General features: G+C 69.9%; 344 protein-coding genes and 3 pseudogenes (1 of these 347 only partly in view). 148 read left to right on the top strand and 199 right to left on the bottom strand.

From position 1 onward, the window contains the following. The 3 genes from G6O69_RS36775 to G6O69_RS36765 form a co-directional block, all read right to left on the bottom strand. On the bottom strand, nt 1-319 hold a 319-nt coding region (locus G6O69_RS36775), incomplete at its 3' end, for a hypothetical protein (protein WP_172308097.1). 128 nt (nt 320-447) lie between these two features. Next, the gene (locus tag G6O69_RS36770; RefSeq protein ID WP_172308096.1) at nt 448-1,104 is read right to left on the bottom strand and encodes a hypothetical protein; all 657 of its coding nucleotides are present in this window, start codon (nt 1,102-1,104) and stop codon (nt 448-450) included. A 241-nt stretch (nt 1,105-1,345) separates the two neighbouring features. Next, nucleotides 1,346-1,570 (bottom strand): hypothetical protein, encoded by a 225-nt coding sequence (locus tag G6O69_RS36765; RefSeq protein ID WP_172308095.1) that lies wholly within the window; start codon nt 1,568-1,570, stop codon nt 1,346-1,348. A 180-nt stretch (nt 1,571-1,750) separates the two neighbouring features. Between G6O69_RS36765 and G6O69_RS40995 the strand changes: the two are divergent. The 6 genes and pseudogenes from G6O69_RS40995 to G6O69_RS36745 all read left to right on the top strand — a co-directional run. Further along, nucleotides 1,751-2,029: pseudogene (locus G6O69_RS40995) on the top strand (glycosyltransferase); the annotation flags it as partial. A 29-nt stretch (nt 2,030-2,058) separates the two neighbouring features. Continuing rightward, nucleotides 2,059-2,502 carry a galactosyltransferase-related protein gene (locus tag G6O69_RS40990; protein WP_346017134.1) on the top strand — a complete coding sequence of 148 codons (444 nt, stop codon included), beginning with the start codon at nt 2,059-2,061 and terminating at the stop codon, nt 2,500-2,502. A gap of 215 nt (nt 2,503-2,717) precedes the next feature. Continuing rightward, a pseudogene (locus G6O69_RS41740) lies at nt 2,718-2,915 on the top strand (ECF-type sigma factor); the annotation flags it as partial. 106 nt (nt 2,916-3,021) lie between these two features. Then, nucleotides 3,022-3,363 carry a sigma-70 family RNA polymerase sigma factor gene (locus G6O69_RS41735; protein WP_275943097.1) on the top strand — a complete coding sequence of 114 codons (342 nt, stop codon included), beginning with the start codon at nt 3,022-3,024 and terminating at the stop codon, nt 3,361-3,363. 71 nt (nt 3,364-3,434) lie between these two features. Next, entirely contained in the window at nt 3,435-4,184 is a 750-nt protein-coding gene (locus G6O69_RS36750; protein WP_172301396.1) for a crotonase/enoyl-CoA hydratase family protein, read from the top strand. A gap of 57 nt (nt 4,185-4,241) precedes the next feature. Then, a complete protein-coding gene (locus tag G6O69_RS36745) occupies nt 4,242-4,595 on the top strand; it encodes a hypothetical protein (protein ID WP_172301394.1) in 354 nt (117 codons plus the stop codon). 229 nt (nt 4,596-4,824) lie between these two features. Here the strand turns inward: G6O69_RS36745 and raiA are convergent, their stop codons facing one another. From raiA to G6O69_RS36685, 10 genes and pseudogenes are all read right to left on the bottom strand, one after another. Further along, nucleotides 4,825-5,433, bottom strand: coding sequence for a ribosome-associated translation inhibitor RaiA (gene raiA / locus G6O69_RS36740; RefSeq protein WP_172301392.1), 609 nt, complete (start codon nt 5,431-5,433; stop codon nt 4,825-4,827). Between the two features lie 183 nt (nt 5,434-5,616). Beyond that, nucleotides 5,617-7,149 (bottom strand): annotated as a pseudogene (gene rpoN, locus G6O69_RS42570) (RNA polymerase factor sigma-54). A 229-nt stretch (nt 7,150-7,378) separates the two neighbouring features. After that, nucleotides 7,379-9,046 (bottom strand): CTP synthase, encoded by a 1,668-nt coding sequence (locus G6O69_RS36720; protein WP_172301388.1) that lies wholly within the window; start codon nt 9,044-9,046, stop codon nt 7,379-7,381. Between the two features lie 333 nt (nt 9,047-9,379). Beyond that, entirely contained in the window at nt 9,380-10,444 is a 1,065-nt protein-coding gene (locus G6O69_RS36715; RefSeq protein WP_172301386.1) for an SDR family NAD(P)-dependent oxidoreductase, read from the bottom strand. Between the two features lie 49 nt (nt 10,445-10,493). Continuing rightward, complete coding sequence (locus G6O69_RS36710) at nt 10,494-12,023, bottom strand: acetyl-CoA carboxylase biotin carboxylase subunit (protein WP_172301384.1); 1,530 nt, start codon at nt 12,021-12,023, stop codon at nt 10,494-10,496. Between the two features lie 126 nt (nt 12,024-12,149). Next, nucleotides 12,150-12,950: a hypothetical protein gene (locus tag G6O69_RS36705; protein WP_172301382.1), complete on the bottom strand. Its 801-nt coding sequence runs from the start codon at nt 12,948-12,950 to the stop codon at nt 12,150-12,152. A 523-nt stretch (nt 12,951-13,473) separates the two neighbouring features. Continuing rightward, nucleotides 13,474-13,911, bottom strand: a complete 438-nt coding sequence (locus G6O69_RS36700) for a hypothetical protein (protein WP_172301380.1) — start codon at nt 13,909-13,911, stop codon at nt 13,474-13,476. Nucleotides 13,912-14,047: 136 nt separating this feature from the next. Beyond that, nucleotides 14,048-14,995, bottom strand: coding sequence for a hypothetical protein (locus G6O69_RS36695; protein WP_172301378.1), 948 nt, complete (start codon nt 14,993-14,995; stop codon nt 14,048-14,050). Nucleotides 14,996-15,086: 91 nt separating this feature from the next. Further along, nucleotides 15,087-18,923, bottom strand: a complete 3,837-nt coding sequence (locus G6O69_RS36690; RefSeq protein WP_172308092.1) for a protein kinase — start codon at nt 18,921-18,923, stop codon at nt 15,087-15,089. Between the two features lie 71 nt (nt 18,924-18,994). Beyond that, nucleotides 18,995-20,770: a peptidylprolyl isomerase gene (locus G6O69_RS36685; RefSeq protein ID WP_172301352.1), complete on the bottom strand. Its 1,776-nt coding sequence runs from the start codon at nt 20,768-20,770 to the stop codon at nt 18,995-18,997. Nucleotides 20,771-21,025: 255 nt separating this feature from the next. Here G6O69_RS36685 and G6O69_RS36680 point away from each other — a divergent pair, with 255 nt between their 5' ends. The 3 genes from G6O69_RS36680 to G6O69_RS36670 all read left to right on the top strand — a co-directional run bounded on the left by G6O69_RS36680 (nt 21,026) and on the right by G6O69_RS36670 (nt 24,267). Then, the gene (locus G6O69_RS36680) at nt 21,026-22,060 is read left to right on the top strand and encodes a rod shape-determining protein (protein WP_172301350.1); all 1,035 of its coding nucleotides are present in this window, start codon (nt 21,026-21,028) and stop codon (nt 22,058-22,060) included. Between the two features lie 40 nt (nt 22,061-22,100). Further along, complete coding sequence (gene mreC, locus G6O69_RS36675) at nt 22,101-22,985, top strand: rod shape-determining protein MreC (protein ID WP_172301348.1); 885 nt, start codon at nt 22,101-22,103, stop codon at nt 22,983-22,985. Between the two features lie 670 nt (nt 22,986-23,655). Further along, nucleotides 23,656-24,267, top strand: coding sequence for a hypothetical protein (locus G6O69_RS36670; RefSeq protein WP_176396529.1), 612 nt, complete (start codon nt 23,656-23,658; stop codon nt 24,265-24,267). Between the two features lie 88 nt (nt 24,268-24,355). Here G6O69_RS36670 and G6O69_RS36665 read toward each other — a convergent pair whose 3' ends face one another. Further along, nucleotides 24,356-25,000, bottom strand: coding sequence for a YqaA family protein (locus G6O69_RS36665; RefSeq protein ID WP_346016983.1), 645 nt, complete (start codon nt 24,998-25,000; stop codon nt 24,356-24,358). A 191-nt stretch (nt 25,001-25,191) separates the two neighbouring features. Between G6O69_RS36665 and G6O69_RS36660 the strand changes: the two genes are divergently transcribed. Then, nucleotides 25,192-26,358: a putative metal-binding motif-containing protein gene (locus G6O69_RS36660; RefSeq protein WP_172301344.1), complete on the top strand. Its 1,167-nt coding sequence runs from the start codon at nt 25,192-25,194 to the stop codon at nt 26,356-26,358. A gap of 56 nt (nt 26,359-26,414) precedes the next feature. On the opposite strand, the gene G6O69_RS36655 is transcribed toward G6O69_RS36660, so the two are convergent. The 3 genes from G6O69_RS36655 to G6O69_RS36645 all read right to left on the bottom strand — a co-directional run bounded on the left by G6O69_RS36655 (nt 26,415) and on the right by G6O69_RS36645 (nt 30,008). Next, on the bottom strand, nt 26,415-26,990 hold the full coding sequence (locus G6O69_RS36655; RefSeq protein ID WP_172301342.1) for a hypothetical protein: 576 nt from the start codon (nt 26,988-26,990) through the stop codon (nt 26,415-26,417). Nucleotides 26,991-27,069: 79 nt separating this feature from the next. Beyond that, nucleotides 27,070-28,743, bottom strand: a complete 1,674-nt coding sequence (locus G6O69_RS36650) for an ATP-binding protein (RefSeq protein WP_172301340.1) — start codon at nt 28,741-28,743, stop codon at nt 27,070-27,072. 116 nt (nt 28,744-28,859) lie between these two features. Next, nucleotides 28,860-30,008, bottom strand: coding sequence for an FIST C-terminal domain-containing protein (locus G6O69_RS36645; RefSeq protein WP_172301338.1), 1,149 nt, complete (start codon nt 30,006-30,008; stop codon nt 28,860-28,862). Nucleotides 30,009-30,078: 70 nt separating this feature from the next. On the opposite strand from G6O69_RS36645, the gene G6O69_RS36640 reads away from it, so the two are divergent. The 8 genes from G6O69_RS36640 (at nt 30,079) to G6O69_RS36605 (ending at nt 39,926) form a co-directional block, all read left to right on the top strand. Continuing rightward, nucleotides 30,079-30,954, top strand: a complete 876-nt coding sequence (locus G6O69_RS36640; RefSeq protein WP_172301337.1) for a hypothetical protein — start codon at nt 30,079-30,081, stop codon at nt 30,952-30,954. Nucleotides 30,955-30,978: 24 nt separating this feature from the next. Further along, nucleotides 30,979-31,377 carry a TraR/DksA family transcriptional regulator gene (locus G6O69_RS36635; RefSeq protein WP_172301335.1) on the top strand — a complete coding sequence of 133 codons (399 nt, stop codon included), beginning with the start codon at nt 30,979-30,981 and terminating at the stop codon, nt 31,375-31,377. 11 nt (nt 31,378-31,388) lie between these two features. After that, nucleotides 31,389-32,528: a metallophosphoesterase gene (locus G6O69_RS36630; RefSeq protein WP_172301333.1), complete on the top strand. Its 1,140-nt coding sequence runs from the start codon at nt 31,389-31,391 to the stop codon at nt 32,526-32,528. 194 nt (nt 32,529-32,722) lie between these two features. After that, the gene (locus G6O69_RS36625) at nt 32,723-35,218 is read left to right on the top strand and encodes a DNA topoisomerase IV subunit A (protein WP_172301331.1); all 2,496 of its coding nucleotides are present in this window, start codon (nt 32,723-32,725) and stop codon (nt 35,216-35,218) included. Next, a complete protein-coding gene (locus G6O69_RS36620; protein WP_172301329.1) occupies nt 35,218-37,170 on the top strand; it encodes a DNA topoisomerase IV subunit B in 1,953 nt (650 codons plus the stop codon). The genes G6O69_RS36625 and G6O69_RS36620 overlap by 1 nt, the downstream gene beginning before the upstream one ends. Before the next feature lie 198 nt (nt 37,171-37,368). Continuing rightward, nucleotides 37,369-38,070 (top strand): hypothetical protein, encoded by a 702-nt coding sequence (locus G6O69_RS36615; RefSeq protein ID WP_172301327.1) that lies wholly within the window; start codon nt 37,369-37,371, stop codon nt 38,068-38,070. Between the two features lie 99 nt (nt 38,071-38,169). Further along, nucleotides 38,170-39,102 carry a DUF692 family multinuclear iron-containing protein gene (locus tag G6O69_RS36610; RefSeq protein ID WP_172301325.1) on the top strand — a complete coding sequence of 311 codons (933 nt, stop codon included), beginning with the start codon at nt 38,170-38,172 and terminating at the stop codon, nt 39,100-39,102. Beyond that, complete coding sequence (locus tag G6O69_RS36605; RefSeq protein ID WP_172301323.1) at nt 39,099-39,926, top strand: hypothetical protein; 828 nt, start codon at nt 39,099-39,101, stop codon at nt 39,924-39,926. Before G6O69_RS36610 ends, G6O69_RS36605 begins: the two co-directional genes overlap by 4 nt. A 25-nt stretch (nt 39,927-39,951) precedes the next feature. Here the strand turns inward: G6O69_RS36605 and G6O69_RS36600 are convergent, their stop codons facing one another. Then, entirely contained in the window at nt 39,952-40,506 is a 555-nt protein-coding gene (locus G6O69_RS36600) for a heme NO-binding domain-containing protein (RefSeq protein ID WP_172301321.1), read from the bottom strand. 526 nt (nt 40,507-41,032) lie between these two features. Here G6O69_RS36600 and G6O69_RS36595 point away from each other — a divergent pair. From G6O69_RS36595 to G6O69_RS36575, 5 genes are read left to right on the top strand one after another with little or no spacing between them, the layout of a single operon-like run. After that, nucleotides 41,033-41,728 carry a lamin tail domain-containing protein gene (locus G6O69_RS36595; protein ID WP_172301319.1) on the top strand — a complete coding sequence of 232 codons (696 nt, stop codon included), beginning with the start codon at nt 41,033-41,035 and terminating at the stop codon, nt 41,726-41,728. 5 nt (nt 41,729-41,733) lie between these two features. Next, entirely contained in the window at nt 41,734-43,122 is a 1,389-nt protein-coding gene (locus tag G6O69_RS36590) for a thermonuclease family protein (protein ID WP_172301317.1), read from the top strand. Nucleotides 43,123-43,148: 26 nt separating this feature from the next. Next, nucleotides 43,149-46,022, top strand: coding sequence for a lamin tail domain-containing protein (locus tag G6O69_RS36585; protein ID WP_172301315.1), 2,874 nt, complete (start codon nt 43,149-43,151; stop codon nt 46,020-46,022). After that, on the top strand, nt 46,022-46,591 hold the full coding sequence (locus G6O69_RS36580; RefSeq protein ID WP_172301313.1) for a thermonuclease family protein: 570 nt from the start codon (nt 46,022-46,024) through the stop codon (nt 46,589-46,591). Before G6O69_RS36585 ends, G6O69_RS36580 begins: the two co-directional genes overlap by 1 nt. Nucleotides 46,592-46,622: 31 nt before the next feature. Continuing rightward, entirely contained in the window at nt 46,623-48,917 is a 2,295-nt protein-coding gene (locus G6O69_RS36575; RefSeq protein WP_172301311.1) for a hypothetical protein, read from the top strand. A gap of 344 nt (nt 48,918-49,261) precedes the next feature. On the opposite strand, the gene G6O69_RS36570 is transcribed toward G6O69_RS36575, so the two are convergent. Further along, on the bottom strand, nt 49,262-49,762 hold the full coding sequence (locus G6O69_RS36570; RefSeq protein WP_172301309.1) for an SRPBCC domain-containing protein: 501 nt from the start codon (nt 49,760-49,762) through the stop codon (nt 49,262-49,264). A gap of 191 nt (nt 49,763-49,953) precedes the next feature. On the opposite strand from G6O69_RS36570, the gene G6O69_RS36565 reads away from it, so the two are divergent. Continuing rightward, nucleotides 49,954-51,084, top strand: coding sequence for an NAD(P)/FAD-dependent oxidoreductase (locus G6O69_RS36565; RefSeq protein WP_172308091.1), 1,131 nt, complete (start codon nt 49,954-49,956; stop codon nt 51,082-51,084). Nucleotides 51,085-51,151: 67 nt separating this feature from the next. Next, on the top strand, nt 51,152-52,414 hold the full coding sequence (locus tag G6O69_RS36560; protein ID WP_172301303.1) for an FKBP-type peptidyl-prolyl cis-trans isomerase: 1,263 nt from the start codon (nt 51,152-51,154) through the stop codon (nt 52,412-52,414). A gap of 72 nt (nt 52,415-52,486) precedes the next feature. On the opposite strand, the gene G6O69_RS36555 is transcribed toward G6O69_RS36560, so the two are convergent. After that, nucleotides 52,487-53,575 carry a hypothetical protein gene (locus G6O69_RS36555; RefSeq protein WP_172301301.1) on the bottom strand — a complete coding sequence of 363 codons (1,089 nt, stop codon included), beginning with the start codon at nt 53,573-53,575 and terminating at the stop codon, nt 52,487-52,489. Nucleotides 53,576-53,601: 26 nt separating this feature from the next. Between G6O69_RS36555 and G6O69_RS36550 the strand changes: the two genes are divergently transcribed. The 4 genes from G6O69_RS36550 to G6O69_RS36535 all read left to right on the top strand — a co-directional run bounded on the left by G6O69_RS36550 (nt 53,602) and on the right by G6O69_RS36535 (nt 59,972). Then, nucleotides 53,602-54,717 carry an HD domain-containing protein gene (locus tag G6O69_RS36550; protein WP_172301299.1) on the top strand — a complete coding sequence of 372 codons (1,116 nt, stop codon included), beginning with the start codon at nt 53,602-53,604 and terminating at the stop codon, nt 54,715-54,717. Then, on the top strand, nt 54,624-55,781 hold the full coding sequence (locus G6O69_RS36545; RefSeq protein WP_176396528.1) for a DUF294 nucleotidyltransferase-like domain-containing protein: 1,158 nt from the start codon (nt 54,624-54,626) through the stop codon (nt 55,779-55,781). Before G6O69_RS36550 ends, G6O69_RS36545 begins: the two co-directional genes overlap by 94 nt. Then, a complete protein-coding gene (locus G6O69_RS36540; RefSeq protein ID WP_172308090.1) occupies nt 55,781-58,705 on the top strand; it encodes a carboxypeptidase regulatory-like domain-containing protein in 2,925 nt (974 codons plus the stop codon). Before G6O69_RS36545 ends, G6O69_RS36540 begins: the two co-directional genes overlap by 1 nt. 64 nt (nt 58,706-58,769) lie before the next feature. Then, nucleotides 58,770-59,972 carry an MBL fold metallo-hydrolase gene (locus tag G6O69_RS36535; protein WP_346017133.1) on the top strand — a complete coding sequence of 401 codons (1,203 nt, stop codon included), beginning with the start codon at nt 58,770-58,772 and terminating at the stop codon, nt 59,970-59,972. Between the two features lie 174 nt (nt 59,973-60,146). On the opposite strand, the gene G6O69_RS36530 is transcribed toward G6O69_RS36535, so the two are convergent. Further along, nucleotides 60,147-61,052 (bottom strand): alpha/beta hydrolase, encoded by a 906-nt coding sequence (locus tag G6O69_RS36530; RefSeq protein WP_172308089.1) that lies wholly within the window; start codon nt 61,050-61,052, stop codon nt 60,147-60,149. Nucleotides 61,053-61,057: 5 nt separating this feature from the next. Further along, entirely contained in the window at nt 61,058-61,861 is an 804-nt protein-coding gene (locus G6O69_RS36525; protein WP_172308088.1) for an SDR family oxidoreductase, read from the bottom strand. A 50-nt stretch (nt 61,862-61,911) separates the two neighbouring features. On the opposite strand from G6O69_RS36525, the gene G6O69_RS36520 reads away from it, so the two are divergent. From G6O69_RS36520 to G6O69_RS36510, 3 genes are read left to right on the top strand one after another with little or no spacing between them, the layout of a single operon-like run. After that, a complete protein-coding gene (locus G6O69_RS36520; protein ID WP_172308087.1) occupies nt 61,912-62,655 on the top strand; it encodes a histidine phosphatase family protein in 744 nt (247 codons plus the stop codon). Nucleotides 62,656-62,675: 20 nt separating this feature from the next. Next, nucleotides 62,676-64,046 carry a metallophosphoesterase family protein gene (locus G6O69_RS36515; protein WP_172308086.1) on the top strand — a complete coding sequence of 457 codons (1,371 nt, stop codon included), beginning with the start codon at nt 62,676-62,678 and terminating at the stop codon, nt 64,044-64,046. Nucleotides 64,047-64,087: 41 nt separating this feature from the next. Then, nucleotides 64,088-64,501 carry an amphi-Trp domain-containing protein gene (locus G6O69_RS36510; RefSeq protein ID WP_172308085.1) on the top strand — a complete coding sequence of 138 codons (414 nt, stop codon included), beginning with the start codon at nt 64,088-64,090 and terminating at the stop codon, nt 64,499-64,501. Between the two features lie 63 nt (nt 64,502-64,564). On the opposite strand, the gene G6O69_RS36505 is transcribed toward G6O69_RS36510, so the two are convergent. The 5 genes from G6O69_RS36505 to G6O69_RS36485 all read right to left on the bottom strand — a co-directional run bounded on the left by G6O69_RS36505 (nt 64,565) and on the right by G6O69_RS36485 (nt 71,652). Further along, nucleotides 64,565-66,352 (bottom strand): RCC1 domain-containing protein, encoded by a 1,788-nt coding sequence (locus G6O69_RS36505; protein ID WP_217909988.1) that lies wholly within the window; start codon nt 66,350-66,352, stop codon nt 64,565-64,567. Between the two features lie 17 nt (nt 66,353-66,369). Then, nucleotides 66,370-68,175: a hypothetical protein gene (locus tag G6O69_RS36500; protein ID WP_172308083.1), complete on the bottom strand. Its 1,806-nt coding sequence runs from the start codon at nt 68,173-68,175 to the stop codon at nt 66,370-66,372. A gap of 136 nt (nt 68,176-68,311) precedes the next feature. Next, on the bottom strand, nt 68,312-69,295 hold the full coding sequence (locus tag G6O69_RS36495; protein ID WP_172308082.1) for a D-glycerate dehydrogenase: 984 nt from the start codon (nt 69,293-69,295) through the stop codon (nt 68,312-68,314). Next, entirely contained in the window at nt 69,296-69,904 is a 609-nt protein-coding gene (locus tag G6O69_RS36490) for an isochorismatase family cysteine hydrolase (RefSeq protein WP_172308081.1), read from the bottom strand. A 161-nt stretch (nt 69,905-70,065) separates the two neighbouring features. Then, entirely contained in the window at nt 70,066-71,652 is a 1,587-nt protein-coding gene (locus G6O69_RS36485; RefSeq protein ID WP_172308080.1) for an AMP-binding protein, read from the bottom strand. A gap of 219 nt (nt 71,653-71,871) precedes the next feature. Between G6O69_RS36485 and G6O69_RS39505 the strand changes: the two genes are divergently transcribed. From G6O69_RS39505 to G6O69_RS36465, 3 genes are all read left to right on the top strand, one after another. Continuing rightward, nucleotides 71,872-73,584, top strand: a complete 1,713-nt coding sequence (locus tag G6O69_RS39505; protein WP_217909987.1) for a PhzF family phenazine biosynthesis isomerase — start codon at nt 71,872-71,874, stop codon at nt 73,582-73,584. A gap of 140 nt (nt 73,585-73,724) precedes the next feature. After that, nucleotides 73,725-74,768 (top strand): GON domain-containing protein, encoded by a 1,044-nt coding sequence (locus G6O69_RS36470; RefSeq protein ID WP_172308079.1) that lies wholly within the window; start codon nt 73,725-73,727, stop codon nt 74,766-74,768. Between the two features lie 123 nt (nt 74,769-74,891). Then, nucleotides 74,892-76,052, top strand: a complete 1,161-nt coding sequence (locus tag G6O69_RS36465; RefSeq protein WP_172308078.1) for an alpha/beta hydrolase — start codon at nt 74,892-74,894, stop codon at nt 76,050-76,052. A 31-nt stretch (nt 76,053-76,083) separates the two neighbouring features. Here the strand turns inward: G6O69_RS36465 and G6O69_RS36460 are convergent, their stop codons facing one another. The 3 genes from G6O69_RS36460 to G6O69_RS36450 form a co-directional block, all read right to left on the bottom strand. After that, nucleotides 76,084-77,526: an FG-GAP-like repeat-containing protein gene (locus tag G6O69_RS36460; protein ID WP_172308077.1), complete on the bottom strand. Its 1,443-nt coding sequence runs from the start codon at nt 77,524-77,526 to the stop codon at nt 76,084-76,086. 130 nt (nt 77,527-77,656) lie between these two features. After that, nucleotides 77,657-78,391: a hypothetical protein gene (locus G6O69_RS36455; RefSeq protein ID WP_176397291.1), complete on the bottom strand. Its 735-nt coding sequence runs from the start codon at nt 78,389-78,391 to the stop codon at nt 77,657-77,659. Nucleotides 78,392-78,698: 307 nt separating this feature from the next. Continuing rightward, nucleotides 78,699-79,040: a DUF971 domain-containing protein gene (locus G6O69_RS36450; RefSeq protein ID WP_172308075.1), complete on the bottom strand. Its 342-nt coding sequence runs from the start codon at nt 79,038-79,040 to the stop codon at nt 78,699-78,701. 92 nt (nt 79,041-79,132) lie between these two features. Here G6O69_RS36450 and G6O69_RS36445 point away from each other — a divergent pair, with 92 nt between their 5' ends. Then, on the top strand, nt 79,133-80,083 hold the full coding sequence (locus tag G6O69_RS36445; RefSeq protein ID WP_172308074.1) for an ABC transporter ATP-binding protein: 951 nt from the start codon (nt 79,133-79,135) through the stop codon (nt 80,081-80,083). Further along, nucleotides 80,083-81,069: an ABC transporter permease gene (locus tag G6O69_RS36440; protein ID WP_172308073.1), complete on the top strand. Its 987-nt coding sequence runs from the start codon at nt 80,083-80,085 to the stop codon at nt 81,067-81,069. Before G6O69_RS36445 ends, G6O69_RS36440 begins: the two co-directional genes overlap by 1 nt. Before the next feature lie 168 nt (nt 81,070-81,237). Here G6O69_RS36440 and G6O69_RS36435 read toward each other — a convergent pair whose 3' ends face one another. Then, on the bottom strand, nt 81,238-81,897 hold the full coding sequence (locus tag G6O69_RS36435) for a DUF3152 domain-containing protein (RefSeq protein ID WP_172308072.1): 660 nt from the start codon (nt 81,895-81,897) through the stop codon (nt 81,238-81,240). Between the two features lie 131 nt (nt 81,898-82,028). Here G6O69_RS36435 and G6O69_RS36430 point away from each other — a divergent pair, with 131 nt between their 5' ends. After that, entirely contained in the window at nt 82,029-82,829 is an 801-nt protein-coding gene (locus G6O69_RS36430) for a hypothetical protein (protein WP_172308071.1), read from the top strand. Between the two features lie 54 nt (nt 82,830-82,883). Here G6O69_RS36430 and G6O69_RS36425 read toward each other — a convergent pair whose 3' ends face one another. The 9 genes from G6O69_RS36425 to G6O69_RS36385 all read right to left on the bottom strand — a co-directional run bounded on the left by G6O69_RS36425 (nt 82,884) and on the right by G6O69_RS36385 (nt 91,428). Next, the gene (locus G6O69_RS36425) at nt 82,884-83,474 is read right to left on the bottom strand and encodes a hypothetical protein (protein WP_172308070.1); all 591 of its coding nucleotides are present in this window, start codon (nt 83,472-83,474) and stop codon (nt 82,884-82,886) included. Nucleotides 83,475-83,504: 30 nt separating this feature from the next. Next, nucleotides 83,505-85,241 (bottom strand): NAD(P)/FAD-dependent oxidoreductase, encoded by a 1,737-nt coding sequence (locus G6O69_RS36420; RefSeq protein ID WP_172308069.1) that lies wholly within the window; start codon nt 85,239-85,241, stop codon nt 83,505-83,507. A gap of 248 nt (nt 85,242-85,489) precedes the next feature. Beyond that, the gene (locus tag G6O69_RS36415) at nt 85,490-87,217 is read right to left on the bottom strand and encodes a polyamine aminopropyltransferase (RefSeq protein ID WP_346017132.1); all 1,728 of its coding nucleotides are present in this window, start codon (nt 87,215-87,217) and stop codon (nt 85,490-85,492) included. Nucleotides 87,218-87,223: 6 nt separating this feature from the next. Continuing rightward, a complete protein-coding gene (locus tag G6O69_RS36410; protein ID WP_172308068.1) occupies nt 87,224-87,454 on the bottom strand; it encodes a DUF350 domain-containing protein in 231 nt (76 codons plus the stop codon). Beyond that, complete coding sequence (locus tag G6O69_RS36405; protein ID WP_172308067.1) at nt 87,454-87,648, bottom strand: hypothetical protein; 195 nt, start codon at nt 87,646-87,648, stop codon at nt 87,454-87,456. The genes G6O69_RS36410 and G6O69_RS36405 overlap by 1 nt, the downstream gene beginning before the upstream one ends. Nucleotides 87,649-87,659: 11 nt before the next feature. After that, nucleotides 87,660-88,973 (bottom strand): DUF4178 domain-containing protein, encoded by a 1,314-nt coding sequence (locus G6O69_RS36400; protein WP_172308066.1) that lies wholly within the window; start codon nt 88,971-88,973, stop codon nt 87,660-87,662. Between the two features lie 9 nt (nt 88,974-88,982). Continuing rightward, entirely contained in the window at nt 88,983-89,666 is a 684-nt protein-coding gene (locus tag G6O69_RS36395) for a DUF4178 domain-containing protein (RefSeq protein ID WP_172308065.1), read from the bottom strand. A gap of 76 nt (nt 89,667-89,742) precedes the next feature. Further along, nucleotides 89,743-90,546: an inositol monophosphatase family protein gene (locus tag G6O69_RS36390; RefSeq protein ID WP_172308064.1), complete on the bottom strand. Its 804-nt coding sequence runs from the start codon at nt 90,544-90,546 to the stop codon at nt 89,743-89,745. Between the two features lie 15 nt (nt 90,547-90,561). After that, entirely contained in the window at nt 90,562-91,428 is an 867-nt protein-coding gene (locus G6O69_RS36385; RefSeq protein ID WP_172308063.1) for an endo alpha-1,4 polygalactosaminidase, read from the bottom strand. A gap of 501 nt (nt 91,429-91,929) precedes the next feature. On the opposite strand from G6O69_RS36385, the gene G6O69_RS36380 reads away from it, so the two are divergent. Then, a complete protein-coding gene (locus tag G6O69_RS36380; protein ID WP_172308062.1) occupies nt 91,930-93,153 on the top strand; it encodes a YihY/virulence factor BrkB family protein in 1,224 nt (407 codons plus the stop codon). 49 nt (nt 93,154-93,202) lie between these two features. Here the strand turns inward: G6O69_RS36380 and G6O69_RS36375 are convergent, their stop codons facing one another. The 5 genes from G6O69_RS36375 to G6O69_RS36355 form a co-directional block, all read right to left on the bottom strand. Continuing rightward, nucleotides 93,203-94,186 carry a hypothetical protein gene (locus G6O69_RS36375; protein WP_172308061.1) on the bottom strand — a complete coding sequence of 328 codons (984 nt, stop codon included), beginning with the start codon at nt 94,184-94,186 and terminating at the stop codon, nt 93,203-93,205. Nucleotides 94,187-94,341: 155 nt separating this feature from the next. Further along, entirely contained in the window at nt 94,342-94,773 is a 432-nt protein-coding gene (locus tag G6O69_RS36370; protein ID WP_172308060.1) for a hypothetical protein, read from the bottom strand. A 126-nt stretch (nt 94,774-94,899) separates the two neighbouring features. After that, the gene (locus G6O69_RS36365) at nt 94,900-95,787 is read right to left on the bottom strand and encodes a hypothetical protein (RefSeq protein WP_172308059.1); all 888 of its coding nucleotides are present in this window, start codon (nt 95,785-95,787) and stop codon (nt 94,900-94,902) included. Beyond that, a complete protein-coding gene (locus tag G6O69_RS36360) occupies nt 95,784-96,383 on the bottom strand; it encodes a hypothetical protein (RefSeq protein ID WP_172308058.1) in 600 nt (199 codons plus the stop codon). The genes G6O69_RS36365 and G6O69_RS36360 overlap by 4 nt, the downstream gene beginning before the upstream one ends. 110 nt (nt 96,384-96,493) lie before the next feature. Further along, the gene (locus tag G6O69_RS36355; RefSeq protein WP_172308057.1) at nt 96,494-96,736 is read right to left on the bottom strand and encodes a hypothetical protein; all 243 of its coding nucleotides are present in this window, start codon (nt 96,734-96,736) and stop codon (nt 96,494-96,496) included. A 248-nt stretch (nt 96,737-96,984) separates the two neighbouring features. Between G6O69_RS36355 and G6O69_RS36350 the strand changes: the two genes are divergently transcribed. Both G6O69_RS36350 and G6O69_RS36345 read left to right on the top strand, forming a co-directional pair. After that, entirely contained in the window at nt 96,985-98,988 is a 2,004-nt protein-coding gene (locus G6O69_RS36350; protein WP_172308056.1) for a S8 family serine peptidase, read from the top strand. 141 nt (nt 98,989-99,129) lie between these two features. Further along, nucleotides 99,130-100,578 (top strand): hypothetical protein, encoded by a 1,449-nt coding sequence (locus G6O69_RS36345; RefSeq protein ID WP_172308055.1) that lies wholly within the window; start codon nt 99,130-99,132, stop codon nt 100,576-100,578. 5 nt (nt 100,579-100,583) lie between these two features. On the opposite strand, the gene G6O69_RS36340 is transcribed toward G6O69_RS36345, so the two are convergent. After that, nucleotides 100,584-102,254, bottom strand: a complete 1,671-nt coding sequence (locus G6O69_RS36340) for a radical SAM protein (protein WP_172308054.1) — start codon at nt 102,252-102,254, stop codon at nt 100,584-100,586. A 65-nt stretch (nt 102,255-102,319) separates the two neighbouring features. Here G6O69_RS36340 and G6O69_RS36335 point away from each other — a divergent pair, with 65 nt between their 5' ends. Beyond that, nucleotides 102,320-103,213, top strand: a complete 894-nt coding sequence (locus G6O69_RS36335; protein ID WP_172308053.1) for a DNA-3-methyladenine glycosylase 2 family protein — start codon at nt 102,320-102,322, stop codon at nt 103,211-103,213. 70 nt (nt 103,214-103,283) lie between these two features. Here the strand turns inward: G6O69_RS36335 and ansA are convergent, their stop codons facing one another. After that, complete coding sequence (gene ansA / locus G6O69_RS36330) at nt 103,284-104,402, bottom strand: asparaginase (RefSeq protein WP_346017131.1); 1,119 nt, start codon at nt 104,400-104,402, stop codon at nt 103,284-103,286. Beyond that, nucleotides 104,399-105,691, bottom strand: coding sequence for a sterol desaturase family protein (locus G6O69_RS36325; protein ID WP_172308052.1), 1,293 nt, complete (start codon nt 105,689-105,691; stop codon nt 104,399-104,401). Before G6O69_RS36325 ends, ansA begins: the two co-directional genes overlap by 4 nt. Before the next feature lie 143 nt (nt 105,692-105,834). On the opposite strand from G6O69_RS36325, the gene G6O69_RS36320 reads away from it, so the two are divergent. Beyond that, on the top strand, nt 105,835-106,746 hold the full coding sequence (locus G6O69_RS36320) for a VTC domain-containing protein (RefSeq protein WP_176397289.1): 912 nt from the start codon (nt 105,835-105,837) through the stop codon (nt 106,744-106,746). Between the two features lie 3 nt (nt 106,747-106,749). On the opposite strand, the gene G6O69_RS36315 is transcribed toward G6O69_RS36320, so the two are convergent. The 3 genes from G6O69_RS36315 to G6O69_RS36305 form a co-directional block, all read right to left on the bottom strand. Next, nucleotides 106,750-108,390: a hypothetical protein gene (locus G6O69_RS36315; RefSeq protein WP_172308050.1), complete on the bottom strand. Its 1,641-nt coding sequence runs from the start codon at nt 108,388-108,390 to the stop codon at nt 106,750-106,752. 729 nt (nt 108,391-109,119) lie between these two features. After that, nucleotides 109,120-110,331 carry a nucleotidyltransferase domain-containing protein gene (locus tag G6O69_RS36310; RefSeq protein ID WP_172308049.1) on the bottom strand — a complete coding sequence of 404 codons (1,212 nt, stop codon included), beginning with the start codon at nt 110,329-110,331 and terminating at the stop codon, nt 109,120-109,122. A gap of 144 nt (nt 110,332-110,475) precedes the next feature. Next, the gene (locus G6O69_RS36305) at nt 110,476-112,569 is read right to left on the bottom strand and encodes a serine protein kinase (RefSeq protein WP_172308048.1); all 2,094 of its coding nucleotides are present in this window, start codon (nt 112,567-112,569) and stop codon (nt 110,476-110,478) included. A gap of 226 nt (nt 112,570-112,795) precedes the next feature. Here G6O69_RS36305 and G6O69_RS36300 point away from each other — a divergent pair, with 226 nt between their 5' ends. Next, on the top strand, nt 112,796-113,902 hold the full coding sequence (locus tag G6O69_RS36300) for a DUF444 family protein (RefSeq protein WP_172308047.1): 1,107 nt from the start codon (nt 112,796-112,798) through the stop codon (nt 113,900-113,902). After that, the gene (locus G6O69_RS36295; protein WP_172308046.1) at nt 113,902-115,407 is read left to right on the top strand and encodes a SpoVR family protein; all 1,506 of its coding nucleotides are present in this window, start codon (nt 113,902-113,904) and stop codon (nt 115,405-115,407) included. The genes G6O69_RS36300 and G6O69_RS36295 overlap by 1 nt, the downstream gene beginning before the upstream one ends. Before the next feature lie 4 nt (nt 115,408-115,411). On the opposite strand, the gene G6O69_RS36290 is transcribed toward G6O69_RS36295, so the two are convergent. Together G6O69_RS36290 and G6O69_RS36285 are read right to left on the bottom strand one after the other, a co-directional pair. Beyond that, entirely contained in the window at nt 115,412-116,827 is a 1,416-nt protein-coding gene (locus G6O69_RS36290; protein ID WP_172308045.1) for a hypothetical protein, read from the bottom strand. A gap of 112 nt (nt 116,828-116,939) precedes the next feature. Further along, a complete protein-coding gene (locus G6O69_RS36285) occupies nt 116,940-117,254 on the bottom strand; it encodes a hypothetical protein (protein ID WP_176397288.1) in 315 nt (104 codons plus the stop codon). A 224-nt stretch (nt 117,255-117,478) separates the two neighbouring features. Between G6O69_RS36285 and G6O69_RS36280 the strand changes: the two genes are divergently transcribed. Together G6O69_RS36280 and G6O69_RS36275 are read left to right on the top strand one after the other, a co-directional pair. Further along, nucleotides 117,479-119,146 carry a methyltransferase gene (locus G6O69_RS36280; protein WP_172308044.1) on the top strand — a complete coding sequence of 556 codons (1,668 nt, stop codon included), beginning with the start codon at nt 117,479-117,481 and terminating at the stop codon, nt 119,144-119,146. Between the two features lie 79 nt (nt 119,147-119,225). Beyond that, nucleotides 119,226-120,008 (top strand): SDR family NAD(P)-dependent oxidoreductase, encoded by a 783-nt coding sequence (locus G6O69_RS36275; protein ID WP_172308043.1) that lies wholly within the window; start codon nt 119,226-119,228, stop codon nt 120,006-120,008. A 52-nt stretch (nt 120,009-120,060) separates the two neighbouring features. Here G6O69_RS36275 and G6O69_RS36270 read toward each other — a convergent pair whose 3' ends face one another. From G6O69_RS36270 to G6O69_RS36255, 4 genes are all read right to left on the bottom strand, one after another. Then, nucleotides 120,061-120,555 (bottom strand): hypothetical protein, encoded by a 495-nt coding sequence (locus G6O69_RS36270; RefSeq protein ID WP_172308042.1) that lies wholly within the window; start codon nt 120,553-120,555, stop codon nt 120,061-120,063. Between the two features lie 37 nt (nt 120,556-120,592). Next, a complete protein-coding gene (locus tag G6O69_RS36265) occupies nt 120,593-122,974 on the bottom strand; it encodes a TonB-dependent receptor (RefSeq protein WP_172308041.1) in 2,382 nt (793 codons plus the stop codon). 6 nt (nt 122,975-122,980) lie between these two features. Next, complete coding sequence (locus tag G6O69_RS36260; RefSeq protein ID WP_172308040.1) at nt 122,981-124,111, bottom strand: hypothetical protein; 1,131 nt, start codon at nt 124,109-124,111, stop codon at nt 122,981-122,983. A 246-nt stretch (nt 124,112-124,357) separates the two neighbouring features. After that, nucleotides 124,358-127,336 carry a beta-propeller domain-containing protein gene (locus G6O69_RS36255; RefSeq protein ID WP_217909986.1) on the bottom strand — a complete coding sequence of 993 codons (2,979 nt, stop codon included), beginning with the start codon at nt 127,334-127,336 and terminating at the stop codon, nt 124,358-124,360. 310 nt (nt 127,337-127,646) lie between these two features. Between G6O69_RS36255 and G6O69_RS36250 the strand changes: the two genes are divergently transcribed. Both G6O69_RS36250 and G6O69_RS36245 read left to right on the top strand, forming a co-directional pair. Next, complete coding sequence (locus G6O69_RS36250; RefSeq protein ID WP_172308038.1) at nt 127,647-127,970, top strand: hypothetical protein; 324 nt, start codon at nt 127,647-127,649, stop codon at nt 127,968-127,970. Nucleotides 127,971-128,080: 110 nt separating this feature from the next. Beyond that, nucleotides 128,081-129,070, top strand: coding sequence for a tRNA-dihydrouridine synthase family protein (locus tag G6O69_RS36245; protein WP_176397287.1), 990 nt, complete (start codon nt 128,081-128,083; stop codon nt 129,068-129,070). Nucleotides 129,071-129,079: 9 nt separating this feature from the next. Here the strand turns inward: G6O69_RS36245 and G6O69_RS36240 are convergent, their stop codons facing one another. Beyond that, nucleotides 129,080-129,502 (bottom strand): VOC family protein, encoded by a 423-nt coding sequence (locus G6O69_RS36240; RefSeq protein WP_172308036.1) that lies wholly within the window; start codon nt 129,500-129,502, stop codon nt 129,080-129,082. A gap of 13 nt (nt 129,503-129,515) precedes the next feature. After that, nucleotides 129,516-131,120 (bottom strand): CapA family protein, encoded by a 1,605-nt coding sequence (locus G6O69_RS36235; protein WP_172308035.1) that lies wholly within the window; start codon nt 131,118-131,120, stop codon nt 129,516-129,518. Nucleotides 131,121-131,212: 92 nt separating this feature from the next. Between G6O69_RS36235 and G6O69_RS36230 the strand changes: the two genes are divergently transcribed. The 5 genes from G6O69_RS36230 to G6O69_RS36210 all read left to right on the top strand — a co-directional run bounded on the left by G6O69_RS36230 (nt 131,213) and on the right by G6O69_RS36210 (nt 137,894). Further along, nucleotides 131,213-131,857 (top strand): AAA family ATPase, encoded by a 645-nt coding sequence (locus G6O69_RS36230; RefSeq protein ID WP_217909985.1) that lies wholly within the window; start codon nt 131,213-131,215, stop codon nt 131,855-131,857. A 2-nt stretch (nt 131,858-131,859) separates the two neighbouring features. Further along, nucleotides 131,860-133,215, top strand: a complete 1,356-nt coding sequence (locus G6O69_RS36225; RefSeq protein ID WP_172308425.1) for an MBL fold metallo-hydrolase — start codon at nt 131,860-131,862, stop codon at nt 133,213-133,215. Between the two features lie 71 nt (nt 133,216-133,286). Continuing rightward, a complete protein-coding gene (locus tag G6O69_RS36220; protein WP_346017130.1) occupies nt 133,287-133,913 on the top strand; it encodes an RNA polymerase sigma factor in 627 nt (208 codons plus the stop codon). Nucleotides 133,914-133,972: 59 nt separating this feature from the next. Further along, complete coding sequence (locus G6O69_RS36215) at nt 133,973-136,879, top strand: serine/threonine-protein kinase (RefSeq protein WP_172308033.1); 2,907 nt, start codon at nt 133,973-133,975, stop codon at nt 136,877-136,879. Between the two features lie 505 nt (nt 136,880-137,384). Further along, the gene (locus tag G6O69_RS36210; protein WP_176397286.1) at nt 137,385-137,894 is read left to right on the top strand and encodes a hypothetical protein; all 510 of its coding nucleotides are present in this window, start codon (nt 137,385-137,387) and stop codon (nt 137,892-137,894) included. Nucleotides 137,895-138,009: 115 nt separating this feature from the next. Here the strand turns inward: G6O69_RS36210 and G6O69_RS36205 are convergent, their stop codons facing one another. The 13 genes from G6O69_RS36205 to G6O69_RS36145 all read right to left on the bottom strand — a co-directional run bounded on the left by G6O69_RS36205 (nt 138,010) and on the right by G6O69_RS36145 (nt 166,658). Then, nucleotides 138,010-138,867, bottom strand: a complete 858-nt coding sequence (locus G6O69_RS36205; RefSeq protein WP_172308031.1) for a hypothetical protein — start codon at nt 138,865-138,867, stop codon at nt 138,010-138,012. Then, on the bottom strand, nt 138,837-139,151 hold the full coding sequence (locus G6O69_RS36200) for a hypothetical protein (protein ID WP_176397285.1): 315 nt from the start codon (nt 139,149-139,151) through the stop codon (nt 138,837-138,839). The genes G6O69_RS36205 and G6O69_RS36200 overlap by 31 nt, the downstream gene beginning before the upstream one ends. Before the next feature lie 50 nt (nt 139,152-139,201). Further along, nucleotides 139,202-141,871, bottom strand: a complete 2,670-nt coding sequence (locus tag G6O69_RS36195; protein ID WP_172308030.1) for a hypothetical protein — start codon at nt 141,869-141,871, stop codon at nt 139,202-139,204. A 23-nt stretch (nt 141,872-141,894) separates the two neighbouring features. Next, the gene (locus G6O69_RS36190) at nt 141,895-156,858 is read right to left on the bottom strand and encodes a hemopexin repeat-containing protein (RefSeq protein ID WP_172308029.1); all 14,964 of its coding nucleotides are present in this window, start codon (nt 156,856-156,858) and stop codon (nt 141,895-141,897) included. Between the two features lie 408 nt (nt 156,859-157,266). Further along, nucleotides 157,267-158,448, bottom strand: a complete 1,182-nt coding sequence (locus G6O69_RS36185) for a fibrinogen-like YCDxxxxGGGW domain-containing protein (protein ID WP_172308028.1) — start codon at nt 158,446-158,448, stop codon at nt 157,267-157,269. A 32-nt stretch (nt 158,449-158,480) separates the two neighbouring features. Continuing rightward, entirely contained in the window at nt 158,481-159,302 is an 822-nt protein-coding gene (locus G6O69_RS36180) for an alpha/beta hydrolase (protein WP_172308027.1), read from the bottom strand. Next, nucleotides 159,302-160,822 carry a long-chain fatty acid--CoA ligase gene (locus tag G6O69_RS36175; RefSeq protein WP_172308026.1) on the bottom strand — a complete coding sequence of 507 codons (1,521 nt, stop codon included), beginning with the start codon at nt 160,820-160,822 and terminating at the stop codon, nt 159,302-159,304. Before G6O69_RS36175 ends, G6O69_RS36180 begins: the two co-directional genes overlap by 1 nt. Before the next feature lie 13 nt (nt 160,823-160,835). Next, entirely contained in the window at nt 160,836-161,651 is an 816-nt protein-coding gene (locus tag G6O69_RS36170; RefSeq protein WP_172308025.1) for a PH domain-containing protein, read from the bottom strand. Then, the gene (locus tag G6O69_RS36165; RefSeq protein WP_346017129.1) at nt 161,644-162,228 is read right to left on the bottom strand and encodes a PH domain-containing protein; all 585 of its coding nucleotides are present in this window, start codon (nt 162,226-162,228) and stop codon (nt 161,644-161,646) included. The genes G6O69_RS36170 and G6O69_RS36165 overlap by 8 nt, the downstream gene beginning before the upstream one ends. 30 nt (nt 162,229-162,258) lie before the next feature. Then, nucleotides 162,259-163,035 (bottom strand): beta-ketoacyl-ACP reductase, encoded by a 777-nt coding sequence (locus G6O69_RS36160; RefSeq protein ID WP_172308024.1) that lies wholly within the window; start codon nt 163,033-163,035, stop codon nt 162,259-162,261. Nucleotides 163,036-163,075: 40 nt separating this feature from the next. Then, nucleotides 163,076-164,125: a 3-oxoacyl-ACP synthase gene (locus tag G6O69_RS36155; protein WP_172308023.1), complete on the bottom strand. Its 1,050-nt coding sequence runs from the start codon at nt 164,123-164,125 to the stop codon at nt 163,076-163,078. Beyond that, a complete protein-coding gene (locus tag G6O69_RS36150; RefSeq protein ID WP_172308022.1) occupies nt 164,122-165,594 on the bottom strand; it encodes an alpha/beta hydrolase in 1,473 nt (490 codons plus the stop codon). The genes G6O69_RS36155 and G6O69_RS36150 overlap by 4 nt, the downstream gene beginning before the upstream one ends. Further along, the gene (locus G6O69_RS36145; RefSeq protein ID WP_172308021.1) at nt 165,591-166,658 is read right to left on the bottom strand and encodes an alpha/beta hydrolase; all 1,068 of its coding nucleotides are present in this window, start codon (nt 166,656-166,658) and stop codon (nt 165,591-165,593) included. The genes G6O69_RS36150 and G6O69_RS36145 overlap by 4 nt, the downstream gene beginning before the upstream one ends. Nucleotides 166,659-166,815: 157 nt before the next feature. On the opposite strand from G6O69_RS36145, the gene G6O69_RS36140 reads away from it, so the two are divergent. Continuing rightward, nucleotides 166,816-168,783, top strand: a complete 1,968-nt coding sequence (locus G6O69_RS36140; RefSeq protein ID WP_172308020.1) for a methyl-accepting chemotaxis protein — start codon at nt 166,816-166,818, stop codon at nt 168,781-168,783. 82 nt (nt 168,784-168,865) lie between these two features. Further along, entirely contained in the window at nt 168,866-170,314 is a 1,449-nt protein-coding gene (locus tag G6O69_RS36135) for a TolC family protein (RefSeq protein WP_172308019.1), read from the top strand. 192 nt (nt 170,315-170,506) lie between these two features. Here G6O69_RS36135 and G6O69_RS36130 read toward each other — a convergent pair whose 3' ends face one another. Beyond that, a complete protein-coding gene (locus tag G6O69_RS36130; protein ID WP_172308018.1) occupies nt 170,507-171,796 on the bottom strand; it encodes a hypothetical protein in 1,290 nt (429 codons plus the stop codon). A gap of 348 nt (nt 171,797-172,144) precedes the next feature. Between G6O69_RS36130 and G6O69_RS36125 the strand changes: the two genes are divergently transcribed. Next, complete coding sequence (locus tag G6O69_RS36125; protein WP_172308017.1) at nt 172,145-172,414, top strand: hypothetical protein; 270 nt, start codon at nt 172,145-172,147, stop codon at nt 172,412-172,414. Between the two features lie 20 nt (nt 172,415-172,434). Here the strand turns inward: G6O69_RS36125 and G6O69_RS36120 are convergent, their stop codons facing one another. From G6O69_RS36120 to G6O69_RS36100, 5 genes are all read right to left on the bottom strand, one after another. Further along, nucleotides 172,435-173,223 (bottom strand): hypothetical protein, encoded by a 789-nt coding sequence (locus G6O69_RS36120; RefSeq protein ID WP_172308016.1) that lies wholly within the window; start codon nt 173,221-173,223, stop codon nt 172,435-172,437. 18 nt (nt 173,224-173,241) lie between these two features. Continuing rightward, the gene (locus G6O69_RS36115) at nt 173,242-173,577 is read right to left on the bottom strand and encodes a hypothetical protein (RefSeq protein WP_172308015.1); all 336 of its coding nucleotides are present in this window, start codon (nt 173,575-173,577) and stop codon (nt 173,242-173,244) included. Between the two features lie 176 nt (nt 173,578-173,753). Beyond that, nucleotides 173,754-174,968, bottom strand: coding sequence for an ABC transporter permease (locus tag G6O69_RS36110; protein WP_255215969.1), 1,215 nt, complete (start codon nt 174,966-174,968; stop codon nt 173,754-173,756). Then, nucleotides 174,968-175,663, bottom strand: a complete 696-nt coding sequence (locus G6O69_RS36105) for an ABC transporter ATP-binding protein (protein ID WP_172308421.1) — start codon at nt 175,661-175,663, stop codon at nt 174,968-174,970. The genes G6O69_RS36110 and G6O69_RS36105 overlap by 1 nt, the downstream gene beginning before the upstream one ends. Before the next feature lie 71 nt (nt 175,664-175,734). Continuing rightward, nucleotides 175,735-177,021 (bottom strand): efflux RND transporter periplasmic adaptor subunit, encoded by a 1,287-nt coding sequence (locus tag G6O69_RS36100; protein ID WP_172308014.1) that lies wholly within the window; start codon nt 177,019-177,021, stop codon nt 175,735-175,737. A gap of 386 nt (nt 177,022-177,407) precedes the next feature. Between G6O69_RS36100 and G6O69_RS36095 the strand changes: the two genes are divergently transcribed. From G6O69_RS36095 to G6O69_RS36065, 6 genes are all read left to right on the top strand, one after another. Continuing rightward, complete coding sequence (locus G6O69_RS36095) at nt 177,408-178,379, top strand: FHA domain-containing protein (RefSeq protein ID WP_172308013.1); 972 nt, start codon at nt 177,408-177,410, stop codon at nt 178,377-178,379. Nucleotides 178,380-178,457: 78 nt separating this feature from the next. Next, a complete protein-coding gene (locus tag G6O69_RS36090) occupies nt 178,458-180,317 on the top strand; it encodes an efflux RND transporter periplasmic adaptor subunit (RefSeq protein ID WP_172308012.1) in 1,860 nt (619 codons plus the stop codon). Between the two features lie 143 nt (nt 180,318-180,460). Continuing rightward, nucleotides 180,461-184,246 (top strand): efflux RND transporter permease subunit, encoded by a 3,786-nt coding sequence (locus tag G6O69_RS36085; protein ID WP_172308420.1) that lies wholly within the window; start codon nt 180,461-180,463, stop codon nt 184,244-184,246. Continuing rightward, complete coding sequence (locus tag G6O69_RS36080) at nt 184,243-184,740, top strand: cupredoxin domain-containing protein (protein ID WP_172308011.1); 498 nt, start codon at nt 184,243-184,245, stop codon at nt 184,738-184,740. Before G6O69_RS36085 ends, G6O69_RS36080 begins: the two co-directional genes overlap by 4 nt. 1,301 nt (nt 184,741-186,041) lie before the next feature. Beyond that, a complete protein-coding gene (locus G6O69_RS36070) occupies nt 186,042-186,185 on the top strand; it encodes a cupredoxin domain-containing protein (RefSeq protein ID WP_176397284.1) in 144 nt (47 codons plus the stop codon). A gap of 95 nt (nt 186,186-186,280) precedes the next feature. After that, nucleotides 186,281-186,721 carry a hypothetical protein gene (locus G6O69_RS36065; protein WP_172308008.1) on the top strand — a complete coding sequence of 147 codons (441 nt, stop codon included), beginning with the start codon at nt 186,281-186,283 and terminating at the stop codon, nt 186,719-186,721. Between the two features lie 110 nt (nt 186,722-186,831). On the opposite strand, the gene G6O69_RS36060 is transcribed toward G6O69_RS36065, so the two are convergent. The 19 genes from G6O69_RS36060 to G6O69_RS35970 form a co-directional block, all read right to left on the bottom strand. Next, entirely contained in the window at nt 186,832-187,617 is a 786-nt protein-coding gene (locus G6O69_RS36060) for an alpha/beta hydrolase (protein WP_172308007.1), read from the bottom strand. Between the two features lie 29 nt (nt 187,618-187,646). Beyond that, on the bottom strand, nt 187,647-189,332 hold the full coding sequence (locus G6O69_RS36055; RefSeq protein ID WP_176397282.1) for a tetratricopeptide repeat protein: 1,686 nt from the start codon (nt 189,330-189,332) through the stop codon (nt 187,647-187,649). A 162-nt stretch (nt 189,333-189,494) separates the two neighbouring features. Further along, entirely contained in the window at nt 189,495-190,838 is a 1,344-nt protein-coding gene (locus G6O69_RS36050) for an ATP-binding protein (RefSeq protein ID WP_172308005.1), read from the bottom strand. A gap of 17 nt (nt 190,839-190,855) precedes the next feature. Next, nucleotides 190,856-192,634, bottom strand: a complete 1,779-nt coding sequence (locus G6O69_RS36045) for a contractile injection system tape measure protein (RefSeq protein WP_172308004.1) — start codon at nt 192,632-192,634, stop codon at nt 190,856-190,858. A 4-nt stretch (nt 192,635-192,638) separates the two neighbouring features. After that, complete coding sequence (locus G6O69_RS36040; protein WP_176397281.1) at nt 192,639-196,751, bottom strand: hypothetical protein; 4,113 nt, start codon at nt 196,749-196,751, stop codon at nt 192,639-192,641. Between the two features lie 30 nt (nt 196,752-196,781). Then, entirely contained in the window at nt 196,782-198,179 is a 1,398-nt protein-coding gene (locus G6O69_RS36035) for a hypothetical protein (protein WP_172308003.1), read from the bottom strand. A 19-nt stretch (nt 198,180-198,198) separates the two neighbouring features. Then, the gene (locus tag G6O69_RS36030; protein WP_172308002.1) at nt 198,199-202,560 is read right to left on the bottom strand and encodes a baseplate J/gp47 family protein; all 4,362 of its coding nucleotides are present in this window, start codon (nt 202,558-202,560) and stop codon (nt 198,199-198,201) included. A gap of 7 nt (nt 202,561-202,567) precedes the next feature. After that, the gene (locus G6O69_RS36025; RefSeq protein ID WP_172308000.1) at nt 202,568-202,996 is read right to left on the bottom strand and encodes a hypothetical protein; all 429 of its coding nucleotides are present in this window, start codon (nt 202,994-202,996) and stop codon (nt 202,568-202,570) included. A 14-nt stretch (nt 202,997-203,010) separates the two neighbouring features. Further along, nucleotides 203,011-203,448, bottom strand: a complete 438-nt coding sequence (locus G6O69_RS36020) for a GPW/gp25 family protein (RefSeq protein ID WP_346017128.1) — start codon at nt 203,446-203,448, stop codon at nt 203,011-203,013. Between the two features lie 2 nt (nt 203,449-203,450). Then, on the bottom strand, nt 203,451-203,660 hold the full coding sequence (locus G6O69_RS36015) for a hypothetical protein (RefSeq protein WP_172307999.1): 210 nt from the start codon (nt 203,658-203,660) through the stop codon (nt 203,451-203,453). Nucleotides 203,661-203,724: 64 nt separating this feature from the next. Then, entirely contained in the window at nt 203,725-205,386 is a 1,662-nt protein-coding gene (gene vgrG / locus G6O69_RS36010) for a type VI secretion system tip protein VgrG (RefSeq protein WP_172307997.1), read from the bottom strand. A 4-nt stretch (nt 205,387-205,390) separates the two neighbouring features. Continuing rightward, on the bottom strand, nt 205,391-206,146 hold the full coding sequence (locus tag G6O69_RS36005; RefSeq protein WP_172307996.1) for a hypothetical protein: 756 nt from the start codon (nt 206,144-206,146) through the stop codon (nt 205,391-205,393). Nucleotide 206,147: 1 nt separating this feature from the next. After that, nucleotides 206,148-206,330, bottom strand: coding sequence for a DUF5908 family protein (locus tag G6O69_RS36000; protein ID WP_172307994.1), 183 nt, complete (start codon nt 206,328-206,330; stop codon nt 206,148-206,150). 6 nt (nt 206,331-206,336) lie between these two features. Further along, on the bottom strand, nt 206,337-206,795 hold the full coding sequence (locus tag G6O69_RS35995; RefSeq protein WP_172307993.1) for a phage tail protein: 459 nt from the start codon (nt 206,793-206,795) through the stop codon (nt 206,337-206,339). 3 nt (nt 206,796-206,798) lie between these two features. Next, on the bottom strand, nt 206,799-207,248 hold the full coding sequence (locus tag G6O69_RS35990) for a phage tail protein (protein WP_172307991.1): 450 nt from the start codon (nt 207,246-207,248) through the stop codon (nt 206,799-206,801). A 16-nt stretch (nt 207,249-207,264) separates the two neighbouring features. Continuing rightward, entirely contained in the window at nt 207,265-207,738 is a 474-nt protein-coding gene (locus tag G6O69_RS35985) for a phage tail protein (protein ID WP_172307989.1), read from the bottom strand. Between the two features lie 53 nt (nt 207,739-207,791). Then, nucleotides 207,792-209,420, bottom strand: a complete 1,629-nt coding sequence (locus G6O69_RS35980; protein WP_172307988.1) for a phage tail sheath C-terminal domain-containing protein — start codon at nt 209,418-209,420, stop codon at nt 207,792-207,794. Nucleotides 209,421-209,478: 58 nt separating this feature from the next. Next, a complete protein-coding gene (locus G6O69_RS35975) occupies nt 209,479-210,291 on the bottom strand; it encodes a hypothetical protein (RefSeq protein ID WP_172307987.1) in 813 nt (270 codons plus the stop codon). 164 nt (nt 210,292-210,455) lie between these two features. Next, nucleotides 210,456-211,049, bottom strand: a complete 594-nt coding sequence (locus G6O69_RS35970) for a DUF4255 domain-containing protein (RefSeq protein WP_172307986.1) — start codon at nt 211,047-211,049, stop codon at nt 210,456-210,458. Nucleotides 211,050-211,599: 550 nt separating this feature from the next. Here G6O69_RS35970 and G6O69_RS40970 point away from each other — a divergent pair. From G6O69_RS40970 to G6O69_RS35935, 8 genes are all read left to right on the top strand, one after another. Beyond that, nucleotides 211,600-211,725, top strand: coding sequence for a hypothetical protein (locus G6O69_RS40970; protein WP_255215968.1), 126 nt, complete (start codon nt 211,600-211,602; stop codon nt 211,723-211,725). Between the two features lie 229 nt (nt 211,726-211,954). Continuing rightward, nucleotides 211,955-212,770, top strand: a complete 816-nt coding sequence (locus G6O69_RS35965; protein WP_172307985.1) for a protein phosphatase 2C domain-containing protein — start codon at nt 211,955-211,957, stop codon at nt 212,768-212,770. A gap of 63 nt (nt 212,771-212,833) precedes the next feature. Next, on the top strand, nt 212,834-214,276 hold the full coding sequence (locus G6O69_RS35960) for a ferritin-like domain-containing protein (protein WP_172307984.1): 1,443 nt from the start codon (nt 212,834-212,836) through the stop codon (nt 214,274-214,276). Further along, nucleotides 214,273-215,883, top strand: coding sequence for a phospholipid carrier-dependent glycosyltransferase (locus G6O69_RS35955; RefSeq protein ID WP_172307983.1), 1,611 nt, complete (start codon nt 214,273-214,275; stop codon nt 215,881-215,883). The genes G6O69_RS35960 and G6O69_RS35955 overlap by 4 nt, the downstream gene beginning before the upstream one ends. Next, nucleotides 215,880-216,578, top strand: a complete 699-nt coding sequence (locus G6O69_RS35950) for a hypothetical protein (RefSeq protein WP_172307982.1) — start codon at nt 215,880-215,882, stop codon at nt 216,576-216,578. The genes G6O69_RS35955 and G6O69_RS35950 overlap by 4 nt, the downstream gene beginning before the upstream one ends. A 260-nt stretch (nt 216,579-216,838) precedes the next feature. Continuing rightward, nucleotides 216,839-217,156, top strand: a complete 318-nt coding sequence (locus G6O69_RS35945) for a DUF2849 domain-containing protein (protein WP_176397279.1) — start codon at nt 216,839-216,841, stop codon at nt 217,154-217,156. An 8-nt stretch (nt 217,157-217,164) separates the two neighbouring features. Further along, nucleotides 217,165-218,829: a nitrite/sulfite reductase gene (locus G6O69_RS35940; RefSeq protein WP_172307980.1), complete on the top strand. Its 1,665-nt coding sequence runs from the start codon at nt 217,165-217,167 to the stop codon at nt 218,827-218,829. Beyond that, complete coding sequence (locus G6O69_RS35935; protein ID WP_172307979.1) at nt 218,822-219,454, top strand: DUF934 domain-containing protein; 633 nt, start codon at nt 218,822-218,824, stop codon at nt 219,452-219,454. Before G6O69_RS35940 ends, G6O69_RS35935 begins: the two co-directional genes overlap by 8 nt. Before the next feature lie 72 nt (nt 219,455-219,526). On the opposite strand, the gene G6O69_RS35930 is transcribed toward G6O69_RS35935, so the two are convergent. Beyond that, nucleotides 219,527-220,831 (bottom strand): hypothetical protein, encoded by a 1,305-nt coding sequence (locus G6O69_RS35930; protein ID WP_172307978.1) that lies wholly within the window; start codon nt 220,829-220,831, stop codon nt 219,527-219,529. Between the two features lie 413 nt (nt 220,832-221,244). On the opposite strand from G6O69_RS35930, the gene G6O69_RS35925 reads away from it, so the two are divergent. Both G6O69_RS35925 and G6O69_RS35920 read left to right on the top strand, forming a co-directional pair. Next, complete coding sequence (locus tag G6O69_RS35925; protein WP_172307977.1) at nt 221,245-221,943, top strand: hypothetical protein; 699 nt, start codon at nt 221,245-221,247, stop codon at nt 221,941-221,943. A gap of 77 nt (nt 221,944-222,020) precedes the next feature. Further along, the gene (locus G6O69_RS35920) at nt 222,021-222,971 is read left to right on the top strand and encodes a trypsin-like peptidase domain-containing protein (RefSeq protein WP_217909982.1); all 951 of its coding nucleotides are present in this window, start codon (nt 222,021-222,023) and stop codon (nt 222,969-222,971) included. Between the two features lie 30 nt (nt 222,972-223,001). Here the strand turns inward: G6O69_RS35920 and G6O69_RS35915 are convergent, their stop codons facing one another. The 8 genes from G6O69_RS35915 to G6O69_RS35880 form a co-directional block, all read right to left on the bottom strand. After that, complete coding sequence (locus G6O69_RS35915; RefSeq protein WP_172307975.1) at nt 223,002-223,814, bottom strand: SDR family oxidoreductase; 813 nt, start codon at nt 223,812-223,814, stop codon at nt 223,002-223,004. Then, the gene (locus G6O69_RS35910; RefSeq protein ID WP_172307974.1) at nt 223,811-224,266 is read right to left on the bottom strand and encodes a histidine phosphatase family protein; all 456 of its coding nucleotides are present in this window, start codon (nt 224,264-224,266) and stop codon (nt 223,811-223,813) included. The genes G6O69_RS35915 and G6O69_RS35910 overlap by 4 nt, the downstream gene beginning before the upstream one ends. A 47-nt stretch (nt 224,267-224,313) precedes the next feature. Then, a complete protein-coding gene (locus tag G6O69_RS35905) occupies nt 224,314-225,303 on the bottom strand; it encodes a glycerophosphodiester phosphodiesterase (protein WP_172307973.1) in 990 nt (329 codons plus the stop codon). A 99-nt stretch (nt 225,304-225,402) separates the two neighbouring features. Then, a complete protein-coding gene (locus G6O69_RS35900) occupies nt 225,403-228,774 on the bottom strand; it encodes a TonB-dependent receptor (RefSeq protein WP_172307972.1) in 3,372 nt (1,123 codons plus the stop codon). Between the two features lie 39 nt (nt 228,775-228,813). After that, nucleotides 228,814-229,344, bottom strand: coding sequence for a biopolymer transporter ExbD (locus tag G6O69_RS35895; RefSeq protein WP_172307971.1), 531 nt, complete (start codon nt 229,342-229,344; stop codon nt 228,814-228,816). A gap of 2 nt (nt 229,345-229,346) precedes the next feature. Then, entirely contained in the window at nt 229,347-229,802 is a 456-nt protein-coding gene (locus tag G6O69_RS35890) for a biopolymer transporter ExbD (protein ID WP_172307970.1), read from the bottom strand. Continuing rightward, nucleotides 229,786-230,421 carry a MotA/TolQ/ExbB proton channel family protein gene (locus G6O69_RS35885; protein ID WP_217909981.1) on the bottom strand — a complete coding sequence of 212 codons (636 nt, stop codon included), beginning with the start codon at nt 230,419-230,421 and terminating at the stop codon, nt 229,786-229,788. The genes G6O69_RS35890 and G6O69_RS35885 overlap by 17 nt, the downstream gene beginning before the upstream one ends. Nucleotides 230,422-230,509: 88 nt before the next feature. Continuing rightward, the gene (locus G6O69_RS35880) at nt 230,510-231,349 is read right to left on the bottom strand and encodes an energy transducer TonB (protein ID WP_172307969.1); all 840 of its coding nucleotides are present in this window, start codon (nt 231,347-231,349) and stop codon (nt 230,510-230,512) included. A 330-nt stretch (nt 231,350-231,679) separates the two neighbouring features. Here G6O69_RS35880 and G6O69_RS35875 point away from each other — a divergent pair, with 330 nt between their 5' ends. From G6O69_RS35875 to G6O69_RS35850, 6 genes are all read left to right on the top strand, one after another. Further along, nucleotides 231,680-234,523: a serine/threonine-protein kinase gene (locus G6O69_RS35875; protein ID WP_172307968.1), complete on the top strand. Its 2,844-nt coding sequence runs from the start codon at nt 231,680-231,682 to the stop codon at nt 234,521-234,523. A 72-nt stretch (nt 234,524-234,595) separates the two neighbouring features. Next, nucleotides 234,596-238,573: a VIT and VWA domain-containing protein gene (locus G6O69_RS35870; RefSeq protein ID WP_172307967.1), complete on the top strand. Its 3,978-nt coding sequence runs from the start codon at nt 234,596-234,598 to the stop codon at nt 238,571-238,573. A 64-nt stretch (nt 238,574-238,637) separates the two neighbouring features. Then, the gene (locus G6O69_RS35865; protein ID WP_172307966.1) at nt 238,638-239,213 is read left to right on the top strand and encodes a hypothetical protein; all 576 of its coding nucleotides are present in this window, start codon (nt 238,638-238,640) and stop codon (nt 239,211-239,213) included. Then, entirely contained in the window at nt 239,213-240,784 is a 1,572-nt protein-coding gene (locus G6O69_RS41730; protein ID WP_172307965.1) for an AgmX/PglI C-terminal domain-containing protein, read from the top strand. The genes G6O69_RS35865 and G6O69_RS41730 overlap by 1 nt, the downstream gene beginning before the upstream one ends. A gap of 299 nt (nt 240,785-241,083) precedes the next feature. After that, entirely contained in the window at nt 241,084-242,991 is a 1,908-nt protein-coding gene (locus G6O69_RS35855) for a MopE-related protein (protein ID WP_172307964.1), read from the top strand. A gap of 38 nt (nt 242,992-243,029) precedes the next feature. After that, complete coding sequence (locus G6O69_RS35850) at nt 243,030-244,652, top strand: OmpA family protein (protein WP_176397278.1); 1,623 nt, start codon at nt 243,030-243,032, stop codon at nt 244,650-244,652. Between the two features lie 197 nt (nt 244,653-244,849). Here G6O69_RS35850 and G6O69_RS35845 read toward each other — a convergent pair whose 3' ends face one another. The 3 genes from G6O69_RS35845 to G6O69_RS35835 form a co-directional block, all read right to left on the bottom strand. Beyond that, entirely contained in the window at nt 244,850-245,266 is a 417-nt protein-coding gene (locus tag G6O69_RS35845; protein WP_172307962.1) for a hypothetical protein, read from the bottom strand. Between the two features lie 96 nt (nt 245,267-245,362). Further along, nucleotides 245,363-248,515 carry a serine/threonine-protein kinase gene (locus tag G6O69_RS35840; protein WP_172307961.1) on the bottom strand — a complete coding sequence of 1,051 codons (3,153 nt, stop codon included), beginning with the start codon at nt 248,513-248,515 and terminating at the stop codon, nt 245,363-245,365. 29 nt (nt 248,516-248,544) lie between these two features. Next, nucleotides 248,545-248,928: a response regulator gene (locus tag G6O69_RS35835; RefSeq protein ID WP_172307960.1), complete on the bottom strand. Its 384-nt coding sequence runs from the start codon at nt 248,926-248,928 to the stop codon at nt 248,545-248,547. Nucleotides 248,929-249,009: 81 nt separating this feature from the next. On the opposite strand from G6O69_RS35835, the gene G6O69_RS35830 reads away from it, so the two are divergent. Then, nucleotides 249,010-249,174, top strand: coding sequence for a hypothetical protein (locus G6O69_RS35830; RefSeq protein WP_176397277.1), 165 nt, complete (start codon nt 249,010-249,012; stop codon nt 249,172-249,174). Between the two features lie 20 nt (nt 249,175-249,194). Here the strand turns inward: G6O69_RS35830 and G6O69_RS35825 are convergent, their stop codons facing one another. Genes G6O69_RS35825 through G6O69_RS35815 form a run of 3 tightly spaced genes read right to left on the bottom strand, consistent with a single transcriptional unit; the run spans nt 249,195 to nt 252,966 of the window. Then, nucleotides 249,195-250,355 carry a hypothetical protein gene (locus tag G6O69_RS35825; RefSeq protein WP_172307959.1) on the bottom strand — a complete coding sequence of 387 codons (1,161 nt, stop codon included), beginning with the start codon at nt 250,353-250,355 and terminating at the stop codon, nt 249,195-249,197. A 12-nt stretch (nt 250,356-250,367) separates the two neighbouring features. Beyond that, nucleotides 250,368-251,606, bottom strand: a complete 1,239-nt coding sequence (locus tag G6O69_RS35820) for an MFS transporter (RefSeq protein ID WP_172307958.1) — start codon at nt 251,604-251,606, stop codon at nt 250,368-250,370. Between the two features lie 7 nt (nt 251,607-251,613). Further along, nucleotides 251,614-252,966 (bottom strand): MFS transporter, encoded by a 1,353-nt coding sequence (locus tag G6O69_RS35815; RefSeq protein WP_176397276.1) that lies wholly within the window; start codon nt 252,964-252,966, stop codon nt 251,614-251,616. Nucleotides 252,967-253,164: 198 nt separating this feature from the next. Between G6O69_RS35815 and G6O69_RS35810 the strand changes: the two genes are divergently transcribed. From G6O69_RS35810 to G6O69_RS35785, 6 genes are all read left to right on the top strand, one after another. Then, nucleotides 253,165-253,830 (top strand): methyltransferase domain-containing protein, encoded by a 666-nt coding sequence (locus G6O69_RS35810; protein WP_172307956.1) that lies wholly within the window; start codon nt 253,165-253,167, stop codon nt 253,828-253,830. A gap of 222 nt (nt 253,831-254,052) precedes the next feature. Continuing rightward, complete coding sequence (locus G6O69_RS35805) at nt 254,053-255,339, top strand: acetyl-CoA hydrolase/transferase family protein (protein ID WP_172307955.1); 1,287 nt, start codon at nt 254,053-254,055, stop codon at nt 255,337-255,339. A 62-nt stretch (nt 255,340-255,401) separates the two neighbouring features. After that, nucleotides 255,402-255,815 carry a RidA family protein gene (locus tag G6O69_RS35800; RefSeq protein WP_172307954.1) on the top strand — a complete coding sequence of 138 codons (414 nt, stop codon included), beginning with the start codon at nt 255,402-255,404 and terminating at the stop codon, nt 255,813-255,815. 88 nt (nt 255,816-255,903) lie between these two features. Further along, nucleotides 255,904-256,749 carry an enoyl-CoA hydratase family protein gene (locus G6O69_RS35795; protein ID WP_172307953.1) on the top strand — a complete coding sequence of 282 codons (846 nt, stop codon included), beginning with the start codon at nt 255,904-255,906 and terminating at the stop codon, nt 256,747-256,749. 15 nt (nt 256,750-256,764) lie between these two features. Further along, nucleotides 256,765-257,964 (top strand): acyl-CoA dehydrogenase family protein, encoded by a 1,200-nt coding sequence (locus G6O69_RS35790; RefSeq protein WP_172307952.1) that lies wholly within the window; start codon nt 256,765-256,767, stop codon nt 257,962-257,964. Nucleotides 257,965-258,118: 154 nt separating this feature from the next. After that, the gene (locus tag G6O69_RS35785; RefSeq protein ID WP_172307951.1) at nt 258,119-258,427 is read left to right on the top strand and encodes a hypothetical protein; all 309 of its coding nucleotides are present in this window, start codon (nt 258,119-258,121) and stop codon (nt 258,425-258,427) included. Nucleotides 258,428-258,436: 9 nt separating this feature from the next. On the opposite strand, the gene G6O69_RS42565 is transcribed toward G6O69_RS35785, so the two are convergent. The 4 genes from G6O69_RS42565 to G6O69_RS35765 form a co-directional block, all read right to left on the bottom strand. After that, nucleotides 258,437-261,346 (bottom strand): ankyrin repeat domain-containing protein, encoded by a 2,910-nt coding sequence (locus tag G6O69_RS42565; protein WP_172307950.1) that lies wholly within the window; start codon nt 261,344-261,346, stop codon nt 258,437-258,439. 67 nt (nt 261,347-261,413) lie between these two features. Then, nucleotides 261,414-263,486, bottom strand: a complete 2,073-nt coding sequence (locus G6O69_RS35775) for an integrin (RefSeq protein WP_172307949.1) — start codon at nt 263,484-263,486, stop codon at nt 261,414-261,416. A 122-nt stretch (nt 263,487-263,608) separates the two neighbouring features. Beyond that, nucleotides 263,609-264,364, bottom strand: a complete 756-nt coding sequence (locus tag G6O69_RS35770; protein ID WP_172307948.1) for a DUF2071 domain-containing protein — start codon at nt 264,362-264,364, stop codon at nt 263,609-263,611. Nucleotides 264,365-264,384: 20 nt separating this feature from the next. Further along, nucleotides 264,385-265,083 (bottom strand): hypothetical protein, encoded by a 699-nt coding sequence (locus G6O69_RS35765; RefSeq protein ID WP_172307947.1) that lies wholly within the window; start codon nt 265,081-265,083, stop codon nt 264,385-264,387. Between the two features lie 87 nt (nt 265,084-265,170). Between G6O69_RS35765 and G6O69_RS35760 the strand changes: the two genes are divergently transcribed. Next, nucleotides 265,171-265,809 carry a phospholipase D family protein gene (locus G6O69_RS35760; RefSeq protein ID WP_255215966.1) on the top strand — a complete coding sequence of 213 codons (639 nt, stop codon included), beginning with the start codon at nt 265,171-265,173 and terminating at the stop codon, nt 265,807-265,809. Nucleotides 265,810-265,855: 46 nt separating this feature from the next. Here G6O69_RS35760 and G6O69_RS35755 read toward each other — a convergent pair whose 3' ends face one another. From G6O69_RS35755 to G6O69_RS35735, 5 genes are all read right to left on the bottom strand, one after another. Further along, complete coding sequence (locus G6O69_RS35755) at nt 265,856-267,028, bottom strand: RtcB family protein (protein WP_172307946.1); 1,173 nt, start codon at nt 267,026-267,028, stop codon at nt 265,856-265,858. Further along, complete coding sequence (locus G6O69_RS35750; protein ID WP_172307945.1) at nt 267,021-267,416, bottom strand: hypothetical protein; 396 nt, start codon at nt 267,414-267,416, stop codon at nt 267,021-267,023. The genes G6O69_RS35755 and G6O69_RS35750 overlap by 8 nt, the downstream gene beginning before the upstream one ends. A 321-nt stretch (nt 267,417-267,737) precedes the next feature. Further along, on the bottom strand, nt 267,738-269,486 hold the full coding sequence (locus tag G6O69_RS35745; RefSeq protein WP_172307944.1) for a hypothetical protein: 1,749 nt from the start codon (nt 269,484-269,486) through the stop codon (nt 267,738-267,740). 162 nt (nt 269,487-269,648) lie between these two features. Next, a complete protein-coding gene (locus tag G6O69_RS35740) occupies nt 269,649-270,854 on the bottom strand; it encodes a sulfotransferase (RefSeq protein WP_172307943.1) in 1,206 nt (401 codons plus the stop codon). A gap of 102 nt (nt 270,855-270,956) precedes the next feature. Continuing rightward, nucleotides 270,957-271,127: a hypothetical protein gene (locus G6O69_RS35735; RefSeq protein ID WP_176397275.1), complete on the bottom strand. Its 171-nt coding sequence runs from the start codon at nt 271,125-271,127 to the stop codon at nt 270,957-270,959. Here G6O69_RS35735 and G6O69_RS35730 point away from each other — a divergent pair. Beyond that, on the top strand, nt 271,113-273,005 hold the full coding sequence (locus tag G6O69_RS35730; RefSeq protein WP_346017127.1) for a DUF4157 domain-containing protein: 1,893 nt from the start codon (nt 271,113-271,115) through the stop codon (nt 273,003-273,005). The two genes, G6O69_RS35735 and G6O69_RS35730, sit on opposite strands and share 15 nt — an antisense overlap. A gap of 35 nt (nt 273,006-273,040) precedes the next feature. Here the strand turns inward: G6O69_RS35730 and G6O69_RS35725 are convergent, their stop codons facing one another. From G6O69_RS35725 to G6O69_RS35695, 7 genes are all read right to left on the bottom strand, one after another. Beyond that, on the bottom strand, nt 273,041-278,422 hold the full coding sequence (locus G6O69_RS35725; protein WP_172307942.1) for a translocation/assembly module TamB: 5,382 nt from the start codon (nt 278,420-278,422) through the stop codon (nt 273,041-273,043). Continuing rightward, nucleotides 278,419-280,635, bottom strand: coding sequence for a BamA/TamA family outer membrane protein (locus tag G6O69_RS35720; RefSeq protein ID WP_172307941.1), 2,217 nt, complete (start codon nt 280,633-280,635; stop codon nt 278,419-278,421). The genes G6O69_RS35725 and G6O69_RS35720 overlap by 4 nt, the downstream gene beginning before the upstream one ends. Before the next feature lie 292 nt (nt 280,636-280,927). Next, the gene (locus G6O69_RS35715) at nt 280,928-281,662 is read right to left on the bottom strand and encodes an STAS domain-containing protein (RefSeq protein WP_172307940.1); all 735 of its coding nucleotides are present in this window, start codon (nt 281,660-281,662) and stop codon (nt 280,928-280,930) included. Then, nucleotides 281,659-282,828: an FIST N-terminal domain-containing protein gene (locus tag G6O69_RS35710; protein ID WP_172307939.1), complete on the bottom strand. Its 1,170-nt coding sequence runs from the start codon at nt 282,826-282,828 to the stop codon at nt 281,659-281,661. The genes G6O69_RS35715 and G6O69_RS35710 overlap by 4 nt, the downstream gene beginning before the upstream one ends. Before the next feature lie 277 nt (nt 282,829-283,105). Beyond that, nucleotides 283,106-285,322 carry a DUF3488 and transglutaminase-like domain-containing protein gene (locus G6O69_RS35705; protein ID WP_172307938.1) on the bottom strand — a complete coding sequence of 739 codons (2,217 nt, stop codon included), beginning with the start codon at nt 285,320-285,322 and terminating at the stop codon, nt 283,106-283,108. Beyond that, nucleotides 285,319-286,362: a DUF58 domain-containing protein gene (locus G6O69_RS35700; protein ID WP_172307937.1), complete on the bottom strand. Its 1,044-nt coding sequence runs from the start codon at nt 286,360-286,362 to the stop codon at nt 285,319-285,321. Before G6O69_RS35700 ends, G6O69_RS35705 begins: the two co-directional genes overlap by 4 nt. A gap of 32 nt (nt 286,363-286,394) precedes the next feature. Next, nucleotides 286,395-287,396 (bottom strand): AAA family ATPase, encoded by a 1,002-nt coding sequence (locus G6O69_RS35695; protein WP_346017126.1) that lies wholly within the window; start codon nt 287,394-287,396, stop codon nt 286,395-286,397. A 190-nt stretch (nt 287,397-287,586) separates the two neighbouring features. On the opposite strand from G6O69_RS35695, the gene G6O69_RS35690 reads away from it, so the two are divergent. The 3 genes from G6O69_RS35690 to G6O69_RS35680 all read left to right on the top strand — a co-directional run bounded on the left by G6O69_RS35690 (nt 287,587) and on the right by G6O69_RS35680 (nt 290,822). Then, nucleotides 287,587-288,249: a hypothetical protein gene (locus G6O69_RS35690; protein WP_172307936.1), complete on the top strand. Its 663-nt coding sequence runs from the start codon at nt 287,587-287,589 to the stop codon at nt 288,247-288,249. A 56-nt stretch (nt 288,250-288,305) separates the two neighbouring features. Further along, nucleotides 288,306-289,649 carry an IS701 family transposase gene (locus G6O69_RS35685; protein WP_172306095.1) on the top strand — a complete coding sequence of 448 codons (1,344 nt, stop codon included), beginning with the start codon at nt 288,306-288,308 and terminating at the stop codon, nt 289,647-289,649. A gap of 318 nt (nt 289,650-289,967) precedes the next feature. Then, complete coding sequence (locus G6O69_RS35680; RefSeq protein ID WP_217909980.1) at nt 289,968-290,822, top strand: peroxiredoxin-like family protein; 855 nt, start codon at nt 289,968-289,970, stop codon at nt 290,820-290,822. A gap of 35 nt (nt 290,823-290,857) precedes the next feature. On the opposite strand, the gene G6O69_RS35675 is transcribed toward G6O69_RS35680, so the two are convergent. Continuing rightward, nucleotides 290,858-291,514: a class I SAM-dependent methyltransferase gene (locus tag G6O69_RS35675; RefSeq protein WP_172307935.1), complete on the bottom strand. Its 657-nt coding sequence runs from the start codon at nt 291,512-291,514 to the stop codon at nt 290,858-290,860. A gap of 358 nt (nt 291,515-291,872) precedes the next feature. Between G6O69_RS35675 and G6O69_RS35670 the strand changes: the two genes are divergently transcribed. Beyond that, a complete protein-coding gene (locus tag G6O69_RS35670; protein WP_172307934.1) occupies nt 291,873-293,711 on the top strand; it encodes a hypothetical protein in 1,839 nt (612 codons plus the stop codon). A 93-nt stretch (nt 293,712-293,804) separates the two neighbouring features. Here G6O69_RS35670 and G6O69_RS35665 read toward each other — a convergent pair whose 3' ends face one another. The 5 genes from G6O69_RS35665 to G6O69_RS35645 all read right to left on the bottom strand — a co-directional run bounded on the left by G6O69_RS35665 (nt 293,805) and on the right by G6O69_RS35645 (nt 301,011). Then, nucleotides 293,805-295,004, bottom strand: a complete 1,200-nt coding sequence (locus G6O69_RS35665) for a pyridoxal phosphate-dependent aminotransferase (RefSeq protein WP_172307933.1) — start codon at nt 295,002-295,004, stop codon at nt 293,805-293,807. 280 nt (nt 295,005-295,284) lie between these two features. Continuing rightward, nucleotides 295,285-297,075, bottom strand: a complete 1,791-nt coding sequence (locus tag G6O69_RS35660; protein WP_172307932.1) for a HAMP domain-containing sensor histidine kinase — start codon at nt 297,073-297,075, stop codon at nt 295,285-295,287. After that, the gene (locus G6O69_RS35655; RefSeq protein WP_172307931.1) at nt 297,072-298,919 is read right to left on the bottom strand and encodes an ATP-binding protein; all 1,848 of its coding nucleotides are present in this window, start codon (nt 298,917-298,919) and stop codon (nt 297,072-297,074) included. Before G6O69_RS35655 ends, G6O69_RS35660 begins: the two co-directional genes overlap by 4 nt. A gap of 305 nt (nt 298,920-299,224) precedes the next feature. Next, a complete protein-coding gene (locus tag G6O69_RS35650; RefSeq protein WP_172307930.1) occupies nt 299,225-300,190 on the bottom strand; it encodes an FAD-binding protein in 966 nt (321 codons plus the stop codon). Then, nucleotides 300,187-301,011, bottom strand: a complete 825-nt coding sequence (locus tag G6O69_RS35645; protein ID WP_172307929.1) for an electron transfer flavoprotein subunit beta/FixA family protein — start codon at nt 301,009-301,011, stop codon at nt 300,187-300,189. Before G6O69_RS35645 ends, G6O69_RS35650 begins: the two co-directional genes overlap by 4 nt. Nucleotides 301,012-301,154: 143 nt before the next feature. On the opposite strand from G6O69_RS35645, the gene G6O69_RS35640 reads away from it, so the two are divergent. Both G6O69_RS35640 and G6O69_RS35635 read left to right on the top strand, forming a co-directional pair. Beyond that, a complete protein-coding gene (locus G6O69_RS35640; RefSeq protein ID WP_172307928.1) occupies nt 301,155-302,135 on the top strand; it encodes a thioredoxin domain-containing protein in 981 nt (326 codons plus the stop codon). Nucleotides 302,136-302,138: 3 nt separating this feature from the next. After that, entirely contained in the window at nt 302,139-303,101 is a 963-nt protein-coding gene (locus tag G6O69_RS35635) for a homoserine kinase (protein WP_172307927.1), read from the top strand. Nucleotides 303,102-303,183: 82 nt separating this feature from the next. Here G6O69_RS35635 and G6O69_RS35630 read toward each other — a convergent pair whose 3' ends face one another. Together G6O69_RS35630 and G6O69_RS35625 are read right to left on the bottom strand one after the other, a co-directional pair. Beyond that, on the bottom strand, nt 303,184-303,858 hold the full coding sequence (locus G6O69_RS35630) for a hypothetical protein (RefSeq protein ID WP_172307926.1): 675 nt from the start codon (nt 303,856-303,858) through the stop codon (nt 303,184-303,186). Between the two features lie 193 nt (nt 303,859-304,051). Beyond that, the gene (locus tag G6O69_RS35625; protein WP_172307925.1) at nt 304,052-305,074 is read right to left on the bottom strand and encodes a class I fructose-bisphosphate aldolase; all 1,023 of its coding nucleotides are present in this window, start codon (nt 305,072-305,074) and stop codon (nt 304,052-304,054) included. Between the two features lie 108 nt (nt 305,075-305,182). On the opposite strand from G6O69_RS35625, the gene G6O69_RS35620 reads away from it, so the two are divergent. From G6O69_RS35620 to G6O69_RS35605, 4 genes are all read left to right on the top strand, one after another. Beyond that, on the top strand, nt 305,183-306,205 hold the full coding sequence (locus G6O69_RS35620) for a PEGA domain-containing protein (RefSeq protein ID WP_172307924.1): 1,023 nt from the start codon (nt 305,183-305,185) through the stop codon (nt 306,203-306,205). Next, nucleotides 306,202-307,656 carry a hypothetical protein gene (locus G6O69_RS35615; protein ID WP_172307923.1) on the top strand — a complete coding sequence of 485 codons (1,455 nt, stop codon included), beginning with the start codon at nt 306,202-306,204 and terminating at the stop codon, nt 307,654-307,656. The genes G6O69_RS35620 and G6O69_RS35615 overlap by 4 nt, the downstream gene beginning before the upstream one ends. Nucleotides 307,657-307,743: 87 nt before the next feature. Next, nucleotides 307,744-308,454, top strand: coding sequence for a molybdopterin-dependent oxidoreductase (locus G6O69_RS35610; protein WP_172307922.1), 711 nt, complete (start codon nt 307,744-307,746; stop codon nt 308,452-308,454). After that, nucleotides 308,451-309,038, top strand: coding sequence for a hypothetical protein (locus G6O69_RS35605; protein ID WP_172307921.1), 588 nt, complete (start codon nt 308,451-308,453; stop codon nt 309,036-309,038). The genes G6O69_RS35610 and G6O69_RS35605 overlap by 4 nt, the downstream gene beginning before the upstream one ends. Nucleotides 309,039-309,077: 39 nt before the next feature. On the opposite strand, the gene G6O69_RS35600 is transcribed toward G6O69_RS35605, so the two are convergent. Beyond that, nucleotides 309,078-309,680: a hypothetical protein gene (locus G6O69_RS35600; RefSeq protein ID WP_172307920.1), complete on the bottom strand. Its 603-nt coding sequence runs from the start codon at nt 309,678-309,680 to the stop codon at nt 309,078-309,080. 149 nt (nt 309,681-309,829) lie between these two features. Next, nucleotides 309,830-310,090 carry a PspC domain-containing protein gene (locus G6O69_RS35595; protein ID WP_172307919.1) on the bottom strand — a complete coding sequence of 87 codons (261 nt, stop codon included), beginning with the start codon at nt 310,088-310,090 and terminating at the stop codon, nt 309,830-309,832. Between the two features lie 142 nt (nt 310,091-310,232). Here G6O69_RS35595 and G6O69_RS35590 point away from each other — a divergent pair, with 142 nt between their 5' ends. Further along, on the top strand, nt 310,233-312,374 hold the full coding sequence (locus G6O69_RS35590) for a hypothetical protein (RefSeq protein WP_172307918.1): 2,142 nt from the start codon (nt 310,233-310,235) through the stop codon (nt 312,372-312,374). Between the two features lie 10 nt (nt 312,375-312,384). Then, a complete protein-coding gene (locus G6O69_RS35585) occupies nt 312,385-312,606 on the top strand; it encodes a hypothetical protein (protein WP_172307917.1) in 222 nt (73 codons plus the stop codon). Here G6O69_RS35585 and thpR read toward each other — a convergent pair. Next, entirely contained in the window at nt 312,603-313,163 is a 561-nt protein-coding gene (gene thpR, locus G6O69_RS35580) for an RNA 2',3'-cyclic phosphodiesterase (protein ID WP_172307916.1), read from the bottom strand. The genes G6O69_RS35585 and thpR overlap by 4 nt on opposite strands. Before the next feature lie 23 nt (nt 313,164-313,186). On the opposite strand from thpR, the gene G6O69_RS35575 reads away from it, so the two are divergent. Both G6O69_RS35575 and G6O69_RS35570 read left to right on the top strand, forming a co-directional pair. Continuing rightward, nucleotides 313,187-313,804 carry a hypothetical protein gene (locus G6O69_RS35575; protein ID WP_172307915.1) on the top strand — a complete coding sequence of 206 codons (618 nt, stop codon included), beginning with the start codon at nt 313,187-313,189 and terminating at the stop codon, nt 313,802-313,804. 5 nt (nt 313,805-313,809) lie between these two features. Next, the gene (locus tag G6O69_RS35570; RefSeq protein ID WP_172307914.1) at nt 313,810-314,310 is read left to right on the top strand and encodes a hypothetical protein; all 501 of its coding nucleotides are present in this window, start codon (nt 313,810-313,812) and stop codon (nt 314,308-314,310) included. Between the two features lie 22 nt (nt 314,311-314,332). On the opposite strand, the gene G6O69_RS35565 is transcribed toward G6O69_RS35570, so the two are convergent. Both G6O69_RS35565 and dusA read right to left on the bottom strand, forming a co-directional pair. Then, entirely contained in the window at nt 314,333-315,448 is a 1,116-nt protein-coding gene (locus G6O69_RS35565; RefSeq protein ID WP_172307913.1) for a DUF4215 domain-containing protein, read from the bottom strand. Nucleotides 315,449-315,764: 316 nt separating this feature from the next. After that, nucleotides 315,765-316,829 (bottom strand): tRNA dihydrouridine(20/20a) synthase DusA, encoded by a 1,065-nt coding sequence (gene dusA, locus G6O69_RS35560; protein ID WP_172307912.1) that lies wholly within the window; start codon nt 316,827-316,829, stop codon nt 315,765-315,767. 186 nt (nt 316,830-317,015) lie between these two features. On the opposite strand from dusA, the gene G6O69_RS35555 reads away from it, so the two are divergent. After that, entirely contained in the window at nt 317,016-317,324 is a 309-nt protein-coding gene (locus G6O69_RS35555; RefSeq protein ID WP_172307911.1) for a hypothetical protein, read from the top strand. A gap of 81 nt (nt 317,325-317,405) precedes the next feature. Here the strand turns inward: G6O69_RS35555 and G6O69_RS35550 are convergent, their stop codons facing one another. The 6 genes from G6O69_RS35550 to G6O69_RS35525 form a co-directional block, all read right to left on the bottom strand. Continuing rightward, nucleotides 317,406-318,470, bottom strand: coding sequence for a choice-of-anchor L domain-containing protein (locus G6O69_RS35550; RefSeq protein WP_172307910.1), 1,065 nt, complete (start codon nt 318,468-318,470; stop codon nt 317,406-317,408). A gap of 13 nt (nt 318,471-318,483) precedes the next feature. Continuing rightward, nucleotides 318,484-319,386 carry a hypothetical protein gene (locus G6O69_RS35545; protein WP_172307909.1) on the bottom strand — a complete coding sequence of 301 codons (903 nt, stop codon included), beginning with the start codon at nt 319,384-319,386 and terminating at the stop codon, nt 318,484-318,486. After that, nucleotides 319,383-319,967 (bottom strand): sigma-70 family RNA polymerase sigma factor, encoded by a 585-nt coding sequence (locus G6O69_RS35540; RefSeq protein ID WP_172307908.1) that lies wholly within the window; start codon nt 319,965-319,967, stop codon nt 319,383-319,385. The genes G6O69_RS35545 and G6O69_RS35540 overlap by 4 nt, the downstream gene beginning before the upstream one ends. Nucleotides 319,968-320,067: 100 nt before the next feature. Further along, nucleotides 320,068-321,228, bottom strand: coding sequence for a hypothetical protein (locus tag G6O69_RS35535; RefSeq protein ID WP_172307907.1), 1,161 nt, complete (start codon nt 321,226-321,228; stop codon nt 320,068-320,070). Continuing rightward, entirely contained in the window at nt 321,225-322,064 is an 840-nt protein-coding gene (gene nth, locus G6O69_RS35530) for an endonuclease III (protein WP_172307906.1), read from the bottom strand. Before nth ends, G6O69_RS35535 begins: the two co-directional genes overlap by 4 nt. Before the next feature lie 51 nt (nt 322,065-322,115). Further along, nucleotides 322,116-323,687, bottom strand: a complete 1,572-nt coding sequence (locus tag G6O69_RS35525) for a 3,4-dehydroadipyl-CoA semialdehyde dehydrogenase (protein WP_172307905.1) — start codon at nt 323,685-323,687, stop codon at nt 322,116-322,118. A gap of 346 nt (nt 323,688-324,033) precedes the next feature. Between G6O69_RS35525 and G6O69_RS35520 the strand changes: the two genes are divergently transcribed. Beyond that, nucleotides 324,034-325,371: a M23 family metallopeptidase gene (locus G6O69_RS35520; protein ID WP_172307904.1), complete on the top strand. Its 1,338-nt coding sequence runs from the start codon at nt 324,034-324,036 to the stop codon at nt 325,369-325,371. 151 nt (nt 325,372-325,522) lie between these two features. Here the strand turns inward: G6O69_RS35520 and G6O69_RS35515 are convergent, their stop codons facing one another. Both G6O69_RS35515 and G6O69_RS35510 read right to left on the bottom strand, forming a co-directional pair. After that, nucleotides 325,523-327,901, bottom strand: a complete 2,379-nt coding sequence (locus G6O69_RS35515) for a CocE/NonD family hydrolase (RefSeq protein ID WP_172307903.1) — start codon at nt 327,899-327,901, stop codon at nt 325,523-325,525. A gap of 96 nt (nt 327,902-327,997) precedes the next feature. Continuing rightward, nucleotides 327,998-328,672 carry a hypothetical protein gene (locus G6O69_RS35510; RefSeq protein WP_172307902.1) on the bottom strand — a complete coding sequence of 225 codons (675 nt, stop codon included), beginning with the start codon at nt 328,670-328,672 and terminating at the stop codon, nt 327,998-328,000. Between the two features lie 155 nt (nt 328,673-328,827). Here G6O69_RS35510 and G6O69_RS35505 point away from each other — a divergent pair, with 155 nt between their 5' ends. Beyond that, on the top strand, nt 328,828-329,913 hold the full coding sequence (locus G6O69_RS35505; RefSeq protein ID WP_176397274.1) for a hypothetical protein: 1,086 nt from the start codon (nt 328,828-328,830) through the stop codon (nt 329,911-329,913). A gap of 79 nt (nt 329,914-329,992) precedes the next feature. On the opposite strand, the gene G6O69_RS35500 is transcribed toward G6O69_RS35505, so the two are convergent. After that, nucleotides 329,993-330,868 (bottom strand): ribulose phosphate epimerase, encoded by an 876-nt coding sequence (locus G6O69_RS35500; RefSeq protein WP_255215965.1) that lies wholly within the window; start codon nt 330,866-330,868, stop codon nt 329,993-329,995. A gap of 72 nt (nt 330,869-330,940) precedes the next feature. Next, nucleotides 330,941-332,635: a hypothetical protein gene (locus G6O69_RS35495; RefSeq protein WP_172307900.1), complete on the bottom strand. Its 1,695-nt coding sequence runs from the start codon at nt 332,633-332,635 to the stop codon at nt 330,941-330,943. A 109-nt stretch (nt 332,636-332,744) separates the two neighbouring features. Here G6O69_RS35495 and G6O69_RS35490 point away from each other — a divergent pair, with 109 nt between their 5' ends. From G6O69_RS35490 to G6O69_RS35475, 4 genes are all read left to right on the top strand, one after another. Next, nucleotides 332,745-334,313, top strand: coding sequence for a L,D-transpeptidase (locus tag G6O69_RS35490; RefSeq protein ID WP_172307899.1), 1,569 nt, complete (start codon nt 332,745-332,747; stop codon nt 334,311-334,313). 17 nt (nt 334,314-334,330) lie between these two features. Then, on the top strand, nt 334,331-334,918 hold the full coding sequence (locus G6O69_RS35485; protein ID WP_172307898.1) for a DUF5329 family protein: 588 nt from the start codon (nt 334,331-334,333) through the stop codon (nt 334,916-334,918). Then, the gene (locus G6O69_RS35480; protein ID WP_217909978.1) at nt 334,915-335,325 is read left to right on the top strand and encodes a DUF423 domain-containing protein; all 411 of its coding nucleotides are present in this window, start codon (nt 334,915-334,917) and stop codon (nt 335,323-335,325) included. Before G6O69_RS35485 ends, G6O69_RS35480 begins: the two co-directional genes overlap by 4 nt. Nucleotides 335,326-335,460: 135 nt before the next feature. Further along, nucleotides 335,461-336,084, top strand: coding sequence for an ABC transporter ATP-binding protein (locus G6O69_RS35475; protein WP_172307897.1), 624 nt, complete (start codon nt 335,461-335,463; stop codon nt 336,082-336,084). A 78-nt stretch (nt 336,085-336,162) separates the two neighbouring features. Here G6O69_RS35475 and G6O69_RS35470 read toward each other — a convergent pair whose 3' ends face one another. From G6O69_RS35470 to G6O69_RS35450, 5 genes are all read right to left on the bottom strand, one after another. After that, a complete protein-coding gene (locus G6O69_RS35470; RefSeq protein WP_172307896.1) occupies nt 336,163-337,434 on the bottom strand; it encodes a flotillin family protein in 1,272 nt (423 codons plus the stop codon). Beyond that, nucleotides 337,434-338,948 carry a flotillin family protein gene (locus G6O69_RS35465; protein WP_172307895.1) on the bottom strand — a complete coding sequence of 505 codons (1,515 nt, stop codon included), beginning with the start codon at nt 338,946-338,948 and terminating at the stop codon, nt 337,434-337,436. The genes G6O69_RS35470 and G6O69_RS35465 overlap by 1 nt, the downstream gene beginning before the upstream one ends. A 99-nt stretch (nt 338,949-339,047) precedes the next feature. Continuing rightward, nucleotides 339,048-339,677 (bottom strand): hypothetical protein, encoded by a 630-nt coding sequence (locus G6O69_RS35460; protein WP_172307894.1) that lies wholly within the window; start codon nt 339,675-339,677, stop codon nt 339,048-339,050. 193 nt (nt 339,678-339,870) lie between these two features. Continuing rightward, a complete protein-coding gene (locus tag G6O69_RS35455; RefSeq protein WP_172307893.1) occupies nt 339,871-341,322 on the bottom strand; it encodes a hypothetical protein in 1,452 nt (483 codons plus the stop codon). Nucleotides 341,323-341,382: 60 nt separating this feature from the next. Further along, entirely contained in the window at nt 341,383-342,753 is a 1,371-nt protein-coding gene (locus G6O69_RS35450) for an aldehyde dehydrogenase family protein (protein ID WP_172307892.1), read from the bottom strand. Between the two features lie 173 nt (nt 342,754-342,926). On the opposite strand from G6O69_RS35450, the gene G6O69_RS35445 reads away from it, so the two are divergent. Together G6O69_RS35445 and G6O69_RS35440 are read left to right on the top strand one after the other, a co-directional pair. Next, on the top strand, nt 342,927-344,366 hold the full coding sequence (locus tag G6O69_RS35445; protein ID WP_172307891.1) for a discoidin domain-containing protein: 1,440 nt from the start codon (nt 342,927-342,929) through the stop codon (nt 344,364-344,366). Between the two features lie 194 nt (nt 344,367-344,560). Next, nucleotides 344,561-346,582 carry a S8/S53 family peptidase gene (locus G6O69_RS35440; protein WP_172307890.1) on the top strand — a complete coding sequence of 674 codons (2,022 nt, stop codon included), beginning with the start codon at nt 344,561-344,563 and terminating at the stop codon, nt 346,580-346,582. A 52-nt stretch (nt 346,583-346,634) separates the two neighbouring features. Here G6O69_RS35440 and G6O69_RS35435 read toward each other — a convergent pair whose 3' ends face one another. The 4 genes from G6O69_RS35435 to G6O69_RS35420 form a co-directional block, all read right to left on the bottom strand. After that, nucleotides 346,635-350,402 carry a protein kinase gene (locus tag G6O69_RS35435; protein ID WP_172307889.1) on the bottom strand — a complete coding sequence of 1,256 codons (3,768 nt, stop codon included), beginning with the start codon at nt 350,400-350,402 and terminating at the stop codon, nt 346,635-346,637. Nucleotides 350,403-350,413: 11 nt separating this feature from the next. Further along, nucleotides 350,414-351,025, bottom strand: coding sequence for a sigma-70 family RNA polymerase sigma factor (locus G6O69_RS35430; protein WP_172307888.1), 612 nt, complete (start codon nt 351,023-351,025; stop codon nt 350,414-350,416). A gap of 37 nt (nt 351,026-351,062) precedes the next feature. Continuing rightward, nucleotides 351,063-351,683 (bottom strand): DapH/DapD/GlmU-related protein, encoded by a 621-nt coding sequence (locus G6O69_RS35425; RefSeq protein ID WP_172307887.1) that lies wholly within the window; start codon nt 351,681-351,683, stop codon nt 351,063-351,065. A 62-nt stretch (nt 351,684-351,745) separates the two neighbouring features. Further along, the gene (locus G6O69_RS35420) at nt 351,746-353,674 is read right to left on the bottom strand and encodes an aconitase family protein (protein WP_172307886.1); all 1,929 of its coding nucleotides are present in this window, start codon (nt 353,672-353,674) and stop codon (nt 351,746-351,748) included. Nucleotides 353,675-353,835: 161 nt separating this feature from the next. Between G6O69_RS35420 and G6O69_RS35415 the strand changes: the two genes are divergently transcribed. Beyond that, the gene (locus G6O69_RS35415) at nt 353,836-354,447 is read left to right on the top strand and encodes a hypothetical protein (protein ID WP_172307885.1); all 612 of its coding nucleotides are present in this window, start codon (nt 353,836-353,838) and stop codon (nt 354,445-354,447) included. A gap of 9 nt (nt 354,448-354,456) precedes the next feature. On the opposite strand, the gene G6O69_RS35410 is transcribed toward G6O69_RS35415, so the two are convergent. The 3 genes from G6O69_RS35410 to G6O69_RS35400 all read right to left on the bottom strand — a co-directional run bounded on the left by G6O69_RS35410 (nt 354,457) and on the right by G6O69_RS35400 (nt 356,693). Beyond that, complete coding sequence (locus G6O69_RS35410) at nt 354,457-354,765, bottom strand: hypothetical protein (protein ID WP_176397272.1); 309 nt, start codon at nt 354,763-354,765, stop codon at nt 354,457-354,459. A gap of 88 nt (nt 354,766-354,853) precedes the next feature. Beyond that, nucleotides 354,854-355,858, bottom strand: a complete 1,005-nt coding sequence (locus G6O69_RS35405; protein WP_172307883.1) for a hypothetical protein — start codon at nt 355,856-355,858, stop codon at nt 354,854-354,856. An 88-nt stretch (nt 355,859-355,946) separates the two neighbouring features. Beyond that, nucleotides 355,947-356,693, bottom strand: a complete 747-nt coding sequence (locus G6O69_RS35400; protein WP_172307882.1) for a hypothetical protein — start codon at nt 356,691-356,693, stop codon at nt 355,947-355,949. A gap of 272 nt (nt 356,694-356,965) precedes the next feature. Here G6O69_RS35400 and G6O69_RS35395 point away from each other — a divergent pair, with 272 nt between their 5' ends. Beyond that, complete coding sequence (locus G6O69_RS35395) at nt 356,966-357,334, top strand: cytochrome c (protein ID WP_176397271.1); 369 nt, start codon at nt 356,966-356,968, stop codon at nt 357,332-357,334. Between the two features lie 203 nt (nt 357,335-357,537). Then, complete coding sequence (locus G6O69_RS35390; RefSeq protein ID WP_255215963.1) at nt 357,538-358,698, top strand: hypothetical protein; 1,161 nt, start codon at nt 357,538-357,540, stop codon at nt 358,696-358,698. A gap of 79 nt (nt 358,699-358,777) precedes the next feature. Here the strand turns inward: G6O69_RS35390 and G6O69_RS35385 are convergent, their stop codons facing one another. Beyond that, nucleotides 358,778-359,557, bottom strand: coding sequence for a Bax inhibitor-1/YccA family protein (locus G6O69_RS35385; protein WP_172307880.1), 780 nt, complete (start codon nt 359,555-359,557; stop codon nt 358,778-358,780). Between the two features lie 153 nt (nt 359,558-359,710). Here G6O69_RS35385 and G6O69_RS35380 point away from each other — a divergent pair, with 153 nt between their 5' ends. Beyond that, a complete protein-coding gene (locus G6O69_RS35380) occupies nt 359,711-360,148 on the top strand; it encodes a TerB family tellurite resistance protein (protein ID WP_172307879.1) in 438 nt (145 codons plus the stop codon). Between the two features lie 90 nt (nt 360,149-360,238). On the opposite strand, the gene G6O69_RS35375 is transcribed toward G6O69_RS35380, so the two are convergent. Then, nucleotides 360,239-361,168, bottom strand: a complete 930-nt coding sequence (locus G6O69_RS35375; RefSeq protein WP_255215962.1) for a methyltransferase — start codon at nt 361,166-361,168, stop codon at nt 360,239-360,241. Between the two features lie 221 nt (nt 361,169-361,389). Between G6O69_RS35375 and G6O69_RS35370 the strand changes: the two genes are divergently transcribed. Continuing rightward, on the top strand, nt 361,390-361,833 hold the full coding sequence (locus G6O69_RS35370; protein WP_172307877.1) for a hypothetical protein: 444 nt from the start codon (nt 361,390-361,392) through the stop codon (nt 361,831-361,833). 11 nt (nt 361,834-361,844) lie between these two features. On the opposite strand, the gene G6O69_RS35365 is transcribed toward G6O69_RS35370, so the two are convergent. Together G6O69_RS35365 and G6O69_RS35360 are read right to left on the bottom strand one after the other, a co-directional pair. Next, the gene (locus G6O69_RS35365) at nt 361,845-363,092 is read right to left on the bottom strand and encodes a saccharopine dehydrogenase NADP-binding domain-containing protein (RefSeq protein ID WP_172307876.1); all 1,248 of its coding nucleotides are present in this window, start codon (nt 363,090-363,092) and stop codon (nt 361,845-361,847) included. A 781-nt stretch (nt 363,093-363,873) separates the two neighbouring features. Next, nucleotides 363,874-364,716 carry a helix-turn-helix domain-containing protein gene (locus G6O69_RS35360; protein ID WP_172307875.1) on the bottom strand — a complete coding sequence of 281 codons (843 nt, stop codon included), beginning with the start codon at nt 364,714-364,716 and terminating at the stop codon, nt 363,874-363,876. Nucleotides 364,717-364,733: 17 nt separating this feature from the next. On the opposite strand from G6O69_RS35360, the gene G6O69_RS35355 reads away from it, so the two are divergent. Further along, the gene (locus G6O69_RS35355) at nt 364,734-365,114 is read left to right on the top strand and encodes a cupin domain-containing protein (RefSeq protein ID WP_172307874.1); all 381 of its coding nucleotides are present in this window, start codon (nt 364,734-364,736) and stop codon (nt 365,112-365,114) included. A gap of 27 nt (nt 365,115-365,141) precedes the next feature. Here G6O69_RS35355 and G6O69_RS35350 read toward each other — a convergent pair whose 3' ends face one another. The 4 genes from G6O69_RS35350 to G6O69_RS42560 all read right to left on the bottom strand — a co-directional run bounded on the left by G6O69_RS35350 (nt 365,142) and on the right by G6O69_RS42560 (nt 370,493). Continuing rightward, nucleotides 365,142-365,741, bottom strand: coding sequence for a hypothetical protein (locus G6O69_RS35350; protein WP_172307873.1), 600 nt, complete (start codon nt 365,739-365,741; stop codon nt 365,142-365,144). A gap of 386 nt (nt 365,742-366,127) precedes the next feature. Next, entirely contained in the window at nt 366,128-368,425 is a 2,298-nt protein-coding gene (locus G6O69_RS35345; protein ID WP_172307872.1) for a membrane dipeptidase, read from the bottom strand. 107 nt (nt 368,426-368,532) lie between these two features. Next, the gene (locus tag G6O69_RS35340) at nt 368,533-369,243 is read right to left on the bottom strand and encodes a TerB family tellurite resistance protein (RefSeq protein ID WP_172307871.1); all 711 of its coding nucleotides are present in this window, start codon (nt 369,241-369,243) and stop codon (nt 368,533-368,535) included. A 56-nt stretch (nt 369,244-369,299) separates the two neighbouring features. Next, nucleotides 369,300-370,493 (bottom strand): ribonuclease D, encoded by a 1,194-nt coding sequence (locus G6O69_RS42560; protein ID WP_172307870.1) that lies wholly within the window; start codon nt 370,491-370,493, stop codon nt 369,300-369,302. A 137-nt stretch (nt 370,494-370,630) separates the two neighbouring features. Here G6O69_RS42560 and G6O69_RS35330 point away from each other — a divergent pair, with 137 nt between their 5' ends. From G6O69_RS35330 to G6O69_RS35320, 3 genes are read left to right on the top strand one after another with little or no spacing between them, the layout of a single operon-like run. Then, nucleotides 370,631-371,149 (top strand): hypothetical protein, encoded by a 519-nt coding sequence (locus G6O69_RS35330; protein ID WP_172307869.1) that lies wholly within the window; start codon nt 370,631-370,633, stop codon nt 371,147-371,149. Then, nucleotides 371,146-372,039, top strand: a complete 894-nt coding sequence (locus tag G6O69_RS35325; RefSeq protein ID WP_172307868.1) for an STAS domain-containing protein — start codon at nt 371,146-371,148, stop codon at nt 372,037-372,039. The genes G6O69_RS35330 and G6O69_RS35325 overlap by 4 nt, the downstream gene beginning before the upstream one ends. 26 nt (nt 372,040-372,065) lie before the next feature. Continuing rightward, nucleotides 372,066-372,641, top strand: a complete 576-nt coding sequence (locus G6O69_RS35320; RefSeq protein WP_172307867.1) for a GNAT family N-acetyltransferase — start codon at nt 372,066-372,068, stop codon at nt 372,639-372,641. 60 nt (nt 372,642-372,701) lie between these two features. On the opposite strand, the gene G6O69_RS35315 is transcribed toward G6O69_RS35320, so the two are convergent. Then, complete coding sequence (locus G6O69_RS35315; protein WP_172307866.1) at nt 372,702-373,376, bottom strand: STAS domain-containing protein; 675 nt, start codon at nt 373,374-373,376, stop codon at nt 372,702-372,704. A gap of 14 nt (nt 373,377-373,390) precedes the next feature. Between G6O69_RS35315 and G6O69_RS39500 the strand changes: the two genes are divergently transcribed. Further along, nucleotides 373,391-373,576 (top strand): hypothetical protein, encoded by a 186-nt coding sequence (locus tag G6O69_RS39500; protein WP_217909977.1) that lies wholly within the window; start codon nt 373,391-373,393, stop codon nt 373,574-373,576. Here the strand turns inward: G6O69_RS39500 and G6O69_RS35310 are convergent. The 10 genes from G6O69_RS35310 to G6O69_RS35265 form a co-directional block, all read right to left on the bottom strand. After that, on the bottom strand, nt 373,563-375,284 hold the full coding sequence (locus G6O69_RS35310) for an IgGFc-binding protein (RefSeq protein ID WP_172307865.1): 1,722 nt from the start codon (nt 375,282-375,284) through the stop codon (nt 373,563-373,565). The genes G6O69_RS39500 and G6O69_RS35310 overlap by 14 nt on opposite strands. Before the next feature lie 512 nt (nt 375,285-375,796). Then, nucleotides 375,797-376,807 (bottom strand): hypothetical protein, encoded by a 1,011-nt coding sequence (locus G6O69_RS35305; RefSeq protein ID WP_172307864.1) that lies wholly within the window; start codon nt 376,805-376,807, stop codon nt 375,797-375,799. 63 nt (nt 376,808-376,870) lie between these two features. Further along, nucleotides 376,871-378,235: a hypothetical protein gene (locus G6O69_RS35300; RefSeq protein ID WP_172307863.1), complete on the bottom strand. Its 1,365-nt coding sequence runs from the start codon at nt 378,233-378,235 to the stop codon at nt 376,871-376,873. Between the two features lie 196 nt (nt 378,236-378,431). Next, nucleotides 378,432-379,685, bottom strand: a complete 1,254-nt coding sequence (locus tag G6O69_RS35295; RefSeq protein ID WP_172307862.1) for a DUF4397 domain-containing protein — start codon at nt 379,683-379,685, stop codon at nt 378,432-378,434. A gap of 36 nt (nt 379,686-379,721) precedes the next feature. Continuing rightward, entirely contained in the window at nt 379,722-380,858 is a 1,137-nt protein-coding gene (locus tag G6O69_RS35290; RefSeq protein ID WP_172307861.1) for a DUF4397 domain-containing protein, read from the bottom strand. Between the two features lie 151 nt (nt 380,859-381,009). After that, entirely contained in the window at nt 381,010-381,600 is a 591-nt protein-coding gene (locus G6O69_RS35285) for an ATP-binding protein (RefSeq protein WP_172307860.1), read from the bottom strand. Continuing rightward, nucleotides 381,597-382,625 (bottom strand): class I SAM-dependent methyltransferase, encoded by a 1,029-nt coding sequence (locus G6O69_RS35280; protein ID WP_172307859.1) that lies wholly within the window; start codon nt 382,623-382,625, stop codon nt 381,597-381,599. Before G6O69_RS35280 ends, G6O69_RS35285 begins: the two co-directional genes overlap by 4 nt. After that, nucleotides 382,622-383,665: a radical SAM protein gene (locus tag G6O69_RS35275; protein WP_255215961.1), complete on the bottom strand. Its 1,044-nt coding sequence runs from the start codon at nt 383,663-383,665 to the stop codon at nt 382,622-382,624. Before G6O69_RS35275 ends, G6O69_RS35280 begins: the two co-directional genes overlap by 4 nt. After that, nucleotides 383,662-384,402, bottom strand: a complete 741-nt coding sequence (locus G6O69_RS35270) for a radical SAM protein (RefSeq protein WP_172307858.1) — start codon at nt 384,400-384,402, stop codon at nt 383,662-383,664. Before G6O69_RS35270 ends, G6O69_RS35275 begins: the two co-directional genes overlap by 4 nt. Before the next feature lie 25 nt (nt 384,403-384,427). Further along, nucleotides 384,428-384,709: a hypothetical protein gene (locus tag G6O69_RS35265; protein WP_176397270.1), complete on the bottom strand. Its 282-nt coding sequence runs from the start codon at nt 384,707-384,709 to the stop codon at nt 384,428-384,430. Here G6O69_RS35265 and G6O69_RS35260 point away from each other — a divergent pair. From G6O69_RS35260 to G6O69_RS35245, 4 genes are all read left to right on the top strand, one after another. Further along, entirely contained in the window at nt 384,693-384,920 is a 228-nt protein-coding gene (locus G6O69_RS35260; protein WP_172307856.1) for a hypothetical protein, read from the top strand. The two genes, G6O69_RS35265 and G6O69_RS35260, sit on opposite strands and share 17 nt — an antisense overlap. Nucleotides 384,921-384,970: 50 nt before the next feature. Then, nucleotides 384,971-385,279: a hypothetical protein gene (locus G6O69_RS35255; protein ID WP_172307855.1), complete on the top strand. Its 309-nt coding sequence runs from the start codon at nt 384,971-384,973 to the stop codon at nt 385,277-385,279. A 116-nt stretch (nt 385,280-385,395) separates the two neighbouring features. Next, a complete protein-coding gene (locus tag G6O69_RS35250; RefSeq protein ID WP_172307854.1) occupies nt 385,396-386,520 on the top strand; it encodes a tetratricopeptide repeat protein in 1,125 nt (374 codons plus the stop codon). Next, entirely contained in the window at nt 386,517-386,999 is a 483-nt protein-coding gene (locus tag G6O69_RS35245) for a hypothetical protein (RefSeq protein ID WP_172307853.1), read from the top strand. Before G6O69_RS35250 ends, G6O69_RS35245 begins: the two co-directional genes overlap by 4 nt. A gap of 115 nt (nt 387,000-387,114) precedes the next feature. On the opposite strand, the gene gor is transcribed toward G6O69_RS35245, so the two are convergent. Next, entirely contained in the window at nt 387,115-388,479 is a 1,365-nt protein-coding gene (gor, locus tag G6O69_RS35240) for a glutathione-disulfide reductase (RefSeq protein WP_172307852.1), read from the bottom strand. 195 nt (nt 388,480-388,674) lie between these two features. Here gor and G6O69_RS35235 point away from each other — a divergent pair, with 195 nt between their 5' ends. From G6O69_RS35235 to G6O69_RS35220, 4 genes are all read left to right on the top strand, one after another. Then, entirely contained in the window at nt 388,675-388,962 is a 288-nt protein-coding gene (locus G6O69_RS35235; protein ID WP_172307851.1) for a hypothetical protein, read from the top strand. Nucleotides 388,963-388,993: 31 nt separating this feature from the next. Beyond that, entirely contained in the window at nt 388,994-389,968 is a 975-nt protein-coding gene (locus tag G6O69_RS35230) for a bestrophin family ion channel (protein WP_172307850.1), read from the top strand. A 221-nt stretch (nt 389,969-390,189) separates the two neighbouring features. Next, on the top strand, nt 390,190-392,616 hold the full coding sequence (locus G6O69_RS35225) for a hypothetical protein (protein ID WP_172307849.1): 2,427 nt from the start codon (nt 390,190-390,192) through the stop codon (nt 392,614-392,616). Nucleotides 392,617-392,681: 65 nt separating this feature from the next. Continuing rightward, nucleotides 392,682-393,650, top strand: a complete 969-nt coding sequence (locus G6O69_RS35220; RefSeq protein WP_176397269.1) for a LysR family transcriptional regulator — start codon at nt 392,682-392,684, stop codon at nt 393,648-393,650. Nucleotides 393,651-393,857: 207 nt separating this feature from the next. Here G6O69_RS35220 and G6O69_RS35215 read toward each other — a convergent pair whose 3' ends face one another. Beyond that, a complete protein-coding gene (locus G6O69_RS35215; protein WP_172307847.1) occupies nt 393,858-394,109 on the bottom strand; it encodes a tyrosine-type recombinase/integrase in 252 nt (83 codons plus the stop codon). A 306-nt stretch (nt 394,110-394,415) separates the two neighbouring features. On the opposite strand from G6O69_RS35215, the gene G6O69_RS35210 reads away from it, so the two are divergent. Together G6O69_RS35210 and G6O69_RS35205 are read left to right on the top strand one after the other, a co-directional pair. Beyond that, nucleotides 394,416-394,580, top strand: a complete 165-nt coding sequence (locus tag G6O69_RS35210; RefSeq protein WP_172307846.1) for a hypothetical protein — start codon at nt 394,416-394,418, stop codon at nt 394,578-394,580. Between the two features lie 18 nt (nt 394,581-394,598). Further along, entirely contained in the window at nt 394,599-395,687 is a 1,089-nt protein-coding gene (locus tag G6O69_RS35205; protein ID WP_176397268.1) for a lanthionine synthetase LanC family protein, read from the top strand. Here G6O69_RS35205 and G6O69_RS35200 read toward each other — a convergent pair. Genes G6O69_RS35200 through G6O69_RS35185 form a run of 4 tightly spaced genes read right to left on the bottom strand, consistent with a single transcriptional unit; the run spans nt 395,681 to nt 400,046 of the window. Next, a complete protein-coding gene (locus G6O69_RS35200) occupies nt 395,681-396,469 on the bottom strand; it encodes a hypothetical protein (RefSeq protein WP_172307844.1) in 789 nt (262 codons plus the stop codon). The two genes, G6O69_RS35205 and G6O69_RS35200, sit on opposite strands and share 7 nt — an antisense overlap. Further along, nucleotides 396,456-397,319, bottom strand: coding sequence for a hypothetical protein (locus G6O69_RS35195; RefSeq protein WP_172307843.1), 864 nt, complete (start codon nt 397,317-397,319; stop codon nt 396,456-396,458). The genes G6O69_RS35200 and G6O69_RS35195 overlap by 14 nt, the downstream gene beginning before the upstream one ends. Continuing rightward, nucleotides 397,316-398,572, bottom strand: a complete 1,257-nt coding sequence (locus tag G6O69_RS35190) for a hypothetical protein (RefSeq protein ID WP_172307842.1) — start codon at nt 398,570-398,572, stop codon at nt 397,316-397,318. Before G6O69_RS35190 ends, G6O69_RS35195 begins: the two co-directional genes overlap by 4 nt. Before the next feature lie 4 nt (nt 398,573-398,576). Beyond that, a complete protein-coding gene (locus tag G6O69_RS35185) occupies nt 398,577-400,046 on the bottom strand; it encodes a hypothetical protein (RefSeq protein ID WP_172307841.1) in 1,470 nt (489 codons plus the stop codon). Between the two features lie 106 nt (nt 400,047-400,152). Here G6O69_RS35185 and G6O69_RS35180 point away from each other — a divergent pair, with 106 nt between their 5' ends. The 4 genes from G6O69_RS35180 to istB all read left to right on the top strand — a co-directional run bounded on the left by G6O69_RS35180 (nt 400,153) and on the right by istB (nt 404,238). After that, nucleotides 400,153-400,311: a hypothetical protein gene (locus tag G6O69_RS35180; RefSeq protein WP_176397267.1), complete on the top strand. Its 159-nt coding sequence runs from the start codon at nt 400,153-400,155 to the stop codon at nt 400,309-400,311. A gap of 583 nt (nt 400,312-400,894) precedes the next feature. Next, on the top strand, nt 400,895-401,902 hold the full coding sequence (locus G6O69_RS35175) for a reverse transcriptase domain-containing protein (RefSeq protein WP_346017125.1): 1,008 nt from the start codon (nt 400,895-400,897) through the stop codon (nt 401,900-401,902). Between the two features lie 135 nt (nt 401,903-402,037). Next, on the top strand, nt 402,038-403,483 hold the full coding sequence (gene istA / locus G6O69_RS35170) for an IS21 family transposase (RefSeq protein ID WP_172301650.1): 1,446 nt from the start codon (nt 402,038-402,040) through the stop codon (nt 403,481-403,483). Next, entirely contained in the window at nt 403,480-404,238 is a 759-nt protein-coding gene (gene istB, locus G6O69_RS35165) for an IS21-like element helper ATPase IstB (protein WP_172301660.1), read from the top strand. Before istA ends, istB begins: the two co-directional genes overlap by 4 nt. A 141-nt stretch (nt 404,239-404,379) precedes the next feature. On the opposite strand, the gene G6O69_RS35160 is transcribed toward istB, so the two are convergent. The 3 genes from G6O69_RS35160 to G6O69_RS35150 form a co-directional block, all read right to left on the bottom strand. Next, nucleotides 404,380-404,568, bottom strand: coding sequence for a hypothetical protein (locus tag G6O69_RS35160; RefSeq protein ID WP_172307840.1), 189 nt, complete (start codon nt 404,566-404,568; stop codon nt 404,380-404,382). Nucleotides 404,569-405,280: 712 nt separating this feature from the next. Next, complete coding sequence (locus G6O69_RS35155; RefSeq protein ID WP_172302544.1) at nt 405,281-406,624, bottom strand: IS701 family transposase; 1,344 nt, start codon at nt 406,622-406,624, stop codon at nt 405,281-405,283. 85 nt (nt 406,625-406,709) lie between these two features. Next, nucleotides 406,710-407,333 (bottom strand): glutathione S-transferase family protein, encoded by a 624-nt coding sequence (locus G6O69_RS35150; RefSeq protein WP_172307839.1) that lies wholly within the window; start codon nt 407,331-407,333, stop codon nt 406,710-406,712. Nucleotides 407,334-407,458: 125 nt separating this feature from the next. Between G6O69_RS35150 and G6O69_RS35145 the strand changes: the two genes are divergently transcribed. Then, nucleotides 407,459-408,427 (top strand): YafY family protein, encoded by a 969-nt coding sequence (locus tag G6O69_RS35145; RefSeq protein WP_172307838.1) that lies wholly within the window; start codon nt 407,459-407,461, stop codon nt 408,425-408,427. 726 nt (nt 408,428-409,153) lie between these two features. Here G6O69_RS35145 and G6O69_RS35140 read toward each other — a convergent pair. Beyond that, nucleotides 409,154-410,221: an alpha/beta hydrolase gene (locus tag G6O69_RS35140; RefSeq protein ID WP_172307837.1), complete on the bottom strand. Its 1,068-nt coding sequence runs from the start codon at nt 410,219-410,221 to the stop codon at nt 409,154-409,156. A gap of 74 nt (nt 410,222-410,295) precedes the next feature. Between G6O69_RS35140 and G6O69_RS35135 the strand changes: the two genes are divergently transcribed. Beyond that, nucleotides 410,296-412,233 carry a serine/threonine-protein kinase gene (locus G6O69_RS35135; protein WP_172307836.1) on the top strand — a complete coding sequence of 646 codons (1,938 nt, stop codon included), beginning with the start codon at nt 410,296-410,298 and terminating at the stop codon, nt 412,231-412,233. Nucleotides 412,234-412,280: 47 nt separating this feature from the next. Here the strand turns inward: G6O69_RS35135 and G6O69_RS35130 are convergent, their stop codons facing one another. Then, nucleotides 412,281-413,663: a PQQ-like beta-propeller repeat protein gene (locus tag G6O69_RS35130; protein ID WP_172307835.1), complete on the bottom strand. Its 1,383-nt coding sequence runs from the start codon at nt 413,661-413,663 to the stop codon at nt 412,281-412,283. Between the two features lie 214 nt (nt 413,664-413,877). Between G6O69_RS35130 and G6O69_RS35125 the strand changes: the two genes are divergently transcribed. From G6O69_RS35125 to G6O69_RS35115, 3 genes are read left to right on the top strand one after another with little or no spacing between them, the layout of a single operon-like run. After that, nucleotides 413,878-414,738: a sterol desaturase family protein gene (locus G6O69_RS35125; RefSeq protein WP_176397266.1), complete on the top strand. Its 861-nt coding sequence runs from the start codon at nt 413,878-413,880 to the stop codon at nt 414,736-414,738. After that, nucleotides 414,735-415,526 carry a Coq4 family protein gene (locus G6O69_RS35120; protein WP_172307833.1) on the top strand — a complete coding sequence of 264 codons (792 nt, stop codon included), beginning with the start codon at nt 414,735-414,737 and terminating at the stop codon, nt 415,524-415,526. Before G6O69_RS35125 ends, G6O69_RS35120 begins: the two co-directional genes overlap by 4 nt. Beyond that, on the top strand, nt 415,523-416,437 hold the full coding sequence (locus tag G6O69_RS35115) for a TylF/MycF/NovP-related O-methyltransferase (RefSeq protein ID WP_172307832.1): 915 nt from the start codon (nt 415,523-415,525) through the stop codon (nt 416,435-416,437). The genes G6O69_RS35120 and G6O69_RS35115 overlap by 4 nt, the downstream gene beginning before the upstream one ends. Here the strand turns inward: G6O69_RS35115 and G6O69_RS35110 are convergent. The 3 genes from G6O69_RS35110 to G6O69_RS35100 are packed head-to-tail and all read right to left on the bottom strand — an operon-like array spanning nt 416,413 to nt 419,271. Further along, nucleotides 416,413-417,819: an SLC13 family permease gene (locus tag G6O69_RS35110; RefSeq protein ID WP_172307831.1), complete on the bottom strand. Its 1,407-nt coding sequence runs from the start codon at nt 417,817-417,819 to the stop codon at nt 416,413-416,415. The genes G6O69_RS35115 and G6O69_RS35110 overlap by 25 nt on opposite strands. Before the next feature lie 22 nt (nt 417,820-417,841). Further along, a complete protein-coding gene (locus G6O69_RS35105; RefSeq protein ID WP_172307830.1) occupies nt 417,842-418,720 on the bottom strand; it encodes a hypothetical protein in 879 nt (292 codons plus the stop codon). A gap of 53 nt (nt 418,721-418,773) precedes the next feature. Then, nucleotides 418,774-419,271 (bottom strand): dihydrofolate reductase, encoded by a 498-nt coding sequence (locus tag G6O69_RS35100; RefSeq protein WP_172307829.1) that lies wholly within the window; start codon nt 419,269-419,271, stop codon nt 418,774-418,776. A gap of 79 nt (nt 419,272-419,350) precedes the next feature. Here G6O69_RS35100 and G6O69_RS35095 point away from each other — a divergent pair, with 79 nt between their 5' ends. Continuing rightward, nucleotides 419,351-420,760, top strand: coding sequence for a trypsin-like serine protease (locus G6O69_RS35095; RefSeq protein WP_172307828.1), 1,410 nt, complete (start codon nt 419,351-419,353; stop codon nt 420,758-420,760). Here G6O69_RS35095 and G6O69_RS35090 read toward each other — a convergent pair. Next, nucleotides 420,736-420,873 (bottom strand): hypothetical protein, encoded by a 138-nt coding sequence (locus G6O69_RS35090; RefSeq protein WP_172307827.1) that lies wholly within the window; start codon nt 420,871-420,873, stop codon nt 420,736-420,738. The two genes, G6O69_RS35095 and G6O69_RS35090, sit on opposite strands and share 25 nt — an antisense overlap. 341 nt (nt 420,874-421,214) lie before the next feature. Between G6O69_RS35090 and G6O69_RS35085 the strand changes: the two genes are divergently transcribed. Then, the gene (locus G6O69_RS35085) at nt 421,215-422,501 is read left to right on the top strand and encodes a trypsin-like serine protease (protein WP_172307826.1); all 1,287 of its coding nucleotides are present in this window, start codon (nt 421,215-421,217) and stop codon (nt 422,499-422,501) included. Between the two features lie 141 nt (nt 422,502-422,642). Then, on the top strand, nt 422,643-423,935 hold the full coding sequence (locus tag G6O69_RS35080; RefSeq protein WP_172307825.1) for a zinc ribbon domain-containing protein: 1,293 nt from the start codon (nt 422,643-422,645) through the stop codon (nt 423,933-423,935). Between the two features lie 56 nt (nt 423,936-423,991). On the opposite strand, the gene G6O69_RS35075 is transcribed toward G6O69_RS35080, so the two are convergent. Further along, on the bottom strand, nt 423,992-424,786 hold the full coding sequence (locus G6O69_RS35075; protein ID WP_172307824.1) for a thymidylate synthase: 795 nt from the start codon (nt 424,784-424,786) through the stop codon (nt 423,992-423,994). A gap of 64 nt (nt 424,787-424,850) precedes the next feature. After that, on the bottom strand, nt 424,851-426,320 hold the full coding sequence (gene hemN, locus G6O69_RS35070) for an oxygen-independent coproporphyrinogen III oxidase (protein WP_172307823.1): 1,470 nt from the start codon (nt 426,318-426,320) through the stop codon (nt 424,851-424,853). Between the two features lie 177 nt (nt 426,321-426,497). Between hemN and boxB the strand changes: the two genes are divergently transcribed. From boxB to G6O69_RS35045, 5 genes are all read left to right on the top strand, one after another. Further along, the gene (boxB, locus tag G6O69_RS35065; RefSeq protein ID WP_172307822.1) at nt 426,498-427,922 is read left to right on the top strand and encodes a benzoyl-CoA 2,3-epoxidase subunit BoxB; all 1,425 of its coding nucleotides are present in this window, start codon (nt 426,498-426,500) and stop codon (nt 427,920-427,922) included. A gap of 21 nt (nt 427,923-427,943) precedes the next feature. Next, complete coding sequence (locus G6O69_RS35060) at nt 427,944-428,102, top strand: hypothetical protein (RefSeq protein ID WP_172307821.1); 159 nt, start codon at nt 427,944-427,946, stop codon at nt 428,100-428,102. Between the two features lie 91 nt (nt 428,103-428,193). Further along, entirely contained in the window at nt 428,194-430,752 is a 2,559-nt protein-coding gene (locus G6O69_RS35055; protein WP_172307820.1) for a hypothetical protein, read from the top strand. A gap of 147 nt (nt 430,753-430,899) precedes the next feature. Beyond that, a complete protein-coding gene (locus G6O69_RS35050; protein WP_172301291.1) occupies nt 430,900-431,388 on the top strand; it encodes a hypothetical protein in 489 nt (162 codons plus the stop codon). A 70-nt stretch (nt 431,389-431,458) separates the two neighbouring features. After that, nucleotides 431,459-432,472: the 5' portion of a DUF1573 domain-containing protein gene (locus G6O69_RS35045; RefSeq protein WP_172307819.1), read on the top strand. Its footprint extends 108 nt past the window's final position; 1,014 of the gene's 1,122 nt are visible here — the first part of the coding sequence; its start codon is at nt 431,459-431,461; the stop codon falls past the right edge of the window.

Genomic DNA, 432,472 nt, shown 5'->3' with positions numbered 1-432,472 from the left:
GCTCGTTGGGCAGCTTGGCGGCGGCCGTGGCGTAGTCGATGGCCGCGAGGTCGGCGGGGCTGAAGAGCTTGCAGGCCTCGGGGCTCATGGCCTGGGCGTTGCGGGCCAGGTTGCCGCCGGAGCCCCGAAAGACCGTGCCCACGCTGGCCGAGTGGCGGCGCAGTAGGAGCACCGTGGCTGCGGCTGGCCACGTAGAGCACCAGCTGCGCAGGGCAGGGGGGATACCCCGGCCCATGTCGCAGCGCGGGATGTCGAGCATGGCCGGGACGAGGACGCTGGTAGGTCGTGAGCGCTGGCGGCCAGATCGCGAAGTACTCATGGCGTGGGGGACCACGCCGAGGATCTGCCACCATCATCATGACGGGTCGGTAGCGCCGATCAGCTCATCGCGGGGGACGGCGTGAGGGCGGAGGGCGTATTCGAGCGTCGGCTTGAGAGCTTGCGCGTTCACCGACTGCCAAAGTAGCACGCGGGGCTCAAAGCGAGATGATCCGCGCGGCGACGGCTCCCCACAGGGCTTCGAAATCCTCGCGGGAGAAGCCCGAGCCCGAGGCGATCCAGTCGAAGTGTGGGGGTTGTGCTCGGGCTCGTGGAGGTGGCCGATGACGTCGAGGTGTCGTCGGCGGTGGCGGCGTGGAGCAGCTCGCCGTGGAGCTGCGAGCGCGTGGGCACCATGCCGTCGGTGTCTTCGGCGCGGGCGACCTCGCCCCAGGTGGCGCGCATGAGCTTGGACTGGGCCTGGTCCGGGGCCGACCGGGCTCTTGGGCATGGGCGCGGAGCGCAGGCGCAGCCAGCGAAGAGCGCGTGGGTCGCCTGGTCGTAGGGGGACAGACCCAGGGCCAGGTGCGAGCGCAGCACCGGGGCGGGGGCCCGGGCGATCACGCAGCCGTAGAAGGTCTCCGGGCGGTCGCTGACCGCGGCGTTGAAGAGGTCGCAGGCCGCGGGCATCAGCTGGGGGATCAGGTGGGCCTCGGTGCGCAGCTCGGACATGAAGTCGGCGACCGAGAGCGCGCCGCCGCCGAGGCGGTCCTCGTTGCGCTGGAGCTCGGCGATGGCCTCTTGCTCGAGGGTCTCGAGGACCACGTGGATCGGCGTCCCGGGCATCAGGCGCTCGCCGACCAGCGCGCGGGCGGAAGCGAAAGGCCAGGCGCGCGGGCAGCCGACCCTGGCGCAGGGCGATGACCGTGAGCAGCGAGAAGGTGCGCAGCAGCGGCTCGCCGATCAGCCCCACGAAGTGATCCGAGAGCGGCGAGCCGCGGTGGGGGTGCAGATCGTGATCACGCTGCGCACGTGCCTGGCGATGGACTCGACGTCGAGGGGGCCGAGGTTGACGCCGGGCTGGTCATCAGGCGCGCGTCGAGGCCACCGGAGCTGTGGCCGATGACGTGCAGCGGCTCACCCGCGGGATCTCGGTGCGGATGACCTCGGCGAGATCGCCGGCGCGCTGGCGCAAGGAGGCGACTGGGCCCGTGCGCACGCGGTGGATCTCCACGTCGAGGCCGCGCGATTCGAAGGCGCGCTGGAGGAGCTCACGGACGTGCGCGAAGTAGACCAGGCGGCCGAAATTCACGAAGCCGAAGAAGCGGGCACGAGCACGACGTGTTGCTTGGACACGCGATCACTCTACCGTCTGTCTGGCGATGGACACCCCTCGCGCGATCGTCGGCCGCGCGCAGGCTGGTCAGTCCACGGGCCGCGGGGCGGGAGCGGGCGGCTTGCGCCGATTTTGGCTTCGCGCTAACTGACCGTCGTGCCGCGGCTCACCGCCATCATTCCGGTCCGCAACCGCTCGGGGACGCGCCTGCGCAACTGTTTGGCTTCGCTGCGCTGGCAGCTGGCCGGGACCGAAAACTCGAGCGAAAACTCGACCGAGGTTCTGGGGGACGAGCTCGAGATCGTGCTCTCGGACTTCGGCAGCGACCCGGAGCACGCGGCCTCGATCGTCGCGCTGGCCGAGCATTTCGACGCCAAGGTCGCGCGCAACGAGGAGTTCGGCGACTGGAACCGCTCTCGCGCCCTCAACCTCGGCATCCAGCACGCCAGCGCGGACTACCTGCTGTGCACCGACGCGACCGACATGATCTTCGCGCCAACTTCGTGTCCTCGATCCTCGAGGTCCACGCGCGGCGACCTCGGCAGGCCCTCGTGGTCTGTGCGTGCTCGGACCTGCCTCAGCGCGTACCGGAGCGAGACTACGCGCTCTCGGACTTCGAGTGGCTGCGCGCCCAGGCGGATCGGCGCAAGAGCATCGGTACTGGGGCCTGCCAGTCGGCCACCCGCGAGTTCTTCTTCCACGCGCGCGGCTACGACGAGGCCTTCGTGCACTGGGGCAGCGAGGATACGGACATGCGCGACCGCGCCCTGGCCTACGGCCTCGAGCTCGAGTGGATCAGCGATCGCACCGAGATGTTTCACCAGTGGCACCCGACCAGCCGCTACTCGCGGCTGATTCAAAACCGCAAGAACGCATCCGTTACTTTTTCACGCGGCACCAGGTGGTGAAGAACCTCGATCGCTGGGGAAACCTGGGCTGAAAGGGACGCCCAGCGGTGAAAGGGGGGCTCACGGATCCACCCCCCCTGGTCTGCGAAGCGAGTGCGCAGGGAGCGTAGACCGGGTGAGACCCCATTCGACGACTGTGGGCGGGCCCTTTCCTCAGGCGGTGACAATGAGCGGGGCGCTCACTACCATTGCGGGGCCGCTGCGCCTCGCTCTCCATGTCCGAGACTCCCCAAGCCTTGCCCGACGACGCTGACCTGCTCGAGGCCTGGCGTGGTGGAGACTCGGCGGCGGGCGAAGCTCTGTTTGCTCGGCACTACGATCAGCTCGAGCGCTTCTTCCTCAACAAGGTCGGGCCCGAGCACGTGGGTGACTTGTTGCAAGACACCTTCACCGCCTGCGTCGAAGCGCGGGATCGGGTCGAGAAGGGCGCACGCTTTCGCAGCTATCTGCTGAGCACGGCCTACAACGTGTTTTTGTGGTCACCTGCGTCGCAAGTATCGGCGCGGGGCCGACCTCGACTTGGATCTCGTCTCGGTCTACGACCTGGATCCCGGGCCGAGCTCGGTGATCGCCGAGCGCCAGGAGCAGCGTCTGCTCCTCGAGGGCCTGCGGGCCATCTCCGTCAATTATCAGGTGGTGCTCGAGCTGCACTACTGGGAGCAGCTGAGCACCAAGGAGATCGCCGCGGTGCTCGGTGTCCCTGCGGGTACGGTGCGCAGTCGGTTGCAGCGGGCCCGCGAGGCGCTCGAGGCGGCCATCGGCGCCCTGTCGCGCTCGCCCGCGATGCTCGAGAGCACCCTGACGCGCCTCGATGACTGGGCACAGCACTGCGCCCACGCCATGGGCGGACGCCGCGGCTGAGTCACAGGCTGCGTTACAGGGGCCGAGTTACAGGGGCCGAGTGAGAAGGGCTCCGGGCTATAGTCGGGCCGATGCGCGTGCGATACGAGTCCGAGGCTCCGCTGGCGATCCTGACCATCGACCGGCCCGAACGTCGCAACGCCGTGGACGTGGCCACGGCCGAAGCCCTGGCCGCCGCGGTGCGCCGCTTCGAGGCCGACGAGTCCGCCGACGTGGCTGTGCTGACCGGGGCTGGCGCTTGCTTTTGTGCGGGCGCGGACCTCCAGGAGATCGCCCAGGGTCGCCTCAACCACACCGCGGCCGAGGGCGACGGGCCCATGGGTCCCACGCGGATGTCGACGCAAAAGCCAGTGATCGCCGCGGTCGAGGGCTTCGCCGTGGCTGGCGGCCTCGAGCTCGCGCTGTGGTGTGATCTTCGGGTCGCTGCCCGCGACGCGGTCTTTGGCGTGTTTTGTCGGCGCTGGGGCGTGCCGCTGATCGACGGCGGCACGGTCCGCCTGCCCCGGCTCATCGGCCACGCCCGCGCTCTGGACATGATCCTCACGGGCCGCGAGGTCGGGGCAGAGGAGGCCCAGCGCATCGGCCTGGCCAACCGCCTGTGCGAGCCTGGGCAGGCGCTCGAGACCGCCAAGGCCCTCGCCAGGGAGATCGCCGCGTTCCCGCAGGCTTGCCTGCGGGCAGATCGTCGGTCGAGCTACATGCAGTGGGGAGATCCCATCGAGGTCGCCATGGCTCGGGAACTCGAGGGCGGGCAAGAAGTGCTCGACGGCCCGACTTTCGCGGCTGGTGTCGAGCGCTTCTTGGCTCGAAAGCGGGGTTGAGCGGGTTTTTTGTGGACTCGGGGTCTGTGCGCTCGATAGGGTGAGCGCCGTATCGCCATGGCAACCAAAGTCGACTCCGCCATCTCGTTGAGCAACGCCCAAGACCTCGTGGGCTACCTCGGCGAACGTCTACCAAACTACGAGATCAGCGCGCGCGGCCCCAAGGTCGTCGTCGTCGGGGAGGGTCTGGCCACGGGCGTCGGCGTGGTGATCCGCAACGCGAACCAGGTGAAGCTCAACTGGCAGTTCCCGAGCATGCTGGTGCAGATCCTGCTCACGCTGTTCATCGTCTTCACCGGGTTGCTGCCGGGCCTGCTCGTGCTCTTGTTCGTGTGGCTCGCCGTGAAGGGGGGCGTGAAGCGGATCGAGGGCGAGGTCATCGCGGCGCTCCAGCAGCCTGCTCCCGTCTGAGCCTGCTCCCGTCTGAGCCAGGGTTCGACCCGAGCGCGGCGCGATCATGCGCAGCGTGCGAGCTGTCGCCCCTGGAGTCGTGCTCACCGAAGTATCGATTCGCGTCGGTCGACGTGCCGACCTCCAGGCGCGAGCGTCGAGATTAAAAGAGAGCGCCCCGCGAAGACGGGGCGCTGTCGTGCGCGGTGGCTTGCACCTGCGCGAGGGCTTGCGCGGCGAGCCGCTGGACTCAGGCGTCCTCGACGTGGCCGCGGGTCTCGATCAACCCATAGCCGCCGTCCTCCATGCGGTAGACGACGTTGATGTCACCGGTGTCCGTGTTGGTGAACACCAAGAACTGCTTGTGCATCAAGTTGAGCTGCATGACGGCGTCCTTGACCGAGAGTCGCTCGGCGCGGAACTCCTTCTCGCGGGCGACGACGGGGGCCTCGGCCTCGGCGGCCTCGGCGGCCCGGCGCTGCTCGGCCTCGACCATGGTCTCGGGCTCCTCGAAGGAGTCGGGGGCGTAGACGGTCTGGCGAACACGCGCGGTCTTGCCCTTGTGGGGCTTGTGGTTGGTGATTCGTGCCTTGTAGCGCCGGACCTGCCGCTCCATCTTGGCGAGCGCCATGTCGATGGAGCTGTACATGTTTTCGGTGGTCTCGGAGGCGTGGAGTTGCAGACCATTGCGCAATGTGACGTCGAATTGCGCGATATGGGTGATTTTCTCGACAGAGAAGGTGCAGTTGACCTTGAGCGGATCCGAGAAGTAGCGCTTGATCTTCGTGAGGCGCTCCTCGGCGTAATTACGCAGGGCGTCGGAAGAGTCCATGTGACGGAACACGAACTGAGTCTGCATGCTTGTGGTTCTCCTTGTGGTCGTGCTGAATCGCCCCGGCAGAGGTCGGGAGCGAAGGGAGTCGTGCCTGAGTCGGGCGCCGGCCCGGCCTCGCCCGGGCGCCACGCAGGGCGTCTTCCGGGGCGGGGTGGGTGATCGGGGCGCGTCAAAGGCGGAGGCAGTGCTTGCTGGTGAAGGCGGTTGCTAGAACAGCTTGCGTCGCTTGGAGCTCGATAACAAGTTGAGCTGCTCGCGATACTTGGCGACGGTGCGCCTGGCAATTTTGATGCCGTCCTCGCGCAGGAGCTCGACGAGCTTCTGATCGCTGTAGGGGCGGCGCGAGTCCTCGGCCTCGATCAGCCGGCGGATCTTCTCTTTGACGGCCTCGGAGGCGAGCTCGCCCCCGCCACGCTGGGAGATGCCGGCGTTGAAGAAGTACTTGAGCTCGTAGATGCCCTGGGGCGTGTGCACGTACTTGTTGGTGGTCACCCGGCTGACCGTGGACTCGTGCATCTCGATGTCCTCGGCGACGTCCTTGAGGATCAGCGGGCGCAAGTACTGCGGACCCTTCTCGAAGAACTCGCGCTGGAATTTGAGGATCGAGCGGGTGACCTTGAGGATCGTGCGCTGGCGCTGCTGGATCGAGCGGATCAGCCACTGGGCCGAGCGCAGGCGCTCGGTGATGTAATCTTTGGCTTGGCCGCCGTCGTCGCGGTGACCCTTGGCCTTGGCGCCCTTGGCCTTGGCGCCCTTGGGTCGCCCTGCATGGCCGCGCGGTAGTAGTTGGAGATCTTGAGCTTGGGCAGGCCGTCGTCGTTGAGGCTGACGATGTACTCGTCGCCGAGCTTGTGCACGTAGACGTCGGGGGTGACGTACTGCGGCGACTCGGACACGAACTGCCGGGCCGGGCGGGGCTCGAGGCCCATGATCACCTTGGTCGCCTCGTAGACCTCCTCGAGGGCCTCGCCGGTGTCGCGGGCGACGGCCTGATAGGCGCGCTTCTCGAGGTTGTGCAGGTGCTTGGCGATGATCGTCAGGACCAGGGGATCGTCGATCGGGTGCTCGGGGTGCCGGGCCTGGATCCACAGGGCCTCGGCGAGGTTGCGCGAGGCGATGGCCAGGGGTCGAGCTGCTGGACGCGGCGCAGGACCTCTTCGACGCGCAGGGTCGAGACCTCGAGTCGACGCGCGATCTGCGGGACGGTGACGCTGCGCAGGTAGCCCGAGGGCGAGAGGCTGCGGACGATGTACTCGGCGACGTCCTCTTCGACCTGGGAGAAATTCGAGAGCCGGACCTGCCACATCAGGTGCTCGACGAGGGTCTCCTCGGCGGCCATGGTCTGCTCGAGGCCGGGAGGTCGTCGTCGGGGCGGACGCCGGTGCCGGGCATGGAGCCCGAGAGCGACTGGTGCTGGAGGTAGGCCTCCCAGTCGAAGTTGTCGTCGTTGGGCGAGTCGGCCTTGACCTCTTGCTGAGGCGTCTCGGGCGAGGGCGCGGGCTCGCCCGACTCGCCCTGAAGCTCGACGCCGTCTTGCATCTCGACGGAGGACACGGGCTCCTCGCTGCCGGTGCCCATCTCCTGGGCCTCTTCGAGCAGCGGGTTTTCGAGCAATTCGCTGCGGACGAGGTCCTGGAGCTCGATACGCGAGAGCTGCAAGAGCTTGATGGCCTGCTGCAGCTGAGGAGTCATCACGAGCTGCTGACTCATTCGCAGCTCTTGGCGCATGTGCAGGACCATAGGGGTGCCTTTTAGATTATCAGATCGCTAAAGGCGGACCCAGGGCAATTCGCGGGCTCTACCCTGCAAAAATGGCCCGAGAAAGGGCTTGCATGCCCCAGAGAAGTTGCTAGCCACCCTCGGCCATGCACAGTCGTGCACGGTCCGAGGGCGAGCTCGGGACGCTGTTGGGGACCGCTCTGTCGCGGGTGCTCGCGCGAGCGTAAAACACGCTCGCGCGAGCCCACGCTCAGGCGGGCGCGTCGCCCTTGCGACCGCGGTGGTCGAGGGCGGCGGCGATGAACGACGTGAACAGCGGGTGTGCCGCCGTCGGTCGGCTCTTGAACTCGGGGTGGAACTGACAGCCGATGAAGTGCGGGTGCACGCGGGCCGGCAGCTCGACCATCTCGACGAGGCCGCCGTCGGGGGAGGTCCCACACAGCACGAGCCCGGCCTCGCGCAGCTGATCGCGGTAGGCGTTGTTGAATTCGAAGCGATGGCGGTGGCGCTCGGAGATCCGCTCGGCGCCGTAGATCCGCCGGGCCAAGGTCCCGCCGGCGAGATCGCAGTCGTAGGCGCCCAGGCGCATGGTCCCGCCCTTGTGGGTCACGTCGGACTGCGAGTCCATCAGCCCGATCACCGGGTCCGCGGCCTGGGGATCGAACTCGGCGCTCTGGGCCCCGGGGAGCCCGGCGACGTGGCGAGCGAACTCGACCACGGCCAGCTGCATGCCCAGGCAGATCCCGAAGAAGGGCACCTTGTGCTCGCGGGCCCAGCGGATCGCCTCGACCTTGCCGGCGCTGCCGCGCTCGCCGAAGCCGCCGGGGACGAGGATCGCGTCGAGGTGCTCGAGCATCGCCGGGCCGCGAGCCGAGATCTGCTCGGCGTCGACGAACTCGATCTCGACGCCGGTGTTGTTGGCCACGCCGCCGTGGGTCAGGGCCTCGGACAGGCTCTTGTAGGACTCGTGGAGGTCGACGTACTTGCCGACCACGCCGATCTTCACGCTGTGCGCCGGGTTCTCGATCACCCCGACGATCCGCCGCCACTCGTCGAGCTGGGGCTCGCGGCTCCAGATGTTGAGCAGCTCGCAGACCACGTCGTCGAGGCGCGACTCGTGGAGCATCAGCGGGACGCGATAGATGGTCGCCGCGTCGGGCAGGGGGATCACGTTGGCCAGGGGCACGTTGGTGAACAGCGCGATCTTCTCGCGGATGTCGGCCTCGATCGGGTGATCGGCCCGGCACACGAGCACGTCGGGCTGGATACCGATCTCGCGCAGCTTCATGACCGAGTGCTGCGTGGGCTTGGTCTTGATCTCGCCGGCCGTGGGCAGGTAGGGCAGCAAGGTCAGGTGGACGAAGATCGCGTTCTCGGCCCCGACCTCGAAGCGGAGCTGACGGATGCCCTCGAGGAAGGGCAGCGACTCGATGTCGCCGACGGTCCCGCCGATCTCGCAGATCAGCAGGTCGACGCCCTCGGCCGCCTCGAGGATGGCCTCTTTGATCTCGTTGGTGACGTGGGGGATGACCTGGACGGTCTGCCCGAGGTAGTCGCCCTTGCGCTCCTTCTCGAGCACAGACTGGTAGATCTGGCCCGAGGTGTAGTTGCTGTGTCGCGACATGCGATGCGACACGAAGCGCTCGTAGTGCCCGAGATCGAGGTCCGTCTCGGCGCCGTCGTCGGTCACGAAGACCTCGCCGTGCTGAGTCGGGCTCATCGTCCCCGGATCTACGTTGAGGTAGGGGTCGAGCTTCTGCATCCCGACGTTGAGCCCGCGGTTCTCGAGCAGCGCGCCCATGGAGGCGGCGCACAGGCCCTTGCCGAGGGACGACACAACGCCGCCGGTCACGAAGATGAATTTGGTCCGCTTGGTGGAACTACGCCGCCGCACGGGCGCTCCTAGTGGCACGTTCATGGCTGCTGGTCAAGGCGCGACGCGCGAGGCGGCTAGGCGGGCGCGTGTCGGCGAGTGGGCACGAGCCGTGCTCGAGCAGGGCGGGGTCGGGGTGTATGCGATGACGATTCGAAGTCGAGGTCGCGGGGATCGGCGACGCGCGGCGAGGTGTTCTCTCACAGCGCAAGAGCGCGATTTGATCGCTCGTATCGGCGCGAGTCGCTGAGGTCCTCGCAGCCGCGAAAATTGCCGCGTTGGCAGACGCGAGAGCGCGGCCAGGCAGGCCCTCGTCTCGCGTTCCGTCGCGGTCCAGAGGCTCGAACGCGCGCAGGTCCGTCCAGCGAACCAGAGAGCTCAGCTCGCGCGGCGCTGGGGCAGCTCCCCGCGCGAGCGCAGGTCCGCGCAGGTCAGCTCGACGCCGCGCTGGATCGAGACCTTGGGCGCGTAGCCGAGCTCGCGCCGGGCCTTGTCGATGCTGAAGTAGTGGTGCGTGCACATGTAGCGGATCGCAAAGCGGGTCAGGCCGTCCTCGGCGGTCAGCTCGCCGCGCAGGGCGTCGACCTGCTCCTTGATCGCCGCGATCGCGTAGACCAGCTTGCCGGGGACCGCGAACAGGATCGGCGGGTAGTCGAGCTCGGCGAGGACCATGCGCACGAGGTCCCAAAAGGGGATCGGCTCGCCGTTGGTGATGAAGTAAGCCTGGCCGGCGGCGACGCTCTCCACGCCTTTGTCGCGCAGGGCGTCGAGGGCGAGGCAGACCCCGTCGACGAGGTTGTCGATATAGGTGTAGTCGGACAGCCAGTTGCCGAGGCCGACGCGGACGCGCAGCCGCCCGGCGTCGGCCTGGGCGAGCAGCGCGGGGAGGAAGCGGGTGTCGCCGGGGCCAAAGACCACGTGCGGACGCAGGGCGCAGGTCGCCTGGCCGTCGACGCCGTTTTGCGCGAGCACGAGCTTCTCGGCGGCGATCTTGCTGTCGGCGTAGGGCGCCTGGGAGCTGCCGGCGTAGGGCAGGCGCTCGTCGCCGCTTTCGATGTTGCGGCCCTCGTAGACCACGCTGCCCGAGGAGATGTAGACGAAGCTGCCGACGCCGCGGCTGCGGGTGGCCTCGAGCATGTGGCGGGTGCCCTCGAGGTTGACCGACCAGACCATCTCGGCGTGGTTTTGCTTGGTGTGGACCAGCGAGGCGTTGTGGATGACGGCGTCGACGCCCCCGGCCTCGGCGAAGGTCGCGTCGGCGGCGGCCTCGACGGTCGCGCGATCGCTGATGTCGACCTCGCGGTAGCGCGCGGCGGCGAGGGTGGGGTCCGTGGGCGCGCGGCCGACGTCCCAGATCGTGACTTTGTCGCCGCGCGCGATCAGGGCGCGGGCGATCGCCGCGCCGATGAAGCCTTTGCCACCGGTGATCAATACGTGAGCCATGGTCGCCCTCGTTCTTCGCTGTGCCTGGTGTCTGTCGCCTACTTCGCGCTCAGCCGCGCCAGCGGACGCTGCGTTGCCAGGCGCTGAAGCCGGCGGGCTCGGCAGTCGCGCCCGCGCTCGTGGACTGGCGCCGAGCGTTCGCGGCAGCGACCGCGGCCGCGGCCGCGACCACCTGCGAGCGGGCCTCGTCGAGCTCGTGGGCCTCGACCAGGGCCTGGTGCTTGTCGATGTAGTGGGTGTCGAAGTGGCCAGCGACGAAGTCGGGCTCGTCGAGCACGCGCAGGTGGAAGGGGATGTTGCAGTCGATGCCGAGGACGACCGTGTCCTGGAGCGCCCGGCGCATGCGCCCGAGGGCGATGGCGCGGGTCGGGCCCCAGGCGATCAGCTTGGCGATCATCGGGTCGTAGTGGCTCGAGACCTCGCTGCCCTCGCGCACGGCGGCGTCGATGCGCAGGCCAGGCCCCTCGGGCCAGCGCAGGCGCAGCAGCGGGCCGGGGCTGGGCAAGAAGCGCAGCGGATCTTCGGCGTAGATCCGGCACTCGATCGCGTGGCCGCGCAGGGGGATGTCGGCCTGGGTGTAGCCGAGCGGCTGACCGGCGGACACGCGGATCATGTCCCAGACGAGGTCGCGGCCCGTGGTCATCTCGGTGACCGGGTGCTCGACCTGCAGGCGGGTGTTCATCTCGAGGAAGTAAAAGCGCGGCTCGCCGTCGGCTTGCTCCTCGAACAGGAACTCGACCGTGGCGGCGCCGACATAGTCGACGGCGTGCGCGACCTTGCAGGCGGCCTCGCCCATGGCCGCGCGGATCTCCGGGGTCATCTGCGGCCCGGGGGAGGGGGCCTCCTCGATCACCTTTTGGTGGCGGCGCTGCACGGAGCAGTCGCGCTCGTTGAGGAAGACCACGTTGCCCTGGCTGTCGGCCATGAGCTGGATCTCGACGTGGCGGGCCTGCATGACCGCGCGCTCGACGAAGATCCGATCGTCGCCGAAGGCCGCCGCGGCCTCGCGCTGGGCGGCCTCGAAGCCGCGGCGCAGCGCTTCGTCGTCGTGGACGATGCGCATGCCCTTGCCGCCGCCGCCAGCCGAGGCCTTGACCATCAGCGGGTAGCCGATCTCCTTGGCCGCGGCGAGGGCGTCATTGACGTCGGCGAGGTCCTCGCGCCCGGGGACCAGGGGGACGCCGGCGGCCTGCATGGCCTTGCGGGCGCGGACCTTGTCGCCCATGACGTTCATGGCCCGGGTGCCGGGGCCGATGAAGGTCAGGCCGGCGGCCTCGCAGGCCTCGACGAAGCTGGCGCGCTCGCTGAGGAAGCCGTAGCCGGGGTGGATGGCCTCGGCCCCGGTCTGCTTGGCGGCCGCGATGATCCGGTCGGCGCGCAGGTAGCTCTGGGCCGAGGGCGTGGGGCCGATGTGCACGGCCTCGTCGGCTCCGGCGACGTGGGGGGAGTTGCGGTCGCCGTCGCTGTAGACGGCGACCGTGGCGATCCCGTGCTCACGGCAGGTTCGGAACACGCGCAGGGCGATCTCACCGCGGTTGGCCACGAGGATCTTGGAGAAGGGCGCTCGAGTCTGGCTCACGGTCCGGGCAGCTTCGCCCGCGCAGCCACGACGCGCAACGCCTCGGGGGGATCGTCCCCGAAGCAGGGAGCAGGGCGCCCACGGGGACGATCATGCGCTCGTGGGGACGGAGCGGATCGAGGAGTTTCAGGCGATCGCCGCGGCGAAGAGCAAGTGCAGGCGACGAAGCTCGCTGTCGAGGTCGCAGGGAAACCACAGCAGCGGGCGGCCGACGAGGGGCACGCGCGCGGGGCCGGGCTCGGCCGGCCAGCCGAATTCGGCCCGGGCGAAGGCGGCGATCACCGGGTCGCTGCCCAGGCTGGGGATCTCCGTGGCGTGGCGCTGGCGCTCCTCGGGGGGCTCGCCCGCGAAGGCGAGCACGGCGAGGCGACCGTCGTCGCCAGGGCTGGTCGAGCGGTGCGGGACCGCGGCGAGCAGCCGCGCCTCGTCCTCGCTCGGCCGAGACATGCGTGCGTAGCCGGAGGTGACCAGGGCCAGGCGGACGAGCTCCGTGGCGCTGCGTCGGGCGAGGAGCTGGGCGCAGCGGAAGAAGAAGCGGTCCGGCGGCTCGCGCCAGGCGATGTACTCGGCCACCAAGGTGGCGACGCAGCGCCGGCCGGTCTCGTCGACGCAGGTGGCGAAGAGCTGGAGGCCGCGATCGATGCCGTCGCGGGCCCACGGCTCGGATACGGCAGGGGCGAGCTCGCTGGCCAGGGCGGCGCCGGCCTCGAGATCGATCTCGGCCCAGGCGCGACCCCAGGTGCGCCGCGGGGCCCGGCGGTCGCGGCCGCGGGCGCGGGCGACCATGGCGAAGAAGCGGCGGGCGTCGAGGCTCTGGGCCTCGCGGCGGGCTGTGCTGGCGACCCGCTCGCAGATCTCCGAGACCTCGAGGGCGCCGGCGTCGGGCTCGGGGCTGGGCTCTGCGCTGGGATCGGGGGCGATCCTCATGCCGGCCTCCCTAGGAGCCCGTGGAGGAACCCAACACGACACCTGGCTTGGTCTTTTCGCCGAGGGCTTTGTCGCCAAAACTTGCAGTACGCCCGGTACAGCGGCGTTTTGGCTTCGCGCCCTCGACGGAAATCCTGGCGCCAGGAGCCGCGCTGGGTTCCTCCATGGGCTCCTAGGCGCCCGTGGAGGAACCCAACACGACACCTGGCTTGGTCTTTTCGCCGAGGGCTTTGTCGCCAAAACTGGCAGTACACCCGGTACAACGGCGTTTTGACTTCGCGCCCTCGACGGAAATCCTGGCGCCAGGAGCCGCGCTGGGTTCCTCCACGGGCACCGAGGTCCCGACGAGCGCCCGGGCCGGACTGCTCGTTGGCGTCGGGCCGAGGGCCGGGCTGGAGTTCGCGCCGGGCCGCGCCTGCTTGGGCCATCGGTCCATGGTTGATTCGAGTCGGGGTGCGAAGAGTGGAGACTGAGGGGCGACCGGGGAAGCGGCGGGTCGGCGGGGATCGGCTCGAGGCGGAGCTCAGGCCGCGTCGCTGTCGGCGACCGCGAGGCTGGTCTGACTCTGAGCCTTGGCGGACCCAGCGTTGGATGCGGCCTTGGCTTTGCGCGGTCGGCCGCGGCGGCGCTTGGGGGCGAGGGCTCGGCCGTCGAATTTGATCTCGGCCAGGGCCGACTGGAGATCGGCGTCGCTCGAGGCGAACACGCTGGCATAGGCGTGCGCTTTTTGGGCCTGCTCGATGAGGCTGGCCTGGCCGGCCTCCAGCGCCTCACGCGCGCGAGCGACGGCCTCGAGGGCCGACTGGAGCACCTCGCGCCGAGACTCGACCTCGGCGGCGGAAGCGGCGAGGCTCTCGCGGTCGACATCGGGGAAGCTGACTTCGGCCAGCGGCCCGCTGAAGAGCTCCAAAACGGCGCGGACGGGCGCGGGGATCGGCGAGGGATCTTGCGTGCTGCTCATACGACTACCTGTCTCTTAGTTCAGTCTTTTGCCAGGCCATAGAGCAGGTGTCAAGCGAGCCCGAAGCGATTTTGGGGCCTGCCCGAGGTGGGTGATCGAATCACCACCCTCACCGAGTTGGCGGCGCGCTCGCGGGTCACTCGAGCCGCGAGCGCAGCAAGTCGTCGACGCTGTCGACCTCGAGCGCCCGGGCTGCGCAGGCCTCGAGTTCGTCGAGCTGGGCCGCCTGAAGCCGAGCCCACTGCGCCGCGTTGGGCACGAGTCCGCGCCGCCCCAGGAGCGCGCCGAGCAGCCGCAGCATGCCCTCTTTTTGGCCTTGGCTGAGGCCCTGGCTCAACCCCTGGCTGAGGCCTTCCTCTCGGCCCTCCCGCCTCCCAGCGAGGAAGGTGCCGCACTTTCGTTCTAGCTGACTGACTTGCATGCGCTCCTCCATGGGCATCTCGCCCAAGATGATTTTTCGGTGCTCGTCGCCGAGCCCCGCCAACACGGTCGCAGTATAGCGTTGTCGCAATTGATTGGGTTGTCGGCGAGCGACCTCGATGGCCGTCCTCGCGGCCGCGAGGTTGCCGTGGTGCCCGTGCACCGTCCCCGACAAGATCGCATCTGTAGGCCTCTCGAGGCCGTCCAGGACGGAATCCACGCGAGGGATGGTGTGGCGATCGAAGAGATAGGGGCGAACCGTGAGGGCTGTCCCAATGCTCCAATTGGCCAGCTTTCGGGACACTCTCTCTTTGAGGCTGACCACGCCCAAGTGCACGGGGAGATCATGTCGATCCACGACCAAGCCCAAATATGACGCGATTCTTCGCTGCTTTTGCGGGTCGTCGTCGAGCTGGACCTCGATGACGATCACCACGCCGCCCTCGTCATGTGCCGGATCTTCATGGACGAGCAGCAGATCCATGCTGCGCGGCAGCATCCGCAAGACCCGCTCCGCGTCCCGGTGAAAGGCGGCGTGCCGATCGACGAGGCAGCCGGGGGCGGTGGTCAGGACGCGACCATCGATACCTCTGGCGAGGCGAACCGCGAGCGCAGGATCCTGGAGAAAGAGCGAGACGAGGCCCTCGTGCAGCGTACTGAGCATTGCGAAGGTGTCTTCGGCCCGCGTCGCCGGGGCGTGCATGGTTTTCTCGAAATTCGTGTTGCCCGAGCCGGGCGCGCGCCTTCACAGACTCTCAGCCCGCGGGCTCGAGCGGGGGAGATTCGACGCCCCGGCGCTGGCAGGCAGCGAACTGCGCCTCGGCCATGTCCTCGCGCTCGCCGACGAGGCGCATGCGCTGATCGACGGGGACGCAGTAGCTGGTCGCGGCGTCGAGGCGCTCGCGCAGCGCGGGCACGTCGAGGTGGGGGTCGAGCTGGTTGAGGCGCAGGAGCGAGTCGCCGCCGCCGGTCACCAAGCTCGCGCCGTCGTGGCCGACGGCGAGGTTGAGGCTGCGCTCGCCGACGGGCAAGACCACGGGATCATCGTGGGCGCCGTCGCGCGGCCACAGGCGTAGGTTCCCGTCGAAGGAGAGCGCGGCGATCACCCGATCTTCGAATACGAACTCGGCCTGGCGGATCTCTCGGAGCGAGCCCGTGAAGGTCGCCGGGACCTCGGGGAGCTCGAGATCCCACAGGTAGACCTTGGTGTCGTTGCAGCTGGCGAGCAAGAATCGACCGCTGCGATCGATGTCGAAGCCGACGACGGAGCCGCCGTGATCCAGCTCGAGGGGATCGGGATCGTGGCGACCGTGGGCGTCGATGGTCCACACGCGCACCACCTGGTCCATGCCGCTCGAGAACAAGCGGTCGCCCGTGGGCGAAGGCATGAGCTTCCAGGCGCGCGAGGCGTGGCCCTGGAAGCTCGTGAGCTCGGCGGGGCGGGCGGGCATCGGCCACAGCTGGATCTTGCCGTTTTGGCCGGCCGACGCGAGCCAGCGGCCCTGGGGATCGAAGGTGACGTCCGTGACTCCGTGGAGCAGCGGCGACTCGTGGAGGTGGTAGCCGAGGATCGTGGGCTCGAGCTCGCCCTTGGCGAGGTCGGCGAAATTCCACAGCATGACCTCGCCGCTGTGGGAGCCCGCCGCCAGCCAGGCGCCGTCGGGGGAGAAGACGAGGGTGCGGGTGAAGGGGGAGGGGACGGGGAGCGAGTAGATGGGCGGGCCGAAGTCGTCGAGGTCCCAGATCTGGACCAGGCGATCGTCACCGCCGCTGGCCAGCATGCCGTCGGGGTGGGTCGCGAGGGCGTAGACCAGCGCCAGGTGGGCGTGCTGGCGCTGGGGCGGGCCCGGGGCTTGGTGCTCGCCGGGCCGCGAGAGGCGACGGACCACGATGTCGCCGTGGCGGTCGCCGGAGATCAACAAGGAGCGCTGGTCTTCGATGTGCAAGACGGTGGAGGGGGCCTCGAGGCCGTGGAGCTCGGACGAGACCTGGCGCCAGCGGGCGTCCCAGATGCGCACGCTGCCGTCGGTGGAGGCGGTGGTCAGCAGTTCGCCGTCGAGGCTGAAGCGCACGCGAAAGACGTCGGCGTCGTGGCCGATGAGGACCTGGGGCTGGCCGCCGTCGACGGGCCACAGCCTGCCGGCGCCGTCGCGGGCGCCCGTGGCCAGCAGGCGGCTGTCGGGGGAGAAGGCGATGGACCATACGTCGCCAATGTGGCCGTCGAAGCGCTGGGGCTCGCCGACGCGGCTGCGGACCTCACCTGGTCCTGCGGCTTCGAAGGGCCACAGCGCGGCCACGTCCGAGCGCGAGCCCGCGGCGAGGTAGCGGCCGTCGGGGGAGAAGCGCACGCGGTGGACCGGGGCGCCGAAGTCCATGAGGTCGCGGCCGCGGTCGTCGTTGGTGTGGAGATCGAACAGGCGCACGTGCCCGTCGACGCTGGCGGTGGCCAAGGTCGCGCCGTCGGGGGAGAGGTCGAGGAACTGGACCGGGCCGCCGTGGCCAGCGAAGACGCGGGTGGCGGCCTCGGGCTCGGCCAGGGACCAGAGCGTGGCGCGGCCGGTGCCGTCGCCGAGGGCGAGGCGCTCTCCCCCGGCGAAGAAGCGGGGGACCCATACGATGCCCTCGCTGGCGAGGATGACCTGCGGGGGCGGAGGCGGGGTGTCGAGGGCGTCCGGGAGCGTCCAGACCCGCGCACGGCGATCGCGTCCCACGGACGCGAGGCGGCGCCCGTCGGCGGAGAAAGCCGCCATCCACGAGGTCCCGTTGTGGCTCCCGATCAGCTGCGCGCTGATCGTGGCGCTGCGATCGAGGGCGTCGGGGTCGGGCACGGGCCACAGGCGGACGGCGCCCGATTGATCCGTGGTCGCGAGGCGGCGTCCGTCGGGGCTGAAGGTCGCGGTCAGGACGCTGTTGGCCTCACCGTCGACCGCGTGGCGCAGCTCGAGGGCCGCGCCGACGTGGCCCTCGGCGTCGAGGGGCCACAGGCGGGCGCTGCCGTCCTCGCCCGCGGTGGCCAGCCAGCGGCGATCGGGGCTGAACTCGGCCCACATCACCCGGCCGCCGTGGGCCTGGAAGGCGCTGACGCTGATCGGCCGCGAGAGCACGTTGACGGCGGCAGAGCGCCAGCCCGGGGCCTCCTCGGGCTGCTCGGCGTCGCGCAGCAGGGCCGCGGCGGCGGTCGGGTCGCGCGACAGGCCCTTGGCCGCGAGCACCCGGGCCGTGTCGCGGGCCCGGGTCGCGCTCGCGCGGGCCTCCTCGAGGGCGCGGTCGCGCTCGGCCTGGGCCGCGAGCTCGCTGCGGAGGGCGCGGGCCTCCTCGACGCGGGCCTCGCGGGCGAGGCGGTCGGCCGCGAGGGCGCTGCGCCGCTGGGCGCTGGCGAACCAGCCGGCGCCCACCAAGGTCGCGAGTACGCCGGCGGCGACCAGGCCGCGGCGCCGTCGCCATCGTCGGCGACGCTCGGGATCGTCGCCGAGCGCGTCCAGCAGGCGCGCCATCGTCGGCCAGCGCCGGCCGGGGTCGCGCTGGAGCGCCCGGACGATGCGCTGGCGCAGCCACGCGGGGATCGGGGCGTCGGCGGGCGGATCCCTGAGCTCGCCCGAGAGCACCGCGAACATCAAGGTGCTCGTGCTCGCCCCGCCAAAGGGGCGCTCGCCGTAGAGCGCCTCGTAGAGCGCGACGGCGAAGCTGAATTGATCGCTGCGCGCGTCGAGGGTGCCGGCCTCGAATTGCTCGGGGGACATGTACGCGGGCGTGCCGACCATGGCCCCCGTCCGGGTCAGGGGCGCCAGCCATGGCGTGCGATCGCGGTCCGCCGTATCGCCGCCCATGCTCGGGCTCGAGGCCTGGGTGTCGTCGAGGGCGATCGAGTCGGCGCTGGCGGGCGAGGGATGGGGCAGGGGAGGGGGATGGGTCGCGGCCTGCTCGGCGGGCAGCCCGGCCTCGCGGGCGATGCCGAAGTCGAGCACCCGCGGCCGGCCGTCGTCGCCGACGATCACGTTGTCGGGTTTGAAGTCTCGGTGGACGATCCCCGCGCCGTGGGCCGCCGCGAGCCCGCGCCCCGCGGCCACGAACATGGCGAGGAGCTGTTGCCAGGGCAGCGGCGCCCCCTCGCGCTCGGCCGCTCGCCGCTGCGCGCCGACCCACTCGCCGAGGGTCGGCCCGGTGACGAATTCCATGGCCACGTAGAGCTGCTCGCCGTAGTCGCCGACTTCGTAGATCTGCACGACGTTGGGGTGGGAGAGCCGCGCCATGGCCTGGGCCTCGCGGCGGACTCGGGCGCGGACGTCGGGGCCGGCCCGCTCGGCGCGGACGAGCTTGATCGCCAGCTTGCGATCGAGCTCGTTGTCGTAGGCGGCATAGACCACGCCCATGCCCCCGGCGCCGAGGCGGCGCAGGACCACGAAGCGCCCGATCTGTGCAGGATCTGGGGCCGGCTCCGGGGCACCCTCGAGCGCGTCGTCTTCGCCCTCGAGGCCAGCTTCGAGGTCGTCGAAGGAGCCGGCGAGGGTCTCGCCCTGGCTCTCGAGGCCGCCCGCGACCGAGCTCCCCGTCGTGCCGTCGTTGATCACAGCCGCGCGAACACCTCGGTCCATCGTGACCGAAGCGCCGCGGAAAACAAAGTCCGGGAGCGTGGGGCGCCGAGAGTTGGCGCGAGCAGCTGGGGCTAGCGACCGACGCCGCGGCTTTGCAGGGCCGCGAGCTGGAGCAGGCCGCCGCGATCGCCGACGCGCGAGCAGACCTTGTAGGGGGGCGTGAGCCTGTTGCCGGCCTCGTCGACGAGCGGGTTGCCGTCGTAGCTCATGATCTTGTCGACGCTCTTCTCGTTGATGCGCAGCTGGGTGCGGGCCTTGCCGAGCAGGCACTGCCGCTTGGTGAAGCCGCTGACGACCCCGTTCGCGCGCAAGCGCGCGGCGTTGTCGTAGAGCTCCTCGCGGGCGGCCGCGAAGCCCTCGCGGTCGGCGGTCTGCTTGTCGACGAGCTCGGCGACGAGGTAGCCACCAGCGACTTCGAAGACCTCGTCGAGCAGGGGCGAGTCGAGGTCGCCGGCCCAGGCCTTGTCGCTCAGCTCCGGGTTGGCCCCGAGGCCGGGGATCGGGCGGCCATGGGTGAACAGCCCCGTCTCCTCGACCTGGTGCTTGGGCCGGCTCGCGGGGCTCTCGCTCACGCCATAGTCCTCGATGGTCTCGTCGCTGGCGTCGAAGAGCTTGGCCATGTCCTTGCCGTTTTTGACGGCGAGCAGGGCCTCCTCGGCGGCCTGGCGAGCGAGCTCGCGGCCACGAGCGGTGCGCACGGCCTCCTCGGCGAGCTCGCGCTTGGCGTCTTCCTCGGGGACGTCGCCCTCGCGGTGGCCGGCGACGGTGACCAGGAAGAAGGACTCCTCGCCCTCGATGATCTCGGACACCTCGTTGTCGGCGAGGCCCTCGGCCGCCTTGTCGACGGCGCGATCGAGGCCGCTGCCGGTGCCCGCGACCTGGGTCCAGCCGTAGCGGCCGCCGGAGCGGGCGGTGTCGGGGTCCTCGGACAGGCGGCGCGCGACGGCGGCGAAGGGCTCACCGGAGTCGACGATCGACGTGCGGGCGCCCTCGATCTTGGCCCTGGCGCGGGCGAGGTTGTCGGCGTGCAGCGCGAGCAGCTCGGCCTCGGCGCCCTCGGGCGGCGCCGTGGGCTTGGCGATCTCGATCAGGCGCAGGTCGACCTCGGCGGGCAGCTTGAGGAAGCGCGCGGCCTCGCGCTCGTAGATCTCGGCGAGCTCGTCACCGTGCTCGGCGATCCAGCCCTCGACCTCGGCGTCGGTGGGATCGACGAGCTCGGCGTAGTCGTTGTAGGGCAGGCGCACGTAGCGGATCGAGAGCTGGTTGTTCTCTTCCTCGTAGCGCTCCCACAGCTCGGCCTCGGGCACGACGGCGGCCGAGGACAGCAGGTCGCGGACCTGGCGGGCGAGCATCTCCTGGCGCTGGGTCTCGAGGTAGCGCTGCTCCGAGACCAGGAAGTAGCCGCTCAAGAACTGATTCTTGAATTGTTTGTAGTCGAACTTGCCGTCGAAGGCCCAGGGGTAGGAGCGCTCGAGGTCGAGGACCATGAAGTAGCCGTCGCGGGTCATCACCTCGGCGTCGTGAGTCTCGACGGTGAGGCCGAGCTCCTCGCCGGTGTGGACGAGGACGAGGCGCTCGATGACGGCCTCGAAGACCTCCTCGCGCACGCCCCATTTTTGGGCCATCTCACCTTCGGGCAGCGTGTTCATCACCGTGGTGAGCGCCCGCTGCTGATAGGCGAAGTCTTCTTTGGTCACGTTGGTGCCGAAGACCCGGGCCAGCCCGGCCTCGCCCAGCGAGAGCTGATCCGAGGGCAGGCCAAAGGTCAGGCCAAAGGCCAGGGCGAGCACGCCCAGGATCAACCAGGTGATCAGGTTGCCGCCTTTTCCGCGTTCGCTGCCGAGCATGGGGCGGGCACCTTACTGCCATCGCGCGGCCTTGCGTAGGGGGCCCCCTCGGGGATCGCGCGAGCTGTGGCGGACCAGAGGCCGCTGTGAGCAAACACCTGCGCAGATACACAGCCACCCACTCTGGCGGGCTGTTCACGCTGCGCTCCGGTGTCTGTGGCGTCCCCGCTGTGGCCACTTGCTCGCGGGGGTCTGCCCGTGTATCCCACAGCGGTTGCGAGCGCGCCCCCGGGCCGACCGCAGCCTGCACGTCGCATGCTCTTCGACTGGGTATACGGCCTCTTCTCCAACGACATGGCCATCGACCTCGGGACGGCCACGACGCTGACCTATGTCAAGGGCAAGGGCATCGTCGCGCACGAGCCCAGCGTGGTCGCGGTTCAAAAGCAGGGCGGCGTCGTCAAGCGCGTGCTCGCGGTCGGTAAGGAGGCCAAGGAGATGCTCGGCCGCACGCCTGGCAACATCGTCGCCATTCGCCCGATGAAAGACGGGGTGATCGCCGACTTCGAGGTCACCGAGGCGATGATGCGGCACTTCATCAACCGCGCGCACAACCGCCAGACCCTGGTCAAGCCGCGGATCATCATCTGCGTGCCCTCGGGGATCACCGAGGTCGAGAAGCGGGCCGTGCGTGACTCGGCCCTGGCCGCTGGCGCGCGCGAGGTGTTCTTGATCGAAGAGCCGATGGCCGCGGCGATCGGCGCGGGCCTGCCGATCACCGAGCCCGGCGGCAACATGGTCGTCGACATCGGCGGTGGCACCGCCGAGGTCGCGGTGATCTCCCTGGCCGGGATCGTCGCCTGCAAGAGCGTGCGCGTCGGCGGCGACAAGATGGACGAGGCGATCGTCCAGCACATCAAGCGCAAGTACAACCTGCTGATCGGCGAGCGCACCGCCGAGAAGGTCAAGATCGAGATCGGCACGGCGGCGCCCACGGACGTGGTCATGACCATGGAGGTCAAGGGGCGAGATCTCGTCGCCGGGATCCCCAAGACCGTGCTGATCGACTCCGACGAGATCCGCGAGGCGCTCTCGGAGCCCGTCTCGGCCATCGTCGACGCCGTGCGCGTGGTCCTCGAGCGCGCGCCTCCGGAGCTGTGCGCCGACATCGTCGACAAGGGCATCGTGCTCACCGGCGGGGCCGCGCAGCTGCGCAACCTCGACGTGCTCCTGTCCGAGGAGACCGGCCTGCCGGTGTTCCTGTGCGACGAGCCCGACTTCGCCGTCGTGCTCGGTTCGGGCGCGGCCCTCGACGAGATCGACATCCTGCGCGAGGTCGCCATTGAGTAGCGGCGAGTGTAGCGGCGGCTAGCCGCGGGAGAGCGGGCGCATGGCAGTCTCTCTTCGCGACGTCCGCAGCGGCGCGATCGTGGTCTTCTTGCTGGCCATCCCGATCCTCCTGCTGCGCAGCACGATCCAGGACCCCCACCGGATGAACGGCTTCGACCGCGCCGTGCACCGCATCGGCGCGCCGCTCGAGGCGGGGGTCACCTACTCGGCGCGCTGGGTCGGGAGTTTCTTCGAGCGCTGGGTCTTTCAGGCGCGGATGCTCGACGAGAAGGAGCGCCTGGAGGAGCAAAACCGCGAGCACAAGCGCCAGCTCGTCGAGCTCGCCCAGCTGCGCGAAGAGAACCGCCAGCTGCGTCGTGCCCTCCAGATGCGTGACCAGGTGCCAGAGGATCTGCTCTCGGCCGCGGTCACCGGCGTGGAGCAGTCGCCCTTCTTCCGCGTGGTCAAGATCTCCGTCGACCGCGGCGACGACTACGTGCGCCCCGGCATGGCCGTGCTCGCCCCCGACGGCGTCGTGGGCCGGATCAACCGGACCCACGCCGAGCACGCCGACGTCATGCTGATCACCGACCCCGAGAGCAAGATCGCCGTCGAGGTCGCCAGGACGCGCTGCCCCGGCATCCTCGAGGGCCTGGGCGAGGATCAGTGTCGGGTTCGAATCATCTCCTGTGACGAGCCGGTGGTCGAGGGTGATGTCATCCAGACCTCGGGTGTCGACGACCTCTTTCCCAAGGGCCACCCCGTGGGTCGGGTGACAGTCGTGGATCGCAAGGTCGACGCGCAGATCGTCGACGTCGTGCCCAGCGTCCGCTTCGATCGCCTCGATATGGTCTGGATCGTCCTCGCCAACGCGCCAGAGGCAGATCCGCAGGCCGGAAAGCCCAGGCCGCGGCTGCCCGGGCGCGGCCTGTCTCCGCTGCACTGAGCGGCTGTGGTTCTGGCTGCGGTGCTGGGGCCTGAGCCCCCTATGGCTGCACTCGGTAGCGGAATATCAGCGTTCAGGCGGCTCCAAAGTGAGTACCTGGGTATCACGTTGAGGACATTGACACATGTCGACGAGGCCGAGTGTAGTTATTTGTAACTGTCCCAATGGGCCATTGAGGTGCGAATTCGGGCCTATTTGAGGCTTTGTAGAGCACGCTTCAGCGCGCTCTTGCGCTGCTCGCGCCAGGCTTGAAAATTCAGCTAGACTGGAAGAGCGTGACATGCGCCTACTTGTGGGTGCTTCACTCAGCCACCAAATCGGTCTAGTTTCTCATTTATAAACACCTCAGAACTTGTACTCTGAATCACGTTTCTGGGCTTCGAAAGCAGATATCGACGTTTTAGTTGGGTGTTGCGCTCTGAGCGCGAACCACATTCGCCCCCCATCGGAGATGGTCCAGGGTGGTACCATGTACCTAAAAGGGACGAATTCAGCTCCACTGGATTTTTTTGATATACATGTTGAAATCCACGCGCCCACGTTGTACACCAGAATTGTCGAACAGATACGGGATCCAAAGTTGAAACCTTCATTCGATTGATTGAATTCAACACCCTTCTGTCGACTGTTTAGATCGAATCATCGATCGAGCTCTCGCCGACGGCCATGGATGCGCCGGCGTAGAGGCTCCGAGGAGAAGCAGGGAATGCGCTACATCAGGATGTACAAGGGCAGCGAGGATGGAGCCCCGGGTGTGACCCTCTACGAGGTCGACCGCGAGGGCTGGGTGCATCGCCAGCTTCAGGTTCACGCCGAGGGCGTGCGCTTCTCTCCCGAGGATATCCTGCTGCGGCGTCCGGTCAGCGTCGGTTACATGGTCAAGCACCCCGACGCCGAAGAGATCAGCGCCGAGGACTTCGAGCTGCACTGGGCGGAGTTCGACCACCGCAGGCGCTTTCGGGAGCGCATCCCCAACCCCTGGCGCGCCTGGTACGGGCAGATGAGCGCCGGTGGTGAGGATCGAGAGCTGCGCTGGGTCCCCTCCGGGGCGCACCCCGGCGAGGGCTGGGCTCGGGTGCCGGGCTTCGTGCGGCTCTACGTCCGCGGGGGCTCCCGCGAGGCCTGGGCGACCCAGCGGGCGCTCTTCCTCGAGGCGGACATCTCCTGGGTCGCCTATCACAGCGACGACGTCGAGCTCCCGACCCGTCAGGTCGTCGAAGGCCCCGGCCTCGCGGCGGCGCTCCACGGGGATCGCTTCATGGCCATGGACATGCTGACCTGAGCTCGCCGGCGCGGGCATGCAAAGAGGGCGGAGCGACCGAGGTCGCTGCCGCCCTTTTTGTTTGCCCGGGGAGTTCAGCGCTCGGGATTCAGAGCACGACCTTGATCAGCAAGAAGGCACCGACCAGCAGGGCCGTGAACGCCAGCGTGACCAGGTTGAAGTAGCGGTCGATGAAGTCGCGGGCGGCGTCGCCGTAGCGGCGGACGACGGCGGCGACCAAAAAGAAGCGGGCGCCCCGGCCGACCACGCTGGTCGCAATGAAGGCCGGGAGGTTGATCTTGGCGACGCCGGCGGCGATCGTGAACACCTTGTAGGGGATCGGCGAGAACCCGGCAGCGAACACGATCGCAACGCCGTATTCGTGATAGTAGTTGGTGGCGTGTTCGAATTTATCCGCGGAGAAGAGCCGCGGGATGATCATCGGCTCCACGCTCGACCAGACCGCGTAGCCGATGTAGTAGCCAATCACGCCGCCGATCACCGAGCCGATCGTGCACCACAGGGCGAAGCGAAACGCCCGGGTGGGGGCCGCGATGCCAAGGGCGATCAGCAGCACGTCCGGCGGGATGGGGAAGAAGCTCGACTCGGCGAGGGCGAGGACGAAGAGGGCCGGGAGCCCGTAGCGGCTGTCCGCCCAGCCCAGCACCCAGTCGTAGAGCCGACGGAGCACGTTGGGCTTGCTGGGCGCCTGCGCGGGCTCGGAGGTGGGCGTCTGGGCGTCTTCGGCGGTCACGGGCCGGGAAGCTAGCAGTCTGGCCGAAGGTCCGCACGAAGCGGCCAAATGCGCCAGGTGCGCTGAGGTGCACCGAGGGAGCGTGGGGGGATGAAGGTGCGCTAATACCGCTTGCACGCGATGCGTGAAGATGGCACAGGAGGAAGATGAAGCGACTTTCTTTGTGTTCTGGGAGCGCTGCGTTGTGTCTCGTGATCGCGTCGAGCCTGGGCTGCGGCGACGACATCGTGGAGGCGAGCGCCGACAGTGACGACGAGATCGGCGACAGCGGGGAGAGCCAGGGGAGCGAGGAGAGCGGGGAGAGCGAGAGCGGGGAAGGCGAGAGCGCCGAGGGCAGCGGGGAGAGCGAGAGCGCCGAGACGGAGACGACGGACGCCAGCGATCCCGACGCGGACATGGACGGCGTGCCGGCGAGCCTCGACTGCGACGACGACGATCCAGAGGTCTATCCAGGCGCGGAGGAGATCTGCGACGAGAAGGACAACGATTGCGACGAGCTCGTGGACAACGACGCCGTCGATGCGCCGCTTTGGTACACCGACGCGGACATGGACGGCTACGGTGACGAGAGCTCGTCGACCGCGTCCTGCCTCCAGCCCCCGGACTCGATCGGTCAGGGCGGGGACTGTAACGACAACGACCCCGAGGCCTACCCCGACGCCAACGACGTCTGCGCCCTGGGCCGGACCTGCAAGGCGATCTACGACTCTGGCGCGGGGATCGAGGACGGGGTCTACCTGATCGATCCCGAGGGCGTCGACGAGGGCGGCGAGCCCGTGGAGGTGTGGTGCGACATGACCGAAGAGGGCATGACCGCCGCGCTGATCATCAACTCGGTCAACGAGGGGTCTGACGTCGGTGACTTTGGCGACGGCTACGTCGAGAACCAGCAGCTCGCGGTCGGTCCGAGCCTGGCCTCGAGCGAGGTCTCGGACGGGGTCCAGGCCTGGCTCGACCTCAACGACTTCGAGTACACGCAGCTGCGCCTGGCGGCCTACGCAGGCGGCGACGAGGGCTATCTCAGCGAGTGGATCTCGCGTGACGACCTGCGCATCGACTTTGGTCAAAACGGATACCTGCTCTACAACGACCCCAACGGCTACTACTGGTGCGGGGGCGCCAAGTCCTACGCCGACGAGGGGGAGGGGCAGGTCAACAAGCCGGCTGGCGCCTACGACGACTGCAAGACCCACAACAACTTGGGCTCGGGCTGGGACTTCTCCGAGTCGACGGAGCGCAACATGGGGATGACCGCCTGCGGGACCGACGGCGCGGGGTGGATGTTTCGCAACTACGAGGACGGGTTCAAGATCAACTACCCCGACGGCGGAGTGGCCTACGTCGTCTGGGTGCGCTGAGCGGCATGCGGCGCGAGCCTGGAGCGCAGCGCTCCAGACTCGCGGCCGCGCCGACCTCACTGCTGGGGGATGTCGACGAAGTCCCCGCCAGAGTCGAAGTCGCACAGGTCTCCGCAACAGATCTCCTTGCCGGTCTGGCTGAGCAGCGGGCTGAGGGCGTTGACGTCCCAGTCGCCGTTGGCGTCGACGTTGATGCCGTGGATGTACAGGCGCACCGGCAGCCCGGTCTTGAGCGAGGCCGGGGTGGGGATCGAGAAGCCGTGGTTTTTGTCGGCGAAGTCGAGGTCGGCGCGGTAGAGGTTGGCCTGGACCACGGCGACCTCCTGGCCGTTGGGCCAGGCGGCGTCGCGGTGGATCGTCACCCAAGTCGGGGCGGTCGTGTCGCCGTCCTTGACCCAGCCGGCGATGGTGTCGCAGTTGGCGACGTCGTGGGTGCCGACGGGGATGTAGTAGTTGGCCGCTCGGAATTCGTCGCCGCCGAACTCGCCGTCCGAGAGCTCGAGCATGTCGGTCGTCTCGATCTCCTCGCTGTCGCAGGCCGCGAGCGGGGCGCAGACGAGGGCGATGAACAAGGCGGTGGTCGAGGGGCGGTGAAGGGGTCGAGTGTTGTCTCGCATCTCACCGGCGGCCATCGCCGGCGGCGGTGCATCCGTCAGTGCTTTTTTGGGGTCGCGGCGCGCTCGGGTTGGGGGCGGGCAGAGCCGCCGAGTGTCACGCGCTGGCGAGCACCCGCGCGAGCGCCCCGCCGAGCTCGTCGAGGGTGTAGGGCTTGCGCAGCACGTCGTGGACGCCGAGGGTGGCGAGCTCGTCGAGGTGCTCGGGGTCGGCGTAGCCCGAGGCCATGACCACGGGCAGCTCGGGGTTGAGCTCGCGCAGGCGCCGGAGGGTCTCGACGCCGTTCATGCCGGGCATGCGCACGTCGAGGACCGCGCCGCGCAGCTCGTCGCTGCGGGCGCGGAGCAGGTCGAGGGCGGTCGGCCCATCGGGGGCGGCCATGACCTCGAAGCCGAGGCGAGAGAGCAGGCGCGAGGCGACCTGGCGCGGGCCCGCGCTGTCGTCCACGAGCAGCACCAGGCCGGGAGCGGCGAAGCGCGGGCCGAGGTTCGCCAGGTCGCGCTCGGGCTTGCAGGGCGCGGCGAGCTCGGGCAGGCGGACCTCGAAGGTGGTGCCGAGCCCCGGGCTGCTGTGCGTGCTGATCTCGCCGCCGTGGCTGCGCACGACGCCATAGGCGGCGGCGAGCCCCAGGCCCGAGCCCTTGCCGAGCTCCTTGGTGGTGAAGAAGGGCTCGAAGGCGCGCTCGGCCACCTCGGGGGTCATGCCCTCGCCGGTGTCGCTGACGCGCAAGACCAGCTGAGGCTCGCCGCTGGCCGGCGCAGCTTCGGCGCGGGTCGAGATCGTCAAGCTGCCGCCCTCGGGCATGGCGTCGCGGGCGTTGAAGGCCAGGTCGAGGACGAGCTCGCGCAGCGAGGCCGGCACGCCGCGGACGCAGCGGGCGTCGAGCTCGAGGTCGAGGACCAGCTCGATCCCCGAGTCGGGCCGGTGGCGGAGCAGCTCGACGGCCTCGCGGACCACGGCGTCGAGCTCGACGGGCTCGGCCCTGGCCTGCTTGGTGCGCGCGAAGGTCAGCAGCTGCTTGGTCAGCGCCGCGGCGCGCTCGCCATCGGTGGTGATCTGATCGAGGTCGGCCTGGAGCGCGGGGTCCTCGGCGTCGAGGCGCATGAGCTCGACGGTGCCGAGGATGCTCATCAGCAGGTTGTTGAAGTCGTGGGCGATGCCGCCGGCGAGGCGGCTGACGGCCTCGAGCTTGCGGGCTTCCTGCAGCCGGGCCTGCATGCGCCGGGCCTCTTGCTCGGCGCGCTCGCGCTCGGCGATCTCGAGCACCAGGTGGCTGTGGGTCAAGCAGCGATCGATGGCCGCGGCGAAGTGGCGGATCACCGTGTCGAGCTGGGCGAGCTCGACGGGGCCGAGGGGGAGGTCGCGGTGGCCGTGGACCTCGAGCATGCCGAGGCCGCAGAGGGGGAAGAAGGCGCGGGTGTTCGTCGGGGCCCTGGGCTCGTGCTCGTGCTCGTGAGAGTCGGGCGCGAGCGAGAACGGCCCGGCGCAGACGCGGCGCCACAGCGGGTCCGCGCCGCTGATGCGCCGCGCGTGGATCTTGGAGCGCGGGGCCGCGTGGAAGAGGGTCAAGGTCTCGGGGACCGCGTCGAGCTCGGTCAGCGTCAGGGCGTCGTCGCGCAGCCACACCGCCACGTAGGAGAAGCCCTTGCGCGCGGCCAGGGTCGAGACGAAGCCGCGGCAGGTCTCGCGCAGATCGAGGGAGCTCCCGCTCGCGAGCGCGAGCTCGTAGAGCACGCAGATGTCCGCGAAGGTCTGGTCTGGGCTGTCCACGGCCTCGAAGCGCTGGCGGGCAGGGGGAAAGGGAGAGGGGGGGAAGGGGGGAAAGGGAGAGACGGGGGAGGGAAAAGGGGGAGACGTCGTGGGAAGGATCAGAGGCGCTCGTGGGCTCAGGGCTGGTGGAGCGTGGCGATGACGCAGGTCTTGTTGAAGAGCTCGATGTAGCCGTCTCCGCGCGACGAGATCTCGCCGAGGGTCGCCACGCCGAGCGGCGGGCAGCGCTGGGCGAGCGGCCCGAGCCCGCGGGTGATCGCCTCGAGCTCGGCCGCGAAGCGCTCGCCGAGGAAGAACACGCGCGAGATGCAGTCGGCGATCAGGCAGTAGCAGGTGTCCGCGCTCGGGTCGGCGCGGGCGGCCTCGCGGGCGGCCTGCTCGGCGGCGGCGATCAGGCTGTCGGGGTCGCCGTGGAGGATCGAGAGCACCGCGTTTTGGGGCACGTCGCCGACGCAGCGCAGCGCGCCGGACTCTCGGGTGGCCACGGGATCGCGGACCACGAATTCCCGACCCTGGCGCTGGAGGCCCAGGGGATAGCTGCGCGTGACCTCGAACACCTCGTCGGGGGTGACGGTGCGCCCGAGGTGCTCACCCACGTGCTCGGCGTAGACCGAAAAGGCCGGGCGCCAGTTGAGCTGGAGGACCTCGTTGCCCTGGGCTCGGGTTGCGACCAATGGGCCGCGGAAGGCGTGCCAGCCGTGGCGGACGCCCAAGCTGGCGTGCAGGCTGCTCATGCACAGCACGGCGCCGCCTTGGAACACGCCCGCGCGCGTGAACAGGCAAGGGCGCGCCGCGAAGTCGCTGGTCCCGGCGCCGCCGCCCCAGTAGCGCACGCGATCGCCGAATTCGTCGTAGGTCGCCTCGAGCAGGCGCGAGAGCCCGGGGGCGAGGCCGTCGACGAGCACGAAGAGCGTGGCCGGAGGCTCGCCGGCGGCGGGCAAGACCGCGGCCAAGCTGGCGAGGGCGGCCTCGGGCGCGTCGAAGTCGGCGACGGCCAGGGGCGCGGCGAGGCTGGGGACGCGCAGGAGCAGCGCGCCCTCGCGGTGCCGGGCGCCGGCGATCAACAGCTCGGGGAAGAGCCCGCCAAAGAAGGGACAGGGCGCCTCGGACAGGGCGGCGACGATGGCCTCGAGATCCGGGTCGCCGCCCTCGGCGACGAGCGCGAGCAGGCAGTCGTCCGCGCGCAGGTCGAGGCGCTGGGCGGCCCTAGCGATGGCCCCCGCGGTGGCCTGGGGGCAGTGGTGCTTCCATGCCGCCGCCGGCATTGTTCGAGCATAGCGCGTTTGCACCGCGGGGGGCCTTGACCCGCGGGCGCGCCCGGACATCAATTGCTCGGTGCGCCGCTCCCTGCTCGCTCTCGCCCCGGTCCTGACTGTGCTCGCCTCGTCGAGCTGCGCAAAAGATGAAGGGGCGGCGTCGGTCGAGCAGGTCGAGCCGCGCGTGGCCGAGGCCGCGCCGAGCCCCACCGCCGAGGCTGGCGAAGGTTCGCCCGCGCTCGAGGAGCTGCCGCCTACGGCCGCTCAGGAGCGCGCGCGCGTGGCCGCGACGATCGAGGGGGAGCAGGCGGTCGAGGGGGCGGCCACGGCTGGGGGTGTAGTCACTGATACGCCCGATACGCCTGATACTTCTGACGCGAGCGAGGCCGAAGAGGGTGACGGATCGGTCGAGGTCGCGGCGGCGGGCGAGGCAGATTCCAGGTCGGATCCGCTGGCACCCGAGCTGCCCTCGGGCCCCGCGCCCGGGACGCCCGAGGCCGACGCCGAATTGCTCGCCCTGCTCGACGAGTCGACCCTCACCCAAGACGAGTTCGACGCCGGGTTCAAGGCCGGCGTGGGGGTCGATGGGGACGCCCTGAGCTTTGGCGCGGGTGATCGCACGCGCAAGCGTCCCAAGGTCAGCGTGGGCACGCCGGAGATCCGCGGCGCCAAGGCGGCGACGGCCGTGGCCCTGCGCGAGCTCGCCGAGGCCGACCTGCGCGGGCTCGAGACCTGCCACGCCATGGCTCTGAGCAAGGACGCCAGCCAGCTCGGGCGCGCGACCTTGGGGTTGCGCTTCGACGCCTCCGGGAAGGTCACCGAGGTCGACGTTGGCGGCGCCGAGGTCCTGGGCGAGGCGCTGCGTGCATGCCTGGCCTCCGTCGCCGAGGGCTGGACGCTGGCGGCGGCCGCCGGCGCGACCGCGCAGCTGCCCTTGAGCCTGTCTGCCCAGTGAGTCACCATCGCGGGTGCGGGATCCATGGAGCACCTGTCCAAAGATCAAGTCGCGCGGCTGCGTGCCGCCCTCGAGGACGAGGCGGAGCAGCTGCGTGGGCGCGTGAGCACGGGCGGCCAGGAGGTCGCCGAGAACACCAACGTCGACCCCGGTGACGTCGAGGATGCCGCCGCCCACGAGGCGGGCCGCTACCGAGCGCGCCAGCTCCTGACCCGCGACCGGGCCCGCCTCACCGAGGTCGAGGCCGCGCTCGCGCGCATGGACGAGGGCAGCTACGGGATCTGCGAGGAGACCGACGAGCCGATCCCCTTCCGCCGCCTCGAGCTGCGCCCGACCACGCGCTACACCGCCGCGGCCCAGGAGGCCCTCGAGGGTGAGGGCGGGGTCGAGGACCCGCACGGCGACGAGCCCATCGCCTACTGAATCGAGTCACCATGCGCGCCCGCCCCCAGGCTCGAGCCCTCTTCCGTGCTTCCTTTGTCGTGCTGAGCGCGGTGTCGAGCTTGGCGCTCGCCTGCACCAAGCCGCCGGCGGCCCACGAGCTCGACGCGCAGCGTGACGCCAGCGCGGTGCGGAAGGTCTCCATCGAGGACGCGCCGGGGCCGTCTTTGGCCGGCAAGGGCGAAGGCGAGGGCGCTGGGGGAGCAGCGGCCGCTGGCGCCGCGGCCGAGGGCGTGGGCAGCCAGGCCGCCGAGATCCTCCCGGGCGAGCTGCCCGCGGCCAAGAGCCGCTACGACGCGCCCGCGCGCCTGGTCGCGATTGGCGACGTCCACGGTGACCTCGAGGCCACGCGTCGGGCCCTTCGCCTGGCCGGAGCCATCGACGGAGAGGACCACTGGATCGGCGGCGAGCTGGTCTTGGTCCAGACCGGCGACCAGCTCGACCGCGGCGACGGTGAGCAGGCCATCCTCGAGCTCCTCGCGCGGCTCCAGCACGAGGCCGAGGCGGCCGGCGGCGCCGTGCACCTGCTCAACGGCAACCACGAGTACATGAACGCCCTCGGGGATCTGCGCTACGTGACCCCCGGCGGCTTCGAGGACTTCGAGGACGCCCCCGGGGTCGACCCCGAGGATCCGCGCCTGGCCGCGGTCATGGCGCGCGTGCCCGAGGAGGCCCGAGCCCGCGTCGCCGCCTTCATGCCGGGCATGCCCTGGGCCCTCGAGCTCGCCAAGCGCAACACGATCTTGGTCGTCGGCGACAGCGCCTTCGTCCACGGCGGGGTGCTGCCCGACTACGCCCGGCGCTTCGAGGCGGTCAACGCCGACGGCCAGGCCTTCTTGCGCGGCGAGCTGCGCGAGCCGCCCAAGGCGATCATCGATCCCGACGGGCCGGTGTGGAGTCGCCACTACTCCGACCAGCCCGACGAGGCAGACTGCGCCCTGCTCGACGAGGCCCTCGACGCGCTCGGCGTCGCGCGGATGATCGTCGGCCACACCGTCCACAAGGAGGGCATCGGCTCGGCCTGCGACGGCAAGGTGTGGATGATCGACGTGGGCATGGCGGCCTACTACGGCGGGCCGCTGCAGGTGCTCGAGCTGCGCGGGGGCGAGCTCGAGGTCCTGCGCGAGGGCTGAGCGGGCCGAGAACGATCGGGCTGACTCGGGTGTCGCCGAGCCGGGCGACCGTGATCCGAGCCAGGTCACGCGCAGCCGGCGCTGGCCGCTTCCCCTGCTGAAAGTTTGACCCGGATCTCCAAACGTGTACCCTCGGCACCAAGTATCCCGAGGGGCGCTCCAAGCCCCCGGAATCAAACCACTTTCCGCGATCGATGCCCCAGCTCGAGCTCATCCCCGTCCCGCCAGATCAGCCCCCGGAAGCCCGCCGAAAGCCCAAGGGTGAGGAGGCGGCCCCTGCCGGACAAGGCTCCGGCGGCAGCGCTGGCGTCGTCGAGGGTGACCTCGCCGAGCACGCCCGCCGCAAGTACCTCAACTACGCGCTGAGCGTGATCACGGCGCGGGCCATCCCCGACGTCCGCGACGGCCTCAAGCCGGTCCAGCGGCGGATCTTGTTCACGATGTTCAACGATCTGCGGCTGACCCACGACGCGCGCCACCGCAAGAGCGCCAAGGTCGTCGGTGACGTGATCGGTAAGTATCACCCGCACGGCGACACGGCGGTCTACGACGCCATGGTGCGCATGGCTCAGGCCTTCAACATGCGCATGCCGCTGGTCGACGGTCAGGGCAACTTCGGCTCGATCGACGGCGACTCGGCGGCCGCCTACCGCTACACCGAGGCCAAGCTGACGGCGCTGTCGAGCGAGCTGCTCGAGGAGCTCAAGCGCGACACCGTCCACTTTCGGCCGACCTTCGACGGCACGGGCAACGAGCCGATCGTGCTCCCGGCCCGCTTCCCCAACATCCTGGTCAACGGGGCCACGGGCATCGCCGTGGGCATGGCGACCGCGATCCCGCCGCACAACCTCGGCGAGGTCGTGCGCGCGAGCTTGATGCTGATCGACGACCCCGAGGCCACGGTCGCCAAGCTGATGGGCAAGCTCAAGGGCCCGGACTTCCCGACCGGCGGCCAGCTGGTCGCCTCGCGCACGGAGCTGCGCCAGGCCTACGAGCAGGGCAAGTCCACCTTCAAGCTGCGCGGGAGCTGGACCTTCGAGGAGGGCAAGCCGGCCGACGGCCGTGGGTCCAAGAAGAAGGCCGGGCGCAACCCGATGATCGTGATCACCGAGGTGCCCTGGGGCGTGGAGAAGAGCGCCCTGGTCGAGGAGATCGGCCAGATCATCCTGGGCAAGAAGCTGCCCATGGTCATCGGGGTCCAGGACCTGAGCACCGAGGACATCCGCGTGGAGATCGAGCTCGACCCCAAGGTCGAGGTCGACCCCGAGCTGGTCATGGCCTACCTGTTCAAGCACACGCGCTTGCAGACCACGGTCAAGCTCGACCTCACGGTGCTCGTGCCCACGGCGAACCCCGAGGTCTCGGCCCCGGCGCGCCTCGACCTCAAGTCGATCCTGCGCGAGTTCCTCGACTTCCGCCTGCTCACGGTCCGCCGGCGCTTCGAGTACGACCTGCGCAAGCTCGAGGAGCGCATCCACATCCTCGAGGGCTTCGAGAAGATCTTCGACGCCCTCGACCGCGCGATCAAGCTGATCCGCGGCAGCGACGGGCGCCAGGACGCGGCCAAGAAGCTGATCAAGGCCTTCGACTTGGACCAGATCCAGGCCGACGCGATCCTCGAGACCCGGCTCTACAAGCTCGCCAAGCTCGAGATCCTCAAGATCCGCGAGGAGCTCGAGGACAAGCGCAAGCAGGCCAAGAAGATCCGCGCGATCCTCAAGAGCGAGGCGAAGCTGTGGAAGGTGGTCAAGGACGAGCTCGAGGCCCTGGTCGCCGAGTTTGGTGACCGCCGGCGCACGCGGATCGACGCCGAGGACCTGACCGAGGAGTTCTCGGCCGAGTCCTTCATCATCGAGGAGGACGCCATGGTCCTCGTGACCCGCGACGGCTGGATCAAGCGCCAGCGCAGCGTGAACCTCGAGAGCACGCGGATGCGCGACGGCGACGCGCCCCTGGCCCTGCTCGGGGGCAGCACCCGCGAGAGCGTGGTGTTGTTCTCCAACCGCGGCTCGGCCTACGTGCTGCGCATCAACGACGTGCCGGCCTCCTCGGGCCACGGCACGCCGATCCAGCAGCTGTTCAAGTTCAAGGACGGCGAGAAGGTGATCGGCGCGGCGACCACGGACTCGCGCTTCATGCCGGAGTTCGCCGCGGCCGAGAAGCCCGACCTGGGCGAGGAGTACGAGGAGCCCTACCCGCACTTCCTGGCCGTGTCCAAGGGCGGCCTGGCCCTGCGCTTCACGCTGTGGCCGCACCGCGAGCCGAGCACCCGCAACGGCCGACTCTTCGGCAAGCTCAAGTCCGGCGACGAGTTCGTCGACGTGTTCCAGGTCTACGCCGAAGACGACGTCTGCGCGCTGAGCCGCAAGGGCAAGCTGCTGTGCTGCAACGTCATGGACATCAACTTGCTGGCCGGCCCCGGGCGCGGGGTCACGATGATCAAGCTCGAGGCCAAGGACGAGGTCCTGGCCTGCTGGAAGGCCAAGACCACCGTCGAGATCCAAAAGTCCTCCGGCGGGACGATCAAGATCAGCGCGGCCAAGGCCACGGTCACCAACCGCGGCGGCAAGGGCCGCCCGATCATGAAGCGCGGCTCGGTCGAGGCCGTGAGCGCGCCTTTGCCCGAGACCCCCGACTTCGAAGCCGGCGCGGCACGCCTCGTCGAGCTCGGCCTCGTGGAGAGTGAATGATGGCCAAGACCAAGACCACCAAGACCAAGACGGGCAAGCGCAAGACCGGTGGCGGGGGCTACGGCGCCGAGTCGATCCAGATCCTCCAGAACATCGACCACGTCCGCGCCCGCCCGGGCATGTACATCGGCGGGGTCAACAAGGACGGCCTGCACCACATCGTGTGGGAGATCCTCGACAACTCGGTGGACGAGGTCATCAACGGCCACGCGAGCAAGATCGAGGTCGTGCTCGAGGCCGACCACCGCGGGATCACGATCATCGACGACGGCCGCGGCATCCCGGTCGACAAGCACCCCGAGCTCAAGATGCCGGCGGTGGTCGCCGTGTTCACCCAGCTGGGCGCCGGCGGGAAGTTCGACGGCGAGAGCTACAAGCACTCCGGCGGTCTGCACGGCGTGGGCGCGGCCGTGGCCAACGCCCTCGCCGAGCGCCTCGAGGTCCGGGTCAAGCGCAGCGGCAAGATCCACGAGGTGGTCTTCGACCGCGGCGTGCTCCAGGGGAAGATGCGCAAGTCGGGCAGCGCGCGCGGGACCGGGACCGAGGTGTTCCTGCGCCCGGACCCCGAGATCTTCGGGGCCAAGGCGACCCTCGACCCCGACGTGCTCCGCCAGCGCATCGAGGCCAAGAGCTACCTGCACAAGGGCCTGAAGATCAGCTTCACGGACCAGGCCACGGGCAAGACCGAGACCTTCCACCACGCCGAGGGCATCGCCGAGTACCTCGACAAGCTCGTCGCCGTGCGCGGCAAGCGAGCCGTGCACAGCGGCCAGTTCTATCTCGAGCGCAACGAGGAGCCGCGCCTCGAGCTCGCCCTGGCGTGGACCGAGGCCACCGACACCACGATCAATTCCTACGTCAACGGCGTGCCCACGCCCGACGGCGGGACGCACGAGAAGGGCCTGCGCAGCGGCCTGGGCAAGGCGATCCGCGCCTACGTGGCCGCGCACAAGCTCGAGCCCAAGGGCGTGAGCATCGGCCTCGAGGACATCCGCGAGGGCCTGCTCGCGCTGATCTCCGTCTACGTGCTCGAGCCGCAGTTCCAGAGCCAGACCAAAAACCGGCTCAACAACCCCGAGGTCGCCAATCAAGTCGAGAGCGCCGTCGCCCCGGCCCTCGAGCAGTGGCTGCACGAGAACCGCAGCGTCGGCGACGCGATCGTCGCGCGGATCATCCTGGCCTCGCGGGCGCGGGCGGCCTCGCGGGCCGCGGTCTCCTCGGTCACGCGCAAGGCCGCCGGCCAGGCGCGGGTCAACCTCCCGGGCAAGCTGGCCGACTGCGCGAGCAGTGACCCGCGCAAGTCCGAGCTGTTCATCGTCGAGGGTGACTCCGCCGGCGGCTCGGCCAAGATGGGCCGCGACCGCAACACCCAGGCGATCTTGCCCCTGCGCGGCAAGGTGCTCAACGCCGCCCAGGCGAGCCTGGCCAAGGTCGCCAAGAACGAGGAGCTCGGCAACATCGTCAAGGCCCTCGGCTGCGGGATCGGCAAGGACTTCGACGTCAGCCGGCTGCGCTACGATCGCGTGATCCTGCTGATGGACGCCGACTCCGACGGCCACCACATCGCGACCTTGCTGCTGACCTTCTTCTACAAGTACATGCCGGAGCTGATCCGCACCGGCCACGTCTACCTGGCCCAGCCGCCGCTGTTTCGCGTGGACGTGGGCAAGGAGACGCACTGGGCGGCCGACGACGCCCACCTCCAGCGCATCCTCGCGGGCATCAAGCGCGGCAAGCCGGAGATCCAGCGCTTCAAGGGTCTTGGCGAGATGATGCCCAAGACCCTGCGCGACACGACCTTGGATCCCAAGAAGCGCCAGCTGATCCGCGTGGGCATCGAGGACGAGCTGGCCACGGATCGCACGATCCACGACCTCATGGGCAAGGACGCGTCGATGCGCTACCAGTTCATCATGGAGCGCGCGTCCGAGGCCGACGAGCTCGACATCTGATCGCCCCGGGCTCGCCCGGTCTCGAACACAGCGTCTGCGGGCGGCCCGATTGGGTCGCCCGCTGTGTTTTGGGTGGGGGGATGAAACTAAAAAGCCAAGGAAGGGTTTTTGTGAATCTCGCTGCGCCGCGATGTTGCCGTGAATACGCAACTGGCAGTGCAATGGGCGTTTCCTGCAATTGAGCTATAGAGGCGAGCCATGTCGATGAATTCGAATATCCAGGGTCTTCGCGGGCGCGCCCGCCTGCTCTTGCCCGTGCTCTGCCTTTGCCTCCCCGTCCTGAGCGGCTGCACGGATGACGGCGGGGATGGGGGCGACGACGGCGAGGAGAGCTCCTCCGAGGAGAGCGCGGGAGACACGACCACGGGCGAGGACTCGGACACGGAGACCGAGACGGACACGACCACGGGCGAGGAGCTGCCCGAGAGCTGCTCGTGCATCATCGACGAGCCCTACACGGACGACAACATGCCCTCGGGCCCCGAGGATCCGAACCTGCCGACCTGCGGGGAGCAGCTGTGCGACACCGTGATCGCCACCCTCGCCGACGACGCGACCTTCACGGTGGAAAATCCGGACGCCCTGACCTGCGCGCTCGAGGCCCTGCGGGATCGGACCCCGGGCTACTTGCACTGGGACTACGACGCCTACTCCGGGATGGAGCGGGTCGAGGGTTACACGCTGATCCTCGACGACGGATCGGCGATCTCCCGGGTCTGGGGAGTCTACGACCTCAGCCAGGACGTCAGCGAGGCGGAGCTCGGCGCGCTCGAGGACGCGACCTACTTCGAAGCCTGCCTGGCGGAGGAGGACGACCAGGCGCGCTTCGACTGCTTGCGCACGCAGCTCGTGAGCGTCGAGGCGTCCTGCGACGAGGGCTGGTGGTGGACCTCGATCTGAGCGAGCAGGTCTGCGTCGCTCGCGGCGTGCGCTGACACGCCCTCCCGCGGGCTCGTCCGCGGCCTTCTGCGCGCTCGGGGGAGGGAGTACCATCCGCGGGTGCTGCCCACCCGACAAGAGCAGGGCTTCCTCGAGCGCGTCTTGGCCCTGCCCAGGCTCGGCCTGGGGGTGAGCACCGAGTACGGGGCCAGCCAGGCCGAGGGCGCCCTGGATCCAGCGCAGCTGCGCCGGGAGCACCCGGCCTTCGCGGGCTTCTTGGAGGTCGGCGTCGAGGTCGTCAAGGGTCTCGACGCCGACGCCCAGGCCTGGGCGTCGCGCGGCTGGCCGACCACCTATCACTTCCTGGACGTCAACCTCGACGAGCCCGAGGACTACGCGGACGGGCCGTGGCTGGCCGCCGTGCGCGACTGCGTCGAGACCCTGCGCCCGGCGTGGATGTGCGGCGACGCGGGGCTGTGGCACTTCGGGGCCCGGGAGCGCGGGCAGATGCTGCTGCTCCCGCCGGTGCTCACGGCCGAGGCCGTCGCGCCCATGGCGGCGGGCATCGTCGCGCTGCGCGAGGCGACCGGCCTGGAGGTCCTGCCCGAGAACCCGCCGGGGGCGATCTTCCTGGGCGAGCTGCACCTGCTCGAGTTCTTCGCCGCGCTGGCCGAGCGCGCCGACACCGGGCTGCTGATCGACTGCGCGCACCTGGCCATGTTTCAGCGCGCGCGCGGCCTCGATCCCCTCGATGGCTTCGACCTGCTGCCCTGGGATCGCGTCGTCGAGCTCCACGTCGCGGGCGGGCGCGAGCGCGAGGTCGAGGGTCTGGCCTGGGTCGACGACGACCACGGGATCGAGGTCCTCGCCGAGACCTGGGCGATCACCGAGGCGGCGCTCGAGCGCGCGAGCAACCTGCGGGCGGTGGTCGTCGAGTGCGAGCGCAACGCGATCGCCGAGGTCGCCCCGCTCTTCACCCAGGTCCGCGAGCGCCTGCCCGCGGCGCTGGCCGAAGTCGCCGCAGTCGCCGGCTGTGGGGAGGTCGGCTCGTGAGCGTGCAGCCGGAGCAGTCACAGGGGTCGGGCGTCGATCCCCGCCGGGTCCAGCAGGGGCTGGTCTGCATGCTCTTCGACCCCAGCTACGCCAAGGCCGTCCGCGCTCGCGGCCCGCTGCCCGAGCTGAGCGAGGGCGAGCGCGCGCTCTTGCGCGAGGTCGATCCCCGCGCCCTGGCCACCGACGCCATGCGCCGGGCTCGGGCCCTCCAGGTGATCCTCGACGAGTACCCGACGAGCGCCGCCGCGCTGGGCGTCGACGCCGTCGATCGCTTCTTCTCCTCGCCGGTGTTCCGCGCCTGCGTCTTCGAGCGCGGCTCGATGGTCGTGGCCTTCGGCGAGTTTCTGGGCAGCCGGGCCAAGGGGGCCGGGGCGATCGAGGCCGCCGTCGCTCGGGCTCGGCGCGCGGCGGCGGACTCGACGGTATCGGTATCGGCGGTCCCCGGGGGCGCGGGAGAGCGCCTGGTCTGCGCCCGGGGCATCGTCGCCCTCGAGGTCCCCGCGGGCAGCCTGGCCTGGATCGAGGGCGTGCGCGCCAAGCTGGGCGACGAGCCGCTGCGCGCCCTGGCGCGGCGGCGAAAGCCCTGGCCCAAGCCGCCGCCGCGGCGCGGGCGAGAGCAGCTGCTCGTCGAGGCCAAGGCCGACGGTAGCGTGGACATCGGCGGGGCCTCGGCGTCCCTGGTCGGCCTGCTGCGCGCCGCCGAGCAGCCCCTGAGCCGAGCCGAGCTGTGCGCCGTCGCGGTCCGCCTCGGCGCGGACGCGAGCGAGGCGGGCGAGCTCCTCGATGATCTATGCGGTGAGGGGCTGCTCGAGCGCAGGACCTGAGCGCGGCCCGGAGCCCGGGGGGAGCTCACTCGGCCGCGGACACGTCGTCGGCGATGCTGACGAAGCCCACGTGCACGGTCTTGTCGTCGATCAGGTCGACGCGCTCGATGTCGTCGTCGAAGTAGCGGCCGAGGGCGCGGACCAGGGCCGTCATCATCAAGATCAGCTCGCGCTCGGAGTTGTAGGTGAGCTCGACGGTGTCCTCGTCGAGCCAGCGCATCTCGATGTTCGGGGGCGTGGCCCCTCGCATGCGGCGTCGCGCTCGCCCGTGGATGTCGTCGAGCATCGTCAGGAACTCGCGGCTGTTGGTCGCCTCGTCGTAGTGGCGCGGGGAGAGCCGGGGGCCGTAGATGCAGATCCAGTAGTCGGCGAAGGCGTCGTAAAACTGGTTTTTGGACATGCGGAGGATCTTGCGAGCCTCCTTCATCACGCCGAAGAGTTGCTCGTCGGGGACGGTGGCCGTCGCCATGATCGGCTTGTTCGAGGGATAGCTCGAAGTCGCGAGGATCTTGGTCCACTGGTCCTCACCGTGTTGGGTGATGACCAGCTCCTTGATGCACTTCAAAAACGCGCCCTTCATGTCGACCCCGAGCCTCTCGCAACCACGGTGAGCGTGCTAGCGAAGACTGTGCTTTGCAAGGTGATACTGGCGTAGCGACGACTCCGGTAGTGGAGGAATCGACATATCGTTCAAATGGGGCAGGGGTCACGCCACAATTGCGTCACGCGTCGGGAGCCAGGCTTGCGACCAGGCCATCGCCCAGGTCAGCGAGCTTGGTTGGTGCGTGCGGAGATCGATCTCGAGTTTGGGGAGGTCGGCGTGCACCTGTGGCGATCGCGCCCTGGCCGCAGCGTTGTTCTCGCGTGGCCCCCCCGCGCGACTTGGTGACGCTCGAGATCCGGCGTCGGCGCGGCGCGGGGGAGGGGAGATCGCCCCGGGCGAAGGCGGGACGTCACCGAGGGTTCACGGACGTGATCGCGCACGCGATGTGCGGACTGTGGGCCTCTCGTCCGCCAAAATGGTCTGGAGGGGCGAAGATGGGCAACGCGGTGAGCCCGCCTGGTGGCTGGCTCGTCGTGTCTTGGAGCCCCTAAAATCGCCGGGCTTGCCGTCTTCGACCCCAGCCCTCGGTCGAGCCTCCCGCGCGCTCGGCCTCGCCGCGCTCTTGCCTCTGGCCTGCGTCCGCGAGCCCCTGCCGGAGATCTGTCCGGTGGTCGAGGAGGGCGACCTGGTCATCTCCGAGCTGCGCGGGGTCTCGGCCAACGCCAGCGACACCTTTGGCCAGTACATCGAGGTCTACAACGCCGGGGATCACAGCGTTGATCTCCAGGGCATGGTCATTCGCCTGCGCAGCAGCGGCGGCGACGAGCTCGAGGTCTTCGTGCGCGAGTCGGTGCCCCTGGCGGCCGGCGGCTACGCGGTGCTCGGCCCCGGTGACCCCGACGACCCGCCGACGTGGATGGACTACGCGCTGGGTTGGGACATCTCCGGCGGGGATCCGGCCCCGGAGGATGGCGGGGATCCGGTCTTCCCCAAGGACCTGCTGCGCTACGACGCGGCCTTCATCGAGCTCGAGGCCTGCGAAGATCTGATCGACTCGGTCTACTACGCCGCCGACGATCTCCCGGCCGACGGGACCTTGGCCTGCGGAAACGCCGAGGCTCCGCCGAGCGCCGCGAGCAACGACGCCGTCGAGGACGGGGCGTGCTGGTGCGTGGACGATCTCGAGGCCGACCCGGACTACCCGCTCTTCGGCCTCGGCCTGCCGGGCACACCTGGGAGGGCGAACCGATGCGAGTGAGCCCGATGCGAGTGAGCCCGAAGCTGGGCCTGCGCGCCTGGCTGCGCGCCGCGGCCCTGAGCTCGGCCTGCGCCGGCGGCCTCGCGCTGACGGCCTGCGCGGCCTCGGACTCGCGCTTCGATCGCAGCGAGCTCGAGCTCTCCGACGCCGGCCTGGTGCTCGGGGAGTTCCCGCTCCAGCCCGGCGCGGTCGTCGACGGCGACACCATCAAGGTCGACGGCCTCGACGCGAGCTTGCGCCTGCTGGCCATCGACACCGAGGAGACCTTCAAGTCCGAGAAGGCCTGGCGCGAGTTCGAGGTCGGCTGGGAGGCCTACCTGGCGGCCAAGCAGGGCGAGACCTCGCGGCCGATCAAGGTGCCCACGCCCCTGGGCATGGACGCCAAGCACTGGGCCGAGGACTTCTTCTCCGGCGTGACCCGGGTCCGGCTCGAGCGCGACGACCCCAAGAAGATCCGCGGCCGCTTCAACCGCTACCTCGCCTACGTGTTCGTCGAGGACGAGGACGGCGAGTGGATCAACTACAACGTCGAGGTCGTGCGCGCGGGCATGAGCCCCTACTTCGCCAAGTACGGGTTCTCGCGCCGCTTCCACGCCGAGTTCGTGGCCGCGCAAGACGAGGCGCGGGCGGCCAAGCGCGGAATCTGGGCCGAGGGCGCCCAGTGCTACACCGACTACGACCTGCGTCTGGCCTGGTGGGACGCGCGCGGGCGCTTCGTGGCCGGCTTCGACGAGCTCGCCGCCGAAGACCCGAGCTACATCGCCCTCGACGACTGGGACGCCAAGCAGCGCCTGGCCGCGGCCCTCGGCGAGGAGGTCGAGGTGCTCGCGACCGTGGGCGACATCCGCCAGGGCGAGCGCGGGCCCAAGCGCGTGCTGCTCAGCCGGCGGATGTTCGACGACTTCCCGCTGATCTTCTGGGACGAGGACGTGTTCGTCGACTCGCAGATCGATCACTACCGCGGGGAGTACGTGCGCGTGCGCGGCGTGGTCACGGCCTACACCGACCGCCGCAGCGGCGAGCGTCAGCTGCAGATCGAGGTCCAGGTGCCCGAGCAGGTGATCTTGCCGGACTACGTGCCCCCGGGGCGGCCCGAGGACACGGACCCCGACATGGTCTACGAGGGCCAGGCCATCGACGCGCAGGCGGTGGAGGAGCCGGCGTCGGCCAAGCCGGCGGCGGGCTCGCCCGATGCTTCCGGTTCGCCCGAGCCATCCGACTCCGCTGAATCCGCGGGCTCACCTGATTCACCTGATTCACATGATTCCCCCGACTCGGGTACCTCGGCCGACGCCGCGGGCGAGGTCGGGAGCGCGGATGCCGATGCCGACGCGGATGCCGATGCCGATGCTCCGGGTGCGCCGGCGGACGAGGGCGAGGGCGCGGCCGACTGAGATTCTTCGAGAGCTTGGACTTGATCATGCGCGACCTACGAAAGACCCCGCTCGGCCTCCGCACTGGCGCCGCCTTTGGGCTGTTTGCCCTCGCGGCCCTCGGCCCCCTCGGCTGCCCCTCCGACGACGGCGAGTCCGCCGACGAGGCGGGCGGCGACTGCTCGCTGCTCGCTGGCGACCTCGTGATCACCGAGGTCATGGCCGACCCCGAGGGCAGCGACGACGGTCAGGAGTGGCTCGAGGTCTACAACGCCAGCGGCGCGGCGATCGAGCTCGAGGGCGTGACCTTGGTCTACGCCAAGGCCGACGGCTCGGGGACCAAGACGCACACGATCGCGCGCAGCATGAGCCTGGGGGCCGGGGAGTACGTGGTCTTCGGCGGGGTGCTCGACGAACTCGCCGGCGGGGAGTCGATCGTCGACTACGGCTACGCCGACGAGCTCGGCGACTTTGGCAACGGCGGCGGCTACCTGGCGGTGCGCTGCGAGGACGGCTCGACCGTCGACGAGATCTATTACGACGAGGCCAGCTCGGGCGCCTCGCGGGCCTTCGACGGCGCGCTGAGCCCCGACGCGGCGGCCAACGACAGCCTGGGCAGCTGGTGCGACTCGACCAGCGAGTTCGACGGGCCCGAGGCCCTGGGCACGCCCGGCGCGGCCAACGACCCCTGCGGGACCTCGGACACCTGCATGCTCGACGGCGAACTCGTGGCCGTGGATCGCCCGGCGCCCGGGGAGCTGGTGATCACCGAGGTCATGGCCAGCCCCAGCGCCGTGTCCGACGACTATGGCGAGTGGTTCGAGTTCTACGCCGACGGCGACTTTCACCTCAACGGCGTGACCATGGGCCGCGACGTCGAGGACCAGGAGGCCGAGGACATCGTCGCGTCCGTGGACTGCATCCCGATCTCCGCGGGCAGCTACAACGTGATCGCCAAGTCGACCCAGAGCGACCCGACGGCCGATGACTACAACGGCGGGCTGCCCGAGGAGGCGATCGTCTGGCAGACCTCGATGGCGCTGACCGGCGACGGCGCGCTGTGGCTGGGCGCTCAGGGCGAGCTCCTCGATCTCTTCGACTGGGAGGGGGCCGGGGACGGCGAGTCTCTCCAGCTCGATCCGGACGCGATCGACACCACGGCCAACGACGACCAGGCCAACTGGTGCGACGCCGCGCTGCCCTACTCGGGCGAAGCGGACGACGAGGGCGACCTCGGCTCACCGGGGGCGGCCAACGCCCAGTGCATGGGCGTCGGCCCCGAGGGCCAGTGCTACGACGGCGAGCTCGGCGAGTGGCGAGACATCGAGCCGCTCGCCGTCGGCGACCTGGTGATCACCGAGCACCTCGCCAACCCGGCGGGCGAGGACGCGACCGGCGAGTGGTTCGAGCTGCTCACCTCGGGCTCCGGCGACCTCAACGGCCTCCAGGTCGGCAAGATCGCCAGCGACACCGCCGACGAGGACGTGGTCGCCGACGACTTCGAGGACGTGATCGTTCAGGGCGACGACTGCGTGCACGTGGGCGCGGGCAGCTACCTGCTGATCGCGCGCAGCGCAGATCCAGAGGTCAACGGCGGGCTGCCCGAGGTCGACTACGAATTCGGCGTGTCGCTCAACAACAGCGGCACGGACCTGCTGATCGGCTACGCCCTCGACGGTCAGGAGGCCGCGATCTGGGACCGCGCGCCGCTCTCACCGGTGGTCGAGGGGGTCAGCGGCAGCCTCGACCCGGCGCTGCTCAACACCGTCGACAACGACGACCCGGACAACTGGTGCGAGGGCGACCCCAGCACCCCGGGCGCGGCCAACAGCGAGTGCGCGGGCTCGAACTCCGGCCAGTGCCTCGACCCCGACACCCAGCTGATGCGCATGCTCGACGTGCCCGAGGCCGGCGAGGTCACGATCACCGAGTACATGGCCAACCCCGACGCGGCCTCCGACACCAACGGCGAGTGGTTCGAGCTCCACGCGAGCGGGAGCTTCGACCTCAACGGGCTGCAGATCGGCAAGGGCGGGGTGTTCTCGACCACGATCACCAGCGAGGACTGCATCGAGATCGCGGCCGACAGCTACGTGGTCATCGCCCGCGAAGAAGTGCTCGAGACCAGCTGCCTCGAGGAGGCGCCGACGGCCGTGGCCAACTTCTCGCTGAGCAACAGCAACTCCAACCTCGAGATCGGCCACGGCGACGTGCTCCTCGACGAGGTCAGCTGGGTCAGCACGGCGACCGGGGCGGCCTCGAGTCAGGACCCCGACACCCTCGAGTGGTGCACGGCCGTCGACCCCTACGGCTGCGGCGACCTCGGGACCCCTGGCTACGTCAACCCCAGCTGCGAGGGCGGCGGGGGCATGGACGGGCAGTGCCTCGACGGCGACGCGTGGCGCGACATCGTGGCGCCGATCGCCGGGGACGTGGTGATCTCCGAGTTCATGGCCAACCCCGCGGCGGTCGGTGACTCCGCTGGCGAGTGGTTCGAGCTGCGCGCCCTGGCCAGCTTCGATCTCAACGGCCTCGAGCTCGGGCGGGTGTTCGCCGACGGCCCGCTGGCCACGGTCGACGTCGCCGACTGCGTCCCGCTCGCCGCCGGCGAGACCGCGCTGCTCGCCCGCGACGACGACGCGGCGACCAACGGCGGCCTCCCGGCCGTCGACGCGACCTTCAGCTTCGGGCTGACCAACAGCAACAGCAGCCTGTTCGTGTCGAGCGAGGGCGTGCTCCTCGACGAGATCGCGTGGACCAGCGTGGGCACGGGCAAGAGCACCAGCTTGGATCCGAGCAGCTACGACCCGGACGTCAACGACACGGCCGACAACGCCGACGCGGCCTGGTGCTACGCGGTCGCCGAGTACGGCGACGGCGACCTCGGCACGCCGGCGGCCGACAACGAGCAGTGCCAGTGATGCGCGCGGTCGGCCAGCAGGTGACGAGCGCTGCGGCGCGGCTGGGGTCTCGGACCTTGGCGAGGGTCGCGTGCGCGGCCGGCCTGATTGGGCTGGCTGGGCTGGCTGGGCTGGGCTGCGCGGCCGAGGAGGGCGACGAAGGGGACGGCGGCTCGAGCTGCGGCCCGAGCGAGGCCGTGGTCGCCCGGGTCATCGACGGCGACACCGTCGAGCTCGAGGGCGGCGAGCGCGTGCGCTACCTGATGATCGACGCCCCCGAGAGCACCGATCCCGCGGCCGTCGAGTGCTGGGGTCCCGAGGCCGCCCAGGCCAACACGGACCTCGTCGAGGGCCAGACCGTGAGCCTGCGCTACGACGTCGAGTGCGAGGACACCTACGGGCGCCTGCTCGCCTACGTCGAGCTCAAGGGCCGGGTGATCAACGAGCTGCTCGTCGAGCGCGGCCACGCCTGCGTGCTGCACATCCCCCCCAACGGCGAGGACGAGCTCGAGCGCTACGAGGACCTCGAGTACGCGGCCGAGCAGCTCGACAAGGGCCTGTGGGCCGTCTGCGAGCCCAGGCCCTGCTAGGGCGCGAGACCACGAGGAAGCGAGCGAGCACGTGCACAGTCGACGACCCAGGATCACGAGGATCACCGTCGCGGGCCTGCTGCTGGCTGCGCTGTGCCTGCTCGCGCCCACGCGGGCCTGGGCCATCGAGTATGAGATCTTCATCGACGTCGATGACGAGGAGCAGCTCTACGAGCTCTACATCAGCGACCAGATCTCCGAGGACACCTTCAACACCCTGGTCGAGCTGCGCCGCCGGGGCGTCGACCTCAACGAGGCGACCCGCGAAGAGCTCTACTCCCTGCCCAACCTGACCTACGACGAGGTCGACGCGATCTTGGCCTACCGCGCCGAGGCCGGGGTCATCCACCGCCCGGCCGACCTCGCCGCCGCCGGGGCGCTGAGCGAGCGCAAGCTCGCGGCGATCTTGACCTTCATCGTGGCCAACGACCCGCGCAGCCGGCTCACGGCCACCCACGGCTGGGTCCGCTATCAGACCGCGTGGACGGCCGGCGACACCAAGGTCCCGCCCATGGCTCTCCAGGCCCGGGTCACGACCTTGCGCCACCTGACCGTGGGCGTGGCCGCGTTCTTGACCCGCCAGCGCCCGGGCAACCCGGTGTGGGATCCGACCCGCGACGCGCTGATGGCCGAGGTCGCGCGCCCGCGGGTCGCCGTGCCCAAGGCCTTCGCCCAGTGGGACACCTCGCGCTGGGGCGTGATCGTCGGCTCCTACCGCGCGGGCTTCGGCCAGCGCCTGGTCTTCGACACCAGCGATCGCTACACGCCCAACGGCTTTTACTTCGACGACGCGGTCTACCGTGACAACGACCTGGGCATCGCCTGCCGCGAGAGCGCCGGCGAGCTCGCGGTCTCGCCCTGCGCCGGGGCGGCGCGCTACAGCTACGAGACCAAGGACTTCAAGTGGCGCGACGGCCAGCGCGGCCTGGCGATCGGGGCCAAGCACCTCGACGTGCCCGTGGGCTGGCTGCAGCTCTACGGCTTCGGCTCGTGGCAGCGCCGGCAGATCTACCAGTACGAGCTCTACGACGCCGACGCCTGCTCGGACCCGCGCTCGAGCGAGGACGCCTGCTCGGCGCCGGCCTTCCTGGTCCTCGACGAGGACCAGGACGCGCTCGCGCCGACCTCGGCGCACAAGAGCCAGACCCTGCCCAACGTCTACGACGAGGTCCTCGGCGGGGCGAACTTCACCTGGTTCTACGACCGCCGCACCCACGTGGGCGTGACCGGCTACGGAGCCTCGGCGCTGTGGAACGTCGAGGGCGCCACGCTCGACTTTCAGGACTGGTCGTCGACGCCCTTCGGCGGGGCCTGGGGGGCCGTCGGCGTCGACATGGCCTGGGGCCGGCGGTGGTCGGACCTCGCCGTCGAGCTCGCGCGCAGCTTCGACTCGATGCAGCGCGTGGTCGGCAGCGACGCGGACTATGGCGGCGGCGGCTTCGCGGGCGTCGCTCGTCACACCAGCACCTTCGGCAAGCACGAGCTCGAGCTCAGCGCGCGCTACTACGACATCGACTACGCCAACCCCTACGCCGGCTCGATCGCCCAGGCCGACGAGTTCAACGGCAACCGCGCCCGCGACGAGGCCGGCGGGCGGGTGCGCTACATCGGGCGGATCGCCGACCGCCTCGACCTGCGCAGCGCCGTCGACTTTTGGGTCACGCCGAGCCGCAAGATCCCCAAGTTCCTCGGCTACGTGCGCAGCGACATCGACGTCAATTCCTGGTTCCGCCCGGGGCTTTGGCTTCAGTACCGCAGCTCGGACCTGCGCCCCGGCAAGACCGAGGGCTGCGCCGCGAGCGGGGGCCTGTTCGTGGTCATCGACGGCGAGGTCGTCTATCGCCCGAGCTTCGACTACGACGACCCCAACTACCGCTCGCGCTGCCTGGCCGAGAGCGGCCAGATCACCGCGCGCCTGGCCTTCAAGCCGATCAAGCGGCTGTCGATCACCGCCCAGTATCAGCACGAGGTCCTCGACGACGTGACCATCGACGGGCGCTCGCGCCAGGACGCGGCCGCCTACCTGATCGTGCGCACCAATCCCTGGCGGAGCCTGCGGATCGTCGGCCGCATGCGCTACCTCCACGAGGACATCAACCGGACCAAGTACTACGACGAGCCCGACTCCGACGACGCGCCGCGCGACGCGGATCGCTACGAGCAGTCGCTGTGGACCTACGTCGATCTGTCCTATGTGTTCAAGAAGGTGTTCCTGGCCCGGCTGCGCTACGACAACGTGCTGTGGCTCGACAACCGCACGAGCACCGAGCTGCGCACGCCCTCGCCGGAGCACCGCCTGCGCCTGGAGCTCGAGGTTCGCTTCTAGAGCGGCGATCAGCTTGAAGGCGCGCCGTCAGGTGCGTCTTGGCGGTTCCGTGGCTAGGAGCGAGGCCGAAGCTGTGGTGGACCCACTGCGAGCGCCGAGCGACAACGACCACGGGTCCGCCCAGATGTGCCTGGCGGTGCGAATTCAAACCGATCGCCGCTCTAGTGTGCGCGGCAGAGGACTTGAAGGGCCCCAGGCTTGGAGCACCGGCCGCTGACTTCGTTGCTCGTCAGTCATTTGTGCCCGACAAACTCCCTCCTCGCGCCTCGTCAGCAACCGGCGATCCGGCGCCTGGGACCCTTCAAGTCCTCTGCCGCGCACACTAGACCGCTTTGGGGTTGGGCTCACGCGCTCGACAGTCCGTCGAGGCCGAGCGCCTCGCCGGTCTCGAGCCAGGTCTTGAGCCCGCACAGCACCATGGGCCAGGCCTCGCGGACTCGGTCCAGCGTGGCCGCGCAGCCCTCGGGCAGCTCGTGCTCGAGGTCCAGGCGGACGACCTTGGTCGCGCCCTCGGGCACGCTCAGGCGCCAGCGCAGCTCGCTGCTCGGCTCGTCGAGGTCACAAAAGGCGAAGCTGTGCGCGAGCGCGGCCTCGGGCTCGCAGGCGCGGATCTCTCCGCGGATCGCCAGCACCCGGGACTCCGGCGAGTCGGGGTCGGGATCGGGGGAGTCGTCGTCTTCGCTGCGCGCGGGGTCGCCGAACATCTGCAGGGGCGCGCCGACCTCGAGTGTCGACTCGGCGCGGGCGCCCATGTAGTAGCGGCGAGTCTGCTCGCCCTCGGTGAGCGCGGCCCACAGCTCTTCGGGGCGGGCGGCGACGTAGAGGGTGTGGCGCAGGCTGATCATCGCGGCGGACTCTAGCAGCCCGTGGTGAAACCCAACACGACCCCCTCGCTTGGTCTTGCAGTACGCCTGGTGCAGCAGCGTTTTGGCTGTGCGCTGAATCCAGGCTCGGGTCATGGTGTGTCAGTGATCCAGGCCATGGGTCGGGCCGCTTCGTCTCGTCAGCGCAAAAAACATCGCTATTTTTTGTTGCGATGCAAGACAACGAGGACGCCCCGGTCACCCATGCCAAGGTCGTCGTCGTCGGTGCGGGCCCGGCGGGCTCGGCCACGGCGCTCCACCTCGCCCAGCTGGGCATCGACGACGTTGTGATCGTCGATTTACACGACTTCCCGCGCGACAAGACCTGCGGGAGCGGGCTCTCGCCCCGGGCGATCACCACGCTCCAGGAGCTGAAGATCTGGGACTCGATCGAGCCACTGACTTACCCGATCACGGATCTGCGCATCGTCACCCGCGACGGCCACGAAGCCCTGGTGTCGGCGGGCGAGAAGGCCGCGGCGGCGATCTGTCTGCGCCGTGATCTGGACTTCGAGATTCACGAGCGCTCGCTCGAGGCGGGCGTGAAATTTTTGCCGGGCTTCGCCGCCAGCGAGCCGATCGTCCGCGGAGATCGCTGGATCGGGATCAAGGCCCGCGATGGCCGCGAGGTTCGGGCCGAGTGGGTGGTGGTCGCCAACGGGGCGCACTCGACCCTGTCGACGGCCACGGGGCCCAAGCGGATGATCCACGCGATCATGGGCTGGTGGGAGGGCGTCGACTACCGCCCGCACACCGTCGAGATGATCTGGGATGACCTGACGCTGCCCTACTACGGCTGGCTCTTCCCCGAGACCGAGACCCGGGTCAACATCGGCATCACCTACCAAGACGATCACAAGCTCAAGAACGCCCGGCGGATCTTTCGCGCCTTCTTGGCCAAGCACTACCGCGACCGCCTCGAGGGCGCGACGCAGCTCGGCAAGTGGAAGGGCCACCCGATCGTCTACTCCTATCGCCTGGGCCACCTGTGGACCCCGGGGCGGGTGGTGGTCGGCGAGGCTGGACGCATGACGCACCCTGCGACGGGGGAGGGCATCTACCAGGGCATGCGCTCCGGCATGTTCGCCGCCGAGGCGATCCACGACGTCTTGGCGGGTCGGGCGCGGGAGCGGGAGGCCCTCGAGCGCTACGCCCGGCGCTGCGCCGCGACCTTCCTGCCCTCGTTTTGGGCGGGCGGTCTGGCCCGGGGCATGCTGCGCACGCCCTTCCTGGACATGATGGTCCAGGCCGGGAGCATGCCGCGGCTGCGCGACGCGACGGCGCGGATGCTCGCGCACCTGTGAGTCTGCGCAAATGTTCCGCTCCGAGCGCTCTACACCGCGGACAAAAAAGTCTATAAGTGCGCCCGCGATGAGGAAGCTCGACATCCGCCTTGTGGCCCTCGCTGGGGCCCTGCTGACCACCGCTTGCTTCACCCCGGCCGAGATCGAGGCTCAGCTCGCCGAGGCCCACGAGGGTGATGCCCACGAGGGCGAGGCCCACGAGGGCGAGGCTCACGAGGGTGAGGCCGAAGCTCCCGTTCCCGAGGGGATCGTGAACGCCCAGGGCAAGCAGCTCGGCGTCGAGGTCCCGGAGATCAAGTTCGAGGCGCCCTTCGACGGCGAGCCGCTGAGCAGCAAGACCGTCGCCGACAAGGTCGTGGTCGAGGAGTACCTCGTTGGTGACGGCGAGGTCGTGGTCGAGGGCAAGCAGGTCGAGTTCAGCTACACTGGCTACAGCACCGCCCACGCCCGCGCGATCATGGGCTCGCAGCTCAAGCCCGCGAAGCTGGTCCTCAACGACGCGGCCCGCGAGCAGAGCCCGATCTCCAAGGCCCTGGCCGACGGCATGTCGGGCATGAAGGTCGGCGGCAAGCGCAAGATCACCATCCCCGCCGCGCTGATCGAGAAGGACGCGCCCCCCAACCGTCCGCCCATGGGCGACATCGTGGTGACGATCGAGGCCATGGGCGTGTCCGAGCCCTTCGTGCCCCAGCCGGCCGCCGCCTACGAGGGCTCGCCGGTCCGCACGCAGAAGCTCGACAACGGCCTGGAGATCTACGACATCGTCGCTGGTGAGGGCCGTGAGGCGGCCGAGGGCGACATGGTCGAGGCCCACTACATCGGCATGCTCAGCGACGGCAAGGAGTTCGACTCGTCGCATGGCCGCGCCGAGGGGATGTCGGCGATGGCCGGCGGCGGCGGCGTGATCGCGGGCTTCTCTCAGGGCCTGGTCGGCGTCCGCGAGGGCATGCTGCGCAAGCTCGTGGTTCCGCCGGAGCTCGGCTACGGCGCGGCCGCCAAGGGCGACCGGATCCCCGCGAACTCCACGCTGGTCTTCCTGCTCGAGATCACCTCGGTGACCGAGGGCAAGCCGCTGCCGCCCGGCATGGGCGCGGGTGGCCCTCCCGGTGCGCGTCCGGGCGGCAGGCCTGGCGCAGGTGGTCCCGGCGCTGGCGCAGGTGGTCCCGGCAAGGGCGCTGGCGCAGGTGGTCCCGGCAAGGGCCCCGGAGCAGGTGGTCCCGGCAAGGGTGGCAAGGGCCCCGGCGCGGGCGGCAAGGGCCCCGGCAAGGGCGGCCCCGAGGGTGGCGAGAGGCCGCCCAAGCCCAAGGCGCCCGAGGGCGACGCCGGCTGAGGCCGGCAGCGTCGCTCGCCATCGAGCCCGCCCCGGCGACGCCGGCGGCGGGCTCTGTCGTTGTCGAGCGGCTCAGCCCAAGCTCGCGTCGAGGATCGCGGCGGTCACCCGGCGCTCGGCCGCGGACGCCAGCGCGGCCGCGCCCATGGCGTGGATCTGACCCATGCTCGGCGAGGCGTTGACCTCGAGGACCACGGCCTCGGCGGGGTCGCCGGCCAGTGGATCGTCGGACAGGGGCACGCGCAGGTCGATGCCGCAGTGGCGCAGGCCGATGAGCGCGGCGATCCGCCGGCACAGCGCGATCCATTTGGCGGGCAGCTCGCCATGGACCTCGGCGGTGCAGCAGCGGTTCAAGTTGAGGATCGTCGCCGGGAAGTCGAGGCGCAGGTCGGCCGCGGGGATCGAGGCGTCGTCGAGGGCGGCCGCGGCCAGGGTCGCGCGCCACAGCGGATCCTTGCGCAGGCGCTCGCAAAACTCCGGGGCGCTGGCGCGGGCGTCGGCGGCGGTGAGCAGCTCGAGGACCGTGGAGCGGCCGTCGCCGACGAGGCGCAGCGGCCGGCGCAGGTAGGCCAAGAGCAGCTCACCGTCGAGCAGGTCGACGCGCAGGTCGAGGCCAGGGAGGGCGCGCTGGACCAGGGCGAGCTCGTCCTGGGCCCAGACCTGCTCGAGGGCCGTCGGCAGCTGCTCGAGGCGCTCGACGAGGATCACGTCGCGGCCACGCGAGCCGCGGTTTGGTTTGACGACCACGGGCAGGCCCTCGCGCTCGGCGAAGGCCAGGCCCGGGGCGAGGCCGCGCTGCGCGGAGAAGCGATCGTGGCCGTCGGGCAGCAGGTGGACGCCGGGGGCGAGGCAGCGGGCGCTGGTCGGGGCCGAAAAGCCGTTGGCGCGCAGGACCGTGGCGGTGAAGAACTTGTCGGAGGCCAGGCGCGCGGCGGCGGCGTCGTTGACCGCGGACACGCCGGCGACCAGCACCCGCGTGCGCCCGCCCTTGCGCAGCTGCCACAGCCAGCGGGTCTCGGGATCGAGGCAGGTCGCCGTCCAGCCGAGCTCCGCGGCCGCGCGCAGGCGCATCTGGAGGATCGACGAGCGCGCGGCGTCGGGGGAGGGGGCGGTGTCGGGGGGCGACGAGGTGTCCACGGCGCGGGAGTCTGCCCGGACCACGCCCCTTCTGCTACCGTCGATCGTCCATGGCCCTCGCCCGCCAGCGCGCCCGCGTCCACGAATTGCTCGGGGCGGACCTGGTCCACAGCCCCTGGCTGCGCCGCCTGGGTCGGATCAGCTTCCTGGGCACCCTCGACGAGCACCCCCGCAGCCGCCGGGCTTCGACGCGCCTCGAGCACTCGCTGGGCGTGGCGGCCCTGGCAGCCGACGCCGCCGAGGCCCTCGCGCTGCCCACGGCCAAGGCGCGGGTGTTCGTCGCCGCCTGCCTGCTCCACGACGTCGGCCACTACCCGCTCTCGCACGCGGCCGAGCCGGCCTTCGCCAAGGTCCTGGGCGCGGGCCACCACGAGGTCGGGCGGTGGATCATCTTGGGCGCCGGCCCGATCCCCCGCGTCCAGTCCCTGGCCCCGCAGCTCGAGCAGCTCGACATCGATCCGGCCGTGGTCTGGGGGATCATCGATCGCAGCCCCGAGCTCCCCGCCGACTTCGCGCCCCTCGCCGAGCTGCTCAAGGCGCCGATCAACCTCGACACCCTCGAGGGCATCCAGCGCGCGGCCCGGGACTTTCGCGTCCGCAGCGTGCGGCTGCCCGAGCGCGTGTTCACCTGGGTCGGCGACGAGCTCGGCATCAGCCGCGCGGCCCTGCCCGCGGTCGATCGCTTCTGGGGCCTCAAGGACCGGGTCTACGATCAGGTGATCAACCTGCCCTCCAACATCCTGGCCGAGGCGCGGCTGTGCGAGCTCGTCGCCCAGGACATCGACGCCACGGTGCTCCACGGCCTCGAGGCCTTCGACGACTCGGCCCTGCGCCGGCGCCTGGGCGCCGAGGGCCTCGAGCGCGCGGCCCTGGTCGATCGTGACGACCGCGACTACGAGCTGTGGGTCCGGGCCGACTACGGCGAGCGCGTGGCCAAGGAGGAGCGCGAGCCGCTGATGGTCCGGGTTCGCAAGCGCTACTACGTCGACCTGGCGATCGAGCCCGAGGCCGGCCAGGAGGGCCTCGGCCTGTCGCGCTGGATCGAGCGCTACCGCCACGAGAAGACCCGCGCGTGGCTGGTCTCGCGCCGCCGGGATCAGCTGCGCCTGCCCTTGCCCTCGGCGGTCTTCGCCGAGCCGCCGGCCTCGGAGGCCCCGGAGATCTGATGGCCGAGGAGAGCTCCGCCGGCGCATCCGCGTCCCCGCCCTCGGCCTTCGCCGAGCTGCTCCCGCGCCTGGGCCTGGGCGTCGACGAGGTCCCGGCGATCCTCGCGGCCGAGCGCTACTCGAGGCTGCGCCAGGACGAGGCCCGCGCGCGCCTGGCCGGGCTGGACCTGCCCGACAGCGACGCTGGCGGGGCGGCGGCGGTCTTCGCCCTCGGCTCGCTCGGGCGCCTCGAGGCCTCGCCGGTCTCCGACCTCGACCTCGCCTTCATCTACGACGGCGATCGCCTCGCCAGCGCGCAGGCCGAGGACCTGCGCGCTCGGGTCATCGCGCGGCTCAGCGGCGCGGACGCTGGCGACTTCGACGTCCCGCAAAAGACCTTCGACCAGGCCGTGAACCTGCGGACCTTGACCCGCAACATCGGCGGCAAGAACGACAGCAACCTCAGCTTGACCTACCGGGCGCTGCTGCTCACCGAGGGCGCGTGGCTGGGCGGGGCCGGGCGAGCCACCAAGCACGCGATCTTTCGCGCTTACGCCGACGCGACGATCTCCCGCGGGCGCTTCTTGACCTCGCTGGGCAACGATCTGCACCGCTACTACCGGACCTTGTGCGTGGACTATCGCCACAAGGTCGAGGAGCTCGACAAGGGCTGGGGGATCCGCGTGCTCAAGCTCCGCCACAGCCGCAAGCTCTGGCACCTCGCCAACCTCGCCTTGCAGTGCTGGGCCTTCGACAGCATCGACGACGACGGCGACCGCGACGTGGCCCTGGGCGCGCACATCGGCTGGCCGTCGCTGCTGCGCCTGGCCGGCGCCCTCGAGCACTTTGGCGCCCCCGAGCTGGCCCGCGAGCCCTTCGCCTGCTTCGATCGCTTCTTGGCCGCGATCGCCCAGCCGCAGGTGCGCGAGGCGCTGGCGGGGCTGCGCTACGAGCAGCGCGAGCGCTCGCCCGTGTGGCGCGAGCTCGACGACAACGCCGACCGCCTCGACGCGGCCACGGCCGACGTGGTCGAGCTGCTCTTGCGCAGGTGTCGGCGCTTCTTCGTGCGTTTTTGCGTGCTGTGATGGAGCAGGGCAGGCGCGGCTCGGGCTGGTTGGTCGTGCTCGCGGCGCTGCTCTTGGTGAGCTCGGCGGGGCTGGGCCTGGGGTGGTGGCGGCTGGGCGCGCGCGAGGACGGCGGCCAGCGGGGAGGCGGCGAGCACAGCCGCGCCGAGCGGGGCCGCGTGCGCTCGGATTGGGGGCGGCGCTTCGGGCCGAGGGGGGCGCGCGCTCGGGTCAGCGGGCGGATCTTGGATCCGCGCGGGCAGGGCCTGGCCTTCGCGGAGGTCTGCGCCTTCGCCGAGACTTACCCGCTGCGCGGCCTCGATGATGGCGCGCCTCGCTGCGTCCGCGCCGACGCCAGCGGCCGCTATCACCTCGAAGACCTGTGGCCGGTGGAGACCCACATCCACGCCAGCGCGCGCGGCTTCATCGCTCAGCGGCGCAGGGATCCCGAGCACCCGCGCGCGCGCATCGGCCTCGACCTCGCCCCGGGCGAGCAGCGCGAGGACGTCGACATCCGCCTTCGTCGCGGCGGAGTTGCGATCCGCGGGCGGGTCCTCGACCTCGCGGGCGCGCCCCTGGCCGACGCCCTGGTCTGGGTCCTGGGCCCCGCCCACAGCACCAGCGCCGGCGTGGCCGTGACCCGCAGCGACGCCCAGGGCGGCTTCGAGCTGTGGGCGGCCCGCGGCCCGCGAACCGTGGTGGCCTGGGCCGGCGGGCAGGTCCACGGGCAGCGCGAGGTGCTCGCCCCCGACGAGGGCGTGGCGCTCGTGCTCGCGCCAGCGTCCGTGCTCGAGGGTCGGGTCGTCGACGCTCGCGACGGCGCCCCGGTGCCCGGCGCTCTGGTCTCGCCGGGCGGACACTTTGGCAGCGGCTACGACGTGCGCAGTGACGCCGAGGGCCGCTTTCGGATCTCCGCGCTCGAGCCCGGCGACTACCGGCCGGCGGCCAAGACCCGGGACCGCCACGGCCACGCCGAGACCCTGGTCGCCCTCGGCCTCGGCGAGCGCGTCACCGAGCTCGAGATCCGCGTGCGCCCAGGGGTCACGGTCCGCGGTCGCGTCGAGCTCGTCGAGAGCGGGCTGCCCTGCACCCACGGGAGCCTGCGCCTGCACAGCCGCGCGCACGGCGAGTACGCCGAGCTCGATCCCCGCGGCCGCGTCGAGCTGATCGGCGTGCCCCCCGGGCGCTACGCCGTGGCGCTCAGCTGCCGCGACGCGATCCCCCGCCCGCGCTACCCCGATCTCCTGGTCCGCGACGACCACGTCGGCGGGCTGCGCTGGGAGGTGATCGAGGGCCTGAAGATCCGCGGGCAGGTGGTCGACGAGCGCGGGCGGGGGATCCCCGGCGTGCCGCTGCGCCTGCGCGCGCGTCTTGGTGGCTCGGTCGCCGAGCTCGCCAGCCGCGAGGACGAGTACAGCGACGAGCGCGGCAACTTCGTGTTCGCCGGCCTCGAGCCGGGGCGCTACGCCATCGCGCTCGGTCCCTCCACCCACCGCCCCGGCCCGGCCGAGCCCGTGGTCGTCGAGCTCGGCGCCCGCGATCTCGACGACCTGCGCGTGGTCCTGCCGGCGGCCGCGAGCTTGCGCGGGCGGACCACGGACGCCGCCGGAGCGGCCTGGCCCGGGGTCGAGGTCGACGTCTGGCTGGTCGGTGACGGCGGCTTCGAGTCGGTGCGCAGCGATCAGAGCGGCCGCTTTCGCGTGGCCGCCCTGCGCCCCGGGCCGCTGCGCCTGAGCGCGGCGGCGCAGCCCGACGAGTGGTCGCCGCGGGTTCCTCTGGCGGTCCTCGGCCCGACCGAGCTCGAGCTGCGCCCGGGCGAGGTCTCGCGGGTGGCGCTGGCCCTCGCGCCGGCGGCCGAAGGGCGCGTCGAGGGCCGGGTCGTCGACGCCGCGGGGCGCGGGATCCCAGGGGCGCTCGTCGACCTCGTCGAGGTCCTCGGCCCCGAGCTCAGCGCGACCTGGCGGCGGGAGCAGTGGAGCTTCCCCGGGCCGCCGACGCGCAGCGACGCCGCGGGCTACTTCGCGTTCACTGGCCTGCGCGAGCTCGACTACATGGTCTTCGTTCACCGCCCGGGCGGCGGTGAGGCCATCGCTCGGCTGGTCTCGCCCGGCGACGAGCTCGAGCTCGTCGTCTTCGCGAGCGCGGCTTGCTCGGGGCGCGTGCGCCTGGCCGATGGCAGCGTCCCGGAGCGCTTCTCCGTGGTCCTCGAGGACGAGGCCGGCGAGGACAGGCTGCAGAGCTTCGACCTCGAGACCGAGGGCGCCTGGGCCCTGCGCGGCGTCCCGCCGGGGGACTATCGCCTGCGGATCTACACCGCGGCCGGCTACGGCGAGCGCTCGCTGAGCCTGCGCGCGGGCGAGTCCGCGTCTGGGCTCGACGTCCTCGTCAGTCCGCGCCCGCGGCTGCGCGGACGCCTGGTCGACCTCGACAGCCGCGCGCCCGTGGCCGATCGCAGGCTGTGGCTGATCAGCCGCAACGACTGGTCCGAGCGAAGCGTGCCCGTGGAGACCGACGCGGACGGCCGCTTCGAGCTCGAGGGCGCGCCCCCTGGCCCGGTGTCCCTGCGCATCGAAGGCGGGCGAGGCTATGGCGCGCAGACCATCCCCATGCGCATCGAGGCGCACCCGCTGGACCAGGCGCTCGGCGAGCTAGCGATCGTCGCCTCGCGCCTGGGCGAAGGACAGCGCCCGGGCGAGCTCGGCTTCGCCCTCGAGCTCGGCGCGCGCTTCGGCGAGCGCCGGCGCTTCGTGGCCATGGTCGACAGCGTGGATCCGGACGGCCCGGCGGCGCGGGCGGGCCTGCGCCCCGGCCAGGTGATCGCCGCGATCGACGGCCACAGCCTCGACAGCGTCGACCGCTACCTTCGGCTGACCGAGGTCCCCGCGGGCGCGAGGCTGGCGCTGCGCTTCGACACGGGCGAGGCGCTCACGCTCGTCGCCGAGTAGCGAGCGTCGCCCCGAGCGGAGCACCTCGCTGGTCAGCCGCGGAGGCATCGGCCATGCTGTGGCCGTGCCCTTGCCCCGCAAGCTGACCAAGTTCGTGAAATTCGCCGGTATGGGCCTGGGCGCGCTCGTGCTCGCGTTTTTGTGCCTGTGGCTGAGCGCCTGGGATGCCTACGGCGCCGCGGCCGAGGGCGAGCGCCTGGAGCGGATGCACAACTCGCCCCAGTGGACCGGCGAGGGCTTTGGCAACCGGCTCCCGCGGGTCGACGGCTCGCCCATGGCGATGCTCCGCAAGTCGCTCTTCGCCGGCTCCTCGGTGGCCAGCCCAGACCAGCCGATCGCCGCCGTGCAGACGCGCCACGGCGAAGAATTCGTCGCGCCCCCGGACTCGGGCCTGCGCGTGACCTGGCTGGGCCACTCCACCTTGTTGGTCGAGATCGACGGCGCCCGCGTGCTCGTGGATCCGGTGTTCGGCCCGCGGGCCTCGCCCTTTTCCTGGCTCGGCCCGGCCCGCTTCTACGCCCCGCCGCTCCCCCTGGACGAGCTCCCGGCCATCGACGCCGTGCTGATCTCCCACGATCACTACGACCACCTCGACTACCCCACGGTGCGGGCGCTGGCTGATCGCGAGATCACCTGGATGGTCCCGCTGGGCATCGGCGCGCACCTCGAGGCCTGGGGCGTCCCGCCTGCGCGAGTCGTCGAGCTCGACTGGTGGGAGGACCACGAGCACGCCGGCCTGCGCTTCACCTGCACCCCCGCGCGACACTTCTCGGGCCGCTCGCTCTTCATGGCCGACCAAGACGCCACGCTGTGGTCCGGCTGGGCCGTGCGCGGCCCCGAGCACGCCGTGTTCTATAGCGGCGACACGGCGCTGCACGACGAGTTCGTGGACATCGGCGCGCGCCTGGGCCCCTTCGACCTCACGATGATCGAGTCCGGGGCCTACGACGGCCTGTGGTCCGACGTGCACCTCGGCCCCGAGCAGGCCGTGATCGCCCACCAGCTCGTCGGCGGCGCGGTCATGCTGCCCGTGCACTGGGGCGCCTTCGACCTCGCGCTGCACGGGTGGACGGAGCCGATCGAGCGGGTGCTGGTCGCCGCCGACGAGGCCGGCGTGCAGGTGGTCTCGCCGGCGCCCGGCGGCTCCGTCGAGCCGTCGACGCCCGGGGAGCTGGTGCGCTGGTGGCCAGCGCTGCCCTGGCAGGGGGTCGAGGAGGCGCCGGCGTGGTCGACCTCGGTCGAGCACCTCCAGGCGGGGATGCGCTAGGAGCCCGTGGTGAAACCCAACACGACACCTCGCTTGGTCTTTTCGCCGAGGGCTTTGTCGCCAAAACTGGCAGTACGCCCGGTACAGCGGCGTTTTGGCTTCGCGCCCTCGGCGAAAATCCCGGCGCGAGGAGCCGCGCTGGGTTCCACCACGGGCTCCTAGCGAGCTTGGCGATCAGCTCGCGCGTCGCGTTGCCAGCCAGTCATCGATCTTCCCCACCGCCCGAGAGGTCGCCGCGAGCAGCGGGTTCGACTGAAACACGTGCGCCTGCTCCTCGAACACCTCGAGGCTGACCTCGACACCCGCCGCCTCGGCTGCGCGGGTGGCCGCGCCCGCCTCGTCGAGGAGCACGTCGTGCCCACCCACCTGGATCAGCGTCGGCGGTAGCCCGGTGAAGTCGCCGAAGAGCGGAGAGACCCGCCATTGCCGGCGGTCGAGCTCGCCGGCGTAGTGGCCGGCGGCGTACTCGAGGCGCGGGCGCTGGAGCATGACCTCGTGCTCGGCCATGCTGTCGATGGACGCGGTGCTCATGCTCAGGTCGACCCAGGGCGAGAGCAGTAACAGGCCGCGGGGCAGCGGCTCGCCGCGCTCGCGCAGCTCCATGGCCAGGGCCAGCGCGAGGCCGCCTCCAGCCGAGTCGCCGCCGACGATGGCGTGGCGCCGCGTGGCCTCGGGCAGGGCCAGCCACGCCGCGCGGGCGTCCTCGAGCGCGGCGGGGCAGGGGTGCTCGGGGGCCAGGCGGTAGTCCGGCAAGATCAGCTCCACGCAGCAGCGGTCGGCGATCCGCGCGGCCAGGCAGCGGTGGGTGGACGGCGCGCCCATGATGTAGCCGCCGCCGTGGAGGTAGAGGATCGTCTGCTCGTGAGGCGTGCGCTCGAAGGGGCGGATGCGCAGCGCCTGGACGCCGCCGAGCTCGAGGGCGTCCTCGCGGTGCTCGGGCATGGCGATCTCGGTCATCGCCATCATCCGGGTGAAGGTCGCGCGCTGCTCGGAGATCGGCTGCGAGATCGAGAGCCCGCCAAAGACCTTGCGGAGCTTCTCGAGTCGCGCGCGTTGGGGCTGGTTGCGGGCGGCGGACATTGGCTTCAGCTTCGCGTCAGCAGACGCATGACCAGGCGCTCGAGGGCCGTGGGTGACAGGCCAGAGGCATGATAAGCCAGCTTGGCCTGCCACCCCACGGGTCGGTGAACCCGCCGCCAGCGGCTGGTCGCGGCGGTGTAGACCGCCGCCGCGACATCGCCTGGCTCGAGGTGAACGCCGAGCCCAGCTTGGGCCCTGGCCATGCGCGTGTTGGTGAGCAGGGCCGTGCGCACGAAGATCGGCATCACGTCGCAGACCCGGATGTCGTGGGCCGCCCACTCGACCTCGAGGGACTCGGTCAGCCCGCGCACCGCGTGCTTGGTCGCGGCGTAGCAGGCCATCTCGGGCACGCCGTAGATCGCCGAGGCCGAGGACATGTTGATCAGCCGGGCGCCCGGGGTGTCGCGCAGGTAGGGGAAGGCCGCGTGGGCGACCTCGATCACCCCCTGGAGGTTCACGGCGATCATCCGTCGCATGTCGACGGGGTCGAGGGCCTCGAAGCGACCCACCGACATGATCCCCGCGTTGTTGACGAGCACGTCGACGCGACCGCCAGCGTGCGCCTCGAAGTGCTCGAGGGCCGCGCGGATCGACGCGGGATCGCAGACGTCGAGGTGGGCGTGACAACTGCTGCCGCCGGCTGCGCGCGCGTTTAGCTCGCGGGCCGTGGACGCGAGGGCGTCGGCGTCGAGATCGTAAGCGCCGACGCGCCAACCCGCGGCGGCGAAGCGCAGCGCGCAGGCGCGCCCGATGCCTCGCGCAGCGCCGGTGATGAAGACGGTCCGCGGAGTCGAGGGCGAGCGGTCCATGGCGGGTCGAGTGTGACATGGGCGCAGGGGCGGGTAGACTCCCGACGAGCATGAGCGCCCCCCGCCGCATCGTCGCCGCCCTCGTCCGCCACGGCGACTATCACCAGCCCGAGGGGGTTCCGAGCGCCATGCTGCCGCATCCGCTGACCGAGCGCGGCCGCGAGCAAGCCTGGGCCCTGGGTGCCGCGCTCCACGGTGAGGCCATCGGCCACGGCCTGCACCTCGACCCGGTGCTCGACGCCTCGGCGCTGCTGCGCGCCACCGAGACCGCCAACTTGGCGGCCCAGACCCTGCGCAGCATGGAGAGCGATCAGGACTTCGAGGTCGAGGAGTTCCTCGATCTCGCGGAGCGCAGCACGGGATCGGCCGCCAACCTCGACGTCGAGGCCATCGCCGCCGCCGTCGACGCCGACCCGCGCCTCGATCCCCTCCCGCCGCGCTGGAAGAGCCACCCGCGCTTTCGCCTGCCCATGCCCGGCGCCGAGTCGATGATGCAGGCGGGCGCCCGGGTCGCCGCGCACATCGAGGCGCGGGCGCACCAGCTGGCCCTGCACGCCACCCGCGACACCCTCAAGGTCTTCGTCAGCCACGGCGGCGCGCTGCGGCACGCGGCCGTGTGCATGGGCGCCCTCGACCTCGACGAGGTCCCCGGCCTGTCCATGCACCACTGCGGCTTCGTGCTGCTCGAGCTCTTCCACAGCTCGCCCGAAGCGCGGGCGGCCGGCGCCCCCGGTCGCTGGCAAAAGATCGGCGGCCAGTGGAAGGTCCGCCCCGCCGCGCAGGCCCGCGACTGAGTCACCCACCCCCCAGCATCATGAGCAACCCCGCCCTCGCCTTCGTCGTGCCCTCCCACCGCCAGCGCAGCGCCTTCGTGCCCAACTACCAGGGCGAAAAATTTTGCGAGATGCCGCTGCCTCAGACCAGCGAGGCGTGGCCCAAGTTCGAGGGCGCGCGCATCCGCAATCTCGCCGGCGACCTCTACGACGCCGACCTCGACCTGCTGCGCGGGCGCATTGGCCACAAGCCCTTCGTGTGGCCCAACCGCACGCTCTACTTCTTCTCCGACGTCCACGCCGACGCCGACGCCTGGCGGCGCTCGCTGATCGCCAGCGGCGGGGTGCGCTGGCTCGGCGAGGCCGACGACGCCTACGAGCTGACCGAGGAGGGCGAGGGGGCGCTCTTCGTGGTCGCCGGGGACTGCTTCGACAAGGGGCCGAGCAACCTGCGGCTGCTGCGGGCGATCAAGATCCTGATCGACAAGGGCGCCGACGTGGAGATCCTCGCCGGCAACCATGACCTGCGCACCCTCGTGGGCCTGGCCTACATGGGTCGCAAGGAGCCGCGCTTCGCCCACCTCTTCGTGCGCATGGGCAAGAAGACCATGACCTTGTTCGAGGAGATCCGCCGCGAGTACATGCGCGAGGGTCAGACCAGCGCGCTGAGCGATTCGCAGCTTCACGACGCGCTCTTCCCCGACGAGGCGTGGTTCGAGTCCTTCCCCGAGCAAGCCCGCGGCCTGGTCCCCGACAAGAAGATCACCAAGGAGCTCGCCCGGATCCGCGAGAAGATGGTCGAGCTCCCGCGCAAGTGCGCCGCCCTGGGCATGACCTTGGGCGACATCCACTACGCCGCGCAGCTGGCCCGCGAGCTGTTCTTGGACCCCGCCGGCGAGTTCCACTGGTTCTTCGAGCGCATGGACGTGGCGCTGCGCTGGGGCTCCTTCTTGATCGCCCACGCCGGGGTCGACGACGTGACCGCCGAGATCGCCGCCAACGAGGGCGTGTTCGGCCTCAACACCTGGTTTCACCGCCTGCTCTCCGACGACCCCTTCGAGCTCTATCACGGCTCCGTCGGCAGCATGTTCCGCACCAAGTACCGCGAGATCGACCACCCCTTTACCCAGGTCGGCGTCGATCACATGTACCAGGCCGGCATCTACGGCATCGTCCACGGCCACCAGAACATCCTCCGCGGCCAGCGGGTGCTGATGCGCGAGGGCCTGCTCAACTTCGAGTGCGACTGCTCCGTGGACATCAACACCCGGCGGATCGAGGGCCTCGCGGGCCCGGGCGGGGCGACGGTGATCTTCCGCCCCGACGGCGTGGCCCTAGCCATCAGCGCAGACTACCCGCACGTCAAGGTCTTCGACGCCGCGCGGGTGTTCCCGATGCTGACGATTGTGTGATCGCCCCGCGTCCGGGGGTACAATCTGCGTGAGGACCAGCCATGAGCAGCGACCAGACGCAGACCGAGAGCCCCGAGACCGAGACCTCCGAGACCCCCGCCGTGTCCGCGGACGCCCTCGACCTGTCCGCAGGCGATGAGGGGGAGGGGGACGAGGCCGGCGACGAGGGCGAGGACAAGAAGTCGAAGAAGGCCAAGAAGGACAAGCCCAAGAAGGTCAAGGTCGACTTCGAGGCGTCGATGCCCCGGGCCGAGGCCGTGTCCTACTTCGAGGCGATCATCGGCGGGCTCAAGTCCGGGCGGCTGGAGTTTCGCCAGGAGGGCGACACCTTGGTGCTGAGCCCGCCGGACCAGCTGGAGATCGAGGTCAAGGCGTCGCGCAAGGGGGACAAGGGCAAGGTGGTGTTCGAGATCGAGTGGAGCGAGTCTGGCGGGGGGCTCGAGATCCTGAATTAGACCCCGCGCGCTGCCGGCCCCGCTACCTCGCCGGGGCCGAGCGCACGCACGCACGAGTCGAGCTCAGGGTCCGAAGCGGTCGCCGCCTCGCGCCAACGCGGCGGTGTCGTACCAGCGGAAGTACTCGTCGATCGCGGCAAAGGAGGGCAGCCCCCCGCTCGAGAAGCCGGCAGGGTAGATGTCGAATTCGGGATCGATGGCGACGACGACGAGCTCGCTGGGGAAGGCCTCGTGCCAGTTGTGGGCGTCCGCGATGGACACGGCGGTGTCGCTCGAGGGGCCGTTGAAGAGCACGGTGACCCAGCTCAGCTCGCCGGCTTCGAGCTGATCGCGGAGCACGGCCCAGGGCGCGAGAGTGTTCCTGCCTTCGTTGGTGGAGATCCACTCGGCGATGCTTTTGCAGGGATCGCACCAGGCCGCGGAGGCGTCGAGGAAGATCGGCTTGTCGCCGCCGAGGGTGCACAGATGGAAGGCCTCGCCGTCCTGGTCCACGCTCACCCAGTGTGGCGCTTGCTCGCCGAGCACGGCCGGGCCGGGAGCGTGGATTGGGAGGTCGTCACAGACGTCGATCCCGGGGCCGGTCACGGTGCCTTCGAGCGCCTCGCCGAGGCCCTCGACCTTGCTGGGGACAGCGCTGCGATCAAAGGGCGGGCCGTCGCCGAGCTGGCCGCGGTGGTCCGCGCCCCAGCACCATAGCTCGCCGCCTTCGATGATCGCACAGGCGTGCCAGCTGCCCACGGCGATGGCCGTGGCGGGGCCGGGCAGACCGACGACCGCGGCCGGCGTGGGCTGATCCCCGCCGAGCTCGCCGCGACCGAGCTGGCCGTCGAGGTTGTAGCCCCAGCAGTCGACCTCGCCGGACTCGAGCAGGGCGCAGCTGAAGTCTGCGCCAGAGGCGACCTGGGTCGCGGTCTCGGGCAGAGCGACGTCGATGGGGACGCCGCTGCCGTCGAAGTTGCTCTGGCCGAGTTGGCCGTGGTCGTTGGTCCCCCAGCACTGCACGCCGCCGGACTCGAGCAGGGCGCAGGCGTGGAAGTCACCCATGGCGATGGCTTTGGCCGGGCCGGAGAGCTGCGCGGGCTCGCCCGGGGTGTAGAGGGTGGAGCAGTCGTCGGACTCGAGCTTTCCGATGCCCAGGGTCCCGAACCAGCACTGGCCCCAGCACTGGACCTCGCCGGACTCGAGCAGGGCACAGCTCGAGCGCTGCTCGGCCTGGACGGCCACGGCCGGGCCCGATTGCCCGGTCAGCGCCACGGGGGTGTCGGGGTTCACGAAGTCCTCACCGTCGCCGACCTGGTCGAACCAGTCGCCGCCCCAGCACCACAGCGAGCCATCTTTGTCGATTGCGCAGGTCGAGGTCGTGCCGGCGTCGATAGCCGCGACGGAGGAGCCGAGCGCGTCGACTTGGATGGGGGCGGCGCGATCGAGGCGGCCGTCGCCGTCGCCGAGCTCACCGAGGATATCGAGGCCCCAGCAGGACATCACGCCCGTCGAAGACAGGGCGCAGCTGTGGCCGCCGCCAGCCGAGATCGCGGTGATTTCACCTTCGAGGCCGACGACGGTGGACGGGTAGGCGCGGTCCTCGAAGGGCTCGCCGTTGCCGAGCGCGCCCGCGCCGTCGGCTCCCCAGCACTGCACGAGACCGGACTCGAGGCGCGCGCAGCTGTGGCGAGAGCCGAGCGCGATCTCGACGACCACGGCCTCGCTGGACTCGCCGGTGTCCGAGCTCGTCTCCGCGTCGCCGATCTCGTCGTCGCCTTCGAGGCCGCCCTCGTCGGAGCAGGCCAGCGCGCAGGTGATGGACAAGGACACGATCACGCGCCCGAATTGGGAATGCCGAATGTCATGCATGTGGAGAATCTCGCAGTTCAGGGTCCAAAGCGGTCGCCGGAGCGCCAGCGGTTGACGAGTTCGTACCAGCGATAGTGTTCGTCGATCATCGCAAAGCTCGGGTAGCCCGAGAGCCCGATGCGGCTGGCGAGCTCGAAGTTGGGATCGATGGCGACGATGACCGCGTCGTTGGGGTAGGTGGCGTGCCAGTTGGTGGCGTCTTCGACGACCACGGGGATCTCGCTGTCGGGTCCCTCGGTCAACACGGTCAGCCAGCCGATCTCCCCCTTCTCGACCTGCTCGCGGACGACCCCCTGGGGTGTCAGCGGGGTGTTGCCGGTGTCGAAGGCCAGCCACTCGGCGACGCTCTGGCAAGGCGGGCACCAGGACGCGGAGATGTCGACGATGATCGGCTCGTTGCCGCCGAGGCTGCACAGATCGAAGGCCTCCCCAAACTGATCGAAGGAGCTCCACTGGGGCACCGTGCCGCCGATGAAGCCCCTGCCCGGCGGCGGCTCGTCCAGGCTGCAAGCGTCGATGCCCGGGCCCTCGACGCCGCCCTCGAGCTCCTCGCCGAGGCCGAGGACCTGGCTGGGGACGCCGCTGCGATCGAAGGGCGGGCCGTCGCCGAGCTGGCCGCGGTGATCGGCGCCCCAGCACCAAAGCTCGCCGCCTTCGATGATCGCGCAGCTGTGCCAGGCTCCGGCCGCGATGGTGGTGACGGGCCCTGGCAGGCCCTGAACGGCGACGGGGGCGTAATTCAGCGGTCCGGTTGGATCTGGATAGCCCTGGCCGAGCTGACCGTCGAGGTTCTTTCCCCAGCAGTAGACCTCGCTGGACTCGAGCAGCGCGCAGGTGAACTCGGCGCCCGCGGCCAGCTGCGTCGCCGGCTCGGGCAGGCCGACGTCGATGGGGACGGCGCTGGCGCTGAGTTGATCGCTGTCGACGCCGAGCTGCATGTCCGTGTTTTGACCCCAGCACTGCACGTCGCCGGTCTCGAGCAGGGCGCAGGCGTGGTAGTCACCGACGGCGATGGCCGTGGCCGGGCCCGAGAGCTGGGCCGGCTCGTCGGGGGCGTAGTAGTAAAAGCAATCGTCGGACTCGATCTGGCCGATCCCGATGGTGCCCGACCAGCAGTAGCCCCAGCACTGGACCTCGCCGGACTCGATCAGCGCGCAGCTGACCCGCTGCTCCGCGTCGACGGCGATGGCGGGCCCCGACTGACCGGTGAGCGCCACGGGAGACCCCGGGTTGATGAACTGCTCGCCGTCGCCGACTTGCTCGAACCAGTCGCCGCCCCAGCACCACAGCGAGCCATCTTTGTCGATCGCGCAGGTCGAGCTCACGCCCGCGGCGATGGCCGCGAAGGTGGAGCCGAGCGCGTCCACGGCGGCCGGCGTGGCGAGATCGAGGCGGCCGTCGCCGTTTCCGAGCTGGCCGAGGATGTCGAGGCCCCAGCACGACATCACGCCGGTCGAGGACAGCGCGCAGCTGTGGCCGCCGCCTGCCGAGAGCGCCACGGTCTCGTTGGACAGGGTGGTGAGGGTGGAGGGGTAGGCGTGATCTTCGAGGGGCTCGCCGTTGCCGAGCTGACCTGCGCCGTCGGCCCCCCAGCACTGCACGAGGCCGGAGTCGAGGCGCGCGCAGCTGTGCCCCGATCCGAGCGCGACCTCCACGACCACGACCGCGTCAGCGGCCTCTTCGGTGTCCCCGGTGGTGTCCGACTCGCCTACTTCATCTGCGTTGCCATCAATGGCGCCATCATCATCGGTGCAAGCCAGTGAGCCGGTGACACACAAGGACACGGCGATGCACCAAGTTTTCGAGTATCGAAGGCTACGCACCTGACAAAGCTAGCAGCTCGAAAATGGGGACTAGATGCCAATTTTCCACTATTTCGCGTCACCCCGTGGCCACCGAGTGTAGTCAATCGGTGCACGGGGTGTACGAATATCGATTATGCGTATTCTACGCGAAGCTTCAGCCCGCGCCGAGATCGATCGCAGCCGGCAGCGCGCGGCCTTCGACGCCAGCGATCAGGTTGGCGCAGGCGAGCTCGGTCATGCGTCGGCGGGTGGTCGCGGTCGCCGAGCCCACGTGGGGGAGGACCAGGCAGCGGGGCGCCGAGAACAGCGGGTGCTCGGGGGGCAGCGGCTCGGGCTCGGTGACGTCGAGGGCCGCGGCGCGCAGGCGGCCGGCGTGCAGCGCCGCGATCAGGGCGTCTTGATCGAGCACCGCGCCGCGGGCCGTGTTGATCAGCGTGGCCGTGGGCTTCATGCGAGCGAGGGCCGCGGCGTCGATCAACCGGTGGGTCTCGGGGCTGAGCGGGACGTGCAGGCTGACGAAGTCACTGGCCGCCAGGAGCTCGTCGAGGGTGCAGCGCCGGGCGCCGAGGCTGCGCTCGGCCTCGGGCTTGGGCGAGCGGCTGTGATAGAGGATGTCCATGCCGAAGGCGCTGGCGCGGCGGGCCACGGCGTAGCCGATCTGCCCGAGGCCGACGACGCCGAGCTTGGCCCCGCGCAGCTCCACCCCCAGCCAGCGATCCGGCTTCCACTTCTGCCAGCGCCCGGCGAGGGCGTCCTCGCGGGCCTCGACCAGGCCGCGGGCGGCGGCGAGCAGCAAGGTCATGGCCAGGTCGGCGGTCGCGTCGGTCAGCACCCCGGGGGTGTTGCCCACGCGCACGCCGTGGCGCAGGCAGGCCGCGGTGTCGACGTTGTCGTAGCCCACGGCCACGTTGGCGACGACGCGCAGGGCCGGGAAGCGCGAGAGCAGGGCTTCATCGATCGGCGTGCTCAGCAGGCACATCAAGCCGACGAGCTCGGGCTGGCGCGCCTCGGGTAGGGCGTCGAGGCCGACGATGACCTCGAGCCCTGGATGGTCGAAGACCGGGTCCAGCCAGTCGCGGGGCAGGTCGGGGGGGACGACGATGAGAGCAGGAGCGGGGGCGGGGGCGGGGGCGGACATTCAGCCCAGCATCCCGAGGAAGTCTCCAGCGGGCATCGGCTTGGAGAACATCGGGAAGTCGTACTCGAGCGCGTTTTTGTGCGCCTCCATGGAGGTCGCCGCCGCGCAGTCGGTCAAGGTGATGACCTCGTAGCCGGCCTCGTAGGCGCTGCGCATGGTCGACTCGACGCAGCAGTTGGTCAAAAATCCGCCCAGGGCCACGGTGCGGATGCCCTTGTTGCGCAAGATGAAGTCGACGTTGGTGCTGGCGAAGGCGTCGAGGCCACGCTTACCTTCGATCAGGATGTCGCCCTCGGCCGGGGTCAGGGCGTCGATGATCTGCGCGCCCCAGGTGCCCTTGACGAAGGCCTTGCCGTCGACGACGCCCGCGAGGATGCCGTAGGGGTGCTTGCCGAGCTCGTTGTAGCCGGGGGCGAAGGTGATCGGCGCGTGCATGATCGTCACGCCCTTGGCCCGGGCCGCCTCGACCACGCGGGCCGTGTTGGCCAACATGTCGGTCTTGGCCATGACGTCGGCGACGGCGTCATGGAGCACGCCGCCTTTGCTGGCGAACTCGTTTTGATACTCGATGAGGACGATGGCGGTCTGGGCAGGATCGATGGTCGACATGGCGACTTCGGCATACACCCGCGCTCGCCGGGGCGTCAAAGCCGGAGTGCGAGCGCGGGCGAGGGCCGCTCGGCGAGGCCGGCGCGGTCCTTCGGTCTGCTCGAGGGGCTCGTGGATCACGGGCGCGCGGGCGTCACCGCGGGCGTCACATGGAGACGCGCCTAGCCGACGCTGACGCCCTGCTCGGCGACGCGCTCGCGCAGCTTGTGCTTTTGCAGCTTGCCCAGGGCGTTGCGCGGGAGCTCGTCGACGATCAGCAGGGCGCGCGGTTTCTTGTAGTCGGCGAGGTGGTCGCGGTGATGGGCGACCAGGGCCTCGAGCAGCGCGGCCGGCTCGAGCTCGGCGGCGGCGCTGGGCTCGGGCACGAGGCAGGCGACGATGCGCTCGCCCCACTTGGGATCCGCCACGCCGATGACCGCGACCTCGCGGACGGTGGGGTGCGTGGCCAGGACCTCTTCGATCTCGCGGGCCGAGATCTTGAAGCCGCCGGACTTGATGATGTCGACGGAGGCGCGGCCGACGATGCGGAACACGCCCTCGTCGTCGACGGTCGCGACGTCGCCGGTCTTGAACCACAGCCGGCCGTCGCGGTCGCGCAAGAACAGCTCGGCGAGCTGCTCTGGGCTGCGGTTCCAGTAGCCCGACATGATCCCGTTGCTGAGCACGATCAGCTCGCCGGGCTCGCCGTGGGGGAGCTCGTCGCCTTGCTCGTCGACCACGGCGGCGTCGCAGCCGGGCACGGGCTGGCCCACGGCCCCGGGGGTGCGCACGCCGACGTAGGGGTTGGACAAGGTGATCAGCGTCTCGCTCATGCCGTAACGCTCGAGGATGCGCCGGTCGGTGAGCGCGACGAACTCTCGCCACAGATCGGCCGAGAGCGCGGCGCTGCCCGAGGTGAACAGGCGCCCGCGGGACAGCTGGGGCGCGGCCTCGGGGGCCTGGTGCATGTGCTCGACCAGGGCCGTGTACATGGTCGGCACGCCCATGAAGATCGTCGCGTTGCCGCGCGGCTGATCCGCGAAGCGCTCGACGATGGCGCCCGCGTCGAAGCGGCGCTCGAGCAGCACGGTCATCGCGTGCAGGGCCGCGCCGTGGACCCCGATGCACAGGCCGTGGACGTGAAAGAGGGGCAGGGCGAGGGCCAGGCGGTCGCGCTTGGACCACGTCCACAGCCCGGTCAGGGCGCGGATGTTGGCGATCACCGCCTGGTGCGTGAGCATCACGCCCTTGCTGGGCCCGGTGGTCCCGGAGGTGTAGATCAGCAGGGCCAGGTCTTCGTCGCGGGGGCGCAGGTACTCGCCCGGCTCGCCCGCGAGCAGCTCGGCGAAGGCGAAGCCCGGGGCGCCCTCGTCGATGGCGACGCGCACGGGGGCGCGCTCGAACTCGGGGCGGGCGAGGGCGCTCTCGAGCACCTCGGCGCCAGCGGCGTCTCCGACCACGGCCGTGGGCAGGCAGTCGGCGAGGATGTGCGAGACCTCGAGCGCCCGGTAGCGGGTGTTGATGGGCACGTGCACGGCCCCGAGGTAGTAGTTGCCGAACAGGCAGACGATCTGCTCGAGGCAGGTGTGGGCGTAGACGGCGACGCGGTCTCCTCGGCTGACGCCGGCGTGGGCCATGGCGTTGGCGTAGCTGCGCGCGCGGGCGTCGAGCTCGGCCCAGGTCAGGGTCTGACCCTCGAAGTCGTAGGCGATCTGTTCGCTGCCCTCTTCGAGGGCCGCGAACAGCTGAGCGGTCAGCTCGCGGCTCATGGCTGCTCCTCGCCTCCCGACTGCGCTGATTGGATGCCCATCGCCGTCGAGGATAGCGGCTCGCTGGCTGGTCACAAACCGCGAAGCTCCCGCGAGCGCGGGGATGCTCGAATTGGCGATACGTCGAGTAACACTCGCTGAACTCGTGTGCGCGTCATCTCGTCGAGATCGGGCGCGAACATGGGCGTCGCGTGGGTCTTGCCCCTACGCTGAGCAGCCATGAGCGAGCGCCGCCGAGATCTCCACGAGGCCAACCGTCAGTCTTGGAACCACGCGACCCGGGCCCACAACGCCCACAAGCGCGATCAAGCCGGCTGGCTGCGCGGCGGGGGTGAGGCGCTCTACGACGAAGACTACGAGCTGCTCGGCGAGCTCGACGGCCGCCGGGTGCTCCATCTCCAGTGCAACAGCGGCCAGGATACGCTGTGCATCGCGCGACGCGGCGCCCAGGTCACCGGCGTCGACATCAGCGACGAGGCGATCGAATTTGCCCGCGCGCTCTCGGCCGAGTCGGGCATCCCCGCGAGCTTCGAGCGCGCCGACATCTACGACTGGATGCCAAGGGCGATCGCCGAAGGTCGGCGCTTCGACTGCGTCTACGCGTCCTATGGCGCGCTGTGCTGGCTGTCCGATCTCGACGCCTGGGCCCGCGGTGTGGCTGCCCTGCTCGAGCCCGGAGGCACGCTTGTCGTGCTCGAATTTCACACGGTGGCGATGTGCTTCGACCTCGATCGCAGCCCCGAGCTCAGCTACTTCGGCGGACGGCGAGGCGGCGCGAAGGAGTGGAAGGAGGGGGTCGGCGACTACGTGGGCGAGGCCGGCGAGGGCCTGGCGCCCATGGGCTTCGAGCCGTCCGCGGCGGGCAGCTACGAAAACCCGCACCCCTGCTACGAATTTTCGTGGACGGTGGCCGACAAGCTCGCGGCCCTGCGCCGCGCGGGCCTCGAGCTCGAGCGCTTCGAAGAGTACCCCCACGCCAATGGTTGCCGGGTCTACGAGGAGCTCGAGCTCGGCAAGGACCGGCGCTGGCGCTTCCCCGCGGGCGCCCCGGACTTCCCGCTGATGCTCGGGCTCGAGGCCCGCAAGCCCGAGGGAGTCCCCATGTTCCAGGTCGACGCCTTTTGCGACGGCGGCCCCTTCACCGGCAACCCGGCGGCGGTCTGCCTGCTCGACACCTGGCCCGAAGATGCGACGCTCCAGGCCGTGGCCGCCGAGAACAACCTCTCGGAGACGGCCTTCCTGCGCTGCCCGGATCCCGTCGAGGCGCCCGCGCGCTGGGAGCTGCGGTGGTTCACGCCCAGCGTCGAGGTCGAGCTGTGTGGCCACGCGACCCTCGCGGCGGGCTGCGTGCTGCTCGAGGAGGTCGCGCGCGAGCTCGACGAGGTCCGGTTCTCGTCGGCCAGCGGCGAGCTTTGTGTTCGAAAGGACAAAGACTCGCACGCGCTGACCGTCGAGCTCCCGCTGGGCACGAGCGCCGAGCAGCCGGCGCCCGCGGGCCTGCTCGCAGCCCTGGGCCTCGCGCCCGAGGCCGTGGTCGAGCAGCGCCGGGCCGCGGCGGGCACCTGGCTGGTGGTCGTCGGCGACGAGGCCGAGGTCCGTGGGCTCGCCCCCGACATGCGCGCGCTGGCGGCCGTCCCCCCGGGTGAGGTCATCGTCAGCGCGCCCGCGGGCCCGGACAGCCCCGGCTGCGACTTCGTCTCGCGCTTCTTTGGCCCGGGCGTGGGCATCGACGAGGATCCCGTGACCGGTTCGGCGCACTGCGTGCTCGCGCCCTATTGGGCCGAGCGTCTGGGCAAGGCCACGCTGCGCGCGCGCCAGCTGTCCACGCGCGGCGGGACCTTGGAGGTCGCCATCGAGGATCGGCGTGTGGCGCTGACGGGGCGCTGCGCGGTGGTCCTGCGCGGAGCCTTGACACGCTGCGGCATGCGCTGAGCGCGGCTTCACTCGAGGGCGAACCCGGGCCGTCCGCCCGCGGTCGCGGATCCATCCTCGACTGGGGTCGGGCTCGAGCTGCTGCACGATTTTTTTGGATCCAGCCTCGGCTTCCCGCAACCACAAGCCGTGGAACCACCATGCGAACCACGAAATCAGCGCTCACAATCCTCACCGTACTTTCGACCTCGGTCGTCTTTGCCTGTGGGTCGTCACCGCCTGAAGCGACAGACGACACGACCGAGACTGAGGGTGACACGACCGACGATGGCGATTCGATCGGCGAAGGAGATTCGAGCGAGTCCGGCGACACGACCAGCGAGAGCGACACGACCGGCGAGAGCGACACGACCGGCGAGGGCGACACGACCGGCGAGCCCGCCGAGAGCTGCGAGGCCGACTCTTGCGACGCAAACGCCACCTGCGACGACGGCTCCGGCATGATCGTCTGCACCTGCAACGACGGCTGGGAGGGCGACGGCCAGATCTGCTCGGACGTCGACGAGTGCACCGACGGCCTCGACGACTGCGAGGGCCTGTGCATCAACGACGAAGGCAGCTTTTCCTGCGCCGTCCCCCAGTCCTGCGCAGACATCATCGCCTTGATGCCGGACGCCGTCGACGGCTACTACATGCTCTACCACATGGCTGATACGACCCGCGCGTGGACGGCCTACTGCCACGACCTCGCCGGGACCCCGATCGACTATCTGCCCCTCGTCGAGGTCGGGCCCGACCAGAACTTCAGCCAGTACACCGCCGGCGGCGCCTCGCCCGGGACCGACGTGCGCACGAACTACGAGCGCGTGCGCATCGACCCGATGACCCTCGAGATCAACATCGACGACACGACCTTCTCGAGCTCGACGGGCTCGCTGACGCACGGGGACGCCGAGATCACGAGCATGCCCTACGCGATCGCCATGGGCTGCACCACCAGCCAGGCCAACGGCCTCGCCAACATCGATCTGCGCGGCACCCCCTTCGCCGTGGCCAGCGAGTTTTGCCAGGCCGGCTACCAGCCGCTCGGCGACGCGGTCCTGAGCGAGGACGATCAGGTCGTCGATCTCACCGGCGGTGGCTACTGCGGCTGGACCGGGCCCGACAACGCCTGCCCCAACAGTCCGCAAAACGGGAGCACCGGTACGCTGCTGAGCCTCGACTTGGTCCAGCTCTCGCCTTAGAGCCGGGACTCGCAGTCGCGACCATCGGCGGCGGACGAAGAGCCGGGCAGCGCTGGCCTCGTCGACATCGCCGCCGATGGCCATGGTGCGTGGCCGCGAGCATATCGTGGGATACTGGCGACCATGAACCATGAGCGGCGGAGCCACGTCGATGATCTGCGCGGTGCCACACGCCTGGCCATCGAGGCCACCCGTGGCGTGACCGATCTGGTCGAGGAGATGCATCGAGGCATCGCCGCAGGGCCGAGGCTGCTGGGTCGGCCCCTCGAGGCGCCGACGCGACTGGTGACGGGGCTGGTCTACGGCGGGATCCGTGGCGTCACCGGTGTGGTGGGCGCGAGCATCGACCTGGCCCTCGCGCAGCTGGCCCGGCTGCTGGGCGAGCTGGGGGAGGGGGCGCCGCGCAGCGAGCTGGAGATCGTGCTCAGCGCCCTCAACGGGGTGCTGGGGGACTACCTGGCCGAGACCCAAAACCCGCTGGCGATCGAGATGAGCCTGCGCGCAGCCGTGCTCGAAGCCAAGGGGCGGATCCTGCTCATGGTGCCTGGCCTGTGCATGAGCGAGTCCCAGTGGCTGCGCAAAGATCACGATCATGGCGAGGCCCTGGCGGAGGTGCTCGACGCCTCCCGGGTCGACCTCCGCTACAACAGCGGCCTGCACGTCTCCAGCAATGGCCGCGAACTCTCCGAGCGGCTCGAGCGCTTGGTCGACGGCTGGCCGGTCCCCGTCGAGGCCATCACGATCGTCGCGCACAGCATGGGCGGGCTGGTCTCGCGCAGCGCTTGCTGGGTCGGCGAGCAGACCGGGGCCCGCTGGCCCGGTCTCCTGGACAAGCTGGTCTTTCTCGGCACGCCGCACCACGGCGCGCCCCTCGAGCGCGCAGGCAACTGGTTCGAGGTCATCGTCGGCGAGCTGCCCTACGCCGCGCCGATGGCTCGGCTCGGGCGCATCCGCAGCGCCGGCGTCACGGATCTGCGCTACGGCAACGTCCTCGACGAGCACTGGCGAGGAGTCGACCGCTTTGCGCGGGGCCCGGACCGACGCGCGCCCCTGCCTTTGCCCGTAGGTCCGAGCTGCTACGCCCTCGCCGGTTCGGGCGTGCTCGGCGAGGGCGACGGCCTGGTCTCGGTCGCCAGCGCCCTCGGCCGCCATGACGAGCCGACGCTGTGCCTCGAATTCGCCGAACAGCACACGGCGACCTTCCCCGGCGTGGGCCACATGGAGCTGCTCGCGGATCCGCGGGTCTATGCGCAGATGGTGAATTGGCTGGACCCCGGTCTGTGAACGCCGGGGCCCAGCTCGACTGTCGGTGCGACTACTGCGAGAGCGCGCCGCCGAAGTGTGCCCCGGCGATGGCGTCCTCGCCGGGGAAGTCCTCGATGCCCAGCTTCTGCACCGCGAGCATGGTCCCGCCCATGTTCTGATAGCTATGGACGGCGCCGCCGCGGATGCCCGACTGGTCCTTGGCCCGCTGGGCGCCGACGACCAGATCGAAGCCGCCGCCGAGGTAGTTGCCCAGGGCCACGGCCGAGCCGAAGCGCTGGCCGCTGGCGGTCGGGGTCTCGTAGTCCATGGGCGAGAGGGTCTGACGCTGGATCAGGCCGTCGTAGAGCACATAGGCGGCGCCGCTGAGGTCTGGTCCGTCGGTGAGCGTCATATAGGGGGCGCCGACGACGAGGTCGTCCTTGCCGTCGTCGTCGACGTCGCCGCTGGCCATCGAGAACCCGAAGCGAGCCGGGCCGGTGCCGCAGCTGACCTGACGGGTGTCGACGACCGTGCCGGTGCCGTCGGTCTCGAAGATCTGCACGCTGCCGGTGTAGTCCTGGGGGTTCTTTCCGGGCCAGCCGACGGCGAGATCGGGGTGGTTGTCGCCATCGAAGTCGCCGGCTGCCAGGGACCAGCCGAACCAGTGCCAGGCGTCGTCGGTGTCGCAGCCGCCCTGATCACAGGGGCTGACCAGGGGAAGGATGGGAGCGAAGCTCTGGCCGTCGAAGCTGCGGACCTGGGCGGCGCCGACGGTGCTGCCGTCGATCGTCCAGGTCGGGGCGCCGATCAGCAGGTCGTCGACCCCGTCCTCGTTCATGTCACCGGTGGCGAGGGAGAAGCCGAAGCGAGCGTCCTCGCCCCCAGCGACGTCAGGTCGCACGTTTTGCCACCAGATGAGGCCGCTGTCGTCGCCGCGGGCGATGTAGACCAGGCCGGTGTTGTCGGTGGTGCCTTGCACCGAGGCTTCTGGGGCGCCGATGGCGAGGTCATCGCAGCCATCGTCGTCGAAGTCGCCGGCGGCCACCGAGCGGCCGAAGTGATCACCTTGCTCCTCGGGGGCGTAGAAGTCCGAGCGGGTCAGCCAGGTCGAGGTGTAGGGCTCGCTCGGGTCGGCCTGCGACATGTAGAGGAAGACCACGCCGGCCTCGTCGTAGACGTAGTGATCGAGGGGCGCCCCCATGGCGATGTCGGGGGTGCCGTCGCAGTTGAAGTCTCCCATGGCCACGGAGAAGCCGGCTCGCTCGCCGCCGTGGACCCGGGGGACGAAGATGGTCTCGGGGTCGAGGCCGGCGGCGGAGCTGAGGTAGAGCGCGGCCGAGCCGGTGTGGGTCGCGTCGCTGTCGTCGCTGCGGGGGATGCCGACCACGATGTCGTCGAGGCCGTTGCCGTCGATGTCCACGTTGGGCGCGGCGTGGGCATGGGCGGGGACGAGCAGCGAGAGCAGGGTGAGGGCGCTGAAGCTGAAGGTGAAGGGAAACTCGTTGCTGAGCATTGTCTCGATCTCCTGGCGCCGCGTGGTTGTTCAGCGGCGACGCAGGAGGGTTGTCAGGGCCAGCGGCAAAGCAATTCGAAAAACCCGAAGAAACTCGAAATTGCCGCGCCAGCGGCCACTTGCTCCGATCTCATAGCGCAGCCATGACGCGCTCGAGGCTGTCGATGCTCGGCCGGATCAGCTCGGGATCGAGCGTGGCGGCATAGCTATCGAGCAGCGCCGCGCCGGCGCGGGCCCAGCCCGGGGCGCGGGTGGGATCTCGAGACAGAAGCTCGGCGAGCTCGTCCCGCTGCTCCTCCGTCCGCTGCTCGGCCTCGAGGCAGCGCGCCGGCAGCCAGCGCAGGCCAAAGCCGCCGCCGGGGAGGCGTTGCTCGCAGCTGTCGAGCAGCGCCCGGATGAGCTGGCGTTCGAACTCGGCGATCTCCAGCTCGACCGCCATCGCCGTCAGCCCGACCCTGCACAGGGCCAGCCGACGCAGCCGGGCGTGCTCGACAGCGCCGACTCGCGGCTCGCAGATCCTCGCGTGCAAGCTGGCGAAGGACATGCCCATGGCCTTGCCGAGGTTCCACAGCTGCGCCAGGTCGTCGATCAACAGTAGGCGGCGTCCGTCCTCGCGGTCGGCGGCGTCGAGCATGAGTCGAGCGACGCCGGGCTCGCCGAGGACCTCGCAGCGCATGCCTCCGGTCCGCAGCCACAGCGGGAGGTCGCGCAGAGGGCCACGGCGCAGCGCGAGGACATCGAGGAGCGTCATCAGCAGCGCCTGGGGAGGACGCTGCATGGAACATAGATGGTTGATGATTCCGGTGGCTCGCTCTCGGGCAGGACCGACCTCATTCAAATAACGCTGCAGTGCGATGTCGTTCATCGTCTACACTCCCTTCAACGTCGGAAATCTTGGTGACCCCCGACGAGTCGAACTTTGCATCCAATGGGGTGTTGCATCTGGACACCCCCCGGGACGGCTCAATGATTTTTAGTATTCCAGAGGGAGTGAAATTTTTCCAGTCGCAAAATTGACCAACGACCCAAAATGTTAGCGTCTGAGTGCCTTAAACGGGACATTGGATGGGTTATCTGATTATGACTGGGCGGTTATCAATGTTTAGTCTGACTGTAATCATGTTCGAGCGATATGGCTCCGATCGCGGTCGCCGAGGGCGCCGGGGGGAGACTCAGGGCGTGTATCGGCCGGCGACGAAGCGCCCGGTCTTGGGACCGAGTGGGGCGCTGTGCTCGCTGATCTTCCACAGCCAGTCCCAGCTGTAGATGCCGTCGTCGTGGCCGTCCTCGAAGCGGACGCCGAGGGCATAGGCCCCGACCTCCCACAGCGCGGCGACGCGGGTGCTCTCGGGGGCTGGATGAAAGCTGACAGTGTTCGAGTGGCCCTGGCAGCTGGCGCATGGGCACCAGCCGCGTAGGTAGGGGACCGGAAGCACACTGGTGACGCCCCCCTCCCAGGTGATCGATAGCGTGTTCTCACGTGAAATGTGGGCAACATCGATGGGGCGGGCCATGGCGCCCGAAGATATCGAATCTCGGGCGCGCGGGCTCCCTTGCCCCGGCGCGGTGGCCGTGCTCTCCTCGCCCGCGGCAAGGAGAGCCACGGGTGTACGTCATCGAGACCAATCAGCTCAGCAAGACCTACAAAGGCGGGGTCCAGGCCCTCAAGGGAGTCAACCTCCAGGTGCCCAAGGGCTGCTGTTTTGGGCTGCTCGGGCCGAACGGCGCGGGCAAGTCGACCCTCGTCAAGGTGCTGCTGGGCATCGTCCGCGCCAGCGGCGGGGCCGCCACCCTCCGCGGCATCGACATTCGTCAGGCCGCGGCGCGCGAGCGGGTGGGCTACCTGCCCGAGGGGCACCGCTTCCCCGACTACCTCACGGCGGAGGGCGTGTGCCGCTACTTTGGGGCCCTCGCGGGGCTCTCGGGGCAGGCGCTCGAGCGCCAGGTCGCCGAGAAGCTCGAGATCGTCGGGCTCAGCGAGTGGCGGGACACCAAGGTCAGCAAATTCTCCAAGGGGATGGCGCAGCGGGTGGGCGTGGCCCAGTCGCTGCTCGGGGATCCCGAGGTCATCTTCCTCGACGAGCCCACCGATGGCGTCGACCCCGTCGCGCGTCAGGGCCTGCGCTTCGTGATCCGCAAGGCCACCGAGGCCGGGGCGACGGTGTTCATCAACTCGCACCTGCTCTCGGAGATCGAGCTGCTCTGCGACCAGGTGGCGATCGTCGACAAGGGCGAGGTCCTGCGCCAGGGCACGGTCTCGGAGCTGACCGCCGGCGTCGCCGGCTCCAAGCTCGTCGTCCGCCTGCGGACCGGTGAGCTGCCCGAGGCGCTGTGGACGAAGTTTTTGGACGGCTACGCGGCCGAGCGCGAGCCCGATAATTGGTTTCGTGTGGGTCTGGAGACCGAAGGGCAGATCTCCGAGCTGATCGACGAGCTGCGCGCCGCCGACGTGCTGATCTTCGCCGTCGAGCCCACGCGCATGAACCTCGAGCAGGCCTTCATCGAGCTCATCGGCGCCGACCGAGGGCTGAAGGTCGACCGAAGGGAGGCCGTGTAATGAGCGCGCTTTGGGCGATTGTGACCGATACCTGGCGGCAGTCTCGCCAGCAGATCGTCTTTTTGATCATGGTGGGGGTGCTCGCCTTGTTGGCGCTCCTTCCGCCGCTGGTCGCCGGGCCGACGACCATCGAGGACGAGCTGACCGGCGAGCAGGTCGAGCACCTGCGCCTATTTGGCAAGGAGGGCACCGAGGATCTGCTCGAGGGAGCCTGGGCGGCGGTCTACGGCCAGAGCGTGATGTTCGCGCGTGGTGACGAGGAGAGCGGGGCCATCGATCCCTTCAGCGAGGAGGGGCAGGCGCTGCAAGAGGAGATGCTCGAGATCGCCGAGCTCGCCGAGAACACCTCGCCGCTGCGTCGCGGGGTGGAGGTGCTCGTGATGTCGGTCAGCAGCTTCGTGTTCTCCGTGAGCATGATGCTGTTCATCGCCGCGGCCTCGGGCTACTTCCCCTCGATGCTCGAGGCGGGGGGCATCGACATCGTCCTCGCCAAGCCGCTCGAGCGCTGGAAGATCTACCTGGGCAAGTACTTTGGTGGTCTGGCGCTGTTCACCGTGGCGATCGTCGGGACCTACCTGCTCTTGTTCGTGGGCATCGGCATCCGCACGGGGATCTGGCACCCCGCGGTGTTCTTGGTGATGCCCCTGCAGATCCTCGCGGCGGCGACCCTCTATGCGCTCATGGCCCTGCTCGGCCTGTACTCGCGCAAGGCCAACCTGAGCATGATCTTGGCCTATGTGTACTACATCGTCGTCGACAGCATCGTCAGCATGCTGATCGCGCTGCCCTTCGACATCGCCTGGCTCGAGAAGGTCAAGAGCGTGCTGCGCTGGACGATGCCCAACTTCGACCGCATCAAGTCGGCGGCCACGCTCTCGGTCATCAACACGCCGGCGATGGACTGGCAGCCGATCCTCATCGCCGCAGCGTGGATCGTCCTGGCCACCGGCCTGGGCCTGTGGCGCTTCCAGCGGACCGACTACTGAGCGCACACTAGTGCGCGCACCAGAGGACTTGAAGGGCCCCAGGCTTGGAGCACCGGCCGCTGACTTCGTTGCTCGTCAGTCATTTGTGCCCGACAAACTCCCTCCTCGCGCCTCGTCAGCAGCCGGCGGTCCGGCGCCTGGGACCCTTCAAGTCCTCTGGCGCGCACACTAGCGAGCCCAGCGCGCGCGCAGGCGCTCGAGCTCCGCGGGCACCGGCCAGCCGTTGGCCGTGCAGCCCTGGAGTCCCTTGGTCTGCTGGAGCATCACCGCGGCCACCTCGCCCTCGGCGTCGCAGCGCTGGTGCGGCATGCCGAGGAGGTGGCCGACCTCGTGGTTGATCATGTAGGTCCGGTAGCCCGCGAGGTCGTCGCCCCACGGACGGGCGCCCTCGAGCCAGCGCATGGAGTTGAGCGCGGCCCGCCCGCTGCGACCGCAGGAGTAGATGCCGCCGGTTCGCAGCGGCCGGCACAGGCGGTCCACGGTCCGTGGCCGGGCGAGGATCACGTCGAAGCGCGCGTGGGTGTCGACCCGGACGAGGTCGCGGCCGGCCGCGCGCCAGCTCCGAGGGTCATCGAGGGTCGCGCCGACCGTCTCGATCCACGCGGGGATCTCATCTTCGAGGCCAACCTCGATCAACAGGCGATAGCCGATGTGACCGGCCTGCTTGGCCTCGCGCCAGGGCAGCGTGGGCCGGGCGGGGTCTCGCAGCACCCAAAAATCTCGGCCCGAGACGCGCTCGCGGGCTTCTTGGAGGGTCTGGCCCTCGTCCACGGCCAGGTAGGTCCTGGCGGCGAGGAGCCATTGCATCAGCCACAGGGCCAAGGTCACGGCTGCGCAGGGTAACACCCGAAGTCCAAAAAATCTGGCAGCCTACGCCATCGACGGTGACACCCCACGAAAACTTTTGGAATGTTCGTTGTGGTCGAGATTTCAGGAGTCGGGCTGGGTACAGTTCGGCCATGCATCTGCGAGCGCTCTCGATCTCCTCCTTCTCTTTGGTTTTGTTTCTCACCGGCTGCCCCAGCGACGACGGCGGGGGAGAGGGCGAGACGCAAGACAGCGTCGACGGCTCCGAGGACGACTCGACGGGGAACACGGACGAGGACGTGGGGGAGACCACGACGGGCGATGAGACGGAGACGGAGACGGAGACGGACGCCGGGGCCGAGACAGAGACCGGCACCGATACCGGGGAGACCGACAGCTCGGACACGACCGACACCGGCGGAGGGGCTGCGTGCGCTGGCCCGGTCGCGCCGGCTGGCGAGATCGCCGTGGGCTCGCAGGTCTCGCACTGGGCCGGCTTCACCGTGGAAGGTGAAGATTGGGACTATTGCGAGCTCGAGGGTACGCCCTTTTTGCTGATCATCAGCGGGGCCTGGTGCGGGCCGTGCAATGATCTCGCCGCGGGCTTCGCGGGTCAGGGAAGCTCCTACGACGCCGAGCTCGCCCCGGTGATCGCGGGCCTCGAGGCGGGGACGCTCTCGGCCGTCGAGGTCTTGCTCGACAACTTCACGGACTATGGCGCGACGAGCCTCGAGGACCTCCAGGCCTGGGAGGGGATGTACCCCAATGAGTATGTGCATCTAATCGGGGATCCGACCGAGGGCCAAGATGGCGGAGAGCCGCTTTGGATCTACCTCGGGCCGGTTCACGAGGGCGCGGTGCCCTCGGGGATCCTCGTCGACGCCGACTTCAACCTCGAGGTCGAGGGCTTGGGGGAGGCGATCAGCGCCGCCGGGACGAACTACGGGGGCTGAGAGCGCGAAGGGGGGGGATAGGCGCAAGGTCGACGTCGGGTGAGCGGCGTCGGCCTACTCCTCCCAGATCTCGCCTGACCAGATGCCGCCGGCGGCCTCGACGGTCTCCTTCCAGGTCGCGCTGTAGTACCACTCGCGCCGGCCGAAGCCGTCGTGCCAGTAGAGGATCTTGATGTCGTTGGCGAGGTCGATCCACTTGGAGGGTAGGCCGCTCCAGTTCCCGTAGCCCTCGGGGGCGGGGAAGACCTCGGGGACGATGTGCTCGCCCCAGTCGACGTGGGCCTGCATGATCGCGTCTGCCGTGAGCGCGACGGACCAGTAGACCTGGCCGTTTTCGTAGCCCGCGGCGATGTCGGTGACGGTGTTCGCCACGCTCAGCTCGCCGACGCAGTCGAGGATCTCGACGCTCTCATCGAGCTCGCAGTCGAGGTCGATCGCGCTGGGGACCGACTGGCCGTTGTCGTGGAAGGTCCCGGCGGCGTGAATCTCGAACAGGAAGCCGGTCGCGGTCGAGGTCTGGCCGGAGAAGAAGCCGTTGGAGATCGAGACGGTCGCGTCGGCTTCGCCCGGGGCGAGGAGCAGGGCCGCGGGCAGGGCGAGGATGGGGAGCAGGCGGGTGAAGGAAGGGGTGTAGCGATGAAGCATGGCGTTTGGCTTTCATGCTTCCATTGGCGTTCACCGAGACCGGGATGACGAGGTTTCGGTCAGGGTTTTCGAGCGCGCCTGGCTATGGCTCCCGCTGCTCCGCTCCGCTCCGCTCAGCCCCGCCACAGCCCAGTCTGCGGCCTCGATCGCCGCATAGAACGCTTCCTCGAAGAGCGGCAACCCGCCCACGTCGGTGCCACAGGCCCGCAGCCTGGCGATCGGCGCCCGCGCTCGCTCGAGCAGCCCGCCAAAGAGCAGCCCAGGCGTCGGTCGGATCATCGCGTGCCCCCAGCGGTGGAGGTGCAGGTGGCGAAGCTCCTCGCGGAGCGCCGGGTGCATGCGGGCCATGGCCGCGAGCACGTGCTCGCCCCAGTCCCGAGCGTCGCCAGCGAGCAGCCGGGCGCGGGCTCGCGCGACGGCCTCGGGCCCGTCCTCTTCGGGGACCAGCGGCTCGTAGTAGGTGATGACCGCCGCGGGGTCGCTGCCGCGGTCGCGCTGCTCGGCGTGGGTCGCGACGACGTAGCCGAGGTTGCGCGCGCGCGGGTCTTCGATGATCGGGACATTGTCCCAGCAAAGCGGCGCCCCGAGGCCGCCAGGGGCGGCGTCGAGCTCGAGGTTGGCGACCAGCCAGGGCGCGTAGCTCATGGCCCCGGCGGCGAGCTCGGTGGCGATCGGGTCGCGGGCGTGGGGGAGCACGTGGGGGAGCAGGTAGCGCGGGGCGGCCCACAAGATCCGCTCGGCCGTGACCAGGGTGCTGCGTCCGGCGACGAGGTCGCGGACCCGCAGCTCGCCGCGCTCGGGGTCGATGGCGTAGACGAGGTGGTCGCGGCGCAGGGAGCCGTCGCCGTCGGCCGCGGTGCCCAGGCGGGCGTGGTCGCGGATCTTGGCGACGAGCTCGCCGTTGCCCCCGGGGAAGGTGAGCAGCTGACCTTCGCGGTTTTGCGCGAGGCCGCGGCCCAGGAAGTGGTGGAGGCCGGCCCAGGCGGAGGTCTGGGCGGCGGCGCAGCCGTAGTCGTCGCGGCAGGCGTAGTCCACGAACCAGCGCAGGCGCCAGCTGTCGAGGCCCTGCTCGTCGAGCCAGGCGGCCATGGACATGCGGTCGAGCTCGGCCAGGGTGGCTGCGCTGCGCCGCTGAGGGAGGCGAAAGAGCAGGCGCCCGGCGCCGTCGCGGCGACCGTCGAGGGCGGCGAGGGTCTCCCAGAAGCGGGCGAGCTGCTCGGCCTCCTCGGGGCGCTGCTCGTGCTCGGGGTAGAGCCCGGGGAACCACTGGTTGGCGTAGTGGTGGCGCTCGAGGGGGGCCGGGCAGATCGCCGTGCTCGCGTACTCGAGGCTGCCGTCGTGGCTGCGGCCGACGACCAGGCCGATGTCCTCGAGCAGCTCGTGGAGCTCCACGCACTCGCGCGGGGGCGTGGGCAGATAGTGGGCGCCCATGGGGTGGGGCGAGCGGGGCAGGGCGCCGCTCGCCGCGGTCCCGCCGATCCACGGCTCGAGCTCGAAGAGGGCGAGGTCGTCGAGCCCAGCCTTGCGCAGGCGCCAGGCCGCGCTCATGCCCGCGACGCCGCCGCCGACGATGGCCACGGCAACGCGCTCGCGGGCGTCGATGGGGCTGTCGAGGAGCTCGGCCGAGCGCAGCAGGTGCCCGCGCTCGGGGCTCTGGCCGATGAAGCGAGGGCTCGGCGCGGCGGCGCGTTGGCCCTCGGCGCTCTCGCGGCAGGCCAGCGCGGGCGCGAGGGCGCTGCCGATCAGCAGGTCTCGGCGGCTGACCATGGGGGTCGCGTGGCCGGCAGGCCGGCGCTCGGTTGGGCTGGGTGCGTCATCGAGGCGCTGTATCCGTCAAGTCCTAGGAGCCCGTGGTGGAACCCAGCGCGGCTCCTCGCGCCGGGATTTTCGCCGAGGGCGCGAAGCCAAAACGCCGCTGTACCGGGCGTACTGCCAGTTTTGGCGACAAAGCCCTCGGCGAAAAGACCAAGCGAGGTGTCGTGTTGGGTTTCACCACGGGCTCCTAGTATGCGAGCTCAGCTGCCGGCCTGGCGCGAGAGCGGGCCGAAGCTGGCGAGGTCCTGGTCGTAGTAGTGGACGAGCATCTGGGTGTCGAGGCGGTTGACCTCGACGTCCATGGGGCGCTGATCCGCCGGGAAGGCGAAGAGCGTGGGCACGAGGTCGTCGACCAAAAAGCGCAGCTTTTCGCGCTGCTCGGCGGGGAGCTCGGTGGGCAGCGCGGCGGGGACCTCGAAGGGCGCGCGCGAGATCAGGGCAAAGCCCCAGTCGCCAAAGCTGGGCACGTGGGCGTGGTAGGGGGCCGGGTGCAGGTCGGCGTCGGCCAAGGTCGAGATCACGCACCAAAAGGCCCGCGGCGACAGGTAGGGCGAGGTCGACTGGACCACGGCGACGCCCTCGGGGGCGAGCACGGCGCGGACGAGGCGGTAAAAGGCCCGGGTGTAGAGCTTGCCCAGCGAGAGGTTGTTGGGGTCGGGGAGGTCGATGACGATGACGTCCCAGGGGCCGAGGCTTGGGCTGGTGTCGGTGCTGGGGCTGTTGGCGCTGGCGAGGGCGCGGCTGCGCTGGTCCTCGAGCCAGCGCATGGCGTCGGCGTTGTGCACGTGGACGCGGGGATCCGCGAGCGAGCCCGCGTTGAGGGCGGCGAGCTCGGGGGTGTCGCGGAACAGCCGAGTCATCTCCGGGTCGAGGTCCACGAGGTCGACGCGCTCGAGCGCCGGGTAGCGCAGCAGCTCGCGCACGGCCAGGCCGTCGCCGCCGCCGAGCACGAGCACGCGGCGAGCGGGGGTGCTGGCCAGCTGCTCGCGGGCGGCGAAGGCCGGGTGGATCAACGCCTCGTGGTAGCGGTGCTCGTCGGCGCTCGAGAACTGGAGGTTGCCGTCGATGTAGAGGCGCAGGTCGTCGCTCCAGCGGGTGATCGTCAGGCGCTGGTAGGGCGTCTTTTGCGAGAAGATCACCGGCGCGTCATAGAGCGCGCGCTCGCCGAAGGTCTCGATCTTCGCGCCAAAGCCGAAGGCCACGGCGGTCAGCGCGGCGATCAGCGCGGCCTGGGCGGCGACCAGGCGCGGGCGGTGCAGCCGGGCCCGGAAGGCGTAGGCCGACCACAGCGCGACCAGGGCGTTGAACAGCCCGAACATCAAGCTCGTGCGGACCAGGCCCAGCCAGGGCAGCAGGACCAGGGGGAAGCAGATGCTGGCCAGCAGCGCGCCGACGTAGTCGAAGGCGAGCACCCGGGCGACGAGGTCCTTGAACACCTGCTTGCCTGGCATCAGGCGCATGAGCAGGGGGATCTCCAGGCCCACGCAGGTGCCGACGAGCACGAGGATCGCAAAGAGCAGCGGGCGGATGCTGTCGAGGACCGCGAAGCCCAAGAACAGGCCCGGGGCCGAGAACCCGCCGACGACGGCGATGATCAGCTGGACGTGGACGAAGCGGTTGGCGAGGCGCTCGACCACGAAGCGGCTGAGCCACGAGCCCAGGCCCATGGCGCTGAGGTAGACGCCGATCACCAGCGAGAACTGGGTGACCGAGTCGCCCAGCAGGTAGCTGGCCATGGTCGCGGTGATCAGCTCGTAGACCAGGCCGCAGGTCGCGACCACGAGCACCGAGGCGAGCAGCAGCGAAGGCCGCGGCCCGGCGGGGGTCGGCGACTCGGGGCTCGCGGGCTCCGAGTGAGCTGGAGCGTCCGAGAGAGCCGGGGGGCGGTCCGGGCCGTCGGTGGTCGGGGCGTCCGCGGTGGGCTCCACAGGCGTCTAGCCGGACACCGCCGCGCTGATGATCAGCGAGATCCCGATGATCACCGCGCCGAGGATGATGCCGAGCGAGGTGTTTTGGTCCTCCTCGATCTCCTTGCGGATCGAGAAGGGCGTCAGCCAGACGATCAGCATCCAAAACAGGCCGAAGATCAGTAGGCCGAGCACCGAGTAGACCGCCGCCGACAGCAAGTTGGCGACGTTGATGATCTCTTGGGCGAGCAGGGGCATCACTTGCCTCCGTGGTAGCCACCGAGGAACACGAACATCGGCGCGCGTACGGTGGTGTGGGTGTTGGGGTTTTGCTGGCGCTCGACCTTGCCGCGTTCGGGCGTGCTGGTGAGCAGCGCGCCGCTGGGGGCTTCGAAGAAGAGCAGGCCGAGGCTAGCGAGGCTGAGCACGATATATGCGGCTTTGGTGAGCATGGGGATCACTCTCAGTCGTCGCCCATGGCGTAGTCGCTGGTCGACATGCGCTGAGCTTCGAAGGCGCCCTTGCGGGCGAGGTTGATCAGCGGAAAGCCGAAGATGAAGAGCAAAGGGAGCAGGATGTAGCGGGTCAGCGGGACGTCCTGGCGGATGCGCAGCTGGAGCTGGTCGGCCTTGTCGCCGGTGGTCGAGGTGTCGAGCTGGGTGCCGACCTGCATGAGGTAGGTGCCCCCGGGCACGCCGCCGATGGTCGCGCGGCGCGGGTTGGTGCCCTCGCTCCACGACTCGCCCTGGTCGACGCCGCTCCACGCGTCGACCTCGAGGGGCACGGCGATGGCCTCCTCGGTGTCGGGGTCGACGAGCAGGACCTCGACGTAGGCCCAGGAGTTGCTCATGCCCTGGGCGCGCAGCTCGAAGGACAAGGTGGTCTCGTGGCCGTCCTCGCCGATCTCGATCTCCTGGGTCAGGGACTCGCCCGGGGTGATCGTCGTGTCGAGCACGGCCTCGTTGGCCCGCCCGCCGCTGTAGACGACGATGGCGGCCGCCCACAGGGCGAAGAGCACGAGCGCGGCGATCCAGTAGAACTTTGTCTTGTAGGGGTTGGTCGCCGCCGGGTGGACGCCGGTGCAAGACGGCGGGCTGCCGGGCATCTGGAAGGCCTGCCAGACCTCCCCGGCGTCGATCGGCCCCATGCAGGTGAAGTTGATGTCGGCGCCCTCGTCTGCGCGCTGGACCTCGATCGAGATCAGCTTGGGCGGGCAGATGTAGTCGTTGGTCTGGGCGACGTCGCCGACGAGCACCTGCCAGGGGAACTCGCCCTCGACGTAGGTGGTGTAGGCGTTGCCCGTGGTGAAGTGGGCGTAGAGCTCGCCGGCGTACTCGACCGCGGGCCGCGAGCTGGGGATGGCCTTGGCCGCGCCGGGCAGCGAGCCGCCGAAGCTCCACTGCCCGTCGGTCATCGCGTAGATCAGCCAGCGGTAGCCCTGGTAGGGGTTGAAGAGCAGAAACTCTTGCCAGGGGTAGGTGCCGCCGTCGCGGACCTCTCGCCAGCACACGCCGATGATCTCCCACTCGACGCCCGCGATGGTGCCGCGGCGGTGCAGGGGGAGCACGGACTCGCGGCGCTGGCGTTGGGCCTTTTGGAGCAGCGCCAGGCTGCCGTCGTCCTCGGGGGTGGCGACGGTGCCACAGTAGGCGCAGGCGACCTGCTCGATGGCCCCGAAGGCGTGCAAAGTGATCGGCGCGCCGCAGCCGGGGCACTCGATGGCGCCGGTCTGGGCCTCTTCGCGGAAGAGCTTGCGGGGTGCGGCCGGTTGGTTCATGCCGGTGGTTCAGGACGCTGCGGGCGGGCGCGCCGGCGCCCAGCCCTGGAAGCGACGCAGGGGGAAGAGCTGGAGCTCGGCGAGGCTGACCGCGCGGCCCATGTAGGGGGTGGGGCTGTCGTGCTTGGGGTCCGTGCCCCAGTCGAGGGTCATGAACTCGCCTTGGTAGCCGCGCAGGTCGACGCCCCAAAATTGCATGCCGGGGGCGGCCTCGAAGGGCAGCTCGCCCTCGGCGCCCTTGTAGGCGGCGCCGCGCTTGTCGATGGCCACGAGCGGGCGCCCGGCGAGGCTGTACTCCTGGCCGAGGATGAATTCCTGGTAGCTGGGCACGCGGCCGGAGACGGCGCTGGGATCCATGGGTCGGAGCACCGCGTACTGGCCCTGGGCGTCGACCAGCCAGCCGATCGTGCCGTCGGCGAAAGCCAGCAGCCACTCGTTCCAGGTCCCGCGCGCGTAGCCGACCTGGAGGCGGCCGTCGACGGTGAAGGGCATGCCGTCGAAGCGGCCCTTGGCGTGGAGGAGGATCGGGCTGCCGTTGTCGATCAGCGCGCTGACCTTGCCGATCAGCTCGACGTCGACGCCGGTGCGGACCACGGTGCTGTCGCAGTACTCGCAGACCGCCGAGACGGTGGTGCCCCGAAACTGGATCGGGGCGCCACACTCGGGGCAGAAGATCTGCTCGGCCTGGTCCATGGACGCCGTGACTATGCCACAGGCACGATCGTGATCCCATGGCCCCGCCTGCAGCGGGTGATCTCGGCGGGTGATCTCAGCTGGCGCTACGCAGCGCCGCGAGCAGCTGCGGTTGCAGCCAGGGCGTGGCCGCGACGAGGCCACGGCCCGTGTCGGGGTCCTGATCGGGGTCGAGGCCCGTGACCACGCCGCCGGCCTCGCGGACGAGCAGGTTGCCCGCGGCCACGTCCCAGGGGTGGATGCCTCGCTCCCAGTAGCCGTCGAAGCGCCCCCAGGCGACCCAGGCGAGGTCGAGGGCGGCGGCCCCGAAGCGCCGGACCCCGCCGACGCGGTCGCGGATCGTCGCGAGCTCGGCGGCGAAGCTTTGGTGGTGGGGGCTGTCGCGGTGGGGCACGCCGGTCGCGAGCACGACCTGATCCCAGCGCGCGCGCGTCGACACGCGCATCGGCTCGCCGTTGCGCTGGGCCCCGTGGCCGCGGGCGGCGGTGAAGCGCTCGCCGGTCAGCGGCTGGAGGATCAGCGCGGCTACGGTCTCGTCGGCCTCGCGCAGGGCGATGGAGACCGCGAAGTGGGGGACGCCGCACAGGAAATTCGTGGTCCCGTCGAGGGGATCGACGACCCACTCGAGGGCCGAGGCGCCCTCGCTGTAGCCGCTCTCCTCGCCGCGGAAGGCGGCCTCGGGGCGGGCGGCCGCGAGCACCTCGCGGATCGCCAGCTCGGACTCGCGGTCGGCCGCGGACACGAAGTTGGCGGGGCTCTTGGACTCGACCGCGAGGCTGTCGAGGTGGGCGAAGGCCTCGACGAGCACGCGCGCGCCGGCGTCGGCGGCCGCCGACATGGCGCGCAGGTCCTCGCTAGGGTCTCGGCTGGGGGAGGTCATCGCCCCGATGGTGCGTCAATCACAGCTGACCCGAAAGCTGTCGTCGAGGTCGAGGGGCAAGATCAGCGTGCGCAGGTCGGCGGCGAGGGCCGCCGGGCAGATGTCCTCGGCGGCGGCCAGGGCAGCCTCCTCGCTGTCTGCGTCGACGTACTCGGCGTTCCAGACCGGCTTTTGCGCGGCGGTGAAGGGCTCGAGGGCCGCGCACTCGTCATACTCGTGGCACTGCTCGTTGACGCTGAAGTCGTAGTAGTCGACGAGCGCGTCGACCTGGGCGAGGTCGTTCTTCAGGCCCACGGCGAGGCCGCGCTCGTGGGCGGCGTTGGCCAGGGTCCGGTTGAAAGCCAGTTGATCGTCCGAGGTGATCTCGAAGCCGGTGTCGTTGTCGTAGCCGTCGACGTTGTCGGGCTCGACGCCGTCGCAGCCCTTGTCGACGGCGAGGTCGAGGCGCGAGCGCATGATCGCCGCGACCACGGGCGAGCGGATGTTGAGCCAGCGCTCCTCGGCCCAGCCCTCGAGCTGATCCCCGATGTCGTCGTAGAGAAAGTCGTCGGCGTCGTCGCGCCAGGGCTCCCAGGAGCCGGCGGAGAAGTAGCAGATCACCGTGTGCCCCTCGGCCTGGAGCGCGGCGATCTGCGCGGCGTCGGTGTCGAAGAGGTCGATGTCGTAGGCCTCGACGGCGTAGCTCGTGTCGATCCCGGCCTCGCCCTCGGGGACGAGCAGCTGCCACTGCCAGGTCGCGTCGACGCCGGGGCGGTACCACTCGCCCTCGGTCACCGGGTCGATGTCGGGATCGAGGGGCGTGTACTGGTTGGTCGGCCCGCAGGCGAGGGGGGCGAGGGCCGCGACCAGGAGGGGCAGCGATGTGGCGAGGCGGCGGCGCATGGGGGGATCTTAGTGTGCGCGCCAGAGGACTTGAAGGGCCCCAGGCTTGGAGCACCGGCCGCTGACTTCGTTGCTCGTCAGTCATTTGTTCCCGACAAACTCCCTCCTCGCGCCTCGTCAGCGACCGGCGGTCCGGCGCCTGAGACCCTTCAAGTCCTCTGGCGCGCACACTAGTGTCGGGAGCGAGTGTGACGAAATGGGGGCCGCCGGGCCCAGTGAGCCGAAATGTCACAGGCTTGCCCAGCGCCGCGGGGCGCTAGGAGCCCGTGGTGGAACCCAGCGCGGCTCCTGGCGCCGGGATTCTCGTCGAGGGCGCGAAGCCAAAACGCTGCTGTACCGGGCGTACTGCAAGTTTTGGCGACAAAGCCCTCGGCGAAAAGACCAAGCCAGGTGTCGTGTTGGGTTTCACCACGGGCTCCTAGAGCGGCAAAGTGGGGGGCGTCCCACGGCATGGAACTTGCTCTTTGTCTCGCGCATGACGAAGGCGATCGAGGTGAGGGCGTGAGCGAGAGCGCGACAGGCAGCGTGACCAACGGTGAGCTGCGGCGCCCGGCTCCAGGTCGCGCCGTCGACGGGGTCGTGCGCAGCGAAGACATGGTCAAGATCGAGCCGATCGCGCCCGACGGACGCACCCGCGGGCGCAACGCGATCTCACCGCTGCAGATCCCCTGGTCGGGCTGGAAGGACATCCTGACCCGCATGGTCGCGGAGATCCGCCAGGACAACCTCGACATGGTCGCGGCGGGGGTCACCTACTACGCGGTCCTGGCCGTGGCCCCGGCGCTGGTCGCCCTGGTCTCGCTCTACGGCCTGTTCGCCGCCCCCGAGGACCTGGCCCTGGTGCTCGAGCCGCTCTTCGAGCTGGTCCCGCCCGGGGCCGGCCGAGACCTGATCGTCGAGCTCCTCGATCGCGCCGTGGAGACGCGGCCGAGCTCGCTGACCTTCAAGGCCGTGATCGCCCTGGCCCTGAGTCTATGGAGCGCCAACCGAGGCACCAAGGCCCTGGTCGCCGCCGTCGGCCTGGCCTACGAGCAGGAGGAGCGCCCGGGCATCTTGCGCGAGAACTTCAAGAGCCTGGTGTTCTTGATCGGGGGGATCGGGGTGCTCGCGGCCAGCGCGTTGACCTTCGTCGAGCTCCCGGAGCAGCTGACCGGCTCGCTGATCGGCAACGGCCTCGCGCGGGCGCTCTACTGGGCGCGCTGGCCCGCGACCTTCCTGGCGATCTTGTTCGGGCTCTCGGCCCTCTACCGCTGGGGCCCCGAGCGTCGGCAGGCGCGCTGGCGCTGGGTCTCGCTCGGCTCGGTGGTCGCCACGCTCTTGTGGCTGGCGGTCGGCTACGCCCTGTCGCTCTATGTCGAGGTGGTCGGTGAGGCGCGCACGGGTCACGAGGCCCTCGACGCCGTGATCGGCCTGCTGCTGTGGTTCTACGCGACCTCGTGGGCGATCCTCCTGGGCGCCGAGCTCAACGCCGAGGTCGAGCACCAGACCATGCGCGACTCGACGATCGGCGTGCCCCGACCCATGGGCAAGCGCGGCGCCTACGTGGCCGATCACCTCGGGCCGACCCGCCGCGAGCACAGGCTCGAGCGCAAGGCGCAGCGCAAGCTCCAGCGCGAGGCTCGCAGCGGCGACGACGACGTGGTCGACGAGGTCGAGGAGGCCGTCGACGCGGCCAGGGTCGAGGCCGCGAGCTCGGGGTCGACCTGCACGGCCCAGGCCGTCTGAGCGCGGGTCGCCGACGCGTCGACGCGCTGTGGGGCGTCAGGCTTGGGCGTCAGCGCCCGCGCCGAGCCTTGCGGGCGGCCTTGCGCTCGGCGAGCTCGGCGTCGCGAGCTTTGCGGTCCCCCGCGACGATCGGGATCGCCAGCTCGAGGCCCAGACTCGCGCCGACCGTATGCAGCCAGTTGCTGGTGTAGCCGTCGCCGCCGACCTTGTCGCTGCTCGTCCCGCGCGCGCCCCCGCCGAGGTAGCGCAGGTTCAAGAAGGGTTTGATGATCCCCGCCACGGTCACGCCGGCGCGCAAGCTCGCGTCGATGATCAGCCCCTCGACCGGATCGTCGCCACCGTTGATATAGGGGATGTTGGCGTAGAAGCCGTCGATCTCGCCGCCGTACCAGAAATTGGCGTGGTCGAGTTCGTGGCGCCCGCGCAGCTTGATCGCCGGGACCGGGCCAAAGTTGGTGTTGGTCACGGCCTGCTCGCCGTCGGTGGACACGTAGGACGAGCGGAAATTGCGAAACTGCAACGAGAAGCCCAAGGCGAGCTCGTCGCCGGGATCCGTGAAGAAGTCGTAGGCGTAGCTCAGCCGGTAGAAGTCGAAGCCATAGAACAGCTCGATGCCCGTGTCCGCCGCGAAGGTGACGTCATCGGCGACGAGCTCGTCTTGGAGCACGGTCTGCGTGCGCAGGCGGATGGGCGCGAACAAGAACACGATCTCGTGGTGATCGTCGATCTCGAGCTCGGCGGAGACGCGCCCGGTCAGGAACATGGTGTCCTGGCGCCCGTCCCGGCGCAGGTCGAAGTTGGTGCCCTGCTTGCTGAACTGGAGCGTGTGGTAGGCGACCCCGAGGGCGCCGAGCTCCGCGAGCAGCTTGGCGCGGACAGCGATGGGAGCGCGCGCGCGAGCCGTGGTCGCGGGCGCCGAGGCAGACGGCTGTGGCGAGGACTCGACTGAGGGCTCGGCCTGGGCGGACGCGGTGGCCGAGGTCGGATCCGGGCTGAGCGCGAGCAGCAGGGCGAGGGCGCAGGAGATCGTCATATGGCGACCGTGGCACCTCTTCGGGGTGTTTCCAGAGTGTGGCCCGAATTGTCGATAATTCAGGTGACTGGGGGACCCGCGCGTGACCGGGAGCCCCCCGTGAATCTCGTGACTCGCGTGACTCCTGTAGTCGCTCGACCGTGGGAGGGGGGCGCTCAGAATCGGACGTGGAGCGTGATCACCAGCCAAAGACGCAGCGCAAATTGTAGATCCGAGCCGAGCGAGCGCCCGCGCTGATCTCGAATCTTGCGCCTGGGGAGGTCCGAGCCCCGGGCTTCGACCTCCACGAGCAGCCAGTCGTCTTTGCGTCGCAGCTCGAAGCTCGCGCAGGGCAGGGCGGTGTTGCGCGGGCGCTCGAGCGGGGGCTCACGAAGTGAAATGCTGATGCCGTGGGCCACGCGACGAGCCTCGAGGATCTCCAGGTGGCGCTCCACACAGGCGCGCATCTCTTCGAGGTCTGCGAGCACCAGCCGGCGCTGCACCGACCAGTTGCGCTGAGCTCGCTGCCAACCTTCGAGCAGCCCGCGATCGCGCTCGTCGATCGCGTTTCTCACCATCGCCGCCCAATTGCGAGGTTGTCGCGCCATGTCAAAAGTCTAGGGGGACTTTTGTCGACTGACCAGGGTACAAAAATCATCGCGAAGAATTGTTCGATTCACGCTCGGGGCGCGGGCGCTGATGTGCCAACTTGGCACTTGGTCGCCTCAGTCGGCTCAGATGGCTAATTTGCGTGCCCAGGGCGCTGGGAGGAAGACCAGGTAGAAACAGCACATTTGCAGGCTGAAGTAGATCAGCTGATCCATGGTCATTGCGATCATCAAATGCATGCCTATCCCGAGGCAAAAAGCCACAGGCAACAGTCGACGAATTCCGAACAGCAAGGGGGCGAGGAGCTCGAACCACAAGGCGAGCGCCTCGAGCACACCCCAGACCCAGTGCGGAAGCACGCGCACCATCCAGGCCGCCGCGTCGGTCATGTAGATGCCCTGGATCTGCATCCACAGCACGTCCTCGCCGGTCCACCAGTCACCGTTGATGGTCTTGCACAGCCCGGACGCGAAGTACTGGGCGATCAGCGTGAGCTGGAGCATGCGCGTGGGCCATGCACGCTGGCGTAGCTGAGGCTCGGTGACCCCGGTCTCGGGTGTGGCTGGTTCGGGTTCGGGTTCGGGTTCTGGTTCGGGGGCGAGCGCGAGGATCGTCAGGCCGATCACGAACAGCCGGTTGATGGTGAAGGCGGAGATTGGATCCGCCATGAGCACGTAGACGGCACCAGCCCACACCGGCCAGATCACCAGCTTGCGCGCGAAGCCAAAGATGTAGGCGAGCAGCGCGGCGAAGAACAGGCCGCCGACCCAGGGCAGCGCGGCCTCGGGCAGCAGCGGGAGCTGCGGCGAGTTGGCCGGATCGAGGGCGGCCGGGGGGTGATAGCCGGCCGCGGTCAGCCACTCGGGCGCATCGACGGCCCAGGCCAAGAAGTAGATCAACATGGTCCAGGCGAAGGCCTGGCGAAAGAGCGCGAGCGGAGCGGGATCGATCGGCGTGTACCAAAAGCGCTGCCAATGACGCAGCAGCGCGGGGGATTGATCGGGCGAGCTCATCGTGCCGCTCCCTCTTCGGCGCGCTGCCACGGGCCGAGCAGCTTGGCGCGGGTGTAGCTGGCGATCACGCGGCGCCGCGCCGGCGGGACCTCGCGGTAGTCGGGGTGCGCCCAGCCCTGCTCGGGGGGCTGATCGCGGCTCGGGATCATCCACGCGCGGGTGAAGCGGATCCCCGCGAGCGCGCCGTTGTCGGGGTGGCGGCGCTCGTGCTCGCGGACGATCCAGCGCGCCATGTCCTCGGTCCGCGGCCCCGGTCGGGCGCCCCAGGCGACCAGGAAGCGGTGCATGCGGGTGCGTCGACCAAAGGGCTCGAGGGGGAAGAGCTCGCGCTGATCGAGGCTGGCCCACCCGGCCTCACCGGGGTAGCGGATCTGGACGTAGTAGCTGCTCCAGCCCTCGGGCTTGTGGGTGAACAGGCAGGCGATGTTGTGGAGCTTGCGCAGCACCAGGGGCGCGGGCACGCCCGCGGGCAAGACCGAGCCGCGCAGCAGCAAGGGGATCAAGAAGAGCAGCAAGAAGGCGGCGACGGCCAGGCGGTCGCGCTTGCGGATCTTCGTCGGCTGCTCGGCGGGGTTGCCAAGGTCGCGGGTGCTCACGGCCGAGGATGGTCCCACGCGGGGACGAGCCTTCAAACCCGGAGGCGGCGACAAAGGCGGGCCGGGAGGACGCAAGCACTGCGCAGCCTCACTCGGGCGCCGTCTTGGGGCTATCGGTAGTCTTCGCAGGCCTCGAGCGGGATCTCGACCTCTTCGCCGCGGATCTTCAAGGTGACCGAGGTGGGCACCTTGGCGGCCATGCCAGGGACGACGGAGACCTTGAGCCGAGGCGCGCCATCGCCATTGCTGGCGCGGGCGAGGCGGATCGGGGCGACGCCGATGGTTCGGCGCAGGCGATCGACTTGCTCGTACATGACGTTGACGACGTCGGCGTTCGTCGCGGAGCGGGCCATGACGACTCCATAGCAGCTTTTGTCGCCGAGTGGCTCGACGCGCGGAGCCGCGCTCGGGCTCCCCTGGCGTCGCGGTCGGGGCGGCGCCGACCTGCGAGTGAGCGCTCGCGCTCGGCGAGCTCAGAGTCTGTGAATCGTCGCGGAAGAGCAGTACCTGAAGAAGGTCCGGCTGCTCGAGGGCCACGATGACGAGGAAAAAAGTCGTCGCAAGGGGATCGGCCGGCTGAAGCCGCCGTCTGTCCGTGCGGATGCGACACATCAACAACTCGGTCCTTCACGCCTGTTCCTCGAAGCTCGGCCGCTCCCTCGGTCTCGCGGGCTCGCTGGCGACCCTCGTCGGTTGTGACCCCGTCGACGAGCGCCCGCTCGATGCGCGCTCGTTCGAGCTCGAGCTCGAATTCTCCGCCGACGCCGACCCGCGAGAGGACGCGGGAGAGCTCGCGCGCGCCGAGGCTCATATCGCGGCCGAGCTCGCCCGGGCGAGTGAGCGAAATTTCGAGCTGAGGATCGACCATCACGATGGCGAGCGCGAGGTCGAGCGCAGGGGCTACGGGCCGCGCGAGCTCGCCGTGGCCGCGGATCCCGAGGAGCTGCGGCCCTTCGTGACCGGCGAGGACCTCGAGCAGCTCGCCGGCGGCCCGCCACAGCCCGCGAGGGTCATCACCGCCGAGGTCGAAGAGCTGCTCGCGCAGGCCGAACCCGACGCGCGCGTCGAGCTGATCTTCAACCTCGAGACCAGGACGCCGATGGCCTATCTGCCGGCGTTGATCCACACCGAGGCGCGGGAGTCTGTCGCCAACCAGCGGATCTTGGCCGCGCGCGCCGAGGGCATCGCCAGGGTCGAGCGGCTGCGGGCGGCCGAGCTCGTCGACACGATCGCCGCGCTCGAGGCCGCCGACGCTCGGGTGCTCGAGCACTTTACCTTTGGCCAGGCGCTGCGCGTCGATGTCCCGGCCGCGCGCGTCGCCGAGCTCGCCCGCCGCGCCGAGGTCCTGCACGTCGAGCCCGTGCAGACCGAGCTGCCCCCGCCCGGATACATCTCCGATGGGCGCGAGCTGATCGCCAGCGATCTCTTCGTCGACGCCGGCTACGACGGCGGCGGGCACTACATCGGTGTGCTCGACACGGGCGTGCGCAGCAGCCACGGGGTGTTCCAGGACCCCGATCGCGTGGCGATCGAGCGGGACTGCGTCAACGGGACCAGCACCTGCGGCGACAAGTACGACGGGACCTGGAACCCCGACGACGACTGCTGGAACCACGGGACGGCCTCGATAGCGATCCTCACCGGGCACAGCCCGCTGACCGACAACTATGTCGGGGTGTCGCGGGCGAAGGTCGACAGCTGGAAGGTCTACACCTGCATGACGCTCGACAGCGCCGCGGTCTTGCGGGGCTTCGAGAGCGCGGTGCTCTTTGGCGACGCGGTCATCCTCGCCGAGATGCAGCCGATCTGGGGGCCGACGAGCTCGATCTCGATGGCGGCCGACGACGCCTTCGACTCGGGGAGCGCGGTGATCGCTACCAACGGAAACGACGGCCCGTCCTACTACACCGTGGCCTCGCCCGCCGACGCGCACAAGGCCCTGGGGATCGGCGCCTACCACATCGACACCCTCGCCCACCTCGTCGAGCAGTCACGCGGCGGCACGGCCGACTATCGCTACAAGCCCGACCTGCGCGCGCCGACGGACAGCGTCTCGGCTTCGACGGCCTGCGACACCTGCGTGGCGAGCTTCACGGGGACGAGCGGCGCCGCTCCCTACGCGGCTGGTGCGGCCATGCTGATCGACGACTACCTGCGCGACGCGGGCGGGAGCCAGCCGGGTCTGGTCTACGCCGCGATGATCAACGCCGGCCACCGCCAGAGCCTGAGCTACACCTACGGCGCCGGGGACCTCGAGCTCGACGATCCCGCGTGTCACCTGCTCGTGCAGGGCTCGCGCAACGTCAGCCAGGGTCAAAAGCACATCATCAATTTCCCCGTGATCCCGGGCGACAGCCAGCTCGAGGTCACGCTGTGGTGGCCCGAGGGATACACCAATCACAACGACATCCGCCTCGAGATCGAGGACTCGAGCGGAGTCACCCGGGGCAGCGCCGAGATCGCGTTCTCGGTCACGCAGAAGGTCCACGTCAGCGGCGCGCTCGCGCCGACCGGGGGCTCGTGGCAAGCGCAGCTCATCGGCGCCTCGGTCTCGGGTACGCAGCAGGTCTTCTATCAGATCAAGCTGGCGCACTCGTCTTGCTGAGCGCCCGAGCTTGGTGGCTAGTTCAAAGACCGGCTGGCGGGCTGACTCCTTCGCGCGCGCGCTGCCGATATCGCAATGACGTGAGCGCGAATACGCGGACTTCCGCTGCCCGCTGCGAACGGCTCGGTGCAAGATGGTGGCATGCGACCACGCAAGAACCAGGCGGCCTCGCTCGGCCTCCCCCTTCTGCTCGCGGCCCTCGGCGCGTCCTCGCTGGCGTGCTCGGGGGTGCCCTTTTGCGAGGCGATGCCCGACCAGTGTGTCGCAGGGGACGAGGCGGAGACGGGGACGGAGACCGAGGGCGGGACCGAGGACACCAGCGAGCCTTCGGTGTGCGGTGATGGTGAGGTCCAGGGCAGCGAGGCGTGCGACGACGGCAACGCCGTCGATGGCGATGGCTGCGACAACGACTGCACCCTCACCGCAGTCGCGGCGCTCAGCCTCGGCGAGCAGCACGTCTGCGCGCTGATCGACGGCGGACGCGTGCGCTGCTGGGGCTGGAACGAGTACGGCCAGCTCGGCTACGGCCACAACTACGACATCGGTGACGACGAGCTCCCCAGCGATGCCGGTGACCTCCTGCTGCCAGACATGGCGACCGCGCTCAGCCTTGGCGGGCATGCGTGCGCCCTGTTCGAGGATGGCGAGGTGCGCTGCTGGGGGATCGGAAGCTCCGGCCAGCTCGGGAACGGCGGCACCGACAACATCGGTGACGACGAGACCCTCGCCGACCTGGGAGGGCTCGGTCTGTCCTCGGTCGTCGAGCTCGGCCTGGGTTCCGCCCACACCTGCGCCTTGTTCGACGGCGGCGCGGTCAGCTGTTGGGGATACAACGAGTCTGGTGAGCTCGGCTACGGCAACATCGCCTCCTCGTACGCCCCCGGCGAGAGCCTCTCTCTGGGCGGGTCGGCGACCAAGCTCGGCCTTGGCGGCCACCACAGCTGCGCCCTGCTCGAGGGTCACGAGCTGCGTTGCTGGGGCAACAACCTCTACGGTCAGCTCGGCCTCGGCCACACCAACGGCGTCGGTGACGACGAGCTCCCCGACAGCGTGGACCTCGTCTCGCTGGGCCTGTCGTCCGACATCGAGGTCGTCGACGTCGAGCTCGGCGCGTTTCATACCTGCGCGCTGCTCAGCGACGGTGGTGTCATGTGCTGGGGGGGCAACGAGTATGGTCAGCTCGGGCTCGGCCACATCAACAACATCGGTGACGACGAGTCCCCCTCCTCCGAGTCCGCGGTGAGCCTGCCTGGGGCCGTCGAGCAGCTCGCGCTGGGCGGCTATCACAGCTGCGCCCTGCTCAGTGGTGGCGAGGTGTCGTGCTGGGGCCAAAATCAATACGGCCAGCTCGGGCTCGGTCACACCCATGACATCGGGGACGACGAGCTCCCCGAAGACGCGGGCCTCGTCGAGCTCGGCGGGAGCGCGCTGGCCATCGCCGCTGGCGGCGCTCACACCTGCGCCCTGCTCGAGAACCACGACGTGCGCTGCTGGGGCTACAACGACTCCGGCCAGCTCGGCCTCGGCCACACGGCCAACGTCGGCGACGACGAGTCGCCTGGGGACGTGGATCCCGTCTCGGTGCTCTGAGGAGCTCAGCGCGCCGCGGCGCGCTTGGGATCCTCGGCGTCGGGTCCAGGTCGGAGCAGGCGGCCGATCGCCATGGCCAGCGCGCGCTTGCTGGCCTCGCCCCCGCGGCCAAAGTCCCAGCGCCCGCGCAGGGCGTTGCCCGAGCCGAGCAGGTGCAGGGTGCTGCGCTCGCCGCCGGGACCCACGAAGTCCACGCTGACGCCGGCCTCGCTCGCGTGGGCGTGGGTCTTTGCCACGCGCCAGGCCGCGGCGATCGGCTGCTGGCTCAGGACGCGGGCGAGGCCAGCGCGCACGGCCGGGCCGAGCTGCGCGGGCTCGGCTCGCCAGCTTCGCCGCGCTCGCAGCCGCGCGCGCGTGGGCGCGACTCGGGTCCGGGCGGGGCGCTCGTCCGAACCCGGGGGCTCGAGGCGGGCGGCCACGCGCTCGAACACGCCTTCGATCAGCGCGACGAGGCGGTCCTCGTCGACGCCCGACCAGGCCTCGAGGCGCAGGCAAAAGTCGCGGTGCTCGGCGTCGCCGCCCTGGCCGTCCTCGGGCTCGGCGGGCACGAAGAGCAGCGTGGCCCGGCCGCCGTCGCGGTGCACCCAGGTCTGTCGGGCCCAGCGGTCGTGCTCGCTGTCGTCGGCCGCGTGCAGGTGCCAGCCGGCGAAGCGCTCGCGGACCATGGCGACCAGGGCGGCGTCGAGCTGATGCACGAAGGTCCGCTGGTCGGGGTCGATGCGGCGCAGCTTCTCGCGCGAGACCGGGAGGAACTGGGCGGTGCCGCGGCGCTGGGCGTAGAGCTCGACGAAGCCGTCGCAGCGACGCTCGAACACGCACGAGTCGCAGGACTCGAGCTTTTGCTTGTCGCTGCGCTTGTCCTCGTACTTGTCCCAGGCGACCACGGACAGCTTGCCGGGGCCGTCGGCCGACACGGTGTAGGTGGTGTTGCCGCCGTGGTGGACGTGCTGGGCCCACTCGGGCAGCTGGCAGTAGGGGAGGTTGCCGACGTCGAGGTCGAAGCCCGGGGCGACGCGCTCGAGCGTCTCGAACATCGCGCGCATGACCTCGGCGAGGGCCGCGTAGTCGGGCAGCATGCCGTCGAGCTCGTCGTCGCTGCGCGTCCCGGCGTCGCGCGGGCGGACCATGTCGAGGTGGACCTGGTCGATGGCGTAGCGGGTCACGAAGGCCGGCAGCTCGGTGAGCGAGCGGTAGTTTTGCTCGACCACACACATGTTGCAGGAGATCGGCTGGCCGAGGGCGGCGAGGCGCTCGAGGCCGGTGACGATCTTGGCGAAGGCGCCGGGCTTCTTGGTGGTCGCGTCGTGGGTGGCCGCGTCCCAGCCCTGGATGCTGATCCGCCAGTGGAATTTGTCGCGCCCCCGGGCCATCACGCGATCGATGAAGTCCTGCTTGTCGAGGCGCGTGCCGTTGGTGAAGATCTCGATGGTCTCGAAGCCGAGCTTCAGGGCGTGGTCGAGGGTCGGGAAAAATGTCGGGTGGATGGTGGGCTCGCCGCCGAGGATCGTGACCTTGGTGATCCCCCGGGCCGCGGCCTCGTCGAAGCGGGCGAGGACCTCCGGCAAGGGCGTGGGCTTGGCCATGCGCAGCTCGGTCATCTGCCCGCTCACACAAAACACGCAGCGGTTGTTGCACACGTGGCTGAGCTGAATCTCGAAGCGCTCTTTGGGTTCCATGGCGGGGGCGCGGCGCGGGGTGGCGGGGGCACGGGGCCGCGAATCACTGTACCATCGCGGGGCGCATGAGCGAGCGACGCCGGGACGTGCTGACTGGGCCCTACGACCTCGGGCGCAGCCTCTTCGTCGCGGATCACGGGAGCCGCAACCCGACGATCCGGCAGATCGGCGCGGGCGAGCTCCACCGGGCGACGCACACCCCCGAGGGACCGGCGGCCTTGCGCGTGCTCGTGGATCCCTCGGCGGGGACCGTGGACAGCGAGACCTGGGGCCCCGGGGCGAGCTGGCTGCTCGCGCGCGTGCCCTCGCTGCTCGGCCTGGACGACCGCCCGCCGCGCCTCGAGGGCCTGCCGGGACGACTCCAGCGCCGCTGTCCCGGGGTGCGCATGGTCCGGGCGCCGAGCGTGTTCGAGCTGCTGGTCGCCTACGTGCTCCGCCAGCGCGTGGCCTGGCGCGACGCCGTGGCGACCCAGTACGAGATCCAGGCCAAGCTCGGCGTGCCTGCGCCGGGGCCCCTCGCGCTCCAGCTCCCGCCCAGCGCGGCCCAGTGGCGCACCCTCGGGGCCACGGATCTCGCGGCCATGGGCATCGAGCGCAAGCGCGCGCGGACGATCCTCGGCCTCGCGGCGCGGGCGGATCGGGTGAGCGAGTGGGCCGCCCTCGCGCCCGAGGCCTTCGCCGCGAAGATCGAGCTGCTCCCGGGCATCGGCCCGTGGACCAGCGGCATGGTCCGCGGCTGGGGCCTTGGGGATCCCGACGTCGTCCCCCTCGGCGACTACGAGCTGCCCTCGATGGTCGCCTGGGGCCTGACCCGGGAGGCGCGGGCCGACGACGCGCGCATGGTCGAGCTGCTCGCGCCCTGGGCTGGGCAGCGCTTTCGGGTGATCCGCCAGCTGTGGGCGGCGGGGATCCGGGCGCCGCGCTTTGGGCCGCGGATCCGCGGGCAACGGCCGCGCTGAGCTCGCTCAGTGCTCGCGCCGAGCTCGCTCAGTGCTCGCGCCGAGCTCGCTCAGTGCTCGCGCCGCTCGCTCAGTGCTCGCGCCGCTCGCTGAGCTCGCGGTCCTCGATGGTCCAGGGCGTGAGCTCGGCGAGCTTGTCGTCGGCGGCCCCGGGCAAGGTCAGCTCGCCGACCAGCGGGCGCTGCATCAGCTCCTTGACCAGCCCCGCGCCGTAGCCCTTCTCGAACAGATAAAAGAGCTTGGCCAGGGCGGCCTCGGTGGTCAGGTCGTAGCCGCTGACGACCCCGGCGTCGAAGAGCGCGCGCCCCGTGGCGTAGAGCTCGAGGTTGGCCGAGCCGCGCAGGGGCTGGGTGACGGCGACGATGACCACGCCGGCCTCGGTGGCCGCCTGGATCACGCGCATGAACTCGGGGTCGGCCGTGGGCGCGTTGCCGGTGCCGTAGCACTCGAGGACCACGCCCTGTACGGGGGGCGCGAGCATGGCCGAGAGCTGGGCGGGCTTGAGCCCGGGGAAGAGCCGGTAGGCGGCGACGGTGGCCCGACCGAGCTCGACCACGGCGATCTCGGCGGGCTCCGGGCGGGCGGCCCGAGGCGGGAGGACGCGCGGCCAGTCGATGCCGATCTCGATGCCCACGCGGCCCAGGGGCGGGTAGTTGGGTGAGGAGAAGGCGTCGAAGCTGCCCACGGAGACCTTGCGCGCCCGGTTGCCGCGCAGCAGCAGCGAGTCGAAGTAGATCATGACCTCGGCCAGGTCCCGGTGGTGGCGGCCGAGGATCATCAGCGCCGTGAGCAGGTTGGCCTGGGCGTCGTTGCGCGTCTCTTCCAGGGGGATCTGCGAGCCGGTCAGGATCACCGGCTTGCCCAGGTCCTCGAGCATGAAGCTCAGCGCCGCGGCCGTGAAGGCCATGGTGTCGGTGCCGTGGATGACCAAAAAGCCGTCGTAGGCGGCGTAGTTTCGGCGGATGCGCTCGGCGATGTCGAGCCAGTGCGCCGGGGTCATGTCGGAGCTGTCGAGCAGGGGATCGAACTCGTCGATCTCGAAGTGCGGGACCTCGGGGTCGGCGAAGCGGGGGACCTGATCGATCAGCTGCTGGAGGTAGCCGGACTCCGGCTGGTAGCCGCGCGAGGTCTTGCGCATGCCGATGGTGCCGCCGGTGTAGACGACGAAGATCTTGGGGCGAGTGCTCACGATGGATCGGGGGCGCGCAGCGTCGTGGAGGGCATGGCCGGCGCGGGGTCGAGGATGGTGCCCCGAGCGCGGCCGCTGAGCCAGGCCCACAGCCCAGACGCGGCCGCGAAGAGCGTGGCCGCGGCGACGATGGCGAAGCTGGTGCTCTGGCTCGCGCTGATCCCGGTCTCCCACAGCAGCCAGGCCACGAGGGGCGGCAGGCCGATCAGCCGCAGACCCTCGAGGACGGCGAAGCTGCGCTTTTGCTCGAAGCCGACGCCGACGGCCACGGAGGTGATCAGGATCCACAGGCTCAGGCCGAGCTTGGCCTGCCAGCCGAGCGCGCCGGTTGCGAAGAGCAGCACGACGGTGGCGATGATCAGCCCGACGAACTGCACGAAGAGGTAGCGCTTGCGCGCCTTGCTGGTGTCGGCGTCGAACACCGGGCGCCCGCGGACCTCGGGGGGCGTGGGCACGGGCTGCTCGGGGCGCCAGCCGGGGCGCTTGAAGAACAGGCGCACGCGGTCGGCGAAGCGATCGAAGGTGCGGGCCTGGGCGACGAGCTGGGCCCAGTAGTCGAAGTTGGCCCACAGCGGGTTCCAGCGCGCGAGCGGCTTGGTGGTGCCGTAGGTGGGCTCCTCTTCCTCGAGCTGGAAGCTGCCGAACATCCGATCCCAGATGATCAGCATGCCGGCGTAGTTTCGGTCGAGGTACTTGGGGTCGGCGCCGTGGTGGACGCGGTGGTGCGAGGGCGTGTTGAGCACCCACTCGAGCGGGCCCATGCGCCCGATCAGCCGGGTGTGGATCCAAAACTGGTAGATCGTGTTGATCTGGACGGCCGCGACGTAGACCAGCGGGTGGACGCCGGCGAGGGCCAGGGGCAGGTAGAATACGAAGCTGAACAGGCCCTGGAAGGCGCTCTGACGCAGGGCGACGGCGAGGTTGTACTCCTCGCTCTGGTGGTGGACGACGTGCGCCGCCCACAGAAAATTGACCTCGTGAGAGAGGCGGTGAAACCAGTAGTAGGCGAGGTCGACGCCGATCAACGCGACGACCCAGGCCACCCAGCTGTTGGCCGTGAGCGCGGGCAGGCCGAGGGTCTCGCGGCCAAAGGCGTAGCACAGCAGGTAGGCGCCAAAGGTCAACACGCCGGTGAACAGCCCGCGCAGGCGGCTGACGATCCCGCAGTTGAGGTCGTCGACGGAGTCGTTGAGCCGGTAGACCCGCCGACCCATGAGTCGGGAGGCGAGCAGCTCGATCCCGATCAGCGCGAAGAAGATCGGGATCGAGTAGGTGATCAAGTTGACCATTGGCGGGCGCCTTTCGTGTTCGAGTCTAATGCATCGGGGCTGGTGCCAGCCGGATGAGCCGGGTGTTCGTTGGTTCGTAGCGAGGTGTTCGGGTTGCGCACCTGGCGCAAATGGCGCTGCCCTCGGCGATGGTCGATACTCGGATGAAGACGGTGAAGGGCGGAGAAGAGCGGACAGCCAGGGGAGCAGCTCGTCGCGCCGACGGGTGGGTCTACATCGAGCGTGTGGAGCGAAAGTTCTTCTTGGCACCCAGTGGAGTCGAGGCCTTCGTCGCGAGGGTGAGCGCGCGCTTGGGGGAAGGCGAGCCGGCGCGCGCTCGCAGCCTGACCACCCTCTATTTCGATACGCCGAGCCGCGATATCGCGCGGCGCTGCGCGAGCGGGGCAGACAACCTCAAGCTGCGAATGCGCAGCTACGACGCCGGGGCGGTCCTGCCCCGGGAGGGCGCGGGCGAGCACGCCGCACGGCCCTACTTCGAGCTCAAGGCGCGGACGGGGCAGCGGACCCGCAAGCTGCGGCTCCACGCGGATCCAGACGCGCTGTCCACCTTGCTGAGCGAGGGAGCGCTCGATGGCCCGAGCCTCTCGGCTCAACGGGGGCGCTGGGGGCCAGGGGGGGAGGCTGTCTACGCCGAGCTGGGCAAGCTCTGCGCTGCGGCGAGCGAGCCGCTGCGCCCCGACTGTGTCGTCTGCTATCGGCGCCGAGCCTGGCAGGACGCCACGGGGGACTTGCGGATCACCTTGGACAGCCAGCTGCGCTTCTACGCGGCGGCGAGGCGCGAGGGCCTCGATCCTGGCGAGGCGCTGAGCGTGTCGGCGGGGCAGCGGCCGGCGGGGGAGCAGGGGGAGTGCCTCGTCGAGCTCAAGCTGTCTCGCGACCAGCCCGAGTGGCTTGCGGTCCTGCAAGCGGTGAGCGGTGGGCTCGGGCTGTGGCCGGCAGAGGAAGGCGGGCGGCGCTTCAGCAAGTTCTTGGCCGCGTCGACGGCCGTCCACGGTCCGCCAGGGGGGCCGCCAGGGGGTCCGCCAGGGGGGCCGCCAGGGCAGCGCGCGGTCTGAGAGTCACGCGCGAGGCGGCTTTGAGACGTCTGCGTGGGTTCGTTGGTGGAGCAGGTGGAGCTGGCGGAGCACGAAGAGGTCTCCTGGCGCACGCTCGCGGCAGCGCGCGGCGAGGCGCTCGACCCCTGAGTCTCCGCGATGCTCGTGGGTGAAGCCCCCGAGGCTGGCGAGTACGGCCCACGGCCAGCGCTCGACGCAGCGCTCGCGCAGGCGCCAGGACGCGGGGTCGTCGAGGCCGACGATGGTATCGAGGACCTCGCTCCCGGTCTCGAGCAGCTCGAGGCGCAGGCCGTGGGCGTGGGCGTCGTCGCGGCCGGCGAGGGCCTGGAGCACGGGCTTGGGCGCTCGCCCGGCGTAGGCGTCGAGGAGGTCGTCGACCCGCGGCCCGTGCAGGCCGAGGAGGCTGGATAGGGCCACGGCTGGATCGCGCTCGAACAGGCGCTCGCGCCGGCGCCAGGACTCGGCGTCGTCGCAGCCGCGCAGGCTCGCGGCGCGCTCGTAGCTGTCGGCGTGGCGCCACAGTCGGGCGCGCAGCTCGTGGGCGAAGGTGTCGCAGCGTCCGCCGAGGCTCTCGACGACCGCTCCGAGGGCGCCGGAGTCATGAGAGTCGGGGGAGTCGAGCTCGGCGAGGCGCAGGCGCAGGGCGTCGGCGTCGCGGCCGGCGAGGCCCCGGAGGCTGCGGGCGACCTCTCGGGGGTGCTCGGCGGCCAGGCGGGCGCGCAGGGGGTCGAGATCCGTCGTGCGCGGGGTCCTGGCGAGGCGCTCGAGGACCAGCTGGGGGGCGGTCGCCAGCGCCCGCTCGAGCAGGGGGTCGTGGGGGTCCGCGGCCCAGATCGCCAGGGTCGGCTCGGCGTCGAAGAGCGCGGCCCGGATCGCCCTGCCCTCGGGGATGTGGCGCGAGAAGTACAGGCGCAGCGGCGGGGGGAGGGTGTCGAGGGCGTCGGCGTAGGGGGTGCCGGGCTCGACCATGAAGTAGGGGATCGCGTCTTCGGGGGCGCTGCGCGGCGTGTCGCCGGCGATCAGCGCGAGCACGCGGGCGGCGAGCTGCGCCGGGGTGGCCCGCTCGGCGTGGAGGACGGGGAGGCCGTCGCGGGCGGCGAGGGCGAGGTAGCCGGCGCGGATCCTGGCCTTGAAGGCGGAGCCGGCGAGGCCCTTGCGGCCGCCGTCGCGCACGGGTCGGCGGCGCAGCTTGTCGAGGCGCTTGCGCAGGCGGCTGGTCCGGGGGTCGACGTCGAAGACGATGGTGAGCTCGGGGACGAGGCCGGCGCTGGCTTGGGCTGTGATGGCCTCGCAGGCGGCGAGGTCGAGGCCGCGGCCGTGGGCGCCGAGGACGAGGGGGGTGAGCATGGAGCGGTCGAGGAGGACCGTGTGGCCGGCGGCGAGGGCGGGGGTGACCGTCTCGCTGAGGATCTGGGCTTCGCGGGCGGCGTAGAGGAGGAGCTCGGCGCGGGGGGTGAGGTCGAGATTTGTGCGGTCGCGGGTGAGCTGGCGGATGGCCTGGGCGGGTTTGGAGGTTGGGTGCTTGGTGGGGCGGGGGAGGGTGAGGGGGGTGCCTTGGGATTTTAGGAGGTGGGCGGTTTGGTGGAGGGTTGTGGTCTTGCCGGCGCCGTCTGGGCCTTCTAGGGCGATTAGGGTTGGGGGCATTGGGTCTTGGTTTTTGGTGGGGTGTTCTTGGTTTTTGGTGGGGGTGTTCTTGGTCTTTTGCGAGGGTGTTCTTGGCTTTTGCGGGGGTGTTTTTGGTCTTTTGCGGGGGTGTTCTTGGCCGGCGGGCACGCGCACGGGCCAGCAGGGGACCCTCTGGGCTCAGACAGGCTTGCTGACTCCGGTGGGTGTCTCGTCGAAGGGATGATGGCCTATTTGGGGGTGATCGCTCCGAAGTTGTGGATCGTACGCAAAACTCGCCCAGAGGGTCCCCTGCTGGCCCTTTTGTGCGCGTCTTCGGCGGGGGAAATCGCCGCCCCGGGCAGTGGAGGGTGGATCTTTGGAGGTAGGTTTGGGGGCTGGAGGTAGGTTGGGACCCAAGGCAGTGGAGGGTGGGTCTTTGGAGGTAGGTTTGGGGGCTGGAGGTAGGTTGGGACCCAAGGCAGTGGAGGGTGGGTCTTTGGAGGTAGGTTTGGGGGCTGGAGGTAGGTTGGGACCCAAGGCAGTGGAGGGTGGGTCTTTGGAGGTAGGTTTGGGGGCTGGAGGTAGGGGGCCCCCGGGCAGTGGAGGGTGGGTCTTTGGAGGTAGGTTTGGGGGCTGGAGATAGGTTGGGACCCAAGGCAGTGGAGGGTGGGTCTTTGGAGGTAGGTTTGGGGGCTGGAGGTAGTGAGCCATCCGGGCTCGGCTGACGAGATCGGGTGTTTCTCCGCGGCTCGTCGGCTGGTCGCGGGCTCAGCCCGCCTCGCGCAGGAGCTCGATGAGTAGCTCGTCGAGGGCGGCTTCGTCGGGGGTCTTGGGTAGAGGGCTCGTGGGCAGGGCCTCGCGCATGGCGAGGTCGAGGCGCTTGGCCTCGGCGAGCAGGTCGTCGTAGGAGAGGGCGCCGGCGCGGATCTCGAGCAGCTCGGAGGCGTCGTCGCGGTGGACCCGGACCTCGCCGTCGCGGAGGATCTCGAGGCCCATGCGCAGCAGGCGGATGAGGTGCATGCCGTGCTTGGTGTCGTAGCCGTGCTGGGCCTCGAGGGCGGCGCGCTTGGGGTTGCGCTCGCGCTGCCAGCGTTGGAACTGGTTCCAGCGCTGGCGGGCGGAGCGGTAGCGTCGCTCCTGGCGGAGGATGGCGAGGAGCTGGCGGCTGAGGCCGAGGGCGGCTCCGGCGACGGCGGCGACCTCTTCGTCGAGGGCGTGCTCGTCTTGGACTTGGGCGCGGTCGAGGCTGGCCTCGCCGGCGCGGGTGGCCGCGATGGTGGCAGACCAAAACTCGCGCAGGCGTTCGCGCAGGACGTCGCGCTCGGCGGAGGGGAGCTCGATGCCCTCGTCCACGCTCCAGCTGCGCACGAGCTTGGCGATGCCCTCCTCGACGCGGTTGCGCTCGTCGGCGGAGAGCACGGACTGCTCGGGGAGGCCAAAGTCGGCGCGGGTCGGGGGGCGCTCGGGGGGATGCAGGAGCCACTCGCGGTGTCGCTCGATGCGCTTGAGCTGGCCGTGGGCGTAGCCGGCGTAGGTGTGGCGGACTTTTTGCGACAAAAAGCGAGCCCGCTCGGCGCGTAGCCGGGACCACAGCGGGGTGCACAGCAAGACCTCGCGCTCGTCGAGGAAGAGCAGCTCGAGCATGTTGGGGTTGTTCTGCGCGCAGAGGTTGACCACCTTGGCGAGGTCGAAGATCACGACGTCGGGCAGGGGGTCGTCGGCGAGGCAGGGGCCGGCGCTGGGGTGCGTGCGGGCGCGGTCGAGGGCGGCGCGGTAGTTGGCGCCCAGGGGCGAGGGCTCGTCGGGGCTGGCCGGCGTCCAGCTGAGCTGCTCGAAGTGCGCGCGAAAGGACAGGCGCGTGGCCAGGGGGGCGACGCAGCAGCCGCGCAGATCCACGTCGGAGCCGCGGCGGGCGGTGCCGTAGGCGTGGGAGCCGGTCAGGCCCAGGAAGTGTGTGTGGGCGTCGACGTCGAAGGACATGGCGGAGGGCTCGGGGGAGAGTTGGGCTCGGGGGAGAGTTGGGGGGAGGGGGAGAGTTGGGGGGAGGGGGAGAAAGACGAACGGCCCGCCGCCTGGTGGCGAACGGGCCGTGCAGCGCAGGTTTGCGCGCGCTCGGGGTCGAGCTCAGTCGCCCTTCATCTCGCCGCGGGCGAAGATGCTGGCGACGTAGGTCAGCACGTCCGTGGCCGAGGCGTCGTCGTAGCCGTAGTCGCGGATCAGCCGCTGCTTGACGACCTCGATCTTCTCCTGGGACTCCTTGTCGACGACGTTGCGGACCAGCGAGGTCAGCTTGATGCTGTCCTTTTGGTCCTCGAAGAGCTTGAGCTCGAGGGCCTTGTAGAGCCGCTCGTTGGTCCGGAAGTCGAACTGCTTGCCCTCGACGGCCAGGGCGCCGATGTAGTGCATGATCTCGCGGCGGAAGTCGTCCTTGCGGCTCTCGGCGATGTCGATCTTGGTCTCGATCGACCGCATCAGCCGCTCGTCGGGCTCTTCGTCCTGGCCGGTGTAGGGGTTCTTGACCTTCTCGCGCTGGGTGTAGGCCTTGACGTTGTCGATGTAGTTGGAGCACAGCCGCGCGATCGCGTCCTCGTCGGCGGAGATCGCCCGCTGGACCTCGTTTTTGACGATGTCCTCGTACTCCTGCTTGACCGTGGCCAGGAGCTCGCGGAAGCGCTTGCGCTGCTCGTCGCTGGTGATCAGCGAGTGGTTGCGCAGCCCCGACTCGAGCTCGTTCATCAGCAAGAAGGGGTTGATGTTGGTCTGCCCGCGGTCGCTGACCAGGCAGTTGGCGATCTTGTCCTGGATGTAGCGCGGCGAGATGCCCTGCATGCCCTCGCGCTTGGCCTCCTTGCGCAGCTCCTTGACCGAGTCCTGGGTGAAGCCAGGCATGGTCTTGCCGTCGTAGAGCTTGAGCTTTTGCAGCACGCTGAGGTTTTGCTTCTTGGGGTCCTCGAGCCGGGTCAGCACGCCCCACATCGCCGCGACCTCGAGGGTGTGCGGGGCGATGAAGCGGCCGCGCACGCGCTCGGGGTTGTAGTCCTTGACGTAGATCTTGATCTCCTCGTTGAGCTTGGTGATGTAGGGGATGTCGATCTTGACGGTGCGGTCGCGCAGCGCCTCCATGAACTTGTTCTCGAGCAGGCGCTCGTACTCGGCCTCGTTGGTGTGGCCGATGATCACCTCGTCGATGTCGGTCTGGGCGAACTTCTTGGGCTTGATCTTGCGCTCCTGCGTGGCCCCGAGCAGGTCGTAGAGGAAGGCCACGTCGAGCTTGAGGATCTCGACGAACTCGATGATCCCGCGGTTGGCGACGTTGAACTCGCCGTCGAAGTTGAACGCGCGCGGGTCGGTGTCGGAGCCGTACTCGGCGATCCGCCGGTAGTTGATGTCGCCGGTCAGCTCGGTCGCGTCCTGGTTCTTCTCGTCCTTGGGCTGGAAGGTGCCGATGCCGACGCGGTCCTCCTCGGAGATCAGCATCCGGCGCACGCGCACGTGCTGGATCACCTGTGACCAGTCGCCGCCGTAGTGCGCCATCAGCTCGCGGAAGATGAAGCGGCAGGCGGGGTTGAGCTGGCCCGGCACGTAGGGGCGGAAGGCCTTGCGGCGCGTGGGGTTGGCGGCCTCGGGGTCACCGGGGTCGACCAGGCCGAGCTCCTCGATGGCCTGCTCGCGCCACTCCGGCGGGATCAGCTTGAGGGGCTCCTCGTTCATCGGCGAGCGGAAGGTCTCCTCGCCGCCGGTCAGGTGGCGCAGGGACTCGGGCAGGGCCCACTCATAGGTGTAGAGCGCGCCCTGGGGGCTGCGGCTGTACTCCTCGAAGCCCTTCTTGAGCAGGCGCGCGATGGTCGACTTGGACGAGCCGACCGGGCCGTGCAGCAAGATGATCCGCTTCTCGGTGCCATAGCGCATGGCCGCGGCCTTGAGCACGTTGACCAGGCGCATCAGGGGGATGTCGAGGCCGTAGATCGCGTCGCGGCCGCCGTGGGCCTCGTCGGAGAAGAACTTGTAGCGAGTGATCTTCTTCTTGTTGTCGACGTAGGTCTCGGTGCCGGCGGCCAGGACCATGTCGTAGACGCGTTCATGGGAGGTCCGGGCGATGCGAGGGTTTTCCCGGACCATGTCGAGGTACTCCTCGAAGCTACCGGTCCAGTGCAGGTCCTCGTAGCGTTGGTAGTCCTGCAGGGCGGCGATCTTGGAGACGAGGCTGGAGGTGCTCATGCGCGTTCTCGAGAGTAGCTGCCCACAGCATACGACCCAAGCCCGGGGAGCGGCCACCTCGAGACGAAGCGAGGACGCAAACTCGCTGTTACCCGACGTAGCGGGCGGTCTCTCGCGTCGGGGGCCGGTGCGTAAGTGTGCGCGGCGCCCCGAGTCCCGCGGTGCTACACTCGGATTCCCATCGACCATGGGGCGCGCCGGTCGGCGCGAGAACCTCCGAGCACGCATGATTCCGCGAATCGAGAAGGATCACCGCCGCTTCCGCGAGATCGTGCGCGGGCGCATCCGCGACAACCTGCGCCGCTACGTCTCCCGGGGTGACATGATCGCCCGCAAGGGCAAGGACACGGTGTCGATCCCGATGCCCCAGATCGACATCCCGCGGTTCATCCACGGGGACAATCAGGGCCAGGGCGTCGGCCAGGGAGAGGGCGACGAGGGCGATCCCGTCGGCGAGGGCGAGGGCGAAGGTGGGGCCGGCAAGGCCGGCGAGGGCGAGGGCGACAAGTCCGTCGAGGTCGAGGTCAGCCTCGACGAGCTCGCGCAGATCCTCGGCGAGGAGCTGAGCCTGCCGCGCATCGAGCCGCGCGGCTCGCAGAACCTCGAGACGGTCAAGGATCGCTACGTCGGCCTGCGCACGACCGGCCCCGAGAGCCTGCGCCACTTCAAGGCCACCTTCAAGCGGGCGCTGCGCCGCCAGATCGCGATGGGCACCTACGACCCCGGGCACCCAATCATCGTGCCCATCCGCGAGGATCGCCGCTACCGCTCGTGGCGCAGCGAACCCAAGCCGCAGAGCAACGCGGTCATCATCTACATGATGGACGTGTCGGGCTCGATGGGGGACGAGCAAAAAGAGATCGTCCGCATCGAGAGCTTCTGGATCGACACCTGGCTGCGCAGCCAATACAAGGGCCTGGAGTCGCGCTACATCATCCACGACGCCACGGCCCGCGAGGTCGAGCGCGAGGTCTTCTTCAGCACCCGCGAGTCCGGCGGCACGATGATCAGCTCGGCCTACCGCATGTGCGCGGACCTGATCGAGCGCGAGTTCGACCCGAGCAACTGGAACATCTACGCCTTCCACTTCAGCGACGGCGACAACTGGTCCGTCGACGACACCGCGACCTGCATCAAGCTGCTGCGCGAGCAGCTGCTCCCGAGCCTCAACCAGTTCGGCTACGGCCAGGTCGAGAGCCCCTACGGCTCGGGCCAGTTCATCAAGGACCTGCGCTCGGCCTTCGCCGAGGAGCAGCTCCTGGTGACCAGCGAGATCAAGACCAAGGACGACATCATGGACTCGATCGGCGAGTTCCTGAAGGGAGGGCGCTGATGGCCCCGATCCCCGCGCAGCTATCGGAGCTCCAGCACGAGATCGAGGGCTACGCCAAGGCCTACGGCCTGGACTGCTTCACCACGATCTACGAGCTCGTCGACTACCGCCAGATGTGCGAGATCGCGGCCTACGAGGGCTTCCCGGTCCGCTACCCGCACTGGCGCTTCGGCATGGAGTACGACCGGATGATGAAGAGCCAGACCTATGGTCTGTCGAAGATCTACGAGCTCGTCATCAACACGGACCCCTGCTACGCCTACCTGCTCGAGGGCAACAGCCTCGTCGACCAGAAGCTGGTCATGTCGCACGTCACCGGGCACTGCGACTTCTTCAAGAACAACCGCTTCTTCGCCCACACCGACCGGCGGATGATCGACGGCATGGCCAACCACGCCAGCCGCGTGCGCCGGCACATGGATCGCCAGGGCGTGGATCCGGTCGAGAGCTTCATCGACGTCTGCAACTCCCTCGACAACCTGATCGACCCCTGGGTGCCCTTCCGCGCGACCACGCCGAGCTCGCCCACGCGCGAGCCCAGCGTCGAGGTCCCGATCAACATCGGCAAGCTGAGCACCGACCGCGCCTACCTCGACCAGTACATCAACCCGCCCGAGTTCATCGAGGAGCAGCGCAAGCGCGCGCTCGAGCAGCGCGAGCAGGCCAAGAAGCTGCCCCCGCGCCCCGAGCGTGACGTGCTCGGCTTCTTGATGATGCACGCGCCGCTCGAGCCGTGGGAGGCCGACGTGCTCGGGATCATCCGCGAGGAGGCCTACTACTTCCTCCCGCAGCGCCAGACCAAGATCATGAACGAGGGCTGGGCCACCTACTGGCACTCCAAGATCATGACCAGCAAGGCGCTGCGCGACGACGAGGTCATCGACTACGCCGAGGCCGCCTCGGGGGTCACGGCCATGGCCCCCAACCAGCTAAACCCCTACAAGATCGGCGTCGAGCTCTATCGCGACATCGAGGAGCGCTGGAACAAGGGCAAGTTCGGCAAGCAGTGGGACGAGTGCGACGACCAAAAGGCCCGGGAGGAGTGGGACATGAAGCTCCAGCTCGGGCAGTCGAAGATCTTCGAGGTCCGCCGGCACTACAACGACGTCACCTTCATCGACGAGTTCTTCACGATGGAGTTCTGCCGCCGCCACCGCTTCTTCACCTTCGCGGAGAACCGGCGCTCGGGCCAGCTCGAGATCGCCTCGCGCGAGTTCAAGAAGATCAAAGATCAGATGCTCCAGCAGCTGACGAACTTTGGTCAGCCCTTCATCTACGTCGTCGACGCCAACTACCTCAACCGCGGCGAGCTGCTCTTGGCGCATCGCCACGAGGGCGTGGACCTGCGCATCGGCTACGCCCGCGAGACGCTCAAGAACCTCGAGCGGATCTGGCGGCGGCCGGTGGCGATCCTGACGGTGATCGAGGACAAGCCCAAGCGGATCCGCTTCGACGGCACGGGGATCGAGATCAGCGAAGAGACGGCGGCCTGGCGCCTGGCCTGAGCCGCTATCCCGGAGAGGGAAGGCAAGCGGCGCCCTCGCAGGCGAGGGCCTCGTCTTGGTTGAAGACCGACAGCCCCTGCGCGCACAGCTGCGCGACGGTGTCGGCGTTGCCGGGGGCGGACAGGGGGTTGCTGGACACGTCCAGCAGGTGGCAGGCCTCGTCTTCGAACACCCAGGGAGCGGCGAGCAGCGGGCTGAGGTCCTCGATCTCGTTGTTGGAAAGGTCCCAGCTGTCTGGGGGCCCCCAGGTCACGAGCGCAGCGATGTCTTCGATGCCGCAGGCGAAGAGGTAGAGCTTGGAGGCGGCGATCCCCTCTGGCAGGGGACCGAGCGGGGTGGACTCGACGCGGAGCTCGTCCAGGGTCGGGACGCTGGACAGGGGAGAGAGGTCGCTGACGAGGGAGTGGGAGAGCACGAGGGAGGTGAGCGCCGGCAGCTCGGCGAGCGGGCCGAGGTCGGTCACGGCGTTGAAGCTCAGCTCGACGTGGGCCAGCGCGGGCATCGTGGCCAGCGCGGAGATGTCCTCGAGCTGCGAGCCCGAGCAGGTCAGGGTGTGCAGGCCCTTGGCCGCGAGCGGGGAGAGATCCACGACCGGGGAGCTGGAGGACTCGAAGCGCTCGAGCGCGTTGGCCTGGGCGAGGGCAGAGATGTCGGCCACCTCGGTGCCGATGAGGGAGATGTCCGCCAGGGCGGGCATGCCTGCGATGAAGTCGAGGTCGTCGAAGCCCAGGCCCTGCAACTTCAGCTCGCTCACCTGGGTGAAGCTCGCGAGCGCCTGGCTGCCGCTGACTTGATCTGCGCTGAGCCTCAGGCGGGTCACCGGCGCGCTCGCCCCTTCGAGCCCACCGAGCGCCAGCCCAGCTTGGCTCTCGATCCACAGGAAGTCGAGGGCGGGGAGGCTCGCGAGCGGCGCGAGCAGGGCGGGGTCGCTGAAGGTCAGGTCGCCCCGGAGCTGGAGGGTCTCGAGCGCGGGTAGGTCCGCGAGCGGCTCGAGGGACTCGGGGAGGAGCGAGAGCGACAGGAAGCTCAGACCTGTCGCGCACTCGAGGCCTGCGATCGACTCGACCCCGCTCTGACTCGGGATCGAGAGCGACTCCAGCTGCGCGAGGGTCTCTGGTCCGAGCGCGGCGTCTGGCCCGAGCGCGAGGGCCTCGCGAACGAGCGCGTCGAGTTGTGGATCCGGGAAGGACGCGGGGCTACAGGTGGCCTGCTCGCCCGTGTCGTCGACGCTCTCGCTGGCGCTGCCTTCGTCGGTGTCGTTCGTGCCGGCGCCGCTCGTGTCGGTGCTGCCGTCGTCGGCGCCGCTCGCCTCGCCTGTGGAGTCGGCGGTCCCCCCAGCTGTCTCATCGGTGCTCGAGGGCGAGCGACAGGCGAAGCCCGCGAGCGTCAGGGCGAGGACGAGGGGGCGGCGGGGCTCCACCCATTCATATCAAGCATGGAGTGTGCGCTCGGGCAATCGCCAAGCGCGTGGACGCGCGATCTCGTGCGGTCTCTCGCCGGGCGCACTCACCTGGATCTCGCTCGACCCGTCCTCAGGCGGCCTCGCGCAGGGCGACGATCAGCTCGTCTTTGGTCATGTCGCCGCGGCCGACGATGTCGCGCTCGGTTGCGAGGTCGTAGAGCTTGGACTTGGTCCACGCCTCGTAGTTGGCGCTCGAGACCGAGCCGCCGTTGCGGCGGACGAGGGCGCGATGGCCGAGCACGCCGACGAGCGCGCCGAGGCCGAGGCCGAGGCCGAACACGCCGACGCCGACGTAGGCGAGGCGTTGGGGGATGACCTCGCGGAGCACCGAGGCGGCCTTGGTGAAGTTGGAGAGGGACTCTTGGGTGTTGTCGATGAGGTCCATGTCCAAAGCGAGGTTGCGAGGACCGTGCCAGCCATGGATTTGCTCGCAGCGGAGACCTGCGGGGCCGCCTGCGCCAGTTCATCGAGGGCGCGCCGGCCAATTTGTCGCCCAGAACGCCGGCCAGATCGCCGCGAATTTGCACACCTTCGCGCGCGACGCGTGTCGATCTGACACGCCGAGAAGAGTTGCTACCATCGCGGGCTGGTCGACGACCGAGCGCTGCCATGACTGCCCCCAACCGCGAAGCTGCGCGCGATCCAGGCGCGAGCGAGGAGCTGCTCGCGCGCTGCAAGGACCACGGCTTCACCCCGGGGGCCCGCGGCGTGGCGGGGCTGCTCGAGCTGTGGCGGGCGCCCGAGCGCAGCACGGCGCAGCGCAAGGCCATCGTCGCGGCGCTGTGCCGGGGCGAGGGGGGCGTGGCCCGAAAGCTCGCGCAGGGCTTCGACCAGGCCGAGGGCGGCGAGCGAGCCATGCGGCTGCGTGTCCTCGCCCGGATCGCGCGGCGGCTCGGCCCCGAGGTCGTCGCGCTCGAGGGCCTGCTCGACGCTGGCCTCAAAGACCCCGAGCCGCGGGTCGTCCGCGAGGCCGCGCGGGCGATCGGCAAGCTCGACGCGAGCGCGGCGGCGGCCTACGAGGGCGCGCTCGTGTCCGTGGCCCGGGGAGCCGCGCTGCCCGAGCGCCGCGCGGCGGTCGAGGCCCTGGGGCTGACCGGCGGCGACCTGGCTGGCGACGCGCTGCGCGAGCTGGCTGGGGAGGGGGGCCTCGACGAGGACCTGGGGCGCCGGCTCGCCCGGGCGCGGACGCTGATCGAGCGCCGGACGGCTCGCGGGGAGGCGCGGCCCTTGCTGCTGGACTCGCCCGTGGCCGCGGCGGTCGAGGTCCGCATGCGCTGCCGGGGCGCCGCCGACATCGTGGCCGACGAGCTGCGAGCGCGGCTGCCCGCGGCCCAGGTCTCGGGGCTGGCGGTCTGCGACTCGCGGACCCTGACGCTGCGCTGGGCGGGCCCCGTGGCGGCCCTGGATCGTCTGCGCACCCCCCTGGACTGGGGCCTGGTGTTCCCTCTGCCGCCGATTTCGGCGAAAGCACCCGCGGAGGAGCTCGCGGCCCGGGTGGTCGCGGGGGTCTGCGCGCCCGCCCTCGCCGAGACCCTGCAGGCGCTCACCGACGGCCCGGTGCGCTTTCGCCTGAGCTTCGCCCAGGGCGGCTCGCGGCGGGCCGTGGTCTGGTCCATCGCCCAGGCCCTCGACGCCCGCCAGGCGGCGCTGCGCAACGACTCGCGCGCGGTCAGCTGGACCATCGAGGTCGACGAGGCGCGCAGCCAGCTGGTCGCGCTCCCGCGTCGGCCCGACCCGCGCTTCGACTATCGCGTCGCCCACCTCCCGGCCTCCTCGCACCCGACCCTCGCGGCGATCATGGCCCGCGTGGCCGCGCCGCAGCCGGGCGAGCGCGTCTGGGACCCCTTTTGCGGCTGCGCGGCCGAGCTGATCGAGTGCAGCCGCCTCGCCGACGCGCTGCGCCTCATCGGCACGGACCGCGACCCCCAGGCGATCGCGGCGGCCCGGGCCAACGTGGAGGCCGCGGGCCTCGACCCCGCGCGCGTGCGCATCGAAGAGGTCGACGTCTACGCCGGCAGCCCGGCCAAGGCGGACGTGATCCTGACCAATCCGCCCATGGGCCGACGCACGGCCCTGGCCGGTGGCCTGCACGCCTCCCTGCGCCGCTTCGTGAGCCACGCGGCGCGGACCTTGAGCCCCGGCGGTCGGCTCGTGTGGGTCACTCCGGCCGCCCAGGTGACGGCCGCGGCCGGGGCGGCGGCCGGGCTGCGCGTGCGAGATCACGGCTCGATCGACATGAGCGGCATGCGGGTGGTCTTGCAGGAGATGCGGCGCTGAGCCCCGGCAGGCGGGCGCAGGCTCGGCGCAGGTCGATCCCTGGGCTCGCCGGGCCGGCATTCGCTATCCTGCGCGACGCATGAAGCTCGATTCGAATATCACTGCAGTCGTCACGGGCGGGGCCTCGGGCCTCGGCGAGGCCACGGCCCGGGCGCTCGCCGCCGAGGGCGTGAAGGTCGGCATCTTCGATCTCAACGAGGCGGCCGGGGAGGCCGTGGCCAAGGACATCGGGGGCGTGTTCGCCAAGGTCGACGTGACCGTCGACGCCCAGGTCGACGCCGGCTTCGCCAAGATCCGCGCGGCCCTCGGCCAGGAGCGGATCCTGGTCAACTGCGCGGGCACGGCCAACGGGATCAAGACGGCCTCGCGCGACAAGGAGACCGGCGAGATCCGCCACTTCCCCGCGGACAAGTTCGAGAAGATCATCCAGATCAACCTGATCGGCAGCTTTCGCTGCATCGCCAAGTCGGCGGCGGGGATGATGAGCCTCGACGCGCTCGCGTGTGGGGAGCGCGGCTCGATCATCAACACGGCCTCGGTCGCGGCCGAGGACGGACAGATCGGCCAGGCCGCCTACTCGGCGTCGAAGGCCGGCGTGGTCGGCATGACCCTGCCGATCGCCCGCGACCTCTCGCGCGAGGCGATCCGCGTGAACACGATCTTGCCGGGCATCTTCGACACGCCGCTGCTCCACGGCCTGCCCGAGAAGATCCGCGACGCGCTCGGGGCCCAGGTGCCCAACCCCTCTCGCCTCGGTCGGCCGGCGGAGTACGCCGCCCTCGCCCTCGAGATCTGCCGCAACGGCTATCTCAACGGCGAGGACATCCGCCTCGACGGGGCGATCCGCATGGCGCCGCGCTAGGAGCCGTGTTGGGTTTCACCACGGGCTCCTAGGCGCTTCGGCGAGGGCGAGCTCACGAATCGACGCCACAGCTGGCGCTACGCGTGAAGCTCCAGGTCATGACCGAAGGCGCCTCGCCCTCGCCGGGGCCGACGATCGCCGCCTCGAGCCGGCCTTCGTCGGCGAACAGCGCGTAGTGAATCTCTTGCGGGAAGTCGTGCTCGTAGTTGGCCCACACCCAGATCGTCGCGCCTCGAGGCGTATCGACCGAGAAGCGGGCCGCGCTCGGATCGATCGGCTCGAACTGCGTCGGGGCGGCTTGGCCGGGCTGGACGATGTAGACGTGTCCCTGGCCCTGTGCGAGGAGCGTGAGCTGCTCGAGCTCCTCGCCGTTGTGAGCCTGACCGACGAGGTTGTCACCGTCGATCTCCCAGCGCTCGTGTGCCCCCGACTCGCTCGTCCACGTCCCGCACAGCATGTCCACGTCGGGACGGACGGACGCCTTCGGGCTCCCGCAGGCGGCGAGGGTCAGCGTGAGCGTGCAGATGAGGCCGCCGCGTCGAAGCATGGCGCCATGGTAGCCGCCGGAGCAGGGGCCGCTCTATCTAAAAACCTGCGTTCCAGGCCATCTCTCGCCTGCGCCTGCGCTTGCGAGGCTCGCGGGCGTTGGTCGGCAAGAAGTCGTGGGCAAAGCCCATGTTGAGATAAAAAGTCCGCGGCCGGCCGACGAGGATGCCGGCGTTGCGGTCGTCGGTCCGCGAGAAGTAGCGGACGTCGGCGATGTTCTTGATCCCCCCGGTGAACTCCAGCCGCCAGCCCCGGGGCAGGGGGGTCTTCATGCGCGTCCACAGGTTGACCAGGGTGTAGGCGGGGATCGGCCCGTAGGCGGCGGTGTCCTGGTCCTCGACCTCGCGGTTCTCGAGGTCGGTGTACTGGCGGCTCTGGTAGCTGACGTCCACGCCCAGCTCCAGGCCAAAGTCGAAGCCCCAGCTGCCCCCGGCCCAGGCCTCGTGCTCGGGGTACCAGGGCATCTTGTTGCCGGTGTAGGTCAGGCCCATGAGGTAGCTGCCGGTCCACGCGTAGCCGGCGTAGACCGTGGGCTCGCCAAAGTCGGCGTCGAAGACCTCGCTGGGGTACCACTCGAGCTCGCTCTCCACGCCCCAGATGTGGATCTTGGGGATGGCGTCGTAGCTCTCCTCGCCGACGTCGATGTAGTTGGTGAATTCCTTGTACCAGCCCGTGACCTCGCCATAGAGGCCGGCGAGCTCGAGCAGCTTGGCGCCGAGCTCGACGCCGTTGGAGGTCTCGGCCTGGAGCTGGAGGTCGTCGGGGGCGACGAGCAGCTGGAGGTACTGGGGCGGGCCAAAGGAGCGGCCATAGGCCAAGAAGAGCGCGAGCTCGTCGATCGGCGCGTACCACAGCGAGGCCGCGGGCAGCGGGGCCCAGTAGGCCGGGGGCGAGAGCAGGAAGCTCTCGAGGTTCGAGCGCCGGACGATCTTGATGAACTCCATGCGCACGCCGAGGTCGAGGCTGAGGTCGCCGTCGAGGAAGACCAGCTTGTCGTTGACGTAGGCCGCGTAGGCGCTGGTCCGCGCGTCGTCGTCGGCGGTCAGCAGGCGCCCGCCGACGTCGGTGGTGTAGGTGTAGAGCTCGGCGATCTCGAAGGCCGCCCGGGCGCCGACGCTGAGCTGCTGAGACAAGCCCGCGTCGGGGTGGTCGAAGCCCATGGACCAGCGCGGCTCGACGCCGGCGACGTCGTAGATCCGCGGGCGCTCGACGAACTGGTCGACGAGCGCGAGCTCGAGGGCCGCGTTCGAGGCGATCGCGCTGCTGCGGTAGCTGTGGTTGTACCAGGCCGAGATCTTGACGTCCTGGCGCTCGCTGGGCTGCCAGCCGAGCTTGAGGGCCGTGCCCGCGCGCCAGCCGGTGAACTCGTCGAAGGGGCGCAGGCTCTGGAAGGGGTCCTCGTCGTAGGCGGCGCGCGAGAGCCCGCCGGGGAGCTCGCTGACCTCGTGGTAGGCGTGGCTGATCGACTCGAGGCGCAGGCGCGGGTTGAACTGCCAGGCGAACTTGGCGAGGCCGCCGTGGACCTGCTTGTCGCTGTGCTCGCGCCAGCTCTGGCCGAGGCGCGGGGCGTACTCGAGGTACATGCCAAAGCGGCCGTGGGTCGCGCCGTAGGCCCCGCCGAGGGAGAAGTCGAGGTTGGAGTCGCCCTGGGCGAAGACCGAGATGCTGGGCTGCGCGGGGATCGGGTGGGAGATCAGGTTGAACACGCCGCCCGCGGTCTGCGGGCCGTAGCGGGCCGTGGCGCCGCCGCGGACCACGTCGATCTTGGCGATCGAGAACAGCGAGAGCGGGAAGAGGCTGAGCTGGGGCTGGCCGTAGGGCGCCGGGGCGATCGGGATCTCGTCGAGGAGCACCGTGGCCCGCGAGCTCAGCCGCGGGCTGACGCCGCGCACGGCGACCTGGAGCTTGGTGTCCTGGGAGCCCAGGCCCGAGTTGCCCTGGGTGGTCCGCACGCCCGGCGTGCGCTCGAGGGCCTCGTTGACGCTGGTCGCCCCGCGCTCGCGGGCCTCGTCCTGGTCGATGACGTCGCGGCCGCCCGCGTGGGTGAACACGTCGAGGGCGCTGGCCTTACCGAGCACGCTGGCGTCGACGAGGATCTCGCGGACCTCGCCCTCGCCCGTGTCCTCCTCGAGGTCCTCGTCGTAGGGGATGTCGTCGTCGTCGAAGTTGGGCGCCGGAGGGTCGGCGGGGGACTCCGTCGGGGGTTGCTCGGTGTCTTGCTCGGGCTCGGGCTCGGGCTGTGCAGGTTGCTCGGGCGAGGCGCTGGGGTCTGCGCCCGAGGGCGGGGCAGTGTCCTTGGGCGCGCCGGGCTTGGGAGCGCCAGGCGCAACGATCTCGACGGGCGCGATGGCGTCGTCGTTGCGCTCGATCTCGCCAGCGGGAGGCGCGGCGAGCCAGCAGGTCGCGAGCAGGGGGAGCATGGGCTCCTAGGGAACGGTGACCGCGGCCGCGCCGCGCAGGCGCAGGCCCTGGTCCGCGAACAGCCCGGACAGGTCGTCGACCTCGTCCACGGTGCGCTCGACCTCGTCGATCAGGTAGACCTTGCCGAGCACGCTGAGCCCGTAGAGCGCGCCGTCGATCCGCGCCATGGCGTCGATCTCGTCGCCGCGCACGACCTCGTCGAGGAAGACGTTGGCGGACGCGGCCTCGCTGACCTCGCCGGCGGCCGGCGGGGCGCAGGTCGAGAGCTCGTTGTGGTCGAGGGCCATGGCGTCCTCGTCCTCGCTGCGCAGCCAGGCCGCCGCGCTCTCGCCGTCGAGGGCCTCGACGACGTCACCGGCGACGCCGATCTTGTTGCCGAAGCTGCACCACTGCTCGCAGACCACGTCGCAGGCGTAGTAGAGCGGGTCTTGGCTGACGTCGCTGTCCTGCACGCAGTGGCCCTGATCGAACACCTCGGTGCGCACGCGCAGCAGCGAGCCCTCGCTGACCAGGCCCTTGCTGCCGGTCCCGCGCACGCCCAAGAGCAGCTCGTCGCCGGCGAAGCCGAGGCCGCTGACGGCCTCGAACCAGTAGCAGGGGTCGGTGCTCGGGCTCTCGGCCGGGCCGGGCGGCACGACCCAGCGCTCGACGCCGATCAGGTTGTCGCGCCGGCTCCAGTCGTCCACCTCCAGGTGGGTGATCGACCACTCGTCGTTGAGGGTGTCGAAGGTCGCGGCCCACAGGCCCTGCTCGGGGTGCCAGGCCAGGTCGCGGACCACGAACTTGCGCAGGCTGCCGTCCTCGACCGAGATGTCGCCGAGGGCGTCGTCGAGGTGGAGGTAGCCGAGGCTGGTCAGCCGGCAGGCGTTGCCTCCGTCCTCGCAGACCTTGGTGGGGTCGTAGAGGAACAGCTCGTTGCCCAAGAAGGTGCCCTCGGTGGCGAGCTCGATGTGGCTCTGGAAGGACGAGCTCTCGTCGGAGAGCCGGGCGTTGACGAAGAGGATCAGCTCACCGGAGAGCTCGTGGGTGCAGTCCTCCTCGCAGAGCACGACGTCGACCCCGTCGCCGCCCTCGTCGTCGCCGGGGAGCTCGAGGTCGAGGCAGCCGAGGGCGGACAGGGCGAGGAGGCCGAGCACGGCCCGCTCTGGCCGAAGAGGCGGGCAAATGAAAGTCGCTTTCATTTGCTCGGATTTTGAGTGGCCTGACAAAGAGCGTCAAGGCGAAAAGATCACGCGCTGTCGGTGAGCCGCGAGCGATGAGCGCCTCGCGGCCAAAGTGGCGCTGGGCGCTCGTGAGCCGAATTCATGGGTCAACCAAAAGCGCCGCGCGCCGAGCCCTGGGGCTCGACGCACGGTGTTTGGTGGCGGCTGGAGCTCAGGCGCCTACCACTCGACGACCTCGAGTCCGCGGCTGCCCATGGGGCAGTAGACCTTGTCGCCTTCGATCACCGGGGAGTAGCAGCCGCCCCAGCCCGGGAGCGCCGAGTGCTGGATCTCGACCTGCTCGACGTCGCTGGCGTCGACGAGGCCGAGGCTCGTGTAGTCCTCGCGGATCACCGCGCGCGGCCCAGACACGGCGTTGACCTGCCACCAGTGCCCGAAGGCCTCGCCGTCGTGCTCGGTGCGCGGGAGGGCCTCGTCGCTGATGTCGAACACGCTGAGCTTGGTGTCGTACTCGTACTCGTAGTCGTACTCGTTCTCGTCGTAGGTCCACGAGGTCCGGTCGAGCTTGGCGAAGATCCGCGTGTCCGTGGCGAAGAGCTGCTCGAGGCCGTAGTCACCCTCGAACTCGACGCTCTCGATCAGGTAGGCGCCCTGACCGTCGACCTCGAGGTGCTCGAGGGTGTGCGAGATCAGCTGGCAGTCGAGGAGCTGGTCCTCGTTCTCCCAGTCGTACTCGTCCCAGTCGATCTGCCAGTACTTGGGATGCGAGAAGCAGTCGTCGGTGGTCGCCTGGATCGTCTCGATCTCGAAGTCCACGGTCACCAGGCGGCCGGCGTCCGCGTCGTAGGCGACGACGATGCCGGGGACGTTGACGGCCGGGGCCCAGGCGGGTTGACCGTCGAGGTCGAGGCGGTCGAAGTAGAAGCGGACCTTGCCGGGCTGACCCTCGACGGGCTCGGTGTGCCAGGACACCACGGTGTCCGAGAGCACCGAGAGCATGCCCTGGGTCTGGCCCTCGGGGCGCTCGAGGGTCGCGCTGATCTCGAGCGCGGCGGGGTTGGAGAGGTCGACGACCTGGACCGGGTTGCTGAGCCCGTCATCGTCTGTGGTCAGCATGACCAGGGACTGGCCCTGGTTGACCATCCACTTCGAGCTGGTCACGACGTTGCCGAGGCTGCTCGGGCCCCAGCTGGGGCTGCCGGGGATGTCGAGCTCGTCGTCGACCATCGGATTGGTCGGGTCGCTGACGTCGACGGACACGAGCCGCGCGTACTGCTTGTAGTCGTAGTTCTCGTAGCCCTCGTCCCAGGACTCGGCGTAGACCGTCTCGACCACGAACACGTGGTCGCCGACGGCGAAGAGGTCTTCGACCCACCGCCAGGAGCAGCCCATGCCCTCGTCCTCGGGCGCCTCGAGGTTGATCACCCCGAGCGGCTCGGACGCGGTCGGATCGTCACCGTCGACGATCTCGAGCACCTGATTGTTGGTCCACCAGTCACGCGAGATGCGGACCCAGACGTCGTCGCTGTGCACGAGGTCGTCGACCTGCACGGCGAGCATCAGGTCGTCGTTGGACACGGGCGCGTCGCGGTCGGAGAAGTCGAAGCTCGCGAGTTGGAGGTCCGAGACGGTGAGCACGCGCTGCTTGTGGAGCAGGGCCCGGCGGGCGCGGCCGCGCGAGGGCGCCACGCCGCGCAGCGTGAGGTCGTCGTCCATCCAGTCGATCAGCTGCACGCCGCTGCGGTAGCTGCCGCTGCACTCGTAGTTGCTGCTCCAGTCCCAGCCGGAGTAGGGCACGAGCAGCAGCTCCTCGTCGTCGAGGATGGTGAAGGCCTTGTGGATGCGGTTTTGGTCCTCGGCGAAGTCTGCCCAGTCGCCGCCAAAGTGCACGCGCTTGCGCAGCGCCGGCGCGTCGAAGTCGCTGACGTCGAACAAGCTGACGTTGATGGCGCCCGCGGCGTTGCTGGGGTCGTAGCCCAGGGCGAGGATGCGATCGTCGCGGGTCTCCATGTGGTAGACCCAGCCGGGGATCTCGAGCTCACCCTTTTGTTGGGGGTTGGCCGGATCGCTGAGGTCGATGGTGAACAGCGGATCGGTCTGCTCGGCCGTGATCGCGTAGGCCCGGTCGCCGTCGAAGCGAGCGCTGCGCAGCGACTCGGGCACGGGGATGTTGATGTCGCCGCTGCCCAGGGGCACGAAGGAGTCGGACGACTCGATCGTCCACGTCTCGATCTTGGGGTCGGTGCTCCAGTCGGACTGGCTGATCACCCGCAGCACGTCGCCGTACTCGTTCATCTGCCAGCGGCTGAAGACGCTGCCGTCGACGGGGACCTGGGCGCCGGCGACCAGGCTGCCGTCGCCGGCGGAGATGTCGACAACGTCGATGATCGAGCCCAGGCCTTGCCAGGCCCAGGTCCGCGAGGCCATGTAGATGCGCTCGCTGGTCGACTCGACGCTGCGCTCCCAGTCCCAGCTGTCGCCGGGGCTGGGCAGCGAGAGCTGCTCGACGACCACGGGGTTGCTCGTGTCGCTGATGTCCAGGGAGGTGACGACGGTCTGCTGGGTGCCGTCGCACTCCCAGCACCAGCCGTCCTCCATGGTCACGAGGTAGAGGATGTCGCCGACGCGGCGCGAATCCTGGATGCGCCCGGGCAAGGTGAACTCACCGCGGACCTGGATGTTGGCGGGGTCGCTGGCGTCGAGGGCGACGAGGCGGCTGCTCGAGTTCTCGCTCCACTCGTCGAACTCCTCGTCCCACGTCCAGAAGTAGTAGTTGTTGAACATCACGAAGGCCTGGTCGCCTTCGACGTACATCTCGAAGGGCTCGGCGTCGGTCTTCCAGGTGCCGAGCGAGCGCATGTCGTCGGGGTTGGTGACGTCGACGACGGTCAGGCCCGAATAGGACGAGAGCGCGTAGAGGGTGTCGCCGACGATCTGGACGATGTCGGCCTCGAGCACCTCGAGGGTGTCGCCGCCGTTGTCGTCTTCACCGGTACCCGCACCTTCTTCTCCGCTGTCGCCGGTCTCCTCGGCGGCGCCGATGTCGTCCTCGCCGTAGTAGTCGTCGCCGCCGCCGGTCGGGTTGTCGGAGATGAAGTCTCCCGGGGTCCGCTCCGCTTCGGCGCCGCCGCAGGCGCTGAGCGCGAGAGCGCTCAAAGCCGCGAGGGTGAAGGTGGAAAATCGTAGGCTCGAAGTCATGTCGGTTCTTGAGTACCCACAGGTCGGTGATTCGATCACGGTCCCTGCGCACTTTGTGTGTGCCGGCTCGCCTCGGAGGGAGCGGGAGCCACCCGAAGTCGTCCGGATTCGAGCCGCTTGGGGGAGGGGTGAACTCGCCTCGTGAGTCCGCTTTCAGGTGCGCGCGCGCGAAGCATTTTCGTGCGCTGCCCGAGGGGGGCGAGGGCCTCGCCGGTCCAAGTGATGGTCTGTTGCCCGCCACTACGGGCTGCCAAGCCTTTTGCGCCGCGACCTTGTCAGCCTCTGCACAGCGATCCATTCTGGCTCGCCCATGCCCGAACAGCTCCAAGAAGCGGTGCTCGCCCTCGTCGAGCAAAGCGGTGCGACCGGCGGCGTGACCATGGGCAAGCTCGTGGATCGCCTGGTCGATGACGGTGCCGATGAGCAGGCCGTCGAGCTGATGGTTTGGGAGCTGATCCGCCGGCGTGAGCTCACGCCCAACGGCTTCGTCTGCCGCAAGGTTCGCAACGCCTCGGGTGAGCAGCGCAGCTATGAGTTCGTGCTGATCCCCTGGTCGCCGGCCCTCGACGCCCAGCTCGAGCTCGACCTCGGCGAGAGCGACGAGCTCCGCGACGCCGGCGGAAATCGGGGCTGAGCCCCCTAAAAAACCCCGTTTAAATGGCGTTCGAGCCAGGAAAAAGGGGTGTTTGTGATCTCGAGGGGCTGAGTCCGGCCGCGGCGGCGGCCTGGGAGAGCGCCGAGCTGGTGGCGAGGCGGCCGGGAGAGCCGGGGCTCTTCTTGGCCCTCGCGCCGATGGACGGCGTAACCGACGCCACGACCCGGGAGCTGCTCACGAGCTGGCCGCTGGCGCCCGGCCGGCCCTCGGGGATCAGCATGTGCGTGTCGGAGTTCGTCCGCGTGACCCGGCAGCCGGTCCAGCCCGTGGTGATGCTGCGCCACTGCCCGGAGCTCGCCCGCGGCGGGCGGACGCGCGCAGGCGTGCCGGTGTTCTTGCAGCTCCTCGGAGGCGACCCCGAGTGGATGGCCAGGGCGGCCACGCTGGCGGCCGAGCTGGGGGCGCCGGGCATCGACCTCAATTTTGGTTGCCCCGCCAAGACCGTGAACCGATCCGACGGCGGGGCGACGCTCCTCAAGCAGCCCTGCCGCGTCGAGGCGGTCACTCGAGCCGTGCGCGAGGCCGTGCCGGCGGCCATACCGGTGAGCGCCAAGATCCGCGTGGGCTGGGAGGACGCCGCGCCCGTCGTGGAGATCGCCAGGGCGGCGGAGCAGGGCGGGGCGAGCTGGCTGACGATCCACGGCCGGACGCGTCGCCAGCTCTACAAGCCGCCGGTGGACTGGGCGGCGATCGGCCGGGCCCGGGAGGCCGTGAGCATGCCGGTGGTCGCCAACGGGGACCTCTTCGATCGCGGCGCGCTGCTGGCCTGCGCCCGGGTCAGCGGCTGCGCCTCCTATATGATCGGTCGCGGGGCGATGGGCCGGCCCGAGCTCTTCGCCCAGGCCCGGGGCTGGCGCGACACGGACCTCGGGGCCGAGGAGCTCGCCGCCCTGCTCATCGCTCACGCCGAGGCCATGGCGGCCGAGGGCGCCGAGCTCCGCGCGACCTTGGGCCGCTTCAAGCAGTGGCTGCGCATGGCCGCCCTGCTGCGCGGGGACGCCGGGGCGTGGTTCGAGGCGCTCAAGCGCACGCAGACCCTGGACGAGGCCCGGGCCGGGCTCGCGCAGCTGACAGGCTAGGAGCCCCGACTACCACTCGCCCTGGCTGGCCATGGACGCCCACGGCTCCTTGGGCGGGAGCGGCTCGCCGCGCTGGAGCAGCTCGACGGAGACCTGATCGGGCGAGCGGATGAAGGCCATGTAGCCGTCGCGGGGCGGGCGGAGGATCGTGACGCCCGCGGCCTGGAGGCGCTCGCAGGTGGCGTAGATGTCGTCGACGGCGTAGGCGACGTGGCCAAAGTTGCGGCCGACGGAGTAGGGCTCGGTCTGATCCCAGTTGTAGGTCAGCTCGAGCTGCGGCGCGCCGGGGCCGGTGGCCAGGAAGACCAGGGTGTAGCGGCCCTTTTCGTGGTCCTGACGGCGCTGCTCTTCGAGGCCGAGGAGCGCGAAGAAGCGCAGCGCCGCGTCGAGGTCGCGCACGCGGATCATGGTGTGGAGAAACTCGAGTGCCATGGTGATGCTCTGTCTACTCGTTGGGCTCGGCCTCGTCTCGCGGGCCGCAGCCGAGGCCGACGAGCTCGAGGTCTTCGCTGTCTTCGATGGCCGCGAAGGTGGTGCCCAGGGCCTTGGCCTGGCCGATCACCCGCTCGCGGACCTTGCGGCCGAGGTAGCCGGTGGCCGGCGTGGGGTGGGGGTAGGGCGTGCGCTTGATGTACGCGCTGTGGAAGGTGACCTGGTCGAGGCAGCCGGCGCCGCGGGCACCCGTCCAGCGCGCGCGCAGGACCCCAGTCAGCCTGGGGATCTCGTTGGTGTTCTCGAACAAGAAGTTGCCCATGGAGTAGGCGATCAGCCCGTCGGCGTGGCGCTCGACTCCCTGGAGCACGTGCGGGTGGTGGCCGATGACCATGTCGACGCCGGCCTCGATCAGCGCCCGCGCGGTCTTTTGCTGATAGACGTTGGGCTGCTCCTCGTACTCGTCGCCCCAGTGCACGGCGATGACGATCAGGTCGTGGTCCTCGCGGGCCGCGGCGAGGATCGGGCCGAGCACGTCGACCATGTCGCGCAGCTCGATGTAGGGCACCTGCGGCGTGTCCTCGCGGACCGGGGCGTTGATGCGGTTGGTGACCGCCAAGAAGCCCACGCGCCAGCCCTGGCGCTCGAGGGTCTCGACCCGGTAGACGGGGGCCTCGGTCTGTGAGGCCCCGATCGCCAAGATGCCCTCTTCGGTGAGGATCTTGGGGCTCTGGAGCTGGCCGTCCTCGCGCAGGTCGAAGTAGTGGTTGTTGGCCAGCGAGAGCACGTCGAAGCCGGCGTCGCGGAGCAGGCGGATCATCTCGCGATCGCTGCCAAAGCGGAACTTGGCGCCGATCGGCGAGCTCGGCGGGAGGTCCTCGATCACCGGGGTCTCGAGGTTGCCGACCAAGATGTCGCTGCGCAGCGCGGCCTCGAGCTCGACGAAGGGCCCGGGCAAGCTCGCGAGCTGCTCCTCGTCGCCCTCGATGATCGGATCGAACTGGTTGTCCTCGCGGTAGCGGCCAAAGATCACGTCGCCGACGAAGGTCAGCTCGAGGGCCTCGGCGCGCGGGGCCTGGGCGGATTTTTTGGCCTCGGCATCGCCCCCGGCCTGGGCGGGGCCGCCCCCGGCCGAGTTGGGGTAGGCGCGGCTGCACTGGTCGAGCAGCCAGGGGAACTCGCTGTCGCGGTCGCCGAGCAGGATCTTCACGCAGACCGCCGCGGCGACGCTGGTCTCGCGCAGGCAGCCGTCGAGGTCGGCGTCGTGGGTGGACTGGAGCTCGGCGAGCCGCTTGCTGCGCTGCTCCGGGTCGGTCTCGACCGCGGTGTAGAAGGCCGCGGCCTCCTCGAGCATGGCCGCACAGGCGGCGCGCTTGTCCGTGGGCAGGGGGCTGGGCATGCGCGGGGAGACGCGCTGCTGGAGTTCGCGGGCCTGGAGCTCCCAGTCGGGCTGATCGTCGACGCCGCGGGGATCGTTGTTGCCCACGTGGCTGGCGGCGCCTCCGGACGAAGGCGGGGCGCCCTTGCTCTTCTCGCGGATGCAGGCGAGGCCGGAGCCGAGGCCCACGGCCATGATCGTGGTCAGCAGCAGCGCTGCGGGGGTGTGGGACCGACCCATCGCCGAGACCATAGCGCATCTGCGCGCGCCGGGGGATCCCGAGCCCCAAGCGGATGTTGCAGGCCTGCGCCCCGATGGTCGACAGTAGGTGGGTGAGCGTCCCAGAGCACCCCACGCGATCGAGCCGCGGCGATCACCTGTGCCGCATCGTGCTGACAGGCGGACCCGGCGGCGGGAAGACCACGGCCGCGGACATGCTCCGCCGCGAGATTGGGGATCGCGTGATCATCGTGCCCGAGTCGGCGACGATGCTCTTCTCCGGCGGCTTCCCGCGCAGCGACGAGCCCGGCGCTCGCCTGGCGGCCCAGCGCGCCATCTACCACGTGCAGCGCAACCTCGAGGACCTGCAGTCGGCGCGCTTCCCCGAGCGCGTGCTGCTCTGCGATCGCGGGACCATCGACGGCGCGGCCTACTGGCCGAGCGACGACCCGCTCGAGTTCTTTACTGCCCTCGAGACCACCCTCGAAGACGAGCTCGCCCGCTACGACGCCGTGCTCTTCTTCGAGACCGCGGCCGTCGGCGACTTCTCGATCGAGACCGGCAACCCCTTTCGAACCGAGACCAACCGCGAGGCCGTGGCCCTCGACACCCGCCTGCGCGAGCTGTGGCAGCGCCACCCCAACTTCGTGCTGATCCACCACAACCACTCGTTCATGGCCAAGCTCTTCGAAGGACTGCACGTGCTCACCGAGCTGATCCACCGCTTCGCCAACGGTCACCGGGGGGTGCAGCCATGAGCGTGGAGCTGGGCTTTTATGGCGCGACGCAGACGGTCACGGGCTCCAAGTTCCTGCTCCGCGCCGGCAAGCGCGAGCTGCTCGTCGACTGCGGGCTGTTTCAGGGCTACAAGCAGCTGCGCCGGCGCAACTGGGCGGCGCTGCCCTTCTCGGCCAAGGCCCTCGACGGCGCGGTCTTGACCCACGCGCACATCGATCACTCCGGCGCGCTGCCCTTGCTGGTCAAGGCCGGCTATCGTGGCGCCGTCGACTGCACGACGGCCACGCGCGCGCTGTGTCGGATCCTGCTCCCGGACAGCGGGCGGATCCACGAGGCCGACGCCGCCTACGCCAACCGCAAGGGCTTCAGCAAGCACCACCCCGCGCTGCCGCTCTACACCGAGGAGGACGCCCAGCGCACGCTTCGACACCTGCGCGTGCGCGAGTTTGGCGAGCGCTTCTCGCCCGCGCACGGCTTCGAGGCCCAGCTGAGCCGGGCCGGGCACATCCTCGGGGCGGCGAGCGTGTGCATCGAGGTCGAGGGCCGGCGGATCCAGTTTTCTGGCGACCTCGGTCGCGACGACGATCCGCTGATCCGCGCCCCGGCCCCCCGCGAGGGCGCCGACTATGTCGTGATCGAGGCGACCTACGGCGACCGCCACCACGGCGAGGAGGACCCGGGCGAGGCCCTGGCCAAGGTCGTCAACGAGGCCGCCGCGCGCGGAGGCACCCTTGTCATCCCGGCCTTCTCCGTGGGCCGGACCCAGACCCTGCTCTTGCTGCTCGAGCGCCTGCGCGCCGCGGGCAGCATCCCGCGCCTGCCGATCTACCTCGACAGCCCCATGGCGATCTCGGCCACGGAGCTCTACCGCGACCACCCCTCGACGCACCGCCTGAGCGCCGCGCAGTGCTCGGCGATGTGCGCCGTGGCCAGCTACGTGCGCGAGGTCGAGGACTCCAAGGCCCTCGACCGCCGCGACGACCCGATCATCTTGATCTCGGCCAGCGGCATGGCGACGGGCGGCCGGGTCGTGCACCACCTGCGCCGCTTTGCGCCCGATCCCAACAACACGATCCTGTTCGCGGGCTACCAGGCCGGGGGCACGCGCGGGGCCAAGCTGCTGGCGGGGGCCGACCGCGTGCGCATCCACGGTGAGTGGGTGCCCGTGCGCGCGCAGATCGAGAGCCTCGACATGCTCTCGGCCCACGCGGACCAAGACGGGCTGATCAAGTGGTTGCGCTCTTGCGAGCGGGCGCCTCGCAAGGTCTTCGTGGTCCACGCGGACGTCGAGGCCGCCGAGCACATGCGGGTGCGGATCGAGGACGAGCTCGGGTGGGGCTGCGAGATCCCGGAGTACCGCGAGCGGGTGGCCCTCTAGACGGGCATGCTCGATGTCGCGCGGCGCGCTTTGAAGGCTTTTGGGGGGTCACCGCGTGCTAGCATCGCACCGTGAGTGATGGCGATGACCGAGAGCTCATGGCGGCGTGGCGAGAGGGGGATCGCCGGGCCGGAAGCCGGCTGATCGATCGTCACTTCAGCGCGCTCTATCGCTTCTTCGCCAACAAGGTCGGCCGCAGCGAGGAGGCCGAGGAGCTGGTCCAGCGCACCTTCATCGGGGCCACGGAGGGCCTGGTCCGCTTCCGCGAGGACGCGAGCGTGCGCACCTGGCTGTTCGCCATCGCCCGCAACGTGCTGCGCCAGTGGATCGACGAGCAGGTCCGTCGGCGCGGGCGCGAGGTCGACCCCGGCTCGCTCTCCTTCGCGGATCTGGGCGCGGGCGCGAGCTCGATCATGGCCAAGCGCCGCGAGCAGCGGCTCTTGCTCGAGGCCCTGCGCCGCCTCCCGATCGAGTCGCAGTTGGTGCTCGAGCTCGCCTACTGGGAGCAGCTCAAGGCCCGGGAGATCGCCGTGGTCATCGACAGCAGCGAGGCCAACACCCGCAACAAGCTGCGCACGGCCAAGCAAGAGCTGCGCGCGAACCTGGACGCGCTCGCGCGCTCGCGCGAGGAGCTCGAGTCGACCCTGTCCGGCCTCGAGGGCTGGGCCCGGGGCCTGCGCGAGGTCTGGGGAAGGTGAGCCGAGAAATTTCCAATTGAAACGCCGCCGGGGGCGACAACCTCGTGGAGTCCAAGGTCATGCATCGAGAGTCCAGCTCCACCCCTCCAGCAGCGCAGTCCGGCACGGCCGAGGGCAGCGCCGCCGAGTGGTCTGGGGTGTCGGTGGATGGCGAGCTCCCCGGCCCCGACTCGCTGGCCGTGGAGGTCGCGCGCGAGCGGGTTCGAGCGCGGCTGCTGGGGGAGGTCGAGCGCCGCAAGCGAGTCGATCGCTTCTCGCTCGAGCGCGAGCTGGGAGCGGGGGGGATGGGCACGGTGTGGAGCGCCTTCGACGAGCGCCTGGATCGCCGCGTGGCTCTCAAATTCATGCGGGCCGAGGGCTCCGGGGCCGAGGACGAGCAGCGCATGGTCGACGAGGCCAAGAGCCTGGCCAAGCTCTCTCACCCCAACGTGATCCCGGTCTACGACGTGGGCCGCAGCGAGGGGCGGGTGTGGATCGCCATGGAGCTCGTGCCCGGGCGGACGCTGCGGCGCTGGGTCGCCGAGGAGCAGCCGCCTCGCCAGGCGATCCTGGCGGCCTGGCTGGACGCGGGTCGCGGGCTCGCGGCGGTCCACGCGGCCGGGCTGATCCACCGCGACATCAAGCCCGACAACGTGATGATCGGCGCGGACGGGCGCGTGCGACTGATCGACTTTGGCCTGGTTCGTCGGGCCGGGTCTCGCGGCGACGAGGCGCTGTCCACCGCCGAGCGGGTCGCCGCGCCCAGGCCGAGCGCGACGATGGCGAAGACCTCGCCCAGCGCGGCCCGTGGCTTCGCTGGGACGCCGGCCTACGCGGCGCCAGAGCAGCTCGCCGGTGAGGCCGTCGATGTCCGGGCCGACCAGTACGCCTACTGCGTGAGCGTCTGGGAGGGGCTGTGTGGCGCCCGGCCGCGCCACAGCAGCGCGGAGCAAGAGCGCGCGCTGGGCCGGCGGATTCGTCGGGTGTTGGCCAAGGGCCTCGCCGCGCGGCCCGACGAGCGCTTCGTCGACATGGACGCGCTGCTCGACGCGCTGGCGCCCCACCGACGGACCTGGGTGCTGTCGTCGGCGCTCGGAGTGGGGCTGATCGGCGCGCTCGCGGCGGGCTTCGCCGGGCTGCTCGGGCCCACGCCGGCTGCGAGCGCGGACCCCTGCGCCGACTCGGGGCGCGCGCTCGCGCGGCTGTGGACCCCGGCGCGCCGCGAGCAGCTGGCGGCGGCGCTCGGGGAGCGCTCGACGGTCGTCGAGACCATCGACGACTGGGGCGCGCGCTGGTCCGAGGTCGCCGCGCAAGCCTGCGCCGAGGTCCACGTCGAGCACGCGCGCTCCGAGGACAGCCTCGATCGCCGCCGCGCCTGCCTCGATGATCGCCTGGGCGAGCTCGAGGCGGTGCTCGGCGTCGCCGAGACCCCGGGGGCGCAGGGCGTCGCGATCACGCGGGCGCTGGCCCTGCTCGACGGCCCGGAGGGCTGCCTGGATCCTTGGGTGTTTCGCAGGCCGGTCATCGATGCGCAGCAGCGCGCGCTCGCGGACAGCCTGCAGGCGCAGCTTGCCGCGGCCTGGGCAGGCCAGGGGCTCGCCGAGGTCGATGCGCGCCGCCGCCAGGTCGCGGACATCGTCGAGGCCGCGCGCGGAGGAGGGCTCGGCGGCCTCGAGGTCCGGGCCGCGCTGGTCGCATGCTGGATGGCCGTGGCCGCGGGCGACTTCGCGGGCGGTCGCCGGTGGATCGGCGAGGCCCTCGATCGCGCCGAGGGCCGCGGGGATCCGGAGCTGCTGGCGCGGAGCTGGAACGCCTTTGGGATCGTCGCGCTCGAGGACGCGATCGATCTCGAGCTCGCCCGCTGGGCGGGGTCGCGCGAGGCCGCCAGCGTCGAGCCGCTCGGCGAAGGGGATCCGCGCCGGGCGGAGGCGGCCCGCCAGCGCGCCCGCGTGCTCGCTGCCGCCGGAGACTTCGACGCCGCCGAGCGCGAGGCCCGGGTCGCCGTCGCCGGCTATCAAAAAGCGGGGCCCGAGTCGGCGTGGTCCCGGGCGGCGGCCCTGCGGACCCTGGCCGAGCTCCAGGGGCGCCGCGGCCACGAGCGGGAGGCCATCGCGCTCCAGGCCGAGGCGAGCGCGCTCGAGCAGGACTGGGTCGGCGCGAACGCAGCGGGCGAAGCCAGGGGAGAGGCGCTGCTCGCTGATGGACTCAACGCCCTCGATGTCGGGGCGCTCGACGAGGCCGAGGACTCGCTCGAGCGCGCGCTCGTGCAGCTCGAGCGCGAGTTTGGTCCGCGCGGCCGCAACGTCGCGATGGCGCATATCGGCCTGGGGACGCTCGCCGACGCGCGCGGCGAGCTCGAGCGCGAGGCCGCCCACTACCGGGAGGCCGACGGGATCCTGCGCCAGCTCTCGGGGCCGCTCGACTTCGATCGCTACTACACGCTGACCGCCCTGGGCACGCTGGACTTTCGCCTCGGCCGCTTCGACGCGGCGGCCGCGAGCTACGAGCGGGCGCTGCGAGTGGCCGAGGCCCACATGCCGGCGGAGGGCGCCGAGCTGGCGACCGCGCGCATGAACCTCGGCGAGGCGCTGCTCGAGCTCGGTGCGCACCGCGAGGCCGAGCGCCTGCTGCTCGCCGCCCTCGATGGGCTGCGCGCGAGCCTCGGTCCGCGCAACGACAGCGTGGCGATCGCCTACAAGGGCCTGGGCGCCGCCCGCCTGGCCGTGGGGGACGCGGAGGCGGCTCGCGGCCTGCTCGAGCGCAGCTTGGACATTCACCTGGAGCTGGGCGTCAACTTGGTCGAGCAGGCCGAGACGCGGCGGCTGCTCGTCGAGAGCCTCGTGGCCGTGGGCGAGGGGCGAGAGGCCGCCGCGCAGGCGCGGGTGGCGATCGCTGAATTCGAAGCCCTCGGGTCCGACTGGGGGCATCGCGTGAAGTTTTTGCGTGAAACACTAGAAACAACAGATAACGACCAAAAGAAGGAGTAAGGTAATGAATTCCCAAAATGTCGAGCCAGCTACGACCATTGCGACCGTCGTGCTCAACAGCAGCGGTGAACTTCTGCCTGTTCCCCGTAATATCGATATCGTGACGGGGCAGGTGATGATTAAAAATGATACAGATATGAATATTTCTGTGAAGGTGGCGTGGGTGTCGGGGACTGATGAATATGAATTGTCTGGTAACGTGAATGCACAGGAACACCTCAGGTTTGGTCTCTTCGACGACGTGATCTGCGTAAGTGTTTGTACCAGCGAGGGGCGGCTCTCGGGTGAAACTGTGTGGTCGGGTCCCACTCATATCGATTCGCTGAATAATGTCTCCAGTACGATTACGATCGATGCAGATGGGAATGTTATCGATCCTTTGGGGGTAGCCGCGGGCTCGCTTTCTGAAAATGTCAGTCCGTCGACGACAGCAAATGTGCTATGCTCCACCGGGGGTGTGCGTGTTGTTAATGATAGCCGTTATGTCGTATGCGTGTACGACTCGATGGATGCGGAGCATCCGCGGGCGACCATCGACGCCGATGCCGCGGAAACCTTCGTGCACCTCTATGGTGAGGACAACTCGGAACCCGATGTCAAGAGCATCTTGTTATTTTCGACATCGACCTCGATGACCTGTGAAGAGGCTCAGGTCAGCCCCATGATCGTCGTTCGCTACGCCACGAAGCCGGTGGTTTGCATCTACTATGATGATATCACCGAAACGCAGGCGGCGTATCCGGAGATCGTTCAGCCAGGTAGTGACAGTATGATCTATCTGATCAACACCTCCGACAAGGTGGCGACCGTCTACCTCAATGGGACCTTGGCGGAAGACCAGCTAGTGGAGAGCCGGGCCTCGAGGCCCGGGGCTCGCCTCGATGTCGCCCCGCAAGGTGGCCTCTACGCTGTCTCGGTGGCGGACCTCGACTTCAGCCGGCCGGTGGTGCTCAAGTGGGACATCGATGGCGACCCCAAGGTCGTGGTCATGCGTCCGCCCACGCCCCCGACCTGAGCGTGCGCTCGAAGAGCAGCGGTCGTCGAGGCCCTTAGCGGCCATGATCTTGGGCGCAGCCTTCTCGAGGCGGGCGACTCGAGTCTTGGACTACTTGCGCCCAGGGGTGAGCGCTTCAGTCTTTCGTCCCCGGCTCGATCACCAGCAGTCCGCGCTCGGCGACGTCGCCCTCGTCGTCGAGCGTGACGCTGACTTGGGCGACGAGCTGGCTGCGGCCTTCGATGCCGACCGCCGCCTGGAGCGCGACGAACTCGAGCGCGAAGCTGCCCTGGCACTGGCGCTCGCCGTCGACGTCGTGGATGGCGTAGCCGTGGGCGCCCGCGCTAGCGAGGATCGTGACCAGCTGCGCGCCCATCCAGCCGCTGACCAGGGAGCGAGGATCCTGGCTAGAGGAGTTCCAGTCGAGCTCGGGCCACGAGAGCTCGCCGAGGCTGATCTGCGCGCCGCTGCTCGGTGCGTGCAGGCTCAGCGAGCTGGTGGTGTCGGCGAGCTCGACCGTGGGCGGACGTACCCAGCCGAGATAGACGTGCGCGTCGCCGACGGTCATGGTCAGCGGATCATGGCCGTCCTCGCCCGACCACTGGACCGCGCCGGTCTCGATGTCCACGCTCAGTGGGTAGCTGGGGCCGTAGTCGGTCAGCGGCGGCGTGGCGACCATCGCCAGGGTCGAGCCGCTCACGCCGATCAGTCGCGCCGAGCGTAGCGCGCTGCTGGTCGCGGGTGGGGCGTAGTCGCTGCGCGTCCAGGTTGTGGCGCCCGAGAGCGCGCGGCGCTCGAGGATCAGCTGGCCCGAATCATCTCGCGTGCGCAGGGCCAGATAGAGCGCGCCCTCGTGGTAGAGCAGCGAGCTGGCGTCGACCGCCTGGCCGCTACTGTCGAGCTCGAGGCGCCACTCGAGCTGGGCCTCGGCGTCGTAGCGCGCGAGCGAGGCGGGCGCGTCGCTCAGCTCGTCGTGACCCTCGAGCAGCCACATGCTGCCGCTGGCTGGATCGTGGGCGAGCCAGGCGGTCTTGAAGAAGGTCGACTCGCTGGGTCGGTGGCGACCGAAGTCAGCTCGCCGTCGGCCTCGAGCTGGCTGACGGACGAGCCGTCCGCGCCGGCAACGAGGACTCTCCCGGTTGGTGTGACCATCTGCGGGGCGATGGCCAAGATGCGCGCCTGGGCGCAGGCTGGTGGGTCCTGGTTGTTGTCTGCGCAGCCAATGATGGCCAGCGAGAGAGCGAGAACCACCGACGATGCGCGCGAGCGGATCTGCATCGAGTGAGCTTATCAGCTCGCGCGGCTTGCCTCGTCCGCGAGCGGAGGGATCAGCGGAAGATCTGGCGGATGGCCCAGACGGCGGCGTCGGCGGGGTTGTCGGTGCCGGCGATCGCCTGCATGTCGGCGGCGCTGAAGCCCTGGTCGAGGTCCCCGGCCTGGAGGTTGCCAAAGACCTGGCGGGCGAGGGCCTCGGCCTCGAGCTTGGGGTTCTTCATGCGGTCGACGAAGCGCTGGCGGACGGGGTTCTCCATGCCACCTTGGGCCTGGGGCCGGGCGTGCTTGACCAGCCACTCGAGCGCGGTCTTGCGGTCGTTTGGGTCGCCTGGGTTGTAGCCCTTGCCGATCATCCGCATCCAGCGAGCGATCATCACCGGCTCGCTCGAGAGCACGTCCTGGGCGGTGCCATAGACGAAGTTCAGGCGGCGGTTGGCGAGGTCGTCGAGGCCCTGGCCGGTGGGGTCGACGACGACCTCGGCGTCGAAGTCGTAGTAGACCGCGTTGATCGTGAAGTCGCGGGCGAGGGCGTCGAGGTCGAGGAGCAGCGAGGAGTCGTGGCCGTCGTGGGTGCTGATGATGTCGAGGCCGGTCTCCACGTCGGCCTCGACCTGGACGGTGCCGAAGGGCACGTTGCGGCGGATCGCCAGATCCTCGGGGTCGTTTTGCCGCGGCTTCTTGCGCGCGAGCCCGGCGTTGACGATCGCGGTGTAGCTGTCGATCGCCGGCATGGTGGTGGCGAAGTCGATGTCCGCGGGGTTGAGGCCCTGGAGGATGTCGCGGGTGGCCCCGCCGACGATCCAGCTGCGGAAGTTCTTGTCGCTGATGGTGTCGGTGAATTGCTCGGCGGTCTTGGTGCTGCCGGCGACCTGGCGCAGCTTGAGGCCGCGGAGGTTGGCGATGTTGTCGTAGATCAGCCGCTCGGGGGTGCCGTCGGCCGGGCGCGGGCCGGCCTCGATGTCCGCGAGCCGGTGCTCCTGCGAGTTCCAGTTGACGGTGATCGAGGTGTCATCCTGGTAGTTGGCCAGGTCGGGGAAGTCCTCGGCAGCCGAGATGGTCTCGTTCTCGGCGACGTTGTAGAGCCGCGTGGGCGGTGCGCCGTCGGGCTCGCGGAGCAGCACCCGGGCCAGGCCGGTGGGGCCGTAGCCGAACAGGTAGGCGTCCTCCAGGGTCCCGTCTGGCTTGGCGATCTTCAGGGCCTGACCAAACTCCAGCGGTCGATTGGTGGTGGCGAGCTCGGCTGCGAGGTCGCCGACCTGCGTGGTGAAGGGATAGTCGCTGGTCGGCGAAGGGATCTCGCGCAGCTCGAGGGGAACGCCGGCGATCTGGATCTGGCGGACCTGGGGATCGGCGGAGTCGGCGATCGGCACGTCACCGGGGTTGAGGCCGCGCAAGGTCCTGAGCACGTGGGAGTCGCTGGTGATCAGCCGGGGCGTCTGGCCGGTGCGTCGCGCCTCGAACAGGATGTCGGCGAGCTCCTCGAGCTCGATGCTCTCGAGCTCGCCGCGGGCGGTGGTGTGGCGCCGATCGAGCTCGGTGAGGATCGCCTGGTACTGCGGGTCGGCGCGGTCGGGCACGCGCAGGCGGCTGTTGACGAGCTCCGGCCCGGACTGGGCCATGGTCTGCACGGCGACGGCCGGGGTCGAGTCGCCGAGCTGCGCGAGCACGTAGATCGCCTGGCGCAAGGTGCTGCCTCCAGGCAGGTGCGCGGTGTCGAGGGGGAGGTTGGCGAACTGCTCGGCGACGGCCTGGGGGTCGCGGTAGTTGTCGTTGAAGCGTCGGAGCAGCGGCTCACGCAGGCCGCGCTCATAGTTGGCGACGTCCTCGATCAGCTGGCGGACGGCCAGCAGGCCGCGCTCGGCGGTCCCGGGTAGCAGGTCGCGGACTCGCGCGCGCAGCCAAGCTGCGTCGCGGCCGGGGAAGCTGGCCTGAGGCGGATCGCGGCTGTCGGGGGCCTCCCCGAGCGGGGGCGTCAGCATCGAGCCCAGGGCGCGATCGATGCGCGACCACACCCGCAGGCTGTCGCCGATCAGCACCGAGTTGTTGTCCGGCAGCGCGCCCATGACCGCCGCGGTCGCGAGGTTCTCGATCATCGCGCCGATCCGCGAGGGGTGTTCGGTGGCGATGGCGTTGGTGATCAGCGCGTCGGCCGAGGCTCGGCCGAGGTCGCGGTCGAGCATGGTGAGGCTGTCGGCGTTGGCCCAGCCGTCGCGCAGCGCCCGGACGTAGCCGGAGTTGGTCTCGAGCTCGATCTTCTGGCCGTCGGGGGCGTTTTGGTTGTGCTCGGCGATGGCCTGGACGACGCGTTGGATCTTGGCTGGCGAGTCGTCCAGGGTCGGCTCGAGGCTCAGGCGCAAGGTGGTCGGCTGCGCGCCGCCGCGGGCGGTGATCAGGTCTTGCAAGCTGGCGTCGATGTCGGCGTCGTTGTCACCGGTCGAGGTCCACAGCGCGCGGCGGAGCGTGGCTGGATCGCTGTCGAGGCGCCAGTGGTAGACCGTGCTGTCGCCGTACTCGACCGAGCGCGGCTCGAGCACCCGGGGACGCGGAGCGTCGCCAGCGAGCCCGTCGAAGCCGCGGCGGATGAAGCGGAACATGTCGTTGGGCAGCTGCCCGGCGCGAAGGTTGGCGGCGCGCCGCGGCGAGGCCACGTCCTGTGCCTGCGCCTGGTTGCGACGGTTTTGCTGGCGCCGACGGTTGCCGAGGGGGTTGTTGTTGGGGGGCATGGCGAAGCTCCGATGGCGAGGGGTCAGCGCACCGCGGCGCGGTAGCTCATCACGAGTACGAGGTTTTCGAGGCGTTGCTTGTCGCCGCGGACCTTGAGAGTCAGCGCGGTCCCGCCGACGCCGACGCGCAGGCCATTGGTCTCGACCAGCCGGCCCTCGGGCAAGGCGACGCTCTCACCGAGCTCGAGGCTCATCGACACGGCGCTGGTGCCCGTGTTGGCGAGCTCGTAGTGGGCGAGCAGCGAGCTGATCCGGCTGCCGCTGATGTTGGGGAAGAGCGCCTGGGTCAGGGGCAGGACCAAGGTGTCGGAGGTCGAGACCAAGAAGCTCTGCCAGCGCTCCGAAAAGCTCGCGCCCACGTCGATGTGGCGCATGGCCTGGTAGGGCTCGAGCTGACCGCGGACGGCGGCCGCGTAGGCGTCGCCGCCCTGGAGCGCGGTGTAGCGCAGATCGATGGTCACGTCGCGCAGCGCGCTGCGCTCGCCGGCGTCGAGCTTGGCCCCGAGCTCGAGGCGCCAGCGCGAGACGGCGCCGGTGCCCTCGAAGGGCAGGTAGCGCTCGCTGTCGTAGCGCAGCTCGAACATGCCGTTGTTCTTGTCGTACTGGTCGCGGTGCGAGAGCACGATCTGCTGCTGGCCCTTCCAGTTGCTGCGCAGGCTGATCGGGGCCTCGCCCTTGCCCGAGAGCAGGAAGCCCACGGCCTTGGGATCGGGCTGGAGCACCGTGCGGTTGCCGAGCTGGGTCAGCGTGGCGTTGATGGCCACGCCCTCGCCGAAGCTCACGGCCAGGGTCTTGATCTGCCGGCGGTAGTGACCGGGGAAGTCGTAGGCGAACAAAGCCTCGCCGAGCTCGAACTCGCAGCTGCCCTTGGCCTGGAGCTGGAGCAGCGCCAGGGGGTCGAGCTCGAGCAGCGAGACCTGCCGGCAGATCTCGAGCCGCCTGGCGTCACCGCGCAGGTAGGCCGCCTCCATGCGGTCGAGCTCTAGGCCGAGGCCCTCGCCGGCGAGCAGGCCCTTGCGCTGGCTGTTCCAGTGCTGGCCGTGGACGAAGTCGACGTCGCGCTCGGGCGCGCCGGTCTCGAACTGGTAGGCCCGCTCGGCCGCGCGCGCGTAGTCGAGGGCGAGCTGATAGGTCTGGTAGTAGAGGGTCGAGAGCCGGTCGACCATCCACTGGTAGAGCTCGCGGTTGCTGAATTTCTCGCGGTAGAAGGCGGCCACGGCCTCGCTGTGCTCGATCTGGCGCTCGACGATGGCGAGCTCCTGGCGGGCGGCGGCGATCTGCGCCTGGGCGCCGACGAGCTGCTCGTCGATCTGCGCGATGTCGTAGGTCGCGAGCGCCTTTTGCAGGCCCCACTCGTCCTTCATGCGCTCGTGCTGGGCGACGATGCCGAGGATCTCGCCGGCGATGCTCAGGCCCTCGGCCACGCCCTGGGAGATCTCGGCGACGCTCGACGCGGTCCGATTGGCCTGGTCGCCGCCACCTTGGACGCCGGTGCTGAAGGGGCCGACGGTGACGTCCGGGACCGCGCCGCCGATGGCGGCGACGATCCGCGCGATGGTCGAGACCACGTGGGCGGCGACCGAGCTCGACATCAAGGTCAGCTGGGCGATCTCGTAGCCGTTGAGGCCCTTGTCGATCCAGCTGGAGTAGGTGCCCTGGCGCTCGACGGCGGCCTTGCGCGACTCCTGCAGCCCGCGCTCGCCGGCGAGGGCCTCGTCGATCTGCGAGCGACGCACGTCCACGGTCAAGCTCAGGATCTCCTGCTCTTGCTTGCTCTGCAGCCGGCTGAGGGTCTCCGAGTCGCGCTTCTCGAGCGCCGCGAGCAGGTCACCGCCGAACTGCTGGAGCTTGCTGGTGAGCTGCTGGGCCTTGGCGATCAAGAAGCTGAAACGGTAGTGGGGGATGTCGACGCCGCGCGCGCCCGCGACGGCCGCGGACAGGCTCGCGCCACCGGCCACGGCGGCGACGATCGCCATCGGATCCAGCGGGGGCTGGAAGAGGGGCAGCGGCTGCTTGACGCCGAGCAGGTTGAGGCCGTGGCGGATCTTGTAGAGCCGGTCCTCGACCCGCGCCCAGTAGCTGACGAGCTCGTCGTTCTCGGGCAGGTAGAAGTAGCTCGCCCAGGTCACGCTCGTGGGCAGCTTGGCGGCGAAGCTCAGCTGGCTGTCGGCGGGGTCAATGCCCGCCTGGGGGAAGAGCAGGAAGTCGTAGGCCACGCTGGCGTCGCGCAGGCCGCCGTAGGAGCTGTCGTCGGCGAGCACGCGCCGGCCCAGGGGGGTCGGCCGCCGGCCGAGCAGGTCCCAGGCGAGCACGTAGAGCATGCGCGCCTCGTTGATGCTCTCGCGGCTGTACTGCGAGAACAGCATGTCCCCCCAGTCGAGCAGGTTGTCGATGTAGCGCATCAGCAGCGCCTTGCGGTAGGCGATGCGCCGCAGGCCGGCGATGGCGTGGGGCTCGAAGGGGTCGTCGAGGAAGACCTGGAGCTGGCTGGCCGAGCTCTGCATCGCGGTCCAGGTCGGGGCCAGGCGCTCGACCAGGCCGGCGAGCTCATCGAGGTCGCGGACCAGCGTGGCCGCCTCCTGGTCGCTGGTGCTCAGCGCGTTGATCCGCGCGCGCAAGCTGGTGAGCTTGGTGTAGCCGCTGAGGGTCTCGTGCTCGGCCGGGCTGAGCGCGCGCTCGCCCTGGAAGGCCGCGTCCATGGCGAGGATCGCCGCCGCGATCGCGCGCAGCTCGGGCTCGACCTGGGAGAGGTCGACGCCGGCCTCGCCCAGCCGGGTCAGGCGATCGCCGATCGCCGTCGCCAGGGCCTCGACGTCGGCGCCGAGGAAAGGCAGGAACTTCCATAGATCCGGCGCCTCGGTCGGATCGAATACGTACTCGTACCAGCGCCGGGCCTCGTCGAAGCGCTGGCTGGTGTTGAGCGAGGACGCGATCAGGAAGGGCGCGTGGAAGAAGACCTCCCAGTAGTAGATGCCGTTGGCGCTGTGGAAGTCGAGGTGCGAGTCGATCGGGTAGAGGCCGACGCGCGTGGGGTTGAAGCGGATCGTGGTCGTCGACGAGTTCGTGGCCGAGAAGCGCGGGAGCTCGTCGACCTCCTGGGTGCGCAGGTCGAGCAGACCCGGGAGCCCGCCGGCGAAGAGCCGCTGGTTGAGGGTCGCCGCGGTCGCGGTGGTCAGGCGGACGATGTCGTACTTGACCCGTGACAGCTCGTAGGGCTCGGGGCCGCCGACGGGGAAGCGCAGGTACTGGTCGCCGCGGAACAAGGTCAGCGCCCCGCCGGCGTAGAGCGCCGCGTCGACGCCCTGGCGCAGGGTCGCCGGGAGGTTGCCCCAGGCGCCGTCGATCGCTCGCGCGAGCGAGAGGTCGCCGAGCTCGCCGGGGCCCGGGGTGCGCACGTAGTGGTCGCCGATGAACAGGTAGACCTGGCCGTCGAGCTGGACCGCCGCGTCGATCGCCGCCGCGCCCCAGATCGAGTCGACGCTGCGCGCGTCGGGGGTCCAGGTGTTGGCGTCGACGGCCTGGCTCGCCGGCGTGCGCATGAACTCGGCGTCGCGGAAGCGGTAGCGCCACGCGCCGACGACGACGTCGACCTCGGTGTTCTCCTCGGTCTGGACCTGGGGCTGGAGGAACTTCCAGCCCGAGCTCCAGCCCCAGATCCGCACCCAGGGCAGGTGGACCCACTCGATGTCGAGGCCGCCCGCGGGCAGGCTCAGGTGGGCGCGCAGCGTGACGCCGTAGAAGTTGTCACCGTCGTCGAGGTCGACGGTCAGGCGTCCGCCGCTCACGCTCGCGGCGCGCACGGCCAGGTGCTCGTAGCCGTAGGCCGGCAGGCTCACGCCGCTGCCGTGGCGCTGGTTGACGTCGTTGAGCAGCGCGCCGACGTAGCCCTTCTTGGGGTAGGCGGGGCGGATGCGCTCGGGGCTCGAGACCGGGCAGCACACGAACACGCCGTCGCCGACCACGTAGAAGTCGTCGCCGACCACGAAGGCCGCGCGCACCCGGCCGAAGCGGGCGAGGGCGAGCGACTTGGGGTAGCCGGCGTCCATGAAGCGGCCGAGCTGGCCGCTGGCGTCGGCGGTGTAGCGGATCAGCTGCTGACCGCAGATCAGCAGGTGCTCCTGGCCCTCGACCCAGGCCGCGTCGACGCCACGCGAGAGCAGCTGGTTGTCGATCAGGCCCCAGCGCAAGGTATTGGCGATCCGCGTGTCCGGGGCGTCCAGGAACGCGTGCTCGGTGCCGGAGAACAGGCAGGTCCGCGGCGCGCCGGCCTCGTCGTCGCTGATCGCCTCGACCGCGGCCGTGAGCGTGGCCCAGCGCGGCAGGCCGTCGTCGTTGTCGGCCAGGCGCTTGGGGTAGCCGGCGTCGCAGACCTCGTAGGCGTCGCCGGTGTAGCGCAGGTACTCCTCGCCCGAGAACAAGAAGGTGTGGTCGCCGAGGCGCAGGGCCGCGTCGACGTGGTTGGTCTCGGTGAGCGCGCTGGTGGTCGTCCCCCAGCGCGTGCTGATCTCGACGCGGTTCGCGTCCCAGGCCTCCACGGCGTCGCGGATCTCGGTCAGCGCGGGCACGCCCTCGAGGGTGATGAAGGCCGAGCCCGAGAAGATGTAGAGCTTGCCGTCGAGGCCGAGCATCGCCGCCGAGGGGGCGAGGGCGAGGGCGGCGACCATGTCGGTCTCGGTCACCGTATCGGCGCCGCCGCGGCCGAAGGCCAGCTCGCGCTCGCCGTCGACGACCCCGGCCTGGGCCTTGCTGAAGGTCTTGCTCGCGGCCCGGGCCCGGCCGACGTTGAGCTGGGTCAGCTTGTCGCCCGAGAGCCCGAAGTCGCGCTCGCCGACCGTCGTGAACACCAGGCGATCGAGCTCCTGGACGACCGCGCTGACGGCCTCGTCGGTCTCGGCGATCCCCGGGTTCTTGCAGCCGAGCTCGTCGAGCAGGGTCATCAGGCTCTGGGCCTTGGGGTAGCCGGCGTCGCAGGCCGCGTAGTCGCTGCCGGTGTAGCGCAGGTACTGGGTGCTGCTCACGACGTAGGTGTGCTCGCCGACTACGAAGGCCGCGATCACGGCGTCCTGGTCCCCCGCGCTGGTCGCGAACTCGCTTTGGGTCTGACCCCAGCGCGTGCGGATCTCGACCGGGGATCCGAGGTTGTCGCTGCGGACGCACTGGCCGTCGCCAAAGAACCACACCCGGCCGGCGGCGTCGGTGAACGCGGCGTCGATGCGCGACCACTGGGGCAGGCCGTCGATGTTCGCGCTGAGCTCGAGCATGCCCTCGGCGTCGGCGAGCAGCGTGTCCTGGGAGTAGCGCAGGTACTGGCCGCCGCGCGACAAGAACAGCTTGCCCTGCATCCACCAGGCCGCGTCGATCTCACCGGTGTTGAGGATCGGGTTGTCGATGTGGCCCCAGCGCAGGCGCAGGGCCTCGACGGTCGTTCCGCCGGTGCTGTCGACCTTGGCGTAGAGGCCGTCGGGGTTGTGGAACAGGTAGGTCGCGCCGTCGCTGGCCGCGAACCCGGCGTCGACGCGGTCCCACTCGGGCAGGCCGTGGGTGTTGCCGGTCAGCGGGCGCAGGGCGACCAGGCTCTGGTCGAGGGAGCCGACCGCCGGCTTGCACAAGAAGCTGCCGCCCTTGAGGTCGAAGCTGTACCAGGGACCCTCGGAGGAGTCGGCGGCGGTGCTCAGGCGGACGATCTGCTGGGGCCGCTCGCTGGCGGCGAACAGGCTGTCGAAGAGCTCGATGCCGGCCAAGTCCGTGGGCGGGCGGGTCGCCGGGTGCGTGACCAGATCGGCGGTCAGCGAGGCGTTCACGCGGCGGACCTGATCGTTCACGCTGTAGCTCAGGCCGACGATGATGTTCTCCTGGTCCTCGGCGCCGAGCTGCCCGGCGCGCTCGACCACGAGCTCCATGCCCTGGATCGCGGCGGTCTCGGTCGCCTGGATGTCCAGGGGCTGCGCCGGGACCCAGCGCAAGTTGAGGTCGTAGTAGGAGAAGTAGACCTGCAGGCGGGTGCGCTGGTTGTTGGTCCCGCTGACCTGCTCGACGCCGTTGACGGTCTGGCGCTGGATCGCGGTGCTGTTGGTGCTCGCGGCCTCGACCTCGAGCTGGACCCAAAACACGAACAGCCGGCCGAAGGCGTCGACGGGGTAGACGCGGTCGGCGTCGATCTCGATGCCCAGCGGCTCCCAGGCCTGCCAGCTCACCGACTGGGTCTGGCCGCCGATGAAGCTGGCGCTGCGGTAGTAGTAGCGCCGCGGCTTGGTCCGCGTGTGGCCGAACAAGAACAGCTGGCGGTCGGCCGAGGCCGCGCTGTCCTCCCGGATGTAGCCGCCGGCGATCGCCAGGCGCGAGACCTCGGTGTACTCGTCGAGGTAGGTCTTGAACACCTTGGTGGCGTTGAGGTCGTTGATCTCGCCTTGCAGCAGGTCGTCTTGCAGGGCCTGGAAGGCCGGGGTCCGATCCTCGCGCAGCTCGGGGCGGATGTAGTTCTCGGGGTGCAGGAAGACCCGGCGGTTGGCCTCCCAGACCCGGTAGTTTTGCATCCACTCCCACTGCTGCTTGACGATCGACTTGGTCGTGCGATCGGCGACGGCCGCGGGCACGGCGGGGTCGGCCACGGGGGTGAGCGACTCGAGGTTGACGAGGTAGCGGTGGATGTAGAGCTGGACCGCCGAGATCGCCTCGACCACGCGCGAGGTGTCGAGCTCGGGCTCGACCTCGACGTCGATCAGCAGCGCCTCGTAGATGTCGCGGGCGTCGGCGAAGCCTGGCTCGTGGGCGATCAGCCAGGCGACGAGGGCGTCCCGGCGCGCGCGGTTGTCAGCGTCGATCAGCTGGCGTTCGATCACTTGCCAGTCGGCGCCGGTGTAGAGCGTGCCGAGCATGCGACGCAGGGCGTCCGCGGCGAGGCTGGGAGCGGGGCTCTGGCCGTGGAGGCGCTGCCAGACCTGCTCGTGGATCTCGCGCGGGCTCGCGCCGAAGCGCGCGCACAGATCCATGACGTCGATCAGCCGCAAGATCAGCTCGAGGTCGTACTCGAGCTCGAGCGAGCGCAGCAGGTCCTCGCCGTGGTCGAAGCGGCGCAGGAAGCCGGCGCGGCGGACCAGCCACTGGAGCGCGTCCACCTCCCAGTCGAAGATCCCCGCGAGCAGGGCGTAGGGCTCGGCGACGTCGTCCTGCGCTTCACACAGCAGATCGAGCAGCGAGCCCTCGAAGCGCCCGAACTGGCCCTCGACCTCGACGACGCCGTGGCGACGATCGAGCTCGACGACGCGCGAGACCAGGTGCAGGTCGCGGATCAGGTAGTCGTTGGCGTGGCGCCAGCGCCTCGCGAAGGGCTGCGGCCCGAGGGCGTCGATGTGCTCGAGGGCGTCGCCGCCGAGCTGGACGTAGCGATCCGCGCAGACGAGGTAGCGGCGGCCGGCGTAGCCAAAGGCGCCCTCGATGCCGGCCTCGAAGTCCGCGGGGAGCTCACCGCAGAGCTGATGGAGCGACTTGGGGTAACCCTCGTCGATCCACCGCGCGCCCGGGTCCGCGTAGCGGATCACCTGGTCGCCCTTGAAGACCAGCAGCTCGCCCGCGGGGCCGAGCAGGGCCGCGTCGACTCGCGGCGCGGGCTCGTCGTCGCTGGTCGCGGCGAAGGGGTTTTGGGACGGCTGCCACAGGCTCGAGATGAGCCCGCGCTGCGTGGGGGCGTCGGGCTGGCCGGGCCACACGCGCATGAACTCGCCCTCGCGCAGCAAGACCAGGGCGCCCTCGCGGTCGACCATGGCCGCGTCGATCTCGGCCTGGAATTGCTCGGGCATGTCGCGGGCCTGGCCGAGGAGCGTGGGCAGCAGCTGCTCGGGGATCGAGATCGGGAAGCCGTCGTCGACGAACTCGGGCTCGCCCTCGCGGGGCGCCTGGTCGGGGCTGTAGCGGTAGGCCTGGTCGCCGCTGATCAGCCACAGCACCTTGCCGAGGGCGAAGCTGGCGTCGACCCTGGCGCGGCGCTGGAGCGCGTTGCGGATCTGTCCAAGCGCGGGCAGCTCGAGCCGCGCGTTTTGGCTGCGCACGCACACGTAGCCGGCGCCGCCGGCGACCAGGTAGATCGAGCGCGCGTTGGCGAAGGCCAGCTCGAGGCCGCGATCGCCGGGCTCGAGGGCCTCGAAGTGGTGCTCGAGGTCCTCCGAGAGGTTGGCGAAGCCCGGCTCGCGGCGCAGGTTGCCGGCCAGCAGCTTGGGGTAGCCGGGGTCGACGTGGTCGTAGCTGCTCCCGGTGTAGCGGACGTACTGCTCCCCCGCGAACAGGTAGGTGTAGTCCTCGACGACCAAGCTGGCGTCGACGCGCTGGTCGAGGCTGACGCGGTTGTCGATCTGCCCCCAGCGCGTCTCGATCTCGACGAGCGCGGCCGGCTCGTCGGCGCGGTAGGGGTAGCAGGCCCCGTCGGAGAACATCCAGGTCGTGCCCTCGCCGTCCTCGAAGGCGGCGCGGATGTCCTCGAAGTCCGGGTGGCGCTCGGGCAGGCCACGCCAGTAGAGCTCGAGCTTGCGCGGGTAGGTCCAGGTCTGGGTCGCGGCCTCGTAGTGGACGAACTCGCGGCCGCGGATCAAGAACAGGTCGCGCTCGTCGACGAGCACGGCGTCGACGCGGTCGAAGCCCTGCTCGACGTAGGCCCCGGGCAGCTGCCAAAACGAGAGATCGCCGCGCTGGGCCTCGTCGTGCATGGGCTCGCGCAGGGCCTCGTCTTCGAAGCACTGGTAGCGGAAGTTGCCGGCGGCGTCGGGGGCCTCGAGCAGCCAGGTCTGCTCGTCGACGGTGTAGGCGACGGCGACGCTGCGCAGGCCGAAGCGCGCGGCGATCGAGCGCGGCGGGCCGTCGGCGACCACGGGCAGGGTCATGGAGCTGCCCTCGTCGTTCAGCGCCGGCGGGGTGAAGGTCAGGTACTCGCCGCCGCGGAACAGCCACAGCCGACCTTCACGGTCGCGCAGCGCCGCGTCGACGCGCTCGTCCTCGGCGATGGCGCAGTCGACCCGCGCCCAGCCCTCGGAGATCGGGTAGCTGCGCTCGAGCGAGCGGTCCCAGCACTGGCCGTTGGCGAACAGGTAGACGTTGGCGTCGCGGCCGAGCAGCGCGGCTTCGGGGCTGCGGAAGGCCTCGGGGGCGCCGCGCATGAAGCCGGGGACCGCCGCGGGGCTGAGCCCGCCGCTGGCCTCGGGCATCTGCAGGTGGATCCAGCCCTCGGCGCCGCGGGCCAGCAGCCGGCCCTCGTCGATCGCGGCGGCGCGCAGGCTGGCGAGCTCGACGCGCTCGCCGAGCTCGTCGAACTCGCGGCTGAGCGCGGTCGCGGCCACGTGGACCTCGTCGCCGATGAACAGGTAGACGCTGTTGCCGTCGGCCCAGACCCCGTCGAGGCCGCCGCGCTCGCGCAGCGCGGCCATGGTTCGGTCGTCGAGCTCGGCGAAGCGCGGCTCCTCGCGCAGGGCCTCGAGCTCGCGCGGGTAGCCCTCGTCGACCCACTGCAAGTCGGCGCTGCTGTAGCGGTAGAACTGGTCGCCGCTGAACAGGTAGACCACCGGGACCAGCGTGGGCTCGAGCGCGGCCTCGAGCAGCTTGCTGTGCTCCTCGTCCTCGTCCTCGTCTTCCTCGAGCTCCGGGCTGATCATTCGCAGGGCGGCGTCGACCAGGCCGGTGTCCTGGATGTTGTTGCGGACCCGGCCCCAGCGGGTGCGCACGCGCTTGGGGAAGCGATCGTCGACGCGGCTGAAGTCGCCGTTGGAGTAGCGGACCATCAGGTAGTCGGCGTCGACCTCGTTGGGGCTGGCGGAGAACAGCCAGGTGTGGCCGTCACCGTCGGTGAACGCGGCGCCGATCTTCGCGAAGGGCAGATCCTCGAAGCGCGCGGAGATCGGCTCGGGCTCGGACCACCAGCGGTGCAGGTGATCGAAGCGGATCAGATCGTCCCCGGAGAACAGCCAGACCTCGCCCTCGCCGTCGCTCATGATCGCGTCGGGCCGACCAAAGCCGGCCTCGACCAGCGAGAAGGGCAGGTTCCACCAGTTGTCGTCGAGCGGGAGCGGGTAGCCCTCGTCGGCGCTCTCGTAGTCGCGGGTGCTGTAGCGCAGGTAGAAGGAGCCGCCCTCGGCCACGGTGCCGAACAGGTAGGTGCGCCCGTCGAGCACGAAGGCCGCGTCGACCTCCGCGATGCCGCCCCAGTCCTCGGCGATGGTCCGCGGGTAGCCCTCGTCGGCGAACTCGGCGCTCGGGTCCGAGTAGCGCAGGTACTGCGTGGCGCAAAACAGGTAGAGCCGGCCGTCGAGGCCGACGAAGGCCGCGTCGACCCGACCTGTGTCCTGGAGGTGGTTGAGGACCTGGCCCCAGCGCTCGCGGGTCGGCTCGGCCTGCCAGCCGCCCTCGCCGCTCGAGCTGAAGCTGCGCTCGTGGAAGAGGTGCACGCGCCCGCTCCAGTCGGTGAACCCGGCGTCGATGCTCTCGGTGAATTCCTGGGGCAGCGCCGGCATCCAGCGCGCGATGGTCTTGGGGTAGCCGTCGAGGGCGCGCGGATTCGGGGTCTCGAGGCTGTCGGCGTGGATCAGGACCTGATCGTCGACGAACAGGCAGCAGCGGCCGTCGAGCTCGGCGACGCCGTCGACCTGGCGCATGTCCGCGAACTCGTTGCGGACCAGGCCCCAGCGCGCGCGCAGGTCGATCGGATCGCTGGTGTGGGGCAGGTCCGAGCGATAGGCTCGATCGTTGGCGAACAGCCAGGTCCGCCGCTCGCGGTCGACGACCACGGCGTCGAGGTGACCCTCGCGCAGGGCCGGGGGCAGGGCGAAGCCGAGCTCGGCGTCGAAGTGCGAGTCGAGGCTGCGCGGGTAGCCGGCGTCGACGTGGACGCCGTCGCTGCTGCGCACGTACTGGTCGTCGACCAGCATGTAGCTGACGCCCTCGTAGTCGGTGAACGCGGCGTCGATGGCCGCGGGCGCGACGAAGCGGCTCTCGACCTCGCCGAGGCGGCGCTCGACCTCGAGCCAGCGGGTGTCGTCGTGCGCGCGCCGCCAGATCTTGCCGGCGGCGTAGAGCCAGTGGTCGCCGGCCGCGTCGGTGTAGGCCGCGTCGACCTCGCTGACGCCGGTGAGCACCGACGAGAGCAAGCTCAGGGGTTGGGCGACGACGAGGGGCTCGAGCGAGTCGACGGCGAAGGTCCACAGCGAGTCGCCGCGGAACAGCACCAGCTCACCGTCGAGGTCGGGCAGGATCGCGTCGACGCCGTCGATGCCCGCGGGCAGCTCGAGCAGCTCGGGGAATTTGTCGACCAGGCCCTGCTCGGCGAAGGCCAGCTCAATCTCGCGGACGCCGAGGTCGAGCTTGCGCGCGTAGGCGGCGAACTGCTTGGCGCGGTCGAGCAGGCGGGCGAGTCGGCGGTGCTCGGGGATCTCGCGCAGGACACCGTCGGCGTCGCGGCTGGCGAGCAGCGGCGCGATCAGGCTCTCGAGCGGCTGCGCGTCGTCGCGCTGGAGGTGCCCGAGCAAGACCGCGGTCTCGGCCGAGCCGAGCTCGATGCCGGCGGCGAGGGCCGAGCTCACGGCCTCGCGCTGGGTCTGGGCGGCCTCGGCCAGGGAGGCGAGCAGGGCCGAGACCCGCGCGTTGGTCCGCAGGGCGATATCGTGGAGCAGGACGAAGACGTCGCGGGCGTAGTCCTCGGAGTCCTCGAGGTCGTAGGCCAGGGCGTTGTCGAGCTCGAGGAAGAAGGGGACGCGCGCGGGGACCAGGCCGCCTTCCTCGCGCAGGTCGCCGTTGTCGATCAGCAGCGTGCGCAGGGCCGCGGCGCCGCTGGGGCCGAGGTCGATGCTCGCCGCGGCCGCGTCGGTGAGCACGAATTGATCGTGGACTTCGACGACGGCGCGCAGGTGGGTCCACAGCTTCACGCGACCGGCCTCGTCGATCTCGGCGAGCTCGTCGAAGACGCCCCCGAAGGCCGGCTCTCGCTGGGCGCGCAGCTGCTCGCGCAGCGCGGCCGAGGGCCGGCCATGCTCGTCCAGGGAGCTCGCTCGGCGCAGCGCATGAAAGGCCCGCTGGGCGCTGATCTGGGCGGCCAGGGGGACGAGCTCATCGGCGCTCAGGCGCAGGTGCTTGGCTCGCGCGGTCTCGACCCGGGCCTGCAAGATCCCCTGCACGGCGCGACGGTGGCGGTGGTAGGGCAGGGCCAGGCGCAGCTCACCCGGGGCGAGGGCCGAGATCGCCTGCTTGTCGATCAGGCGGTGGCGCTCGTCGAGGACGCCGTTGAACACCAAGTTGCGCAGCAGGCCCTCGCGCTCGCTGGTGCTGAGCCCGAGGCTCTCGAAGTCCCCGGCGCCGATGGTCAGCGGGGCGCTCGAGAACGCCTCATAGCGCGCGCGGAAGAACGCGCGGATCGTCGGCGTGGCCCGGCGCAGGCCGAGCTCGAGGGTGAAGGCGCGGCGCTGCTGGGGATCGAGGAAGGTCCCGGCCGCGCTGAGTCGGCCCTGGTCGTCGATGACCCCGGGCAGGCGCAGGTTGGCGAGGATCGCCTCGGCCTCGTCGCGGGGGATGTCGAGGCCGAGGAGGTCGGAGAGGTAGAGGTGGACGTCGGCGTCCTTGATCGTCACGCCCTGAGCCGTGGCCTCGCGGCACAGCACGGTCAGGCGATCGAAGACGGCGCCTGCGTGGCGGTCGAGCGCGGCCTCGACCACGAAGGGGCCCGCGGCTTCGTGCTCGCGCCAGCCCTCGCGCTCGCCGTGACCACGGCCGCCTCGCGGGTAGGCGTGCTTCGAGTCGCCGTACTCGTGCTCGGGATCGGCGTAGGCGTGCTTGGGGTCGGCGTAGGCATGCTTGGGGTCGGCGTACTTGGCCGCGCCGCGCTCGCGTTTGGCGTGGCCACGCTCGCCGCCCCCGTGTTCGCAGTCTGCTCCCCGCGCCTCGCCGAGCTCGGTCGGATCGCGCTCGAGGTCGCGCAGCGCGAGCTCGAGCACCTTGCCCTCGAGGTCCAAGGTCCCGCGGCGGACCAGGGCCTCGTGCAAGATCGGAGCGAGGCTCTCGCCGAGGCCGAGCGCGGCGAGCTCGTCGGGGGTGACCATGTCGAGGGCCGCCGTCGCGTCGAAGGCCCAGCGCCGCGCGGCCTCGGGGGTGGCGCGGATCAGGCCCGGATCCACGGCTGCGACCAAGCCGCGCCGCGGCTGGCGTGCGAGCGACCAGGCCGCGCTCGCGGACCGCTCGTCGACCTGGGCCGAGCGCAGCGACGCGGCGGTGAAGGTCTTGGGCTCGAAGGCCTGGACCAGGCTTTGGCACAGGCTCAGGCGGGCCTGGGTCGCGGCGATGGCCTCCAGGTCCTCCGAGAGGCTGAGTTCCTCGGCGTCGAAGATCACCGGCGCCGGCAGGCAGATCTCGACGAGGTCGGCGACGCTCAGCCCGACGACGCGGGCCCAGGCTTGCACGGCGACCAGGGTGCGGACCATCCACGAGCGCTCGGCGACGCCGCCGTACTCGAGCACCTGGTGGAGGTCCTCGGCGCCGGCCAGGGCCGCGCTGTCGTCCTCCTCGACCACGCCCAGAGCACCGAGGCCGCGCAGGCTCGAGTCGGCCTCGATCACGTCGAGGAGCTGGAGCAGCTCGACGATCGACACGTCGAGGAGCTCGGCCAGGCGCGCCGAGCGATGCAGCAGCGACAGGGTGCTCGGACCAAAGGGCTCGAGCAGGCGCGAGCTCCTCCCGCGGGCGGCGGCGCGCTCGCGCAGGGCCTCGACGAAGCGCTCGAGCTCGAGGCTGGAGACGCCCAGCGCCCGCTGGATCCGCAGGCGCGCGGCCTCGTTTTCGTCGAGCAGCAGGTCGCCGTAGACGACGACCTCGGCGAAGCCCTGGTAGGGCTCGGCCACGTAGGGCTGCCAGCCGGGGAAGTAGGCCTCGGCCAGGCGCGCGGGCTCGGCGTTGAACACCCGATCGAACAAGCTCGTGCCCTGCTCGATCGCCACGCTGGGATCCTGGTTGAACTCGTCGGCGGCGCCCAGCGAGTCGAGCTCGGCGAGCAGCGAGCAGACCTCGTCGATCGCCATGTTTCCGGCGCGGGCGAGCTCGCGGACCACGGCCAGGCGGCGCAGGGCGGCGTCGTCGAGGACGTTGGCGCACAGCGTGCGCAAGACGAGGTCGAGGTCGACGAGCGCGACGCCGGTCCAGCGCGAGAGCCGGAGCAGACGCTGCGCGCGGTCGAGCCAGCTCGCGGGCAGCGGGGCCTCGACCTGGGTCGACCACACCAGCCAGGTCTGGCTGTCGTCGATGTGCACGTAGCCGCCCATGCTGTCGGCGCCGGCGTTGACGAAGAGCATGCTCGCCGCCTCGCGCTCCGAGTGGCCGTGGGCGTCGAGGGCGTGCTGGCTCAGGCGCAGGTAGAGCAGCTCGCGCAGGGTCTTGGCGTCGATCTGCGTGGCCTGCTGAAAAATCTCGAGGTCGGCCAGGGTCGGGAGCGCGTCGATCGAGTCGAGGCCGTAGGCCTGGGCGAGGGCGAGGGGGTCGGCGCTGAGGTCCCGGGTCAGCTGCGCGGCCATGGCCGGCGAGAGCCCGAGCTCGGCGCGGGCGAGCAGGTCGATGTCGGGGGTCGGCGTGAACAGGCGGTGGAGCTCCTGGGGCGAGCTCTGGAGCAGCTTCAGGAGCTCGCCCAGCCGGGCGTGCTGACGCTCGAAGGGCAGCGAGAGCGGGTAGCTGGCGGCGGCCAGCGTGGCCTGTGCGTCGGCCTGGCCGGAGCTCGCCGCGACCTTGGCCGAGAGCACCCCGTTGACGATCTCGAGGTAGGGCAGCAGCACATAGCTGTTCTCGGCGTTGAGCAGCAGCTCGCGGATGTCCCCGCGGCGCGCGAAGAAGTCCGGGGCGACGAAGCGGTCCTCGAGCTGCTGGAGCAGGTCGGCCAGGTAGGCGGCGGGCGAGAGCGCGGACCGGCCGGGCTCGTCCGGCGAGAAGTCGAGGGCACCAAAGAGATCGCGGTAGGTCGGGAGGGCGGGGCGTGTGCTCATGAGACAGCTCGGCGGCGGGCGATGGCGTAGACACGACGAGGCGCCGCCACCCGGAGGTGGAGCGACAGCCTCGAACGCGGAGAAAGTAGCAAGCAGTGATGAACAAAGTGCGTGTTAAAGGCCCCACCTTCGAGCCCCGCCAATATGTGCCCATTCGTGGGTCGGGGAGTGTTCGGTCATCGAATTGACCATTGTTAAATATGTTGCCGCTGCCCGCGCAAATGTCGTTGCCTCAATCTTGTTCTGTTTTGCCACGGTGTTCGATGTGGATGTGTCTGGGTCGTCATGTTGGGTGCCGGGACGCAATTGCGGGCATGAAATCAGGCAATGGGGAGGTCGAGGAGATCTCCCTATCGCCTGAACTGGTGGGTGGTGAAGTCATCCCACCCAGTGAAGTGGCATCGAGGTTCAGCGCATCCAGATGGTGCCAGCGGTCTCGTAGATGTTCACACCTGCCGCAAAGCCGCAGGGGGTGCGCCAGGGGCTGTCGACGCCCTCGTAGTCGCACCCGATGCTGTAGTAAGCCTGGGCGCCAAAGCCCGCGGTGTCGTTTAGGGTATAGATGGTGTCCTCGTTGTTGAGCGCCATGCCAAAGCGGATCTTGGCGTCGAAGCAGGACTGGTCGTCGTCGATGTTGATCCCGACTGCGAGGTAGTTGAGCGTGGTCGAGGACTGGCTCACGGACCAGCCCTGATTGGTCAGCCACTCGAGCATTTCGTCTTCCGCCTCCTCGAAGAACAGCCCCTCACCTTCGATGTCCGAGCCCACGGGGGTCTCGGCGAAGAGGGTCGAGGCCGTGGTCTGCTCGGGCAGCTCGTAGGACTTGCAGGCGTAGGTCTGGTCCTCGGGGTGGCGCATGCACCCGCGGATCTCGGTGCTCGGGAGGTGGTTGAAGGCCGGAAATTTTCCGTCCGAGGGGTCCTCGGGGTCGAGCACGGCCTCGTTGACCAAGCTGGTGTCGGTCCACTCGGGGGCGTAGAAGTCGAACTGGCTGTCGCTCGGGGCGAAGCGCATGACCAGGCCCCAGCCCCCCTGGGCCATGTCGCAGTAGAGCGAGAAGGGCTCGCCCACGTAGCCCTCGGGGGCGATCATGTAGACGCCGTCTTCGAGTTCGGGCTCGTCGTCGAGCAGATCGACGCAGCTCGTGGGGATCGTGCAGTTCGCCAGGCAGCCGTCGCTGGCGTCCGTGTTGGCGTCGTCGCAGTCTTCGCCGACGTCGAGGATGCCGTCTCCGCACAGCGCTCCGCCAGTGTCGGTGTCGGTTTCCGAGCTCGAGTCGGTATCGGAGTCGGTTTCCGCGCTCGAGTCGGTGTCGGAGTCGGTTTCCGCGCTCGAGTCGGTGTTCGAGTCGGAGTCGGTGCCCGAGTCGGAGTCGGTGCCCGAGTCGGAGTCGGTGCTGGAGCTGGTTTCCGAGCCGCTCTCGCCAGATTCGTCTTCGCTGGTACCGACCTCGTCGTCGCCAGTCGCCGAGTCGGAGCTGGAGTCGGAGCTGGTGTCGGTGCTGCCGCCTCCAGCGTCGTCGCCACAGGCGACGCTGAAGGTCAGCGCGGACAAGAACAAGGCAGTCTGTGTGGAGCAGGGTTTGACCATGGCGGGGATCATCGAGAGCGATGATCCCCGGGTCAACGAAGCTCGAGGTGGGAACCCGCCAAGAATGCACGGGCGATTTCGCAAAAGCCTGGGACGTCCTCGAGTGCCGCCGCGTGGCCTAGCCCTGGGTGGCGTTCGAGCTTGGCATTCGGGATGGCCGCGGCCATGGCCCGGGCATCCCAAGGTGGCGTGAGCAGGTCGTGCTCGCCCACGCTGATCAGCGTGCGCGCGCGGATCTTGGCGAGCGCCGCGTCGTCGAGGTCGTGGATCATCGCCCCGGCGATCAGCCGGCGGGCGGCGTCGAGGTCGAGGGCCATGGCCTTGTCGCGGTAGCCGAGCAAGCTCTCCCAGTTGCGGGCGAGGAACTCGGGGCCCCACACCCAGGGCGTGGCGACGTCGAAGCGCAGCGGCCCGCCGCCGGCCGCCATCGCGGCGATCCACGCGCGCAGCTTGACCCGCAAGATGGTGTCGACGCGGGCGTAGGCGCCGCTGACGACCAGGGCGCGCACGCGCTCGGGCTGGGCGGCGGCGAGGTGCAGGGCCGCCGCGCCGCCGTTGCTCAGTCCGATGATCGAGACCTCGTCGAGGCCGAGGGCGTCGAGCAGGGCGCCCAGGTCTCGGCCGTGGTCGGCGACGGCGTAGGCCTCGGCCTCGGGCTTGTCCGAGGCACCCTGGCCGCGGCAGTCGTAGACCAGGCAGCGGTAGTCGCCAAAGTGCTCGAGGTGGGCGGTCCAGCTCGAGAGATCCGTGAGCAGGCCGTTGACGAACACCAAGACCGGGGCGCCGGGATCCTCGGCGCCGGCCCAGCGCAGGTTCAAGCTCAGCTCGCCGATGTCGACGCGGGCGGTGGGCATCAGCGGGCCTCCAGCGCGCGCTTGTCGATCTTCCCGGCGCCGGTGCGCGGCAGGCTGTCGAGGAAGACCACGGACTTGGGCAGCTTGTAGCGGGCCAGGTGCTCGCCCAGGTAGGCGAGCAGGCCCTCGGCGTCGAGCTGGGCCCCCGAGGCGAGCACCACGAAGGCGCGGCCGACCTCGCCCCAGCGCTCGTGGGGCACGCCGATCAGCGCGGCCTCGGCCACGGCGGGGTGGGCCGAGATCGCGCTCTCGATCTCGGCCGGGTAGATGTTCTCGCCGCCCGAGATGATCATGTCCTTGCTGCGTCCGACGATGGTCACGCAGCCCTCGGCGTCGGCCCGGGCGAGGTCGCCGGTATGCAGCCAGCCGTCGATGAAGCTCTCGGCGGTGGCCTCGGGGTTCTTGTCGTAGCCGGGGCAGACGTGGGGGCCGCGGATCCACAGCTCGCCGACCTCCTCGGGGCCACAGACAGCGCCGTGTTGGTCGATGATCCGGACCTCGACGTGCATCAGCGGCCAGCCCACGGCGCCGGGCTTGTCGCGGACGCGCTCGGGGGGCAGCCAGAAGTTGTTGGGTCCGGCCTCGGTCAGGCCGTAGCCGGTCTTGAAGTCGATGCCCCGGGCCCAAAAGCGCTCGAACACCGGCTCGGGGCAGGGCGCACCGCCGGAGATGATCAGGCTCAGGCGCTCGAGCGGGGCGCTGGCCCAGCGCGGGTGGGCCTGCATGGCCTGGAACATCGCGGGCACGCCAAAGAAGCAGGTCACGCCGTGGTCGGTGATCAGGTCGTAGAGCTGATCGAGGTCGAACTCGCGGCAGAGGATCGAGCAGCCGCCTGCGTGGACGAGCGGGGCCGTGAACACGTTGAGGCCGCCGGTGTGGAACATCGGGGCGTTGAGCACGGCGACGTCGGCCTTGCTCAGGCCCCAGCTGGACACGGTGTTGATCGCGTTCCAGGCGATGGTCCCGTGGGTCAGCAGCGCGGCCTTGGGCAGGCCCGTGGTCCCGCCGGTGTAGCAGAGCACCCAGGGCTGGTCGGGGCCGAACTCGGGGCGCGGCGGCGGCGTGCTCGGCTGGTCGCGGAAGCTCGAGAACTCGAGGTCGCCCGCGCGCGGCTCGTCGAGGGCGACGATCTTCGCGTCGCCGAGCTGCGGGCGCAGGCTGTCGATGAGCTCGGCGAACTCGCGGTCCCAGAACATGATCCGCGGGCCGGCCTGGGTGATCAGCGGGCCGAGCTCGCGGGCGGTCAGCCGCCAGTTGAGGGCCTGGAGCGCGGCCCCGAGCTTGGCGCAGGCGAACCACAGCTGGACGTACTCGACGCGGTTCTTGGCGAGCACGGCGACGCGGTCACCGAGGCCGATGCCCTGGGCGGCGAGGGCGTTGGCGACCTGATTGGTCTCGGCGTCGAGGGTGCGATAGTCGATGGTGCGGGCGTCGGCGATGCCGCCGGGGCCGCTGACGTCGATGATCGCCGGGGCCGTGGGCGAGAGCCAGGCGCGGCGTTGGAGCCAGTCGGTGGTCATGAGCTGTGCCGTCCTAGGGCGAGGGGAGGGAAGGGGATGAAGATGTTGCCGCGGCCTGGTGCATCGCGCGAGCCTCGTCGCGGATCAGCGCGAGGACCTCGAGCAGCTCGGCCTGGCTGGGCGCGGGCTCGCTGGTCCCGGGTGCCAGCGCGTCTGGGTGCGCGTCACCGCGTTCATCGTGATCGTCGTGATCATCGTGATCGTCGTGATCACCGAGGCCCGCGTCCCGCAGGCCGCGGAGCCGGGCGAGCATCATGTCGCGGATGCCCTCGGCATCATCGACCCCGCGCAGCAGGCCCATGTGCATGGAGAAGCTGCCGGGGCCCTGCTTTTCCGGGGCCGCGCCGCCGCCTCCAGCGGTCTGAACGCGCAGATCCGCGATGCCCAGGATGCGCTGGATCGGGCCTTGGGTGATCGAGATGTTCTGAATGTTGGCGAAGGTCATGGTCATCTCGCGCACGCGGACGACACCCTCGCGGATCCGCAAGCTGCGGTCCGTGACCTTGTACCAGCGCATCTCGTAGTCGAGGCGGAGGATCAGATAGGAGACGGTGGCCACGCACGCGTAGACCAGCGAGGCGGCGACGCCCAGGCCGATGTAGAGCCCGGTGCCGCCGAGGTTGGCCTCGCGCAGCCCGGCGATCGCGGCCCCGGTCACGATGACGAAGCTCGTGAGCAGCCCGAGCTGGCCGATCCCCCAGGTGATCAGCAGATAGGTGAAGTAGGCCGGCGCCGCGCGGAACACCCGGAGGTCGCGGCCGATCGCGGCTTGCGGCTCCGGGGGGACGGCGAGCAGGGCGATGAGCTTTTGCTTGAGCGCTTCAACCATCGCCGCGGGCCTCCCCCGCGGGGCTCCCAGCGGGCCGCTGAGGGGCCTGGCTCTCGAGTAAGGCACGGGTTGCCTGGAGCTCGCCATGGATCTCGCGCAGCAAGGCCACGGCCTCGCCGGTGGCCAGGCCCGCGCCGGCGCTCGTGGACCCCGAGCCCGCGCCGGAAGCCGCGCCGAGGGCCTTGCCGCCGGCTCGCTGGCCACGCATGCGCGCGTAGAGAAAGTCGCGGACGGCCTCGAACTCGCGCAGGCCCTCGATGGTCATCTCGGCCGAGGCGCTGCCCGAAGCGGTCTGAATCTTGATGTCGGCCAGGCCGAGCCAGCGCTGGAAGACGTTGGACGAGAGGTGGATGTCCTGGATGCGGGCGTAGGTCAGGTTGATCTCGTGGCGAAACAAGATCCCCCAGCGCATGCCCACGCCCTCGTCGTCAAAGCGGTAGCGCAGGGTCTGGTAGCGAAAGAGCAGGAGCGGGAGGGTGACGAAGAAGGCCGGCGCCGTGACCAGGACCCGCAGCATGTAGAGCTTGAGCAGGTTCTGGTGCGGGCGCTCGATCGCGTAGATCTGTTCGCTGTCCACGGTGCCGGCCTCGAGTTTGATCAGGTTCGATCAGGAGCCGACGACCATGCCGCCGTCGACGCTCAGCGTGGTCCCGCTGATGAAGCCCGAGTTCTCGCTGGCCAAGAACACGTAGGCGCGGGCGATGTCCACGGGCTCGCCGATGCGGCCCACGGGGGTGTGCGAGACCATGCCCTGGAGCACGTGGTCGGGCATCTGCTTGACCATGGCGGTGGCGATGAAGCCGGGGGCCACGGCGTTGACGGTGATCCCGTAGCGGCCGAGCTCGCGCGCCCAGACCTTGGTCATGCCGATCACGCCGGACTTGGCGGCCACGTAGTTGGTCTGGCCAAAGTTGCCGTAGAGGCCGACGACCGAGGAGGCGTTGAGGATGCGCCCGTACTTGGCCGCGATCATGTGCGGGGTGACGGCGCGGGTGCAGTTGAACACGCCCTTGAGGTTGACCGAGATGACGGCGTCGAATTGCTCGTCGCTCATGATCTTGACGACCTCGCCGCCCTTGGCCTTGACGAGCTGGCCGTCGCGGAGGATGCCGGCGTTGTTGACCAGCACGTCGACGCGCCCGTGGGCCTCGATGATCTTGGCGACCGCGGCGTCGACGGCCTCGGACTTGCTGACGTCGACGGACTGGAATTCCGCCGTGCCTCCGGCCTCGCTGATCTCGGCGACGAGGGCCTTGCCGGCCTCCTCGGCGAGGTCCCAGGCGACCACGTGGTAGCCGGCGCTGGCGAATTCCTGGGCGGTGGCCAGGCCGATGCCGTTGGCCGCGCCGGTGATGATGGCGACTCGTTTGCTTGCTGCGTTCATAATTCGTCGTGTTTGGGGGTTTAGAGCTCGAGCTCGATGGTCAGGAGACGGGGCCCCAGCGGATCACGGAGGCCGACCAGGCGTAGCCGATGCCGGCGGCGACCATGACCATCAGGTCCCCGTCTTTGAGCAGGCCGCGGCGCTCGGCCTCGACGCAGACCAGGGGCTGGTCTTGCTGGCCGATGTGCCCGTAGTCCTCGAGGTAGAAGGTCTGATCCTCGCGCATGCCGAGCTCGCCGAGGACATAGCGGTGGGCCGAGCGCTTCATGTGCAGGATGTTCAAGAAGTCGATGTCGGCGCGGGTCAGCGCGGCCGAGCCGGGCCCCGCGCTGGGGCTGCGGGCCAGGGCCTGGTCGACCACGGCCAGGAAGTTGGCCATGGACTTCTTGTCGAGGCGGTCCTTCATGCCCTCGGGGTCGGTGACGTCGAGGGCGCGGCCGCCGGTGCCCAGGGGCTCGTCGAAGCGGGGATCGACGGTCCCGCCCTTGGGCACGACCACATCGAGGGAGAAGCTCCCGTCGGTGATCACCGCGCTCCCGAGCACGCGGTTCTTGGCGTGGCCGCGGCGCAGGATCAGCGCCCCGCCGCCGGCGCTGAGGTTGGTCAAGAAGCGCGCCCGCGGGTTGCTGAAGTCGACGTAGTCGCAGTTGCGGTAGCCGCCGGCGATCAGCACGGTCTCGATGCCCGGCGAGGCCAGCATCATCGCCCGCGCCATCTCGATGGCGGCCATGGTCGTGCCGCAGCGCTGCTGGACGTCGATCGCCCACGCCCGATCCGCGCCGAGGTCGTAGGCGAGCTTGATGCCCGCCGTCCACAGCGGGTACTCCTTCCACTCCTCGGTCGTGCACAGCACGAGGTCGATCTCGCTGGCGTCGATGCCCGCGCGCTCGAGGGCGTCGCGGGCCGCGAACAGGCCCATGGCGTTGGTGTGATCGTCGGGCCCGGGCAGGGGCTTTTGGTGGATGCCGAACTTCTCGCGGATCACCGCCTCGGGGATGCCCGTGGCCTCGGCGATGTCGGCCGAGCTCAGCTTGGCCGCGGGCACGTAGGCCCCGGCCGCGACGATACCGACCCAGTCAGCTTCGCTCATTGCTGAAGCCACCCGATCATCGTCTCGAGGGCCGTGGGCTCCCAGCCGAGCTCGAGGTGGTTGACGCCCTCGAGGACCGCGGCCTCGCCGAGCTGGCCGATGCCGTCGGGGGCGGCGCAGGAGTCGACGAAGACCACGCCGTCGCTCGGCCCCGAAATCTCGTTGGGGAAGCCGACCATGTAGTCGAGCGCGCTTTGGACCTCACCGCACAGCAGGTAGGTCTGGATGGTGTCGGGGATGCCCATCTCGACCATCTCCTCGACGACCGAGCCCTGATCGATGGTGAACTCGATACCCTTGCCGACGGCCGTGGTCCCGGCGTAGGCGTCCTCGCCCCAGTAGGTCGAGAGGCTGTCGACGACGGCGTAGGGGCCCAGGCCGCTGTTGGCGAAGAGCGGCAGCGGGTAGTCGTCGACCCACATCGACTGCATCTGCGCCTGGCCGCGGAAGTAGTAGCCGCCGGCGGTCTCGTAGACCGCGTACTCGCTGCGGTCGACGGTCTGGAAGTTGATGATCTGCTCGTGGTGCGGGGTCGGGCCGTGGGCGGTGCCGGGCGGCCACACGCTGAGGTTGTTGCCCGAGCCGTAGCGGAACAGGTAGTCGAAGCCGAGGTTGGGGCCGCCGATCAAGATCAGCTTGCGGACGTCCTCGCCGTGGCCCTCGCCCCAGTCGTCGTGCATGCCGGTCGCGTACATGCGGGCCGCGAACGCGCCCTTGGACCAGCCGATCACGTCGACCTTGTCGGCGCAGGTCTGCTCGCGGATGACCTGGACCGCGGCCTCGATCTGCTCGATCCACATGTAGTTGTCGCCCTGCTTGTTGGGGAACACGAGCGCGGCGACCGGGATGCCGGCGTTGACGAGGGCCTGCATCAGGCCTTCGTCGGGGCAGGTCGCGTCGCCGCAGCCGTAGGCGCCGAGCAGGTTGGGGTTGGCGTAGGCGCGGTCGGGGGGATCGTCGGCGCCGTGGACCAGGAGCACGGGGGTCGCGTCGAGGCTGCCCCAGCCCGGGGCGTACTGGAGCACGATCTCGTCGGGCCCGGGGGTGGGGTCGAGGTCGAAGAACTCGAGCTGCTGGTCGGCCTGCTCGCTGCGCTCGTCGGGGAAGAAGGGGTCCTCGGGGATCTCCGGGCTGTCGATGCGCCAGCGCTCGGCCGAGGCCCAGCCGTTCTCGGCGCTCTCGTAGACCGCCTCTTGGGTCAAGTTGGGGACGACGCCGTTTTGGCAGGCGTCCTCGCTGCCGGTGTCGGTCTCGCTGCCGGCGTCGGTGGTCGCCGTGTCGGTGGACTCGGCGTCGGAGGTCGCGGTTTCGTCGCCCGCGTCGGTCTCCGTCATCGCGCCGCTGGTGCCGATCTCGTCGTCGCCCTCGTCGCCCGAGCCGCCGGCGCAAGCGCTCAGCGCGAGCAAGCTCGCCGTCGCCAGCCCAGTCAGGCCGCTCAGGCCACGCTTGGTCGAGCTGGTGGTGCTCACGAGTTCACCTCTGCCAGGAAGGCCCCGAGCTCGCGGAGGAACTCGTCCTCCTTCTCGATGTGCAGGGCGTGGCCGCAGTCGCTGAAGCAGACCTCGCGGTAGCTGCCGCCGTGGGCCTGGTAGGCGTCGAGCACCGCCCGGGTCTGGGCGATCATGGGCTGGGCCGGGTAGACATCGGCGCCGGGCCAGCCAGGCACCGCGCCGAGCTCACCGAGCACGCCGAAGTCGAACATCGAGCGATCGGAGACGATCTGGTCGCCCTCGCCGCGCATCCACAGCACCGGGGGCTTCTCGGCGATGTCGGCGAAGCCACCTTGGTTCATGTACTTGGGCGACAGGGCGTTGTTCATGCCCTTGCTCCCCGGGGCCACGCCGGGCCAGTTGGACGAGGGGGTCATGTCGCCGGGGTAGTGCTCGGGGCCGACCGTGGTCTCGAGCATGCCGCTGAGGTAGGCCTCCTCGCGCTCGGCCTCGATCTCGAAGCTGGGCAGCCAGTAGAAGTTCTTCATCACGTTGCGCGGCGAGACGGGCTGGTCCGCGCTGCGATCCTTGGCGGCGATCAACTCGCAAAATTGTGGGTTGGCCGTGCCGCCGCCGGAGCCGGCGAAGTCCTCGTAGCAGGGCGTGCCGTCGAGGCCCTTGGTCCCGCCGAAGCCGAAGGGCGAGCCCGGGTTGAGCAAGGTCAGCGAGGCCACGCGCCCGCCGTGATCCATGGCGAGCTGCATGGCCACGTTGGCGCCGGCCGACCAGCCAAGGACGTGGGCCTTGGCGTCGGAACCCAACCCCAGGGCCTCGCTAGCGAGCAGGGCCGCGAGATCGTCGGACATGTCACGCATGCCCCGGGTGGCGTCGATGGCCTTGGCCTGGCTGCGGCCGTAGCCGCGCATGTCGGGGGCGATTACGAAGTAGCGCTCGGCGAGCTTGGCCTGGACGCGATCGAAGAACACCCCGCTCGAGGCGTTGCCGTGAACGAGCAACAGCGGCGGGTTGGCGGGATCGCCAGCGATCCAGGCGTGAACATCTAAACGATCGGTCGACAGGATTCGGGACTCGGGCGCGGTCATGGTCGCGGCGACCCTGGCATGAGCGGGCCCGCTTGTCGCCTGGTCTGACGACCAGCCCTCGGCAGGGCCGCGCTCGATCTTTCACAGGGGCGCGAACGCGAGGCGATCCGTGCGAACATTGGTGCACGCCCATGATGGGCGTCGCGCCTGCGCTCTCATGAACGAGACCCGAGCACGAGTCGACCAGAGCCTCGCCCGCGCGATCCTCCGGTTGGGGATCTTCGATCTCACGGCGATGGCTGCCGCGAGCTTCGAGTGGCTCGGCATGGGTCTCGCCGACGCGGCGCCCTTCTTGGTCGCGAGTTTGTTTCGTGTGCCCGTGTGGACGTTGTTGCTGTGGCGATTGATGGCCCCCGCGCGGGCGTGGCGGGTCAAGGCGCCGGTGCTTCACGCGGACGAGCGGGTGCTGCGCACGGACGCGGACTTTCAACGTCTGCCCGATCGCTTCGCCATGGGCTACGTCTGCACCTGGGTGCTCGCGGAGTGCGGCGTGTTGGCGTGGTGCCTCGTCCTCGCCGGCCGGGGCTCTCCTGGCCTCGCAACCGTGGATCTGCTGGCGGGCCTGTTGCTCATGGGCTCGATCGTCTGGCCGAGCCTGGTCCTGCTTCCGCCGCTGCTCGAGGGGGCGTTGCGCAAAGAGCACATCGAGGTCAGCGCCGAGATCGTCGAGCGCGAGCTCGACTCGGGGCGACGCCCGCGGAGCATCCACGCGAGCATCGCGGTGTTTGGCGCGTCGGTGATGTTGGGGGTGGTGTTCGCGGTCATGGGCGCGGGCTGCCTGTGGCACGCCGAGCGCGTGCGCGAGGCCGCGGTCGCCGAGCAGCTGCGCCGCGCGGAGGTCGGGGCGCTGCGCTTCGCGGCCACGGGCGAGCTGCCCGAGACGCTGCGCCTCGTCGAGCCCGGGCTCGCGCCCAGCGTCGTCCTCGCGGCGCTGGCGGCCCGCGAGGATCCCGAGTCTGGCGTGGGTTTTTATGACGCGCAACGCGATCGAGTCTTTGGCGCCGCGACGCTGCGCGGAGGCGAGATCGTGATCGCCTGGGTCGAGCCCGACTTGGATCTGCTCTCGCTTTTCTCGGGTATGTTGCTGACCTTTGGCTCGATCGGACCAGCGGTGTGGCTGGCCGCGCGCCTGCAAGGTCGGCGGATCTCGGAGCGCCTCGAGACGCTGCGTCGCTCGGCGCAGCGCTTCGTCGAAGAGGGCGAGCTGCGGGCGCTCGAGCGCATCGTGCCGCTGCACGACGACGAGATCGGGCGGCTGGCGCTGCAGTTCAACGGCATGCTCGACATGCTGACCGAGCTCAACTTGGCGGCGGAGACCGTCGCTCAGGGGGATCTTCGCGTCCACCTCGCGCGGCCCGGCGAGCTCCACGAGGCCTTTCGGGGGATGATCGCCCGGCTGGGCGAGGCGGTCTGGGAGCTGCGCGAGACCTCCCTGGAGCTGGGCTCGGCGGCCGTCGAGATCCACGACCTGAGCCGCCGCCACGACGACGCGGCGCGGCACCAGGCGGTCACGGTCCGCCAGATCGAGGACTCCGTGGGATCGCTCGCGGCGTCAGCTTCGCGGATCGCCGAGACCGCCCGCGGAGTGCTGCTCGATGCCGATCGCTCCGTGGTGACCACCGATGAGATGATCGCGCGGATCTCCGCGCTGCGCAGCCAGACCGCGAGCATCGACGAGCTCCTCGAGGTGATCCGCGAGATCGCCGACCGCAGCGATCTGCTCGCGCTCAACGGCTCGCTCGAGGCCGTGCGCGCCGGCGAGGTGGGCCGGGGCTTTGCGATCGTCGCGGCCGAGATGCGCCGCCTCGCCGAGCAGGTCGCCGGCGCCCTCGACGACGTGCGCGGGCGGGTCGCCAACATCGAGGCCGCCGGTGCGGGCACGGTCGCGGCGACCGAGGGCAGCCGCGCCTTGGCCGAGCGCACCGCGAGCGCGGCGCGATCGATCTCCGAGCTCACGCGCGAGCAGAGCGACCAGACCGAGCAGGCCTCCCAGGGGATGCACGAGGTCGCCGAGGCCGTGGCGTCCACGGTGATCTCGACGGCGCAGACCCGCAGCGCGGCGGAGGGCCTGCGCGTCCAGGCCAACAGGCTAGAGGCGCTGCTGGCGAGGTTCGAGATGGACTGAGCGGCTGAACACCTGCGTGGGCGAGGGCGCGGCGCTAAGCTTGGCCGATGCACCCCGGCAGGCCGCAGGGACGAGGTCGAGCGTGAGCGCGGGTCGACGTGTCCTCGTCGCGCTGGGCGTGTTGGCGGCGAGCGGCTGCGCGGCCGCGGGCGAGCGGGCGCTGCGGGCAGACCTCGCCCGGGCGGGGGATACCCTCGCGGACCTCCCTCCGGCAGCGAGCGAGGACACGGGAGAGCGAGCCGAGCCCAGCCAGGACGCGCCCGCGCCGAGCTTCGACGGCACGCCCCAGGGCTACGTCGACTACGCGCTGCTTCACAGTCACGAGCTGCGCGCGGCCTGGGAGCGCTGGCGGGCGGCCACGCACCGCATCGCCCGCGAGCGTCGCCTGCCCATGCCCAAGCTCGAGTACGCGATCTTCGTGTCGCCAGTCGAGACCCGCGTGGGTCCGCAGCGCCACCGCCTCGCGGTCCGCCAGCGCTTCCCCTGGCCGGGCGAGCTCGTGGCCGGCGCGGACGCGGCCGCGGCCACGGCTCGGGCGAGCCAGCGCGAGTTCGAGGCGGCGGCCTTGGAGGTCCGCGCCCGCGTGCTCCGGGCCTACTGGCGGCTGTGGCTGGTCCGCCGCACCCGAGGCGTCGCGCGCGAGCAGCTCGAGCTCTACGCCGGCATGGCCGAGCTCGCCCGCGGGCGCGTGGAGGTGGGCCAGGCCGAGCTCGCCGACGTCCAGCAGATCGATCTCGGCCAGGCCCGGCTCGCGGATCAGGTGATCGGCTTCGACGAGCTCGAGCGCGAGGCCGCGGCCGCGCTGATCGCTGCCCTCGCGGCGCCCCCCGACACGCCCACGCCCACCCTCTCCTCGGCCCCGGCCCTCGAGCTGCCCGAGGCCGAGGAGAGCGAGCTGCGGGCCGCGTTGAACGATCACCCGCGCATCGATCGTTGGCAGGTCCAGGCCGAGGCCGGCGACCTGCGCGTGAAAGAAGCCCGCAACGCCCGTGCGCCCAGCTTTTCCGTGGGCGTCGACTGGATCGAGGTCGGCCCCGCGCGCACCGAGGGCGTGGCCGACTCGGGCAAAGACGCCGTGATGATCGGCGTGGGCCTCGAGCTCCCGCTGTGGCAGCGCAACTACGCCGAGGATCAGCGCGCGGCCGAGGCCGAGGCCGCCGCGGCGCGCTCCGAGTGGGCCTCGGCCCGCGACCGTGCCACCGCAGAGCTGGGCGCGACCTTGGCCCGGCTGCGCGACAGCGCTCGTCGGGCCGCGCTCCACGAGCACACGCTGCTCCCCCAGGCCGAGGGCGCGCTCGAGTCGACAATGGGCAGCTACGCCAGCGGGCAGGGCCAGCTCAGCGCGGTCTTCTTGGCTCAGCGGGCGCTGCTGGAGCTGGAGCTGGAGCTGCTCGAGCTGCATGCGGCCCACGCCGTGGCGTGGGCGGAGCTCGAGCGGGTGGTTGGGCGCGGCGTCGCGGGGGTACCCGCACAGGGCCACGGAGTCGACGCGAATGGGGATGGAGCGGGCGGCGACAAAGCGGGAGAGTAGTGGGGGAACGTGTGGATGGGCGAATGAGCGACACCTCATGAATGACTGTGTCGACCGGCGCCTGCGACGACTATCATGGCGGTATCGTCTGCGATGACAGCTGGTACTCCGACGGCACGTGTGACTGTGAATGTACGAATTGGTTCGATGCGGACTGCCTTTGAGGGGAGATTTGCTTGCTGAGCGAAGGGATCAGTCGGGGACGCGGTGGCCGGCGAAGTAGCGGGTGCCGGGGACGTGCTCGCGGACGATGGGGTTTTCGCGGATGGCTTTGACGAGGGCCTTGCCGCCGGCGCGGTCGACATGATCCGCGTCGACCCACAGGCCCTGGAGGTCGACGCCGGTGTAGGTCTCGAGGGTGTGGCGGAGCTGGTAGACCTGGAAGGGGCGGATCTCGTCGCGGTCGAGCTCGGTGGCGAGGGCGTCGAGGCGCTCGCGGAGATCGAGGGGGCGGCCGTGGAGGAGGGCGATTGTCGGCGGGAAGGGGGCGACGGCTCGTTCGAGGCGTTTGGTGAGGGCGGCGAGGTCGGGCCGGAGGCGCTCGCTGAAGGCGGGGAGCGTCGCCAGGGCAGGTAGCGCGCGCTGGAAGTAGGTCCACGGCCTGTGATAGCGGGGGTCTTCGTCGCTCGGGGTGAAGGCGGCGAAGATCTTCAGGCCTTCGCGCAAGGTCGCAGGGGTGCCGGCGTGGGCGAGGGCGAAGATGATGGTCTCCTGCCAGCGTGGATCAGGATGATCAGGATGATCAGGATGATCAGGGTGATCAGGGTGATCAGGGTGATCAGGGTGATCGCCGGGTTCGATGAGGCGAGGCGCGAGGCGCTGGACCAGGGCGAGGAGCTGAGAGACGGGGGCGGCGTCGGCGAGGATGCGCGCGGCGGCGAGGTCGAAGTGATGGTCGGGCTCGTTGGTGTCGAGGGCGGTGAAGACGGCCTTGCTGAGGCCGTCGAATTCGCCGAGGTAGGCGTCCTGGATGGCGGCGGCCAGGCGATGCCATGGATCGCCGTGGGGATCGGCGGAGCCGTCGAGCCAGGTGGTGTAGTCGTACTCGTCGAAGCCGTGGACGTCGTCGTCGTCATCGTCATCGTCATCGTCGTCGTCGTCGTCGTCGTCATCGTCGAAGGCGCCGGTCGAGCTGGTGCGGCGGGAGATGCCGAGGATGGCGCAGCAGCGGTCGATGACTTCGTCGCAGTAGGCGTCGTCGATGGAGATCAGCAGCTCTGGGGGCAGGGGATCGTCGGTGGGGCGATGGGCCGAATATGGATGGTTGGGAAAGCTGGAGGGGACGGGGTGGCCCAGGAAGTAGCGGCAGCCGGGGAGGTAGCGCTCGAGTTCGTCGGGTGAGTTGAGGAGGCGCTCGGCCTCGGCGGCGGCCTGAAGCGGGAGCGGGAGACCCTTGGGTCCGAACCAGGAGGTGCAGTCGATCCCCGTCGTGGCTTCGTGGAGCCGTCGATGTCGGTGTAAAAATGCTGTGTCTGAATTCATGATCGCTTCTGCGAGGAGGCGGATGGAGAATGGCTCGCCAAATCGTAGGCTTGTCCGGGGTCCGTGAGCCTCGTAGAGATGGCGCCATGTGTTCACGGCCTCCTCGATGACGGGAAAGTCTTCTCCACAGTAAAATCGCTCGGAAATGCTGTTCTTCGCTCCGTGAGGAAGAAGCACTTCGCCGAGCAGAATTGGAATCATGCCGACTTCCTTGCGGGCAGGTGTGCGAGCTACCTGGGAATAGAGCTGGAGGACCAAAGGGATGGTCCAGCTCAGTCCGCTGTTGAGCAAGGCCCAAGCCGCGTACATGGTGGTCCACCAAATCCCGGGAGAAGCCTGTAGGGTCCTGTGAGCGAGCCTGTGGAGACGGAGGTCGTCGTAGGCGAACCCGAGGAGTTCGTACGCCTCGGCGCTGATCCATGCGCTCTCATCGAGGGTGCATCGGGCTTCGACGACGGTGAGCCCCGAGCGGTCACCTCGTCGCAGGCGCTCGATGGCGGCGATGAGGGGAACTGCTGTGTTGTCGTGATTGAAAACTTGGGCGGCGTGAGCGTCGAAGTCCTTGGGGAGGATGTAGTGGTAGCCCAAAGCCCGTGGGTCGAGGGCTCCTGGAAATGACGAGCTGAGGTCTCCCCTCTTCATGTCCCTATCCTCGAGTTCCAGATTGTCGAAACTTTGCTATGTATTTTTGTGAGCTCGTCATCGACTTTCATACACTCGTCAGAGAGCTCCGTGTCATGGATGAGGTTGCCCTCGCTGAATTCGTTTCCTGGGCAGCCTCCGGCAGCCTGGGGGACGCGGTGGTTAGTCTTGGATTCTGGGAGATATCCATATTTAATTTGATAATCTTTGCGGTATTCTCCCCACTCATGTTCGATTTTTTCGGTTGAGCCTGGAGGCGTGACTCGGTAGACATTGCAAGGCGGCTCCGGCAAGCTCTTGCAGCCGAGCTCTCGGGCCCTGGAGACCGCAGCCTTGCGCTGCTCGAGCTTCTCCCAGCGGGCAATCAGCTTGTCTTCTCGGTGCCTCAGTCGCTTGAGCCCTTTCTTGTTGGAGGCGTGGACATCCGGGAGATCGTCGATCGCCTGCTCGATCTCGGGTAGCTCATCCAGGCAGTACCACTCATCCTCGCTCACGACCGGCGCAGGGCTCCTATCCTCGTTCTTCTGCCCCTCATGCAGGGGCTGCCCACAGCACTCGCAGCGCGGCTGATCCTCGTTGCCGCCGCCGGCCCCACTGACGCTCGTGCTGCCCACGGCGGCCATGGGCGGCGTGTTCCCCGGTGAGTCATGGTTGGAGGTGGCGATGTCGAGGTGACGGCAGAGGTTCTTGCCTTTGACGACCAGCACGCACCAGACGTGACCTTCGGGGTCGGTCCAGCTCGTCGGTGTGGCGGCGTGAACGAGGGTGTTTGTCGTGACGTACAAGCTCGCAGTCCGTGGTGCTCAGTTGATCGTCCCGCCGCGGATCCGGTGGCTCCCGGACGCCTTGCTGGAGATCCTCCGGCCCTCGATGGCGACGCGGCCGTCGGCGCCGAGGGTGATGCTGGCCCGGCCGCAGCGCAGGGTGAGCGACTCGCCGGCGGACAAGAGCACGCGGTGTCCGTCGAATTCGAGGCAGCGCGGCGAGTCGGCGTGTTCGGCTTTGGCCACGGGCTCGCGGCGCGTGCGTCCGAGGATCAGCGGGTCGTCGAGCTGGCCGGCGATGAACGACACGATCACCGTCTCCCCCAGGTCGGCCTCGCCGAGCTCGATCGAGGACTCGGCTGGCAGTAGCTGCACGTCGCCAGCGAGGAGCGTCAGCGCGCCGTGCCCTACGAAGCCAAGCACTCTCGTCCCCGCCTGGATCCCGCCTTTCCCCATAGAGCCACACTCATGGCCATCGTCGACGGCACATTTATAGCCGATCTCGTGGCACGCGGGACGTCCTTTTTCCGATGACGAGGGCGCGCCCCCGCTCACTCGTGGCGCAGCGCGTCGATCGGGTTGAGCCGCGCCGCCGTGCGGGCCGGCACGAAACCGAACACCACGCCGATGCTCGCCGCGACCGCGAAGGCCAGGAGCGTGACCTCGGGCGAGAGCACCAGCGGCATGCCGAGCTGGCGGACGGCGATCACCGTGCCGATGATCCCCAAGATCACCCCGAGCAGCCCGCCGAGCAGGGAGAGCACCAGGGCCTCGACGAGGAACTGCAACAGGACCTCGCTGCCGCGGGCGCCGATCGCCAGGCGCACGCCGATCTCCCGGGTCCGCTCGGTGACCGAGACCAGCATGATGTTCATGATCCCGATCCCGCCCACGAGCAGGCTGACGGCGGCGATCGCCCCGAGCAGGGCGGTCAAGGTCGCGGTCGTGCCCGAGAGCGCGTCGGCGAGCTCTTGCATGTCGCGGACGTTGAAGTCGTCTTCTTCGTCGGCGCGCACGGATCGACGCTTGCGCATCAGCGCCTCGATCTCGGCCTTGATCTGGGTGCTGGTCCCGTCCTCGAGCGCGCTCACGTAGATCATCGAGACGTCGTCGTCGCCGATCAGCCGGCGCTGGACGGCGGTCAGCGGCATCAAGACGACGTCGTCTTGGTCCATGCCCAGGGCCTGACCCTTGGACTCGAGCACGCCGATGACCTTGCAGGGGGCCCTGCCCACGCGCAGGGTGCTGCCCAGGGGCTCGTCGCCGCCGTTGACGTCGTAGAGCTCGTCGACGATGGTCTTGCCGAGGATGCAGACCGCGGCGCCGGCCATCTCGCCGTCGTCGAAGCCCCGGCCCTGGGCGATGATCAGGTTGCGGACCTCGAGCAGCTCGTTGCTCCCGCCGGTGATCGTGGTCGAGTAGCTGCCGCTGCCGCGGATGACCGTCTCCGAGGTCGAGGCCGTGGGCGCGACGGTGATCCCGGGGATCTGCGCGCGCATGGCCTTGGCGTCGGCGAGGGTCAGGGCCTCGGCGGCCGAGGGCGTGGCCGACATGCCGCGGCGGTCGACGCCGGGCATGACCATGAGCATGTTGGTGCCCATCTCCGCGATCTCCTGGGTCACGCTCAGGCTCGCGGCCTGGCCAAGCTGGACCATGGCGATCACGCTGGCGACCCCGATCACCACGCCGAGCATGGTCAGCAGCGAGCGGACCTTGTTGCGCCAGATCGCGTCGAGGGCGAGGATCAGCGTGTTCCACAGGATCATCATCCCAGCACCTCCCGAGGCGGGCCGTCGGCGACCACGCGGCCGTCGCGGAACATGATCACGCGGGGGACGACGTCGATGATCAGCTCGGGCTCGTGGGTGATCATCACGATGGTGATCCCGCGCTCGCGGTTGAGCGCCTCGAGCAGGCTCATGATCTCGCCGCTGCGCTTGGAGTCGAGGTTGCCCGTGGGCTCGTCGGCGAGCAGCAAGGAGGGGTCGCTGACCAGCGCGCGGGCGATGGCGACGCGCTGCTGCTGGCCGCCGGACAGCTCGTTGGGCATGTGCCCGGCGCGCTCGGCCAGGCCGACGCGATCGAGGGCCGCGAGCGCGAGCCGGCGCCGCTGGCTGCGGCGGTAGCCGCGGTAGATCAGCGGGAGCTCGACGTTGTCGAGGGCGCTCGTCCGCGCGAGCAGGTTGAAGCTCTGGAACACGAAGCCGATGTAGTTGCGGCGCAGCAGCGCGAGCTGGTCGCGGCTGAGCTCGCCGACGTCGACGCCGCGGAAGGCGTAGCGCCCGGCGGTGGGCGTGTCGAGGCAGCCCAGGATGTTCATGCAGGTCGACTTGCCCGAGCCGCTCGAGCCCATGATCGCCACGAACTCGCCGTCGTGGATGTCGAGGTCGACGCCGTCGAGGGCCCGGACCTCGGCGTCGCCGCGGCCGTAGATCTTGTAGACGCTGCGCAGCTCGATCAGCGTGGGCTGGGGCGCGGCGCCCGGCCCTCGCTGGTCCTCGGCCGGGTCTGCGTCGCTCGGGGCGTCCACGCTCAGTTTGCTCCCTCGCCCTCGCCCTCGCCGATCAAGATCAGCTCGCCTTCGGACAGCTTGTCGTCGTCGACGGCGATCCAGTCGCCGTCGCTGGCCCCGGCGTCGATGGCCACGCGGACCGGCTGGGCGACGCCGAGCTCGTCCTCGCGCAGGACCCAGATCGCCGAGCCCGAGGCGTGCTTCTTCTCCATGGGCGGCGGCCCGAAGCCGAACCCGGCGCGCTCCTCCTCGGGCGGGGAGAAGCGCAGCGCGGCGATCGGCACGCGCAGCACGTCGCGCTCGGTGCCCACGGAGATCGTCGCCGTCGCGGTCATGCCGGGGCGCAGCAGGGCCTCGCTGTTGTCGACCTCGAGCTCGGCGGTGTAGGTCACGACGTTGCCCGAGGTCTCGGGCGCGAGGTGGACCTTGGTGACCTTGGCCGCGAACACGCGCTCGGGCCAGGCGTCGACGTAGAAGGTCGCGTCCTGGCCGACCTGGATGCGCCCGACGTCGGCCTCGTCGATGGGCAGCTCGAGCTTCATCTGCTGGAGGTCGGCGGCGATGGTGAACAGCTCGGGGGTCTGGAAGCTCGCGGCCACGGTCTTGCCCGGCTCGATGTCGCGGGTCAGGACCACGCCGGTGATCGGCGCGTTGATCTCGGCCTTGGAGATCTGGATCTCGATCTGGTCGAGGGCGGCGCGGGCGAGCTGGAGCTGGGCGCGGGCGCGGGCGAGGGAGGCGACGGCGAGTTCGTGGCTGGTCTCGCTCTGCTCGACCTCCTCGCTGGACACGACCCCGGAGGCGTTGAGCCGGCGGGTGCGGGCGAGCTGGAGCTCGGCGTCGCGGAGGCTGGCCTTGGCCGAGGCGAGGTCGGCCCGGGCCGAGGCCTGGGTGGCCTTGGCCTCGCGCTTTTGACTCTCGAGGCTCTCGAGGTCGAAGCGCGCGAGCAGCTGCCCGGCCTCGACGCGATCGTCTTCTTCGACCTCCACGCTGGCGACCAGCCCGGAGATCTCGGCGCCGACGGTGACGCTCTGTTCGGGCTCGAGGGTGCCGGTGGCGTCGATGGTCACGTCGATGTCTCCGCGGCCGAGCTCGACGGTCTGCCAATTGGGCGGAGGGCTGTGGTCCTGGCTCGTCCACAGCACCACGGCGGCGACGAGGGCCGCGATGATCACGAGGGCGATGAACCAGCGCAACAGCCGCTTGCGACGGTGTTGCTTGCCAGCGCCGAGCGTGGCGAGGACCTCGTCGGAGGACGACGCGGTCGAGGGGGCAGACGCGGGTGGGCGTGTCGACGAGTCGAACACGCCAGATATCTACTCCAAAACTCGGGGCTGGGTGCCGGCATAGGCTGCACGAGCGGCGAGCGATACGATTCTTAACATGGAGTGAGGTGTGGCGCCTCGTGCCTTGGCGCTGCACAGAAGCCAAGAACGCGGCGGTAGCGAGACGTGAATATGGAGACACAGGCTCTGGAGCCAGGAGATTGGTCGATTGAGTGTTTGCCCGCGTCGATGTCTCGCCGCGGGCGAGGGGCGCGATACCGAACTTGCGCCATACCAACGGCGGGGTCGTGTGATTGGGGCCGACTCGAGTAAGGCGAATTCGCCCCCAAACTGGGGGTTGGGCCACGAATTACGCCAATTGCGCTGCGTTGACAGCTGGAAGCCACCCTCGATAGCGTCGCGCAACGATGCTGCGTTGGCGACTCGATCTCGAGGCTGGAGGGGGCTATGTGCTCCCCTCCGGCGTGACTGTTGTCGGCCGAAGCAGCGCCCGCGACATCGTCTTCGATGACCCCTCGGTGAGCCGGCGACAGCTCCTGCTGCACACGCGCGCAGACGGCGTGGAGCTGGTCCGGATCGGGCGACGAACAACGAGCTGTAACGGCGTGGCCTTCGAGGGCGAACACCTGGCAAAGGCCGGCGATCGTCTGGCCATCGGCGGGCGCGTGTTCGCCTCGCTGCGGGCGGTCCCTGCCGACGGTCAGGAGGCGTGCTGGTTGCTGCGTCTCGACGGCGGCCCGGCGATCGGGTTGCCGCGGCGGCCGTTCTCGATCGGCGGCGGGGCGGGCGACGACCTGCGCATCGCCGGCTGGCCGGGGGGCGCGCTGCGGCTCTACGACGTGGATCGCGTGGTGCTCATCGAGCTCTCGGCGGCGCAGCTGCTGGCCATGGGCGAGCGGCCGCGCTTCGACGTCGAGGGTCTGGCGCGGCTGATCCCGGATCGGACCGTGAGCATCGGCGGTCACACCCTCGAGATCGTCGCCACGCCGCCGCAGCGCGAGCGCATCGCCAAGCTCGACGAGCAGCCGACGGCGCTGCACCTCGAGCGCTACGAGCGGGGTGGGGCGCTGCACCTCGAGCGTGGTGGCCTGCGCCGCTCCGTCTACCTGACCCCGCGTCGCTTCGCGCTCCTGCGTGCGCTGGTCTCCCCGCCGCCGCCGCTGGCTGCGGGGGAGGGCGTGGAGGTGGAGGCGCTGTGTCGGGCGGTCTGGCCGCGGGACGCGAGCAAGGACGAGACCGACCTCAACGTTTTGGTGTATCGGGTCCGGCGGGCGCTGCTCTTGGCGGGCCTCGACGCCGACGAGTTCGTCCTGCGCGAGCGCGAGCAGAACAAGGTCTGCGCGCCGATCGCCGGGCACGCGCGCGCGATCGTCGATTGAGCCCGCCTCCTAGCTGGGCGACGGCTGAACACCTGCCTGGGCGTGGGCGTTCGCAGACCTGGAGGTTAAACTTGGCGGATGCAGGGCGGCGCATCGTCTTGGCGCGACGCGGCTCCGGCGGCCTGGCTCCCTTGGCTGCTGATCCCGATCATCGCGCTGTTGGCCTTTGCGTTGGGCCGCTGCGCCCCGGAGCCGGTCGTGGACGCCGCGGCGGACCACGACCAGGGCGAGGGGGGTGAAGAAGAAGGGGAGGGCGAGGAGATCTGGACGTGCTCGATGCACCCGCAGATCCGCCAGCCCGAGCCGGGCCAGTGTCCGCTGTGCGGCATGGATCTGATCCCTCTGGGCGATCTCGATGACGCGGGCGGCGGCGCCAGTGATGTGGTCGCGCTCAGCGATCGCGCCCTGGCGCTGGCCCAGGTCGAGACCGTCGAGGTCCGGCGCATGGCCAACCCCGGCGTGGATCTACGCCTGCTCGGCCGCGTGGACGTGGACGAGAGCCGGACGCGCAACGTCAGCGCGTGGATCGGCGGCCGCGTCGACGAGCTGAAGGTCCGCGAGACCGGCTCGGTGGTCCGCCGCGGCCAGGTCATCGCTCGGCTCTACAGCCCCGAGGTCTACGCCGCCCACCAGGATCTGCTCACCGCCTCGCGCCAGGTCACCAAGCTCGCCGGGGCCAGCGAGCTCGCGCGGACCTCGGCCGAGCGCGCGCTCGAGGCCGCTCGCGAGCGCCTGAGCCTGCTCGGCCTGCCCGACGCCGAGATCGACGCCATGGCCAAGGAACAAAAGCCGCGCAAGTCCGTGGCGATCCGTACCGACTACGGCGGCACGGTGATGGAGCGCCAGGTGACCCAGGGCCAGTACGTCGACGCGGGCACGGTGCTCTATCGCGTCGCGGATCTCTCGCGGCTGTGGGTCCAGCTCGACGCCTACGAGGCCGACCTCGCCGCGCTGATGGAGGGTCAGAGCGTGGAGCTCGAGGTCGAGGCCCTGCCCGGGGAGCGCTTCACGGGCGAGGTCGCGTTCATCGATCCCCTGGTCGACCCTCGCCGCCGGGTCGCGCGGGTCCGCGTCGAGGTCGACAACCGCGCGGGCAAGCTGCGCCCCGGGATGTTCGTCGAGGCCGTGGTCCGCGGCGAGCTCGGCGAGGGCGAAGGCGAGGGTGCGCGCCAGCGGCCGCTGATGGTCCCCGCGAGCGCGGCCCTGTTCACGGGCAAGCGCTCCTTGGTCTACGTCGAGCTCGAGCGGGCGCACTACGAGCCGCGGGTTGTCGAGCTCGGCCCGCGCATGGGCGAGTACTACCCGGTGGTCGCGGGCCTGAGCCCCGGCGAGCACGTGGTCGTGCACGGGGCGTTCATGATCGACGCCGACCTGCAGATCCGCGGGGGCGGGAGCATGATGACCCAGGACAACGCGGACCCAGGCGAGGGCGCCGAGCCGGGGGCGCGGGTCGAGCTCGCGGCCGCGGCCGCGGCCGAGCTCGCGGCGGTGGTCGACGGCTACCTGGGCATGCAGGTCAGCCTCGCCGACGACGACTGGACGGCCGCCAAGCAGGCCGCGCAGCGCATGGCCGACGCCGCCGCGGAGCTCGACGCCGAGGCGCTCTCGCCCGAGGCCGCCGCGGCCTGGACCCCGCTGGCCACGGCCATCGAGCGGCGCGCGCGAGAGGCCGCGAGCTCGACCGCCATCGAGGGCGCTCGCGGGGCCTTCCTCGAGCTCAGCGCGCACACCAAGGCGATCCTCCAGATCTTCGGCAACCCCCTCGACCGCCCCCTGCACCTGGCCTACTGCCCCATGGCCAACGCCGACGAGGGCGCCGAGTGGATCCAGGCCGGGGAGGCCGTCGACAACAGCTACTTCGGGGCGAGCATGCTGACCTGCGGCGAGCTGCGGGCCAGCGTCGCCCCTGGCGAGTACCTGCTGCGGGGAGGGCCGTGAGCGCGGGCGAGCGGCCGGACGCCGTATCCGGAGAGCTCGGCGAGATCGGTGAGCGCGGCGAGCTCGGCCCGGCGAGGCCCGAGCGCGCGGGCGAGGACGACGCGGACGCGCCCGAGGCCCTCGTCACCAGCGGCTGGTCGCGGGTGCTGGGATGGTTCGTCGACAACCGCCTGGCGGTGCTCGTGCTCGTCGCGCTGATCGCCCTCGCTGGCGTGTGGGCGGCCCCCTTCGACTGGGACACCGGCCCCCTGCCTCGGGATCCGGTGGCCGTCGACGCGCTCCCCGACCTCGGCGAGAACCAGCAGATCGTGTTCACGCAGTGGCCCGGGCGCTCGCCGCGGGACGTCGAGGATCAGATCACCTACCCGCTGACCACCGCGCTGCTCGGGGTCCCCGGCGTCGAGACGGTGCGCAGCGCCTCGGCCTTTGGCTTCTCGACGATCTACGTGATCTTCGCCGACGACGTCGACTTCTACTGGTCGCGCAGCCGCGTGCTCGAGAAGCTGGCCGCGCTGCCGCCGGGGACCGTCCCCGAGGGCGTCTCGCCCACCTTGGGCCCCGACGCCACGGCCCTCGGCCAGGTGTTTTGGTACACCCTCGAGGGCCACGACCCGAACACGGGCGAGGTCGTGGGCGGCTGGGATCTGCACGAGCTGCGCTCGGTCCAGGACTGGACGATTCGCTACGCGCTCCAGTCCGTCGAGGGCGTGTCCGAGGTCGCCTCGGTCGGCGGCTACGTCCAGGAGTATCAGGTCGACGTCGACCCCGAGGCCCTGCGCGCCCAGGGCGTGACCCTGGATCAGGTCGCCCGGGCCGTGGGCGGCTCCAACCTCGACGTCGGCGCGCGGACCCTGGAGATCAACCGCGTCGAGTACCTGGTCCGCAGCGTCGGCTTCGTCGAGGACATGGCCGACATCGAGGAGGCCGTGGTCGCCAACCGCGAGCACACCCCGATCCGCGTGCGCGACGTGGCCCGGGTCGGCCTCGGCCCGGCCCAGCGCCGCGGGGCCCTGGACGACGCCGGGGCCCAGGTCGTGGGCGGGGTGGTCGTGGCGCGCTTCGGCGCCAACCCGCTGTCGACCATCGCCGCCGTCGAGGCGCGCCTCGCCGAGATTCAGCCCGGGCTCCCGCGCAAGACCCTGGCCGACGGGCGCGAGAGCCAGGTGGTCGTCGTGCCTTTCTACGACCGCACGGTGCTCATCGGCGAGACCCTCGACACGCTGTCCACGGCGCTGTGGCAGGAGATCCTGGTCACGGTGATCGTCGTGCTGATCCTGCTGCGCGGGGTCCGAAGCTCGCTGCTGATCTCGGCCATGGTCCCGCTCGGGGTGCTCGCGACCTTCGTGGTCATGAAGCTCGCCGGGGTCGACGCCAACATCATGGCCCTCGGCGGGATCGCCATCGCGATCGGGACGATGGTCGACATCGCGATCGTGTTCACCGAGAACATCAGCACGCGCCTCGAAGAGGGCGCGAAGGCCAGCGCCCTCCTCGGGGCAGGGCAGGGCGTGCTCGACATCGAGGCGCGCGGCCAGATCACCCGCCGCGCCGCCGGCGAGGTCGCGCCCGCGGTGCTGACCTCGGTGCTGACCACGGTCGTCAGCTTCTTGCCGGTCTTCGCCCTGAGCGCGAGCGAGGCCCGGCTGTTCGTGCCGCTGGCCCTGACCAAGACCTTTGCGATGCTCTGCGCCCTGGTCCTGGCGCTGATCTTGCTGCCCGCCGCAGCGACCTTGGTCCTGCGCCCTCGCCGAGTCCGCGCCGGTGGCCTGGCTGGGCTGCTGCGCTCCGACGCCGCCCGGGAAGACCCGGAGCGCTCGGAGTCCGTGCGTCGGATCGGGCCGTCGGACCTGGTCCGCTTCGCGTTGCTGGCCGCCGTGGGATTGGCCCTGGCCCTGGACTGGATGCCCCTCGGTCCTGGCGCGGGCGCGGTCGCCAACGCGGCCTTCGTGGGCCTGCTGCTGGCCGTGGTCCTGCTCGCCCTGCGCGCCTTCATGTGGCTCTACCCGGCGCTGCTCGAGCTCTTCTTGCGCCACAAGGCCGCCTTCTTGGTCGCCCCGCTGGTGGTCGTGCTCGCCGGGCTCACGGCCTGGCTGGGCTTCGAGCGCGTGTTCTCGTGGGCGATCGCCGACGACGCGGGCGAGCGCGGGCGGGTAGCGCGAAGCTTGGACGCCGCAGCCCCGGGTCTGGGCCGCGAGTACATGCCGGCCTTCGACGAGGGCGCGTTCTTGTACATGCCCACGACCATGCCCCACGCCTCCGTGGGCCAGACCCTCGAGATGCTCCAGCAGATCGACGCGGCGATCGCCGCGATCCCCGAGGTCGATCGCGTGGTCGGCAAGCTCGGGCGGGTCGACAGCGCCCTCGACCCGGCGCCGGTCTCGATGATCGAGACCGTGATCACCTACCTGCCGGAGTACCGCGTCGAGGCCGACGGCAGCCGCGTCCGCCAGTGGCGCGAGCACATCCATGGTCCGCGGGATATCTGGGCCGAGATCGTCGCCGCCGCCGACATGCCCGGGCTGACCTCGGCGCCGGTGCTGATGCCGATCAACGCCCGCGTGGTGATGCTGCAAAGCGGCATGCGTGCGCCCATGGGCGTGAAGATCTCGGGCCCCGATCTCGAGAGCATCGATCGCTTCGGCCGCGACCTCGAGCACGTCCTGCGCGAGGTCGAGGGGATCCGCCCGGAGACCGTCTTTGCCGATCGCGTGGTCGGCAAGCCCTACCTCGAGATCGAGCTCGACCGGCGCGAGATCGCCCACCAGGGCCTGAGCGTGGCCGAGGTCCAGGGTCAGCTCCAGGTCGCCCTCGGCGGGGTCACGCTCACGCGCACCGTGGAGGGCCGCGAGCGCTACGCCGTGCGTGTCCGCTACATGCGAGAGGAGCGTGACTCGCTGCCGGCGATCGAGCGCCTGCCGATCGCCGTGGCCGGCCAGGACCCCGTGCCCCTCGGTCAGCTCGCCGACATTCGCTACGTCCGCGGGCCGCAGATGATCAAGTCCGAGGACACCTTCTTGACCAGCTACGTGCTCTTCGATCGCGTCGCCGAGGTCGCCGAGGTCGAGGCCGTGGAGGCCGCCCGCGCCAAGATCGACGCGGCGATCGCCGCCGGTGAGCTCGAGCTGCCCGCGGGCGTCAGCTTCCGCTTCGCCGGGACCTACGAAAACCAGCTGCGCAGCGAGGCGCGGCTGAAGGTGCTGATCCCCGTGGCCCTGGCCGTGGTCTTCGTGCTGCTCCAGCTGCAGTTTCGCCGCGTGCTGGTCACCTTGATGATCGCCTCGGGGGTCGCCGTGGCCGTCGCGGGGGCCTTCTTGTTGCTGTGGGCCTGGGGCCAGCCGGGCTTCCTGGCCGCGCAGCCCTTTGGCGTCGACCTGCGCGGGCTCTTTGGCGTGGGCACCGTCAACCTCTCGGTCGCCGTGTGGATCGGCGTGATCGCCCTGGTCGGGATCGCCACCGACGACGGCGTCGTCATGGCCACCTACCTGCGCCAGCGCTTCGATCGTCACCGCCCTGCGAGCGTGGCCGAGGTCCGTGCGCACACCCTTGCCGCCGGCGAGCGCCGCGTCCGGCCGTGCCTGATGACCACGGCCACCACCTTGCTCGCGCTGCTCCCAGTGATCGGCGCCCAGGGGCGGGGCAGCGACGTGATGGCGCCCATGGCCCTGCCGATCGTCGGCGGCATGCTCGTCGAGCTGCTGACCTTGTTCGTGGTCCCGGTGCTGTGGTGCGCGGTCGAGGAGCTCAAATTGCGCGTCAGCAAGGCGCCGAGCGTCGTCGAGGCGTCGGCGTCGGCGTCGGCGTCGGGGCCAGCGGCGCGCGAGCCCAGCGGCGCTCGAGACGAAGGTCTGGACAGGGATGACGGCCTGTCCGAGGATGAGACACCGAAGGACACGAGCGCCGACTCGAAGAACCCTGGAGACTCGACATGAACCGCACCATCCATCGCTGCCTCGCCGCCTCGCTCTTCGCCGCCGCGCTCATCGCCGCGCCTGCCTGTGACAAGGGCGGGGATCAAAAGGACGCCAAGGTCGAAGACAAGGCCGAGAAGGCCGAGGCCGCCAAGCCCGAAGCCGCCGAGCCCGAGCCCGAGCCCGAGCCCGCGGGGCACGCTGGCGGCGAGGCCGAGGCGAGCGCCTCCGCCACGGTGGACGCCGGCGCTCGCGTGGACATCGAGGTCGACGCCGGCGGCTATCACCCCGCCGAGATCACGGCGCCCGGAAAGTCCAAGATCACCTTGGCCTTCAAGCGCACCTCCGAGGCCGGCTGCGGCAGCGAGCTGGTGATCGCCGACATGGACGTGAAGAAGGACCTGCCCGTGGGGGAGACCGTGGAGATCGAGGTGGAGGTGCCCGAGAGCGGGGAGCTGGGCTTTGCCTGTGGGATGGACATGTACAAGGGCAAGGTCGTGGCTCGGGAGAGCTGAGCGGCTCGGGTGTCAGCGCGAGGGAGGGGCGGCTTGGGCTGCCCCTCTCTCTTTTGTGGTGTAAGGCGAGGAGTGGCCCGAGGTTGAAAGGAGCTCCGAAAGGCGCATCAGAGCTCACAGACGCTCGACGTGGGGACTCTTTCATTTGATCGTTGGCTTGTTGAAAATGAAGCATGCAAACGATCAAAGAATCGGCAGGGAAATACGGTGTGTTCATCTTTGTTGGACTCTTCATTTTACCCTCGTGGGCCTGTACGATGGTCCAGTTTTGTGACTCGATGCCTGATAAGTGTGTCGCGGAGGGGACGGAGAGTGGGGAGCCTGAGACGAGCGAGGGGGTGGGATCTGGCGAAGACACGGAGTCTGGCGAAGACACGGAGTCTGGCGAAGACACGGAGTCTGGCGAAGACACGGAGTCTGGCGAAGACACGGAGTCTGGCGAAGTCACGGAGTCTGGCGAGGCCACAGATTCGGACGAGGGGTACGAGGAGTCCGAGACAGGTGCGGACCAGTGCGATGGAGTCTGTGGGCTTCCAAATTGTGGTTCTTGTCCGAGTGAGCCAGTCATGGTTGATATCGGGACTGGTTTTATCGATAGTACCGAGGTCAGTAGGGGGCAATATAAAGCTTTTCTCGAGGTTGACTTCAGCGAAGTGGGGATCTCTGAGATTCTTCCCGGTGTTTGTACGTGGAAAAATGATTCTGAAGATTTTGTTCCCGCTTCTTTTGATTTTATGTCAAATTTGGAGTTTCCCGTTGTAAATGTGGATTGGTGTGATGCGCATGCATACTGCGAGTGGGCGGGGCGAAGGCTTTGTGGTAACGTGTATGGTGGGGCTGCTGATTTTGATGGACTTAGTGATCCTGTGAATAGTGAATGGTATAAGTCGTGTTCGAAGAATGGTTCTAAGGCTTACCCCTATGGCGGGACGTATGATGAGGAGGCTTGCAATAGTGACGGGTCTAGCTATATTGGGACGGCCCCTGTCGGATTTTTGGAGACGTGTGAGGGGGGGTATCTTGGGCTCTATGATATGAGCGGTAATGTGCGAGAGTGGACGAATTCGTGTGACGTTGAAATTGATCCGCCAGAGGATACGAAATGCAGGATTCGCGGCGGTAACGACGGTCAGACCGGGTCTGACTTGCGCTGCGACGTAGATTTTTCCTACGCGCGCGGAACTGCCCCTGGAGGGACCGGGTTTCGGTGCTGCAAGGGCTGATGTTCGAGCCGTGTTGGTGAGTCTCCTCTCCGCTCCTCTCCGCTCCTCTCCTGCGAGGCCGGCTGCGGCAACGAGCTGGTGATCGCCGACATGGACGTGAAGAAGGATCTGCGCGTGGGGGAGACCGTGGAGATCGAGGTGGAGGTGCCCGAGAGCGGGGAGCTGGGTTTTGCCTGTGGGATGGACATGTACAAGGGCAAGGTCGTGGCTCGGGAGAGCTGAGCGGCTCGGGTGTCAGCGCGAGGAGGGGCGGCTTGGGCTGCCCCTCTCTCTTTTGTGGTGTAAGACGAGGAGTGCCCCGAGGTTGCAGAGTCGTCATGCGTCGCGCTGCGCTGTGTGCCTTGCTCGGGCTGACGGCCTGTGCGCTCGAAGACGCGGACCTCGAGCAGCGGACGGCCCACCTGAACCTCGGATCCCGCGTCGATGCCCCGCTGTGCCTGGGCACGGTCAGGGCGGCCGAGCTGGAGGCCGAGCGGATCCAGTTGTTGCTCGGGACCACCCCTGGTCCGAGCGATGTCTACCTCGGCATCGACGCGGTGAGGGAGAATTGCATCGAGGGGGCCACTGGCTGTGCGTACTTTGGCGAGGTCGTCTACACGGACTTTCCCTCGCTGTCGCACGAGCTGGTCCACGCCTACGCACAGCCCACGGACCTGCCCTTCTTGGAAGAGGGGCTGGCCGAGGCGCTGAGCGGCGGCGCGTGGAAGACGAGCACGAGCGGCGTCGCGGAGTTCGAGGCTCGCGCGCGAGCAAGGTGATCGCGGGTCAGCTCGACGAGGACCCGCAGCAGGAGCTGCTCGTCATCCCCTCACCCGCGCGAGAGATCTTGCGTGCGGACGTCGAGGGCGGAGAGTTGGTGGTGCGCGCGCTACCGGGAGGGGAGTCGATCGTCGATGTCGCCGCAGGGGACGTCGACGGGGACGGGATCGACGAGGTGCTCGGGCTGGATGTGGCTGGGGAGCGGATCGTCGTGTTGGAGTGAGGCGCGGGCGGGCGCCTCCTTCATCATCACCTCCACGCAAGTTTTGGGGGCCGCTTGTAGCAACAGGTGCGGTCCGGGGATCCGCCGAGCCACGGCCGCGTGCGGCAGCCCGGCGAGCGCCCGCGTTGGCACCAGGCGATCGCGCGTTGCACATAGCGCCAACACGGGGACCTGCGCTTGCGAGAGCTCGCTGCGCACGTCCACCCCCGCGATCGCCTCGAGGCGGGCACGGACCACGGCTGGCGAGAGCGTGGCCATGGCGGCGCGGACACCTTCGGCGAGCTCGGGGTGCCCGCGCCCCGTGAGCAGCATGCGGACGCCGATGGCGGGGGGCACGGTTGGCAGCACGCCCGCCAGACGGGCGGCCAAGCGAGCGAGCAGGCGCGGGACGGGGCAGCGGGAGAAGGTCGCGACCAGGACGAGCGCGCGCAGGCCCGGCGGCGGCGCGGCGGCGAGGCGGATCCCCAGCGGCCCCGAGAAGGACTCGGCGATCACCACGCTGTCCTCACCCCTGAAGCGCTGACGAACCAGGCGCTCGAGGGCGTCGTAGCCGAGGGGGTCGTCGCTCGGATAGGCGACGACCTCGACGTCCCAGGCCCGGGGAAGCGCGGGGAGCAGGGGGGCGAAGAGCTGGCCGGTGCCGTCGAGACCGGGCAACAAGAGCGCGCGCATCGTGGTGGACGAGCCGGCCGCCCCTGGGCTCACAGCTGGATCTGGATGCGGGTGTTCTCCTCGACCACGACCCCGAGCTCCTTGCCCTCATACTCGAGGTAGACCAGTCCAACGTTGGGGACCTGGATCTCGGCGGCGTTGTCGGGGGAGGCGATCGCGGTGCCCTTGAGCCAGCGCGGGCCCTTGAACTCGACCTCCTTGCGCCCACCGGCGGCGACGATCTCGATCACGCCGCCCTTGTCGGCGTACCAGTCGACCTCGTAGGGGTAGAAGGCCAGGGCCTGCTCGAGGTCGGCGGCGCGTTTGTCGAAGCCGGCGCCGCGGAAGGGGAAGAGCACGCCTTGCTTGGCGAGCAGGGCCTTGGCGTGGGCGAGGTGGGCGAGGGCGCTGGGGAACTGATTGACGCGGCCCCTGGGGTAGTCGAAGCCGGCGTTCTTGCGCACGTCTTTGAGCTCGTTCTTGCGCAGGTCTTCGTTGCGCTGCTCGGCGAGGACGTAGGCCCGGGCGAGGTGGACCTCGGGGAGCTTGGGACCGAGGGCCTCGGCCTGCTCGAGGGAGTTGAGGGCCTTGGCGGTGCTCCCCGCGTCGAGGTGCTCGAAGGTCTGGAGGGCGTGGAGGATGGCCTCGACCTTGTCGCGGTCGCCGTTCTTCTTGGCCTCTTCGAGCTTGGTGAAGGCCAGGGGCAGGCGGTTGGCGGCGATGGCCAGGACCTGCTGGAGGCGCAGGCGGCTGTTGTCGTCGTCGATCTTGAGGCCCGCGGCGATGTCCTTGGCCGCGCCGACCTCGTCGCCGGCCTGGAGGTGCTGGGCCGCGCGGGCCGAGAACATGACGACCAGGGCGGCCTCCATGACCTCGCGCTGAGTGGGCTCGAGGTACTGGCCGGACTTCTCGAGCAGCGAGGTGATGCGCGCGATCGCGGGGTCGGAGTCGCCGTTGCGGAATTGCTCTTGCGAGACCTTGAAGCGCAGCTCGAACTCGGGCTCCTCGAGCAGCTCGGCCGAGCGGATGTTGAAGATCTGGTCGATCATCTCGCTTTGGCCGGCGGCGGCGACGGCCATCAGCAAGTTGGCGCGGAGCTCACGAAAGAGGCGCTCGGCCTCGTGCTGACCGCGGGCGACGAGGGGCGCGGCGGTCTCGAGCATGGCCTTGGCCTGGAGCACGTCCGGGGGGTCCGAGGCGAGGTAGGTGGTGGCCAGGCCGAGGGCGTCGAGGGGGTCCTTGCCCTGGTCGAAGGCCTTCTTGAACAGCTGTCGCGCGGTGTCAATGTCGCCGGCCTGGTAGGCGGCGACCGCCGACTCGTGGAGCATCATGGCCTCGAGGCGACCGCAGCCCGTGCAGCCCTCGAAGGCGAGGAGCTCGCGGGCGTCGGCCTCGAAGCCGCGCTTCATCAGCAGGCGGGCGAGGCCGAGGCGGGCCTTTTCGTTGCTCGGGTCGAGGTCGAGGGCCTCGTCGAAGCGCTGCTCGGCCTCGCGGGGATCGGAGCTGGCGAGGGCGTCACCCTGATCCGCGAGCAGGATCGAGAGCATTCGCGCGGCCTCGTCGTGGGTCGAATTCGACTTGAGGGCCTTGCGCAGCTCGACCTCGGCCTTGGCCTCGTCGCCGACGACGAGGGCGTCCTGGGCTCGGCTGAGGCTGCCGCCGCAGGCCGGGGTGGCCGCGCCGAGGATGAGGACCAAGGAAGAAAGGATTAGGCGCTGCGGCTTGCGAATATGCATCTGACCGCAGCGAGGTATAGCCGCCTACGCTTCGGATTCCAAGCGATGGCCCCCGGCGCTGCGACGCGCCTGTGACCATGGGGCCCTCGGTGGCTGCGCTTCGTGAGCTTTGCGCTGGCGAGAGAGGGCGCTGGGAGCGGATTGTCAGCGGATGCGCGCGGGTCACAGGCCGCGGCCTTCTTTGGCGAGCTCGCGGCGAATCGCCCGCTCGAGGCCCTGCGCGTCAATTGGTCGGCCGCCCTCTGCGAGGCTCTCGAGGCACAGGTGGCGGATCACGTTCATGATCGCCCCGCCAGCGAGCTCGTGATCCCGAGCGACGGCCGCGAGGTCGACGTCGGCCCCGAGGGACGCGCGGGCGGGGAAGCCCTGGGTCCACAGGTGTTGGCGCTCGTCGGCGCGGGGCAGGGGGAAGTAGATCACCGACTCGAAGCGCCGGGTGAACGCGTCGTCGAGGTTCTCGCGCAGGTTCGAGGCCAAGATCACCACGCCGTCGAAGCTCTCGATGCGCTGGAGCAGGTAGGCGACCTCCTGGTTGGCGTAGCGATCGTGGGCGTCGCGGGTGTCGCTGCGCTTGCCGAACAGCGCCTCGGCCTCGTCGAAGAAGAGCAGCCAGCCGCGACGCTGGGCGCGGTCGAAGACCTTGGCGAGGTTCTTCTCGGTCTCGCCGATGTACTTGGACACGGTCAGCGAGAGGTCGACGCGGTAGACGTCGCGCCCGGTGCTCTTGCCGAGCAGGCAGGCGGTCATGCTCTTGCCGGTGCCGGGCGGGCCGTAGAAGAGCGCGCGGTGGCCAGGGCGGAGCTTGCCGGCCATGGCCCAGTCGTCGAGCAAGGTCTGGCCGTGCTCGAGCCAGGTCTGGATCTCGCCGACCTGGCGGCGCGTGGCCGGGTGGAGCACGAGGTCGTCCCAGGACAAGCTGGTCTCGATGCGCTGGGCCGGGAAGTCGACGCCGAGGCGCGGCGGGGGCAGGTGGCCGGTGCCGAGCCTGGCCAGGGTGTCGGCGGGCACGCGCAGGGGGAGGTCGAGGATCGGGCGCTTGCCCTCGCCCTCGCTGGCCAGCAGCTCCTCGACGCAAAAGGGGTGGTCGGGGTCGAAGAGTCGGCGGACGAAGAGCCGCGAGAGCGCGCTGCCGCCGTCGAGCACGAAGGCCAAGGTCGCGCCCGTGGGCAAGAAGCCCTCGCCGCCGCTCGTGCTGGTCCCGCCGAATTCGGTGAATCGCCTGCCGGTGGCCGAGTTCTTGATTGCGAATACGTCGAAGAGCTGGGGGCGAAGCTCGGCCGCGAGGGCGAGGGCGAGGGCGACCCGCTCGGGGGCGCCGAAGTCCTGGCGCGCGAGCAGCTCGGCGAAGGCGCTGCCGGCTTCGTGCTCGGGCGGCGGGAGCTCCAGCGGATCCACGGGCGGCTCGAAGGTCTCGAAGATCAGGCGCAGGCGCAGGTCGAGGACGAGCGCGAGCCAGTCGAGCTCGAGCTCGATGGCGGCGGCGTTTTTTTGAGTCTGCGCGTCCATGGGCGTGGCGGTATTTCTTACCACTCGACCTGAAGCGGCGCCGGCATCCACGGCAAGGTCAGCCATGACCAGCTCCACGGGAAGCGGTCGAGGACGAGGTCGTGGGGCTCGGCCTCGACGCGCAGCAGCCAGGTGCCGTCGCGCTCACCGAGCACGCCGTGGCGGCGCAGGAAGCTGGCGCGCAGGCTGTCGACGGGCATCTGACGCAGGATCTCGGCGTGGGCGATCACGGCGGCGAGCATGCGATCGGCCTCGTCGAGCAGGGCAGGATCGAGCTCGGCGGGATCGCTGGGATCGAGGGCGGCGAGGCGGTCGTGGGGGCCGAGGCCAGCCATCAGCTTGGCGAGGGGCAGGGCGTGCTCCGGGGCTCCGAGCTCGGCGCTGGCGCAGTAGTGGAGGAGGTGGACGGCCCGGGTCTGCGCGCGCAGGTCGACGAAGCTGCGCCCGTCGGCGGCGAGCAGGCCGGCGCGCTGCATGAAGCGGTCGAGGAAGGGCCAGAGGATGACGAGGCCGGCGTCCCAGACGGGGAGCTCGGCGAGGGCCTTGGCGACGCGCTCGGGCGGGCGAGGGGGCGGTGCCGGCGGGTTCGAGGCGCGCTCGAGCAGGGTGTTGAGGGCGTCGAGGAGATCGGCGCGCAGGCGCTCGGGGAGGGCCTCGGCGAGGGGGGAGCGCAGCCAGCTCAGGTGTCGGCGCAGGTCGACGACGTCGAGCCGTGGGTTGGCGAGGCTGGCCGCGAGGGCGCGGGCGGCCGCTGCCAGGTTGGGGGGAGGGGTCTGCGATGACGACGGCGCTGGTGAGTCGGAGCCGCCCGCGAGGATCTGCATGGCGCGAGCCTGGAGGGCGCGCAGGCTCGCGGCGGCGAGGTCCTCCTCGTCTCGAGCCGCGCCGCTGTGTTCGAGCAGCGCCTCGCTCAGCGCGCGGGCCCGAGCCCTGGGATCTTCGGCGTCGCTTCGGGGGCTCGCGGGCGACTGCTCGGGGAGCGCCTCGAGCAGGGTCGTGGGTAGCGCGAGGGGGGCCAGGGCGGCGCGCAGGCGGGCGGGCGTCCACCCGGGCTGGGCGGCGGAGACGGCCGAGCTCAGGGCCAGGGCGAGCGCGCCCTCGTCGACCTTCGACGCCGCGCAGGCCGTGAGCGCGCGGGCCCACAGGGCTTCGCGGGTGGCAGCGTCGGCGGCTGACTTCGCGAGCAGCGCGCGGACCATGGCGACGGCGCGCAGGCCCGACCCGTCATTGGCGAGGCGCGCGGCGAGGGCCTCGAGCAGCGCGTCGTCGCTGGCGCGGACGAGGCGCTCGACGCCTCCGGGCACGGCCTCGACGGCCTGGAGGAGCGCGCGCAGCCCCGCGAGCGCGCCGAGGCTCGAGCGCCCCGCGTCGGCGAGCCCGCGCAGCGCCTCGGCGACGAGGTCGGGGCGCGTGCGGTCGGCCCACCAGGGCAAGTTTCCGGTCCACGCGAAGCACTCGAGCAGCTCGAGGGCCGAGCGCGATCCAGCCGCGGGCGCGCTCGCGTCCTCGTCGAGGGATGCGATGGCGTCACGCAGCGCGCGGCGCAGGGCGAGCTCGAGGGCGCGCGGCAGGGCGCTCTCGAGCGCGTCGAGGGGCAGGGTGCCGAGGTCGAGGTCGAGCTGCTCGATCCGGTGGACGCGACCCGAGGGCGAGCACTCGTCGAGCACGCGAGCGATGACCGCCTCGAGGCGGGCGCGCTGGAGCTGACTGAGGCGCTCGATGGACGCGCGGGCCTCGGCCTCCGCGCCGCGGACGGTCAGCTCGAGGACCTGCTCGTGGATCCGGTGCTTGGCCACGCGGCTACTCTTCGGCGTCGGCGGCCGGCTCGGCGTCGGCGGCCGGCTCGGCGTCGGCGGCCGGCTCGGCGTCGGCGGCCGGCTCGGCGTCGGCGGCCGGCTCGGCGTCGGCGGCCGGCTCGGCGTCGGCGGCCGGCTCGGCGTCGGCGGCCGGCTCGGCGTCGGCTTCAGGCTCCTCCGCGGCGGGCAGCTCCACGCGGACGATCACCTCGAGGGCGCGCTCGACGATGATCGGGTCTTCGGCGATGGGCTGGGCGAGCACGGTCAAGCGGCTGGTCTCGGTGAAGACCTCGCTGGCGAGGACGAGGTCTTCGCCGCTGCCTTCGGCCGTCGCCAGGAGCTCGCCGGTGGCGTCGACGAGGGAGTAGCGCATGCTCGGATCGCTGGCGAGGACAGAGAGCTCGGCGACCTCTCCGGGGGCGACGGTCGCCGGTTCGACGCTGATCTGTGGGGCGTTGCCGGTCCGCGCCCGGCCTTCGAGCTCGATCTCGACGCCGGACATGGCCTTGCGCGCGAGCAGCTTCCAGCGCGTGCCGTCGACGTCGCCCTCGAGCATCAGGCGCGGCGCGAGGGGAGGGTGCTTGGCGAGGTTGGTGCCGGCGGCGGGGAACTGATCCCCCTCGCTGCGCGCGATCGCCAGGTCGACGGCGATGCGCAGCTGCCCGACGCCCTTGTTGGTGCTCGGATCGTCGTCGTCGGCCTGGTGGACATAGGCCGGCTGCGCGACCGTGGCCTTGCCCGCGGTCTTGACCAGCGAGTAGTAGACGCCGGGCTGACCGTCGCGCAGCTCGACGAGGGGCTCGTGGTCGGGGCTCTCGATCACGCGCAGGCGCAGGCCTGGGCTGGGGTCGGGCTCGACGAGGATCAGCGCGGCCTGGCGCAGCTCGGCGGCCGACTCGAGCTGGCCGCGGCTGGACTGATCCAGGCGGCCGATCTCGTGGCGCTTGATCGCCTGGATCCGCACGGTCTGGTCGTGCTCGAAGGGGCCCAGGGAGAAGGCCGAGCCGTCGCCGACCGGCTCGTCTCCGGCGGCGACGAAGCGCGGCCGGTTGCGCCACCGCTCCTGGAAGTCGGGGCGGAGCACCAGGACCGTGCGGGTGGACGCGCCATCGGGGAGCTCGACGCCGATGGTCGGGGTCTCGGGCGCCGGCCCAAAGTGGTAGCGCTTGTCGAAGGTGTCGCGGATCCACGCGCGATAGCTCGCGCTGGCCTGGGGCTCGTCGAGGGTGAGCGTGGCCGACTTGCCAAAGGCGATCGTCGCCTTGCTCAGCCGGGGCAGCGGCTCGACGCTGGCGCGCACGCGCAGGGGCAAGAGCGCGTCGAGCAGGGCCTCGCGGATCGCGGCGCCAGCGTCGGCGTCGTCGAGCTGCTTGCTCGCGTGGACGCGCAGGTCGACGTCCTCGCTCATGGCCACGGAGCGCAGGGCGATCGTCTCGCCGGTGCCGATCACCGCCTCGCTGGACAGGGCGCGCTTGGGGTCGGCGTGATCGACCAGCTCATAGCGCACGCCCTCCTGGCTGGCGTCGACGTAGACCGTGACAGCCTCGCCGTGGGCGACGAGCCGGGCGTCGCTGGCCGCGGGGTTGTCGATGCGCTCGTCGAGGACGGGGGCGTCGATGTGTGCGGCGAGGGTCGTGTCGACGCCCTCCTTGAGCGTGGTCTGGCCGTGCAGCCAGGCCGCGCGCGGGCCGAGCTCGGTGAAGCTGCCAGCAGCACGGAGCGCGAGGATCTTGTAGCTGACGTCCTCGAGCACCGCGGGCGTGGGCAGCTCGATCGGGCCGCCGGTGCCCTCGACCACGTAGCGCTGGTCCTCGGCGTCGGGGATCGGGCTGCCGCTGCGCGCGTCGCAGAGCTGATAGCTGACGCCGCGCTGGCTGTAGCCCAGGGGGATCTTGGCCGCGCTGTCGGCGGGCACGATGATCAGCTCGGGCGTGGGGATGTCGCGCAGCGGATAGGTGGCCCCGATCCCGAGCTGCTCGAGCACGCGGTCGCGAGCGTCGCGCAGGCGCAGCTGCGCCTGGCGGAGGACCTCGGGCGAGACCGCGCTGCCGCGCTGCTGCGCCGCTCGGTAGTCGGCCAGGGCGGCGCGCAGCTCGGCGTGATCGCGGACGAAGTCGCTCCAGTCCGAGCCCGCGTCGTCGTCGCGCAGCCAGTGCAAGGTGACCTCGAGGTGAGCCGGGGTGTGCTCGGCGACGAGGCGCTCGACGAGCTGCTCGTGGGTCCTGGCCCAGGCCGAGCCCGGGGCGAAGCCGCCCTCGCGGAAGACCACCGAGAGCTGCATCGAGTAGGGGTCCTCGCGCTCGACCCCGGCGAGCAAGGGCACGGCCTCCTCGCCCTCCTCGCCGCGCTGGTGGCTATCCTCGGCGATCGGGCGCAGCAGCGGGTGCTCGACGATCTCGAAGCCGGGGTCGTCTGCGTCCACGCCGAGCTCGAGGCGCAGGCGCAGAGCCAGGCCGGACTCGGAGCCGGGCGCGGAGGTGTCGTAGCCGGTGCCTCGCCCCGCGCTGAGCTGGGGATAGGCGCGCAGGAAGGCCTGCTTGCGACGCACGTCCGCGCGCAGGCGAGGGAGCGCCAGGGCGTCGCTGCCGACGTCGACTTGATAGAGCTGCTCGCCGTGGCGCGCGAGCAGGTGCGACAAGAAGCGAGCGCGGCGCTCGAGCGAGGACAGCTCGTCGCCGGCGGTCTCGCGCACGGCGTCGTCGAGCCAGCGCGCGTGGTCCTCGGGCTCGCGCATGCGCAGGCTGTCGAGGTCGATGACCTCATCCTCGACGACCTGGCCAAAATAGGTGCTCGAGGTCTCGCCGACGTGGGAGAAGAGCTCGCGGGCGTGGGCGAGCTGGGCGAAGCAGTTGGCCAGGAGCTGATCGAAGATCAGCACGTAGGCGCGCAGCTGCTGGGCCTGGGCGCGGCGCGCCGTGCTGACCGAGGTGGGCAGCCCGAAGGGGCCGACGCCGTAGACCTCGGGGAAGTGGTTGAGCAGCGAGTGGTAGCGGTCGAGCTCGCGGTCGCGGCCGACCTCGCGCGGGACGTCGCGGTCCTCGAGCGCGAGCACGGGGGCGGCCGCGCGGGCGTGCGCGCGGGCCAGGGCGAGGCTGAGCGCGTCGGCGTCGAGGGGCAGGGGCAGGCCGTCGCGGAGCAGCACGATCGTGGAGCTCGCGGCCATGGTCGGCACGCCGTCCTCGGCGATCTCGAGCGCCCAGCGCTCGGGCGTGCCTCCGGCGGAGCGAGCCATGCTCAGCCGACGGATCGCGCGCACCGCTGGCACGTCGCTGATCGCGTGCATCAGGTCCGAGGCGTAGATCGTGCGCCTGCGCTCGCCGGCCTCGAGGTCTCGATCGCAGACGAAGCCGCGCTGGAGCGTGGGCCCGTCGAAGATGTCCTCGTGGCCGGCGCAGCGAGCCCGGGCCGCGTCGAGGTCTTCGAAGTCGACCCGCGGCGCGAGGTAGGCCTCGACGTTGGCGACGAGCGCGTCGAGGATCTGCTCGGGGGTGACGCTGGTCTCGACCTCGATCACGGCGTCGAGCCAGATCTGCTCGCTGCGCAGCGGGACGACCTCGATGTCCTCACACAGCGGTCGCGCGGCCGAGAGCCCCGACGTGGCCAGCTCGCGGCTGGCCACGTCGCTGCCCTCGCCGCTGGGGAGCCACACGCGATGCAGGCCGCGCAGGCGCACGGCCTCGCTCTCGACGGCCGCGGGGTCGGTGTCGAGGTGGAGCTCGCCGCGCTGCTCGTGAAAGAAGAAGGGGCAGGCCGAGGGGGCCGCCTCGAGCCACGCGTTGCCGCCGCCGCAGGCGTCCATGGCCAGCTTGCGCAGGTCGGTGGTCGTCTGCGCTTGGCAGCCGAGGATCGTCGCGGCGCTCGGCAAGCTCGCGTGGGCGTCTTGCTCACCACCGGCGAGCAGATCGGGGAGCGCAAAGTTGATCCGATAGGCGAGATCGGTGATCGCGTAGCAGCACTGCTCGAGGATCGTGATCCCCGGGTCGTGGCTGTTGAAGTCGGTCCATTGCTCCTTGCCGAGGCTGCCGAGCACGCGCAGTCCTTCGCTGCGCAGGGCGGCGTAGTCCATGGCCCGGTGGGGCAGGGGGCCTGTCGGTAGGGTGTCGGCGGGGCTGGTCATGGGCGGTCCTCGTTGGTCGGCGCGGGGAGATCAGGGCCGCTTGCCAGCGCTGTTGTAGTAGAAGTAGGGGCTCTGGCCGTTGAGGTTGCGGTAGACCTGGAAGCGGTCGTGCTGCACGGAGAAGCGCGCGACGATGTTGTTGCCCTTCTTGAAGAACATGTGGTCCCCGTTTGTCTCGATCTTCCAACCCGAGGACATGTTGAGGGTCCCGCCGTTGACCATGATGTCGTTGGCGATGTGCAGGTCGCTGTTGGTGGTGTCGAACCAGAAGCTGCGGGTCATGCCGGTGTGCTTGGTGTCGCGGATATAGAAGTTATCGTCGACGGTAAGCCACACCTGGCCCTCGTAGCGATAGAGGGCGCCGTCGGTGTCGAAGTGGGTCTTGAGGTTACCCGCGCTGACGCTCAGCGCGTGCTTGGTCTGGACCAGGCCATCGGCGCGCAGGGACAGGCCCCATTCATTGCCGTCGTTGGGCTTGCGGAACAAGAGATGGTCGCTGAGGGTCATCCACGCCTTTTCGTCCTTGCGGTAGAGCGAGATGTCGGCGTTGAGGTGGCCGCCGCGATTACCCTGGCCCGCGATCACGCCGCCCTTGGCGCGCACCGAGGCGTCTTGCGCGTTGAGGGCGATCGACCAGTCGGAGTCACCCACGCCACGGACCAGCAGGTTCTTCTCGGCGGTCACCCACACGTGACCGTCCTTCCTGAACAGCGCGCCTGAGGTGTTGATGATCTCGGAGCCGGACGAGAGGACCAGGCCATCTTGGACACGGAGGCGTCCGCGGACCAGAGCCTGGCCGTTGACGTCGAGCATGGCGTCCGGGTTGACGCCCACGCCGAGCTGGGCGCCCATGACGCTCAGCTTGCCGTTCTCGGCCGATACCAGGCGAACCCCGTACTTGTTGGCGTTGCTGAACTGGCCGTGGTTGAGGTCGATGTAGGGGTGACCGTTGCTCTCACCGCTGGACAGGACCAGGCCGCTGGGGCCGTCGGAGCTGACCATCGCGCGGCGCATCGAGCCGCCCTCGACGAGCAGGTCGCCATCGCTGACCGTGAGCTTGGCGCTGGGCGAGGTCGTGCCCACGCCGAGCTTGCCCTCGGGGCTCAAGAACAGCTTGTTGCTGCCGTCGGGGGCGTCGAAGCCCAGGCCCTCGGCAGCGGTCTTGGCGTTGGCGGGGGCGGTGCGTGGCTTGAGGCTCAAGGTCCAGGTCGGGGCCTGGGCGGGGTACTGGGCGTAGAGCCGAAGCACGCGCTTTTGATCGCCGGGGGCCGCGACCACGCTGAGTGGGTCGTCGCCGAGCTTGAACACGCCGTCGTCGGCCTGGTTGAGCTGTCCGTCGATCAGCTCGCCAAAGTTGGCCTCGGTGGGGATCGCGTTTTTGACAAAGAAAGCTTTGAGCTCGCTGCGGTTCTTGGTGGTCATGGCCATTGCAAATCTCCTGGTGTGGTCAGCCCACGATGAAGTCGAGCTCCAGCTTCATGTGCTCGAGGCCGGTGAAGGCCTCCTGCTGGTAGCGCTCGGGGATGATGTCGATCTGGTGGTCACGGGCGGCGACGAGGATCTCGTCGTCGCGTTCGCAACCCACGAAGTAGCCCTCGCCGGAGCCCGACGAGAGATCTGGGACGATGTCGAAGTCCTGCCCGTCGTCGCTGCGAAACAGCTTGAGCTCGGCGACGAAGTCGATGTAGTCGCGGCGGTCGACGAAGTCGATGATGCTGTTGGCGTAGATCCGCGCGCCGATGCTGAGCTCGGCGCCCTCGTCGTAGGCCCATGGCGAGAGGAAGCGGTTGAGGTCGTCGATCAGCTGGCGCGCGGCCCAGCGCTCGTCGACGCCCTCGTCAAAGCGCACGCCGAGGCGGACCATGACCGCGATGTAGCGAGGGTTGCGGACCTCGACGCGGACGTGGTCGGGGGCGCGGCCGCGCAGGTAGTCGCCGATCTCGGCGAGCAGGCTGCTCGGGGCCTTGGGCGAGAAGGGGTCGCGGGGCAGGGACTTGCGGATGTCGGGGACCACGACCACGCGCACGCCCCCCTTGCCGCCGGGCGCGTTCGTGGCCCGCAGGCACTTGGCCTTGAAGATCGCCGGGAAGCGCTCGAGCACGAGGTGCTCGTAGTCCCAGGGCGTCGAGGCGCGCTGCTTGTGGCGCAGGCGCTCGCTGACCCGGGTGTGGAAGTGCTCGGCGCGCTCGGGCGGGCGGCCGGCGTAGGAGGTGTAGGGCTGGGCGAGCGCGGCGATCTCGGCGCGCGGCTGGACCAGGCGGGTGACGCTGTCGACGGGCAGCGGCTCGTCGTAGTGCGAGGGATCGTTTTGGCGATCCTCGAAGCTCAGCTCGAGGGCCTGGGTGTGCAGCGCGAGGGTGTCGCAGGCGGCGTCGGGGTAGCGGTCGATGGCCACGCGCAGCCAGTAGCGGTCGCTGGGCATGCGGGTGCTGGGCGCCACGGCGGGCAGCTCGAGATCGACGATGCCCGCGCCGAGCAGGCCCTGGGTCCCGTCGGAGATCAGGCCCGCGTCGAGCTCGCGCCAGCGGTCGCCGTCGAGCACGCTCCAGCGCGGGCTCGGGGCCGCGCGGTCCGGGTCGGCGCTGCCGTCGGCGAGCTGCATGAGCAGGCTCAGGCGCTGGGGCGCCGAGACGCCCTCGAGGCCGATGTAGAGCTCGCCGGCGTCGGGGTAGTGGGGGAGCAGCCGCGGCCCGCGCGGCCCGATGTTGGTCTCGACGAGCGTCGGCGAGGCGCACACCCCAAAGGGGTGGATGTGGAGCAGGCTGTCCTCGCCGCTGGTCCCGAGCTCCGGGAGGCCGTCGAAGCGCAGCTCGAAGCTCGCGACATAGCCCGCGCGCAGCCGCTTGATCTTGGGGGTGTAGGGCGCGTTGACCTCGTACTCGGCGAGCGCGTCCTCGGCGGGCGGCTCTCCGCGGGCGATCGCGGCGGCCAGGGCCCGGCTCTTGTGGCTGGCGAGCACGGGGTAGCGCCCGTGGCCAAAGTCGCCGGGCCCGAGCTCGAGCACGAAATGGCGCGGCTCATCGCGGATGTCGGCCAGCTCGCCGACGTCGAGGCGCGCCTGGTAGTCGAGGCTGGAGTTGGCCGCGGCCACGCGCTTGGGCAGGTCGTCGATCTCGAGCTTGCGGGTGCCCAGGGCCAGGTCGGGCTGGTCTTGCCCGGCCTCGAAGAGCGCGGCGTCGAGCAGGCCGAGCTCGACGTGCTGGTCGATCATGCTGAGCGTGGCCGAGAAGTCGTCGAGCTCGGTCTGCGGGTAGTTGTGGTAGTGGGCGAGCAGGTCCTCGGGCAGGCCCATCCACTCGATGTCGAGGGTCAGCCGGTCGAGGCGCGGGCGGGCGAGCTCGGGGTGCGAGAGGTACAGGCGCGCGCCCGCGGCCGGGCTGCGGCCAAAGGGCTCGAAGGGCTTGGCGGGGTCGAGCTTGCGCTCGTCGCTGCGCAGGCGCAGCGCCTGGAGCCCGTCGACGCTGACCTTGAGGTGGACCGCGCACAGGTGCAGGCCGGAGAAGGCGTCGGCGTGGCTGCGGTAGCTCGCGCTGGCCTCGTCCCAGTGCTGGCGCAGCATCAGGCGCAGGCTCGGCCAGCGCTCGCCCGAGTCGGCGAGCGGGGCGAAGGCCGCGACGCGCTCGTCTGCGCGCAGCTCCAAGGACAGCGCCGGGCGATCTTCGTCGGGCTGGCGCTTGCCGGCGATCAGCGTCGCGTAGTCCTCTCCGGGGCCGCCGCCGCCGCTTTGGAAGGTCTCGAACTCGAGCTCGACCCAGCCATCGGCGGTGCTGACCTCGACGGCGAGCGCGTCGTTCTCGAGCGCCGCGTCGATCTGCGCGAGGTCGAAGCCCTCGACCTCGAAGCCCATGGTCAGGTCGATGCGGCGCACGCCCGAGCGCAGCTCGAGCAGCGGCGAGCGCAGGGCGGCGCCGATCACCGGGGCGGGCACGCGCTCGACGCTGGCCGCGGGTCGGCGCTGGCCAAAGGTCTTCCAACGCGGCGTGTCCGCGCCGCTGTCGACGGTGAGCGCGGTGACGTCCTCGTGGGCGTAGAGGTTGCGCCAGCTGACGCGCTCGGCCGCGTCGAGCTCGAGGCCCTCGCGGTTGCGCCAGCACAGCTCGAGGATGCGATCGGCGTCGCTCCAGCCGAGCAGCTTGGCCGCGTCGGCGTCGCCGAGCTGGGCGTGGTAGCGGTCGAGGAGCTCGAGCTGGGTGTCCTCGAGGTGCTCGCTCGCCTGGCTGAGCAGCGCGCTCCACTCGGGCTCGGGATCGTCCTCGCCGATGTCGATGTCGAGGGCGAAGCTGGTCGAGCGAGCCAGCGCCCGCTGGCCCGAGAAGCCCGCGCGCTGGCTGGCGATCTCCGCCCGCCGGCTGGCGAGCACGCGCTCGCGCCGAGCCTCGCGCATCAGCTGGGCGAGGCGAGCCCAGTCGGCCTCCGTAGTCGTCTGGAGCTTGGCTCGGTTGGCGATCCTCGCCATCCGCGAGATCCGCTCGGCCCCGGTTGCGAGGTGCGCCTCGAGCTCCTGGACCAGCGCGAAGTACTGGTCGAGGTCGGCGCTCCCGTCGGGCCACTCGGGCTCGCCCAGGGCGGCCGCGAAGTTGGCCGCGAAGTCGGTGGGATCGTAGTCCTCGACCGCGGCCTCGAGGTCGAAGCTCAGCGCGTCGCGCTTGCGCCTGCCGGCGCGCGCGAGCAGCCGCGAGAGCTCGGCCCACTCGCCGTCGATGCGCTGCTTGATGCGCATCAGGGCCTCGAAATTCTCGCGCCCAAAGGGCAGCTGGGCGGCGATGAAGGCCGCGCAGTCCTCACGCTGGCGGCGCTCGTAGAGGTCGTCGATGGACTCGACGAGGGGCAGGCCGGCGTAGTCGAGCTCGCCGGCGACGGCCTCGAGGTTGGCGGTGAAGTCTCGCGGATCTTCGGGGTCCTCGACGCCGAGCAGCGCGTTGATCCGCGCCCACTCCTCGTCGGCCGCGTCGCCCCGGCGCGCGCGCAGGTTCATCAGCGTGCGCAGCTCGTGGTGCTCGAGGTGGAGCTGCTCGGGGGCGAAGTCGACGCGTTGCTGTCGCGCGGCCACATAGTTGACGTTGACCACCCGGTTGCGCAGCTTGGGCACGGGGTCGCCCGGGCGCGGCTGGCCGAGGGCGAGCTCGAGCATCGCGGTGAAGCGCTCGGGCTCGGACAGATCGCGGTCGTTGGCCAGGGCCTCGAGGTCGACGATGTCGTAGTCGACGTAGACGGCGCGCAGATCGGCGACCTGGGCCGCGCTCGCGTAGAAGTCGGCCTGGCTGCGATAGATTCGCGGCTGGCCGCTCGCGTCTTCGCCGGCCGAGAACTCGGTGCCTGCGGGAAGCCTCGCCCGCGACACGCTGGGCGGGAGCTCGACGAGCACGGCCACGCGATCCGGGGATGCCTCGCGCCGGCGCAGGCCGAGGACCTGCTCGTAGTAGTAGTCGAGATGGCGCGCGGTCAGGCCGTTGAGCTGCTCGCGGGCGTGGCCGAGCAGGCGCAGGAAGGTCAAGAACACCGCCAGGTGCGGGCGCGAGAGCCACTGCGCCGCGGCCGGGCTGGCGCTCGTGGGATCGTCGAGGTAGGCGACGATCTGCTCGAGGCTCACGCCCTCGGTCTCGAGCAAGCCGCGCCAGTCCCCGGTCGGGGCGCCGTCGAGGTCATAAAAGCGCAGCTCACGGGCGTGGGCCCGAGCAAAGGTGAGCAGCTCGGCGTCGCCGCGCTCGTCGACGCGGGCGTAGTCGGGGGCGAGCGCGGGCAGCCGTCGTCGGGCCTGGCTCGCGCCGTCGCGCTTGGCTGCGTTCAGTCGTGTAGATCGCCTGGACATGGTCGAGTCACTCGCCGCGGGCGAGGGTGTTTTGGGTCGAGAAGCTGCCCGTGCCCGCGTACTCCGTCTCCGTGTCGGGCTCGGGCGCGGGCGCCTTGGGCTGCATGGCCGGGACGGAGACCGTGAACAGGGCGTTGAATTGCGAGCCGACGAGGATCACCGGCTGACCGCCGCTGGTCGTCTGCGTCGCGAGTTGATCCCCGGCCAGGGAGTCGATGCTCAGCAGGCCCATGCCGGGGATGGTGTGGGTCTTGGTCGTGTAGGGGACCGGCCCGACTGGCGCCATCTTCTGCTCGTCATCTTTGATGCACACCGGGGCGCCGTCGACGGTGCCGTGGCCGGTGCCGACCATGATCCCGTCTTGGACCACGACCGTGGCGTCTCCAAAGGCCGTGTCGAACACGGCCGCGTCCTGGTCGATGACGATGAAATCCATGGCCTTCCTCGCCGCTAGAAGCGGACCTCCGTAGCCTCGTTGAGGTAGAAGGGGTAGACCATGTTGAAGCGCGTGTTGGTCTCGGGCACGCGATAGTCGAGGCGGATCAGCAGCAGCTCGGGCTGGTCGGTGTCGGTGCGGACGTCGAGGCCGAGCAGCTCGATGCGCGGCTCGTGATAGAGGATCGCGTCATTGATCATGGCGCTGACCTTGTTGATCAGACGTTGGTCGGTCTCGGAGAACGCGACATCGTCGAGGTTGCAGCCGTAGTCCTCGTGCATCACTCGCTCGCCGAGGCGGGTCGCGAGCAGGACCTGGAGGCTCTGGTGGATGTCCTCGACACCCGCGACCATCTCGACCTGGGCGCCGCCAGCCGAGAAGCTGGGCGGGAAGGCCCAGCCCCGACCCAAGAAGGCGATCGACTCGCCCTCGCTGCCGCGCTGCCTGGCCACGCTCAGCCCGCTTCCTGCTCTGCCACGACCGTGGGCTGGCTGGGCTGCGCGGAGGCGGATCGCTCGGCGGAGAGCTGGGCCTGGGCCTGGGTCTGGATCGAGTTGATCAGCTGATAGACCTGAGAGAAGGGCTGCTCACCCAGGGTCTGGAGGATGAGGTTGATCTGCTCGAGCTCGAGCTCGAGGGCGATGGTCTGATTGTTCTCGGTCATTGTGCTCAGTTTGGTGTCGAGTGAATGGAGAGAGTGGGAGGGGGAGCGGGGAGTGGAGTGGGACTCAGCTCGGGGCCAGGTCGACGGACGCACCCTTGATGGTCACGTCGCCCGTGGCCGTCAGCGTGAGGTCCTTGGCGCTGGTGATCGTCACGCCGTCCTTGGTCATCGCCACGCTGTTTTTGTGCTTGTCGGTGATCACGATCGCCTCGGCGCCGCTCGAGTCGTCGAGCTCGATCTTGTTGCCGGCCTTGGTCTCGATGGTCAGCGCGGGGCGCTCTTCATCGAACAAGATCGTCAGGCCCTTCGCGGTGGAGATGATCCGCTTGGCCGCGGCCGCGTCCTTGGGCGGCGGGCCGACGCGCGCAGGCGGGGCGTTGACCGAGCTGAAGGTCGAGCCGAGGATCACCGCCTGGCGCGGGTCTTGGTTGAGGAAGGCGACCACGACCTCGTCGCCGAGCTCGGGCCAGGCGAGGAAGCCCCGCCCGGGGCCGGCGTCCGGGGTGGTGAGCCGCGCCCAGATCGCGCCGTACTTCGCGGGCACCATGGGCAGCGCGACCTGGACGCGGTGCTCGCCGCTGGCGTCTTGCTTGTAGCCCTCGACCACGCCGAGCTGGAGGCCGGCGATCGGCGGGAGCAGGCCGGCGGCCGGCGGCTCGACGAGCTCGGGGGTGCGGGCGTACCACTGGGGATCGAGGCCGAGCTCGAGCTCGGTGGTCCACCCGTCGTTGTCGTAGCGCTGGATGATCCCGGTGATCAGCGCGCTGCCGTCGAAGCGCTCGCCGACGCCGGTCAGCGCGAGGCTGTCGAGCAGCTTGATCGGGGCCTTGCCGAGCACGCGCACGCGCCCGCGGATCATCGCCATGCGGCTGCGCGCGAGCCGGGCCTTGGCCCAGGCCGAGAGCTCGTCGGGGTCGAGGGGCAGGCCGGCCTCGAGGGTGTAGGTGCTCAGCCCGAGCGCCTTGCCGATCTCGGCGGGGCTCTGGTCGCCCTGGCTGGGCTTGGCGTCCTTGCCCGCCGGTGTGGGCGCGAGCCGGGCCTTTTGCTTGGCGTTCCAGCCCACCGCCTCGAAGCTCGCGTTTTGGTGGCCGCCGTCGATCTCGAGCTCGAGTTCGAGGATGTCGTTGCTGGGGAACACGTAGCTGTGGGTCTGGGCGCCCTTGGCGGGGGCGCCCATGGGGTGGAGCGAGACGCTGCCGTCTTCGACGGCCACGAGCAGGCCGAGGACGTCGGCGCGGCTGAGGATGAAGTCCCAGTCGCTGCACTGGTATTGCAGCAGCTCCTCGTGCACTGGCTTGGTGCTCGGGACCTGGCCGAGCCCGACCCCGGGGGCGCGGCTGATCAGCGTCGAGATGATCTGCTTGTCGCTCTGCTCGCGGTGGATCTCGCTGTGGCGCTCACCGGTCAGGTCGAAGGCGACGTCCTTGAGCTCGACGCGCAGGCTGCTCTTTTGGCCCTCGGCCTCGACGGCGTGGCGCAGGACCTTGCCGGAGAAGAGCGGCTGCTGGTCCTCCTTGTCGCGCGTGATGCCGAGCTCGATCTCGGCGCCCGGGGCGAAGTCCGCGGCGTTGCTCAGCGCGTAGACCCGCTCGCCGGTCTTCTCGTCGTGGCCGTCGTAGAACACCAGCTTGGCCTCGGGCACGCGGTTGAGCTCGCGGCGGATCTCGAGGCCGGTCAGCGTCTTGCTGGAGACGGCCCCGGCGTTGATGTGGATCGTGATCGCCACCTCGCTAGCCGTTCCCTTCGCTCGATCCGCCCGCGCCCTTGCCCGCTTTGTCGAGCGGCGGGAAGCTCAGCTCGGTCCCGGGCACGAGCACGCGGAAGTCGTCGATGCCGTTGAATTCGGCCACGCGCAGGTAGTAATGGGCGCTTCCGTAGATCATCGCGCACATCTGTGGGAGCGTGTCGCCGGCCCTGACCACGCGGTGGTGGGTGAGGTCGGGGGAGTTCAGCCGGTCCTGGGCGCTGGCCTTGGGCGGGTGGAGATCCTCGACAAAGACGGCGTCGATCTCGGCGCGGCGCGGCGCGCCGCTACGAAAGAAGCTGGTGTAGTTGACCTTGGCGGACTGCAGCCGGCAGTCGAAGCCATTTTGCAGCGGGCCCTCGCCCCACTGTACGCGCAGATAGTTGGGCTCGTGGGTCTCACTTGTGAGATAGAAGCAATTATCGATGAAATCCTTGACGCGCTTGGAGACGGTCTGGACCGAGGTCCACAGCTGCTCGACCGGGAGGATGTTGACGTCGGTGCCGTCGAAGACCAGCTTGAGCGAGAGCGTCTTGGGGTCGCTGCGCACGAAGCGAGCGGGCTTGGTGCTCGCGCCCAGGGCTTCGGCATCTTGAAATTTGCTGGCGTACTCGAGCGAGAAGCTCTCGGGGTTGAACATGACCTCGAAGGTCGAGCGGAGCTCCGAGCCGTAGGCGAGCTTCTTACGCTCGGGGTCGCTGAAGGCGACGATCTCGAGCTTGGCGAGCTTGGAGAAGATCATGTCAACGCTCCCTCCTGCGGGCGAGGGTGCGCAGGACCTTGCGGACACACTCGGTGACGATGGCGTCGCGGTCGACGGCCGCGACCCGAGCTGGGGGCGGGGGCGCGGTGTCCTGGGCTTCGCGCCGCTCGCTCGCAGGCTCGGCGACGGCGCGGATGATGAGCTGCCTGATCTCGACGGTCATGGGGGTTCAGATGCGGAGCACTTGCATGCTCGAGTAAGACAGCTCGATGGTGTCGATGACGACCTCTTCCTGGCTGGCGTCGAGATCACTCGTCTCCCAACGCACGGGGAAGGTCTTGATGAACAGCCAGCCGGCCAGCGGCAGCTTGTTCTCGTTGAGCAGCGTCACGAGCACGTTCGAGGTCGGGAATTCGGCGGTCGAGAGGATGTCGTTGAGCTCGATGTTGAGCAGCGAGCCGACCACGAAGCCGCGCTCGAGGGTCAAGGTCCCGTACTCGACGCGATCGGGGACGCGGTGGCTGTAGAGGTTCTGGCCACCCTCGTTGATCGTGCTCGTGCCGGCCTTGACCGCGAGGCCGGACACCCGCTTGAAGCGCAGGTCGAGCAGGTTGGGCAGGATGCCGCCGATGAAGAAGGTGACCGCGAAGCGAAAGCCCAGCGGGTTCTTGATGATCTCGCGTGACATGCTCTAGGGGGCTTCTTCGATGGTGATGCCCGCGGCCTTGACGGCCAGGCTCTCGATCACGACCTCGCTGCTAGAGGCGTCGAAGGTCGGCGCGGACAGCTTGATCGCTACGGCATCGGCGATCTTCCAGCGGATCACTGGCATGGTGTCGGCGCCGCAGAGATCGATGGTCATCGGGCGTGAGTCGTTGGACTCGAGCCACGCGTAGAGCCAGGCGGCCGAGGCGGGCACGAGCCCGCGCTCGAGGGTCAGGTCGATCCACTTGTTGATGAAGTACTTGAACAGCGTCTCGCCCTCGAAGGCGCTCAGTCCGTGGCGGTAGACTACGGAGTAGTGCTCCCGCTGCAGGCCGGAGACCTTCGCGAAGCTCACCGATTGATCGCCGATGGTCACGCGAAAGTTGTAGGCCGGCAGCGGGTAGCTGGCCTTTTGGTCGTCGACGCTCAGGGCCATTGATCGAAGTCCTGGCTCAGTTCTCGGCGATGGTGACCTTGTCGGCGCGCAGCTCCATGCTCTCGAGCGCCGCGTCGTTGGAGTTGGCGTCGAAGCTCGGCGCGTCGAGCTTGGTGGGGAAGGCGTTGTGGATGGTCCAGCTGACCACCGGATCGCCGTTCTCGTCGCACAGGCGCACGACGATGTCCTTCTTGGCGATCACGTTGGTCGCCGTGGTCTTGATCCAGTCGTAGAGCACCGCGATGCTGGTCTTGCGGACGAGGCCCTTCTTGAGGCTGATCGTCGGCTGCTGGATCTGGCTGGGCATCAGGAGGATCCGCGGGCCAGCAGCGTTGCTGGCCGTGGGGCTCTCCTTGAAGGTCGTCGTCTCGTAGGCGACGCTCAGCCCCGAGATCTCGGAGAAGGCGATGGTCTCGCCGTCGATCTCGACGCGGTAGTTATATACGGGCAGCGGATATTCACTGCGGATGATGTCTTCGCTGACTGCCATGGTGGCCTCGTTTTTGTGCGTGAAGAGGGCTCAGGAGAGGGCCGGTGCCGCGCTCAGGACTCGGCCAGCTTGTGGGAGAAGCGCAGGACGATGAACTCCGCCGGGCGCACGGCGGCGATACCCAGCTCGATGGTCATCCGACCCTCGAGCACGTCCTGAGCGGTCATGGTCTTGCCCAGACCGACGTTGACGAAGTAGGCCTGCTCGGGGTTGCTGCCCTGGAGGGCGCCGCGCTCCCACAGCCCAAACAGGTAGCTCTCGAGCATACCCTTGACCTTGAGCCAGGTCGTCGCGTCGTTGGGCTCGAACACGGCGAAGCCGGTCGCCTTGCGGGCGGCCTCTTCGATCATCACGAACAGCCGGCGCACGGACACGTAGCGCCACTCGTTGTCGTTGCCAGCCAGGGTCCGCGCGCCCCAGATCAGCACGCCCTTGCCGGTGAACGCACGGATCGCGTTGATCGACTTGCCCGAGTTCGGGTCGACGTTGAGGCTCTCTTGCTCCTCGGCGGTGATCTTCGCGGTCGGGGCGATGACCGAGGACAAGCTGACGTTGGCCGGGGCCTTCCACACGCCGCGGTCACGGTCGACGCGGGCGTAGATGCCAGCGATCGCCGCGCTCGGGGGCATGATCATGCGCTCGGCCGCGAGCGCCTTTTTGATCTGGTTGTAGAGCGCGGTGTTGGTCCGGGCCAGAGACTCGAGCGAGGTCACCGAGCTGGCGTCGCGGACCAGCGCCGAGGACCCGGAGATCAGCGGGATCTCGGCGTCGGGGGTGGCGCTCTCGAGCAGCGAGAAGCCAGCCGCGGCGGTGGGGTTCTCGGCCGCCCAGGTGTCCCAGGCCTCGACGATCGCGGCGCTGGTCTTGCCGTCGACGTTCTCGATCTTGAGCAGCCCGGCCTCGACGCTGAACTCGGCGGTCGCGTCGGCGCTGCCCTTGTTGGTGTCGACCTTGGGCTCGCTGTTCTCGCCGACGTACTCGACGCGGATGCCCCCGAGGTCCAGGCCCCAGCCCGGCGCGCTCACGCCGGAGATCTCGACCTGCTTGGGGTCGTAGCTGTAGGTCAGGTTCGTGCTCAGGTAGGGGTGGTAGGCGGCGCCGTAGCTCAGCGCGTTGGTGCCCAGGCCGGTGCGGAAGCTGTCGACGTCGCCGCCGGGGACGTCGAAGATCGCGAAGCGATCCTGGAGCTTGGCGCACTGGGCGAGGATGGCCTGGTAGATGGCGTAGGTGTCGGCGGGCGAGAGCTTGATGGCCTCGGGGGCGAGGATCAGCGTGGGCTCGTCGTGGCGCTCGAGCTCGGCGAGGCCGGACTCGAAGGCCTGCGTGTTGATCTCGTCGCTGTGGTTGCCGATCGAGACCACGTAGCAGCGGCCGCCGCCGTTCTTGAAGTAGAGGTCGAGGGCCTCGTAGAGGAAGTAGTCGGGGGTGAGCTCGGCCTCGCCGCCGCGGGTGAGCCCGGTCAGCGCGCCGCCCTCGGTGCTCGCGGTGAAGCTGGCGGCCTTGGCCGCGCCAAAGCGCCGCTCGTACTCCAGCATGGTCGCGATCTCGGCGACCTCGACGGTGTTCGAGGCGCCGAGCTGCGTGTAGCCGATGAAGGCGGGGATCGCCGTGGCGACCTCAGCGACGGAGGGTGGAAAGGTCGAGATCTCTTCTACGTAAACACCAGGTGTCTTGTACGGCATGACGTCGCTGCCTTCTTCGCGGATTCGTGAAACGCGGACTAATCGATTGGACTTGTTGTCAGAGGACGATGATTTGATAGAGGGTGTCCTGCGCGATGTCGTCGCGGATGACGACGCTGTGGTTGCGCAGGGCTGGGTTGGGAAGCTCGGTGTGCAGCACGCTCTCGCCGACGCTGAGGCTGAGGTGGCGGCGCGGCGCGGCGCGGCAGGGCAGGGCCTCGCTGGAGGTCAGCCGCCAGCGCGGGCGGTCGGGGAACTGGGCGGCCAAGCTGGCCGCGACCCGGTCCTCGCTCGCGGCCTCGGGGGCGGCCTCGGTCTCGAAGATGATCGGCTGCTCGCCGCGCTCGGGGTCCGCGTCGGTGATCGTCGGGGCCGCGCTGGTGCCCACGCAGTAGTAGGTCCAGCGCGGCGTGCTGGCGCTCAGGCGCGCGGACAGGCGCGGGGGGTCGCTGATCCACGCGGGGTCGAGGTCGACGAGCTCGACGCAGGCCAGGGCCTCGCGGGCGCGCGGAGCCTCGGGCTCGTCTTGCTCGAGGCTCAACTCGAGGCTGCCTGCGGCGTTGCGCAGGCGGGGCGTCGCGAGGGCTCGCAGCGCCTGGAGGTCGGTGTAGAGCGGGAGCTCGGGGTCGTCCACGCACAGGTCGAAGCGCAGGTGGAGGTCCTCGCCGAGGCTGATCAGCGGGCGCTCATGGTTGCTCGGGTCGACCTCGACGAGGAGATCGAGGCCGTCGGCGCGGCCGCGGGCGAGCATGCGACGACCGGCGAGCTTGCGGGCGCAGGCCGGCTGCGGGCGCAGGCTCAGCCCGCGGCAGCGACCGTCCGCGAAGTAGTCGTGGACGAGATCGATGGATAGCAGCCTGCGGTGTTTCATGGCGCTAGGATCCCGTGGTGGCGCTCGACGTGGCCGCGAGCGTGTCGCTGGCCGCCGCAGCCGAGCACAGAATGCGCCGCTGTATCGGGCATACTGCGAGTTTTTGGGACACGGGCATCGTCGTGCAGGGTCGTGACGTGTTTCACCACGGGCTCCTCGCGGGCCTAGCCATTGGAGCCAGGATCCATCTCCCCAATGTGGCGATTGGCCTCACCGGCCTCGACGCCTGGGATCGCTGGGCTAGCGTCACGAAGGAGCACCAAGTTGACGCGATAGAGCACCGAGGGGTGATGGCTGATGCGCAGCGCGTTCCAGATCTCGTTTTGCTCGGCGAAGCCAAAGGTGCGCAGTTCGAAGAGCAGGCGTTCGACGCCAGCGGGCAGCGCAGGGGTGTTTTGGCTGGTGTAGGCCGGCTTGCCCTGAAAGTGGGTGAGGACCGCAGAGAGCTGGTCCCAGGCCTCGTCGTAGCGCTTGAAGCGAGCCACGAAGAGCAGCTGGAGGCTCAGGCGAATGTCGGGAAAGACCCGTGTGACCGTGCCGTCTTCCGCGACGCGACGGAAGCGATCGCCGGCTCGCAGCAGCCGCTCCTCCTCGACGTTGACGAGCAACATGGAGACCGCGCCCAGCTTGAACTGGAGTGGGTCCATCTTGTCGCCATCGACGAATGCAACCTTGTCATTGGCTGACTCGTCATCGCCCGTCGTTCGCAGCGCGCGATCGAGGTCAGTGCGCAGAAAATTGAGAACAGAACCGATCATTAGGAAGCGCTAAGGGGAGCTAAGGAGTAAGTCGAACGCCCTTATTTTTGATCTCAAATGCCAACGATGTCCACTCTCAAATCAACTTAAAAACAGAACCCTCGTGAGCGAAGTCTGACCATCTTCGAGGTGTGGCGTGTAGCCTCACTTCGCGGATTTTCGGCATGCGGTGACGTGTTCAGGGTGCTTTTTGAGTAGCTTGGCCCACGAGATATCAATGCATATTCGGTCGTGTCCTCATGTGTATTTCTGCCTCGTTTTCCTGTGCGTTATTGATTTGGTGGGCGAGGGCCCAAAAAGGTGTAGTTGTCGCTAGAGGGGGAGGGGTCGAGTGCCGGCGAGTCGGTGTCACTCACAAGCGCGGCGGGTGGCGGCGAGTGGCTGCGCCTAGGCTGCGCCCGGTCTGGGTGATGGTTTGGGTGATGGGCTTGGTGTGGGACCGAACGCGAGTTGTGACCGGGGGGCCGGGGCGCGAGGCTGGGTTGGCCTCGCGGGCGCGACTGGGCGAGGGGTGAGGCGAGCTCGACATGCCGTGCGCGGGGGTGCTCGCGTGGTGTCGCGTCGTGGCCGAGACGAGCGATGCGGTCGTGAGGGTGACGCGACGGTGACGAGCGACGCGACGGTGACGAGCGACGCGGCCGAGACGAGCGACGCGGCCGAGACGAGTGACGCGTGATTTGGCCGAGACGAGCGACGCGGCCTGGGCGAAGCCGACTCGCCCGGGCGCTGTCCGTCGCCCACGGCGGCTTCGACCCAGGTCGAGGGCGCGCCGAGCCGCCGACCCTGAACGCCTGCGCGGGATCGGCGGAAGGCCCTAGACCCGGCTCCACGCCCCCTTTGCGCGGTTGAGCGGTCTTTTATCCCTAAACGAGCGGCGGCCGAGGACCCATGTTATGGTCCGCGAGATGCGTCTGAGCGCCTGGCCGATCACCGACGTGGGTCGGGTCCGCAGCCACAACGAGGACAGCCACCTCGTCAACGACGAGATTGGCCTCTACCTGGTCGCGGATGGAATGGGGGGCCACGCCGGTGGTGCCCACGCGAGCCGAACCTGTGTAGAGGTGGTTGGCAAGGTCGTCGAGCGCGGGCTCCAGGGTCTCTCGGGTATGCCGCGCGAGATCGCTGCCGCCGCGGTCAACGATCTACTCGGCGCTGCGGCCAGCGAGGCCAGCGCCCGGATCTACGACCAAGCCCAGCGCGAGCCCAGCCTGCACGGGATGGGCACGACCTTGACGGGCATGCTCTTTCACGAGGACCGCGCGCACATCGTGCACATCGGCGACAGCCGCTGTTACATGTTCCGCTCGGGCACGGCGCGGCAGCTGACCAACGACCACTCGTGGCTCAACGAGCAGGTACAGGCCGGGCTGCTGACGGAGGAAGAGGCCGCCGCGAGCGACCTCAAGCACATCATCACCCGCTCGGTCGGCTTCGAGCGCGAGGTCCAGGCGGACCTGCTGACGGTCAACGTCAGCCCCGGCGACGCCTTCTTGCTGTGCTCCGACGGGATGTGCAACTACATCGAGCTCGACGAGCTCGCGCACCTCGCCCGCCAGAATTTTCAGGCCGACCTGCCGCGCGTCTGCACCGAGGTCGCCCTCGAGCGTGGCGGCGAGGACAACATCACCGTCGTGGTCATCGGTGCTTCCAACGGCCCCGACCGGCGTCGAGGTCCCCGGCCGCTGCGCAAGACCATCGCGGACACCTTGCCGCCGCAGTAGGGCGCGGGGCGAGCGCGCCGGCACCCGTGGTCGGGGCCCGGCAAACTCGCTATCGTCCCGGCCATGCGAGACACGGACGTGCTCCGCCGGCGCTTGTCGGCGCAGATCGGCTTGTCGCTCGCGGCGACGGCGATGCTGGGCGCCTGTGATGGCGAACCCGGGGCCGCGCCAGCTGCGAGCGAGGCGCGAGAGAGCGCGCCGAGCGAGGCCACGCCCGCCGCGGCCACCGAGAGCGAGGCGGGCGAGGCGAGCCGGGTGAAGACCGCGGGCCGACGCACGACCACGAGCTCGTCGACGCCGAGCTACGTCCCGCCCAGGCCGGTCCAGGAGATCCCCGAGGGGGAGTTCGACTATTTTGGGCCGGGCCGGGATCCCGTCGCGATCGACCGTGGGGAAGAGGCCTGCCCGAGCGGCCAGTGGTGCGGCGTCGCCGAGGACGCGCGCAAATTCGCCGCCAGCGGGGTTCCCGACCAGCTTGGTTGTCCGTCTCAGATCCTGGCCAAGCCCGCCGTGGCCAACGGCCTCGACCAGGCGGCCGAACGCTGGCAGGGTCTGTCCTTTCACCCAATGATGCGAGGCGGACTGATGACCTCGGAGACCGAGGAGAAGCGCGCCAGCCAGGGCGAGCAGGCGCTTTGTTGCTACCACTGGTTCGAGTACTGCTCGGGCCGGCCGCTGCTCGACGGCGAGGAGGCGGTGCTCGCCGAGCTCCTCCCGGGCTCGAGCTGGTGCTGTGAGGCGATCGAGGTCGCCGCGCCCCTGGACAGGCCCGACGACCTGCTGCCGGACGAGCTGCGCGCGCGCCTCGGTGAGCTGTGGGTCGAGGACGGGCGCATGGAGCACGCGGCGATCGCTGCGTTCATGCGCGCGACCTTGGAGCTCATGGCCATGGCCGCGCCCTCGGAGCTGCTCGCGGAGATCCAGCAAGCGGCGCAGGACGAGGTCGAGCACGCCCAGCGCTGCTTTGGCCTCGCGGCGCGCTTCAGCGGCGAGCCGCGCGAGCCGGGCGCGCTCCCGGCCCTGGAGCCGCGGGTGGGCGCTGCCCCCGAGGGCTCGAGCGCCGACTGGGTCCGCCTGGTCGTCGACACCTTCGTCGAGGGCTGCGTCGGCGAGACCATCGCCGCGCTCGTCGCCCGCCGCGCCATGCGGCACTGTGAGGATCCCGCGACCAGCTACACCCTCGAGCAGGTCGTCGACGACGAGGGCCGCCACGCCGGGCTGGCCTGGCGGACCGTCCGCTGGGCCCTCGAGCACAGCGGCGAGCACCGCGACGACGTGATCGAAGCGCTCGTGGCCCAGGCCCGGGGGATGGTCGAGCTCGCGCGGGCCGCCTGCACCGAGCTCCCCGCCGCCGACCCGCAGGCGGAGCTGCTCGCTCGCTTTGGTCGCCTGGATCGCCGCACCGAGCTGCGAGCGCGCCGCGACGCCTGGGAGGAGCTGATCTTGCCGACCCTCGACGCGCTGCTCACCACCTTGGTCGAGCCGGGATCCGAGGCGTGGGCATGAGCGCGCTCATCGCTTGGCTCGGCGCGGACCGCAAGCGGCGCTGGTGGGTGTTGTGCCTGTTCCTGGCCGCGCTGGTCGTGCGCGTGAACTGGAACCTGCTGGTCCACCCCCTCGACGGCTTCCTCTACTCGGACATGCGCGGCTACGACGGCCGCGCCGACGCCCTGCTCGACCACCCCTTCTCGAGCCGGGAGTACGACGCCTTCTTCCCCTTCGGCACCGCCTGGGTGCTCGCGGCCATCAAGTACGTGTTTGGCCGCGACAACTACGTGGTCATCGGGGTGATCTGGGCGATCTTCGGGGCCTCGATCGTCGCGGCCTGCTACGCGATCGCGGACCGCGTCATGGGCGAGCGCGTGCGCTGGGTGGCCCCGGCCGTGGGCGTGTTTCTGGTCTTCTACTACCCGCTGATCGCCATCGGCGGCTACGTGCTCAGCGAGCTGCCCTTCTCCTTTTGCATGACGATGAGCCTGCTGCTCTTGCTGCGCGTCGTCGACGAGGGCCGCTACCGCGACGCGCTGCTCTTGGGCTTCACCTTGGGCTGCGGCTGCCTGATCCGCTCGCAGCTCACGGCCAGCATCGCGCTGATCGGCGGCTACTGGCTGATCACGCGGCTGCTGCGTCCGCGGCCCTTCGCCAAGCTGACCTGGAAGCACATCGTGTGCGTGGGTATCCCCCTGGCCCTACTCCTGGGCATGTCCGCGGTCCGCTTCCACATCCACACCGGGCGCCGCGGGCTGGTCTCGGAGAACAGCACCATCAACTTGGTGTTCGGCCGCTGCCACAACAAGGGCATCTACTCGCGCCCCGACGGCAAGGGCCACGGCACGGTCCGCTTCGCGCCGCCGCCGCTGATCCAGTTCGAGGCCCACAGCGAGCGGCACCCCGAGTCCTTCTTCCAGATCAAGTCGGTCTGGGCCGACCACCCCGAGCCCTTCCCCGAGGTCGACGGCTTCGCCGTCGATGGCTTCGGCTGCCGCAAGCGCGGCTGCAAGCTGCCGGGCAGCGAGATCGAATACAAGGGCTACATCGGCGACGGCGACATCCAGATGACCATCGTCGAGGAGTGCGTGCGCCGGGCGGGCTTCAAGCGCCAGGCCTACTTCACGCTCTCGCACTGGGCGATGCTGTGGAAGTACAACCGCATGTGGCCGGACGACGCCAACCCCAAGCCGCGGCCCAAGGCCAAGGACGAGGGCTGGAAGGCGCTGCAGCAGCGCTGGGCCAAGATCCACCGCGGGCTGCTGATGATCCCCGCGCTCTTCGGGCTGTTCTTCGCGCTCGCGCCGCGGCGCCGGCCCAAGGAGGCGCTGGTCTCCCTCAACTTGTGGGCGCTGCTGGTGATCGCGGGCATCTGGCTGGGCGGGATCCGCTTCCGCATGCCCTACGACCCGATCATCGTGCTGCTCGCCGGTTTCAGCTACGGCTTTTTGTGGGAGAAGCTGGTGGTCCCGCGGCTGCGTCGCTTCTTCCCCGAGTGGTCTTCACGCTGGCTGCCCGCCCCGGTGGGGGCGCCCGACGCTGACGTGGCCGATGGTCCTGACGCGGTCGAGGTCGAAGAGCCGGGCTCGGAGCCGAGCGAGGATCCCGAGGATCCCGACGCGTGAAGCCGCTGCTCGAGCTGCGCCCCGGCCAGGCCTTCCTGCGCCGCCGGCAGGGCGTCGCGCTGCGCGACCTGCCGGGCTTCGTCCGCGGTCAGCACCGCCTGCCGCGGGGGGCGGGCCGCGCCGCCGAGCAGTTCGTCCACGAGCTGGGTGCGGAGGCCCTCGAGGCCGAGGTCGCCGCGGTCTATGAGGGCGCCAAGCGCCAGCTCGGCCTGCGTCGACGCCAGCTCGCCCGCGCCGTGGCCGAGGGCGGGGGCAACGTCGACGCCCCGCAGTTTCGCTTCGTGATCGAGCTCGAGCTCGATCCCAAGGACCCCAGCCGGGCGCTGTGGCAGCGCCGGGTCGAGCTCCTGGTCCCGCCGGCGCAGCTGCCCGGGGGCTTTGACGCGCTCTTCCCCGTGGGCTGCGACGAGCTGGTGATCCCCCTGGCGAGCTCGGGCGAGGCCGAGGACTTCGACGAGATCGTCGAGCAGCTCGAGGACTTCGCCGAGCGCTGGGGTGGCGTGGTCGAGGAGGACGACAGCCTCGGCCTGGCCGCGCTCTCGACCCGCGACGGCAGCCGCCTCGAGCTCGACCTGCGGGCGAGCGAGCTGAGCCTGCGCATGCTCGGGCAAGAGGGCTGCCGCGAGCTGCTGCTCGAGGCCGAGCGCCGCTTCGCCGAGATCGCGGGGCCCGTGGTCGCGGCCCTCGAGGGCTGAGCCCCGACCCGTGACTGCGCAGGCGGTGTGGCCTGCGCCTGGTCGCGCGCGGGGAGCTGTGCCCCGAGCGTCTCTGGCGCACGTTTCAGACTATGTTTTATGGGTTTGTTACCTGTAAATATGGATGCGCCCAAAATGCTCTAAATTCAGTGATTTATGGGTTTCAGAAGAAAATATTTTTTCCAGTGAATCATGATTGAATAAAAACATCGTGGCCTACCGTATGGACTTCGTGCTTCGCTGCGGCCAACGGAGCCTGCATGAAGTTGTGGATGATCACCGGAAGCTCGACCGACGACGGCGCCCCGATCTACCTGCGCACGGACGGCTCGTGGACGCGCGCCCTGGTCGAGGGCGCGGTCCTCGAGTCCGAGGCGTCGCGCGACGAGGCCCTCGCCGAGGCGCGCCAGCGCGAGCGCGCCGTCTGTGATCCCTACGTGATCGTGGTCAGCCGCGACGCGTCGGGGCAGCCGGGGCCGACGAGCCTGCGCGAGCGCATCCGGGCCGAGGGCCCGACGATCACCTTGCCCTGCGCGGCCAAGCCCGCGCGCGCAGGCGAGCGCCAGGCGAGCGCCTGAGGAGCACCATGTATCGCTACGACGAATACGATCAGACCATCGTCGAGGAGCGCGCGGCGCAGTTTCGCGATCAGGTCGCGCGCCGGCTCAGCGGAGAGCTGAGCGAGGAGGCCTTCAAGCCGCTGCGCCTGCAAAACGGGCTGTACATGCAGCTGCACGCCTACATGCTGCGGGTGGCGATCCCCTACGGGCTGCTGTCCACGGTCCAGCTGCGCAAGCTCGCCGAGATCGCCCGGGTCTACGACCGCGGCTACGGCCACTTCTCGACCCGCCAGAACATCCAATACAACTGGCCGCGGCTCCACGACGTCCCCGACATCCTCGACGAGCTCGCCAGCGTCGAGATGCACGCGATCCAGTCGAGCGGCAACTGCATCCGCAACACGACCTCGGATCACCTGGCGGGGGTCGCCCGCGACGAGCTCGAGGACCCGCGGGTCTACTGCGAGCTGATCCGCCAGTGGTCGACCTTCCACCCCGAGTTCGCGTTCTTGCCCCGCAAGTTCAAGGTCGCGGTGACCGGCGCGCCCACGGCCGACCGCGCCGCGGTCCGGGTCCACGACATCGGCGTGCGCATCGTCGAGGACCCCGAGCGACCCGGGCGGACGGGCTGCCAGATCCTCGTGGGCGGCGGCCTCGGTCGGACCCCGCGGATCGCCGAGCTGTGCCGCGAGTTCGTGGCCCGCGAGGACCTGCTGAGCTACCTCGAGGCGGTCCTGCGCGTCTACAACCGCCACGGCCGCCGCGACAACAAGTACAAGGCGCGGATCAAGATCCTCGTCGGCGCGCTGGGCATCGAGGAATTCCGCCGCCAGGTCGAGGCCGAGTGGGCGCTGATCCGCGACGGGGTCATGAAGCTGACCCAGGCCGAGTACGACCGCGTCGCGGCCTACTTCTCCCCGCCGGCCTACCGCGCGCTCGAGAGCAGCGACGGCTACGTGGCGGGCCTGCGCCTGAGCCCGGACCGCGCGCTCGGGCGCTGGGTGGCCAGCAACGTGCTGCCCCACCGCCAGCGCGGCTACTCGATCGTGATGGTCTCACTCAAGCCGCGCGGGCGCCCGCCGGGGGACGCGACCGCCGAGCAGATGGAGGCGATCGCCGACATCGCCGACGAGTTCGGCTTTGGCCAGGTGGTGGTCAGCCACGACCAGAACCTGGTCCTGCCCGACATCGAGAGCGCGCGCCTGCACGAGGTCCACGCGCGCCTCGCCGCCCTCGAGCTCGCCGAGCCGAACGTCGGCCGGGTCACCGACATCATCGCCTGCCCGGGCCTCGACTACTGCAACCTGGCCAACGCGCGCTCGATCCCCGTGGCCACGCGGATCAGCGAGCACATCGAGGATCTCGACTACCTCCACGACCTCGGCGAGATCAGCCTCAACATCTCGGGCTGCATCAACGCCTGCGGCCACCACCACGTCGGCAACATCGGGATCCTCGGCATCGACAAGCAGGGCGAGGAGTTCTACCAGCTGATGCTCGGCGGGTCCTCGGGCGACGACGCCTCGCTCGGCAAGATCGTCGGCCCAGCCCTCCCCAGCGCGGAGATCGTCACGGCCATCGACACCGTGCTGCGCACCTACCTCGACGGGCGCGAGTCGCCGGAGGAGCGCTTCATCGACTACGTGCGCCGCATCGGCCTCGATCACTTCAAGGAGCGTCTAAATGGCTGAGTCCAGCAACGACAAGCGCCTGCGCCTGTGCGGCGCGGGGGCGTCGGCCGAGGGCGGCGCGAGCATCCTGGCGATCGTCGATGGCGCGCCGGCGATCGTCTGTGACGCGTGGAAGCAGCTGACGCAGGATGAGGCGCAGCCAGCTGCGGGCAAGCTGCCAGCTACGCGCAAATTGCCAGCTGCGCGCAAATTGATTGTCACGCCCGCGCGCTTCGCCGAGCTCGCAGCACAGCGCGAGGCGGCCGGCGCGGCCCTCGAGCTCGGCGTCCGCGTGCCCGGGGAGACCGAGCCCGAGGCGCTGCTCGAGGCCCTGGGCCTGGAGCAGCTCGGCGAGGGCTCGGGGGCGCCGACGCTGATCGCCATCGAGGTGCCCAAGTTCACCGACGGCCGCCACTTCAGCCTCGCCCGGCTGCTGCGCGAGCGTCATGGCTACCGCGGCGAGCTGCGGGTCGTGGGCGACGTGACCCCCGATCAGCTGTTCTACATGCGCCGCTGCGGCTACGACAGCTTCGTCCTGCGCGAGGGAGAGTCGCTGGCCACGGGGCTGCGGACCTTGGCGGCCTTCTCGGTCGCCTATCAGGGCGCGGCCGACGACGCGCGGCCGCTCTATCGACGCCGCGCCTGAGCGCGGACGCGACAAACAAAGACGCGGGCGGAGGCCGAGGCCTCGCCCGCGTCTTTGCGTTGCTCGCTGGGATCAGTCGGCGTAGTTGATCCAGCTGGCCGTGGTCCAGTCGTCGCCGGCCGGGTCGACGGCGCCGATGTAGCTGGTCCCGCCGCAGCCCGAGCCGTTGCCGGCCACGTCGCCGCTGGGCACGATGCTGGCGCCGCCCCAGGCGACGCTGCCCAGGCCGGGGTCGGTGGCCAGGTTGGCGCGGCTCTCGTCCTCGACCCACGCGGTCCAGCCGGCGGCGTCGAGGCTCTCGGCGCCGGAGTTGTGCTCGGGGTCGCCGTAGTTGCCGAAGAAGATGTTGTTCTCGATCGTGATGTTGCCGGCGTCGGCCTCGGTGAAGGTCGCCTCGTCGGCGAGCAGCGTCGCCTCGAGGGCGATGTTGGTGAAGATGTTGGCCTGCCAGGAGCCGTGGGTGCCTTCCTTGATGGTCACACCCTTGCTCTTCTCGGCGCCCTCACCCGCGCCCACGCAGGTCACGTTGCAGATCTCGGGGGCGGTCTTGGGGGTCGCGGAGAAGTCCGTGCCCTGGTTCGAGACCTCGAAGCAGTTGTCGCCGTTGCCCTCTTCTTGCTGGATGAAGACGTGCTGGATGGTGCCGGTGAAGCCCTGGTCGACGTCGATGGAGTCGTCGGCCGCGCCGGTCACCACGATGTGGTCGAGGTCGAAGCCGCCGCCGAAGAACTCGATGCCGTCGTCGGAGCCCTTGTGGACCTGGACGTAGCTGGCCTTGGTCGCGGTGCCGCAGGCGTAGAAGGTGATGCCGTTGAGCTCGCTGCCGTCGGAGAGGGTGAAGCCGGCGTACTCGACGCGGACGTACTCGAGCGAGCCACAGTTGTGGGCGTCGTCGCTGCCGCCGTAGTTGGGGGGCTCGGGGAAGCCCTCGGCGAGGCCGGGGGCGCCGAGGTTGGTGGTCGCGGCGCCAAGCAGGACCACGCCGCCCCAGTCGCCAGCGGCGGGGCTGGAGGAGTTGTTCGAGGTGAAGACGATCGGCGCGTCCGCGGTGCCCTCGGCCATGAGCATGGCGTCCTGGACGATGATCAGCGCGGAGTTGTTGGCGCCCAAGATCGTGGTGCCGGGCTCGATGGTCAGGGTCGCGCCGCTGACGTAGATGTAGTCGGTGAGGACGTAGGTCTTGTCCGCGGTCCAGGTGGTGTCCGCGGTGATGTCCTCACTGACCTCGACGCGATCGGAGCCCTCGGTCTCGCCAGTCTCTTCGCTGGTCTCGCCGCTCTCGTCGTCGTCGCTGGCGCCGTCGTCGGAGCAGCCAACCGTCAAGGAAAGGGAGGTCGCCAGGGCGGCGCAGGACAGGATCGAAGGAAGTCGCTTCATGGGGGATGGTCTCCTGGCCGGCTTCCTAGCCGGGGTTTGTGACGGGCGACGAACTGGATTGCGAAGGCTGTGTGACGTTGATGGATGGAGGTAGTGACTTTGCGACGCGCGCGTGGCGGGAGATCTAAAGCCTGCGTGGGTGCGAGCGCCGCACAGCGACACGCGTGTCGTGACCGGGCACTCGTTACCGGATGAGCGGCCCGAGTGTTTGGTGGCTGGTCTGATGAGCCAATACGAGGCCGAAGTTGGAGGGGGGTATCGGCATGGCGGCGCAGAGGTCGCACCTCGCTGTGGGGCTGAGATGAGCGGATTCCTAGCTCTAGGAATCCCTTGACGCTGCTATTGGAGCCTGATATTGTGACATGATGTACAGAAAACATGCAGGCATGCAGGCATGCAGTGCTACGGTTCGGATGCTCGTGTGCCTCTGTGTGTTCGGGAGTGGTTGCGATGCTGGGACAGATGGCGATACCAGTGATTCAGAGATCGGAGAGGATGGTGGGGATGCCATGATTCAGTGCGAACTCGTCGACACGCTCGCGCTGGTTGATGCGGACGAGGTCGCTCCCAATGGTAAGGCTGGCGCCGAAATTTTGGCTGCGGTTCCCGATTCGTTTCTGACTACGCTCCATTGGGATCTGTCGAACAGTAGAGTCGAGGTTGAGGTCGAGGGGACAGTTGGACAGAGCTCCAGCCTCGAACTCGGGTTCACTCTGGCTGCGGACCCGGTTTTTGTATTTGAGGATTGGGCTGCGATGAATTCGCAGGGGGAAGTGGTGTCTGAAGGTGAGGTTGTCTGTGAGGACTATGTCCGGACATCATTGGACCTCACCGCACATACAATGGACGGTGCGTTGTCGATTGCCTTGCCCAGCGTCGACGTGCGGCTCGGTCCAGACTATCCGGAGTTTGGGATCTTGGCGGAGCCATTCATACTGAAGACTGCCCAGCTCGCCTCTCCGGAGGTTGCGTTCGTCTCTCCTGTTGTCCAGCCGGCAGACAACGATAAGACCGTGGCGCTCATTTTCGAGGGGGAGGGGGTGTCTGGCACGATCACCGCCTACGCCACTGTTGGTGATGATGTGCATCAAATTGTGGTGTCCCGATGGTGATGTCGAATTCTCATCGATTTTTAACTCTTGCTCTCGGGGGTAGTTTTGTCCTCGGATGTTCTATCGATGAGGAAGAATTGTGTGGCGAGCCTCGCGGCGATGACGAAGTGGGTGTCGTAGGGGAGGGAGTGTCACAGGATAGAGATGGACCCGAGCCTATCGAGTTCGTCGAGTATCAGGTCGACGATGTGCTAGCTGTTGAGGTCTTGGCACAAGAACCGAGAAGCTGGGAGAACGAAGATCCTCGTTGGCCGGTGACATCTGAGAGCACATTGCAGGAGTATCCTCTTCGTACTGTTGTGCAGACTCGGCTGGCGTACCCCACTCCTGGTGGTGATCTGTCCATCATTAGAGGTAGTGGATTTCTGGCTGGGCCTAGGCATGTGATAACAAACAGGCATACTGCTGTGGCTCCTGGGGTTAATGTTAATGAGATGATTGAGGATGAGCCTGCGCTTTTTGATTTCAGTGTATTTCCTGGGAGGTCGAACGTCGCAATTCTGAATGGTGGGGATTGGAGGGTTGAGCGAGTGCTCTATAACCCTTACCCGGTGACGGAGTACGATGACTATGCAATTCTCGTGCTCGAAGATGACCCGGAACGATCGGGTCAATATGGTCGGATGGGTGTTTGTGAGTTCTCGAAGGGGACGCTCGACGGTCTTTGGGTCTCTAGTGCGGGGTTCCCGGGGGCTGATCAGGACTGTGAACATACTCCAGATGATCCCATACCAGGAGTGAGTGATTGTCCTTGTGGCGGATGGATGTATCTCCAGTCGTGCTGGGTGGAGGATGTGGATCCACAGGAACTGACTCTCTCTTGTGTGGTTCAGTCTGGACAGTCGGGAAGCCCCGTATGGTTTGACGGATGCGGCTCTGACGAGACTCGGTGTACGGTAGGCATTCTTTACGGCAGTACTGGTCTCAGCACGGGCGCTGTCCGTTGGGAGGACGAGGACGTCGAGTGGCTGAGGTCGAATATCTGCGCATGGCCATCTCAGTACGCCGTGATGCCGTCTTTTTGTTGACTTTGGGAGTAGCGTGAGTCCTGGAAATCGTCAGGGGATCCGGCAGTGGCGGCGCATCACGATCTCGAACAGCCGCGGGCCGATCAGCCGCTCGAGGGTGACCCCCAGCCGTTGTAGCCACGGCCCGACGAGGTAGCGCGGCGCGAGCCGGCGCTTGCCGACAAGGCGCTCGACCATGGCCGCGAATTCCCGAGGATCCCCGCCGACGGCCTCCTCGGCCGCGAAGCCCGTGACCGTCAGGCGCATCTGCGCGCTGTAGGCCGACGACTCGCCGGCGGCGGCGTGGATGCGGTTGGTGGTGATCTCGGTGCGAAAGTCTCCGGGGGCGATGGTGCAGGCCTGGACGCCGAAGGGGCGCAGCTCGAGGCGCAGGGCCCGGGTCAGGCCCTCGACGGCGAACTTGCTGGCGCTGTAGTAGCCCTGAAAGGGCAGGGCGAGCATGCCCGCGAGGGAGCTGACGTTGAGGATCTTGCCGCTGGCCTGGGCGCGCATCGTGGGCAGCACCGCCCGGGTCACGCGGATCAGCCCGAGCAGGTTGGTCTCGAGCTGGCGGCGAAGCTCGGGCATCGAGGTGTCCTCGATCGATCCGACCACGCTGATCCCGGCGTTGTTGATCAGCACGTCGATGCGCCCGGCCTCGGCGAGGACCGTGGCCACGCCGGCGGCGACGCTCTCGTCGTCGTCGATGTCCATGGTCAGCATGTGGACGCCGGCGGGCGGCGAGGCCACGCGCGCGGGCGCCCGCGAGCTGCCGTAGACGCGGTGCCCTGCGGCGGCCAGGCGCGCGGCGGCGGCCCGGCCGAGGCCCGAGGACGCGCCGGTGACGAGGACGACGAGGCTCATGGCCGGCGCCACGCGAGCGTGGCCTGGGCGCCGGCCTGAGCGAGGCGAATGCGATAGGCGCCGGCCGTGGACAAGCCGTCGACGCGCAGGCCGAGCAGCTGCGAGGCGGCCCGGGCCATGTAGGGCATGTGGCCGACGGCGATCACCTCGGCGTCCTCGTCGAGCTTGGCGAGGCTCGAGAGCAGCGCGGCGGGGTCGCTGCCCGGGAACAGGTCGGGGCGGGGGATCACCGCGCTCGCGCAGCGGGTCGCGGCGGCGATGAGCTCGGCGGTCTGGACGGCGCGGACCAGCGGGCTGGTCCAGATCCGCGTCGGCGTGACGCCCAGCGCGGCGAGGGCCTCGCCGGTCGCCTGGACCTGGGCGCGGCCGGCGAGGGTCAGGTGGCGGCCCTCGTCGCCGAGCGCGTGGCTCGGCGCGCTGGCTTCTCCGTGTCGAATGAGCGTCACGAACATGGCGCCCAGTCTACCGCGATTGCAGACGTCGCCAGGGTCGCCCCTGCTCAGCCTTCGAGCACCCCCTCGAGGAGGAGCGGATCGTCGGTCATGATCCCGTCCACGCCCTCGGCGATGAGGGTCTCCATGTTCGCGGCGTCGTTGACCGTCCACGGGTGGACCATGAGATCGTGGGCGTGGGCGAAGTCGATGAGCCCCTTGGTGGTCAGCTCCCAGGGCGACTGCACGAACCCGCAGGGCGGCAGGTAGTCTGGGTCCTGGTCGTTGGCCGCTTGCTGGAAGGTGGCCATTTCAACGAGGGTCATGGCCGTGAAAGTGTCCGGGCTGGCCGCGCGAAACGCCTGAATCGTCGCGTCGTGGAACGAGGCGACCACGATGCGGTCGGCGACGCCATGGTCCTCGAGCAGGGCCGCGAAGGTGGGCACGATGCTCGGCTCCGCCTGCTTGATCTCCATGAGGTAGTAGGCGTCCGGGAAGGTCTCGAAGATCTCCTCGACCCGCGGAATCTGAATGCCCATGCCGCGATAGGGGAAAGTCTCGCCGCCGTCGGTGGTGAAGTCGTAGGCCGCGTCGAGGGCCCGCAGCTCGTCGAAGCTCATGTCCGCGATCGCGCCCGTGCCCTCGGTGGTCCGGTCGACGGTGTCGTCGTGCATGACCACGATCACGCCGTCCGAGCTCATGTGGAGATCCATCTCGATGATCTCCGCGCCCACGGCGAGGGCGTTCTCGAACGCGGGCAGGGTCGCCTCGGGACGCAGGCGCCCGCCGCCGCGGTGGGCGATGTTCAGGACGTGGTCCGAGAGCAGCGGGTTGCCCTCCGTGCCCGTCTCGGTCTCGGTATCGGTCTCGGTATCGGTCTCGGTGTCCGTGCCGGTCTCGATTCCCGTATCGGTCTCGGTGTCCGTGCCGATCTCGGTATCGGTATCGGTCTCGGTATCGCCGACCACGTCGCTGCTCTCCGAGCCCTCGGCGCCCGAGCAGGCGCCGAGGATCCACGCGAGCGATGGGCCAATCAGTGCAGGGGGAAGGCGGCGCATGGCCGCATCATCACCCAGTCGATTGGTGGAGGCCAGCGGGGCCGGCGCTCGGATGTTCTCAGCGAGGCCGCGAATGGATCCCACTCGCGGCCTTCGTGCTCAGTACTTCCAGGTCAGCCCGATCTTGAAGCTGACCCCGTCGCGGGTCTCGTAGGTCACGGGGCCGTCGGGGTCGTAGCCCAAGGTCCGGCGCTCGCGGGTGTTGAGGATGTTCCCGACCTCGAAGTCGAGCATCAGCTGGTTGCGCAGGTCACCCCACTCGTTGCGCTTGTAGGCCAGCAGGCGCTGCGAGGCGGTCAGGTCGAGCTGGTGCATGGGCTGCTGGACCATGTCGGGCAGGCCGAGGCCCTGGACCTGATAGATGTAGGGTCCAAAGGCGTTGTACATGATCCGCGCGCTGGTCCCCGACTCGTCGTTGGCGTAGTCGAGGTAGGCGTTGATGATCCACGGCGACTGGCCCTGGAGCGGGCGCACGCGGCTGGTCGAGACCTGGTAAGCCTCGCGGCAATTCTCGTCGGGCACGGCGCCCTCGAGCTCCGATTCGTTGCCGGGCAGGTAGCAGGGCGCGCCGAGCTGCACCCGCGAGTAGATGTAGGCGAAGTTCGCCCCGATCGAGAGGTCGCGGAGCAGGTCTTTGGCGCGGCCCGCGTCCTCGGGGGCGAGGAAGTCCAGGGCCTTGCGGAACTCGACCTCGAAGCCGCTGTTGATCGCGCCCTCGGCGTTGGCCCACGAGGCGCTGGGGTTGTCGCTGGCCCCGATGACCTCCTCGATCGGGTCCTCGAAGTGCTTGAAGAACGCGCTGACGGCCACGACCTCGTTGGCCCGCGGGAACCACTCGACGCGCAGGTCGGCGTTCCAGATCTTGGTCGAGACCAGGTCCTGGTAGCCCTGCTTGGAGAAGCCGCCGATGTAGTCGCGGAACTGGAAGGGCGCGAGCTCGCGGAACTCGGGGCGGGCCACGGTCCGGCTGCCGCCGAGGCGGATGTTGAGGTCGCCGGCGTCCTCGGGCAGGCCGGGGGAGAACACCAGCGAGGCCGAGGGCAGCCAGTCGAGGTCGACGAGGTGCGCGCCCTCGAGGTCCGAGTCGGTCTCGTCGGGGTTGTAGAGATCGAAGGGCTGGGCGTCGATCACGTTGGACTCGAGGCGCACGCCGCCGTTGATCTTGAACCACCGCACGAAGGGCAGGTCGAGCATCACGTAGCCGGCGATGTTGCGCGACCAGGCCGTGTAGTTGTCCTGCTTGCGCAGGCGGTCGACGAGCACGAAGGGCTGGGTCCCGCCGTTGGCCGCCGACACGCCGCCGCCGATGGTCGAGGCGTTGATCGGGTTGTCCTGGCCGTTGGGCACGGCGTCGAACAGCCCCGTGGCGTAGTTGTAGTCGAAGCGCCGGGCGATGAACTCGCGCTGCTTGGCGTCGATCCACGCCCCGAACTCGAGCTTGCTGTCGAGGCCCTTCCACTGGCGGAAGGGCAAGGTGAAGTTGAGCCCGGCGTTCTCGTTGTTGTCGGTCAGGTCGAGGAAGAGCTGGTTGCCCGTCGGACCGTTCGAGGTGTCGATCTGGTAGTAGTCCTGGTCGCTGTTGTACAGGTAGACCATCTCGCGCATCGACGGGTCGTCGCGGCGAGCCTGGGAGAAGGACCCGAAGTAGTCGATGGTCAGGTCCTTGGCCCGGCGGATGCGGTGCTCGCCACGCAGCTCCGTGAACGCGATCGCGCTCATCTGGTAGCGCTGGCGCGTGTAGTTGATCAGCCCGGCACCCGAGACGCTGCGGACCGTGCCGTACATGTCGCGGGTCTCGTCGTGGGCCTCGCGGGCGTAGAGCCCGGTCAGCGCGAAGCGGTTGTCGCTGTCGACGTCGAGCTGGAGCTTGAGCAGGCCGTTGAAGTTGGTGACGTAGTCGGTCTTGAACGACTCGAGGTCGACCTGCGGGGTCGTCAGCGAGGGCTCGCCTTCTTCGAGGCCGTACTGCTTGATGATCTCGTTGTTGGTCTGGTGCTCGTTCTCGTAGCTGCCCGAGAACAGCAGCCCGAACTTGCCGCCGCGCTCGTTGAGCTTCCAGCTGTTGCCAGCGGTCAGCTTGAGCCCGAAGTTGGCCGGCGCGAGGCCGCCGCGGATGATCTTGGTCCGGGTGTCGAGGGACTCGCCTTGGGCCTCGATCTCCTCGGTCGTCCACTTCTCCTCGAGGTTGTCGTCGAGGGCGCCGCGGCCGACGGCCGAGTTGGCGGGGAAGGAGCCCGGGATCCCGCGCGGGATGTTGCCGAGGGCGAAGAAGTCGTAGCCGCCGTAGCCGGCGTCGGTCGCCATCTCGCGGAAGCTGGTGTTGGTGTTCATCCCCATGCTCACGCCGAGGCTGACCGTGGGCTCGCTGGGCGCGTCGCGGGTCACGAACTGCGTCGAGCCGCCGGCGAAGTCGCCGGGCACGTCGGGGGTGAAGGTCTTTTGGATGTTGATGGCCGAGAGCGCGCCCGAGGGGAACACGTCGAGGGGGACGGTGCGCAGCTCGGGCTCGGGGCTGGGCACGCGCGCGCCGTCGAGCAAGGTGTTGCCGTAGCGGTGCCCGAGGCCGCGGACGAAGAGGTAGCGCCCGTCGACCACGGTCGCGCCGACGATGCGCACGGCCACGCTCGCGACCTTGCCGCCGCCGGCCTTGCTCATCTCGGACGCGTCGATGCCGTCGTTGACCGAGGTCTTCTGCTTGCGGGCCTCCTGGAGCGCGCCCTCGGCCTCGAGGTTGAGGTCGTCGGCGACCTCGAAGGTCTCCATCACGCCGGTCATCGGCACGAGCTCGACGTCCTGGGCCTGGGCGGCGCCCTCGGCCACGCTGAGCTCGGGGATCTCGACGCGCTCGTAGAGGTCGAGCTCGACCTCGAGGGTGTGCACGCCCGGCGGGAGCTTGAGCTCGTAGCTGCCGTCGACGCCGGTGCGCGCGACGTAGTCGGTGCCCTTGGCGCGGACGTAGACGCCGGCGAGCGGCTCGGCCTTGGCGTTGCGGACCACGCCGGTGACCGTGCCCACGGCGCCCTCGGCCTGGACCTCGCCGGACTTGAGCTCGGCGTCGAGGGCCTCCTGGTCCTCGGAGATGTCCTCGAAGAAGAACGCGTCGTCCTCTCCGATCTCGCCCTCGTCGCCCCAGTCGTCGCCCCAGTCGTCGTCGCCGCCGTCTTCTCCGGGGCTCGCGTCGCCCTCACCGCTCTCGGGCGCGATGACGAACTCATCGTCCTCGCCACCTTCAGCGTCGCCACCGCCCTCGCCATCATCGGGGCTGATCACGAACTCGTCGTCGCCGCCCTCGGGCGCGTCCTCGGAGCCGTCGTCGAAGTCGAAGCCGTCGTCGTCCCCGGAGTCTTCGGAGCCGTCGTCGAACTCGAAGTCGTCCTCGGGCGGGGCGGCCAGAGCCTGGGGCGCGGCGCCCAGAACCAAGAATCCGGGCAGGGCAAAGCCCCACCGCTGCAAGTTGCGGTGTCGTTTCATCGTGGTTTCGCCAAGTTGTCGGCGCAGGGCCTGCGCCGGCTACTGAACGGGGATCTCTTTGGTGACCAGCACGGCGGTCACGCGCAGGCGCGGGAGCTCTGCCGCGTCCTTGCCGGCCTTCTCGGCGACCAGGCCATTGACGATGTCCTCGGAGTCCTTGGCGAAGGACATGGCCTGGAGGACGAAGCCGTAGGGGGTCTGCTCGGAGGCGTCGACGTAGATCACCTTGTCGTCGCGTCCGGCGGCCAGGCGACCGAGGCGCTCGGCGGCCTCGTCGGGGCTCAGCTCGATGCTGCCGACCTTGTAGACCGCCTCGCTCGCGTCGCGCTCGGCCTCGACGCGGAGCACGAGCGGCTTGTTGTCGGGGTTGGCCTCGGCGAGGGCCTGGTCCTTGTCGTCGGGCGGCGGGAGCCGGGCCAGGTAGTGCGCGCTGACCACGGGGGCGAGGACCATGAAGATGATCAGCAAGACCAGGACCACGTCGACCAGCGGGGTGACGTTCATGTCCGGGCTGACCGCGTGCTTGGGCTTGCGCTTGAAGCTGCGCGCGCCTTTTTTCTTGCTCGCCATGCTCAGGCCTCTTCTTCCCAGCCGTCTTTTTGAGCGCCGACGGACAGCTGCACGTAGGCGAAGCCGAGGTTTTGGATCTCGTGGAAGACGCTGCGGATCTGCCCGTAGGGGATGCGCGTGTCGCCGCGGAAGAGCAGCACCTGGTTGGGGTCGGCCTCGCGCAGCTTGGCGAGCTCGGCGACCAGGCCGTCGAGGGAGTACTCGACGTCGCCGATGTAGTAGGCCGCGGCCTCGGGGTCGTCTTCGGCGATCGCCACGCTGACGACGATCGGCTCGATGTCCTCCTGGTCCTTGTCGGCGTTTTTAGCCTCGAAGCGCTTGACCGCCACGCCCTCTTGCATGTTGGGGATCACCAACATGAAGATGATCAGCAGGACCAAGACGACGTCGACCAGGGGGGTGACGTTGATGTTGGGCTTGACCTTTTTATCGCCGCCAGTATCAAGCTGAACGCCCATCGTGGGCCTCCAGGTGATCGAGGAGCTCGCCGGCGGCGTGCTGCATCGCCATGTCGAGCTTGTCGAAGCGCGCGGACAGGTAGTTGAAGATCAGCACCGAGACGATGGCCACGACCAGGCCGATGGCGGTGACGATCAGCGCCTCGGCGATACCAGCGGACACGGCCTCGATGCCGCCGCCGCCCGAGGCGGCGATGCCGGTGAACGCGACGATGATGCCGATCACCGTGCCGAACAGCCCGATGAAGGGGGCCGTGGAGCCGACCGAGGCCAAAAAGCCCATGCCCTTGCGAGCCTCGGCGGCGATCTCGTCGAGGCGGCGCTCGAGGTCGCGGCGGGCGAACTCGAGCCGCTCCTCGGCGCCCTCGTGGCGCTGGTAGGCCTGGAGGCCCATGCGGGTCAGCCGGGCGAGGGGGGCCTTGTCGAACTCCGCGCCCTTGGTGAGATCCAAGAGCGTGTCGAGGTCGAGCTCGTCGAGGAGCGGGCGGCTCTTCTTGGCGAAGTTGGCCGAGCTCGAGAAGGCGCGGCCGAGGACCAAGAAGCGCTCGATGGTCACGTAGATGCTGCCGACGCCCATCAAGACCAAGGAGACGGCGACGAGCTTCGAAAGAAAGCTCATCGTGCTCCAGATATGTACGAGATCGAGTTCCATGATGTCTGGCCTTGCGTTGCCGAGTGGGGGAGAGGTGGAGGTGGAGCGGTTGACGCTAGTTGAGGGTGAAGGGGATGGTCACCGTCAGGTAGACGGTGATCGGCTTGCCCTGGTAGGTCGACGGCTTGAATTTCCAGGTCTTGACGGCGTCCGAGACGGCCTTGAGCAGCAGCTTGTTGGCCTTCGCGTAGAGCTCGGGCTCGGCCTTTTCGTCCAGGGAGTTGGACTTGGCGAGGACCTTGGCGCCCTTCACGGAGCCGTCTTTGTAGATCACGAGTCGGACTTTGACCTTGCCGGTGATGTTCCGCTTCTTGAGCGGCGGCGGGTACACGGGCGAGTTGCCGCCGACCTTCTTGGGCACGGTGGCGTCGGCCGGGCGCTCGATCGGCTTGTCCGGGTTGTAGGGGAAGGCGTCCTTCTTCTTGGCCTTCGGCTTCTCGGCGGGCTTCTCTTCGGGCTTTTCCTCGGGGGCTGGCTTGCCCTCGCCCTCGTTGCGCGCGTTGTTGTTGCTGCCGCCGGTCTGGCCGTAGCCCGGGCCGTGATCGTTGATCTCACCCTCTTCGGGGTTCTCGTCGACCGCGTCCGGGTTTTGGATCTCCGGCTGCGGCGAGGGCTTGGGGCTGGGCTTGGAAGGCTTGTCGCTCGGGGGCGGCGGGGCCTCGGGAGGCGGCTCCTCCTCGATCGGCTCCTCCTCCTCGAGCTCCTCTTCCATCTGGAAGTCTTGGATCTCGGCGTCGACGATCTCCTCTTGGATGATCTCTTCGGGCTCGAGGCTCGCTGCATAAAAAGCAGAGCCAAGGCCGCCGCCAGCGAGGAGCAACGCCGCCAGCATGGACTGCCAGCGCTTGCGCTCGAAGAAGCTCTGCTCGCCGCTCGGGTCGAATCCGCCGAACACCGCGGCGGAAGTTAGGGCCGAGTCGTGGCTTATGGGTTTCGAGTATGTTGCGGAGGCGTGACAAGAGCAGGCGCCGGGAAAGTCGCAGTGTTCTTTCTCTCGTATTTCGCCGGGCTCTCTCGACCCTCAGCACCAGTTAGATGGGCGCTGACACCCCAATACAGACATGTAACAGGGGAGACATCCGTGTCACGCGAAGGTGATCTCCTGCGCCTCGATGACGCGTGTCCCAGTTTTCCACGGGTTCGCTCGAGCGCGGGGCATGGCGCCAAAAACAGCCATTTGAGCGCGTTTGGGACCAAACAGGGGCGCGATTGATATCCTCGCCGCGTGCTCGACGACAGCCTGAGCGTCGACCGGCCGGAGCTCGTCAGCCTGCCGGGGGGACAAAGCGAGACGCTGGTCGCGGAGGGCGAGAGCGATGGGGAGGGGGCGCGCCGTCGCGGCCGAGATCTCGAGGTTGGCGAGCGCTTCGCGGGCTTTCAGATCCGCGGCTTGCTGGGGCGTGGGGCCATGGGCGTGGTCTACGACGCCTGGGATCCCACCCTCGAGCGCAGGGTCGCCCTCAAGCTGCTGCGCACGCCGAGCAAGCGCGCGGTCGAGCGGCTGCTCCGCGAAGCTCGCGCGCTCGCGCGCTTCGATCACCCCGGCGTGGTGCGGATCTGGGCGGCGGATGTTCACCGCGGCGCGGTCTACATCGCGATGGAGCTGATCGAGGGCGTCAACCTTCGCCAGTGGCTGGCGCCGCAGCGCGACTGGCGGGAGATCCTGTCGGTGCTCATGGGCGCGGGCCACGGCCTCGCCGCTGCCCACGCGGCCGGCGTGGTCCACCGCGACTTCAAGCCCGAGAACGTGCTCGTGGGCGCGGACGGCCAGGCGCGGGTGCTGGACTTCGGCATCGCGCGGGTCAAAGGCGGGGCGCTCGAGGGCTCCGTGGACTGGACCGTCGATGGCGACGTGGAGCTCGAGGGCGGCTGCGCGAGCTCGGGGCTCAGCGGGAGCTTCGTGGGCGGGGGCGAGCAGGCCGACGCGCAGCCGCTGACCGAGGCCGGGGCTGTGGTCGGCACGCTGCTCTACATGGCGCCGGAGCAGCACGCGTCTCGGCCCATCGACGAGCGGGCGGATCAGTTCGCGTTTTGTGTGACCCTCTTCGAGGCGATCTATGGCGTCCATCCCTTCCCGGCGCGGACTCGCGAGGAGCTGGCGGCCAAGGTCATGGAGGGCGAGCTGGCGATGCCGGCCAACCATCTCGACAAGGCGCCGCGCTGGCTCGAGCGGGTGATCTTGCGCGGGCTCTCGCCGGATCGAGAGGCGCGCTTCGAGAGCATGGACGCGCTGCTCGAGGCGCTGGCCCGCTACCCCGGGCGCCGCCGCCGTCGCCTGCGGTGGCTGGGCGCGGGCGCCCTCGCGGCGGCGGCCCTGACCTTGGGGCTCCTGCTGCCCAGTGGCGACGACGCGCCCGGACCCTGCGTGGACGTGAGCGCCGAGCTCGAGCCCGGGACGATCATCGCCGCCGACACGCGCGAGGCCCTCGTCGCCCGCTTCTCGAGCGTCCCGCGAGCGTGGGCGCCGCTGCTGGGCGCGCGCCTGGGCGAGGCCCTGGACGAGTGGTCGTCGCGCTGGCTCGAGGCGCGCACGCAGGTCTGCGAGCGCCGCCACGCCCACCGCGAGGCGACGGCCCTCGACGCGGCGCGAGCGGCCTGCCTGGACGCGCAGCTCGACGACGTCGATGCCCTGGCCGCGGTGCTGCGCGAGGCCGACACGGGCGCGCTCCAAAACGCCGAGCGGGCGCTGATGATCCTGCCCGACCCTGGGCTGTGCGTCGGCGACAGGCCGATGATCCGCCGGGCCCAGGCGCTGCGCGGCGGCGAGGGTCTGCTCGCCGAGCTCGACGAGCTGCGCTGGCAGGTCACGGTCGCCGAGGATCGAGATCTGGGCGCGCGGGCGGCCGCCCTCGTCGAGGAGGCGCGGGCGCTGGAGCGCAGCCCCGAGGCGGGCGCGCTGCTGGCCGAGGCGCTGCTCGTCGAGGCCGATGTGCTCGCGCTGCATGGGGACAGCGAGCGGGCCGTGGACGTCCTGCGCGAGGCCACCCGGGCCGCCGAGCGGGTGTCCGCCGACAACGTCCGCGCCCGGGCTTTCGTGAGCCTGGGCTTCGCCCTCGCAACTTGCCCGGGCCGCGATGGCGAGGCCCTCGAGGTGCTCGAGTACGCCGAGGCGCTGCTCGAGCGGGTGGGGGCGTCGCGCAGCGAGCAGGTGCGTCTGCGCCGAGGTCTGGCCGAGGCCCTGCTCGCGCGTGGCGAGCTCGCGCGGGCCGTCGCGCTCGCCGACGCGCTGGTCGCCGAGCTCGACAAAGAGGGGGGAGACACCTTCTTGCTCGGCTCGGCGCTGCTGACCCGCAGCCGCATCGCCGAGGCCGAGCGCGACGACGAGGCTGCGCTGGCCTACGCCGCGCGGGTCGTCGAGCTCTACGAGGACGCGCTCGGCCCCGACCACCCCCTGTCCGCCTCGCCGCTGACCAACATGGGCGTGGTCGAGACCCGGCTGGGGCGCCTCGACGACGCCCGCGACTCGCTCTCGCGCAGCCTGGGCCTGCGCCGGGCCCAGCACCGCGACGCGGACAGCCCCGGCACGCGGCGGCGCCTGGCCGAGGTGCTCGTCAACCTCGGCAATCTCGAGAGCACGGCCGGCCGCGAGGCAGAGGCGGCGGACGCCTACCGCGAGGCCCTGACCTTGCTGCCCGTCGACGACGCCCACACCCGGGCGCTGCTGCTCTTCAACCTCGGCGTGTCGCACCAGCTCTCGGGGCGCCACGAGCCGGCGCTGGCCGACTACCGCGAGGCCCTGCGCCTGGGCGAGGGGGTGCTCGCGGCCACCCACCCCCGGGTGGTGGGGGCGCGCCTGGGCGTGGGCAGTATGCTCGTGGCCCTCGGGCGCTTCGACGAGGCCCGCGAGCCGCTCGAGCGGGCGCTGGCGGACTGGCCGGAGGCGCTCCTGGGCGGCCTCGACGAGGCCGAGCTGCGCTTCGCACTGGCGCAGGTGCTGCGGGCGCTCGAGGGCGACGACGAGGGCTCGCTGGCGCAGGCGAAGACCCTGGCCGGAGAGGCGCGGGCGCTGTATGCGGCGTCGGGGGCGCAGGTCGAGCTCGCGGCCGTCGACGCGTGGCTCGGCGAATGACGCCGCGGGGCTGAAAGCCATCGGCGGGCGCGCTCGTTCCCGGGCCCACGCGCCCAGGCCGCGTCTCTCGCCATGTCCGCTGCAACGATCTTCCGCGCCCCCGTCTTGTGTTCGATCGCCTCGCTCTTGTCGCTGCTCACGGCTTGCCAGGCCCCGAGCGAGGGGCAGGGCGCCAGCGCCAGCGCCGAAGCTGGCTCGGCGGAGGCGCCGGCGGAGCTGCCGGTGGTCGCCAAGGTCACCAAGGTCCGAGGCAGCCGCGGCCTGAGCTCGCCGGCCCTGCCCGAGGGCGCGTTCTTGGGGGAGGGGGCGGCCCTGCACGCCGGTCAGGTCATCGAGCTGCCCCGGGGCACGCGGGCGGAGCTCGAGCTCGGCGAGGGGCTGCGCCTGCGCCTCGACGAGGACAGCCGGCTGACCCTGCCCGAGGCCGCGAGCGGCGACAGCCCGCCGAAGCTGACCCTGGAGCGGGGCCGGCTGATCGTGCTGGCGACCGCCGAGGCGCCCGAGGGGCGGGCGGCGTTGATCGTCGCGGCGGCCGATGACGAGCTCCACGTCGAGCGCGGCGAAGTCGAGCTCCACCACGCTGGCGAGACCCGGCACTACGGGGTGGTCCAGGGCCGCTCGCTGCTCCACCACGCCGAGCGCGAGATCCCCCTGGGCCCGGGCGCGAGCATCTCGACGCCGGCGGCGCCCGAGACCCGGCCCGAGACCCCGCCGGATCCGAACATCCTGGCCTTCACGCCCGCGCTGAGCCTGGCGCCGCTGCAGGAGGCGGCGTGGGCCAAGGCCTTCGAGGACAGCCAGGCCCTGGCCGAGAGCCTGCCCGAGGGCGTGGGCAGCCTGGTCGCGCGCCGGGCAGGATCCTCGGTCGAGCGCCAGTCGCTGCGCATCGGCGAGCAAAAGGTCGAGGTCGCGATCTCCGGCCGGATCGCGCGCACGCAGATCGAGCAGAGCTTCGTCAACGACTCGAGCCAGACCCTCGAGGGCATCTATCAATTCCCGCTCCCCGCCGACGCCTCGATCTCGGATCTCCAGCTGCTCGTCGGCGACACCTGGGTGCGCGGCGAGATGCTCGAGAAGACCCGCGCGCGCCAGATCTTCCGCCAGATCGTCGACGCCACCGTGCCCCGGGATCCCGCGCTCTTGCAGTGGGAGAAGGGCGGGATCTTCAAGCTCGACATCTTCCCGATCCCCGGCCACGGCGAGCGGCGGATCAAGATCGCCTACACTCAGGTGCTGCCCGAGGTCGCGGACACGCTGCGCTATCGCTACCCCATGGGGGGCTCCGGGGCCACGGCCACGGAGATCGGCGAGTTCGAGTTCTCCGTGGAGGTCGACGGCCGCGAGCTCGACGAGGACGCGCTCGCCAAGGTCAGCACGCCGATGGCCGAGCTCGCCCGCGAGCGTCGCGGGGCTGGCCTGCGCCTCGACATGCGCGAGCGCGACTATCAGCCCACCCACGAGCTCGGCGTGGACGTGCCGCTGGCCAAGGACGCGCGCAAGGTGATGGCCGCGACCCACCGCGACGCCGACGGCCAGGGCTACTTCATGCTCTCGCTCGAGCCCGAGCTGAAGCTCCAGGCGGATCCGCGCCCGGTCCACTACGCCTTCGTCCTCGATCGCAGCCACGGGACCACGCCGGAGCTGTGGACCGCGGCCGAGGGCCTGAGCCGAGCGATGCTCTCGACCCTCGAGCCCGACGATCGCTTCACGGTCCTCGCCTGCGACGCGGCCTGCGATCGCCTGTCCGGGGGGCTGCGCTCGGCGAGCGAAGGCGCCGGTCAGGCCAGGGAGCTCGAGCGCTTCTTGGACGCGCAGGTGCTCGCCGGGGCCAGCGACATCGGCAACATGCTCGAGCAGGCGGCGGCGGCCCTCGGCGAGCGCCGCGGCGACGAGGGGGGACTCGGGGGCCTCGGGGGAGAGGGCGGCGGCGAGGCGGAGCGGGTGATCGTCTACCTCGGCGACGGCATCCCGACCTCCGGGGCGCTGACCCCCGATGAGCTCGGGGCCCTCGTCGACGGCCCGCTGGCGACCACGCGCGTCCAGGCCGTGGCCATGGGCGCGCGCTCGGACCTGCTGGTCCTCGACAGCCTGGTCCGGCAAAGCGGCGGCGACCTGCTGCGCGCCGACGCCCGCGACGATCTCCACGCCCTCGCGCGAGAGCTGCGGCTGCGCGCCCAGGTCCCCGTGGCCCGGGACCTCGAGCTCGAGCTCCCGCCGGGGCTGAGGGAGGTCTACCCCAAGTCGATCCCGGCGCTGCGCCCCGGGGACACCCTGACCTTGGTCGGCAAGCTCGCCGATGGCGACCCCGCGGCCTTGCGCGGCGACCTGCGCCTGCGCGGCCGCAGCCCCAGCGGGGTGGTGGACGAGCGCTTCGCGGTGATGCTCGACGCCGAGTACTCCGTCGAGGGCGGGGCGTGGGCCGCGGGGGTCCACGCTCACCTGCCGCGGACCTGGGCGCAGGAGGAGATCAGCCACCTCACGCAGACCGAGGGCGCGTCCGCCAAGGATCGGATCGTCGCCCTGTCTCGGGAGTACAACGTGCTCTCGCGGTGGACGGCGCTGCTCGTGCTCGAGAACGACCGCATGTATCGAGAGTTCAACGTCGCCCGCAAGGCCGGGAACAAGCACGGCTGGGACGGCAAGCTGGGCGAGACCGAGGCCGCGAAGACGGCGACGACGAAGGCCAAGGCCGAGGAGAAGGTCGCGGGCGGAGGTTTCGAGGCGGAGCCGAGCGCCGACGCTGCGTCCGCGCCTTCGCCTTCGTCTGTGCCGGTGCCCATGGATGAGCCGACGCTCGACCTGGATCCAGCCTCGCCGATGCGCGAGCGCGGTGAGGCCGAATTCGCGGACGCCAAGGACATGCGCTCCGAAGACTTCGACGACTTCGAGGATATGGTGGCGTTCGACGAGGAGGAGCCCGAGGCGGAGGCGGAGTTCTCTGGTGACTTTGGCGAGGGAGGCGGGAGCAAGAAGGAGGCGGGGAAGGGCCGCGGGGCGCTCGGTCCTGCGCCCGCGGGGAAGCCGGCCAAGGCCAAGTCGAGCTCGACCTCGTCCAAGGGCTGGAGCGGCCAGGGCTGGGGCAGCGGCGGCTGGAGCGGCGACGGTGGCTGGCAAGAGCCGCGCCCGCGCCCGCGCCCGCGTCCGCAGCTTCGCCTGCGCGACGCCAACGGCCCGAGCCCCGACGAGCGCGGGCGGATCGCCACGCTCCAGCGCCAGCGCGACGCGCAGCCGGGCGACCGCAAGATCCACCGCGACCTGGTCCGGGCGGCCGTGCGCGCCGGTGATCCGAGCGCCCTCGCCCACGCGGCGGCCTGGGCCGAGGCCGATCCCGACCACGCGCCAGCGCTGCTCGCCCACGCCGACGCGCTCGCGGCCGCGGGGGATCCCCTGGCGCTGCGCGCCTACGCCAGCGCCGTCGAGGTCGCGCCCTTCTCGGTCAAGCTCCACGAGCGCATGGCCACCGCGCTGGCGCGGGCTGGAGACTTCGAGCGGGCCTGCTCGCACCGGCGCGCGCTGGTCAGCATCGATCCGAGCAGCGGCGAGCGGGCTGCGGCGCTCGTCGAGTGCCTGGCCGAGTCCGGGCGCGTCGACGCGGCCCGGGCAGCCGCGGCGCAGGCCGGCGAGCGGGTGCGATCGGATCAGCAGCGCCTGTCCAAGGCGGCGGCGGCCGTTCAGGGGCGGGCCAAGGCCGTGGCGCCGCGAACGAACACGCAGCGTGTGCACGGCAGCCCGGAGCTGCGCGCCGAGCTGCGCTGGGAGGCCGACGAGAACCTCGACGTCGCCTTCGTCGACAAGCGCGGCCGCCGGCTCTCGGTGCTCCGGCCCCAGGGGGTGCTGATCCGCGAGGCGCGTGAGGGCGGCGAGCGCCTCGAGGTCATGACCATGCGCGAGGTCCGGGGCAGGGTCTTCGTCGAGGTCACCCGACCCGAGACCCGCAGCGAGGAGCCGATCGTCGCTACCTTGGTGGTCAAGACCCCCTCGGGTCGCAAGACCTGGCGGCTGCAGCTCGACCCCGGCACCCGGCGCGTGGCCGCGGCCAAGTGGGATTGAGCGTTGCAAATCACCACGGGGTGGGGCGCTGGCCGCGGCTGGCGCTCCATCTATAATGCCGACCATGACTTCCCCGCGCGACGAGCAGCGCCTCGCCAGCATCCGCGCTGGAGATCGTGCTGCCTTGCATGATCTCGCCGAGCTGATCCGCGAGGTCCTGCGCGAGCTCGACATCCCTGGGGTCTCGGACGCGCGCGGTCGCCTCGACGACATCGTTGGCCCTCTGCGCGCGCGTCTGCTCGCGCGCTTCGCCGCGCCGGGCTTCGAGCTGCGCGGCTCGCTGCGAGCCTACGTGACCAGCTTCGTCGCCCTGCGCCGCGACGAGCTCGAGCCGGGCGCGGCCCCTGCCGGCCTGCGGCGGCTCGAGCGGGCCAACCCGGAGCACCTCGCGGCCGCCGTCGACACGGTGCTGCGCAAGCTGACCCAAAGCCACAGCCCCGACATCCGCGAGCTCGCCCACACCTGGCTGGCCCTCGTCGAGGAGGGCGGCTCGCTCGACGTGAACAGCGGGCGAGAGACCGCGCGCATGCTCAAGACCGCCTCGCCGCTGCTCGCCCGCCGCAGCGAGGGCGAGTTCGCCGGGGCGCTGCGGGCCTTTCGAACCACTTTGGGCTACGAGCTCAGCAAGCTGGGGTACTGATGACGTCGCACGCCAAGGAGATCCTGCTGCTCGCGGCCGAGGACGCGTTCGAGTTCGAGCGCTTCCGCGAGGCTGGCCCGCTGACCGCCGACGTCGATCCCGAGGTCACGATCGCCGAGATCGCCGAGTTCGAGGCTCTGGGCATACCCCTGCCCGGCGAGCTCGAGAGCCTGCGTCGGGAGCTCGAGCACGCGGCCAGGGTCCGCGAGGCGATCCGCGCGGCCGCGGGGGCGCTGCGTCGCAGCGCTCGGGCCGAGGCCGGTGCCCTGGTCGCTCTCGGGCAGCAGCCGCTCGTGGCTCGGCCCAGCGGCTGGGAGGCCGGTGGCGCGGGAGGTCCCGGCGGGGTGGATCCGCGGCTGCTCGCGATGATGGACCCACGCTTCGTCGCGGCGGTGAGCGCCGCCGCCCAGGAGCTGGGCGCGGGGCAGGGGACGCGCGCCCAGCTGGAGGCGGGCCAGGGTCGAGGCGCCGCGGCCGAGCTGGTCGACGCGCGAGGCCCCGTCGGCGCGGTCGATGCCGAGGTCCTCGCCGAGCCCGATGGCGACTGGGAGGGAGCTCGCGGCGGGCGGGCCCACGACGAGCGGGGCCCTGCCCGGCGTCCACGAGCGAACCGACCACGCGCGCGCGAAGACGACTGGGACGAGGACGAGGATGAGGACGAGGACTTCGAGTCGCTGATCGCCGCGCGGCCGTCGAGCTCGCCGGACAAGACCACCTGGATCCTCGGTGGCATCGCGGGCGCGGCCGTGCTCGGGCTCGTGTGGATGCTGGCGACCAACGCCAAGCGCGACGACCAGGAGCAGGCCGCGGCGCAGCAGCAAGCCGTGTCTGCTCAGGCTCAGGTCTCACAGCCGCCCGCGCCCGCGCCCGCACAAGCGCCGCCGCCCACGATCGATCCTGCCCTGGCGCCTCCCCCGGCGCAGGCCATGCCGAGTCAGGCCCCGCCGCCGCAGGCCCCTCGGCCGCGCAGGGGGGGCGGTGGCGGGCGTGCCCCGGGAGCGAGCGCGCCCGCTCCGAGCGGTGGAGGGGCCAACCCCTTCGGCGGGTACACGCCGCCGGGCAAGGACATCGTCGGTGGGCAGACACAGCCGGCGGCTGGGGGGACGCAGCCAGCCGGCGGAGGGACACAGCCGGCGGCTGGAGGATCACAGCCGGCGGCTGGGGGGACACCCGCGGGGACACAGCCCGCGCCAGCGGCCACGCAGCCCACGGAAGCGGCCACGCAGCCCACGGTCGAGGGGAAGGTGCCAAGCGAAGCTCCCAAGGCCGCGGCGCCGGAGATCACCAAGTCCAAGATGACCCCGGCCCAGCGCAGCGCGATTACGAGCAAGGTCGGGGGACTCCAGCAGTGCTATCAAGACGCGCTCGTTGGTAAGCCAGATCTCGCTGGCCGAGTGGTGTTCACGATCTCCTTGGACCAAGACGGCGTGGTCAAGCGAGTCGACGTCACCAAGGACGAGGTCAAATACGGCGTCGCCAAGTGCTCCGCCAAGAAGATCAAGACGTGGATCTTGCCGGGAGGCGGGATCCCGATGGTTTTCGACCTGCCCTTCGACTTCAAGCAGCCCTGAGCCGAGCTGCCCGAGGCGGTCGTCCTCTGTCGGGCCTGTGCTCGCATTGCTTGCTCGGCCCTGCGGACCTGGAGCGAAGTCGATCCCCAAAAACTTGGAGGTGACTCGATGGCATGCGCTGCGTTACGCTGCCGTTGCGTTAAATGCGCAGCAAGTGGTTTCACCCTGGTCCAAAGATCAAGGTGAAATGGCACTGTGAGCGAACATCCGCAGTGCCGCGACGCAAAAAAGTATTTTGGATCCGAAACCACACCTTTGGCACTCATCATCCGCGTGGGCAGTACGCCCGAGGCAAGAACATGAACAAGAGCATTCTTCGACACTTTGGACTGAGCTGTGGCATCTCGCTGGCGGCGATCGGCACGAGCGCCTGTGGCGACCCCTGCCTCGACGACGGACTGGGCAAGGGTGAATGCAACGCTCAGACCGACAGCGGGACGGACGACGATGTCGGTGATGACACCGACACCGACGCCGAGGGCGAGGGCGAGAGCGCCGACTCGAGCACGGGCTCGACGTGGTGCACCGACGCCGACATGGACGGCTTTGGCGACGCCGACGCCTGCGAAGAAGTTCCCGCGGGCGAGGATCCGCCCTCGGGCTCCGTGCCCGAGTCGAACGGCCTCGACTGCGACGACGAGGATCCCAACACCTTCCCCGGCGCGGCAGAGCTCGACGATCCCGACGCCTGCATGACCGACGCGGACGAGGACGGCTACGGCGACGATGAGCCGAGCAGCCCCAACGCGCTGCCGGGCAGCGACTGCGACGACAGCAGCGCGGCCACCTTCCCGGGCGCGGCCGAGAACGACGACCCCGACGCCTGCATGCAGGACGAGGACGACGACGGCTACGGCGAGTCCTCGCCCCTCAACCCCGGCACGACCCCGGGGACCGACTGCCAGGACAACGACCCCGCCGTGTTCAGCTGCGTGCTGTGGTGCGAGGACGCGGACATGGACGGGGCCGGCGGCAGCGACAACTGCATCGTCGGCGAGCCTGGTGAGGAGCCCCCCGAGGGCTTCGCCGAGGGCAGCACCGACTGCCTCGACGACAACCCCGACGTCTACCCCGGCGCCGCCGAGCAAGAGCCCGAGCTGTGCACCGCCGACATCGACGACGACGGCTACGGCGACAGCTCGGCCTCGTCGACCTACCCGGGCGCCGACGACGGGACCGACTGCCTCGACAGCGATCCCAACGCCTTCCCGGGCGCGGCCGAGATCGACGATCCCACGGCCTGCATGCTCGACGCCGACATGGACGGCTGGGGCGACGACGAGCCGCCGGAGGGCGTGGTCGCGGGCCGCGACTGCAACGACGAGGACGGGGCCGCGGTGGTCTGCGCCGACGCGATCCCCGGCTGCGTCGACACCACCTTGGGCGGCAACGCCGAGCTGATGGCCACGGCGATCGGCGGCGACGGCAACTACACCTACTCGTGGGAGCCCGCCGACACCCTCGACGACGCCATGAGCCAGACCCCCGTGGCCATGCCCACGGAGCTGACCACCTACACGGTCACGGCCACCGACGGCCTGGGCAACATGGGCTCCGACGACCTCACGGTCCACATCACCGACAACCCCTGGGTGCTCGGTGGTGACAACGCGGAGTGCGAGGCCGTGGGCTTCCTCGGCGAGCCGGCGGAGCACAGCTTCTCGGCCGACGGGACCCAGACCTGCACCGAGAGCAACTCCGACCCGACCGCCTTCGTCTGCCCGATCGTCCACCAAGAGGTGCGGATCACCGGCAAGATGGTCGTCAACACCACCGACGATGACGACGTCATCGGCTTCGTGTGGGGCTGGCAGAACAGCGACCAGTTCTACCTGCTGAGCTGGAAGCAGACCTACCAGAACTGGTTTGGTTGTGACGGCAACGCCGGCATCACCGTCAAGCTCTTCGATCGTCAGGAAGACTACACCGACGCGGACTTCGGATGCGACACCGACACGGCCAACACGACCGTGCTGATGCAGCCGGCCGAGACGACGACGACGGGCTGGATCGACAACCGCGAGTATGACGTCGAGGTCCTCTACGACCTCGAGCAGACCGAGATCACCATCACGGACACCTCCGACAACAGCGTCGTCGCCAACTTCACGGTCGTCGACGGCACCTACCCCAGCGGGCAATTCGGAACCTACGACTTCTCGCAGATCAGCGCCTGCAACGGGCCCTGGAATTCGAGCTGCCTGTAGGTCAGGCTCTCCCCCCTCCCGCAAGGAACTTTCAAGCCATGAATCTCCGCGCAATCGGATTCGCAATTCTCTCCTCTCTCCCGCTCGTCATGGCCAGCTCGAGCTCCGCGTTCGCGGGGTCCCCTGCCGAGGACGAGGCTGACGGCGAGGCGTCCGCTGAAGGCGGCGCCTCCTTCTCCCTCGGCGGTGACGCCGACGCCGAGGCCGACGCCGACGCTGATGTCGACGCCGACGCCGACGCTGATGTCGACGCCGACGCCGATGTCGAGGCCGACGCCGACGCTGAAGCCGAGACCGACGACAAGCCGCGCAAGGTCAAGGACCGCGGCGACAAGCCGTGGATCAAGCGCTGGGCGCCCGAGCGCAACATGGGCGAGATCGGCATCTACGGCGGCGTGTTCTTCCCGTCGCCGAACCACGAGCTCTTCGAGCCCAGCCTCGATCTCGAGCGCCAGGGCTTCAAGCCCCTGGGCACCGTCTCGCCGGACGTCGGTCTGCGCGCTGGCTACTACCCGCTGCGCTTCTTCGGCGTCGAGGCCGAGGGCGGCGTGATGCCCTCGCGCATCGACGACGGCTCCTCGGCGCTGCTCTACCACGTCCGTGGTCACCTCGTCGCGCAGCTCGGGCTGTGGAGCGTGACCCCCTTCGTGGTCCTCGGTGGCGGCGGCATGGGCGTGTCGAGCCCCCGCGAGGCGCTCGGCAACGACATCGACCCGAGCCTGCACTTCGGCGCTGGTGTGAAGATCTACATCAACCGCTGGGTCATGCTGCGCCTCGACGTCCGCGACAACGTCACCCACAAGGTCGACGTCGACGAGGTCTTCAACTCGCACAACCCCGAGGTCCTGCTCGGGCTGAGCGTGACCTTGGGCCGCAAGAAGGACGAGCTGCCCTCGGATCGTGACAACGACGGCTACGCCGACGCCCGGGACTCCTGCCCCGACGAGGCGGAGACCTTCAACGACTACCTCGACGAGGACGGCTGCCCCGAGTCGGACCGCGACGGCGACGGGTTCTGGGACGACCAGGACACCTGCCCCGACGAGGCCGAGACGGTCAACGACTACCTCGACGAGGACGGCTGCCCCGAGTCGGATCGCGACGGCGACGGGTTCTGGGACGACCAGGACACCTGCCCCGACGAGGCCGAGACGGTCAACGACTACCTCGACGAGGACGGCTGCCCCGAGTCGGACCGCGACGGCGACGGGTTCTGGGACGACCAGGACACCTGCCCCGACGAGCCCGAGACGGACAACGGCTACCAGGACGAGGACGGCTGCCCGGACGAGGTGCCCAAGGAGGTCAAGGCCTTCACCGGTACCATCAAGGGCATCACCTTCGAGAACGACTCGGACGCGATCCGTTCGTCCTCGACCAAGACCCTCGACAAGGCCGTCAAGGTCCTCAAGGACTTCCCGGACGTCCGCCTGCGCATCGTCGGTCACACCGACAGCAAGGGTGCCCGCGACCACAACGTCGACCTGTCCAAGCGCCGGGCCGAGTCGGTCAAGAGCTACCTCGTCGAGCACGGCATCGAGGAGAACCGCCTGCTCACCGAGGGCAAGGGTCCGGACGATCCGGTCGACACCAACGACACCCGCAAGGGCCGCGCGAACAACCGGCGCATCGACTTCCAGCCGATCACGCGCAAGAAGTAGGCTGTGCGGCCCCACGAGGGCTGCTGCACGAGGGGGTGCTCCGCGAGGGGCACCCCTTTTTCGTTTGTCGCGCCCGCGGGCTGTGGCGCGTCTGGGGGGTCTGGAGGCAGGTCGGGGCGCGCACACTAGAGGGCGCTCCCCTGGCCGGAGAGCGCCCTCGCGTGTGTCGTCGGTGCGGCGACCGGCGGAGATGGGGCTCAGCTCGAGCTGCAGTTGCAGCTGCTGCCGCTGGCGTAGCCCGTGGGCCCACCGGTGTTGGGGTCGATGTTCTTGATCTTGATCTTGGGGTCGAACCACGACGGGTTGCAGACCCAGCTGCCGCCCTCTTCGACCAGGTAGTGCACGCAAAAACAGTAGGTCGCGGCGCTGCCCGTGCTCGGCATGGCGTAGTCGCGGTCGCCGGTCCCGGTGGCTCCGGGCCCACACTCGGCCCACTCCGCGGTCACGAATTGGATCTTGACGCCGTCGTAGCTCGTGCTGTTGACCTCTCCGCCGGAGAAGTCCACGGGGCACTCGTCCGAGGTCGAGAGCGTCTCTCCGGTCGGGCTCTTCCAGGTCAGGCTGTCGTCGGATCCGACGACGAGGGTGATGGTGTAGGGGTTGCTCAGGGGCATGTCGTGTCTTTCTTTCGAGTGCGATCGCAGCTGGTGTCCCGAGTTGGGTGTGCCTGGGGGCCTCGGGGATCCAAAAAAGCGGCGCGTGGAGTGGACTCAGCCCTTGGCCTCGAGCCACTCGCGGACCGCAGCTTCGCGATCGTCCATGCCCAAGTCTGCGAACTCTTCTCGCGCGCGTGCAGCGTGTTCACGGGCGATCTGCGGGTGCCCGGGATCTCGGGCGAAGGTGGCCCGCGCGAGGGCAAAGCGTGCATCTGCGAGCTCGATCGGCTCATCGCCGACCTTGGTCAATAGGGCCAAAGCTCGCTCGAGGTCGTGGATCGCGGATTGGGGGTCGCCGGTCGCGAGCGCGGCCATGCCCCGCCCCTTGAGCGGGACCCCGAGGTAGGGGTGGTCCGCGGGCAGGGCGCGCTCGAGGATCTCCAGCGCCCGGTCGAAGGCCGCGATGGCCTCCTGGTTGCGGCCGAGCGCGAGCAGGGACTCGCCGATGTTGCCGTGCATCAGCCCGACCTCGTCGTTGTCGGGGCCCAAGGTGAGCTCGAGGGAGATGAGCGCGCGCTCGTAGGCGTCGATCGAGCCGGCGTAGTCCCCCGTGTAGAAGCGGATCACGCCCAGGGCCGCCTGCGCGCGGGCGGTGGACTCGTGGCGCGGGCCGAGCTTGGTCTCGAACACGGGCAGCAGGGCCTCGAGGCGCTCGCGGGCCTCGTCGAAGTTCGCCGAGCTCATCGCGAGCTTGGCGAGGACGAACTCGGCCTCGGCGGCGTAGGTGGTCCCGGGGCCGAGCTGGGCGTCGTAGGTGTCGCGGGCCCGAGTCAGCCAGCGCGTCGCGCCCTCGAAGTCGCCGCGGTCGAGGGCGAGGACCCCGAGGTTGAACTCGGCGGCGGCGTAGCGCATGGACCGGGGGCCCCAGCGGGCTCGGGCCTGGTCGAGGAGCTCGAGGTAGATGGCCTCGGCCCGGGCGTAGTCGCCGAGCAGGCGCTCGACGGCGGCGATGTTGCTGCGCACGTCGGAGAGCTGGTCGAGCTGGCCGCGGGCGGCGTAGAGCTCGGCCGCGCGCTCGAAGCCCGCGCGGGCCTCGAGGTAGTCGCCGCTCTGGCGCAGGCGCGTGGCCCGGGCGACGAGCAGATCGGTGGCCCGCGGGTCGTCGAGCTGATCGAGGCGGGCGAGGGCGAGCTCGGCGTCCTCGATCAGCCAGTCCTCGAGCTCCGGCTTGGACCAGCGCCCGGCGGCGGCGCTGGCCATGGTCGTGCGCAGGTTGGCCTCGAGCTCGAGCAGGCCCTCGCGCTCGGCCTCGGCCGCGGCCGCGCGGTAGCGCTGGAGGGCGGCGTGGAGATCGCGGGGCTGGATGAGCGCGGCGAGCTGGCCGTGGGCGGCGAGGCGCAGCGGGGTGTAGTCGAGGGCCTCGGCCTCGGCCTCGGCGGACTCGGCCAGCGCGCGGGCCTGCTCGACCTCGCCGATCACGAAGCGCGCCGAGCTGCGACCCAGGGCTTCGTAGGCCCGGAGCACGGCCGCGGCGTCGTCGGGGTCCGCAGGCAGCGGGACTTGGCCGGCGAGGGCCCGGGGGTTGCTGCACTCGCCCAAGGTGGGGAGCTCGGCGAGGAGCTCGTCGGCGTGGGCGACGACCTGGCGATCCGCGGCGGCATAGACGGCGACCAGGGCCTCGAAGCCACGCCGCTTGCGGTCGAGGCAGGCGGTGCGCAGGTCGAGGCGCTCGCTCGACTGCGTGCCCTCGACGCGGGTGGCCTGGCAGGAGGTTCGCCGCACCTCGAGCCAGCCGCGGGTCCACGCGTCGAGGCTGTCGACCACGGTCGCGGCGCTCTCTCCCGCGCCGGTCAGCCCCGTGGCGGCGAAGGCCTCGCGCAGGTGGGCGCGCGCGTCATCGTCCCAGCTGCCGGCGAGCAGGCTCGCGTCGACCTTGCAAGGTGAGTCGCTCTCGTCGCCGAGCAGGGTCGCCGCGAGCAGGCCGAGGAGCAGGGCGAGGAGCAGCGCGAGGGTGATCGCGCGGCCGCGGGTGCTCGGGGGTCGCAGCGGGGCCTCGAGCTGCTCGAGCAGCGCGTCCATGCTCGGCCAGCGCGCGTCGGGGTCGGCCTCGAGCCCGCGGAGCAGGGCCTCGCGGACGCTGCGTGGGAGCTTGGGCTCGCGCGTCGGGGCGGTGATCTTCTGCTCGCGGATCGCCGCGAGCAGGGCGTGGCGCTCGTCGCCCGCGAAGGGGTGCACGCCGTAGAGGGCCGCGTAGGTCGCGACGCAGAAGCTGAACTGATCGCTGCGCGCGTCGCCGCGCTCGCCGAGCCACTGCTCGGGCGCCATGTAGCGCGGGGTGCCCATGATGGTCCCGGGGATCGTGAGCGTCTCGAGGCGGCCGGGGACGATGGCCTCGGTGTGCCAAGACGCGCTCGCGCTGGGCTCGACCACGGGCTCCTGGGAGGGTGAGTCTTCGGGGGCGCTGGGGCGGCCGTCTGCGTCGAGGGACTCGGTCGGGATCGGCTCGATGGTCCGCGTCGATTCGGGATCCGCGAGCTCGGGCTCGGGGGAAGGGGAGGGCGTCGAGGCCGACGCTGGGGTGGGGGTGGGCACAGGTCGCTCGCCCGAGCCGCTCGTCGACGAGGGGTCGAGGGGATCGAGGCGATCGTCGACGCTGCGCGCCAGGCCAAAGTCGACGATGCGGACGCGCTCGTCGTCGCCGACGAGCACGTTGGCGGGCTTGAAGTCGCGGTGAGCCAGGCCCGCCGCGTGGACCGCCGCGAGCCCGCGCCCGGCCTCGACGAAGCGCGCGAGCACCTTGCGATCGTTGTCGAGCTCGGCCTCGCTGGGCTGCTCGGCCAGCCACTCGCTGAGGGTGCGGCCATGGACGAACTCCATCGCAATGAACACCCGACCCTCGACGCTGCCGGCCTCGTAGACTTGGACGACGTTGGGGTGGGAGAGCCGCGCCGCGGTCTGGGCCTCGCGGAGCAGGCGCTGCTCGCCGAGCTCGCCCGCGCGGCTGTCGGGGCGCAGCAGCTTGAGGGCGACCTTGCGATCGAGGTTGGGATCGTAGGCGGCGTAGAGCTCACCCATGCCGCCGCTGCCGACGCTCTCGATCAGGGTGAAGCGACCGACGCGGACGGGCTGGGCGGGCTTGGCGAAGAGCGCCGAGAACACCCGGTTGCGGCGCAGCTCTCCGGCGAGCGCCCCCGCGCGCGGGGCCGACACGGACGCTCGCGGCGAGGGATCGGGCGAAGATGCGCCAGTTTGGGCTGCGTCGCTCATGGCCAGGGGCGAGCGCGTAGCGGCGAGGGCTACGACTCGGGCATGCCTAGCAGCTCGCGCACGCGAGCGGCGAGGGTGGCCACGCGGTAGGGCTTGGCCAGGAAGCCTCGCAGGTTGGGGTAGGCGTCCGCGTCGGCGAGGCCATCTTCGCCAAAGCCGCTGCTGACGACCACCGGGATGCTCAGGCCACGCTCGCGCATGATCTGGAGCACGCGCTCGCCGCTCATGCGCGGCATGCTGGCGTCGAGGACGATCAGGTCGAGGTGGGCCTCCCGATCCATGATCTCGAGGGCTTCGTCGCCGTCGCTGGCGCTCAACGCCTCGATGCCCTCGCGCTCGAGCACGCGCTCGGCGATCCGTCGGACAGAGGGCTCGTCATCCACGACCAGTACACGCAGTTTGGCCTCAGCCACCCTTGGATTTTGGAGCTTGGCGGCCGCATTGTCCAGGAGCGCGCCCCTGACCGCCCTCGAGCGCATCGAAAAGCTCGCACGTTGCCCGATACTGCATGGTTTCGCTCGCTCGCCGTGGTGCTCGACGAGCTGCACTTGGTCGCGCGGGGTCTGACCGCGGACGCCTCGCTGGCCGCTGGCGCGAGTCAGGGCGAGTCGGGGCGAGTCAGGGCGAGTCGGGGCGAGGGCGTGCGCCGATCACGGTGATGCGATTCTCATGGCGCCGATCAGTAGGCTTCGCAGGCACAGCTCATGGCAGGCACAGCCCCCTGGTCGAGGGCCGAGCACGCCGCCCCGAGCAGCTCGACGTGGGCGCTGTCGGACACCGTCCAGCCGTTTGGGTCAGCGAGGACGAGGGGCTGATCGTCGAGGGTGAAGGTGCAAAGCTGCTCGCCGCCGTCCACGAGCGAGTGGCTGAGTTCGAACTCGCAGCTGTGCAGCGAGCCCAGCAGGGCGTCGAGCTCGTCTCGCAGCGCTGCGGTGTCGGCGGGGGCCCACAGCGGGGCGTCGATCGGGCCGTCGGGCTCGAGGCCGAGGCCGGCGTTGGCGAGCGACTGGGCGAAGCCTGCGTCGAGGTCACCGTCGCCGAGGTCGACGACCCGCAGCGCGATGCCCTGGGCAAAGGCCGCCTGGGCCGCGAGCACGGCAGCGTCTGCGCCGCTTTGGGGGTTGGGCGTCGCGCAGGTGTCGGGGTCGCGGGCGCTGAGCAAGACGAGGTGCCGCCGCCCGGAGCCGCCGAGCGCGGCGGCGAGGGCCGCGATCGCGTCGCCGGTGGGGTTCTCGTCCTCCGCGACCTGGGTCAGCCACAGCGCCTCCATGGCGGCGGCGTTGTCGAGGTCGGGGGGCTGCTCGGCGAGCACGGGGCAGGTGCCGCCGTTGTCACCGTTGAAGCTGGTGTAGGTGCTCAGGCCCAGGCGCAGCGCGCTCTCCCAGGTCCAGGCGACGCCCGAGTCGGGCTCGAACACGGCCTCGGTGATCGCCTCCCAGCGGCTGAGGCCGTCGAAGTCCTGGTCCATGTGCGCGCCCTGATCCACGAGCAAGACCACGCTCGCGGGCGTGGGCGCGATGCTGAAGGGCTGGGGATCGAGGCAGCCGCCCGTGTCTGACTCGGACTCGGAGGACTCGGACTCGCTCGACGCGGTGTCGGAGGACGCGGTGTCGGAGGACTCGGACTCGGACTCGGAGGACTCGGACTCGGAGGACTCGGACTCGCTCGACGCGGTGTCGGAGCTCTCGGCGCTGGTCTCGGTCCCGAGGGTCTCGCCCTGCTCGCCGGTGTCGTCCTCGCTCGCGTAGATGTCGGCCCACCACTGGGGATCGGTGCGTCCGCAGCCGCAGGCGAGGGCGGCGAGCAAGCTGAGGTGGCAGGCGCGGCTCGAGGTCGCCATCGTCGCGTCAATTTAGCCGATTTTCGGGGAGCCCGGCGCGGCGGTGATGGCTTCGGCGCGGGATCGGGCGGCCTCCCACAGGCCAAAGATCACCGTGGCCACGAACAACACGACGCCGGCGAGCATGAAGCTCCCGGGGTAGCCGACCATGCGCACGGACAGGCCAAAGAGCGGGCCGCCGATCAACAGGCCGATGTCGAAGAGCGCAGTAAACAGCGATAGCGCGCTGCCACGCTCGTCCGCGCGGGCGCGGGTGACCACGAGCGCCGAGAGGATCGGGAAGGCGTAGCCGTGGCCGATGCCGCACAGCACGCCCGCGGTGATCAGCCCGGGGGGCCCCTCGCTGAGCGCGAGCAGGACCAGCCCGCCGACGGCGAGGACCACCGAGGGGAGCAGCACCCGCATCATGCCCACGCGCTCGGGCAGCCAGCCCAAAGTCAGGCGCAAGACGACGGCCGAGAGGGCGTAGGCCGTGAAGAACATGCCCATGGTCCCGACCTGGGGGGCCACGGCCAGGTAGGTCTTGAGGAACACGAAGTAGGCCGAGAGCCCCACGGCGAAGGCGATGCCCATGAACCACAGCGGGCGCAGCTCGGGGGCGAGGCCCGCGGCCAGGAAGCTGCGCCCGGGGCCGCTGCCGCTGCGTTGGGTCTCGCGCAGCGGCAGCGAGAGCAGCAGCCCGAGGCCGGCGGCGACGGCCGTGGTCGCAAACAGGCCGCGGTAGTCACCGTCGACGATCACCAGGTCGCCGACCAGCCCGCCGACGGCGATGGGGATCATCCCCGAGACGCCAAAGATCGCGATGCCCTCGGCGCGGCGGCGCTCGGGGATCAGGTCGGCGGCGTAGGTGAAGAGCACCGAGAAGAGCGAGGCCTGGGCCAGGCCGTGGACGACCCGGACGCCGGCGATGGCCAGCCAGGGCTGGCCGGGGAGGGCGTCGACGGCCAGGTAGAGCAGGGTCGCGAGCAGGTGGAGCGCGCCGCCCAGGAGGAGCACCGGCTTGCGCCCGCGGGTGTCCATGAGCCGGCCGATGAAGGGGCGGATGAGCACCGCCGACACGGCCATCAGCGAGAAGAGCACGCCGATCAGCACCTCGCCCGCGCCGCGCTCGTCGAGCCAGCCCGCGGCGTGGACGTAGGCGTGCAGCCCCGTCGCGTGCATGAAGTGGCTGACCCAAGCCAGGGCGAAGGGTCCCGTCCACAGTCGATCGGGCTCGCCTCGAGCCCCGGGCCCGGCTTGGGCGGCGTGCATGCGGGCGCTACTGTAGCCCGTCTCGCTTCATCCGCGAGCGCAGCTGCCTGGCGACGCTGATGTTGATCAGCGCGACGATCGCGGCGCCGACCATGGGCGCGCCGGGGCCGACGTGCTGAAAGAGCGGGCCGGCGAGGGCCGGGCCGGTGACCCGCGCGAGCGAGGAGGCCGACTCCTTGAGGCCCATGTTCCAGCCCTGCTCCTGCGGGCTCGACACCCGCGAGACCAGCGCGCTCAGGGTCGCGTTGGACAGGCCGTTGCCGCCGGACATGAGCACGCCGCCGACGGCGAACACGATGAGCGCCGCCATCGAGGCCCCGCCCTCGGCGTCGCGGACCTCGAGGCCCATCCACGGGAGGATGTGCTCGGTGCCGCCGATGGCCGCGAGCCCGAGGCCGAGCAGGAACAGGCCGATCGCCAGGGTCCGCGACTCGCCGAAGCGGTTGACCGCGCGGCCGACGAGCATGCCCTGGAAGACGACCATGTTCACGCCCACGAAGGTCATGAACCAGCCGGTCTCGGTGGCGCCCCAGTCGAACAGGTACTCGTTGAAGAGCGCCATGGTCGACTCCATGCCGGCGAAGGCGATGTAGAAGCAAAACGCGATCGCGATCAGCCAGGCCATGTGCGTGCCGCGGATCGTCCGCATGGCGTTGCGCAGGCCGCCCGCGCGGAACAGGCCGGCGCGGACCTCGTGGGCCTTGGCGTCGGCCTTGGCCGCCGCAGGGTCTGTCTGGGGATCCTCCGCGGGCTCGGCCGCGGGGAAGTGGGTCTCGGGCAGCCACAGCGCCGCCATGCCAAAGTTGATCGCCGAGAGCGCGGCCGAGGCGAAGAAGGGCACCTGCGGCCCCCAGGTCGCCAAGATCCCGCCGATGGCTGGGCCGAACACGAAGCCCATGCCCATGGCCGCGCCCATCAGGCCCATGTACTTGGCGCGCTGATCTTGGGGCATGAGGTCGGCGACGTAGGCGTGCGCCGTGGACACGTTGGCCTTGGACGCGCCGGCCACCAGGCGGGCGAGGAAGACCACCCACAAGGCCGCGGCGAAGCCGAGGATCAGCGCGGCCACGGCGGAGCCGGCGATCGAGACCAGCATCACCGGGCGGCGGCCGTAGCGATCGGAGATCCGCCCGAGCACCGGCGCCATCATGAACTGCGCCGCCGAGAAGGTGGTGGACAGCAGGGCGACCATCGTCGCCGAGGCGTGCATGCTCTCGGCGTAGTAGGGGAGGATCGGCAAGATGATGCCGAAGCCCGCGAGGTCGAGGAAAAGAGTGAAGGCCACCGTCATCAGCGCGCGACGTTTGGCCTTGTCATTCTCGAGGGGGTGATCCTCTGGGAGCGCTTCGGGCGTAGGCACAGGCACAGCCGGGAAAAGGCAGCGAGAGGCGGCAGTGTACGTGCTCGATCCTCTCGGGCCCAGCGCAGCACAAAAGCGCCGCGAAGGGCCGGGAGCGTGGAGTCTTCGTCGCGCCCCCGTGGGTGTTTCGCCCGCCTCGGGGTCTGTGCGCCATGGGCGCTTGATCTCTTGGTCGCGCGGGCGCGCGGTGGCAGGCCCGTGGGCGGTACCATGGGCGCGGAGATCTCCGTGGTCCTGCCTGACTTCGTGCTCGATCAGCTCGCCCGCCCCTCGGGTCCGCTGGCGCCCTTGACCGGCCTGGCCGTCGACGCGCTCTCGGCTGGCAGCATCGCCGCGGGCCTCGGCGCCCTGGCGGCGGCCCCGGGGGAGCGCGTGGTCGTGCTCGGCCTCGGCGGCGGGGCTCTGCTGCCGGCGCTGCTCTCGAGCGTGGGCGGCGGGGGCCAGGTCTTCGCCTTCGATCGCTCACAGGGGATGCTCGCGAGCTTGCGTCGGCGCCACCTCGTCGCGCGCCTCCAGGGCCGGCTGCGCCTCGAGCGAGGCGCGGCGGAGGCGCTGCCGCTGGGCGACGGGGTGTTCGACGCGGCGCTGAGCCTGACGGGCGTGGTGAGCTGGCCCGACCTCGACGCCGCGATGTACGAGCTCGCCCGAGTCCTGCGTGTCGGCGGCCGCGTCGTCCTGGGCGTCCCCGATCCAGATCGCGTGCGCGAGCTCGGGTTCATGGCACGAGGCGCGCGGGTCGTCGACGCCGAGCGCTTCGTCGGCGAATTCGAACGCTGGGGCTTCGCCTCGCGCGGCGTCGAGGCGGCCCGAGGCGGCGGCGCGGTGGTGATCGGCGAGCGCCTCGATGAAGGCCAGGATCTCTAGAGCGGCGATCAGTTTGGAGGCGCGCTCTCAGGTGCGTCTGGGCGGTCTCGTGGCGAGGAGCGAGGCCGAAGCTGTGGTGGACCCACTGCGAGCGCCGAGCGACAAAGACCACGGGGCCGCCCAGATGTGCCTGAGGGGGTGAATCCAAACTGATTGCCGCTCTAGCTGGCTGTGGTCGGGGCTGTGACACGGGTGCCGCGCCGCTGATGTAAGGTGCGCACCATGCCGACCGACAAGCAGCCTCCGCTGCGCAGCGCCGCCGAAGCCGTCGCCAAGATCCGCTCGGGTCAGCGGGTGTTCGTGGGCAGCGGCGCCGCCGAGCCCGAGCGCCTCGTCGAGGCCATGACCGCCCGCCACGCCGAGCTGCGCGGCGTCGAGGTCTACTCGATCCTGACCCTCGGCGGCGCGCCCTACGTGGCCCCGGAGTACGCCGAGAGCTTCCGCCACGTCGCCTTCTTCATCGGCCACAACACCCGCGAGGCCGTGCAGTCCGGGCGCGCCGACTTCATGCCGATCTTCTTGTCGGAGATCCCCGCGCTCTTTCGCGAGCGCGTGCCGATCGATTGGGCGCTGATCCAGGTCAGCCCGCCCGACAAGCACGGCTACTGCACCGTGGGTGTGGCCGCCGACGTCGTGGTCTCGGCGATGCGCAACGCCAGGTACGTGGTCGCCGAGATCAACTCGAACATGCCGCGGACCTGGGGCGACACGCTGATCCACGTGTCCGAGCTCTACGCCGCCGTCGAGGTCGACACGCCGATCCCCGAGCTCGTGTCCGAGGCGATCGACGGCGTCAGCGAGACCATCGGCGCCAACGTGGCCGGCCTCGTCCAGGACGCCGACTGCCTGCAGCTGGGTATCGGGGCCATCCCCAACGCCGTGCTCGCCGGCCTGCGCGGGCACAAGCGCCTGGGCGTGCACACCGAGATGCTCTCCGACGGCATCGTCGAGCTCGTCGAGGCCGGGGTGATCGACTGCTCGGCCAAGAACTACCGCCCGCACAAGGCGATCTGCTCGTTCGTCATGGGCACGCGCCGGCTCTACGACTTCGTCGACGACAACCCCTTCGTCGAGAGCTACGGCAACGACTTCGTCAACGACCCCTTCATCATCGCGCGCAACGACAACATGGTCGCGATCAACTCGGCGATCCAGATCGATCTCAGCGGTCAGGTCTGCGCCGACTCCATGGGCGCGCGGCCCTTCTCGGGCATCGGCGGCCAGGTCGACTTCATCCGCGGGGCCGCGCGCAGCCAGGGTGGGCGGGCGATCATCGCCCTGCCGAGCACCGCCAAGAAGGGGGCGATCAGCCGGATCGTCTCGACCCTCAAGCCCGGGGCCGGCGTGGTCACGAGCCGCGGTGACGTGCGCTTCGTGGTCACCGAGCACGGGGTCGCGGACCTCTATGCCAAGCCGATCTCCGAGCGCGCGCGGGCGTTGATAGGAATCGCGGATCCGCGATTTCGGGACCAGCTCGAGCGCGAGGCTCGCGAGCTGGACTGGCTGTGAGGGCGGCGGGTTTCAGCGCGCAGGGTTCCACCACGGGCTCCTGGCTGCGACAATCCGCGGCGATGTCGACTCGCACCGTGCTCCCCGAGGGTTGGAAGCGCCCGCGCGGCTACGCCAACGGCATGGCCGCGCGCGGCGAGCTGCTGGCGATCGCCGGACAGATCGGCTGGAACGCCGACGAACAATTCGAATCCGACGAATTCGGCGCGCAGTTTCGCCAGGCCCTGGCCAACGTCGTCGCGGTGGTCGAGGCCGCCGGCGGCTCGCCGGCCAACTTGATCAGCCTGACGATCTACGTGACCGACAAGCGCGAGTACCTCGGGCAGATCGACGCCGTCGGTCGGGCCTACCGCGAGCTGATCGGCAAGCACTTCCCGGCCATGGCGCTGGTCGGCGTCAACGAGCTGCTCGAAGACCGCGCCAAGGTCGAGATTCAGGGCCTCGCGGTGCTCCCGAGCGACGCGCCCGAGGCCTGAACCCTCGCAACCAGCCCAGCCCAGCCCAGCCCAGCCCAGCCCAGCCCAGCCCAGCCCAGCCCAGCCCAGCCCAGCCCAGCATCAGACCATGAGCGACGACCCCGACTTTCGCCCCCTGCCCCTGCCCACGCCCGAGAGCTTCGCCTACGAAGAGCGCGAGCGCGTCGGCGTGATCACCTTGAACCGCCCGGAGCGCTTCAACGCGCTGACCTTCCAGGTCTACCGCGAGCTCACCGACCTGTTCACGGTCATCGATCGCCGCAGCCTCGCCCCCGAGGGCGCGCGCGCCCTGGTCCTGCGCGGCGAGGGCAAGGCGTTTTGCTCGGGCGGGGACGTGGAGGACATCATCACGCGGCTGTTCGAGCGCGACGCCGAGGGCCTGCTGCGCTTCACCCGGATGACCGGCGAGCTGATCCACGCGATCCGCCGCTGCAAGCTGCCGGTGGTCTCGTCGATCAAGAAGGTCGCCGCCGGGGCCGGGGCGGTGATGGCCCTGGCCAGCGATCTGCGGGTCATGGGCGAGCGCAGCTTCTTCGCGTTCTTGTTCCCGCAGGTCGGGCTGTCGGGGGCGGACATGGGCGCGAGCTGGCTGCTGCCGCGGGTTGTCGGCCTCGGCCACGCCAGCGAGATCCTGCTGACCGGCGAGCGCGTCTACGCGCCACGCTGCGCCGAGATCGGCCTGGCCAACCGCGTGGTCCCCGACGAGGACCCGGCCAAGGTCGACGAGGCCGCCTTCGAGCTCGCGCGCTCGATCGCCCAAAAGCCGCACTTCGCCACGCGGATGACCAAGACCATGCTTCAGCAGGAGCTCGACATGGGCTTTGGCGACGCGATCGAGGCCGAGGCTCAGGCGCAGGGGATCTGCATGCTGCACCCGGACTTCAAGGAAGCGAACGACGCCTGGCTGGCCAAGCGCGAGCCACGTTGGAAGTGAGCTACCCTCGCGGGGATGTCCGCCTCCGCCGCCTTCGTCCACACCCGCATCCTCGAGCGCGACCTGGCCACGATCCACGGTCTGCCCGAGCTGCGCGAGCAGTGGTGTCGCCTCGAAGACCGCCTCGAGCAATTTTGTAGCGGCCTCGAGACCGCGCCCGTGGACGAGTCCGATGTCCACGCGGCGACCCGCGAGTACGTGGCCCGCCTGGCCGCCGCGGGCTTTTGCGGCCTCGTCGTGCCCGGAGAATTCGGCGGCGCCCACGAGCGGGTCTCGGCCACGGCGATCTGCCTGACCCGCCAGTGGCTCGCGCGGCACAGCGGCGCCCTCGACACGGCCTTCGTCATGCAAGGTCTTGGCTCCTACCCCGTGGCGATCGCGGGGCAGCCGGCGCTCAAGCGGGCGCTGCTCCCGGCGGTCGCCCGTGGCGAGCGGATCTGTGCCTTCGCGCTGACCGAGCCCGAGGCCGGCTCCGACGTCTCGGGCATGCAGACCGTGGCCACGCCCCAGGCCGATGGCGGCGTGTGCCTGCGCGGACACAAGACCTTCATCTCCAACGCCGGGGTCGCCGACAGCTACGTGGTCTTCGCCCGCGAGGCCGAGCCCAACGCCGAGGGCAAGCCGCGCTACGGCGCCTTTTGGCTCCCCGGTGACGCCCCCGGCCTGAGCGTCGAGGCGATCGAGGTCACCGCGCCGCACCCCATCGGCACGGTCCACTTCGTCGACGTGGCGGTGCCGGCCGAGCACCGCCTGGGCGAGCCCGGCGAGGGTCTGCGCATCGCCTTGGGCAACCTCGATCAGTTTCGGGCCACGGTCGGCGCGGCGGCCCTGGGCATCGCGGACCGGGCGATCCACGAGTCGGTCCGGCACCTGCAGACGCGCGTGCAATTCGGGCGCCCGCTGGCCAAGCAGCAGGGGCTGCGCTTCGCCCTGGCCGAGATCGCGGCGGACCACGTCGCGGCTCAGCTCATGGTCTACCGGGCCGCCGCCGCCCGCGACCGCGGCGAGGCGACCCCCGACCAGCCGGCGATGGGAAAATTGTTGGCCACGGAGCACGCCCAGCGGGCGGTGGATCGCTGCGTGCAGAATTTCGGCGGTCGCGGCGTCGTGGTCGGCGAGGTCCCGGAGCGGCTCTACCGAGAGGTCCGGGCGCTGCGCATCTACGAGGGCACCTCGGAGGTCCAGAAGCTGGTCATCGCCAGGGCCATGCTCTGAGCGGGGGAGGCTCGGCGCTCGCTTCACACCCGCTGTAGCCGGGGCTGTGTGGCTCACCGGAGAAGCGCCCATAGACCTCGGGCTCGGCGCGGCCGCTGGGCCAAATTTCACGAAAGTCGTCGGCGCGGGGCGCATGCGACTATCATCGCCAGCGATGGTCTTCGGCGCCGACGACGATGCACCGCTCGCTTCGCTCAACGTCTTGTTGACCAAGCTACGCGAGCTAGCGAAGACCGGAGAGCACATCGAGCTGGTCGCTCGCGCCCTCGACCACGCCGAGTTCCTGCCCCTGCTGATCGCCGACCGCAACGATCGCAGCGCGGACTTTCGTTCGGTGCTGATCGAGCTGGCCGAGAGCCACCCCCTCTTCATGCCGGCGCTCGAGCGCTTCGATAACGCGCTGCCCATGGTCGAGGTGGCTGCGCCCCAGGCCGCGGGCGCCCGGCCGCCTCGGCGCGCCTGAGCTGCGCGCTCAGGGCATCCGCTGAGCCCGGGGGAGCGCGGCCTGGACCTGCTCGAGGAGCAGGCCGCGGGTCCTGATCACCGTGGGCGAGACCGAGATGCGCAGGGTCTCGAGGTGGCCAAACGCGGCCGCTCGATCCGCGAGGAGCTCGAGGGCGCGGCTGCGTAGGCTCGGGAGCTCGAGGGTGCGCAGGCGTGGGAGCAGGGGGCTGTCGATCAGCGCCTGCAGGAAGCGGCGGGGGACGGGGGACAGGCGCAGCGCGCTCAGGCCGGGAGGGAGCCCGGCGAGCAGGGCGGTGAGGCCCTCGACCTCCTCGTCGACGACGCGGCCGAGGCCCGCGCGCGGGCTGATCGGCAGGCCGAGATCGAGGGCGCGCAGATCCGGGAGCTCGAGGGTCAAGGCGACGCCGCCGCGGGTCCACTCGGAGGTGTCGCCGTGGCGCAGGCGCAGGTGGACGAGGCCCGGCCAGCGCAGGTGACCGCCGCGGAGCTTGCCGGCGCCGATCAGCCACAGCGAGCGCAGGCCCGGGAGGCGCTCGGGCAGGCCCGCGAGATCGGGGAGCTCGGCGGGGAGGCGGTGCAGGGCCAGGCGGCGCAGGCCGAGGCTGGGGGGCGCGCCGGCGCTGGGCTGCGAGCGGTAGGGCGCCGGGCTCGAGGGGGGCGCGGCCGTGGGTAGCTCGCCCAGTTGCTCGGCGAGCAGCGACCAGCCCTCGGCCTGCTCGATGGCGACGTGGAGCTCGGCGAGCAGCGGCTCGTGGATCAGCAGCTGGCGCGCGGCCTCGCTGATCACCCCGGGGATCGCCCGGGCGGACACGCCGGCGTGGCGGACCTGCTGCTCGTGGATCCGCGCCATGGTCACGAAGCCGTGGGTGCGCTCGAGCTCGAGGGGCGTGGGCCGGACCAGGGCCAGGGGATCCGCGGCGAAGAGCCCGGCGTCGAGGCGCACCCGCAGGCGCGCGGCGAGCTCGCGGCAGGCGGCCTCGAGGCGCGGGCGGGCGTGGCGTCCGCTCGCCGCGGCGGCGATCGAGGTCGAGACCAGCTCGCCGCGAGGATCGCCCTGGCCGAGCAGCCAGTCGGCCCACACGCTCCACCGCCCGGGGTCGGGGCGCGGGCGGCCGCGTCCGCGAGGCGCGAGGCCGGGCTCGGGCACGCGCTCGCTCAGCAGCGGGAGGACCAGGCCAGCGGGCGCGGCGAGGCTGGGGAGCTCGCGGGCGCGCCCGGGGCCGGCGGCCACCGGCGTGCGCTCGTCGAGGGCGCTGCCGTCACGGTGGGGGACGCCCTGAAGGACGCACAAGGTCGCGGGGGTCCGGCCCACGCGGTCGCGGCTCGCCCGGCCGCCGCGGGCGGTGAGCAGCCTGGCCTTGGCCTTGCGCTGCTGGCTGCGGCCGCCGGCGAAGCTGGCCAGGTAGTGCAGGGCCGTCCAGCCTTGCTCGTCGCGGTGGTCTGGATCCGCGCCGGCGTCGAGCAGGCGCTCGAGCAGCTCGATGGGCGCGCCGCGGGCGACCGCGAGCATCAGCGGCGTGCGCCCGAGGTTGTCGAGGGGGTCGACCTCCACACCCGCGCGCAAGAGCACGTCGGCGCAGCGCGTGCGCAGGCCGATGGCCGCCCAGTGCAGCGCCCGGAGCCCGCGCTGATCTCGTGCCTCGCGGGCGCAGCCGGACGCGAGCAGGTGCTCGCAGGCGGACGCGCCGACGATCTCGCTCAGGGGCACGTCGACCTCGCTAGCCTCGGCCCCGGCCGGCCCCGCCGCGGGCAGACCGGCGGCGAGCATCAGCGGCGTGCGTCCCTCACGATCGCGGGCGTCGAGCTCGAGCAGGTCGTGCTCGGCGAGCAGCTCGAGCATCTCTGGCCCGCCATAGACCGCGAAGTGGACCAGGCGTGGCTCGCCGGGCTCGTCGTCGGCGGCCAGCGCAGGCAGAGCGCTGCGCACGGAGCCGGCGTCTCCGCGCGCGCAAAATTGTCGAAGCACGCTCAGGCGCTGCGACCAGACCGCGCGCGGGACCTCGTCGCGCCTGCGGTCGCGGCGATGCGTGGGGCGTGGCCGCGCGGGCGATAGCTGGCGCTGGTGTCGGCGCTGGCCGAGGCGCGCCGGATCTGGCGGGGGATAGGGCGCGGCCAGCTCGATGCCCGCGGGCCCGATCGCCCACAGCCAGTAGCCGGTCGTGCACAGCTCGATCCATGGTCCCAGGGGATCGGGCAGATCCCCGAGGCGCCTGCCCGCGAGCGCGGGCGGGAGCGCGACGACCTCGCGGGCCAGGCGGACCGTCGCGGGCACGTGGACGTCGCGCAGCTGCTGCCAGTAGCGCTGCCAGGACAGGGCGTCGGCCAAGAACTGCATGCGCGCGTGGGGATGGCGGCGCTCGTAGACGCGCTCGGCCACGCCCACGAGCACCGCCCGCAGACGCTCGACCGCGTGGCGGAGCTCACCCAGGGGCGGACCGCCGGCGCTCCGACGATCGACGGGGTTCCCGGCCAGCTGCCAGCTCAGCGCGCGCGGCTGCGGACAGCCCCAGGGCTCGAAGCGCGCGACCACCAGGCGAGCGAGGCGCTCGGCCTCGAGCATGCCCGCGGGGTCGCTGGCCAGGAGCAGCGCCGCGTAGGCCGTGGGCGGCGCTGGCAGCAGGTAGTCGACCCCGGTCCAGCGTGCGCCGGGGAGCAGCGCGTTTCCGGGCTCGATGTTGGGCTCGGTGCCCGTGTTCGCGGCCGAGAGCAGGGCGCGGTGCTCGGCCTTGCTCGCTCGGAAGCGGCGCTGGGGATCCTCGGCGAAGCTCGAGGGCAGGCGGCCGGCGGCGACGGCCCGGCGCCACAGGGCCTCGCCGGGCTCGCTGCCGCGGTAGCCGAGCTCGGCTGCGAGGGCGTCGAGGTCGGCGCGTTGGGGGCGCAGGAAGGCGCGCTCGCAGGCGGGGAGGTCGGGGGGCACCGGCCGCTAGGGTAGCAGCCGATGCCGGTGAAGTGCTCGTTCGGGCGTCCTTTCCGTCTAGGAGCCCTCAGTAGAGGTAGACTGCGCCAGAGTAAGGTGCTGTGTCGTCTTGGGAGTCTCCGCTGATGCCAACGGCGTTGCTGTCTTCGGCATAGGCTCCAATGGCGAGGGACGTTCCATCTTGGTTTACCGACAAGCTGAAGCCAAAGTAATCTGATGCGCTGGTATTTGGTGCCTTGATATAGGTCCTTTGAGTCCAAGAACCCGCGTCCTTGACGAAGAAGTACGCAGCTCCCGAGCTGGATGCAGAGTTGTCGGACTGCTCTTCGCCGATACCTGAGGTGCCGCTATCTTCGTGTTGGGTCGCTACGACAAGGACCTCGCCATCACCGCTAAGTGCTACGGACTGGCCAAATTTGTCACCGTAGTCGGTGTTGGATGCTTTGACATAGGCGTCTTGAGTCCAGGATGAACCCTGGCGAATGAATACATATACGGCGCCGGATTCGCTCGATGTGTTCGACGACTGAGCGCCATTGACTCCTGTTGTGGCGCTGTCTTCTTCGTAGGCGCCGACGGCCAGGGTGTCTCCGTCGCTGCTAAGAGACAAGCTTTTCCCAAACTGGTCGCCCTGTTCAGCATTCGAGGCCTTGATGTAGGCTTGCTGGGACCAGTTGCTGGCGTTACGATGAAGGACATACACAGCGCCAGCGCTGGCTGCGTCGTTGTTGTCCTCATCACCATTGACGCCGGTTGAGTCGCTGCCCTCTCGGTACGCTCCAATGGCGAGGGTGTCTCCATCCTCGCTCAGGGATAGGCTGGAGCCGAAGTAGTCGTTTGTATCAGTGTTGGATGCCTTGATGTAGGCCTGGGTGACCCATGAGCTGCCCTCCTGTACAAAGATGTATGCCGCGCCTGATGCGAAAGCGTCGTTGTTGGCCGTGGCTCCATCAATGCCCGTTGCGGCGCTGTCTTCACCGATCGCGCCAACGGCGAGGGTGGCTCCGTCTCCACTGAGTGCGATGTTTGTCCCAAATTTGTCGCTCGATTCGGGCGATGCTGGTTTTAGATATGCCCACTCCGCCCAAGATCCCCCTTGGCGCGAGAATATGTAAGCTGCGCCAGAGTCTGGCTCGGAGTTGTTGGTGGGGAAGTTGCTGGAAGAGCTGTCTTCTTCGCTAGCGCCGACGGCGAGAACGCTCCCGTCGTCGCTCAGAGCGACGCTGCTCCCAAAATTGTCGCCTTCTTCAGCATTGGATGCCTTGATGTAGGCTTGCTGAGACCACTCACCGTTGCTTTGTGTGAAAATGTAGACTGCGCCTGAATCAGAGGCGGAGTTATCGAATGAATTCCCTCCAATTCCTGTCGCGCTGCTCGACTCATTTACTGCGCCAATGGCGAGCGTCCCCCCATCCTTGCTTAGCGCGATGCTCCAGCCAAAGAGGTCGCCAGCGTCGGTGTTGGACGCCTTCACGTAGCCGATTGCGTCTTTTAGCGAGCTTCCCACTTGCTCGGGATCGGACCTGGAACAGCCATAGTCATTGCAAGCCTGGATTTTGTAGCTTGCTCCCCAACGAAGGGGAAGAGGGATGTTGCTCAGCGAGCAGGATGTCTCCGTCGTCTCGATGCCCAAGTTGACGTAGCTGCCGTCTGAGACGAGCTTTTCTAGGATCTGGTAAGTCTGCGCGTCGGGAGATGCCGCCCAGGAGAAATCGAATCGTTTCACCTGAGAGGGGGTCAGCGTGAGCGCCTGAGGTGCCTCTGGTGAGAGCTCTTCTTGTGAGCAGGTGCCGTCGATGCACGACAGATCAGCCTCGCATAGGCCGTTCATGTCACATGGGCATGCCAGAGTGCCTTCGGGGCAGGTGGCGCCTGTGTCCTCGTCAGCGCCGTCAGCGCTGTCGTCGCTAGTCGTCGAGTTGGAAGTGCCCGAGTCCGAGCTATCTGCCGATCCTGAGCTGTCTCCCGAGTCTGAGCTTTCCCCCGTTTCGTCGGCCATGCTATCGATGTCGTCACAGTCATAGGCCTCGCAAAATGGGACCGAGCAACCCAGTTGGAGCCCTGCGAATGTTGATGAAATGAGAATCGCCAGCGCGGGGTGAAGGGGCGGTGAGTCGTTGAGAGTGGATGTGTCGCTCATGTTCTTGTTGGCGACTTGGGAGATGCTTCTGGTTTTATAATTGGGTGATGTTTTGTCATTCTTGTCCGTGACGAGTTAATATTCGAGTGATGGGCTGCTTGGGGAAGAGGGGGCGCTGGTATTCACGCGCGCTCGGGCAGCCAGCAAACGACGTCGATATCATGAACATAATGCAGCAATGGCGCCTCGTCGGGCAGCGCCAGCCCCCAGCCATCGCTGACGCTGCAAGCCGAGATCTCAGCCTCCGCGCGCTGAAGCGGCCACTGCATGTGGTGGATCTCCCCGCGCCGAACCTGCCCCTTGCGATCGCTGGCATATAGGCAATAGCGCTCGGTCAACCAGTGCTCGAGGGTCCCGGGGCTGCTGCGGTAGACCTCCCCGACCCCGCGGTAGCGGCCCTCGAAGACCCCGGCCGGCGCGGGCGGGTGGCGTCGCTCGCTGCGGTAGTCGATCCAGCCGTCCTCACGACGCTCGCAGCGCATCTGCGCGCGAAAGTAGGGCAGGAAGAAGCCTGTTCGGGCGCTGTGCACCGCCAGCGCGTTGGCGGCGTCGAGGGAGAAGAACCACACCCCGGGCTTCCCGTCCTTGACCACGTAGGTCCGCACGTTGAGCTCGGGGAAAGCCGAGGCCCCGGGCAGCCAGTTGAGGCCGCGCGGTCCGACGTTGGCCATGCGAAAGGGGACGACGCCGAGCCATGCCTCGCCCTGGTAGGTGTCGAGGCTCAGGCCGGCGGGCAAGCTCGCGGACAGGCGCTCGGGGTCGACGCGCCAGTGGGCGAAGAGCAGCTCTCGCCACGACATGGTCATGATCCAGGGGCGCTCCGGCAGCGGCCAGGGTCGGTGCTCGCGGTGCTCGAGGAGGGCGGACCAGTTGGGCATGTGCCGCAGTGTAGCGTCGTTCAGCGCGGCTCTCGTCGGGCCCGCTCGATGTTCACGGTGATCTGCTCACGGACCCCATCGACGCTGAAGGTGGCGTCGAAGACATAGCGCTCGGCCCGTGGGTCGCCCTGCCAGCTGTCGAGGTAGAGCAGCAGCTCGGCCTCGCGTTGGGGCTCGAGGGTGATCGCCTCGTCAGCGTCGAGCTCGACGGGCTCGTCGGCGTCGCGCGCCCACAGCTGGAGGGCGAGGGGTTCGAGAGGGAGCGGCGCGCCGGCGCTGCGGCGCAGGCTCAGATCTTCGAGGCTCGCGTTCAGGGGGGCCTCGCCGCTGCGCAGGGAGAAGCGGAGGTGCCCGGGGAGCGAGGCGGTCGTGACCGCGCTGTCGATGCCGGCGACGCCGAGGGGGTAGACCGGGCCGCTCGGGATCGGGGCGGGCTGCTCGGCGGGAGCCTCCGCGAGGGCGGTGGGAGCTTCGTCGAGCTCGCTGGGAGCACCTGCTGCCTCGGCGCTGGGCGGCGGGCTGTGTTCGGGGGGCGCAGCGCTCGGTGAGGGAGCTGCTTTGCCCCCACGCTTGGCGCCGGCCTCCGAGGGCTGGGCGTCGCCGGAGGAGCCGCAGGCGGCGACGCCCAGGCAGGCGCTCAGGGCGAGTCCGAGCGCGCCGCGGCGAGGGAGCTCGGCGAGGCGCTGGGGTGCGGGGCGAGAGATCGGGCCGGCGCGCATGACAGGGGCAGAGCATAGGGCGGCGAGCGCCGGGGGCGAAGCGCTGCTTTTTTGCTGGCCCGCGGCCGGCGTGGGACACCTGAACCGATGTCCGAGCTCTCGAAGCTGATGCGCGGGGTCCCCAGCGCGGTGGAGCGCCAGGCCACGGCCACGGACTTCGCCGCCGAGCCGCGCCCCGTGGCGCTCGGGCTGCTCGCCGGCCAGGCGCACTACGAGGTGGTGATCGCCCAGCTCGTGCGCGCGCGCTGCTCGGTGTGGATCGCGACCGCCAACCTCAAGGAGCTGATGGTCGAGGGCCCGCGCCGGAGCGTGCGCAGCTCGAGCCGCTTTCGCTCGGTGCTGTCTTGCCTCGACGAGCTCGCGGTCAAAGGGGTGGAGCTGCGCCTGCTCCACGCGGGCGTGCCCTCGCGGGCGTTTCGCAAGAGCTTCGATCGCTACCCGCGGCTGATCGCCGGCGGCCTCGAGCTGCGCCAGTGCCCGCGGGTTCACCTCAAGACGGTGATCGTCGACGGCGCCTTTTGCTACCTGGGCAGCGCCAACTGGACGGGCGCGGGGCTCGGGGCCAAGGGCAGCGGCCGGCGCAACTTCGAGCTCGGGGTGGCGAGCGAGGACGAGGGGCTGATCGATCAGGTCCAGGAGCTCTATCAGGCGATCTGGAGCGGGTCGCAGTGCGCTGGCTGCAAGCTGCGCGAGGACGCTTGCGAAGCGCCCCTGGACTTGTTTTGAAGTCGGCGGGCAGCGTGGAGCTACCCGCCGACGGTGGAGCGCGGGCTCAGCCGCCCTTGAAGACCAGCAGCGGCTGGAGGCGCTCGAGTATGCGAGTCAGCTCGCGCTGCGCTCGCATGACCGCGCCGATGTCCTTGTAGGCGCCCGGCGCCTCGTCGCGCAGGCGCTCCGCGAGTCGCTCGTCGAAGCACACGCCCCGCAGCTCCCGGCGCAGCTGCTTGGTGGAGATCGAGCGAAAAGCCTCCCCCCGGGCGAGGGCTCGCCCTGCCCCGTGGGAGCTCGAGCACAGCGAGTCGGGCTCGCCCCGGCCCTCGACCAGATAGGAGCAGCTGCCCATGGAGCCGGGGATGATGCCCAGCTCGCCCTCGCCAGCCGAGATGGCGCCCTTGCGGTGAACCCAGAGGCTGCGACCCTCGCCCTCGATGACGTGATGCTCGCGGCGCACGAAGTTGTGCTGGCACGAGACCTTGGTCTGGGGCAGGGGCTGCGCGCCGAGGGTGTCGGCGAGGATGTCCGTGAGCGCCGCCAAGATGCGCTCGCGGTTGTGGTCGGCGTAGGCCAGGGCGAACTCGAGGTCGCTCAGGTAGGCCCTGCCGGCGGGGCTGTCGGCGTCCAGGCTGGGGAGGCCCCCGGCCTGGGCATGGGCCTGCGTATCGGCGTCGGCCGCAGGGTTGGCCCGGGCTTCATGCCACTTGCGGATGCGCTGGCCGAGGCCGCGGGAGCCGGTGTGGACCATCGCCCACAGCTGGCCGTGGTCGTCGCGCTGAAGCTCGACGAAGTGGTTGCCGCGGCCGAGGCTGCCGAGCTGGAGCGCGCCCTCTTCATGCTTGGCGCGCTCGAGGGTCGAGGCGCTGAGCGGGCGCTCGGCGAGGTCCTCGGGCAGCGGCGGGCAGCGGCGGCGAGGGTGACGGATCACCGGGACGGCGCGCCCGAGGGCCGCGAGTAGCTGCGGCCCCCGGGCGAGGGCGGCCGCGGCCTCTTTGTCGAAGGCCAGGGCCGCCATGCCGCAGCCGATGTCGGAGCCGACCGCGGCGGGGTAGAGCCGCGCGTGCGTGGCCACGGCCACGCCAACGCAGACTTCGCTCGCGAGGTGGACGTCCGGCATCACGGCGATCGCCGCGACGTCGGGGGCCTCGCGCAGCCGGGCCAGGGCGGCCTCGACTTCGGGAGCGGGCCGCTCGGCGACCCAGCGATTGAGCGGTGGGAGGCGCTCAGTCATGCCCACCTCCGGTCAGCGCGATGGCCCGCTCGGGGAGCAGGGCGAAGCGCAGGTGAGGTGTTCGCTTGCGGTGAATGGCCGCGGCCACCTCGCTGCGCAAGTGGCCGTGGACGGCGTCGAGGTGCGCTCGGACCTCGGCGATGTCCGCGTCATTGGGGACGATCAGGGTGACCAGGATCGCCGTGCTCCCGGGCTCGGGCTCGACCTCGGCGACCCACAGGCCGTCGAGGATGGGGTCGTCGAGCTCCCCGGCGAGCACGAGGTCGACGCGCTCGTGGACTTGGCGACACAGCTGCCGGATCTTGCGTTCGGTCGCGGCGCTGGAGTTGAAGGTTGAAGAAGAGGATGCGGACGACCGGCGGTCGCCGCGACGATGGTTTCGGCTCATGAAGTTGATCTCGGCTCTCATGCGCGCGCCCGCGGGCACGCAACGACACACCTGATCCCCGTGCAAGACACCACGAGGATCATGAGAGCCTCCCGCCGCGACGCGCGAGCGCCTGCGGAGGAGCCGACTAGCTAGCTGCCAGCGGGATCAGCAGATCAGCAGATCGCGGGCGTAGCGACGAGGAGGCTCAGACTCGGGCGGGTTGTCACAAGGGGTTGCACGGTCATGCCTCCTATCTGGCGCCGCGACAATGCGGGCGCCGGTGCCTCCTACGCTGGACCGAACACTTCGACCGGTCAAGGAAAAAAGTTTCGCGTGGCTTCATTCGCGGGCGCGCAGCTCGTCGATGACTCGGCGCGCCGTGACCCAGGCGGCCTGCATGGCGGCGGAGCTGTTCGTCGCCTCTTTGGTCATCACGGTCTCGAGGGCGTCGGCGCAGGCGGGGCAAGGCTGATCACCAGCGAGGCGGGCGCTCAGCCAGGCCACGCTGATGCGGACCTCCGCGTCGGGGATCGCAAAGCCCTGGGCGAGGGTCGCGGCGGTCTCGAGGTCGCCGGGCTGACTGAGGCGAGCGAGCTGGAAGGCCGCGAGCTCGCGGGCGTGGGCGGGCTGGCTCGCGTCGGCGAGGCGCTCGGCATAGCAGGCGCGCTGGTCCGCGCAGGCCTCGAGCACGGCGATGCCCTGATCGGCCCCATGCTCGCGGACGTGGGCGCGGACCTCTGGTGCCGCCTGCTCGAGGGTGGCTCGCAAGCTCGGCGCCTGATCGGGCTCGGAGGCGAGCACCAGCCAACGCAAGGCCTCGCCGCGAATGTCGAGCTGCGTGCCCGCCGAGACCAGCTCGGGATCGAGGCTGGCCGTGGCGACCATGCGCTCGAGGCAGCCCAGGGCCTCGTCGTCGTTGGGGCCGCTCGCCCAGGCGATCCGCCCGAGGGCCTGGGCGATCTCCGACACCTCGCTGGGCTCGCGGCTGTCGGCGCATGCACAAAGCGGGGCCGCGCCGCGTGGGTCGGCGATCTGGCCGAGGGTGCGGGCCGCGGTGGCGCGCCTGTAGCTCGCCCGGATCTGCGCCGCCGAGTTCTTGCCCTGGCGCTCGCAGCTGCTCGCAGACAAGTGCGCGACCACGGTGGGGACCGCGTCCGCGGAGCCGATCACGCCCATGATCTGCACGGCCGTCATCTGGATCAGCGCCTGCCCGATCCCGTGCTCCTCAGCGACGGCCGCGAGGCGGGGGCTGTGGCCGGCGTAGGCGTCGAGCACGGCGGGCAGGGCCGGCTCGCCGATCGCCCCCAGGGCACGGACCGCGCGCTCGCCGAGCGACTGGATGCCAGGGAAGTCGGGGACGCGAAACATCGCGACCAGCAGCGGCTCGGCGGCCAGGGGATCCCCGAGCTGGCCGAGGGTCGAGACCAGCTCGCGCTGGACCTCGATGGGGAAGTCCCCGCCCGACTCGAGCAGCATGATCAGGCGCTCGGCCTGGTCGCTGGCGTGGAGCTGTCCGAGGGCGTGGATGAGGAGCAGCGCCTTGGCGACGTGGCCCGCGTCGGGCTCGCCCTGCGGCCCCTCGAAGCCCGCGTCCACGCTCGCGCCGAGGTGGGTAGCGATGGCGGCCGAGAGGCTCCTGGCGCGGGCGCGGACGATGCCCGAGAGCGCGGCCGCCAGGCTGTCCTCGGGCAGGGAGAAGTCGGACAGGGCGCGGCGCCACAGCGCCTCGGCCTGCGGCGCCGCGAGGTTGTCGGCGACGCGCAGCATGGTCGCGCGCTCGCTCGCGGCGGCCTCGGGCCAGAGATCGGCCAGGGCGGGGAGCAGGCGCTCGGCGGTCTGCTCGCGCGCCTCGGCGTCGTCGCGGCCGTCGATCTCGAGCGAGAGGCGCTCGAGTTCGACCAGCGCCGACGCTCGGGTCAGGGGATCGTCGAGCGCGAGCAGCAAGGCCGCGAGCTCGCCTTGCTCACCCTGCTCGCTGGCTGCGGCGGGCTCCGGGTTGTCGGTGGCCTCGCTGTCCTCGGGGGCGCTCGGGCGACAGGCGAGCAGGGGGAGGAGCGAGAGCAAGGATGCCGCGCGGCGCCAGTGCATCCCGGGATCATGCCACGGGCTCCTCGTGTGCGCGCCAGAGGACTTGAAGGGCCCCAGGCTTGGAGCACCGGCCGCTGACTTCGTTGCTCGTCAGTCATTTGTGCCCGACAAACTCCCTCCTCGCGCCTCGTCAGCGACCGGCGGTCCGGCGCCTGAGACCCTTCAAGTCCTCTGGCGCGCACACGAGCCGAGGTAGCGCGCGATGTAGGCCGCGAAGCGCTGGTGGACCTCGTCCGTGCTCAGGCCGAAATCCTCGAGGGCGTAGCGATGCTTGGGCCGCCTGCGCTGGCCGCTGGCTTGAAGGTGGGCACGCAGGACCGCCTCGCCGCCTTCGGGCCAGGGGATGTCGCCGTGGGCATAGATCTGGCGGACGGCGGCGATCGGGTCGGCGATGATGGTCTCGTAGCGCAGATCCAGCACGCGATCGTCGAGCCCAGCGTCGCGGGCCGCCCGACAGCGCTGATCGAGGCTGAGGAAGAGCTCGAGGTTCGTCCGGGCCGTGCGCTGCGAGTCGTGGTGCTCGGTGACGAGGCTGAAGAAGCTGTCGAAGAGGCTCGATGCGCTGGCCAGGACGGTGGCGGGGTCGCGGTGGGTCTGGACGAAGACGAGCTCGGGGATCTCGGCGGCGAGCTCGGCGAGGTAGCCGGTGTGCGCCGGGGCCTTGAGCACGAAGCGGCCGCCCTCGGCGTCCTGGAGCGCGCGCAGATAGAGGTGATACTCGGCGTAGGCTGGGGCCAGGTCCTGGTCGAGGAGCCAGTCGAGGTAGCCGTAGGTGGGCGCGAACATCCACCAGGCGATGCTGTGGAAGCTGGGCGCCATCAGCAGTACGCACTCGTCGGGCTCGTCGACGCCGAGGCGGTGCTTGCTGTCGAGCTCGGGGGCGAGGGTGCGGGCGAGCGCGACCTGGCGAGCGGCCTGGGTGCGGCGCTCGTCCGCGGCGCGGCGCGGCGGCAGTGGCTGGATGAGCTCCCAGCTGCGTGCCTTTCGGGCGCCGGGCATGACCGAGAGCAGGCGATGCAAGAAGGTGGTGCCCGTGCGCGGCATGCCGAGGATCATGATCGGCGGAGTCAGGGGGCGGGCGTAGACCGCCGGTCGGCGCTTGCGATCCTCGACGAGGCGCAGGCGGTTGGCGAGGTTGCGGACGAGCATCTGGTGGAGCGCCGCGCGACCCATGGGCGAGAGCGCGGCGTCCTGGGTCAAGGCGCGCAGCAGGCTGTCGAGGCCGACCTCGAAAGGTGGATCGCCGAAGTCCGAGAGGCCCTCTCGCTTGGCGCTGGCATCGAGGAGCGCGCCAGCCTCGAGCGTGGGCCGTGGCATCAGGGCGCTCAGGCGGTTGGCGAGCCACAGGCGGCGGTTCTTCGTTCGCACGCGGGCGAGGTTATCAGGAGCGCTGGTTGGGGGAGGGGCAAACGCGGGGCCGGGGTGTTGGCCCACGCTCGGCGACCGGCCGCCGGGCTCGTCGAGAATGGGTCAGCGGTCTATGCTCGAGCCGTGTTCGATGTCGCTGAGCGCCCGGGTCCCGTGTCCGCCACTCGAAGCGGGGAGGCTCCCGCACGAACAGATGCCGAGGTAGAGAGCGAGGTCGAGGCGGATGGACTCCAGGCCAAGGCGGACGCGAGCGCGTCGGTGCAGCGTCTGCACGCGCTCCAGGCCAAGGCGGACGCGAGCGCGTCGGTGCAGCGTCTGCACGCGCTCCAGCGCATGGCCGATGGCGCGGTGGCCCGAGGCGGGTCGAGGGCGGGCGTGCGGGAGGCGGCGCGCATGGGGGTCTCGGGTCGAGCGCACGCGCTGCCCCACGCAGGGGCGATCCAGCGGGCTTTTGGGCGGCACAGCCTCGACGGGGTCGAGGCCCACACCGACGCCGCGGCCGTCGACGCGAGCCGTTCGCTGCGCGCGGAGGCCTACACGGTCGGGCCAAAGGTCGCGTTTGCGAGCTCGCGGCCGACGTTGCATACGGCGGCCCACGAGGCGGCGCATGTGATCCAGCAGCGGGCGGGGCTGCGCCCGGCTGGCGGGGTGGGGATCGTGGGCGACGCGCTGGAGCGTCACGCGGACGCGGTTGCGGACGCGGTCGTGGGCGGGAGCTCGGCGGAGGGGGTGCTGGATCGTCTGGTTGGTGGCGCTGGTGGGCAAGATGGTGGCGGTGCTCAGAGCGTGCAGCGCAAGGCGGTGATCGGCCCCAACTATGACCCCGCTCAGCGCGGCTCCGACGCCCGCAACGCAGTGATCGATGACGACGTCATGCGGCGCTTCGAGGACGACGACGAGCTCGACAGGTTCGCGCGCGGGGACAAGCTCGAGGTCGCGGGGGAAATGCCAGACAAGACCTGGATCCGCATGGACGAGTTCACGGTGCTCGGCGAGTATCACACCAATCAGCTCGCGCCAGGGATCATCAAAGCTCTGGGCACGGAGGCGTTTCGCTACGAAGGTTTCTCCGAGTACGACGATGGGCTCGTCGCTGGTGATGATGCGCTTCGAGAGTCCTTGGACGAGTCTCGAGAGAAATTCTTCCAAAAGCATGGGATCGATCCCGACGACGGAGATCACTCGGCTGAGCACGTCCTTCCCAAATTCGCGCGCTGTCTGCCCGATGTCGAGTCCATTGCGCTGAAACAAGGGCGTGAGGACGCAGAAAACGCGATCAAGCCAGGCGCGGCGATGGGCGAGGGATACAGCCTCAATAAAGCGCTCATCTCTAGCTTCGTGGGCGTGCTCAAGTACCTTCGTTCCTATGAAAACCTTGGTACCAAGAGCCCGCTCGAGAACACGGCGAACGAGTATCATGAAGATGTCGTGGCTTCGATCGCTGTCTTGGAAGTGGCCGCGGACAACGACGTGGTGCCTGACCTGTCCAAGGTAGGGATGGCGACGGGCGCAGGGATGGCGGCGATGAAGGCTGCGTTCAGGTCAGAGGCGCGGAAGACCGTCGGCTTGGAGTGGATGTTTAGTCGGTATGTCTTCAAGATGGGGCTGAAGATTGGGGGGCTCTCCAACCAGTCGCTGACCAATGAGGCGAATGAGAACGACTATCTTCGGGATAAGTCGATGTTCATGAAGATTTTGTCGGCCAAAAAGATGAATGAGCGACTGTTTGTGATTGGTGACGCTCATCGGAGTAAGCTGAGCTCGAAGCTGCGCTCCAAGGGGATCCGAAGCATGAGGGACAAAGACTACTTGGAGGAGGAGGCGAAGAACAATGAGTTTGTCGACTATGATGCCGCGGGGATATCCAGGGGGGTCTTCAATGTTGTTGATCAACTCGTCGTAGATGGCGGCTTGGGGAGGCTACTGGTGTCCAAAAAGGTTCCTGGGAGCAATTATACGTACAATCAGGCTGCGAGTAATGCGCTCCAGGGGCAGGCGATCACCCTCCCTGCGTTGCCTCAGCACTGTAGCTATGTGGCAAACTCTGGGGGGACCATCAATGGCGTCGTGCTGACTCGGACGACTGGGACGTTGGACGTGAGCGTCGTCTTTCAACATGGCGGGATACGCAAGGAAGGCTGGGTGTTCTGAGGTGCAGCCTGGCGAGGGCCTCGAGCCGCTCGTGCTCACTTGGGCTCGGGTTTCGACTCCCCCTTGCCCTTGTCCCGCATCGGAAAGCTCCGCGTCCAATACACCCCGACCCCGCCCACGGCCGCGTCGCCAAAGAAGCCCTCCAAGAACCACCGCCGGGCAAAGTCGTACTTCACCCGCGCCTCGGCGGTGTTCTCGTCGTCCGGGGCGTTGTGGTGGTAGGTGGTCTCCACGTAGATGTCGCGGGTCAGGCGCTTGCCGACGGTGAAGATCGGCTGGTCGATGTCGTCGCCGAAGCCGATCCGCGCGCGGTCGATGCCCAGGCGCTGGGAGAGCTGGCGCTGAAGCGCGGGGTTGCTGGCGGCGGCGAGCAGCGAGGACACCTGGCTCTCGACGCTGGCGTCGCTGGCGTCGTTGAGGTCGGAGCTGCCGGTCACCAACAAGGTGACGATCTGGTACTCGTCCAGGGGGGGCTCCGAAGAGAAGCGGATGCTGGGCGCGCTGATCCGGCCGTCGACGTTGACGGTGACCGTGGCCTCCGAAGTGTTGGTGGTCGCGCGGAGGTTGACGTAGGGGTCGAGGGTGCCGTCGGCGGGCATGGTCACGGTGCCCTCGACGATCTCGAATTCGCCGCCGAGCAGGTTGAGCCAGCCGCGCTTGGCCTGGAGCTGGCCGTCGACGCTGACCCCGGGGCCGCGGCGGTCGACCTCGACGGCGCCGGTCCAGGTCATGTCGACGGCGGAGCCGGTGATCAGCAGGGGGTCGGCCAGGCGCACGCGGATGTTGAGCTCGGGGCTGGCGTCGGGGTCGATGATCTCGATCTCTTCGCCGGGCTCGAGGGCGGCGATCTCGCTGGCGAATACGACGTCCTCGCTCTGGGGCACGTCGTCGGGGGCGCCGCCGCCGAGGCGGGCGACCTCGATGGTCGGCTCGTCGAGCACGACGTCGACGACGAAGGTCTCGGGGTCGAGGTCGAGGCCGATCTCTGCGCCGAGATCGATGGCCATGGTCGGCAGGCCGGGGCGGATCAGCGGGAAGTCGTCGAGCTGCAAGGAGAGCTGACCTTCGATGCCCTGGCCGCGGCGAACGCTGGCCTCGCCGTGGCCGTCGATGCCGCCGCGCCCGGCCTTGGCGGCGAGCTTGGGCAGGCGAATGTCACCGTCGTCGAAGGCCAGCTCGAAGGCGATGCCCTCGATGCGCTGGCGCAGGTCGAGGACCGTGACCGCGCCTTTGCGCAGCTCGACCTGGCCGTCGAGGTGCGGCTCGGTCAAGGTCCCCTCGCCGGCGACGCTGGCCAGCAAGGTGCCGCGGAGGTCGTGGAGCGAGGCGGGGACGAGGGGCGAGAGGGTGTCGAGCTCGTAGCCCGGGGCTTCGAGGCTGAGCGCGAAGGGGGTCTCGCCGATCTGGAACTCGCCGCGGACGAGGGCGGGGACGGGGAGCTCGAGGGTCAGCTCGCCCTCGAGGTGGTCGCAGCTGTCGGGGCGCAGGGCGATGGCGACGGCCTGGCGGGCCTCGTCGGCGTCGACGCTCGTGTCGAAGTGCAGGCTGTGCTCGCCCTCGCGGTATTCGCCGTGGACGTCGGTGTCGAGGCTGAAGTCGGTGAGCGTGCCGGCGCCGGCGAGCTCGAAGCCGATCTCGAGCTCGGGCTCGACGTCGGGGTCGAGGTAGTTGGTGGTGCTGTCGAGCTGGACGCCGGCGAGGGCGTCGAGGATCTCGAGGTCGAGGCCCCGGCCGGCGCCCTGGAGGGTGTGGTGGCCGTCGTCGAGCCACGCGAGCTCGGGCGCGGCGATGTCCTCGACGCTGACGCGCACGGGCAAGGTGGCGGCGATGGTCGCGAGCTGGGCGCCGCGGCGGCCGAGGTCGGCGCGGACCTGGACGCGCTGGACGTCGTCGCTGTTGGCCGCGAGGGTGGCGACGAGGCCGAGGTCGCCAAAGCTCGCCCGCTCTTCGAGGCTGGCGTCGCGCAAGCTGGCCGCGAGCTCGGCGGTCGGCTCGGCCAGGCTGCCGCCGAGCTCGAGGTCGACGCGCACGCGGCCGTCGACGCCGGTCGCGGTGACCGGGGCGAGGAGCTCGGACAGGGCCTTGGAGACGACGTGGGCTTCGACCGAGAGCGGCGCGTGGGTGTCGACGCGCAGCGGCGAGCTGGCGAGCGGAGCCACGCTCATGGGCAGCAGCGCGCGGGCGTCGAGGCGCTGGGCGAGGGGGCCATCGACGAACACGGTGAGCTCGGTCTGGGCCATGGCCTGATCGACGAGGAGCTCGAGCTCGCCGAGGGCCTGGCCGGCGTGGACGAGCTCGCGCCCGAGCAGCTGCAGGTGTAGCTCGGGGTCGTCGAGGCCGCCCTGGGCGCGCACGGACAGGCCGAGGCCGCCTTGGACGTCGGCCTGCTCGAGGGCCTGGGCGAGGGCGGGCAGGCGCGGGCCAAAGCTGCGCTCGAGGGCCTCGAGGTCGAGGTTGTCGATGTCGAGGGCGAGGCTGTGCGGGGCCTCGGGGGTCCAGCGCGCGCGCTGATGGACGAGGTCGACGAGCAGCGGCGCGCGGGCGTGCACGGTGGTCCGGGTGCGCGTGTCGTCCACAGGGAGGTCGTGGCGAAGCTCGAGCGCTGCGTCCTCGCTGTCGACGTGGACGCCGACGCGCAGCTCGCCGAGCGCGGCCCCGTCGATGGCGAGGGCCTCGGCGAGCAGGTCCACGGTGGCCGAGGGATCGCGCAGGCTGCCGCCGACCTCGAGGTCGATGGCGACGCTGCCGGCGGGCTCGAGCTTGGCGGGGGGCTGCTCGGGGTCGGTTTTGTCTTTGTCTTTGTCTTTGTCTTTGTCCGAGGGCAGCTCGCGCTGCCAGCCCTGGGGCGCCTCGGGCATGTAGGGCGCGAGCTTGGCGAGGTCGAAGTCTTCGACGACGAGGCGGGCGGCGAGCGGGCGCCTCGCGGACAGCCCGGCCTTGGCCCCGAGGTCGAGGGGGAGCTGGGCGCTGAGCTCGGCCCGGGGCAAGGTCGGGCCGGCGACGCGCGTCCACAGGCGCAGGCGAAGGCCGCGGTCTCGCTCGAGGCGCTCGGTCCTCTCGTTGGCCGCGAGGGCCTCGAGCGCGAGGGGGTCCGCGGGGGTCTCGGCGGTCTCGGGGACCTCGATGTCTGCGGGGCTGGGCGGCTGATCTTCGTAGAGGGTGAGGGGATCGAGGACGCGGCGGATGGCGTCGGTCCCGGGGATCGACGCGCCGACGGCCGCGCCGCGCCCGAGGGCGGCCGCGAGCTCGACCTCGCCCAGGTCGAGCTCGGCGAGGCGGAGGGCCTCGGCGTGGAGGCGAAGCTCGCCGCTGGGTTGGGTCACGGAGCCGCGCAGCTGGCCGTCGATGGAGACCTCGCCGGCCATGTCGAGGCCAGGGACCAGGGGGGCGAGGGTGCTCAGGGAAATCTCGTCGACGCGCAGGTCGAGGCGTCCGGGCGGCGCGTCGTCGCTCAGGGCGAGGTCGCCGTCGACGCTCAGCTCGCCCTTGGCCACCCGGACACGCAGGCCATCGACGGCGAGACGATCGCCGCCCACGCGCACGCGGGCGGGGCCGAGGGTCGAGAGCGCGAGCTTGCCCCGGAAGAGCGCCGCGTCGAGCTGGGCGAGGGCGACGCTCAGCGCGTCGTCCTCGCGACGCAGGCGCGCGTCGAGGGCGATGGACTCCTGCGTACCCGCCCCGCGCAGGCGGATCGAGAGGTCACTGGCGTCGCCGGAGAGGTCGAGGTCGAGGCTGCTCAAGGCCAGCTCGCCGCGGCTGAGGCCGCGCGCGGCGAGGCTGCCGTCGACGGTGGGATCGGGGGCCAGCGGGCGCGAGCGCAGCTGGGCGTCGAGGCCACGCAGCCTGGTGCCATAGCCCGCCGCGTCGTCGAAGCGGGTGCTGGCCACGCAGCTCAGCGCGTCGCTAGAGGCGGCGTTGGGCAGGCCGCAGCGCGCCAGGATCTCGCCGCTGCCGCTGAGCCTGGCGAGCTCGGGGATGTCGAGGTAGCGGGCCAGCGGGGCCCCGAGCTCGCCGAGGTCGCGGGCGTCGGCCGAGAGCAGCGCGGCGAGGGAGCCGGCGGGGTCGTGCTCGACCTGGGCCGCGAGCGCGAGGCCGGGCCCGGTGAATTCGAGCCAGGCGTCACCGACGGCGCCGAGCTCGGGCGCGGCGGCGCCGGCGTCGAGGACCAGATGATCGCCCGCGTCGAGATCGCGCAGCTCGAAGGTGAGATCGAGGCTCGCGCCTCCGCTCGCGCTTGCTTCCTCGCTCGCGTCTGCGTCCGTGGTGGCGCCCGCGGTCGCGCGGACCAGCTCGGCGTCGGCGTCCGCGAAGGCATCGTCGACGCTGGGCTGGCGCTCGTCTGCGCCGCCGATGGCCGCGAGCGCGCCGAGCTCGAGGTGCAGGGCGCCCTGCTCGGCGTGGACCAGGCCCGCCGGGATGTCGCCCTCGAGCGCGAGGTCGAGGACGCGCCCGCCGGCGTCGCGCTGGTCGAGGTCGGCGTCGAGGAAGAGGCTCGCTAGCCCCGGGACGCTGGGGTCGTCGGCGTCGAGGTCCACGCCCACGCTCAGGGCCGCGGGGCCGCCGAGGGCGTGGAGCTCGAGGTCGAGGACCTCGAAGCGCTCGAGGGGGGCGATCGCAAACTGCTCGGCGATCACCTGGGGCTCGGTCCGCAAGGAGAGGGCGAGCTCGCCGGTGGCCGCGTCGACGTCGTAGTTCGCGGGGGCGATCAGGGCTGCGCGCGCCAGCGGGCTGACGAGCTCGAGTCGGATCACCTCGGCCATGGGCGCGTCCCAGCGCGCGCCGAGCTCGAGGCTGTCGACGCGCAGGCCCTGGGCGGGCAGCTGCGCGCCCCACAAGCTGAGGCTGGCCTCGGCGCTGCGACCGATGCCCGAGGCGCCGAGGTCGAGGCCGTCGAGGGTGAGCAGGGCCTCGCCGGCCTGGATGATGCTGGCCTCGCGCAGGGCGAGGCTGGCCCGGACCTGGACGGGCAGGTTGGGGCCGTAGCCTTCGGCGGGCGGCTGGGGCTCGGGGCTGGGGCTGGAGAGCGCCGACCAGTCGTGGTCCAGGTGAACTTCGAGGCCGCGCAGCTCGCTGACGTCGAGGCTCAGGGCGCCGCCGACCAGGGCGCCGGTGTCGAGGCGCAGGGCGAGGCGCTGCGCGTGGACCAGGGCTCGCCCCTCGCCGTCGTCGATGGCCAGGGCGTCGACGCTCAGGCCGCTGGCGAGGCTCCCGGACATGCCCGCCCACTCGACCTGGCCGGGGACCGCCGCGTCCCAGCGCTGCATGGCCACGCGCACGGCCAGCTGGGAGGCGGCGGGCAGCCACAGCACGGCCGCGACCAGGGCCACGATCACGGCGATCAGCCCGGCGAAGATCCGCAGCGTCCACCGCGAGATGCGGCGGAGCCTGGATTTGGGCTTGGGCTTGGGCTCACTCAAAAGCTCTCCCCCAGTCCGAAGTGCAGCGACCAGATCGGCTCGCCCTCGCTGAGCGTGGTCTCGTTGAGGCGCACGCCGACGTCGAGGCGCAGCTTGCCGATCGGGCTGTCGTAGCGCAGGCCGCCGCCGGAGGCGTAGTTCCACTCCTGCGGCGAGAAGGTGGAGATGCCGTCCTGGACGTCGCCGCCGTCGAGGAAGGCCGCGACCCACAGCTCCCGCCAGATCCGCACGCGCAGCTCGAGGTTGCCGAGCACCGAGCTGTTGCCGCCCACGGGGATCGAGTCGCAGTCGCCGGCGAGCGGGTCTTCGCCGTCCTCGCAGTCGTCGATGCGCGGCGAGAGCCGGCGCAGGCCCCAGCCGCGCACGGAGTTCGAGCCGCCGAGGTAGCGGCGCATGTCGATGGGCGCCCCGGGCTCGTCGCCGTAGGGAAAGATCATGCCCAGGCGCGCGCGGGCGGCAAGCTGGAGGCGATCGATGGGGCGCCAGTACAGGCGCAAGAACGGCTCGACCTCCTGGTAGTCGTAGTGCCCGCCGAAGGGGCCGCCAGCCACGCGATAGCGGACCCCCAGGATCCCGCCGCTGTTCGGCGAGCTGATCTGGTCGACGGCGTAGATCGTGGCCCCGATGTCGACGTAGCTGAGGATGTAGGGGTCGCGGAAGTCCAGGCCCAAGAAGGTGTCGTCGGCGGCCAAGGTGGGAGAGATCGCAAAGAAGTCGACGTAGCGCAGGGTGTGGCTGAGCTCGAGCTGAAACCAGCGCGTGAAGAAGCGCGACACGCCAAAGCGGTGCTCCGTGGACCACGACTGGTAGCCCTGCTCGATGCCCAGGCGCACGCGCAGGTCGCCGGTCCACACCAGCTGCTTCTCGAGCAGGCCCTTCTTCTCCATGTTGATGCCGAGCTCGGCGATCGGGCCGTGGGTGATCAGGTTGATCGGGTTGGGCAGCTCGGCGTAGCCGGCGTAGCTGCTCAGCGTGAGCTTGTAGAGGTCGCCGAACAAGTTGGCGTGGCTGTAGCGGGCGCTGACGCGCTGGTCCCAGCGGTTGGACTCGAAGCCCAGGCCCAGGCCGACGCGCACGCGCTGGGGGTTGCTCTCGGTCACGCTGAGGGTGACGGGGACCTCGGGCCAGGGGATGTCGCCCTTGCCGACCTCGTCGGTGCTGACGCTGACGACGCCGTCGCCCTCGGGCTCGTCGGTGCCCGGCTCGGCTTGCTTGGCCTCGCCCTCGGCGGCGGTGTCGGCTTTGCCCTCGGGGGCGGCGTCGCTCTCTTCATCAGCTTCGCTGTCGTCGGCGTCGCTCTCTTCATCAGTTTCGCTGTCGTCGGCGTCGCGCTTCTCGTCGGCTTTGCCCTCGGGGGCGGCGTCGCTCTCGGCGAGCTTGGCCGAGACGGCCGAGAACACGCCCATGTCGTAGACGTGGCGCTCGAGGCGGGTGACCCGGCGCGGGGAGTAGGGTTGGCCGACGAGGGTCTCGACCTCGACTTGGACCTCGGGCTCGGGCACGTGCTCGAGCCCGGTGACGGTCACCGGTCCGATGACCATGTAGGGCCCGGGGATCAGCTCGAAGACCACCCGGGCCTGCTTGGCCGCGCGGTCGACCACGGCGCGCTTGCGGACCTCGGCGTAGGGGTGGCCGAGGTCTTTCATGCGCGTGCGCAGGCTCCGGGCGTCGGCCTCGAAGGTCGGGACCTCGAAGGGGTCCCCCTCTTCGAGCTCGACGAGCGCCTCGAATGCCTCGGGGGAGAGGTCCGGGAGGGTGCCGAAGGCCACCCGGCGGGCGCGGGCGTCGGGGCCGGGGAGCGGGCCCTCGGGCCAGGTCAGGGCGACGTCGGTGACCTTGGTGACGGGGCCCTCCTCGACCACGAAGAGGATGTCGACGACGTCCTGTCGGCGCTTGCGCTCGTTGGTCTCCACCTGGACGTCGACGACGGCGGCCTCGTAGTAACCGTAGGCGTGGTAGAGGCCGACGATGTTCTCGACGTCGACGGGGATCAGCCCCTCGTAGTACCAGGAGCGCTCGGGGAGGGGGACCCAGGTGCTCGGGGCGAGCTCGAGGTAGTCGTGGATCTCCCGATCTTTGAAGCGCTCGGTGCCCTCGAAGCGGACCTTGCGGATGGCGTACTGGGCCCCGCGCAGCTCCGAGGCGCTCACGCCCGGCTTGCAAGCGCCGAGCAGCAAGGCGAGGGCGAACAGGGCGAGCAGGCGAGGCCCCACGCTTGGCCGTCGCCGCGCAAAAACCCCCGCGAGCCCCTGGGGCGCGGGCGCGGGTCCGCGGTGGGGCTGGCCACCGCTGGTCGAAGACGCCTCGCCGGCGGGCCGACTCGACGTGTCGAGATGACACGATCGTGCCAACGTGGCTACTTTGTCACGCCCTGCTGCGCCCTGCCGGCTCACTCGGGCGGAACACTCAGCAAAGCCCGTGCCGAGGGCAAGCCCTCCGCCAAAGTTGTCGCGTGCGGAACGCAGGACCGCGCACGATCGAGCGCTTGATGCGGTAAAGCGGCGTTTACCTGGGCGCGCGGAGGCTCGGGCTGGATCGCTTTCGCGCGGCGATCCGCGAGAGGGCCTCCTTCATGTTGCGCACGAGCTCGATGCCCTCGAAGGGGATGTCGCGGGCGACGAGGAGCTGGGCGAGGGCGGGGCTGAAGCCACAGACGAGCACGCGGACGCCGAGCAGGCGCAGAGATCCGAGCATGTGGAGCATGTGCTGGATCGTCTGGGGGTCGACGCCGCCGAGGCCGGTGACGTCGACGATGACCCGGCGGATCTTGTGCTCGTGGACCCGCGCGAGCAGGGCCTGGGTCATGGCCGCCGAGCGCTCGTGGTCGAGGGTGCCGATCACCGGGAGCGCCAGGGCCCCCTCGCCGACCTCGATCAGCGGCGTGGACAGGCGACGGATCTCGTCGCGCTGGTGGCGGACGAGCTCGAGCTGGGTCTCGAGCTCCCGCGAGCTCGCCCGGTGCAGGCGCTCGAGCTCTCTGAGCCGGCGCTCGAAGGCCTCGGCCTCGAGCACGAGCTCGCGGCGCTCGGACTGGACGCGGGCCAGCTCGCCGCAGGCCTGGCTGCGCTCGCGGTCGAGCTCGAGGACGCAGGCGGCCAGGCGCTGCGCCGCGGCCGGTGAGGGCTCGCGCAGGTGCGGGCAGCTGGGGCAGCGACGCAGGGCCGCGACCACGGCCCTGGCCGAGGGCGCCTGGTCGGCCTGGTCCGCGCGCAGTGGACAGTCTTCGCAGCTCGTGCTCATGCGTGGCCTAGCAGCAAGATCGTGAAGGTCTCGTTGTGATACATGGCCTCGCCATGCACGGGCGAGAGCTCGCCGTAGGTATAAAAACCGGCTCTCGCCACGCCCCGAGGCAGGCGGGCGTAGACGGCGTCGATCTCGTCGCGATAGTGGCGCGGGCCAAAGATCATCTTGCGCCCGGCGCAGTTGAAGATCAGCGCGAGCTGGGGATCGGGGAGCTCGGCCAGGGCGCGCTCGCAAGCCTGGGTGGCCCCGGCGACGAGGGCCTCGCGGCTGCCCCGGGTGATCCGAACCTTGGCGCCCTCGCGGATGTCTCCGCCGCACTCGAGGCCGCCGCGATCGTCGAAGCTGCGGACCACGCGGATCACGTGCGGGCGCTCCTCCCAGCGCGCGCCGCCAGGGTCGGCGCTGGTCAGCACCGCCAGCGGATAGGTGACCCCGGCCGAGGGGTTGTCGACGATCTCCTCGCCGAGCAGCTGGCGGTACATCTCGACGGCCGGCTCGCCGTCGATCTCGAGCACGAGCTTGTCGTCCTCGACCCGGGTGCACACGCGCTCGCGGCCGAGGGGCTCGAAGCCCGAGCCGCTCGAGGTCTGGATCGTCAGCGGCCCGCGCAGGCCGATCGCTACCGCGCCCCCGCTCATCGCCCGGTCGTCGATGAACTGCCAGGTCTGGCGCAGCAGGTGGGCGTTCTCGCCGGCGCAGCCGCCGACGATCGGGAAGTCGACGCCGGCGAGCTCCTGGATCCCGCGCACGAGCTTGGGGGGATCGGCGCGCACGCCGTCGGGGAAGAGGAGCAGCAGCTTGGGCTCGAATTGAGCGATCTGCTGGCCGAGCTCGCGGCCAGACTGGAGGTCGTCGCCCGAGAGCTCGGCGAAGAAGAGCTCGGCCTCGACCTCGAATAGGCACATGCCCATGGCGGTGACCGAGTGGGTCTTGGCGCCGTGCTGGTCGATCTCGGCGAAGCTCGTGCAGCCGGCGATGCGGGCGCCGGGGCCCAGGGTCTCGCGCAGGGCGGCGAGCATCGACGCGGGGTCGTAGATCTCGGCCGGGGCGAAGAGCAGCACGAGATCGGGCGCCTGGCCGAGGTTGGCGATCATCTCGTGCCCGAGCTCGTGGCCCGCGGAGATCGGATCACCGTGAATGACAGAGGCCGTGCACGCTTTCATAACTAATCGCATTCAATATATGCGATTGTTGTCTGCCTGGCTATGGCTTTAAAATTGATGAATTCCGAGGGGATTGTATGGTCACGCAATGTCATCCGGTGGGTTGGGTCCGTGAATGGGTAATTGTGCTACGCTGGCTTTGGGTGTCTCTTTGAGCTGCGAATGTGTGATGTAATTCGAGTGCCCATTCATTGGTCATTCGAATATGAAACTGTTTGGCGTCTCGCCACGGGCGGCCGCGGGGCTCGTGCCCCATGGGGCGCGAGGGGCTGGGGGATCAGCGGCGAGCGTCGCGGACACGCGTGGCCAGGTCACCCAGGCGCGCGAGCTCGGCGGACTGGACCGCGCCCGCGCCGAAGCGGGCGCGCTCGTAGGCCTGGGCGAAGGCGGCGAGGGCCTCGGCCTCGGGGGCGCCCTCGCCGGCGAGGCGCCTGGCCCAGGCCGAGGGCGACTCGTGCTCGCGACGCGCTCGACCGCGGCGGGCCATGGTCGCGAGCAGGCGGCGATAGATTCGGATCTCCGCGGCCACGCTGGTCCGGCGGCGGCGCAGCAGCCTGCGGACCCCGAGGCCGGCGACCAGCAGGCCGAGGGCCCCGGCCAGCCAGGGGGCGAACATCCGCCAGTCGACGCGCAGGCTGTAGCCCTGGCGCTCGACCCCGAGGCGCTCGAGGGCCTCGAGCTGGTCGCCGAGGTCGTAGTCGATCACGTACTCGAGGTAGGCGTCGCGCAGGGCGTCGGCGAGCTCGGCGATGCCGGGGAACCACGAGGCGTCGTCGCCGGCGGTCCGCCCCGCGGGCGGGGTGGGGTCGAAGGTCACCCAGCCCAGCGGGCCGAAGTGGACCTCGACCCACGAGTGCGCGTCGGCCTGGCGCACGGCGTAGAATTCTCCGAGCTCGTTGTAGTGCGCGCCGTAAAAGCCGTTGACGTTGCGCGTGGGCACGCCGACCTCGCGCAGGAGCAGGGCCATGGCCGAGGCGAAGTACTCGCAGTGCCCGGCCTTGGTGTCGAACAAGAAGCCCTCGATGGGGTCGATCTCGCCGGCGCTGACGCGATCGGAGCGCGGCTGATCGAGGCTGTAGCTGTAGTTGTCGAGCAGGTAGGCCTCGACGGCCTCGACCTTCTCGACGCGGGTGCGCGCCCCGGCGGTGATCTCCTCGGCGAGGGCGCGCAGCTCGGGGCGCAGGTCTTCGTCGAGCTGGAGGTAGGCGGCGAGGGACTCGGGGACCTCGGGCTCGCCGACGGCGGCGAGCTCTTTGCGGGTCGGCGCCCCGGTCCGGCCCACGGCCTCGTACTGGATCGGCCCCGGCTGGCGATCGAGCACGCGGACCTGGTCGTCGAGGTCGGCGCCCACGCGGTTGCGACGCTCGATCGCGCCGCGCGGGGCCAGCGAGTAGGCCAGGGGCTGACCGGCCGCGAACAGGAGATCCGTGCCGATGTCCTCCATGGTCACGAGCATGCGCGCGGTCTCGGTCGAGGCCGCGAAGCCGGGGACGGGGGTCGGGGTCACGCTCTCGCCGAGGACCCCGGCGAAGCGATAGGGCATGCCCGTGATCTCGGCGCGCAGCGTGCCATCGTCGGCGAGCACGTCGTAGCCGCGGCGCTGGTGGAGCTCGCCCTTGTCGGCCGCGGACGAGCGCCCCCAGCTGCCGTCTTCGTAGTTATCGAAGGCGCTGCCGCGGATATGCCAGGTCGGTCGCGCGCCGTGCTCGCGCTCGTCGAGGGGGACGAGGTGCATGACCACGGTGGCGTCGGTCTTGATCGTCCCGAACCCGCCCAGGCGCACGTTCTCGGAGAAGCCCACGCTCTCGCGGCCGTAGAGGTTGCCGCGCAAGAACACGCCCACGCCGAAGCGCGGGAAGAGCAGGAAGGTCAGGACGCCGGCGAGGGCGGAGATCAGCGCGACCTGGAGGGCGGCCCGCCCGAGGCGCGGGAGCTGGCGCGTGCCGTAGCGGTCGACCTCATAGGAGACGCGCCGGCCGAGGCGCTCGCCCTCGGACACGAGGTGGTTGACGAGCAGGGCGAAGGTCGCCGCCGGCAGGTAGAGGGCGAGCAGGACGGGGTAGTGGAGCTCGGCGTCGATGACCGCGGCGATGACCATGAGCACGGCGCCGAGCATCAGCAGCTGCATGTGCTCGCGGGCGCGCTGGCGGTTGAACAGGCGCTGGACGATCATCAGCAAGAAGAAGTCGACGCCGACGATCAGCAGCTCCGTGCCGAGCAGCGCCGCCCGGACGCCGCTGAGCGCGAGGGCGAAGACGATGCCCAGGGTCCACAGCCGCAGGGCGCGCTTGCTGGCCTGCTCGGGCAGCGGTCGGACCATGGCCCAGGCGCCGAGCAGCACGGTGACGAGCACGGCCCACCAGCTCGCGCTCTGGGCCAGGACCACGGCGGCCACGGCCAAGCTGGCCTGGATCAGGCTCAGCATGTCGCGCAGGTGGACGAGGCCGCGACCGCGGCCACCGAGGCGATCGGCGAGGCGGAGCAGCCAGCTCATGCCGCGCGCTCCTCGGCGCCGGGCTTGGCGTCGTCCGCCGAGTCCGCGTTTGAATTGGGGTCCGGGTCGAGGCCGACGAGGGCGAGGAATTCGAGCACCCGCCGCTCGTGGGCCGGGCCCGTGCCCGGCTCGATCACCAGCTCGTCGCCGTAGCGCAGCCCGGTGGCCACGCGGCCCTCGTCGAGCAGGGCCACGGCCTGGGAGGCGACCTCCTCGACGGCGGCCTCGAAGCTGGGGTCACCGCCGCGGCCAGGGAGGAGGCTGAGCACGAGCTCGCCCTCGCCGCGGGCCTCGAATTCCTGGACCACGGCCTTGCCGAGGCGCGCCGTGGCCGGCCAGTGGATCCGCCGCAGCTCCTGGCCGTCGCGGTACTCGGCCAGGCCAAAGAACTCGCCGGCTCGGGCCCGCGAGCCGAGGGCCTCGCCCTCGCCGCTGTAGGCCTGGCGCAGCTCCTGGACGTCGACGGGGTGGATCCGCGGGTAGACGAGCACGCGCTCGCGGACCTGGAGGTCGAGGCGTTTGACGAACAGGCCAAAGGGGAAGCGGGTCGCGACCACGGCCTTGGGCAGGGGGTGGAGGCCGCGGTGGGTCATGGTCACGCTGGTGTGCAAGGTGGCCGTGGCTCCGCCTCGCACGGCCACGCTGAACACGGGCTCGGTGTGGTCGGGGCTGTCGAAGCGGTCGTCGTCCTCGACGCTGACCGAGATCATGTCGCCGCGGGGGCTGGCGTTGCGCAGCTCGACGATCAGCGCGCCGCGGCCCTCGGCGTGCAGGGGCGAGGCGACCTTGCGGCGGACCTCGGCTCGCCGGACCATGTTCTCCGAGAGCATCCCGCTGGCGATGATCAGCCCGATCTGGCAGCCAAAGAGCACGTGCAGCAAGTTGGCGCCGGAGTTGATCGCGGCGAAGCCCACGGCCAAGGTGAGCAGGATGAACAGCCAGCCGGCCTTGGTGATCTCGAGGCTGCGGCCGTAGGCGCTGAGCATGCGCCGGAGCAGCGGGATCTTTTTTTTCTTGGCCGTGACCTTGGCGTCTTGCATCGAAATCGCCGATTGGAGTGCGCGGGCGTGGTTCAGACCGGGACGGGGACCGCGGCGATCAGCTCGCGGACGAGCTCCTGGGCGAGGGCGACCTGATCCCCGCTGCCGGCCTGGGCCGGGACGACGCGGTGGGCCAGGGCGGGCACGGCGAGCTCTTGCAGGTCGTCGATGAGCACGTTCGAGCGGCCCGCGAGCAGGGCCCTGGCCTTGGCGGCGGCGACCCAGGCCAGGGCGCCGCGGGTGCTCACGCCCAGGCGGATCTCGGCGGCGTCGCGGGTGGCCTGGACCACGCGCTGGGCGTAGTCGGCGAGGTCGGGGTGGAGGTGCACGGCCGCGGCCGCGGCCTGGAGATCGGTCAGCTTGCTGGGCGACTCGAGGGCGCCGTCGAGCTCGCCCGCGTCCTTGCCCTGCGGATCCACCCCGCCGCCCAGGAGCAGCGCGGCCTCGACCTCGGGCGCGGCGTAGCCCATGGACAGGCGCAGCAAGAAGCGGTCGCGCTGGGACTCGGGCAGGGGGTAGGTGCCGTGGTGCTCCTCGGGGTTTTGCGTGGCGATGACCACGAAGGGCCGCGGCAGGGTGTGGCTGACCCCGTCGACGGAGACCTGACCTTCGGCCATGGCCTCGAGCAGCGCGCTCTGGGTGCGCGGCGGGGCGCGGTTGACCTCGTCGGCGAGCACGAGGTTGGCGAACACCGGCCCGCGGCGAAATTCGAAGTGCTCGCGGCTGGCTCGCCACACGTTGACCCCGAGCAGGTCCGCGGGCAGCAGGTCGCTGGTGAACTGGATGCGCGCGAAGTTGCCTCCGATGGCGACGGCCAGCGCCCGCGCCAGGGTGCTCTTGCCGACCCCGGGGATGTCTTCGATCAGCAGGTGGCCCCTGGCGACCAGGCAGATCAGCGCGAGATCGATGATCTCGTCCTTCCCGCGAATCTGCTTGCGCACGACCTCGCGGATGGCTGTGAGCGTCTCGGCTGCGGCCGCCGGAGACAGTGGAGCGGAGGAGTGGGCGGGAGGTGTGCTTGGCGCGGCGTCCACGAGTGGGGGGATTCTAGCAAGCGTTGTGCCGCGAGAAGCAGGCGGCGACTCGATTGTGGTCTCCACTTTCGCTCGTCGAGGTGGCGAGGTTTCGCCCCCGCAGCCCGCGCGTGCGCGCTCCCGCGCTCTGCTGTCTCGCCATCTTGTCTCAGGGTGAAGATCGAGGATGTCGAGGCGTCAGAGCCGGCCGATGACAACCTCGATATTCGCCCTCGCCCTCCTCTCCTCATTGATCGAGCCAGAGCCCGTGGTCGACGACCCGATCGAAGCGGAGGCGCAGGAGGAGGCCGGCGAGGTCGAGGGCGCGGAGGAGGGCGCGAGCGGGGAAGAGCTCGAGCCGATGCCTCCGGCCAAGGTTGGCAAGCGCGAGTGGATGCTCGTGGTCTCGCCGGGCTTCGACTACGTCGTTGGCCCGCAGAAGGCCTACGAGGCCCTGGGCGGCGGCTTTCGCTTGGGGGGCCTGGCGACCAAGTGGGCGGGCGCCAAGGGGCACTTCCTCGTCGGCGGCGGGCCGATGATCCACTACACCTACCTGAAGGATCCAGACTTTCAGGACGTGCTCCACCTCGCGACGGTCAACGGTGACCTCGTGCTCGGCGGGGGCAACCAGCGCTGGGCGCTGTATTGGCACCTGACCCTCGGGTTTGGGGTTCTGTCGGCCAAGGACGCCCAGACCAGCTCCTCGCTCACGACCTTCGGTGCACGGGCGGCCTCGGGGATCGGCGGCTACGGCAAGATCAACGATCGCTTCAGCCTCGGCGCGCTCGTCGACTTTGGCTGGGCCGGCGGGCTGTGGGTCAACACCCTGCTCACCGCCAACATCCACTTCGGGCGCCGCGGGGATCCGCTCTAGGACTACTTGGTCAGATGGGGATCGACAACGATCCCCAGCTGTGATCTGCTGCGGGGGTGACTCCAGAACAAATCTCCCGGGTGGGGGCCGAACTCGAGGAGTTTCTCGGCTACATCACTCATCAGATGGGTCGCAGCGAGCGGCGCGAGGCCCTCGCCAACTACATGCGTGGGCTTCTCCTCGATGGCGAGCGCAAGAGCATGGTGCCCATCGCTAAGCGCCTCGCAGCCGCGCCCGGTGACAGCGAAGCCATCCGCCAGCGACTCCAGCAGGCGATCACGATCGCTAACTGGGACGAGTGGGAGCTGTTTCGCCGACTCGCCCTTCGCGTCGAGGACAAGCTCCCGGGCCTCGACGCCTTCGTCATCGACGACACCGGCTTCCCCAAGAAGGGCAAGCACTCCGTCGGGGTACAGCGTCAGTACTCGGGGACGATGGGCCGCGTCGACAATTGCCAGGTCGCAGCAAGCCTCCACCTCGCCAGCGAGGCGGGCGGCGCTTGCATCGGCATGCGCTTGTTTCTTCCCGAGGTCTGGGCCAACGACCCAAGGCGCCGGACCAAGGCAGGCGTCCCCGAGGAGCTCTCCCATCAAACGAAGCTCGAGCTCGGCCTCGGCATGCTCGACCGCGCCCTCGAGTGGGGGCTCGCGCCTCGACCGGTGCTCGCCGACGCGGCCTACGGCGACTCGACGGAATTCCGCAAGGGACTCGAAGAACGCGGGCTCCACTACGTACTGCGCATCTCCGGCAACGCGGTCGTATGGCCGCCAGGGACGTGCCCGAGCCCTCCTCCGTCCAAAGCTCCCGGCACCAGGGGGCGGCCACGAACAAAGTGGGTCTCCCCCGAAGGAGTCGAGCCCGTCTCGGTCGAAGAGCTGGCGAAGAGCTTGCCTGCTAGGCGCTTCCGTCACGTCGAATGGCGCCACGGGACGCGCGGGCCTCAGCGGCGGCGCTTCGCGGTGCTACGCATCCGAACCGCGCACCGGCATCGGTCAGGGCACCCACCGGGTGAGGTGCAGTGGCTGCTGTGTGAGTGGTCCTACAAGAAGAAGGAGCCAACCGCGTTTTATTTGTCGAACTTGCCCGCGAAGACCACGGTCAAGAGGCTGGTCTACCTGGCCAAGCTTCGCTGGCGGATCGAACGGGACTACCAGGAGATGAAAGGGGAGCTCGGCCTCGACCACTTCGAGGGACGAACATGGCGAGGCTTCCACCACCACGTCGCCCTGGTCGCCGCGGCTCACGCCTTTCTCACGCTCCACCGCGTGATTTTTTCCCCGGAGGACCCGGAGGCGGAAAGCACAGCGAGCCGAGCCGGGGCTGACCATCCAGGCATTCCGAGCGTTGCTACAAGTGGTCCTGCTTCACTTGCTGGGTCACTGTCCCATGTGCGGACGTGACATCGACCCACGGGGGCCACCGATCAGGCCCTCGCGGATGTGATCAAGTCGTACTAGGAGCCCGTGGTGGAACCCAGCGCGGCTCCTGGCGCCGGGTTTTTCGTCGAGGGCGCGAAGCCAAAACGCCGCTGTACCGGGCGTACTGCCAGTTTTGGCGACAAAGCCCTCGGCGAAAAGACCAAGCGAGGTGTCGTGTTGGGTTTCACCACGGGCTCCTAGGCGCGCTCCCGAGGACTCGCTGGCGCTCGCGGGCGTAACCTCGCGCCAGGCTGGGCCGTAGCCCGGCCCAAGATGCCAAGCGCTCGAATTCGTAGGCCTTTGTTCGCTTCTTCGCTCGTCGCCCTCGCCATGCTGGGCCTCGGCTGTGGAGGAGGCGAGACCAAGGAGAACGCCAAGGACGCGACCAACGACCAGGCCAAGCAGGAGGCCAAGAAAGAGGCGGAGGCGCCCGCTCCGGCGCCGACCGGCGATGAAAAAGCGGACGCGGCGGCCCCCGAGGGCGGGGCGCCGCTGGCCGCGGAGCTCGCGGCCAAGGCCGAGGCGTCCGCGAGCAAGCGCCCAGAGGAGGTCTCGAAGGTCATGCAGGCCGCACAAGACGAGCTCGCGGCCTCGGACATCCTCGAGCGCGCCCTCAAGGTCGGCGACGCTGCGCCCGACTTCAGCCTGCCCAACGCCGCCGGCGAGCAGGTCAGCCTGGCCAAGCTGCTCGAGAACGGACCCGTCGCGGTCATGTGGTACCGCGGGAATTGGTGCCCCTACTGCAACATCGCGCTCCAGGGCTACGCCGATGCGGGCAAGCAGATCGCCGCGGCCGGGGGCACCTTGGTGGCGATCAGCCCGGAGCTGCCGGACGCGTCCTTGGACACGCAGCAAAAGCACGAGCTCGAGTATCAGGTGCTCAGCGACGTCGGTAACGCGGTCGCCAAGAAGTACGAGATCGTGTTCGAGCTCCCGCCGGAGCTCGCCGCGCTGTACAACGAGAACTTCGCGCTCAACGAGCACAACGGCGACGACTCGAACACGCTGCCGCTGGCCGCGACCTACGTGATCGGCAAGGACGGGAAGATCGCCTGGGCCTTCCTCGACGTCGACTACAAAAAGCGCGCGGAGCCCAGCGAGGTGGTCGCCGAGATCCGCAAGCTCACGGGGGCGGAGGCCGACGGGGGCGAGTGAGCGCGGCCCACTGGGCGCACGCGCGGCTCGGACTCTCAGTCGCGGAGCTTGCGGGCGAACATGATCCCGTCGCGCACGGAGAGCAGGACCTGCTCGACCCGGGGATCCTCTCGCACCTGCTGGTTGAAGGCGACGATCGCCCGGCAGCTCTCGCCCTCGGGCGCGAGCACCCGCCCGCTCCACAGCGTGTTGTCGGCGAGCACGATCCCGCCCACGGGCAGCATCGGTAAGACCAGGTCCCAGTAGCGCTGGTAGCTGGTCTTGTCGGCGTCGATGAACACCATGTCGAAGCGCTCGCCGGCCTCGGCGAGCGCGGCCACGGTCTGCTTGGCGTCGCCGAGGCGAAGCGTGATCTTGTCGCCCCAGGGGCTGCGGTCCCAGTAGCGCCGGGCCACGGCGGTGGCCTCGGGGTCGACGTCGCAGGTGATCAGCTCGCCGCCCTCGGGCAGGCCCGAGGCCATGGCCATGGCCGAGTAGCCGCTGAAGGTGCCGATCTCGAGCACCCGGCGGGCGCCGCTGACCTGGACCATGAGCTTGAGGAAGGCGCCCTCGACCCGGCCGACCTGCATCTGCGGGGAGCTGAGGTCGGCGTGGGTCTCTTCGCGCAGCTCACCAAAGATCGGCGCCTCGGGGGTTGTGTGGTCGTGGACGTAGGCGGTCAGCGCTTTGGAGAGCAAGGTGATGTCGGCCATCGCGTGCAGCTTACCCCCCACACTCTGGGTCGGTGCGGTCGTGGCCCAAAACGGCGCCCCCTCGCTGTGCAAGCGCGTGCTCGGGGGTGCGAAGCGCTGCGCTCGACGCTGGGAGTCGGTTGGGGGCGGGCCATGGTGGTGGCCGGGGAGCTGCGACCGGGGGTCATGAAAGAAGGGCGTCGATAGGGGCAAAGCGGCATGAAGGTGCACGGCCAATCTTTGTGATGCCATGTAGATCACTCAAATAATCGTTGGTGGGGATCACCGCACCGCGATCGCACCCGACCCGCACCGGGCCGCCAAACTCTACGCATTGATGGGCTTTGGCTCGGACGCGAGAGCGCATAGCCTCGCGGGCATGAGTGTCAACAAGACGATCACTTTCTTGCTGCCCTTGGCCTTGCTGGCGGCGTGCAGCGACGACGGAGCCGGCGACGAGGTCGGCGAGACCGCGGGCACCGAGGAGTCCGGCAGCGAGACCGACACGGACACCGAGACCGAGAGCTCGACCACGACCGAGACCGAGACCGAGACCGACACGGACACCGAGACCGAGAGCTCGACCGAGACCGAGACCGGGACGGACACCGACACGGACACCGAGACCGAGACCGACACGGACACCGACACGACCACGGGGATGCTCGAGCCCGACCTCGACGCGCTCATGGACGGGCTCGAGGACGCGAGCTGCACCGACTACGTGGGCGAGGGCGACGGCGGCATCGCGCACACCACCTACTGGTCGATCGTCGCCGACAGCGAGGAGTTCCTCGCGCTGCCCGAGGCCGAGCAGGCCAAGCTCAGCGCGCTCCAGGCCACGCAGCTGCACAGCCTGATGATGCCGCCGAGCGGCGAGGTCGCGGGCCGCGAGTGCACCGGCGCCCTGGTGGTCGAGGGCGACGACGGCACGCGCCGCCAGGAGCTGGTCATCAAGCTGCCCACGCAGTGGAACGGGCGCCTGGTCGTCGGCGGCTCGCCCGGGACCCGCGACGAGTGGAGCACCGAGGCGATCTTCTCGGCGTGGCTGGTCAACCAGGGCTACGCCTACGTCGTCGGCAACAAGGGCATGACCAACGGGGGCGTGTCGGGCAACGACACCATGCTGTCCGGCGAGCACCCCACGCGCCACTGGGGGATGATGCTCCTCGACCTCGCCGACTGGGCGCGCCCGCGCGTCGAGCTGGCGACCGCCGGCGCGGTCGAGCGGGTCTACACCATCGGCATCTCCAACGGCGGCTACCAGGTCCGCAAGGGCCTCGAGCTCGATCACCTCGCCGTCGAGCAGGGCGCCGAGCGTCGCTTCGACGGCGGCGTGGACTGGGAGGGCGCCTACTGGCCGAGCGAGATCGAGCTCGACGAGAACGAGGATGGCGTGGTCACGCCGGCGGAGCTCGACGGCTATCAGATGTGGTGGCTGACCAGCAACGAGCGCGCGGCGCATATCATGGGCTGGCCCTACGACCCGGACACGCTGACGAACACGGCGAACTTCGAGCTCGATCCCCCCTTCGCCGACGCCCACGAGGCGATGATGGCGATCGGCTTCGACGCCGCCTCCGCGCCGGTCTGGGGCGCCTACAACTCGACCTTCGACTACCTCAAGGACTACGGGCTGACGGCCTACAAGGGCACCGGCTACTACAACGTCACCTCCTACCTGTTCCGCGCCGAGCTCCTCGGGGACGACGCCTTCGTGGCCGCCGAGTACAGCCCCTACTCGGACGGGAGCGACGAGCCGCCGGTCTTCTATCCCTGGCTCGACCTCCAGGTCGACGGCGGCTGGAACGAGGAGGCCGTGCTGGCCGCGCTCGACAACGCCAACAGCGCGCAGTTCTCGGCCCCGCTGATCACCGTGCAGGGCCTGGGTGACGCGCTGCTCGGGGTGCACGGCAACGGCTACGCCTACGCCGACGCCGTGGCCGAGCAGGGCAGCCCCGAGCTCTACCGGCTCTACGTGATCGAGAACGCCGGGCACATCGACCGCCACGCCGACGCGCTGCTCGACTTCGACTTCGACGGGGAGTTTGGCGAGGAGGGCCTGGCCGACTCGCTGACCTACGTCCAGCCCTACGTGGAGAAGAGCTTCGAGCTGCTCATCGACTGGGTCGAGGCCGGACAGGAGCCGCCCGAGAGCCAGTCGGTGCCCACGGATCCCGCGGCCGACATCCTCAGCGCGGCCGAGGTCGAGTTCTGATCGCCTGAGCTTCGCGTACTTCGGGTACACGAAAGAGCCCGCCACCGTGGAGGTGCGCGGGCTCTTTTTTGTCGATGTCGCGGGGCGCGGGGCCTACCAGCGGCCGCCGCCGGCGATGCGCACGACGAGGCCGAGCAGGCGAGCGATGCCCTCGGCGAAGGCCTCGGGCGGGGTCAGCAGCGAGAGCACGAGGTGGCAGCCGGGCATGTCGAAGAGCGAGCCGGGCTGGGCCCAGACGTCGCAGCGCTCGAGCATGCGCAGCACCCAGCCCTCGTCGTCGAGCTCGCCGAGCTGCGGGAGGGTGAGGATCGTCGACCACCCGGCCTCGACCCCGAGGCGCGAGACCGGGCTGTCGGTGATCGCCGCGTCGAGGGTCTGGAGGTTGGCGATCGCCCGGCGACGGATGCGAGCTTGCATGGCCTCGCTGGCCGGGAGGATCTTGGGCAGCGCGAACTGGGCGGGGGTCGAGACGTTGAGGAAGGTGTCGGCGATGACCGAGAGCCGCGCGAGCGCGGGGCGGATGAGCTCGTCGGGGCCGCTGGCGACCGCCCACGACAGCTTGAGCTGGGGCAGGGCGGCGACCTTGGACAGGCCCGAGAGCGAGAAGGTCAGGCACTCGCGCGGGCCGACGGTGCTCGCGACCCGCGAGGGGCCGGGGTGCAGCGGGTAGTCCGAGAACACCTCGTCGACGATCAGCGTGAGGTCATGGGTGGCGCACAGCCCCTCGATGGCCTCGAGCTCCTTGATGGTCAGGAACGAGCCGGTGGGGTTGTTGGGGCTGACGCAGACCAGCGCCTTGACGCGGCCGGCGTGGCGCGCCGCGAGCTCGGCGAGGCGAGCACGGTCGACCCACCAGTGGCCGTCGTAGTGCAGCGGGTAGCGGATCAGCTCGACCCGGGCGATCTCGGCGATGTAGTCGAGCAGCGGGTAGCTGGGGCTCGGGACCAAGATCGCGTCGCCCGGATCGCAGAGCATCGCGAGCAGCTGCGCGTAGGACTCGCTGGTGCTCGCGCTCAGGCAGACCTGATCCGCGTCGACCTCGATGCCGCGGCGGGCGTAGTAGCCCTGCGCGACCGCCTCGCGTGCGCTGAGCATCCCGAAGGGCTCCGGGGCGTAGACCATGGAGCCCGCGGAGAACAGCTCTGCGTAGAGCTCCTCGGGATAGACCAGGCCGAGGGCCGTGGGGTTGGTGCACGCAAGGTCGATGGCCGTGCGTCCACAGGACTGGTGATGCCGACGCGCCTGCGCCAGACGGTTTGGGGAGACGTCCCATGCCGTACGCCGCGAAAACATGACATCACGACTATTGCATGAATTGTCGTCTTTGTCGTATCAATTTCGGCGCTTCGATTGTTGTACCTTTTTGCCCCGGGGGTTGTGGGGTCTGGCGTGAGAACCGCGAAACACCCAAGAAAATGTCGATATTTTGGGGCTGAGGGGCCGCTAGCGGCGCGACGCCTGGTCTAAATGACACGAGGATGTCGACCAAGCGCAACTAGCGAACTGCTGTTATCGTCACAATGGAGCGGTCGTTCCGCTCTCACTGCAAATCATACAATGGTGCGCAGTGCCCTCAGCGAAGGCGAAATCGAGGACTGCGGCGAGCGACCAGCGCGGGGACGCGCAGTTCGAAGCTCAGCGTGTCCTGATCTTTTGGCCGTTCGACTGGCCCTTGGTCGGGGGTGGCGTCCGCCTCGACGCGCAAGGATCCGCCCTGGAGCTCGAAGATGCTGGTCGCGATGGGCAGGCCGAGGCCCAAGCCACTTTGGCCAGGGACGCGCACGAAGCCGCGCTGGGCCTGCTCGAGGGTCTCGCGCGACTCGAGGGTTCGGGGGCTGGTCACGCGGATCAGCAGCTGGGCGCGATCGGGTGCGTTCGCCTCGCGCAAGGCCGTGCAGGTCACGCGAATCTCCTGGCCGACGCCGAGGCCCTCTCCGGCGAAGCGAAGCACGTTTTCGAGGGCCTGGGCGCTGCGGTAGGGGTCGGCGAAGGCTGGGGGCAGGCCGGCGGCGAAGCGGGTGTCGATCTCGACGCGAGGATCCAGATGGGGACGCGCGCGCTCGATGGCCCGCGAGATCAACGTTGCAGGGGGCGTCGGCTCGGGGTGGAGCTCCATGCGTCCAGCCTCGATCTTGGCGGTATCGAGGACGTCGTCGATCTGCTGGAGGAGGCTGCGTCCGGCCGCGTGAATGGCCTGGATCATGGCGTGTTGATCCGGCTCGAGCTCGCCCTCGATACCGGTGGTCAGCAGCTCCGAGAAGCCAATCACCGAATTGAGGGGAGAGCGCAGGTCATGGCTCATATTGGCCAGGAATTGTCCTTTGAGGCGATCGGCCTCCTGGCCCTTCTCGATCAGCACATATTTGGCGACGTTGGCGTCGGTGATCCGGCCTACGAGTCGGTCTACGGCAGCGACGATTTCGCGCAATTCACGGGTTGCGAAGGTCTCGACGGCCATGGGCTCTGGGATCTCTCCGTCGGCGACTGCGCCGACTTGGCGACTCGCGCGCCCGAGGTCGCGCTCGACGTCACGCAGGAGTAGGGCCAGAGAGGTCGCGCCCGACGCCAGGCCAAAGGCGACGAGCAGGAGCAGGAGCAGGGCCGAGGGGCCGGGCTGATCGGGCTCGACGCGGGCGGACCAGGCCAGGCCGGCGAGGGCGGGGGTGAGCACGGCGGCGGCCAGGGCGAGGCCAGCGGGGACGCCCAGGCGCAGGCTCAGGCGGCGAGGTGCGGGCATCGCCGTGGGGTTCGGGCGCGGCGCCGAGAGGTACTCGGGCACGAGCAGCGCGCGCAGCTGGCCGGCCGCGAGGGTAGCGAGGGGCAGCAGGGAGGTCAGCCACAGCCCGAGCAGCGAGGCCGTGGGCAGCGCGGGGAGCTCGAGGGCTTCGCTGAGCACGAACACGTCGACCACGCTGGCGAGGCCGAGCCAGACCAGCAGGCTCTGGGTCGCAATGCGCGGGAGCCGGAGCAGCTCGCGAAAGGCGAGCTCGACCTCCTCGCCGTCGGGGCGGTGGGTCCAGGCCTGGCGATCGCGCAGGATCGAGACGGGCCATAGGAGCAACGATGGCGCGCCTGCGAGGGCCAGTGGCCATGGGCTGGGAGGCGGGCCAGAGCTCGGCTCCGGCGGCCAGCGAGCCTGGGGGAAGCGCGCGCTGACCAGGCTCAGCGCGACGAGGCCGCCGGCGAGGGGCAGGGCGATGAGCATGGGCGCGAGGCGCAGCTCGACCAGCGCGGCGATGGCGGCGTCGTCGAGGGTGAGCGCGGCCCAGGTCAGGCCAAAGAGCAGGTGCAGCAAGCTGAGCGCGGCCAGCAGACCGAGGCTGCGCTGCTCGGTGACCAGGCGGCGGCTGAACGCGCGGCTCATGGCTCGCGCCTCCAGGGCAGGTCGACGCGGTCCGCGGTCATGCTCGACGCGGCCACGGCCGAGAGCACCACGCTAATGCTGGCGCTGGGGCTGGGCCCAAAGGTGGAGCTCTCGAGCGGGAGGATCAGCCGGAAGGTCGAGCCCTCGCCCAGGCGGCTCTCGGCCTCGAGGTTGCCGCCGTGGGCCTCGGCGATGCGCTTGGCGATGGCCAGGCCCAGGCCGGTGCCCCGCAGCTTGCGCTTGCGCGAGCCGGCCTGCTGATACTCGTCGAAGATCGTCTGGAGCTCGTCCTCGTCGATGCCGATGCCGGTGTCGATGACCTCGACGCAGGCCGCGGGCTCGCCGGCCTCGCGCTCGTCCTCGCTGGGGTCGAGGCCGAGGTTGATGGCGCGCACGCGCACGCTGATCCGCCCGGACTCGGTGAACTTGATCGCGTTGCTCAGCAAGTTGGTCAGCACCTGGCTGATGCGCCGGCGATCGCAGGTGACCTCGGGCACGAAGAGCGCGAGCTCGGCGTGGAGCTCGACGCTGTCGCGGCGGATCTGCGCGCGGTGGATGTCGACGAGCTCCTCGACGAGCTCGCACAGGTCGCAGGTCTCGAAGCGCAGGTCGAGCTCGCCGCTCTCGATCATCGACATGTCGAGGATGTCCTCGATGAGCTCGTGGAGCTGGCGCCCGCCGGCGAGGATCAGCCGCATGTCTTCGGCCTGGGCGTCGTTGAGATCGCCCTCGAGCAGGAGCTGGGCGAAGCCCATGATCGAGTTCAGCGGCGTGCGCAGCTCGTGGCTGACCGCGGCCAGGAACTCGCCCTTGGCCGCGTCGGCGGCCCGGGTGCGATCGAGGGCGCGTTGGTAGGTGCCGACGTCGTCGGCGAGCCGGGCGCGGAGCCGCTCGAGGTTGCAAAACAGCTCGCCGACCGCGTCGAAGGAGGTCATGCGCACGGGCACGTCGAGGGCCTTGCTCGCGCGCATGCTGGTGCCCGGGTCGGGCTCCTCGAGCTCCTCCCAGCCGATCGCGTCGAGGCGGGTAGCGAGGGCCTGGACGTCGCGGCCGGGGCTGAGCCCGGCGCTCGCGGCCGCGAGCACGGTCAGCGCGAGGGTCAGGCCGATGCCGAAGATCGCCGCGTAGCTGGCGGGGTGGGTGAACCAGCCCATGGGGTCGCGGCTGTGCAGCAGCGCGTGGGCGAGGATCACCAGGCAGCTGGCGAGGGCGAGGCCGCCAGCTTGGCGGGCGAGCTTGCCCGCGAGGCTCAGCGGCTGGAGGTTGGCGCTGGACGATCCGGATGCGCGCGGGGTCGGGCCGACGCGGGCGGATAGGGTGCTCAGGGCCTGCTCGAGGGCGAGGGCGATGGTCAGGCCGGGCGCGGTGGTGGCCGCGAGCACGGCGACGACCAGGGGCAAGGTGTGCTCGAGGCCCTCGGCGCCGCCGAGCAGGATCTCGAGGCCGTGGCTGGGGCTGCGGGTGTTGGCGAGCAGCACCAGGGGCAGGGCGAGGACGCTGGCGATGGGCGGGAGCAGGCCGAAGACCGCCGGGCCGGCGCGGACGATGCCGTCGAGGCCCCGGCTGCGCGAGCGCATCGCGGTGGCCATGGCGACGAGGCCCGTGATCAGCACGATGGTGACCGTGGCCGGGAGCGCGCCGCCGGCCGAGGTCGGCCTGGCCGCGCCGAGGAGCGCGAGCAGGGCGAGGGCGAGGAGCAGGTGCGCGGCGCCGGCGACCACGACGGAGCGACGCAGGAGCACCGCCGAGGCCGCCGCGCTCCCCAGGCTCACGTGGCTGCCCGTGATCTCGGCCGCTGGCCGCGGCGCCGGGAGGCCCTCGACCCTATGGGTCTCACCCGCCAAGGAGCAAATGGTACCCAATGCCTGGGCAACCAACGCAATAACCCGCCGGTTTGCGGCGGGTCATCAGGCCCGGAGGGGGCCAGAGGGGGCGGGCGAGACCACGCTGCCGGCGCGAACCGGCGCGTGCCTGGGAGCCCGTGGTGAAACCCAACACGACACCTGGCTTGGTCTTTTCGCCGAAGGCTTTGTCGCCAAAACTTGCAGTACGCCCGGTACAGCGGCGTTTTGGCTTCGCACCCTCGACAAAAATCCCGGCGCCAGGGGCCGCGCTGGGTTCCACCACGGGCTCCTGGCCCGCGCGGGGCTCAGCCCTTGCGGGCCTTGACGGCGGCCACGAGCTCGGGGAGGGCCTCCTCCCACTTCGCCACGAGGCCGTAGTCGGCGACCTGGAAGATCGGCGCCTCGGGGTCCTTGTTGATGGCGACGATGGTCTTGCTGCCCTTCATGCCGGCGAGGTGCTGAATCGCGCCCGAGATCGCCACGGCGATGTAGAGGTTGGGCGCGACGATCTTGCCGGTCTGGCCGACCTGGAGGTCCGCCGGGACCATGCCCGCGTCGGTCGCGGCCCGGCTGGCCCCGAGGGCGCCGCCGAGCATGTCGGTGAGCTCTTCGAGGATCTTGAAGTTCTCACCCTCGCGCATGCCGCGGCCACCGGAGACGACCACGTCGGCCTCGGTCAGGGCCGGGCGGGCGCTCTCGGTCTTCTTGATGCCGAGGACCTCGACACCGCGGGTGTCGACGCTGGCGCCATCGATGGCGGCGACCGGAGCGGCCGCGCCGGCGGCCGCCGGCTCGAACTCACTCCCACGCGCGGTGAAGAACACCACGTCGCCGGACAGGGTCTCGTCGAGCAGCGCGCGACCGGCCGAGATCGGCCGGGTGAAGGTGTCGCCGCTCTTGACCGCGACGATCTCGGCGCACAGCGGGGCGTCGAGGATCGCGGCAGCGCGGGGCAGGCAGTCGCGCAGCGCCGAGCTGGCGGTGCCACCGACGACGCTGGCGCCCAGGGTCTTGGCCGCGTGGACGACGGCGTCGCCCCAGGCCTCGGCCGTGAACGGCTCGAGGGCGGCGTCGCTCAGGGTGTGAACCCCGGCCGCGCCGTAGCCAGCCGCGCCGATCCCGGCGGCAGCCGAGGCGTCCGCACCGAGCACGAGCAGGTGCAGCTCGCCACCACGGGCGTCGGCGATCTGCTTGCCCGCGGTGATGCCAGGGAGGGACTGCGAGCGGATCGCTCCGCCAGCGGTCTCGAGGACGACGAGTACCTTGCTCATAGGACCTTGGCCTCCGAGGACAGCTTCTCGACGAGCTCGGCGACCGAGCCGACGATCTGACCCGCCGCGCGCTCCGGCGGCTTGTTGATGGCGGCGGTCTTCTCTCCGCCGGCGCTCTCGACACCGAGATCGCTGGGGCTGACGACCTTGACCTTCTTGCGCTTGGCCATGGTGATGCCACGCAGCGAGGCCAGGCGCGGCCCGTCGGTGAACTTGTGATCGGCCGGGTTGACGCCGTTGCGGACGCTGGTCGGCAGCACGACGCGCAGGTCGACGGTGAGCACGGCGGGGGTCGGGACCTTCTTGGTCTCGACGCCATCGTCGACCTCACGGGCGATGCTGAGCGAGCTCGCGCCCTGATCCCAGTCGACCTCGGCGGCGAAGCAGGCCTGGGGCCAGCCGAGCAGCGCGGCGACGCGCTGGCCAACTTGGTTGCCCTCGTTGTCCTGGGACAGCTTGCCGGTGATCACCATGTCGACGCCCTCGTCCTGGGCGACCTTGGCGATCATCTTGGCGATCGCCGCGGTGTCGAAGTCCGCGTCGTTCGCGTCGACGACCACGCCCCGGTCCGCGCCCATGGCGAGGAACTGGGTGACGTGCTGTCGCTGCTTTTCGGGGCAGATCGAGAGCACGATGATCTCGGCCAGCTTGTTCTTCTTGTTGCCAACATCTTCCGCGAGCCGCAGGGCGGTCTCGACGGCGTATTCGTCGAATGCGTTGGGGACCCACTTCACCGAGGAGAGATCCAGTCCACCGCCGGTGAACTTCAGGCTCTCATCCGGATCCGGGATCCGCTTGACGGTCACGAGAATCTTCGTCAAGGGACTCCTCCTCTTAGAGCGGCTGTATCCCCCGCGCGAGGAGGGGCGTCAAGGCCCCGCGCCCTGCTGGCGCCCTACGCCTTGCAGGCGCCCCTTTGCTGCGATAGCGTGCGCTCGCGTCGATTCCGCAGACGCAGGCCGATATGCGTCCCATCCGCGAATTGCTCGATCGCAGCTCCTTGGCTCTGGCCCTGACCACTTCGGTGGTTCTGGCGACCACCGCCTGCTCCGCCTGCACTCCTCCCGGCCCCGATCAGCCGAACGCCGCGGGCGACCGCGGGCCGCAGACGGCTCAGGGCTCGGAGCCCGCGCGCACTCGCAAGGAGCTCGACACCCCGCCCGAGGCCGAGATGATCCGCGAGGCCAAGGGGGTCGACCTCTCGAAGCTCGACGAGGTCAAGACCAACACCTTCTACACGATGATCAATCGGGAGCTCAGCGCCTGCGACGAGCCGCACTCGCTGGCGACCTCGCTGCGCGACGACGAGCAGTGCCGCAACTCGATGATCGTCGCCCAGTTCATCGCCGACAGCCTGGCCAAGGGCGCAACGCCCAGCGACATCAAGATCGACATCGACGCGGTGGTCGAGGCGCTCACGCCCGCCGAGATCGACAACACCGGGCGCCCGACCTACGGCAACGAGAACGCGCCGGTGACCGTGACCATGTTCGCGGACTTCGAGTGCCCGCACTGCAAGGCCGAGGCGCCGGTGGTGCGCAAGGCCGTGCAGCAGTATCGCGGCAAGGCCAAGCTGGTGTTCCGCAACTTCCCGCTGCGCATGCACGCCCGCGCCGAGTATGCCGCCCGCGCCTGCGAGGCCGCCCATCTCCAGGGCAAGTTCTGGGAGATGCACGACCAGGTCTTCGACCATCAGACGCAGCTGGAGGACGAGGACCTCGAGCGCTACGCCGCGCAGATCCCCGGCCTCGACCTGGCCAAGTGGAAGGCCGACTACGCGTCCGAGGCCGTCGAGCTGGCCGTGGCCAAGGACCGCAAGGTCGGCGAGGCCCTCGACATCCAGGGCACGCCGGCGGTCTACGTCAACGGCCGCCAGCTCTCGCCGCTGCTGTGGAACGGCGAGCTCAGCATGTGGATTGACGACGCCCTGCGTCGCCCCGAGTAGGCCATGAGCTCGCTCGGCGCCCCGCGTCCTTGGGTCGAGGCCTATGCGCCCGCGACGGTCTCCAACCTCGGGCCGGGCTTCGACTGCCTGGGCCTGGCCGTGTCCAGCCCCGGAGACCGCGTCCGGGCGCGGCGCAGCACCTCGCCCGGCGTGCGCCTGCTGAAGATCCGCGGGGACCAGGGCCGCCTGTCCCTCGACCCCGCCGAGAACACCGCCTGCGTGGCCGTGACGACCCTGCTCGAGCGCATCGGCGCGACGCAGCTGGGCGTCGACCTCGAGCTCGTCAAGGGCCTGCCCCTGGGCAGCGGGCTGGGCTCCTCGGGGGCCAGCGCCTGCGCGGCCCTGGTCGCCTCGGTCGCGGCGCTCGGGCTCAGCGTGGGCAACGAGACGATGATCGACGCGGCGCGCGAGGCCGAGCGGGTCGCCTGCGGCACGCCACACCCCGACAACGTCGCGCCGGCGATCCTCGGCGGCATCGTGCTGATCGCCGCCACGGATCCGCTGCGCGTGATCTCGCTGCCCGTGCCCGACTCGCTCTACCTGGCGATCTACACCCCGGGCTGCGAGGTCAAGACGGCCGACGCGCGGGCGGTGCTGCCCAAGCGCGTGGGCCTCGACGCGGTCGTCCGCCAGTCGGCGCGCATGGGGCAGCTGGTCCACGCGCTGCACGTCGGCGACCTCGCGCTGCTCGGTGAGGCGATCGTCGACGACCTCGTCGAGCCGGCCCGCGCCCACCTGATCCCCGGCTTCCTCGACGCCAAGGTCAACGCCCTCGAGGCGGGGGCGCTGGCCTGCACGATCAGCGGGGCGGGGCCGACCGTGTTCGCGCTGAGCGACGACGCGGGGCGGGCCGAGGCGCTCCAGGAGATCCTCGACGAGAGCTTCACCCACGCGGGCGTCCAGGGCACCGGGCGGGTCGAGCAGGTCGGCGCTGGCGCGCGGGTGATCTCGCCGCCGATGCACTGAAGCAGAGGCGGGACCGAGATCGGTCCTGCCTCTGCTTCAGCGCATCGAGCCCCTGCGCGGCTCCTCGCGCGTGCGCGGTGGCCTACTCGCACTCGCCGAGCGGGACGAGGAAGCTGAGCTCACCGCTGAACAGCGGGTGGTCGAGGCCGCTGAGCTCGACGCTGTAAGCGTAGCCCTCGCCCTCGTAGGTCTCGATCGTCACGCTGCCCGAGGTGATGGCATCCCCGGCCGTGAAGCTGTCCACGCAAAAGCAGCCGTCCTGGCTCTGATCGTGGTCCCACTCCCGGGCCATGGTCATGCTGACCACGCCATCGGCGAGCTCGTAGCTGCCAGGCTCGAGGTTGGGGATGACCAGGCGCGCGTCGTAGTCGTCGAAGGTGCAGTCGATGTCGTCGAGGTCGATGTCGACGTCCTCGGTGCAGGCGAAGTCCAGCGAGCTCAGGCGGATGATGTCGGTGTCGATGACCGCCGCGAAGAAGTTCGAGGCGTTGTCGGTGCAGCCTTCGGGCAGGCCGCTCGAGTCGGTCTCGGCGCTCTCCTCGGCTGCGGTGGTGGTGCTGTCTTCTTGCTCGTCGTCTCCGGTGCTGCTGTCGTCCTCGGTGTCACCGGTGCAATTTTCGTCGGTGCCCTCTTCTTCGGTTTCGGTCGACTGATCTTCGTCTCGAGGATCGTCCCCGTCTTCGCAAGCGACGGTCAGACAGGACAGCGCGAGGGCGCAGGTCCAGGGCTTGATCTTCGAGTGAGTTCGAATCGTCATGCTTGGGGTGTTGCTCGACTGAGCGGTTTCGATCACCTCGTTTTGGTCGAATCGATGACTTCAATATGCGCGAAGAACGGGGTTTGAGAGGCACTCGGAGGCAAAGCGGGCTGTCGTCAGCGAGGGACTCGCCGTGCGCCAGTCGCGACGACGCCCGCCAAAGAGGCGGGCGTCGATGGGCTGAAGCGAAGGCTCAGGCGGTCTTCTCGAGGCCCTCGTCCCAGCGCCCGAAGCAGGCGGCCGAGTTGGCCTTGGCGCGGTGGAAGAAGGCCTTCTTGCCGGCGGCGACGTTTTCCGCCTTGCCGCCCCAGGCCTGGAGCGCGGACTGCTGGAGCGCGCGGCCGTAGGAGAAGCTCAGGGCCCAGGGGCCGTGGTCCTCGAGGGCGTTCATCGCGTTGAGGTGAGCCGTGGCGGTGACCTCGTTTTGGCCGCCGGACAGGAACACGATGCCGGGGACGGCCGCGGGGACGTGGCGGCGGAAGCAGTCGACGGTGCGCTGGGCGACCTCGTCGATGCCAGCTTGGGTCGGGCACTCGCTCCCCGAGATGATCATGTTGGGCTTGAGCAGCATGCCCTCGAGGTAGACGCCCTGGGTGCGCAGGGCCGCGAAGACCTCGTCGAGGGTCGCGCTGGTCACCGCCTCGCAGCGGTCGATGGTGTGCGCGCCGTCCATCAGCACCTCGGGCTCGACGATCGGCACGATCTCGGCCTCCTGGCAAAGCGCCGCGTAGCGGGCGAGGGCGTGGGCGTTGACGCTGATGCAGGCGGCGCTGGGGATGCCATCACCGATGGTGATGACCCCGCGCCACTTGGCGAAGCGGGCCCCCTGCGCGCGGAAGCCCTCGAGGCGCTGGCGCAGGCCGTCGAGGCCCTCGGTCACCTTCTCGCCGGGGAAGAGGGCGAGGTCCTTGGCGCCGACGTCGACCTTGATGCCGGGGATGATGCCGCGCTCGGCGAGGAGCTTGGGGAAGGGCTTGCCGTCGGCGGTCGCGTGGCCGAGGGTCTCCTCGAAGGTGATCACGCCCGAGATGAACTCGTTGGCGCCGTCGGTGGTGAAGAGCATCTCGCGGTAGGACCGGCGCAGCTCCTCGTTGCTCTCTTGGCCGATGGAGGCGAAGCGCTTGGCGATGGTGCGGTGGCTCTCGTCGGCGGCCAGGATGCCTTTACCGGGGGCGACGAGGGCAGATGCGGTGCTAGCGAGGGTGTCTCGATTCATGGTCGATCTCGTCCTATTTCGGGCGCGACACTCGCTGTAGGGGGCGGTGAAGTCAAGGGCCCCCTCTCGGGTCGGCACGGTGTCGGCGCAAAGGCGTATAATCCTCGCATGCGGACCTCTGCCAAGGGCGCTGTGCGCCCGCTCGCCTCAGCGGTGGTGGTCGCGGTGCTGGGGCTCACGTCCGCGACGGTGAGTGCTGCGCCGCCGAGCGACACACACAGCGAGGGCGAGCAGGAGGCCCCAGCGGCCGCCCCGGACACGGCCTCAGCGAGCGTGCCCATGGAGACGGCTGCGCCCAGCGAGGCCCACCTGCACGTCGAGAGCACCGCTCGCGGCGCGCGGCTCTTCGCCGAGTTCTTGGGGGAGGGGAAGGGCGAGAGCGAGGCCGAGCCCATCGATCTCGGGCGGCTGCCCGTGGAGGAGGCCGCGCTGGCACCAGGACGCTGGCGCCTGCGTGTCGTGGATCCGGGCTACCAAGAGTGGTCCCAGGAGATCGACCTGCGCGCGGGGGAGCGGCTGGAGCTTGTCGTCGAGCCCGAGCTGATCGAGGGGGCCTACCTCGAGGCGCGGGCCGCCGACGCGGCCAGCGAGGGCGCGCGCCTGCTGCTCGACGGCGAGACGCTGTGCACCTTGCCCTGCCGCGAGCTGATCGCGCCTGGAGACTACCGGGTGGAGATCTCGAAGCGGCGCAAGAAGCCGCTCGAGTTCCCGCTGACGGTGGTCCAGGCCGACGAGGTCGTGCTCGAGGTCAGCCTCGAGCCGGCAACCTCGCGCGCGCCAGCGTTGATCACCGGCTCGGTCGCCCTGACGACCCTGGCCGTGGGCATCGGCTTCACGATCGCGGCCGATCGCCAGCGCCGAGAGCTGGCCACGGAGCTCGCGGATCACGTGCAGTTCGACGGCTCGGATCCCCGCATCGAGCGTGGCCGTCGCAACGCGATCATCGCGGGCGCGCTCTATGGGGTCACGGGGGTGGCCGCGGGGCTGACCTTGTTTTATCTGCTGCGCCAGACCGGGGTGGCCTCGCGGGCGCAAAAGCACCGCCGGAGCCTCGCGGGTCGGCCCAGCTGGATGCTGGCGCCCGCGGTGGGCGAGACACACTTCGGCCTGGCCGGGGAGCTACGATTTTGAAGCAACGCCAAGCGCGAGGACCCGGGCCGCGGCTCGGGCTGGTCCCTGCAACGCCGGCGGTCGGGCCGGCGGTCGGGCCGGCGGTCGGGCCGGCGGTCGGGCTGGCGGTCGGGCTGGCGGGCGCGCTGGCGGTCGGGCTGACCGGCTGCCTGCCCGACGCCTTCGAGGCCCTGGCCGACGCGGCCCTGGTCGACACCTACGGGCTGCGCTTCTCGAGCCAGGCCGAGGCCGAGGTCGCCGAAGCGCTGACGGTGCCCGCCGACGAGGAGGGCCGCGGCCGCGTGCTCTTTGGTGATGGCGCGAGCGCGATCGGGTGGTTTGGTTTCGACGCGGCAGGGGACGCCGAGCGCCGCTACGCGACCTTCGCCGAGCTCGAGGCCCTCGCGGGCGCGCCCTCGCCGACGCTCGGGGCCCTCGCGGTGGTCGAGCGTCCGGCGGCGGTCGAGGGCCTGGTCGGCCTGTCCGCGAGCGCGGAGCTCGGCGCGGTCGATCGCGTGGTCCGCTTCCGCATCGCCGACTTCTCTCGCGTGGGCGAGCTCGCGGACGACATGCAGGTCTACCCCTGGGTCGCAGATCCTGCCCCGGCGCTGAGCGGGCCGCTGGCCGCCGTCGAGCTCGACTTCGCGAGCGCGGTCGCGAGCGCGGACCTCCCCGAGGTGCTCACGATCACCGCGCAAGGCGAGCTGATCATCTGGGACGCGCTGGGCTCCCGGGCGAGCAGCTACGCCGCCGCGCGCGAGGCTGCGCTGGCCGACGACCCCGCGGCCTTCGATGGCGACGCGGCCCCCGAGGGCTACGGGCTCACGCGCTGCCCCGATCTCCCCGCGAAGGCGATCGCCGGCGGGGCGCTGCTCGCAGACCGCCCCGCGGCCGCGCTGCTCCTCGAGCAGAGCGTGGTCTTCGTCGGCGAGGCCGAGGCGCCGGTGGTCGGCCTGGTCGGGGCGCCGATCTACGACTGCGCGCTGGCCAGCACGAGCCTGCCGGGCCCGGCGGAGAGCCTGCTGGTCGCCGACGTCGACGGGGACGGGGGCGAGGATCTCCTGGTCGGCTCGCCGAGCGAGGAGGTCGTGTGGATCTATCTGCACGCGGGCGTCGGGGTCGAGCAGTCCGGCGCGCCGGATCTCGAGCTGCGCCCCGATCCCGCCGAGCAGGGCGGCTTTGGCTCGGCCCTCGCCCTGGTCGAGCTTGGTGGGGACGCGCCCGCGGTGATCGCCGTGTCCGCGCCAAACACCCTGGTCGAGGGCAAGCCAGAGGTCGGGCGGGTGCATATCTTCGACGCGGGCAGCGGCGAGCTGCTGCGGACCATCGAAGATCTGGATCCGCAGGCCGAGAGTCACCACGGCCTCGGCGTGCACGGCGTCGAGCTCGAGGGGCGCGAGGAGCTGATCGTGACCGGCAGCCACGAGCTGCGCGTGCACTGGTCGATCCTCGACGGGGATCCTCGGCCATGATCGAGGCGCCGCCGATGGCGGAGTAACCCCGGGGCTGCCCGCGCCGTAGCCGAGACGGGAGCGCCGCCACACGAGAGAGGAGCCGATTTGCGCGAGACCGCACTCGAATCGCGGCGCCGGGAGGACCGACGCCGCTTCATCCGCCTGGCCGGCGCCGGCACGGTGATCGCCGCCCTCGGGGCCTGGTACGTCATCGCCGACGATGAGAAGAGCGCGGCGGCCAGGGCCGAGCGCCTGCCCGACGGCCGCGCCCGTCTGCCGCCGGGCCAGAAGGTCATCGACTACCTCGAGCCCATGGGCGGCGCCGCGGGGAGCCCGAACAAGTCGGGCTACCGCCTGCGCGTGCACGGTGAGGTCGAGGCGCCCTTCGAGCTCGACTTTGGCGCGCTCCTGGACATGCCCCAGCACAGCCTCGCGCTCGACGTGCACTGTGTCACCGGCTGGTCGCGCCTGGGTGCGCGTTGGACCGGGGTGAGCATCGCCGAGCTCGCGGCCCGAGCGAGGCCGCGGCCCGAGGCGCGCCACGTGATCTTCGAGGCGGCCCACGGCTACACGGCCAACGTCCGCCTCGAGCAGGCCTTGGCCCCCGAGGCCCTCGTCGCGCACCGCTACGAGGACGAGGCGCTGGCCGGGAGGCACGGCGCGCCCGCGCGGGCGCTCGTCCCCGCGCTCTACTTTTGGAAGAGCGCCAAGTGGCTGCGAGGCATCCGCTTCGTGGCGCGAGACGAGCCCGGCTATTGGGAGCGCCGCGGCTACCACAACCACGCCGATCCATGGCGAGAGGAGCGTTACGGGTGAGCGAAGACAGCCAACAAAAAGCGCCGCGCAAGCGCCGGTGGCGGCCCACGCTGCGCGCCCTGCATCGCGACCTCGGCTACCTGGTCGTCGGGCTGACCTTCATCTACGCCCTCTCGGGGCTGGCGGTGAACCACATCGAGGACTGGGATCCCAACTTCGTGTCTTTCGAAGACACGCTCCCCCTCGCCGCGCCGCTGCCGAGCGACGAGGACGCGGCGGCGGCTCAGGTCCTCGCGCAGCTCGGCATCGATGAGGTACCCAGCGACGTCTTTCTCTACGAGCAAGAGCTCGAGATTCAGCTCGAGGACCGCGCGCTCTTCGTCGACGGCGAGGCGATGACGATCCTCGATCGCGGCCAGCGGGCGCGGCCGCTGCTGCGCGCCGCCAACTGGCTGCATCTCAACCGGGGCAAGAAGGCGTGGACGGTGGTCGCCGACGGCTACGCGCTCTTGCTGCTGTTCCTGGCGAGCTCGGGGATGCTGATGCTCCCCGGGAAGAAGGGCCTGCGCGGCCGCGGGTGGATCCTGGTCCTCGCGGGCGCGGCCATCCCCACGCTCTATGTGCTGCTCTCGGGCGGGCCGTGAGCCGGCCCGCCGAGATCGTGACTCAGGGGCTGCTGGGGCTCACTTGCGCTTGTAGGTGAGCTTGTACTCGACGGGCACGGGGAGGTGGCCGGAGAGGATCTCGACCTTCATCGTCAGCCGGCTGCCGTCCTCGCTGAGCTTGAAGGTGTTGCGGCGGTCGCCCTGGCCGCCGTCGATGAACTCGACGATCTTGCCGCCGCGCAGCTTGTAGCTGACCTTGACTTTCTCACCCTCGCGCGAGGTGGTGCGCTTGGGGGTGCCGTCGAGGCTGGCGCGCAGGCTGTCCTGGTCGAAGCTCGCCTCGAGCTCGTCGCCGTGGACGCGGAACTCGAGCTTTTTGGGCACGGTGTTGCTCTCCTCGAGGCGGCTACGGCCGAGCTTGCGCAGCATGGGCGAGACCGCGTCCATGGAGAGGTCGATGGCGGCGTCGATGCCGTCGCGCTCCTTTTGCCCGCCGACGTACTGATACTCGCCGGCGAAGGTGGAGGCGCGCTCGAGGGTGTCGGCGTCGAGTTGGGCGGCGATGGGGAGCTCGGCTTCGTGGAGCTCGCCAGCGCGCACCTCCGACATGACCATGAAGCCGCCGATGATGGCGACGGCCGAACCCAGTGATATGGCACACAGCAGCTTGGGGTAAGTCACGTCCCCACTGTAGCTTGAGTACAACACTCTGCCAAGCGTGGTGTGTAGATCCATGCACGCAAAAAAGCCGTTGGATATCAACGGCTTTTTTGTCGCTAGGGAGCACCTTCGCGCTCATCGTGTATGTGACTGCACAGTGTGTCGCGCGGTCAATCTCGGTCCATGGAGCGGCCGCCGGGGGGCGGGGACTGCTGGATCGCACGCATCGATGGGCCAGCGGTCAGGGCTGGGTTGCGGGGGATCACCAGCGCCATGACCAGATAGGCGAGCAGGGCCGTGCCGCCCATGATGGCGAAGAGGACGAAGGCGAGGCGGACCATGGTGGGGTCGAGATCGAGGCGCTCGGCAATTCCGCCGCAGACACCCAGTAGCATGCGATTTTCATTGGATCGGTACAGTCGTTCGCTCATCTTCGCGGTCCTCCGAGGTCGGCTCGACCATCGGAGGGTGGGTTCATTCCTCGGCTTGTCCAGCCCGGAGGGTCGTGCACCGAGTGCGCTTCCTCCGCTGAGGAGACCTGGCGCTGGAGGCCTCGCCAGTAAACTCGCCTCCATGACGCGACGTCTCCCCTCGTCTGTCGGGCTCCCCATCGCCTTGTGTTGCGGACTCTCGCTCTCGCTGGCCGCGGGCTGCCGAACCCCGAGCAGCAAGATCCCCGTGGACGATCTCGACGGCCAGGAGAGCGAGGCACCCAAGGGCGAGGTCGCCAAGGTCGAGGATCCGCTGCCCGTCGAGCGGCCCGCGGACGTCTTGCCCAAGGAGGTGGCGGCGATGGCCGAGGTCGGTCGGCCGCGGGAGCTCATGCGGCTGATCGCGCCGGTGCTGGCGATGCCCGAGGCCGACGTGTGGCGCGGCGAGCTCGCCAGCGCTCTGGGTGGAGACCTCTTCGACGTCGAGCAGTGGGATCAGCTCGGCCTCGACGTCGATGGTCCGGCCGGGGTGGGCCTGCTCGACATCGAGAGCCAGGCCTTCGTCGCCTATGTCTCGCTGACGGATCGCGGGCGCTTCGAAGAGACCATCAACCGCGTCGCCAGCGGTGGCCAGGGCTCGGGCGGGGTGGCCGCGGCCGACTTTGGCTACGGCCGGATGATCCGCCTCGACGACGAGGCGAGCATCGTGCTGCGTGAGGACGTGGCCATGCTGGTGTTCGTGGATCGGGTCGACGTGGCTCCGCGCGACTACGCGACCACGGTGGCGACCATCGACCCGCGCGACAGCCTGGGCCGGACGGAGCGCTTCTCCTGGGCGCTGGCCAAGCAGCGCGAGTCTGACGACGGGATGATCTACGTCGAGCCCAACACCCTGCTCGAGGCGATCTTTGCGAGCAGCGAGGCCGACTACGACTACGGCGTGCGCAGGTCCCAAGAGGAGCTCGACGCGGCCCGCCTGCGCGGGGCCTCGCGCGACGAGATCCAGGAGCTGGAGCGGATGCTCGACGAGGAGACGCGCTGGGCCGAGGAGCGCCGGCGCTCGGAGCAGGCCGAGCGCGCGGCCGTCGAGGACGTCCTGGGCCGCCTCGACGTGGCGGTGCTCTGCGGCGACATCCTCGACGAGGGCATCGACGCCTACGGGGCGGCGCGGATCCCCGCGCAGTCGCTGCTGCGCGCGCTCTTCGTGCCGACCGAGTACGAGTCGCCGCTGCTGACCGCCCTCGACGAGGAGCCGGTCGCCGCCCTCGACGGCCGCGTCGACCTCGACGCCCTGACCCGGCTGGTGGCGCTCGTGGTCACGCTCGACGGCCTGTCGATCGACGAGCTCTACGCCGAGATCCGCAGCAACACGGGGGTCGACGTCCCCGGTCAGCTGCTGCCCGCGCTGCGCGGCGACGGGGGCGTGGCGGTCACCGTCGGCGACTGGGCCGACGCTCGGGATCTGAGCACGGCCAAGAAGAGCCTCGGCGTGGCGGCGCACCTCGGCCTGCGCAAGCCCGACGAGATGCGGGCGATCCTCGACGCCCTCGCCAAGCGCAAGGACGTGGGCAAGGTGTTGACCCGGGCCAAGCGCGGGGACGGCTGGGTCGTGGACGTGCCCGAGTGGCGCAAGGTCGAGCTGAACATCGTCGGTGAGCGGCTGATCGTCAGCACCGACGCGGGCTTCGCCAAGCGAGTGCGCGACGCCAAGCCGGGCGCCCAGGCGCAGGCCCTCGCGGGCGATCACCCCCTGCGCGGGAGCGTGCCGAACCCGGCCATGCGCATGTACCAGCGCTGGAGCTGGCTGGCGCTCTTCGAGGCCCACGCGCCCTACGAGCAGACCACCGAGGGCTCGCTCTACTTCATGGACGAGCACAGCGATCTCAGCCCCGAGGAGGCGGCTGAGGTCCCGCGTTCGAAGGCGTTCAAGAAGAAGGCCAAGGAGCTCGACAAGGTGTTCGCGAAGCTCAACGCCTTCGAGCGCCGCCGCGCGCAGAAGAACCATGAGCGCTTCCTCGAGCTGACCAGCGAGCTCGGCGACGCCGGGGTCCAGGTCGAGACCCTCAGCGACGGTCTGGCTGCGCACGCGCGCTGGCGCTGGGCGGCCGGGAGCTCGCCGCTGGCGGTGGCCATGGGGGGCTTCATGATGATGACCTCTTCCATGGAGGACATCGACTGGAGCGAGCATCAGCGCCTGAGCGAGGAGAGCTGGCGGCTGCAAGAGGAGCTGCGAGCGATCCGCGTGGCGGACCTCGACAAGGCGGCGGCCAAGCGCAAGCGATAGACTCGCCTCCATGACGCGACGTCTCGCCTCGTCTGTCGGGCTCCCCATCGCCTGTGCTGGGGACGATGGCTGGGGCCGGATGATCCGCCTCGACCGGCAGGCGAGCGTCGTGCTGCGCGAGGACGTGGCCGTGCTGGTGATCGTGGATCGGGTCGACGACCCGCGCGACAGCCTGGGCCGGACGGAGCGCTTCTCCTGGGCGCTGGCCAAGCAGGCGGCGGCCAAGCGCTAAGGGTCGGGCTGGTCGGGCTCGTCGAGCATGAACTCGGCGCTGACCTGATACTTGGCGCCGCGCTGAGACAGCACGCTCGTGTACAGGGTCATGCAGTCGACGCGAAAGGGCGCGCTGGCGTAGAGGGCGTGGCGGGCGATCCACTCGGCGACGGCGCGCGGCGGGCTGCGCTGGAGCCGGGCCACGGTCACGTGCGGGTGGTAGCTCCGGCGCTCGCGCGGGACGCCCTGGGCGTCGAGGATCGCGGCGCTGCGCCGGTGGAGCAAGGTCAGCGCCGGCGAGTCGGCGACGCCCATCCACAGCACCCGCGGGTCGCCGCGAGGGGGGAAGCTGCCGGCGCCGCGCAGCTGGAGTTCGAAGCTCGGGGCGCGCAGGTCGTCGTCGAGGGCGTCGATGAGCCGCCGCGTCGCGCCGCCGTCGAGCTCGCCGATGAAGTGCAAGGTCAGGTGGAGCAGGGGGCCGCGCTGCCAGCGAGCCCCAGGGACGCCGCCGATGAAGCCCTCGAGCTCGCGCTCGAGGGCAGGGGGGAGGGCGAGACCGAGGAAGAGCCTGGGCATGGGCCCATGCTAGGCTCTGCGCGATGCCAAGCGCTCGACGACCTTGGTTGGCCTCGCTCCTCGCCCTGGCCCTCGGCGCGCTCGGCTTTGGCCTGCTCCTCGCGTTCGAGGCCACCGACGACTTCTGCGGCTGGCCGCCGAGCGTCGCCGCGGCGCAGCTGGCCTGGCTGTGGATCGTGGATCTGCGAGATCCTCGGGCCGAGGGTCTGGGCAAGGGCGCCCGCGTGCTCGGGGCGCTGAGCCTGGGCTGCCTCGGCGGGGTGCTGAGCGTCGGGCTGATCTACTCGGCCTTCGACGCGCTCCTGGCCACGAACCCCCAGGCGCCCACGCTGCCCTCTGGCGCCGGCCTGGCCATCTCGCTGGCGCTCTTCCTCGCCTGGGGGGTGGCTGGCTGGAAGCTCAGCGGGCGCCGACCCGCGCGGGCCGCCGCGCTCGCGATGCTCGCGCCCCTGACCATCGTCGGCCTGCTCGCGGCGGGCCTCGGCTACCTGGCCATGAGCGTCGCCGAGACGGGGACGGGCATGTTCGCAGGGCTGCTCTCCGGGCTCTCGCTGCTCGGCGCGCTGATCATCTTGGGGTGGACGACGGTGCCCTGGCTCGAGCTGCGGCTCAGCGGCAGGGATCAGGCGGTGGCCAAGTGAGGGGCGTGGGCCGCCTTCTCGGGGGTGTCGGCCTCGCCTGGGCCGCGTCGGCCTGCGCGGGGGCAGGCAGCGAGGCCCCGCGCCCCGCGGACACGAGCGAGGCGCCCGCGGCCGACGCTCCGGCGGAGGCTGACGAGCAGCCCCAGGTCATCGGTGCGGCCGTCGACGGCCTCCCGACGCCGCTTTGGGGCACGCTTCGCCTGCGCGGCGACGACGACGACGGTCGCCTGCTGACCGTCGCCCAGCACTTCATCGCCACGGCCGCGTGCAGCGACTGCGGGGCCCCGAGCTACCTGCGCTTCTTGGCGGTGCGCTGCACCGACGACACGCACTGCGAGGTGCTGACCGAGACCTGCGAGGGCTCGATCCTGCGGGGCGAAGACCAGGCGGTGGTCGTCGCCATGCAGCCCGTGGACGAGGGGGTCGGCGCCGAGGTCTGCGCGGCCTATTCGGGGACCTTCGACGCCGTGGCCGGGGACGCGGGCGAGGGGGACACGGGCGAGTAGCCCCGCTCAGAGTCTCAGACGCTCAGTCCGCCTGGAAGATCATCCGCGTCCACTCGGTGCTGCTGTTGAGGGTCAGCTGGCTGCCGCAGCGGTAGCCGCCGCTCATGGCCCCGCTGTTGGTGTGCCAGCACAGCCGAAACTGCGGGTTGGTGGACGCGGTGTCGCAGGTGGTGCGCTGGATCGTGTCTCCGTCGAGGGCGAAGCCCCACGAGCGGCTGTCGCTGTAGTACCAGCCCACGCCGTTGTTGTTGTAGGGGATGTTGCTGTCGCCGGTGTCGTAGGTGACGGCCGAGCGCGGGGCCATGGCGAGCAAGGACAGGTTGGTCTCGGCCACTGGGCGGCAGGCGAGCAGCAGGTTGTCCTTGGTGCAGTTGGTCTCGATGATCGTGGTCAGCGGGTCGGACTGCACGCCGTAGAGGCCGCTCCAGCACAGCTCCCAGCCGACCAGGTTGGCCTGGGGGATGTCGAGCTGGGGCCCCTCCGCCCACCACAGCGACTTGCAGTCGGGGGTGCAGTCGTCGTCGGGGTCGAGGTTGCCGTCGTCGCACTCCTCGCCGATGTTGAGGATACCGTCGCCGCAGGCCGCGAGCAGGCACTGATCCGTGCAGCCGTCGGAGGGGTCGAGGTTGCCGTCGTCGCAGGTCTCTCCGGCGAGCTCGTTGATGACCCCGTCTCCGCAGGCCGGCAAGGTGCAGTCTTCATCGCACTCGGCGGACTCGACCCCGCTGTCGCACTCCTCGACCCCGTCGATGACCAAGCCGTCGCCACACACCGCCTCCTGGCAGCTGGCGGTGCACTGCTGATCGTCAGCGTTGGCCTCGCCCTCGTCGCACTCCTCGCCCTCGTCGATGGTCCCGTTGCCGCACAGATCCTCGCCGGTTTCGGTCTCATCGGTCTGGGCGACGCACAGGCCCGAGCCCGAGCAGCTCAGGCCGTCGTCGCAGGTGCCCTCTTCGGTGCAGGCGCAGCCCTCACTGCCTGCGGGGCAGACATCTCCGGTCTCGCTGTCCGTGCCCGTGCCCGTGGTCTCGGCCCCGCTGCTCGAGCTCTCGTCCGCGTCGCTGTTCGATGAGGGGTCGAAACAGCCGGCGAGCAGCGCGGGGGTGAGGAAGACGAGCAGGCGGGAGTAGGAGGCCATGAACCGAGCCTATCCCCCGATTTCATGCGGCGAAAGCCCGACGCAGCACCCCGCCGCAGGCCGGGGGCGCGCGACCCCGGGCTCCTAGGAGCCCGTGGTGGAACCCAGCGCGGCTCCTGGCGCTGGGATTTTCGTCGAGGGCGCGAAACCAAAACGCCGCTGTACCGGGCGTACTGCAAGTTTTGGCGACAAAGCCCTCGGCGAAAAGACCAAGCGAGGTGTCGTGTTGGGTTTCACCACGGGCTCCTAGAGCCCGCGCACTCGCCCTCGCGCATCGACCGCTGAGCGTCTCTTCGAGCGCCGCGCCGGGGCCGAGTCAGGGCGCGGCGGCGCAGTCCGCCGGCGTGCCCATGGGGCGCGCGAGGGCCTCGAGCTCGTCGATCAGCGCGAGCAACTCCTCGAGCTGCGCGGGGGCCTGGCACTTGGTGGATACGGCTCGTTTCCAGCGCTTCGCGCCAGGGCAGCCCGTGAACAGGTTGAGCAGCGGACGTAGGAGGATCGTCGGGCTCGGGCCGCGCGGGCGGGGGTCGTCGAGCTGGGCGAGCACGTGCTCGAGGTAGCGCGAGACCACGGGCCGGCGGGAGCGCCACGCGTGGCCGCCCTCGCGCTCCGGGAAGAAGCGCGCGTCGACGGCCGCGAACAGCCAGGGGTCGCTCCAGGCCGCGCGCCCGATCATCACCGCGTCGACCTGCTCGAGCTGGGCCGCGATCTCGCCGAGCTCTCGGATGCCGCCATTGATCTCGATGTCGAGCTCGGGGTGCTCGGCCTTGAGGCGGTGGACGTCGGCGTAGCGCAGCGGGGGGATGGTCCGGTTTTGCTTGGGCGAGAGCCCGGCGAGCCAGGCCTTGCGGGCGTGGACCGTGAAGCGATCGGCCCCGGCCGCGGCCACGCGCTCGACGAAGCCGAGCATGTCCTCGTAGGCGTCGAGCTCATCGACGCCGATGCGGTGCTTGACGGTGACTGGGAGGTCCACTGCGCGACGCATGGCCGTGACGCAGGCGGCTACGCGGTCGGGATCTCGCATGAGGCAGGCGCCAAAATTTCCATTTTGGACGCGATCCGAAGGACAGCCGACGTTGAGGTTGACCTCGTCGTAGCCGAGCTCGGCGGCGATCTCGGCGCAGCGAGCCAGCTGATCGGGGTCGTCTCCACCGAGCTGGATGGCCAGGGGGTGCTCGAGCGCGTCGTAGCCAAGCACCCGGTCCCGGTCACCGAAGAGGACCGCCGGGCAGGTGACCATTTCGGTGTAGAGCAGCGTATGGCGGGTGATTAGCCGCATCAGCAGGCGAAAGTGGCGATCGCTGCGATCCATCATCGGGGCGATGGACAGAGCTGGTGTCTGACCGCGGTGGGTTACCCCTTTGCTGGTTTGGCCTGTCATCCTGAGTCGGGGAGGGTAGCAGCGATCTTTGGATCGATTTGTCGAGGCCCCCGTGATCGTAATCTGAGATACGGGTGCGGTGCCTATCTGGGGGGGGTGGTGTTTTTGTCCCCCTTGGGGCTTGGATCTCGTTGCTTGCACCTATAGACTCGCGCCGAACCCAACCAAGGACCAAGGTTCTCGATCATGAAGAAGTTCCGTACCCTCCTGGCACTTGCTGCTCTCGCCCCGATGCTCGCCGCCTGCGCTCCCGCGCCGGAGAAAGTCTGCGGGCACGTCATCGAACTCATGAAGAAGGAGTTCGGGGAACAAGCCGGCGAGATCTCCGAAGAAGACACCAAGAAGATGTTGGAGAACTGCGTCAAGGACGCGGAGAAGGAGAAGGAGATGAAGGGCTCCATCGAGTACAACAAGCAGGCCAAGTGCGTGATGGCTGCCGACAGCCTCGAGGCGCTCGGCAAGTGCGAAGAGAAGGAAGGCGATAAGAAGGAGTAGTTCTCCTCTCGCCTGTGTGCAGGAGGGCTCGATCGCGTCGGCGGTCGGGCCCTTCGCTCTTTAATCCAAACGCCGCGCGCGTCAGGGCACGGGCTGGGTCGTCGGGGGCGTCGCGCTGCAGGTCCAGCGCACGTCGTCGAGGAGCACCAGCGAGTCGTAGGACGCGTCCGAGAGGTCGAAGATCGCCAGCACCAAGAGCAGCGGCTCACCGGGCTGGACGCCGACGTCGGTGGTCAGCCAGCGCGTCGCGCCGTGGCCCTCCATGGCGAAGCCAGCGAGGGCGTCGCCCGTGTAGTTGATGAACCCGGCGTTGACGGTGATCGGGCTGCCGAAGGCGTCGAAGGAGATGTTGCCGGTCCACGCCTCGGACTCGAGCCAGGCCACGAACATGTCGTTGAAGGCGCCGCCGGTGAACTGCGGCCACTCGACGGACATGAACGCGAAGTCGAAGGCGAGGCCGTAGCTGTGCTCGGGCACCGTCAGCCCGATCCGCAGCTCGCTATAGTCCCACAGCGCGCAGCCGTCGGGGCAGGCCGACCACTGCTCGTAGAGCGAGTTGGAGCAGTCTCCCGTGCCGATCAGCGCGGAGTTGGTGTTGCAGTTGGTCTCTCCGGACGCGTCGACGGGGGAGACGTCGATGGGCGCGGGCAGCTGCGTGGGCTCGCTGTCGAAGTCGGTGCTCGGGCAGTAGTCGGGGTCGGTGCAGCCGAGCGCCGCGAGCTGGGTCTGGGTCATGGCGAGCTGCTCGGCCATGCCGGTCGACAGGATCAAGAAGCGCTCGCCCTCGCGGGGGGCGTAGGGGCCGATCGTGCCGGCGTGGGTGGCGATGGCCCCGGATGGACCCTCGGCGCCCCCGGAGCTGGGCGTCCCGCCGACGCAGTCGAGGCCGACGGCGTGCAGGGGGTCTTCGCTGTCCTGGTCGCAGCTGACCTTGGCGGGGGGCTCGCAGTATTCGTCGGGGAGATCGAGGTCCGGAGGCTGGGTCTCGGCGCTCTCGTCCGTGTCCTCGTCGAGGTCCACGGGGCCCTCGTCGATCTCGCGGATGCCGATCACGGTGACGTACTCGCAGCCGGTCAACGCGGCCGCCGCGGCCAGCAGGCAGCGCAGGGCTGTCCGCGGGCCGGGCGGTGGCGAGGGGGCGAGCATGTCAGCGACGACTCTACTCGCCTGCTGCCTCACCTGCCTCGCCGACGGCCTCGCGGACGCGGCGAGAGAGGCTGCCCTGCGGCCAGCGGGCGAGGTAGTCGCGGGCGCGGGCGCGGGCCTCCGCGTGGCGATCGAGGGCCGCGAGGGCCAAGATCGCGTAGCCGCGGCGCTCCTGGATCAGCGCGCCTTCGGGGAACGCGAGCTCCGCGGCCTCGGTGATCGCCAGGGCCCGGGCGGGATCCTCGGACAGGGCCCGGCGCGCGGCGTTGATCTGCCGGGCCTCGTCGAGGGCGAGGGGCTCGGGATCCGTGGGGGAGGGCTGGCGTGACTTCGAGCTCGGTCGCGGAGGCGCGGAGGCATTTGGGGCAGGGCTGTTCCCCCCAGCGTCGGCCACGACCATGTCGGGCGTGTCGCCAGCATCCCCAGCCCCGTCGCGCAGCCTCGCCTCCGCGACCGATTCGCCGGCGATCGCTTCGCCTGCGACCGAGGGCGCCGGTACGGCCACCGACGCGCCCTCGTCTCGAATTTTTTGGTCTGGCCCGCGCGTGTCCGCCGGTTCGGCGTGCTCATCGAGCTCGCTCGAGGTCGCCGCGGCCATGGCCGTGCCAGAGTCCGCGCCTGCGTCCGCGCGCATGTGGGCCGGCTCGTCCTTGGTCAGCCACAGCGCCAGGAGCCCGAAGCCGAGCAGCGCGGTCGCGCCGGTGAACCACCCCAGGGCGCGTATGCCCGTGAGCGAGCCGCCCGGTGGGACCGTCGACGCGCCGGCGACGGCCTGCTCGAAGCGCGAGAGGCCGGCGTCCACGGAGTAGCTCAGCGGGGCGTGCTCGCGGGCGTGCTCGAGGTCGCTGCGCAAGCGTCGATCGACCGCGGGGTCGTCGATCAGGCGCGTGGGTTCTTCGAGGCTGAGGTCGTTCATGGCATCACCGTGGCGGGGGGTTCGTGCACGCTCGGTCGCGCGGCTGGCCGCTCGCGTGCCAGGAGGCGAGCGTGGGCTTCTTTGAACTGCTTGCGCGCCTTGTGCAGGCGCGAGTAGACCGTCCCGATCGGGATCTCGAAAGACTCGGCGATCGCCGAGCAGGGCTCCCCCTCGAGCTCGAAGAGGATGAAGATCGCCCGGCGCTCGGGATCGAGGGTGTCGAGGGCGGTCTGGACGCGATCGAGGGCCTCTTCGGTCTCGACCGCCGTCCCCGGGTCGACCGTGTGGCTCCGGGCGTCATTGATCGCCGCGTGATCGGGCTGCTCGCGCGAGCGTCGCTTGCTCCGGCGGCTGACCGAGGCCACGCGGATGGCGATCTCCGCGAGCCAGGTGGTCGGCCGCGCGCGGCCGTCATCGATGAAGCCGCCGCGGCGGTGCGCGACCAAGAAGACCTCCTGGACGAGATCGTCGACCTCGGCAGGGAGGGCGCCCAGGCGGTGAAGGAAGCTGGCGACGAAGCTAGCGTGGGCCCGAAACAGCGAGGCTGCGTCGTGGTGCCTGGGCTGTGGGCGCGCGGACATCCAGTGTGCTCCATGGATCGGTCGCCCCGATCCCTTCACGACTCTATCATCTGCGCGTATCTCGCGCCGTGAGCGAGGGAGGGGGAGGGGGAAAGTGAGCTCAGAATTCGAGCCGCGGCCCCACGGCGACCAGCAGCCCGACCGGGGGAAAGCGCAGGCTGGAGATGGACTGGCCGTACTGATTGGTGACCTCGATGTGGGTCTTCTGGAGGGGGAAGACGCCCTCGACCCGCAGATCGAGGAAGAGCGGGCCCACGAGGTGGGTGACGACGTCGACGCCGGCGAGGGCGGCCAGCCAGGGGATCGTGCGGCGGAAGTTGGTGGTGTTGCCGCTGGAGCTTGCGAGGGTCGCGCCAGCTGCGAAGGCGGCGCAGGCTCGCAGGCGGATGACCATGGGGGCCGTGCCCCAGCACAGGTCGACGCGGCCGGCGGCGACCGTGGTCGCGACCTCGCTCTCGTCGAGGGCGAAGCCGGACTGGTGGGTGACCAGCGCGCCCACGCCGATGTCGAAGTGGTCGCGGGGGCGAAGGTCGAAGGTGAGTTGGCCGCCCGCGCCGAGGCGCGGGCTGAAGCCCGCGAACATGCCCGCGCCCGCGCTGACGCCATAGACCGGCCGTCGCCGCGAGGGCGCGCCCGGCTCGGGGTCCTCGAAGCTGGGCAGGTCGCCCTCTTGGGGTCCGATCTGCACGCTGGGCCCGGGCCGCGCCGGCGGCTGTGGGCTCGGCGTGGCCGCCGTGACGATGCCGAGCTCGCCGGCGAGGGTGTCGTCGAGGGCGATGGCGGCCGCGAGCGCGACCACGGCGTGGAGGTCGGCGCAGTCACGCGGGGCGCGTTCGAAGCGACGCTCGACGGCGAGCTCGCCGAGGACCTCGAGGCGAAAGTCCAGGGCCCGGGGATCTCGGGCGTCGCCGGTCACGACCAGGGTGACGCGGGCGTCGACGTTGGGGTCGTCGCGCCAGCTGAGCAGATCCTCGAGCAGGGCCGCGTGGCTCAGGCAGGTCGCGCCGGGCTCGACCTGGACGGCCTGGCCGAGCTCGACCGTCTCGGGGTCGGGCGCGCTGGGGTTCGAGCCAGGGTCGGGAGAGCGCTCGCCGGGTTCGGGCGGGAGCTCGGGGGGCGCGGCCGTGGCCGTGGCCGTGGTGAGCCAGGCCAGCGCGACGAGGCCAGCGCCGAGCAGCCTCGGCGCGGCCGCGGCGATCCGCGAGCGCCACGGACCCAGACCATGGATCGCCCTCGCGCCCTCGCTGCCCAGGCGCCTCAAAAATCGTCCTCTTCGTCCTCGCTGGTGCCGGGGCTGACGGCCGGTTGCTTGGGCTTGGCGGGCGAGGGCGAGGGCGCGGCGCGGGGCGCCTGCGAGTCCCAGCCTGCCGCGCTTCGATCCCCGCGCACGGCGAAGAGCGCCCCCTCGCGCTGGGCCCGGGTCTCCCAGTCGCCGACGGCGGCGCAGGCCCGCGAGGGGCACAGCTCGTTGATCGCACACGCGCCGCAGTCGGGCTGCTTGGCCGTGCACACGTGGCGGCCGTGGAGGATCAGCTCGTGGCTCGCGCCGATCCACCGCTCGCTGGGCAGCGCGGCGCACAGCAGCTTCTCGATCGCCGGCGGCTTCTTGCCCGAGGGCACCGCGCCGAGGCGCTCGCTGACCCGGGCGACGTGGGTGTCGACGACGATCCCGCTGGCCACGCCAAAGGCGATGCCGAGCACGAGGTTCGCGGTCTTGTGTGAGGCCCCGGGCAGGTCGACGAGGGCCTCGTGGGTGCTGGGGACCTCGCCGCCGTGGCGCTCGACGATCGCCTTGGCGCACTCGCGGATCGCCTTGGCCTTGTTGCGGTAGTAGCCGCTGCGCCGGACCACGACCTCGACATCTTCTTGGGACGCGGCCGCGAGCTCGGCGGGCGTCGGCCAGCGCTCGAAGAGCGCCGGGCGAATCTCGTTGATCACCGCGTCGCGGGCCTGGGCGCTGAGGATCGTGACGATCAGCAGCTGCCAGGCGTCGTCGTGGTCGAGCTCGCAGACCGGCTCGGGCAGGGCGACGCGCAGGCGCTCGTCGACCTCGGAGAGCAGCGCGGCGGGATCGGGGTGCAGGCGCGGCTTGGCCATGGTCGACAGAGTATGCCAACACCGCGCCCGCGGCCCCAGGCGGGAGCTCGCCTACTTGCCGAGCAGGCGGGCGAGCTGGCTGGCGCCGCCCTGGATGGCCACGCGCTGCATGTACAGGCTCAGGCCGTGGAGTCCACCGAGCTCCTCACCGCCGCCGGCGCGGCCCGGGCCGCCGTGGTTGGCGACCGGGAACACGCAGCCCGGCGAGAGCGAGGCGCCAGCGAACTTCTCGTTGGCGAGGACGAGGCGCCCGAGGTGCGGGCCGAGCTCGGCGATGGCTTTGGCGAGCCACTCGCGATCGTCGCTGTAGACCGTGCTGACCAGGCTGCCCTGGCCGAGGCCGATGATCTCGGCGGCCTGGTCGATCGCGCCGTCGTAGGGCAGCAAGGTGCAGACCGGACCAAAGACCTCGTGGCGGTGGAAGGCGGCCGCGGGGTTGCGGGCCGCGGCCGCGCTGGCCTGGAGGACGATGGGCTCGAGGAAGCAGCCCTGGCCAGCCTCGACGCCGGCGAAGCCCTCGCTGCGCTGGGGATCCCCGCGGACGATCTCGGCGTCGGCGGCCAGGGTCGCCACGCCGGCGCGGGCGTCCTCGAGCTGGGACTTGCTGGTCAGCGGGCCCATGCGGTTGGCCTGGTCGGCGGGGTCGCCGATCTGGATGCGATCGAGGCGATCGAAGAGCGCGCCGCGGACCGCCTCGAGGCTGGCCGCGGGCACGAGCACGCGCCGGGTCGCGGTGCACTTTTGTCCGGCCTTTTGCGTGAGCTCGACGCTGAGATCGCGGATGACCAGATCGAAGAGCTCGCTGCCCTCCTCGACGTCGGGGCCGATGACCACGGCGTTGAGGCTGTCGGCCTCGAGGTTGACGCGCGCGCCCTTGGCGATGACCGCCGGGTGGGTCTTGATCTTCACGCCCACGCCCTGGGAGCCGGTGAACGCGATGACGTCCTGCGCCCCGACGTGATCGAGGAGGTCGCCGGCGGAGCCCATCAGCAAGGAGAACGCGCCCTTGGGCACGAGCTCGGCCTCGACGAGGAGCTGGAACATGCGGTGGGCCAGCCAGGCCGTGCTCGTCGCGGGCTTGGACAGGACTGGCATGCCAGCGAGGATCGAGACCGCGGCCTTGCCCATCATGCCCCAGGCCGGGAAGTTGAAGGCGTTGATGTGCACCGCCAGGCCGTGGCGGGGCACGAGCACGTGCTCGGCGCGGATCTTGGAGCCGCGGAACACCTCGACCGGCTGGTCGGCGACGATCCACGGGTGCTCGCCGAGCTCCTTGGCCAGGTAGGCGTAGTGGGCGAGCACCGCGGTCGCGCCGTCGATGTCGAATTTCGCGTCGCCGCGGGTGTTGCCGCCGTTTTGGATCGCAACGTCGATCAGTTCTTCGCGGGCGCCGTGGATCGTCTTGGCCATGGCGGAGAGCAGCTTCCCGCGCTCGGCGAAGCTCATGGCACGCAAGGTCTCTCCGCCGACGCTGCGCGCCCAGGTGACGGACTGGGCCAGGGAGCGGCGGATCGGGCGGATGGTGGCGACGGTGGCGTCGGTGGTCGGGTTGACCAGCGCGACCGGATCCCCTTCGCCGGTCTGCCAGGTGCCCTCGAGGTAGCTGTCGAGCTGGACGGACATATTCGCGGTCGACGGTAGGATCCCCGCGATGGCGCGGACAAGGGCTGGGTGGGCGTGCGGCCCGTCCTGTGCGTGAGCTGACCATGCTCCGAGCCGCTTGCGCGGGGTGTCGGGGCGCGCGGTGACGCTCGCGATTCACGCAATTGCGTGCTTCGCGGTGCACTGTCCGTTGGATCACCAACAGAAAAGACAAATAGTTGCAGGCGAGCTCAATGTGATAAAAAAATGCGAGCCACATCACCTCGGGTGAGCCACCTGATTTGTGTGCAGCGCGCGAACAAAGCCCGAATTGGGGCGAAATGGACCCCAGGGCAAATAGCCACAGCGCGTTTGGAGAGGAGCCGTCGTGAAGTCTAGCCATTATTTGATTTGGTCGTTTTCTGTGGTGTTCGCATTTGGCTGCGCCGACGTCGACCTCGTCGATGGCCTCGGCGGGGAGGGCATTGCAGATGGTGACATGGGCGACGAGGGCGGGGCTGGCGACGGCGGCGAAGGTGGAGCCGATGGCGAGGAGGGCTCTGGGCCGTCCTCGCAGCCACAGACCGGAGATCCACCCTCCGAGTCCGACGAGGGCGGGGCTCCGTCCACGGGCGAGCCGCTGCCGGAGCCCGGCGCGACACCCGAGGGCGTCGAGGCCTGCGCGAGCTTCCCGCTGATCTGGCCGACGACGAACTCCGACAGCATGCAGACCATCGTCCACGACGCCTATGGGCCGCGCCTGCTCGGCGGCGCCTACGACTGGCACCGGGGCATCGATCTACCCGGCGCGGCCGACGACGACGGCTTCAACGATCCGGTCCACGCGGCGGCGGCGGGGACGATCGTGGCGATTGGCAACCAGCCCAGCGCGAGCACGGGGGCGATCTCCAACTTCTCCTACTCCTCGGGCAACTTGGTGGTGATCGAGCACCAGCCTGCGGACCTCGGCGGGTCCAGCGACGAGACCCTCTACACCCTCTACATGCACCTCGACGAGCTCGAGCTCGACGCCTTCCCGGTGCGCATCGACGGCCAGGCGGTCGAGGCCGACCTCAGCGAGTACTTCTACCTCGACGGCGGCGACACCAACGCCAGCAACCGCGGGCGCCCGCGGGCGACCTTCAAGACCAGCGGCGAGGCGATCACCAGCCGCCCGCGGGTCGAGCAGCACGACACGATCGGGATCATCGGGGACAGCGGGGCGAACTACGAGCACCTGCACTTCGAGGTCCGCGAGTCCCAGGCGACCAGCGCCTACGCGCGCAACCCCTACGCCTACCTCCCGCACCTCAACGAGACCCGGCACAGCGCCAGCGTGGTCGACATCGAAGACGGCCTGCGCGTGCTGGTCGAGGTCGAGCGCGAGCCCGGCGAGATGGGCTCGCCCACGGACCTTCACCAGCAGCTCGACGTCGAGGTCGTGTCCTTGCAGATCCTCGACGCCGACGAGGAGCTGGTCGACGAGCTCAGCTTGTCCTTCCTCGAGGTCAACAACCTCGACGACCCCGACGAGCCCGAGTTCGAGTTCGAGGGCGTGGGCGTGGATCTCGACCCCGAGGACTTCGACAGCAGCGACGCGAGCTGGCTGCTGAGCGTGGACTTCGTCGGGCTCGAGGCCGCGGGCTTCGAGGTCGGGGCGGGCGAGCAGCTGCGCATCGAGGTCACCGACCTGTGCGGCAACCGCTTCGAGCTCGACGTCGACTGAGCCCAACCGAGCCGAGCCCAGTCCAAGAAAAGACCAGTCCAAGAAAAGAAAAGAAAAGAGCGGTCGCCCAGCTCGGGTCGACCGCTCTTCTCGTTTTGGAGGGGGCTGCGCCACCCGCATCGAGGATGGCTCTGCGCGCGCCCCCTTGGGCCTACTGCGCAGGGGTGTTGGTGAAGTCGAGGTGCTCGCGGCAGGGCTGGCCGCGCAGCGAGGGGCAGGGCGGGAGCGGCGTGGGGGCGCTCTGGCCGGGGAGCACGGGCAGGAGCACCGAGCTGGGCGTGTCGATGTCGTGGGCGACGTCGATGCGGGTCTCCGCGGTCTGGTTGTCGGCGAGCACGAAGGTCCACTCGGGCCGGCTGGATCCGGGGGTGTCGACGGAGAACTTGATCCGCGAGCCGGCCCGGAAGGTGTGGGCGAAGGGGAAGATCGCGATCCGGGCCTCGACGTAGCTGTCGGTGGGCACGGCCGCGAGCTCGCTCTCGAGGTGGCTGGGGACCGGGAAGAGCTCGGTGCTCGCGCTGGCATCGAGGGCGCGCTCGCTGGCCCGCAGCCACCCGCTTTGCACGTACATCTCCTGGCCGTCGGGGCGGACCTCGATGACGTTGACCTCGAGGTCCGCCTCGCCGACGCTGGCGCGGATCCACAGGTCGGCGCTGGCCGGGCCGATCATCATCACGTCCTCGGCGAGCGCCTCGCTGACGAAGACCGCGGCGGTGTCCTCCTCGTCGAGGGCCCAGTTGAAGGGCGGGAGCGGCTGGTCGATGTCACCGCTCAAGGTCTTGGTCGTGGCGTCGTCGGGGTCGATGTGGAAGCTCGAGCCGCCGCCGCCGGTGGGCGGGAGGCTGGGGGCGAAGCCGCCCTCGGGCTGGAGATACCAGCGCTCGGGCTCGATCTCGGCCGGCGGCCACTGGTCGAAGCTCAGGCCGTAGCTGCTCTGAGGCACGCCGGTCTCGTACTCGGCCGAGTCGCCCATCTCGAACAGGACCTTGATCGGATCCTCGGCCTCGAAGGCGGCGAAGGCCTCGTCGTAGGAGCCGTACATCGTGTAGGGGTCGTCGGGGAAGGCGACGTTGTCGCCGACGAGGGCGTTGAAGAGCGAGGGGCCCACGGCGCGCAGCTCCGGCGAGATCATCGGGATTTCCTCGCGGATGTAGAAGTCGAGGAAGGCGCCCCAGTGGACCAGGTGCTCGGGCACGTAGCCGTCGGCGTGGACGCCGTTGAACATGGTCATCTTGACCAGCGGGGCGTTGTCGAGGGCGTCGAAGAGCGCGGGGAAGTGGCCGCCGGTCTGCTCGTCTTGCCACGCGCCGGTGATGAACACGGGCACGTCGATGTTGCCGACGAACTTCAGGGGGATCAGCGGGTCGTAGATCTCGGCCTCGTAGTAGGGGTGGGCCGCGATCTTGGCGATCACGTCGACGTACTGCGCGTGGAGCAGCTGGTTCTCCTCGCAGATCGCGTCGCCCTCGGCGATGCGGTCGTCCTCCCAACCCTGGCCCCAGGGTTGGGCGCCGTCGAGGACGTTCTCGGCCCAGTTGATGGCGAAGCCCTCGTTGGTGATCCCGCCGGGGCGGAGCACCGAGTCGGCGGTGTGGGCGAAGACCGAGAGCGGGGCGATGGCCGCGAGGCTCGGGGGCTGGCTCTGGGCGACCCACAGCTGGCTCAGGCCCGGGTAGCTCAGCCCCGCCATCGCGACCTTGTTGTCGAACACCCAGTCCTGGGCGGCGACGGTCTCGATCACGTCGTAGCCATCGAGGACCTGGAGCGGCTCGAAGAAGTCGTAGGCGCCGCCCGAGCAGCCCGTGCCGCGCATGTTGACGCCGACGGTGGCGTAGCCCAGGAAGCCGGCGATCAGCCCCGCGGGGTGATTGGGGGCGTCGCAGACGACCGGGAAGATCCCGCACAGCGAGTCGAGGTCGAGGCCGCCGATGTCGTACTGCTCGCTGAGCTTGGTGCCCGGCTTGCTGGGCTGGTAGCCCGAGTAGTTGACGATCGTGGGGTAGGGCCCGTCCTCGATCGGCCCGGGCAAGGTCACGTAGGCCGAGAGCGTGGTCCCGTCGCGGGTCGTGATGTAGTTGAAGCCGGGCTGGAGGGTCTGGCCGCTGTAGAAAGAGGGGTCGGGCAAGCTCTCGCTCGCGTCCCAGACCGAGAGCTCGCGGATCGCCTGGCGGGGCGAGCCCGTGACCTCCTCGACGGCGTAGCCCTGGCCGGCCGGGAGCTCGCGGAAGACCAGCGAGCCGAGCTCGTCGGTGAACTCGCGGGCGACCTCGGCCCCGGTCTCGTCGACCACGCGCAGCTCGACGCCGGGCAGGGCGTGGGTGATGTGCAGCTGGTTGACGCTCTCGCGGACCGAGAACTCGGCCTCGACGTAGTCCTCGTCTGAGCCGCCGGACTCCTCGCTTTCACCGCTCTCGTCTGCGTTTGCCTGCTCGCCGCCGCAGGCGGGAGCGAGGCCGAGGGTGAGCCCGGGGAGGAGCAAGTAGACGAGGCTGTGAACGTTCGAGCGAGCGCGACAACTAGACGAAACCATGGCGCGCAGGATAACGGATTGTCGCGAGCGCGTGGCGCTTTTGGGCGCCCGCGTGAGGGCGTGGCCGCGTGGCGGCTCCGTGCGCGGCGCGAGGGCTCAGCGCTTGCTGCGAACAAAAGGATCGCGCAAGTCCGTGCGCGCCCGTTCGCAGCCCTTGGCGCCCGCTGGTATTTGAACGGTCACGCCATTGTCGGTGGTGCGCGTGCAAGCCGGGCGCGAGGTCGGACGATCGCGGAAGGGGTCGCGGAGCTCGTCGGGCAGGCTCAAGGTCTGCGAGCGCACTCGCCGGACACCGGGCGCGAAGGGGTCCTTGAGCTCGGGCATCATCAGTCGCTCGGTGGCGGCGCGACTCGGACGCGGGAGCGGGCGGGTCGGCGGGCGATGAAAGGGATCGCGGAGGTCGACGACGGAGCGGCGCTGCGTGCGAGGGCGCTGGACCGGGGGCGGGAAGGCCTCGCGTTGGTTCGCGCTCGCGTCGTTGGTCGCGCCTGTCTGCGCGCGGGCGTCCGGGGTCGAGTCGAGGGGGAAGGGGACGACCTCGATCCCCTCGGGCAGAGGGGGGCGCGCGTCGGTGGGGGAGTCGTCGGCCGGCGCCGAGTCGGGCGTCGCTCGGGGCGCGCTCTCGCCTCGCTCGGCGCTCGCATCCGAGGACGCCGGCGCCGATCCGTCGACCTGCTCGCTGGCGTCGGGTGTCTCCCCAGAGGGCTCGGGGGGAAGGGCGGGTGGCTGAAGACCCACGCCACACAGCAAGAGCGTCAGGAGGGCCGCCACGTCGGCTCAATCTACCAGCTTTGCCCGTGCTTTCACCACCGGAGCGTCCACCCGAGCGCGATGTTGCGCTGGCTGTCGGGTGTCGGATGTTTCAGCGGGTACTCCGACCTCGAGTGGGAAGAGCGGCCCCCAGCGAGTCCGAGTACACTCGCCGAATGTACGCTTCGAAACGCGCCTTACTCCCTTTGCTGACAGTGTTCTCGCTCGCCTGCGGAGACAGCAGTGGCTCCGAGGACGATGATATCGGTGGCACGGAGGCCGAGACCGAGACCGAGACAGGCTCCTCCGGAGACATGGAGGGCGAGTCTGGCAGCGGCGAGAGCACGAGCGGCGAGGGCTCGGAGAGCGAGAGCACGAGCGGCGAGAGCTCGGAGGGCGAGAGCTCGGAGTCGGAGGGCGAGAGCTCGGAGTCGGAGGGCGAGAGCTCGGAGTCGGAGGGCGAGAGCTCGGAGTCGGAGGGCGAGAGCTCGGAGTCGGAGGGCGAGAGCTCGGAGACCGAGGGCGAGAGCTCGGAGACCGAGGGCTGCCTCGATGAGGAGATCGCCTGTGACGGCCTCGACGAGGACTGCGACGGGACCATCGACAACGTCGACATCGGCCAGGACGGCTTTTGCGACTGCTACAAGATCGGGATCATCGGCAACCAGGGCGCGAACGCGGCCTCGAACTTCGAGGCCTGGCTCGAGGACAAGGGGACCGTGGCCGAGCGCTTCGGGACCTCGGCCGTCCACCAGCTGACCGCGGCCGAGCTCGCCAACTACGACATCCTGATCGTCGATCACCTGACCCACATCTACTCGGCCGACGAGCAGGCGCTCCTCCAGCAGTGGATCGAGGACGGCCAGGGGATGATCACCATGGCCGGCTACGACAACGTCCAGGCCGACCGCGACCGGCAAAACTCCCTCGCGGCGGCGTCCGGCCTGTCCTACGTGGCGCCGATCTACCTCAGCCCCACGGAGGAGTGGCTCGAGCACGAGATCACCGAGGGGACCTCGGCGGTGCAGATCTACGGCGGCTGGCCAGTCAGCGGCAGCGGCGAGGTCTTCGTCCGCCCCAGCGGTGAGCCCAACGTCTCACTCGGGACCACGACGACCCTCGGCGACGGTACGGTGATCGTGTTCGCCGACGAGTGGATCAGCTTCGACTCGGAGTGGCAGGCGATCCCCGAGGTCGAGGTGTTCTGGTCGAACATGATCGAGTGGGTCGGGCCCAAGAGCTTCTGCGTGGAGCCGCAGTAGGGCGCGCGCTCGAGCGCGACAGCGCCCCCGCCGGCCGAGCCGAGCGGGGGCGTATTTGTTTGCTGGCTAGCTAGCTCGCTCACAGCGAGAGGATGCACAGCCCGAGGTCCACGTAGAGCGGCGGGGCCGTGCCCTCTTCGAAGAAGGCCACGCAGTCGTAGGGCTCGTCGCAGCTGCTCGGGTCCTCGGTCAGGTCGCAGAAGTTGGCGCAGCAGCCCGAGTCCTCGCAGTCCTCGAGCACCGAGGCGTCGGTGCAGAAGTTGCCCGGGGCGCAGTCGTTGTTGTAGGCGCAGGCGTCGCCGGTCGGGATGCCGTCGCCGGCGACGATGATGCACTGGAAGGTGCCGCTGCCGCCGCTCCAGTAGCAGCCCAGGCCCTCGCCGCAGTCTTGCAGCAGCGGGTCACAAGGCGGGAGGCAGACGGTGATGGTGCCGTCGTTGACGATGCGGCAGATCAGGTCGTCGTCGCACTGCGGATCCTCGGCGGAGCCGGAGCAAAAGGGGTAGCAGGTGCCCGTCAGCGTGCCGTCGATGTTGATCGCGTTCCAGCACACCGTGCTCTCGTCGCAGTCGTCGGTGCCAAAGTCGGCGCCGTCGTAGACGCACTCGTCGCCGAGGGTGCCGTCGCCGTTGACCGGGGCGCACTTGTTGGCGTCCCAGGTCCCGCCGGTGCTCGCATAGGCCACGCACTTCTCGCCCTCGGGGCAGTCCTGGGCGAAGGGATCGCAGGCGGTGACGCCCTCGGGGACGTCGGGCAAGAAGCCGTTGGACTCGCTGCTCTCCTCGGTCTCGCCGCTCTCTCCATCTTCGCTCGTCGACGCTTCGGCGGAGTCGGTCTCGGTCTCGGTCCCGACGTCGTCCTCGCTCGTCGAGTCGTCGTCGCTGTTTTGCTTGCCGCCGCAGGCGGTGCACAAAGAGAGGATGATCAAGGTGGAGGTCAGGCCCAAGGTACGCATGTCGAGATCCTCAGCTGCTTTTTTGTACACCGAAGGGCGCCCCCGGAGGACAAAAGAAGCCGAACGCAGGGATCAGTCGACGGCGTCGTCGCCGAGGCGCTCGCGGAGCAGGGCGTGGTGGCGGGGGACCTCGGCGACCATGGCCTCGTGCCAGGGGTTCATGCGGGCGGCGGCGTTGGCCATGCGCCTGGGTTCGGCCGCGAGGGCGGCCTCGCTGCGAGCAATCAAATGGCTCATCCAGGCGTGGGCGGCCAGGGTCAGCGCCAGACCGAGGCCCACGGCCAGGCGGTCGCGGCGGCTCGGGCTCGGGGCGGGGGGCGTGCTCGGTCCGGGGGAGATGGCCCAGGCGGCGCAGCCGAGCGCGGCCAGGGGCAAGATCGCGCCCGCGCCCATGACCAGGCCGATCCGCAGGGGGAGCGCCCGCTGAGCCCAGGCGATCGTCCACGCCGAGGGATCGAAGGCCAGGCCCATGGCGATGACCAGGCGCTCCGCGTCGAGGACCGCGGAGGTGGTGTGGGGATCGAGCCAGGCGGCGATCAGCAGCAGGGTGGTCGGGACGAGGGCCAAGCTGGCGCTGATCGCCAGGCGCCGTCGCCAGCGCCGGGCCTCCTCGGCCTCGAGCCCGTCGAGCCAGCGCGCGATCCAGATGACCCCCGGGAGCAGCAGGGGGAGGGCGTCGACGAGCTTGCGCGGGCCGAAGGCCGTGCCGGCGGTCCACGTCCGCGTCCCCAGGACCGCGTAGGGCTCGAGCTCCCGGGTGCCGGCGTCGAGCCAGATCTGCAGGGCGAAGAGGCCGAGCAAGAGCAGGGCCCCGCGCGCCCGGGAGGCCGCGCCGATGGCCAGGCCGAGCAGGCCGAGCACGATGATCGGGCACCAGACCAGGGCGCCGTGGTGGGTGGACAGCAAGAAGGCGCGCAGGTGCAGGGTCTGGGGAGCGTGGCTGATCGCGGTGCTGGGGTCGCCGTACATCCACACCTGCACCCGCCAGATCAGCAGCGGCCACAGGGCCCAGAGCCCCGCGCCGAGCAGGCCGTGGAGCGCGAGGGTCTTCAGCCGCCGGCCCAGGGGGAGCTCGGCGGTGGCCAGCCAGCGCTCGTGGGCGACGAGCAGGCACAGGGGGAGCAGCTGCATGCGGATCGCCCCGGCGAGGCCGGCGAGCAGGGCGAGCAGAGCGGGCTCGATCCAGTTGGCGCTGGCGCGCTCGGGATCCCGGCTGGCGCGCTCGCAGGCGTCGAACCAGCGCATGACGAAGACGGCCACGACCGCGGCGCCCCACAGGTGCGGGCGCATCGGGGCCTCGGCGGCGTAGTAGAGCAGGGGGGTGCCGAGGCCGAGGCCGGCGATGGTGAGCGCCCGCAGCCCCGGCCGGCAGCCGTGGGCGTGCAGCCAGCGGTGGATCCGGGCCAGCGTCCAGGTGAGCACGAGCAGCGCCCAGCCGCGCAGGGCGAGCAGGGGCAGCGTCCAGGTGGTCGCGCGCGCCGAGAGCCCGAGCAGCTCGCCGGCCCAGCGCCCGAGCAGCCAGCCGGGGGCCTGCAGGAAACTCGCGGCCATCGGCCAGTGGTTGGAGACGCGCCCCGCCGAGCTCACGAAGGCGAACAGGGGCGAGACGCCGAGGGCGGCGTACTCGTCGTCGTAGAGGAGATCGCGGGTGACGAAGAGGCCCTGGAGGTGGGCGAGCATGCCGGCGCCGTCCGCGTTGTCCTGGAGGATGTTCGTCCACGGCGCGACGATCGCGGTCAGCAGCAGGGCGACGGCCAGCGCGCGCACGAAGACGCCGGCGCGGAATGGCGAGCGCGACTCGGTCGTATGTTTTTCCCCGGCCGTGCGCCAATGATAGCGTGGGCCGCCGAGTGGCCCCAAGCGCCCCACCAGCACCATGAGCGTCAACGCCCTGATCCTCGCCCACACCTTGCGCGCCCTCACCGGCCTCGAGCCGGGACCGACCGAGGACGAGATCGAGCTGCGCGAGACGGAGACCGCCTACATCGAGGCGACCTGGTCCGAGACCGTGGTCCGCGGCCGCCCCTGGGTGCCCTACCGCCGCCTGGCGACGATCTCCGACGGCACCCGCCTGGTCGTCCGCGGGGTTGTCGACAGCCGCGACGACCAGGGCTGCCACGGCGAGCCGTGGTACGCGGTCTACCCCTTTGGCTTCGTGTGCTCCGAGCAGGCCCGGCCGACTGACAAAGCGCCGGCGCCCGGGGCCGCCCTGCCCCTGGGCAAGGGAGATCGCGTGCCCCACACCTACGCCTACGTGCGGGCCGACGGCGTGCCGATGTACGCCGGCTACGCCGACGTCGACGCCGGCGTGCCCACGCGCCCGCTGACCAAGGGCATGAGCCTGGTCGTCGCGCGCAGCCTCGAGTACGACGGCTACGAGTGGGTTCAGACCCCCGAGGGCGCGCTGGTCCCCAAGCAGGGCATCCGCTACGGCGGCCAGGGCAGCGAGTGGGGCGGGGTCGAGATCTCGGGGGACTACAGCGGCCCGAGCTTCGCGTGGACGGCCGGGCGCAAGGGCACGCGCGTGCGCGCCGACGCGGATCCCAAGGCCAAGGTCGTGCTCGAACTCCCGCTGCGCACGCGGGTGCCCCTGCTCGAGCGCCGCGACGCCCCCGGTGGCCACGTGTTCTGGCGCGTCGGCGAGGGCCTGTGGATCGACGGCGAGGTGCTCAACGAGGTCCACATCGCCCAGGCCGCGCCGCGCGAGGTCCTCGGTGAGTGGCGGGCCGAGCACACGGGCAGCGACCAGTGGATCGACGTCGACCTCGGCGAGCAGGTGCTCGTGGCCTACCGCGGCGGCCGGGCCGTGTTCGCCACGATGATCTCCTCGGGTCGCAGCCACCCCACGCCCCGGGGCAACTACCCGATCTGGGCCAAGGTCGCGTCGATGACCATGGCCAACCAGTCCTACGAGAACAAGCCCTACATGGTCCAGGGCGTGCCCTGGGTGCTGCTCTTCCAGGGCCACAACGCCCTGCACGGGGCCTACTGGCACGACCGCTTCGGCGTGCCCAAGAGCCACGGCTGCGTCAACTTGGCGCCCTACGACGCGCGCTGGGTGTTCGACTGGGTCGGGCCGACGCTGCCGCGAGGGTGGACGGGCTACCTGCCCGGGGATCTCCAGCGCGCCGCGGTGGTCCACGTGCGCGACTCGAGCCGCGACAGCGAGTTCACGCAGGATCGGCCGATCGGGCCGCCGGACCGCGAGGCCGAGAAGGCCAAGGCCGAGGCCGCCGAGGCCAGGCGCGCGGAGCTCGAGACCTTCGATACGCTCGACACGCTCGAGCCTGCGCAGGTCTACGACCCCGCCTTCGTCCCCGGCGGCGCGCCGACCGAGCCCGAGCCCTCGCCCGAAGGCGCGGCGACCACGGGCCCCGCAGGCGCCGCGCCGAGCGGCCCGCGTCTGGAGCCACGCACACAGCCCAGCTTCGGCGTGCCCGGCTGAGCTGGTAACGTTCGGCCGTGCGCCGCTCCCCCCGACGCGAGCGCGGGCGCGGCCCGTGCACCTGGCAGACAGCGCGCCTCGCCCTCGCGCTGGCGAGCGCGGGTGGCCTGAGCCTGGTCGCGTGCGAGGACGAGCCAGAGCAGGCCGAGCGGCGGCTCGAGCCGATGCGCGAGCTCCCGCCGCCGCCCGAGGGCTCGGCCGGCGCCAGCGCTGCCACGCAGGGAGCTGACGCCGCCGCCTCGCCGAGCGCGGGCCCCGGTGAGCGGCCGCGGGCCGACCCGGAGATCGAGCGCGCGCTGACCTTGATCCGCACCAGCGGCCGGCGCTTTTGGGTCCCCGCCGAGGACCCCGAAGAAGACGCGACCATGTACACGGCCGAGCAATTCGCGTCGATGCTGCGCAAGAAGTGGGACTGGCTCGGCTACGACATCGTCGCGCTCGATCCCTGGCTCAACGACATCGCCAGCCGCAGCTTCAAGTCCAACCTCGTCTACCAAGTCGAGCTCGAAGGTGGCCGCCTGCTCCCCATGCGCGGCTGGCTCGAGCGCGAGCTCGCCCGGGCGCAGACCGACGACGCCGCGGGCTCCCCAGAGGATCAGCCATGAACGCGAAGTACACGATGATCTGTGCCGGCCTGCTGGGCATGCTCGCCGTCGCCGCGGGGGCCTTTGGCGCCCACGGCCTCGAGGGGCGCCTCGGCGCGCAGCAGCTCGAGTGGTGGCAGACGGCAGCGCGCTACCAGGTCCTCCACGCCCTGGCCCTGCTGACCCTCGCCTGGGCCCGGGGGCCGTGGACTCGCCTGCGTCGCGGGGCCGCCCTGGCGCTCTTCGTGGGCGTGGTGATCTTCTCGGGCACGCTCTACACCATGGCTCTGGGCGCGCCGCGCATCCTCGGGGCGGTCACGCCCCTGGGCGGCCTGGGGATGATCGCCGGCTGGGGGATGATCGCCGGCTTGGGCCTGGCGATGAAGGGCGATGAAACCTTCCCCGGGGGCCGCGAGTCCGAAGGCTGAAGCGGAGAGACGCGCCGCTTTCAGTCGCAACTGATCCTGCCCGTGGGTGGCCATCCCTCGTGTCACCCTCGGGCGGGATTTTTTCATGACTGGCCCCGGCTTGCGTCGTGAGCCGGCTTGCGCTGTGCTCCCCCCGTGACCGCTCCACTGCGAGTCCGCGGGCTGAGCAAGCGCTACGTGGACAAGGTCGTCCTCGACGGGCTCGATCTCGAGCTCGCGGCGGGCGAGGTCGTGGCCTTGCTGGGGCCCAACGGGGCCGGCAAGTCCACGCTGATCGGCTGCATCTGCGGCACGGTGATCCCCGACGCCGGCGAGGTCAGCGTCGCCGGCCACGACCTGCGCGGCGAGCCCATCGCCGCGCGTCGAGGGCTGCGCTACCTCCCCCAGGAGATCGACGTCCCCGCCGGGGTGACCGGGCGCGAGCTGCTCGGCTTCCACGCCGAGGTGTTCGAGGACCCCGGGGCCGTCGAGGCCGCCGCGGCGCTCGCCGATCTCGGGCCGTCCCTCGAGCTGCTGGCCACCACCTACAGCGTGGGCATGCGTCGGCGCCTGGCCTTCGCCTGCCTCGCCCCGGGCGACGCCGCGCTCTACGTCCTCGACGAGCCGTTCGCGGGGGTCGATCTCGCCAGCCGCGAGCGCCTCGTCGCCTGGTTGGCCGAGCGCCGCGCCGCAGGGGCGGCGATCTTGTTGGCCGCCCACGCCCAGGATCGCTGGGCCCTCGACGCCCTCGCGGCGCGCCCCGTCGAGATCGGGGCCTGAACCACGAAAAAGGGGCGCCCAGAGGCGCCCCCGATGTTCTCGAGCTCCCGATGCCTGGCCGAAGCCGAAGCGCGGGCGTCAGCCGAGCTTGTTGCGCAGCAGCGCGGGCACGTCGACCCCGGTCGCGGCCTTGATCTGCTCGCCGTAGTTGACGAGCTTGCCGGCGAGGTCGCCCCCGTCGGAGGCGGCGCCGTCGGTCTTGCCGAGCACCGTGAGCCGGTCGACCTTGAGCTCGCCCATGCTCCCCGCCATCTTGCCGAGCAGGGGCACGAGCTTCTGCATCAGCAGGATGTCGCGGCCGGCCCGGCCCGAGGTGTTGTAGCGATCCGCGATGTCCGTGAGCACCTTGGCCGTGGCCCGGCCCTGCTCGACGATCTGCGCGGCGTCACCCTTGGCGTTCTCCTCGGCCTCGCGGCGCGCGGCCTCGGCCGGCTGGATGACGTCGGCCTCGAGCTGGAGGCGGACCTGCTGGATGCGGGCGTCCTGGGTGTCGACCTCGGCCTTGGCCTGGGCGACGGCAGCCTGCACGTGGGCGAGCTGCTGGGCGATCATCGCGTCGCGGCGGGTGCGGGCGTCGGCGACCCGACGATCGTTCTCCTTGCTGGCGATCTCGATGTCGGCGTCGATCTTGGCCAGCTCACCAGCCATGGTGTTGCGCCACTTCTGCTCGGCGGCCTCGGCCCGCGCCTCGGCCTCGGCGATCTGGGCGCTGCGACGGATCTGCGCGCTGATCTGGCGACCGATGGCGTCGAGGTAGCCGACGTCGTCGGACACGTTTTGGATCTTGAGGGTGTCCATGACCAGACCCAGCTTGCTGAGGTCTTGCTCGGCCTCCTCGGCGAGCTTGGACGCGAACTCCTCCTTGTCCTTGTTGACCTGCTCGGGGGTCAGGCCCGCGAGCACGCCGCGGAGGTTACCCTCGAGGGTCTCGCGGGCGATCTTCATGATCTCCTCGCGGGACTTGCCCAAGAAGCGCTCGAGGCAGTTGTTGAGCAGGGGCTCCGCGCCGGGGATCTTGATGTTGGCCACGCCCTGGACCGAGAGCGGGATGCCGCCCTTGGAGTAGGCGTTTTGGACCCGGACCTCGATGATCATGTTGGTCAGGTCCATGCGGTCGACGGTCTCGAACAGCGGGATGCGGACCCCTCGGCCGCCGCGGATGATCCGGTAGCCGGCGACGCGCTCGCCCCCGGCGACGCGGCTGCGCCCGGAGAACACCAACACCTCGCTGGGCTGGCAGACGTAGAGCACGCGCTTGATGACGGCGACGATCGAGATGAAGGCGATGACGAGGATCGCCGCGATGGCGCCGAAGGCCTCGGTCTGGATGACTGCAAACAAGCTGGACATCACGAGAGCTCCTTTCCGGCGCTAGCGCCGAGGTTTGGCGGCTTGAGGCCGCCGAGGCTGGAAGCGCCGATCGCGGGCTTGGTCGCGGGGGCGCCGATGCGCCCGCCGCCGCCGCCTCCGCTGCCTCCGCTGCCTCCGCCGCGGGGCGAGCCGCCCCCGAGCGGGCTGTCGCTCTCGGCGAGCACCGCCGGGATGTCGATGCCCACGGTCTCGCGCAGGGCCCGGAGCACGGCGGCCACGGTCTGCGGGTAGGCGGCGGCGTAGGCCGCGAGGGCCGAGCCGTCGCCGCGGTCGAGCACGCTGACCTCGCCGATGTCGATCTCGTCCATGTTGTCGATCACCGTGCCGATGATCTCTTCGAGGTGCTGGATGACATAGATCTCCCGGGCGTTGTCGCCCATCGCGTTCCAGGCGGCCGTAGTGGCCTCGAGGACCTCGATGAGCGCGCGGCCGTTCTCGGCCACGGGCGCGGCCTCACCCTTGGCGCGGATCGACTCGGCCTGGCGGCGCGCCTCGGCCGGGATGATCACGTCGGCTTGCAGCCGGCGCTGCTCGAGCACGGCGCGGATCTTTTGCAGCTCCTGCTCGGCCTGGGCGCGGGCGGTGTTGGCCGCGGCCACGGCCTCGCGCTCCACGGACTGGGCCTCGCCGTCGAGGGAGGCCTTGACCTCCGTGAGCTTGTTGCGCTTCTGGAGGATCGCCGTCTCGGCCTGGGCCTTGGCGACCTCGGAGCGGCGCTTGGCGAGGGCCTGAGCCTGGGTGATCTCCTGCATCGCCTGGTTCTCGGCGTTCTCGGCGTCGCGCAGGACCTTGGCGATCTGCGGTCGACCCAGCGAGTCGAGGTAGTTTGTCGAGTCCGAGACGTTTTGGATCTTGAGGGTGTCGAGCTCGAGGCCGAGCTTGTCGAAGTCTCGGACGGCGCTCTCGATCAGCTTCTCGGCGAAGGTCAGGCGATCTTCGTTGACCTGCTCGGGCGTCATGTCGGCCACGACCTCACGCACCGCGCCCTCGAGGGTCTGCTGGGCGACGACGTAGATCTCGCGGCGCTCACGACCCAAGAAGCGCTCGATGGCGTTGCGGATCTTGGCCGGGTCGGAGTGGATCTTGACGTTGGCGATGGCGTGGATGCGCAGCGGGATGTTGCCGGCCGAGTAGGCGTTGTCGACCACGATGTCGATCGACAGGTTGCGCATGTCCATCGAGTCGACGCGCTCGATGATCGGGATCCGCCACTTGCGGCCGCGGCCGCCACCGGCGAACTCGGCGGGCTGGCCGACGACCCCGTGGGGCATGACGACCATCGGCCCGAGGTCGACCCCGTCCTTGATCCGCTTGCGGCCCGTGAAGATCAGGACCTCGTTGGGCTGGCAGATGTGCAGGAAGTTCTTGATCAGCATCAGGGCGACCAGCAGGGCGACGCCGAGCGTGGCCGCGGCTCCGATGACTGTGGGCAAGGTGATGTCTGCGAGTGGAGGGGCGAGGGCCCCGATGGTCGAGAGGGCTGTTTGGTCCATGAATTGGTCTCCGTGAGGGGTCGGTGTGAGGAGGGAAGTCTAGCGGTCGGGCATACAGAAGCCGCGGGCTCGCGATGGAGCGCCGCGGCTTCTCGAGGTCTAACGGACGGCGGGCTGCTGGTGGTCCGGCATCGGGACGACCAGGGCGCTGTGTCCACGCATCTCGACGATCAGCGCGTGCTGGCCCCGGGTGAGCTGGCCGTCCTCGCAGTTGGCGAGCACGTCGACGGTGGTGCCCTTGAGCTCGATGCGGATCTTGCCAAGGCGCCCAGGGCCGGCACTGAGGAGCATCTCGCCGCTCTTGCCGACGTAGTCGTCGATGCCCGCGGCCACGCCCGTGTCGTTGGCGGAGAGCTGGCGCAGCAAGGTCACCGCCATCCAGCCGCAGAGGTAGCCGACGACGATCGCCAGGGGCAGCGCGACGAAGGGCTCGGCGAGGTCGAAGCCGTCGAGGACCAGGCCGGTGAGGCCAAAGAAGGCCGCGAAGAACGTCCAAAAGCGCATCGAGCCGAGGACGCCAAAGAACCCGCCAATATCACCGTGGGTGTCGTGGCCGTGGCCCGAGTGGCCGTCGAGGTCGAGGTCGCCGTCGACATCCGCGTCGGCGTCCATGTCCATGTCCATGTCGGCGTCGGCGTCGGCGTCGGCGTCGTCGCCCCCGAGAAAGATCGAAGCGCCGAGCAACACGGCGCCGAGAACGAGGGCGAAGACGTAGGCGTAGATGAGCATGGTGTTCTCCGTGGCGGTGCGTACTGGAGTGTCGCGCGCACTATTTCATACCAATGCACGGGGGGCGCGCGCTCGCTGTGGGTGGCAAGTCGGGAAAAATCTCGTCCGCGGGCGTTTGGCGGGGCTGTAGCGGCCATGGGTCCAAGCCGCCCGCGGGGTCGGCCTGGCCTGGGGGAGGCGAGCGGCCTGCCGGTCAGCGCTCGCGGATCAGCGGTCCGTCTTCGCCTGGCTCGACGATGAGCTCGAGCTGCTCGTCGAGCCAGGCCTCGGCGCGGGGCCCGGCGTCGAGGCCCAGGAGCACGCGGCGGGCCCCCTCGGGGCTGCGCGCGCGGGTCTCGAGGAACACGCGGTAGCCCTCCTCGAGGCGGCGAAGGATCCATCCGAGCAGGGCGCTGGGATCCTCGCGGCGGACGATGACAATCGCGCCCACGGGCATGGTCCGCAGCCGCGTCCAGACCTCGCGGGGATCGTCGCGTTCGTCGAGGACGATGGCGGGGGACTGGAAGGCCTGGGCGAAGGTCTCGGTGAAGCCCGGCCAGGTGACGTAGACCAAGGTGCCCTCGCCGACGCCCGCGACGAGCTCGTTGAGCTCGGCGGCGCCGCGGCCAAAGGTGGGGAGCTCGCGGCGCGTGTCGGCGTCGGGGGAGCTCTGCACGCTGATCTCGCGGTGGGTCGTGGCCTGGTGCGCGTGTGAGGACATGGCCTGGAGCTCGCGCTGGGTGGCGGCTCGCGAGGCGTCGGCCTGATAGACCCGCAAGGTCGGCGCCCCGGCGGCGACGGCCCCGGGCGCGACGTCGGCGGGCGGTCGCGCGGGGGGAGGAGGGCTCGCGGGGGTGGGGATCTTGGGCGGGGCGGCGGCTGGGGGCGGCTTCAGGGGGATCGTGGGGGTGCCCGCGGTGGGCGTGTCGGCGAAGCCCGAGGTCTTCGCGGGGACGCCCTCGCTGCCCGCGGCCGGTGAGCTCAGGGACGAGGAGAAGGGATCGAAGGGCTCCTCGTCGTCGTCGTCGGCGGGCACGCCGATGTAGTCGTCGGTGGTCCGCCCGGAGGGGACGCCCGCGGGCTTGGCGTTGGGATCGATCTCGACGCGCAGCGAGGTCGACGAGCGGTTCGCCTTCTCGGCCGAGAACGCGAAGTCGAAGTCCTCCTCGTCGTCATCGTCGAGGGCCCAGGTCCCGCTCTCGAAGGGCGCCGAGGGGTTTTGGTCGAGGACCGAGCCGCCGCGCTTGCCGGCGACCAGGGGCGGGAGCGTGCCGCCGCGGGTGGAGTCGGCGGCCGAGAAGCCGAGGCTCGGATCCTCGAGCTTGCCGAGGTCCTCCTCGAAGGTCGGCGCGACGCCGACGGGGTCCACGCTTGGATCGCGCGCGGCTCGGACGCGCATGCCGTCGACGCCCGGCTCGGCGTGCACGGTCCAGGCCGAGCCGGCCTCGAACTCGAACTCGACGGAGTTGCCGACGGCGAGCTCGACCTGCTGGGCCTCGTCGACGGCCGAGGTGATCATGTCGAAGAGGTCCGGGCGCGGGAGCACGGTGCGCTCCGCTTCGCTGCCTCGCGGCGTCGAGTAGACCACCGGCTGTCCGGACTCGAGTACGACCTCGTACGCCGCGCGGGCGATGGCGTCCTCGAGCACGCTCGCCAGGGTTCGCATGGCGTGGACGATAGCAGAGTCCGGCGCCTGCGCAGGCCGGGAGTCCCGGCAGGGTGGGGGCTAGCCGACGTTCCGGGCGTGAGTCTGCGGCTGCATGAAATTCCGCATACCCGCGACGCTGCGCGTGTACCCGTAGCCAGACATCTTCCAGCCGACCCAGGGGGCCCCCGCGGCGGCGCTCAGGCCTCGGTTGATGCCGACCATGCCGGCCTCGAGCCGTCCCGCGACGGCCTCGGTCTCGGGTCCCGGCGGTCCCCAGACCGAGGCGCCGAGTCCATAGGGCGTGGCGTTGGCCCGGCGGACGGCCTCGTCGGTCTCGGCGAAGGTGGAGATCGCCACCACGGGGCCAAAGGTCTCTTCACGAGCCAGGCGCATGTCGTCGGCGACCCCGCGGACCACGCTGGGCCCGAGCCAGTAGCCGGGCCCTCGTTTTTGGCCTTCGACCACGAACTCGGCCCCGCGCTCGCGGGCGTCGGCGAGCTGCTCGAGGACGATCTCGCGCTGGCGCTCGCTGGCCATGGGCCCGTAGTCAGTGTCCTCGGACAGGGGATCCCCGACGCTGTAGCCGGCCACGCGCTCGCGCACGGCGGCGATGAACTCGGCCTCGAGGTCCCGGTGCACGAACACGCGCTCGGTCGCCACGCAGACCTGGCCGCAGTTGGTCAGGGAGTTGCGCACGGCGAAGTCGGCCGCCGCGTCGACGTTGGCTCCGGGCAAGATCAGCATCGGATCCTTGCCGCCGAGCTCGAGGACCAGGCGCTTCATGCCTCCGGCGGCTTCGCGCATGATCGCCTGGCCGGTGGCGATGGAGCCGGTGAAGGCGACCATGTCGACCTCGGCCTGGACGAGCGCGCGGCCGATCTCGCCGCCGCCCTGGACGAGGCCGAGCAGCCCCGGAGGCAGGAGGTCGGCGATCAGCGCGTGGTAGAGGGCGCCGCTGCGCGGGGTGAATTCGGAGGGCTTGAGGACCGCCGCGTTGCCGGTGAGGATCGCCGAGAGCGCGAGGTTGTTGGGGGTGCTGACCGGGAAGTTCCACGGCGCGATCACGGCGACGACGCCCAGCGGGCGCCAGGTCGTGGTCACCTCGATGCTGCCCTCGACGCCGACCTCGGCCTTGCAGGCCTCGCGGGCCCGGTCGACGAAGGCGCGGCTGCGGTTGCGGACGTTGGCGATCTCGGCTCGGGCCTGACGCAGCGGCTTGCCCATCTCCTGGGCGACGCTGCGGGCGAGCTCGTCGACGATCTCGGCGTCGCTGACCCGGGCGATCAGCTGCTCCGCGAAGGCGGCGCGATCTTCGAAGTCGCGCGCGGCCCACTCGCGCTGGGCCGCGCGGGCGTCGGCGATGATCTTGGCGAGCTGCTCGGGCTGCGTGGCCTCTACGGGCGGCAGGGGCTCGCCGGTCGCGGGGTTGCGGGTCTCGATGACGGCCATGGTGTGGAGTGTATGTCGCCCGCGGGGCGAATCCGAGGGGGCGCAGGCTGCGTCCGCGCGCAGCTACCCGGCTGGGCGGGGAGACCGCAAGGCCTGCACAAAGTGGGCAGCGGCGGTTTTTTTTTCGATCACCGCAATCCCTCCGGGCCGCCGCTGGCACTGCCCAGCGAGCCATGAACATCCAAGCCCAAGACACCTTCAAGATCCTCCTCGCTCTCTCCTCGCTCGCCTTCACCTTGTCGTCGACGGGCTGCGACACCGACGAGGTCCTCGACGAGGACGAGCTCGAGCTCTCCGAGGGCGAAGACCTCCGCGCCGCGCCGGTCTGCGAGCAGGACGCGCCCCAGGCCACGAAGTGGCGGATCCGCAACGCCTCGGTCCAGGAGAACACCGGGCAGTGGGTGTTCCGCGAGCTCGCCTTTTGCGCTGACGCGGCCTGTGAGCAGCCGCTGACCGGCACGGCGATCGACAGCGGCGACTCGGCCAGCTGGGCGCCGCCCGAGTACGCCTTCGACGGCGACACGAGCACGCTGTGGAAGACCTTCGACACCGACGTCGCCGGCCAGTCGTGGATCGGCCTCGACTTTGGCACCCCGACCGCCGTGCACGGCCTCTACCTCAAGACCGACAACGTCGTGTACTCCGTGGACACGATCTACGTCGAGTACTACGACGCCGAGAGCGAGAGCTGGGTGATCGCCGACTACCTCGGCGACGTGCCCTCGGGCTCGGAGCTGACCTACGACGTCCACGTCCGCGAGCGCTTCCCGAGCAAGTGGCGGGTGCGCAACGCCTCGGTCCAGGAGAACTCCGGGCAGTGGGTGTTCCGCGAGATCGACTTTTGCGCGGACAACGACTGCACCGAGGTCGAAAACGGAGGCACGGCGATCGACAGCGGCGACTCGCGCAGCTGGTCGCTGCCCGAGAACGCCTTCGACGACGACACGGGCACGCTGTGGAAGACCTTCGACACCGACGTGGCCGGGCAGTCGTGGCTGGGAATGGACTACGGCGACCAGATCACCGAGATCGAGGGCCTCTACCTCAAGACCGACAACGTCGTGTACTCGGTCGACACGATCTTCGTCGAGTACTTCGACATCATCGATCAGGAGTGGGTGACCTCCGACTACCTCAGCGGGGTGCCCTCGGGCTCGGAGCTGACCTTCCCGGTCGCGGCGCGCGAGCACTTCCCGACCAAGTGGCGCCTGCGCAACGGCGCGGTTCAGGCGAACACCGGGCAGTGGGTGTTCCGCGAGATCGACTTTTGCGCGGATGAGGACTGCACCGAGGTCGAGAACGGGGGCACGGCGATCGACAGCGGGGACTCGCGCAGCTGGTCGCTGCCCGAGAACGCCTTCGACGACGACACGAGCACGCTGTGGAAGACCTTCGACACCGACGTGGTCGGGCAGTCGTGGCTGGGCATGGACTACGGGCGGATCGTCGACGTCGCGGGGGTCTACCTCAAGACCGACAACGTCGTGTACTCGGTCGACACCATCGACGTGGAGTACTTCGACGTGGTGACCCAGACCTGGGAGCTGGCCGAGACCCTCAGCGACGTTCCCTCGGGCTCCGAGCTGACGGAGGTCGTGGATATCTGCAACTGACGAGGACGCTGGTGAGGGTCGGCCGCGGACGGGTGGGGTCCGCGGCCGACCCCCGACCAGGGGAGCGACGACGGGGCTCACGAGCGCGCGGGGAGCGTGCATTCGTGAGCGCCCGATATTTTTTTGATCTCGTCGCAATCCCACCGCCGTCTTGGCGACACTGCTCGACGAGGAGACCCACCAAGATGAACTGGATGGATATCGAGACTGCTTTCGCTCTCACCTTCACCCTCGGCGTGGCCGCGGTCGGCTGCACGGACACGGACACGGGCGCGAGCGGGGAGGACGAGGACTCGACCGGGCTGCTCGAGGGGGCGCCGGGGATCGGCTGCCCGGGGGCTCACCTGATCGGCGTGCTCGATGACCCCGCCGACAGCTGCGAGCTCGACACCCTCCCGGATGGCTGGAGCGCGACTCGCCTGTTCGAGTCGGGCTCGCCGGGGCTGGTCGAGATGGGCCGGGAGGCCCCGGGAGAGCTCGGGCGCTACTGCGCCTTCAACCCGGAATTCGACGCGCTGGAGGAGGACTATGACGAGATGCTCGCGGCCGTCGAGGCGTCGACGGTCATGCAGCTCGGCTCCGTCGGGACGGACTGCATGGGCGAGGCGCCGCAGTCCGGGCTCAACGAAGAGAGCGTGCGCGCTGCTCTCGGCGAGGCCTTCCGCGAGAACATCGACTGGGTGAGCGAGCTGGAGCTGGGCGACACCCAGGCGGAGCGCGAGTACGTGGCCGTGGGCGTCGTCGACACGGTCTCGGCGCTGGCGGGGCGGGACGAGGCGATCCTTCCACTCAACGAGCACGGCCTGCAGATGGCCGCGCTGGTCCGCGACATCGCCTGTCCCGGGGGCGAGTCGGCCTGCGTGAGCGGTGTCTTCCACGCCATGGCCATGCCCCGGGAGAGCTGGGAGATCGAGCCGGACTGGCTGGTGGGCGGCGACAACGGGACCCAGGGCGACATCGCGCTGGGCATCTACGAGGCCGTGGTCGGCTGGCAGGCGCAGCGCGAGGCCGACCCGGAGGGCACGCCCTCGCGCTTGATCCTCAACCTCAGCCTCGGCTGGGAGCGCGAGCTCCCGGACTCCTTGGATCCGAGCCGGGGCCCCGCGCGGGCGGTGGAGGCCGCGCTCCAGTACGCGGCCTGCCAGGGCGCGCTGGTCTTCGTGTCGACGGGCAACAACCCGGACGAGGACTGCCCGCACCTGCATCGCGGCGTGCTCGCCCCGGCCGATCTCGAGCAGAGCAGCGCGCCGACGGTGACCGAGTGTGAGCGCCTCGGCTTCCCCCTCGGCGGCTCCGAGGAGCGGCCGGTGTTCGGGGACGACGAATACCGCCCGCTCGTCTACGCGGTCGACGGCGTCGATGAATTCGACCACCGGCTGATCAACGGGCGAGAGGGGGGGGCCTCGCGCCTCGCCGCCCTCGGCACCCGCGGGGTCAGCATGTCCGACTCGCAGACGGCGCTGACCGGGACCTCGGTGTCGGCCGCCGTGGCCACGGGGGTGGCCGCGCTGATCTGGTCCTACCGCCCGCAGCTGCGCCCCCACGAGGTCGCCGAGCTGCTCTACGCGAGCGGCTGGGGCCTGGGCAAGGACGCCGACATCGCCTGGTCCGGGGACGAGTCCGGGGCCGACCTCGAGATCCATCGGATCTCGGTCTGCGCAGCCCTGGCGAGCGCGTGCGCGGGCGGCTCTGGCCCGGCTTGCCCGGAGCTCGACTGCGAGGCGCAGCCCGCCGCGGGGGCGACCTACTACGCGGACTACTTCGCCGAGGTCGAGGCGGCGGTCTCGAACTCGACGACGATCACCTTCTCCACGGAGCTGAGCGGGGACGACCCGGTCTGCGCCGAGAGCGTGAGCAGCTCGCTCGCCTCACCCCAGCCCGAGGTCCCCGTCTGCCCCTACTGCAACGTCGACGTGCCCCCCGACACGGCGTCGACCGAGCCCGACGACACCGTGATCATGTCGGTGGCCGCGGACTACCAGGGCTCGATCATCTCGGTCTCGATGATCGCCTATGACGACGAGCGCAACGAGACGATCTACGACTTCGACGATGAGGTCGTCGAGAGCCTCAACGACTCGAGCGTGGGCGTGACCCAGGTGATCATCGAGGCGCCGGCGGACATCAGCTCGGCCACGCTGATCTTTGGGCTGATCGACGAGACGGGGGAGACCACGAGTCAGTCCAACCCGATCACGGTTCAGCGCGAGGGGTGAGCCGGGGCGATCGCAACGCGCGAGGGGCCGGCCCGAGGGGGCGGCCCCTTTTTCAGCGCCCGTAGCCGCGCTCGCAGGCCGCGAAGGCGCGGGCGGCCTCGGGCGGGGCCTCGCCGAGCTCGCGCTCGCGCTGCGCCGGCGCGAGGCAGGCGAGGGTCGCTGCGCGCAGCGCCTCGACGAGCAGGGTCGGGTCCGCGCCGAGCAGCTCGAGGCGCCAGATCCTCGCGCTGCCGTCGACGGAGGCCGAGACCGTCCAGCGGCGATCCGGGGCGAGGGCCAGGCCGGTGACGGCGTCGGCGTGGCCGATCAGCTCGATCGTCGCCTCGTCACCGGCGACGGACCACAGCCGCAGGCTGTTGTCGTCGCTGGCGCTCAGCACCCGGTCCTCGTCGACGAAGCAGGCGTCCCACAGCGCGCCGGCGTGGCCGCTGAGCACGCTGATGAGCGCGCCGGTCTCGGCGTCCCAGACCCTGGCGGTGGCGTCGGCCGAGGCCGTGACCACGCGGGCGCCGCTGGGGGAGAAGGCGACGGCGTGGACGCGCTTTTGGTGGCCGCTGAGCACGAGGGCGCGGGCGGGGTCGAGCTCGGGCCACAGCCGGGCGCTGTGGTCGTCGGCGGCGGTCGCCCACACGCGGCCGTCGGGGCTCGAGGCGAGCGCCCGGATCGCGCCCTCGTGGCCGCTGAGCAGGCTGACGAGCGCGCCGGTCTCGGCGTCCCAGACCCTGGCGGTGGCGTCGGCCGAGGCCGTGATCAGCCGCTCGCCGGCAACATCGAAGGCCACGCGCATGACCCGATCTTCGTGGCCGCGAAGGACCAGCGGCGCCTCGCTCAGATCGGCGCGCCAGATCTTGGCGCTGCCGTCGGAGGAGGCCGAGGCCAGGCGGGCGCCGTCGGGGGAGAAGCTCAGGGCGCGGACGCCCGTGGCGTGGGCCGGGCGCTCGAGGTGCTCGCCGCTGTCGAGCAGCCAGGCGCTGAGCATCCCGTTGTCGTGGCCGGCGACGACGCGGGCGCCGTCGGGGCTGAACACGGCGAGGTTGAGGGGGCGAGGGGCGTCGAGGCGGGCCACGCTGGCGCCGGTCTCGGCGTCCCAGACCCGCGCGCTGCGATCGCTGGAGGCCGTGAGCACGCGGCGGCCTGCGCCGTCGATCGCCACGCTCTGGAGCTTGTCGCGGTGGCCGATCAGGGGGCGCTCGAGGGCTGGGCGCTCGAGGTCCCACACGCGCACGTCCGTGTCCCAGGAGCCCGTGGCCAGCCAGCGCCCCGAGGGCGAGACGGCCAGGCGCAGCAGCGGCTCGCGGTGGCCGGTGAGCGCCCTGGGGGGGCCGAGCTCGCCCGCCGCGTTGGCGGGGAAGACCCTGGCGACGCCGTCGAGGGCGGCCGTGATCAGGTCGCCCTCGGCGGTCACGGCCAGGCTCCAGACCCCGGCCGTGTGCCCGCTGACGGCTCGCGGCGGCCGTGGCTGCGCGCCCGGCTCGGGCAGCTCGCTGAGGTACACGCTGCCGTCGATGGCCGCGCTCGCCACCCGCGTGGGCGCGGCGCTCGTGCCCGCGCCCACGGTGATCACGGCGAGGTCGAGGGCCGAGATCGCCGCGCCGTGATCGGCGAGCAGGACGGCCTCGCCGACCTGCTCGTGGCCTTCGCCGGTCAGCGGCCAGGCGCGGATCGTACCGTCGTCGGCGCCGGTGATCGCCCAGGCCGGCGCGTCGTGACCGTGGCCGCTCGCGCCCTCGGGGGCGTCGGGGGTGGTGGCGATGCGCGCGTGATAGATGGGCGCGCTGTGGCCGACCAAGGTCGCGAGCAGGGCCCCATCGCGGCTTCGCCACAGCCGGGCGCGGCCGTCGGCGGCGGCGGTCAGGACGAGCGCGCCGCTGTCGTCGAAGTCCGCGGCGAGCACGGCCGCGCCGTGGTCGTCGAGCACGCGGCGCTCGCTGCCGGCGAGGGGCAGCAGCCACGCGCGCCCCTGCCTGCCCGTGGCCACGAGCAGGCGCCCGCGCGGATCGATCTGCGCGGCGGTGAGCCCCGCGTCCGCCTGCAAGAGCAACCCCTCGCCGGCGTCGGTCCGCCAGGTGCGGAGCGTGCCGTCCTCCGCGGCCGAGGCGAGGGTGCGGCCGTCGGGGCTCGAGGTCAGCGCATTGACGGCGCCCGCGTGGCGATAGAGCCGCTCGCCGCGGCCGCTGGCCAGGTCCCAGCGTCGGACCTCGCCGTCGGCCGCGGCCGAGTAGAGCGCGTCTTCGCTGGGCGAGAAGCTCAGGGCGAAGATCGTGTCGGCGTGATCGGTGAGCAGCGCGTGGCTCAGCGGCCGGCCGAGGGCGAGGTTGGCCGCCGAGATCCACGCCTCGCTGCCTCGCGCCTCCTCGCCGACCTCGCGCAGGAGCGCCGCGGCGACCGTTGGATCCTCGTGCTCGGCCGCCCCGACCCTGGCGCGGTAGCGGCGATAGACGCTCATCTTGGTCGCGTCGCGGGCCCGCTGGGCGTCGTCCTCGGCCTGGCGAAAGCCACGCTCGCGCTCGAGGGCGAGCAGCTGCTCGGTCAGCGCGTTCCAGTAGCGATGGCGGGCGTTGCCGCGCAGCTCCCGGGTCGCCACGCCGGCGAGGGCGGCGAGCAGCGTGGTCGTGGCCACGGCCAGGGCGATCCCGCGTCGCCGCCTGCGTCGCCGCGCCGCCGGGTCGTCGGCGAGGGCGTCGAGGAGCGCGTGCATGTCCGGCCAGCGCTCGCTGGGATCCGTCGACAGCCCGCGCAGGGCGACGGCGTGCATCCACGCCAGGGCGCCGCCGAGCGGCTCACCCGGCGGCGGCGTGAGCTGCCCGCCGATGACCCGCTCCGAGAGCGCGTTCATGGTGTCGCCGTGGAAGGGGCGCTGGCCGTGGAGGGCCTCCCACAGCGCGACGCAGAAGCTGAACTGATCGCTGCGCGCGTCGGTGGGCAGGCCGATCATCTGCTCGGGCGACATATAGGCCGGCGTCCCGACCAGTGCGCCCGTCCGCGTCAGGTCGAGGTCGAGGGCGCTCGCGCTGGTGCTCGCGCGCTCGTCCTCCGTGTTGCTCGTGTCGGCGCCGCGCAGGCCATAGGCGAGGCCAAAGTCGGCCACGCGGGCGCGCCCGTCGTCGCCGACGAGGACGTTGTCGGGCTTGAAGTCGCGGTGGACCAGGCCGGCGTCGTGGGCCGCCGCGAGCCCGGCTCCTGCGGCGAGGAAGACGGCGCGCAGGGCCTCGAGCTCGCGGGTCGCCGCGGCCAGCCAGCTGCGCAGGTCCTGGCCCTTGACGTACTCCATGGCCACGAAGAGCTCGCCCTCGTAGCTGCCGACCTCGTAGACCGTGACCACGTTTGGATGCGAGAGCTTGGCCATGGCCTGGGCCTCGCGCTGGAGCCGGCGCTTGGCCTCGGAGTCGCCGCCCACGCTCCCGTGGAGCAGCTTGATGGCCACGCGGCGATCGAGCTGGTCGTCGTAGGCGAGGTAGACCTTGCCCATGGCCCCCGCCCCGAGCTCGCGGATCACCGTGTAGCGATCGAGCATCGTCGGCTTGGGCGCCCGGCCGAAGATCGCCGCGGCGATCAGCTGCTTTTGGCGCTTGCCCTCGAAGTCGTCGAAGCCCGCCGGAGCCTGGTGCTTGCCGCGGCGCAGCCCGGGGATATTGGACGCCGCGAGGGAGGCGTCCGCGGCTGCGTCGGGCTCGTCGGGCTCGTCGAGCACGGGGCGGGCGGGCGCGCTCGCGTCGGCTCGAGTCTCCGCGTGCGGATCGGCTCGGCCATCTGGTCGGCCGTCTGCTCGATCGTCCGAGCTGCCGCTCGGGCCGTGGGCCAGGGTCTCTTCGTCGTCCACGGCGGCGCGGCTCAGTGGTCGAGCTGCTCGCGGAGGCGGCGGGCCCAGCCCTCGAGGTCGGAGAGCGTGCGGGTGAGGACCTCCTCCGAGGGCGCGTCCTTGGCGAGCTCGGCCTCGAGCAGCTGGCGGCCGCGGCGGAGCCGGGTCTTGGCCGTGCCCAGGGGCACGTCGAGGACCTCGGCGCAGGCCTTGGCCGTCATGTCCTCCCAGTAGTGGAGCTCGAGGATCACCTGATACTCGAGGGGGATGCGGCGCAGGGCCGCGAGCAGCAGGCGCTCCTCTTGGTTGGCCGCGACGACGGAGCTCAGCGAGGGGTCGAAGTCCTGGACCGAGCGCAGCTGGAAGTCGACGGACTCGGGGTCCCTGGCCCGCTCACGAAAGAAGCGGTAGAGCTGGCGGTAGGCGATCCCGAACAAGAACGAGCGGAAGCTGCCCTCGGCGCGGAACTTGTCGCGGACCTCCACGCAGGTCAGGAAGGTCCGCTGGCACAGCTCGGGCCAGTGGTCGCCGGCCTTGTTGCGGAAGAAGCGAGCGACGCCTTCGTAGTGACGCTCGAAGAGGCGCTCACCGGCGCGCTGGTCTCCCTGGGCCCAGTCGGCGAAGAGCTGGAGGTCACTGTCCATGGCGGGGATTGTACCCACGGCGGGGGCGCGCGGGGGCTCAGGCTTTGCGCTCGCGGCGATCCCCGATCTGGCGCGCAGGCACCCCGGCGACGATGGCCCAGGGGGGCACGTCACGGGTGACCACGGCTCCCATGGCGACGACCGCGTGATCGCCGACGCTGACCCCGTCGGTGACGCCGACGTCCGCGGCGAGCCAGACGTCGCGGCCGACCTCGATGCCCCGCGAGCGCACGGCCTGGCTGCGGAGCTCCGCGCCGGGATCCATGCCGTGGTCGAAGGCGAAGAGCTTGGCCCCGGCGGCGATGCGTGTGCCCGCGCCCACACGGATCCCCGCGCGACCGCCATCCATGATCACCCGGGGGTTGACGCTCACGTCATCGCCGAGATCGATCGGGCCGTGCAAAAAAGCCTCGGCGCCCACGCCCACGCGCGCGCCGAGGCGGACCTCGCGGTGGGGCTGGGCGAAGATCCGTGCCTGCGGGGCGATGAAGCAGCCGGGCCCGATCTCGACGGCCTCGACGGCGCACAGCTGGGCCTGGACCTCGGCCTGCCACGGCTCGGCCCAGGCGCGCTGCGCTGGCGTGAGCTTGAAGTAGAGCCAGGGCATCCACGCCATGCGCAGCTGGTGCTGGGCGCGATAGTCGGGGTCGTTGGCCATGGCTCGCTGGCAAGGGGGAACGAGGGGCCCATGCGAAGGCCCCCTTCGCGGCCAGCGGGCTCCTAGAGCCCCCGCGGATCGCAGAGCTTGCCGGTGACCGCCGAGGCGGCCGCGACCGCGGGCGAGACCAGGTAGACCGGCCCCGGCGCGCCCATGCGCCGATCGAAGTTGCGGTTGGTCGTGCTCGCGGTGGTCTCACCTTCGAGCGGGACCCCGGGGCCGTTGCCGATGCACGAGCCGCAGCCGGGCTCGGACACGACCACGCCGATGTCGGAGAAGAGCGAGAGCAGGCCCTCGGCGCGGGCGGCCGCGGCCACGTCGGCGCTCGATGGCGTCACGGTGACGCGCACGCCCTCGGCCAGGCTGCGCCCGCGCAGGACCTCGGCCGCGGCGCGGAGATCCGCGAGCGAGCCGCCGGTGCAAGACGCGATCACCACGTTGTGGATCGCCACGTCGCCGACGTCGGTGAGCGGCTTGCGGTTGCGCGAGTCACCGGGGGTCGCCACGGTCAGCGGGACCTCGTCGAGGTTGACGGTGATGGTCTTGACGTAGCTCGCGCCCTCGTCGGGAGCGACGAAGCGATCGCCGTAGTCCTGGCCACGCTTGTCACGCAAGAACGCGCGCAGCGGCTCGCAGGGCTCGACGATGCCGGTCATCAGCCCGCCCTCGACGGTCATGTTGGTGATCACGCTGAGCTCGTCGACGTTCCACTGGTCGAGGCCGGGGCCGCCGAGCTGGATCACGCAGGTGTCGGTGGGCGACTCGCGCCAGTGCTCCTCGCGGAAGAAGGGGTCGCCGATCAGGTGCAGGACCAGGTCCTTGGGCGAGAGCACCCCGCGGGCGTCGCCCTCGACCCACACGCGCACGGTCTTGGGCACGGTCACGGGGATCATCCCGGTGCGCAGGGCGAAGGCCATGGCCGTGGAGCCCACGCCGAAGGCGAAGGCGTTCATGACCCCGGCGGTCGGCGTGTGGCTGTCGGTGAGCACGATGATGTCGCCGGGGCGGGCGTAGTCCTCGACGACGATGCGGTGGCAGACGCCGGCCTTGAGCCGCCCGGGCCCGTGCAGGCGGATGCCGTTGCGCTCGCAGGCCTCGATCATCTCGTTGGCGAGGTTGCGCGCGGGGATCAGCCGCTTTTGTTTGACGCCCAGGGGCACGGTGTCGTGGTCGATGAGCACGAAGTGATCTTCGAAGGCGGCGGCGAGCTCGGGCTGGTGAACCGGCGCCTTGCCCCACTCGTCGGCGTAGAGCTTCATGACCATGCCGCCGGTGTACTCGTGCATGCCGCGGAAGTCGGCCTCGCACAGCACCTGGTCGCCGGGCTTGACCGAGGCGACGCCGTAGATCGGGTCCTGGCCGGGGCCGCGCCAGGCCTTGCCGGCGACGATCTTCTCGATGCAGGTCATCGGCCGGGCCTCACGCTCGATCGCGTAGGTCGGCCCGATCTCGCCGGCGAGGATCTTGGTGCCGTAGGGCATCAGCCCGCCGGCCTCGCTGACGGCGCGGAAGAAGGGCGGCAGGGCCTGGCCGAGGGCGGCGAGGTCGACGTCCTCGCCCGCGCGCAGCTGGTCGATCACCCCGAAGTCGGTGGTGAAGGGCAGGCCGGCGTAGACCATGTTCTCCTGGAAGATGCGCTGGAAGCTGCGCGCGACCACGAGCTCGATGCCGGCGCCCTGGTGGGCGACCACGGCGACCTCGCGGCTGCTCCCGGTCCCGTAGGCGTCGCCGCCCACGACGACCTGAAAGCTGCCCTCGCGGACGGCGTCGACGGCCACCGTGTCCTTGAAGTTCTGCAGGAAGTAAGGCCCGAGGATCTCGCCGGTGTAGCCCAAGGTGCAGGCCGCGCCGTTGATCATCGCGTCGGTGTTGACGCCAAAGTGCAGGGCCGGGGGATCGGCGGGATCGAAGCTCGGGTCGTTGCCCGAGAGCTGGGCCGCGAGGGCAGAGGTGTCGTCAGTGAGCCAGAGGATCCGACCAGTCAGCTTCATGCGCCCCGGAGTATAGCGAACCGCCCGAGCGCCCTGACCCGTCGGCGTGCGCGCGGATCTGAACGGGGGAAGACTCACGTTTTTCGTGGAGCACGCATTGAACCAGTGGTGCTTCGCGCGCGACTAGCCGAGCGATGGTCGGCCCTGCTGCAACCTCGCCCGTGCGCTCGTCTGCGCACCCGCTGCTCACGCTCGTCTTGGCCGCCTCGTCGCTCGTGGCGCTGCTGGGCTTCACCGACTGCGGGGGCGAGTACGTGGGCTGCGGCGACGACGTGCTCGGCTGCGGAGACAACGGCCCCGAGTTCACCCCCGCCCTCGACTGTCGCGCCGATGAGCAATCCGGGGACATCGAGATCGTCGCGGGTGATGGCGACGGCGAGGGCGGCTTCATGGCCCTGGCCGAAGACGCCATCCCGACGGTTCACTATGGCTCCCAAGGCGGCATGCACATCTGGACCGGCATCCAGCTGCGCAACCCCAACCTCGATCGCCGCATGCACCAGCTGAGCTTCGAGGCGCAGACCTGTGAGCCGAGCGTCGAAGACTGCGCCGACGAGGCCTCGTGGCTGTCGAGCGACGCCGTCGGCGGGCCGCGGATCATGGTCGTGGGCGAGGACGAGCTGCGCGAGACCGCCGAGGGCTGGCTCGAGCTGCGCGACGTGCTGCTCTTGTTGCCCTACGACTTTCATATCGGCGAGGACACTCGGCTGCGCTTCGTGGTGACGGCCGAGGACACCTGCGGGCGCACTGGGGAGCGCGTGTACGGCGAGTAGTCGCGCCTCCTAGGGCCGCTCGGGTTGCCAGGTGTAGCCGGCGCGAAGCGAGCGGGCGTAGGTTCGCTGCTGGTCGCAGCCCTCGACGCTGATCTTCGTCGGCGAGTGGGCGGTCGCTTCGACCAGCGTCGTCTCGATATCCTGGGGCTCACACTCGAGCCGGTAGACCGCGAGGGCGCGGACCTTGGCCTCGTGGCTCTCCCACTTCTTCTCGCGCACGACGACGCCGTCGACCGTCACGCAAGCCGTCGAGCTCCCGAATGCGGCAGCGATGACGATGGCGGTAGTGACGAGCCGGGACGAGCGTGCTTCATACATCGAGGTTGATCCTCGGAGATCGGAGCGCGAGAGACAAGCTCGACCGAGAGTCGTGGCCGCTCGAAAGTGGCACGCTCTGCGCCGCGGCTCAGAAGCGTCGAAACCCCATGGCGTTGCTGATCTTGGGTGTCAGCAGCTTGGCCTTCAAGTCGGGGGGAAGGCCCGAAGTCTTCCCGGTTTTCATGAACTCCTTCATCGCGACGACGAACATCTCGTCGCGGTGCTCGTCCGTGGTCGGGCTGGGGTTGTGTTGCTTGTTCGTCTGGTCCCACTCCCGCTTGAAGATGCGGAAGGGACCATAGTCATCGCCGTCGATGCCCTTGAAGTCTGCGTCGGCGATGAGCAGCTCGAGCTTGTGCCTGTTCTTGCCGTAGGGTCCGATGTCGAACCATTTTCCGCGGAGGCCGTGGAGGTCGCCTGTCGTCGCGAATTTCGTCTTGCTCCCGCACGCCTTCTTGTGGGCGTCGGTTGCGACCGGAAACCACGCCTTGTCGATGGTGTCCTTCATGGTGAGCGGGTTGAGGGTTCCGTGCGCAGCCGACTTGGTGAACAACGCCGACTCGAACCCCTTGCCGTAGCGCTCGCGGTCGTTGTCTTGTTCGAGCGGCATCATCGAGCCCATGCACTGATTCTCGACCACCTTGGCGCGTTTGTAGGTGATGAAGTTGTTCGCGAATACCTTGGAGTCGACGTACTTCTCGATGTGAGGGCTCGGGGCGACCTTGATGTCGATGACGATGCCCACCCTGGACATGCCGATGTACGACTTGCTCAGGTCGACCATGTTGTACACCCGCTCTTTTCCGCCCTCGTTCCACCCTGGCAGGTCCTTCTCGTACCACGTGGTGAGCACCGCTCGGGTATCGGCGCCCACGGCCTGCTCGTCGTCGGCGAGGAGCTCCGGCAGGTCGTAGATGTTGCAAAAATCGTCGGGCAGACCGAGCGACTCACTGTCGTGCGGGCTGTCGCTCCCCGTCCTGTGGGTGAAGAGGTTGACCGTGCACTCCCAGTTTCGCCACGAATAGACCATGAATTTCTCGAGCCAGCCGAGTCCACGTGGTCCGATCCACACAAAATTGATGGTCAGGTCCACGATTGGTCTCGCATGGCTCGATCACGCCGGTGTCTGAAGCTGGCGCGCGTTTCATGCTATCCGCCGTCTTGCGAGGCTTCAAGTGGAGCTAGAACACCACCTGCACCCCCGCGCCGAGGCCGGCTTGGAGGCGGCCGGGATCCTCGTCGAAGTAGTACGCCGCGTCCGCGTCGAAGCGCGCCGAAAAGCGCGGCGCGACCTTGCCCCAGCTGGCGGGGAAGGGCACTCGCAAGCCCGCGCCGGCCTGGATGCCGGTGCGGTGGCGGATCGAGTCGGCAACCCCGAAAATCACGCGCCCAGGCTGATCGAGGAAGTCGGCGATGGTCGCTTCGTGCAGGTGCGTCAGTCCCAGGGAGAGGTGCGGACGCAGGCGCCGTGGCTGTCGAAACTCGTAGCGCAGGGCCAAGAGAATCTGGCCGGCGAGGCGCATGGCCGGGTCTTCGTTGGCGGCGCTGAGGTTTTCACCGTCGGTGCTCCCAGCTGGAGCACTCGTGTGGCCGAGGTGGCGGAGCTCCGAAGACGAGGACGAGTCCGCGTCGATTGATTGCTCGGGATCGGTGTAGAGCCCCTCACCCACGCCGACCTCGAGGTAGAGGCCCCGCCACAGGCGGACGCCAAGGCCGAGCTGAAGCCCGCCGCCACCGGCCACCGGCGCGCCGAGGCTGCGCAGGCCGCCGCGCAGCCCGAGGTGCAGCTCGAATCGCGCGCTGTCGAGGTCGAGGGACGCTGGAGCTGGCGCGGTGGCTTCGGTCGCGGCCGCGGCTGGGGGAGGAGCTGCTGGCGAGAGGGCGGCGACGAGGGAGAGCGAGGTCGCAAAGGTGAGCTGCGTGAACATGCCGGCTCGAACACCGGCTCATCGTCGACTTGTCACCGTTGGATTTCGCCGCGCTCACATGTTGCAGGCTGCAACATTGTGACGATCTGGGCGTCGATCTGGGCGTCGCGTCGAAGAGACCGGGAGGTTGAAGGTGCATGCTTCTTCTGAGAATGAATTCGCCTCTCAAATCCCACGACTTCGACCGCAACTTCGGTCATTGAAGACGCGGGGAGCTTGGGCGTAGCGTGTAGCGAATGATGTCCCTGCGTTCTTTTATCCTCCCCCTTTCCTTGCTCCTCGGCCTGACGCTGACCGCCTGCGCGGGCGATGACGGCGATGACGGCGATGACGACGACGTCGGTGAAGACGGCAGCTGCAACGCCGAGCAGAGCGCCCGCGTCGACGACGTCCTGTCCCTGACCGCCGACGGCGGCGGCAACGGTGCGATCGTCTACGCGAGCACCTGCGGCAGCTCGGGCTGTCACGGTGTCGACGGCATGTCGGGTCCTGCGCCCAGCTTGGTCGATGAGATCCCCGAGTACGACGATGAGGCTCTGGGCTGCCTGCTGCTGACTGGCTACGGCAACATGGCCTCGCAGGCGAGCCTCAGTGATCAGGAGCTCGCCGACGTGATCGCCTACGTCGAGTCGACCTTCTGAGTCGTCACCGTGTGCGCATGCGCGAGCTGCTCTGCGACTCGCGCGTGCGTGCGCTCGGCCCTCGTGAACTCGACGACTTTCGTGCGAGATCACGAGGGCCGCTGTCATCAATGTGGCGCGCGGCTGGGTGCTCTCGACCCCGGCGAAGGGGAGGGCTCGCGAGGGAGGCTTGGCCGGCGACGCGCGCTGATATGCTCGCGGCGATGGCCTGCAAACGCCTGCTTCATCCCTCCTTGGCTTGCGTGATCTCCCTGCTCGGTCTCGCCTCCTTCGCCTGCTCCGACGACGGCAGCGGCGAGGGCGAGAGCGACGATGAGGGCGGCCCGATCGAGAACCCGCTGACGGATCCCGAGTCGGGTCCGGCGGCCGGGAACCCCGAGGGCAGCTGCGCGATCCCTGCCGCGGCCATGCCCGCCGACGTCTCGAGCCCCGACACGGTGATCGGCGACGGCAGCCCCGAGAGCTGCACGAGCGCGGCGGTGGTCGACGCGGTCGCCGGCGGCGGGGTGATCACCTTCGACTGCGGCCCCGACCCGATCACCATCACCCTCGAGCAGACGGCCAAGATCTTCAACGACACCGGCCCGGAGATCGTCATCGACGGCGGCGGGCTGGTCACGCTCAGCGGGGCCGGGGCGCGGCGCATCCTGTACATGAACACCTGCGATCAGGATCAGGTGTGGACCACGGCGATGTGCCAAAACCAGGACCACCCCCAGCTGACGGTCCAGAACATCACCTTCGTCGACGGCAACGCGACCGGCGAGGAGGTCGACGGCGGCGGCGGCGGGGCGATCTTCGTGCGTGGCGGTCGCTTCAAGCTGGTCAACACGCGCTTCTTCAACAACATCTGCGACGAGAGCGGGCCGGACATCGGCGGCGCGGCGGTCCGCGTGCTCAGCCAGTACGAGGGCGAGCCGGTCTACGTGGTCAACAGCACCTTCGGCGGCGAGCCCGGCCTGGGTAACAGCTGCTCCAACGGCGGCGGTCTGAGCAGCATCGGCGTGTCCTACACGGTGATCAACAGCTACTTCGCCTACAACGAAGCGATCGGCAACGGGGCCAACCCGGCCCAGGATGGCACGCCGGGTGGGGGCAGCGGCGGGGCGATCTACAACGACGGCAACACCTTCACGCTGCGGCTGTGCGGGACGAAGATCGAGCACAACACCGCCAACGAGGGCGGCGGGGCGATCTTCTTCGTGTCCAACGACCGCAGCGGCTCGCTGGTCATCGAGGACTCGCAGCTGTGCGACAACCCCAGCGCGGGCTTCGAGACCCAGGGCTACCCGGGGATCTTCGTGCTCGACGACGACGACGCGCCCCAGGTCAGCGACTCGTCGCTGGCCGAGACCTGCGGGTAGCGCCGCGGCAGCCTGGTGCGCAGACGCAAAAAAGCCGCCCTCCGGAGCCCGGGGGCGGCTTTTTTGTTTGGCCTCTGGCTCAGTCGCGGCTGCCGCCGAAGAGGCGCAGCAGGAAGAGGAAGAGGTTGATGAAGTCGAGGTAGAGCTCGAGGGCGCCGAGGATCGCCAGGTTCCCGCCGCCACCGCGCATCAGGTAGATCTGCTTGATCTTCTGGGTGTCGTAGGCGGTCAGGCCCGCGAAGATCAACACGCCGATCATCGCCCGGACCATGAAGAAGAGCGGGCTGATCTGCTGGTGGAAGACCGAGGTCATCAGCACCATGACGATGCCCGAGACGATCAGCCCGATCAGGCCCATGAACAAGAACTTGCCCATGCCCGAGAGGTCGCGCTTGGTCGTGTAGCCCCACAGCGCCAGGGCGCCGTAGGTGACCGCCGTGATCGCGAAGGTCGAGGCCAGCGAGGCGCCCGTGTAGATCAGGAAGATCGGGGCCAAGGACACGCCCATCACCGCCGAGAAGGCCAGGAACACGCCGATGGCGGTGCCGGGCTTCATCGACTGGATGCGCGAGGCGAAGATCATCACGAAGATCAGCGGGGCGAGCAGGAGCACCCAGCGCATGCCGCCAGTGAAGAGCGTCTGGAGCAGGGCGTCGGACTGCGAGACGGCGTAGGCGGCGATGCCGGTGACGCCGACACCGGCGGCCATCCACGCGTTGACCCCGGTCATGAACTGGTCGACGCCAGAGGCGAGCTGAGCCCGCGGATCCTGCGTCGGCGCGCCCGGGGCGTAGGAGGGTCCCGGTCCGTATGGGTTGCGCTGGCCGTGGGGATCGTGCTGCGAAGGCTGCGGCTGCATGCTGGGAGTGTGAACACTGCTTCCCGGACGGTCAATTCCAAGCGGGCAGGTGCTCGGCTGGCATCCCGACTCCACAGCCTGCTGGAGATGGGTCAAAGATGCGAGGCTCGCGCCGGCCTTGCCTGGCCGCGGGTCACGCGGGATGCTGGGGCCGTGAGTGGCCCAGGAAAGTCCCCAGATCTCGACGACGAGGACGACCGCGAAGAGGAGGAGCCGGCGACGCCGGTGCCCGAGGTGTCCTATCTCGCAGCCATCCGGGTGTGGGCCGCAGCCGCCTGGGCGGACGGAAAGCTCGTCCCTCGGGAGGCCGCGGCCATGCGCGGGATCGTCGAGCGCTTCCCCCTGAACGACAAAGAGCGTGCGCTGGCCCTCGGATGGATCGAGACGCCGGTCGAGTTCGAGACCAACGAGGTCGTCAATTGGCCCTATCCCGTGCGCGTGGGCGTGTTCCGGGCGGCCGCCGACATGATCGCCTGCGACGAGGAGATCGACGGCGACGAGCGGCGCTTCCTCGATCGCCTGCGCGACACGCTGCGCATCCCCGAGGACGAGGCCGAGCGCGTGCTCGAGAGCGTGTCCTCGGGGTCCTGAGCCGGCTCGAGTCGGATTCGAAAACGAGAGAGCCCCCGGCGACGCTGCGGTCGACGGGGGCTCGGCGCATTCAATGCGCGAGCGCGAGCGCTACTCGGGCTTCTTGAACTTCAAGGTCATGCGGTCGGACTCGCCGATCGCCTCGTACTTGGCCTTGTCCTCGTCGGACATGGGGTTGTCACGGTCGCCGCTCGACAGGCTGGGCGGCAGGTTCCACACGCCGCCGGGGTGGTCCTTGGTGTCGCTCGGGTTGGCGTTGATCTCGGACTTCTCGACGAGCTCGAAGCCGGCTTTTTGTGCGGCCTCGATGACCACGGCCTCGGGCAGGTAGCCCTGCTTGGCGGTCTCCTCGGCGTTGGTGCCCTCGGCCGCGCGGTGCTGGACCACGCCAAAGATGCCGCCGGGCTTGAGGGCCTTGAAGGCCGCGCCGTAGATCACGTCGGTCATGCCGTTGTTGTACCAACCGTGGCTGTTGCGGAAGGTCAGGACCACGTCGGCGCTGCCCTCGGGGGCGAAGTCGACGGTGTCGAGGGTGGCCTCGGGCGACACGCCGGCGACCGCGGGCGTGCCGTAGAGCTCGGGGTTGGCGGCGATCTTCTCGGAGAACTTGACCGCATAGGCGCCGTAGCGCTCGTGGTCGGCGGGCCAGTTGGCCACGAGGTAGGTGCCCTCGTCGCGCAGGTAGGGCCCGAGGATCTCGGTGTACCAGCCACCGCCCGGCCACAGCTCGACGACGGTCATGTTGCGATCGACCCCGAAGAACTCGAGGGTCTCCTTGGGGTGACGGTAGGTGTCGCGGGCCTTGTTGGCGTCGCTGCGGTGGGCGCCGGCGATGGCGCTGTCGAGGTCGGGGAAGGCCGGGGCCTCGGCGGCGGCGGCGTCCGTGCTCTCGGGGGTCGCCTCGCTGGCCTCGTCGGCGTTGACGGTGGCGTCCTTGTTCTTGTCACAAGCGGTCGCGCTCAGGCCGAGGCCGAGGGCCGCGAGCAGCGTGACGTTGGTGAGCGTTCGGGTCGTCGACATGGCGCGCATCGTACACAGGCGAACTCTTGCGTCCAGTTGAGCGCGGCGCGAAGGCGTGGGCGAGCGTCGCTCGAGGACACTCGAAGATCGGCGAAGACGGGCGATGCAGGGCGTGTAGCTGCGATGCGCAGCGCTCGCCGAAGCGCGCAGCGGATCGCCGTGATCAAACATCGAGTCGCAGCATGTAACGTGCGAGGCGAGTCGGAGATAGGGTTAGACCCGTGAGCACGAGCGAGTTCCGCGTCGACCCGGTGGGGGTCACTCTGATCGTCGGCTTCGGCCTGTTGATCACCCCTGGGGTGGTGTTCGTGAGCGTCTATCTGCTCTCTCACCACTTCGACTTCGCGCAGGCCTCCGTGGGTGAGCTGATCGCCGCGGGCCTGTCTGCGCTCGTCGGCGTGGTGGTCGTGCGCGCGACGGCGCGGGAGCTCGCCGGTGGCGTGGGCGTGGTGATCGACGAGCAAGGCGTGCGCAAGGGCGGCAAGACGATCCCCTGGTCCGAGGTCGAGAGCCTCGAGGCGCCGCAGTTCGGGCTGCTCGACATCGTCGCTGGCCAGGCCACGCTGCGCCTGCGGACCTACCTGTACCGCGACCGTCGCAGCTTGCTGCGCTTCATCGCCGAGCGCACGGGCAAGACGGCGCCCGAGCTCGGCAACAGCTTGTAGGCGAGCGCGCTTCAGCCCTCGACGCGGAAGGTCATCCCCGCTCGGCGCAGGCGCTCGAGCAGGGCGTCGCCCATGGTCGACGCGGGCGTGCGGATGCCTCCGGGGGAGTCGAGCGCGTCGAGGGCCAGGCAGCGCGCCGACTCGCCGAGCATCTTGGCGGTCTCGCCGTAGCCGGGATCGTTGGTGCCCTCGACCCGCCCGCGCAGCTGCAGGCGCCTGCCGCTCTGGTCGACGCCGTCGGCGATCAGTCGGCACACGAAGTAGCCGGCCTCGCGGGTGTCGCGATCGGGGCCCTCGCCGGGCTTGGGCAGGCGGCGCTCGATCAGCCGGCGCGCGGGACCGATCGCCATCAGGCCGAGCCCCACGCCCACGCCCACGCTCAGCGCGGCCGCGAAGGCCAGGCCGCGGACGCCCCGGCCGGTGCTCATGGACTCGGCGTAGCGAAATTCGCGGCCGTAGGCGAAGTCGAGCAGGGCGTTGCTGCGGCGCACGACCTTGGCGTTGATCGCCGCCATCACGAACGGCCCGGTCCACATGCCGAGGTCGCGGTCGAGGCGGACCCCGTTTTGGTCGCCGCCGTCTCGGCCCGGGGGCTCGGACTTGGGGTAGAGCGAGTAGGGGTTGGCGAGAATTTTGAGCACCGAGCGATCACGGGAGACCTCGTCGACCATGTGCAGCATCGAGGCGATGGTCCCTCCGCTGGCGCCGCCCTTGCTCTCGCCGGCGAAGAAGCGCACGCGCTCGACGTGGCCGCCGCGCTCGGCGAAGGCGCGGTGAAGCATGTAGGTCCCGAGGTCCGAGGGCAGCGAGTCGTAGCCGCAGCAGTGCACGATGCGCGCGCCGTTGAGCACGGCCCGCTCGTGGTGGCTGGCGATCATCCGGTGGACGAACTGGGCCTCGCCGGTGAGGTCGCAGTAGTGCGTGCCGTGGGTGACGCAGGCGGCGACCACGGCCTCGCCGTACTTGGCGTAGGGGCCGACGGTCGAGCACACGACCTTGGTGCTCGAGGCGATCGCGTCGAGGGAGGCGCGGTCGAAGCTGTCGCCGATCAGCAAGGGCAGCTCGGCGGCCGCGGGGACGATCGCGGCGAGCTGATCACGCAGCGCCTCGAGCTTGTCGCGGGAGCGCCCCGCGAGCGCCAGGCGAAGCTCGTCGAGGGCGCCGTTGCGGACGAGGTACTCCGCGACCAGGGCACCCGTGAAGCCGGTGGCTCCCCACAAGACGAGGTCGTGGTCACGCTTGACGGTGGGCTCGGTCATGGCCTGAACACCGTCCTGCGGGGGAGCGCCGAGGTCAAGAGCCCGCCAGGGGACGAGCGGTGGCGGGGCTGGCGGCTGCGCCGGAGGCTTTGCCCATGCACCTCGTGCCGGGCTTCGAGGTGTCGCTGTCGTCGTGCAATCATCACCGAGGATGCGCGCTCGAGTCTTCGTCGGTCTGTGCGTGGCGGGTTGTGCCGCTGCCGAGCCAACACCCACGAGCCCGCCCATCGCTGCCCACGAGGCCCCTGCCCAGCGCGCGCCGGAGACCGCCGAGAGCCGCGCGCCAGATCCAAAGCCCCGTCCGATGAACGAAGGCGCGGCGACCTCGATACCCGCGGGCCCTGGTGAGGATGGTTCGGAGGATGTCTGCGCGCGCATCAATCGAGACGGAGAGCTCCCGCGAGGGCCCAACCCCGCGCTCCCGCGGCAAGTCGGCGCGCCTGCGCTGGGCGCGGCTGGACCTGGCACCGCGTCGCGCTCCGCCGAGGTCTGGCGGCGGGTCCTGGACTCTCCCAGCCCGCCGTGGTCTGCCCTCGAGCGCACGACCTGGGCACGCGAGGACGGTCGACCAGGTTGCACTCGGATCCGCTTTTGCGTCACCCCCGACGGGAGCGTGGGCGAGGTCGAGACGCTCTTGCCCTTTCGCGGTGATCCCCTCGTCGACGAGATCGTCGTCGAGACCGTCTCTGCGTGGCGCTTTCGGCCGATCCCCGAAGCCGAGTCCGAAGCCGAAGCCGTGTGTATCGACTGGGAGATACGAATCGAACGCTCATGGAAGGGGCTAACCAACCGAGGCGGCGAATTGCCGCGGGCTCTTGCCGACGATCGCCTTGAAGTCGCGGGTCAGGTGGGCCTGGTCCGCGTAGCCGAGCTCGGCGGCGAGCTCGGCGAGGCTCGGCGCTTCGCCCTGCTCGATCCGCGTGGCGACCTCCTGTAGGCGGTTGCGGCGGATCACGTACTTGGGCGTGGCGCCGACGTGCGTCCGGAACAGGCGCTGGAGCCCGCGCAAGGACAGGCCGGCCGCGTCGGCGAGGGCCTGGGCGGAGGTCAGCTCGGGGTCGCTGGCGATCCGCTCGACGAGGGCGACGGCCTCGCGATAGCCGACGTCCTCGCGTCCGCTCGCGCGAGCTTCGAGCCAGCGCGCGAGCGCGGCCAGACCCTCCGCGTCGTCGCTGGGGTCGAGCACGGCCTCGCGCAGGCGCTCGGCGTCGGGGTCGAAGCCGGCGAGGGGGACGATCGAATTGCCGAGCTCGGCGGCGGGCGCGTCGAAGATCGCCGTGACCGCGCCCGCGCGGAGCTTGGCGGCGCGGACGAAGCCGCGCTCGCTCAGGGTTCGACGCCACAGCCGGGTCCAGACCCCCACGACCCGAGCCTCGCGCCGCCCGTGGCCGTGCTCGAAAACGACGTTGACGCAGGGATCGCTGAGCAGCTCGGTGTGATGCGGCGGCTGACCACGCAGATCCCAGCGCCCGACCCACAAGCTCTCGACGAAGGCGGCCAGCGCGGGGGGCGGCACATAGCTGGCCGCGTCGACCCGTCGGCCGCTGGTCCGCGAGCTGACCAGGCCGCGGGCGCGGCCGGTCTCGGGCAGTCGCGTTTGTTCAAGCTTCAGTCTCTCGGCCATGGGATGAATGGCTCACCATGAACGATATCCGAGTCAAAGCCATCGAGGAAATCGAGCCCTACACCGGCGAGTATGCGCTCCCAGGCATCCGCTTTCGCTACGCCGGCAAGGCGCTCGAGGTCTCGGCCTGGGGCATGAACGTGATCGAGCTCGACCCCAACATCGACGCCTACCCCGAGCACGACCACGCGTCCGACGGCCAGGAGGAGGTCTACGTGGTCTTGCGTGGCTCGGCGAGGATCGTGGTCGGCGAGACCTCGACCACGGTTCACGCCGGCGACATGATCCGCGTCGGGCCGAGCGCGCGGCGCAAGTTCGTGACCGAGGACGAGGGGGTCAGCCTGCTCGCGCTCGGGGGCACGCCTGGAAAGGCCTACACGCCCTCGTGGGGCGGATAGGGCGGCGAGATTCGCTCTCGCAGCCGCTCAAAAAGAGATGCCGACGGTCGCGTTGCCGTTGAAGAAGATGCCGTCGGTCACGGTCTTGGGCCAGGGGTTCGCGCGCAAGGCGATGATCCCGAACCCGAGCTGGAGGTTGTAGAACATCTGCGTCGCGCCGAAGTAGCCCTTGTAGCCCGAGTAGAACTCCGGGATCAGGTTGAAGTCGAAGTAGCTCCCGTCGTCGACGACGTTGTTTCGCAGCCACAAAAACTCGGGGTAGAGGACGAGCTCGCTGTTGATGCCCTTCCACCAATATTGGCGATAGCCCACGGCGACGGCGGCCATCAGCTTCTCGCCTTCGCCCTCCACGAAGGTCCACGGGCGAAAGTTCAAGCTCGCGATGAGCTCGCCCTCGAGCCCGTTTTTGGCCGAGAAGAGCACGCGGTTGTACTTGACCTGAATGATCTTGGGGACGACCGGCCAGATCAGGTTGAACTCGATCCCGTTCTTGAGGCCGTCGCGGTGAGCCCGGCGCAGTGCTTTGAGGTCGACCTCGGGGCAGGGGGGCTCGCTCGCTGGCGAGTCGTCTTCGACCGCCGCTGGGCCTTCGTCGGCGGCGGTCGGCGCTGCGGCCCTCGCTGTCACTGGCGCGAGCCCCAAGGCCAGCGCTGCCAAGCAGACGCTCGCTCGCACGAGTTGGAGCCCACGCTCACGACCCGCTGCGCGGGCACCAAGAGTCTTCATTCGTATCTGAACCATCGACGCGATCTCCTCGCCTCGTCGCCGCATCACCACGACTGTGATGCTCCTGGCGCGAGGTGCCGAGAGACGAGATTGAGCAGTGCTCAGCTCGTTGTTGAGCACTGCTTAGCGCATCGCGGGCCGGGAGGCAATGGGTCTCTCGCGCCCGTGGACGAGGTTTTGCACGTAAACGCAGACACCCGCGAGAGCTCGTGGGTGACACGAGATGTCGCGGGCGTCGTGGCGAGCGGAGCTGCTCGCGGCTCGCCTGGCCGATCGTCAGCTGGTCATCAGTCGCCGAACTCGGCCGCCCGGGTCTCGGCCAGCTCCCACATGCGGATATAGCCCTCGGCCGAGCGGAACAGCGGATCCAGGTCGCCGTCCTCGCTGTCGCGGCGGGCGTCCTCGATCAGCTCGGGCAGCAGGCCGATGTGGACCAGGCCCTCGGTGTTGAAGTCGAGCTCGCGCTCGCCGATCACCGGCTGGCTGAACTCGACGTCGCCGGCGTAGGAGCTGAAGGGGTAGGTGACCGGATCCTCCTGGGTGGTGTCGCACAGGCCGTCGCCAAAGCGCGGCCCGCGGGCGCCGGCGAAGCCGTTTAGATCGAAGCCGAAGCCCTCGGCCGGGTAGCCGCCGTGCGCCTCGATGAAGGCGATCTTGTTTTGGTAGCTCTGCCCGGTCCCGCCGGGGTTCTCGGGGTCGTGGCAGCGCGAGAGCCCGGTCTTCGAGATCCCGCCGAGCTCGTAGAGCAGGCCCTCGAAGTTGCGCCCGTGGGTGCCCGCGGCGGGGTAGTTGGCGGCCTCGAGCAGCTCGAAGGCGCGCTTGTAGGCCCACTGCGGCAGGTGGTCGACCTCGATGATCATCCCGCGCTGCATCAGCTCGCCCATGAGCATCTCGCCCATCGGGGTCATGGTCGCGTTTTGGCAGTAGTCGCCCTCGAGCGCCGGCTCGAGCAGCTGGGCCAAGAACAGCGAGGTGGTGTTGACCGGGGCGTCGGGGAAGCCGCTGAAGTCGTAGTCGGGCGTCCCGATGAACTCGTCGCGGGGATCGTTGATCCCGCCGAAGAACACGTCGCCCTTGTCGAAGCCGTCGGTGATCTCGGGCGGGCAGTCCTCGGTGAAGTTGGACGAGTAGCCGCTGTTGAGGAAGTTGCCGAGCTCGATGAAGGCCCGGTTGCCGTCGCCGGGGGAGAAGGCGTTGTCGTACTTGTGGACCGGGAAGATCGCGCGCACGCCGAGGGCGTAGTAGTAGTCGAGCTGCTCTTTGATGTAGGCCTCGTCGCAGGTCGGCGAGCCGTTGCGTGGGGTGATCTTGCAGCCGAAGAGGTCGGAGGTCTCGATGCCGAGGACCACGGCCAGCTTGCCGCTGGCGATGATCTCGCGGGCCTCCGCGGGGGTCTGGACGATGCGGAACCAGCCCTCGCCGGGGCCGCCGGCCTGGGCGTCGATGTAGCGCTCGAGGGCGTAGGACTCGTCGATGATCCGGTCGACGGCGGTCATGTCCTCGCAGTCGTAGCGCGTGGGCTGGAGCTCCTCGCCGACCATGAAGTGGCAGATCGCCGAGTTGGTGGTGGCGTGGAGGACCTCGAGGCGCAGGCCGGCCAGGTAGGCGCGCTCGAGCCAGCGGTAGTACTGGGTCTGGTGCGTGGAGCTGCTCGGGCCGTTGGGCCAGTCGCTGAAGGTGGGGTAGCCGTCGGTGTTGTGGTTGTCGAAGCTCAGCTCGCCGGCGACGAGGTCGGGGATCAGCGCGGACAGGTCGGCATCGTTGGCGCCCGCGGAGTCGAAGGCGTAGCCAAAGAAGTCCTGGCGGCCCATCTCGCCGTGGAACTGCTCGCAGCTCATCAGCGCGTGCTCGACCCCGAGGCGGTGGTAGGGCGCGCCGTGGAAGATGCCGCCGCCGCCGAAGCCGGCGTTGGAGAACACGTGCGAGTGGGTGTCGACGATGCCGTAGAGGATGCCGTCGTCGAAGGTGGTCTTGGCGACGCTGCCCGTGGCGTCGAGGCTGAGCTCGGGGTGCTCGGTGCAGCCCTCGGCGGGATCGAAGGTGATCGCGGCGCCGGTCTCGGCGAGGCCCTCGGCGGCCAGCAGCAGGTCGTTTCGCCGGTTGCGGAGCTGGTACTGATCCCAGTCGACGAGCGAGGTCTCGGGCATCCACTCGGCCCCGGACACGTAGCTGTCGTCGACGAGCAGGATGTCCGACTGCAAGCTGGTCTGGCGCAGCAGCGGGCCACTGTCGGACACGAGGTAGCCGCCGTCTTGGTCGTAGAGCAGGTAGGTGCCGAGGTCCGAGGCCTTCATGTGGAAGGCGGCGGCGGCGTTGGCATCGGCGCTGAACTCGTAGCTCTCGCCCGCGGCCGTGAGCCAGGTGTCGCCGCTGCGCAGCGAGTAGCAGCCGCCGGCGAAGCCGTAGGCGTCGAGCTCGGGGGGCTCGCCGGTGTCGGTCTCGCCTTCGCCGGTGTCCGTCTCGCTGCTGCCGCTCTCGCCGACCTCGTCATCGGTCGTGTCCGAGCCGGTCGCCCCCGTATCGTCGGCGGGACAGGCTGTGAGCAGGAGCGGTCCAAAGAGTAAGGCGAAAGACGAACGACGCATTCGCGGATGGTATCCGAGGGGCCGGCTTTGCTCCAATCAGAATCCTGTTGATCCGCGCGGCGAATTGTCGGCTGGCTCGACTGACGCAGGGCGACGCCCCCCTCGGATCAACGTTCGATGACGGCGATGTCGAAGAAGCCCGCGGCGCTCGCCACGAAGGAGAAGCGCTCCTTGGCCGCCTCGGCGTCGACGCTGTTGCGGATCAGCGGGGCGACCAGGCGAAAGGCTTCGAGGCGGCGGGCGCGGGGCGTGGCGGCCAGCGCTCGGCCGATCACGCCGCCGTCGGACGGGGTCGCGTGGGCCATGGTCGCGAGGCGCTCGCGCTCCTCGAGGCTCGCGGGCAGCCGCTCGACGAGATCGAGGAAAGGCGAGTGATCATCCTCGAATAGGGGCTCGCCGGCGCCGAGGCAGTAGCCGGCGAGCTCGGCCACACGCTCGGCGAACTCGCGCTCGGCTCGCGTCCAGGCTTCGCGCCAAAACTCGAGCTGCACGGGCTCGACACCCAGGCGCTCGGCGAGGCGGGCGAGGATCAGCAGCTCGGGGGTGTCGCGCGAGCCGTCGACCATGGCCATGGTCCAGACTTCTTCGAGCAGGGCGCGGTGCTGGTCGGCGGGGGGATCGGGGAGCGCGGCGTAGCGAGCCTCGAGGGCGCGCTGGTCGGCGATCAGCGCGAGGGCGTCGGCATAGTCCTCGGCGGGAATGCGGTCATCGATCAGGCTCAGCAGGCGCTCGGCCTCGGCGCCGTCGAGGTTGCCGTCGGCGTGGGCGATCAGCCCGCAGGCGACCAGGACCCACTCGGTCTCGCTGGGGATCGTCATCGGCGAGCAGGGTAGTACATCCGCGCGATATCGGGCTGGAAGCGGAGCAGCTGGGCTCAGTCGGACGCGGACGCCCCGGCTGCGCAACACTTCGAAAGCGCGCCGCCGTAGCGAGCGATGCGCTTGTCGCCGAGCTCGGGGCAGGCCTGGAGGTCGTGGGCTCCGTTGGCGGCCAACCACTCGAGGGCGCGCTTGGGGAGCACGGCGTGGTGGGGGAGCTCGCGGCGCTCGGCCTCCTCGCGGCGCCAGGCCTGGAGGGCCTTGGTGCGGGCGAGCTCGGCGTTGGAGGGCCGGGGACGCTGGGGCTTGGGCGGGGGCGCGGGCGGCTCGCGCAGGGCCGCGGCGATGGTCTCGACCAGCTCCTCGCCGTGCTCCTGGATCAGCTTTCGGCGCAGGCGCAGGCGGCCGAGGGCGGCGGCGTCCCGGGGCGCCCGGCGGGCGACGTGGAGCAGGAGATCGTTGGCGATCAGCCGGCCAGGGGGGCGGTCGAGCTCGCGACCTTTGCGGTCGCGCCAGGCGTAGAGGGCCGTGAGCACGGGGAGGCGCTCGCGGGGCAGGGCGCGGATGCCCTTGAGTTTCCACATCCGCGCGGGGTCGAAGGCGTTTTGGTGGGCGTCGGCCTCGGACACGCTTTGGTTGGCGATCTCCAGCTCCTCCTCGAGGTCGGCCTCGGCGATGTGGGAGACGAGGGCCTCACCGACCTCGGGCAGGTGGATCACGTCGTCGAGGGCGTAGCGCAGGGCCTCGTCGTGGAGCGGCCGCTGCCCCCAGTCGTACTGGCTGTGGGCCTTGGCCAGGCTCACGCCGCAGACTTCCTCGACGACGGCGGCGTAGCCCGTCCGCGACCAGCCCAGGAAGCTGGCCGCCTGCTGGGTGTCGAAGAGCCCGGCGATCTCGATGGCATAGTCACGCTTGAGGCAGGCGACGTCGTAGGAGCCACCGTGAATCCACACGCGCAGGCCCGGATTGGCTAGGGGCTCGGCGAGCGGGGCCAAGCTCGCGGCCAGGGCCTCCGCGTGGGCCTCGTCGGCCGTCCCCGGGGTGGGGGCAGCGGGGCCCAGGGCCAGGGTGTCGACGAGCCACAGTGTTCCACCGACGTTCAGTTGGAGCAGGCAGACGCGCTCGCGATAGACGAACATCGAGTTCGACTCGCTGTCGAGGGCGACCCAGGGGGCGCCTTCGAGGGCCTCGGCGAGGGCCAGGAGGTCCGCGGCGTCGCGGACCCAGCGGTGGGCAGGTAGGTCGCTCACCGGCCAAAGGTAGCACCCCCGATCGCCCTCGACCCGAGGCTGGCCCGGGGTGCATTGTGGTCAGTGCACGGGAGTCGCGCGTATGGACCTGCGCCGGCCAGCCGGGATATCACTTAGCCGTCAACATGGAGGTTGATATGAGTGAGCAGCAAAAGCGCGAATACTCCGGCCAGGCGCTGAACACCGTGGTCCTCGGCCTCTCCCACTCGCAGGCCATCGTCGACAAGGTCCTCGCCGACGCCGGCGTCGAGCGCATCGATCCCGAGGCCTGGTACGACTTCGACTGGGCCGGGCGGATCTTCACCAAGCTCGAGGAAGTGCTCGGCGCCGCGGTGGTCAAGGAGTGTGGGCGCAAGATGATCGAGAGCGCCGAATATCCGCCCGAGATCGACAGCGTGGCGGCGCTGCTCCCCGGCCTCGGTCCTTGGTATGCGCTCCACGCCCGCGGCCCTGGGGTCGGCACGATCACCTGCGAGATCGAGGACGAGCACAGCGCGATCCTCGACTGGTCGACGCCGGGCTTCACCTGCGCCTTTTGTGTTGGGATCCTCGAGGGCGCCTGCGAGCGCTACGGCGTCAAGCCGCTGATCGAGCACGGCGCGGGCGGGTGTCGTGACGACGGCGCGCCGACCTGCATCTATCACGTCAGCTGGTGAGCACCTTGGAGACCTCCCTGCTTGCGCACGCGCGACCCCAGATGGTCGCGGCCGCCGTCTCGCGTCTGTGTCGGCGCAAGGCGAGCGTCTACGGCCAGATCGGCGAGGAGGTCTGTCGGACCCACGTCGTGGCGGGCCTCGACGCGCTCGAGCAGGACCTCCAGACGGGCAAGGCCGAGGCCCTGCGTCCTTTCGTCTACGCGCTCGTCGACGGCCTCGACAGCGCCGGCCTCAACTACTCCGACCTGCGTCACTACGTACAGACGCTGCGTCAGCAGGTCCGCGAGGTTCTCGGGGAGGGCGAGGCGGGGCTCGCCCTGCTGGCCGCGAGCGAGGGCTGGTTCTTCGACTTGATGCAGGTCAGCACCATGCGCTTCATGGTCCTGCGCGATCAGGCGCTCGAGCGCGAGTCGAGGCGCCACGGCGTCGAGCGCCTCGAGACTCAGCTCGCCGAGCTCGAGATCGCGCTGGCCGAGAAGACCGAGCTGCTCGACCTCATCCGCCAGGCCTCGACGCCGATCGCTCCGGTGGTTCGCGGCATCTTGGTGGTGCCCCTGGTCGGCACCTTCGACTCCTTTCGCGCCCAGCTGCTGACAGAGCGCCTGCTTCAGGAGGTCGCCAAGGTCCAGACCCGCTCGGTGATCCTCGACATCAGCGGGGTGCCGGTGCTCGACTCCGACGCCGCGCAGCTGCTGATCCGCCTGGCTCGCTCGGTCCGCCTGCTCGGGGCCGAGATCATCCTCGTGGGCATGTCGCCGGAGAACGCGGTGACCATCATCAACTTGGGCATCGAGCTGAGCGACTTCGAGACCTGCGGCTCGCTGCAAGACGGCCTCGCCCGCGCGCTGGTCCTCCAGCGCATGCGAATCGTGCCCTTCGCAAAGCACTGAGAGTCTCGGCCTGCTAAAATCAGCGCATGGCCAGCGCGCTGGGCGAGCTCGACACGGTGCGGATCCGTCTGGCGAGCCGCCGCGACGTCCCCGAGCTGGCCCGCGTCCACGTCGAGAGCTGGCACGCGGCCTACGCTGGGATCATCTCGGCGCGCAACCTGGCGCTGACGACCGTGCGCCGGAGCGAGGCTCGCTTTCGCGGCTACTTCTTGCGAGGCGCCGAGCTCGAGTCTCCGCTGCACGTCGCCGAGGGCCCCGAGGGCATCCTCGGCTACGTCAACGGCGGGCCCACGGACGAGCGCAGCTTGGGTCTGCGCGGGGAGATCTTCGAGCTCTATCTGCTCCCCGAGGCGCACGGCCGGGGCGTGGGTCGCAGGCTGCTCGGCGCGGGGCTGTGGTCCCTCGCCGCCCGCGGGCAGCTGCCGGTCCTCGTGTGGACGCTGGCCAAGAACAACCGGGCGCGCCGCTTCTACGTGGACATGCACGCCCACGAGATCGCGCGCGGGAGCGTGGCCATTGGCGACCAGCGCCTGACCAAGGTCGCCTATGGCTGGTTCGACTACCTGCCCTGGCCGGAGCACGCGCCGGGGGAGCTCGGCTGAAGACTCGGCGGACTCGGCGGACTCGGCGCTAGCTTGCGCCAAGACAGCCCGGATGACGGGTCAGTCGTCTCGCTTGCGACGCAGGCACTCGCGCAGCGCCTGCTGAAGATTGCGCTTCGCGTCGAGCTCGGAGAGATCGACGCCGAGATCGACGAAGGTGCGGGCGACGGCGGGCTGAACGCCGCTGAGCATGCATGTGGCACCGAGCAAGCTGGCGGCGCGCACGACCTTGATCAGGTGATCGGCGGTGTGCGTGTCGACGAACTCGACGCCAGTGATGTCGAGGATCACCCACTCGACCTGGGTCTGAGCGATGCGCTCGAGCAGCTGCTCCATGATGTCGAGGCTGCGTTGGGTGTCGATCACGCCGACGATCGGGAGCGCGAGTACGCCCTCCCACAACTCGAGCAGGGGCGTGGACAGCTCGCGGATCGCCGCCGCCTGGATCTCGATGGTTTCGGCTTTGGCGCGGAGATCTCGCTGCTGAGACTGGATCCGCGCGGCCTGGGCCTCGAGCTGCCCTTGCTGAGCGAGCAGCGAGGCTTCCTTCTCGCGGTTGGCCGTGGTCGCTGTCTCGATGTCGGCGACGAGGCGCTGGACGGTCTGCTCGACGCGGCCAAAGGGGTCATCCGGGACTGTGTCGCAAGTAGCGATGGCCTCGAAGTCTCCGGCGAGGAGATGCGCGAGGGTGTCGGTCAGTCGCTGCAGGCGAGCGTCGAGATCGGGGATGTCCATGGGGCAGCGCCGCAATGATCTCGCATCGAGGGTGGAACGTCGAGGCCCAAGTCAGGCTCGGGAGCGCCCACTCGCGGGCCCGGCCCGGCGGCGGGAGCGAGGCGCACGCGCAGGTCGCCCGAACAAGCGCGAGGCGCCGACGGGATCGCCGGCGCCTCGGGCTGGGCACGCGCAGGGCCGCCGTGCCTACTGCGGGTTGATGTCCGCGAGCTTCATGCCGCCAGGGAAGGCGTAGGAGGTCGCGGAGGTGTAGCCGAGGATGATGATGCCAAAGGGGGTGTCCGAGTTGATGAAGTGGTTGCCCTCTTCGATCTCGACGTCGGCGACCTCGAAGTTGCCGACGGTGTAGTACCCGCTGACGTCTTGGCCATCGAGGCTGACCGCGGACCCACCTTGCTGGCGGATGACCTGGACGTAGGTGACCGTGTAGCCAGTGCCCGTCGCGAAGGTGTAGGCGTCGAGGAACTGCTCGGTGGGCACCATCTGGTACATCGAGGGATCTCCGGTGCCGGCGCCGCCAGTCTCGCTCTTGCCCTCGAGGTACTGCACGGGCATGAACGGCCCGTCGCTGGTGAAGATCACGCTCTCGTCGGTGGCGAACTCGTACCACTCGCCGCGGTCGAGGATGATCGGGAAGCCGGGCTGGGTCGGGCTGACGTTGATGACGACGTCGTCCTCGCCGCCGTAGAGCCGCCAGTGGAACTCCTCGTCGCCGCGGGTGGGCGCGTGGGGTCCGACGTACTCCTCGCCCCAGTAGTCGAGGGGCAGCATCTGCTCCTCGATGTGGTCGGCGTACTTGGTGCCGGCCGGGACGTTGACGATCTCCGAGCCCGAGATCAGCACGATCGGCTTGTTGGCCGACACGAAGGTGCCCGAGACGTCGACGTGGTTGTCGGCGGTGACCTGCATGGAGTCACCGCGGTTCATGACGACCTGGCCCTGACCGCCGGCGTTGACCGCCGGGACGCCGACGCCGGACAGGGTGTCCACGGGCGGCTCCCAGGTGACGATGGTCGAGTCCTCGGTCGCGATGACGTTGAAGTAGCTGGGGTAGAAGTTGGTCAGCCAGGGGTAGTAGGAGGCGACGACGTGGTTCTCGCGCAGGGCGTACTCGGGCAGCAGCATCGAGGCGTCGTTGGTGTAGATCGACTCGATCGGCGAGTGCAGGTAGGCGATCACGGGGAGGTCGCTCTCGACGCGGTAGGTGCCGCCGGTGCGCTTGACGGAGATCCCGTCCATCTCGGGCCCGACCATCTCGAAGGCCTGAACCCCGCCCGGCGGGATGATCACGGCGTTGCCCACGGTCTGCTCCTCCCCGTCGACCGGGGTGCGGTAGAGCTGGACCGTGGCCTGGACGGTCTCGGATACGTTGCCAACGACGAGCGAGTCCGGCGAGTCGGGGTCGTAGTTGTCCATCTTCTGGGCGAAGAAGGAGCAGCCCACGGAGCTCGGGGTCAGCTGCTCGAGCTCGCACAGCGCGACGCAGGCGCCATCGAGGCAGCCCTCATTGTCCTCACAGGCCACCGGAGCGCCGAACTCGCTGCCATCGTCGGTGCAGGTGATGACCGCGTTGCCCTCGCACTGGACCTCGCCCGGGGTGCAAAAGAGCGCGCCGTCGGTGGTGTCCGTGGTGTCGGTGGTCCCCGTGTCGGTGGTCTCGTCGGTGCTCCCGGTCCCCTCGGTCTCCGTGTCCGTGGAGTCGGTCGTGGTGTCCGTGCTCTCGGTGGTGTCCGTGGTGGTGGTGTCGCCGATGTCGTCTTCGTTCGAGGACGTCGAGGTGTCCTGGCCGTCGGCGGTGGCGAAGATCGTGTCGTTCTCACCGCCGTCGTCGGTGCAGGCGAAGGCGAGGCTCAGGGCGCTCAGGCAAATGGTGGTGGACAGCAGCGTGAAAGAGGGCTGGGTCGTCATGTTCAGGCTCCAGAAGCTAGGGACTAGAAAAGAGGGGTAAAAAGGGGGGTCTAGCTCCCCTAGTTTGCGCTGGTTGGGTCGCCCTCGCCAGTGAGTGGCCGTTCTAGGGCCACCAGCACGGTTCACTGAACTGTTTGACAGCTTCGAAGCCATGCACGTGTATGGATCGATGCGCGAGTCTGCGCGGGGATCGGGTCGCGCCAGCCGGCATATCGGCGGAATCGCTCGGGGTTTCGATCGTGCGAGGCTGGTTGCGCGCACGCCAGGCGCGAGCATCGGCGATCGCTGCGAAGGCCACTCGCACAGCGTTTACAGGCCCCTCGCTTGGGCGAGCTCACGCGAGCTGCTCGTGCAGCGGGGCGCTACGCTTCGCGCAGAAGGCTCAGTTGCACCTGTTGGTCGTCGCAGTCGGGGCAGCCGAGCTCGCGGATGGGATAGCGACCCGGGACAGAAATGTCATAGGCAACGATTTGCTTGGACGCGATGCGCGGCCGATACGCGGGGCGAGATTGTCATTGCCAGTCCACGGGGAGCGAGAGGGGGGATGAATCGACGCCGAAATTGTTGGGGTCGAAATTATTGGGGAAGACGTTGGCAGGCAGGGCGGTGGCGTTGACCACGATGGTGCCCACCTCTCGCGCGACGCGGGTCGGGAGCGCCAGCTTGGCGGCGACCACCTCGGTGACGCACGCGCCTTGTTCGGGGTCGCCCGAGCGGAGCGTGGCGGAGGCGACCGCTCCGCTGGCTGCGAAGTCGATCTCGAGCTGAAAGGGGACCCCCTGCCCGTCGACCTCGGGCACGCAGCTGGCGAGCCCGCGAGCGACCTCGACGTGGTTCGCTTCGACCATCTTGGCGACGGCGGCCCGGTGTTTGGTGAGCGCAGGGGCGTCGACCAGCTCCAGGGGACGCCGGATGGCCAGCACTCCGAGGATGCCGACTTGCGGGAGCTCTTGCCGAGGCGGGGCCGAGAGCCGCCCCCAATTTTCAAAGCTGAGCGTCCAGTTGGTGCAGAACTCGGGGGGCTCGTGCTCGTCGCTCGACACGAGGGTCTCGCACGTCGACTCGCAGGCCGCGGCCCACTGGGTCTGGAGGGCTCGATTGCGGCCGCTGTTCCATTCGTCGAGGCGCGCGAGGTCGTCTTCGGAGAGCGCCGCGTCTGGGTTCGCAGACGACTCGAACTCGGGAACAGGGTTGTCTCGGGTGAAGCGCAGCTCGGCGTCGTCGATGCAAGCGTGCAGCTCGGCGATCGCGGCCGCGCAAGCCTCTCCTCCGCACCACGCGAGGCACTCGCGATCACGGCAGGCCCGCGCGCAGGTGCCGAGCTCGGCATCGAGGCACTCGCCGGAGAACGCAGGGCTGTCGCTGGTCTTTGCCGTCCCAGCGTCGGCCGTCTCGGCGTCGGCTGTCTCGGCGTCGGCCGTCTCGGCGTCGGGGGCCGAGTCGGGAGACGAGACGTCGGCCGAGACCTGGCTGCACGCTGCGGCCAGCATGCAGGTGAAGAGGGCTGTCGCACGAAGAGACACGCCTGGAGGATCCTATAGGGGCTCCAGCCTGTCCAGACCGGGCTCCAGCCCGCGAGCGGGTGCTCAGAGCATCTCGAGCATGACCTCGCCGGGCTTGTCCGGGTGCACGCGCAGGGGCAGCTCCACGCCGGGCTGGAGCTGGCCTTGGAGTCCGCTCGGGACCAGCTGGCGGAAGCTCGCCTGGTAGGGCGCCTGGTCGTCGCGGGTGATCGTGACCGTGAGCGCCATGAGCGGGACGCCGTTGATCTCGGTCCCGGTGGTCTCGATCTGCTCGAGCCGCCCGCGGGCGGGTAGGCCGTGGCGGCGCAGGTACACGGCCTGCTCGCCGGACTTGCGCAGGCCCTTGCCCATCCCCGCCAGGAGGAGCCCTGTGAAGCCGATGGACAGCCCGGCAGGGATGGCGCCGGCCCAGCCGAGGAAGAGGCCGCCGACGAGGCAGATCCCCGTGGGCACGAGCATGAGCAGGCCGAGGCCGTAGAGGACGTTGCCCGTGCCGGCGCCGGTCGAGCGCGAGGCGAGCGCGACGGCGCGCTCGGTGTGGAGCGCGGTCGCCTGGGGCAGGCTCAGCGGGCACAGCGAGAGCGCCGGGTAGCGTTGGACGAAGGCCTCCATGGCCACGCGTCCGTTGGCGCTCTCCTTGCCCATGCGCGCGCTCAGAGCCGCGACGGCGCCCTCGATGTCGCCCCTGCGCTCGAGCGCGTTGGCCCGCAGCACCGCGCAGACCGGGTCGCGGGCGTCGTGGATCGGGATCTGGTCGTCGGCGGCGCCGAGCACCGCGAGCACGTTTTCGTAGTCGCCCCGGAGCGTGTCGATGAAGGCCCGGGCGGCGCGGTAGGCCGAGTCGCTCTCGAGGTCGTCGGAGCGCGGGTCGCAAGGCGCCAGCCAGGCCTCGGCGGCCTGGAGGTCGCGCTCCTTGGCCGCGGCCGTGGCCAAGGTCGCGCGCAGCACCTGCTTGTGGCGCGGGAGATAGAGCACCTCGAGCGAGGTCTCGAGGATCGCTCGCCGACGATCGGGCTCGTCGTTTAGGACGTAGTAGTTGTTGGCGATCAGCGTGAGGAAGAACAGGCGCTCGGCGGCGTCGGGGCTGCCCGTGGTCTTCACCTCCTTGCGCGTGGCTTGATAGATCGCAAAGGCCTCCTGGACCTTGGCGGGGGCGAAGACCGAGCCGGCGAGCAGGCGCCGGAGCGACTGGGGGGGCTGCCAGGGCGTGCCATCCTGGGCGCGCAGCCGGTCGAGCCGGGTCGCCTCGTCGACGGGCGCCGAGGGTGCAGGCATGGCCGCGGCGGGGGCCTCGAGCTCGCGCTCGGCGAACTGATTCAGGGCGCCACAGTAGGCGCAGGGCAGCTGGCCGCCGGCGAGCGGGGCCTCGAGGGGGGCGCCGCAGGACTCGCAGAGGAGGACGCGCAGTTGGTTGTCGAAGTGGCGCATGGCGGATGAGCGCCCGAAGCATCGAGACGCGTGGGAGATGATAGCAAGTCGCGCTCGGGCCGGATGGTTTCGAGCGCTACGCCAGGCGTCGAGCAGCTGCAGGCGCTCGAGCGCGGGTGTTTGGGCCGCTCGCCATCTTCCGCGCCGGGGCTGGGCTTGCGGATGGTGGGCGCGGTTGGTGATTGGGGGGCGCAGGTCAGGGCAGGCAGCTCGAGGTGTCGACCTCGCAAAGCTCGGTGCAGGTGAGTGTGCCGCTGGTCTTGCCGTAGAACTCGCAGGTGAGGGTGCCAAAGTCCTCACCCTCGCACTGATCGTGGACGAGAATTACTCCATTTCCACATTCTTCGGAGGGGTGAATGATGATTCCGTATGTTCCGTCGGAAGTGATATAATGTGTCTCGATTTCTCCGCCCAGCTCTTCGATGTTGTTGGTGTAGATGTTGACATACTCTCCGCCTGGGAACTCCGGGAGTTCATAGATCAAGGCTGGCGTGAGGTTGTCGTCGGGGTCGAAGCCGATGGTGTGGGGTCCTACGGGGACATCGATGGTGCCGTCCGCGCGAAACTGGAGATCATCGATGTGCATGGCGGGCGGGGTCGTGTCGAGATCGATGATGTCGAATTCGAGAGCCGAGTGGGGCCACCAGCTCATGTCTGCAGACAGATGCGCGAAGTGCAGGCGAGTGGTGGCAGGATCGATGCCTTCGGGGTCGTCTTCAAATATGATGATCTCGGTTGGGGATGATTCAGTTGCCTCATAGTTTACGAGGCTGTAGATTTTTCCGTCCTCGAGTTCGATCGGTCCATAGACGGGTTCGTCGAGTGAATCTTCATGTTTGAATGTGTGCATCCCTGCCGGGATTTCAATGTATGGTGACGCCTCTTGGACGTCGATGAAGAATATCGCAATATCGCTGTCGTCCATGAAGATGTGGCCAGGCTGGCCAGAGGCGTAGATCGTTCGAACTTGGGCGAAGCCCAAGTCTTCGCCGGAGCTGGACTCGCCGTCATCGGTCGAGCTCTCGTCGGAGCTGGACTCGCCGTCATCGGTCGAGCCTTCATCGGAGCTGGACTCGCCGTCATCGGTCGAGCCTTCGTCGGAGCTGGACTCGCCGTCATCGGTCGAGCCTTCATCGGAGCTGGACTCGCCGTCATCGGTCGAGCCTTCATCGGAGCTGGACTCGCCGTCATCGGTCGAGCTCTCGTCGGAGCTGGACTCGTCAGTCGAACCATCGTCACCAGCCGAGTCGGCTTCTCCATCGCTGGACTCCTCGTCACTCGAGCTGGACTCCTCGTCGGGATCGGCGACCTCGTCGTCACCGCTGGGACTCTCGCTCTCGTCTGCGGCGACGTCTTCGTCTAGAAACAGGGGGCGCTCCGCGCACGCGCTCAGGGCAAGCAGGGAGAGCGCGCCGAGGAGGATGGGGGAGGGGTTTTTTTGGGTGTTCATGGCGTGTCTCGCGTGGTCGATCTGCGCTCGGGAGGGTCAGGGCAGGCAGCCGGAGGTGTTCACGGCGCAGCTCTCGGTGCACATGAGCGCGCCGCTGGTCATGCCGAAGGACTCACAGGTCAAGGTCCCAAAGTCGTCAGCTTCGCACTGCTCGTAGTCGAGGATCTGCCCGTCCCCGCAGGCCGTGTTGATGTAGTCGTAGACGATCTTTTCGACGGCGCCGTCGCTGGTCTGTGTCACGATCAAGGGGTCGCCACCGTAGGCGAACTCGTTGTTCGTGAAGACGCTGAGGTAGTCGCCTCCGCTGACCTCCGGGAGGTGGTAGACCCAAACTGGGGTCGAGTTGTCATCGGGGTCGAAGCCGATGGTGTGAGACCCCGCTGGGAGATCGACGTAGGCGTGCGTTCGGAAGTCGAGATCGTCGACGAGCAGGGCCGGGACTTGGGCGTCGAGGTCGAGGACGTCGAACTGGAGGGTCTGTAAGGGATACCAGCCCATGGTGTCTGACACGTGCATGAAGTGCAGGCGCATGTCCGTGGGGGCGATGTCCTCGCTGTCATTGAGGAATAGCTCCATCAAGGTGCGCTCGTCCCCCTCGATGTCGACGATGAAGAAGACCATGGTGTACTCGCGACCGGCCTCGAGCTCGAAGGGCCCAAACTCCTCGTGGTCGTCTTCGTCGTCGTTCGTGGTGTCGTAGTGGAAGACGTGGGAGCCGGCGGGGACCTCGACGTAGGGGTGGCTGCCATTGGTGTCCTCGATGGGCAGTGGCTCGGCTTGGTCGTCGATGAAGACTTCATCGAAGGCGCCGGTGATCGTGATTGGCCGGACCCAGGCCGTGTCCGGCTCTTCGCCGGTATCGGACTCCTCGGAGCCAGACTCGTCGCTGGTCGACTCGTCGTCTTCACTGTCGGAGCTGGTGTCGCTGTCGGAGCTGGTGTCACTGTCGGAGCTGGTGTCGCTGTCGGAGCTGGTGTCACTGCTCGTCGATTCGTCATCTCCAGTGGCGCTCGACCCTTCGTCGGGATCGCCAACCTCGTCGTCTCCGCTCGTGCCCTCGCTCTCGTCTGCGGCGACCTCGTCATCCTGAGAGGGCTGATCTCCACAGGCGCTCGAGGTGAGCAGTGAGAGCGCAGCGCCGATGAGGGGGAGATGTGAAGTGCGAGCTCGCATGCCGCGAGCTTGGTCTCTCACGACACAATTTGCATATCTGAAGCGTTACACAACGGTGACATCCTCATTGGCCACAGGAGACGAGTCGCAGCGCTCTCGCTGTGCGGCGGGCGACGTCTCGCAGCGCGGGGACGCTCGAGTGGCTGGGTGCTCAGCCGCCCGCGAGGGCCGCGAGTAGGGCTTCCGCGCGCGCTTCGACGCTGCCCGGCGGGATCGTCACGAGCGAGAAGCCGGCCGCGCGATAGAGCCGAGCGAGGCGCTGGTTGATCGCCTCGGCCTCGGCGACGCGCTGCGCCTGGGACTTTCCCCAGCGCGGGCGCTGGAGCGCCGGCATGACCTCGAAGAGGACGACCTGGGCGTAGTCGGCGATCGTGGTCCAGGTCGGCCGCGCGCCGTCGTCGGGGCTTTGGGTGTTGCGCAGCAGCATCTCGATCGGGTCGAGGTAGCCGCGTTCGAGCAGGTCGCCCGGCTGGGCGCTGCGCTCGATCTCCCGCTGCGCCTCGAGGACGAGCTCGGCAAACTGCCAGGGTCGGCACATTGGGCAAAAGTGGGCAGGATCGGTGATCCTGAAGAAGCCGCGATCGGGGGGATGGCCGGCGCTGCGATCCCCGATCTCGGCGAGGGCGCGCAGGTGGGCCTCGCCGTGGATGCGCAGGCCGTGGTGCTCGCGCAGCCACTCGAGGGTGGTGGTCTTGCCGCAGTCGAAGGCGCCGGTGACCACGGTGACGGATTTGCGGGTCATCGGGGCGTCCATGTCAGCGACCACAGGCTCCCCGGTCCGCGGCTGAGCGTGGCGTTGGGGGCGGCGGCGGCGGCCTCGACGGCCGCGACCACGCCGGGGTGCTCGGGCGAGAGGTCGTGGCCGGCGAGCACGCCCCCGGGGCGCAGGCGCGGGCGCCAAGCGGCGATGTCTGCCGCGACCGCGGCGTGGTCGTGGGAGCCGTCGAGGAACACGAGGTCGAGCGCTCCGGGGGCGATGGTCGGCGCGACCTCGAGGGAGCACGCCCGACGCAGGTCGACGGCGGCGCCCATGGCCGCGATGTTGGCGAGGAACTCGGCCGCGACGTCGCGGCTGGCGAGGGTCTCTTTGTAGGCCGCGTCGAAGCGATCGCTCGAGCCGAGATAGTGGTCGACGGCGATCAGCCGGGCGCCGAGGCTGGCGCAGAGGGTTGCGATGTAGGAGGTGCTGCGGCCGAGCCAGCAGCCGAGCTCGACGATCACGCCGCGGCTTTGCGGCGCTCGCAAGGCGGCGTCGACCAAGCTGCGATAGGCGCGGCCTTCCTCGGGGGAGAACCACCCGCGCGGCCGCTCGAGCTTGCGAATTGGGATCACCGCGCGCAGGGCCGCTACCTTGTCCGCTGGATCCAAGAAGCGGTACGACTTGGGCCGCAGGGCCTCGAAGCAGGCGGCGGCGTAGACCAGGATCATCGGCGCGGGGATGCCCGGGAGCTTGCGCAGGGAGCTCGAAGCCTCGGGGTCGCCGGCGAGCTCGGTGTCGCGGTTTTCCTGGGGCGTGGTCGCCAAGATCAGGTCTTCGTGGGCGATGCGAGGGTCGTGGCGCCAGCGCTTGTCGCCGGGATAGCCGACGCGGTCGCTGCCCAGGGCGAGCACGCGGGCGAGCTTCTCGTGCTCGCTGGCGCGCAGCAAGATCGCCTCGCCCACGCTGGGGCCGATGGCGTGGCGCTCGAGCGCGGTCTCGATCTCGGCGAGCACGGCCAGGTTGTCGCCAAAGTAAGGCAGCGCCGGGAGCACGGGCGCGGCGTTCACGGTGGCCCCAGCTCGCCGTCCCAAGGTTGCCAGGTCGCGGCCAGGCGGGCGTTGGGGTGGAAGATCAGCTCATGGACGACGCCGGGCATGCTCGCCTTGCTGCGCTCGAGCTGGGCGAGGTCGGCCTCTTCGAAGACCACGTCGATGCCCTGCCATCGCCAGACCTCGACGTAGTAGTAATAGCCGACGATCTGACGCTGAAACGCGAACTCGGGGGACTCGCTGATCTGATCGAGCAGCGGCTCGAGCTGGGCGCGCTTGCGCTCGCTGAAGCGGACCACGAAGTTGTCGGCGACGGTGTCGCGGTCGATGTGCATGAGCTGGCGAAAGATCACGTTGTCGACGCCCAGGGACGCGGCGAAGTCGAGGTACTCGACGATCTTGGCCAGCGAGTCGACGGCGCCCTCGATCAGCACGCAGGACAGGCGGACCCGGCAGTCACCGGCGCGGGCGATGGTGACGACCTCGCGCAGCTGGGCCACGCTCAGGCCGTCTCGAAAGACCATCAGCGAGGCGTTGCGCTCGTGGCTGGGGTGGGCGCGGCTGATGTTGAGGTGCTCGACGCCGCCGGCGACGACGTGGTCGATGATCCGCGCGCCGGCGCGATGGTCGAGCAGGCCCGAGGCGTTGGTGGTCAGCGAGCGTCGCTTGCTGGGGAAGCGGGCGGCGTGCTCGAGGATCCGCGGGAGTCGGGGGTCCTTGCTGGGCTCGCCGCCGGTGATCGAGATCGTCGGGGCGAGCGGGCGCAGGGCCGCGAGCGAGGCGTCGAGGGCCGCGAAGTAGCGCTCGTCGTCGGCCTCGACGCTGCGCTGTTGCTCGAGGGCGCGGCCGCGCGAGGCCGGGCGCAGCTCCTCCACGCAAAAGCGGCAGCGGGCGTTGCAGGTCTGGGCGCTGTAGATTGAAAAGTTGGCGTTGGCGTAGATCTGCGTGGGCTGGCCCCACAGGTTCACGCGCATGGTCCCGCGCGCCGTGCTGTTGGCGCTAAGGTCGAAGGCCGCGCTCTTTTGCCGCCGCCAGCTGGGGTCGAAGCTGGCAGTCATGGCAGCACTCGCATGGCCGCGGAGCGTGCGATGAGGTCGGTGCCGCAGCTGCGGCCGTCGGGGTTGATGAGCGAAAAATTGCTGCCGACCACGAAGGGGCGCTCCCAGTCGCGGTCGTCGGCCATGCCGTAGGCCTGGAGGTGAAACACGTTGGCGAGCGCGAGCAGGCCGGCCTCGCGCACGGCGTCGACGACCCAGGCGTCGCGCCCGGGGGCGTCGGGGCGCAGGCGGACGTTGAGCACGAGCTCGCGCGCGCCGCCGAGGCTGGCCAGGGCCTCGCGCAGCGTGGTCGCGAGGGCGAGCAGGTCGCGGTCGCGGGCGAGCAGGTGGTGATTGACCGAGAGCTTGAGGGTCGCGGGCTCGCCCAGCTTTGCGAGCCAGTCGTCGAGGGCGGGGCGCGAGCGCGGGAGCACCACGCCGTTGGTCACGACGACCAGCTTGGCGCAGCGTGGGTGGGCGCGGGCGAGCTCGACCATCGCCCAGAACTCGGGGTGGATGGTCGGCTCGCCGCCCTCGAGCTGGACCTCGAAGGGGCCCTCGGCGGGCAGGCAGGCCCGAAAGGCGGCGAGATCGAGGAAGCTGCGCCCGGCCGGAGAGGAGTGGGTGCTGCACCACGGGCAGGCGCGGTTGCAGTGGTTGGTCAGCGCCACGTAGACCCGGTGGGGGCGAGCCGCGCTCGGGCGGTCGCGGGGGAGGGCGCCGGTCAGCGTGGGGTTTTGCGGCCTGAGCTCGACCATGGCGGGCGCTGGAGACGATAGCAGCTCACCAGGCCACGGGCTCGCCGGGACCCCAGCCCTGGCGAACCGAGACCGGCGAGAGCAGGCCGTCGCTGCGCGTGCTGTCGGGTTGGCGGCCGCCGCGATGGCAGGGGAGCGAGCTGCCGGCCCCAGGGATGGGCGGCCCGAGCTCGGCGCCCTCGGCGAGGGCCAAGACCAGGCGCGCGACGGCGTCCGCGATGGCTTCCATGCCCGGGAAATTGATCGTCTCGAGCTCGTCGCTGGCCATGTGGTAGTCGAGTCGGCCGACCATGTCGACGTTGACCATCGAGTGCGTAGGCCTGGCGCTCGAGGGCGCGCTCGCCCTCGGGGGTCTCGAACACGAGCAGGTCTTCGCCGCGCTCGAGCGGGCCGGTGACGTTGAAGGGCAGGGCGTAGTCGTCGGACGCGAGGCGCTCCATGTGCTGGCGCAGCTGCGCGCCGTCGATGCCCAGGCTCGCGGCCTGGGAGGGCGCGGCGCTCGACCCCGGGCCGGCTAGCGCGAAGCTCAGGAGGAGGGCGCGGCTGATCACGCGGTAGACTAGCAGCGGTGAGCAGCGACGATGAGTGGCTTTCGGCGGTCCTGGCCGCGGCCCGTAGCGAGGAGGACCAGGCCCTCGAGCGCGCCCGGGCGGAGGCGCTGGCCAAGGGCAAGGAGCCCTTCGACCTCGACCGGCTCTACGCGCTGTGGCCGTGGTGCCCCGACGGGCGGCTCTCGCAGGCGCAGCGCGAGCGCCAGCGGCCGGAGCTGGCGCGCAGCTGGGCCACGGACTACTACCTGCGCCATCCCGAGGTGATGACACTCGAGGACTTTGCGAGCCTGATGCGGGAGCTGCAGAGCCAGGGCGCGTTCGATTGAGGCGAGGTCACGACTCGGTTTCGAAGCGCACGCGGGCCGTATCGGGGCCGCACTGGGTCCAGACTGAGGGAAGATACTCGTGCCCGCGGCGCGGGCGAGGCTGCTACTGTCGGCTCATGCTCGCTCGCGTCGGCCGGCTCTCGCTCGCGGCATGCGTCGCGCTGGTGCTGCTCTCGCCGGCGAAGGCCGCGGCCTGCCTGTGGGATCAGGAGACCTACGCGGCCGAGGCCGAGGCGCTGCCCTGCGTGGTCGATGCGCTCGTCGGGGCTTACATCAAGCACACGGACGCCTACTACGAAAAGCGCATCGAGGCCGCGGACGCCGGCCTGGCCGTCGCGCCCAAGTGGCTCGGCGGCTTCGACATGAAGGCCGTCGCGTTGATCCACCTCGGCCGCCTCGACGAAGCCCGCGAGGTGCTCGAGCGGCGAGCCGCGATCGACCCGGACGGCTACGCGACCCACGCCAACCTCGGGACGCTCTACACCTTCACGGGGGAGTACGCGCGCGCGCTCGAGCACATCGACCGCGCCCTCGAGCTCGAGCCGCAGGCCCACTTTGGGCGCGAGCGGATCCACCGACAGCTCGTCGAATTTCTAGCGAGCCTCGAGGCGGGCGAGGACGTCGGTGAGCGAGACTTTCTCGGCCTCGAGCTGAGCGACGAGCAGCGCTACGAGGGCAGCGTGGCGGCCTACGAGGCCGCCGGCCTCGACGACTCGGTGATCGACGCGCTCGTCGCGATGATCGCCGTCTACGGGGCAGAGAGCATCTCCCACATTCACTACGCCCTCGCCAACGCGCTCGCGCTGCGCGGCGAGCGACGCCTGGCCCACAGCGCCTACGAGCGCGCCGCGGAGCTTCGCCACCCGCTGCGGGCCAAGTTCTCGCCGTGGCGCGAGGCCCTCGAGCAGCGCTTCATCAGCGAGCGCTACGGGCCCAAGCCCAAGCTGCGAGAGGGCTGCTATCTGCCCCTCGACAAGTACTTCGCGGCGCTGCGGCGGCGGGCTGGGAAGTACCGCAAGGCCTACGCGCGGTGGGAGGAGAAGGCGGTCGCGGACGGCCTGCCGGTGTGGACGCGGGCGGGGCTCGACGCGATCTACGAGCAGCGCGGCGCCATCGAGATCGAGGTCATCGGCGCCTACCCCAGCTACCACCCGCGCTGTCCAGCGCCCGGCGTGATCCGCTCCGCGGGCCAGGAGCCCTACGAGGGGCAGGAGGAAGAATGCATGGAGGTCGAGGAGTGAGGGTCTTTTTGGGTGTCACGGTGCTGGTGCTCGGCTGCGGCCTCGGCTGCATGACCCGCTCGCACGAGCAGGGGGCGGAGGGGGGAGACGACGCGTCGCGGCCGGCTCCGGCGAGCGCAGGGGCGACGGCCGAGCCGGGAGCGGACTCGTCGGGAGCGGCCGAAGCAGACGCGGGCGAGCAGGAGGCGCAGGAGCAGGGCTCGGCGCCCGCGGGTCCGAGCGCCGAAGCGCGGGCCTGGGTGGAGGCCGCAGAGGCTGTCGCCAGCGCCTATGAAGGCGAAGGCGAAGCCGAAGCCGCCAAGCAAGCGCCGAGCTGCGAGGAGGTCGCCGCGCGCCTCGAGTCCGCCAGCGATGCGTTGGCGACTCTGGCTGGAGCGAGCGACGCGGTCGCCGTCGAGGTCCAAGGTGATGCGCAGCTCGGGCCGCGGCTGGAGCGGGCGATGGCGCGCGTCGTCTCGGGCCGGTTGCGCTGCCCCTAGGCGCCGCGCTGGGTTTCACTACGGGCTCCTAGGCGCCCAGACGCGACGCGAGGGCGCAGACTCGACGAGTCGGCGCCCTCGCAGCCCGCGAACGAGGGGGCGGGATGGGACAGGCTCAGTCCGTGTCGGGCACGGGGAAGCGCATGGTCACGAACTCCTCGGCCGCCGAGGGGTGGATGCCCATGGTGCGATCGAAGTCGCGCTTGGTCGCCCCGCACTTGAGGGCGATCGCCAGGCCCTGGATGATCTCCGGCGCGTCTTCGCCGACCATGTGGGCCCCGAGCACGACGCCGCTGGGCTTGTCGACCACGAGCTTGCAGGTGATCCGCTCGGCGCGGCCGGAGAGCGTGGCCTTCATCGGCCGAAAGCGCGTGCAGTAGACCTCGACGGACTCGTGGCGCTCGCGGGCCTCCTGCTCGGTCAGGCCCACGGTGGCCACGGGCGGGCGCGAGAACACGGCGGTGGGGATGTTGTCGCGCTCGGTGATCAGCGGCTTGCGGTTGAACAGGGTCTCGGCCAGGGCGCGGCCCTCCGCGATCGCCACCGGGGTGAGGTTGATGCGGTGGGTGACGTCGCCGATCGCGTAGATGTTGGGCACCGCGGTCCGGTTGCGCTCGTCGACGACGATGGCCGCGTCGCGCCGGGTCTCGATGCCGACCATCTCGAGGCCCAGGCCGGCGCTCGCGGGCTTGCGGCCGGTGGCGTAGAGCAGCGCGTCGGTCTCGTGGAACTCGTCGTGGTCGAGGAGCAGGCTCAGCGAGCCGTCGCTGCGCTCGTCGATGCTGCGGACCCGGACCTCGGTGAGGATCTCGACCCCGCGGGCGTTCATCTCCTCGGCCAGGCGCTCGCGGATCTCGTCGTCGAAGCCGCGCAGCACGTTGTCGCCGCGCAGGAGCATGGTGACCTTGGCGCCGGCGGCGTTGAAGATGCCCGCGAACTCGACCCCGATGTAGCCGCCGCCGACGATGGTCACGCGCTTGGGCAGCTCGGGCAGCTCGAGGGCCTCGTTGGAGGTGATCGCCAGGTCGATGCCGGGGATGTCGGGGAGCTCGGGCCAGCCGCCGGTGGCGATCAGGATGTACTTGGCGGTGTAGCGCTTGTCGCCGACCTCGACGGTGTGGGCGTCGATCAGCTTGCCGCGACCCTCGATCAGCTCGACCTTGGAGTCGCGCAGCAGGCGACGATAGATCTGCTCGAGGCGGTCGAGCTCGGCCTCCTTGGCGGCCATGAGCTTGGGCCAGTCGAGCTTGGGCTCGGGCACGGACCAGCCGAAGCCGGCCGCGTCGGCGAAGTGCTCGGCGAAGCTGGCCGCGTAGACGAGCAGCTTCTTGGGCACGCAGCCGCGCATGACGCAGGTCCCGCCCACGCGCGAGCCCTCGCAGATCGCAACCTTGGCCCCGTACTCGCCGGCGCGCCGGCTGGCCGCGACGCCGCCCGAGCCGGCGCCAATGGTGAAGAGATCGAAGTCGAATTCCGGCACGCGGCAGGTGTAGCAGGGCTGACAGCGGGGCGCGAGGGCGGTCGCGGCGGCCTGCCCCTGTCCCAGCTCGGGCAGCTCGGGCAGCTCGGGCAGCTCGGGCAGCTCGGCTGGCTCGCCCCGCGTGGGGTTGTTAGGGTTCGCCCGCCCAGCTCGCCCCGCGAGCGCCCGGGATCACCCGACCGACCGAAAACCGCCATGGAGAGCCTCGCCCGCCTCGCGATCGTCGCGCTGCCCTTCGCGGTGCTGCTGCTCCTGCTCGGCCTCGGGCTGATCATCCACGTGCTCGCCAGCGAGGGCCGCTCGCGCAGCGCCTCGCTCTCGCGGGTGGTCGGCGGCCTCAACCTCGGGCTGATCTTGCCCCTGGGCGCGGTCGCCTGGGCCAGCGAGACCACCGACGTGCGCCTGATGTTCATGTTCGTGGCGCTCGTGTTCGCGCTCTTGGGGTTCATGGGCCTGCGGGTGCCCCGGCGCTTCGTGGATTGAGGCCGCCGCTTTGAGGTAGCTTGTCCGCGCCATGATCATCATCGACCGGCGCTCCTGGCTCGCCCAGGTGTTCATGTTCAAGGGCACCACGTTGACCGTGATCTGGAAGCGGGTCGCGGTCTCGATGGCCGTCGCCATCGGCGTGACCTGGACGTCCCAGCACGTGCCCGAGTTTCACCCCAAGCTCACGCACCTGCCCTTCACGCTGATCGGCCTGGCGCTGTCGATCTTCCTCGGTTTCCGCAACAACACCGGCTACGACCGGTTCTGGGAGGGGCGCAAGCTGTGGGGGCGCATGGTCAACGTCTCGCGCAGCTTCACGCGCCAGCTGCTCACGCTGATCGGCCCGCGGATGATCGACGCCCAGGGCGACCACGAGCTCGCGGCCGAGGAGCGCGAGCAGGTCGAGGCCGTGCGCGGCGAGCTGGTCCACGCGCTGATCGCCTACGTCCACGCCTTTCGCCACCATCTGCGCGACGAAGACTCCCTCGACGAGCTGCGCGGGCTGATCCCCGACGAGCTGCGCGCCAGCCTGATCGACGAGTACAACCGCCCGGTGGCGATCCTCCAGTGGTTGGGCGACCGCCTGCGCTGGCTCTACGACCGCGGCTGGGTCCACCCCATGCACCTGCCGGCGCTCGAGGACAGCCTGACCGAGATGACCTCGGTCCAGGGCGCCTGCGAGCGCATCAAGTCGACGCCGATCCCCGCCAGCTACACCGTGCTGATCCACCGGATCGTGCTGCTCTACTGCGTGGGCCTGCCCTTCGGCATCGTCGATCAGGTCGGCGCGTGGACGCCGGTGGTCGTGGGCCTGGTCGCCTACGCTTTTTATGGCCTCGACTCCGTGGGCACGGAGATCGAAAACCCCTTTGGCAAGGACCCCAACGACCTCCCGCTGACCACGCTGTCACGGATGATCGAGGTCAACTTGCGCCAGCGCCTGGGCGAAGATCGCAGCGCCTTGCCCGAGCTGCTCGAGCCCGACGACGGGATTCTTCAGTAGCCGGTGCGCCGTGAGTGGGGCATCGTGCCCCACCTCTCGGGCAGTCGAGCGGAAACGACCAAGGCGCCCTGAGCCGCAGCTAGTGTGCGCTCCAGGGCGTTTTTTTGACGATCCATCGACGAGACCGATGGCGGCCCGGGGTCCGGTATCGGTCTCGTCGATGTGAGCGATTGATGGCGTCTAGTGGTCGCAACGCCGGCGGCCCTGAACACTCCATCGAAATGCGTCGCTGGATCGACACGAGCTTACCCATACTTTTTCTCTCGGCCCTCCTGCCGGCCTGTCAGACCGACGAGCCCGGCGAGGACGACGACACCGGGACCTCCGATACGGGGGACACCACCACCGGCGATACGGGTGAAACCGACACTGGCGAGACCGGCGGAGAAGAGCTGCTGTTCTTCCCCGGGGCGACCAAGGGCGGTCCAATCGCGGCCTCGCCCGACGGCACCCGCCTGGCGGTGGTCAACTCTGGGAGCGGCGAGCTGACGATCTTCTCGCTGCCTGGCCTCACGGAAGAGGCGCGCCTGGTGCTCGGCGGTGAACCGGAGTCGGTGTCCTTCTCGCCCGAGAGCGACGCGATCTTCGTGGTCCTGCGCGAGGAGGGCACGGTCGCCCGCATCGGTGGGTTGGACACCGGCCCCACCCTCGAGAACAAGGTCACGGTCGGGGCCGAGCCCGGCCGCGCGGCGCTCTCGGCCGCGGGCACGACCTTGTGGGTCCCGCTGTGGGCCGAGGGCTACGTGATCGCGGTGGACACCGAGAGCATGCAGATCACCCAGGAGATCGAGACGGGGGGATCGCCCTACGCGGTCTGCGTGACCAACGACCTCGACGCCGAAGAGGGCGACGAGACCGTGTTCGTGACCGACTTCTACGGCGTGGCCGCCGGCGGCCGCGAGGCGACCGACAACGCCCGCGAGGGCCGGGTGTTCACGATCACCGGCGAGGGCGAGCTCGGCGAGCTGCGCCTGCCCGCGCTGACCAGCTCGGGCACGGCGGGCTTCGAGTCGACGGGGGCCTACCCCAACCAGCTCTACTCGTGCGCGATCAACAAGGGCACGCTCTACGTGAGCAGCGTCGGCGCCTCGCCGGCCTCCTTCGAGGGCGGGACCGACTTCCACCAAAACCTCCAGGGCCTCGTGCACCGGGTGGACGTCGAGAGCCTCACCCCCGAGTCCCAGCCCATCGACCTCAACGGCCTGGTCGACGAGCTCGACGCGCCCAAGCGTTTCATCCCGATCCCCACGGACATCGCCTTCGCCGACAACACCGAGTTCGCCTACTTCTCCTCGCTGAGCTCCGACAGCGTGCTGCGTGTGGACTTCTCGGCCAACCCGATCAAGGCCGGCTCGCTCTCCGGGGCCAGCTTCCTGGGCGCGAGCCGCTCGCCCATGGGCGTGGCGATCTCGAGCACCAACATGTACACGGCCAACGAGGTCGCGCGCAGCATCTCCCACATCGACCTGGCCGAGCAGGAGACCGTGACCGCCGACATCAGCTCGGCGAGCTCACCGAGCGACGCCGCGGGCATCGAGGCCCTCCAGGGCCAGCGCTTCTTCAACACCGGCCTGGGTCGGTGGTCGGCCAACGGCTGGGTGAGCTGCGCTGGTTGCCACCCCTTTGGGACCACCGACAACGTGACCTGGTCCTTCCCCGCGGGCCCGCGCCAGACCGTGGACACCTCGGCGAGCTTCAACGCCGGCGGGACCGAGCAGCGGATCTTGAACTGGACGGCGATCTTCGACGAGATCCATGACTTCGAGCTCAACACTCGCGGAGTCGCCGGGGGCACCGGCGCGATCGTCAGCGACACCGCGCTCAACGACAACGGCTCGCCGAACGCCGAGGTCCGCATCGACATCGTCGGTGAGGGCGGCGTCGCCGACCCGATCAACGCCTTCAACCGCGGCTCGGCCCGCGGCGCGGCGCTGACCGGGGCCACGCCCGACGACTGGGACGCGATCGAGACCTACATCGCTAGCTTGCGCTCGCCCAAGGCGCCCACGCGCCTCGACGGGGATCCCCTCGCGGGCCGCACGGTGTTCGACGACGGCGGCTGCGACAACTGCCACAGCGGCTCGCTGTGGACGATCTCGCGGCGCAGCTACACCCCGGCCTTCAACGCCAACGACGGCAGCGACCTCGACGAGCGCGCGCTGACCTTGCTCGAGGCCGGCGTGTCCTCGACCGGTGACGTGCGCGCGGATCAGCTCACGAGCACCGATGTCAGCGAGCTGACCGTGCTCGCCAACGATCAAAACGGGGCGCCCGCGCGCCACGTCTGCGTGTCGCGGATTGTCGGGACCTTCGATGTCGACGGTCCGGCCAGCCACGGCGCCGAGGAGCTGCGCCAAAACGGCGCGACCGCCCAGGGCGCCGACGGCTACAACGTGCCCTCGCTGCTCGGCGTGGGCCAGGGCGCTCCCTACCTGCACAACGGCTCGGCCGAGAGCCTCGAGGAGCTGCTCGATCCCAGCGGGGACTTCACCGCCCACCTGCGGGCGGGCAACCAGGTGTTCGGGCCGACGGATGAGCAGCTCGCGGATCTGATCGCCTTTGTCAAGGCGATCGACGACGACACCGAGACCTTCGCGGTCGACTCCGATCAGGACTTCTGTCCGAGCAACGTGCCGCAGCAGCAGTGAAGTCGTGACGCTGCGGCGAGCTGAGCTCTCGTAACGTGGGGGGAAAGAGCACCAGGCGGCGGTCGGTGCCGGTCGCACCGACCGCCGCCTTGGGGCATGATGGCCAGGCAATGGACCTGGTTCATCTGCGCTACTTCCGCGTGATCGCGGAGGTCGGCAACCTGACCGCAGCGGCGAAGCAGCTCGGCGTGGCCCAGTCCACGCTCACGGCGGCGGTCAAACGCCTCGAGGAGCACCTCGAGAGCAAGCTCCTGCTCCGAAACCCGCGCGGCGTGACGGTCACGCCCACCGGCCGAGCCCTGGCGACCTCCGCCTGCGAGATCCTCGGGATGGTCGACGAGATGGAGGAGCGGATCCGCGGGCTCGAGTGCGGCGACGCGGGCGAGTTCGTGATCGGCTGCCACGAGTCGCTGGGTGCCTACTTCTTGCCGGCGTTCATGAGCGCCTTCTTGGCAGCCAGCCCCGGCATCGAGATCCGCGTGTGGAACGGGACGTCGGCGGGAGTGCGCGAGGCGGTCATCGATCGCCGCGTGCACTTTGGGTTGATCGTCAACCCGCTGCCCCACGACGAGCTGGTGATGGTCGAGGCCTTCCGCGACGCCGTGGCCTTGGTCGGCCGCGTCGACGGCCTGGCCGCGCCCGGCAGCCGCGAAGAGATCGAGTCCAGGCTCCGCAACTCGCCGTTGATCTACGCCGGGCGCGTGGACCAGTGCCAGCAGATCGTCGACACCTTGCGCGGGATGGACCTGCTGCCCGAGCGGCTGCTGACCACCGGCGACCTCGAGCTTGCCAAGACCCTGGTGCTCGCGGGCCTGGGCGTGGGGATCCTGCCGCGGCGCGTGGCCAACTACGGCCACGAGGGCGAGCTCGTGGTGATGCACCCCGAGCTCCCGCAGATCCCCGATCGCATCTTGCTGTGCTTTCGCGCCGACGCTCACCGGACGGCGGCGTGGCGGCGGACCAAGCAGGCCCTGCTCGCCCACGCCGAGCGCATCGCGCCCATCCCAGGCGAGCGCGGGGAGCCGGGCGCGTAGGAGCCCGTGGTGAAACCCAACACGACACCTCGCTTGTTCTTTTCGCCGAGGGCTTTGTCGCCAAAACTTGCAGTACGCCCGGTACAGCGGCGTTTTGGCTTCGCGCCCTCGACGAAAAACCCGGCGCCAGGAGCCGCGCTGGGTTCCACCACGGAATCCTGAATACGCCCCTAAGTCATCGAGATCAAACAAGTTTCTGGATCCCGGCTAGACCGTCTCCACCATGTCTCCACTCCCGACCGGTGAGCCGGGCGAAGGAAGTTCGAGGAGCTTGATCGCCCGCTCGAGCGCAGCAGGGCTCGAGTGCATGTAGCGCTGCGTCGTCTGGAGGTTGCCGTGCCCGGCGAGCTCCTGGATCGCCCTCGCGGGCGCCCCCCTCATGGCGAGGTGAGAGCAGAAGGTATGCCGGAGCTTGTGGGGCGACCTGTACTTCAGCTTGGCCCGCCGGCACAGCTTCATGAGCCAGTTCGCCAGGCTTCATGCGTTTGGAGTTCCTACACGCACTCGAGCGGAGACCCAGACTTGGCATCTGATCCAGCCATTGCCACTTTCTTAATGCACCATTGCGGCGCATCCTCCGATTGATTCATGCGATTTTAACCGACTTGGCGATTGGGTAATGTGCCAACGGACATCCACTGCGCTCAGTGACAGCAAATTTAAAACCACATATTTAGAATCGCTTAAAGCAGAGGCTATGGGTTGACATTGAAGTTTAAGCGTGTCTTTAATGCCGGCGTCGGAATGCCGGCTGGAGCTAGAACCATGACCAAGAAGACCAAAGTTTCGGAAAAGAAGACCCAGGAGCGCAAGTTGAGCAAGGAGGAGCTGCTCGCGATCGTCGGTGGCCGCGCCGCGCCCATCGACTCGAATTTCTCCACCTACTCCTGCTTCAACGCTGGCTGCACCCACTCGACCGACGGCTGCTAGCCGCCGATCTCGCCAACAATGGTCGAACTCGGGCAATTGGCCATCCAGTATCTCGAGCTCGATGAAATATGGAGCCGAGGCGCGAGCACTCTCTACGATGGGATTGCAAATTCGCGTCTCGGCTACCCGTGGTTGATTGGCACGCTCTCGCGGGTGGGCATCGAGCACGCCACAATGACCCGATTCGCGCGGGTGCGGCTGCGCTCGCCTAGCGGCGAGATCAAGCCAGGTGCGCGGGCGGCATTCGTGGGCTCGCTCGGGCGCAGCCTCGCGCGCGCGACAATGGCCGACATCGATCCCGACCAGGGTCCGTGCGTCGAGTCCGAGCTCGAATCGTTCGTCCTCGCGGGCGGCGAATTTGGCCCCGATCTGTTCCTCGGCACCGCCGGCGTCGTCGCTGGGCTCGCGCAGCTGGTCGGCCGCTACCCGGTCGCCGGACCGCTGCTCGACCAGGCGATCGACGAGCTCTACGCCCAGCTCGAGCCGGGCATCGGTCAGGCCGAGCGGCGTGTACTCGGCCTCGCCCACGGGCTCGCGGGTCAGGCCGTGGCGCTCGAGGTCGGCCACCGTCGACGACCGTGCCCGTTCATCGAGGCGTTCCGTGCGTGGACCTACGAGCTGGTCTGCGCGAGCGTGGTCGACGACGCCGATGGGCGCCCGCTGTGGCCCCACGCGGTCGGCGGCATCGCTGCGTTTCAGGGCTGGTGCAACGGCACGCCGGGGATGGTCCACGGGTTCGCGCTGGCCGCGGCGCTGTCGGGTGATCGGCGCTACCGCGCGCTGACCGAGCGTGGCCTCGAGCTCATGGGCCGCTTCGACTTCACCCGCGAGTCGATGAACGACACGCTGTGCTGCGGGGCGCTGGGCGTGGCCGAGGCCTACCTCAACGCGTTTCGCCTCGACCGCGATCCCGACCACCTCGAGCGTGCGCGAGCGATCGTCGCGAGCGTCGATCCGCTGGCGATGGCTGCCGACAACCATGCTGACGAAATTGCGAGCCTTCATCGGGGTCTGCTGGGGTGGATCTATGTTGGTTGCGAGTGCGAAGCCGTCGACGAGCTCCCGCCCGTGGGTCTCGACCTGTGGCCGGTCGTCGCTGCTCAGTAGATGCCGTCGAAGTCGTCGCCGACGATGCGCCGCCACTGGGTCCCGATGAACCGCGTGGTCGCGACATCAGGGTCGAGGCACGACGGGCCGCCGTCGGGCGCGATGTTCATTCGCGCGAGCCAGGCGTCGCTGCCGTACTCGGCGTCGACCACCGCAGCGTTGATCGCCAGCCAGGTGCGCGCGAACGCCTCGTAGGTCCGCCAGCTGACTGACAAGAACCGTGGGTCGGCAGCGACGCGGATGGCCTCGCTGGCCACGCCCGCGCCGAGGCCATGTCGGGCGAGCGCGGCGGTGTGCGCGAGGGTGTGGGTTTGGGCCTCGCCGACGCACGCGGCGAGGGCATCGACGAGCAGCTCGAGCGGCGCGAGCCCGGTGTAGACGACGATCTTGTCGGGCCGCGCGAACACGTGATCATCTGCAGCGGCGTCGCGGATCGACAGCTTGGGATCGGCGTGGACGAAGGTCTTGAGCGCGATCGAGTGAGCGGCGACCGTGGTGCAGGTGTGGACACGCTCGACGACCCGCCAGTAGTCGGCCGGGCCCACGCACAGGTAGAGCTTGGGCCGCCATGGACCGCTGAATTCCGGCTGCTGGCCGGAGCGGCGCAGCCACGGACCGACACGGTCGAGCGGATGCTCGGCGGCCGCGAGCCGGGCGAGCATCTGCTCGCGGGCTGCGCTCGCGCTGGCGTGAAAGCCTGGCTGCTCGAACCCCCACACGACGGGCGAGACGTAGGGATGGATGAACTCGGTCGACGCTTGGCTCGGGCTAGGCATGGTCATGCTCGGCGAGCGCGTGGGCATAGGGCGCGCGCAGCTCGGTGAAGATTCGTCGAGGCTCCGCATGGGCTGGTTCGACGGACAGCGCGTCGAGCTCGGCCCAGACCGCGGCGATCGTCGGCGGCCGCGCCTGCGGGTCTGCTTCGATGCAGCGCTCGATCAGCGCCAGCAGTCGCCCGCGACCCGCAGCCTGGCAGGCCACGCGAAGATGCGCGTGGTCGCGAAAGTCTGCGAACCACCCGCGCCCGGCCTGACTCAAGTTCCACGAGTGACACATCATGCTGCCGAGCTGATGGACCACGCAGGCCTCCGTGACCTCACCGTTGCCGGTGTCGAGGGCGAGGTCGTGCTCGGGCGCGCCAAACGGGCGGGTCTGCTTGAGCTGCCAGGCGCCGTAGCTGTCTTCGGGGTCGAGGACCGCGCAGCCCTCGAGGTCGATGATCGTGACCCGCGACAGGTCGGGGCTGACCATGATGTTCTCGGTCTTGATGTCGGAGTACAGCAGCCGCCGGCGACGAAACGCGGCGAGCTGCTCGGCGACGAACAGCCACAGCCCGATCAGCTGGTCGGCCGAGCACGGCTGCTTGCCGATGCGCTCACCGACGTGCTCGGTGCACAGCGGGTCGGTGTCGAGTGCGCCGAACAACACCCGGCGCTGCGCGTCGTCGAGCTCGATGAGCGCGGGCACGGCGAGGTCGGCGAGCAAGCTCAGCGCCGCGCGCTCGCGCTCGACGTCGTCGGCGTGGGTCTGCTTGAAGCCGTCGAACTTGACGAAGGCCAGGCGCCGACCATCGGGCCCGTCGAGCTCGATGTCGGCGTGGAGCTTGAGCGCGGAACGGACGATCCGGGTCATGCCGCGCCTACCTGCGAGCGGTGGTGACGTGGCTCGCGCGACTTGATCCCAAAGGTCGTGAGCTCGTACAGCATCGCCGCACTGCACGGGTCGAGGCGCTCGGGCTCGACCGGGAGGCCGAGGAAGGACATCCACCGATCCCAGCGACCCTCGGGCATGACCGCGCGGGCGGCGTGAAGCGGCTCGAGCAGCGCCGGCTCGAGTTCGATCGAGGCGCTGAACCGGCGCTCGCCGACGCGCATCAGGTGGTCGTAGCCGGCCACGTCGGTCGCACGCAGCTCGAGCTCGCCAGCGACGGCGCGGGCCTCGACGTCGAGCGTGGCGTAAGGACGATGGACGCAATGCGAAGCCCCGAGGGTGTCGAGTCGATCGTCGAGCGACGCGATCAGATCGCGGTAACGGGCGAGGCTGGTCTCGTACGGGCGATAGAACGACGCCAGCAAGCGCCGACTCCAGTCGAGCTGCTCGTCGACGTCTGCGCCGCCCACGGTCCTGGCCATGATGATGCCGAGCCGATGGTTGGACGGGAGGATGCTCTGGAGGAAGTGGGGGAAGCTGCGGCCGAAGCGAAAATTGATCGAGAAGCTGAAGTCCAGGTAGTCGACGCAGTGCCACACGCCCGGCCCCATGTAGAGCCCGTCGCGGGGCCCGATCTGCGCCCACCAGCCGCCAGCCTCGGCCACGAAGCGCGCGCGGGCCTCGTGATCGAGGTCGTGGAAGCGGACACCGGAGAAGTTGAACACCGGATCGAGCTGGTGACCGGACTCGGCCGGCAGCAGGTAGACCCGCTTGGTCCCGAGCAGCTGGTAGAGCATCACGTGGCGACCATCACCATCGAAGTGGAACGGCGCGACGTTGCCGGCCGCGCCGACGAACGCGTAGCTGCGGGCTGGCTCGAACGGCCCATGCATCGCCGCTGGCAGCACGAACTGGTCGAGCAGCGGACGCGGCGTCTTGTGCTCCGAGATGTAGAGCGGGAGCTCGGTGGTCGTCGTGGCCAGGGCCATGAACCTGCCGTAGGTGGTCTCGTAGGTCTGGGGCAGGCCCCGCTCGGCGCCGAGGAACTGCTCGTAGGGCTCAACGAGGACTGCGGGCTCGTCGGCGAGCAGCTCGCTGAGCTCGGCCAGGCCCAGGTCGTGGCCAGGGCTGGCGCGGAAGGGCTCGCGCACCACCTGGGGCGGGCCGCCGAGCAGCGCGTCGAGACCTCCGGCCGTCGCCAGTTGATCGGGAGATATGGGGATGAGCTCGGTCATGTCGCTAGATCAGCTCGAAGCAGGGTTCGCGGAACCGCCCGCGGATGAAGTCGAACTCGCTGGCGTGAACGGCCCAGTAGCTGCGGACCGCGGGGGCACGCGCGAACTCGTCGAGGGCGGCGTGGCGGTGCCCGTCGTCGCATCGCTCGTCGAGCGCGACCCGCAGCGCCTCGCGCAAGCCACCATCGCTACACATCAGCCCGGCCCAGTCGATCGGGCAGCGCATCAACCATGCGTGACGAGCCGAGGGTGCCTCGCCCAGCTGACCGCCGGTCACCCCGATCATCGGCAGACCTAGGCGCTCGAAGTCGCTGTCAGCGAGCATCAGCTGACGCTGGCTGACGTAGGCCCCGCGGGCCGCGAGCCGATCGACGACGGCTTGGGCGAGCTCGTTGGCCGCAAACAACCGCGCCGTCGCCTGGTCTGGGCCTTCGCGGGCGAGCGCGACGAGGGTCTCGGCGTAGGCGGCGAGCGCCGGGTCGAACAACCCGGGCTCGAACTCGAGCCCATCGGCGTCGGCGAGCAGTCCTCGGCCTGCAGCGTGGGCCAGCTGCCACAGATAGTAGGCCCGCGCCTGCGCGCTGCGACGCACTCGAACGCCAGGTTCCGGGCCGACACCGCGCGCGAGCGCGGCGAGCAGCTCGTGGATGTAGGCGCGGATCGAGCCTTCCTCGGGCCCGGCCAGCGCGGCCTCGTGCGCGCGCGGCAGTCCGTCGATCCGACAAAAGCGCTCGTAGAACTCGTCGGCGATACCCGAGCTGCGCATGTGGACGAGGAGCCGCGCCTGGACCTGCTGCGAGAGCATGACGAAGCGAAAGATCCGCGCGCGCATCGCTTCGAAGGCCGGCAGGTCGGCCCCCCAATCGAGCGACGCCCGCTCGAGCGCGAACATGTCCATGGTCCGCTCGAGCTGCTCGCACGGCTGCTCGAACCCAGCCGCGGCGAGCACCTCGAGGCTCTGACACAAGGTCGAGAACCCGACCGAGCGATGACGCAGACGCTCGTCGCCGAGGATCCCGAGCGTGAGGTCGCGGTAGAGGACGTCGCTATGGAAGAAGCACGCAGCCTCGCTCAGGTGCATGTACGAGATGAACGCGTCGTCGGCCCAAGTCAGGGGGTTGGTCTCGCCGACGAAGAACGGCTCCCAGGCCAGGATGTGGAGCAGCTCGTGGCCGAGTTCGGCGAAGTCCTGGCAGATCGCCGGCCAGTGGTCGTAGCGAATCTCGTCGCCAGCTTCGGGCGGCTCGCGATAAGGAGCCGGCATGAAGAACGCGAGGTAGGGCCGCTGGGCGATCGGGTTCCACTCGCGGATCGCCCGACCTCCGGGACTACGGTGCGACTTGGCCAGCGTGTCGATGCCATCGAGCTGGCGCGCGAGGCCCGGATAGCGCGTGTGGAGCTGGGTCGCATCCGCCAACGAGCCGAGGTCGCTGCGCCTGAGCTCGAAGATCTCGCGCATCAGCTGGTCTCGCATGCGGGCGCACCATAGCGACGAGCGAATTGTCGCGCGCCGACTGCCCGGTCGGTATTGGTGATGGGGCGCGATGCCGACGTGCGATCGGTTGGTTTGCGCGCCCGCGATGCGGCCGGCCAAGCGCGAGACCTGCCCACGCGACCACGATCACCACCGCGTGAGCGTCAGGCCGCGCGCGAGCTGCAAGCGCGCACAGCCCGGCCTGGCCCGCGGTCGAGCGCCGCAACGCGGCCAAGCACCAACACGTTGCGATGGCCGTCGCTGACCGTGAGCATTCCTACACGACCATCGACTCGCGGCAAAACAACCACGCCGTGGTCGCACGCACAACCCCGCATCGCTACCAACCCGGACGAGATCGCGCGAGCGCTGGCGGACGCGGGGCTGGGGCCGCGGTGATGCCCGGGCAAATCGGATCGCCGATCACTGGCCGAACAAAGGGCTGGCGGAGCTGCTGCCCCACAACTGGTCGCCGAGCGACGTCGTGGCGGGCTGATCGAGCTCGGTGCTCGTGCTCGGGCGGTGCCACAGCCTCCGTGCGCCCGCAAGACGCCCTCACCGAGTGCTTAGTGCGCCGGGATAAACCGGCAGAGAGGAAGGAATGAAAGAGTCCAACACCGAAGGAGTAGCGACCCACGGTGACCCCGAGTCATGCGTCGACGATCGCGAGGTCGCAGGCGAAGCGTTGACAGGGGCACGTGCGGGCAGGGTATTGAGCCGCGAAATCAGGTCAACTCGGGGTGCCGACGCTGTTAAGCAAAGCGGAAGGCCACACGCCCAGCGCCGTCAGCGCGAGGAGTTGGGTGACCCCGCGCGGTCGGAGACCCCCTCGCACGCACGGAACCTCTTTGCGCGAGAACCGGGAGATCTCCACCCCGCCCGAGCGAGATGGTGGCTCGGGCCGCACCGGGAAGGCCGTCGGCCACACGCCGGTGGTGCACGGGATGGAGAGGTCGGACGGGCCCATAGTACCGACGAAGCCGCCGAACGACGCCCGCAGGGCTGAGGAGGTGGTGGAGGGAAGGGGACCGACCAAGGGGAACACGGACGAGCAAAACGTGCGCCGGACGCAGTGCCGGGGAAGCACGCCAAGTGCGCTCGATCGTGTGCGGGAGGCGGCGAGGAAAGACAAGAAGATGAAGTTCACGGCGCTCTTTCATCATGTGACGCTCGAACGGCTGAGGGCCTCCTACTACGCGCTGCGTAGGCGGGCGGCTCCCGGCACCGACGGCGTGACATGGGCGGAGTACGGGCAGCGTCTCGAAGACAACCTTCGTGACCTGCTCGACCGACTCCACCGAGGGGCGTACCGAGGGAAGCCGACTCGGCGTGTCTACATCCCGAAGCCTGGCGGGCGGCAGCGTCCGCTGGGTATCGCGTCGTTGGAGGACAAGATCGTCCAGCGTGCGGTGGTCGAGGTGCTGAACGCCATCTACGAGACCGACTTCCTCGGCTTCTCCTACGGGTTTCGGCCTGGGCGGAGCCCTCATCAGGCTCTGGATGCCCTGGCTACTGGAGTCCAGCGGAGGAAGGTGAACTGGGTGCTCGACGCGGACATTCGTGGTTTCTTCGATGCCATCGACCACGAGTGGATGATCAAATTCGTCGAGCATCGGATCGCGGACAAGAGGATCGTTCGGCTGCTGCGCAAGTGGCTCAAAGCCGGCATCCTCGAGCAGGGGGAGATGACGTACCCCGAGGGTGGGACGCCTCAAGGAGCGACGATTTCGCCGCTTCTGGCGAACATCTACCTTCACTACGTTCTCGACCTTTGGGCCCAGCAATGGAGGAAGCGTCATGCTGTCGGTGAGATGATCATCGTGCGGTATGCCGACGACTTCGTGGTGGGCTTCTGATCGACGACAATAACTTTTGCCGGTCGACGACAACTAAACCTGCCGGTCCGAGCCAGCCAGAACGCGCGTGGGACGCTGGGGAGCAGGAGCCCCCACGTGGTCACGGACGAGCAAGTACGGCTGCTACGGAGCAAGATGAACCAAGGCAAGACACAGCAGGCCGCAGCAGCGGCGGCGGGAATGAGCGTGAGGTCGGCGCGGAAGTGGCAGAGCGGGCCACTGCCCTCGCAGACCAAGGAGCCGCGGCACTGGCGGACGCGCAAGGATCCCTTCGAGGGGGTGTGGGAGGAGAAGATCGTCCCGCTGCTCGAGCGGGACAAGGAGGGCGAGCTCGAAGCCAAGACGCTGCTGAAGCAGCTGATCGAGGAGAAGCCCGAGCGCTTCAACCAGGGCCAGCTGCGGACGATGCAGCGGCGGGTCCGGGACTGGCGAGCGCTGCACGGACCAGACAAGGAGGTCTACTTCCAGCAAGAGCACCCGCCCGGCGAGGAAGCGGCGCTGGACTTCACCAACTGCAACGAGCTGCAGGTGACGATCGCGGGCGAGCCCTTCCGCCACCTGCTCTTCGAGCTGGTCCTGGTCGCGAGCGCGTGGACCTGGGCCTGCGTGGCGCTGTCGGAGAGCTACGAGGCGCTGGTCGAGGGGCTCCAGCGGGCACTGTGGGCCCTGGGCGGGGTGCCGCGGAAGCTGACCCTCGACAACATGTCGGCGGCGACGCACGAGCTGAAGAAGGCGCGGGGCCGGAGCCTCAACAAGCGCTTCGCGGACGCGTGCACGCATCTGGGCATCGAGACGGTCCGGCGCATCAACGTGGGCAAGTCGCACGAAAACGGCGCGGTCGAGGTCCGGCATCGGCGAACCAAAAAGCTGCTGAAGCAGGCGCTGATCTTGCGGGGCAGCCGGGACTTCGCCAGCGTCGAGGATTACGAGCGCTTCGTCCAGCAGACCCTCGAGCGCGAGCACAACCAGCACGTCACGGCGAAGCTCGAGCTCGAGAGCCCCTTGCTGAGGCCGCTGCCGATCAAGCCGGTGCCGACCTACACGACCGAGACGCCGAAGGTCCGGCGCTGGAGCACGATCAAGGTGCGGGGGCGGATCTACTCGGTGCCTTCGCAGCTGATCGGCCACCAGGTCGAGGTCCGGCTGCACGCCAACGAGGTCGAGCTGCGCTACGGCGGTGAGGTGGTCGAGACCTTCCCGCGGCTGCGAGGCGAAGGCGCGCACCGCATCGACTACCGCCACGTGATCGCCTCCTTGGTGCGCAAGCCCGGGGCCTTCCCCAACTACTGCTTCCGCGAGGAGCTGTACCCCTCGCTGATCTTCCGCCGGGCCTACGACGCGCTCGAGCGCGCTCGACCCGGGCGCGGCCACGTCGACTACGTGAGGATCTTGCACCTCGCGGCGATGACGATGGAGTCGACGGTCGAGGCCGAACTCGCGCAGCTGCTCGAGGCCGGCGCGCCCTTCGACTACGCGACGGTCAAGCAGCGGGTCCAGCCCACGGAGTCCGAGGTCCCGCAGCTCGAGGTCGGCGAGCCCGATCTGGGCGTCTACGACGAGCTGCTCGGAGGTGCGGCGTGAACCCTCGACCCCCCGCCCACGCCGAGCAGATCACCACGCTGCTGCGCAGCTTCAAGCTGACGACCGCGGCCGAGGAGCTGGTCCCGCGCCTGGTCACCGACGGCCACGAGCCAGCGCTGGCGACGATCGCCGAGGTCCTGGACCTCGAGGCCGAGGCCCGCCACGCTCGCCGAGTCGCTCGCCTGCGCCGGGCCTCGAAGCTCAGCGTCGGCAAGACCTTCGAGACCCTCGACGACAAGCGGCTGCCGCGACCGGTGGTCCGCAAGCTCCGCGAGCTGCAAGCCGGCGACTTCCTCGACGAGGCGATCAATGTGCTGGCCTTCGGCCTGCCCGGCGTCGGCAAGAGCCACGCCCTCGCGGCCCTCGGCCACGCCCTCGTCGAGCAGGGCCGCTCGGTGCTGTGGACGCCGACCTACTCGCTGATCCAGGAGCTGCTCGCGGCCAAGCGAGATCTGGAGCTGCCCCGGAAGCTGCGTCGGCTCGACAACTTCGAGCTCGTGATCCTCGACGACATCGGCTACGTCAAGCAGTCGGCCGAGGAGGCCGAGGTCCTCTTCACCCTGCTGGCCGAGCGCTACGAGCGACGCTCGACGGCGCTGACGAGCAACCTGGTCTTCAGCGAGTGGGACCGGATCTTCAACAACAAGATGGCGACCTCGGCCGCGATCGACCGGCTCGTGCACCACTCGGTGATCCTGGAATTCAACGTGTCCAGCTACCGGACCGAGAAGGCCAAGGGGCGCAAGAAGGGCTGACGCCCGACGACAACTACACCGGGCTGCGACAACTGCCCGAACGACAACTACCCCGCGCGCGAGGTCGCCGTGCACGGGGACGCGCAAGTCTCGCACCGGCAGGAATAATCGTCGCCAATCGGAAAAAATAATTGACGCTGATCAGGCTTCCAGCGCGAGTCGGATGCGAAACGGTTCCAGAACGCTCTGCGCGCGCGACTGCACGCGTTCGAACTGGAACTGCACCCCGACAAGACTCGCTTGCTTCGCTTCGGCAGGTTTGCTGCGGCGCAGCGTCGAGACCGAGGGGAGGGACGGCCAGAGACCTTCGAGTTTCTGGGCTTCATCCACATCTGTGGGAAGTCCAGGCGCGGACGTTTCTTGCTGTTGCGTCACACATCGACCAAGCGCATGCGGGCGAAGCTGAAGGCCATCGGACGAGAGCTGATGCGTCGACGGCATCATCCGCTACCCGCTCAAGGAGCATGGCTGGCTCGCGTACTACGAGGTCACCTCGGGTACTATGCGGTGCCGACCAACATCGAGAAGCTGGGACAATTCTGCCGAGAGGTCGTCCGTCTCTGGTTGCGAGCGCTTCGGCGCCGAAGCCAGCGGCATCGACTAACCTGGGAGCGGATGAAGAACCTGGCTGGCCGATGGCTGCCGCGAGCTCAGATCCTTCATCCTTGGCCAACCATCCGCTTCGACGCCAACACCCGAGGTAGGAGCCCAGTGCGGTAGTTCCGCTCGCTGGGATCTGTGCGGGGGGCGGGCCGAACCCTCGAGCTAAGGCCCGTCTCTACCGCGACCAGCCAAACAGCTTGCGCTTCTTGCCGACGCGCTTGCGGATGCGGGCTTCGCGGGGAGACAGAGTGACGGGAGGGTTCCAGCGGGGGAGCGTCATGCGTGGCCTCGTGTGAGGCCTACGGGATCACGACCGCCAGACGTTGTCGAACCGCGCCGCTAAGCGATCGGAATCTATTAACAATTCAAACTGATCGCCGCTCTAGTACGACTTGATCACATCCGCGAGGGCCTGATCGGTGGCCCCCGTGGGTCGATGTCACGTCCGCACATGGGACAGTGACCCAGCAAGTGAAGCAGGACCACTTGTAGCAACGCTCGGAATGCCTGGATGGTCAGCCCCGGCTCGGCTCGCTGTGCTTTCCGCCTCCGGGTCCTCCGGGGAAAAAATCACGCGGTGGAGCGTGAGAAAGGCGTGAGCCGCGGCGACCAGGGCGACGTGGTGGTGGAAGCCTCGCCATGTTCGTCCCTCGAAGTGGTCGAGGCCGAGCTCCCCTTTCATCTCCTGGTAGTCCCGTTCGATCCGCCAGCGAAGCTTGGCCAGGTAGACCAGCCTCTTGACCGTGGTCTTCGCGGGCAAGTTCGACAAATAAAACGCGGTTGGCTCCTTCTTCTTGTAGGACCACTCACACAGCAGCCACTGCACTTCACCCGGTGGGTGCCCTGACCGATGCCGGTGCGCGGTTCGGATGCGTAGCACCGCGAAGCGCCGCCGCTGAGGCCCGCGCGTCCCGTGGCGCCATTCGACGTGACGGAAGCGCCTGGCAGGCAAGCTCTTCGCCAGCTCTTCGACCGAGACGGGCTCGACTCCTTCGGGGGAGACCCACTTTGTTCGTGGCCGCCCCCTGGTGCCGGGAGCTTTGGACGGAGGAGGGCTCGGGCACGTCCCTGGCGGCCATACGACCGCGTTGCCGGAGATGCGCAGTACGTAGTGGAGCCCGCGTTCTTCGAGTCCCTTGCGGAATTCCGTCGAGTCGCCGTAGGCCGCGTCGGCGAGCACCGGTCGAGGCGCGAGCCCCCATTCGAGGGCGCGGTCGAGCATGCCGAGGCCGAGCTCGAGCTTCGTTTGATGGGAGAGCTCCTCGGGGACGCCTGCCTTGGTCCGGCGCCTTGGGTCGTTGGCCCAGACCTCGGGAAGAAACAAGCGCATGCCGATGCAAGCGCCGCCCGCCTCGCTGGCGAGGTGGAGGCTTGCTGCGACCTGGCAATTGTCGACGCGGCCCATCGTCCCCGAGTACTGACGCTGTACCCCGACGGAGTGCTTGCCCTTCTTGGGGAAGCCGGTGTCGTCGATGACGAAGGCGTCGAGGCCCGGGAGCTTGTCCTCGACGCGCAGGGCGAGTCGGCGAAACAGCTCCCACTCGTCCCAATCAGCGATCGTGATCGCCTGCTGGAGTCGCTGGCGGATGGCTTCGCTGTCACCGGGCGCGGCTGCGAGGCGCTGAGCGATGGGCACCATGCTCTTGCGCTCGCCATCGAGGAGAAGCCCACGCATGTAGTTGGCGAGGGCCTCGCGCCGCTCGCTGCGACCCATCTGATGAGTGATGTAGCCGAGAAACTCCTCGAGTTCGGCCCCCACCCGGGAGATTTGTTCTGGAGTCACCCCCGCAGCAGATCACAGCTGGGGATCGTTGTCGATCCCCATCTGACCAAGTAGTCCTAGCCCCCGACTCCCCCGGCCGTGGCCCTCACTTCCCGAGCTTGGCGCCCGAGGGCCGCGACATGCAGCGCTTCAGCCACGCGCCGGTCCGCGGCAGGCCGTCGAGGGACACGCCCATGCTGACGCCCCAGCCGAGCACGCCCGCGACGATCAGGTCGGCGAGGCTGAAGTCGCTGCCGAGCAGGTAGTCGTCGCGCTCGAGCTCGCCCTCGAGCACCGTGAGCCGCTTTTTGAGCTCGGCCCGGGCGAGCTCGGCCAGCGGCGGGTGATGCAGGGCCTCGGGCACCATCGCGGAGGTCGAGACGATCAGCAGGCGGACGAAGGGCTGGAGGTGCGCGTAGCTCCAGGTCGACCAGGAGACGGCGCGCAGGCGTGCAGCGCTGCCCGCCGCGGGCCACAGACCACGCTCGACACCAAAGCGATCGCCCAGGTACTGCATGATCGCCAGGCCCTCGAACATTGGCTTTTCGTCGATCACGAGGGCGGGGACGAGGCCGTTGGGGTTGATGGCCAGAAACTCGGGCCTCTTTTGCTCGCCCGCGTCGAGGTCGAGGCGGACGAGCTCGTGGGGGATGTCGAGCTCGAGCAGGGCCTGCTCGACGGGGCTGGCGCTGGAAGGACGGGTGGCGGTGTAAAGGGTGATGCTGGTCATGATGATTTCCTCGTGTGTGGGGAGTGGTGGGTTGGTGCGAGGCCCAGCCCCGCGACGAGAGCCAAGCTACTCCCAATTGCGGACAGGTTCTGTCCTCGATGTCCGCGGTACGCTAAAAAGTCGGCATGCTCGACACCTCGGCGCGTTTGTTGCGATTGCTGGCGCTGCTCCAGTCGCAGCGCTTCTGGGCGGGGACCGATCTGGCGGCGCGCCTCGAGGTGACGCCGAGGACCGTGCGCCGCGATGTGGAGCGGCTGCGCAGCCTCGGCTACCCCGTGGCCTCGAGCTCGGGGGTCGCGGGCGGCTACCAGCTCGAGCACGGCAGCCGGCTGCCGCCTTTGCTGCTCGATGACGACGAGGCGCTGGCGATGTCGGTGGGCCTACGCGGCGCCCTGGTGACAGGGGTCGAGGGCCTGGAGGAGGCGTCCTTGCGCGCGATGACCAAGCTCGAGCAGGTCATGCCGCAGCGCCTGCGCGGCCGCCTGGCGGGCTTTCACCGGGCCATCGCCCAGCTCCCGCTCAGGGGGCCGTCGGTGTCCTCGCAGGTGCTCGGCGCCATCGCCCAGGCCTCGTGGTCCGACAAGATCGTGCGCTTCGCCTACGTCGACGGGGCCTCGCAGCGAAGCTCGCGGATCGTCGAACCTCACGGCCTCGTCCACCTCGGCGGGCGCTGGTACCTGGCCGCCTTCGATCGCAAGCGCGAGGACTGGCGGACCTTCAGGGTCGACCGCATCGACGGAAAGGTGCGCGAGGGCGAGCGCTTCGTCCGCCGCGAGCCGCCCGGCAAAGACCTGGTCGCGCTGGTCTCTCGCTCGGTCAGCGGCGTCCGCAGCGACCAGCCCGCGCGGGTGATCATCCACGCGCCCTACGATCGCGTGCGCGCCAAGGTCCCCGCCCTGGCCGCGCACGTCAGCGAGATCGACGCGCAGCGCTGCCTGCTCGAGACCAGCGGGGGCTCGTTTTATCACCTCGCGCTGCACATTGGGCTGCTGGGCGAGGACTTCGAGGTTCAGTCGCCGCCGGAGCTGCAGGCGGTGGTCGAGCGGCTGGCGGGGACCTTTGGGCGCGCGGCGGGGCGGGGTGAGTCCGAGTAGCTCGGCGATCGTCGACGCCAGCCGAAGACGAATGGAATCAACGCGAACCAAAGGAGCGCGCTGCCGTTTTTGGACGGGGGCTCGACCTGACAGCCCTCCGCAGTCTCGGGCGGAGCACAGTCGAGGCCATCGTAGGCGAAGTCGAAGTTTTCGTCGTCCCACCAGCGGATGAAGTCCAGCCACGCGCCCGACTCATGATCGGCGTCGCAGTCGTCCCAGTCATAGCCATAGCGCTTGCTGTAGGCCGTGCATGCTTCGAGGAGCAGGTCTGCGAGCGCGTCGTCACGGACACCGCGGTTTCATACTCTTCTTCGCTCATGCAGGTACAAAGGGAGATGCTCTTGTCTGCCTCCCAGTCGAGGATGAGCTGCTGTGTGCCGTCGTTCCAGTAGCCGCGGGTCCCGACGAGGACGATGCAGGCGGGCTCACGGTGAATATCGGCGAGGTTCTCTTCGCCACTGAGTGGTCGCTCGACGCATCCCCAGGCCACACCGATGAACACGGCGGCGATCAGGGCGGTGAGCTGGCGATGACCTCGTCCCACTAGGAGCCCGTGGTGGAACCCAGCGCGGCTCCTGGCGCAGGGATTTTTGTCGAGGGCGCGAAGCCAAAACGCTGCTGTACCGGGCGTACTGCAAGTTTTGGCGACAAAGCCCTCGGCGAAAAGACCAAGCCAGGTGTCGTGTTGGGTTTCACCACGGGCTCCTAGCCCCTCCGGCTTCATCTTCACTGCTCGAGCTGACAAAGGCGCACGCGCAGCGCGTCGGCGAGCTCCTCGATCGCGGCCCGAGCCAGCGGAATCGCCCCGCCCATGCACACGTAGCCGTGGATCAGCCGCTCGTGGCAGCGCAGGTCCACGGCCACGCCGGCGGCCTGCAAGCGCGCGGCGTACTCGTGGCCCTCGTCGCGCAGCGGGTCGAAGCCCGCGGTGTGGATCAGCGCGGGGGCGAGGCCCTCGAGTGACTCGGCGAGCAGCGGGGAGCCCTTGGGATCGCGGGCGTCCTCGGAGCCGCGGAGGTAGTAGCCCATGAAGTAGTCGAGCAGCTCGACGGTCAGGAAGAAGCCGCGGGCGAAGCGGGTGTGCGAGGCGTGGCCGCGGCGCAGGTCCGTGGCCGGGTAGACGAGCACCTGGGCCCCGGGCTGGGGCTCGCCGGCGTCGCGCAGCTGCTGGCAGACGGCCGCCGAGAGGTTGCCGCCGGCCGAGTCGCCGCCGATGACCAGGCGCGAAGGATCGCCGCCGTGGGCTTCGACCAAACGAGGGTTCTTGCGTAGGGCTCGCACGACGGCGAGGGCGTCCTCGAGGGCGGCGGGGAAGGGGTGCTCGGGCGCCTTGCGGTACTCGATGGCGAGGACCAGGCAGTGGGCGCGGGCGGCGAGCAGGCTGCACGGGCCGACGTGGGTGTCGAGGCTGCCGATCACGAAGCCGCCGCCGTGCAGCCACAGGAGCACCGGGAGGTCCTCGTTGGGCGCGGCCTCGGGGCGGTAGACGCGGCAGGGCAGGGGGCCGGTGGCGCCGGGGAGGGTGGTGTCCTCGATGCTCACGCCGGGGGCCGGGGGCAGGTCGAGGATCGGGGCGTCGCGGTCGAAGGCGCGGCGGGCCTTGTCCGGCGGGAGCTTGTGGATCCCCCCGAGCTTGGCGGCGGCCATGAGCGAGAGCAGGGCGTGGGTTGCGAGGTCGAGCTCGACGCCACGGTCGCTGCGCGGCGGGGGACCGGCGACCATGCGGAGCAGGGGCTCGGGGCCCGCGAGGACGGCTCGGAGGAGTCCGCGGATCAGGGGGAGAGGGGCAGACATGTCGTTGAGTCTGCCGGCTGTCGGGCGTGTGTCCATGGCGAGCCGCGATGAGCCGAAGCTTGGACGTCGGCACCGTGAGCCGTGATACCCTGTGTACGATGAGCGCCGAGGAGGGCGAGGGCCGGCGTCGCACGCAGGCCTGGATGGGCGAGCAGCTCTCCTCGCAGCGGAGCGAGTCGGCGCGCGCGGGCTCCTCGAAGTGGATCCCGGCGGAGCCGGCGTCGTCGAGCTGGACCGGGACGCCGAGCGCCGTCGCGGCTGGCGAGGCCGGGAAGGCAGCGCTGACGCCCGGGGCGGCGCTGCCCGCCAAGGCCGTGGGCCGAGCTGCCGGGGCCCAGCTCCCCGCGACTCACTCTCCCGCAGCCAAGAGCGCGGGCCCTGCCGGCGGGCCGCAGGGCTGGGGTCCGCTCCCGGTTCACCTCGCCGCGCCGACGCAGCCGGCCGCGAGCGCGGGCCAGGCCGGCGAGCTCGTCGGCGGCCGCTATCGCCTCCAGCGCTTGCTCGGTCGCGGCGCGCTCACGGAGACCTGGGAGGCGGTGCACGTCGAGCTCGAGCGCGCGGTGGCGATCAAGTTCGTGCTCCCCCAGCTGCCCACGGAGCTCGGCGAGGCGATGCTCGAGGAGGCGCGCAGCGTCGCCAAGATCGGCCACCCGCACGTGCTCGAGTACAGCGACTTTGGCCGCCGGCCCAACGGCGCGCCCTACTTCGTGATGGAGCTGCTCTCGGGCCAGACCCTGGCCGAGCTGCTCGCGGCGCGCCAGACCTTGCCCTGGGCGCGGGCGGTGAACGTCGCCAAGCAGGTCGCGGACGCGCTCTCGGCCGCGCACCGCCAGGGCGTGGTTCACCGCGACCTGCGGCCAGAGAACATCTTCATGGTCGCGGCCGAGGCGGCCGGCGACTTCATCGAGGTGCTCGACTTTGGCCTGACGCGGGCGGGGGCCTTTGGCGGCACGCCCGGGTTCATGAGCCCCGAGCAGTGCCGCGGCGAGGCCCTGGATCCGCGCAGCGACGTCTACGCCCTCGGCTGCCTGATCTTCGCGATGGTCGCCGGAGAGCCGCCCTTTGTCGGCACGGCCCAGGAGGTGGTCTGGCGCCAGCTCCACGAGGCCCCCAAGACCATGGCGGCCAAGGTCCCGAGACAGTTCATCTCCGAGGAGCTCGAGGCCGTGGTCGCTCGTTGCCTCGCCAAGCTCCCGGAGCAGCGCTTCACCGACACCGAGGCGCTGGGCATGGAGCTCGGTCGCATCGCGCAGGCGGCGAGCTCGGCGAGCATCGCCGGGTCGCCGGTGATCCGCGCGTTCGGATCGGGCGGCGCGGCGCCCATGGGCTTCGCGGGTCGGCCGGCGCCGCGGGACGCCGTCGAGCTCGACGCGAGCCTGGCGGGCGCGGAGCAGGCCGAGCCGGCGTCCACGCGCGAGCGCAGCGGTGATGGTGGAGATGGTGGAGACGTGGGGTGGGCCTTCGATGGTGGGCGGCAGGCCGGCGTCGTGCGGGAGGGAGTGCCCGCCGAGGACATGGCGAGCCCGCGGCGCTCGCCGGCTGCGGTCGTGGCGGGCGTGTTTGGCATCGCTGCGACGATCGGCGCCGTGGGGATCGCCGTGTTCTGGCTGTTCTTTCGTCAGACGGCGGAGGTCGAGGGGGGCGAGCAGGCGCCGACGCAGGATCGGCGCGCGGCCGAGGGCGAACCTGGCGAGGAACCTGGCGAGGCGAGGGGAGAGGAGACGCCCGAGGCCAGGCCGCCGCTGGTGGAGGCCGAGGAAGTCGAGCCTGAGGCGCCGGCGCCAGCGAGCGCGGACGAGTCCGCGGCCGAGGGGTCGAAGGGCGAGTCGTCGGCGAGCAAGAAAGCTCGCGCCAAGGCGACGGCCGAAGACGAGGCTGGAGCGGGCGAGGCCGCGCCGAGCGAGGGCGAGCAGGCGCCTGCTCCCGAGGCGGCCGACAAGCCCACGGACAAGCCGCAGAGCAAGGCCAACGAAGGCATCGAGCTCGACGAGCTCGTCGATCCCTGGGGCTGATCCCCGGGGTGGCGCTCGCGCCACGAGTGAGCGCGCGGTCGGGTGGGTCAGGGACAAAGCGAGGGGACGCTGGGATCGACGAGCTCGATCGGCCCGTCGGGGGTCGCCATGAACAAGGCGCCCGCGAGGCCGAGGAAGCTCAGCGACTTGCCAGGCATGCCGCCGATGTCGCGGGACTGATAGATGGTCGAGCGCGCGCCAGTGTCGACGTCGATGGCGTTGACGACGTAGGGCGCGAGCAGGGACTTGCGCGACGACAGGTAGAGCAGGCCGCTGAGGTCGGCGACGATCGGGTCGTGGCCGATGTTGGCCAGGTTCACCGTCCACTTGGTCGCCATCTCGCCGTCCTCGAGCTCCCAGGGGGCGAAGGCCACGGCGCCGCCGCTGCCGTCGAAGCTGTCGTTGATCGCGATCACGTAGCCGTTCTCGGCGACGGCGATGTTGTGCCAGGTCGAGAGCAGCTTGGTGCTCTGCGGGAAGGCGGTGGCCGAGCCGACCAGCGCGCCGCTTTGCTGGTCGAGGCAGAGCACCTGCGAGCCGGCGACGCCAGGCTCGGGGGCCGCGTGCACGCACAGCCGGCCGTCGGTGAGCACGCCGATGGAGTCGCCAAAGGACAGCCCGGCGGGGGCCTCGTAGATCCAGTCGGGGCTGTGTTGGGTTGCGCCGGCGAGCTCGAGGCTGACCGGGTCGTAGCTGACGCGGAAGATCGCCGCGTCGATCACGAAGAAGAAGTGGCCGAGGCCGTCGGTCAGCGGGCGCGGGCCAAAGCCAGCGTCGAGGGTGGGGTTTGGCCCGCCGAAGTCGAGGTCGCCGAGGCTCGCGCTGTGGCGCACCTCCAACTCCCCGTCCACGGGCTCGGTGGCGATCACCGAGTACAGCGGCATGCCAGTCACGAGCATGTTGCCGTCGGGGAGCAGGGTGGTCCCGTTGTAGGCGCCGGCGGGGATCGCCGTCGACCACGTGGCCTCGCTCAGGTCGTGGCTCAAGCGCACGAGCTTCGAGTCGGCGGTCCACCAGCTGTAGCCCTGGTCATCGAGCAGACCCCCGCCGGCGTTGGGGTAGCTCGCGCCCAGGGGGAAGCTGTGGGCGAGCGAGAGGGTGGTCGCGTCGTAGGCGAGCAGCTCCCCGGCGCCGCCCATGGCCTGGGCGTAGATCAGGTCGCCGGCGTGGAGGGTGACGATGGTGGCTCCCGTGTCGAGGGTGCGCGGTTGCGTCGCGCTGAGATCGCTGCTTGGGCCGCACACCGGCGAGGCGTTGGTGGCCGCGAGGTCATGGTGAATCGTCGGCCAGGGCGCGAGCGCGTCGATGCCAATGACCTCCGCGTCACGCATGAATTCATCATCGAGCGTGGCGTCGGTGTCGGGCACGCAACCGAGGGCTGCGGTGGCGATCAGGGCGAGACAGCGGGGGGACTGGAGCCTGTATTTCATCGTGCTCGCAGCGTAGCGAGAGCCGAGGCGAAGGGGTGTTTCCGCGTGTTTCGCTGGCCCCGATCGCGCGGCCTGGCGCGGCAGCCTCCGCATGTCTGCGCTGCTGAATCTGCATACTTCGACATGCGCGCTCGATCCGCAGCGCATCGGATTCGAAGCCACCGCCAAAAGCGATGCGCACCGAGGTGGTCTATGGCTTGCACAGTCGATGGGCATGGCTGCTGACATGTCTTTGATCTTCGAGACGCTGACCTACCTGGTCACGATCTTGATGCGCTCGTTTTCCAAGTATCTGCTCGTCTGCGGCGGCGCCTATCTGCTGGTCTGGATCGCGCTGCCCAAGCTCCTGCGCCACCGCCGATTACACGCCAGGCAGCCCACGCGCGCGCGGCTGATCGCGGAGCTCCAGCAGTCCTTCATCGGCCTGGTGTCGATCGCCTTGACCACCGCGCTCGCGCTGCCCGTCTTTCACGCCGGCTACCTGAAGGTCTACACGGACGTCGGTGAGCACGGCCTGCTGTGGCTGCCGCTGAGCTTGCTGATCTTGATCGTCGGCGGGGACACCTACTTCTATTGGACCCACCGCGCGATGCATTCACGCCTGCTCTATCGCGCCGTGCACAAGGTCCACCACAGGTCGGTGCGACCCTCGCCGCTGGCCGCCTACAGCTTCTCGGTGCTCGAGAGCATCGTCCACGCGGCCTACCTCCCGCTGGTCTTGCTGGTCATGCCCGTGTCCCACGCCGTGCTCGTGGCGATGGTCGTGTTCTACGTGGGCATGGAGGCCTACGTGCACCTCGGCTACGAGGTCCTGCCCCGCGGCTTCACCCGCCTGCCCGGCGCGCGCTGGCTCGGGACCTCGACGCTGCACAACATGCACCACCAGTACTTTCGCTGGAACTATGGCGTGTACTTCACCTGGTGGGACCGCGCGATGGGGACCTTGCACCCCGACTACGACGCGCGCCTCGAGGCGCTGACCTCGACGCCCCTGATCCTCCGCGGGGCTCCCCTCCGCGCCGCCCCCCTCGACGAGGACCCCTCCGCGGCCCGGTCTGTGAGCGCCGCGCGATGATCGCCTCGGTCGCCCCTCGGGCCTCGCAGCCCCCCAGCTTGTTCGCGCGCGGCTGGGCGGTGCTCTACCACTGCGTGCGCGTGCTCTTCTTGCGCTGGCCCAACTACGACTTCAACGACCTCGCGGGCCTGCAAGACAACCTCGATGGCCCCGCCTTCTCGCGCGCGGCCGCGGACATGCGCGACGACGCCGAGGGCCGTCGGCTGCTGCGCGGCCGCGAGGTGCTCAGGGTGCGCGAGCTGGACTGGGTCTACCTCAGCCAGCTGCCGACCGAGAGCTTCGGCCACAACGTCTGGCATCATTTCTACGCCAACGGCCTGCTCGAGGACGTGGAGCTCGCGCCCCCGCGGCTGTGTTGGGACCCGGACACGGAGTACGCCAAGGCGCGCTACCGATCGACCCACGACATGCGTCACGTACTGCTCGGCCTCGGCATCGAGCTCCACGAGGAGGTCTGCCTGCAGGTGTTCCAGTACGCCCAGCTGCCGCAGAAGTTGTCCGCGCTGGTGGTCTTGTTCGGCGCGCTCAAGCTGCTCTTCGTCGACCCGAGCTGGCGGACCTTCTTCGTGCGTGCGCCGCGAGCCTGGCGGTCCGGCAGGCGCGGTCGCGGGCTGCACTGCGTCTGCTTCGAGGAGCTGTGGGAGCTGCCCCTCGACGCCCTGCGCGAGCGCCTCGGCGTCACGGCCGTGGGCGCGCGCTACCCCGTGGCCGAGCGCCACCGCGACGCCGCTGACTTTCCTCGCATCTACAAAGCCCAACCCAACACCCAGATCGAGAGCACGCCATGACCTCCACTAGCCTGTCCGCCCACGTCGAGCCGCTGTTTCGCCGCCTGTCGCCGATCCGCTACCGCTCCCCCCTTCGTTACCCGCGCCTCGTCGGCCAGGTCCTGTGGCGCAAGCGTCGGGATCAGGCGGTGCTCAGCGCCAAGATCCAGGCGCTGATCGCCGCGCAGGGCCGCGACCTCGCCCCCGAGGTCCTCGACACCTACCTCGAGAGCATGCTGCTGCTCCACTACCTCCAGCTGTCCAACATCAAGGTCTACTCGATGCTCAAGCCCGAGCTCATGGACAGCCTCGCCAGCGAGTGTGCCCGGGTGCTGCGCGCGGGCGTGCCCGGGGACTTCGTCGACGTGGGCGTGTGGAAGGGCGGGAGCAGCATGATCATGAAGTCCGTCAACGACTACCTCGGCGGCACTCGGCGGATCTCGTGCCTCGACATCTACGACACCATGGATCTCCAGGTCATCGACGCCGAGGACCCCGTCGACGATCGGATCATCGTCTCGGCCCTCGACCTCGCCCGCGAGCACTTCGGGACCGAGGGGGTGCGCACCTCGATCGCCGAGATCCGTCAGAACTTCCGCGAGCTCGGCGTGGGCCTCGACGGCGTCGAGTTCCTGCGCGGCAACCTGATCTCGCCGGACTTCCCCTTTGATCGCGTCGGCGAGATCGCGCTGCTGCGCATCGACTGCGACTTCTATACGGCGACCAAGAACACCCTCGCGCGCCTCTACCCCAAGGTGCAGCCCGGGGGCACGATCATCTTCGACGACTACTACCTCGAGGGCTTCGGCGAGGCGCGGGCGGCCGATGAGTTCCGCGCCGAGATCGGCGACGACAGCCCGCTGCTGCGCGTCGGCCAGAGCGCGGTCTGGCGGCTGCCGGGCGGGGATCAGGCGAGCACGAGCAGCACGTAGGCGACCGCGAGGACGATCTGGACCAGGGCGTAGGGCAGCGCCTTGGCCACGAAGCCGGCGAAGCTCAGCTCGAGCTTGTAGCGGTGGATGATCGTGACCGCGACCAGAGTGCTGGCCGAGCCGATCGGGGTCAGGTTGCCGCCCAGGTTGGCCCCGAAGACCACCGACCACCACTTGGGGTCGCTGCCGGGCGTGCCCATGTTGGCGAGGATCTTGGCGAGCATCGCCGACAGCGGGATGTTGTCGGTGACCGAGGAGAAGGCCGAGGCCGAGATCAGCACCAGGCCGGTGCCCAGGGTCTCGCCCAGGCCGATCATCCACGCCAGGCCGTGGCCGATCAGCTCGAGCACCAGGGCGTGCTCCATCACGTTGATGACCACGAAGAGCGCGGCGAAGAAGCCGAGCAGGTCCCAGTCGACGCCCTTGTAGAACTGGTCGACGCTGCTCTTGTAGCGGATCAGCATGATCGCCGCGAAGGCCAGGGCGACGTAGCCCATGCCGAGCTCGCTGACCCAGGGCAGCACCGAGGTCGTGGCGATGACGAGCACGAAGAGCACGGTCATCGCCGCGCCGAACGCGAAGAAGCCCTGGCTGTCGACGCCGTCGCGCTCGTCGAAGCCGTCGACGAGGGCCGCGGCCTCGGCCCGCTCGGCGTCGCTGGTCAGCGCCTCGATTTTGAACAGCTTGATGCCCATGGCGATGGTCACCGCCGTGGCCACGGCCACGTAGGGCGCGGCCTTGTAGAAGAACTCGACGAAGCTGATGCCCGCGGCCGTCCCGACGATGATGTTGGGGACCGAGGAGATCAGCGTGAGCAGGCCGCCGATATTTGTCAGCAGGCCCTCGATCAGCAAGAAGCCGAGCAGGTCGCGCTCGCGGCCGAGCTTGCGCAGGCTGACGCCGGTGAGCGAGCCGACGATCAGCATGGCGGTGACGTTGTTGAGCACCGCCGAGAACACCACGGTCATCAGGCCGTAGAACCACAGCAGCCGCCGGGGCTCGCCGCGGCTGGCCTTGGTCAGCTTGATGGCGATCCACGTGAACAGCCCGGACTTGCTGGTCACGTCGATGAACAGGCTCGAGCCGAGGATGATGGCGATCACCCCCCAGTCCACGGCGGGGATGTAGACCGGCATCTCGATCTCGTGGCCGCCGACGGACACGGGGCCGAAGGGCAGCAGCTCGAGGGCGGTGGCGATCAGCAGGCAGATCACGGCGAACACGCCGACGATCAGCGACTTCTTGGCGTGGAGCTTCTCCTCGAGGGCGAGCGCGAGGATCATCGCGACGAGCAGGCCGGCGAAGAGCAGGGTCACGCTCGTGGGGACGGCGCCCTCGCCGGTGGCGAGCAGGACGGGGGAGGTGCAGAGCAGGGCAAACATGGGGCGAGGTCCTGGGCGTGGCCTAGAGGAGGACCAGAGGGATGTCTCGGATCTCGACGGCGACCGGGTAGGCCATGCCGTGCATGGCGAGCTGGTCCTCGTCTTTGGTGTTCATGATCAGCAGGTCGACCTTGTGGTCGCTGACCAGCTGGCGGTAGGCCGAGAGGTGCTGGCCCATGCGCACCAGCGGCTTGACCTCGAGCTCGGGGCGGTGGCCGGTGATCGCCTGGCGGCAGGACTCGACGTAGTCGAGGGGCTGCTGGAGCAGCTTGTCGCGGATCAGCTCGCGGGCGGGGTCGGTCTCGATCTGCGGGATCTTGGCGATCGCCGTCATGATCCGCTCGTAAGCCGTCTCATCCTCGACGTGGGCGAGCCACAGCTTGCCCTCGGGCTGGGTCAGGGCGGCGGCGAAGTTGACCAGGCGATCGGAGCCCTGGAGGTGGTCGGTCATCGCCATGACCACGTCGGTGTCGACCAGCGCGTGCTCGGCGATGGCGTCGTTTTTGGGGTGGGGCGTGAGCAGGACCGGGACCTCGGTGGCCTGGGTGAGCACGTGGATGAACTCGCCCAGGCTGTAGCGAAAGGTCCACGCCGAGCTGTGCAGATGGCGATAGGTGCACAGCAGGTCCGGGCTCCAGTCCTCGACCATGCGGTGGAGCTCGCCGACCAGGGCGTAGTCCGAGCCGACCAGCAGCTTCCACTCGACGGCCTGGTCTGTCTTCGAGCCGGAGCCCGCCAGGAAGTGGCCCAGGAACTGTTGCAGCCGGGCGAGGTAGCGCTCGGAGGGCTCACGATCGAGGTCGGTGACGACCATGATCTTGGTGATGCCCGGGGGCTGCCACGTGAACTGGTCCTTGGCGGCCGAACGGAACGCGCTTTCGAAGTGATCGAGGGTCGTCATGGCGAAGGCGCGGCGATGATACAACGCCGCGCTGGGCCAGGCGGTGACCCGGCTCAGCTCGCGCGGCGCTCGAGCACCATGATAGTGAACGCGTGGGCGTGACGCTCGTCTGCTGGGTGCTCGCGGCGCTCGACCTCGGTCCACGCGCTGCGATCGAAGGCGGGGAAGTGGGCGTCGCCTTCGACCTCGGCGTGGACGCGGGTCAGGTAGAGGCGATCGGCGAGGGCGAGGGCCTCGGCGTAGAGCCGGGTGCCGCCGATGACGAAGGCCTCGTCGTCGCCGGCCTCGCGGGCGAGGGCCAGCCCCTCGGCGAGGGAGCGGACGATCTGCGCGCCGGGGGCCTGAAAGTCGGGGCGGCTGGTCACGACCAAGTTCACGCGCTTGGGTAGGGGCTTGCCCTGCGACTCCCAGGTCCGCCGGCCCATGATCACATGGTGCCCCTGCGTCGTGCGCTTGAAGTGGCGAAATTCGTCGGGCAAGTGCCAGGGCAGATCCTGGTCCCGGCCGATGACGCCATTTTCGGAAACGGCGGCGATCAGAGCGACGCGCATGCCCGACGGGTGTCACGGCGGGCAGGTCTCGTCAAGACGGAGCGTTGAAGATGAGCAGCCCTGGGTCGACAATGTCGGCGTGGAGCGGGAAAACCACCAACAACGCGCGCTGAGGCGTGCTGCACTCGCGGCGTTCGCGTCGCTTTGTTCAATACCCCTGGGCGCGGGCTCGGCCTGGGCCGGTCCTGGCGAGATCGAGCAGTCGAATCCGCAGTCGATCGTCAACGGCACCGAGGTCGGCAACTGCGGCTATCCGACGGCCGTGGGCATCGGCTGGGACGAGGAGAACATCCGCTGCACGGCGGCCCTCGTCGCCCCCGACGTGATCGTGACCGCGGCGCACTGCCTCGACGGCGTGGATCCGCCCATGACCGCGCACTTCGGCGAGGTCTTCGCCGAGCCCGAGCGCGTGGTCGATGTCGAGTCTTGCGAGATCAACCCCGACTGGGACGGGAACGACCCCGACGTCGCCTATTGTCTGCTCGCCGAGGAGGTCCTCGACATCGCGCCCACGCCCCTGGCTGCGGGCTGCGAGAGCGAGCTCGTGGTCCCCGGCGTCGAGCTCGAGATCGTCGGCTTTGGCGTGTCCTCGGCGGACTACGACCCGGATCTCCCGGAGAGCTTCCCCTACGAGACGGCCGGCGGCGGGATCAAGCGCAAGACCACGCAGATCTTCGAGGGCATCTTCGAGAACGACTATCAGCTGTGGATGGTCGGCGAGTCGGGCAACAGCGCGTGCTTTGGCGACTCCGGCGGTCCGGCCTATCTGCGCCTCGGCGACGGCCAGGTCCGGGTCGTGGGCCTCGGTCAGCAGATCCACCCGGACACGCCCGACTTCGAGCACCCCTGCGGTTACGGGATCGTCTATGCGAGCACGCTGCCGCACCTGGCCTGGCTCGAGCAGGCCACTGGCCGCGACCTCACGCCTTGTTTCGACAACGAGGTGTGGGCGCCGACCTCCGCGTGCGACGGCTTTGCGATCAGCCCAGATCTGGAGAACGGGACGTGGGCGCAGGGCTGCACCGGCGGCGGAACCAGTGGTCTGGTCCAGACCTGTGGCGCGCCCTGGGACGGGGAAGGGGGGGAGGAGACGACGACGGGCGAAGAAGAGGAGAGCTCGTCCGAAGAGGAGGAGAGCTCGTCCGAAGAGGAGAGCAGCTCGTCCGAAGAGGAGAGCTCGTCCGAAGAGGAGAGCAGCTCGTCCGAAGAGGAGAGCAGCTCATCGGAAGAGAGCAGCTCGTCGGACGAGGGCAGCTCATCGGAAGAGAGCAGCGAGGGCTGGGCCGAGGACGAGGTCGGCGTGGGCAGCGAGTCCGGCCAGGGCGACTCGGAGAGCGGCGGCTTTGGGCCTGGCTTCGAGCCCGAGCGCGGCTACTGCGGGTGCAGCAGCGAAGGTCGCCCGCGCTTCGGCGCATCGCTGCTGCTCTTGGCGCTGTGTGTTGGCAGGCGCAGGCGCAGGCGCGCTCAGCTAGCGGGCGGTGGCGCGTAGTCACCGAGCAAGAGGCGCTCGGGATCGTCGAGGTCGATCTCGGTCTCGAGCGCCTTCGTGCCCGCCTCGAAGTTCGCGCGGCGCTGGCCGTTGTCAGACTCGAAGCGTGGCACTTCGAGGGGCGAAGCCTCCATATTATGGCAACTGGTGTCGATGCTTGCAGGCGTGTGTTCGAGGAAGCACATTCGTCCAGACAGTTTGACAGCTGCGCAAAAGACGTAGCCTCATTCGAGGCAAGTGCCAGGGCAGATCCTGATCCCGGCCGATGACGCCATTTTCGGAAAGAGCGACGCGCATGCCCGACGGGTGTCACGGCGGGCAGGTCCTATCGAGGCGGAGCGTTGAAGATGAGCAGCACTGGGTCGACAATGTCGGCGTGGAGCGGGAAAACCATCAACAACGCGCGCTGAGGCGTGCTGCACTCGCGGCGTTCGCGTCGTTTTTTTCAATACCCTTGGGCGCAGGCACGGCCTGGGCCGGTCCTGGCGAGATCGAGCAGTCGAATCCGCAGTCGATCACCAACGGCACCGAGGTCGGCAACTGCGGCTATCCGACGGCCGTGGGCATCGGTAGTGCGGCTGATACCATGCGCTGCACGGCGGCCCTCGTCGCCCCCGACGTGCTCGTGACCGCGGCGCACTGCATCGACGGCTGGGATATGGCCTTGACCGCGCACTTCGGCGAGGACTACGCCGAGCCCCTGCGCGTGGTCGATGTCGAGACTTGCGAGATCAACCCCGACTGGGACGGCAGCAACCCAGACATCGCCTACTGCCTGCTCGCCGAGGAGGTCCTCGACATCGCGCCCACGCCTCTGGCTGCTGGTTGCGAGAGCGAGCTCGTGGTCCCCGGCGTCGAGCTCGAGATCGTCGGCTTTGGCCTGACCTCGGCGGACTACGACCCGGATTCCCCGGGGATACCCTACGAGGAGGCCGGCGGCGGGATCAAGCGCAAGACCACACAGATCTTGGAGGGCATCTTCGAGAACGACGATCAGCTGTGGATGGTCGGCGAGTCGGGCAACAGCGCGTGCTATTTAGACGAAGGCGGTCCGGCCTATCTGCGCCTCGGCGACGGCCAGGTCCGGGTCGTGGGCCTCGGCCAGGGGTTTCACCCGGACACCCCCGACTTCGAGCACCCCTGTGGTTATGGGTTCGTCTACACGAGCACGCTGCCGCACCTGGCCTGGCTCGAGGAGGCCACCGGCCGCGACCTCACGCCTTGTTTCGACGACGAGGTGTGGGCGCCGACCTCCGCTTGCGACGGCTTTGCGATCAGCCCGGATCTGGAGATCGGGGCGTGGGCGCAGGGCTGCACCGGCGGCGGGGTCAGTGGCCTGGTCGAGACCTGCGGCGCGCCCTGGGAGGGGGAAGGGGGGGAGGAGACGACGACGGGCGAAGAAGAGGAGAGCTCGTCCGAAGAGGAGGAGAGCTCGTCCGAAGAGGAGGAGAGCTCGTCCGAAGAGGAGAGCAGCTCGTCCGAAGAGGAGAGCAGCTCATCGGAAGAGGGCAGCTCATCGGAAGAGAGCAGCGAGGGCTGGGCCGAGGACGAGGTCGGCGTGGGCAGCGAGTCCGGACAGGGCGACTCGGAGAGCGGCGGCTTTGGGCCTGGCTTCGAGCCCGAGCGCGGCTACTGCGGGTGCAGCAGCGAAGGTCGCCCGCGCTTCGGCGCATCGCTGCTGCTCTTGGCGCTGTGTGTTGGCAGGCGCAGGCGCAGGCGGGTTGCCAACAGCCCGCGGTGAAACCCAACACGACACCGGCCATGAGCTCGGCGAGGATCGGCGCGTCGAGCTTGGCCGGTGGCTTGGGGGTGGTGGCGCAGGCAGGGTGCACAGCGTTTGGGTTTGACAGCAGTGTGAAAGACGTGGCCTCATTCGAGGCAGATGCCAAACCTCGAATTTTCGGATCCGCTCGCCGCAGGCGGGCTGGTCGGGCCGCGGCCCAAGCCACGCGTTCACCATGTCGAGCCTGCGGCCCCCGAGCTGGACGCGCTCGACTTCGACGAGCTGCTCGAGCGCGTCGGTGCGCTCAGCGAGCGCTTTGGCGCGGGGCGCTGCGCGACCGCCTATCAGCTGCATAGACCCGAAGACTTTCCGGAAGACTACGAGCAGGGCCTCGTCGACGTGCGCGCGCTCTTGCGGCGGCTGGCTCGCCACGCAGGGGAGAGCGACGAGAGCCTGTCGATCGCTGTCGAGGACGGGCGCGAACTCGAGGAGGAGGGCTTCGCCTCACACCTGTCGGCGGGGGTGAGCTTCGAGGGCTTCGAGGACGGGGCGCTGACGCGCGCGCGCTTCGTGGTCCATGAGCTCGGGGACATGCGGGCGATGATCGGCCCGTGCTGTGTCGAGCTCGCCAGGGCGCTGGTCCACCGCGCGCAGCAGGGCGCGCCAGGCAGAGCTGAGCCTGCGCTGCCCTCGGCAGTCGAGGGCGTCCTGGCCTGCTACGCCCTCGGCTGGGGGGTGCTCGTGACCAACGCCTGCTTCGACCCGCGCAGCGTGGGCGAGGACGAGGGCAGCTCGACCTTCTCGGCGTGGCGCAGGGCGAGCCTATCTTTTCCGCCCCAGCTCGCGGCGCGCCTGCTAGCGGCGATCCATCGCGCAGGTCGGCGCGACGCCAGCGAGGCGAGGCGAGCCCTCAACCCCGCGGTCCGCGAGCTCTTCGATGTCGCCCGGGCGACGCTCGAGGGCGAGGGGATCGAGGGCGAGGCGAGGCTGCGCAGGCAGCTGCGCTGGGGCGACCCCGACAGCTGGCCGGCGGCGGGGAAGCCGGTGCTCGACGAGCTCGTGTTCGACGAGGAAGACGAGGCCCTGCTCGCGGCCGAGGAGGAGCGAGAAGAGCAGCTGCGCCAGCCCAACGTGGGCAGGCCGGTGTTTCGGGCCCGGCCGACGCGAGGGAGGTACGGCGGGCTGATCGGCGGCTTGGTGGCGGAGGTCTTTGGCTGGGGCTTGGTGGACGCCCTTGGGCTCGGCACGGTGGGCGGCTTGATCGGCTGGGCGATCGGCTCACAGATCCGCGGCAGCTTGTGCTCGGACCCGAGCTGCGGCAAGCCGCTTCCCCTCGACGCCAAGACTTGCCCGAGCTGTGGGGGGATCGTGGTTGGGGAGATCGACAGCGCCAAGCAGCACCTGGAGGCGCTTGAGGAATACGAAGATCGGGGGGAGCAGGGTAGTCTCTAAGGTATGACGCACGCCGTTTCGGGGGGCCGTCTGCGTCAGCTGGTTGGCCGCAGCGATCAGACCGCCACCGGCGCCTTGATCCGCGGGTGCGGCTCGTAGCCGCACAGCTCGAAGTCCTCGTAGCGAAACTCGAACAGCGAGGCCGGCTTGTGGTTGATCCGCATCGTCGGCCGCGCCCTCGGCTCGCGCTCGAGCTGGAGCCGGGCCTGCTCGAGGTGGTTGAGGTAGAGGTGCACGTCGCCGAAGGTGTGCACGAACTCGCCGAGCCCGAGGCCGACGACCTTGGCGATCATCATGGTCAGCAGGGCGTAGCTGGCGATGTTGAAGGGCACGCCCAAGAACACGTCGGCGCTGCGCTGGTAGAGCTGGCAGCTGAGCTTGCCCTCGGCCACGTAGAACTGAAACAGGCAGTGGCAGGGGGCCAGGGCCATGTTGGGGAGATCGGCCACGTTCCACGCGCTGACGACCAGGCGGCGCGAGTGAGGGTTGCGTCCGAGCTCGCGGACCACGGCGCTGAGCTGGTCGATGGTCCCGCCGTCGTAGTCGGGCCAGGCGCGCCACTGCTTGCCGTAGATCGGTCCGAGCTCACCTTTGGGGTTGGCCCACTCGTCCCAGATGCTGACCTTGTGCTCGTGGAGGTAGGCGAGGTTGGTCTCGCCGCGCAGGAACCACAGTAGCTCGTGGATGATCGAGCGCAGGTGGACCTTCTTGGTGGTGACCAGCGGGAAGCCCTCGGCGAGGTCGAAGCGCAGCTGCGGGCCAAACACGCTCTTGGTGCCCGTGCCTGTGCGATCGCTCTTCTCGACGCCGTGCTCGAGGATGTGGGCGAGTAGGTCTAGGTAGGCGCGCACGGCCCCACGTTACCACCCTTGGGGAGGGGGTCATGAGGGGGCGGTCGCTGGCACTAGTGGGGCGCTAGACGGTCGCGGAAAAGCGTGGGCTCGCAGCCTTTCGCGCGGCCGCGATGGGCACGCGCGCGGGGGTCGGCGCGGGCGTGGCGAGGGCGCGGCGGTCTCGCAGGCGCTGGTCGAAGGCCATGGCGACGTTGCGCACGAAGAGCTTGCCGGTCTCGGTCAGGGTGAGCGCGGCGGGGTCGTCGGTGATCAGGCCGTCGGCGAGGGGGCCCCGCAGCTCGGCGAGGTCGGCGGCGAAGCGCTCGTCGAAGCGCCACTGGCCCCGCGAGAAGCGGGCCTCGATGGCGCGCTTGTCGACGCGGTGCTCGCACATCAAGGCGGCGATGATCGTCCCGCGCAGCTCGTCTTCGCGGCTGCGCACCAGGCCGCGGGCGGTGGGCAGCTCGCCGCGCTGGATGGCCTGGCGCCAGTGCACGAGCTTGCTGTGGTTTTGCACGTAGGCCCCGCCGACCTCGCCGATGGCCGTGACACCGAAGCCCAGCAGGTCGGCGCCGGCGCGCACGGTGTAGCCCATGAAGTTGCGCATCAAGGTGCCGGCGCGATCGGCCCGGGCGAGGGGGTCCTCGGGCAGGGCGAAGTGATCCATGCCGATGGCCTGGTAGCCGGCGTCGAGGAGCAGCTCGCGGGTGGCCAGGAGCAGCTCGAGGCGCTGCTGGGGATCGGGGAGCGCGGCCGCGTCGATGCGCCGCTGGTTGCCGCGCCCGGGGGCCCAGGGCATGTGGGCGTAGCCGTAGATCGCCAGGCGATCCGGGAGCAGCTCGAGCACCCCGGAGATGGTTCGGCGCAGGCTGTCGAGGGTCTGACCGGGGAGGCCGTAGACGAGGTCGAAGTTGACGCCGCCGACGCCCGCGCGCCGGCAGCCGCGGACGACCTCGGTGATCTTCGCGGCGCTCTGGATCCGCCCGATCTTGGCCTGGACGTCGGGGTCGAGGTCCTGGACGCCGAGCGAGACGCGGTCGAAGCCGTACTCGCCGATCAGCTCGATGTGCGCGGCCGTGGTCGCGCGGGCGTCGAGCTCCATGGACCACTCGCCCTCGGGGTCGCGCAGGAACTCGCGGGCGATGGCCTGGATGGCGCGCTCGAGCTGCGCGGGCGCGAGGTAGGTGGGCGTCCCGCCCCCGAGGTGGAGCTGGGCGAGGCGGCGGCGAGAGCCGATCTGCGCGCTCACGAGCTCGATCTCGCGGATCAGGTCGTCGACGTAGGGGGCGGCGACGCGCTCGTGCTGGGGGCTGGCGATCACCGAGCAAGCGCAGAAGTCACAGCGCTTGGCGCAAAAGGGCACGTGGATGTACGCGGACCAGGGATCGTTCGCGCGCCGGCGGGCCTGCTCGAGCTGCTGGACGTAGTCGCCGGCGGACAGCGGCCCGAAGTCGAGGGCGGTCGGGTAGCTGGTGTAGCGCGGCCCCGGGCGGGCGTAGCGACGCGCGAGGTTGCAAAGATGCTGGCGGGCGAGCTCTCGATCGACGCTCATTGCAATGACGAAGCTTGACCCATTGCGGATAGGACATCGCCATGAAGTGCCGCGAAAAGAGTGCGTGCGTGTGTACACCCGCACCGCGTGTGTCAGAGCCCAAGAGCTGGCGCACGAAGATTGTGCGCTTTTTCCTCTGCGCGCACTGGTGCACCTTGAACGAGTACGGAGCTGACAATGAACGCACCCGTGGACCTCGACTGTCGCATCCCCAACAACGTCGGCCTCGCCGATGACCCCAAGGTCCGCAGGGCGCTGGAGCGCTGGCAGCCCAAGTACCTCGAGTGGTGGCACGAGATGGGCCCCACGGACTTCGAGCCCAACGACGTCTGGCTGCGCACCGCGATCTCCGTCGACGCCGGCGGCTGGGCCAACTACGATTACGTGCGCATGCCGGAGTACCGCTGGGGCATCTTCTTGACCCCGCGGGAGCAAGAGGCGCTGATCCACGTCGGGGACCTCACGGGCTCACCGGTGTGGAACGAGGTCCCCGGGGAGCACCGCAACGCCCTGCGCCGGATCATCGTGACCCAGGCGGACACCGAGCCGGCCTCCGTCGAGCAGCAGCGGCTGCTCGGTCACTCGGCGCCGAGCCTCTACGACATGCGAAACCTGTTTCAGGTCAACGTCGAGGAGGGCCGGCACCTGTGGGCGATGGCCTACCTGCTCTACAAGCACTTCGGCAAGGACGGGCGCGAGGAGGCCGAGGAGCTGCTCGAGCGGCGCAGCGGCGACCCCGACAAGCCGCGGATCCTCGGCGCCTTCAACCAGCCTTGCGACAACTGGCTGAGCTTCTTCGCGTTCACCATGTTCACGGACCGCGACGGCAAGTTCCAGCTCGCGGCCCTCAAGGAGAGCGGCTTCGACCCGCTCGCGCGCTCGTGTGACTTCATGCTGACCGAGGAGGCCTTCCACCTCTTCGTGGGCGAGACCGGCATGGCGCGGATCATCCGTCGTGCTGCCCAGCTCGAGCGCATCGACGCCAACGGCGACGTGCGCAACCAGGGCGGGATCGACATCCCCACGGTCCAGCGCACCATCAACTACTGGTTCTCCTACTGCCTCGATCTCTTTGGCGGCGAGGTCTCCAACAACGCGGCCAACTACTTCGCCGCGGGCCTCAAGGGCCGCTTCAAGGAGGGCGACCGCTACAGCGATCACCTGGCCCTCGAGGACTGCTACGAGCTCCCGGTGATCGAAGGCGGCCGCCTGACCACGCGGCAGATCCCCCTGCGCAACGCCATGAACGAGGTCCTGCGCGACGAGTACGTCAAGGACTGCGAGCGGGCGCTGCGCAAGTGGAACGCGATCCTCGAGGAGGAGGGCAGCGACCGCCGCCTGAGCCTGCCGAGCCGCCGCTTCCACCGCCACCAGGGCATCTATTCCGATCACTACTTCACCCCCGAAGGTGAGCTCATCGACCAGGCGCGCTTCGAGGCCAAGGCCAGCGAGTGGCTGCTCGGCCCCGAGGACAAGCGCTACCTCGACAGCATCATGAAGCCGGTGCGCGAGCCCGGAAAGTTCGCCAACTGGATTGCCCCGCCCACGCGCGGCGTGAAGGGCAAGGAGATCGGCTTCGAGTACGTGCGCAACTTCGACTAAATCGTCATCGGGAGCAAATGCATGGACTCTCTACTTGCGAATTTCGTCCGCCCCGAGGGCTCCGATCTGTGGGCCTTCTATCTGTCCGCCGGACTGTGGGCGGTTATCTTGAGCTTCGTCTGGGTGATGGCCCGCTGGCTGCGTAGGTCATCAAACGATGAAGGTCATCGCGGGCTCTAGGGCCCCCGGCGGCCGCGGCCCGGGTGGGGGTCGCGGTCGTCGGTTTTTTTATCTTCGAGTGAATCTAGGACTCTAATTTTGAGGATTAATCATGTCTGCATCGACCCTGCTCGCCGCTGACATCCCCAACGAGGCCGCCTTGGCCCTCGGCCCGACCATCGGCTGGCTGACCTTCACCGGTCTGCTGCTGGCGCTGGCCGTGATCTTCGTCGATCGTGAGCGCTGGCGCCGCTTTTGGCTGCGCACCGAGGACCCCCGCTCGCTCGGGGCGTTTCGCATCGCGTTCTCGATCGTGCTGCTGCTCAACATCAACAACATGTGGCAGCACTTCGACTTCTTGTTCACCGACGAGGGCCTGTACCTCTCGGACTCGGCCCGGCAGTACATCGCCGGCGGCCAGTTCAAGGGCTACGGCTCGGGTGGCCTGGGAGATCCGCGCGGCTTCTTCGACTTCGCGGCGGTGGTCGAGTGGGCCAAGGGCCCGCGCTACTCGCTGCTCTACTTCTGGGACAGCCCGAGCTTCTTTTGGGCCTACATCGCGGTCTTCGAGCTCGCCACGCTCAGCTTCTTGCTGGGCTTCCGCACCCGCCTGTCCGGCTGGGTCAGCCTGATCTTGACCCTGGGCCTGATGAACCGCAGCCCGATCTACCAGTCCGGCGCGGACGTGGTCTTTCGGGTGATGTTCATCTACCTGGTGTTCTCGCGCTGCGGCCACGCGTTCAGCATCGACAACTGGCTGCGAGTCCGCCGCCTGCGTCGTGAGGGGCGCCTCGACGAGCGCGACGGCCCCGGCAAGGGCGGCGGCGCGGTGGTCGAGGACGAGCACGGACAGCCCAAGCTGCTCGAGGCCTTCTATCGGCGGATCCCCGCGTGGCCGCGCATGCTGATGATCTTCCAGCTCGCGACCATCTACTTTTGGACGGGCTGCGCCAAGACCGGCAGCGTGTGGGCCAAGGGCGACTCGCTCTACTACGCCCTCAACCTCGACCACTTCTCGCGGGTGCCGACGCAGTATTACGGCTACATGTTCGGGACCAGCGTCTTTCGCTTGATGACCTGGACCGTGCACTTCTGGCAGATCGGCTTCCCGCTGGTCGTGCTCGGGCTGATCGTCCGCTGGGCGCGGCGCGAGGGCCTCGAGCCGCCCACGGGCTGGCGGCGCTGGGCGCTGCGCGGGGCGTGGACGGGCCTGGGCCTGATCGCCTTGGCGATCGTCTGGGTCGGCCTCCCGGTCCACGTGAGCGCCGACGCCAAGGTCGACGTGGGCACGATCCGATTGCTCGTCGCCGGCGGCTGGCTGGCGCTGATGGCCGGCGTGGGGTGGGGGTGGTGGCGTCTGCGCGAGCGACCCTTCGCGTTCACGATCCGCGGCCACGAGCTGCGCCTCGATCTCGAGACCTTCTTCACCCTGTTCACCGGTCGGCGCTTTTGGCTGACCTTGGGCCTGGTCTTCCACCTGCACATCATGGTGCTGATGAACATCGGCATGTTCGCGCCGGTGATGATGGTGGTCTACATCGTCTGCCTCAACGGCACCGAGGTGGCGATCATCGTCCGGCGGATCGGCAAGGCGCTGGCCGACCTCGGCGTCCCGGGGATCCCCGCGTGGGTCGCCCGCGGCGAGATGATCACCCCGACCGAGGCCGAGGGTCTGCCGGTGCCCAACCAGCACCGCGACATCCGCGAGCTCCCGAGCATGATCGTGCTCGCCAGCTTCGCCTTTGGTGTGGCGGCGATCCTCGCCAAGGTCCAGGGCCGCGGGTGGTGGTGGATGGTGTTCGCCCTCGCCGTGGCGCTGCCCGTCTCGACCGCCCTGGTTCAGCGCCTGCGCGGCGGGCCCGAGGGCAAGGTCCCCAGCGAGGACGCCAAGCCCTGGACCTACGCCTACGGGTGGTTTGGTCGCGCCTTCATCCCCACCTTCGTGTTCTTGCACATCGCCGCGGTCGCGGCCTCCTCGATCCCCGACAAGGACTGCACCAAGAGCTTCCGCAGCCCCGCCCGCGCCGTGGCCACGCCGTGGATGCACGTGACCCAGACCCACCAGTCGTGGAACATGTTCGCGCCCAACCCGACGCGGACCAACGTGTTCATGAAGGTCTTCGTCACGGATCAGCAAGGCGAGCTGTGGGACCTCTACACCGACGCCAACTCGCCGCGGAACAAGCAGGAGCCGTGGTTCATCTACGACCGCATGGGTAAGATCACCCGGCGGGTCACGGGCAAGGGCAAGCACTACCAAAAGTGGGTCGCCCGCTATCACTGTCGCCAGTGGGCCCTCGAGCACGACGGTGAGCTCCCCGAGAAGGTGGAGATCATCAAGCAGTGGTACGCGATCCCCTCGCCTCAGAAGATGCGCAAGATCGGGCCCTACACGCCAGAGGAGTACCTCGCCAAGCACGGCCACCAAAAGAAGGTCTACACGGCGCACTGCGCTCGCGAGGCCGACGGCCAGCCGACCAACGAGCTGCGTCGGCGCCACGGGCTGCCCGAGGTCGAGGAGTCCAAGATCCGCGCGGCCGCCAAGCCGCGCTACGATCGCTGGACCAAGCGCAACGAGGCGGCGTCGCGCAAGCGGACGGCGGCGGGGCGCAAGCAGGCCAAGGCCAAGCTGCGCGAGCTGAAGGCACAGGAGCGCACGCGCACGCGCTGAGCTCGGCTGCCGACGGCCGGGGCGCTCCCCGGCGAGGAGCGGGTCTGCCTCCGGGCGGCCCGCTTCCTTCGTAATTGCGGCGCTGGAGGTTTTTTTGGCGCGATGTGATCGATCGTCTGGCCGAGGGGTACATCCTCCTCGAGGCCCATGAAGAACTGCCCAAGCTGTCGTCGTTTCATCCTCGAGGGCGAGTCGAGCTGTCCTTTTTGTCATACGCATCAAGAGGCGGTCTCAGCACCCTCTCCCCGGCGCCTGGGCGCGATGGTCCTGGCTTGCGGGCTGGCGCTGGCCGGCTGCGTCGATGGCGGAGGAGACGAAGACGACGCGACGACGCAGGAGGACGCGACCATGGGGACGGAGACGGACCTCGACATGGATGGCATGGACACCTCCACGGGCGAGGAGGCGGAGGACTCGGAATCCGAGTCCGAGTCCGAGTCCGAGTCCGAGTCCGAGTCCGAGTCCGAGTCCGAGACCACGGAGTCGACGGGCAGCGAGGAGTCGACGGGTTCGACGGACGCCGAAGGGGACACCACCTCGGACGATTGGACCGGCGGCGAGGGGGAGACCTACGCGGGCGCCCCGCCCGACGACATCTACTGGGAGGACGTCGACTGGGAGGACACGGCGGGCTGAGGCGCGCCCCCGGCTTTGCACCTGGGGGGAGGGCGAAGATCCGCTCGTCGTGCGCTATCGTGCGTGGCCAATGCGCCGCGTTCTTCGCACCTTTGGCCCTGCCACGCTGCTCCTCGCCGGTCTGGGCTGCAACACCTCGGCTCCGCCCGAGGGCGCGCCTTTGCCCGAAGCCGCCGCGCCCGTCGAGGCGGAGGCCGGGGCGGCGCAGGAGGCTGGCGAGGTCGAGGGCGCGCCCAAGATCAGCTGCGGCGAGGGGACCTTCGACTTCGGCTCGCTCGCGCCCGGCGGCTCGGCCACGCACGTGTTCACCATCGAGAACGTGGGCACGGCGGACCTGCACATCGAGCGGGTCAAGCGGACCTGCGGCTGCACGGCGACCGTGCTCGCGGACAAGCTCGTCCCGCCGGGCGGGAAGACGGAGATCGAGGTCACGCTCAAGCCCAAGGGCAGCCAGCAGCACGTCCACAAGACCGTCACGGTCATCTCGGACGACCCCGAGCAGCCCAGCTTTCCGCTGACCATGCAAGGCGAGCTGCTCGTCGACGCGGTCGCCAAGCCCGCGCGGCTGACCCTCAACAACCTCCGCCCCAAGGCCGAGGGGGTCTCGCGCTTTCAGATCGACATCCGCACCGAGTCCACGCAGATCGAGTCGGTGAAGGTGCTCGACGACCAGGAGCACTTCTCGGTCCACGCCCTCGAGGACGGCCGCTACGAGCTGCGCTTCTCGGGCTCGGAGCGCGTGCGCAGCTTCACTTCGCGCATCGAGGTCGAGACCACCGGGGTCAACACGCCGCAGCTGATCATCCCGGTCCGGGCGACGGTGGCCTCGAACCTGCGCTACGGCAAGCGGATCCAGTTCGCGCGCGACGAAGCGGGCAACATCCCCGCGCGGACGATCCGCTTCTCGGGCCGCGACGGGGTGGCGCCGAAGATCGGGAAGATCGAGGACCCCGACGGGCTGCTGGAGCTGAAGGTGCTCGAGTCCAAGGGGGCGATGGCGACGATCGAGGCCCGGGTGAACCCGGACAAGCTCGAGGCCATGGACGTGGCCAAGCGGGGCCTCGGGCACCCGCTCTTCGTGCAC

The organism is Pseudenhygromyxa sp. WMMC2535, assembly GCF_011083025.2.
The sequence above is the reverse complement of the archived record's forward strand: the minus strand, read 5'-3'. Positions and strand labels throughout refer to the sequence as shown.

What these genes read in the sequence shown, in the direction of transcription:
- G6O69_RS36770 (WP_172308096.1), bottom strand. Translation starts at nt 1,104, where the DNA reads ATGCCCGGGACGCCGATCCACGTGGTCCTCGAGACCCTCGAGCAAGAG.
- G6O69_RS36750 (WP_172301396.1), top strand. Translation starts at nt 3,435, where the DNA reads ATGCGCGTGCGATACGAGTCCGAGGCTCCGCTGGCGATCCTGACCATC.
- G6O69_RS36745 (WP_172301394.1), top strand. Translation starts at nt 4,242, where the DNA reads ATGGCAACCAAAGTCGACTCCGCCATCTCGTTGAGCAACGCCCAAGAC.
- raiA (WP_172301392.1), bottom strand. Translation starts at nt 5,433, where the DNA reads ATGCAGACTCAGTTCGTGTTCCGTCACATGGACTCTTCCGACGCCCTG.
- G6O69_RS36720 (WP_172301388.1), bottom strand. Translation starts at nt 9,046, where the DNA reads ATGAACGTGCCACTAGGAGCGCCCGTGCGGCGGCGTAGTTCCACCAAG.
- G6O69_RS36715 (WP_172301386.1), bottom strand. Translation starts at nt 10,444, where the DNA reads ATGGCTCACGTATTGATCACCGGTGGCAAAGGCTTCATCGGCGCGGCG.
- G6O69_RS36705 (WP_172301382.1), bottom strand. Translation starts at nt 12,950, where the DNA reads ATGAGGATCGCCCCCGATCCCAGCGCAGAGCCCAGCCCCGAGCCCGAC.
- G6O69_RS36700 (WP_172301380.1), bottom strand. Translation starts at nt 13,911, where the DNA reads ATGAGCAGCACGCAAGATCCCTCGCCGATCCCCGCGCCCGTCCGCGCC.
- G6O69_RS36695 (WP_172301378.1), bottom strand. Translation starts at nt 14,995, where the DNA reads ATGCTCAGTACGCTGCACGAGGGCCTCGTCTCGCTCTTTCTCCAGGAT.
- G6O69_RS36690 (WP_172308092.1), bottom strand. Translation starts at nt 18,923, where the DNA reads ATGGACCGAGGTGTTCGCGCGGCTGTGATCAACGACGGCACGACGGGG.
- G6O69_RS36685 (WP_172301352.1), bottom strand. Translation starts at nt 20,770, where the DNA reads ATGCTCGGCAGCGAACGCGGAAAAGGCGGCAACCTGATCACCTGGTTG.
- G6O69_RS36680 (WP_172301350.1), top strand. Translation starts at nt 21,026, where the DNA reads ATGCTCTTCGACTGGGTATACGGCCTCTTCTCCAACGACATGGCCATC.
- mreC (WP_172301348.1), top strand. Translation starts at nt 22,101, where the DNA reads ATGGCAGTCTCTCTTCGCGACGTCCGCAGCGGCGCGATCGTGGTCTTC.
- G6O69_RS36670 (WP_176396529.1), top strand. Translation starts at nt 23,656, where the DNA reads ATGCGCCGGCGTAGAGGCTCCGAGGAGAAGCAGGGAATGCGCTACATC.
- G6O69_RS36655 (WP_172301342.1), bottom strand. Translation starts at nt 26,990, where the DNA reads ATGGCCGCCGGTGAGATGCGAGACAACACTCGACCCCTTCACCGCCCC.
- G6O69_RS36645 (WP_172301338.1), bottom strand. Translation starts at nt 30,008, where the DNA reads ATGCCGGCGGCGGCATGGAAGCACCACTGCCCCCAGGCCACCGCGGGG.
- G6O69_RS36635 (WP_172301335.1), top strand. Translation starts at nt 30,979, where the DNA reads ATGGAGCACCTGTCCAAAGATCAAGTCGCGCGGCTGCGTGCCGCCCTC.
- G6O69_RS36630 (WP_172301333.1), top strand. Translation starts at nt 31,389, where the DNA reads ATGCGCGCCCGCCCCCAGGCTCGAGCCCTCTTCCGTGCTTCCTTTGTC.
- G6O69_RS36625 (WP_172301331.1), top strand. Translation starts at nt 32,723, where the DNA reads ATGCCCCAGCTCGAGCTCATCCCCGTCCCGCCAGATCAGCCCCCGGAA.
- G6O69_RS36620 (WP_172301329.1), top strand. Translation starts at nt 35,218, where the DNA reads ATGGCCAAGACCAAGACCACCAAGACCAAGACGGGCAAGCGCAAGACC.
- G6O69_RS36615 (WP_172301327.1), top strand. Translation starts at nt 37,369, where the DNA reads ATGTCGATGAATTCGAATATCCAGGGTCTTCGCGGGCGCGCCCGCCTG.
- G6O69_RS36600 (WP_172301321.1), bottom strand. Translation starts at nt 40,506, where the DNA reads ATGAAGGGCGCGTTTTTGAAGTGCATCAAGGAGCTGGTCATCACCCAA.
- G6O69_RS36590 (WP_172301317.1), top strand. Translation starts at nt 41,734, where the DNA reads ATGCGAGTGAGCCCGAAGCTGGGCCTGCGCGCCTGGCTGCGCGCCGCG.
- G6O69_RS36585 (WP_172301315.1), top strand. Translation starts at nt 43,149, where the DNA reads ATGCGCGACCTACGAAAGACCCCGCTCGGCCTCCGCACTGGCGCCGCC.
- G6O69_RS36580 (WP_172301313.1), top strand. Translation starts at nt 46,022, where the DNA reads ATGCGCGCGGTCGGCCAGCAGGTGACGAGCGCTGCGGCGCGGCTGGGG.
- G6O69_RS36570 (WP_172301309.1), bottom strand. Translation starts at nt 49,762, where the DNA reads ATGATCAGCCTGCGCCACACCCTCTACGTCGCCGCCCGCCCCGAAGAG.
- G6O69_RS36565 (WP_172308091.1), top strand. Translation starts at nt 49,954, where the DNA reads ATGCAAGACAACGAGGACGCCCCGGTCACCCATGCCAAGGTCGTCGTC.
- G6O69_RS36560 (WP_172301303.1), top strand. Translation starts at nt 51,152, where the DNA reads ATGAGGAAGCTCGACATCCGCCTTGTGGCCCTCGCTGGGGCCCTGCTG.
- G6O69_RS36550 (WP_172301299.1), top strand. Translation starts at nt 53,602, where the DNA reads ATGGCCCTCGCCCGCCAGCGCGCCCGCGTCCACGAATTGCTCGGGGCG.
- G6O69_RS36540 (WP_172308090.1), top strand. Translation starts at nt 55,781, where the DNA reads ATGGAGCAGGGCAGGCGCGGCTCGGGCTGGTTGGTCGTGCTCGCGGCG.
- G6O69_RS36530 (WP_172308089.1), bottom strand. Translation starts at nt 61,052, where the DNA reads ATGTCCGCCGCCCGCAACCAGCCCCAACGCGCGCGACTCGAGAAGCTC.
- G6O69_RS36525 (WP_172308088.1), bottom strand. Translation starts at nt 61,861, where the DNA reads ATGGACCGCTCGCCCTCGACTCCGCGGACCGTCTTCATCACCGGCGCT.
- G6O69_RS36520 (WP_172308087.1), top strand. Translation starts at nt 61,912, where the DNA reads ATGAGCGCCCCCCGCCGCATCGTCGCCGCCCTCGTCCGCCACGGCGAC.
- G6O69_RS36515 (WP_172308086.1), top strand. Translation starts at nt 62,676, where the DNA reads ATGAGCAACCCCGCCCTCGCCTTCGTCGTGCCCTCCCACCGCCAGCGC.
- G6O69_RS36510 (WP_172308085.1), top strand. Translation starts at nt 64,088, where the DNA reads ATGAGCAGCGACCAGACGCAGACCGAGAGCCCCGAGACCGAGACCTCC.
- G6O69_RS36505 (WP_217909988.1), bottom strand. Translation starts at nt 66,352, where the DNA reads ATGCATGACATTCGGCATTCCCAATTCGGGCGCGTGATCGTGTCCTTG.
- G6O69_RS36495 (WP_172308082.1), bottom strand. Translation starts at nt 69,295, where the DNA reads ATGTCCGCCCCCGCCCCCGCCCCCGCTCCTGCTCTCATCGTCGTCCCC.
- G6O69_RS36490 (WP_172308081.1), bottom strand. Translation starts at nt 69,904, where the DNA reads ATGTCGACCATCGATCCTGCCCAGACCGCCATCGTCCTCATCGAGTAT.
- G6O69_RS36485 (WP_172308080.1), bottom strand. Translation starts at nt 71,652, where the DNA reads ATGAGCCGCGAGCTGACCGCTCAGCTGTTCGCGGCCCTCGAAGAGGGC.
- G6O69_RS39505 (WP_217909987.1), top strand. Translation starts at nt 71,872, where the DNA reads ATGAGCGAGCGCCGCCGAGATCTCCACGAGGCCAACCGTCAGTCTTGG.
- G6O69_RS36470 (WP_172308079.1), top strand. Translation starts at nt 73,725, where the DNA reads ATGCGAACCACGAAATCAGCGCTCACAATCCTCACCGTACTTTCGACC.
- G6O69_RS36465 (WP_172308078.1), top strand. Translation starts at nt 74,892, where the DNA reads ATGAACCATGAGCGGCGGAGCCACGTCGATGATCTGCGCGGTGCCACA.
- G6O69_RS36460 (WP_172308077.1), bottom strand. Translation starts at nt 77,526, where the DNA reads ATGCTCAGCAACGAGTTTCCCTTCACCTTCAGCTTCAGCGCCCTCACC.
- G6O69_RS36455 (WP_176397291.1), bottom strand. Translation starts at nt 78,391, where the DNA reads ATGAACGACATCGCACTGCAGCGTTATTTGAATGAGGTCGGTCCTGCC.
- G6O69_RS36450 (WP_172308075.1), bottom strand. Translation starts at nt 79,040, where the DNA reads ATGGCCCGCCCCATCGATGTTGCCCACATTTCACGTGAGAACACGCTA.
- G6O69_RS36440 (WP_172308073.1), top strand. Translation starts at nt 80,083, where the DNA reads ATGAGCGCGCTTTGGGCGATTGTGACCGATACCTGGCGGCAGTCTCGC.
- G6O69_RS36430 (WP_172308071.1), top strand. Translation starts at nt 82,029, where the DNA reads ATGCATCTGCGAGCGCTCTCGATCTCCTCCTTCTCTTTGGTTTTGTTT.
- G6O69_RS36425 (WP_172308070.1), bottom strand. Translation starts at nt 83,474, where the DNA reads ATGCTTCATCGCTACACCCCTTCCTTCACCCGCCTGCTCCCCATCCTC.
- G6O69_RS36420 (WP_172308069.1), bottom strand. Translation starts at nt 85,241, where the DNA reads ATGGTCAGCCGCCGAGACCTGCTGATCGGCAGCGCCCTCGCGCCCGCG.
- G6O69_RS36410 (WP_172308068.1), bottom strand. Translation starts at nt 87,454, where the DNA reads ATGCCCCTGCTCGCCCAAGAGATCATCAACGTCGCCAACTTGCTGTCG.
- G6O69_RS36405 (WP_172308067.1), bottom strand. Translation starts at nt 87,648, where the DNA reads ATGCTCACCAAAGCCGCATATATCGTGCTCAGCCTCGCTAGCCTCGGC.
- G6O69_RS36400 (WP_172308066.1), bottom strand. Translation starts at nt 88,973, where the DNA reads ATGAACCAACCGGCCGCACCCCGCAAGCTCTTCCGCGAAGAGGCCCAG.
- G6O69_RS36395 (WP_172308065.1), bottom strand. Translation starts at nt 89,666, where the DNA reads ATGGACCAGGCCGAGCAGATCTTCTGCCCCGAGTGTGGCGCCCCGATC.
- G6O69_RS36390 (WP_172308064.1), bottom strand. Translation starts at nt 90,546, where the DNA reads ATGACCTCCCCCAGCCGAGACCCTAGCGAGGACCTGCGCGCCATGTCG.
- G6O69_RS36385 (WP_172308063.1), bottom strand. Translation starts at nt 91,428, where the DNA reads ATGCGCCGCCGCCTCGCCACATCGCTGCCCCTCCTGGTCGCGGCCCTC.
- G6O69_RS36375 (WP_172308061.1), bottom strand. Translation starts at nt 94,186, where the DNA reads ATGACGATCTCCTGCGCCCTCGCCCTGCTGCTCGCGCTCAGCCCGGAT.
- G6O69_RS36370 (WP_172308060.1), bottom strand. Translation starts at nt 94,773, where the DNA reads ATGGCGCGACAACCTCGCAATTGGGCGGCGATGGTGAGAAACGCGATC.
- G6O69_RS36365 (WP_172308059.1), bottom strand. Translation starts at nt 95,787, where the DNA reads ATGAGCTCGCCCGATCAATCCCCCGCGCTGCTGCGTCATTGGCAGCGC.
- G6O69_RS36355 (WP_172308057.1), bottom strand. Translation starts at nt 96,736, where the DNA reads ATGGCCCGCTCCGCGACGAACGCCGACGTCGTCAACGTCATGTACGAG.
- G6O69_RS36350 (WP_172308056.1), top strand. Translation starts at nt 96,985, where the DNA reads ATGCGACACATCAACAACTCGGTCCTTCACGCCTGTTCCTCGAAGCTC.
- G6O69_RS36345 (WP_172308055.1), top strand. Translation starts at nt 99,130, where the DNA reads ATGCGACCACGCAAGAACCAGGCGGCCTCGCTCGGCCTCCCCCTTCTG.
- G6O69_RS36340 (WP_172308054.1), bottom strand. Translation starts at nt 102,254, where the DNA reads ATGGAACCCAAAGAGCGCTTCGAGATTCAGCTCAGCCACGTGTGCAAC.
- G6O69_RS36335 (WP_172308053.1), top strand. Translation starts at nt 102,320, where the DNA reads ATGAGCGAGCGACGCCGGGACGTGCTGACTGGGCCCTACGACCTCGGG.
- G6O69_RS36325 (WP_172308052.1), bottom strand. Translation starts at nt 105,691, where the DNA reads ATGGTCAACTTGATCACCTACTCGATCCCGATCTTCTTCGCGCTGATC.
- G6O69_RS36320 (WP_176397289.1), top strand. Translation starts at nt 105,835, where the DNA reads ATGAAGACGGTGAAGGGCGGAGAAGAGCGGACAGCCAGGGGAGCAGCT.
- G6O69_RS36315 (WP_172308050.1), bottom strand. Translation starts at nt 108,390, where the DNA reads ATGCCCCCAACCCTAATCGCCCTAGAAGGCCCAGACGGCGCCGGCAAG.
- G6O69_RS36310 (WP_172308049.1), bottom strand. Translation starts at nt 110,331, where the DNA reads ATGTCCTTCGACGTCGACGCCCACACACACTTCCTGGGCCTGACCGGC.
- G6O69_RS36305 (WP_172308048.1), bottom strand. Translation starts at nt 112,569, where the DNA reads ATGAGCACCTCCAGCCTCGTCTCCAAGATCGCCGCCCTGCAGGACTAC.
- G6O69_RS36300 (WP_172308047.1), top strand. Translation starts at nt 112,796, where the DNA reads ATGATTCCGCGAATCGAGAAGGATCACCGCCGCTTCCGCGAGATCGTG.
- G6O69_RS36295 (WP_172308046.1), top strand. Translation starts at nt 113,902, where the DNA reads ATGGCCCCGATCCCCGCGCAGCTATCGGAGCTCCAGCACGAGATCGAG.
- G6O69_RS36285 (WP_176397288.1), bottom strand. Translation starts at nt 117,254, where the DNA reads ATGGACCTCATCGACAACACCCAAGAGTCCCTCTCCAACTTCACCAAG.
- G6O69_RS36280 (WP_172308044.1), top strand. Translation starts at nt 117,479, where the DNA reads ATGACTGCCCCCAACCGCGAAGCTGCGCGCGATCCAGGCGCGAGCGAG.
- G6O69_RS36275 (WP_172308043.1), top strand. Translation starts at nt 119,226, where the DNA reads ATGAAGCTCGATTCGAATATCACTGCAGTCGTCACGGGCGGGGCCTCG.
- G6O69_RS36270 (WP_172308042.1), bottom strand. Translation starts at nt 120,555, where the DNA reads ATGCTTCGACGCGGCGGCCTCATCTGCACGCTCACGCTGACCCTCGCC.
- G6O69_RS36265 (WP_172308041.1), bottom strand. Translation starts at nt 122,974, where the DNA reads ATGCTCCCCCTGCTCGCGACCTGCTGGCTCGCCGCGCCTCCCGCTGGC.
- G6O69_RS36255 (WP_217909986.1), bottom strand. Translation starts at nt 127,336, where the DNA reads ATGACTTCGAGCCTACGATTTTCCACCTTCACCCTCGCGGCTTTGAGC.
- G6O69_RS36250 (WP_172308038.1), top strand. Translation starts at nt 127,647, where the DNA reads ATGCCCGAACAGCTCCAAGAAGCGGTGCTCGCCCTCGTCGAGCAAAGC.
- G6O69_RS36240 (WP_172308036.1), bottom strand. Translation starts at nt 129,502, where the DNA reads ATGGCACTCGAGTTTCTCCACACCATGATCCGCGTGCGCGACCTCGAC.
- G6O69_RS36235 (WP_172308035.1), bottom strand. Translation starts at nt 131,120, where the DNA reads ATGGGTCGGTCCCACACCCCCGCAGCGCTGCTGCTGACCACGATCATG.
- G6O69_RS36215 (WP_172308033.1), top strand. Translation starts at nt 133,973, where the DNA reads ATGCATCGAGAGTCCAGCTCCACCCCTCCAGCAGCGCAGTCCGGCACG.
- G6O69_RS36210 (WP_176397286.1), top strand. Translation starts at nt 137,385, where the DNA reads ATGGATGCGGAGCATCCGCGGGCGACCATCGACGCCGATGCCGCGGAA.
- G6O69_RS36205 (WP_172308031.1), bottom strand. Translation starts at nt 138,867, where the DNA reads ATGTGGCTGCTCGAGGGTCACGACGAGCTGAGCGACGCGCCCGCCTCG.
- G6O69_RS36200 (WP_176397285.1), bottom strand. Translation starts at nt 139,151, where the DNA reads ATGCAGATCCGCTCGCGCGCATCGTCGGTGGTTCTCGCTCTCTCGCTG.
- G6O69_RS36195 (WP_172308030.1), bottom strand. Translation starts at nt 141,871, where the DNA reads ATGCCCCCCAACAACAACCCCCTCGGCAACCGTCGGCGCCAGCAAAAC.
- G6O69_RS36190 (WP_172308029.1), bottom strand. Translation starts at nt 156,858, where the DNA reads ATGAGCACACGCCCCGCCCTCCCGACCTACCGCGATCTCTTTGGTGCC.
- G6O69_RS36185 (WP_172308028.1), bottom strand. Translation starts at nt 158,448, where the DNA reads ATGGTCAAACCCTGCTCCACACAGACTGCCTTGTTCTTGTCCGCGCTG.
- G6O69_RS36180 (WP_172308027.1), bottom strand. Translation starts at nt 159,302, where the DNA reads ATGCCCACCGCCCGCGTCGACATCGGCGAGCTGAGCTTGAACCTGCGC.
- G6O69_RS36175 (WP_172308026.1), bottom strand. Translation starts at nt 160,822, where the DNA reads ATGACCACCGACTGGCTCCAACGCCGCGCCTGGCTCTCGCCCACGGCC.
- G6O69_RS36170 (WP_172308025.1), bottom strand. Translation starts at nt 161,651, where the DNA reads ATGGTTGAAGCGCTCAAGCAAAAGCTCATCGCCCTGCTCGCCGTCCCC.
- G6O69_RS36160 (WP_172308024.1), bottom strand. Translation starts at nt 163,035, where the DNA reads ATGAACGCAGCAAGCAAACGAGTCGCCATCATCACCGGCGCGGCCAAC.
- G6O69_RS36155 (WP_172308023.1), bottom strand. Translation starts at nt 164,125, where the DNA reads ATGAGCGAAGCTGACTGGGTCGGTATCGTCGCGGCCGGGGCCTACGTG.
- G6O69_RS36145 (WP_172308021.1), bottom strand. Translation starts at nt 166,658, where the DNA reads ATGACCGCGCCCGAGTCCCGAATCCTGTCGACCGATCGTTTAGATGTT.
- G6O69_RS36140 (WP_172308020.1), top strand. Translation starts at nt 166,816, where the DNA reads ATGAACGAGACCCGAGCACGAGTCGACCAGAGCCTCGCCCGCGCGATC.
- G6O69_RS36130 (WP_172308018.1), bottom strand. Translation starts at nt 171,796, where the DNA reads ATGAATTCAGACACAGCATTTTTACACCGACATCGACGGCTCCACGAA.
- G6O69_RS36110 (WP_255215969.1), bottom strand. Translation starts at nt 174,968, where the DNA reads ATGATCCTGTGGAACACGCTGATCCTCGCCCTCGACGCGATCTGGCGC.
- G6O69_RS36095 (WP_172308013.1), top strand. Translation starts at nt 177,408, where the DNA reads ATGCTGCGTTGGCGACTCGATCTCGAGGCTGGAGGGGGCTATGTGCTC.
- G6O69_RS36090 (WP_172308012.1), top strand. Translation starts at nt 178,458, where the DNA reads ATGCAGGGCGGCGCATCGTCTTGGCGCGACGCGGCTCCGGCGGCCTGG.
- G6O69_RS36080 (WP_172308011.1), top strand. Translation starts at nt 184,243, where the DNA reads ATGAACCGCACCATCCATCGCTGCCTCGCCGCCTCGCTCTTCGCCGCC.
- G6O69_RS36065 (WP_172308008.1), top strand. Translation starts at nt 186,281, where the DNA reads ATGCGTCGCGCTGCGCTGTGTGCCTTGCTCGGGCTGACGGCCTGTGCG.
- G6O69_RS36060 (WP_172308007.1), bottom strand. Translation starts at nt 187,617, where the DNA reads ATGCGCGCGCTCTTGTTGCCCGGTCTCGACGGCACCGGCCAGCTCTTC.
- G6O69_RS36055 (WP_176397282.1), bottom strand. Translation starts at nt 189,332, where the DNA reads ATGCATATTCGCAAGCCGCAGCGCCTAATCCTTTCTTCCTTGGTCCTC.
- G6O69_RS36050 (WP_172308005.1), bottom strand. Translation starts at nt 190,838, where the DNA reads ATGGACGCGCAGACTCAAAAAAACGCCGCCGCCATCGAGCTCGAGCTC.
- G6O69_RS36040 (WP_176397281.1), bottom strand. Translation starts at nt 196,751, where the DNA reads ATGACCAGCCCCGCCGACACCCTACCGACAGGCCCCCTGCCCCACCGG.
- G6O69_RS36035 (WP_172308003.1), bottom strand. Translation starts at nt 198,179, where the DNA reads ATGGCCATGACCACCAAGAACCGCAGCGAGCTCAAAGCTTTCTTTGTC.
- G6O69_RS36030 (WP_172308002.1), bottom strand. Translation starts at nt 202,560, where the DNA reads ATGTCCAGGCGATCTACACGACTGAACGCAGCCAAGCGCGACGGCGCG.
- G6O69_RS36025 (WP_172308000.1), bottom strand. Translation starts at nt 202,996, where the DNA reads ATGGATTTCATCGTCATCGACCAGGACGCGGCCGTGTTCGACACGGCC.
- G6O69_RS36015 (WP_172307999.1), bottom strand. Translation starts at nt 203,660, where the DNA reads ATGACCGAGAACAATCAGACCATCGCCCTCGAGCTCGAGCTCGAGCAG.
- G6O69_RS36005 (WP_172307996.1), bottom strand. Translation starts at nt 206,146, where the DNA reads ATGATCTTCTCCAAGCTCGCCAAGCTCGAGATCGTCGCCTTCAGCGAC.
- G6O69_RS36000 (WP_172307994.1), bottom strand. Translation starts at nt 206,330, where the DNA reads ATGACCGTCGAGATCAGGCAGCTCATCATCCGCGCCGTCGCCGAGCCT.
- G6O69_RS35995 (WP_172307993.1), bottom strand. Translation starts at nt 206,795, where the DNA reads ATGTCACGCGAGATCATCAAGAACCCGCTGGGCTTTCGCTTCGCGGTC.
- G6O69_RS35990 (WP_172307991.1), bottom strand. Translation starts at nt 207,248, where the DNA reads ATGGCCCTGAGCGTCGACGACCAAAAGGCCAGCTACCCGCTGCCGGCC.
- G6O69_RS35985 (WP_172307989.1), bottom strand. Translation starts at nt 207,738, where the DNA reads ATGGCAGTCAGCGAAGACATCATCCGCAGTGAATATCCGCTGCCCGTA.
- G6O69_RS35980 (WP_172307988.1), bottom strand. Translation starts at nt 209,420, where the DNA reads ATGCCGTACAAGACACCTGGTGTTTACGTAGAAGAGATCTCGACCTTT.
- G6O69_RS35975 (WP_172307987.1), bottom strand. Translation starts at nt 210,291, where the DNA reads ATGAAACACCGCAGGCTGCTATCCATCGATCTCGTCCACGACTACTTC.
- G6O69_RS35970 (WP_172307986.1), bottom strand. Translation starts at nt 211,049, where the DNA reads ATGATCGGTTCTGTTCTCAATTTTCTGCGCACTGACCTCGATCGCGCG.
- G6O69_RS35965 (WP_172307985.1), top strand. Translation starts at nt 211,955, where the DNA reads ATGCGTCTGAGCGCCTGGCCGATCACCGACGTGGGTCGGGTCCGCAGC.
- G6O69_RS35960 (WP_172307984.1), top strand. Translation starts at nt 212,834, where the DNA reads ATGCGAGACACGGACGTGCTCCGCCGGCGCTTGTCGGCGCAGATCGGC.
- G6O69_RS35955 (WP_172307983.1), top strand. Translation starts at nt 214,273, where the DNA reads ATGAGCGCGCTCATCGCTTGGCTCGGCGCGGACCGCAAGCGGCGCTGG.
- G6O69_RS35945 (WP_176397279.1), top strand. Translation starts at nt 216,839, where the DNA reads ATGAAGTTGTGGATGATCACCGGAAGCTCGACCGACGACGGCGCCCCG.
- G6O69_RS35940 (WP_172307980.1), top strand. Translation starts at nt 217,165, where the DNA reads ATGTATCGCTACGACGAATACGATCAGACCATCGTCGAGGAGCGCGCG.
- G6O69_RS35935 (WP_172307979.1), top strand. Translation starts at nt 218,822, where the DNA reads ATGGCTGAGTCCAGCAACGACAAGCGCCTGCGCCTGTGCGGCGCGGGG.
- G6O69_RS35930 (WP_172307978.1), bottom strand. Translation starts at nt 220,831, where the DNA reads ATGAAGCGACTTCCTTCGATCCTGTCCTGCGCCGCCCTGGCGACCTCC.
- G6O69_RS35925 (WP_172307977.1), top strand. Translation starts at nt 221,245, where the DNA reads ATGCTCGTGTGCCTCTGTGTGTTCGGGAGTGGTTGCGATGCTGGGACA.
- G6O69_RS35915 (WP_172307975.1), bottom strand. Translation starts at nt 223,814, where the DNA reads ATGAGCCTCGTCGTCCTCGTCACCGGCGCGTCCTCGGGCCTCGGCCGG.
- G6O69_RS35910 (WP_172307974.1), bottom strand. Translation starts at nt 224,266, where the DNA reads ATGTTCGTGACGCTCATTCGACACGGAGAAGCCAGCGCGCCGAGCCAC.
- G6O69_RS35905 (WP_172307973.1), bottom strand. Translation starts at nt 225,303, where the DNA reads ATGCGCCGCCTTCCCCCTGCACTGATTGGCCCATCGCTCGCGTGGATC.
- G6O69_RS35900 (WP_172307972.1), bottom strand. Translation starts at nt 228,774, where the DNA reads ATGAAACGACACCGCAACTTGCAGCGGTGGGGCTTTGCCCTGCCCGGA.
- G6O69_RS35895 (WP_172307971.1), bottom strand. Translation starts at nt 229,344, where the DNA reads ATGGCGAGCAAGAAAAAAGGCGCGCGCAGCTTCAAGCGCAAGCCCAAG.
- G6O69_RS35890 (WP_172307970.1), bottom strand. Translation starts at nt 229,802, where the DNA reads ATGGGCGTTCAGCTTGATACTGGCGGCGATAAAAAGGTCAAGCCCAAC.
- G6O69_RS35885 (WP_217909981.1), bottom strand. Translation starts at nt 230,421, where the DNA reads ATGAGCTTTCTTTCGAAGCTCGTCGCCGTCTCCTTGGTCTTGATGGGC.
- G6O69_RS35870 (WP_172307967.1), top strand. Translation starts at nt 234,596, where the DNA reads ATGTCCGCTGCAACGATCTTCCGCGCCCCCGTCTTGTGTTCGATCGCC.
- G6O69_RS35865 (WP_172307966.1), top strand. Translation starts at nt 238,638, where the DNA reads ATGACTTCCCCGCGCGACGAGCAGCGCCTCGCCAGCATCCGCGCTGGA.
- G6O69_RS41730 (WP_172307965.1), top strand. Translation starts at nt 239,213, where the DNA reads ATGACGTCGCACGCCAAGGAGATCCTGCTGCTCGCGGCCGAGGACGCG.
- G6O69_RS35855 (WP_172307964.1), top strand. Translation starts at nt 241,084, where the DNA reads ATGAACAAGAGCATTCTTCGACACTTTGGACTGAGCTGTGGCATCTCG.
- G6O69_RS35850 (WP_176397278.1), top strand. Translation starts at nt 243,030, where the DNA reads ATGAATCTCCGCGCAATCGGATTCGCAATTCTCTCCTCTCTCCCGCTC.
- G6O69_RS35845 (WP_172307962.1), bottom strand. Translation starts at nt 245,266, where the DNA reads ATGCCCCTGAGCAACCCCTACACCATCACCCTCGTCGTCGGATCCGAC.
- G6O69_RS35840 (WP_172307961.1), bottom strand. Translation starts at nt 248,515, where the DNA reads ATGAGCGACGCAGCCCAAACTGGCGCATCTTCGCCCGATCCCTCGCCG.
- G6O69_RS35825 (WP_172307959.1), bottom strand. Translation starts at nt 250,355, where the DNA reads ATGGCGACCTCGAGCCGCGCCTGCCACCTCAGCTTGCTCGCCGCCCTC.
- G6O69_RS35820 (WP_172307958.1), bottom strand. Translation starts at nt 251,606, where the DNA reads ATGCACGCCGCCCAAGCCGGGCCCGGGGCTCGAGGCGAGCCCGATCGA.
- G6O69_RS35805 (WP_172307955.1), top strand. Translation starts at nt 254,053, where the DNA reads ATGCCGACCGACAAGCAGCCTCCGCTGCGCAGCGCCGCCGAAGCCGTC.
- G6O69_RS35800 (WP_172307954.1), top strand. Translation starts at nt 255,402, where the DNA reads ATGTCGACTCGCACCGTGCTCCCCGAGGGTTGGAAGCGCCCGCGCGGC.
- G6O69_RS35795 (WP_172307953.1), top strand. Translation starts at nt 255,904, where the DNA reads ATGAGCGACGACCCCGACTTTCGCCCCCTGCCCCTGCCCACGCCCGAG.
- G6O69_RS35790 (WP_172307952.1), top strand. Translation starts at nt 256,765, where the DNA reads ATGTCCGCCTCCGCCGCCTTCGTCCACACCCGCATCCTCGAGCGCGAC.
- G6O69_RS35785 (WP_172307951.1), top strand. Translation starts at nt 258,119, where the DNA reads ATGGTCTTCGGCGCCGACGACGATGCACCGCTCGCTTCGCTCAACGTC.
- G6O69_RS35775 (WP_172307949.1), bottom strand. Translation starts at nt 263,486, where the DNA reads ATGAGCGACACATCCACTCTCAACGACTCACCGCCCCTTCACCCCGCG.
- G6O69_RS35770 (WP_172307948.1), bottom strand. Translation starts at nt 264,364, where the DNA reads ATGCCCAACTGGTCCGCCCTCCTCGAGCACCGCGAGCACCGACCCTGG.
- G6O69_RS35765 (WP_172307947.1), bottom strand. Translation starts at nt 265,083, where the DNA reads ATGCGCGCCGGCCCGATCTCTCGCCCCGCACCCCAGCGCCTCGCCGAG.
- G6O69_RS35760 (WP_255215966.1), top strand. Translation starts at nt 265,171, where the DNA reads ATGTCCGAGCTCTCGAAGCTGATGCGCGGGGTCCCCAGCGCGGTGGAG.
- G6O69_RS35755 (WP_172307946.1), bottom strand. Translation starts at nt 267,028, where the DNA reads ATGACTGAGCGCCTCCCACCGCTCAATCGCTGGGTCGCCGAGCGGCCC.
- G6O69_RS35750 (WP_172307945.1), bottom strand. Translation starts at nt 267,416, where the DNA reads ATGAGCCGAAACCATCGTCGCGGCGACCGCCGGTCGTCCGCATCCTCT.
- G6O69_RS35745 (WP_172307944.1), bottom strand. Translation starts at nt 269,486, where the DNA reads ATGCACTGGCGCCGCGCGGCATCCTTGCTCTCGCTCCTCCCCCTGCTC.
- G6O69_RS35715 (WP_172307940.1), bottom strand. Translation starts at nt 281,662, where the DNA reads ATGAGCACGAGCTGCGAAGACTGTCCACTGCGCGCGGACCAGGCCGAC.
- G6O69_RS35710 (WP_172307939.1), bottom strand. Translation starts at nt 282,828, where the DNA reads ATGAAAGCGTGCACGGCCTCTGTCATTCACGGTGATCCGATCTCCGCG.
- G6O69_RS35705 (WP_172307938.1), bottom strand. Translation starts at nt 285,322, where the DNA reads ATGAGCTGGCTGCTCCGCCTCGCCGATCGCCTCGGTGGCCGCGGTCGC.
- G6O69_RS35700 (WP_172307937.1), bottom strand. Translation starts at nt 286,362, where the DNA reads ATGCAAGACGCCAAGGTCACGGCCAAGAAAAAAAAGATCCCGCTGCTC.
- G6O69_RS35690 (WP_172307936.1), top strand. Translation starts at nt 287,587, where the DNA reads ATGACAACCTCGATATTCGCCCTCGCCCTCCTCTCCTCATTGATCGAG.
- G6O69_RS35675 (WP_172307935.1), bottom strand. Translation starts at nt 291,514, where the DNA reads ATGGCCGACATCACCTTGCTCTCCAAAGCGCTGACCGCCTACGTCCAC.
- G6O69_RS35670 (WP_172307934.1), top strand. Translation starts at nt 291,873, where the DNA reads ATGAGTGTCAACAAGACGATCACTTTCTTGCTGCCCTTGGCCTTGCTG.
- G6O69_RS35665 (WP_172307933.1), bottom strand. Translation starts at nt 295,004, where the DNA reads ATGTTTTCGCGGCGTACGGCATGGGACGTCTCCCCAAACCGTCTGGCG.
- G6O69_RS35660 (WP_172307932.1), bottom strand. Translation starts at nt 297,075, where the DNA reads ATGAGCCGCGCGTTCAGCCGCCGCCTGGTCACCGAGCAGCGCAGCCTC.
- G6O69_RS35650 (WP_172307930.1), bottom strand. Translation starts at nt 300,190, where the DNA reads ATGAGCAAGGTACTCGTCGTCCTCGAGACCGCTGGCGGAGCGATCCGC.
- G6O69_RS35640 (WP_172307928.1), top strand. Translation starts at nt 301,155, where the DNA reads ATGCGTCCCATCCGCGAATTGCTCGATCGCAGCTCCTTGGCTCTGGCC.
- G6O69_RS35635 (WP_172307927.1), top strand. Translation starts at nt 302,139, where the DNA reads ATGAGCTCGCTCGGCGCCCCGCGTCCTTGGGTCGAGGCCTATGCGCCC.
- G6O69_RS35630 (WP_172307926.1), bottom strand. Translation starts at nt 303,858, where the DNA reads ATGACGATTCGAACTCACTCGAAGATCAAGCCCTGGACCTGCGCCCTC.
- G6O69_RS35625 (WP_172307925.1), bottom strand. Translation starts at nt 305,074, where the DNA reads ATGAATCGAGACACCCTCGCTAGCACCGCATCTGCCCTCGTCGCCCCC.
- G6O69_RS35620 (WP_172307924.1), top strand. Translation starts at nt 305,183, where the DNA reads ATGCGGACCTCTGCCAAGGGCGCTGTGCGCCCGCTCGCCTCAGCGGTG.
- G6O69_RS35595 (WP_172307919.1), bottom strand. Translation starts at nt 310,090, where the DNA reads ATGAGCGAACGACTGTACCGATCCAATGAAAATCGCATGCTACTGGGT.
- G6O69_RS35590 (WP_172307918.1), top strand. Translation starts at nt 310,233, where the DNA reads ATGACGCGACGTCTCCCCTCGTCTGTCGGGCTCCCCATCGCCTTGTGT.
- G6O69_RS35585 (WP_172307917.1), top strand. Translation starts at nt 312,385, where the DNA reads ATGACGCGACGTCTCGCCTCGTCTGTCGGGCTCCCCATCGCCTGTGCT.
- thpR (WP_172307916.1), bottom strand. Translation starts at nt 313,163, where the DNA reads ATGCCCAGGCTCTTCCTCGGTCTCGCCCTCCCCCCTGCCCTCGAGCGC.
- G6O69_RS35575 (WP_172307915.1), top strand. Translation starts at nt 313,187, where the DNA reads ATGCCAAGCGCTCGACGACCTTGGTTGGCCTCGCTCCTCGCCCTGGCC.
- G6O69_RS35565 (WP_172307913.1), bottom strand. Translation starts at nt 315,448, where the DNA reads ATGGCCTCCTACTCCCGCCTGCTCGTCTTCCTCACCCCCGCGCTGCTC.
- dusA (WP_172307912.1), bottom strand. Translation starts at nt 316,829, where the DNA reads ATGACAGGCCAAACCAGCAAAGGGGTAACCCACCGCGGTCAGACACCA.
- G6O69_RS35555 (WP_172307911.1), top strand. Translation starts at nt 317,016, where the DNA reads ATGAAGAAGTTCCGTACCCTCCTGGCACTTGCTGCTCTCGCCCCGATG.
- G6O69_RS35550 (WP_172307910.1), bottom strand. Translation starts at nt 318,470, where the DNA reads ATGCTCGCCCCCTCGCCACCGCCCGGCCCGCGGACAGCCCTGCGCTGC.
- G6O69_RS35545 (WP_172307909.1), bottom strand. Translation starts at nt 319,386, where the DNA reads ATGAACGACCTCAGCCTCGAAGAACCCACGCGCCTGATCGACGACCCC.
- G6O69_RS35540 (WP_172307908.1), bottom strand. Translation starts at nt 319,967, where the DNA reads ATGTCCGCGCGCCCACAGCCCAGGCACCACGACGCAGCCTCGCTGTTT.
- nth (WP_172307906.1), bottom strand. Translation starts at nt 322,064, where the DNA reads ATGGCCAAGCCGCGCCTGCACCCCGATCCCGCCGCGCTGCTCTCCGAG.
- G6O69_RS35525 (WP_172307905.1), bottom strand. Translation starts at nt 323,687, where the DNA reads ATGTCCGTCCAGCTCGACAGCTACCTCGAGGGCACCTGGCAGACCGGC.
- G6O69_RS35515 (WP_172307903.1), bottom strand. Translation starts at nt 327,901, where the DNA reads ATGGTTTCGTCTAGTTGTCGCGCTCGCTCGAACGTTCACAGCCTCGTC.
- G6O69_RS35505 (WP_176397274.1), top strand. Translation starts at nt 328,828, where the DNA reads ATGTACGCTTCGAAACGCGCCTTACTCCCTTTGCTGACAGTGTTCTCG.
- G6O69_RS35500 (WP_255215965.1), bottom strand. Translation starts at nt 330,868, where the DNA reads ATGCGTACCTTGGGCCTGACCTCCACCTTGATCATCCTCTCTTTGTGC.
- G6O69_RS35490 (WP_172307899.1), top strand. Translation starts at nt 332,745, where the DNA reads ATGAGCGTCAACGCCCTGATCCTCGCCCACACCTTGCGCGCCCTCACC.
- G6O69_RS35480 (WP_217909978.1), top strand. Translation starts at nt 334,915, where the DNA reads ATGAACGCGAAGTACACGATGATCTGTGCCGGCCTGCTGGGCATGCTC.
- G6O69_RS35470 (WP_172307896.1), bottom strand. Translation starts at nt 337,434, where the DNA reads ATGTCCAGCTTGTTTGCAGTCATCCAGACCGAGGCCTTCGGCGCCATC.
- G6O69_RS35465 (WP_172307895.1), bottom strand. Translation starts at nt 338,948, where the DNA reads ATGGACCAAACAGCCCTCTCGACCATCGGGGCCCTCGCCCCTCCACTC.
- G6O69_RS35460 (WP_172307894.1), bottom strand. Translation starts at nt 339,677, where the DNA reads ATGCTCATCTACGCCTACGTCTTCGCCCTCGTTCTCGGCGCCGTGTTG.
- G6O69_RS35455 (WP_172307893.1), bottom strand. Translation starts at nt 341,322, where the DNA reads ATGCGAACCCTGGCGAGCGTGCTCGAGGACGCCATCGCCCGCGCGGCG.
- G6O69_RS35450 (WP_172307892.1), bottom strand. Translation starts at nt 342,753, where the DNA reads ATGGCCGTCATCGAGACCCGCAACCCCGCGACCGGCGAGCCCCTGCCG.
- G6O69_RS35445 (WP_172307891.1), top strand. Translation starts at nt 342,927, where the DNA reads ATGAACATCCAAGCCCAAGACACCTTCAAGATCCTCCTCGCTCTCTCC.
- G6O69_RS35440 (WP_172307890.1), top strand. Translation starts at nt 344,561, where the DNA reads ATGGATATCGAGACTGCTTTCGCTCTCACCTTCACCCTCGGCGTGGCC.
- G6O69_RS35430 (WP_172307888.1), bottom strand. Translation starts at nt 351,025, where the DNA reads ATGGACAGTGACCTCCAGCTCTTCGCCGACTGGGCCCAGGGAGACCAG.
- G6O69_RS35425 (WP_172307887.1), bottom strand. Translation starts at nt 351,683, where the DNA reads ATGGCCAACGACCCCGACTATCGCGCCCAGCACCAGCTGCGCATGGCG.
- G6O69_RS35420 (WP_172307886.1), bottom strand. Translation starts at nt 353,674, where the DNA reads ATGAAGCTGACTGGTCGGATCCTCTGGCTCACTGACGACACCTCTGCC.
- G6O69_RS35410 (WP_176397272.1), bottom strand. Translation starts at nt 354,765, where the DNA reads ATGTATGAAGCACGCTCGTCCCGGCTCGTCACTACCGCCATCGTCATC.
- G6O69_RS35400 (WP_172307882.1), bottom strand. Translation starts at nt 356,693, where the DNA reads ATGTTCACGCAGCTCACCTTTGCGACCTCGCTCTCCCTCGTCGCCGCC.
- G6O69_RS35390 (WP_255215963.1), top strand. Translation starts at nt 357,538, where the DNA reads ATGGCCTGCAAACGCCTGCTTCATCCCTCCTTGGCTTGCGTGATCTCC.
- G6O69_RS35385 (WP_172307880.1), bottom strand. Translation starts at nt 359,557, where the DNA reads ATGCAGCCGCAGCCTTCGCAGCACGATCCCCACGGCCAGCGCAACCCA.
- G6O69_RS35375 (WP_255215962.1), bottom strand. Translation starts at nt 361,168, where the DNA reads ATGTCGACGACCCGAACGCTCACCAACGTCACGCTGCTCGCGGCCCTC.
- G6O69_RS35365 (WP_172307876.1), bottom strand. Translation starts at nt 363,092, where the DNA reads ATGACCGAGCCCACCGTCAAGCGTGACCACGACCTCGTCTTGTGGGGA.
- G6O69_RS35360 (WP_172307875.1), bottom strand. Translation starts at nt 364,716, where the DNA reads ATGGCCGAGAGACTGAAGCTTGAACAAACGCGACTGCCCGAGACCGGC.
- G6O69_RS35355 (WP_172307874.1), top strand. Translation starts at nt 364,734, where the DNA reads ATGAACGATATCCGAGTCAAAGCCATCGAGGAAATCGAGCCCTACACC.
- G6O69_RS35345 (WP_172307872.1), bottom strand. Translation starts at nt 368,425, where the DNA reads ATGCGTCGTTCGTCTTTCGCCTTACTCTTTGGACCGCTCCTGCTCACA.
- G6O69_RS35340 (WP_172307871.1), bottom strand. Translation starts at nt 369,243, where the DNA reads ATGACGATCCCCAGCGAGACCGAGTGGGTCCTGGTCGCCTGCGGGCTG.
- G6O69_RS35330 (WP_172307869.1), top strand. Translation starts at nt 370,631, where the DNA reads ATGAGTGAGCAGCAAAAGCGCGAATACTCCGGCCAGGCGCTGAACACC.
- G6O69_RS35320 (WP_172307867.1), top strand. Translation starts at nt 372,066, where the DNA reads ATGGCCAGCGCGCTGGGCGAGCTCGACACGGTGCGGATCCGTCTGGCG.
- G6O69_RS35315 (WP_172307866.1), bottom strand. Translation starts at nt 373,376, where the DNA reads ATGGACATCCCCGATCTCGACGCTCGCCTGCAGCGACTGACCGACACC.
- G6O69_RS39500 (WP_217909977.1), top strand. Translation starts at nt 373,391, where the DNA reads ATGATCTCGCATCGAGGGTGGAACGTCGAGGCCCAAGTCAGGCTCGGG.
- G6O69_RS35310 (WP_172307865.1), bottom strand. Translation starts at nt 375,284, where the DNA reads ATGACGACCCAGCCCTCTTTCACGCTGCTGTCCACCACCATTTGCCTG.
- G6O69_RS35300 (WP_172307863.1), bottom strand. Translation starts at nt 378,235, where the DNA reads ATGCGCCACTTCGACAACCAACTGCGCGTCCTCCTCTGCGAGTCCTGC.
- G6O69_RS35295 (WP_172307862.1), bottom strand. Translation starts at nt 379,685, where the DNA reads ATGAACACCCAAAAAAACCCCTCCCCCATCCTCCTCGGCGCGCTCTCC.
- G6O69_RS35290 (WP_172307861.1), bottom strand. Translation starts at nt 380,858, where the DNA reads ATGCGAGCTCGCACTTCACATCTCCCCCTCATCGGCGCTGCGCTCTCA.
- G6O69_RS35285 (WP_172307860.1), bottom strand. Translation starts at nt 381,600, where the DNA reads ATGACCCGCAAATCCGTCACCGTGGTCACCGGCGCCTTCGACTGCGGC.
- G6O69_RS35275 (WP_255215961.1), bottom strand. Translation starts at nt 383,665, where the DNA reads ATGACTGCCAGCTTCGACCCCAGCTGGCGGCGGCAAAAGAGCGCGGCC.
- G6O69_RS35270 (WP_172307858.1), bottom strand. Translation starts at nt 384,402, where the DNA reads ATGGTCGAGCTCAGGCCGCAAAACCCCACGCTGACCGGCGCCCTCCCC.
- G6O69_RS35260 (WP_172307856.1), top strand. Translation starts at nt 384,693, where the DNA reads ATGTCGACGTTGACCATCGAGTGCGTAGGCCTGGCGCTCGAGGGCGCG.
- G6O69_RS35265 (WP_176397270.1), bottom strand. Translation starts at nt 384,709, where the DNA reads ATGGTCAACGTCGACATGGTCGGCCGACTCGACTACCACATGGCCAGC.
- G6O69_RS35250 (WP_172307854.1), top strand. Translation starts at nt 385,396, where the DNA reads ATGCTCGCTCGCGTCGGCCGGCTCTCGCTCGCGGCATGCGTCGCGCTG.
- G6O69_RS35235 (WP_172307851.1), top strand. Translation starts at nt 388,675, where the DNA reads ATGGAGAGCCTCGCCCGCCTCGCGATCGTCGCGCTGCCCTTCGCGGTG.
- G6O69_RS35230 (WP_172307850.1), top strand. Translation starts at nt 388,994, where the DNA reads ATGATCATCATCGACCGGCGCTCCTGGCTCGCCCAGGTGTTCATGTTC.
- G6O69_RS35225 (WP_172307849.1), top strand. Translation starts at nt 390,190, where the DNA reads ATGCGTCGCTGGATCGACACGAGCTTACCCATACTTTTTCTCTCGGCC.
- G6O69_RS35215 (WP_172307847.1), bottom strand. Translation starts at nt 394,109, where the DNA reads ATGAAGCTGTGCCGGCGGGCCAAGCTGAAGTACAGGTCGCCCCACAAG.
- G6O69_RS35210 (WP_172307846.1), top strand. Translation starts at nt 394,416, where the DNA reads ATGACCAAGAAGACCAAAGTTTCGGAAAAGAAGACCCAGGAGCGCAAG.
- G6O69_RS35205 (WP_176397268.1), top strand. Translation starts at nt 394,599, where the DNA reads ATGGTCGAACTCGGGCAATTGGCCATCCAGTATCTCGAGCTCGATGAA.
- G6O69_RS35200 (WP_172307844.1), bottom strand. Translation starts at nt 396,469, where the DNA reads ATGACCATGCCTAGCCCGAGCCAAGCGTCGACCGAGTTCATCCATCCC.
- G6O69_RS35195 (WP_172307843.1), bottom strand. Translation starts at nt 397,319, where the DNA reads ATGACCCGGATCGTCCGTTCCGCGCTCAAGCTCCACGCCGACATCGAG.
- G6O69_RS35190 (WP_172307842.1), bottom strand. Translation starts at nt 398,572, where the DNA reads ATGACCGAGCTCATCCCCATATCTCCCGATCAACTGGCGACGGCCGGA.
- G6O69_RS35185 (WP_172307841.1), bottom strand. Translation starts at nt 400,046, where the DNA reads ATGCGAGACCAGCTGATGCGCGAGATCTTCGAGCTCAGGCGCAGCGAC.
- G6O69_RS35180 (WP_176397267.1), top strand. Translation starts at nt 400,153, where the DNA reads ATGCGGCCGGCCAAGCGCGAGACCTGCCCACGCGACCACGATCACCAC.
- istA (WP_172301650.1), top strand. Translation starts at nt 402,038, where the DNA reads ATGAACCAAGGCAAGACACAGCAGGCCGCAGCAGCGGCGGCGGGAATG.
- G6O69_RS35150 (WP_172307839.1), bottom strand. Translation starts at nt 407,333, where the DNA reads ATGACCAGCATCACCCTTTACACCGCCACCCGTCCTTCCAGCGCCAGC.
- G6O69_RS35145 (WP_172307838.1), top strand. Translation starts at nt 407,459, where the DNA reads ATGCTCGACACCTCGGCGCGTTTGTTGCGATTGCTGGCGCTGCTCCAG.
- G6O69_RS35140 (WP_172307837.1), bottom strand. Translation starts at nt 410,221, where the DNA reads ATGTCTGCCCCTCTCCCCCTGATCCGCGGACTCCTCCGAGCCGTCCTC.
- G6O69_RS35130 (WP_172307835.1), bottom strand. Translation starts at nt 413,663, where the DNA reads ATGAAATACAGGCTCCAGTCCCCCCGCTGTCTCGCCCTGATCGCCACC.
- G6O69_RS35125 (WP_176397266.1), top strand. Translation starts at nt 413,878, where the DNA reads ATGGCTGCTGACATGTCTTTGATCTTCGAGACGCTGACCTACCTGGTC.
- G6O69_RS35120 (WP_172307833.1), top strand. Translation starts at nt 414,735, where the DNA reads ATGATCGCCTCGGTCGCCCCTCGGGCCTCGCAGCCCCCCAGCTTGTTC.
- G6O69_RS35115 (WP_172307832.1), top strand. Translation starts at nt 415,523, where the DNA reads ATGACCTCCACTAGCCTGTCCGCCCACGTCGAGCCGCTGTTTCGCCGC.
- G6O69_RS35110 (WP_172307831.1), bottom strand. Translation starts at nt 417,819, where the DNA reads ATGTTTGCCCTGCTCTGCACCTCCCCCGTCCTGCTCGCCACCGGCGAG.
- G6O69_RS35105 (WP_172307830.1), bottom strand. Translation starts at nt 418,720, where the DNA reads ATGACGACCCTCGATCACTTCGAAAGCGCGTTCCGTTCGGCCGCCAAG.
- G6O69_RS35100 (WP_172307829.1), bottom strand. Translation starts at nt 419,271, where the DNA reads ATGCGCGTCGCTCTGATCGCCGCCGTTTCCGAAAATGGCGTCATCGGC.
- G6O69_RS35080 (WP_172307825.1), top strand. Translation starts at nt 422,643, where the DNA reads ATGCCAAACCTCGAATTTTCGGATCCGCTCGCCGCAGGCGGGCTGGTC.
- hemN (WP_172307823.1), bottom strand. Translation starts at nt 426,320, where the DNA reads ATGAGCGTCGATCGAGAGCTCGCCCGCCAGCATCTTTGCAACCTCGCG.
- boxB (WP_172307822.1), top strand. Translation starts at nt 426,498, where the DNA reads ATGAACGCACCCGTGGACCTCGACTGTCGCATCCCCAACAACGTCGGC.
- G6O69_RS35060 (WP_172307821.1), top strand. Translation starts at nt 427,944, where the DNA reads ATGGACTCTCTACTTGCGAATTTCGTCCGCCCCGAGGGCTCCGATCTG.
- G6O69_RS35055 (WP_172307820.1), top strand. Translation starts at nt 428,194, where the DNA reads ATGTCTGCATCGACCCTGCTCGCCGCTGACATCCCCAACGAGGCCGCC.
- G6O69_RS35050 (WP_172301291.1), top strand. Translation starts at nt 430,900, where the DNA reads ATGAAGAACTGCCCAAGCTGTCGTCGTTTCATCCTCGAGGGCGAGTCG.